Origin of the sequence: Kribbella speibonae, from assembly GCF_004331375.1 — a bacterium.
GTDB classification, from domain to species: Bacteria; Actinomycetota; Actinomycetes; order Propionibacteriales; family Kribbellaceae; genus Kribbella; species Kribbella sindirgiensis.
The window spans coordinates 333187-785798 of record NZ_SJKC01000001.1 but is presented as its reverse complement, the minus strand read 5'-3'; the positions used below and the strand labels follow the sequence as shown (position 1 = coordinate 785798).

Sequence of the window (452612 nt, the reverse complement as noted above, 5' to 3'; positions counted from 1 at the left end):
CGCCGGCTCCGACTGCCGTGGAACTGAAACTGATCCCGGGCGACCTGTGCCAAGCTGAGCCTCGTGATCGAGGTACGACGCCTGCGGGTGTTGCGCGCGCTTGCTGACCACGGGACTGTGACCGCGGCCGCCGAGGTGCTGCATCTGACGCCCTCGGCGGTCTCGCAGCAACTGGCCGCGCTGGAGTCCGAGGTCGGCCAGGAACTGCTCGAACGCCGCGGCCGCCGGGTCGCGATCACCTCGGCCGGCCGCCTGCTCCTGGCCCACGCCGACACCATCCTCGCCGAGGTCGAACGCGCCGAGGACGCGATGCGGCTGCACGCGAACGGCGCGAACGGCGAGGTCCGCGTCGTCGCCTTCGCGACCGCGATCACCCTGCTGGTCGCACCAGCGCTGACCAGGCTCCGCGAGACCAGTCCCGGCCTCGCCCTCGTCGTCCGCGACGCCGAGGGCCACCAGGGCATTACGCATCTGCTCGACGGCGACGCCGACCTCGCGATCGCCGTCGAGCACCGCGGATCCCCGCGGCACGACGACCAGCGACTGGCCCGGATCCCGTTGTACGCCGAGCCGTTCGTCGCCGTCCTACCACCGACGCACCCGGCCGCGGACCGCGATTCGATCGAGCTGGGGCTGCTCGCGGACGACGACTGGGTGATGACCGCACCCGGCAACCCGATCCGCGACGTCGTACTGCTCGCCTGTGAGCAGGCCGGTTTCCAGCCGCGGATCGTCCACCAGTCCGACGACTTCCGTGCGGTCGCGGCGCTCGTCGCGGCGGGCGGCGGCGTCTCGCTCGTCCCGCGTCTCGCCGTACCCGAGCCGACGCTCGCCCTGATCCGCCCGCTGGCGGACCCCGCGCCAACCCGCCGCGTGTACGCCGCGGTCCGCAACAGCCGCGCCGATCACCCCCTGATCACCGCAACCCTCGCGGTCCTCACCGAGGTCGCAGAGAAGTTGTAGTCAGGACTTTCGACGAGCCCCCGCAGCCGACCACGCGGGACGGCGGCCGTCCAGCCCCACGGTCGATACGCGCGCGATGAGCGCCCGGGGCGTGAAGCGGGCGGCGAGCATGAGCAGCTTGTAGCGGCGGCTCGGGATCGAGACCGCCTTGCCGCGCAGCAGGTCCTTCCAGGCCGCGGCGACCAGGTCGTCCGCGTCCAGCCACATGAACGACGGGATGAGCGTCTTGTCCATCCCCATCCGCTCGTGGAACTCGGTGTGCACGAACCCCGGGCACAACGCCATCACCGCGACCCCCTGCGCGTGCAGCCCGGTCGCCAGCCCGGCGGAGAAGCTCGTCACCCAGGCCTTGTGCGCGCTGTAGATGTTGCGCTGCAGGAACCCGGCCACCGAGGACACGTTGATCACCGCACCCGAGCCGCGCTCGATCATCGGAAGCACGGCGGCATGGGTCAGCCGCAGGACGACGCGCACCAGCAGGTCGAGCTGCTTCTCCTCGACCTCGACCGGGTTCTCCCAGAACGGCTTCTTCTGCCCGAAGCCGGCGTTGTTCACCAGCAGCTCGATCGGCCCGGTCCGGAACCGCTCCTCGACCCGCGCCAGATCGGCCGCGTCGGTCAGGTCGGCGGCCAGCACCTCGCACTCGACACCGTGCAGCCGGGAGATATCGGCGGCGACCTCTTTGAGGCGCGCCTCGTCCCGCGACACCAGCACGAGGTCGTACCCCTCGAGCGCGAGCTTGTCCGCGAACGCCCGGCCGATCCCAGTCGCCGGCCCGGTGACGAGCGCAGTCGGCATCGTGCAGTCCTCCCGTAGATGACGCACCCAGTGTGTCACTTACCCTGGTCGGGTGCTGGCGGACATCGACACCTGGGTGCTGGACCTCGACAACACCTTGTACCCCGCGGACTCCGCACTGGCCGGCCAGCTCACCCACGGCATCCTGTCGACGATCGCCGAGCACTACGGCACCGACCTCACCGGGGCCCGTCGCATCCAGTCCGACCTCGTCGCCGAGTACGGCACCTCGCTGCGCGGCGCGATGGTGACCGGAACGATCGACCCGCACGAGTTCCTCGGCTTCGAGCAGCGGATCGACTACTCGACGATCGGTCCCGATCCGGTGCTGGCGGACGTACTCCGCGGACTGCCCGGGCGGCGGTACGTCTACACGAACGGCTCGGCGTACCACGCGGAGCAGGTGCTCGGGCGGCTCGGACTGATCGAATGCATCGACGGCGTCTTCGACATCCTCGCCGCGGACCTGATCCCGAAGCCGTACGACGAGAGCCTCGACGCGTTCCTGGCGTCGTTCGGCATCGACCCGGTGCGGGCCGCGATGTTCGACGATCTCGAGGTGAACCTGACCGGGCCCCACGAGCGCGGGATGACGACGGTCTGGGTGACCGGCGGGACGCCGTACGAGCAGCTCGCGGCCCGGCGCTGGCGGGCGGCCGACCTGCCGAGCTTCCTCCGAGCAAACGTCTGATGAATCGCCGCCATGATCTCGATGGGCAGGCTGAGCATGGACAGATGTGACCAGAAGTGGTCTGAGGACTTACGCTTCGGGAGGAGGTGAGGGGATGGCTGCTACGGACAAGGCGCTGGCCGGGTTGCGGCAGATGATCGCGTCCGGGGAGCTCGGGCCGGGGGCGAAGTTCCCGCCGGAGCCCGAGTTGTGCGACCACTTGGGCGTGTCCCGGAGCTCGCTGCGGGAGGCCGTGCGCTCGCTCGGCGCGCTCGGGGTGATCGAGTCCCGGCACGGCTCGGGCACGTACGTCTCCGCGCTCGACCCGGCCGCGATCATCGGCAGGTTCTCGTTGTCGGTCGAGCTGATCCCGCTCGAAGGGGTGCTCGAACTGCTGGAGGTACGCCGGGTGCTCGAGGCGCACGCCACCGCCGCCGCGGCCGCCCGCCAGGACCCGGAGCTCGCGGCGCGCCTGGGCGCGGTCCTCGACCAACTCGAGTCGACCACCGACGCGACCGAGATCCAGCACCTGGACGCCGAGTTCCACGGCCTGATCTGCGCGGCCGGCGGCAACCCGACCGTCACCGCGCTCACCGACGTGATCCGCGGCCGCGGCGGCCACTACCGGATCTTCGAGCCCGGCGCCGACTTCGACGCGATCAAGCGGACCAGCGACCGCGGCCACCGCGCGATCCTGGCCGCGATCACCACCCGCGACCCCGCAGCCGCGGCCACCGCCGCGTCCGCCCACATCGCCCAGACCGAACTCTGGCTCCGCGCCCTCCGGCCCGACCCGCAACCGGCGCTGCCGTGAGCTGGACCCTTCGCCCGGCGACTCTCGCCGACCTCGAGCACCTCGCGGAACTCCGCGCGGTGGTCATGCGCCCCGACCTGGAACGCCTGGGGCGGTACGACGCGCAGCGCGTCCGCCAGCGTCTGCGCGATGCGTTCGCCCCGGAGCACACCCAGATCATCGAGGTCGACGGCGAGCCGGCGGGCTCGGTCAGCATGCGACCGGCCGAGGACGGCCGGTGGCTCGAGCACTTCTATCTGGATCCGCGTCACCAGGGCCGGGGGCTCGGGACCGCGGTTCTGCGGAGTGTTCTGAAAGACGCGGATGCGGACAGCGCGACCGTTCGGCTGAACGTCCTGCAGGGCAGCCCAGCGCGCAAGCTGTACGAACGCCACGGCTTCGTGGTCGACGGCGAGGATCCGGTCGACGTCTTCATGGTTCGGAAATTTCTCTGAGCTGTCGAGATCTTGCGCACCGATCGTCGGGTGCATAACCTCCAGACACATTCGTCCGGGAGGGGATCCGCCAATGTCCCGTTCGCCCTTGATCGCGGTCGCCGTGACGACCGCGCTCCTCGCTGCCGTGCTCACGTCCCAACCAGCCGCCGCGGACCCCGCGCCGCGGATCACCAGGGCAGGGCTCGATCCCGCACTGGTGACCGGCCGCGGCGCCGACGTACCGTTCGTCGAGCAGGAGGCGGAGAACGCCGTCTTCACCGGCGAGCAGCTCGGTCCGGGGCGGGAGGCGTACACGCTCCCGGCCGAGGCGTCCGGGCGTACCGCTGTACGGCTGCAGCCCAAGCAGTACGTCGAATTCACGCTGACGCAGCCCGCGAACGCCTTCACGTTGCGGTACAGCATCCCGGACGCGCCGGCCGGCGGCGGGATCACCGCGCCGCTGGACGTGAGCGTCAACGGGAAGCACCGGCGGACGATGACGCTGACGTCGCAGTACGCCTGGCTGTACGGGATGTATCCGTTCTCCAACGACCCGAACGTCGACCCGATCCCGGGCTGGTGGAAGCCGGAGCCGGATCCGGTCGCGAAGCCGTTCCGGCCGAACCACTTCTACGACGAGCAGCGCGTGCTGCTCGACCGGACGTACCAGGCCGGCTCGCGGATCCGGTTCGCCGTACCTCGGACGACTGCCGCGGCGTGGACCGTGCTCGACGTCGCGGACTTCGAGCTGGTGAAGGCGCCGTTGAAGCAGCCGGTGAGGTCGTTGGACGTGCGGTTGTTCGGCGCCGACCCGACCGGTCGGCGCGATGCGGCGCCTGCGATCGAGCGGGCGATCGCAGCAGCTCAAAAGCTTGGCTGGTCGGTGTTCATCCCCGCGGGCACCTTCCAGGTGAACCGGCACATCGTCGTCGACCGGGTGACGATCCGCGGCGCCGGCAACTGGTGGACGATCATCAAGGGCAAGGTCCTTCCGCTCGCGGAGCCCGCGCCGGACAAGTCGGTGCACAGCGCGCCCGGCTTCTATGGCAAGTACACCGGCAGCACCAACGTCCACCTGTCCGACTTCGCGATCGAGAGCGATGTCCGCGAACGCATCGACACCGACCAGGTGAACGGGATCGGCGGCGCGATCGGCGGCGGCTCCACGATCGAGAACCTGTACCTGCACCACACCAAGGTCGGCATCTGGCTCGACGGCCCGATGGACGGTCTGCTGATCCGCAACAACGTCATCACCGATGCCATTGCCGACGGCATCAACCTGCACCTCGGCGTCTCGAACGTCCGGGCGACCAACAACTTCGTCCGCAACAGCGGCGACGACGGGCTCGCGATGTGGTCGGAGTCGAACGCCGACGGATTGGTCAACCACGACAACGTCTACGACCACAACACCGTCCAGACGCCCGTCCTCGCGAACAACATCGCGATCTACGGCGGCCGCGACAACGCGGTCACCGACAACCTGGTCGCCGACCCGATCCGCGAGGGCAGCACGTTGCACGCCGGCTCGCGGTTCAATGCGACACCGTTCGAGGGCACGCTGACGTTCGCCCGCAACACCACGGTCCGCGGCGGTCCGCGCGACCTCAACTGGAACATCGGCCTCGGGGCGATCTGGCTGTACGCGCTGCAGTCCACGATGTCCGCGACGATCGAGATCACCGACAGTTCGTTCCTGGACTCGACGTACAACGCGATGATGTTCGTCGTCGACTGGCCGGTGAAGGACGACTACGCGATCACCGGCGTGACCGTCCGCGACATCAAGGTCGACGGCACCGGGACGAACGTGGTGAACGCCCGGGTCGGCGGCTGGGCGACCTTCGAGAACGTCGACGCCCGCAACGTCGGGGCGCCGTTCGTCAACAACTGCGGCACGTTCCACTTCAACGGTCCGCCCGAGTTCGACGTACGGCTCCTCGGCGGGAACGACGGCGGCTGGACCGGCGCCACCTGGTGCGAGGACCGCCCCGCCGTCGTCCCGCCACCGCCGCCGTCTCCGTGGAACTGACGGTTCCCCAGGCCATCACAACTAGCCGATACCGGCGCGCTCCGGCGTAGCGGCACGCTGATCCGGCGATTGTGATGGCCTGGAGGTCCGGAACGCCGCTGTGAGGACGATCGCGCCGAGGAGGACGATGCCCGCGGCGACGCCGGCCGCGACGTGCATGGCGTGCACGAAGGCGTCGTTCGCGAGCTGCACGAGGTCGGGGCGGTGCAGTGCGCCGGCCGCGTGGCGGGTCGCCTCGGCCGACGTACCGATCGCTTCCTGGTTCGGCAGGCCGGTCAGCGCCGGCGCGATCCGGTGCTGGTACGTCGACGACACGACGGTCCCGAGTACGGCGACGCCGAGCACGCTGCCCACCTGGCGCAGGGCGTTGCTGACCGCGGACCCGGCCCCGATCCGGTCCATCGGCAGCGTCGCCATCACGGCCGCGGTCGTCGGCGCGACGGTCATGCCGATCGCGAGTCCGGCGAGGCCACCGACGATCCCGATCACCACGAGCGACGTGCTGACGTCGTACGTGAGGTTGAACGCGAAGCACGCCGCGAGCGTGAGGACCGCCGTACCCGACACCTTCGCGACACCGAGGCGGGCCGCGAGCCGGGCGCCGAGCGGGGCGCCGACGATCACACCCATTGCCCCGGGCAACGACATCAGGCCGGCGTCCAGCGCGCTCATGCCGCGGGCGCCCTGGAGGTAGAACGCGAGGTAGAAGGCCTGGCCGGTAATGGTGAGGAAGACCGCGGCCAGCGAAAGGTTGCCCGCCGCGAACTGGCGGTTGCGGAACAGCCGCGGGTCGAAGCTCGGCTCGTGCTCGCGCCATTCGGAGTAGAGGAAGCCCGCCAGCAGTGCTAGCCCGGCGCCGATGCTGGCCCAGACCTGCCAGCGGTCCCAGCCGCCTTGATGCCCGCCTTCGATCAGCCCGTACGACAAGCCGAGCAGTCCGAGCGTGGACAGGCCGAGGCCGAGCGGGTCGAGGCGGCGGCGCTGCGGGCTGCGCGGGTTCGGGAGGACGACGGCGGCGCCGATCAGGCCGAACACGACGATCGGCAGATTGATCGTGAAGACCGAGCCCCACCAGAAGTGATCGATCAGCACCCCGCCGAGCACCGGCCCGACAGCGACGCCGACACCGGCCGACGAGGACCAGACCGCGATCGCACCGGCCCGGCGCTCCGGCGGGAAGGTCCAGCCGATGATCGCCATCGACGTCGGCATGATCAGCGCGCCGCCGAGACCCATGGTGGCGCGGGCGAGGATCAGGCCGACCGGGTCGGTGGCCCACGCGGCCCAGGCCGACGCGATACCGAAGATCAGCAGGCCGAGCATCAGGACGGTCCGGTGGCCGTAGCGGTCCCCGAGGGCCCCGGCCAGGAACAGAGCGGTGGCGAACAACAGCGAATAGATGCCGACGGCCCACTGCAGCTGGCCGGGCGTGGCGCCGAGACCCTGCACGGGGTCGGCGAGGCGTTCGAGCGCGATCCCGAGAACGGTCGAGTCGATCCAGATGAGGACGGCCGAGACGACCAGGATCGCGAGGATGCGGCGCTGATGGATTGGACGTGGGGGGTCGATCGCAGACACGAGGTCTCCTATAATTGACAGGACCCTGACGAGGTTTCCCATCGTCCTCGATTGACAGGAACCTGTCAATCTCCTTTTCGGCAGAATGTGGTGCATGGATCCCAACGACGAGACCGGCTGTGTGACGTTCCTGGTGCGGCACGCCTGGCTGAGCATGCGGTCGGCGCTCGCGACCGCGCTCGACGAGTACGGGTTGTCGGTCCAGCAGTACGGCACGTTGCTGTGCGTCCGCGAGGCGCCCGGGCTCACCGTGGCCGAGGTCGGCCGCGTGGTCGGAACGACGCGGCAGTCCGCGAACGAGCTGATCACGGGCATGGAGCGGGCCGGTCTGGTCGAACGGCGGCCGAACCCGAAGGACCGCCGTACCCAGCAGGTGCACCTCACCCCCGGCGGCGAGCGCCGGCTGGCCGAGGCGGGCCCCGCGATCCGCAAGGTCGAGGAGGAACTCGAGGCGTCGTTCACCGCGACCGACCGAGCCACCGCGCGCGCCTGGCTTGCGCACATGGTCACGGCCGTCGAGGGTTGAGGAATGCGTCCTGCTGAGCGATTGAACGGTCTGGGTACGACGATCTTCGCGGAGATGTCCGCGCTGGCGGTGGCGACCGGGTCGGTCAACCTCGGCCAGGGCTTCCCGGACCGCGACGGGCCGGACTCGCTGCTCGAGGACGCGATCGCGGCGATCCGGGCCGGCGCGAACCAGTACCCGCCGGGTCGCGGCGTACCCGCACTGCGGCAGGCGATCGCCGACCACCAGAAGCGGTTCTACGACCTCTCCTACGACCCCGACACGCAGGTCCTGGTCACCACCGGCGCGACCGAGGCGATCGCGGCCGCACTGCTCGCGTTCGTCGAGCCCGGCGACGAGGTGATCGCGCTCGAGCCGTACTACGACTCGTACGCGGCCGGGATCGCCTTCGCCGGCGGACGGCGCGTCCCCGTGACGCTGCGCGCACCGTCGTACCGGCTGGACCTCGACGAATTGCGCGCCGCCGTCACGCCGCGGACGAAGGTGCTGCTGATCAACTCACCGCACAACCCGACCGGGACCGTCCTCGACGACGAGGAACTGCGCGGCATCCGCGACGTCGCCGTCGAACACGACCTGGTCGTCATCACGGACGAGGTCTACGAACACCTGGTGTACGACGGGACGCATCGGCCGCTCGCGACGTACGAAGGAATGGCCGACCGGACCGTGTCGATCAGCAGCGCCGGGAAGACGTTCGCGGTCACCGGGTGGAAGATCGGCTGGGTCACCGGATCTCCCGACGTGGTGACGGCCGTGACCACCGCCAAGCAGTTCCTCACCTTCACCTCCGGCGCCCCGTTCCAGCCCGCCATCGCCAACGCCCTTGCCCTGGGCAACGACTACTACGACGCCCTGCGCGCCGACCTCCAGTCCCGCCGCGACCTCCTGGCCACCGGCCTGACCGACCTGGGCTTCGAGGTCCACCTCCCCGCCGCCACCTACTTCATCACCACCGACATCCGCCCCCTCGGCCACACCGACGGCATCGACTTCTGCCGAATGCTCCCCCAGAAAGCCGGCGTAGTAGCCATCCCCCACCAGGTCTTCTACGACAACCCCGAACCAGGCCGCCCCCTCGTCCGCTGGGCCTTCTGCAAACAACCCGAAGTCCTCCAAGAAGCCCTCGCACGGCTCCAGAAACTCTAGGCCCTCGGCAGCGCTGGGCCTAGCTGCCGAACACTGCGGAGCGAATCGGCCCCGCGATCGCAAGCGGAAGGCCCTCCAAATGGACGAGCATCGTGCTTCTCGACTCGCCTTGCTGCGCCGCGAAGTCCGCGGCGGCGCCGACCGCTCGGAGCGCTACGGCCAGGACTCCGTCGTTCATCCTGACGCCGATGCCTTGGCCATCAGACAATCGGACCTGGGCGTCCGACGCATACGCGGCCCACACGAAGCTGAGCGGATGGTCGGCAACTTCCTCGTTCTTCAGCAGGAAGTACAGAAGATGGGGAAACCGATCGAAGAAGTAGCGCAAGCAGACCTGGACGTCACCATCCATCAGATCCGGCTGCCAGTTCGGATCCCCGAACTGCAACGTCACCATGCCCCGGTAAGCCCGAGCCAGTCGGGGATCTGAGCCCAACTCGCCGAACAGTTCACAGACCACGTTCTGCTCCGTCCGAGACGTCAAGTTCTCGCGACTGAGCGTCACCAGGATGAGCTCCGGCGCGGCACCGAACTCGGAGGCCTGAGTTCCCGGCGTCGGCGACGGCGCCGATTCCGGTGCCGATTCCGGTGGCTCGAGATCCCAGACCAAGATCTCGCTCACCGCGTTGTAGTACCGCAACGCGGACATGCTGAGATCACCGTCCTCGAAGCGGACGTCGGACCGCGAGGGCCTGATCGGCGTCCTGCCTTCGTCCGTAGCAGGGAAGTACATCGTCGTCCGCAGCAGATCCACGGTCTCCCCGTTCAGGTCAGCCGCGTACATCCGGGCATAGTCGCCGATCACCAGACGAGAATGGTTGGCCAGGTCAGCAGCATTCCGGGCCAAGGCCGGGTGGATCAGACCGGCGTTGATCTGACTTTCGGCGGTGCCGAGAATCATCCCGGGGAAGTGCCGACCGAGGAATTCGGTGCCGATCCGATGATTCGACTGGCTGTTCAGGTTCGACGCTCTCGCCGCGAACTCTTCCAGCAGCGCGACGAATACCGTTTCCGGCTCCGTGGTGTAGAGCGACAGGTTCGCTACGTGCACGAAGTGCCGCAGTGCGTTGGCGCCAAGATACGTCACCGCAAGATCGAAAGCCGAGCGGTAGTCACTGTCCTCGACCTCGGTGTCCAGGAACTGAAGCATCTCGTCCAACGTCAGGTCGTGGTAACAGAAGTTCTTCTGCTGAACAAACGCGAGACTCTCCACGATCGCTCGCGGAGTGATGCCTTCGGGACCCGGCCGATCAAGAACCTCCAGCGTTGACCTGAGTACGTCGGCATACTCGTGCCGATTCTCATAGATTCGTTCCAGGTCCGCCCATTTCGATGCGGCTGACTCCACGATGGAAAACAGGCGGCACGACAGGTCGTACGCGAACCCGGTGGTGGTGATTTGCAGGACGTGCGCCAGCTCGTGCGCGTGTGCCTCCAGCATGAACCATTGCCGTGGACTGAGGTCCACCGCGCCATCCTGCGACTGCAGGTGAACGGCGTCCCACTCGTCATGGGAGACAAACCAGCGTATGCAACCGGTGGCCCAGTCCGTGTGCGCGACCACTCCGGCCTGTTTCCAGTCGGGCGGATACAGAATGTGGCGAGGTTCGGCGTCCATCAGTGTCCCTGGTATCCGGCGGCGACAGCCACGACAGCACCGCCGACAACGAAGATGCCGAGCACTTCCAGCAGGATCGCGACCAGCAGCATCCAGCCTCTGATCTCGTTCAGTCGGCGCCACTGCGTGATGATCTCGAGATGCGCAAGGGAGAGTTCCCGTCGCGCATCCGCCCCGTCCTCTCGCCAGACGCTCACAGGTGTCATGCTCAAGAGGCTCTCCGGTTGTAGCTCCAGGTAACGTCCGGGGAGATTGCATGCGATGCCCAGCAGACATGCAAGCGCCAGCAAGGCCATGCCCACCGTCAGCACCAGAACAACCGTCGACGACGGTCGCTCACCGTCGCGCAGACCGACAAGGGCCGCAAAGCCCAGCAGGATCGTGAGCAGGGCGCCTGAGGTCGAAATGACAGACAGCCCCTTCGCCTCGACAGTGGACTTCTTGGCGCGCTCTGCCGCCATCGTCTCCTGGAGTTCGCCGCGCAACGCGTCTCCGGTGGTATCAGTCACGCCTGTCCTCCGGCGCGCTCCCGAGCGACGGATCAGCGTCGGCCTGCTCTCCGCTGCCCCTCGGCCATCTCATCTGAATGCCGGAAGCCCGGAGCCGAAGGCCGAACTTTCCCGGTACGACGATCTCGCCCTTTTTCGCGATCGGCTCCGGATTTCGCTCCTCGGGGCGACCGGACGATTCCCGCTGGCCCGGCTCGGGATCTGGCTCGGAGTCGGTGTCGGCCATTGAAGGTCTCCGTTGTCCTGGTGCTGCCGGCGAGGTCTTACTCGGACCGGTCGGCAGCAGCCGTCTCGAGGCGACGAAACATCCGCTGCATGATGATCGTCAATGGGTCATTGATCCATCGGCCATGAATGCCGGTCAGGTTGACGCTCTCGGCTTGAGCAGTTGCTTGCTCCGCAAAACCTTCGTTCGCAGGCATCGCGGCTGCCGCCGCCAGCACTCCCCATCGGGCGGACAGCTTGAAGCGATCGAGCTCCAGCGCTTCCGTGAACCTGTCGAAGGCCAGGACAACCCGGTCTTCTACTGGTGCCTTCTCCCAGATCAGCAACTCGATCACGCCTTCCAGGCATCGACGGCCGGCTGCGGTCGTAGCCGGCAGCAGTTCGGCGGCTGTCGTGAAGTCCGGACTGTGGTCAACTGCCCTGCGGAAGTCTTCCTCCGCCCCCTGGTAGTCGTACCGAAGCAGCAGGAAGGACGAATACAGTGTCGGCGGCGCGATCGGCGGCGCGACCATCGCCGTAGTCGACGACTGGACCTCCAAGGCTCTGATCGCTCGATCGAGATCGTCCGTCCGCTCGTCCGACTGCACGAAGCGGTTCAGCAAGGCTTCCGCCAGTCCGTGGCGCCGGACGAAGAAGTACGGGTGGCCGGCATCGGTCGCCGCAACGGAAGATTCGTGGCTCCGGATGATCTCGTCCAGAATCTTCGGGTCGTTCTCACGAGAGTATTTGACGGTCAGGAGATCGGCGTAGTTGTGGTACGTCGATGCGATCTCGGCGTACTCGGGAGCGGTTCTCAACAGGAGTGCGAAGATCTCTTCGGCCTCGTACAGCGAGATGTTCTCCGCCTGAAATTCGGCGAGCATCTTCAGGCTCATCGCCAGCTCGGTTGCTGCCGTGATCCATACCGGACTGCCGAGTTCCGCAGCCTCGTACGCGTCGCGCAGCACGACCACGGACTCGAGCAAACTGCCCAGCCGATGATTCACCCAGAAGTCCGTGGCGAGACAGGATCCCAGGATGGCAGCGCTGAGCATTCCTTCCACTGACGCCCGATCGCCTGTCCTGACAGCGACTTGGGCCAGCAGCAGTGCGGCGGCCAGCGCGTCGGGATCCTGGTCGCGCCCCGACACTTGGCGGAGTTGAGATGCGAGCCCCGCCAGTTCCGCGCCGATGCCAGGTCTCGTTGCCTGTGCCAGCGCCCGTGTGACGAGATCGAGATGGGGAGGCAACGCCAAGTCGTTTGCTGGGGCGACCATGCTCGCGGCTCGGATGAGGGTGTCAAGGTCCGTACGGCTCCTCGTGTAGAGGAAGCGATCGATCAAATCGGACATGATCTCAGCCGCGGTCTGCATAGGCCTCCTCAACAGTCCGAACGGCCGGCTCACTCAGGTCGTCTCCCCAGCCAGACTGATAGCAGTCTACCCAGAGTGAGCGGTCGTCCACTCTCGAGCACATGGTTCGAGAGTGCGGCGGCTAGCGGGGCTGGAACCAGAGTTTGGTGGGGCGTTGGAGCATGAGGGTTAGCAGGGTGGCGTGGATGGCTAGGCCTAGGAGGCTGGAGGGTAGGGCCATCAGGCCGCCTGCGATGCCCATGGCGGCGACAGCGATCAGGACGTAGCGGGACCAGGGGCGGCGCTTGCGGAGGTACAGCGCGGGGACCAGGTAGGCGACCGCGCAGACGAGGGTGGCCGCGACCGCGACCGGTGCGTTGCCACGGGATCCGGTGAGTACTTCGGAGATCTGGTCGCCGGCCGAGGTGAGCGTGAGGGCCGCCAGCAGCAGGCACAGGGCGCCGAGCCCGATCGCGATCACCGAAGCGACGGTGACCTGCTTCGGCGTCGCCGCCGGGTAGCTGTACGTGTCCGGAGTGGCACCGAACAATCCGCTGTACGGACCCGGCCCGTCCCGCACCGGCTCGTCACCACGCTGCCCAGTCATCCAACGTCCTTCCAACTACCCCCTGCCCCGATCCTCCCAGATCGGCCAAACAACGCCGGAAAGCCGGGCCGGTCTGAATGACCGGCCCGGCTCGACAGCGAACCTCAGGAGGTGACGCGCCGGCGGAACAGACCGGTGGCGCCGATGGCGACACCGAAGACAGCCAGGCCGGCGAGAAGGCGGATCCAGCTGCGATCGCCCTCGCCGGTGGCCCCGGCCAGCTTGAGCGAGTACGCCGTTGCGCCGGCCGCACCCTCGGGAGCACCGAACGGCATCGACTCGGTCTTGGCGCGGTCGGCCGCGGCGGAGAGCAGGCCGTAGCGGCGGCCGAAGTCGCGTGCGGTGTCGGCGCCGTTCTTGGTCAGCACCTTCGCACCTTCCTTCGAGAGCCGGCCGGCGCCGTCGGGGATCGCGGGCGCTTGTTCGGTGGCGGTGGTGAGACCGTCCGCCAGCTTGCCCGAACCCTCGGCCGCGGAGCCGATGCCGGTCGCCAGGTCCTTGGAACCCTGCGCCAGCTGGTCCGAGCCCGACTTGGCCTGGCCGACGCCGTCGGCCAGCTTGCCCGTACCGCCGGCCAGCAACCCGAGCCCGGTGCCGAGCTGCCCGGTGCCGTTCGCCAGCACGCCGGCACCCGCCTGGAGCTTGCCAGTGCCCTCGGACAGCGCACCCGCACCGGTGTCGAGCTGGTCAGCGCCGTCCGACAGCTGGTTGAGGCCAGCGAGCAGCGTCTTGCCACCTGCCTGGATCTGTCCGACGCCACCCTGCAGCCCGTTGACGCCACCACGCAGCGTCTTGTTGGCCGGGGTGTCCTTCGAGGTGCCAATGCCGCGCTGGACAGTGGAAACCACGCCCGACACCAGCTGAGTCACGCCGGCATCCACCGCCGCGAGACCCTGCATCAGACCAGGCTCCGAGCGCGGGCAGCCCGAGACCCGGTTGTCGAGCCCGCACTGCAGCTGCGCGATACCTGGTACGGCGCGCTGGGTCAGCCGGCCCTTCAGGTAAGCGAGCGCCACCTGCAGTTTGGCGGAATCCGGCAGCGGCTTGTCCAGATCGGGAACGGGGTCACCCATCGAACCCATCTGGGCGATCACCGAGTCGAGGATCATCTTCTTGACCGGGTTGGTCTCCGGCCCGACGTTCAGCGCACCGGCCGGCCCGTTCAGCTGCGCGGCGGCGGCGCCGTAGCACGCCTCGTCGTACGTTCCGACCGGCTTGCCATTGCTCACCGCGTTGAGCGCGTCCGCCGCGCAGTGCACGCCACCGCGCATCTTGTCGATGCCCGGACCGGAGGCAGCGAGCTGCTTCTTCAGCTTCTCGAGTCCGCCGAGCAGCGTTCCCTCGGCTCCGACCGAGCCGATCCCTGCGCGGAGCTGCGCCACACCGTCGTGCAGAGGTTTCGCCTTCGCGGGCAGTTGACCAACCCCGCCGTACATCTGACCGAGCCCGTCCTCGACGCTCTTCAGACCGCCGCTGACCTGGTTCAGTCCGTCGATCAGGGCAGGTGCCTTGCCGGTGGCCTGGTCCAGCCCGGAGGCGAGTTTGCCGGTGCCGGTCTTCAGCTTGCCGGCACCCGTGGCGAGGTCCTTCGCGCCTTTCCGCAGCTCGCTCGCACCCTTGTCCAGCTTGTTCGCACCCTTGGCGGCCTCGCCGGTCTTCGTACGCAGGACAGATGCACCTGACTCGAGCTCAGCCATACCGTCGGCCAGCTTCGACGCACCGCCGGAGAGCTTCGCGGCACCAGGCGCGGCCTGATTGGCGAGGCCTTCATTCAAGGTCTTCGCACCTGCGTTCAGCTGCAGCAGACCGGCGAGCAGCTTCTGCGCGCCGTCCCGCAGCCGGAGCAGGTTCGAGTCGAGCGTCGTACCGCCCTCGACCAGGTCGGCGCCCTTCTCGGCGCCGCTCTGGTATCCGGAGACCGCGGTCTTGAAGGTCGGGCTCTCCAGCGGGCTGACCGGCAACGCGGTCAGCTCGGCCTCGGGGACGATCGCGTCCTTGACCTCGGCCGCCCAGCCGAACTCCGCCTTCGCGGCGCCGACGGGCGGGAACAGCGTGGCGGTGAAGCTCAGCTTCGTACCGCCCTTGCCGTCGCCGGCCTTGTTCGCCTCGGCCGACGTGACATCGCCGAACTCGGGCGGCAGCACCGTCGTGAGCTGACCGACCATCGGAATGACGACCTCGGCCTCCTCGACGACCTGCTTGCCGTACCCATCGGTGATCGTCACCGGCTCGGTCTTGGCCGACGTGTTCTCGACGACGTAGTGCGCCTCCAGCCGGCCCTTCTTGCCGACGACGTCACTGGGCTTGGACAGCTTCTTGCCGTTCAGGGTGTAGGTGACGGAGACCTTGATCGGCAGCTTCTTCTTGTCGAAGTCGCTGACCGTGCGGATCCGCTGCTCGCCGTCCACCGACAGGTCGACGGCCATCTTGCCGTCCTTGACCGAGAAACCGCCGAAGCTGTCCAGGTTGCGCAGGCTGTCGGTCGACACCGGGTTGGCGAGCTTCACCTTTCCGGTGCCGACAAAGGCGAGTTGCTCGTAGACGCGGGCGCCTTGGACCTTGCCGCTGGGGTCGAGTCTGGCCTGCACCGTCTCGGTGTTGGTGACTGTCACGGGTCCTGCGCTCGAGGTGGCCAGCGCCGGGGACGTCGACAGGACGAAAGCGGACGGGACGGCGACGGCGACAGCCAGTCCCCGGGTGATGCGTCGGGCGGTCACGCACGGTCTCCTTCGGTCGAGGCGAACTCACGGGTGTCGTCGGCGGGAACCTCGGCTGCCGGAATCTCGGCGGCCGGCGCAGGGCGCGGGCGCTGCAGCGAGGTCACCAGGAACCCGATCCCGGCCGCCAGCAGTACGCCGGTGGCCGCCGTCGGCGACTGCGCCAGGAAGGCGGGGCTGTCCGCGGTGTACGTCTCCTCGTACACGGCGACCATCGCGGCCGCGCCGAGGAGCAAGGTCCACAGCGGGATCCGGTCGGCCGAGCCGGCCGTGAACGCCACGCACACGGCCACCACGGCGACGGCCGCGACGGCCCGGCCGGACGCCGAGTCAGGCAGGTAGAGCGCCCGTACGGCGAATCCGAGCCAGGCGACGAACAGCCCGATCAGGAAGCCGGTCGCGCGCATCGCCGGAGTGCGATCCTGCACCAGCCCCACCACACCTCCCAGGGCCCCGCCGACCAGCGCCACGTGCTGCGTGTTCAGACCGAGAGCTTCTCCGACCAGACACAACAGACCCGCGACGACGGCCAGCAGCGCACCGGATAGCAAGGTACTGCGCTGCATTGAGTCCTCCACTCAGTGCCGGAATCCGGGGACCCCCCGCCGGAAAATCCAAGTTTCAGGTACTTGAACTACTGTTCAGTACTTAGCTGACGGACGTTCCTACCAAGCAGTAACCACAGGTTTCAAGAGCGGAGAGATACCGACTCGTAACGGCCCGAAGTTCAAGTGTTTGAAGGCATTCGCGGCCAATACAAAAGCCGGGCCGGTCAGAGAGACCGGCCCGGCTTTGGCAGTGATCGTCAGGCAGCGACGTCCAGCGCGTCCTTCGACTCGTTGAGAGTGACGTTGACGGTTTCGCCGTCGCGGATGGTGCCGTTCAGCAGGCCGCGGGCGAGTTCGTCGCCGATCGCGGACTGGACCAGGCGCCGGAGCGGGCGGGCGCCGTACACCGGGTCGTATCCGGTCATCGCCAGCCACTCCATCGCGCCCTCGTCGACGTCCAGCGTGATCCGCCGGTCGGTCAGCCGCCGCTGCAGCGCGGCGATCTGCAGGCCGACGATCTGCGTCAGCTCCTCGCTGCCGAGCGCGTCGAACAGCACGATCTCGTCCAGCCGGTTGATGAACTCCGGCTTGAACGACTGCCGCACCGCGGCCATCACCTGGTCGCGCTTGACCTTGTCGTCGAGCGTGACATCGGCCAGGTACGCCGAACCCATGTTGCTGGTCAGGATCAGGATCACGTTCCGGAAGTCGACCGTCCGCCCCTGGCCGTCGGTCAGCCGGCCGTCGTCGAGCACCTGCAGCAGGATGTCGAAGACCTCGGGGTGCGCCTTCTCCACCTCGTCGAGCAGGATCACCGAGTACGGACGACGGCGGACCGCTTCGGTCAGCTGACCGCCCTCCTCGTACCCGACGTACCCGGGCGGGGCGCCCACCAGCCGCGCGACGCTGTGCTTCTCGCCGTACTCCGACATGTCGATCCGGACCATCGCCCGCTCGTCGTCGAACAGGAAGTCCGCGAGCGCCTTCGCGAGCTCGGTCTTGCCCACACCGGTCGGGCCGAGGAACAGGAACGAACCGGTCGGCCGGTCCGGGTCGGAGATGCCCGCGCGCGCCCGCCGTACGGCGTCGCTCACGGCCTTGACCGCCTCGCGCTGACCGATCAGCCGGTGCCCGAGCTCGTCCTCCATCCGGAGCAGCTTGCCGGTCTCACCCTCGAGCAGCCGGCCGGTCGGGATGCCGGTCCACATCGCGATCACCTCGGCGATCTCGGTCGGCCCGACCTCCTCGTTCACCATCGCTTCGGGGCCTTCGGCAACCTCTTCCTCGGCGTCGGCCTCCTCGAGCTCCTTGGTGAGCTGCGGAATCTCGCCGTACAGCAGCCGGGACGCGGTCTCCAGGTCGCCGTCGCGCTGGGCGCGCTCGGCCTGGCCGCGCAGCTCGTCGATGCGCTCCTTGATCTCACCGACCCGGTTCAGGCCGGTCTTCTCGCGCTCCCAGCGGGCCTCGAGCGCGCGCAGCTCCTCCTCGCGGTCGGCGAGGTCGGCGCGCAGCCGCTCCAGCCGTTCCTGCGACGAGACGTCGTCCTCGCGGGACAGCGCGAGCTCCTCCATCTTCAGCCGGTCGACGGTACGGCGCAGCGAGTCGATCTCGACCGGGGACGAGTCGATCTCCATCCGCAGCCGGGACGCGGCCTCGTCGACCAGGTCGATCGCCTTGTCGGGCAGCTGACGACCGGTGATGTACCGGTTGGACAGCGTCGCCGCGGCGACCAGCGCGGAGTCGGAGATCGCGACCTTGTGGTGCGCCTCGTAGCGTTCCTTCAGACCGCGCAGGATCGCGATCGAGTCCTCGACCGACGGCTCGCCGACGAACACCTGCTGGAAACGGCGCTCCAGCGCCGGGTCCTTCTCGATCCGGGTCCGGTACTCGTCCAGGGTGGTCGCGCCAATCATCCGCAGCTCGCCGCGCGCCAGCATCGGCTTCAGCATGTTGCCGGCGTCCATCGCGCCCTCGCCGGACGCACCGGCGCCGACGACGGTGTGCAGCTCGTCGATGAACGTGATGATCTGACCGTCGGACTCCTTGATCTCGGTCAGCACGGCCTTCAGCCGCTCCTCGAACTCACCGCGGTACTTCGCCCCGGCTACCATCGCGCCGAGGTCCAGACTGATCAGCCGGCGGCCACGCAGCGATTCGGGCACGTCACCGGCCACGATCCGCTGGGCCAGCCCCTCGACGACGGCGGTCTTGCCGACGCCGGGCTCACCGATCAGAACCGGGTTGTTCTTGGTACGCCGGGACAGCACCTGGACCACTCGCCGGATCTCGGAGTCCCGCCCGATCACCGGGTCGAGCTTCCCGTCCTTGGCGCGCTCGGTCAGGTCGACGCCGTACTTCTCCAGGGTCTTGGTGGTGCCCTCGGCCTCCGGCGAGGTGATCCGGCGGTTGCCGCGCATCTGGTCGAACGCCTGCAGCAACGCGTCCGGCGTCACGCCGAGCGCGCTCTTCGCGGGTCCGTCCACGGTCGCGAGCGCGATCAGCAGGTGCTCGGTGGAGACGTACTCGTCCCCGAGCCCGAGGGCCCGCTGCTCCGCCTGGTTCAGCACGTCACCGGTCCTCGGCGACAGGCTCGGCGCCTGCACGCTGCCACCGCTCGCCTTCGGGAGGCGGCTCAGCTGCTCGGCGGTCTTCCGGCGTACGGCATCGAGGTCACCGCCGGCCGCTTCGAGCAGGCCGATCGTCGTCCCCTCGGGCTGCGCGAGCAGTCCGGACAGCAGGTGAATCGGTTCCACGGTCGGGTTGCCCGCCGCGGAGGTCTGACGGATCGCGACCGACAGGGTTTCCCGGGCCAGCGTCGTCAACCGCTGAACATCCATCTGGTTTCCAGCCTTTCGGTTCCAGCAACAACAGTTACCAGACATAACCTATCCAAAGTTGAGTCCATTCCACTCAACTCTGGAAAATCTCCGGGAGAACTCAGGGTTCCGGACAGGCGAGAGGGGTGGCGCCACGCGGGCACCACCCCTCGAACGGAAGATTCGTCAGGTGCTGAACTCCGAGGCGCGGATCCGGTACACCTGCAGGTTCAGGTCGTAGTACTTGTCGGTCTCGCCGACCCATTCCATCCCGATCCGGCGCGCGGTGGCGATCGCGCGCTTGTTGGCCGGCCGCGCGACGGCGAACAGTTCGTCGACCTCGCCGTCGCTGAACGCCCAGGCCATCAACGCCTGGCTGGCCTCGGTCGCGTACCCGAAACCCCATGCGCTCGGCCGCAGCTGCCAGCCGATCTCGAGATCCTCCTCGTACGGCGGGAGCAGGCGGATCAGCAACGCGCCGACGACCTCGCCGTCGTCCCGGCGGGTGATCGCCCAGCGGCCCGCGGGGACCACGAAGTTCGGCTGGGCCTCGATCCAGGACTGCAGGATCAACCGCATGGTCGCGGCGTCCGGCACCTTGTCGATGGCCGGTGACAGCCAGGGCGCCACGTCGGCGGAGCCAAAGATCTCCAGCGCGGCGTCGGCGTCGTCTTCCTCCCAGTCCCGGATCAGCAGCCGGTCCGTCTCCAGCTTCAGCGTCACCTCGCCAGGGTATGCGCTGCCTGCCGGAAGGCAACAGGAACAACGAGAACCGCAGGGCGGTCCTGTGACGGACCACCCTGCGGGGGTCGAAGGGCGCTGGGGGGTTAGCGCGCCTTCGACTGTGGAGGCGTCGTGGGGGAACGAACGACCTCCACCGGACCGGAGGCTCCGAGGGGGTCAGAGCACTCCGGTGGCCAATGAGTTGTACGGCGGAGGATCAGCGCGGGCCGAGTTCCAGGGGCTGGGTGCGGATCCATCGCGTCGTCGTCTGCTGCCGGCCCATGGCGATCACATCGCCGGCGGGACCGGCCGAGAAGACCCGGCTGGCGGCGGGACGTCGCGAAGCGCCGACACCGCGCTGGACTTCGGCCAGGAGCTGGTTGACCCGCTTCCGCAGGTCCTCCACCTCCGACTGTAGCGCGAGGATGTGCCGAATCCCCGCGAGGTTGACGCCCTCTTCCTGGGACAGGTGCTGCACATAGCGCAGCCTCGCCACGTCGTACGCCGAGTACCGCCGGCCGCGGCCGGACGCCCGGCTCGGCACCACCAGGCCGAGCCGGTCGTACTGGCGCAACGTCTGCGGATGCATACCGGCCAGCTGGGCCGCCACCGAGATCACGTAGATCGGGGTGCGGTCGTCCCAGGTCGGGACCTGGCTGAACGGGATGCCCATCACGAACTCCCGAACAACCCGGCCCGCAGATCAGGCTGATCCGACGCGGAGCTGAACTCCTGCAGCTTCTCTTTCTGCTCGTCGGTCAGCTCGTGCGGGACCTGCACCTGGAGCGTGAGCATCAGGTCGCCCTTGGTCCCGTCCCGCCGGACCGATCCCTTGCCGCGGACGCGCAGCTTGCTCCCGTTCGCCGTACCCGCTGGGATCCGGACCGTGACAGGCAGGCCGTCCAGGGTCGGAACCTTGATCTCCGCACCCAGCGCCGCCTCGGTGAAACTCACCGGGACGTTCAGGGTCAGGTGCTCACCCTGCCGGCCGAAGATCCGGTGCTTGTGCACGTGGACGGTGACGTAGAGATCGCCCGCGGGGCCACCTCGTTCGCCGGCCGCACCCTTGCCCTTGAGCCGGATCCGCTGGTTGTCCTGGACACCCGCCGGGATGCGGACCTGCATGGTCTTGCTCGACTGGCCGCGGCCGGAGCCGTGGCAGGTCTCGCACGGCTGGTCGACGACCAGACCGCGACCCTTGCACTCGGTGCACGGCTCGGTCATCGCGAACACACCGCCCTGCACCGAGGTCTGCATGCCCGTGCCTTCGCACTTCAGGCAGACCTTCGGCACCGTGCCGTACTTCGCACCGGTCCCGCGACAGGTCGCGCACGGCTCGTCGCTGGTCATCCGGAGCCCGACCGTGACACCGTTCACGGCCTCGGCGAACTCGATCGTCGCCTCGGTCTCGATGTCCTGACCACGCCGCGGACGCGCCGTCGTGGAGGTCGTGGTCCGGCCGCCACCGCCGAACATGCCGCCCAGGATGTCGCCGAGCCCGCTGCCGCCGCCCTGACCGCCGCGGTTGAACAGGTCACCGACGTTGAAGTCGAAGCCACCGCCCTGACCACTGCCGGTCGGCATCCGGAAGCCGCCGCTGCCGAACAGCCGGCGCGCCTCGTCGTACTCCTTGCGCTTCTTCGGGTCGCCGACGACGTCGTACGCCTCGGAGACCTCCTTGAACTTGGCCTCCGCCTTGGTGTCCCCGGCGTTGGAGTCCGGGTGGTACTGCCGGGCCAGCTTGCGGTAGGCCTTCTTGATCTCGTCGGCCTCGGCGGTCTTGGAGACGCCGAGAACCTTGTAGAAGTCCTTCTCGATCCAGTCCTTCGTGCTCATCTGGCGCCTCCCCTCCCGTCTAGACCCGTCTTACTCCGCGGATCCGTCCGCGTCTTCATCTGTGTTCTCCACCGGTACGTCGGCCTTGGCGGCGTCGGCCGGCAATTGTTCGGTCGGCTCCGACACAGCCACCCGGGCCGCCCGCAGGATCCGCTCACCGTGCCGGTAGCCCGGCTGCATGATCATCGTCGCGGTCGGACCGTCGACCTCGTCGGAGTAGTTGTGCAGCAGGGCCTCGTGGATCCGCGGGTCGAAGGTGTCGCCCTTCTCACCGAACTTCACCAGCCCGAGCTTCTCGGTGACCCGCTCCAGCGACTCGGCGACGGCCTTGAACGCGCCCTCGAGCTCACCGGCTTCGCGGGCCCGGCCGACGTCGTCCAGGATCCCGAGCAGCTCCGCGAGCACCGTGCCGATCACGAGCTCCCGCGACGCTTCCCGCTCACGATCCACGCGGCGCTTGTAGTTCACGTACTCCGCCTGCAGTCGCTGCAGGTCCGCCGTACGTTCCGCGAGCGCCTCGGTGAGCAGGGCCTCCTGGGCGGACGGACCGATCAGGTCGGACGGGTCGCGCGGCGGCTGTCCGGCCGGGCCGGCGGCCGCGGGAGGCGCGGACTGCTCCGCAGGCTCCCGCAGCTTGCCGGTTTCCGGGTCGATCCGGCGCTTGTCCCGGACGACGGGCTCGCCGTCACCGAACTCGCTGCCAGTCGGTCGATCCGTCACTTGTCCTCCGTCTTGTCCTGCGGCCGGTCCTCGTCCACGATCTCGGCGTCGACGACATCGTCGTCGTTGGTGCTACTGCTGCCGGCCGTGTCCTCGGAGGTGGCGCCGTCGTCGGTCGAACCGCCGGCGGCCTGGGCGTTCGCGTACATCGCGGCACCCATCTTCTGGCTGGACTGGGCGAGCTTCTCCGAGGCGGCCTTGACCGCGTCGGCGTCGTCACCCTCGAGGGCCTTCTTCAGCTCGGCCACGCCGTCCTTGACCTCGGTCTTGACGTCGTCCGGAACCTTGTCCTCGTTCTCCTGCAGGAACTTCTCGGTCTGGTAGACCAGCGACTCCGCCTGGTTGCGGTTCTCCACCGCCTCGCGGCGCTGGCGGTCCTCCTCGGCGTACTGCTCGGCGTCGCGGACCATCTGGTCGATGTCGGTCTTCGGCAGCGCGGAGCCGCCCGTGACCGTCATCCGCTGCTCCTTGCCGGTGGCCAGGTCCTTGGCGTTCACGTGCACGATGCCGTTCGCGTCGATGTCGAAGGTGACCTCGATCTGCGGCACGTTCCGCGGCGCCGGCGGCAGGCCGGTCAGCTCGAAGTTGCCGAGCGACTTGTTGTCGCGGGCCATCTCGCGCTCGCCCTGGTAGACCTGGATCATCACCGACGGCTGGTTGTCCTCGGCCGTGGTGAAGATCTCCGAGCCCTTGGTCGGGATCGTGGTGTTGCGCTCGATGATCTTGGTGAACACGCCGCCCTTGGTCTCGATGCCGAGGCTCAGCGGGGTCACGTCGAGCAGCAGGACGTCCTTGACCTCACCCTTCAGCACACCGGCCTGCAGGGAGGCGCCGACCGCGACGACCTCGTCCGGGTTCACACCCTTGTTCGGGTCCTTGCCGCCGGTCAGCTCCTTGACCAGCTCGGCGACCGCGGGCATCCGGGTCGAACCGCCGACCAGGATCACGTGGTCGATCTTGGCCACGTCGATCCCGGCGTCCTTGATGACGGCCTTGAACGGGGCGCGGGCGCGCTCCAGCAGGTCGTTGCTCATCTTCTGGAACTCGGCCCGGGAGAGCTTCTCCTCCAGGTGCAGCGGGCCCGCGTCGGTGAGGCTCAGGTACGGCAGGTGGATGGTGGTCTCGGCCGCGGCGGACAGCTCGATCTTCGCCTTCTCGGCGGCCTCGTTGAGGCGCTGCATCGCCATCTTGTCGCCGGACAGGTCGGTGCCGTTCTTGTTCTTGAACTGGGTCACCAGCCACTGCACGATCCGCGCGTCCCAGTCGTCACCACCGAGGTGGTTGTCACCGCTGGTCGCCTTCACCTCGAAGACACCGTCGCCGATCTCCAGCAGCGAGACGTCGAACGTGCCGCCGCCGAGGTCGAAGACCAGGATGGTCTGCTCGGTGCCCTTGTCCAGGCCGTAGGCGAGCGCGGCCGCGGTCGGCTCGTTGACGATCCGGTGCACCTTCAGGCCCGCGATCTCGCCGGCCTCCTTGGTCGCCTGGCGCTGCGCGTCGGAGAAGTACGCCGGCACGGTGATGACCGCGTCGGTGACCTGCTCCCCGAGGTACGCCTCGGCGTCCCGCTTCAGCTTCTGCAGCACGAACGCGCTGATCTGCTGCGGCGTGAACTTCTTGCCGTCGATGTCGACGCTCCAGGCCTCGCCCATGTGGCGCTTGACCGAGCGGATGGTGCGGTCGACGTTCGTGGTGGCCTGGCGCTTCGCCACCTCGCCGACGAGGACCTCGCCGTTCTTGGCGAAAGCCACCACCGAGGGCGTCGTGCGCGCTCCTTCGGCGTTGGGGATGACGGTGGGCTCGCCACCTTCCAGTACGGCGATGACGGAGTTCGTCGTACCGAGATCGATTCCGACCGCGCGGGCCATTCTGTTACCTCCACACTGAGTGAGTCCGGGGGGCGACCCCCGCAACCCCCGGAAACTTGAGTGATGCAGACTCAATGTTGCCGTTCGTCCGCCTCGGTTTCAAATCCGTGACTGAACAAACTTGAGTTCACTGGGCTCAACATTGCACGACGCCCAGCTCATTCCCAAGGCCGACCCCCGATTTCGGGGTCCCGGCCAGGGTGGGGCCAGGGAGACCCCTCCCGAAGCAAACGTTTACCGTGTGATCCTGATTGCTGTGAAACTCCGCCCGATGACCGCAGCCGACCTCGGCGCGGTTCTCGCGCTGAACGGCACCGCGGAAGGTCTTGTCGAACCCCTGAGCGCCGACCGGCTGGACTGGCTCCGGCTGATCGCTGCCCACGCCGTCGTCGTCGACCTGGACGACGTACCCGTCGGTTTCGTCCTCACCTTCACCCCCGGCTCGGCCTACGACGGCCTCGCGTTCGAGGCCTTCACCCAGACCTACGCCGACCGCTTCCTGCTGATCGAACGCATCGTGGTCGCCCCCGAGCACCGGCGTACCGGCATCGCGACCCAGGTCTACCGCGCCATCGAACGCGCCGCCAAACCCTTCGACCGCACAGTAGCCGCCGTCCCCACCAACACCCCAGCCATCCCCTTCCACACCACCCGCGGCTACACCGAAATAGCCAAACAACACCTCCCCAACGGCACCACTACGGTCCTCGTCTCCAAGGATCTGTCCGTCTAGGTTGGCGACCGCCAGGCCATCACAATTGACGGCCCGTCGCCCGGCCACGCACGCACGGCGAGCCGAGCGCCAATTGTGATGGCCTGGAGATCCGCCTGTGGACAACGGCCGACGCGACCTGCGCTAGTGCGCGACCATCAGGACGTGCCCGAGGTCATCGATGTGCTGCTGCGACGGGAAGGCGTGGCGACGTTCGGAGAGCTGCGGGCGATCGTGTCCGGCCACGCAATTCGTGCCGCCCTGGCCGGCGGATCGATCCGCCGGATCGCGAAGGGCGTCTATGCGCTGCCGACGGCGCCCGATCCGATCGCGGCCGCCCGGGCCCAGGGCGGGCTGGTGTCGCATCTCAGCGCCGCGGTACTGCATGGATTCGACGTACTGGAGCTGCCGGACAGACCCCAGATCACCGTCCCGCGTGGGCAGCACCGGCGGCTGAGCCCGGTCAAGTGCGAGCTGCACTGGGCCGACAACGTGCCGTCCGACGGCCCGTGCACCAGCAGGCTCCAGACAGTTTTGGACTGCTCGCGGACCTTGCCTTTCGCCGCCGGTCTCTCGATCGCGGACTCCGCTCTGCGCGGTCGCGTCCTGGACCGCTCCCAGCTCATGGTCGCCGCCGCCGAGCTGAGCGGACCGGGCTGCCGAAGGGCGCGGCGGGTGGCGGCCGCCGCGGACGGACGGGCCGAGTCGCCACTCGAATCGGTGCTTCGCGCGATCCTGATCGAGGCGGGCATCATCGGGTTCGAGCCACAGGTCGTGGTGCGCGACGGCACCTTCTCGGCTCGGATCGATCTGGCCAACTCGGCGCTGATGATCGCGCTGGAGGCCGACAGCTTCGCCCACCACGGGACTCGTACGGCGCTCGCCCGCGATTGCCGTCGGCACGTCAGCCTGACGGTTCGTGGCTGGCGGTTGCTGCGATTCTCCTGGGAGGACGTGATGTTCGACCGGGAGTGGGTGGTCGCCGCGATCCGCGCCGCGGTGGCTGGATCTCCAGGCCATCACAATGTTCGGAAATCCCGCACGGCCACGCTGGGAGCTGTGGGCCAAGGGCAATTGTGATGGCGTGGGGGTCGCCGCCTTACACAGGTCGGCCGTCGATGAAGGTTTGCGTGACCAAAGGGACGGCGGGGCGGTAGGCGAGGTGTAGGTAGGTGGGGGCGTCTAGGACGGCCAGGTTGGCGGGGGTGCCGGGGGTTAGGTGGCCTAGGTCGGGGCGGCGGAGGGAGGCGGCTCCGCCGGCGGTGGCGGACCAGAGGGCCTCGGCGGGGGTCATGTGCATTTCGCGGACGGCGAGGGCGATGCAGAAGGGCATCGAGGACGAGTAGCCGGAACCGGGGTTGCAGTCGGTGGCGAGGGCTACGGTGACGCCTGCGTCCAGGAGGCGGCGGGCGTTCGGGTACGGCGATCTCGTGGAGAACTCGATCGCGGGCAGGAGCCCGGCGACGACGCCGCTCGAGGCGAGGGCGTCGACGTCGGCATCGGTGAGATAGGTGCAGTGATCGGCCGAGGCGGCGCCGACCTCGGCGGCGAGCTGGACGCCAGGACCCTCACCGAGCTGGTTCGCGTGCACTCGGGCCTGGAGGCCGCGGGCGATCCCGGCCTGGAGAATCGCCCGGCCTTGGTCCGCGTCGAACGCGCCGCGCTCGACGAACACGTCGACCCACTTCGAGTGCCCGGCCGCCGCGTCGAGCATCGGCCCGGTCACGAGCGCCACGTAGCCCGCCGGATCGTCGGCGTAGTCGGCCGGTACGACGTGCGCACCGAGGTACGTCGTCTCGTCGGTGAACTGCTGTGCGATCCGCAGCGCCCGCGCCTCGTCCGCGACCGTCAGCCCGTACCCGGACTTGATCTCGACCGTCGTGGTCCCCTGCCGGCGCATCTCGGTGACCAGCCGGGACACGTTCGCAGTGAGCTGTTCGTCGGTGGCCTCGCGGGTCGCCGCCACCGTGGTCCGGATGCCGCCGGCCGAGTACGGCGTACCGGTCATGCGGGCCGCGAACTCCTCGGCCCGGTCGCCGGCGAACACCAGGTGCGAGTGCGAGTCGACGAACCCCGGGATGACCGCCCGTCCGCCGAGGTCGAGCGCACTGTCGGCCGCCGGCGCGTCTCGTCGTTGGCCGACCCAACCGATGGTGCTGCCGTCGATGACAAGCGCGGCGTCGTGGAGTTCGCCGAGCAGCCCGCCGTGGGCGGGATCGTTGGTCACCAGCGAACCGATGCCGGTCAGCAGGAGGGAGCTCACGAGGTCACCGCCGCGATCGAGGTGGACAGAGCGGACGGTACGTCGAGCGCCGAGTGCTTGCCCGCAGCAACTACTCGCCGGCCGGAGACGACCACGTCGGTGACGTCGGCGGCCGTCGCGGCGAACACCGCTGTCTCCACGGTGCCGCCGGTGCCCGCCGTACGAACGCTGTCGAGGCTGACCGCGACGAGGTCCGCGCGGGCGCCCACCTCGATCACCCCCGCGTCCTCGAAGCCGATCGAGCGATGGCCGTCGACCGTTGCCGCCTTGAGGAGCTCCGCCGCGGACCAGTGACCGCGTTCCTGGGACGCCAGCCGCTCGTCCAGCTCGACGGCTCGCATCTCCTCGAACAGATCGATCACCGCATGGCTGTCCGAGCCGAGCGTCAACGGCGACCCCGCATCACGCAGCTGCACCGACGGCCCGATGCCGTCCGCGAGATCGCGTTCGGTGGTCGGGCAGAAGCAGGAGTACGTCGCGGAACTCCCGAGCAGCCCGACGTCGACCGAGGTCAGATGCGTCGCGTGCACCGCACTCGTCCGACCGGACAGGAAACCGGCCTCGTCGAGCACCTGCGCCGGGGTCCGGCCGTACGCCGCGAGGCAGGCCTCGTTCTCGGCGACCTGCTCGGACAGATGAATATGCAGCGGTACGTCGGGAAACGCCGACGCGACCGCACCGAGCTGATCCTGCGGAACGCCGCGCACCGAATGCGCCGCCGCACCGATCACGACGTCGTCCCCGCCGCCGAGCTGTGCGACCCGGGAGGCCCAGGCCGTGGCGTCGCCGTCGCTGAAGCGTTGCTGGACGTCGTTGAGCGGCTGGTCGATGCCGCCCGCGACGTAACAGGTGTCGAGCAGCGCGATCCGGAGGCCGACATCACGAGCCGCCGCGATCAACGCCGTACCCATGGCGTTCGGGTCGTCGTAGCGGCGGCCGCCGGGCGCGTGGTGCAGGTAGTGGAACTCGCCGACCGCGGTGATCCCGGCGAGCAGCATCTCGGCGTACACCGCGCGCGCGAGCTCGTAGTACGTGTCAGGGGTGAGCGCGGCGGCGACGGCGTACATCTGCTCGCGCCAGGTCCAGAACGTGCCGCGTTCGGTCTGCGTGCGGCCGCGGAGCGCGCGATGGAACGCGTGACTGTGACAGTTCGCGAGACCGGGCACAACGAGACCGTTCAGCACCTCGGCGTCGCCGGGGTCCACACCCGTCTCCACCGTCGCGAACCGGCCGTCCGCGACGGTCACCAGCACGCGCGAGGCGAGGCCGGTGGGAAGCAGAGCAGCCGAGCACCAGTACGACTTCACTTGGCGAGATCCTTCAGTACGGCGGCCAGCGCGTCGACGCCGGCCAGGCAGTCGTCCATCTCGGCGTACTCGGCCGGGGAGTGCGAGATGCCCGTCGGGTTGCGGACGAACAGCATTGCGGTCGGGATCCCGGCGTCCGAGAACACGCCCGCGTCGTGTCCCGCGCCGGTCGGCAGCACCGGTGCGCCGTCGAGCACGCTCACCAACCGGTCCCGCAGGCCGGCCGGGAAGTCGACGATCGGCGAGACCGACTCGGGCGTCACCTCGAGCGTCGTACCGTCCCTCTCGGCGCGTTCCGTGGCCTGCTTGGTTATTGCCGCGAGCAACGATTCCAGGGTGGCAGTGTCGGCGGCCCGGGCGTCCAGCCAGGCGGTGACCTGGGACGGTACGGCGTTCGTCCCGTTGGGCTCGACCGAGATCCGGCCGAACGTCGCGCGGGCACCGGCGAGCCGGGCCTGCTTGTTCGCGGCGAGGGCGGTCATCGCGTACGTGAGCATCGGGTCGTGCCGATCCTCCATCAGCGTGGTGCCGGCATGGTTGGCCTCACCACCGAATGTGAACCGGAACCGCCCGTGTGGCCAGATCGAGCTGGCCACACCCACCGGCGCCGTCAGCCCGCGCCCCTGCTCCACGTGCAGCTCGACGAACGTCCCCATCCGCTCGAGCAACGGCGAAGGACCAACTCCGGCCGGATCGATCCCAGCACCTTCCAACGCTTCGCTGAGCCGCACTCCGCCCCGGTCCGTCAGCTGAAGAGCCTTCTCCGCGGACAGCACACCAGCCGCAACCCGGGACCCCAAACAGGGCATCCCGAAGCGCGACCCTTCTTCTTCCACAAAGGCGCCGATTCCAAGAGGCACGCCCGGTTCAAACCCCTCCGCCCGCAACTGATCCACGGCCGCCAACGCAGAGACCACACCAAGCGGCCCGTCGAACGCCCCACCATCAATCACCGAGTCGAGATGACTACCGGTCACAACGCCAGGTCCGTCGGAGGCGCCCCACCACGCGATCAGGTTGCCGATGCCGTCGGACTCGACGGAGAGGCCGCGGGCGGCGCACTGGTCCAGGAACCAGTGCGTCGCCTCGCGTTCGGTGGGGGACCAGCCGCCGCGGGTGTAGCCGCCGGTGTCGGGGCTGCGGCCGATGGCGGACTCGTCCGCCCACAAGGTTTCGAAGCTCAAGACAGCGGGTTCTTCGACAGCCAGTCCTTCGCGACCGCGTCCGCGCTCTCCTTGCCGACGTCGATCCGCTTGACCAGGTCGGTCAGGGCGTCCGTGGTCAGCTTGGCGTCGACGGCGTTCAGCGTCGCCACGACGTCGTCGGACTTGTGGTCGGTCCGGATCAGCGGAACGATGTTGTTCGGCGGCAGGATGTTCTCCGGGTCGTCGAGCTGCACCAGGCCCTGGTCCTTGATCACCGCCTGGGTGGTGAACAGGTTCGTCACCTGGATCTGGTTGTCGGTCAGCGCCTTGATGCTCAGCGGACCGCCCGCGTCCAGCGTCTTGTACTCCTTGAACTCGACGCCGTACTTCTCCTTCAGGCCCTTCAGACCCGCCGACCGGACCTTGAACTCCGAGCTGCCGCCCGCGACCAGGTTCTTGCCCTTGAGGTCACCCAGCGACTTCAGGCTGTACTTGTCCGCGGTCGCCTTGGTGACGACGATCGTGTCCTCGTCGGCGGCCGGCGACTTGTCCAGCACCTCGAGCCCGGGCGTCAGCGCCTTCTTCAGCGCCTCGTACGCCTTGTCGGGGTCGGTCTCGGTGGAGTTCTTGTCGAAGTACGCCAGCGCGGCGCCGGTGTACTCCGGGACCAGGTCGACGGACCCGTCCTTGATGGCGGCCATGTAGGTCTCGCGGTTGCCGATGTTCGGCTTCTTCTTCACCTCGATGCCCTTGGCGGCCAGCGCCTGGCCGTAGATCTCCGCCAGCAGCTGGCTCTCGGAGAAGTCCGCGGACCCGACGGTGATGCTGGTCACCTTGGACGGCGCGGGCGAGTCCCCGGCGTTGCTGCCGCCGAGCTGGTCGCCCCCGCCTCCACAGCCGGCCAGGCCGAGCACGGCCACTCCGGCGATCGCAGTACGGATGAGCGTGGATCTCAACACGAGAGCCTCCAGTGTTCTCGTTCAGCCATCGACCGGTGCCGATGGATGTATCTCAAGTTCAGCAGGTTCGTCGGACAGTTCAGCCGATCTTCAGTCCTGGCGAGACGGCGATCCGCCCGATCAGCGCGAAGAGCGCGTCGAGGGCGATGGCGAGGAGTGCCACCAGCAGGGCGCCGGTGAACATCTGGGGGAAGTCGCGGAGCTTCAGCCCGTCGACGACGTAGCGGCCAAGTCCGCCGAGCGATACCAGGGCGGCGATCGTCGCCGTGGAGACGATCTGCAGGGTGGCGCTGCGGATGCCGGAGATGATCAGCGGCAGCCCGATCGGGATCTCCACCTTGGTGAGGATCTCGCGCCCGGTCATGCCCATCCCCCGCGCGGCGTCGATGGTGGCCGCGTCGACCCCGGACAGACCGGCGTACGTCGAGGCCAGGATCGGCGGGATGCCCAGCGCGACCAGCGCGATCAGCACCGGCAGGAAGCCGATCTGATCGGTCAGCAGCACCGCGATCATCAGCAGGCCGAGGCTCGGCAGAGCACGCGCGGCGTTACCCAGGTTGATGGCCAGGAACGCTCCGCGCCGTGTGTGCCCGATCCGCAGCCCGATCGGCAACGCGATCACGACGGACAGGCCGAGCGCGGCGAACGTGTACCAGAGGTGCTCGACGATCCGCGCCCAGATCCCCTCGTTGCCGGACCAGTTGAACGAGTCGGTCAGGTATTCCCACATGTCACGCCACCTCCGCCACGGGTGTCGCGACCCGCGCCCAGGGAGTCAGGACCCGCTGCAAAGTGACCAGGATGAGGTCCGCGACCAGCGCGAGCGCCAGCGACAGCACCACGCCGACCACGACCGGGGTGAGGAAGTCCTTCTGGAAGCCCAGCGTGAACAGCTCCCCCAGCCCGCCGATCCCGATCACCGCGCCGACGCTCACCATCGAGATGTTCGCGACCGTGACGACGCGCAGACCGGTGAAGATGACCGGTACGGCGATCGGCAGGTCCACCGCGACCACCCGGTGCAAGGCGCCGTACCCGACCGCGATCGCGGACTGCCGGACGTCGGGCGGTACGGAGCGGAGTCCGTCGATCACGTTCCGGATCAGCAGCGACACCGTATAGATGGTCAGCGCCACGATGATGTTGACCGTCGACAGCACCTTGGTCCCGAGGACCGCGGGGATGACGATGAACAGCGCGATCGACGGCAGCGAGTACAGGACGCCGCCGAACGCGATCAGCGGGTTCGCCAGCCAGGAGTAGCGCGTCGCGACGTACCCGAGCGGCACCGAGATGATCAGCCCGAGGATGACCGGAACGATCGCCAGGTAGAGGTGCTCGCGCAACTGTTCCCAGATCAGTCCCAGGTTGTCGCCGATCCAGGTCATGAGCGCAAAGCTTCCGCGACGGTCGCTTGGTCGATGACGCCGACCGCCTTGCCGTCGTCGTCCACGCAGACGCCGCAGCCGGTCGGCGAGGTGAGTACGGCGTCCAACGCCGCGCGCAGCGAATCACCGCGCTTGAACACAGCCCCGACAGGCAGCAGCTCCTCGGACCCGTTACGCCATCCGAGCGGTACGCCGTCCTGCAACGCCAGCTCGTCCGGCAACGGCTTCACCGGCAGCTCTTCCGGGTGCACGAATGTCAGCGCGCGGTAACCCCGGTCCTGCCCCACGAACCCGCGGACGAACTCGTCGGCCGGGTTGGCGAGCAGCTCGGCCGGCGGCGCGAACTGGGCGAGCTTGCCACCGACCCGCAGTACGGCGACGTTGTCACCGAGCTTGATCGCCTCGTCGATGTCGTGCGTGACGAACACGATCGTCTTGCCGATGTCGCGCTGCAGCCGGAGCAGTTCCTCCTGCAACTGGTGGCGGACGATCGGGTCGACCGCGCTGAACGGCTCGTCCATCAGCATGATCGCCGGGTCGGCCGCCAGCGCCCGCGCGACGCCGACTCGTTGCTGCTGGCCACCGGACAGTTGCGCCGGGTACCGCTCGGCCAGCTTGACGTCGAGGCCGACGCGTTCGAGCAGCTCCATCGCCGTACCGTGCGCCTTGCGCTTGTCCCAGCCGATCAGCTTCGGCACGGTGGCGACGTTCTCCACGACCGTCTTGTGCGGGAACAGGCCGGCGTTCTGGATCACGTACCCGATCCCGCGGCGCAGCGTCACGGCGTCCTTGCCGTTGATGTCGTCGCCGTCGATCGAGATGGTCCCGCTGGTCCGCTCGATCGTGCGATTGATCATCCGCAGCGAGGTGGTCTTGCCGCAGCCGGACGGGCCGACGAACACGGTGATCTGGTTGCTCGGGATCCGCAGGGACAGCTTGTCGACGGCGACGGTGCCGTCCGGATACCGCTTGGTGACGTCCTCGAACTCGATCATGGCGCCCCTTCGCGCTTGTCGTCGGTCGCCCGAAAGACCCTAGCGGACCGCGAGACTGAAGCCACGCGATCGGACGGTTTCTCGGTTCGTGGGAAAGTGCACTGTAATGGTAGAGATACTGAGGGTGGTCAGCTCTCCCGCATCGGAACCCGGACACCCTTGTCGTCGGCGACCTCGACAGCCTTGTCGTAGCCCGCGTCGACGTGCCGGATGACGCCCATCGCCGGATCGTTGGTGAGTACCCGCTCGAGCTTCTGCCGGGCCAGGTCGGTGCCATCGGCAACCGACACCTGGCCGGCGTGGATGGACCGGCCGATGCCGACGCCGCCGCCGTGGTGGATCGACACCCAGGACGCGCCGCTGGCCACGTTCACCATCGCGTTCAGCAACGGCCAGTCCGCGATCGCGTCCGAGCCGTCCAGCATGCCTTCGGTCTCCCGGTACGGCGACGCGACGCTGCCGGTGTCCAGGTGGTCGCGACCGATCACGATCGGCGCCTCGAGTTCACCGGAGGCCACCATCTCGTTGAACCGCAGCCCGGCCTTGTCGCGTTCGCCCTGGCCGAGCCAGCAGATCCGTGCCGGCAGCCCCTGGAACGCGACCCGCTCGCCGGCCATCTTGATCCACCGGCTCAGGTGCTCGTTGTCTGGGAACAAGTCAAGAATGGCCTGGTCGGTGCGAGCGATGTCCGCCGGGTTGCCGGACAGCGCGGCCCACCGGAACGGGCCCTTTCCTTCACAGAAAAGCGGCCGGATGTACGCCGGAACGAAGCCGGGGAAGTCGAACGCCCGGGAGTACCCCGCCTTCCGCGCCTCGTCCCGGATCGAGTTGCCGTAGTCGAACACCTCGGCGCCCGCGTCCTGGAACCCGACCATCGCCTCGACGTGCCGGGCCATCGACTCCTGCGCGCGCTGGGTGAACCCGGCCGGGTCCTTCTCGCGCGCGGTCACCCAGTCCTCGAACTCGACGCCGACCGGCAGGTACATCAACGGGTCATGCGCCGAGGTCTGGTCGGTGACGATGTCGATCGGCGCACCGCGCCGCAGCAGATCGGGCACGATCGTCGCCGCGTTGCCGAGCACTCCGATCGACAACGGCCGCCGCGCCGCCTTCGCTTCTTCCGCGAGCCGCAGCGCCTCGTCGACGGACGACGCCCGTACGTCGAGGTAGCGGTGCTCGATGCGCCGGTCGATCCGCGAGGAGTCGACGTCGATACAGATCGCGACGCCGTCGTTCATCGTGACCGCGAGCGGCTGCGCGCCACCCATCCCGCCGAGGCCGGCGGTCAGCGTGACGGTACCGGCCAGCGTGCCGCCGAACTTCTTCTCCGCGACCGCGCCGAAGGTCTCGTACGTGCCTTGCAGGATGCCCTGTGTGCCGATGTAGATCCACGATCCGGCCGTCATCTGGCCGTACATCGTGAGCCCCATCGCCTCGAGCTTGCGGAACTCCTCCCAGGTGGCCCAGTCGCCGACCAGGTTCGAGTTCGCGATCAGCACCCGCGGCGCCCACTCGTGCGTCTGCATGACGCCGACCGGGCGGCCGGACTGCACGAGCATCGTCTCGTCGTCCTTCAGCGTGGTCAGGGTGCGCACCATCGCGTCGAACGAGTTCCAGTCGCGGGCGGCCTTGCCGGAACCGCCGTACACGACGAGTTCGTCAGGGTGCTCCGCGACCTCGGGGTCGAGGTTGTTCTGCAGCATCCGCAGCGCGGCCTCCTGCTGCCAGCCACGGGCGGTGAGGGTGGTTCCGCGGGGCGCGCGTACGGGACGGGGTCCGGACATGGGTGATCCAGCCTTTCTAGAGGAGCGGGCCGGTGACGGCCTCGGCGGCGGTGACATAGGTGCCGTCGGCAACAAGCCGGACGGAGTGCTCGAGTTCGGGCGCGAGATGCCGGTCGGTGCCCGGACCCTCGACGTACTCCCGGAGGGCGGTCCGGACGGCGGCGGTGGCCGGCGCCGGGTCCAGCGGCGCGCGCAGGTCGAGCGCCCGCGCGGCCGTGAGGATCTCGATGGCCAGCACCCGCTGCAGGCCGTCGACCGCCTTACGCAGCTTGCGCGCGGCCGACCAGCCCATCGAGACGTGGTCCTCCTGCATCGCGCTGCTCGGGATCGAGTCGACGCTCGCGGGGACGGCGAGGCGCTTCAGCTCGGAGACGATCGCGGCCTGCGTGTACTGCGCGATCATGTGGCCGCTGTCCACGCCCGGATCGTCGGCCAGGAACGCGTTCAGGCCGTGGTTGCGGGCGACGTCGAGGAAACGGTCGGTACGCCGTTCGCTGATACTCGCGAGGTCCGCGACGGCGATCGCGAGGAAGTCGAGCACGTACCCGACCGGAGCGCCGTGGAAGTTGCCGTTGGACTCGACCCGACCGTCCGGGAGCACGACCGGGTTGTCGATCGCGGCGGCGAGCTCACGGCCGGCGACGCTCGCGGCGTGCGCGGCGGTGTCGCGGGCGGCGCCGTGAACCTGGGGTGAGCACCTGAGGGAATAGGCGTCCTGCACCCGGTTGCAGTCCGGACCGCGATGGCTGGCGACGATCGCGCTGTCCTTCAGGATCGCGCGCAGATTGGCGGCGGACGCGGCCTGGCCGGGGTGCGGACGCAGCGCCTGCAGGTCCTCGGCGAACACGCGGTCGGTGCCGAGCTGCGCCTCGACGCTCATCGCGGCGGCCAGATCGGCGGACTTGAACAGCCGGTCCAGGTCGGCGAGCGCGAGGAGCAGCATGCCGAGCATGCCGTCGGTCCCGTTGATCAGCGCGAGGCCTTCCTTCTCGGCCAGGACGACCGGCTGCAGACCATGAGCTTCGAGGGCCTCGCCGGCGTCGCGAAGGTTGCCGTCGGCATCGCGGACCTTGCCTTCGCCCAGGATCGCGAGGGCGACATGGGACAGCGGGGCGAGATCGCCCGAGCACCCGAGGCTGCCGTACTCGTGGACCACCGGCGTCAGGTGCGCGTTCAGCAGACCGGCGTACGCCTGGGCCGTCTCGACCTTCACCCCGGTGCGGCCGGTGGCTAGGGTCGACAGTCTCAAGAGTGCCAGCGCCCGGACGACCTCGGTCTCCACCTCGGGACCGGAGCCGGCCGCGTGCGAGCGGATCAGGCTGCGCTGCAGCTGCGCCCGGAGCTCCGGCGCGATGTGCCGCGTGGCGAGCGCACCGAACCCGGTCGAGACGCCGTAGTGCGGGGTGTCCGCGTGGGCCAGCGCCTCGATCGCGGCGCGCGACTTCGCGATCTCCTTGAGGGCCTGGTCGTCGATCCGTACCTGCGCGCCGTACCGTGCGACCGCGACCACTTCGGCCGGGGTCAGCGGTCCTACGCCAACATTCACTGTGTGTTCCACCCGAACATTGCACCGCGCCCGGTCGCTCCTGGACAGCAGCGCCGTACCACTATTCGTCTCGGATCTGAGACAGCCTTCGCGACCCTCGGTAGCCGTAGAGTCCTGCCATGGTGTTCGAGATCCGGACGGCGCGGCCGGAGGATGCGGTGGGGGTCGCCCGGGTCTGGGCCGCGGCGATGCCGCACCTGGTGAAGACCGCGCGGGCCGTCGAGCTGCAACTGAAGCACGCCCGGAGCCAGGAAGTGCTGATCGCCGTCGACGGCCCGGAGGTCGTCGGGTACGCGAACATCTACCTGCCGCCGGCGGACGCCCAGGCGCCGCGGGTGCGGGTCACGATCCAGGTGCCGCCGGAGTACCGCCGCCGCGGGATCGGGAGTGCGTTGACGACCACGGTCACGGATCGGTGCACGGAGCTCGGCGCCGGACGGCTGCTGGTGGTCGTGAGTGAGGACTCTCGGGACTTCGCGACCAAGCGCGGGTTCACGATCGGCCGGCGAATGTCGCACTCCGCCGCCGACCTGACCGCCGCGCGCGAGCCGGTCGCGCCGCCGGAGGGCTTGCGCGTGGCGACGTACGACGAACTGGACCCGCGGCAGGTGTACGACGCCGAGGTCCAGGTGCGCGACGACGACCCGAGCGGGCTGTCGGGCGGACCGGCGTACGAGGAATGGGGCCGTACGACGTGGTCCAACCCGGACAACCGGTACGACCTGAGTGTCGCCGTACTGGACGGGGACCGGGTGCTGTCCTTCGTGACCACGACCGCGGATCCGGACCGCAAGCTGATCTGGTCGAACCTGACCGGGACGATCCCCTCGGCGCGTGGCCGCGGGCTGGCGAAGGTGGTGAAGTCCGTGGCGCTCGCCCGCGCACGGGAGGCCGGGTTCACGGTCGCGTCGACCGGGAACGACGCGGCGAACGAACCGATGCTCGCGGTCAACCGGTGGCTCGGCTACCGCGAGACCGGCGGCGCCTGGACCGCGGAGAAGGCACTGTGAAGCGCCTCGCGATCTCCCTGACCTTCTTCCTGGTGCTGGCCCTCATCATCGGGTACATGGTGTCCGGCCCGTCCTTCATGGACTGGAGCGTGGCCGGCGGGCTGTTCGCGGTCGCGGTCGCCGGTGAAGGCTTCCGGTACTGGCTGCGCCGAACCCGGGCGAAGAAGCGCTCCAGCGTCTGAGACCGGGTTACAGTGCCGTTGTGAGCGGCAACGTTCCCGCCTCGACCCGGACCCTGCGGGTGCTGACGTTTCTGGCCACGCAGCCTGGTCCCGTACCGATGGAGCGCATCGCCTCCGCGGTCGGGTTGCCGCGCTCGTCGACGTACCACTTGCTGCGGGCAATGATCGACGAGGGGTTCGTCGTACATCTGCCCGAGGAGAAGCGGTACGGGCTCGGGGTGGCCGCGTTCGAGATCGGGTCCGCGTACCTGCGGCACGACCCGCTCGAGCGACTGGCGCGGCCGCTGCTCGCGCAACTGGTGCACGAGGTGGGGCAGACGGCGCATCTCGGCGTACTGCACGGTCGGGAGCTGGTCTATCTACTGAAGGAGCAGCCGCCGCGCCCAGTCACGCTGGTGACCGACGTCGGCGTACGGCTCCCTGCCACTCTGACCGCCTCCGGGCGCGCTCTCCTCGCCGAGCTCCCGCCGGCCCAGGTACGGGCGTTGTTCCCGGCGCCGGAGTCCTTCGTCCGGCGTACCGACTTGGGACCTCAGACGCTCACCCAACTCCGCCGCATCCTCGCCGACGAGAAACGCCAGGGCTTCGCCGTAGAGGACTCCTTCATCACCCCCGGCGTCGCCTCGGTAGCCAGCGCCGCCGTAGACCACGCCGGCCACCCGGTAGCCGCCATCAGCGTCACCTTCCGCACCGACGCAGTCCCCGCCACCGACCGCCCCCACCTAGCCCACAAAATCCGCCAAGCAGCCAAAGCCCTGACCCGCCGCCTCCACGGATAGAACCGGCGTCGGCTACCAGGAGGACTTGGTGATGCCGGGGAGTTCGCCTCGGTGGGCCAGTTGGCGGAAGGTGATTCGGGAGAGGCCTGCTTTGCCGATGTAGCCGCGGGGGCGGCCGTCGGTGGTGTCTCGGTTGCGGATTCGGGTGGGGCTGGCGTCTCGGGGGAGCTTTTGGAGTTTTAGTACGGCCTCGGCGCGGTCCTCGGACGACGTGGCCGGATTGGCGATGGTCGCCTTGAGGGTGGCGCGGCGGTCGGCGTACTTGGCGGCGGTTCGGCGGCGGTGGTTGTTGCGGGCGATCTTCGCCGTGGTGGCCATCTACCGCTCTTCGCGGAAGTCGACGTGGGCGCGGAGCTTGGGGTCGTACTTGCGGATCACCAGGCGGTCGGGATTGTTCCGGCGGTTCTTGCGCGTTACATAGGTGAAGCCGGTGCCTGCGGTACTGCGGAGTTTGACGATGGGGCGGAGGTCGTTGCGCTTGGCCATGCCGCACAGTGTACTTTGTACTGGTTATCGTTTTCAATAAGACGGGAGAGCAGATGCTGCCGGTGACCTTGCTGACGGGTCTCGACGACGGGTTCCGCGGCGCCGTCGCGGGGAATCTGCTGGCCGCCGCCGGCCCGCGGGGCGTCCTGGTGGAGTACGACGTGAGCGCCCTGAGCACCGGCTCCGTGGTCCGGGTCGCACGCACCGCGACCGGCGTGATCGACCGCGAGGTGATCACGATGGACCACCCGTGCGTCTCCTGCGCGATGCGCGGCTCGCTCGTCCAGCTACTGGCGAGCATCGCCGCCGTCGAGCAGTACGACGTCGCGATCGTCAACGTCCCCACCGCCGGCGACACGCACGCGATCGCGACCGAGATCGAGCACGACACCGACCTGACCGTCGACGCGGTCATCACGACCGTCGACACGGCGACCGCGACCGCCGACCTGACCGGCGAAGACCTGATCCGCGAGCGCGGCATCCCGACCGCGGCCGAAGACGGTCGCGCGATCGCCGAGGTCGTCGTACGGCAACTCGAGTCCGCCAACGCCGCCGTCCTCACCGACGACGACGAAAGCACCCGCACACTCGTCCAGGCGATCAACCCGCAACTCCTGATCAGGACCACACCGGCCGGCCTGCTCGGCCTCCGCCGGAAGGTTCCCACCGTCGAAAACGGCTCGATCGCCGCACCGTCGGAACGCACCTTCGTCTGGCAGGCAGCACGTCCGTTCCACCCGGAGCGGCTGTACGACGCCCTCGAGGACCTGGTCGCCGGCACGGCCCGCGGCCGCGGCACGCTCTGGATCGCGACCCAGCACCGCAGCCGGCTCAGCTGGGACAGCTTCGGCACGAACATCTCGATCGGCATCCTCGGTCCGTGGCTGGCCGACCTCCCGGCGGACCGCTGGGCAGCCGTCGGGCAGCAGCACCAGGCGCGGTCGGCCCTCGAGTGGCACCCCGAGTACGGCGATCGCGCGTCGTACCTCTCGCTGACGGGCGTCGCCCTGGACGCCCGGGAATTACAGGAGCGCCTCGACGGTTGTGTCCTGCGTGCGGACGAAGCGGTCCACCCCCTGACCGATCCGTTCGCTCCCTACTTGGAAGGAAGTACCGCAGCATGAAGAAGGACATCCACCCCGACTACCGCCGGGTCGTCTTCCGGGACAAGTCCGGCAACTTCAGCTTCCTCACCGGTTCGACGCGCGAGAGCAACGAGACCGTCGAGTGGCACGACGGGAACACCTACCCGGTCGTCGACGTCGAGATCTCGTCCGCGAGCCACCCGTTCTACACGGGCCAGCAGCGCGTGATGGACACCCAGGGCCGCGTGGAGAAGTTCAAGAAGCGCTACGGCCAGAAGTAACCACTGGCCTTCAACGGCCCGCCGCCTCCCCCGAGGCGACGGGCCGTTTTGCATGCCGCAGAGAGTTCTTTGGGCCTCCACCAACCATTTCGGGGCCCTGGAAATGGTTGGTGAGGGCACAAAGAGAGGCTTCGTCTCGGATTCGAGATGGGAAGGGGTGTGGGGTAGTGGGAGTTCGCGGGTGCGGCGGATCACACTGTGCGCATGGAGCCGGTTGAGCTGACGGGTGCCGGGTTGAGCCCGCTGGAGGCGGTGGCGCTCGGGCAGCGGCGTACGGCGGTGCGGCTGAGTGACGACGCCCGGAAGCGGATGGACGAGTCGGCGCGGGTGGTGGCCGAGGTCGCGGGGCGGCGGCCGGTGTACGGGCGGACCACGGGCGTCGGGGCGAACCGCGACGTACTGACATCGGACCCGGAGCACGGCGCGCGCTTGCTCGGATCGCATTCAACCACCGGTACGACGTCGTACCCGAAGGACGTCGTACGGCTGGGGCTGCTGATCCGGGTCAACCAGCTCGCGGCGGGCGGGTCCGGGCTCGACCCGGCAGTGGCCGACGCGATCGTCGGGCTGCTCAACGACGACGATCTCCCGGACCTGCACCGCGGCGGCGCGATCGGCACCGGCGACCTCGGCCCGCTCGCCGAACTCGGGCTCGCGCTCGGCGACGTCATCGACGGGACCAGTGCGCTCCCGCTGCTGTCCAGCAACGCGCTCACGCTCGCGGAGTGCTGCCTCGCGTACGTCGAGGCCGCCACGCTGATCAACGTCGTACCGCTGGTCGGCGCCCTCTCGCACGTCGCGCTCCGCGGCAACGCCGAGGTGTACGACGTCCGCGTCCAGGAGGCCCGCCCGCAGCCGGGCCAGGTGAGGGTCGCGCGCCGGATGCGCGAACTGCTCGACGACTTACCGCTCAAGCCTGCGCGGGTCCAGGATCCGTTCGGATTAAGGGCTTTCGCGCAGGTCCTCGGCCCCGCCGTCGACCATGCCGATGCCTTGGGCAACAGTGTACGGATCGACATCAACGCGGCCGCGGAGAACCCGCTGGTGAGCGGCGGCACCGTGCTGCACAACGGCAACTGGCACGCGATGCCGATCGCGCTCGCGCTGGACTCGCTGCGGCTCAGTCTGCACAGCGTCGCGACCCTCTCGACCACCCGGGTGGCGAACCTGGTCGACCCGGACTACACGGGCCTCAGCCGGTTCCTGGCGAGCGGCGCCGAGGCGAGCTCGGGCGTGATGATGATCGAGTACGTCGCCCACGACGCCCTCGCCGCGGTTCGCGCCGCCGCGCAGCCGGCGACTCTCGGTACGGCGACCCTGTCCCGCGGCGCCGAACTCCACGCGAGTTTCGCCCCGCAAGCCGCATCGTTGACGAAGCAGCTCCTCGACGCGCTCCGTGAAGTCCTCGCCAGCGAACTCGTCACCGCAGTCCGCGCGATCCGCCTGGCCGGCCTGACACCCAACGACCTCGCCCCGGCGGCCGTCGGCCCCTGGCTGACCGACGCCCTCGCCGCGCTCCCGGACGACCTGGCCGACCGTTCACTCCGAGAGGACCTGGAGATCGCCCGCGGCCTACTCACCCAGTGGGGCGACCGCCAGGTCGAACATCCGGCCGAATCGGGCTAGGGCCTAGAGGCGGTTGTAGGCCTTCAGCGTGCGGAGGGCGCCGAGCGTGACGATGCCGCGGTACTCGAGGTGGGCGGCCAGGCCGGGGGGTTCCCAGGTGATGGCCCAGCCGCCGTCGTCCTGCTGGTCCTCGATCAGGCGATCGAGGTGGGCGTCGAGCTGGGCGTCGGTGAAGAGCGGGCGCCAGACGCTGTCCGGCGTCGACGCGAGCTGCAGCGGAGTCACGCCGTACGTCGGATCCGCGGCGTCGGCGCGGAACCACTGGAGCTTGGGCAACCAGTCGCGGATGCGATCCAGGTCGACGTCATCGGTGTGTTCCAGGAACTCCAGGGCCTCGTGCAAACCGTGGGCGTCCTCCGGGAGGGCCTCGGCCAGCTGCGCGGCGCACCAAGCACCGGCACGGTCGCGCCACGGGTGCTCGAAGCCGAGCTTGTGCAGCCGGCCGACCAGGCCCGCGGTGGGGTTGACCCCGGGTTGGTACGTCCACTCGGTGATGTGCTCGGCGCGCGGGTAGCCCTCGACCGCCGGACCGCACAACGGCACTGCGCCGTCGGAGTTCGCGGTCCGGTCGAGCCAGTCCGCCGCCCGCCGCACCATCTCCTCGTCGCGGGCTTCCGCCGCGAGCAACGTGTCGAACGCGACCTCGACGTCCAGCGGCAGGCTGTCCGGGCACCGCTTGTCCGGCTCCAGTCCCTGCCCGAACCCGCCGTCGGCGTTCTGGAACCCACGCAACGCGTCGACCACCCCCTGCGGATCAGCTCCCTCGAAGACTGTCGCGAAGAGCCGCCGCTCGAGCACCCGAGCGTCCCGCCGTACAAAGTCCCGACCTGCCGTGAAGATGTCCATACCCGTACCTTTACCCATCCCCACCGACAGGTCTTGAACGAATCGGACGTCACGGCTCGAAGCGGTAGCCCATTCCTGGTTCGGTGAGGAGGTGTTTGGGGCGGGCGGGGTCGGGTTCGAGTTTGCGGCGGAGTTGGCCCATGTAGAAGCGGAGGTTGCCGCTCGCGGTTTCGTAGCCGGGGCCCCAGACCTCGGTCAGGAGCTGGCGCTGGGACATGAGCTTGCCGGGGTTGCGGACCAGGACTTCCAGCAAGTGCCACTCGGTGGGGGTGAGGCGGACGTCCTCGCCGTTCTCGAGCGTGACGCGCTTCGCGGCCAGATCCACGACGGCGCCTCCGACGGTCACGACCGGCTGGTCCTGGGCGAGGTTGCTACGCCGCAGTACGGCGCGCATCCGGGCCAGCAGCTCGTCGATCCCGAACGGCTTCGTCACGTAGTCGTCCGCGCCGGCGTCCAGCGCCTCGACCTTGTCGGTCTGGTCGGTCCGCCCGGACAGCACAAGGATCGGCGCGTCGGTCCAGCCGCGCAGTCCGCGGATCACGTCGACGCCGTCGAAGTCCGGCAGCCCGAGGTCGAGGATCACCAGCTCCGGCGGATGCTGCGCGGCGACCTTCAACGCCGACGTACCGGTGCCGGCCAGATGCACCTCGTACCCTCGCGCCTTCAGGTTGATCTGCAACGCCCGCACGATCTGCGGCTCGTCGTCAACCACGAGAACCCTGGTCACTCCGTGTCTCCTGATCTCTCGCGGGCGCCTGGAACCGGGGCCTCCGAAGCCTGCGCGGTCGGGATCGCGACCACCATGGTCAGTCCACCACCTGGGGTGTCCTCGGGCTGCAAGGTGCCGTGCATCGCCTCGGCGAGTCCTCGCGCGAGCGCCAGCCCGAGCCCGACGCCGACGGTGTTGTCGGTGTCGCCGAGCCGCTGGAACGGCGCGAACACCCGGTCCCGGTCCGCGCGCGGGATCCCGGGTCCGCGGTCGATCACCCGGATTTCGACGATGTCGCCGAGAGCGCTTCCGGTGATCAGCGGCGGCCGCTCGGGCGGCGAGTAGCGGATCGCGTTCGCCAGGAGGTTCGCCACGACGCGTTCGAGCAGCGCCGGGTCCGCCTCGACCAACGGCAGCGTGTGCGGGATGTCGACGGTCACCCGGTCCGCATCGTCACCGAGCTCGGACAGTACGCCGGGCACGATCTCGTCCATCGCCATCGGCCGCGTGAACACCGGCAGTACGCCGGCCTGCAGCCGACTCAGGTCAAGCAGGTTGTCCACCAGCCGCGACAGCCGGTCGAGCGACTCGTCCGCGGTCTCCAGCAACTCCTTGCGTTCGGCGTCGCTCCACTCGACGTCGTCACTGCGCAGGCTCGTGACGGAGGCCTTGGCCGAGGCAAGCGGCGAGCGCAGGTCATGCCCGACCGCGCGGAGTAACGCCGTACGCAGCTTGTCGGCCTCGGCGAGCGGTTTCGCCTCGGCCGCGGCCTCGCTCAGCCGGCCCCGGTCCACCAGCGCGGCCGCGTGCGCCGCGAAGGCCCCGACCAGCCGGCGCTCGTCCGCCTCCAACTGATGCCCTTGCAGCACCAGCACCAGGTCGTCCCGGGCCGGGATCTCTGCGTCGGCTTCCTCCGGACGCGTGCAGGTCAGCGTCCCGGCCGAGGCCAATGGTCGCCAGACCTCGGTCAGTTCGTCGTCGTCGACGCGCTCCATCAGGCACGCCCCGGTCATCCCGAACGCCTCGCGCACCCGCTCCAGCAGGGCGGGCAGCGCGGTCTCACCGCGCAGTACCGATCCGGCCAAGGTCGCCAACGTCTCCGATTCCGCAGCCGCCCGGGCCGCTTGTCTGGTACGCCGTGCCGCGCGGTCGACGACCGTACTGACCATGGCCGCGACCAGAATGAAGATCAGCAACGCCAGCGCATTGTTCAGCTCGGCGATCGTGAACGTCCGCTTCGGCGGGGTGAAGAACCAGTTCAGGACCAGCGAGCCGGCGATCGCGGTCACCATCGCCGGCCACATCCCGCCGACCAGCGCCACCACGACGACCGCGAACAGGAACGCGAGCACGTTGCTGGTCAGGTTGAGCGTGTCACCGCCGAGCCCGAGGAGCAGCGCGAGCAGCGGCGGCAGGGCGACGGCCAGCACGAAGCCCTGGATCTTCCGTTTCCGGGACAGACTGCCCCGGAGCCTGGGCAACCGGCCGCGGCCCATCAGCGAATGCGTGACCAGGTGTACGTCGATATCGCCGGAGTCCCGGATCGTCGTCGACCCGATCCCCGGTCCGGTGACCAGCGTCGACAGCCGGCTGCGCCGCGAGCCGCCGAGGACGAGCTGGGTGGCATTCTCCGCCCGCGCGAAGGTCAGCAGCGCGGCCGGAATGTCGTCACCGACCACCTGGTGGTAGGTCCCGCCGAGCTTCTCGACCAGGTTCCGCTGCTCGGCGAGCTTGGTCGGGTTCGCGCCGGTCAGCCCGTCGGAGCGCGCCACATGGACCGCGAGCAGATCGCCGCCGGACGACCGCGCCGCGATCCGCGCGGCACGCCGGATCAGCGTCTCGCCCTCGGGACCGCCGGTCAGCGCGACCACCACGCGCTCGCGAGCCTCCCAGGTGGAGTCGATGTCGTGTTCCGCACGGTACTGCTGCAGACCGGCGTCGACCCGGTCGGCGAGCCAGAGCAGCGCGAGCTCCCGCAGCGCGGACAGGTTGCCGACCCGGAAATAGTTGCCCAGGGCAGCGTCCACCTTGTCGGCGGCGTAGATGTTGCCGTGCGCCATCCGCCGGCGCAGCGCCTCCGGCGTCATGTCGACGAGTTCGATCTGGTCCGCGGCCCGGACCACGCGGTCCGGGACCTTCTCCTGCTGCGGTACGCCGGTGATCTTCTCGACCACGTCGTTGATCGATTCGAGGTGCTGGATGTTGACCGCCGAGATCACGTCGATCCCGGCGGCCAGCAGCTCCTCGATGTCCTGCCAGCGCTTCTCGTTCCGGCTGCCGGGGACGTTGGTGTGCGCCAGTTCGTCGACCAGCGCAACCTCCGGCCGGCGCGCGAGCACCGCGTCGATGTCCATCTCGGTGAAGCTCGCGCCGCGGTAGTCCAGGATCCGGCGCGGGATCGTCTCGAGCCCGGCCAGCATCTCCGCGGTGTGCTCGCGCCCGTGGGTCTCGACGAACCCGACCACCACGTCGGTGCCCCGGGCCAGCCGTCGCTGACCCTCGCCCAGCATCTTGTAGGTCTTCCCAACGCCGGGCGCGGCACCCAGGTAGATCCGCAGATGCCCGCGGCCGCCAGTACTCATACTCGAATGATCGCAGGTCAGCCGAGCGCGGCCAGCGCGTTGTTCAGCTTCACCACGTTGACGGCGGGCTCACCCAGGAATCCCAGTGTGCGGCCCTGCGTGGCGTCCTTGACCAGTTTCTGCACGGTGGCGACCGGCAGGTTCCGCTCGCGGGCGACCCGGTTGACCTGCAGAGCGGCGTACGCCGGGCTGATGCTCGGGTCGAGGCCGCTCGCGCTGGCGGTGACCGCGTCCGGCGGGACCTGGGACGGGTCGACGCCCTCCAGCTCCGCGACCGCCTTGCGGCGCTCGTCGATCGCCGCGATGAGGTCGGCGTTGTTCGGCCCGAGGTTCGAGCCGCCGCTGGCCGCACCGTCGTACGCGCTCGCGGACGGCCGGGTCTGGAACCACTTCGGGTCGGCGACCATGATCGCCTCGCCGTCGGAGTCCTTCTTGCCGCTGTCCATCGTGTACGCCTGGCCGATCAGGTCGGAGGCGACGTCCTTGCCGTCGACCTTGACGATCGAACCGTTCGCGTTGCCGTGGAACAGCGCCTGGGCGGCCCCGGTCATCACCAGCGGGTAAACGATCCCGAGGACCGCCGTGAACACGAGCAGCGCCCGCAGCGCCACCCCGAACTGCCGGACCGAGCCGGGCAGATTGCTTGCCATGAACAACTAACCTTTCAGCGCAGACCGGGGATCAAGGAGATCACCAGGTCGAGGAGCTTGATACCGATGAAGGGCGTGACCAGGCCGCCGAGGCCGTAGATCAGCAGGTTGCGGCGCAGCATCGCCGACGCGGACGACGGCCGGTACCGGACGCCGCGCAGCGCCAGCGGCACCAGCGCGACGATGACCAGAGCGTTGAACACGATGGCCGACACGATCGCCGACTGCGGCGAGTGCAGCCCCATGATGTTCAGCTTGTCCAGCCCCGGGTACGCCGCCGCGAACAACGCCGGCAGGATGGCGAAGTACTTCGCGACGTCGTTCGCGATCGAGAACGTGGTCAGCGAACCGCGGGTGATCAGCAACTGCTTGCCGATCTCGACGATCTCGATCAGCTTGGTCGGGTTGGAGTCGAGGTCGACCATGTTGCCGGCCTCCTTCGCGGCCGACGTCCCGGTGTTCATCGCCACGCCGACATCGGCCTGCGCCAGCGCCGGGGCGTCGTTGGTGCCGTCACCGGTCATCGCGACCAGGCGACCGCCCTCCTGCTCCTTCTTGATCAGCGCCATCTTGTCCTCGGGCGTCGCCTCGGCCAGGAAGTCGTCGACCCCGGCCTCCTCGGCGATCGCCTTCGCGGTCAGCGCGTTGTCACCGGTGATCATCACGGTCCGGATGCCCATCGCGCGCATCTGGTCGAACCGTTCCCGCATACCTTCCTTGACCACGTCCTTGAGGTGGATCACGCCGAGCGCCCGCGCCGTACCGTTGATGCTCTCGGCAACGACCAGCGGCGTGCCGCCGGAGGCCGAGATGCCGTCGGCGATCTCGCCGAGCTTCGGATCCGTGGTGCCGCCGTGCCGGCTGATCCACGCGTTCACCGCACCGGCGGCACCCTTGCGGACCTGCCGGCCGTCGACGTCCACGCCGCTCATCCGGGTCTGCGCGGTGAACTCCACGAACGTCGCGTGCGGAAGTTCACCGGTGTGGCGCTCACGCAGCCCGTAGCCCGTCTTAGCGAGTACGACGATCGACCGGCCCTCCGGTGTCTCGTCCGCGAGGCTGGACAGCTGCGCCGCGTCGGCCAGCTCGGTGTCGCTCACGCCCTGCACCGGGATGAACTCCGACGCCTGCCGGTTGCCCAGCGTGATCGTGCCGGTCTTGTCCAGCAGCAGCGTGTTCACGTCACCCGCGGCCTCGACCGCACGGCCGGACATCGCCAGCACGTTGCGCTGCACCAGCCGGTCCATGCCGGCGATGCCGATCGCGGACAGCAGCGCACCGATCGTGGTCGGGATGAGGGCGACCAGCAGGGCCACCAGGATCACGATGCTCAGGTTCGTGTGCGCGTAGTTCGCGAACGTCGGCAGCGTCGCCGTCGCGATCAGGAACACGATGGTCAGGCTGGCCAGCAGGATGTTCAGCGCGATCTCGTTCGGCGTCTTCTGCCGCGAGGCGCCCTCGACCAGCGCGATCATCCGGTCGATGAAGCTCTCACCGGGCTTGGTGGTGATCTTCACGACGATCCGGTCGGACAGCACCTTCGTACCGCCGGTGACCGCACTGCGGTCGCCGCCGGACTCGCGGATGACCGGCGCCGACTCACCCGTGATCGCCGACTCGTCCACCGAAGCCACCCCCTCGACGACGTCGCCGTCGCCGGGGATGATCTGGCCGGCCTCGACGACCACGAGGTCGCCGAGCGTCAGCTGGGTGGCCGGGACCTCTTCCTCCCGGTCGCCGACCAGGCGCCGGGCGGTGGTCTCGGTCTTGGCGCGGCGCAACGTCTCCGCCTGCGCCTTGCCCCGGCCCTCCGCGACGGCCTCCGCCAGGTTCGCGAAGATCACGGTCAGCCAGAGCCAGACCACGATCCACCAGACGAACACGCTGGGATCGGTGACCGCCTTGATCGTGGACGCGGCCGCGCCCACCTCGACCACGAGCATGACCGGGTTCTTCACCATCACCCGCGGGTCGAGCTTCCGCAGCGCGTCCGGCAACGAGGTCAGCAGCATCTTCGGGTCGAAGGCACCCGACGGCGCCTTCTTCGGGGTCACCGCCGGCTGCTGCGCGGGCGGTGTCATTACGGTGGTCACAGTCCCTCCGCGAGGGGTCCGAGAGTCAGTGCGGGGAAGTAGGTCAGGCCGGTCACGATCAGGACGACGCCGACGAGCATCGTCACGAACAGGGCCTTGTGGGTGGGCAGCGTGCCCTGGGTCACGGGCACCGGCTGCTGCTGCGCGAGGGATCCCGCGAGCGCCAACGCCAGTACGATCGGCACGAACCGGCCGAGCAGCATCACCAGACCGAGAGCGGTGTTGTAGAACGGGATGTTCGCGCTGATCCCGGCGAACGCGCTGCCGTTGTTGTTACCGGCCGACGCGAACGCGTACAGCACCTCGGAGAAGCCGTGCGGGCTGTCGGTGTTCAGGATCGAGGCCCGGGCCGCCGCCAGTCCCATCGCGAGCGACGCACCGACCAGTACGACGGTCGGCGTCGCGAGGATGTACAGCGAGACCAGCTTCATCTCGCGCGCGGTGATCTTCTTCTTCAGGTACTCCGGCGTCCGGCCGACCATCAGGCCCGCGACGAACACGGCCAGGATCGCGAGGATCAGCATGCCGTACAAGCCGGTGCCGGTACCGCCCGGTGAGACCTCGCCGAGCATCATGTGGAACAGCGCCGTACCGCCGCCGAGCGGGGTGAACGAGTCGTGCATGGAGTTCACCGCGCCGGTCGACGTACCGGTCGTCGAGGTCGCGAAGAGCGCCGACGCCCATTCGCCGAACCGGGTCTCCTTGCCCTCCATCGCGGCGCCCGCGGCCCGGGTCGCCGTACCGGCGCCCTGGTTCTCGAAGAACGTCGCGGCGAAGGTGAAGGCCGCCCACAGCGTGCCCATCACGCCGAGGATCGCGTACCCCTGGCGCTTGTCCTTGACCATCAGGCCGAAGGTCCGGGTGATGCAGACCGGGATGAGCAGCAGCAGGAAGATCTCGAACAGGTTCGACAGGCCGTTCGGGTTCTCGAACGGGTGCGCGGAGTTCGCGTTGTAGAAGCCGCCGCCGTTGGTGCCGAGCTCCTTGATGACTTCCTGGCTGGCCACCGGGCCGCCGGGGATGTGCTGGGTCTGACCGACGACCGAGGTCACCTCGTGACCGCCGGAGAAGTTCTGCACCACACCGGTCGCGACCAGCACCAAGGTGCCGATCACGGCGATCGGGAGCAGGATCCGCAGGGTGGTCCGGGTCAGGTCGACCCAGAAGTTGCCGAGCCGGTCGGTCTTGGCCCGGGCGAACCCGCGGATCAGCGCGACCGCGACGGTCATGCCGACGGCCGCTGACAGGAAGTTCTGCACCGCGAGGCCGGCGAACTGGACCAGGTGGCCCATCACCGCTTCCGGCACGTAGCTCTGCCAGTTGGTGTTCGAGACGAAGGACGCGGCGGTGTTGAACGCCAGCCCGGACTCGACGTTCGGCAGGCCGAGCGACAGCGGCAGCCAGTGCTGCAGGCGCTGGAGCAGGTACAACAGCACGACGCTCAGCGCGGAGAACGCGATCAGCGAGCGGGCGTACACGGCCCAGGTCTGATCGGCCTTCGAGTCGACGGCGAACAGCTTGTACGCCCAGCGCTCGACGCGGAGGTCCTTGTCGGACGTGTAGACCCTGGCCATGTAGCCGCCGAGCGGACGGTAGACGGCCGCCAGGCACGCGAGGAGGAGGCCGACCTGCAACAGGCCGGCAGCGGTGTCGGACATCAGAACCTCTCGGGAAAGACCAGGGCGGCGATCAGGTAGAGGACCAGAGCAACGGCCACGACCAGGCCGGCGATGTTCTCGGCGCTCACAGCTTCTCCACTCCACGTAGCGCGAGCCAGACGGCCGCGAACACGACGACGGTGACGGCGAGGTAGATCACGTCATGCATGACGGCGCCGCCTCACGGTGAAAATTGCTCATGAGGTCAACTGGACACCGCTAGCTGCCTGGTCAGGAGGGTTCTCGCAGGCCTCTCACACCCGCTGACACAGCTCTCACAGGCTTCTCACATACTTGCGCTGGCATTCCGCACACACAGACAAGGGACAATCACCCACGTGACTGAACTGGACACCCCCGCCCCCGCCGAGCAGTTCTTCTCCGCGGAGACCCGGACCGCCCTCGCCGAAGCGAGCCGCAAGCTCGCCGAACGGCTCCAGGCGCACACCGACGCCCTGCTCGCGATGACGGGCGACGAGGAACACACCACGCTGTTCGAGCACAACGCCGCGCTCGAGGGCGTCGTCGAGGACTGGAACGACGCGGTGTTCGAGCACACCGGTACGTCGCCGTTGCTGCTGGACGATGCGGCCGACGACGAGGAGGACGAAGACGTCGAGCAGGACCATGTGATCAGCGTGGTGTCGCGGTTCGACCTGCGCGTGGTCGACCTGGACGCGCTGATCGAGGCCGGCCGCGCCGCGCAGGAGCGGCACCCGGCCGAACTGGACGAGTCCGGTGACCGCGAGCCGGTCGACTCCGCCGAGCAGGCGATCTACGAGATCAGCCGTGAGGTCGGCGAGGCCTGGTTCGAGCTGCCCGGTATCGAGATGGTGGCCGGCGCCCGCGCGTACGTCGTACCCGAACCGCCCTTCGAGCCGCTCGACGCGGACGCCGAGGACGTCGTCACCGAACTCATCGCCCCGAACGGCGTGGCCACCCACGCCGAGACCTGGGCCTAGACCAGTAGCTCCCCGTCCAGGACAGTGATCGCCTGGCCTTTCAGGTAGACGCGGTCGCCGGACGGTACGACCTGGACGACACCGCCTCGGGCGGACGCCTGGTAACCCACCAGTTCGTCCCGCCCGAGGCGCTCGGCCCAGTACGGCGCCAGACTCGTGTGCGCGCTCCCGGTCACCGGATCCTCCGGGATCCCGCTGCCGGGCGCAAAGAACCGCGAAACGAAGTCGTACTCCGACCCCTGCGCCGTCACGATCACGCCGCGCAGCCTCTCGCGCTGGATGATCCCCGTCATCACGTCGTAGTCCGGGACCACCGCACGCACCGTCGCCTCGTCACGCACGACGACCAGCAGATCGCGGAGCTCGCCCGTGACGTAGACCTCTGCGGGCTCGACCGACACCGCGGCTCGCAGGCCCTCCGGAGCGGGCACCTCGATCGGCCGGTTGATCGGAAAGTCGAGCGTGATGCCGTCGTCGGCGACCGTCGCGGTCAGGATGCCGCTCAGGGTCGCGAAGGCGACCTTTCCGGACACCTTGCCGTCCGCGGCCAGCGCATGCGTCGTCGCGAGCGTGGCGTGGCCGCAGAGCACCTCCTCCTTCGTCGGAGTGAACCAGCGCAGATCCCAGTCCGCGTCGGCGCGTTCCGACGGCCGAACGAACGCCGTCTCGGCGTGGTTCATCTCAGCGGCCACGGACAGCATCCGCGCCTCGTCCGGCCAGTCCCCGGCCTCGAGTACACAGACGCCCGCCGGATTCCCGGCGAAGGCTCGGTCAGCGAACGCATCGACCACACGGATCCTCATGCCTCGACGCTAACGGCTGCGGCGACCGCCGTTCCATAACCACTTTTCGTCCCAGTGGCCTTGAACCGCCGGGCGGAACGGGCCGTATCGAGGGTGTCCCAGTCTTCCGACCGACAGGAAAGTGACATGTCGTTCCGCTCGAAGGGCCGTCCACTCGCCGTGGCGACCGCACTCGTCGGCAGTCTCGCCTTGATCGCTCCGGCGACCGCCGACGCCCACGGTCCGTCGCACGCCCTCGCCGTACAGCAGGTCAACCTGGTCTCCGACGAGCCCGGAAAGGCCGTGCTCCAGGATCCGGATCTGGTGAATCCGTGGGGGCTGTCGCTGGGTGCGACGACCCCGCTGTGGGTGTCGAACCAAGGTACGTCGACGTCCACGCTGTACTCGTCCGCGCCGGGCTCGGCGACCGTGACGAAGGTGCCGACCGTCCGCGTCACGGTGCCGCTGCCGACCGGGCAGGTGGCCAACGCGGGCACCTCGTTCGTGGTCAGCAACGCGACCGCGAGCGCTCCGGCCCGCTTCATCTTCGCCACTCTGACCGGGCAGATCGCGGCCTGGAACCCGACGATCAACCCGCTGCTCGGGCCGGCCGACATCAAGGCGACCACGCCCGGCGCGGTGTACACGGGGCTGGCGATCGCCGCGGCGCCGGACCGGCTGTTCGCGGCCGACTTCGCCCGCGGGCGGATCGACGTGTTCGACGGTGCGTTCCAGCCGGTGAAGCTGCCGTGGTGGGCGTTCCGCGATTTCGCGCTGCCGAAGGGATACGCGCCGTACAACGTGCAGACGCTGAACGGACGGATCTTCGTCACCTACGCCAAGCCCGACCCGCAGACCGGTCGCGCGACCCGCGGTCGCGGCCTCGGTTTCGTCGACGAGTTCACCGCTGACGGCAAACTGGTCGCCCGGGTCGCGTCCCGGAGCAGCCTGAACGCCCCGTGGGCCCTCGCCCTCGCTCCCACTTCCTGGGGCGCGCCGGCCGGCACGCTCCTGGTCGGCAACTTCGGAGACGGCCGGATCAACATCCTCGAACCCAGGTCCCACAACCGCTACAAGCTGACCGGCCAGGTCCGTACCACCGACGGCGAAACCCTCAGCATCGATGGCCTCTGGGCGCTCATCCCGGGCACTGCTACCACCGGCGGCCCCGACGCCCTCTGGTTCTCCGCCGGCCCCGCGAACGAGACCCACGGCCTCCTCGGCCAGCTCAGGCGGTGAGCGCTTTCTCGAACCAGTGGTGGGCGTAGGGCTCGGTGTTGAAGGCCGGCACCTCCTGGTAGCCCGCTGAGCGGTAGAGGGCGATCGCCTCGGTCAGGTTGCGGTTGGTTTCCAGCCGTACGACGGGGGCACCGTAGGCGATCGCCTCGCGCTCGAGTTCGGTGAGAAGGCGGCGGCCCAGACCTAGGCCGCGGGCCTCGGGAGCGACCCACATCCGTTTGATCTCGGCGGGGTCGCTCCCGTGGAACTTGAGTGCTCCGCAGCCGACCGGCTCCGAGTGAAGGGTTGCTATCAGCAACGATCCGGCGGGAGGTGTCAGCTCAGCGTTGTCCGCAGAGATGCTGCGAGACTTGTCGAAGCCGGCCTCGAAGCGGTCACCGAGCTCGGCGAAGTACGACTCCAAGCAGTACTGCGCGACCGGCAGCCGAGGATCCACCACGGCGACCCGCACCATCGACGCGGTCAGCAACCGCGTCACCTCGCTCATCGCAGCGACCAGCCGGTCCTGTTGCCGCACGTCGAGCGGTTCGAGGATCGACGCCGCGAGCTCGTCCGACCGCTCGTCCAGGACCTGCCGCTCGGCGAGCCCTTCCTCGGTCAGCCGCGCGATCCGCACCCGGCCGTCGTGCCCGCTCCGCTCGACCCGGACCAGACCAGCGTCCTCCAGCGACCGAAGCAGCCGGCTCACGTACCCGGAGTCGAGATCGAGCCGGGCCCGCAACGAGCGGACATCACAGCCGTCCGGCCCGATCTCCCACAGCACCCGGTCCTGCCCGAGCGGCCGGCCGCGCGACAGGTAGGCGTCCTGCAACGCCCCGACCCGCTGCGTGACGACCCGGTTGAACCGCCGTACCTCCACAACACCCATCCTCTGACCTTAGTCAGAGATCGACTGTCACTCCAGGGGGCGGAGTTCGTCGGCGTACGAGACGGAGACCCGCCGGAGTACGCCGTCCTTCACCGAGTACTGCCCCATGCGCCACAGCGGCGGGCTGTACGCGTGAACGGTGACACTGCCCTTGTCGAGGCCGGTCAGGCGGTGGATGTGGTCGGGGCCGAAGCCGTAGACGTCGCCAGCCTCCACCTCGGTCTCGATGGACTCGGTGCCGATCGCGAGGTTGTGCTCGACGAGCCTTCCGCGGGCCACGGCGACCGCACCGGACGAGACGTCGTGATCGTGCCAGCCGGTGTCGTTCACCGGCGTCCAGCAGATCAGCCAGACGTCGACGTTCGCATCCCGGTGGAGCGAGGCGAAGACCCGCTCCTCGTCGCTGTACGCGACCTGGTCCTCCCACAGGTGCGGCTGCGCCGCGATCGACGCCGCCAGCTCGGACAGCTCCGCAGGAGTCAGGTCGCGGCCCGGAAGGTCGTCCAGCGACAGACAGTTGTTGAGCTCCACGAGCCGGCTGGCCTGGCGCGCCGGGACGTTGGGTACGTCGATTGGCTGAGCAGTCACTGCACTCCCCTCTCAGGAGTGGGTGCGTCTCCCGGTCCCACGCCGTCGCGAGCAGGTGCTCGGCGGAGTGCCTCGGCGAGCGGGAGCGGAGGGGTCGATGTGGTTTCATCGTTCCCTTCGCTCCCGTTCGGCGAGGTGCCCGCCGAGTGCCGCGCAGTAGGCGTGGGGCCGGGAGACGCACCCATAGATGCACCGGAGCCGAACAGCAGCCGGTGTGGATTGTCGTGGCGGATCACCGCGGTCGCGGCGTCCCCCTGGCGGAGTTCGGTGGTGTCGGCGTACGGCCGGTCGGTGCCGTGCACGACCTGGTCGATGCCGAGGACCCGTGCGACCGCGTCGATCCCTTGCGGGCCGTAGCTCGACGTGTCGACGTACAGGTTCGGGTCGATGGTGCCGAGCCGGCCGCCGCGCGCGGTCAGCCGCTCGTGATGCACCGGCGCGAGACCGGCGGCGGCGACGAAGCACAGCCGGAGGTCCGGGTACGAGCGTCGCCCGCCGAAGGCATGCCACGCCCACCAGGCCGCCTGCAGCTGCGTCGTGTAGTCGACGACCGGCGCCCACCACCCCGGCGCCTCGGTCGGCCGCGCCGTACCGGGATGCACGAGGATCGGCCTGCCTACCCGCTCGGCGACGCGCAGCAGCTCATCCTGCGCTTCCCAACCTCTTGGCGTTCCGAGGATGTGCGCGGGAAGCTGTAGTCCCAGAAAGCCCTTGTTCAGAAGGGATTCCAGTCCGGCGACGTCAGGCTCGCGCAGGTCAACGGAAGCCCACGCCCGGAACGGCTTCGGGAACTCCGCGGCCCCGTCGTGCCAGGCCGCGAGCAGCTCCGCGTCGCCGAGTTCCTCGACGCCGAGCGGACTCGACAGCGACACCGCGGCCAGCGTCGTCCCGGAGTCCTGCTCCAGCGCGACCCGCTTGCCCAGCTCGTGCGCCGCCGGATCCACGTCGTACGGCGCTTCGCAGGTGGTGTGCAGCGTCCAGCCGTCGAGGTACGGCGGCTCGCGGCGGGCCCGGAGGCGGTCGACGAAAGCTTCCGGCCACAGATGCTGGTGGACGTCGATCATCGAACCCTCCCCTCGCCAGTTTGATCATCTTGAAGCGCTTCAAGCTGATTAGAGTGAAGCGCTTCAAAGCGGTGTCTGTCAAGTTTCTGTCCACGGCGGCGGTTAGGGTCGTGGGCATGTCCGGAACCAGCCGGAGGCCGACCCTCAAGGACATCGCCGCCGAGACCGGGCTCTCGATGGCCGCCGTGTCGTATGCGCTGCGCGGTCTGCACGGCACGCCCGAGACCCGGCAGCGGGTTCAGGACGCCGCCGACCGCCTCGGCTACCAGGCCGATCCGGTCGCCCGCGCGCTCGCGTCCGGTCGCAGCGGATCCATCGGCGTACTTTGCGCCTCGCTCGAAGACCTCTGGCAGCAACGCGTCGCGGCCGCGCTCGGCCGCGAACTCCTGGCCCCGGACCGGAACGCCTGGATCATCGACTCGGCCGGCGACGCCGACCGCCAACTCGAACTCGCCCAGCACCTCGTCGACCACCGCGCCGACGCGATCGTCGTGATCCCGATCGACCCGGCCGCGAAGGCCTGGGCCGATATCACCCGGCAGGCGCCGGTGATCGCGATCGGCGACGCGCTGCCGAGCGCGAAGGCGAAGTCCGAGGTGATCCTCGACAACGAATCCGGCGTGAGTACGGCGCTGCGCCGCCTGTCGGACGCCGGCCACCAGGACATCGCCGTACTGAGCGCGACCCGCCGCCTCGAAGTGGAGCGCCCCGCCGAGGAGATCGCTCAGCGCGTCGCGGCCGATCTCGGCCTGAAGATCCGCCTGCTGCAATGCCCGCACGACCTGACCGGAGCGACCACCGTCGCCCGCACGCTGCTCTCCGGCAGCACGCGCCCGACCGGCATCCTCGCCCTCGCCGACTCGATGGCCTTCGGCGTGTACGCCGCCACCCGCGAGCTCGGCCTCCGAATCCCGGAAGACCTCTCCCTGCTCGGCTACGACGACCAGCCGATGTCCCAACTCCTCACGCCACCCCTGTCGACCTTCCACTGGCCCCTCGACGACCTCGTCACCCACGTCGTCTCCCGCGTCACCTCGGCAGTCGACACCAACCGCCGAGTCCGCCGCACCACCCTCACCCCCACCCTGATAGAACGCGGCTCGGTCGCCGCCCCACCCAAATAGGCGAAGCGGCAACCAATGCCCGACAGGTTCCACCCGTCGAAACTAGACTAATCCACTACACTTACTTCCCGTTGTCCAAGATCCGGACATGCAGCACACGCGTGCTCCGCCGGCGAGAGGATGACGACACTTCGACGGATCGCGGGTACCCCGGCAGGCGGCAGCTGCACGGCGTTCGGCAAGACCAACCGGACACAGTCCCCGGGCGCGCGACGCGAACGTAGAATGCTAGTGCCGAAGCCCCGGAACTCGAAGTCGTCGGCGAGTTCTGCCGCACGCACGGCCTGGTCCAAGCGCGACAGGGCGGACCACAAGACCGGACCAGACTCGAGCTGATCGAGAGCGGCCAGCGTCACGGCCCCGTCGCCGAGTCCAGGACAACCTCCAGCGCGCGCATGAGCTGCCGCCCAGCGAGTGGACCCAACCAGCTGCACCTGACGACCGATCAGGTAGATCGAAATGTCAAAAGCTGCAAATCGCCAAACCGGCTGGGTGAACCATCCGGCGACTGCCTGACAGCCGTCGTGTCCGAAGGACACGCGCCATTGCAGGCGGCCGTTGCCCAGGCGATCGCTCGCGGGGAAACGAGTCAAGCGCGCCATTTCGTCAGTAGCCGTGGCGAAAGTCGCCGCGATGCAGAACAACAGGCCCTTGAAAATCTGTTCAGTGATGCCGAGGCACGGGAGGCCGCAATCACCGCGGCCGGAAGCGGTACCGTGAGCGGCTACATTCACACTCTGGCCGACACCGTCAGCTACTTCTACTGCTCCGGGTCGAGTTGCTCGCTGGTAGGCAAGGTCGGTGTTCAGTACGTCACCAACATCGGCTTTTATCCTGACATCACTATGTACGGTGAACTCGCCGTCAAGCAGGGACCGAGCGTCGACTTCACAGCCAATGAGTGCTTGTCCCGGTGGGATGCCAACAATTGGCCCGATTCGACCGTCCACACCTGGTCCAACTGCCCCGCCGCGCACAACCGCGACACCTGGACGACTCGCGCCCTCATCTTGTCCGAGACATGGCGGCAGGGCGGCACTCGTGGCGAGAAGTACTACAACCGGTATCGGATGACGTTCAAGACCAGTGCAGGCTCGCGGCCATCCTTCGGGCCATGGGAGTGGGAGACAAAGCGCTGGTACATTCCAACATCAAGCACGCATCCTTACTGGCTGGTGTGACCGTTGGGAGGAACAGCCGTGGACCTTGTTGATCCAGCAGCGGATCTACGAGAGCGCATAACCCTACGGTTGAGACTCCTGCGCGCGTTCGCTGAGCTGCCGCAGAAGATGCCAGCACTGCTGGAGATCTATCGCACGGCCTCTGCGGGCGACGACGAAATCTCCATTCATCAGGTCGCAGAACTGTTCGGCGGCGACATGGTCGTCGCTCAGGCGATCAACAACCAACCGCTTGGCTGGGTCCATCCCTACCGGCTGCAAGCAATCCGTGAGGAGATCGAGTCGTTGGAGGCGCAACTTGATGCGCTGGAGGGGGAACGGAGTTGAGTTGGAAACGGCTAGCCGGCGTCATGGCATTCGCCATCACGGTTGTTGCGACCGGGACCGCTAGTAGCGTCTCGTCGCCAGCGCCCGGTGGTCCGACGGGGCGGATTGTGCCGGACTGCGCGTATCTGCGCACTCACCTGCAGCAGATTGCGGCCCAAGGGACTCAGTGGGTCGCTTGCTCCGAGAACCCGACAGACGGCCCCTAGCAGTGCCATAGACAGGCTCCCGTTGTACTGCAAAGTCATTGTGGTGCGACGGGAGCCGTCGGCGCGGTGGGCTTCGCCGCCCTGGTGTGCCAACCGGCGAATCGTTCTCCGGGGTAAGAGCTACTGGCACGGCGGTGGCTGGACAGCCGCCGGTCATCGGTCGCCGCAGTTCCCGTCGTTGAGTCCCCCTCGCACCAATCAGCCACCTGTAGGGCGTTGGCCTAGTAGTCGCACGCGAGCGCCAGCTCGCGACGCGCCAGCGGCAGCCGGCAACAACCGGCGATAGCCCGGAAGCAGAAGCTCCGCGCTGAGCGGGGGCGGGTGGGAGCGGGTGCGGTGAGGAGCGGAGCGGAGCGACGAAGTGAGCGCCTGCGGAGCATGCGTGGGCTGATCACCTTCCCCCACAAACTGCCGGAAGGCCGGTCGAGCGGGGTGCTCGGCCGGCCTTCTGGGAGGGCGTGCTGTGGTTACTTGGTGCCGAAGACCTGGAGTTCGGTCATGTCGGTGAATTGGCAGCCGCCGAAGGCGCCGGCGGGGCAGTTGGTTTCGAAGTCGGGGACCTGGGGGCTGAGCATCCAGAAGCGGACGTACTGGACGCCGGTCGTGTTGCCGGTCGGGGTGACCAGGTTGTACTTGCCGCGGTTGGTGGCGTCGAACGTGCCCTCCGCCGCGGTGGCCCAGGTGGTGCCGTCGGCCGAGGTCTCGATCCGGTACTTGCCGGTCGAGGCGCTGCCCGGGTCACCGCAGGTGTTCGACGGGTCGACGTTGAAGGCGCTGATGGTGACAGCGGCCGGCAGCTTCACGTCGACGTGCTTGTCGATCATCTTGTTGGTCGGGGTGCCGTTGTCGTCACCGGTGGTGCTGCCCCAGCCGGTGCCCTGGGCGTTGTCGATCGCGCCGGACGGGCCACAGTTGAAGGAGCTGAAGTCCGGGCCGTTGAAGCCGGCGATCGCACCGCCGCCGGACGCTGCCGCCCAGTTGCGACGCGGTACGAAGTTCGCCTGCGTGCCCGGGGTGACCTTGACCGGCTGCACCAGCAGCTCGTAACCCGGTGCGGACACGACGACCTTCGGGTAGGTACCCGGGGCAACGCCGGTGATCGTGTACTTGCCGGTCGCGTCGGTCGAGCCGGCGTAGTCACCGGCGTACCCGGAGGAGTGACCGCCGACGTACACGAGCGCGCCGGCCACCGGAGCACCGGTGTCCTTGTCCATCACAGTGCCGGTCACGGTGGTGGTCGCACCTGTCGGCGGCTTGTGGAAGTCCTCGGCCGGGAACGCGTCGCCGCCGTCGACGACACCGGCGTACCAGCCCATGCCGCGGTTGGCGAACACCGTCCAGATGACGTCGGCGTTCTTGCCGCCGCTGGCGACCAGGTCGGCCTGGACGATCGCGTTGCGCATGTCGAGCATCGTCGGGTCGTTCGGCGACAGCTCCATCGCGCGGGTGATGATGCTCACCGCGTAGCTGCGGCCGAAGCGCTCGCGCAGGTCCCACAGGGTCTGCGCCCAGACCTCACCGGACGCGTGCACCTCGGGCGTACCGCCGATGGTCGGGAAGTCGCCGTACGTGTAGCCGCCCTTCGAGCCGTCGAGCGCGACGCAGTTCGGGCTGACCGCCTTGACCCGGCAGTCGTTCGCCTGGGTGCGGATCGTGCCGCCACCGGTGACGTACTTGCCCTCGAGGACCTCACCCGGAGCGGTGGTGTCCTTCTCCAGGCCGTGCGAGACCAGGTAGTCGAGTGCGTAGAAGTCGCTCCAGGCCTCGCCCATCGAGCCGGCCTGGATGCTGTTCAGCGTCGAGTTGCCGGTGGCGTCGACGACGAGGCGGTTGGACAGGCCGTGGGTGTACTCGTGGTACAGGATGTCCGCCGCGTTCGACGAGCTGGTCGCGACGGTGCTCTTGTCGCCGGCCGTGCCGAACAGGTACATCTGCATGGTCGGCGGTGTGCCGTCCGGCGGAGTGTTCATGTTCGCGTTGTTCACGTGGTTCACGTCCGGCCCGCCGTCGGCGCCGGTCGCCGCACCGTCCAGCGCGTTCAGCAGCACCGGGTCACCGCCCGCGGCGTCGAACGAGCCGGCCGCCGGGGTGAAGCTGATCGGCGCCTTCGCCAGCCAGTCGTGGAAGTTGCTGGCCAGGTAGAACCCGTTGGTGACGTCCTGGTTCAGATTGGTCTTCCAGGAGTCGGGCTTCGCCGGGTCCCAGGTGCAGATGTACGAGGTCGAGCAGAGCGCCTGCGCGTCCGGGAACGGCGTCAGCTTGTAGTCGGCGGTGGTCTTGGTGCCTGGCACCTTGACCGTCTCACCGGCGTTCGGCTGGTTGTCGTCGTTGACATCGGCGAAGGCCGCGACCGACGTACCTTCCAGGAGGGTCTTCGCGTTCTTCGGCAGCCACTTGTTGTAGGTCAGGTTCTCGACCCGCTGGGTGCCGCCCTTCGGCGCGCCCGGGTAGTTGTCCGTGACCAGCGCATCGCCGTTGCCCTCGCTGGACAGGTTCCGGCGGTACAGCGTGGCACCGGTCTGCGCGTCGACGACGTGGCTGTAGAACCGGGTCCCGCCGGAGTTCGTGTAGGTCAGCCAGCCCTTGCGGAGCCCGTCGGCGGTGTGGAACCAGACCTGCTTGGCGGTGTCGCCGTTGCTCCACTTCGTGTTCACGCCGGACGTGGTCGCGGTGGCGGACTTCGTCGTACCACCGACGTCGGTGATCGCGGCGGTCCGGGCGCCCGCGGCGCTGAGCTTCGACGCGGCGACGGCGGACCGGCTCTGCGCGGCGGTGGCCAGGCCGGAGACCGGCGAGCCCATCACGGAGATCAGCTGGCCGTTCTTGGTGACGTTGGCCTTCAGGCCGTTGCCGAACACCTCGACGCCGTCGACGACCTGCGACCAGAAGATGTGGTGGGTGCCGAGGTCGTCGACGTAGTCCTTGCGCAGCTTCAGCGTGCTGAGGTCGGCATCGGAGAGCTTGAAGACCTCCGGGTGGGCCTTCACGTAGCCGAGGGCAACAGCCGTCGCCTTCTTGGCGCTCTTGCCGGTGAGGAAGCCGTTCAGCTTGGTGACCTGGGCCGGGGTGCCGGTGTTCGGGTCGACCTCGACGACACCCTGGCTACCGAGCGAGTCGCGGAACTCCTTCGCATCCGCTGTCTCCTTGCCCGCGACCTTCGCCGCGCGGGCGTAGGTGGTGCGGGCGTTCGGCGTCCGGGCGTCGTAGTTGCCCTTGCGTTCCTTGCCCGCGGACGGCGTCTCGGCCTGCGCGGGTTTCTTGCCTTCGGCACCGGTGTTCTGGGCGGCGTCCGCGCCGCCGGCGGTCATCGCCAGCACGGTCGCGGCAGCGGAGACGGCGGAGACTGCCAGGAGCCCCCGCCCTCTGCGTGATGTCGTCACAGCAAATTCTCCATGGAGTTCGTGTGCGGGTCGCCCTCCACGACCCGTCCCGGGGGCTGACCTTAAGCCTCCCGAAGGTCCCGGGGAAGGGAAATCACCGGAATGCCGCGGAGTCGAGGGTTGTCCTTCGTGTTCGGAACAGTACTAGGAGCGATCGGGTCGTCGCACGCAGCCACGACCCGATCGCTCCGAGTGTCGGATCAGAACGCCCCGGCGCCGTTCGGCGTACCGAGACCGGTCGGACCGTCCCAACCCGTACGGGCGTTGCACCACTGGGTTGTCGGGCAGGTGCCGTTGCTGCCGCTCGTCACGTCGAACAGCGAACCCGGGTGGGCGTACGGCAACGCGTTCGCGTACCCGGTCGTGTTGCCGGACAGCGCGTAGACCGCCGCGATGATCGGCGCGGCCTCACTCGTCCCGCCGAACTGCGCCCAGGTCGACGCGGTCTTGCTCGTCGGGTAGTAGATCGCCATGCCGCCCTTGGACGGATCGGCCGCCGCGGACACGTCGGCCATCGCACGCTTCGAGCAGCCGGTGCCGAACGACGCGGCGCCCGGCAGTGCCGTGTTGTACGTCGAGCAGCCCGAGCCGGCGCCGCTCCACACGGACTCGCTCCACCCACGAGTGTTGCTGGCGGCAACCAACGACGTACCGCCGACGGCCGTCGTGTACGACGAGGACGCCGGGTAGCTACCGCCCTGGTAGCCGTCGTCACCGGTGGAGGCGGTGACCGCGATCCCCGGGTGGTTGTAGTAGGCGCCGTACGTCGCGTCCGACGCGTCGCCACCGCCGTAGCTGTTCGAGATCGCGACGACGCCGGCCTGCTTGGCGGCGGTCTGCACCGCGGTGCCGAGGTCGGCGAAGCTCGCCGAGTTGGCCTGGACGACGACGATCTTCGCGTCCGGCGCGGCGGCCGACACCGCGTCGACGTCGAGCGCCTGCTCACCGGCCCAGCCGACGTTGAAGCGCGGCAGCGACGTACCGCCGGTCTGGTTGATGACCTTCAGGCAGCCGTTGGCCGTCGTACACGCCGACAGACCGAACTGGGAGCGGTAGACGCCGAGGTCGCGCTCCAGGTTCGGGTAGCCGTAGGCGTCGACGATCGCGACCGTACGGCCGCCGGCGCTCAGACCGTTCAGCTTGTAGGCGTCGCGCAGGCCGGTCGGGGTCAGACCGGTCGCGGGCGGCGCGGTGGCGGCCGGCGCGACGCCGTCCGGGTTCACCAGCTTCACCGCGTTGCAGCTCGCGGTGTGCTTGGCCTTCGCGTCCGAGCAGACGCGGGCGGCGTGCTTGCCGGCGGTGTACGGGGACGGGGCCGCGGTGGCGCCCGACGCCGTCAGTGTTTGGGCGGTCAGTCCTGCGACGGCGAGTGCGCCGACGCCCAGGGCGGACACGAGAATCCGTTGCCTCAACTGGACTCCTCGAGGTTGAGCAGGCCTCCGCGCACAGGTCCCGTTTCGGCCGGTGGGCGGAGGCCGGCTTGTTTTGGGGGTGATCGCATCGTGCGTCCGCCGGAGCACCGGAAGCCAGCGATCGGACCGCTGACAAATGTCATGGGCGAACCCATGACAGCCGCCCTGTCGAGGGCCGGATTTCCGCGTGATCGAGGGGTCACCGAGGGTGTTTCGGACGGTGAAGGTTTCCCCCTGAGTTTCCCCAGGCCCGACCCTTGACACGGTTTCAGCACGCACGGCTATGCTGCCGGGATCTCTGAGAAATCGATTTCCCTGCTGGAGGCTCCGTTATGGAACAGCCCCGAAGCATCACTCGACGACACTTCCTCCAGGTCGGCGGAGGTACGGCGCTCGCCGCATCGCTGGCCGCCTGCGGAGGCGGTGGCAGCGGTGGTGGGGCGTCCACGAAGGAGCTGTCGTTCGTCTACATGGGAACGGCCGAGCAGCAGGCGACCTGGAACAAGCTGTTCGCGAAGTTCACCGAGCAGCACCCCGAGATCAAGCTCAAGGCCGAGGGCATCCCGCTGTCGAACTGGGGCGACTTCTTCAACAAACTCTCCACCCGGATCGCCGGCGGTCAGGTGCCGGACGTCATCCAGATCGCCACCGAGGGCCAGCGGCTGTTCGCCTCCAAGGGCCTGCTCGCGCCGCTCGACGACTACATCAAGAAGGACCAGTCGACGATCGACGAGTACTACGCCGACATGGACCCGAACCTGATCGAGTGGGACAAGAAGTACGCCTCCACCGACGGCAAGACGTACTACCTGCCGGGCGAGTTCAACACGATGTGCATGTGGTACTCGAAGGACCTGTTCGCGAAGGCCGGCGTACCCGAACCGACCGCGAAGTGGACGTGGGACGACTTCCGGCACGCGTGTGAGCAGATCAAGGCGAAGACCGGCGCCTTCGGGTACGCCGCCGACTCGGCGTACTTCGCCGCGATCATGCCGTGGCTGCTCACCAACGGGACCAGCAGTTTCTCCGAGGACTGGTCGACGCCGACGTACGACGATCCGCGCGTGATCGAGGCGGCCGAGTTCAACCGGAAGCTGGTCGCGGACAAGCTGTCCCCGCCGCCGGGCGGGACGTTCGACGCGTTCACCGCGGCCGCGCAGGGCAAGCTCGCGATGTTCGGCGGCGGCCGCTGGCCGATCATCAGCATCCGGAACCTGAAGGCGACGCAGAAGATGGGCATCGTGCCCTGGCCGACGAAGGTGCGGCAGGGCTCGCCGGTCGGCTGGAACGGGTACCCGATCCTGAAGGCGTCGAAGAAGAAGGACGACGCCTGGACGTTCATCAAGTTCCTGATCTCCAAGGAAGGCTCGTCGACGTTCGCCCAGCTCGGCGGCACCATCGTCCCGGCCCGGAAGTCGATCGCGAACAGCCAGTCGTTCCTCGAGGACGCGCCGAAGGGCACCGAGTACCTGTACCAAGCGCTCAGCTACGCGACCCCGATCCCGTCGCCCGACAAGGGCGCCGCGATCCAGAAGGCGATCGAGGACGGCTGGAAGCAGGTGCTGACCGGCAACGCCGCACCGGCCGACGCGCTCGGCAAGGCCCAGACCGCGCTGGAGGGATTGGTCTGAAACCCCAACGTCGTGACTGGCTGCCGGGGTACCTGTTCATCAGTCCGGCAGTCCTGCTCTTCGTCGTCTTCGTCGCCGGGCCCCTGGTCGCCGCCTTCGCACTCAGCCTGTTCCACTGGGATCTGCTGAGTACGCCGGAATTCGCGGGCCTGGACAACTTCAAGCAGCTCGTCACCGACGGCGCCACCGTGCGCGCCGTGATCAACACGTTCGTCTTCGCGCTCGCGTCGGTCGTGACCCATATCGGGATCGGGATGCTGCTCGCGCTAGGCGTCCACCGGACGATGACGCGCGGAACGAAGTACTTCGTCAGAACCGCCTACTTCTTCCCGTTCCTGGTGTCCTGGGCCGCGGTCGCGCTGATCTGGAAGTACGTCCTGGATCCGGCGTTCGGGCTGGCGAACTACTACCTCTCGTCGACGACGAACTGGCTCGCCTCGCCGACGCTGGCGTTGCCGACGCTGATCGTGGTCGACTGGTGGCACACGATCGGGTACACGTTCATCATCCTGCTCGCCGGTCTGCAAACCGTGCCGGCGCAGCTGCACGAGGCGGCGCGGGTGGACGGCGCGAACGCGTGGTGGCGGTTCTGGAGCGTGACGCTGCCGGTGATGTCGCCGACGATCTTCTTCGCCACGGTGATCACGTTCATCGGGGCGTTCCAGATCTTCGACCCGATGGTGATCATGACCCAGGGCGGCCCGGACGGCGCGACCCGGAGCATCGTGCAGTACACGTACGAGAAGGGCTTCCAGTCCTTCGAGGTCGGGTACGCCGCGGCGCTGTCGCTCGTCCTCTTCGTGGTGATCATGGTCGTCACCGGCCTCCAGTTCCGCCTCAGCCGACGGTGGGTGCACCAGTGAAGGGCAAGCTGCTCGACCTCGTGCTGGTGCTCGGCGGCGTGGTGATGATCGCGCCGCTGGTGTGGCTGGTCGTGAACGCGTTGTCGGAGCCGATCGACGCGTTCCAGTTGCCGCCGCGGTGGATCCCGCGGCCGCCGACGCTGCAGAACTTCCAGCAGGTGCCGGACCTGATCCCGTTCGCGCAAATGACGTGGAACAGTCTGCAGATCGCGGTCATCACGACGTTCGGCGCATTGCTGACCAGTGCGCTGGCGGCGTACGCGTTCAACCGGCTGCGGTTCCCGGGGCGGGACCAGATCTTCTCGGTTCTGCTGGCGGCGCTGGTGGTGCCGGTGCAGCTGACCGTCGTACCGATCTTCATCATGATGCGCTGGCTGCATCTGGTGGACACGACGGTCGCGATCTGGTTGCCGGCGTTGGTGAACGTGTTCGGGATCTTCTTCCTGCGGCAGTACATCGCGTCGATCCCGCGAGAGCTGGACGAGGCGGCGATCATGGACGGCGCCGGGCATTTCTGGATCCTGTTCCGGGTGATCCTGCCGCTCGCGCGGCCGGGCCTGACCGCGCTCGGGATCTTCGTCTTCGAGGCGTCCTGGAACAACTTCTTCTGGCCGTACATCTTCCTGTCGTCGCCGGAGAAGATGACGCTCCCGGTCGGCCTGGTGTCGCTCCAGGGCGCGGTCGGCGGCGGCCCGGCCGTCGTACTCTTCGCCGCGATCACCCTGGTGGTGCTACCGATCCTCGTCCTCTTCCTGATCTTCCAGCGCTCCTTCATCGCCTCCATCGCGTCGACGGGCCTCCGGGCGTGACCTATCTACCCGCCGCGTTCCGAGCGCTCTGGCACGAACTCCCCCTCCTCGCCACCGCCGGTGCCACGACCTGCGCCGGCGCTGTCCTCGTCGTTCTCCTCAGTCCAGGGCTGTCACCACTGAGCGTCCTAGTGGGCGCGTTCGTCCTCTCACCCATCTGGGCAGCTGTTGTCGCGACGACAGATGCGGTGGTTTTGGAGGACCGTGGTGGTGTGACAGCACTGTTCGGGAACCTGCGGAGGTACGCCGGCGCGGGGCTGGCCGTGGGGTTGGTGCCGGGTGTGGTGGTGGCAGTTGCTTTGGCCAACTGGCAGCTGTACTCAGGTCCGGTGTTTGCGGTGCCGTTGGTGGTGAGTGGGTGTGCGAGCGTGCTGCTCCTACTCGCCTCCTGCTACGCCTTCAGTCTCCGGGTGACAGCCGGCCTGCGCGGCAAGACTCTCTGGTTCACCGCACTCCACCTGGTAGCCCGTGCCCCGCTGGTGCCACTCGGCGTACTCGCACTCGTCTTCGTGGCTGTGCTGCTCGGCACCTCAGTCACAGCATCTCTCCTACTGCTCGCCCCCGGTCCGGTGGCGTTGTTCGCCTCTGCTGGTACATGGACGGAGAAACATGCACTACACCGGTGAGAACCTTCGACACTTCGCACTGCCGCTGGGAGGTCTCGGCACCGGCACCGTGGCGCTGGCCGGCAACGGCGCGCTGCGGCAGTGGCAGCTGCACAACATCGGCAACCACGAAGGACACGTACCGGACAGCTTCTTCGCTCTCCGCCTGTCCCGGGTGGAACCCCCGCTGGACGAGATCCGGCTGCTCCAAGGCCCACCGTCCGAGCCCACCAACACCCCACTCGTGACCGATGACGTGATCCCGCCTGCCGAACGCCGGCTGCAGGACGTCATCCAGCCGATCGGCCCTACGCAGATAAGTGCGACTTATCCCCAGGCTCATGTGGACTACGAGACGGACCTGCCCATCAAATTGAGTCTGGACGTGTTCAACCCACTGGTGCCTTCCGACGCGGCCGCCAGTTCGCAGCCGGTCGTCGGGTTCACGTTCACGCTGCACAACCCTGGTGACATCGCGGTGCACGGCAAGCTCGCCGGTGCACTGCAGAACTCGGTCGGGTGGGACGGCGTCACCCCAATCGACGGCACAGCCAGCAGCTCGTACGGCGGCAACACGAACCGCGTCCGCCGGACCGACGACTGGACCTACCTGGTGCTCGAGAACACCACACTGCCCGTCGACCACCCCGGCGCCGGTCAATTCGTGCTTGCAACCGACGCCGCTGGACTGGTGTGTGCGCAGTGGACCCGACCCGAGGAGTTCGTTGCCTTCCTCAACGGTCCCGTGACCCCGGCGAGCGGCGCGAGCGCACCTGGGACCACCTGGAACGGCGGGCTGGCAGTCCCGTTCGACCTCCAACCGGGCGAGACGACCCAGGTCCGGTTCCTGATCGCGTGGCACTTCCCGAACCGATATGTCGACTTCAACCAGTTCGGACCGCACACGGCGTACGGACACAGCCGCTTCTGGCTCGGCAACGCGTACACCCGCCGTACGCCGGACGCCGTCGCCGCGGCCGACTCCTTCATCGCCAACTGGTCACAGCTGCACACACAGACCACAGCGTGGACCGAGGCGTTCGAGCAGAGCAGCCTGCCCGGCGAGGCTGGTGCGCGGCTAGCGGCGCTAGTGGCCGACGTACGGAGCCCAACCGTCTTCCAGACCGCGGACGGCGACGTACTCGGGTTCGAGGGCGTGCTGGGCGCGTCCACCGCGATGTGGGGCGGCCGGTACGGCGGCTCGTGTCCGCTCAACTGCACGCACGTGTGGAACTACGAGCAGACGTTGTCGCGCCTCTTCCCGTCGCTGGAACAGAACATGCGCGACACGGAGTACGACGTCATGCAGGCGCCCGAGGGGTACATCCCGCACCGGGTGCGCGCGCCGCTCTACATGAAGCAGCTGTGGGACGTGGTGATCGGCGGACCGGAAGAGCCGGCGCTGGACGGGATGCTGGGCAACGTACTCAAGACCTACCGCGAGGTGCGCCAAGGAGCCGGTCTGGACTGGCTGCGCGGACGCTGGTCGAACGTAGTGCGTCTACTCGACCACATCCACGGCAAGTGGCTGCGGGACGGCGTACTGCGTGGCATCCAGCCCAGCACGCACGACATCGACCTGTGTGGCGTCAACTCGTTCATGGGCACGCTGTGGCTCGCTGCACTGCGTGCGGCCGAGGAGATGGCGCTCCTGCTCGGTGAGGACGGCAAGGAGTATCGCAGCCTGTTCGACACGGGCAGGACGGCGTACGACGAGCTGCTGTTCACAGGCGAGTACTACCGGCAGATCCTGGACCCGGACGAGACCCGTGACTTCCAGTGGGGCGACGGCTGCCTCGCCGACCAGCTGATCGGGCAGTGGTGGGCGCACCAGCTCGACCTCGGCTACCTCCTCCCGGAAGACCACGTGCGTACGGCGCTGCGCAACGTCGTACGGCACAACCTGCGGACCGGGTTCCGCGACTTCGACCACCCGTACCGCGTCTTCGCCGACGGCGACGACACCGGCCTCCTCATGTGCACCTGGCCCCACGGCGGCCGCCCCGACATCCCCACGAGGTACTGCGACGAGGTCTGGACCGGCTCGGAGTACCAGGTAGCCGCCCACTGCCTCTACGAAGGCCTCACCGACGAGGCGATGTCCATCCTGCAGGGCCTCTGGAACAGGTACGACGGCACCCGCCGCAACCCCTTCAACCCCATCGAATGCGGCGACCACTACATCCGCAACGCCGCCGGCTGGTCCACCCTGGAAGCACTCACCGGCTACCACCACAACGCCATCACCAAAACCATCACCTTCGTACCCCTGCCCATAGCCCGCTCCGCCAACACCTGGCAATTCCCCTTCACCACCAACACCGGCTGGGGAGTCGCCACGGCGTCCGACGACACCCTCACCATCACCTGCCACGCCGGCACCATCGACGTACAGGAGATCCACGCCGACGGCACGCCGTACCCCATCGACGCCCCGATCCACCCCGGAAAACCCTTGGTCATCACGACAACCTGACCCCTACCGTCGAGCGCATGTCCCTGGTCGAACAAGCACAAGCGCTACAGGCCGAGGCCCAGGAGCTGTACAAACTCCTGGACCTCGGCACCGCGTTCCTGTGGGAGCCGGTGCTGATCGGAAGTGCCCTGTCCGGGCTGATGGTCGACCGCGACCTCGACGTCATGTTCGACGCACCGGACGCGACGACCGCCGCCGTCCTCAACGGTCTGGTCACCCTGGATCGTCGCGTGGGCTTGCGCAGCGTGGACTTCCGGGACGAGCGCGGGGACCGTCGGCCGACACCAGCCATCACCGACGAGCGCTTCTACGCGGTGCTGCACACCGACACCTGGAAGATCGATCTGACGTTCTGGTTGCACGTGGTGGAGCGGCCGCATGTGGGGGATGCGTTGCGGTTGACGCGGGTGACGGACGTGCAGCGGCGGCGGATTCTGGAGTTGAAGGACGGGGACGGCGAGCGGGACAGTTCCGCGATCTACGCGCCGTACTGGGGGAATAGAAGAGTGCCGGCCGTCCGGCAACGCCACCGGACGGTCGGCACTCGCTTAGAGGAGTCCTAGTTCTGTGGACTCTTGGTCGGTGAAGAGGCGGGAGCGGATCAGGAAGCGGACGCCTTCGGGGGCCTCCACCGAGAAGCCGCTGCCGCGGCCCTTCACCACGTCGACGGTGAGTTGGGTGTGCTTCCAGTACTCGTACTGGTTCGCGGACATCCAGAAACCGATCGGCCGGTCCACGCCGTCGACGACCAGATCACCGAGATGCACGTCCGCCGACCCCGTACGAAATTCCCCGTCCGGGTAACACATCGGCGCACTGCCGTCGCAGCAGCCACCGGACTGGTGGAACATCAGCGGACCGTGCATCCCGGTGAGGCGGCGCAACCACTCCGCCGCCTCGTCGGTGAGCAGCACCTTCGCGACCACTCAGAAGAACCCGAGTTTCGAAGGGCTGTAGCTGACCAGCAGGTTCTTGGTCTGCTGGTAGTGGTCGAGCATCATCTTGTGGTTCTCCCGGCCGATGCCGGAGTTCTTGTACCCGCCGAACGCCGCGTGCGCCGGGTACGCGTGGTAGTTGTTCGTCCAGACCCGCCCGGCCTGGATCTCCCGGCCGGCCCGGTACGCCGTGTTGATGTCCCGCGACCAGACGCCCGCCCCGAGTCCGTACAGCGTGTCGTTGGCGATCTTCATCGCGTCGGCGTAGTCGTCGAACCTCGTCACCGCGACGACCGGGCCGAAGATCTCCTCCTGGAAGATCCGCATCTTGTTGTCGCCCTCGAAGACCGTCGGCTGGATGTAATACCCGCCGGACAGGTCCCCGCCGAGCTCGGCGGGCGCGCCACCGGTCGCCACGCGGGCACCCTCGGAGCGACCGATCTCGAGGTAGGCGAGGATCTTCTCGTACTGGTCGTTGCTGGCCTGCGCGCCCATCATCGTGTCGGTGTCCAGCGGGTTGCCCAGCTTGATCGCCTGGGTGCGCCCGACAGCGTCGGCGAGGAACGAGTCGTAGATCGACGACTGGATCAGCGCCCGCGACGGGCAGGTGCAGACCTCGCCCTGGTTCAGCGCGAACATCGTGAAGCCCTCGAGGGCCTTGTCGTAGAAGTCGTCCCGGGACGACGCGACATCGGCGAAGAACACGTTCGGGCTCTTGCCGCCGAGCTCCAGCGTCACCGGGATGATGTTCTCGGACGCGTACTGCATGATCAGCCGGCCGGTCGTGGTCTCGCCGGTGAACGCGACCTTGGCCACTCTGTTGCTCGAGGCAAGCGGTTTGCCGGCCTCGACGCCGAACCCGTTGACGATGTTGACCACACCCGGCGGGATCAGGTCGGCGATCAGCTCCATCAGCACGTGGATGGAGGCCGGGGTCTGCTCGGCCGGCTTCAGGACGACGGCGTTACCGGCCGCCAGCGCGGGCGCCAGTTTCCAGACCGCCATCAGGATCGGGAAGTTCCACGGGATGATCTGCGCGACCACGCCGAGCGGCTCGTGGAAGTGGTACGCGATCGTGTCGTCGTCGATCACCGACACCGAGCCCTCCTGGGCCCGCAGCGCGCCGGCGAAGTACCGGAAGTGGTCGACCGCCAGCGGCAGGTCGGCGGCCAGCGTCTCGCGGACGGCCTTGCCGTTGTCCCAGGATTCGGCGACCGCGAGCAGTTCGAGGTTGGCCTCGATCCGGTCGGCGATCTTGTTCAGGACGTTCGCGCGTTCGGCCGGCGACGTCCGTCCCCAGCCCGGCGCGGCACCGTGGGCGGCGTCGAGGGCGCGCTCGACGTCGTCCGCCGTACCGCGCGCGATCTCGGTGAACGCCTGACCGGTGACGGGCGTCGGGTTCTCGAAGTACCCGCCCTTGACCGGCGGCACCCATTCGCCGCCGATGTAGTGCTCGTAGCGCGACTTGTACGTGACCGGGCTGCCATCCTGCCCCGGAGCTGCGAAGATCGTCATTGGTTCTCCTTCGGATACCCGACGTTGAACCGAAGGTAGGAGAATGAACGTTGCACCGACGTTGCAGCGTGGAGTGAGGCGGCATGGACGCACCGGATCAGGCCCGCCGGTTGAGTGAGTTGTACGACGAAGTGCTCGGCGGCGGCCGCGCTACGGCCGACCCGCGCCCACTCGTCGCCGCTTCCTGGGAGCGCTCTCTGGCGGCGGCGGTGGATCCCGAGCTCGACGCGCCGCCGGTGATCGTCGATCCGGACGTGGTCGCGGCGCTCCGCGAGAACCACCCGTTGCAGGCCGTCCTCCCGGTGCTCCGGCAGACGCTGACCACGATCGCCGACGAGGCGTCGCACATCATGATCATCACCGACGCCCAGGGCACCATCCTCTGGCGCGAAGGATCGTCGGAGGTGAAACGCCAGGCCGACCGGATCGCGTTGTCCGAGGGTGCGATCTGGTCGGAGGAGAAGATCGGCACGAACGGCATGGGTACGTCGCTCGCCGTCGGCCGGCCGGTCCAGATCCACTCGGCCGAGCACCTGGTCCGCCGGATCCACGAATGGACCTGTGCCGCCGCGCCGGTCCACGATCCCGATACCGGCAAACTGCTCGGCGCGGTCGACGTCTCCGGACCGCTGCGCACGGTCCATCCCGCGATGGTCGCCCTGGTGACCGCGGCGGCTCAGCTCGCCGAAGGACAGTTGAAGGTCCGGATGGCCGCCGCGGACGAGATGCTGCGCGCCCGCAACATGAGGCACCTGATGGCGCTCGGCGACGCACCGGGCGCCTTGCTCACTCCGACCGGCCGCGTGCTCGCGGTGCAGCCGCTCGAATGGTTGCCCGACCGCCTCGTCGTACCGGACGGTGCGGATCGCATCGACCTCGGCGACGGCCGCGAAGGTCTGGTGGAGCGTCTGGACGAGGGCTTCCTGCTCCGCATGCCCGGTACGCCGGTCCGCCGGACGCGACCGTCCTTGCGGTTGAAGCTGCTCGGCGCGGGCCAGCCGATCGCGATCGTCGGCGGCCGCGAGATCGCGCTGACGTTGCGGCGCGCCGAGGTACTCGCACTGTTACTACTGCAGCCGACCGGACTCACAGCCGAGCAGCTGATGCTCCAGCTGTACGGCGACGAGGGCAACCCGACCACGGTCCGCGCCGAGATGCACCGCCTGCGGAACCTGCTCGGCGGCGGCGTCCTCGACACCAAGCCGTACCGCATCATCGCGGACGTCACCGGTGACGTGACCGAAGTACAGAAAGCCCTCCGCAGCGGCGACCTCCCGAAGGCCCTCGAGCTGTACGCCGGTCCGCTGCTCGCCCGCTCCGACGCGCCCGCGCTGCGCTCCGAACGCGACGAAATCGACGCCACCCTCCGCCGCGCGCTCCTCGACGCCGGCAACGCCGACCTGCTGTGGCAGTTCGCGCAGACCAGCACCGGCGCCGAGGACCTGGAAATCTTCGAGGCCCTCGCCGCTGGCCTGCCGACGGACGACCCGCGCCGGGCCGCCGTCTCCGCGCGCCTCACCAGACTGCTCGACTGACTTACTCGCGGCCGACGAGGATCCACATGTAGTCGCGGTTCTTGGTCGGGAACGTGGCGGTCTTGTTGCTGACTTCCTTGGTCTTCTTGCAGTCGCTGGTGGTGTACTTCCAGCGCACGACCTGGACCCGCCAGGACTGCTTCAGCTGGTGCAACCGGCGTACCTTGCCGGCCGGAACCTCGGCCGTGTACGACCAGCTGTCGGTCACGGCGTGAGACTTCCCGACCGTCTTGGAGTACTTGTTCTGGATCTCGGCGATCACCAGCGGGATGCTCACGCCGAGGTCACCAGACCAGGACGAGTTCGACTCCGAGGTGGTGGTTTTCTGGTAGGTGATGCGGCCGGGACCTTCCATCCAGTCGCTGTACAGGTTGGTCCCGACGTACACCTCGTGCCCGCCTCGTGCGTACCAGTAGACCGTGCTGGTGTTGCACTTGGCCGCGGCCGCCGTCCCGGCCGGCACCACCACACCGGTCGCGATCAGTACTCCAGCAGCGATTCCCCGACGAAGACGCATGGCTCTCTCCCACCGAAACCGATTGACAGGTACTGCGGTTGCAGTGGTTAGAAACTTACGGATCACTGGAGGTCAGGCGCAACGAACCTTCTGTAACACTGTGTGTCGATTTGGTGACAGCGGCAAGTGGCGGCGTGACGAGCCCTACACAGACATGACTGACGGGTAACCGACCAATAACATCGCTGGTATGCAGATCCTCGCCATCGTCGTCTCGCTCGCGATCGCCGCTGTCGGTGTCGCGTTGTTCGGCAAGACGATCGGGCACATCGTGTCCGTCATCAAGCTTGGCCAACCGGTCAGCCGGACCGATCAGCCCGGGCAGCGCTCGGTCACTCTCGCCAAGGAGACGCTGCTCCACACCCGGATGCTGCAGTGGAGCCACATCGGCGTCCTGCACTGGTTCGTGGCGTTCGGTTTCATCGGGCTGTTCCTCAGCCTGGTGACGGCGTTCGGGCAGCTGTTCGACCCGCACTGGGCGCTGCCGGTGATCGGCCACTGGTTCGTGTTCGAGTGGGTCAGCGAGTTCCTCACCTGGACCGGTCTGGTCTCGATCATCGGGCTGATGGCGATCCGGTTGCGCAACCTGCCGAAGGGCGAGAAGGGCCGCTACAGCCGGTTCTTCGGTTCCACCGCCTGGCAGGCGTACTACGTCGAGTACACGATCCTCGGCGTACTGATCTGCATCCTGCTGCTCCGCGGCCTCGAGTACGAGCTCGGCGCCGGGACCAAGTTCCACTTCCCGGGCACGTGGTTCATCGGCACCGGGCTGTTCGGCGGCCTGTCCGAGAACGCGCTGGAGAACACCGTCTACCTGGTCGCGATGATCAAGATCCTGATCTCGTTCGCCTGGATGATCACGATCTCGCTGAACGCGACGATGGGTGTCGCGTGGCACCGGTTCACCGCCTGGCCGAACATCTGGTTCAAGCGCAAGGCCGATGGTGGTACGGCGCTGGGCGCGCTGCAGCCGATCATGGTCAACGGCGCTCCGATCGACTTCGAGAACATCGACGAACTCGACGAGGACGCGGCGCTCGGGGTCGGCAAGGTCGAGGACTTCACCTGGAAGGGCCTGCTCGACTTCACCACCTGCACCGAGTGCGGGCGGTGCCAGTCGCAGTGCCCGGCGTGGAACACCGACAAGCCGCTGTCGCCGAAGCTGATCATGATGGGTCTGCGCGAGCACGCGTACGCCAAGGCGCCGTACCTGCTCGCCGCTGAGGACGACCGCAAGTCGCTGTCCCAGCTGGTCCTCGACGAGCAGGAGAAGCCGTTGGTCGGACCCGCGGACGTCGCGGTGATCGACGAGGAGGCGCTGTGGGCCTGTACGTCGTGTGGCGCGTGCGTGCAGCAGTGCCCCGTCGACATCGAGCACGTCGACGCGATCATGGACATGCGCCGGTACCAGGTGCTGATCGAGTCGTCGTTCCCGTCCGAACTCAACGGGCTGTTCAAGGGCCTGGAGAACAAGGGCAATCCGTGGAACATGAACCCGTCCGGCCGGATGGACTGGGCCAAGGACCTGCCGTTCGAGGTCAAGCAGGTCGGTTCGGACGTCGAGACACTGGACGAGGTCGAGTACCTGTTCTGGGTCGGCTGCGCCGGCGCGTTCGAGGACCGCGCGAAGAAGACCACGCAGGCGGTGGCCGAGCTGCTGAACATCGCGGGCGTTTCGTTCGCCGTACTCGGTGACGGCGAGACGTGTACGGGTGACCCGGCGCGGCGATCCGGTAACGAGTTCGTGTTCCAGCAGCTCGCGATGCAGAACGCCGAGGTGTTCAAAGAGACCAACGTGCGCAAGGTCGTGTCGACGTGCGCCCACTGCTTCAACACCTTGAAGAACGAGTACTCCCAGCTCGGCGTCGAGCTCGACGTCATCCACCACACCCAGCTGCTGAACCGGCTGGTCCGCGACGGCAAGCTCACCCCGGTCGCGCCGGCCGACAGCTCGCTCAACGGCCAGAAGATCACGTACCACGACCCGTGCTACCTCGGCCGCCACAACCAGGTGTACGACGCCCCGCGCGAACTGCTCGACATCATCCCGGGCGCGGAGTACGCCGAGATGCCGCGCAACCAGACGAAGTCGTTCTGCTGCGGCGCCGGCGGCGCGCGGATGTGGATGGAGGAGAAGCTCGGCACCCGGATCAACCTGAACCGGACCACCGAGGCGGTCGAGACCGGCGCCGACAAGATCGCCACCGGCTGCCCGTTCTGCCGGGTGATGCTGTCCGACGGCCTCACCGCCAAGCAGGCCGACGGATCGGCCCGCGAGACCGTCGAGGTCCAGGACGTCGCTCAGCTGCTGCTCGCTTCTGTAAAACGTGGCGAAAGCTGACCTGCAACTAGCTGCAAATCCCTTCCGCCCCAGGTGGTCCAGACCATAAGATCCACCGTCTGCATCACCTGGGGAGGAAAACGCATCATGAAGTTCCGCGCCGCCGTGGCCACCGCGGCCGCCGTACCGCTCGCCCTCGGCCTCGCCGCCTGCGGCGGAGAACCCAAGGCCACCGGTTACAAGCCAACGACCCCGGCCACCACGACCGCCGCACCGAAGCCGGTCGCCACCAACACCGCCGCACCCGCGAAGGTCGCCCACCTGAACCGCGTGACGTTCGTGTCCGCGATGACATCGGCGGTCAGCAAGCAGAAGGCCTGGCACACGGTCGGCACGGTCACCGCTCAGGGCTCGACCCTGATGACGATGGACGGCTACCAGACCACCAACCCGGTCGCGATGTCCATGGAGATGTCCGGCGCGGCCTTCCAGGGCAAGACCGCGAAGATCGTCGTGATCAAGAAGACCGCGTACCTGTCGATCCCCGGGCTGACGCCGGCCGGGAAGTACAAGAAGGTCGCGTCCGGCCTGAACGACCAGCTGACCGAGCTGATCGAGGGCGGCGACCCGACCAAGATCTACAAGTCCTTCGACAAGAGCATGGTCGACCTCAAGTTCGTCCGCACCGAGACGATCGGCGGGCAGCAGCTCGACCGGTACGCCGTGACCGTGAACACCGCGAAGGCGCTGGCGCTGCAGGGTAAGAAGGTGCCGGCCCAAATGCCGAAGACGCTGGTCTACTCGATGTGGCTGGACAAGTCGCACCTGGTCCGGCGGATGACGTTCGACCTCAGCGGCGTCTCGATGGTGATGACCATGAGCGACTACAACAAGCCTGTCACCATCACCGCACCGCCGGCGAGCAAGATCGTTCAATAGGCCGGAATCGGTCATTTTCCCACCCTGTTGTGTGAACTTCTCGTAATCTCCCGTTACGGATGTGATCACCTCAGGATGATCGGGTGGGTGGGTGCCGATGCCGACTACACGACGCAACTTCCTTACTGTCAGCGGAGCAGCGGCGGCGCTCGCGCTGAGCGGCAGTCTTCCGGAGATCAAGACCGCCGCGGCGGGATGGACCGGCCGGGCCGACCGGCGGGATCCGTTCACGCTCGGTGTCGCGTCCGGCGATCCGTTGCCGGACGCGGTGGTGATCTGGACCCGGCTGGCCCCCGATCCACTCGCGCCGTTCGGCGGGATGGACCGGCGGCCGGTCGAGGTGCAGTGGCAGGTCGCGGAGGACGAGCGGTTCCACCGCATCGTCCGCTCCGGCACGGCCAGGACCGGTCCCGAAGCGAGTCACTCGGTGCACGTCGACGTACGGGGACTCCGTCCGTGGCGGCACTACTGGTACCGCTTCCGCGTGAACGGGCAGCTCAGCCCGGTCGGCCGGACCAAGACCGCGCCGGCGTACGACGCTGTCGTACCTGAACTGTCGCTGGCCTTCGCGTCCTGCCAGGCGTGGTGGGAGGGCTGGTACACGGCATACGCCGATATGGCGAAGCGCGACCACGACGTGGTGTTCTTCCTCGGCGACTACATCTACGAGTTCGGGATCGACCGCGGCATCCGGCCGCATTCGAACGAGCCGTACATCACGCAGCAGACCGTGACGCTGGACGAGTACCGGCAGCGGTATGCGGCGTACAAGCTGGATCCCGATCTGCAGAGCGCGCACGCTCGGGCGCCCTGGATCGTGACGCTCGACGATCACGAGGTCGTCGACAACTGGGCCGACGAGGCGCATCCGAGTGCGCCGCCGGCCCAGTTCCGGGTACGCCGGGCCAACGCGTTCCGCGCGTACTGGGAACACATGCCGCTGCGGCTCGCGCAACTGCCGAAGGGCCCGGACATGCAGCTGTACCGGCGGATCAGGTACGGGCGGCTCGCGGAGTTCAACGTGCTCGACACGCGCCAGTACCGGTCGGACCAAGCGTACGGCGACGGCACGAAGGCGCCCGGTCCGGAAACCAAGGACCCGGCGCGCACGATCACCGGTGACGCGCAGGAGAAGTGGCTGCTCGACGGCTGGGCCGCGTCGCAGACACGCTGGAACGTGCTCGCGCACCAGACCGCGATCGCCCGGCTGGACACGAAGGACGGGCCGGAAGTGCTGGTCCCGATGGACACCTGGGACGGGTACGAGGCGTCGCGGAACCGGATCCTCGGCGGCGCGGTGCAGCGCAAGGTCCGCAACCTGGTGTCGATCGCGGGCGACCTGCACCGCAGCGTGGCGTCGGACCTGAAGCTGGACTTCGACGATCCCGCGTCGGCGGTGGTCGGCGCCGAGTTCGTCGGTACGTCGATCACGTCCGGGATCGACGGTCAGGACCTCGATCCCGGCGGCGCGACGTTGCTGCGGGAGAACCAGCACATGAAGTTCGGCAACTTCCAGCGCGGGTACGTCAGCTGCTCCGTCACGCCGCAGCGATGGATCTCCGACTACCGCGTCGTCGACAAGGTGTCCGTCCAGGGCGGCACCGTGAGCACCCGCGCCAAACTCCTCGTCGAGGACGGCCGCCCCGGCATCGCGGAGGTACAGAAATGAGGATCCCCCGACAGACCGTCGTCGCGGCCGGCACGATCGTCGCCGCCGCCCTGCTCGGCTCCAGCTCGATGCCTGCGGCAACCTCCTCAGACGTTTCAGTGAGTGTCGCACCGGAACAACTGAGCGTTGTCGGCCTTCCGTGCTTCCCCAGCACCCTCAACCTGACGATGACGAACACCGGCAGCCAGGACCGGTACGCCGACCTGACGCTCGAGCCGACCGGTCCGCTGCAGCTGTCCCGCACGCTCTTCTCGTCGTGGCTGCCCGCAGTCGACCCCGATCAGCCGGTGTCCGCGCCGGTCGAGGTCCGGGTCCCGCGCGACACCAAACCCGGTGCGTACAAGATCGGCGTCGAGGTCGACCGGAACCGCCTGACCGTCCCGGTGACGGTCGAGCCGCTTCCGTCGAAGGGCCCCGGCGACAACCTCGCACTCGGCGAGCAGGCGACGGCGTCCTCCACCCACGGCAACTTCACGCTCTGCGGCGCCGTCGACGGCGACAAGGACCCCGAGCACTGGGACACCCTGACCGGCTGGAACGACGGGACCCGCGCAGTCTTCCCCGACACGTACGACGTCGCGCTGTCAGTGCCCGCCACCGTGAACCGGGTGGAGCTCTACACGCTCGACTCGGTGAAGTACCCGGCCCGGCTCAACGGCCTCCGCGACTGGGATGTCCAGGCGAAGGTCGGAGGCGCGTGGCAGACCGTCGCCCAGGTCCGCGGCAACACCCTCGGCCACGTCACGACGACCTTTGACCCGGTGCAGGCGGAAGCTGTACGCATCCTCTGCCTCGACGGCAACGACCACACCTACTCCCGCATCGTCGAACTCGAGGTCTACGGAACCTGAACCTTGCCTCCTGCAGAAGCCATCGCGCTCGCGTTCGATCTGGGCAGACCGAACGGCGGCCTCGTCCACGTCCGGAGCGGCGACGCGGACACCTGGCAGCTGAACACCTCAACCGGCAGCTACTTCGTCAAGGGGTATCTGCCGGCTGTGGATGTGCATGAACTGGCGGCCGCGATGGCGTTCGAGCGCCGGGCTCTCGCAGCCGGCGTGGACATGCCGCAGCCGATCACGCCGACCGACCCTGTCCTTGGCTGGGTGACCGTCGTCGACGATCGATTGTTCCGGGTCTACCGATGGGTCGAGCACCGAACGCCCGAGCCCGATGTCTCAACCTGGCTCGGCCGGACGATGGCGCAGATCCACCAACTGCAGCCGCTCGGCCAGGCCGCCTTGCCTCAGTGGTGGCAGCAAGCCGTCCATCCGCCAGAGACCTGGGAGAACTGGTTCGCCAAGGCCCGCGACCGTGAATGGGCACCAGGAACTGACAGCCTTCCCCACATCCTCGCGATCTCCGCGCGCATCACCGACCTGTGCAACGACGTACCGGACCTCGTGACAACCCACGGCGACTTCAAGCCCCACAACATCGTCACGTCTCCATCCGGCCCCGTCCTGGTCGACTGGGACACAGTCCGAACCGACAGCGCAGCCCTAGAGGCCGGCAGATCAGCGTACATCTTCGGACGCGGCAACCCCGAGCAAATCAACCAAATCCTCACCGCGTACGCCGCAGCCGGCGGCAAACTCGAATGGGCCGGCCAGAACCTCTTCCTCAGCGTCGCCAGAAACCTCATCCAGGTCCTCGCCGACCACCTCCGCGTAGCCCTCGGCGAAACCACCCCAGCCCGCTGGATGGGCGACCACACCGCAGTCGAGACCACCATCACCAAAACCCTGCGGGACCTACCCAGCACCCTCAACAAACTCCACCGAACAACACAAGCGATCGACTTAGAGAAAAGACAAGGGAAAGAGATTTAGGGAGGTGGCGCGGCTCCGGCGGTCGGCTGGTGACTTCTGAATGACCCTCTTAGTCTGAAAGACCGAAGTGCCGCAAGGTGCGCGCGGCAACCGCATGCGGCTCGATCCTGCTGGTGTCGATGACCAATTCGTCCAGATCCGCGGCCTCAAGACGCGCCGCGATCTCGTCGCATCGCTCCAGATGCCACTCCAACGCCGACCGCTGACTCGCGGTGTACCGCCCGCGCAGTCGTTTCCTGGTGACGTCGGCATCGGCGGTAAGGCGAACCATCCGAACAGGCTGCTCGACCGCAGCCTCATAGCGCTCCCGAGCAGCCGTCGTACTGATCACCCCACACATCACCAGCTGCCGCGGCCCCACCGAGCGATAACCCTTCCAGACCGCGGCGATGTTCTGTGCCTCGATCAAAGCATTGTCCTGCTCAGCAGGCGGCCAGGACCGATGGAACCAGTCCACATCCATCAAGCTGAACGGCCTGCCGGCCTCCGCAAGGAGATCCCCGGCATGCTCGAGCGCCGACGACTTGCCGACCCCGAACCCACCATTCAGAAAGATCGCGTAGTCGGTGCTCATGCGGGGGTGAGGCGCCAGTAGCCGAGTGGGTTGTAGAAGATGTCGTCGCTTTCGTGGCGGTCGTCCGGGTAGTGGTGCAGCAGCCAGCGCGGCGAGTCCTCGGTCAGGCGGAACCCTTCACCGTCGGCCATCTCGGCAGCCCGCTCGTCGGTCAGCAGGTACATCGCCAGCGTGTCCATCAATGTCACGCAGTCCTCGACCTCGTCATTCGTGGTCGGGGTGGCGACCAGCTCCACGTCAGGCGCGCCGAGCAGATGCATGCCGCAGCTGTAGAGCAGCTCGCCGGTGGAGATCGGCCGCTTCACGGTGGCCCGATACAGCACACCGGCCAGCTCGTCATCCGTTGTCGCGGCAACCGCCTCGTCAGCCAGGGAGAGCCACCGCTCCCGGCCGTGCGTGATCCCGTTGCTCTCGTTCTTCACAGCCGTAGCGCCGGACTGCAGGAGCGCAGCCGTCAAGGCCAGCGCCTCGCGCGAGACCCCCAACAACATCGGCCGCATCAACTCCGGCGGCATGGTGAATGCCCGCATAGGCCGGGACAGCACGTACGCAACACCGTCATGCTCCTCGACCGCCTCCCAGTCGGCGTCAGTGAAGCTGACCCTGGCAAGAGATGCCTCGAACGCCCGAGTCATCTCCGGATCGTGCCCCTGCTCGGAGTACTCCTCATCAAGAGCGAACCCGGCCGTCCCGCCCACCTCGGCCGCAACCTTCTCCACCACACCAAATTCCAACCCAACCCCAAGCACACAAAGCACCGGCCGCGGCAGCAACTGTTCAAACTCCTCAAGCATCCCGGGATGCTACCGACACCCCTAGGTCACGCACCCTGAGTTTGCACCCCACGATCGAGCGCTTGTTTGCCTCATTCGAACAGCCGCGCTCACTAGCCTGACACCACGAAGTGTTCATAAGCATGCCGCCATCCTGAACCGGACACCCGCGCGCTGGCCGGCCGAGCCTTCCCCACATTAACCAAGGCCCAGTGCCGGGGGTCATGCCCCTGGCCTGGCCTTCGGAGTGGAGCGTGTGACGGGAATCGAACCCGCACTGTCAGCTTGGGAACAGAATTGTCCGCACCGGCCGACTGCGCCTCAGGCGAGGTTGTGGTGACCGTGGTTGGCCGTTGCGGACCATGATCGGCCCTGGCGTGCGGCACGCGGAGGGCACGCCGACGCTCTCATCCGTAGGCCGCAGAAGACCGGCTAGTTCTGCGCAGTCCGTATTATCGCTCGGCTCTGGGGATCTTGCAGCACGCAGCAAGGGAATGCCAAGCTCGGCGTCATGACGGACAAGCGCGCCGACATATTCCTCACTTGGATGGGACTCATCGACAGTTACACGCTCGACCGAGCGCGGAAGGACCTCATCCAAGACGAGCTCGACTTCGAGCCGCACCCGGGTGCGTGGGGCATCCGCCCGCGAGGCGAGCACCGTACGAAGCACGCCGGCGGCGATGACAGCGGCCAGTGGGTCGTCGAGTGCGACTGGGACCTTGCGACTGACGAGTTCGACGGCAAGCCGGTCGTGATGCCCATGACAACCATCAACTGGCTGCTCAACCACTTCGGCGCCGCGCCTGGCCTGTTCGCCGAACTCGAGATCGTCGGCGGCCCCACCACCCCGACAGGCGAGATCTACGGGCGCATGTGGGGCCACACGATCATTCCCACCGTTGACGAGGGCCTAGCGCGCTTCAACGACGGCTGGGCCGCGCTCAAGGAAGCACTCAAGAACACGACCGACGAGATGCTCGACCGGGACTACCCGGGGCATCCCTGGCGGCGCGGCGACCACGCCCTCGCGGCGATGCTCAATGAGGTGAGCCACCACGGCACGCAGATCTGCATGGTGCGCGACATCTACGCCAACCGTTATGGCAGGACCCGTAGACGCTGAAGCGGCCGACGCTGACGCTCGCCGAGGTCTATCGAATCGCTAGCGGGATTGCGCCTCGCTATCGAGCGCTTGTTTTGTTGGCCGCGATGGGCAGTCTCCGATGGGGCGAGCTGGCCGGACTTCAACGGCGTGATGTGAGCCTGACCCATGGCGTTGTCAAGGTACGTCGGGCAGCCGTGGAACTTCCCACCGGAGAACTCAGGATCAGACCGCCGAAGTCGGACGCCGGCATTCGAGACATTCACCTGCCGGAGCTCGTGATCGAGGATGTGCGGTTGCACTTCGAGATCTACGTCAAGGCCGGTGCCGCGTCGCACGTGTTCACCGGGGCAAAGGGTGCGCTGCTGCGCCGATCGAACTTCCAGCGAGCCTGGTGGAAGGCTGTGACCGCCGCCGCATCGGGCACGTAACGGCACACCGCCGGTTTCGGGCCGCTGAAATGACTCGGCCCCAGGTCGAAGATGTGCCTCTGACCCGGGGCTGAGCTCTGGAGCGGGTGACGGGAATCGAACCCGCACTGTCAGCTTGGGAAGCTGATGTTCTGCCATTGAACTACACCCGCGCGGCCGGTCTCCCGACGGCGGTGATGAGCATAGCTGATCCTGGGGGCCGGAACCACGCCGGGTCCGCGTGCCGGGCGGTCCGGGCGGACCTACCGTGGAACGACCGGGTTGTTGCGGCGTCAGCAGCTCTGGCCCGGAAATCGGTGCCGAACGCATCGAAAAGAGGGGATGGACGGTTTGCCGTGGGGGTTCTTGGGCAGTTTTTCACAAAGGGCACGTTCAGGACTGGGCAGGTTCGTCATCTTCTGGCAGATTAGAACGCGTTGCCGGGGGCAACATTCGACGCAACGTGAGGATGCGGTCCTCGCCGGGACCGGACAAGATGGTTGCGGGGCAACTGGATGAAGGGGTGAACGGTGGCAACAGACACAACTGACGCGGTGGACAACCTGGAGAAGGAACTCGTCACGTTGGCACGGCGGCTGCGCGGTCTGCAGCGGACGCTGTCCGACGAGGCGCATCCGGACCTGGAGCCGGCGCAGTACGCGTTGCTGAACCACGTGGAGGAGCTGGCACCGGTGCGGATGGCCGACCTGGTGGCAGCACTCGAGGTGGACAAGGGTCCGGTCAGCCGGGCCTGCGCGCGACTCGAGGAGGAGGGTCTGCTGAAGCGGGCCGCCGACAAGTCGGACGCTCGGGCGACCCTGCTGACGCTGACCGCGGCCGGCAAGCGCAAGCTGACGGCGGCCCGGAAGAAGCGCCACAAGGTGATCGAGGACCTGCTCAAGGACTGGTCGCCGGCGCAGGTGAAGACCTTCGCCACCCAGGTGTCGAAGTTCAACAAGCTGGCGAACTGAAAATAGTTGCCTCAGGCCCACGGTCTGGTGGTGTGCTCCCGCCGGGGAGCTGAGGGCTCCGGACGACTCACCACCAGCCCCGGGAACCGGCCTGACCGGCAACGCGAGCTGTGCGGACGAGCAGCACGCTGCTAACGTGCGACCGTGCTGCTCTCCGACCGTGACATCTTGGCCGAGCTCGACGCGAAGCGGGTCCAGCTGGATCCGTTCGATGCTGCGATGGTGCAGCCGTCGAGTGTCGACGTACGGCTGGACCGGTTCTTCCGGGTCTTCGAGAACCACAAGTACCCGCATATCGATCCGGCCGAGGAACAGCCCGATCTGACCCGGCTCGTCGAGCCCGAGGGCGGCGAGGCGTTCATCCTGCATCCCGGTGAGTTCGTCCTGGGATCGACGTACGAGCTCGTCACGCTGCCCGACGACGTCGCCGCCCGGCTCGAGGGCAAGTCGTCACTGGGCCGTCTCGGCCTGCTGACCCACTCCACGGCCGGCTTCATCGACCCGGGCTTCTCCGGACACGTGACGCTCGAACTCTCGAACGTCGCGACGCTGCCGATCAAGCTCTGGCCCGGGATGAAGATCGGCCAGCTCTGCTTCTTCCGGCTGTCCTCCCCCGCCGAGCACCCGTACGGCTCGTCGAAGTACGGCTCCCGCTACCAGGGCCAGCGCGGGCCGACACCGTCCCGCTCCTACAAGAACTTCCACCGCACCGACGTCTGACCAACGAAAAAGGGCCCCGGGAAAGTCCCGGGGCCCTTTTCGTTGTGAACGTCAGGCGGTCGGCTTCAGGAAGATGCAGACGGATTCGAGGTCGACCGAGCCCGTGTCGCCACTCGGCGACTGCCCGTAGACACCGCCGTACGCCGACACGGCCGCCGGCGACGCCATCTTGCCGTTGAACAGGCCCAGGTCACCGTTCCCGGGAGACTCGTTGCCCGTCGGCGAGTCGCTCTCGGACGGGGTGTCACCGGAGGACGGGGTCTCGCTCGAGCCCGGGCTGGACGAGGAGGAGGCGCTCGGCAGGTCCTGACCGGTCTTCGCGTCCAGGAGCACCGGCTGCGCCTCGGTCTGCGCGTACACGACACCGTGGAAGGCCGCGGTCACTCGAGGCACGACCCGGCCCCCGGAGTCCTCCGTGTAGCCCCAGGCCTTCTTGCCGGTCGCGTCGTCGAACCCGACGATCCCCAGAGAACTGCCCTGGACCGTTCCGGTCGTGCAGACGACCGCGGTGGCCTGGTCCGCGAGGCACTCGACCTCGACGTTCGAGTCCGACGGGGGCGCGGGCTCGGTCTGCGTGACGGCACCGGTCGACAGGTCGACCACGAAGATCGCCTGGCCCTTGGTCCCGCTGTCGTAGGCCGAATCCTTGTCCCCGTAGAAGTACGCGTGCTTGGCGCCGGCGGCCAGCGGCTTGAGGGACGCCTGCTTGAGCGGGATCTGCTTCGTGACCTTCCCGCTCGCGCCGTCCGCGAGCACGACCGTGCCGGCAGAGCCGCCCGGGTCCGCCGGACCCGGCGCCCCCGCGACGACGCCCTCGTGCACGGCGGCGGGGCTCAGCCCCGGCAGGATCGTGGACTTCTGGGTCTTGGGATCCGCGTACACCGTCTGGTACTTCGAGACGCTGCCCATCAGGCTCACCCCGACGGCGACCTGGCCGGTCTCCGGGTCGTAGGCCACGCCGGCGACATTCGGGGTGCCTGCCGCGGTGTCGCCGGTGCCCTGCAGCGTGCTCACCTTCGCGGCCACCTCGGCGACCTTCTGGCCGGTCATCACGTCGACCCAGTGGACGACGACCAGCCCGCTCGGCTTCTGCGTCCCGTTGCCCTTGTCGGATTCGGTGTACGCGACCAGGGCGACGTCCTTGCCGTCGACCTTGACGGCCACCGGCTTCGTCGCGTCGGTGACCTTGGTGGTCTCGGCCTCCGCGGACTTGATCGTCCAGGTCTTGTTCGGATCCGCGACGTCGTGGCCGGTGAGGCCTGTCCAGCGCCCGATCAGCGCGACCTGGCCGGCGATACCCGACTGCGACTTCTCCTCGGAGAACTGGTGCTCCTTGTCCCTCATCACCGGGTACGCCGCAGCGGGGGCGAAGGCCTTCGGCGGGTCGAAGGACGGGACGGCCGGGGCGGACGGCGTGGCCGAGGTGGTGGTTTCGCCGCCCTTGTTCTCCGAGCCCGAGTCGGACTTCTTGTCGTCGCCACCGCAACCGGCCAGCAGAATCAGGGCTGCGGTGACAGCCGTGGTTGTCACCATCGGACGCAACATCGTTGGCTTCGCTCCCAGGTCGCCGAGAATGATCGACTGAACGCTAGCAGTGTCCACGGGTCCGCCCGGCGGTTTATCCACAGGCGTTGCAGCAAGCTGCAGTACTACCGGCGGGCGCCGACGAGGCCGAGCCGCTCCAGTACAGCGCAGATCGCGGCGGCCGCGCCGGTCAGCGGTACGCCGTTCACCGGACGATCGAGAGCCCGGTCCCGCGGTGGCGGGGCTGCGACTCGGTCAGCGGCCGGGTGGCCGGCTCGGTCAGGCGGCGGGAGGCGGGCTCCAGCCGGTCGGCCAGCTTGCGCAGCGCGCCCGCCAGACCTTCCCGCGGGCTGGTCCGGGTCGTGTCCTGGCGCAGCAACGCCCGGGCCTCGGCGGCCTGCACCCGCTCGGCGATCCGGTAGCGGGCAACTTCCTGCTGTTCGGTGATCATGGTCGTGCTCCCCTCGCATAGTCCCCGTGCTGGTTTTCGGCAATGCTTCGCCTGGGTCCCGCCCCGGAGGCGGGACCTCGGCTCCTCTACATCAACCCAACGAACCCGGGCACGCCGATCCGACGCGTGCGGTCGTTCTTGGGTCAGACCTTGACGACGGTGATGTCGCCGGAGACGGTGCGGGCGCGCAGCATCAGGGCGCGGTCCCCCTCGGCCGGCTTCTGGCCGGGCTCGAGATCGCACCGGATCCGTCCGGTGACCGTCTTCAGGTCCAGGTACGTCGGAAGTCCGTCCGGGACCCCGATCTGTACGTCGCCCCTGGCCGTCTCGGCCTGGACGCTCGGCCCGTCGGCGATCTCGACCTTCACGTCGCCGGAGCCGGAGGTGGCGACCGAGTGGTCGCGGATCCGCTCGATGGTGATGTCACCCGAGCCGACCTTGACGGAGGTGGGACCGGCCGCGTCGCCGATCGTGACGTCGCCGGAGCCGGTGCTCAGGCCGAGCGCGTCACCGGCCTCCTCGATGTCGATCGAGCCCGAACCGGTACCGGCCCGGACCGCGCCGGCGGCCGACTCGACCTTGACGTCACCGCTGCCGGTGTTGACGCCGAGCTCGTTCTCGACCCGGGTCAGCCGGACGTCGCCGGAGCCGGTCGAGAGCCGCGCCGAGCCGAGCGGCACGTCCGCGGTGATGTCGCCGGACCCGGTCTTGACCCGGGCGTCGAGCACCGCGGAGGTGGCGATCCGGACCTGGATCTCCGGCCCGCGACGGACGTTCCGCTGCGGTCCCTCGACGATCAGCTCGCCGTCCACGACCTCGACGGTCACGTCCTCCTCGGGCCCGCTGTCGACGTCGACCGAGACCGCGGTGCCCTTGCCGTCGGGGTTGGCGGTGATCTCGACCAGGCCGGAGCCGATGTCGATCCGGATCCGCTCGATCGGGTCGTTCTCGTCGTCGACGATCTGCTGGCTGAAGCCGCTCATCATTCCGCCCATCCCGTCAGTCGCTGGCCCGGGCCATGTCCGCCCCGGCGGCGTTCCTTGTCCTCGCGGCGCCGGTCCTTGTCCTCGCGGCGGCGGTCCCGGTCGTCACGGCGCCGGTCGCGCTCGAACCGGCCGCGGTCCTGGCCGAAGACGCCTTCCTCGCCGAACGGGCCGTTCGGGCCGAAGACGCCGTTCGGGCCGAAGACCCCGTCGGGGCCGAGCGGTCCGTTGGGACCCAGCGGGCCCTCCGGGCCGAACACCGGGCCACGCGGCGGGCGCGGCGGCCGGGGCGGGCGGGGGCCGCCGCGGCGGCGCTCGCTCAGCTCGGTCATCACGGTGCGCATCAGCCACGCGTTCGAGGAGATGCCCTCGGCGTTGGCCGCCTCGTCGACCTTGTTCTTGATCGACATCGGCAGCCGCAGCGTGATCCGCGCGGTCGGCTCGTCGGCGTCGAACACGAACTGCTCGTCGGCCTCGGTGTCGGTGTCGTCGTCGATGTCTTCTTCGGTCTCGTCCGGACCGGTCAGCTGGCTGGGCGCCGGCGTCACCACGAACTCCGGGCGGCCGCCGGCCATCCGGAGCTCGACCGAGCCCGGGGACAGCTCACGGCTGATCTCCCCGGCGGCGTCGGACAGGGCTGAGATGAGGGCCAGGCGGCCCGCGTCATCCAGCGTTGCCCCGAGGCGCTGAGCCACGGAGCGAGTTTGCTCGTCGGCCAGGGCGGTGGCGTTCTCAACGCTCCGCCGGACCGACTCGAGGTAGTGGTCAAGTTCCATGACAGCAAGCATGACGTCACGGTGACGTCACTGTCAACCCCCACTGATGTCACCGTGCCGCCAAAGGCACAATGTGGTGCAGTCATCGACAGGAGGAACAGTGTCCAGAGGAGTACTGATCACCGGCGCGTCCCGGGGCGTCGGCGCGGCCGCCGCGCAGGCGTTCGCGGCGGCCGGCGACCGTGTCGTGCTGCACTGCCGCGGTGCCGTCGACCGCGCCGAGGAGATCCGTGCAGCACTGCCCGGCGACGGTCATGCGGTACTTGCCGCCGACCTCGGCGATCCGGCTGCAATCCCTTCCCTGGTTGAGGAATCGGCCGCCACCCTCGGGCGTATCGACGTGCTGGTGAACAACGCCGCGATGTTCGTCGACGAGCCGGTCGCGGGCTCCCGCCGGGTCGGTCATCCGCTGGCCGAGACGTCGTACGACGAATGGGTCGCGACATGGCGTCGTACCCTCGCCGTCAACCTCGAGGGAGCGGCGCACGTGACCTGGTGCGTGGCGCGGCAGATGCTCGACAAGGAGCCCGCGGACGGCGTACGGCGGGGCGCCATCGTCAACGTCGGGTCCCGCGGCGCCTACCGAGGCGAGCCCGACGTCCCGGCGTACGGCGCCTCGAAGGCCGGACTGCACTCGCTCGGGCAGTCGTTGGCGGCATCGCTGGCGCCACATGACATCACCGTGACGTCAATCGCGCCGGGCTTCATCGCCACCGACATGACCGAGACGTTCCTCGCGGGTCCCGGCGGCGACGCGATCCGGGCGCAGAGCCCGTTCGGCCGGGTCGCCACCGCCGGGGAGGTCGGGAACGCGATCTACTGGCTCGCCTCAGCCGAGGCGAACTGGGCGAGCGGCGCGGTCCTCGACTTCAACGGCGCGTCGTACCTGCACTGAGCTGACCGCCACGGCGGCGATCGTCCAGACCACCGCGAGGACGGCCATCGGGAACAGGTTGCCGTCCTCCTCGGTGAACAGCAGGATCAGTGAAAGGTTGACCGCGGCGTGGGCTGCGGTGGCGACGACGAGATTGGTACGCCGCGCACCCCGCAGCACCGCACCCATGACCACCGACAACGCGGTCGCCATCACGACGAACAGACCCATGTACGCGAGCCCGTGCTCGAACCCGCCGATGTGCCAGAAACCCCACAGCACGCCGACGACGAGCGAGGAACGCAGTACCGAGAAGCGGGTCTGCAGATAGGGCTGCAAGTACGCGCGCCAGCCGAGCTCCTCGCCCGCCGCCCCGATAACCATCGTGATCACCAGCACCCAGAACGGGAACGGCAGACCGTCCGCGCGCCACGGCCGGCCCGCGATCACGTGGACGAGCACCGAGACGGCCATCGCCGCCACGACGATCCCCACGATCAACGCACTCCGCTCCAGGGCCGGCGGCGTGAACCGCGCGTCGACCCGAGTGGTACGGCGGAACAGCAGGAACATCACGCCGACGCCGAGGGCCGGCGCGAACTGGACCAGCTGGATCAGCTCAGGACTCGGCCCGGTCGCCGCCTGCAGCGCGTTGAGAATCCCGCTGAAGACCATCGTGACCAGGGAGAAGACCAGAACGCGCAGAAACACCGTCACTCCTGAGATAGGGGGCGATCATCAGGTCGAGCTGCTCGGTGAGGAACTCGGACAGCGAGCCCCAGCCGTTCACCGCCCAGACCTGGAGCGCGCCGTTGAAACAGACAAGGGTGTGCCGGGCCAGCGCCGGTACGTCGGTCTCCGCGCGGAGCTCACCGACGTCCACCGCGGCCCGGTAGAACGTGTCGCAGCTGTCGACGATCGCGGCCGAGTGCGCCAGCGCGTGCTGCCGGAACTCCGGATCCGCGACGTCGAGCTGGACGAAACCGAGCCCGTTGCCGAGCTCCTCGCGATGCTTGATGTGCGCGACCGCCGACAGGGCGAAGTCCCGCAGCGTGGCGAGCGGCGAGACGTTCCGGGCGGCGGCCTCGTCGGCCGCGAGTTTGACCATCAGCGGCGACCGGGCCGCGGACGCGAGCAGCAGACCGCGCTTGGAACCGAACCGCTGCATCAGCGTCGGCGGCGCCAGCCCGACCCGGGCGCCGACCGCCGCGAGGGTCAGTTTCACCGGTCCGAGCTCGGCCAGGACCTGGCGCGTGGCATCCAGGATCACGTCGTCGCTCACCAGCCGTGGCCGGGCCATGTCAGCGCCTCCTGGTTTGTGAACGGCCATTCGTTAATACACGAAATCGTAACAGATCCTTGTTGGCTCAGTTATTCAGTGACAACGGGTGAGCTTCCGGACACCTGGAGAGGGGTCCGGACCAAAGCGCCCGCCGTCCGGTGCACCCGTCCGTGGGCCGGGCTCGTCGGACAACGGGAGCCTCTTCATGCGTTTCGCCCGCATCACCCTGGGTCTGCTGCTGGCGCTGTCAGGCCTGCTCGCCGCCATCGCCGGAGCCGTCGCCGCCTTCTGGCTCGTCGGCCCGGACAACACGATCACGACACCGCGCCGAGAGCTCGCCAGTACGGGCCTCGCGGTCGTCACCGCACCGTCCCTCCTCGACCGGCACGGCCCGACGCTGCGCGTGAGCGCGTCGGGCGACAAGCCGCTGTTCATCGGCGTCGGGCAGGACCTGGACGTGCGCGACTACCTCTCGGGGACCGCGCACACCCGGCTGATCCAGTTCGACCCGCCGGCCACGTTCGGCACCCAGGAGCTGCGCGGCGACACCAAGAAGCTGACGCCGCCCGGCGAGCTGGACTGGTGGGTCGCGCAGTCCGCGCCCGGTGCGCAGGCCGTCACCTGGCCGATCCAGGACGGCGTGTACGACGTGGTCGTGATGAACGCGGACGGTACGCCGGCGGTCGGCGCGCAGGTCACGTTCGGGGTCGAGGTGCACCGGCTGTTCGGCATCTGCCTGCTGGTGCTCGGGGCGGGGGTTGTGGTGCTCGCGCTCGGCCTGGCCCTGGTGCTGCGCCGCCGCCCGGTGGGGCGGGAGATCGCGGACACGACCGAGATCCCGGTCATCACGAACACCCGGATCCCGGTCCTCGTGTCAACGGCCCCGGCCGCACGCGACGAGCGCGAAGAGGTGGAGAACGCCCCGGCGTACCGCGTCTCGCCCTTCCACCCCGACCGGGTCAGCCCGTTCGCCCCACTCGCCGACGACCCGACCTCTGTCGAGGACGCACCGGTCGAGAAGCCAGTTCCGGCACCGGCTGTTCGGCCCGCGCCCGTTCGGCCGGGTCCGGCGGTGCCGGCGGTGCCGGCGGCGCCGATGTTCATGTCGCCGGCGGCGGTCGCGCGGGCGAAGTCGCCGGTGCTGATCGGGGCCGGCGCCTCCCAGCGGTACGACGAGCCCGCGCAGCCGACGTACGCCGAACCGGCCGAGGAAGCCCGCACGGCGGACGAGTCGCCTGAAACCGTCCCGCTGGCGGTGTCACCGGAGTTCGAGAAGAGTGACGAGGCGGTCCGACGTACGGCGGCACTCCTGGCCAGCGGCGCCTTGCTGCTGACCGCGACGAGCTGCGGCCTCGTCCCGCCGAAGAACACGATGACCGCGGCAGACTCCCGCCCGGCCGTCACACTCGCCGACGCGCAGGCCGTCGTCCAGCGCTACAACCAGCTCAACAACCAGGCGAACAAGGCCCGGGACGGGAAGCTGGCCGCGACGATCGAGGGCAACCCGACCCTCGCGCAGACCCAGGCGGGCTTCCTGATCGGCCGGAAGCTCGACGCCGCGGGCAAGGACGTGTCGAAGCCGTTCAGCTACACCGACCCGGAGATCGGCGCGCCGCAGTTCACGTCGTACCCGATGCGGTTCGTGGTCAGCTCCGGCGTCTCGGACGCTCCCGGCAACCACCAGCTCGGCGTCTGGCAGCGGGAGAACGCCGGCAGCCCGTGGCTGCTGACGCACTCGGTCTACCCGCCGAAGGCCGTGGAGCTTCCGTCGGTCGACGGACTCCGCACTCCGACCGCAGCCGACCTGAGCAAGCTCCAGGGCCGGCCCGAGGCAGTCGCGAAGGACCTCGCGGCGTACCTCACCGGTGGCAAGAGCGCGCCGCAGTCGAAGCTGTTCACGCCGACGCCGAGCCTGACCAACATGCTCGACCTCCGCGCGAAGTCGAAGGTCTCCGACACCGCCCAGCCGTACATCGCCGGCGTCACCGACACCTTCGCACCGTCCGGCGCCCCGCTGACCTTCATCACGGCGTCCGGCGACGCGCTGGTGTTCCTGACGCTCACCGAGCGGTACCTGCAACGTGTCGAGCCGGGCTCGAACGCGTACTGGACCAGCGGCGAGGCGACCGCGTTCAGCAGCATGGTCAAGTACACCCAGACCCTCCACCAGGACTACCTGCACCAGGTCGCCGTGGTCATCCCGGCCAGGTCGACCGGCGACGCCGTACAGGTCCTCTCGATCGACCCTCAGTTGGTGGGTGCCGGCGGCGCCTGACGGAGGCGGCCGTACGCCCGGCGGGGCGACGGCACGGGCGGATGGTTGTTGAGAAGTCAGCGGCAAGCGGTTGCTGAAGGATAGTGGCGGCTGATTGACTTCGCTGGTTAGGTTTTCCCATCCGCCCGGGAGTACCAGTGGATCTCACCCGCCGCCGTCTGCTGTCCTTTGTTCCCGCGACCGCGTTACTGACCGCGGTCAACCCGGCTCCGGCCGCGCGCGCCACCCTGGGTGCGATGACCGCCGACCCCAGCCAGCTGCTGGCCAACGTGATCGCGATCTACGCCGGTACGGCGGAATCGAACGCCCGCCCCGAGGTCGCCGCGAAGGTCACCGCGATCGACAACACCGCCCGTACCTGGCTGGCCGCCCTCGACCGCGCCGGCACCGGCGAACTGTTCGCCGGCCTCCCGCTCGGAACCAGCGATCCGAACCTGAGCGCGTCGTACCAGCACCTGTACGAGATCGCCCTCGCGTACCGGCGGCCCGGACCGGCCTCGGACCTGCAGGGCAACGAGCAGGTGCGCGCACGGATCGCGGAGAAGCTCGTCTGGCTGCACGACAACTACTACGGCGACCAGTCGAAGGGGTACTACGGCAACTGGTTCACCTGGGAGATCGGCATCTCGACGTTCGTGTCGAAGACACTCACCCTGATCGACGCACCGGCCGAGCTGATCACGCGGTACGTCGCCTCGATGGACGCGTACCTGCGCAACGGGAAGGACGGTGACGTCGATCTCGACTCGCGCTTCCACACCGGCGCGAACCTCGTCGACATCACCGCGAACCGCGTCATCCAGGGCGCCCTGCTGAACGACGACGCGCGGATCCGGAAGGCGCTGCAGGACCAGTTCACGGTGTTCGCGACCGTCGACCCGTACAACCTGCAGCACGGCGTCACCGACGGGTACTACGCGGACGGCTCATTCATCCAGCACGCGTCGGTCGCGTACACGGGCTCGTACGGAAAGGGCCTGTTGAGCAGGGTTGTGCAGACCGTCAAGGTGCTCGCCGGGACCGAGTACGCGCAGAGCGACGACCTGGTCGGCGTGGTGCAGGGGTGGGTCGAGCACGGTTTCGCGCCGCTGATCTTCGAGGGCTGGATGATGGAGATCGTCAAGGGTCGCGCTGTGTCCCGCACCGGCACCGGGTACGACGACGTGGCGGTGATCGTGGAAGCGATCGTCGACCTGGCCGACTACGCGACCGGCGCGGACGCGGCCCGGCTGAAGGCGTTCGCGAAGTTCACCGCGCGGCCGACGATCAACGTGAACTCCTTTGTCTCGCCGGTGAGCATCGGGCGGTTCGCGGACCTCAAGAACGATGCCTCGATCGTCCCGGCCGACCTCAACCCGGCGGCCCTCAGTACGGCGTTCAACGCGATGGACCGGACGGTGCACCGCCGGCCGACGTACGCGTTCGCGCTGGCGCGGAACTCGTCGCGGATCAGCAAGTACGAGTACATGAGCGGCGAGAACCTGCTGCCGTGGTTCCAGGGCGACGGCGCCCACTACCTGTACCTCGCCGGTCAGGACCAGACGCAGTCCTTCGGCATCGACTACTTCACGACGGTGTCCCCGTACGCGCTGGGCGGCGTGACCGCGCCGGTCGAGACCCGCAAGTCGATCCCGGAGCTGTACGGGACGGCGTACTACGACAATCCGCCGACCTTCACCCCGTCGTCGGAGGCCCAGAACACGTACGTCTACTTCCCTGTCGGAACCAACGCGTACTCCGGCGGCGCGACGCTCGATGCGTACGGCGCGGTCGGCTGGGTGCAGTCGGACGATTTCGCGTACGCGTCGCGGGACGCCCTGCCGGACGACTTCGTGGTGTACAAGAACGCGTCCGCGACCAAGTCGTGGTTCCTGCTCGACGACGAGATCGTCGTACTCGCAGCCGGTGTCGGCGACGCGACCCGCGCGGTCACGACCACCCTCGACACCCGCATCGCCGGCGCCACCGATCCCGTCACGATCACCGGCGCGCTGCGCGACGGCAGCCCGTGGACCGGCACTGGCTCGATCACCCCGCGCTGGCTCCGCTACACCAACGGCGCAGCCTCGGTCGGTTACCACTTCCTCCAGCCAACGGCTCTGTCCGTCGATCTGCAGACTGTCACCCGGAGCCGGCGGGTCGTGCGTACGTCGAACCCGGACACCGCGGTCACCAAGCAGGTCTTCGCGCTCACCGCCGCCCAACCGGCGGACTCGAAGCGCTCGCTCGCCTACGCATTGGTGCCCAACGCAACAGAATCCGCACTGAAGTCCTACCAGCACGGCCGGATCGCCTTGCTCGCCAACAGTCCAAGGCTCCAGGCCATCCAGCACTTGGGCCTCCGCCTGACCGCCGCCAACACGTTCGCCCCCGGCTCCCACCACCTTCCGGGGCTCACCATCGACGGTCCGGCGTCGGTGCTCATCCGCCGTCAGGCTTCCAGCGTGCAGGTTGCCGTGGCGGATCCCACCACGCAGCGCGACAGCATCACGGTCAACCTGCGGGCCCAGTACCTGAAAGCCGCGGCGCCGGTCGCGGGGGTTCAGGTGACACGCACGATCACCGGGACGCGGCTGACGTTCAGCACGCGGCACACCTACGGGCGGAGCCTGGCGATCACGCTTCTTCCAGCTTGGTGATCAGCGTCTGCAGGGTGCTGAGCGTCGTCCGGAGATCGTCGAGGTCGACGGACGTCGCGAGCTCGGAGGTCCACGGGTGCTGGGCGACCGCGATCTTGCGGATCGCCCAGTAACCCGCCTCGGTGCAGGCGAGCAGTTTGGCGCGGCGGTGCGCCGGATTCGGCCGATACTCCGCGAGACCGCGCTCGACCAACAGGTCCGCGATCCGCTGCACACCCTGCCGGCTGACGCCCATGATCCGGCCGACGTCGGCGACCGATCGCGGCTCGTCGAGTACGCCGCCGAGCACCTGCCACCAGGCCGCGGTCAGTCCGCCGTTCGCGGCCAGTCCCTGCGCGGCCTCCATCAGCCGCGCGTTCAGCCGGAAGGTGGAGAGGACGACATCCGTCAACACCGCACCACCCTCCGACTGCGGCCCGGGCTTCGGCCAGTCCTCCCGCGGTGGAACAGTCATCCCACCAGGGTGGCGTAGGCCGCCGGGTCGGCGCGGTGGAACACGCCCTCGTACGCCTCCCGCTTCCGCTCGTCCGCGAGCTCGAGCCGCTCCATCACGGCCCGCGCGAACTGCACCGGCGAGTCCGGTCCGGCCGTGATCAGATCCCGGTCGACGACCGCGCGCGCCTCGACGTACCGCTCCGAACCCTGATACCCGGTCGCCTGCAGGTACTCCTTGGCCGCGCTCGTGTGCTTCCGCTCGTCGAGCAGCCCCGCACGCGCCAGCCCCGCCGTCGCCCCACAGATCGCCGCAACCGGTACGCCGGCATCGAGGAACTGCCCCGCCAACTTCGCGAACGCCTCGCCACCACCCATGTCCCACTGCCCCGACCCAGCGAGGACAAGCAGATCGCCGACCTCAGGCGTCACGTCCGCGACCGTCACATCCGGCACGACCCGCATCCCACCCATGGTCACCACCGGCTCCAGCGTCTCCCCAACAGTCACGACCTGCCACGGCACCTCAGTAAACCGCCCGGTCCGCAGCTCCACCGTGAGATGCCCGATCTCCCAGTCCGCCAACGTCTCGTACACCGCTACGTATGCTGTCCTCATAGACAACATGCTGTCATCACGACAGCATGTTGTCAATAGGTCAGGCGGGTGCGTCGACCGCGAGCCCGGCGATCCGGGCCGCGTCAGCGAGACGCTTGTCGTAGGTGACGAAGGAGGTCAGCGGCTGGATGCGGAGAGCCGTCGCGAGGTGGATCGCGTCCAAGCTGCGCACCGCCGCCGGCCGGACGGTCTGCGCAAGGATCCGGGCGCCGGCATCGAGCTCGCGAAGGTCGATCAGGTCGAGGACGCGAGGCAGCCGCACGACCGCCTCCGGAGCATGCCGCGCAAGCGCCCGGAAGGACTCGATCTCGGCGAGCACCGAGCTCACCCAGGCCGTTTCGGCCCGCTCGTCCAGCCAGTTGCGCAGTGCGGACGACTCGGCCTCGGCGTGCACCAGCTTCACGATGGCCGCCGAGTCGAGATAGATCATCAGCGCTCTCCGTCCCGCTCCCGCGAGAGCTCGGCGCCGACATCGACGCCGTCCGGCTCGCCGATCGGCATCCGCAGTACCGCACGGCGCATCTCGGCGGCGCGCTCGCGGCGCAGGGCCGCCTCGAGCACCGCTTGCCGAATGACCGCCGACCGCGAACTGCCGTCATGCGTCAGCACATCCAAGGCGTGCTCGGTCTCCGCGTCGGTTCGGATCGTGATGGTGTCAGCCATACGGCAAGTGTAAGACGATCCGTCTTACATGACCAGAGTGCGTCGCAGCAGTAACAGGCCGGCGAGGGCTGTTGCTGCTGCGGTGAGGGTTAGGGCCTGGTGGATGGTGAGGGCGGCCAGGAGGTTGGTGGAGGCGATGAGGGGGACGGTTTGGGCTAGGGAGAGGAGGGATTGGAGGCGGGTCAGGTGGGATTTGGGGGTGCTTCGGATGAAGAGGGGCGCCAGGTGTGAGGTGAAGAGGCCTATGCCTGTGCCTTGGGTGAGGGTGGCGGCGATCGCGGTTGGGACTGTGGGGGCCAGGGCTAGGGCTGCGATACCTAGGGCGGCGAGGAGGCAGCCGAGGCCGGCGGTGAGGTCGGCGCGGGGGAAGGTGCCGAAGCGGGCGACGAGGACAGTGACGAGTAGTCCGCCGGCGACGTTGCCTGCCACTACGAGGCCTGCTTGTTTGGCTTCCCAGCCTTGGGAGCGGGCCAGTAGGGGGACGCAGAGGGACGTGACCGGGAGTACGAAGGCCGCGACCAGTGCGACGACGGCGAGGATCATTCGCAGTACGGGATCACCGATAGCCACTCGGAGTCCGTCGACGGCATCCTTCACGACCGATGGGCGGTCGCGCTTCGGGTGGATGTCGTACGGCGGTTTGAGGAGCAGGAGGACCGCGAACTGGACGGCGAAGGTCAGGCCGTCGAGGGCCAGCGCCCCGACCAGCCCGACGGCCGCGACGAGCAGGCCGCTGATCGGCCCGCCGGCGAGGGTGATGAGCTGCGTGGCCGACGTACGCAATGCCATTGCTCTGGGCAACTGGTCGTCGGGAACGAACAGCCGCGGGAGTACGCCGGCCGCCGGGAGTGCGAAGGCATCGACGGTGCCGACGACGACGGACGTCGTGAGGAGCAGCCCGGCCGAGACGCCGCGGAGCCCGACGGCGACGGCCAGCAAGAAGCAGCAGGAGCCGACGATTGCGGTGCAGGCGAGCAGGAGGCGGCGTGGACCGATGCGGTCGCCGAGTACGCCGCCGAGCAGGAGGAGTACGGCACGCGGCAGGGTGAACCCGGTCAGCACCAGCGCGGCGACCCGCGGGCCGATGCCCGTCGCGGCCCAGCCGAGCGCGAAGAACAGCGCGGTGTCGCCGAGAACCGAGAGCGTCGAACCTGCCAGCCAGCCGTAGTAGGACCGGTTCACCCGTCCAGCCGGACGGGCATCACCAGGGTGGTGAACGTGCCCTGATCGGCCGACCGTACGACGACCGGTCGCGCCGGTTCGCAGATCTCCAGCAGCACGTCCGGCCCGACACTCGCCTCGAGTGCGGCCGCCAGCAAGCTCGCGGTGAACCCGATCCGCACCGCCCCGGACCCGATCGCGTCGAGTTGCACCTCGCCGTCGATCCGGAGACTCTGCTGATCGATGTCAAAGGCAACGACATCGCGGCCGGTCAGTGCGCTCAGCAGTCCCAGCCGGTCGACGACCACCCGGCACGCGGGCGGCGTCAGCCCGTCGAGGATCTGCTGGTACGCCGGATACTCGGCGTCGACCAGTTGCAGTTCCCGCGACTCGTCTCCGCGCGCGAGCACCAGCCCGCCGTTCACCTCCACCCGGACGACGTCCCCCGCCGCAGCCCACCGACTCACCTCGGCGAGCTCGTCCGCCCGCACCAGCACCCGCGTCCCCACCCCACCGAACTCCACCGGCCGCACAGTCCGCACCGCCAGCCGATACCGATCGGTCGCAACAAACACCACCTCATCAGCCGACAACTCGACCAACACACAACTCAGCACCAGCCCCATGTCGTCCTCCCCAGCCTGGGCCGCGGTGGGGGTTACTTGGCGGATTGCGCTGGCTAGTTCGGGGCCGCCTAGGACGGCTGTTGTTTTCTGGGAGAGGAGGTTGGTGAGGAGGCGGGTGGCGGCTTCTCGGGTGGCGGTGGATTTGGCTTCGAGGGTGCGGAGGTGGGTGCGGATCAGGTCGGCGACCTCCGACGGAGACGCGTCCAGGGCGAGGCGGACGTCGGGCAGTGGGAGGTCGAGCTCGCGCAGGTCGCGGAGTAGCTGGGCACGGGGTTGTTGCGACTTGTCGTAGTACCGGTACCCGTTCGTCGCGTCGACCTCGGCGGGTGGGAGCAGACCGCAGTCGTCGTAGAACCGCAGCGCACTCGGCGCCAGTCCCACCAGCCGTGCGAACTCACTGATCGTCAGCCTCATGGGCCCGACCTTCATCCCTGCACCAACTCGAAGGTCAACTCCGGAACCGGCCCCACAGGCTGAGGGTCTTGCCGAACCGTTCGCCTCGGATCCAGTCCAGGATGCTCCTCGCGACCCGCTCCGGCGACACGTCCCCGCGCACCGACCGCGGTACGAGCTTGCGGATCTCGGCGGCGTCCGCGAGCGCCTCGTCGATCTGGGACTCCGGCCACCCCCGTCGCGCCAGCCGCTTCCGGCGTACAGCGTCCGGACAGTCCAGGTGCAGCCAGCGGCCCTCGGGCAGCTCGGCCGGCTGTGCCGGGGACAGCAGCAGGACCGGTAGGCCGGAGCGCCGGATCAGCTCGGTGATCCGCAGCCACAGCGCGTTGTACGCCGGCCAGATCGGCGCCGCCATCGGACTCGCGATGTCGAGCCCGAGCAGCCGGCCGTTGTCGTCCAGCAGCTCGTCCATGTCCATCACGACCAGGTTCCCAGGGCTCAGCCGGACCAGCTCCGGCACGACCGTGGTCTTCCCCGAACCAGGTGCCCCAGTCACCACGAACAGCCTCGTCATAGGGACTAGTGTGCGGTCACTCCACCAAGAGGCGCATGGGTGGTCGTGCCTCGCCTGAGATCGTCGGCAGTCCGCCGTGGCCGGGGGTGACCGAGCCGAGGACGCTCGAGTGCCCGGCGCCGGTGCAGCTCGGGACTGTTCCACCGAGTCCGTGGACGGTGAGGAATCCGAGAACGGCGAACGCGTACGCCTCCTTCGCCGCCGACGGGATCCCCAGCTCGTCGGTGGTCCGGACCGGAACCTCCAACTCGTCCGCCAGCAGATGCATCAGCGCCGGGTTCCGGATCCCGCCACCCGAGGCCACCACCTCGGTCCCGCCGTACCGCCGGACCGCGTCGGCGACGGTCCGCGCCGTCAGCGTGGTCACCGTCGCGACCAGGTCCTCCGCCGGGATCACCGGCAGCCCTTCCATCGCCTGGGCCAGGTACGCGAGGTTGAACAGTTCCTTCCCCGTCGACTTCGGCGCCGGCCGCGCGTAGAACGGCTCGGCCAGCAACCGCCCGAGCAGCTCCTCGTGCACCTGCCCGCGCGCCGCCATCACCCCGTCCGCGTCGAACGGCCGCCCGGTCAGCTCGGTCACGACGGCGTCGATCAGCGCGTTCGCCGGACCGGTGTCGAAGGCAACCGGTTCGTCCTGGACGACGGTGATGTTCGCGATCCCGCCGAGATTCAGCGCCACCGGTACGCCGGGACGCCCGCGCAACCACAGCACGTCGATGATGCTGACCAGCGGCGCGCCCTGCCCACCCGCCGCGACGTCCCGCGCCCGCAGGTCAGACACCACCGGTACGCCGGTGGCCTCCGCGATCCAGGCGGGCTGCCCGAGCTGCAGCGTCCCGCGCACCGAACCGTTGTCGACCCAGTGGAAGACCGTCTGCCCGTGCGACACGATCAGGTCCGCGTACCCACCGCAGAGCTGCTCGACCGCCTGCCCCGCCACCGCCGCGAACGCTTGCCCGATCCCGGTGTCGAGTTTGCACACCTGTTCGACCGAGGTCGACGCCGGCGGCAACGAGGCCGCGACCGCGGCCCGCAGCTCCGCCGAGTACGGCTGACTCAGCATCCCCAGCGGCGTCAGCACCAACTGATCGCCGTCCAGCCGCAGGTCCGCGGCCGCGGCGTCGATCGCGTCGTACGACGTCCCGGACATCAACCCGATTACTCGCATGTCAGTCCCGCAGCTCCCGTCGGTGGTCGTCGCCTCGCAATGTGAGTAATGCGATCACACTGACCGCACAGGTGACCACCACGTACCAGGCCGGGATGTCGATGTTCTTCGTGCGCTTGATCAACTCGGTGATGATCAGCCCGGCCGAACCCGAGAAGACCGCGTTCGACAGCGAGTACGCCAGCCCGAGCCCGGTGTAGCGCGCACGCGTCGGGAACATCTCCGCCAGCATCGCCGGCCCCGGTCCCGCCATCAGCCCCACGATGAGGCCGGCCACGAACACCGCGATGCCCTTGGCCGCGTTCCCCGACTCCTTGTCCTGCAGCAGGTTCATCAAGGGGAACGCCAGTACGACGACCAGCGCCGCGCCGGCCACCATCACCGGACGCCGCCCGATCCGGTCGCTCAACCACCCGGCCGGGAGGATCGAGACCGCGAAACCGGTGTTCGCGAGCACGGTCGCGACCAGGGCCTGCTGGAAGGTCGCGTTCAGCGTCGCCTGCAGGTACGACGGCATCACCACAAGGAACGTGTAGCCGGCCGCGGACCAGCCCATGAGCCGCCCGATGCCGAGGGCGATCGCCTTGGCCACCTCACCGGCCGCAGCCGGTCGCGGCTGCTCCTGGACACGCGTGAAGCTCGGCGTCTCGTCGAGTTTGAGTCGCAGCCACAACGCGACCAGACCAAGCGGTAGCGCCACCAGGAACGGCACCCGCCAGCCCCAGTCCGACAACGCGTCCTTGCTCAAGGTGGTCGCGAGAGTCGCGGCCAGCCCCGCACCCGCGAGCAGCCCGAGCGCGACGGTGAACGACTGCCAGGCGCCGTACAGGCCGCGCTTCGTCCGGGGCGCGAACTCCGTCATGATCGACACCGCGCCGCCGAACTCACCGCCCGCCGACAGGCCCTGCAGCGCTCGCACCAGCGTCAGCAACCACGGTGCCGCCGCGCCGACGCTCGCGTAGGTGGGCAGCAGACCGATCAGTGTGGTCGACAGCGTCATCAGGAGCAGCACGAGGATCAGCGTCGGCCGCCGCCCGATCCGGTCGCCGACCCGGCCGAACACGGCGGCCCCGATCGGGCGGAAGAAGAACGCCAGCGCGAACGACGCGTACGTCTTGATCAGACTCTCCGCGTCGCTGGTCGCCGTACTGCTGAAGAAGTTCGCGGCGATGACGGTGGCGAAGAAGCCGTACGCCCCGAACTCGTACCACTCGACGAAGTTCCCGACCGTCCCGGCCACCAACGACCGCCGCGTCCTGACCTCGACAGCGCCACTCATCCGAACCTCTTTCGTAACTTTCTCCCACCCACCACGACCATCTTGGTCCATCACTAACCGATCCGCGACCCCCCTCGACGACCTCTTGACACCACGTCGGCCGGCGATCGATGATTGCGTCCGCTAAACCGGTTTATCTCATCGGTGCAGCGACCCGCCCACCTGTGACGAGGAGTCGATCAGCTCATGAAGCGAAGGACCCTGTTGTCAGCCCTGGCCGCCGGAACCGCCGCGGCCGCCACCGGCGCCGCTGTGCCCGCCGTGGCCGCGGACAAGCGCCGCCCGCGCGCGAAGACCGGACCGGTCACCGTCGCGTACATCGAGGTCAACGACCACAGCATGCTGAACGCCGGCAAGTACACGCTGGCCAACGGCGGCGCCCAGGTGATCGACGTCGCGGTGATCTTCGCGGCGAACATCAACTACGACGGCACGAACGCCTACCTGCACTTCAACGACCAGGTGACGAGCGTGCTGGACAACGTCGCCACCCAGGTCCGCCCGCTGCAGCAGAAGGGCATCAAGGTCCTGCTCTCGATCCTCGGCAACCACCAGGGCGCCGGTTTCGCGAACTTCCCGACCCAGGCCGCCGCCGACGCGTTCGCGCAGCAGCTCGCGGACGCGGTCAACCAGTACGGCCTGGACGGTATCGACTTCGACGACGAGTACGCCGAGTACGGCAACAACGGCACCGGCCAGCCGAACGACTTCTCGTTCGTGTACCTGGTGCAGGCGCTCCGCGCGAAGCTCCCGAACAAGCTCATCACGCTCTACGACATCGGCCCGTCCGCCGAGCGCCTGACGTACGACGGCCAGAGCATCGTCGACACCTTCGACTACGGCTGGAACCCGTACTACGGCACCTGGGGCGTCCCGTCCGCGCCGAGCGTGAAGTCACGCCAGTCCCCAGCCGCGGTCTCGTACACCGCGACCAGCTCCAGTACGGCGGCCTCCCTCGCGCAGCGCACCGTCAACGAGGGGTACGGCGTCTTCCTCACATACAACCTCACCGAGTCCGACACGTCGGCGTACATGAGCGCCTTCACCCAGAAGCTCTACGGGAGCGCGACGGTCTACAAGCCGTAGACCCAGCCGGGCTGCCAATCGAACGGCTCCTCGATCAGCTCCGCGAGCGGGGCTCCACTGCCCACGAGGTGGTCGAGGGCCCATCGGTTGGCCGAATGCGCAACCACAAGCACTGTGCCGGCGTCATACCAGCGCTTCAGATCAGCAAGGAACGACCGGGTCAGTTCTACGACGTCTGCGTACGACTGACCGCCCGGAAACGGGGTGTGGACGCGCTCGACCCTGGGGGCGAGCGCGTCCCGCGGCGCGCCGTTGAGCTCGCCGTAGTTGCACTCACGCAGGCGCCAGTCCTGGAAGTGCGGCACCGTCAGCCCGGACAGCTCGACCGTCTGCACCGCGCGTCGCAGGTCCGAGCTGAAGACCACGTCGACACCGCGTCGCCGGTCCCCCAGTTCCCGCGCCTGCTCGCGGCCCGCGGCCGACAACTCACCCGGCAGCCAGCCCGTCGCCACGCCCTGCTCGTTGTCGATCGTGGTGGAGTGCGTCTCGTAAATCAGCTTCATACCTCACAGTCAATCTCCCTTTGCCCTCGTTACCGGCGGGTATATACTTAAGTTACTGGCGAGTAAAGTTGGGAGACTCTGTGAGTCACTACAAGTCGAATCTGCGGGACATCGAGTTCAACCTGCTCGAGGTCCTGGGCCGAGGTGACGTGCTCGGTCAGGGCCCGTACGCCGAGATGGACGTCGACACCGCCCGCGAGGTGCTCGCGGAGGTGGATCGGCTGGCCAAGCACGAGCTGGCCGAGTCCTTCGCGGAGGCCGACCGGAACCCGCCGGTCTTCGACCCCGAGGCCCACGAGGTCCGGATGCCCGAGGCGTTCAAGAAGAGCTACCACGCCTACATGGACGCCGAGTGGTTCAAGCTCGAGCTGCCAGCCGAGCTGGGCGGCCAGCCGACCCCGCCGTCGCTGCGCTGGGCCGCCGCCGAGCTGGTCCTGGGCGCCAACCCGCCGGTGCACATGTACGCCGCCGGCCCGAACTTCGCGCACGTGCTGTGGCGCAACGGGACCGAGCGGGACAAGAAGATCGCGCACCACATCATCGAGCGCGGCTGGGGCGCCACCATGGTGCTGACCGAGCCGGACGCCGGCTCCGACGTCGGCGCCGGGCGGACCAAGGCCACGCTGCAGGACGACGGCTCCTGGCACATCGAGGGCGTCAAGCGGTTCATCACCTCGGGCGAGCACGACATGACCGAGAACATCGTCCACCTGGTCCTCGCGCGGCCGCAGGGCATCGAGGGCGTCGGCGGTCCGGGGACGAAGGGCCTGAGCCTGTTCGTGGTTCCGAAGTACGACTTCGACCTCGAGACCGGCGAGCTGACCGGTGAGCGCAACGGCGCCTTCGTCACGAACGTCGAGAAGAAGATGGGCATCAAGGTGTCCACCACCTGCGAGATCACCTTCGGCGACGGCGTTCCCGCGAAGGGCTGGCTGCTCGGCGAGGTGCACGACGGCATCGCGCAGATGTTCCAGGTGATCGAGTACGCGCGGATGATGGTCGGCACCAAGGCGATCGCGACCCTGTCGACCGGCTACCTGAACGCGCTCGAGTACGCCAAGGAGCGGGTCCAGGGCGCCGACATGACCAACCCGGCCAAGGACGCGCCGCGGGTCACGATCACCCACCACCCCGACGTACGGCGTTCGCTCCTGACGCAGAAGGCGTACGCCGAGGCGCTGCGGGCGCTCGTGCTGTTCACGGCGACGTACCAGGACCGGGCCGAGCAGGCGCGGTACGCCGGTGAGCACGACAAGCTGGCCGAGGGCGTCAACGACCTGCTGCTGCCGCTGGTGAAGGGCTACGGCTCGGAGAAATCCTGGACGCTGCTCGGCACCGAGTCGCTGCAGACGTTCGGCGGCTCCGGCTTCCTGCAGGACTACCCGATCGAGCAGTACGTCCGGGACGCGAAGATCGACACGCTCTACGAGGGCACGACCGCCATCCAGGGCCAGGACCTGTTCTTCCGCAAGATCATCAAGGACCAGGGCAAGGCGCTCGGCCACCTCGCCGAGCAGGTGCAGGCGTTCGTCGCCTCCGAGGCCGGCAACGGCCGGCTCAAGGAGGAGCGCGGACTGCTCGCCAAGGGCCTCGAGGACACGCAGAAGATCCTGGGCATCATGGGGCAGGCCCTCATGGCCGCCAACCCGCAGGCCGAGAACGGCGACCCGCGGAACGTCTACAAGGTCGGCCTGAACACCTCCCGGCTGCTGTTCGTCCTCGGCGACGTGGTCTGCTCGTGGCTGATGCTCCGGCAGGCCGAGGTCGCGCTGGAGAAGCTGGGCGGCGAACTGTCCCCGGCCGACCAGGACTTCTACACCGGCAAGGTCGCGGCGGCCCAGTGGTTCGTCCGCTCGACGATGCCGACCGTCCGCGCCGAGCGCATCAAGGCCGAACTCACCGACCTCGACGTGATGGACCTGCCCGAGTCCGCGTTCTGATCCCGTACTCCTCCGGCTCGGCCACTTGCGCGGGTCGAGCCGGGGGTTCGGGGCCGTCGGCAAGCATGCCCCGAGTGAGGTCGGGGCGTGAAATCGGCTGATCTGCCCCGGGTTGCCCCACGATCTGCCCTGTTGCGGAGCGTGGCGGTGTAGCAACGTTTCTGCCCTGAAACACCGCGACCCTGGCTTGGTCTCCCCTGTCCGGGCCAGGGTCGCGCCCAAACTCCCCGGGTGGAACCAGCAGATGTGTCCGTACGTCGGTGTGAATGTGTCGAGACCCGGTCGTCGTAGGCTGTCCGCGATGCGCCTCCGACTTCTCACCGCCCTGCTCGCGACTCTCGCGTTCCTCCCCGCCCTGCCGGCGCGTGCGGAGACACCCGAACTTCCGGACCGGATCGCCGCCGCCTGGCGCACCGACCGCGTCTACGTCGACGAACGGATGCGGGCGGCAATCCCGGCGGTCGAGCTGGACCGGATCCGGACCGCGGCGCGCACAGCCGGCCTGCCGGTGTACGTCGCGCTCGTCCCGCGGACGCCGTACCTGCGGGGCAGCAGGTCGGACGTGCCCACCCTGCTGCATGCACGGATCGGCGAGCCGGGGGTGTATGTGGTCGCGATCGTGGACGCCAACTACTGGTCGACGACCGCGGAGCTTTACCGGCCGGCCGGACTCCGGGGCCGCAGCCTGAGCAGCGTCCGGTCCGACGACCGGCGACGCTTCGACGTGGTCTCGGACCGCCCGGCGCCGCAGGTCGTCCGCACGATCCAGCAGGCGTCGACGGCGTACGACGGCCGCGCCCTGCCGCCGGTCCCGGCGGCAGACCTGGAGCCGGACCGGGACGGCAGCCGCGACGGCGGCCTGTCGGTGAGCGACAAGAAGGACCGGGCGACGGCTGTCGGTGGCGTCATCGGCGGGCTGCTCGCGTTCGTGCCGATGCTGGTGGCCGCCCTGCGGTACCGGCCCGGCTCGAAGAGCACGAAGCGCGGGTCGGTCGACAAGCCGCCGATCGAGCCGTCTCGGGTACGACGGCAGGCGGACGGCAAGATCAAGCTGGCCGAGCAGGCACTGGCGCGCCTGGACCGTCGCCGTACCAAGTCGGGCGCACAGCTGGACCAGCGCGACGACGCCTACCGCCGGCTCGATGCGGCACGGGCGGTGCGCGCGGACCAGCCGGACGACGTACTCGCCCTGGCCGGTGCGTTCGTGCTCGCACGGCAGGCGGAGCGGGTCGCCTCCGGCGCGGCGCTGCAGCCGCCGTGCTTCTTCGACCCCACGCATCAGCCCGGCACGATCAAGGTCGACTGGTCGGACGACGTCGAGGTCCCGGCCTGCAAGTCGTGTGCGACCGCCGTACGCCGGGGCCGGACGCCGCGTGGTCTGCGGGTCCTGGCCAAGGCGGGGCTGCTCGGGCGCAAGCCGGTGCCGTACTGGACGCTCGACCCGGAGGACAGCCCGATGGTGGCGAGCGGATTCGGCGCGCTCTCCGACGATCTGCCCGAGCGCATCGGCGCCCGGAAGGACGAGGTCCGATGAGGCGGCTCGTCCTGTTGCTGGTGGCAACGGTCTTCGCGCTCACCGGGAGTGCGCAGGCGGCCACGCCGGCCGATTCCCGGATCGCCGCGGCGGTCGCAACCTGGGCGGAACGGCCGCTGTACGTCGATCCGGATTTCATCTCCGTCACCGACAGCGCCGAGACGCTCCGCGTCATCTCGGGCGCGAAGCATCCCGTGTTCGTTGCCGTCGTGCCGAGCGGCGAGTGGTTCCCCGAGAAGGGCGACACCAAGTTGCTCGCCGGCCGGCTGGCGGCCGCGAACGGCAAGCCCGGCCTGTACGTCGTGATGGACGGCTCCCGGACGGACGGCGTAGCGCACCAGCTCGGTGTATCGACGCCGAGCTGGACCTACGGTGACTACGAAGAGGCACTCAGCAAGCAGCTCACGGAGTACCTCGACGGGGTCAAGGAGTCGACGTACAGCACGCCCAAGCCTGCCCGGACCGAACCGCTGCCGCCCGACCCGGAGGACTCGTCCCCGCGGAAGCCGGAGAAGTTCACCGTCGGCACAGCGATCGGGCACGGCGCCGGCGGCGTCTTCATCGGGCTGATCTGCGGCGCCCTCCTCGGCGTCATCGTACTGACCGTGGCAGCGCAAGCCCGTGCACGGAAGAAAGGACGCGCGTGAGAGCCCGGATTCTGCTGAGCTGCTTGGCCGCGGTGCTGACCCTGCTGGTCGCCGCCCCCGCCGAGGCCGGTCCGACACGGACGCCGGCCGAGCGGGCGCGTGAGATCGCGACCGCGCTGGCCAAGGACCCGTTGTACATCGACCCGGCGTACAAGACGGCGCTGCCCGCGAACCTGCAGGAGGACGTCAGCAAGAAGGCGGGCGCGCTCGGGTACCCGGTCTACACGATGGTGCTGCCGCTGACGCCGAGCGACGAGTTCCAGGGCCAGGAGCAGAACGTGCTGACCCTGGTGATGGACGCGCTCAAGCGGCCGGGGCTGTACGTCGTGGTCGACGGCGGGAGCCGCTTCCCCTGGTACGAGGCGAAGAACGTGCCGCAGGTCACCGAGGAGAAGCTCGACGCGTCGCGGACCCGCGCGCTGGAAGACACGGGGTACGACGCGGGGCCGACCGAGGTGCTGGCCCGGATGTACGAGCTGCTCGCGCAGCCGGGGATCCCGAAGACGTCCAAGCGGCCGTCCGGTCCGGTGTCCCCCGTGCTCGACCCGGAGGGCCGCGGGTGGGGGGTCGCGCTGTGGATCGTCGGCGGACTCGTCGTCCTGGTCGGGCTCGGCCTGGTGCTCGGGCGCCGGCGCGGCGCCGGCCGCGGCAAGACGTTCCGGATCCCGCCGCACGTGGCCGCGACGGTGGCGGCCGAGCGGCGCCGCCGGCTGACCCGGGAGACGAACGCCGAGCTGACCACGCTCGGCTCGCAGCTCGCCGCGCTCCCGGCGACCGCAGGCGCGGGCCTCGTGCACCAGCACCAGCAGGCTGCTCTCGACGGCCATGCCGCCGCGTCGAAGGTCCTCGACTCCTCTCCGGACCTCGTCGGCCTGGTCGGCGCGATGGTCCTGCTGGACAAGGCACGCCGTGAGTACGCCGCCGCGGTCGCGGTCGCCGCCGACCGGAAGATCGACGCCGTACCGGACCTGTGCGCGTTCAACCCGCTGCACGGTCGCTCGTCGGGGCGGCCGACCAAGGTGGAGTCCGACGGCACCACGCTGACGCTGCCGTTGTGCAACGAGTGCCGGCAGGCGCTCAAGCACAAGTCGGCGCCGGCGTCGCTGCCCGGGAAGGACGGGCCGTACTGGCACGACGACTCGCTCTGGGCGCGGACCTTCTTCGGCACCACGGGCGACGATCTGGCCGCAGCGGTGTCCCGGGGCGAGCTGCGCCGGTAGCCGGGTTTCCCTGAGAGCGGTTCAGGGACGCGTCGGGGGATCTGCCGGATCCTGGGGTCCGGCCCCGGAGCCTACTGTCGTTGCGACAGCCTGGGTGGGCTCGAGAAGAGGCGGACGATGGCGGAGAACAAGCAGCTCGGCGTGATCCTGCTGGTGGCGGCAGCCGGGCTGGCGTTCTGGCAGTTCGGGGATCGGGACTCCGACGACACGCACAAGATCGACGACAAGATCACCACGGTCCAGCTCGCCGCGGGCCACGCCGACATCACGATCAACGTGTCCGACGACGACCAGGCCAGCGTGCGGGAGAAGCGCAAGTTCTGGTTCTGGAAGCACGGCGACGCGTACTCGGTGAAGGACGGCGTACTCAAGCTCGACGGCGACTGCGGCTGGCAGTGCACCGCCGACTTCGAGGTGACCGTGCCGCGCGGCACCAAGGTCACCGGCGACAACGGCAGCGGCGACCTCGAGATCACCGGCGTGGCCGGCATCGACGCGAAGTCCAACTCCGGCAAGGTCGAGCTCCGCGAGGTCAAGGGCGACGTCAACCTCGACGTCACGTCCGGGGACGTGAGCGTTCAGGACCTGACCGGCAAACTCGACGTCAAGGCGAACTCCGGCGACATCGAGGCCAGGGACCTGCGCGGCGGCGCCGTGAACGTGGAGACGACGTCCGGCGATATCGAACTCGACGTCTCCGAGGCCAACGACATCCGCGCCAAGGGCACCAGCGGCGATATCGAGATCAGCGCCCCGACCGGCGCCTACAAGGTCACGACCGAGAGCAAGCACGGCGAGGTCGACGACGGCCTCGGCAACACCACGACCGCCGGCCACACTCTCACCGCCACCACCACCTCAGGAGACATCGAACTCCACAGCCGCTGACTCGGGTCTACTCCTTGATGTCGCGGTGGTGTTCCTCGACGACGCGGTACTCCTCCTCGACGGCTGGGTCGATCGCGTCGGTCTCCACGCGCCGGCGGCGGTTGGTGATGTAGAAGGAGAGCAGGATCCCGGCCAGGCCGGCGAGTAGCAGGATGTAGCCGACGACCTGCAGGTTCACGGCGTCCCAGGTGTCGCGGACGGCGAACGCGAAAACGGCGCCGACCACCATCAAGAAGATCCCCACACCGATGCTCATCCGAGCCTCCCAGCGAAGTCCTTTGGCCTACACCTTCGACGGTACCCCTCAGTCAAACAAGTTACTTACTGCCGGAGAGGACGAGTTCGACACGGTTCGGGCCGTCGGGGGTGATGCGGACGGGGACACCCCAGTCCTGGCGGTGCATGTGGCAGGCGGGGAACTCCACCTCGGCGGAGTCGTCGCACGACGCGGCCTGGACGGCCACGTGCAGGACCCCGGATCCGGCGTGTGGGTCGATGACGAGACGGCGTACGAGATCCGTGGAGTCGCCCGCACCCTCGCGGAGCAGGTTGTCCGGCGTGGAGGAAACGAGCAGCCGCGTGGACGGGCCGTAGCGGTTGTCCAGCTTCTGCCCCGGCGGCGGGTTGAAGACGACCTCCAGCGTCACCTCCCCGGCTGCGAGATCCATCGGCGGGCGCTGCGTCCGCGTGCTGAACTCGTCGGCGGTCGCGGAGGCGCCGAGCGGGATCCGCGTCAGGCGGTGCGCAGCCGACTCGACGACGAGCAGCTCGTTGCCCACGACAACGGCACCGCTCGGCTCGGCCAGCCCGGTGGCCATCGTCTCGACGGTCTCGGTCCGCGGGTCATAACGCCGTACAGCGCCGTTGTAGGTGTCGGCGATCGCGACTGACCCGTCCGGGAGGACGGTCACGCCGAGCGGGTGCTGCAACAACGCCTCGCTCGCCTTGCCGTCGCGCAGCCCGAAGTCGAAGAGCCCGGTGCCGACCGCGGTGTGCACCTCGGTGTCGATCCACCGCAGCGCCGAGATCTCCGAATCGGCCAGCCACAGGCGTTCGCCGTCCGCCGCGAGCCCGCTCGTCTGCGCGAACCACGCTTCGCCCAGCGGCCCGTCCTTCAGCCCTTCGTTGGTCGTACCGGCCGCGACCGCGGTCTCCCCGGAGAACGGGTCGAACGTCCACACCTGGTGTACGCCGGCCATCGCGATCCACACCTTGCCGCCCCACCAGGCGACATCCCACGGCGAACTCAGTACGTCGGTCCCGTCGCCGTCCATCCATTGCTTGCCGGTGCCAACCAACGTCGTCACGTGGCCGTCAGCGAGGGACACCCCGCGCAGCGCGTGGTTGACGGTGTCCGCGACCACCACGTCGTACCCGACCTTGGCGGCCACGTCCGACGGAAGGATCACGAGCCCGTTCGGCTCGGAGAAGCTCGCCTCATGGGCCGCGCCATCGGCGAAACCGCGATGCCCCGTTCCGATCCGGCGTACGACGGTGGTCGCGTCGGCGGCGAGCTCGACGATGCTGTGGTTGCCGGCGTCGGCGACCAGGAACCCGTTGTCCACCGCAACGACCTTCGCGGGGAACCGCAGATCGGACGGCTCGGGGGTCGGCGCGACGTACGGCGATTGGCCGCGGGTGAGCGTGCCGGCCTCTTCGTGCTGCACGATCAGCTCGGCCAGCAACGCGTCCAGGGCGTGCTCGTGACCTTCGCCGGAGTACTGCGCGACGACATACCCGTTGGGATCCACGAGAACCAGCGTCGGCCAGGCGCGTGCGGTGTAGTTCTGCCAGGTGATCAACTCCGGGTCGTCTAGCACCGGATGCCCCACCTCGTACCGCTCAACGGCGGCCCGCACCGCCGCCTCCTCCCCCTCATGCGCGAACTTCGGCGAGTGCACCCCCACAATCACCAACGCGTCCCCGTACTTCTCCTCCAACGGCCGCAACTCATCCAGCACATGCAGACAGTTGATGCAGCAAAACGTCCAAAAATCCAGCAACAGGAAACGTCCGCGGAAGTCCGCGAGCGACAACTCCTGCCCTCCGGTGTTCAACCACCCACGACCCTTGAGCTCCGGCGCACGCACATGCATGGTCCCCATTGTCCGCCGCGGCTCAACCGCGGCCGCCACGGGCCCGGCGGGTGAGATCAGCGCGGCAGGATCAAGGTGTCTGTCAGGAGTTTGGCGGTTTTGCGGAGGGTTGCTGGGGAGGAGGAGAGGTCGGTGGCGAGGGTGTAGGGGGTGAGGGTTTCGCCGGGGCCTACCAGGCGGTGGCGGTGGGCGAGGAGCCAGACGATGGCTCGGGGCCAGGTGGAGAGGCGGGCCTTGGCGAGGAGGTCGGGGGCGTCGCGGACCAGGCGTTCGGCGATGTCGAAGGCGTCCGGTGCGTAGGACGTACCGAGGGTTTCGCCGGCCATCAGCCAGGCGTGCGGTGCGAGGACCGAGAGGGTGGCGGCCTGGTGGTTGTCCAGGCCGCGGAGGTCGGGCTGCGGTGGGGAGCCGAGGCCGGCCAAGGCTCGGTAAGCGTCTTCCAGGTCGTTGGTCGCGTCGTCGAGGAAGACCCGCTCGCCGGGTTTCGAGCCGACCGGGTCGATCATCGCGGCGGCTTCCAGCGCCGGCTGCCAGACGTCGACGGCGTCGACCGCCTCGTCGACAGCGTCCAGTGGCAGGTGGGTGCGCTCACCGGCGAACTCGAGCCAGGCCTTCACGACCACCGGGACCGCGTCGAAATAGGTGCTGTCAGCAAGCACCTTGCGCGGCAGCCAGTGCGCGAGGAACAGCTCGACCAGTACGCCGCTGACGCGCTGCGGACCGCCGACGGTGTGGTCGACCGCGTGATCGATCCACAGCCGGGCGATGTCCGCGGCATCGTCGGGCAGACCAACGGCGTACCGCGAGTCGAGGAACTCCTCGACCAGCTGCTCGCGCTGGCGTGGGGTCATCAGCGGGCGGATCGGCGGCCGCACCGGGCGCTCCGGCATCTGGGTCAGCCGGTTCACCAGCAGGCCGGTGAAGAACTCGAAGTCCTCGCTGACCGGCGGATCGTCGTAGTCGCGGGTCTCGCCCAGCGCCTGCAGGATGATGCCGGCCGCGATCGGCGGCCGCACGGTCCGGATCGTCACCCGGCCGCCGCGCTCGTACGCCTCCAGGACGCGGTCCACCGGCGGGCCGACGAAGACGTCCTTGATGATCGCGCCGAGGTTGTTGTCGATGAACACCACCACGGTGTGCGGATGGTGCTCGTCGTCGTAGTCGAGCACGACGCTCAGCCCGTCACCGGTGATGTCCTCGGACACGATCGCGCTGGTCAGCCGGAACCCGGCGATCCGGGTCACCCACTCCGGGACTTCGTCCTGCGTCCGCAACCGGGAGACATGCGCCCGCTGCAGCGGCAGCCGCCCAGCAGGGCCGACGGTCCGCGCCAGGCTGGTCAGCAGGACGAACGACTCGAGGTCGCGGCGCTCGCCGAGCACCCGCGCCGCGTCGGCCCAGAAGAACCGTTCCACCTCGCCGATCTCGTCCGGGAGCCCGGCCGGCCAGAGCTGGTCTGCGAGCATCGCCGCCGAACGCGCCACCGACGCCTCGGCGATCACCGGGTGCAGAGCGGCCGGCACCGCGGCCATGTCGAGGGCAAGCGTTTCCAGCAAGGTCTCGAGCACGGCGACACTCGGCGTGGTGTCGACGTCCACAGCCGTCGGCACAGGCTGCTCACCCGGCTCGGAGCCGACGAGCCGCAGATGGCTGCGCCGTCCGTCCCGTCCACTCGGAGACTTGGTCACCTCCGTGAGATTACCGTCCGCACCCCATCCCCCGCAGACCCGCCAGCGCGCCCTGTGGACAACCCCGCCGTACGACTTTGAGAACCCACCAACCGTTTCCCGAGTGGAAATGTGGTTGGTGGGTTCTCAAAGACGGTGTAGATCAGCCCTTGAGGGCGCCGGCCATCAGGCCGCCGATGAACCAGCGTCCCAGGAGGATGTAGACGAGCAGCGTCGGGAACGACGTGATCAGCGCGCCCGCCATACTCGCCGCGTAGTCGACCTTCTGGCCGCCGGCGAGCGCTGCCAGGCCCAGGGTCACCGGGCCGTTGTTCTGCTGGGTGAGGAACAACGCGAACAGGAAGTCGTTCCAGACCGAGGTGAACTGCCAGATCAGCGTCACCACGAACCCGGAGATCGAGATCGGCAGGATGATCCGGAGGTAGGTCTGGACCAGCCCGGCGCCGTCCACCCGGGCCGACTCGATGATCTCGTTCGGCACGATCGTGGCGTAGTAGTTCCGGAAGATCAGCGTGCAGATCGGCAGACCGTAGATACAGTGCGCGAGGATCAGCGTCGGTACGCCCCGGGTCACGTCCAGCTCGGTGAACGTCGTCCGCAGCGGCAGCATCACCGCCTGGTACGGGATGAACATGCCGAACAGGATGAACGCGAACACGATGTTCGCTCCGGGGAACCGCCAGCGGGCCAGCACGAACCCGTTCGCGGATCCGATCAGCGACGAGATGATCGCGGCCGGGATCGCCAGCGACAGCGACCGGATCATGTACGGCTGCAGGACGTCCCAGGCCTTGCGCCAGGGCTCCAGCGTCCATTCCTTCGGCAGGTTCCACTGGTCGGCAGCCGTGGTGTCACCGGAGGTCTTGAAGCTAGTGATCAGTACGACGTACACCGGCGTCAGCACGAACAGCAGGAACAACAGCAGCAGGATGTACCGCACGGTCCTGCTGCGGCGGGTCGACCCGTCCGCGATCACACCGCGCTTCTGCGGCTTCCGCCGGATCGCCGCGGCGGCGTGGCCGGTGACGTCGGCGGTCTCGGCGCTCATTCCTCGTTCTCCTGCCGGACGGTGTACGCGATGTACGGAATGACCAGGACTGCGACAACTGCCAGCAGCACGATCGCGATCGCGGCCGCCTTGGCCTGGTCGCTGCGCAACAAGGTGTTCCACATGTAGACCGAGGGCACCTCGGTACGGAACTGGTTCGGCCCGGTGATCGCGTAGATCAGGTCGAACAGCTTCAGCGACATGTGCCCGAGGATGATCAGCGCGGACAGCGCGATCGGCGACAACTGCGGGAACAGCACGTGCCGGTACAGCTTGAACTCCGACGCGCCGTCCACCCGGGCCGCCTCGCGCAGCTCCGGCGGAATGCCCCGGAAACCGGCCAGGAACAGCGCCATGATGTATCCGGACAGCTGCCAGACCGCGGGCAGCGCGATGGACGCCATCGTCGTCCATCTACTCCCCGCGGTCCACCACGGATTCTCCAGGAAATTCAGATGGAGGATCTCGAACAACCGGTTCAGGCCGCGTGCGTCCTCGCCCTGGGACGAGTTCAGCAACCAGCCCCAGACCACACCCGAGGCGATCATCGAGATCGCCATCGGGAACAGGTAGACCGACCGGAAGATCGACTCGCCGGGCACGCCCTTCTCCAGCAGCAGTGCCCAGAGCAGACCGAAGATCAGCGTGCCCACGATGAACGCCACCGTGAGCACGCCGAGGTTCTTCAGCGAGTTGATGAACCGTTCCTCACCGAACAGGTGCCCGTAGTTCTCGAACCCGACGTAGTCCGCCGGGCCCTTGCGAGCGGTGTGCCGGTTCGTCAGCGAGGTGTTGAAGGACCACGCGATCAGCCCGTAGACGAAGTACCCGAGCAGCAGCACGGTCGGCAGCAGCACCAGGGCTCCAGGTCCCCAGGTGCGAATTCTTCCGTGCACCGCTCAGTCCTCCAACTCGGATCGGTTCCGCAACTCGACGTGCATCAGCTCGTCTTCATCGCGGTACCGAGTGCGGTCTGCAGCTTCGCGACGTCCTGGCTGCCGCTGAACTGGCTGAGCGCGGACAGGATGTCGTTGTTCTGGCCGAGGGTGCAGGCGGCACCGTGGGCGCAGGACGGGACGATCTTGTCCTTCTTCCAGTCCGCCATCGCCGACTGCTGGTACTTCGGGTAGTCGGCCGGGTTCGCGTCCGAGCGCGCCGGGATCGAGCCCTTCTTGGTGTTGAACGCCTTCTGGCCCTCGGCCGAGCCGACCGTCTTCAGCCAGCACTTCGCACCGTCGGGGTCCGCACCGTTGGTCGGCAGCGTGAACGAGTCGGAGAGGAACTGGAAGTCGCCCGCCGTACCCGGGGACGGCCAGTAGGTGTACGCCGTGTCCGGCACCTTGTCGGCCAACTGCTGCGCGGCGACCCAGTCACCCATCACGAAGTACGCGGCCTGGCCCTTGTTCAGGTACCCCAGCCCGTCCGGCCAGTCGATGTTCTCGCGGTCGGTGTTGGTGTAGCTCAGCAGCTTCTTGTACTTGTTCAGCGCCGCCGTCACGTTCGCGCCGGCCCAGTCGGTCTTGCCGTCGAACAGACCCTTGAAGCTGTCCGGTCCGAGCTCGGCCAGCAGTACGACCTCCATCACCATCTCCTGGGCGAAGCCCTTGGAGATGGCCAGCGGTGCCTTCACACCGGCGGCCTTCAGCTTGTCCATGTCGGCGATCCACGCGTCCACGCTGGCCGGAGCCGTGGCGGCGTCCAGGTTCGCCTTCTTCAAGACGGTCGGGTTCGTCCAGACCACGTTGGCGCGGTGAACGTTGGCGGGGATCGAGTAGATCTTGCCGTCGACGGTCAGGTTGTCGATCAGGTTCTGCGGGAACGCCTTGTCCAGCCCGAAGTCCTTGTACAGCTGGCTGACGTCGTCGACCTGGCCGGCGTCGATGTAGTCCTTCAGCTCCGCACCGGCGTGCGCCTGGAACGTGGACGGCGGCTTACCGGCCTGCAGGTCGTTCGCCAGCACCTGCTTGGCGTTCGAGCCCGCGCCGCCGGCGACGGCGGAGTTGACGAACTTGTAGTCCTTGCAGTCGGTGTTGAACACCGAGACCATGCCGTCCAGCCCGGCCTTCTCGCCACCGTCGGCCCACCAGGTGAAGACAGTGACGTCCTTGTTCGCGGACGAGTCGCCGCCGCTGTCGTCGCTGTTCCCGCAGGCGCTCACCGCGAGAAGACCCGCCGCGCCCACCAGCGCCAGGGTCTTACTCAGACCACCACGCATGATTCACTCTCCGATCAATAGATGGAGCCGCCTGTGACAACGATGCCCCCTTGACGGTGCAACTCTGGGACGGCACGCACCGGGTGTCAACGATCTGCGCAGGCGCGTTGCGCAGCCGTGACCCCGCGCACCTTGACAGTGTGAGAGCGCGCACATTCGTTGTTCGAACGGCCTTCGCGCGCAACTGCGTTGCGCAAACGCTCAGGGACGGAGCAGTACCTTGATCGCCCGCCGCTCGTGCATGGCCGTGTAGCCGTCGGCGACCTCGGCGAGCGGAATCTGCGCGTCGAACACCTTGCCGGGATCGATCGCACCGGCCAGGACGTCGGCCATCAGGTCCGGAAGGTACGCGCGGCACGGCGCCGCCCCGCCGTTCAGGCCGACGTTCCGGCTGAACATCGTTCCGATCGGCACCTCGACCCCGTGCGGTACGCCGACGAACCCGACCGTGGCCCCGGCCCGGGCGACCTCGAACGCGGTCGTCATCGACTGCTTCGTCCCGACGCATTCGAGTACGGCGTCCGCACCGACGCCCCGGGTGAGTTCGAGGACGGCGTCCCGCGCCGCGTCGCCACGTTCGGAAATGATGTCCGTGGCACCGAACTCCTTCGCCAGCTTCTGCCGCGGTTCATGCCGCGACAGGGCAACGACCCGCTCCGCGCCCATCCGCGAGGCCGCGAGTACGCCGCACAGCCCGACCGCGCCGTCGCCCACGACAACGACCGTGTCGCCGGCCTTCACCCGCGCCGATCGCGCCGCGTGCCACCCGGTACCCATCACGTCGGACAGCGTCAGCAGCGACGGGACGAGCGAGTCGTCGGGTACCTCGGGTGTCGCGACCAGCGTGCCGTCGGCGTACGGGAGCTTCACGTACTCGCCCTGGCCACCGTCCGCCTTACCGCTGCCGTACCCGACGAGGTTCTGGCAGGCAGTCTGGTAACCGGCCTGGCAGTGCGGGCAGGTCCCGTCGCTCACCACGAACGGCGCGACCACGAAGTCACCCGGCTTGACCGTGCGGACCTCGGACCCGATCTCCTCGACGATCCCGACGAATTCGTGCCCGATCGGTCGCGGTTTCTTGACCGGATTCTCGCCGCGGTACGGCCATAGGTCCGACCCACAGATGCACGAGGCAACAACCTTGACCACCGCGTCCCCTGGCCCGTCGATCCTCGGGTCCGGACGATCTTCCAGCCGTACGTCGAACGCTCCGTGGATCACTGTGGCTCGCATGAAGCCCAGGTTAGATCGTCACGTACCGTCCGCGGCGGTGGACCAGGGCCGGTACGTCGTCCGCGGCGAACTCCACGTGAGCGATCTCGAGTTGCACCTGCACGCCCCATCCCACTTCAGGTGGGTCGGGGTCGACGAGGGTGCAGCCGGCCCAGGTACTGACGCCGACGGGCACTGGGCCCCAGGCGGTGTCCGTCCAGTCGATCATCCGGAACGGTCCGCCTGGCGCGGGGGCGACGTACCCAAACGCGTCGGCCAGTTGGCGGTGCGGTTCGCCGAGCAGCGACACCACCGCGGTCCTTGCCTCCCGCAACGTTTCCCACAGGTCCGAGTCCGGGTCGAGCAGCCCGATCACGTACCCGGGCTCGCCGTCGGCCACCAGCATCGACGACACCGTGAGCCCGGCCCGCTTCCCGTCGTACTCCGTCGTCCACAACCCGACCGGCGACGCCAGCCGTCCTCGCAACCGCCGTACCGGACTCCGCTCGGACTCCGGCGGAAGGAACGGGTGGTCACCGTGAATGGTCACGGGGCCACGGTAACCCTCCCTGGAAGGGTGAAGGTGTCGATGGGGTGCAGGGTCAGGCCGCTGGAGCCGTGGACGGACTCGATCGCGCCGTCGGCGTCGAAGGTGAAGCGGTACGACTCGCCGTACGAGCCGTAGCCGTTGCCGCCGGTGACGCGGAGGGTGTCGCCGTCCGCCTCGAGCGGCTGCGGCTCTTCCGCCGGGTTCGGGCCGGACGGGTCGGTCGCGTAGAGGCGGCCGCCGATGACGACGAAGTCCGTGACACCCCACAGGTTCGCGAACCGGCCGGTGAAGCGGGCGAGGTCGCCGTCACCGCGGTCTTTCGACGCGGCGAGGTCGAGGAGCCTGAACAGACCTTCCGCGAGCTGCGACGCGGGCCCGTCGATCGCGTTGGTCAGCACCGAGACGACGATCCGCTGCTCGGGGTCGACGAGGGTCCTGGTGATGTGGCCCGGGTACCCGCCGCCGTGGCCGAACACCTCCCGCTCGCCCACCTTCGTGACCGCGAGACCGAGTCCGTACCGCGCCTTCTCGTCCGCCCCGGTCGTCCACAGCGGGTGCTGCATCTCGCGCTTGGACTTGTCCGACAGCAGCCGGTTGTCACCGGGCAGGTGCGCGGAGAAGTACGTCACGAGGTCGCGCGCGTTGCCGAAGAACCCGGTCGCCGAGGCCAGCGCGCGGGTGTCGACGTGCTCGATCGGAACGCGCGTGTCGGCGTACGCCAGCGCGCTGTACCCGGCGGCGTACTCGTTCAGCCGGGCCGGATCCAGTTCCGGACCGAGGCCCGACAGCCCGAGCTTGTCCACGATCGCGGTCTGGACGTAGGAGTTGTACGGCGTACCGCTCGCCGCCTCGACGACGAGCCCGAGCAGGCCGTAGCCGATGTTCGAGTACTTGAAGCGCTCGTTCTCCGCGATCACGGCCGACGACTCGGCCCGCAGCACGTCGAGCAGCTGATCGCGGTCCGGGAAGGCTGTCGACAACTGCCACCAGTTCGCGTCGAGGCTGTCCCGGGTCACGCCGCCGGCGTGCGCGAGCAGCTCGCGGACGGTCCGCTCGCCCACCGGCGTACCGACGATCTCGGTGACGTGCTGCGACGCCCTGTCGTCCAGCCGCAGCCGGCCCTGCTCGACCAGCTGGAGGATGGCGGTCCCGGTGAACGTCTTCGAGTGCGAGGCGATCCGGAACAGGTGCTGGTCGGTCAGCGGTACGTCGTTCTCCACGTCCGCCAGCCCGTACGACGCCGAGAACGCGATCGCGTCGCCGGCGTACACCGCGACCTGGACGCCAGGCACCCGCTGATACCGCTGGTTGAACGCCAGCCAGCTGTCGTAGTAGGCGAGTGCCTCGGTCAGAGTGGCGGCGGATTCCAGATCATCAGGCATGACGCCTAGATTGAATGACTCGGAAGCGACTCGCAACGTATGCGCCGTCGGTGTATGTCGCGTTGGCGGCCGGGTTCGCACCGGTGCCGTGGAAATCGCTGAAAGCAGCCGATTGATTGACGAACACCTGGCCGGTCAGGTTCTCGGACAGCGCGACGCCGGCGTCCAGGGCCGCGTCCCGGGCCTCGTCCAGGACCTTGGAGTCGGTCGAGTAGATCCCGGCGGTCATCGCGCCGCCCTCGGTGACGGTCGAGCGGAACAGGTCAATCGATTGCGCGGTGTCGGCCGTCTTGACCAGGAACGAGACCGGGCCGAAGCACTCGCGCCCGTACACCTCGGCGTCGTCGGCGTCGATCGCCACCAGCAGCGGCGTACGGACGACCGCTTCCGGGAACGCAGGGTGCTGGATCGCGCGGGACTCGAGCACGACGTCGCCGTACTCCGGGGCGAGGTCGAGGCGGCTGATCACGGCCTGGTTCACGATGCCGCCGAGGATCTCGACCGCGCGGGCGTCGTCGCCGAGCAGCTTGCTGATCGCCGTGGCGAGTGCGGCGCCGACCTCCTCGAAGGACTTGTGCCCCTCGTCGGTCTCGATCCCGCCGGCCGGGACGAACAGGTTCTGGGTGGTGGTGCACATCTGGCCGGAGTACAGGCTCAGGGTGAAGGCGAGGTTGTTGCAGAGCGCCTTGAAGGAGTCCGTGGAGTCGATGAGGACCGCGTTCACGCCGGCCTTCTCGGTGAAGACCGTCGCCTGGGTCGCGTTCTGCTCCAGCCACTCGCCGAACTCGCTGCCGCCGGTGAAGTCGATCAGCTTCACCTCGGGCCGGGTCGCCAGCGGCTTGGCCAGGCCGTCGCCGGCGCGCTCGGTGGCCAGGGTGACCAGGTTCGGGTCGAAACCGGCCTCGGCGAGCACCTCGCGACAGACCTCGACGGTGATCGCCAGCGGCAGCACGGCCAGCGGGTGCGGCTTCACGACGACCGCGTTCCCGGTGACCAGCGAGGCGAACAGGCCCGGCCAGGAGTTCCAGGTCGGGAACGTGTTGCAGCCGATCACGAGCGCGACGCCGCGGCCTGTGACCGTGAACGTCTTCTCCATCCGGATCGGGTCGCCCTTGGCCGGCTTCTCCCAGGTCGCCGTCGCCGGGTAGCGGCCCATCTCTTCGTACGCGTACGCGACCGCCTCCAGCGCCCGGTCCAGCGCGTGCGCGCCGCCGGCCTGGAACGCCATCACGAACGCCTGACCGCTGGTGTGCTGGACCGCGTTCGCGAGCTCGAAGATCCGCTTGTGCAGCCGGTCGAGGATCTCCAGCGTGACCCCGGTCCGCCCGTCGATCCCGGCCCGGCGCCAGTCCGCGAGCCCCTGCTGCGCGGCGGCGAGCAGCTCGTCCAGACCGTCCTCGACGACCCGCGGGTACGAGACGTCCAGCGCGATCCCGTACGGCGACTGCTCGGTGACGACGGTGCCGCGCGATCCGGGGATCTCGAGCGCGTACGTCGTACCGAGGTGGGCCTCGAAGGCCGCCTTGCCGTCGGCCGCCGCGGTCTCGCCGTACACCCGGGGGCTCGGGGACTCCGGGAACGCGGAGTGGTAGCCGCGGTCGTGGATCGCCTTCAGCGCACCGTTGAGGCGCTCGCGGTGGGAAGAGAGCAGGTCTGCGGTCATGAGGGCGATGTTACAGTCGTTGACGCGATTCGTACTAGGGTGTCACAAGGCTCTTCTCGATTGGGCAACGCATGGACGACTTGGCGGCGCGCGTGGCCGCGGCGATGTGGGCGGAGGACACCGCCAGCGCCGGGCTGGGTATGCGGCTGGTGGCGGTCGGCGAGGGTACGGCGCGGCTCGAGATGCCGGTGCGCGAGGACATGGTCAACGGGCACGGGATCGCGCATGGTGGATTCGTGTTCTGTCTGGCCGACTCGGCGTTCGCGTTCGCCTGCAACTCGCGCAACCAGGTCACGGTCGCGCAGGCGTGCGACATCGTGTTCGTCGCCCCGGCGCACCGCGGCGACCTGCTGGTCGCCGAGGCCCGGGAGCGGACCAGGTTCGGCCGGAACGCGATCTACGACATCACGGTCACCCGCGACGACGAGGTGATCGCCGAGTTCCGCGGCCGCAGCCGCCAACTGTCCGGAACCATCCTTTCGGAGGAAACACATGAGTCGTGAGGCGTTTCTCGTGGACGGCGTCCGGACGCCGATCGGGCGGTACGGCGGTGCGCTCGCCATGGTCCGCCCCGACGATCTCGCCGCGCACGCGATCTCGTCCCTGCTGAACCGGACCGCGCTGGACCCGGCCCGGATCGACGACGTGATCCTCGGCTGCGCGAACCAGGCCGGCGAGGACAACCGGAACGTCGCCCGGATGGCGGTCCTGCTCGCCGGGCTGCCGGACTCGGTCCCGGGGACGACCATCAACCGGCTCTGCGGATCGGGCCTGGACGCGGTCGCGTCCGCCGCCCGGTCGATCATTGCCGGGGACAACGAGATCGTGGTGGCCGGCGGCGTGGAATCGATGTCGCGGGCGCCGTTCGTGATGCCGAAGGCAACGACCGCGTTCGCGCGGCAGGCGGAGGTCTTCGACACCACGATCGGGTGGCGGTTCGTGAACCCGGCGCTGAAGGCGCAGTACGGGATCGACTCGATGCCGGAGACGGCCGAGAACGTGGCTTTCGAGTTTGCGATCAGTCGCGAGGACCAGGATCTGTTCGCGTTGCGCTCGCAGCAGCGGGCCGCGAAGGCGCAGGCGAACGGGCGGCTGGCTGAGGAGATCGTCTCGGTCGACGTACCGGGCAAGCGCGGAGCGGTCACCGTGGTTGATACCGATGAGCATCCGCGCGAGACCTCCCTCGAAGCGCTCGCGGGTTTGAAGACTCCGTTTCGATCGCCCGGGACTGTTACGGCCGGGAATGCGTCCGGGGTGAATGACGGAGCGGCTGCCTTGCTCGTGATGAGCGGGGAGGCCGTGGAGCGGTACGGCGTGACGCCGCTGGCGCGGGTCGTGGGGACGGCGGCAGCCGGCGTACCGCCCCGGATCATGGGGATCGGACCGGCGCCGGCGACCCGGAAGTTGCTCGAGCGCACCGGCGTCGCGTTGTCCGACATCGACGTGATCGAGTTGAACGAGGCGTTCGCGGCGCAGTCGCTCGCCGTACTGCGGGAGCTCGGTCTGCCCGACGACGCCGAGCACGTGAACCCGAACGGCGGCGCCATCGCCCTCGGCCACCCACTGGGGATGTCCGGCGCCCGCCTCGCACTCACCGCGGCCCTGGAGCTTTGCCACCGCGACGCCAGGTACGCACTGGCCACCATGTGCATCGGCGTCGGCCAGGGCATCGCGACCCTGCTCGCCCGTCCTTAGGAGTCGTCATGCTGGGTGATGCCTGCCCGTTGGAACTGCGCGACGCCGGCGAACAGCTGTCCGTCGACGAACTGCGGTCCCGTCAGCTGTCGTTGCTGCAGGCAACGGTACGCCGGGCCTACGAGAACGTCCCGCACTACCAGGCCGCGCTGGACTCGGTCGGCTTCAAACCCGGTGACCTGCAGTCGTTGGAGGATCTTTCGCGGCTGCCGTTCACCGCGAAAAAGGACCTGCGCGACAACTACCCGTTCGGCATGTTCGCGGTGCCCAGGACCGAAGTGGTGCGGGTGCATGCTTCGTCCGGGACCACGGGGCAGCCGACGGTGGTCGGGTACACCCGACGTGACCTCGACAACTGGGCCGATCTGATGGCGCGATCGATCCGCGCGGCCGGTGGGCGCGCGGGCGATGTCTGTCATGTCGCCTACGGGTACGGGTTGTTCACCGGCGGACTGGGCGCGCACTACGGCGCCGAGCGGCTCGGGTGCACCGTCGTACCGGTCTCCGGCGGGATGACCGAACGGCAGGTGGACCTGATCCGCGACTTCGGCGCCCGGGTCATCATGGTCACGCCGTCGTACTTCCTCTCGATCGTCGACGAGATGGAGGCGCGCGGCCTCGACCCGCGGGACACGTCGCTGCGGATCGGGATCTTCGGCGCCGAACCGTGGACCGAACAGATGCGCACCGAGGTCGAGGAACGCACCGGCATCCACGCCGTCGACATCTACGGCCTGTCCGAGGTGATGGGTCCGGGCGTCGCGCAGGAATGCGTGGAGACGAAGGACGGCCTGCACATCTGGGAGGACCACTTCTACCCGGAGATCATCGACCCGGTCACCGGCGAAGTCCTCCCCGACGGCTCCGAAGGCGAACTGGTCTTCACCACACTGACCAAGGAAGCCTTCCCGGTACTCCGCTACCGCACCCGGGACCTGACCCGCCTGCTCCCCGGAACGGCCCGCCCCGGCCTGCGCCGGATGGAAAAGATCACCGGCCGCACCGACGACATGATGATCGTCCGCGGCGTCAACGTCTTCCCCACCCAGATCGAAGAACAGATCCTCCTGGTCGAAGGCCTCACCCCGCACTACCTCTGCATCCTCACCCGCCCCCACCGCCTGGACGAACTAACAGTCCAGGTAGAAGGCGCCCCGGGTTTCACCGACCCCACCACAGCCGCCACCACCCTCGCCCACCGAATCAAAGACCGAGTAGGCGTCACCGCATCCGTCGAGGTCCTCCCACCCCACGCCCTGGAACGCTCCCTCGGCAAAGCCAAACGCATCAGAGACGACCGCCGCTAGCCGAGGGTTGGCAGCTCGGTCTGGGGGTCCTGGGGGCGTGCCTTGTGGAAGGCGGGTGGGCGGATGTGGGGGCGGACGAGGGCTTCTACTTCGAAGTCTTCGAGGTTGAACTTGGTGGCGATGTCTCGGTAGGGGGTGCCGGTGCGGATCTGGGTGATGACGTCTTCTACCTGGACGTCGTCCACCATCGGGCGGCCGTGGGAGCGTTCGGGGTCCACGATCACGTCGATGTCGTGGTAGATCACGAGCCGGAGCGTTCCGGCGTACCCGTCGTCGGACCAGCCGATCGCGGCCGAGCCGCGGCGAAGGACGCCGGGGAATCCGCCCTGGCTGTCGCGGATCCGTTCCCAGCCCTGTTCGCGGCCCTCGGCGGCGATCTCGACCAGCAGATCGCGGCCGTCGTGGGCGAGGCCCGACCAGGCCAGTGGATAGCGGCGGCCGGCCCGGGAGCGCAGGGCGATGGCGGCTTCACCGATCGCGTGCAAGGACAGGCCGGTACGACGCAGGTGCCGGAGCATGTGCGTCTCGACCAGACCCGCGAACGTGATCGTCGGCTCGCCGCGGCTCCCGCTGCTCGCCTCCAGCGCTCCCGACCGCAGCCAGTCCCCGAGCGTCGTGGCCGGCAGCCCGAGATGCAGCGCGGCCTCAGCCCGCGTGTACAAGGGCAGGTCGAACCGTGGATCCACGTCTCACCCCTCACCAAAGGCGGTCGCCGACGCACCGAGCATGCCACCCCACCAGCCGACTTTGGGAACCCACCAACCACTTTCGCCCGCCGAAAATGGTTGGTGGGTTCCCAAAGTGGGCTGTACGGTGCGCGCACATGACCGACGTACGACGCCCTCCGCTGACCGGTGACGAGCGCACGCAGTTGATCGGATGGCTCGATCTGCAGCGTTCCTTCGTCCGGATGAAGTGCGCCGGGCTCAGCGAAGAAGATGCCCATCGCAAGGTTGTGCCGACCTCGCCGTTGATGACCCCGGCCGGACTGGTCGCGCATCTGCGCTGGAACGAGTACTCCTGGTTCCAGCTCAACGTGATGGGCGTGCCCGACACCGGACAGACGCCGTGGACCGAGGGCGGTCACCCGGACGCGGAGATGCTCGTCGACGATGTCCCGATCGCCCAACTGCTCGACGAGTACGACGCCGAGTGCGCGCGCTCCAACGAGACGATCGCGGACCTCTCGCTGGACACCGTCGAACAGGGTCCGTACGCCGGCAAAGGTGAAGCCGCCTCACTGCGGTACGTGCTCTGCCACATGATCGAGGAGACCGCTCGGCACGTCGGTCATCTGGACATCATCCGGGAGCTGATCGACGGCGCGACGGGGTACACCAAGCTGGGCTGAGAGTCGAGGGCGGTGACCCGGTTACGCCCGGGCCGAGGGGTGGATAGGATGTCCGGCATCTGGCACGGGGTAGCGACAAGAGGTGTGATGAGGGAACCCTCCGTACGCCGTTATTCCGGGCGGTCAGTCGAGGAGTGGAAGGCCGCGCGCCGGGAACGGCTACTGGCTGCCGCGCTCGAACTCTTCGGGACCGAAGGATATCCGGCGACATCCGTGGAACGCCTGTGCACACAGGCGAAAGTGTCCACGCGGCACTTCTACCACGAGTTCCAGAACAAGGAAGCGGTGCTCCTCGCGGTGCACGCGCAGGTGATCGAGACCGCGGTCCGGACCACCGGGGACGCGCTCCGCCGGACCGCCGACCGGCCGGTCCGGGAGCGGATCGCCGCGGCCGTCGACTCGTACCTGCGCACCATCATGGCCGACCTCCGGCAGGCCCGGATCTCGTTCGTCGAGGTGGTCGGCACCAGCCCGGCGGTCGAGGAACAGCGGATCGCGTTCCGGGAGCTGCTGATCCGCAACGTCCAGGCCCTGGGCGACTCCGCGGTCGAGCGCGGCGAGATCAAGCGCAAGGACTTCCGGTTCCTCGCGCTGGCATTCTTCGGCGCGGTGAACACCGTCGTCTACGACTGGATGCTCGCCGACCCGCGCCCACCGGAGCAGAACGTCCAGCAGTCCCTCCGCGACCTGGCGGTCCAGCTGATCACGGCTTAGTCCACGAAGCGCTTCCGGAGTTCGGCGACCGCGTCGACGCGGGTCAGGGCAGCGCCTTCGCCGTACGCCGTCTCGTACTGTTCGTTGCCCAGGGCATCACGGAGGCCGTCGACGAGACGTTGTACGTCGGCGTCCGGGATCGCCCGCATGCCCTTGATCGCGGCCGCGAGACCGAGCGTGCGGGCAGCGACCGCCAGCTCGGCTGTGCGGTTGCCCGCGGCCGCGACGAGCGCGTCCGTCGCAGCTTCGACAACGGTCGCCGCGACCGGCATGTCCTCCGTGCCGAGCGCCAGCTGGATCGCCTCGCGGCCGCAGCGCTGCGCCTCCTCGACATCGCCGGTGGCCGCGTAGATCCGGCTCAGCTGCGACAGGAGTGCGGCCAGTCCGTGCGGTGCCACGTGCTCGGCCGCGAGGTCGAGCATCGAGTAGCCGCGCTCCGCCAGCTCCTTCGCCTCCTCGAAGCGACCGGTGCGGTGCGCCAGCCGTGCGAGCCCCATGTACGCCATCGCCTGCCCGCCACGCGAGCCGGTCTCCTCGGACAGCCGCAGCGCCTGCTCCAGATCGGCGCGGGCACCGTCGTGGTCGCCGAGCTCGGTCCGGCTCATCGCGCAGCCGCCGAGCAGTTGCGCGACGCCTTCCGTCGTACCGAGCTCCTCGACCAGCCGGAGTGCCTCGGTCAGTGACTCCAGTGCCTGCGCGTGCTCACCGTTGCTGGCCTGGTAGCCGGCGAGTCCGCGCAGCGCCATCGATGTACCGAAGCGGTCGCCGAGCTCGCGGAAGCCCTCGAGCGCGATGGTGAGGTTGGCCGCCATCTCGTCGACCTCGCCTTCGTTCTCGCGGAACATCGCGCCGGTCATCACGCCCATGTTCCGGATCCACGGATCCGGATGCCGGCCCGCGGCCTCGAGCTCGGCGAAGCAGGTCGCCTTGTCCCGCCGGATCGCCGCCCACACCGCGTTGGTGAACAGGCCGATGCCGGAATCGACAAGGATCCGGTGCCGCCGGGTCATCCAGCGGACCGTGGCGAGTCCGCGGATCATTTGCCGGAACGACGTGGCCGGGTCCTCCTCGGTGGACATCCGGCCGAGGGCGAGCAGGTACAGGGCCTCGGCCTTGTCCAGCGGAACGCTCTTGCCCGGTACGGCGAGGGCTGCCTGCATCCAGCTGACCGCTTCGGCCGGGCGGCCGCTCATCGTCCAGTACTCACCCAGTACGGCGACCATCTGAACGGCGACCCGCGCCGACCCCATGTCGATCGCTGTCCGGAGCGCGTCGATCAGGTTTTCGTTGTCGGCGGTCAGCCGGGCGATCCACTCGATCTGCTCACCAGTCCGCAGCTTCGGCCGTGCCTTGCGGAGCATGCGGCTGAAGTACGTCGTGTGCGCGTGCCGGAAGCGGTCGTACTCACCTGAGGCCTTCAACTGCTCGGCGCCGTACGCACGAACCGTCTCGAGCATCCGGTAGCGCACGGACCGTTGGTCGGCCGCCGCCTCGACAAGTGACTTGTCCACAAGGGATGCGAGGACGCCGAGCACGGACTCCGGCGGGATGGTCTCGTCGCTGCAGATCTGCTCGGCCGCCTCGAGCGTTGCGCCGCCTGAGAACAGTGAGAGCCGCCGGGCGACTGCCTGCTCGTCAGGGTCCAGCAGGTCCCAGCTCCACTCCACCACAGCCCGCAGGGTCTGGTGACGAGGCAGTGCGGTCCGGGAGCCGCTGGTCAGCAGCCGGAAGCGGTCAGCGAGCCGGTCCACGATCTGCGGCGGGTTGAGCGCCCGCAGCCGAGCTGCCGCGAGCTCGATCGCCAGCGGCATCCCGTCGAGCCGCCTGCAGATCTCGGCGACCGCCTCCCGGTTGGCGTCGGTCAGCTGGAAGTCAGGACGTACGGCGCGGGCGCGGTCGACGAACAACTGCACCGACGGGTACTCGTCGGTGGGCGCGTCCTCCGGGGGCATGCCGAGCGGGCCGACCGGATGCAGGTGCTCGCCGGGGATGCTCAACGGCTCACGGCTCGTGGTCAGCACCCGCAACCGCGGACAGGAGGCGAGAAGCGAGTCGACGAGTCCTGCGACCTCCTGGACCAAGTGTTCGCAGTTGTCGAACACGAGCAGGATGCGACGGTCACCGATGACCTCGACCAGTCGCAGCGTCGCAGCCCGGCTGGTCGGGATGTGCTTGGGCGCGAGGCGTGCGGGGGCCATGTCGACGTACTCGCTGGCACCGAGGGTGGACAGGACCGCAGGTGCCACGTCGGCCGCGTCACCGAGTGGTGCGAGCTCTACGAACCAGATGCCGTCACCTGACTGGCCTACCAGCGTTCTACCGGTCTCAGTGGCCAGTCTGGTTTTGCCGGCGCCGCCTGGTCCGACCATGGTCACCAGACGGGTCCCGTTGCTCAGCAGCCGGGTCAGCTCCGCGACGTCCTCACGGCGGCCGACGAAGCTCGTCAACGGCGCACGCAGGTTGCTGCGGGGCGCTACCGGCGCTGGTACAGAGGCTGTCTTCGCAGTCGGGTCTACCGCGTCACCCCGCAGCACCGAGACGTGAAGGTCGCGGAGACGGGCGCCGGGGTCGGCTCCCAGTTCGTCAGCCAGCGTGGTGCGGACACGTTCGTACGCCGCCAACGCTTCCGCCTGGCGGCCGTCGGCGTACAGGGAGCGGATGAGGAGCTCGTGCAGGCGCTCGCGGAGCGGGTGGGTGACGGCGAGCTGTTCGAGGTCGGTGATCAGGTCGCGGGCGTGACCGCAGCTGACGGCGGCCTCGGCCTGGTCCTCCGAGGCGGCGAGTCGCAGCTCGGCCAGCCGGTCTGCCTCGACAGCGGCGAATGGGAGGTCGCGCAGGTCGGTGAGGGCGTCGCCGCGCCACAGCTTCTCGGCCTGCGTGAGGAGCACGTGCGCCTGCTCCGGGTCGGACGTGAGGAGCGCACGCCCCCGCCGTACCAGCTCCTCGAACTGGAGGGCGTCGACACAGTCCGGGCCGATCGTCAGCGTGTAACCCGCTGGGCCGGACTGGACGGAGATGCTCGACTCGGTGGCCGGCAGGCCGGCCCGCAGACGGGACACGAGCGACTGCAGCGCGTTCGCACTCGGAGCCTCACTGCCCCACAGCCCGTCGACCAAGGTCTCGACGCTGACCGGCCGGCCCGCGCTCAACGCCAGACGGGCGAGCAATCCGCGCAGGCGGACCCCGCGGATGTCGAGCGGAGTCCCATCGGCCGCCCACATCGCGAGAGGCCCAAGCACCGCTATGCGCACCCCACCAGCCTCGCACATCCGCCCGACCAAACACCCGTGCCTTTTGTCATTCCGGCGGCCTAGAGGGTGTCTGGGGGCTCTGCACCGTCGCGAGCAGGTGCTCGGCGGAGTGCAGCGCAAGGCGGAGGAAGGGGCTCGGAGTGGGGTTCTCCGTGCCCCTTCCTCCAACGCGGCGATGCGCCCGCCGAGCGCCGCGCAGCAGGTGCAGAGTCCCCAGACACCCTCTAGGGTCGGGAGTCGTGACTGAAATCGCTGCGCAGACGCAGGTCGCGCTCTCTCGTATCGTCGCCGAACGTCAATCGAAGGGCCGGGTGCCCGGGGTGGTGGGGGCTGTTGCCCGCGCCGGGTCGCTTGCCTGGTCTACCGGGGTCGGGTCGGCCGACCTGGAGAATCCCGGCGTACCGCCGACCGCGGATTCGCAGTTCCTGATCGCGTCGCAGAGCAAGACGCTGACCGCGGTGACGGTCATGGCGTTGCGTGACGAGGGCAAGCTCAGCCTCGACGACCCGATCGAGAAGCTGATCCCGGACAGCAAACACGAGGGCATCACCGTCCGGCAGATGCTCAGCCACGCCAGCGGGATGCAGCGCGAACCGGTCGGCGACGTGTGGGACCTGATGAAGTTCCCGTCCCGCGAGGACCTCGTGCCGGGCTGGAACGGGGCGGAGCGGATCGGCAAGCCGCACCACCGGTTCCACTACTCGAACCTGGTGTTCTCGCTGCTCGGCGAGATCGTCGCGCGGATCGACGGCCGGTCCTGGTACGACGCGGTGAAGGCACGGATCCTGGACCCGCTGGAGATGCGCCGTACGACGGTCGGCATGGACGGCGGGCCCGCGCAGACCGGGTACTACGTGCCGCCGTGGACCGACGTACCGGTGCGCGAGCCGCTGCTCGACATCGGCGCGATGGACGCGTGCGGCGGGCTCGCGTCGACCGCGGAGGACCTGGCGAAGTGGGCGATGTTCGTCGCGAACCCGGTCGACGAGGTGCTGTCGAAGGACACGCTGGACGAGATGTGCCAGGTGCAGATCATGGCCGACGTGGACCGGTGGCAGCTCGCGTTCGGGCTCGGGTTCATGCTGCTGCGCCGCGGCGACCGGCTGTTCGTCGGCCACGACGGCGGCATGCCCGGCCACATCACGTCGACGTTCGTCGACCGCGCGTCCGGTACGGCGGGGATCGCACTGTTCGGCGCGACGTCGTCGCCGGCGCCCAGCGCGCTGGCCACGGACCTGATCATCAAGGTCCTCGAGGACGACCCGCTCCCGCCGGAGGCCTGGGTCCCCGGCACCGAGGTGCCCGCCGAACTCGCCGGCGTCCTCGGCACGTGGTTCACCGAAGGCAGCCCGTTCGTCTTCTCCGTGAAGAACGGCGTCCTCGAAGCCAAGTCGCCCGCGGCCGCCGAGTACCAGTCCCCCGCCGTCTTCGAACGCGTCTCCGAAGACACCTACCGCACCGTCTCCGGCCGCGAGACCGGCGAACTCCTCCGGATCACCCGCGACTCCTCCGGAACGCCGGTAAAGTTGCATTGGGCAACTTATCTCTGCACCCGCGAGCCCTTGTCCTTCGGCGAAATCAACCCGGGTTAGACGACGCAGAACTCGTTGCCCTCCGGGTCCTGCATCCACAGGTGGTCGAGGGTTGTGGAGTTGTCCATCGGGATCTCCCGGACGAGCGTGGCGCCGGCGGCGATCAGGGTGTCGCCGGTGCTGCGGATGCGTTGTTCGCGGACAGACTGGGGTACGGCGCGGCCGCCGGCTACCTGGAGATCCAGGTGCAGACGGTTCTTGACGGTGCGCGGCTCGGGGACCTTGAGGAACGAGATCTTCGGGAGGACGCCGTTCGGGTCGGAGATCGACGCGCCGTCGTTCCACTCGTCCTTGGGGACGTTCAGGTCGGTGAGCCAGTCCTCCCAGGTGTCCCAGCCCTCCGGCGGATCCGCCTGCGTGTAGCCGAGCGCCGTACACCAGAAACGTGCGACCAGCGCCGGATCGGCACAGTCGATGGTGAGCGTCCAGTTGGTCGTCATACCCACACTCTGCTGGACGCCATGGACAGTTCTGCTCAGCCGAGACCGGATCGGGCGATGACGTTCGCGATGTCGATGCGTACTGCGGTGAAGCCGCCCTGGACGAACGCTTCGGCCACTTGCTCCGCGGGTTGCCCGGGGTAGTAGCGGTCGGCGATCCCCGCGCCCACGAGTTTCACCTGGTCCGGATCGGCCGAGATGCGTGCGGCTCCTTCGATGGTCACGAAGCTGTACGGCTGTACGTCGTCGCTGACACAGGCCGCGATGCGGGAATCACGCGCCAGGCTCTTGCCCTTGACGCTCCCGGGCGACAGCGCGAACGCGAGCTCGTCGCCCTCGAGAACGAAACACACCGGAGTCACATGCGGCCGCCCGTCGGCACGTGTGAGCGCAACGTGAGCAAGTCTCGTCCCCTCGGACACGAAGGACCGCCATTCGTCAGTGGTCATGGTTGTCATCGGTAGCTCCCCTTTCGGTTCAGCAACGACACTAGGTTCGACGGGAGCATGCGGAAAAGCGATGGTTTCCGATCGATGCGATCGCCACAGGCGATGAAACGGCGAGGGGCCGGGGAGACTTCCCCGGCCCCTCAGGTGATCAGGTGATCAGGTACGGTGGCGGTACGCGCGGATCGCCAGTGGGGCGAAGACCGCGACCAGGCCGACCATCCAGGCCAGCGTGATCAGCAACGGCTTCTGGAGTGCTCCGCCGCTCATCAGGGCCCGCTCGGTGTCCACGAGGTACGTGATCGGGCTGACCTTGACGAACGCCTGCAGGAAATCGGGCAGCGTGCTGGCCGGGACGAAGATGTTGCTGCCGAAGGTCAGCGGGAACATCACCAGGAACGCGATGCCCTGCACGCCCTGGGCGGTCTTCATGACCAGGCCGAGCCAGACCCAGATCCAGCACATCGACAGCGCGAACAGCAGCACGATCAGCATGCCCAGGAGGCCGTTGCCGACCCCGTTGTCGAAACGGAAACCGAGCACGAAGCCGCTCACCATCAAGACGGTGATCGACAGCGAGTACCGGACCGCGTCGCCGAGGACCGCACCGATCAGCGGCGAGATCCTGGCGATCGGCAGACTGCGGAACCGGTCGAAGACACCCTTGGCGAAGTCGTCGTTCAGCCCGACCCCGGTGCCCATCGTCGCGAACACCACGGTCTGGACGAGCAGGCCGGGCAGCAGCTGCGGCAGGTACCCGCGCCAGCCGCCGCCCTGCGAGATCGCCCCACCGAACACGAACAGGAACAGCGCCAGGAAGATGATCGGCTGGAACGTCACGTCCGCCAGGGCTTCCGGGTTCTGCCGGATCCGGACGATGTTCCGCCAGGCCAGGGTCAGACTCTGCTGCACCCAGGCGAACGGCCGGGACCGGTGGCCCAGGTGGGCGGCGGGTTCAAGGGTTGCGGTGCTCATCGGCTCGCTCCTTCCAGGACGGCGTCGGACTTCTTCTCTTCGGCGGTGTGGCCCGTCAAGGCCAGGAACACCTCGTCCAGGCTGGGCAGCCGCAGCGACAACTCGGTCACCGCGATCCCTGCCTCGTCCAGCCGCCGTACGACGACCGGCATCGACGAACCGTCCGTCACCGGGACACTGACCAGCGTGTTCACCACGTCGACCGACGGCCGGGTACCGACCGACTCGGCGACGATCGCGGCGACCCGCTCGAGGTGAGCCGGCTCGGCCGGGCGCACGTCCAGCGACTGCTTGCCCGCCTGCGCCTTCAGCTCGGCGGGCCGCCCGTTCGCGACCACGGAGCCTTTGTCGAACACGACGATCGAGTCGGCGAGCGCGTCGGCCTCTTCCAGGTACTGCGTGGTGAGCAGCACCGTGGTCCCGTCGAGCACCAGGTTGCGGACCGTCTCCCAGACGCCGTTGCGGGCATGCGGGTCCAGACCGGTCGTGGGCTCGTCCAGGTACAGGATGCTCGGGTTGCCGACCAGGCTCGAGGCCAGGTCGAGCCGGCGGCGCATACCGCCGGAGTACGTCTTCGCGATCCGGTCACCGGCGTCGACCAGCTCGAACCGCTCCAGCAGCTCGTCCGCCCGGGCCCGGGACTGCGTCCGCGAGTAGCCGAGCAGGCGGCCGATCATGATCAGGTTGCGGCGGCCGGACATGTCCTCGTCGACACTCGCGTACTGCCCGGTCAGGCCGATGATGCTCCGGACCTTGCCGGCCTCCCGGACGACGTCGTACCCGCCGACGGTGGCGTGGCCGCTGTCCGGCCGGAGCAGCGTGCCGAGGATGCGGACCGCGGTCGTCTTGCCGGCGCCGTTCGGCCCGAGGACGCCGAGAACCGTGCCGGTCGGCACGCTCAGGTCGACGCCGGCCAGCGCGGTCGTACTGCCATATTTCTTGACCAGACCGACCGCCTCGATGGCGACCTGGTTCGTTGTGGTCATCGGGTTCCTCCCAGGACTCTGCATTGCACTGGGACTACCGTGCCGCGTGGCCCTGGCACCGCTCTGGCACTCGGCTGACAGGCCGTGACAGGCGACGCCCCTTCCGTGCCAGTACGGTGCTGTTTCGCGGCTGTTCGCGTTCGACCGTGAGGGGTGGCCCGTGCGACGTGGTGCTGTGGTGGGGGTCGCGGTGGCAGTGGTCGCCGCAGGGGCGATCGGGTACGTCGTGTTCGAGCCGGAGCCGTTCAAGGTCGCGGACTACGACCGCATGTGCGAGTCACCACGGTCCTTCGACCAGGCAGCGGCGTACCAGGGTCCCTCTCCGCATCCGATCGAGATCGTGAACGGCGGCGTCTCACTGCCCAGCGACGACCCGGAGATCCGCGTGTGGTTCCCGGAGGACCCGGCTGCGGTGCAGCTGGTCAGCTGTGTCAACCGGGTCGAGCGCGGCGGGTTCGTCAAGCGGTGCGAGTACTCGAAGGGAGGACGGACCATCGACCTGTACCAGGGCCTGTACTCCGTCCTGGTGTACGAGGCGCGGTCTGGCAAGAAGCTGGCGGAGTCGCGGGTCGCAGGGAACGGGTTCGTCGGCAACGTGCTGAAGGAGGACGCGGACCCATGCCAGACGTTCTTGCGAACGACCGGCACGGGTCACTCGGAAGAGGAGAGCAGGCCCTCCTCACGTCAGCTACGTACGGTTCTCGAACCGCATGTCCACAAGCAGGGTTAGCCCTTCAGCGGGACGATCTCGTTGGCGAGCAGGGCCTGGTAGGCCTCGGGGTTGTACCGCGCCAGGTTGCCGCGGGCCTTCCGCCGGTACTTGAGGATCTGCCGCGTGCCGATTGCCCACAGCACGTACTGGAACGCCAGGGCGAACTTGAAGTCGTCGATCGCCATCGGTGCACCACCTGACGACGTGTCGAGCAGTACGCCGACCATGCCGATGCAGATCAGGGTGGCGATGAACCCGCCGGTGTTGACCATCCCGTTGGCCGCACCGAACCGCGTTGTGGGGTTGAACGTCCGCGCGTAGTCCAGTCCGAGCATCGACCCCGGTCCGCCGGCCGCCTGTACGACGATGAGCGCCAGGAGCACCGGCAACGGCGCACGACCCGGCCAGAGCAGTACGACGGTCCACATCACGACCGAGCCCGCGATCACCGCCAGCACGATCCAGGAGCGGTAGAACGGGAACTTGGCGGCGTACCGCCCGACGAGCGGGCCGTAGCAGAGCCCCGCCAGCACTGGGATGATCAGCATGGCCGCAGCGGTCGTCGGAGCGAGGCCCTGTCCCTGCACGAGGAACGGGTAGCCCCAGAGCAGGCCGAACGTGCTGCCGGAGAAGCTGGTGGTGAAGTGCGTCCACAGCCCGAGTCTCGTACCCGGCTCCTGCCAGGCGCGGCGCAGGTTCCTCTTGACCTCGTGCAGCGGCTGCTTGGCGCGGCGGAGCGGTTCGTCGTACGGCGAGTCCTTGATGAGGAACAGCACGAGCAGACCGGCCAGGAGGCTCAGCACGCTCGCACTGGCGAACGTGGTCGTCCAGCCGAAGGCATGGAAGGCAGCGGCCATCGGAACGGTCGACATGATCGCTCCGAGACCACCGAGCATTCCGGTCGCCTGAGACATCACCGGCTGCCGTAGCGCGGGGAACCATGACATGACCACGCGCAGCACGCTGATGAAAACCAGGGCGTCGCCAACACCCAGTACGGCGCGTGCGGCGAGCGCAGCGGGGTACGAGTCGACCAGGCTGAACGCTGACTGCGCTAGGAACAGCAGACCGGACGCAGTGATCAGGAGGCGCTTGGAGCCGTACCTGTCGAGTAGTACGCCGACGGGGACCTGCATAGCGGCGTACACCGTCAGCTGTACGACGGTGAAGCTCGCCAGAGCGGAGGCGGAGATGTCGAAGCGTTCCGCGGCCTGGAGGCCGGCCACGCTCATCGAGCCGCGGTGCAGCACGGTCACGAGGTACGTGAGGACAGCAGTGGCCCACACCGCCCAGGCTCGCCGACCGCCCAGGGGGAAGAGGAGTTCGGTCACCGAGTGCCCCGCAGATCCGTCGCGGCCGTGTCGATGTGCGCGACGACGAGCTCCCGGAAGCGCTTGACGCTGTTGCCGCCGAGCGCGTCGATCATCTCCTGGTGCGCGGTGATCGACTTGTCCATCCGGACCGGCTGGACCTCGATCCCGGGCACGCCCATCCGGACCTGACGGTCCCGCAGGCTGTTGTAGAGCTTCGCCAGGATTTGGTTGCCGGCGGCATCGACGATGGCCTCGTGGAAAGCCCGGTCGGCCTCCAGGAAGCTCTTCGCGTCACCCGTCTTGCGGTGCGCGCGCATCTCGTCGACGCGCGCGGTCAGGGTCTCGACCAGTCGCTTGCGCCGCGGCCAGACCTTGGCGGCCGCGTGCGTCTCGATCAGCTCGCGAGCCTCGAGGACGTCGTCGATCTCCTGTGGCAGAACCGGCAGGACGAGCGCGCCGCGCTTCGGGTACAGCTTGACGAGGCCGGACTCCTCGAGGCGGAGCAGCGCCTCGCGTACCGGCGTACGGGAAACGCCGACCGCGGCGGCCAGCTCACCCTCGGTGAGCAGCTCGCCGCCGGGATAGACCCGGTCCAGGATCGCGGCCTTCACGTACGCGTACACGCGCTCGGCCGCGGGGATCTTCTCCACCCCCGGCGCCGCCTCGACGACCACGCGAGCGATCTCCGCGGTCTCGTCACCCAATACCAACGCATCCGGCGCCTGCGCCGGGTCCCCGCCTACCACTGAACTCCCACCCATACGGCTCGTATCTCTGTTGTATCTATCTTACACACAACTCAATCCACCGCTTCGGCCGGGTATTCCCCAACTTTTCCACGAGTTATCCACAGGCTGATCCACAGGGTGTGGGGAACTGAGCGTGATGCAGGGTTTCCCCTGCGTTGTGGATGAAGGACTCCGTGGGTCGCGAATCCGTCCTAAGGTCTCGGCATACCGGGCCCGTCCGCCCGGCCAGCCCCGAGGAGGCATCTTGTCCCGAACGTCCCGCCCCCGCCGATTGGCGGCCGGCCTCTCAGCCATCGCCCTGGCGTGTGTGTCCCTGGGCGCCGCAACCACGGCGCAAGCCGACCCGGCTCCCGGCCCGCTGATGAACTACGTGGTCAACACGAAAGCCACGCCGGGTCACGTCCGCAAGGCCGAGAACGCGGTGAAGGCTGCCGGCGGGACCGTCCTGGTCTCGTACAAGCAGCTCGGCGTGGTGGTCGCGCAGTCGACGAACCCGGACTTCAAGACCAAGGTCCGCAGTGTGCGTGACGTGCAATCCGTCGGCGCCACCCGGACCGCCGCGGTCAGCGAAGGCCCCGGCGGGCTGAACTCGAACGACCTCGCCGACGCGACTCCGGTCGCCGACCCGCGCGAGGGCGAGCAGTGGGACATGGTCCAGATCAAGGCGGACCAGGCGCACGCGGTCACCGACGGCTCCCGCAAGGTGCTGGTCGGCATCAACGACAGCGGCGTCGACGACACCCACCCCGACCTCGCACCGAACTTCGACGCGGCCGACTCGGTCAGCTGCGTGAACAACGGCGTACCGGACACCACCACGGGCGCCTGGCGGCCGACGACCAGCGCACACGGCACACACGTCGCCGGCACAGTCGCCGCGGCCCGGAACGGCGTCGGCATCGTCGGCGTCGCGCCCGGCGTACGGATCGCGTCCGTCAAGGTCGTGAACGACGCCGGCTACATCTACCCCGAGTACTCGATCTGCGGGATCGTGTGGGCCGCGCAGCACCGGATGGCCGTCACGAACCACAGCTACTTCATCGACCCGTACGAGTTCTGGTGCAAGGACAACGGCGACCAGGGCGCGGTACAGGAAGCCGTACGGCGCGCGTACGCGTGGGCGACCGGCCAAGGCACGCTCTCGGTCGCGGCCGCCGGTAACTCGAACTACGACCTGTCCAACAAGACGACGGACTCCAACAGCCCGAACGACTCGACCGCCGTCACGCGGACGATCAACAACGACTGCCTCGACATGCCCACCGAGCTCCCCGGCGTCATCACCGTCGCCAGCACCACCGTGGACCGCGTGAAGAGCAGCTTCTCCAACTTCGGCCTGCACAAGATCGACGTCGCCGCCCCCGGCAGCTCGATCCTGTCCACAGTCCCCGGCGGCTACGCCAAGTTCAGCGGTACGTCGATGGCGTCGCCGCATGTCGCCGGCATCGCCGCCCTGATGAAGTCCACCCACCCGTGGTGGGGCCCCCGCGACATCGAACGCGCCCTCGACCGCGAAGCCGACGACACCGCCTGCCCCACCACCCCCGACCCCCGCTGCACCGGCACCACCACCAACAACGCCTTCTACGGCGAAGGCATCGCCGACGCCCTAGACGCCGTAACCCGCTAAGCCGAGCGGGGGTCCCCCGCCCGGGACCCCCGCTCACAGCGGACTGTGGTGCGCGGGGAACTGTGGTCGGTGCCGCGCGCCCTCAAAGGACACGCCTCCGGCGCGACTGATCTATCTCCGGCTCCGCCGGGCCGCGCTCGTGCTGTTCGACGGATGTTGTGGTGCGGTGGCCGGTGTGGTGGTGGGGTTGAACAGGTTATTTCGGCTTTTGTGACGCATGTGTGGATTGCCGGGGTCGAGGTGCGACTCGGCGTGGTCGGGTGATTTGTCGTCTGGCAGGGAGGCTGCTGCTCGAGATCCGAGCAGTACCCCAGGCGCGGGGAAATAATGTTGCACGGAGCGACCATTTCTTTCCCCACCGCGACAGCTCACCGCGCACCTGCACCTCTGGGCGGCGCGCGGTTGTCAACGAGAGTGCGTTGCGGTGTCGGCGTCGGGGAGTTCGCGGAGTGTTCGTAGAGGGCTGAGTAGGGCGAGTACGGCGCTGGTCAGCATGATGAGGCTGCTGATTGCGAGGGTGGTGCGGAAGCTGGTCAAGGTGGCGAGGGCGCCGCCTAGGAGGGCTCCGATCGGTTGCATTCCGTGGACCAGGAAGCGCCAGGTGGCTTGGGTTCGGGCGAGGAGGGCTGGTGGGGTCAGGGTTTGGCGGATGGTCTGCTGGTTGATTCCCCACAGCGACGGGCCCCAGCCGCGGAGGAGTTGCGCGAGGATCACCACCGCCAGCGCCAGTGCGGGCGGTCCGCCGGCGGCTGCCATTACCAAGCCGGCCAGGCTCGAGAGCGTCGTGCCGACGATGAAGGCAGGCCCGTTGCCGAGTCGGCCGGTGATCTGTACTCCGATGGTGGCGCCAACGATTCCGGCGAGCCCGGACACCGCGAAGGCCAGGCCGACCAGGCCGGCCGACAGGCCGAGATCGCGGACCAGGAACAGGACCACGATCACCCCCTGCATCTGACCGGCCAGAGCGCCGACGGTCGCGGCGATCGTGGTCGCCCGGAGCGCGGGGTGATCGAGCGCTGCCCGGAAGCCGCCCCAGATGCCCTTGACCATCGACTCCTTGGCCGAGTCGGCAACAGACCGGCCCGCGACAGTGATCCGCGCGTTCGAGAGCGCCGACAGCAGGAACGATGCGGCATCAACGGCGATCGCGACCGGGGCGGTGAGGAGCTGGACCAGGACGCCGCCGAGAGCATTGCCGCTGGTGGCGACGACGGAGTTGCTGAGCGCGAGCGCACTGTTGGCTGCCAGCAGTTCGCGGCGTGAAACCAGGACGGGCGCGAACGACTGCGCCGCGATCACCGAGAACAGGCTGCAGGTCCCGGTGACCACAACAACGACGTACAACTGCCACATCTGCAACAGGCCCGTCGCCGCCAGAATCGGCACCGCTGTCAGCGCGGCGGCGGCCAACAGATCAGCACCGACGATGACTCGGCGGTACGACAGCCGGTCAACCCATACTCCTGCCGGCAGACCCAGCACGAGGTGCGGCAGGAACGAGACCGCCCCCAGCAAACCCATCTGCACCGGCGATGCGCCAAGGACCAGTACTGCGGTCAAGGGCAAGGCAACAGTCGTCACGCTCGATCCCAGCAAGGAGACCGAGTTGCCGACGAACAACCGCAGGAAGTCCCGATGGTCGACCAACACACGCCACTGGACCTTCACCGGCCCAGTAAACCCGACCGAAAGATGGGACACGAAGGTTGACGACAGGTTTGGCGAGCGGGCAGCATATGCCCCGGCGTGGCCTGCGCCGAACCTTCGGTGATCGTCTCCAGCGCGGTCTGTTGTGAAGGCAAAGGGACCTTGGTCTCAGGTCGTTGTCGCTGGTCCGATTGTCTCGGGCGTGGTTGCTGGAGAGCTGTGCGCCGGGGCTTGAAGGACGACAGTGACTACACGCAAGCAATCCCTTCGCATCGCGGTCGCTCAGACGACTGCCACCGCGGACGCCCGTCACAACGGCAGTACGGTGCGGCGGCTGATGCACGAAGCAGCCGGTGCGGAAGCTCGGCTGGTGCAGTTCCCCGAAGGTCTCCTGTCCGGATACGCGAAGGAACAGATCCAGGACTGGGACGACGTCGACTGGCCGGCGGTGCGCGACGAACTCGAGCAGATCGCTGTACTGGCCGGGGAGCTCGGCATCTGGGTCGTACTGGGCTCCGCGCACCCGCTGACTCCACCGCATCGGCCACACAACAGCCTGTACGTGATCTCGGACGCGGGAAAGGCGTCGATCGGTACGACAAGCGGTTCTGCTCGCACACCGAGATCACCCGTTTCTACAGCCCCGGGTTCGACCCGGTCGTCTTCGAGGTCGACGGGTTCCGGTTCGGGTGCGCGATCTGCATCGAGATCAACTTCCCCGACCTGTTCGCGCAGTACGGCGAACTCGGTGTCGACTGCCTGCTGTTCTCCGCCTACCCCGCCGACGAGGTGTTCGAGGTCAAGGCCCGCGCGCACGCCTCGATCAACACGTACTGGGTCGCCATGGCCCTGCCCTCACAGACAGCGCATCTGATGAACTCTGGTGTGATCGGTCCGGATGGTCGCTACCTTGCACAGGTCGACGGCGGTGAGGGCGTGGTGTACGCCGATCTGAACCGGCCCGACTTCGCGATGTGGTTCGAGAAGGCTCGACCGTGGCGTAAAGACGCCGTGGCCGGCGAGATCTACCGCAGCCGCGCAGTCAACGACCCGCGGAGCACCGACCGGACCTGTATCTGAGAATGGTCAGCCGGTGGTGATCAGGATGATGCCGGCGACTACGACGGCTGCGGCGGCGGCTCGTTTGGGGCCGAAGCGTTCGTGGAAGAAGATCGCGCCGATGATGGCGCCGAAGATGATGCTGGTTTCGCGGAGGGCGGCGATCGCGGCCAAGGTGCCGCGGGTCTGCGCCCAGAGGACGAGGCCGTACGCCGCCATCGAGACAACCCCGCCCGCGAGACCGGAGAGGATCGCGGCGCGGGGTAGGTCGAAGGCTCTTGGACCGCGCCACAACAGCACCGCCAGCGGGACCGCGAACCCTTGCAGCATGAACACCCAGCCCATGTACGTCGCCACCGGCATCTTGTGGACGGCGAGCCCGTCGACGACCGTGTACGACGCGATCATCAGCCCCGTCCCGATCGCGGCGAACAGCGCGGGGACCTGTCCGCGTCCCGGGCGGCCGATGAACACGAGCGCGATCAGCCCGGCCGACACGAGCAGTACGCCGGCCAACTCCAGTACGGCCAGGGTCTGGTGCAGTACGACGATCGACACCACGGCCACGACCCACGGCGACGTACCGCGGGCCAACGGGTACATCTGGCTGAACTGACCGAGCTGGTACGACGCGAGCAATCCACCGAGATACGCGAGATGCAGCAGCGCGGACGCGATGATGTACCACCACGTCCCGGCCGGCGGAAGCCCCATCACGAGCACCGCGACGAGCCCGATCACCCCCGCCGCAAGCTCGAACAACGCCAGCCCGGCCACCCGATCCGGCGCCCCATGAGCCATCGCATTCCAAGTGGCATGCAACACCGCCGCCCCAAGCACGACCAAGATCACCACCACCCCCACACCCTCTCACCCGGCTGGTTGCCCGTTGAGCTGGAGGGTTGCCCACTCAGATTCTCAGTGGGCAAGGCTGCGGCTCAGTGGGCAACCGCCCCGTCCAGCAAACCGAGGTCGCGCAAACTCTCCGCTGTTTGGACGACGGTCGTGCCCATCGGGCGCGGGCGCCAACCCAGTCTCCGGGCGCGGTCGTTGTGGATGATCGGCCGCGGGAGGTCGGGTCCGGGCGCCTCTGCGGTCGGGACGGGCACGCCGAGGTGGCGATGGAGGAGTTGGGCGATCTCCAGGAAGCTCACCGTCGGGCCGTCGGCGACGGCGAGGAGACGGTTGCCTGCGGCATTGGGTGTGGTCATCGCGCGGACGTGCAGGTCGGCGACGTCGCGGACGTCGACCACTCCGAAGCGTGCGCGTGGGACCACCGTCATGGTGCCGTCGAGGATCATCTTGATCAGGTGGGTGGACGAGCGCAGGTCGGTGGTCAGGGTCGGGCCGAAGATTCCGGTCGGGTTGACGACTACGAGTTCGGTGGTGGCGTCGCGCATCAGGTCCCAGGCGGCGCGTTCGGCGATCGCCTTCGAGCGTGGGTACGGCGCGAGACCGGGCGTATCGGGATCGGTCCAGTCGTCCTCGGTGAACTCGGCGCCGGGCTTCGGCGTGTATCCGATCGCGGCGAACGACGACGTCAGTACGACGCGTCGCGCGCCGGCGTCCCGCGCCGCCCGCAACACGCGCAGCGTTCCCTCGCGAGCCGGGACGATCAGCTCGTCTGGATCCTCCGGTTGTACGACGGGGATCGGGGATGCGACGTGATGGATCTCCGCACATCCTTCGACCGCGGCCTTCCACCCGTCGTCGGACATCAGGTCGGCCTCGACGATCTCCAACAGAGCGTCGTCCGCGCCACCACGACATACGGCGGCCCGCACACCCGCGGAGGAGCGTGCCGCCGAGCGCACCGTCGTACGCACCTCGTGTCCGTCGAGCAGGAGCCGCGCGATCAGGTGGGTGCCTAGGTATCCGGATCCGCCGGTGACCAGAACCGGGCTCATCGGAGCTCACCGACCACGCTGACGAGCCGCTCGATCGCGGCGGTCTCCGCGGCCTCGTCGCCTCGATCGCGAGCGTCCCAGAGTTCGGCTTTGCCGCGGAGATAGGCGAGCCGCACGCGTTGCGCGGCGATCTCTGCCTCGATCCGTACGGCGTGCCGGAGCAGCAGGTCACGTTGCTCGGCCGCCGCTTCCCGGCCGCGGGCGCGGTTGGCGAGGTAGGTGCGCATGTCCTCGATGCTCACCCCGGCCGCGCGCAGACAGGCCAGGGCTTCGAGCGTGTCGACGTCCGCATCGCCGTACCGCCGGTGCCCGCTGCTCGCGTCCCGATCGATCGGACCGACCAGCCCGACGTCCTCGTAGTACCGCAGCGTCGGCTCACTCAGCCCACTCCGCCGCGCAACCTCCTGAATGGTGAAGCTCGTCATGCCCACCACGCTCACACACTTCAAGCGCTTGAGGTCAATCCTCTGTCTTGTCCGGCAGGAGCAGGCGATGCACCGGGTGACCCGACGACCAGATGCCCGGCCCGATGAAACCGAAGTAGTCTTCGGCAAGCCCGATCACCATCAGCCCGAGAAACACGGCACCCACACCACCGCCGATCCAGAACCCGCCTCGGTCGACTGGGCCCCAGATACCGAGGGCGATCGCCCCCAGGCCGAGCAGCAGAGTCACCCCGCCGGCGGTGTTCCAGATCTTGAGGACTCGCTTGGTCGCGGCAACGCTGTAGACGCGGTACGTCGGCGGATTGCTGCACACAGCACAGTCACCGACCCAGTGGTACACCGAGTCGCCGTCCTGGGGCCGCCGTACCTGGTGCATGTACCCGACGTAGTCCCAGGCGACCCTGTTCCATCCGGCAGAGCGGCCGAAGAAGTTCTTGCGATGCATCAGCCGGACCGTCTGCACGGGGGCGATCTCTGAACTGGGCATCCCACCGACGGTACGGATGCTCGCCGGGTGCGATCCGTGCGTGGCAGGTACCTGCCAGGCCCGGGTGGGTTCACCCGGGCCTGGCAGGCAGTCAGAACATCAGTGCGCGGGCCGGGTCTTCGAGGATGCCTGCGACGTCGGCGAGGAAGGTGGAGCCCTTCTCGCCGTCGATGAGGCGGTGGTCGAAGGACAGGGCGAGGGTGGTGATCCAGCGCGGGACGATCTCGTCGTCCACCACCCACGGCTGCTTGCGGACCGCGCCGAAGGCGAGGATCGCGGCCTCGCCCGGGTTGATGATCGGCGTACCGGCGTCGACGCCGAACACGCCGACGTTGGTGATCGTGAACGAGCCGCCGGCCTGGTCCGCCGGCTGGGTCTTGCCCTCGCGGGCGGTGGCGACCAGGTCGTTCAGCGCCTGGCACAGGTCGGGCAGGGTGCGCGAGTCGGCGTTCTTGATGTTCGGGACGATCAGCCCGCGCGGGGTGGCCGCGGCGATACCGAGGTTGACCGCGCCCTTGTAGACGATCTCCTGCGCCTGCTCGTCCCAGGCCGCGTTGACGATCGGCGTACGGCGAGCCGCCAGCGTGACCGCCTTCGCGACGATCAGCAACGGCGAGACGCGGAGATCCTTGAACGCCTTGTCCGACTTCAGCCGTTCGACGAGGTCCATCGTGGCGCTGACGTCGACGGTGATCCACTCGGTCACATGCGGTGCGGTGAACGCACTGGCGACCATCGCCTGGGCCATCACCTTCTGCACACCCTTGACCGGTACGCGCGTGTCTTCGCGCCCGCTCACCACCGGAGCAGGCTCGTACGCCGGAGCAGCCGGCACCGCAGGCGCCGCGACGTACCCCTCGACATCGGCGCGCGTGATCACCCCACCCGGCCCGGTCGCGGTCACCACGGCCAGATCGATTCCCAGATCCTTGGCCAACTTCCGCACCGGCGGCTTCGCCAGCACATGCACAGACCCGTTGCCCCCAGCAACCGGCTCGGCAACGGGCGCAGCTACCGGCTCAGGAGCCGGCGCGGGCACAGGAGCCGACGGGACGAGGACCTCAGCGGCAGCAGGAGCCGCCGGACCGGACGGCTTGCGCTGGCGGCGTTTGGCTTCGGTGGTTTTGGGGCCGTAGCCGACGAGGACCGCGGTGCGGCCGCCGCTCTCCTCGGGCTCGGGGAGCGTCGGCACCAGATCTTCCGGAGATCCCTCGGCGGACTCGGTCTGCACCGAGATGATCGGCGTACCGACCGGAACCGTCTCGCCCTCCGGCACGAGCAGCTCGGTGACGACGCCGGCGAACGGGACCGGAAGCTCGACCAGCGACTTCGCGGTCTCGATCTCGACGACGGTGTCGTTGAGCTTGACCGTGTCGCCGGGCTTGACCTTCCAGCTGACGATCTCGGCCTCGACGAGTCCTTCACCGACGTCGGGGAGGCGGAACTGCTGGACGCCCATCAGTACCCCATCACCCGGTCGACGCCGTCCAGCACCCGGTCGAGGTCCGGAAGGTAGTCGTCCTCCATCCGCGACGGCGGGTAGGGAGTGTCGTATCCCGTCACCCGAAGCACCGGCGCCTCGAGGTGGTAGAAGCACTCCTCGGTCACCCGCGCCGCGATCTCCGACCCAGGACCGAACGAGTACGGCGCCTCGTGCACGACCACCGCACGCCGCGTCTTCCGTACGGACCCGAAGATCGTCGCCAGGTCGAACGGCGCGATCGTCCGCAGGTCCACGACCTCGAGGTTGCGGCCGTCCTCGACCGCGGCCTCGGCCGCCTGCAGGCAGGTCTTCACCATCGGGCCGTAGCAGAGCAGCGTCGCGTCGGTACCCTCCCGAACGATCTTCGCCTTGTGCAGCGGCAGCGAGGGCGGCGTGGACTCGTCCAGCTCGGCCTTCTCGTGGTACCGCCGCTTCGGCTCGAAGAACACGATCGGGTCGTCGGACTCGATCGCCTGCTGGATCATCCAGTACGCGTCGACCGGGTCGCCGCAGGAGATCACCTTGAGCCCCGGCACGTGCGCGAACAGCGTCTCCGGCGACTCCGAGTGGTGCTCGACCGCGCCGATGCCGCCGCCGTACGGGATCCGGATGACGATCGGCATCGTGATCTTGCCCATCGACCGGTAGTGCATCTTCGCGACCTGGTTGATGATCTGGTCGTACGCCGGGAACACGAAGCCGTCGAACTGGATCTCGCAGACCGGGCGGTACCCGCGCAGCGCGAGGCCGACCGCGGTGCCGATGATCCCGGACTCGGCGAGCGGGGTGTCGATCACCCGGTCCTCACCGAAGTCCTTCTGCAGACCTTCGGTGACCCGGAACACGCCGCCGAGCTTGCCGATGTCCTCGCCCATCACGACGACCTTCGGGTCCTTCTCCATCGCGGCCCGGAGCCCGGCGTTGATGGCCTTGCCGAGAGTGATCTTGGTCATCGCTCAGCCCTCGCCTTCGAACGAAGCGGCGTACGCGGCGAACTGGTCCCGCTGCTCGGCCAGTTGCGGAGTCTCCTCGACGTACACGTTCTGGAAGAAGTCCGTGAGCACCGGGTCCGGCAGCGCGAGGCAGCCGGCGCGCAACTCGGCGGCGATCTTGTCCCCTTCGGCGTCGATCTCGTCGAAGAAGTCGTGGTCGACACCGGCGTGCCGGCTCAGGTACGCGTGCACGCGCTCGATCGGGTCCTTGAGCTTCCAGTGCTCGAGGTCCTCGTTCAGCCGGTACTTCGTCGGGTCGTCGGAGGTGGTGTGCGCGCCCATCCGGTACGTGTACGCCTCGATCAGCGTCGGGCCGCTGCCCTCGCGGGCCCGCTTCAGGGCCTGCTGCGTGACGGCGTACGTCGCGAGTACGTCGTTGCCGTCGACGCGGATGCCGGGGAAGCCGAAGCCGGCGGCGCGCTGGTACAGCGGGATCCGGGTCTGCCGGTCGATCGGCTCCGAGATCGCCCACTGGTTGTTCTGGCAGAAGAACACCACCGGCGCGTTGAACACCGAGGCCCAGATGAACGCCTCGTTGACGTCACCCTGGCTGCTGGCGCCGTCACCGAAGTACGCGATCGTGGCCTCGCCGTTCTCGGCGTCGCCGATCGCGTGGTCGCGCTGCTGGCCCATCGCGTACCCGGTCGCGTGCAGCGTCTGTGCGCCGATCACGATCGTGTAGAGGTGGAAGTTGTTGTCCTTCGGGTCCCACGCACCCTGGTCGACGCCGCGGAACAGGCCGAGCAGGTTCAGCGGGTTGACACCCTGACAGAACGCGACGCCGTGCTCACGGTAGGTCGGGAAGACCATGTCCTTCTTGTTCAGAGCGCGGCCGGAGCCGATCTGAGCGGCCTCCTGGCCGAGCAGCGACGCCCACAGCCCGAGCTCACCCTGCCGCTGCAGGGCGGTCGCCTCGCTGTCGATCCGGCGGACCAGGACCATGTCCCGGTAGAAGCCCTTGATCGTCTCGTCGTCCAGGTCGAACGTGAAGTCCGGATGCTCGACGCGCTCACCTTCGGGCGTCAGGAGCTGGACGAACTCGACCTCCTCGGAGGCCTGGGGCGGACTGACCGGCGCCTCGTGGGGCGCGAACACTTCCGGGGCAGGGCCCGGCACCGACTCACTCACATGCACTCCTCGGGTTCGAGCGCGGGATCGCCGCGACCGCAACGTTGCACGGGTCCCCCCGCTGTTGCCGGGTGCGGCTTTCGCAGGCTGGTCCGCGTGATTCCAGGGGTTGATGCACTGCTGGCAGTGGACCTCCTCACCGGTCTCACTCCCATCTTGCCGGACACCGTACCGACGAGGTGCCTGATTCGCTAACTGTCTGGACTCCGGCGGGTACGGCGGTACCGAAATCGGTCCTGCAGTGAGACACCAGTCCATCCACTGGTCCTATCGGCACGCTCATATTACAGAGATCGGCCGCGTCGACGGCAAGTGTCACAAATGGATCTCGGCGCTTGCCGATTGGCGGGAATCCGTGGATCGGTGGCCGGATACCGCCTTGCGTGGGAGTCGTCGCGAGCCATAGCGTAAGCATCGTTAGTGCAAGACACCCCTGACAGCACCGAGGAGGTTCGCGATGGCCGCGTCGGCTCCCGCCAGAGTGGTCGAGTCCGGTTCCCGGACCGCCTCGGGCGCGATGATCTGGACCGCCCTCGCGGTCGTGTACGTGGTCTGGGGTTCGACGTACCTGGCGATCCGGGTCGTCGTCGAGGCGGAGATCCCGCCGATGCTCGGGATGGCCACCCGCTTCCTCACCGCCGCCTTGCTGATGGCCGCCGGCCTCGCCCTCAAGTCGGGCTGGCGGCGGCTCCGGATCACCCGCCGCGAGGCGATCGGCGCGGCCACGGTCGGCATCCTGCTCCTTGCCTTCGGCAACGGGGCGGTGGCGATCGCGGAGCAGACGGTGCCGTCCGGGCTGGCCGCGTTGCTGGTCGCGGCGATCCCGTTGTGGCTGATGCTGCTGCGGGTCGGCGGCGGCGAGCGGCCGCGGTCGATGACCTGGGTCGGCGTACTGATCGGATTCGGCGGGGCGGCGCTGCTCGCGTTGTCAGGTGGCAACACGAGCGCCAAGCCGCTGTCGGTGGCGATCCTGGTGGTCGGCACGATCTGCTGGGCGACCGGCTCGCGGTACGCGCCGCGGCTCGGGCTGCCGCGGGACCCCCTGGTGACAGCGCTCTACGAAATGGTCTTCGGCGGTACGGCGATGGTGCTGCTCGGCGTACTGCGTGGCGAGCCGGGACGGCTGCACCTCGACCGGATCCACGGGTCCGGGTGGATCGCGCTGGGTTACCTGGTGGTGTTCGGGTCGCTGCTCGCGTACACGGCGTACTCGTATCTGCTGGCGAACGCGCCGATCTCGCTGGTGGGCACGTACGCGTACGTGAACCCGGCCGTCGCGGTGTTCCTCGGCTGGCTGATCCTGAGCGAGAGCCTGACCTGGCAGATCCTGCTCGGCGGCGCGGTGATCATCGTCGGCGTCGCGCTCGTTGTCACGTCGGAACGCCGGCGCTCTTAGTACTGCCGACAAGGAAAGACCCGGGCCCAAAGGACCCGGGTCTCCCACCGCTGCCGATGCGCGCGGCAGCGGGTCTGGCTGCCGGTCGCACCGTGGCCCGAAAAACACGGCGCGAAACTCCGGCAATGGTTCCAACATATTCCGACGAATCGTGCTATTGCCAATTCGGCAGCCACCGAGCCCACCGAAACAATCTTCCGATTCAGCAGGCATCCGTCACCCGCGCTGACTCAACGACGTACCCGAAGCTCGGTTACGGGACTTTCCGTTTCAACTTCCGCTCACTCTCGCGACCGCCTGATGACCGGCAAGTTGCCTGGTCAGCACAAGATTCGTTGCTCCGTCAGGGAACTCATCACCGGGCTACCATGCAGACGGGTACGCCGATAATAGTTGACGAAAAAGTTTGTAACCGCCGGTGCCAGGTGTCGTTACCACTAAGACGAATCCGTCAAAACCCGAAAGGAAACCTGGCATAATGCAGGTAACTCGTAAGATCGTCGCCGCTGCAGCGGTGGCGACTGTCGCCACCCTCGGTCTGGCCACCGTCGTGAGCGCCAACGTTCTCGACGACGCCCAGCAGAAGGCTCAGGTCACGGGCCTGGCCGACGCGGTGTCCTCGGCCTCCAAGGGCTACGACAAGGGCCACGCTCGCTGGTGGGGCATGCACAAGGACGGCTCGCTGGTCGCCATCGACCGCAACGACCTCGGTGCGTTCCAGGCCTGCCACAACCTCGGTGCCGGCACCGGCATCGGCGGCACCGTGCCGGCCAACGACATCACCGGCATCGTCGGCTGGGGCAACGACGGCAACAGCGTGACCGCCGTCAAGACCTGCGAGCAGGAGAACGAGCAGAACCGCAAGTGGTACAAGGCCGACGGCAACGGTGTCGTCTCCGTGTCCGACAACAAGCTCGGTCCGTGGCAGGTCTGCCACAACCAGGTCGACATCACCGGCATCGGCGGCACTGTCCCGCTGTCGAACCCGACCGGCATCCTGGGCCTGGACAACGACGGCAACTCCGTCGACTCGCTCAAGACCTGCGAGCAGAGCAACGAGCAGAACAACTGACCCTCCCTGGTCAGTGATGCAGGACCCGAACCAGTCACCTCGGTGGATTGACTGACTCGGAGCACCAAAAGCGGCGCCGGGAGCAAGCCTCACTCCTCCCGGCGCCGCTTCTTTACGTCTGGGCCCTCAGAGGGTGCGGAGGTCTACGCAGGAGCCGTTGGGGACGGCTCTCGTCAGGAGGGACCAGATGCCGGTGGCGGCTGCTGTGGGGGTGGTTAGGGTGCCGGTGTTCTTGAGGGTGTGGAAGCGGGAGACGGCTGGGAAGTCGGTCTCGGGGGTGGAGCGGATTTCGGATTGCATGGGGGTGTCTACTACGCCGGGGGCTACGGCTAGGACCTGGCAGCCGTTGGTGGGTTGTTCTTGGGCTACGGTGCGGACCCAGTGCTCTACGGCTGCTTTGCCGGCGTTGTACGACGACCAGCCGGAGTACGCCGTTGTTGCGGCGCCTGAGGAGAGCATGATCAGGTGGCGTTCGCAGGTGAGGTGGGCAGCGGCGCGGAGGAAGGCGGCGCCCAGGACCTGGGGTGCGGCTGCGTTCAGGAGGACGGCGCGGGTGTAGGCGTCGGGATCTGCTCCGGCCGCCGGGCCGATCGGTGTGATGGTGCCGGCGTTGTGGATGAAGACCACGCGATCGCCGTCGTACGTCGACAGCTCGGCGGCGAAGTGCTCCGCGACGCAGGACCAGTCGGCGGGGTCCGCCAGGTCCGCCTTGAAGTGTTCCGCCGTACCGCCGCGGCGGGAGATGTCGATGACCCGGGCGTCCGGGAACGGCACCGCGGCGGCGAGTGCGGCGCCGATCCCGGACGAGGCCCCGGAAATCCAGACCAGAGCGCTCACCGGCGCCACGTGCGGGCGACGGTCAGGAAGAGGTTGTTGGCTTCGGGTTCGCCGATGGTGACGCGGACGCCTTCGCCGGGGAACGGGCGGATCGAGACGCCTTCGGCCTGGACGGCTTCGGCGAAGCGGACGGTGTCCTCGCCGAGGTCGAGCCAGACGAAGTTCGTCTGCGTCTCCGGGACGTCCCAGCCGGCGGCCTGGAGTGCGGCGACGACCCGCTGGCGCTCCTCGACCAGGGCGTCGACGCGCTCCAGCAACTCCTCTTCGACCGCGAGGGACGCGATCGCGGCGGCCTGCGCCACGTAGCTGACGCCGAACGGCAGCGCGCACTTCCGGATCGCGGCGACCACGGACGGGTGACCGATCGCGTACCCGACCCGGAACCCGGCCAGTCCGTACGCCTTCGAGAACGTCCGCAGGACCAGCACGTTCGGCCGGTCGCGGTACAGCTCGACGCCGTCCACGACGTCGGTCTCCCGGACGAATTCGCGGTACGCCTCGTCGATCACGACCAGCACGTTCGACGGTACGGCGTCGAGGAACGCGAGCAGCTCGTCGCGGCGTACCACCGGGCCGGTCGGGTTGTTCGGCGTACAGACCAGGACGACCTTGGTGCGGTCGGTGATCGCGGCCTCCATCGCCTTGAAGTCGTGGCGGGCCTCCGCGGTCAGCGGCACCTTGACCGACGTCGCGCCGGTCAGCTGCACCGCGATCGGGTACGCCTCGAACGAGCGCCAGGCGTAGACGACCTCGTCGCCTTCCGCGACCGTCGCCTGCAGCAGGTGGTACAGCAGCGCGACCGACCCGGTCCCGACCGCGAGGTCGCTCACCGGTACGCCGAACCGGCCCGACAGCGCCTCGAGCAGGTCGACGGCACCCATGTCCGGGTACCGGTTCATCTGCGCGGCGGCCTCGGTCGCGGCGGCGAGCACCCCCGGCAGCGGCGGGTACGGGTTCTCGTTGCTGGACAGTTTGTACGTCGGGCGACCGTCGGAGCGCTCCGGCGGACGGCCCGGCTTGTAAGCCGCGACATCGTCCAGGCAGGCGCGAAAGCGAACCTCGTTGTCAGGGGTCATGCCCGCAGGTTAGTCCTTACCCCACCCGTGAACCACCCTCTCCGAAGCGACCTCGCGCACACCGTTTGACTAGCGGTCTCACGAGCCTCAAACTGACTGATTGTCGGACAATCAGGGGATCTGGCAATCAGATCTCACGTAGTCAGGAGGGTTCATGGGACAGCCGCTGGAGTGGGGTCGTCGCTATCTGATGGTCCAGCCGGACCACTTCCGGATCGACTACGTGATCAACCCGTACATGTCGACGCACGACCAGCCGGACCCGGCGCTGACGCTCAAGCAGTGGGAGTCGCTGCGGCAGGCGATCGTGGACGCCGGCGGCGAGGTCGAGGTCCTCGCGCAGCGGGCCGACTCACCGGACATGGTGTACGCGATGAACCTCGGGCTGGCCGCCGCGGACGGCCGCGCGATGCTCTCGCACATGCGGTTCGAGCCGCGCCGGCTGGAGTCGCTGAGCGCCGCCGAATGGTTCACCGAGGCCGGATTCCGGCTCGACCGGACCGGCGGCGAGGGCGTCGGGCCGCACTTCGAGTCCGGGGACGCGTTCGTGTTCGGCGACAGCCTGGTCGTCGGGTACGGGCCGCGGACCGAGGAAGCGGCGCTCAAGCACCTGGCGACCGAGTGGAACATCCGGGTCCGCGGGCTGCGGATCGCGCACGAGGGCATGTACCACCTCGACCTGCCGTTCTGCCCGGTGGACAGCACGCACGCGATGATCTACCCACCGGCGTTCGACGCGGCGAGCCAGGCCGAGCTGTCCGGGATCGTCCCGGACCCGATCGTGCTCACCGACGAGGAGGCGTTCGCGTTCAGCGCGAACTCGATCGTGGTCGGCGAGACGATCATCATGCCGGCCTGCTCACCGCGGTTGTACGACGTCTTCACGGACCTCGGGCTGCGCGTCGTCGTCCTGGACCTGTCGGAGTTCCACAAGGGCGGCGGCTCGATCCGGTGCCTGACGAACCCGCTGGACTTCCCGCTGGCGGCGATCAGCACTCCAGGCGGGGAGCTCGTCCTCCCCGCCTGACCGGCGGCCGGCCTACTTGCCGGTGGTCCAGATGACGTCGAGGGTGTTGATGTCCCAGCCGTAGCCCTTGATCCATTGCAGGGCCTTCTTCTTGCCCTGGGAGCCGAAGACCTCGATGACGATCGAGATCGCCTCCGGGTTCGTCGGGTCGGTCTTGGACTTGGTGTACGTCGCCTGGAAGCCGTCGCCGACGTACGGGAGCTGGCTGATGATCGGGTACTTGCGCTTGATCCGGTCCTGGAACTGGTCGTACTTCCGGCCGGCTTCCTCCTCGAGCTTCTGCTCCTGCTCGGGGTTGTTCTTGGTCCATTCCCGGCCCTCGGCGCTGTTGGCGTACAGGTACATCTTGTAGCTCAGTGCGTCGTTGCCCGAGGTGAAGGTCTGGCTGTAGCTCTGGAAGCCGCGCCGCGAACCCTCCAGGGTGTGCGTGCCTGCCTTGATCTGGACGTTGCCGTTCGCCGGGATCTCGTGACCGTCCAGCTTCAAGGTCAGGTCGTTCGGGATCGACTGTACGGACAGCGTCGCCTCCGATCCGCCGCCGCGGAACAGCACGACCCCGCCGATCAAGATCAGCACGATCGCCAGCACGGCGGCGCCGATCATCACGGGTCGCCGGTTCTCGTCCAGCATTCGCTGCTCCTGTCCTTGCTCAGCTCGCCGGTGTCGGCGCGTTCTTCAGCCGGAAGACCCAGAACTGGCCGCCGACGTCGTACAGGTGACCTGCCTCCGGCACGTGGTCTCCCAGGGAACCCGAGGCGGAGTCGTACCCGCCGCCTTCGGCGCCCCAGGGCCCGACGTACAGGTAGGTGTGACCGGGTCCGTTCAGGATGTCACCCGGCTTCATGCCGCCTGGCGGCACGGCATGCCAGTAGTCGTACTTCCCGGAGTCCTTCATGTAGTCGAACTGGACCCCGGTCGACACCTTCGGGAAGTCCTTGTCGGCGCCGCTCATCCGCATCACGGTCGCGACGAAGCGGCCGCAGTCGCTGTAGGGGACGTAGCCGCTGGAGCCGTCGTTGAACTTCTCCATCGCTTCGACGAACTCCGGTTTCGCGATACTCGGGTCCGTGCCGTCGTGACCGTCCTCGGGCCAGGCCAGGTTCTTCGCGACCTCGGCGATGTTGCCGCTGCCGGCGCCGCACCCGCCGGTGGCGCCGGCGTTCTGCGCGCCGCCTCCCGACGCCGGCGCCGAACCGGCGAACTGTTCGAACACGTGCCGCGCGTTCGCCTTCCGGTCGGCGTACGTCGGGTGGTTCGGGTTCTCGTGCCCGCCGAACCGCTCGAACTTGTCGCCGAACTCGTACGCCGCTTCATCGACCGTTGTCGCGGCCTTGATCGCGCGCCCAGCCGCGGCTTCCGCGATCGGCCCTTCGCCGTTGAGCTGCTTGACCAGGAATTCCAGCTGGTAGCCGAGGGAGGCGATCTTGTCGTCCTGGACACCGGCGTCGCGGGACGGGTTGACCATCTTGCGGGCGGGTGTCCACTGCACGATGCCCCAGCCGAGCTCGGTGGTGAGCACCTCGGACGGCGGCGTCACGACACCCGGGTCCGTGTTCTGCAGACGCCCCGGCTCGACGCTGGACTCGGCGATCATGTTGCCGACGATGCCCGCGGCCTGCTCCTTGGTGTAGCCGTTCTGGACCAGGAAGTTGAAGGCCTTCTGCTGGTTGTTGGACCCGGAGAGGTCGCCGTCGACACAACTGCACGCGCCGGAGGTCTCCGAGTCGAGCACGAAGGGGTTCTCGTCGGGCGCCGGGACGATGGACCACTCGTTGTTCTGCTCCTGGTCGGCCCACATCTCCCAGTGGATGTGCGCGCCGCCGATGCCGATCGGGGCGCCCTCGGTGTCGGTGCCCTCGCTGCCGGTACCGGCGGTGCCGATCTGGTCGCCGCGCTTGACCTCGGCGCCGTTGCTGACGGTGATGGTCTTCATGGGCATGTACCGCGTCTCGACGCTCTCGAGGCGGATCCGGACCTCGTTGTCCTTGGCGTAGACGACCTTGCCGTCCTGGGACGCGTAGACCTTGGCGTCCTCGTCCACCCTGAAGTCGTAGCCCTTGTGGATGAAGGTCCACTCGCCGTCGATCTCGTGCCGGTCGGTCGGCCACCCCATCAGGGGCTTGTCCTGGGCGTGTTGTGCGCACTGCGCTTCGGCCGAGGCCGACCCGGCCAGTGCGCCGAGCAGCAGGAGCAGCACGATGCCCAACGACAGCGCCAACGCCAGCACGATCCCGGCGGCCATCTGCAACAGCTTGCCGGCGCCTTCCACGCTGTGCTCCTCGCTCGTTCGAGTGGCTTCCTGCGTCGGTCCGCGGGAAGGGGCGGCCACTTACAGGGAAATGCTGCCCGAAAACCGGGTCATGCGTCGCAAGTTATCCACAGGGAGACTGGCCGGAGCCGGGTCGGGCGCGACAACGGACCGGGTCTGGACGAGAATCACACCATGTACGAACGGCTGCGGGTGGACCGCTCGACCACGGTGGACCGGGTGGTCGACGCGCTGCGCGCCGCCCTGTTCGCCGGCGATCTGGAGCCCGGTACGCCGCTGCGTGAGCAGCCGCTCGCCGAGGCGCTCGGAGTCGCCCGGAGCACCATCCGCGAGGCGATGACGATGCTGGTCACCGAGGGCCTCGCGGTCCGCGAGCCGAACAAAGGGGTCAGCGTCGCGATCCTGCACCCGGACGCGGTGGCCGACATCTGCCGTGCCCGGTTCGTGCTCGAATCCGCCGGGATCCGGGCCTGGTACGACGCCGACGAGGCGGCCCGGGAGCGGGTCCGGGAGGCGATGCGGGTGTTCGCCGCGACCGCCAAGGACGGTGCCGACCCGGAGGCCCTGACCGAGACCCACCTGGCCATCCACCGCAGCCTGGTGGCGCTCACCGGCAGTGACCGGCTGATTGCGACCGCCGACTCGGTCACCGGCGAGGCACGGCTTGCGCTGGCCCGGGTGGACGCGCTGCGGCAGGACGCGCGCCAGCAGGTCGCGTCCCACCGCAAACTCGTCCGGTTGCTCGAGCGGGGCGAGCTCGACGAGTGCGTCGAGGAGCTCCGCCGGCATCTCGCCGGCGCCGAGGAATCCCTCCTCGAAGCCATCGCGATGCCGCCCGCCTGAGCCCTCAGACCAGGCTCAGACCAGTCCGTCCGCCGTCACGTCGTACGTCTGCGAGCCCACCCGGAGGCCGGTCAGGCGGGCGTTCGGGTCGAGGGCCGTGACCTGTGGATTCGCGGTCACGGTGCCGTCCAGAGCGACCTCGATGCCGAAGACGCCCTCCAGGACCAGGCTGACCCAGGCGCCGGACGACGAGCAGGACCAGTCGATCAGGTACGGGAACTGCGGCGGCGACTTCCGCGCGCCACCGGCCATCGCGGGCTGCGCCTCCTCGACGAAATGCGCCTGACCGCACGGGCCTTGGTTCGCGGACTTGGCGAGACCCGGCAGCCAGTCGAGCAGTACGTCGCCGCGCCCGAGCGCGAACAGTGCGCGCCCCGCGTCCGCCGGCCAGGCCGGGTACGCGCCGTTCCACTGGTGGTCCGGACGGACGCTGAACGCGGCATCCGCGTCGTACGGCGACAGCGCGCGCATCCACGTGGGCGTCTGCAGCTCCCGCTGGAAGAACGACACCATCTCGGCGCACTGGGACTCGGACAGGTCGTCCGGGATCGTCGTACCGATGATGTTGAAGTCGTAGCAGTGCCGCACCGGGACGAGCGAGCCGTCCGGCTGCCGCGCGTGCCAGAACCCCTTGCCCTCGACGTACAGCTCGTTGACGTGCCCTGCCTGCTCGGACGCCTCCTTGCGGAGCAGGGCGGCTCGGTCCGCGTCACCGGACCGGTCCGCGAGCTCAGCCGCCACCCGCAGGCACCAGACGTTGGCGGCGTTGAAGCTGGCCACCTCGTGCACGTAGCTGCTCACACACTCCAGCAGGTTGTCGATGCCGCCGTAGTCGGCCAGCGCGTGCTCACCGCGCAGTCCGCGCCAGGCGGTCGCCCAGTCGTGCACATGCTCCGTAACTGGCTTCGGACCAACGGAAACGTCCAGGAACGCCTCGTCGCCGGTGAAGCGCACGTAGTCGCGTACCAGCCGGGTCATGGCGAAGTCGTTCACCGAGTACCAGTAGCCGACCGGTCCGCCGGTCAGCCACTCGGTCCCGAAGTGCTTGTGGGTGTCCAGCTCGATCCAGTGCTCGATGTGCTTCCGCATCGGCTCCGGGTCCAGCAGCGCATGCGTGAGCGAGGACAGGCTGTAGTCCCAGATGAACGTCGTGGTCTGCCAGTACCGCGGCATCAACGTGTCGTACGTCCGCCCCAGCACACTGGCCGGGTTGTCCCGCCGGAACCAGATGACCCCGAGCACACCCCACCAGTACAGCTTCCGCAACGCCTCGTTGGACGTCTCCAGCACGGGCAGGGACCCGCTGAACCCGTCGCTGGACGGGTCGAACGCGTCGGCGATCGCCACGTCCCACATGCTCTCCGCCACCGAGATCACGGCCGGTACGTCGGCCACGCAGACGTCGAAGTGCTCTGTGGCCTCCTCCAGCGTGCCCGCCAGCACATGCACGTACGACAGCCGCCCGCGCCCCGCCTCGTCCAGGACGACCGTTGCCTCGAGCATCGCCCTGTCCACGGTGCTGGGCACATCCAGGCCCTGGATGCACACGGCGGATCCGGATTCGCCGGTGCCTACAACCCGATTGTCGACAACCGACAGCGTGTTCACCTCGGACGGCGGCTCCGGCTTCAACCAGCCGCTGCCTGAGCGAGTCGCCGTGCTGTCCAGGGCGAGGCTGAGGTGGACCGAGCGGCCGGGTGCGCCGGAGACCTCCAGCTGGACGACCACCGCCGGTCGGCCGGGCGCACAGGCGGTGGTGGTACGGAGGTCGAGGCCGTCGACCGTGGTGGAGCGGATCACGCAGTCCGGGCGCCACACGACCTCCACGGTGCCGCCGTACGAGCGCGCCAGCCGCCCGTCGACGTACAGCTGGCCGGTGATCGTGTCGCCGTGCGAGTACGGCGGGAAGTTGACGCTCCGGATCGCCACGACGTCGTGGTCGACCTGTGCCGTCCCCAGGAAGTTGGTCAGCCCGGGCGGGTTGAACATGTCGTCGTACGTGTGGACAAGGACATCGCTCGCCAGGTCGGCGGAACGCGGAATCATGACGGGTCGGCCCAATCGGTGTTCGGGAGCAGGGGGTACCAGTCCGGGCGGGCCGGATCGCGGTCGTAGGGGTACGGGCCGAGTTCGCGGAAGAGTTCGGCGTACTCGGCCAGCTTGTCGCGGTCCAGCTCGACGCCCAGGCCGGGCGCGTCGGGGACAGCGATCGCGCCGTCGGCGTACGGAAGCTTGCCGCCGGCAATGATGTCGTCGCGCAGGTGGTGGTAGTGCGCGTCCGCGGCGAACGACAGGTTCGGTACGACGGCGCCGAGGTGCAGCATCGTCGCGAGCTGGATGCCGAGCTCGCCGGACGAGTGCACCGCGACCCCGAGCTGGAACGTCTCGCAGACGCCGGCCGCCTTGATACACGGCCGGATTCCGCCCCAGAACGTGGTGTCCAGCAGGATCACGTCGACGGCGGGATCGCGGACGTTCGCGGCGAGCTGTTCGAAGTTCACCACGACGGTGTTCGTCGCGAGCGGGATCGGGGTGTTCTCGCGGACCCGGCGCATCCCGTTCAGGCCCCAGGTCGGGTCCTCGAGGTAGTCGTTGTCGAGGTCCTCGATCCCGCGGGCGAACCGGATCGCCTCCTCGACGCTGAACGCGCCGTTCGGGTCGAAGCGCACGCGGTGCCCAGGGAGTGCCTCGGCCAGTGCGCGGAAGCATTCGCGTTCGTAGTCCGGCGGGAACACCCCGCCCTTCAGCTTGTGCACGCTGAACCCGTGCTCGTCGACCAGCGAGCGGGCGTGCGCCACCAGTTGTTCCGCCGTACGGATCTCGCCGGTGCCGTCCTCCGCAGGGTGCCGGAAGAACAGGTAGCTGGCGAACGGAACCTGCGAGCGCACCTTACCGCCGAGCAATTCGTGGACCGGTACGCCGAGCTCGCGGCCCTGCAGATCGAGACACGCGAACTCGATGGCGGCCAGCAACTGGGTCCGGTTGTTGTACAGGCTCGCGGTCGGGTTGGCGAGCATCCAGCGCAGCGCCTCGGTGCGCGCCGGGTCGTGGCCGACGAGATACGGCTTGAGCCCGGTGACCGCGGCCTCGGCGCTCTGCCCGCCGCCGCCCATCTCACCGAGGCCGATCAGCCCGTTGTCGGCCTCGACCTCCACGACGGTCCGTACGAAACGTCCCCAGTGCGCTCCGTTGCTGTGCCGCAGCGGCGCCTCCAACGGCATCGTCACCGTGGTCGCCCGAATGTCGACGATCTTCACTTCGCGTCCTCCGGCAGTACGACGGCCAGCCCGGCGGTCAACCCGCCGTCGACCTTCACGTCCGCTCCGGTCACGAACGCCGCGGCCGGGGAGGACAGGAAGTAGATGACCTCGGCAACTTCTCCTGGTGTCGCCACCCGCCCGAGCGGATGCGAACGACCCCACTCTGCGACGACGTCGTCCGTCGAGCGGTCGCCGGCGAACTGCGCAGCCGACGTACGAAGCATCGGCGTGTCCACGGAACCGGGGCAGACCGCGTTCACACGGATCCCGTCCGCAGCGTGATCCACCGCCATCGCCCGGACGAGGCTGAGCAGCGCGCCCTTCCCCATCGAGTACGCCGCGACGCCCGTCTGCGCCGCGTACGCCTGCACGGACGACACCACCACGACACTCCCGCCGCGGGACATCCGCGGGACGAACGCCTGGCACGCGAAGAACACGCCCCCGACGTTCACCGCCATCACCTCGTCGTACACGTTCGACGGCGTATCGACCACGGTTCCGTACCGCTGCACGCCCGCGGCACAGACGAGCGCGTCCACCGCGCCGATCTCCTCGGCGACGGACGCGAGCGCGGCCCGGTCTGCAACATCCACTTGCACACCGGTGACGCCGCTCAGACCGGCCAGCGCCTGCGCGTCCCGATCCAGGGCGAACACCCGGTCCCCGGCGGTGATGAAGCGTTCGACTGCACCTCGTCCGATGCCGGCGGCACCACCGGTCACGACGACTGTGCGACTCATATGTGTCCTCTCAGAACTGGCCCAGGGCGAGGCCCCGGGAGAAGAAGCGTTGGGCGGCGAGGAAGAGGATGACCGTGGGCAGCGAGACGAGCAGGCCACCGGCCAGCACGGTCGGGAGCGACGCCCCGCCGTACGTGCTCTGCAGGCCGGTCAGGGCCGGCATGATCGGGCGGACCGACTCCGACTGGCTCAGGGTCAGGCCGAGCAGCAGGTCGTTCCAGACGAACGTCGCCTGCAGGATGAAGATCGCGGCCAGCGCCGACCCCGCCATCGGCAGGTAGATGCTGCGGAAGATCCGGAACAGCCCGCCGCCGTCGACCACCGCGGCCTCGAACACGCTGCGCGCGATCCCGGTGAAGAAGTTCCGCATCACGAACGCCGAGAACGGCACACTGATCGCGGTGTAGACGATGATCATGCCGGTCCGGGTGTCGTACAGGCCCGAGTTCGCGTACCCGGAGAACAACGGCATCAGGATCATCTGCAGCGGGAAGATCGTCCCGCCGAAGATGAACACGAACCACAGGAAACCGCGCTTCAGCCGCAGTACGACGATCGCGTACCCGGCCGCCGAGCCGATCAGCACCGCGAGCACCGGCGCGATCACGCTGTACATCGTGGTCGCGACCAACGTGTCCCCCAGCGCCGCCTTGCTCCAGGCGTCACCGAAGTTCGCGAACAGCGAGAACCCGGCCGGCTTCCACACGGTCTTCGCGTCGTACCCGTCGACGGACTTGGACGCGTTCACGACCAGCAGGTAGACCGGCGCGAGCCAGATCAGCCCCAGCACGATCAGAACCGCCGTCTTAACCCTGCTCACGGGCGTCCCCCAACTGGTAGCGCAGGTACAGGATCGAGGCCGCGAAGGTGACCAGGCTCAGGAACAGCGCGATCGCGGCGCCCTGGCCGTAGTCGTTCAGGACGAAGGTCTCCTTGTACATGGACAGTGCCAGCGTCTCGGACGACGTACCTGGGCCGCCCTGCGTCATCACCCACACCACGTCGAACGTCTTCAGGCTGCCGACGATCGAGAGCCCGATGACCACCGTGGTGATCGGCCGCAGCTGCGGCCACAAGTGATGGCGGAACAGGCTGAAGCCTTCGGCGCCGTCCAGGCGAGCGGCCTCCAGTGGCTCAGCAGGGATCGACTGCAGGCCGACCACGAACAGCAGCGCGTTCACGCCGGCCGCCTGCCAGGTGACCGCCACGATCATCATCAGCGTGTTGCCGGGACCTGCCTGCAGCCAGCCGGTGTGGGCACCCGGAAGCCCGAAGAACCCGAGTGCCTGACCCAGTGCGCCGTCCGGCTGCAGTACGAAGCCCCAGATGACGCCAACGGCCACACCGGAGATCGCGTACGGCAGCAGGAACGGCAGCCGCAGCCAGGTGCCCCACTTGTGCCCGTAGGTCAGTACGGCGATCAGTAGGCCGAGCGCTACGGGCAGGGTCACCATGCCGACCACCCACAGCAGCGTGTTGACCAGTGCCCCGATCAGATCGGGGTCACTGAACATCGCCTTGTAGTTGGCCAGACCGGACCACACCGGTGAGGCGAGCCCGTCGTAGTCGGTGAAGCTGACATACGTGGTCCACACGAACGGCAGGTACAGCAGGAGTGCGACGACCGCTACAGCTGGTAGGCCGAACAGAGGCGCCTTACGCGCCCCTGTCCGGTCCAGGGCCTGATTGCTCACTTCTGCTTGGCCCAGTACGCGTCCGCCTCGGCCTGGATCTTCTGCAGGCCCGGCATCGGGTCACCCGGCTTGGTCACGAACGCGCCGAACACCTCGAGGGCCTTGTTCGCCACCGGAACCGGCGTCGCCTCGAACCACCTGTTGATCAGGCGGTATCCGTTGACGTCCTTGTTCAGCTGCGCCAGCCCCGGGTCCTTGACCTCGGCCTTCGGGTTGAACGACAGGTCGCCGCGGGAGTTCGCCCACGCGGTCTGCGCCTGCGGCGTGACCCACCAGTCGGTCCACTTCTTGACGGTCGACGCGTGGTCCGACGCCGCGGCCGAACAGACCGGGCCGGTCTCGAAGATCATCGACGTCTTCGGCAGCGCCGGGTTCACGTTCGGGATCACGAAGAAGTCGTAGTCGGTCCCGGCCTTCATCTTCAGCGTGTTCAGGTTGCCGCTGAACCAGGTGCCGAAGTTGATCATCGCGACGTCGCCGTTCTTCAGCTGCGCCTGCGGCTCGGTCTTCGCGCCCGGGTCGCTGAAGTACCCGGCGTCGATCATCTTCTTCCACTCGTTCATCACCTCGACCACGCCCGGGTCGGTGTACTTCGCCTTACCGGCGGCGAGCGCGTCGTACAGGTCCGGGTCCTTACCGGCCAGCAGCGTCTCGAACCAGACGAACGAGAACAGGATGTTGGTCTGGTAGAACGGCTTCACGCCCGCGGCCTTGACCTTGTCGGCCACCTGCAGCAGCTCGGCCCAGGTCTTCGGGGTCGCGGTGATCCCGGCCTTCTTGAAGACGGCCTTGTTGTAGTACATCACCCAGTAGCCGGCGTTCAGCGGGACGCAGTACTGCTTGCCGTCGAACGTGAAGTACTGCTTGAGCTGCTCCGGGATGTTGCCGTCAGCAACCGCCTTGGTCCACTGGTCGGTGGTCTCGGCGACGAGCTTCTGGTCCACCAGGTCCTGAAGTTCCTTGCCGGTGTGCCACGTGAACAGGTCGGCCTTCTCCTTGGTCCGGAACGAGGACCGGATGAACGCGGTGTACGTGTTCGAGTCGGAGTACCCGACCGGTTCCATGCCGACGCCGACGTCCTTCTTGCTGGCCGCCCCGACCTGGGTGAACGCGTCCTTCCAGCCGCCCTTGTCGTTGTAGAACTTCAGCGAGTCGACCGGCTTGTCCTCGCCCTTCTTCGGAGCAGCGGCGCCGCCACCGCCACAGGCGGACAGAGCCAGCACTCCGGCGACGGCCAACGCGGTCAGCGCCTTCCGGTGAATCATGGTGTTCCTCTCAGCTCAGGGTTGCTGAAAACGGTCGTTGATGACGGCCAGTACGCCGTCGAGGTGCTCGCGGGTGAGCAGTTCGGCCAGATCCGCGTCGCCGGACCGGACCGCGTCGTAGATCGCGCGGTGCTCGTCCAGGTCGGCCTGCCGGTCGCCGTGGATGTGCAGGATCTCCAGCTGCTCCCGGGCGTTCACGACCGTGACCGACTCGACCACCTCGGCCAGCGTCGAGTTCCCGGACGCCTGGGCCAGTGAGCGGTGGAAGTCCATGTTCACTTCGGCCAGTTGCGCATGGTCGCCGGACGCGATCAGCTCGGCCGCGGTGTCCAGGTCCTTGGCCATCTGCTCCAGCGCGGCCTCTGCACGCGTCCGCGCTGCGAGTGCGGCAACAGGTGGCTCGATCAGGGCACGGGCCTGCAGGAGCTCCACCAGCCGGTCCGGACTCGGCGCCAGCGCCAGGGGGTTGGCCAGAACCAGCCGGCCGACGTTCGGACCGACGTACACGCCAGAGCCATGCCTGAGCTCGACAGCTCCGGTGGCCTCCAGCCGGCGCAGCGCCTCCCGCACGGTGGGTACGGCGACCTTGAACCGTTCCGCCAGCGATCGCACAGCCTCGAACTGGTCACCCGGCGCCAGCTTCCGCTCCGCGATCAGGGCCAGCATGGACGTGGCCAGATCGTCGAGCAGACTCCGCCGTACGACGCCTCCCGTGGCGCTCACTTGGCCGCCGCCAGCGTGACCGACACGAACCGCGGGCGGTAGATGCTCACGTCGCCGTACAGCTCGTCGCTGACCAGGCTGTTGACGTTGTAGCTCACCAGGAGCGAGGTGCCGCGTCGCAGGTCGGGGTGGTCGTGGGAGTTGTACGTGATGATGTTCCCGCCCGTCTCGGGGGTCTGGTACAGCTCGACCGGCTTCACCCACGGACCGGTCGGCGAGCAGGAGAAGTACCCGAGGACACGCTTGCTGAACAGCTCGTTGGTGTCGTGCGTAACCAGCAGGTAGCCGTCACTCCAGCGGGTCACACTGTGCTCGTTGGCGACACCCTGGAGCACCCGGGCGGACGCGGTCTCGTCGCTGGACCAGCCCGAGCCGGTCCAGTACTCCCACGGCTTCCCGGTCAGGTCGTCGCCACGGACCCGAGCGACGTGCTGGTACTTCGCCGCACCCAGGTCCTCGACGCCGTAGACGTACGTGTACCCGCGGTCCCGCAACAGCCAGCCGGACCACTGCACGTTCGCACTCGACGGAATCGGGGTGAGGCTCTTGAGCTTGTACGTGGTGCTGTCGAACCGAGCCAGGTAGTTGCTGGCCCATCGCCAGTCCCACTGACCCGTCCCGGTCTTCTCGAAGCGCAGCGCGACCACGTCGAGGTCGCGGCCGGCGTGGCTGGTCTGCGCCGCACCGAACCAATACCAGCCGTTGGACGGCGGCGGGACGAGCGCGGTCGGGTTGGTCGCCGTACCGCCGGTGACCGTCTTCAACCGACTGCCCTGCTGGATCACGAACGAGTTGTTGAGGAACGGCGTGGTTTTCGGACGGCTGCCGTCGGCGTTCACCGGCCCGAGGAACGTGTCGGAGAAGACCCACGCCGTACGGCCGCCCGGGAGCGGGACGGAGTAGGTGCTGTCCGCACCCGTCCAGCCCTTCCCGGTGTCGGAGTACGCGTTCAGCAACCCCTCAGGGGCGGCGTGGGGGGTCGTCTGAGCGGTCCAGTTCGTCTGGACAGCGCTGCAGCTCGAGGGGCTTGCAGCGGCGGGGACAGCGAGGCCTGCTGCCGTAAGTGACAACGCAACTACCGCAACCAAGGGACGGGACATGAAAATGATCAGATCACTTGGTCATTTTGCCTGTCAAGAGTCAGGGTTGGATCAGGGCGCGTACTGAGAGTGGTGTTACCTGTCGGGTGGGAGGATCGACGGCATGAAGAACTTGATCATCAGGTTGCTGGTCAACGCGATCGCGCTGGCGGCGGCGAGCTGGCTCGTCTCCGGAATCACCCTGCAGGGCGCGACCACCGGCAAGCGCGTGCTGACGCTGCTGATCGTGGCCGCGATCTTCGGGGTCGTGAACGCGATCGTGAAGCCCGTGGTGAAGGTCCTGTCCTTCCCGCTGCTGATCCTGACCCTGGGGCTGCTGACCTTCGTGATCAACGCGGCGATGCTGCTGCTGACGTCCTGGATCACCGGCAAGCTCGACGTCCAGTTCCACGTCGACGGCTTCTGGGCCGCGCTCTTCGGCGCACTGATCATCAGCGTCGTCGGCATGATCCTCAACGCGGTCCTGCCGGAGAAGGCCGAAGTTCACTAGTGCACGTCGAGATCGTCTGCACAGGGAACATCTGCCGGTCGCCGATGGGCGAGGTGGTGCTGCGCGCCAAGCTCGCCGAGGCCGGGCTCGCCGGCGTCGAGGTGACCAGCTCCGGCACCGGAGGCTGGCATGTCGGCGACCGGATGGACCCGCGCGCGGCGGCCGCCCTCGCGAGGCGCGGGTACGACGGGAGCGCCCATCGGGCCCGTCGGTTCGAGCGGTCCTGGGACCGGGACCTGATCCTCGCGATGGACTCCGGCCACCTCGAGACGCTCAACCGGTACGGCGCGGCGGCACAGTTGTTCGCGCGCGACGACGTACCCGATCCGTACTACGGCGAGGACGACGGCTTCGACGACGTCCTCGCCCAGATTGAGAAGGCGGCCGACCAGTGGGTCGACCGCCTCCGCGATCAGGCCTGACCGATCTCCGACTTCAGGGTCACGAACCAGTCGGCCGTCGGGTCGAACTCCTTGCCGCCGGCGATCCGCGGGAACTCGATCGCGCGCAGTTCGTCGCCGCGCTCCTCGTCGTGGCCGACGACGCCGGACTCACCGCGCAGCGCCGCGTCGACCGCGTAGTCGGTGCACTCCTTGATCAGCGCCAGGTCACGGTCGTTGGCCGCGGCCGAGCGGCTGAAGTACCCGCTCTTCTGCACCATCGTCTTCTCGGCGCCGATCCGCTCCGCGAACTGCTTCGCGAACCAGGCGCCCGGGTTGATGGTGTCCAGCTTGACGTGCCCGAACGGGTCCCGGCCGACCTCCTCGCCGCGGGCCTCCATCTCGGCCACGATCGACGGGACGCCGGCGCCCTCGGACAGGAAGATGTTGACACAGTCCTCGGAGTCCATCACCTTCCGCAGCCGCTCCGCCTCGGCGTCCAGGTCGATCGTTGCCTCCGGCACGTACACGGCGTGCACCGACCAGCCGGCCTTGTCCAGACCGATCCCCGGGTTCCACTCCTGCTCGTCGACCCACTGCTGGTAGGCCTGCGCCGTGGCCGCGGTCAGCCAGCCGCAGTTCCGCCCCATCACCTCGTGGACGATCAGCATCCGCGGGTTCGAGGTGTGCTCGGCGATGATGTTGCGGGCGAACAGCGCGCCCTGCTCGGCCGCGGTCCAGGCGCCCAGGCTCTGCCGGATCGGGACCACGTCGTTGTCGATCGTCTTCGGCAGGCCGACCACGGTCAGGTCGTAGTCGTGCTCCTGCAGGTACGCCGCGAGGTCGGCGGCCGTGGTGTTGGTGTCGTCCCCGCCGATGGTGTGCAGTACGTCGACACCGTCCGCGACGAGCCGCTCGGCCGCGACCTGGAGGGCGTTCTGCCCGTCCTGGATCAGGCCGCGCTTGACCAGGTCGGCGGTGTTGGTGAGCTTCACCCGGCTGTTGCCGATCGGGCTGCCGCCGAACTTGTGCAGCAAGGAAGCCTTCTCCCGGACCTCCGGCGTCACGGTCAGGAACCGGCCGCTGAGCAAGCCGTGGTACCCGTTCAGGTAGGCGATGATCTCCACGTCGGGCGCCACATCGGTGTAGCGCTCGATCAGCCCGCCGACGGCGGACGACAGGCAGGGCGCGAGCCCGCCGGCGGTGAGCAGGGCAACTCTGCGGACAGACTTGTCGGCAGCCATGAGCCAGGGTCCTTCCCGGAGACGAAATCGCCACCAGACTAGTGATGCAGACCACTCTCAGCGGTGGTTGGGGTTCACCCTGCGGACAGCGGCACGCTGCGGGGCGGGACCGGCGTGGAGACGACGAACGAACTGGTGGTCTGGCCGTGCACCAGGAACTTGTCCAGCACGTCCTCCAGCGCGGCGATCTCGGCGACCTGGACGCGCATCAGGAAGCAGTCCTCCCCAGAGATCCGGTGGCACTCGACGACCTCCGGCGTCCGGCCGGCCAGCTCGATGATCTTCGGGATCTGGTTGGGGCCGGGGCGCAGCCGCACCCAGGCGGCGACCGGACGACCGAGCGCGGCCGGGTCGATGTCGACGCGGTACCCGCGGATCACCCCGGACTCCTCCAGCCGCGCGACCCGCTCACGCACCGTCGGCGTCGACACACCCAGCCGCCGCGCTAGCTCGGTGGTCCGTAGCCGCGGGTCGGCCGTGAGCTCAGTCAGGATCCGGGTATTGAGCTCATCCAGGATCTGACTTCTCGTTTCGGTAAGCAAAACAGCCTCCTAGGCTCCGATCCGTCATGGATCCTCGCGCATTTCGTTCCTACTGTAGTGAGCGTGACAACCCTTACCGAAGCTCCGCCGCGCGCCGGCCGGCTCGCTGCGGGTGCCGCCGCCGTCACGGTCGTTCTGTGGGCGTCGTCGTTCGTCGCCATCCGCCACGTCGGCACCGAGATCTCCGCCGGCGCCCTGTCGCTGGCCCGCCTCGGGCTGGGCAGCATCTTCCTCGGCGCCCTCCTCTTCGCTCGTCCCCGACCGGCCGCGACCGTACGCCGGTGGCCCGCGCAGCGTGACTGGCTGCCACTCATCGCATGTGGTGTGCTCTGGTTCGGCGTCTACAACCTGGCGCTCAACGAGGCCGAGCGGCGACTCGACGCAGGCACGGCGGCCATGCTCGTGCACATCGCCCCGCTGCTGATCGCCGTACTCGCCGGGATCGGTCTCGGCGAAGGCTTCCCGCGGCAGCTGGTGATCGGCGGCCTGGTCGCGTTCGCCGGCATCGTCGTGATCGGTACGTCGACTTCGAGCGGCCGCGCCGAGACGTGGGGTGTCGTGCTCTGCGTCGTCGCCGCGATCTCGTACGCCGTCGGTGTGGTCACGCAGAAGCCGCTCCTGAGCCGTCTGCCTGCTGCCGAGGTCACCTGGCTCGCCTGCACGATCGGAGCGGTCGTCTGCCTGCCATTCGCGCCCACGCTGATCGACGAGGTCCGCTCTGCCGACGCAGGCACCATCTGGTGGATGGTCTACCTGGCAGCGTTCCCGACCGCGCTCGGCTTCACCACCTGGGCCTTTGCGCTCCGGCGTACGAGTGCCGGCCGGATGGGGGTCACCGTGTACGCCGTGCCGGTGGTCGCGATCGTGCTGGGCTGGCTGCTGCTCGGTGAGGCTCCAACCGTCGTGGCGTTGGCCGGTGGTGCGCTGTGCCTGGCCGGGGTCGCTATCTCCAGGAGGACCGTATGAAGTTCGGTGTGTTCGTTCCGCAGGGCTGGCGGATGGATCTGGTCGAGCTGGACGACCCGGTCGAGCAGTGGGAGGCCATGACCGCTGTGGCCAAGGCAGCCGACGCAGGTCCGTGGGACTCGATCTGGCTCTACGACCACTTCCACACTGTCCCGGAGCCGGTCCGGGAGACTGTCTTCGAGATGTGGACGACCACGGCCGCACTGGCGCGTGACACGTCGCGGGTGAACCTGGGTCAGCTGGTCGGCTGCAACGGGTACCGCAACCCGGCCCTGTTCGCCAAGATGGCCGCCACCGTCGACGTCGCCAGCCACGGCCGCATGTACGCCGGGATCGGCGCGGGCTGGTCGGAACACGAGTGGAAGGCATACGGCTACCCGTGGACGAGCCAGAAGGAGCGAATGGGCTCGTTCGTCGAGTCGGTCGAGCTGCTGCACCGGCTGTGGACCGAGGACGACGTGGTGTTCCAGGGGCAGTACCACTCGGTCGACAAGCCGTACGTCGTTCCGCGGCGCAAACCCAAGCTCTGGATCGGTGGCGGCGGTGAACGCGTTACATTGCGACTAGTTGCAAAGTACGGCGACGCCTGCAACTTCGGCACCGGCCGGGTCGACGTCATCGAGCAGAAGCTGGCGATCCTCCGCAAACACTGCGACGAGGTCGGCCGCGACTACGACGAGATCATCAAGTCGACCAGCCTGAACGTCTTCCCGATCGAGGACGGCGCCGACCCGGTGGCCGCGACGGCCAAGGCCCGTGGACGGTACAGCCTGGACGAGTTCCGGGAGATCGGCTCCGGCGGGACATCACATGTGCTGGCCGACGTGGTCACGACGAAACAGCTGCGAGACCACCTGGAACAGCTGGCCGAAGTGGGGATCGACTACGTCATCTCCTACATCCCTGGTGTGGCCTACGATCACGAGCCGCTCGAGCGGTTCGCCGAAGAGGTCAGGTGCTGGTGAATGCCGTCGTACGCCGTCACCGGCGGGAGTAGGCGCTTCGGGATCTTGGTGACCACGCTGTAGTCGGCGTCGACCACGTTCGCCAGCGGGACCTCGCTGACCTGGCTGAGCAGCTGGTACGCGTCCAGCTTGTCCAGCCCGTACAGGTCGCCGAGCCAGCGCACCATGTCCACCTGACCGGCCCGCCACGCGTCCTCGAGCGGCCGGCTCGACCCGATCACGGACAGGTACTCGTCGCTCTCCAGCCGCGGCCAGAGCGGTCCCGGCGTCTTGAGCAGCTCCACGATCAGTACGACGTTCATCGCGCCCTCGACCGCGGTGCCGCAGGACTCGCCCTCACCCTGCCGGTAGTGGCCGTCGCCGACCGAGAACAGTGCGCCCTCGACGTTGACGTTCAGGTAGCAGGTGGTCCCGGCCCGCATCTCCGGCGTGTCCATGTTGCCGCCGAACGTGTCCGGCACCAACGCCGAGCGGACCTCACCGCCGGCGGGCGCGACGCCCACCGTGCCGAGCATCGGCTCGAGCGGCAGCGCCACCTCCAGCTCACTCCCCTGCGCCTGGAACCCGACCGTCCGGCGAGCGCTGTCCACCTCGTAGATCCACGTGCGCTCCGGCAGCGGGTCCTGCAGCGTCGCGGTCCGGTCGGTGCTGGTCAGCCCGCCGAAGAACGGGATCGTCGCCGACGCACCCCAGCTCCGGGCCGGCGTCAGCTCGACGAAGTGCAGGACCAGCGTGTCCCCTGGCTCGGCGCCCTCGACGTAGAACGGCCCGGTCTGCGGGTTGACGAACGGCATCGTCAGCGAGGCGCTCGCGAGGTCCGTCGTACTGCGCAGGCTCCCGGCGAACGCGTCCTCGGTCCAGAGGCGGAGCGCGGTGCCCGGCTTGACCCGGCGTACTGGCGCGACACCCCCGAAGGTCCAGGCGAAGTCGGCGGGCTCGGGGGTGAATTCCAGAACGTCCACGTCTGGCAACCTAAGGTGTCCTGGAGGTGTTGTGCGAGCGATCAGCGGGTTCTCAGGCGATTCTCACAGAAGCGACCTACTCTCGGCTGAGCGGAACTTCGAGCGGAGCGGGGCAAGACGATGCGGGTACTGGTGGTGGACGACGACCGGGCGGTCCGGGACTCGCTGCGCCGTTCGCTGGAGTTCAACGACTTCGAGGTGGTGACCGCGTCCGACGGCGCCGAGGCGCTCGCGGTGATCGGCAACGTCGAGCCGGACGTCGTGGTGATGGACGTGATGATGCCGCGGCTGGACGGCCTGGAGACCACCAAGGCCTTGCGGGCCGCGGGCAACAATGTGCCGATCCTGGTGCTCACCGCGCGGGACGCGGTCGCGGACCGGGTGGACGGCCTGGACGCCGGCGGCGACGACTACCTCACGAAGCCCTTCGCGCTGGAGGAGCTCCTGGCCCGGCTGCGCGCGCTGCTGCGCCGCAGCACCGCCCCCGGTGAGGGCGGCCAGCGCGGCGAGGTGCTGCAGTACGCCGACCTCGTGGTCGACGTCGACGCGCACGAGGTGCACCGCGGCGAAGTGGCCATCCAGCTCACCCGGACCGAGTTCTCGCTGCTCGAGCTGCTGATCCGCAACCCGCGCCGGGTGCTGGAGCGGGCTGTCATCCTGGACGCCGTCTGGGGCTACGACTTCCCCACCACCGCGAACTCGCTCGAGGTGTACGTCGGCTACCTGCGCCGGAAGACCGAGGTCAACGGTCTGCCGCGCCTGATCCACACCGTCCGCGGCATCGGGTACGTACTGAGGGACACGCCGCCGTGAGTGAGCAACACCCCGAGCAGTTCCCCTCGTACGCCGATCGACCGCAGCAACCGCAGCAGCAACCGGCACAGTCCGCGCGGCCCGTTGCCAGCAGCAACGGCAATCGCGTGGCGGCGACCGCTGCCCGGACCCAGACCTGGTGGAACGAGACGCTCCACAAGCTCACACTGCATGCCCGCGTGACGCTGCTCGCCGCGGTCGCGGTCGGCCTCGCGGTGGCGATCGTCAGCATCGCGGCGTACGTCACCGTGCGCCAGCAGATGTACCAGAACCTGGACGACAGCCTGATCCAGCGGGCCGGGCAGGCCGCGCAGAAGGGTGTCCTGACCAACCTCGACAACCTGCAGAGGGCCTCCGCGGACGCGTTCGGCCTCAGCGACATCCGCGTCGGCGTGCTGAGCGCGACCGGCGACAAGTACGCGCCGATCAACAGTCCGCTCCCGCCGATGGGCGACGACGAGCTCCAGATCGCCCAGAACCAGGGCGACCAGGCCAGCCTGCGCACCGTCGGCGCCCGTAATGGCGGCTCGCACTTCCGCGTGGTCGCCGTACCCGCCCGGTTCTGCCCGGTGCGTGAGCCGTGCAACTACAACGACGAGCTCTTCCAGCCCGGCGCGCTGGTGGTGGCGCAGTCGTTGGGGCCGATCGACCAGACCCTGCACAACCTGGGGATCGTGCTGTGGGCGTTCGGACTGATCGGCGTGATCGGCGCGGCGCTCGCCGGCAACGCGGTCGCACGGTCCGGTCTGCGGCCGTTGGCGCGACTGACCGGAGCCGCGGAGCACGTCGCGCGGACCGAGGACCTGAAGCCGATCCCGGTGGCCGGGACCGACGAGATCTCCCGGCTGGCGATGGCGTTCAACGCGATGCTCGGCGCGCTCGCGCAGTCCCGCGACCGGCAGCGCCGGCTGGTCGGCGACGCGGGCCATGAGCTCCGTACGCCGCTCACCAGCGTCCGCACCAACCTGGATCTGCTCGCCCAGGCGGACAAGCGCGGCGGCCTCCGGCCCGAAGACAGGCAGCAGCTGCTGGACGACGTACGTGCCCAGATGGACGAGCTGACGCAGCTGATCGGCGACCTGACCGAACTGGCCCGCGACACCCCGCAGGTGCGGAACGCGGAGCTGATCGAGCTGTCCAACGTCGTCGAGGACGCCGTCATCAAGGTACGGCGACGCGCACCCGGGCTGGAGTGGCACGTACAGCTCACGCCGTTCCCGGTCTGGGGCGACGAGCGACTGCTCGGACGTGCGGTCACGAACCTGCTCGACAACGCGGCGAAGTACAGCGTCCCTGAAGGTACGGAGCAGCTGTCCGACGGACAGCCCGTCGGACACGTGACGGTCCGGCTCCTGGACGGCGTACTGACCGTGACCGACTCTGGCCCGGGGATCGCCGAGGCGGACCTACCCCACGTGTTCGACCGCTTCTACCGCTCCAGCGAGGCCCGCAGCCGTCCCGGCTCCGGCCTGGGCCTGGCAATCGTGAAGCACGCAGCGGAGCAGCACGGCGGCATGATCTACGCCCGCAACGTCCCCGGAGCAGGCGCACAGTTCACCCTGTGGCTCCCACACGCCGCGACCCAGACGCGCTAACAACTTCCTGTCGGTGGGGTCGGCGAGACTGCTGATGTGCCTGACTTTGCGGTCATCTTGCCCGGGGATCCGTCATGACGGTGCGGGCGTACAAGTACGCGCTGAATCCGACTTCCCGTCAAGCTCGGTACCTGGATGCGCATTGCGCGGCGGCACGAAAGGCATTCAACTGGGGTTCTCGGCCGGGTCAAAGCGGTAATGGACCAGCGGGCGGCGGAATTGACCTACGGTGTGCCAGACGAACTGTTGACGCCGTCGATCTCGTGGTCGATGTACTCGCTGCGCAAAGCCTGGAATCAGGCCAAAGCAAGGGTCGCGCCTTGGTGGGCGGACTACTCGAAGGAGGCCTACGCCAGCGGCCTGGCCCAACTCGCCACCGCGCTGATGAACTGGCGCGACTCGCGCAACGGCAAGCGACGCGGGCGGGCAGTGGGGTTCCCGCGGTTCAAGTCCAAGCGCAAAGCGGTCAGGTCGTGCCGATTCACCACCGGCGCCATCGGCTGCGAGGAGAGGTACGCCGTACTTCCGCGGATCGGCCGGGTCAGGCTGCACGAGACACCGGCACCGGAACTGCTGGACGGCACGGCCCGGATCATGGCGGCGACGATCCGGTTCGAGCGCGGCCGATGGTTCGTGTCGTTCACCATCGAACAGGACACACCCGTCCGGGCGCCGACGCGTCCCGGCGCGGTGGTCGGCGTGGACCTGGGCATCAAGAGCCTCGCGGTCCTGGCCGAACCGGGCAGAGTGCTCGCCCCGGTCCCGAACCCCAAGCACCTGGACGCGTCGCTGCACAGGCTCGGCACGCTGTCGCGTCGCGTATCCCGCCGCGTCGGCAGGGACCGGCGTACGGGCCGAGTGCCATCGAAGAGGTGGCAGCGCGCCAACGCGCAGCGCAACCGTGCTTACTACAGAGTGGCGAACCAGCGGGCGGACGCGCTGCACAAGCTCACCAGTGCGATCGCGGCCGAGTACGGGACCGTTGTCGTGGAAGACCTGAACGTGGCCGGGATGCTGCGCAACCGGCGCCTCGCCCGGCGGATCGCGGACGCGGGTTTCGGGGAGATCCGGCGGCAACTGGCGTACAAGACCCAGTGGAACGGCGGACGGCTGATCGTGGCCGATCGGTGGTTTCCGTCGAGTAAGACCTGTTCGGGGTGTGGAGTGGTGAAAGCCAAGCTGCTCTTGTCCGAACGCGTGTACAGGTGTGAGTCCTGCGGTCTGGTGATGGACCGTGATGAGAACGCGGCGAGGAATCTTGCCGCGCTGGCGGTCGCCGCGAGTGGTGCGGAGACGTTAAACGGACGTGGAGCCGACCAGAAGACCCGGGGTACCGGGCGGGTGGCTGTGAAACGTCTACCCGGCAGCCTTGAGCATCAGACCGGGACCGCCTCGCCAGAGGCTGTGAGTGGGTAGACAGTGACTATCCCATCTTCAACGGATCTTCACAGAGTTCTTTGGCCACTCCAACGGGATCTTCAGGGCCCTCTCAGGTCCGGCCGACACAGTACTTGTCATGACCGAGAACCAGCCGCAGCAGCCGCAGAACCAGCCCGGCCAGAACGCACAGGGACCGCAGGGGCCGGAGCGGACGCAGCAGCTGCCGATGTACGGGCAGCATCAGCAGCAACAGCACGCGCCGCTTGGTGGGCTGCCGCGGCTGGACTCGGGGCCGCAAGGGCAGCGGCCGGGACAGTACCCCGCAGGTGGGAGTGCTTATCCGCAGTTCGGGGCGCCGGGGACGCATCAGGGGACGTCTCCGGGCCCGAACTGGCCCATCGGACCGCAGCCGGCCACCGCGACCGCGGTGAAGCCGAAGCGCCGGGCCGGACTCGCCGTGGTGGCGCTGACCGCGCTGCTGGTCGGCACCGCGGGCGGTGTCGGCGGTGCGGCCGTCTACTCGGCGACCACCGACCACACCGCGAACTCTCCCTCGGTGACCGCCCCGCTGACCGGTAACCAGGCGGCGCCCGCGTCGGCGCCGGACGGCTCGGTGCAGAGCGCCGCCGCGAAGGTACTGCCGAGCGTGGTGAAGATCGCGGTCGCGACCCAGCAGGGGCAGGCAACCGGGTCGGGCATCGTGATCAGCAAGGACGGACTGATCGTCACGAACAACCACGTGGTGTCCGGCGCCGGGCAGGGCGCCGAGCTCACCGTGATCCTGAACGACGGGCGGACCGTGACAGCCACCGTCAAGGGCACCGACCCGCTCACCGACCTGGCGGTCATCCAGGCGAACGCGACCGGCCTCACGCCGGCCACCCTCGGCCAGAGCGGGAAGCTCGCGGTCGGGCAGGGCGTGGTGGCGATCGGTTCGCCGTTCGGCCTGGAGGCGACCGTGACCAGCGGCATCGTCTCGGCGCTGAACCGCCCGGTGACGTCGGGCGACGAGGAGCAGGACAGTACGACGGTCTTCCCAGCAATCCAGACGGACGCCGCGATCAATCCGGGAAACTCCGGCGGCGCCCTCATCGACCTCGCCGGCCAGGTGGTCGGTATCAACAGCGCGATCAAAACCGCCGGCGGATCGGGACAATCCGAAGGCGGAAACATCGGCCTGGGGTTCGCGATCCCGATCGACCAGGCCAAGCCGATCATCGACGAGCTGGTGGCCAAGGGCAAGGCCACGCATGCGCGGCTCGGAGTGACGGTCGGCGACGCGCAGTCCTCCGACGGGCTCACGAACGGAGCACGCCTCGGCGAGGTTACGTCCGGCGGTGCGGCGGACAAGGCCGGTCTGCAGTCAGGTGACGTGGTCACCGCTGTGGACGGTAAGGCGATCGCGTCAGGGGACGCGTTGGTCGCCGCGGTCCGTTCGCACCGCCCGGGCGATCAGGTGACGCTCACCGTCACCCGCAACGGCAAGCCCCAATCCATCAAGGCCACTCTCGGCTCCGACAACGGGAACCCGACCGGCTGACCGGACGTCTCAACCAGTAGACCGGACTGCGCCGCCCACCGAGCGGCGCAGTCCGTTTTTTAATGCGCTGCGACGATCGGGTGCATTGGCTACCGTCCCGCCATGACATTTTCGCGGGAGAGACCGCCTTTTGTCGCCGACGAGCGAACGCAGGTTGTGGGCTGGCTGGACCAGCAGCGCGCGCTGGTTCGGTGGAAGCTGGAAGGACTGGCCGAGGCCGACGCGTACCGGGTAGCGCTCCCGGACTCGCCGTTGATGACGCCGGCCGGGCTGGTGTCGCACATGCGGTGGACCGAGCACTGCTGGTTCAACGTGCTGTTCCTGGGCGAGTCGTACGAGGGCAACCCGCAGTTCCAGGAGGAGCCCGAGGACGCCGACATGATGGTCAGCGGCGTACCGCTCGCGCAGTTGCTGGACGAGTTCGAGGCGCAGTGCACGCAGTCGAACGAGATCGTCGAGGCCCACTCGCTCGACGACGTCGGCAAGCACCCGGACTTCAAGGCAGCCCAGGCCACGCTGCGCTGGATGCTCCTCCACATGCTCGAGGAGACCGCACGCCACGTCGGTCACCTCGACGCGATCCGCGAACTGCTCGACGGCCACAAGGGGTATTACTAGACCCTGTGGAGATCCATCGGGCGGACGACCGCTTCCGGACCGCGAGCGACTGGCTGGACTCGCGGCACTCGTTTTCGTTCGGGGCGCATTACGGTCCGGCGAACGTCGGGTTCGGGTTTCTGGTCGCGCACAACGACGAGACGGTTGCCCCGGGCACCGGGTTCGGTACGCATCCGCACCAGGATCTGGAGATCGTGACCTGGGTACTGCGGGGCGCCCTGGCTCATCGTGACTCGCAGGGGAACAGCGGCGAGGTGCACCCGGGGCTCGCGCAGCGGATGAGCGCCGGCTCCGGGATTCAGCACTCGGAGTGGAACGACGGTCCGGACCCCGTGCACTACGTCCAGATGTGGGTCCGCCCCGATCGCCTCGACCTGCCGCCGTCGTACGAACAGAGGGAGCTCGACCTGACCACCGGCGAGCTCGTCCCGGTCGCGTCCGGTCTCGCCAAGCACGCGTCGACGACCGCCATCCACCTCAACCAGCCGTCCGCCGGCATGTCCGTCGCCCGCCTCGCTCCCGGCCAGATGCTCGAAGTACCCGCCGCTCCGCACGTCCACCTGTTCGTGGCAGCAGGCACGGCGGCCCTCGAGGGCGCGGGCGAGCTCGGTACGGCGGACGCCGTACGGCTGACCGGCGCGGACGGCGAGCGCCTCACCGCCGGCCCGGACGGAGCCGAGTTGCTCCTGTGGGAGATGTACTAGTCGGTCTGCTCGCTCATCGTCCAGACGTGGCGGAGCGACTGGCCGGCCACGCCCTCCGGGTTCTCGGCGAAACCCTCGACGAACTGGCTCATGTGCTGCTGCCAGCGCTGGTCGGTCGGGTCGTTGCGCAGGTACGCGACCGCGGCCTCGAAGTCGTCGGTCACCACCAGGTGGAAGAGGTCGCGGCCGCTGCGCCAGATCGACCAGTCGCTGATCCCGGCGGTACGCATCACGGTGATCAGCTCCGGCCAGACGCGGGCGTGCTCGGTCTCGTAGGCCTCTTCGGTCCCGGGAATCAGGCGGCTGTGCAGAGCAAGGCGGGTCACAAAGGAGCAGAATACGCCGGGAGCCGCGACTCTGGAACGCGGTTCCAGAATCCGGGTCCGTCGATTCGCGCAGCGTCTCGGTCCCGATTCACCGATCATCTGCTGCCAACTCCTGAGCGGGTGCACGCGTCGTACTTGCGTCGGTTGAGTAGGTTTCCGAGGGAGCCACACGCCGAAGACCGTGCCCCGGTGTCCATCCGTCGTCGTGCGAGAGTTGGGATTGTGAAGCGAACCACTGCGATCGTCTGCCTGAGTAGTCTGCTGATCACCGCTGGTTGTTCGGACAGCAAGTCCGGCGGCGGCGGGAAGTCCGGCAGCGACGAGCAGCAGGCGTCCGGCGCGGTCATCAAGCAGTTCGCCGACGCCTGGGTGAAGGCCTGGGCGCCGAACGGGAAGCCCGACGCGGCCGGAGCGCTCACCGACAACCCGACGGTGTTCGCCAAGCGGCTCGACGACGTCGACAGCGCGCTGGTCGCGAGCACCGTGACGGTCACGCCGCAGGGCGAGCCGAAGTGCACCGACGGCAGCTGCACCCAGGATCTGGCCGTCGAGGCGCAGCTGCGCGGTATCGGCGCGATGAAGTGGACCAGTACGGCGACCGCGGCCAAGACCGGCGACGCCTGGAAGGTGAAGGCCTCCGGCGACACGATCTACCCCGGTCTCGGCGACAGCAACTACCTCAAGCGGGTCCGCCAGTTGCCGGCCCGGGCCTCGATCCTGGACCGCAACGGCGTCGCCCTGACCGCGAACCGGCCGGTCGTGATCGTCGGCGTCGCCGCGGGCACCAAGGCGACGGCAGCGACGTACGCCGCGTTCACGAAGTACCTCGACGTCGACGGCGCGAAGCTCGCGGCCCGGGCGAAGGCCGCACCGGCCGGGCAGTTCGTGGACGCGATCACGATCCGGGCCGAGGAGTGGGAGGCGCTCCGGCCGACCATGAGCAAGCTTCCGGGCGTACTGACCATGGGCGGCACGCAGTCGCTGCCGCCGACCGCGACGTTCGCCCGGTCGCTCCTCGGCACCATGAAGACCGCGACCGACGAGACCCTGAAGAACGCCGGTCCGACCGCGTCGGCGCAGGACCAGGTCGGCACGACCGGCCTGCAGTACGCGTTCCAGCAGCAGCTCGCCGGTACGCCGGGCGGCACGGTCGCGCTGCGGGACGGCAAGACCAAGCTGACGATCAAGACCGTCTTCGCCCAGAAGGGCACCGCCGGCAAGCCGGTGAAGACCACGCTGGACACGAACATGCAGAAGGCCGCCGAGGCCGCGCTGGCCACCAGCAAGCTGCCGGCGTCACTGGTCGCCGTCCAGGCGTCGACCGGTCAGATCCTCGCCGCGGCGAACGGGCCGCAGGTGGCCAGCTACAACCGCGCCTTCCAGGGCCGGTACGCCCCGGGTTCGACGTTCAAGATCGTCACCTCGGCAGCACTGCTCGGCAGCGGTGAGACCGCCGCGACGCCGTTGCCGTGCACGGACACGATCAACGTGTTCGGCAAGACGTTCAAGAACTACGACGCGCTCGCGGCGTACGGCAACGGCACGATGCAGACGGCGTTCAACAAGTCCTGCAACACCGCGTTCATCTCGCAGCACGCGCGGCTGCCGAAGGACGGGATGACGAAGGCCGCGGCGATGTTCGGCATCGGGCGGGACCTGAACCTGTCGATCTCGGCGTACGGCGGCCAGGTCCCGGCGCCGAAGGACGACGTCGAAGAGGCCGCGTCGATGATCGGCCAGGGGACGGTCACCGCGAGCCCGCTGGCGATCGCGCTGGTCGCGGCGACGGTCGACCACGGTACGGCGATGAAGCCCGTGCTCGTACCGGGTAAGGACGCCGCCGGCGCGGCCGCCTCCCCGTTGCCAGCAGCAACTGTTGCGAACCTGCGGACGTTCATGCGGACCACAGTCACCGGCGGTACCGCCAGCGTGCTCGCCGGGAACGGCGCAGTCGCCGCGAAGACCGGTACTGCCGAGGTCGTGGTGAAGGGCAAGGTGACCACCAACGCCTGGATGGCCGGCTACCGCGGCGACGTCGCGTTCGCGGTCATCGTCGAGGGCGGCGAGTCCGGCTCGCACACCGCCGGCCCGCTCCTGAAGAGCTTCCTCAGCAGCTTCAAGTAACCGAAACGCCCCGTCGGCAGATTGTCGGCGGGGCGTCGTACTGTCCGCCTATGAGTGAGACAGAGCGGACTCGAGATGTCGTCGAACGCTATTTCGCGACGATGGCGGCCAAGGACTGGGACACGTTCGGCACGCTGCTCAGCGACGACGTGGCGTACGAGATGCCGCAGACCCGGGAACGGATCTCCGGCCGGGACAAGTACCTGCGGTTCAACCGCGAGTACCCGGGCGACTGGACCTGCACGGTGACCCGGCTGATCGCGGACGGGACATCGGCCGCCGGATCGCTGAACTTCGCGGTCGAGGAGAACGAACTGGTCGCGTTGGTGTACTTCGAGCTGCGCGACGGGCTGATCGTCCGGATCACCGACTTCTGGCCGGAGCCGTACGAGCCGCCGGCCGGGCGCGAGGAGCTGGTGGAGCGGGTGGCCGCGGAGGTCGACCGGTTGTCGGTAGGAAGTTCCTGAGAGTTCGCTGAAAGCGCGCCGTGACGGGGAAATTGTCACTTAGGGTTGCTGGATGGAGAGCTTGGTTTGCCCTAAGTGTCACGGCGCGATGCGGACGTACGAGCGCAGCGGGATCACCGTCGACCAGTGCGGTGACTGCCGCGGGATCTTCCTCGACCGGGGTGAGCTGGAGCGGCTCGTCGACGCCGAGGCGCGGTTCAACGCGCCGCAGCAGTCGCAGCAGGCACAGCAGCCGCGGTACGAGGAGAAGCGCTACGAGGAGAAGAAGCGGTACGACGACGACCGCCGGTACGACAACGACCGGCGCTACGACGACGACCGCCGGTACGGGAACCAGTACCCGCACAAGAAGAAAAAGAAGTCCTTCCTCGAAGACCTCTTCGACTAACGGGCGATGATCGTGCCCTGAGCGATCGCGCACAGGGTCGACGTACCGGCGTCGTCGAGCGTCGTGAGTTCACACGTGCAGGTCGCCTGCCGCCTGCTCGAGTAGGCAACCTTCGCCTCGGCCCGGAGCACCATGCCCCGGGCCGGGCGGAGATAACTGATCGTGAAGCCACCGGTCAGCACCTCAGGGCCCAGCGCCGTGCCGCCGGCGAAGGTGAGCGCGTTGTCGGCCGCGTAGCTGAGTACGCCGCCGTGCAGGAAACCGTTCTGCTGCTGGAGATCCGGCCGAATGTCGATCTCCAAGGTCGCCCCACCACCCCCGAACTCCACCACCCGCGCCCCCACCAGCACACTGAACGGCTGCGCGGCCAGCAACTTCTGCGCCATCTCCAACGTCAGATCCGCCACCTGCGCACGATATCTGGTGCTCGCAGGTGCGTGTGGGGACATCGGGCTCTCGTGCGACAGGAAATCGCGGGCCCCGGCCTTTGGTGGGTAGGCGTCCGAGAGGCTGGGTCTGCGCCCGGTATCTGGGTCGCCAACCCAGCATCTCGGACGCCTACCCACCACACGACGCGACAGGCGACCCGGCGCAAAGCGCGATCCTTGACATGGCCGCCCTTCCAGCCAAGCGGGATATCGTCAGCCTCGTGACCACGCTGCCGGTGCTCCTGCGCCCGATCACTGACACCGAGTACCCGCGCTGGATGGAGCGTGCCGCCGCATCGTTCGCGGCCGGCGTCGGGCCGTCCCGTGGGCTGACCCCGGACGAAGCGCTCGCGCTCGCCTACGAGGAGACCGAGCGGCTGCTGCCGGAGGGCCCGGCCACCGATCAGCAACTGATCTGGATCGCGGTCGCGGCGGACGAGCCGGTCGGAAGTCTGTGGATCAGCACCAAGTCGAAGGTGCCGTTCATCTACGGCATCGAGGTGGACAGCGGCCGGCGCGGCAAGGGGTACGGGCGGGCGATCATGCTGGCCGGCGAGGAAGAATGCCGTCGACTCGGCTACAAACAGCTGGACCTGAACGTCTTCGGGGACAACACCACCGCGATCGGCTTGTACGGCTCACTCGGCTACGCGGTGATCTCGCAGCAGATGCGCAAGGACCTCTGAGAAACCGACTGGACGACGCTTTCCGGGACGGCATACCGTGGTCGGTGGCAGCCGCACGTCGGAAGGACCCACAGGGAGCGATGTCGACACGCCGTCGAGATAAGGGTTGATATACGTTCAACCCCCGCGGTCGGACCGGACCGCGTAGCCGGGACGGACCTCAGCGTCCGCCTGGCCGATCTCACGTGACGTGAGCGGCCTGCGCTCTGCGCGTTTTGCGCGGTGACGCTGCCCGGTCCTGACGTTCTCTCGAAAGCGGTGCATTCCCATGACACCTGTCATTTCGGCCCATGATCTGACCAAGACCTACACCTTCCACCAGCAACGCGCCGGCCTCGGCGGCGCGCTGAAGAGCCTGGTGCGACGCAAGTACGAGACCCGGCTCGCCGTCGACCGGGTCACCTTCTCCATCGGCCGTGGCGAGGTCGTCGGGCTGCTCGGCCCGAACGGCGCCGGCAAGACGACCACGCTGAAAATGCTGTCCGGCCTGCTCTACACGACCTCCGGCGACCTGCAGGTCCTCGACCACACGCCGTCGGACCGCAAGCACGACTACCTGCGCAGGATCGCGCTCGTCATGGGCCAGAAGACCATGCTGTGGTGGGACGTTCCGGCGATGGAGAGTCTCCTGCTGCACAAGGACATGTACGGCCTGTCCACCGCGGAGTTCGACCGGAACGTCGCCGAACTCGCCGAGCTGCTCGAGGTCGAGCACCTGCTGAACGTGCAGGTCCGCAAAACCTCCCTCGGTGAACGCATGAAGCTCGAACTGATGGCGGCGCTGGTCCACGGCCCGGAGATCCTGTTCCTGGACGAGCCGACGATCGGTCTCGACGTGGTCGCGAAGGCCCGGGTCCGCTCGTTCCTCGCCGACGTCAACCGGCTCCGCGGGACCACGATCCTGATCACCAGCCACGACATGGACGACATCGAGGCGCTCTGCTCGCGGGTGATGATCATCGACCACGGCCGGCTGCAGTTCGACGGCGGTCTCGACGACCTCGTCCGTACGGCGCAACCTCGCAAGCTGGTGCGGGCGACGTACGCCGCGCCTGTGGAAGTCGGTCACCTGGACGGGGTCACGGGGGTCGAGGTTTCCGGTCCGACGGTCACGCTCGAAGCGGATCGGGAGCGCGCCGGTGCCGTGATGGAGCAGCTGACCCGGCTCGGCCCGCTGGTCGACCTCGACGTCGCGGACGCCGACATCGAGGACATCATGCGCGACCTGTTCCTGCGCCGCAGCACGCTGGGGGACGCATGAGCACCGTCACCCGGAACCTTCGCGTCGTACGGCGGATGACGGCGGCGGAGATCGCGCAGCAGTCCGTGTACCGCGGCGCCTGGATCATCTTCATGCTGGCGAACATCACCATGCCGATCATCTCGCTGCTGATCTGGCGGACGGCGCTCGCGAGCGGGGCGCAACTGCCGGTCGACGAGCGGTACGTGACGACGTACTTCGTGCTGCTCGGGTTCGTCACGATGGCGACGTCGTCGTGGATGGCCGGGTTCCTCGCCCAGGACATCCGGATGGGGAAGCTGTCGAGCTGGATGATCCGGCCGGCGTCGCTGCTGACCGGCTTCGTCGCGAACAACCTGTCGGAGAAGTTCCTGAAGCTGTTCGCGCTGGTGCCGATGATCGGCATCGTGTGGTGGATCTTCCGGGACTCGATGAACATCCCGGCCGGCCCTGGACGCTGGGTGCTGTTCGCGCTCAGCATCCTGCTCGGGGCGATGCTGGTGTTCACGATCGACATCCTGATCGCGTCGCTGGCGTTCTGGATGGACGACGTCAGCGCGCTCGTCCAGGCGCGCGTGATCATCGCGAGCGTCCTGTCCGGTGCCGTCGTACCGCTGGCGCTGATGCCTGCGTGGTCGCGGGGATTCGTCGACCATCAGCCGTTCCGCTACACGGTGTCGTTCCCGGTCGAGATCGTCGCCGGTCAGCTGACCGGGCGGGAGCTGCTGGTGGGGCTGGGGATCCAGCTCGGGTACGTCGTGGTGTTCGCGGCGATCGCCCGGCTCGTCTGGTCCGCGGGGATCCGCGCGTACTCGGCGGTGGGCGCATGAGGTACCTGAAGCTGTGGCGACGGTTCTTCCTGCAGGCCGTGGTGCGGGAAACTCATTTCCGTGCGCATTTCCTGACCACGCTGCTCGTCGGGCTCGTGCAGCTCGGGCTGGGGATCGTGCCGACGTTGCTGCTGTTCGGGTTCACGGCCGAGGTGCACGGGTGGTCGCGGGCCGAGGTGATCGCGCTGGTCGGTGTGTTCCAGATCGTCACCGGGCTGATGGCGACGTTCGTCGCGCCGAACCTGAACCGGATGACGACGTACCTGACAGAAGGTGAGCTCGACAGCGTGCTGCTGCGGCCGGTGTCGAGCCAGTTCTACCTGACGCTGCGGTGGATCAACGTCGCGGAGCTCACGAACGTCGCCAGCGGCATCGTGGTCCTGGTGATCGGGCTCGTGCAGGCCGGTATCAGCTTCGGTCCGGGGCAGGTCGCGCAGGCCGTCGTACTCGTCGGCACCGGTCTGGTGCTGCTCACCGCGGTGTGGTCGGCGATGTCGTTCCTGGCGTTCTGGCTGCAGTCGGTGAACCCGATCGGGTTCGTGTTCCTGAACCTGATGGAGGCCGGGCGGTACCCGCTGGTGTTCTTCCCGGTCGCGGTGCGGACGTTCCTGACGTTCGCGTTCCCGGTGGCGTTCGCGACGACGTTCCCGGTACGGGCGCTGACGGGCGATCTCGGCTGGGGGACGGTGGCCGTCGGGCTCGGGCTCGCGGTCGTGGCTCAGGGCCTGGTGCGGTTGGTGTGGCGGCGCGGGCTGCTGACGTACTCCAGCGCGTCCAGCTGATGTGGTTACCTGTCAGCTATGAGCTGGTGGCTCCTGCACGTGGACATGGATCAGTTCATCGCGGCCGTCGAGATCCGGCGGCGGCCTGAGCTCCGTGGGCTGCCTGTCGTGGTGGGCGGGTCCGGCGACCCGACCCAGGCACGGCAGGTGGTCGCCACCGCGTCGTACGAGGCGCGCGCGTACGGCGTACATTCCGGGATGCCGGTGCGGGCGGCGTACAAGAAATGCCCGGACGCCGTTTTCCTTCCGTCGGATCCGGCGGCGTACGACGCGGCGTCGGCCGAGGTGATGGACACGCTGCGGTCGTTCCCGGTCGTGGTCGAGGTCTGGGGCTGGGACGAGTGCATGGTCGGCGCCGAGACCGACGACCCGGAAGCACTGGCTGCTCAGTTGCGGGCTGCCGTCGTGGAGCGGACCTCGCTGACCTGCGCGGTCGGTATCGGCGACAACAAGACCCGCGCCAAGCTCGCGACCGGGTTCGCCAAGCAGGAACGCTCGCACGCGGCGCCCTTCGAAGGTGCCGGCCCCGCCACCGGGATCTACCGTCTCACCGCGGCCAACTGGCGCGAGGTGATGAACCACCGCCCCGTCCGCGACCTGTGGGGTATCGGCCCCCGGATGGAACGCAACCTCGGCGAGCTAGGAGTGCTGACGGTCGCCGAACTGGCCGCCGCCGACCTGGACGTCCTGAAGAAACGCTTTGGCCCCAAGATGGGCACCTGGTACGCCGCCCTGGGCCGCGGCCTCGGCGACACCGAGGTCACCGACGTACCCCGCGAACCGGTCTCCCGCAGCCACGAGGAAACCTTTGCCGAAGACCTGGCCGATCAAGCGGCCGTGGAACGCGAACTCCGCCGCATCGCCCTCGAGGTCACCCGCGAGGTCGTCGCCGAGGGCCGCACCATCCAACGCGTCGCGGTCAAGGTCCGCTTCATCAACTTCTACACCCCCATCAAAAGCCGCAAACTCAAAACCCCCACCCAAGACCCCGAAGTCATCGCCACCACAACCCTCGAAATCCTGCAAAAGTTCACCCTCAACCGCCCCATCCGCCTCCTCGGCGTCCGCGTCGAATTCGTCCCCGCGCCGTAGCGTTATATAACTTTATACGAAGAAAGTTATATAGTGAGCGGTGTGGACCAACCCGGAGACCTCCTGCCGGCGATCTCGGACCTGGATTTCAGCATCCCGTCGGATATTGCCGCCGGAGCGGAGGATGCGCTCGTCGAGATCTCCCGCTTCGACGCCGAGCTGGCCGCATCGCTCCCGCGCGCCGATGGTGAGCTCGCGCCGCTCGCCGTCGTCCTGCTACGCACCGAGTCGGCGTCCTCCTCGCAGATCGAGGGTGTCACCGCAGGAGCGAAAGCGCTGGCCATCGCCACCTTGAACGAGTCCTCGGGGCAGAACGCCAGGATGGTCGCCGCGAACGTCGAGGCCATGCAGAAGGCGATCGACCTGGCCGATGACCTCAGCACCGACTCGATCCTCGCCGCCCACCTCGCGCTGATGCATGACCAGGCCTACGCCCACCCCGGGCGGCTGCGCGACGGTCAGGTCTGGATCGGGGGCGGGCCGACCCCGCACACCGCGACGTTCGTCCCACCCCGCCGCGAGCGGGTGCCGGCGTTGATGGACGATCTGGTCAGGTTCTGCCGGCGGACCGACATCCCGGTCCTCACCCAGGTCTCGATCGCACATGCTCAGTTCGAGACGATCCATCCGTTCAACGACGGGAACGGCCGCACCGGCAGGACTCTCGTCCACGCGATGCTGCGTCGGTCCGGCGTGACCCGGCGGCTGACGGTCCCGGTCTCAGCCGGCCTGCTCACCGACACCGATGCGTACTTCGCAGCGCTCGGCTCGTACCGGGACGGCGACCCAGCACCGATCATCAGTCAGTTCAGCCGTGCCTCGTTCGCGGCCGTCGGCAACGGCCGGCGCCTCGTGAGCGACCTCACCGGAATCTACGCAGAGTGGCAGCAGATCCTGCCGTCCAGGCAAGGTTCGGCTGCGCGTCGTGTCCTGCCACACTTGCTCAGCCAGCCGGCAGTGACTGTCGATCACATCCAAAAGCATCTGGAAGTGTCACAGCCGGCTGCTCGGCGCGCCGTCGATCAGCTGGTCGAAGCCGGGGTCCTGAAACAGATCTCGACAGGAAAGCGAGACCGCGTGTGGATCGCCCGCGACGTGATCACCGCACTCGACGACTTCGCAACTCGCTCGGGCCGCCGCGGTTGATCGTGCGGTTGTTCTCCGCATCCATCAGCTGAGCGCGGCGAGGACCTTGGACATGGCCTCGTAGCTTTCGTGGACCGCTTTGGTGTTGTGGAGGCGGTGGCGTTCGAGGCGGAGGGTGGCGAGGTGGCGGGCTTCGTAGATGGTTGCTCGCCAGGTTGCGGCGGGTGTTCGGTTCAAGGTGCCGTACGAGTCCCAGAAGGACTCTCGTTCGTCGGGTTTGGCCTGGGCCATGCGGATGGTCCAGTCGGCGGCGGGGTCGCCGAACTCGGTGCGGTCGAAGTCGAGCACTCCGGAGATCAGGGGTTCGGGGGACTCGGCGTCGAGGAGGCAGTTGACCGTCCAGAGGTCGCCCGTCAGCAGGTGTGGTTCGTGGATTTCGTCCAGTGTTGCGCGGCCTTGTGCGGCCAAGTCGGCGGATTCTCGGACGTCGGCGGCGTCTAGGCCCAATTGCTCGAGGTCGTCGGCGATCTGGGTGAACGATGCGATGACGGCCTCGCTCCAGGACGCGTACGACGGGCCGGAGACGCGACCGAAGTGCGGTCCGCGTACGTCGTGCACGGTCCGGGTGATGGCGCCGAGTTGGCGGAAGAACGTCGTACGACCGGATCGCGGATAGCTGCTGAGATGCTCTGGAGCGGGGATTCCGGGTAGGCAGGTCTGGATCATCCAGTCCCGGTCGACGACTTCGTGCGACCAGTCCACGGCGAGTACCCGCGGCATCAGAGGCGCGATCGCGGTCAGCCAAGGAATGCTCGCGTACTCGTTCCGCATCAGGTGCAGCTCGGACCCGAACTGCATGTCCTCCCGCGGCGCCACCCGCAGAATCACCGGGGCATCCGATCCAGCCAACTCCACCCGGTAGACGCTGTTGTAGCCCGCGAACCCCAACTCATCGGCCCGCACCATCACGACACCGGAACCGAACGCGCGCCGGCAGATCGCCTCGAGCTCCTCGTTCATGGGTAGGGACTTTAGGTCAGGTGGTAGGTGCGGGTGGCTGTGGTGTTGAAGACGGACTCTTGGTCGGAGGCGGACAGGGTGGAGGTGAGTGTTTCCGCGGTGGTGACGACGTCGGCGTAGGACGCGGCGAGGAGGCAGACCGGCCAGTCGGAGCCGAACATCACCCGGTCCGGGCCGAAGGCCTCCAGGACGGTGTCGGCGTACGGCTGCAGGTCTTTGGCCGTCCAGGTCGTCCAGTCGGCCTCGGTGACCATGCCGGAGAGTTTGCAGGTGACGTTGGGGAGGGCGGCCAATTCGCGGAGTTGGGTGGCCCACGGGTCCAGCGGCTCGCCGATGACCGGTTTGGAGATGTGGTCGACGACGAACGTGAGCTGCGGGAGGTTGCGGACGGTCTGGATCGCGGCGGGCAGGTGCGGTGTCTTCGTGAGGAGGTCGTAGGCGAGGCCGGCGTCCGCGACGGCGGCCAGACCACGTTGTACGTCGGGACGCAGCAGCCAGTCGACATCGGGCTCGTCGTGCACCTGATGGCGGATCGCCTTCAGGTACGTGCCGTCCGGACGAGCCTGCAGCGACGCCACCGTGTCGGCGACGTCGGGAGCGGTCAGGTCGACCCACCCGACCACGCCCGCGACGAGATCGTTGCCAGCGGCAATCTCCAGGAATTCGACTGTTTCCGCGACCAGGCCGACGGTCTGCACGAGGACCGTCGCACTGACCTCGGCGGCCGCGGCGAGCGGTTCCAGGTCGGCGATCGAGAAGTTGCGCCGGATCGGATCCATCTCCGGTCCCGCCATCCACGTCTGCTCGCGGACGGTGAGATCCCAGACGTGGTGATGCGCGTCGACTCTGCTCATGCGGGTGTGGTCCCTTCACTCAGGCAACGCGCCGGTCGTCGATGGCATCAGCATTCCAGTCGATCCCCAGACCCGGTACGTCGGGCGCGACCGCATGCCCGTCGGCCACAGCCATCTCCGATCGCGTGATCGCCCGCAGTTGCGGGATGTGCTCGACGTACCGCCCGTTCGGCACCGCGGCGGTCAGGCTGACGTGCAGCTCCATCAGGAAGTGCGGACACACCTCCAGGTTGAAGGTCTCCGCCAGATGCGCGACCTTCAGCCAGGGCGTGATCCCGCCGACTCGCGCGACGTCGACCTGCACGATCCCGGCGCCACCGGAGGCAACGTACTCCCGGAACTGCGAGACGGAGTACAGCGACTCCCCCACAGCGATCGGAATCGACGTCGACTCGGCCAGACGGACATGCCCGGTCACGTCGTCGGCCGGCAACGGTTCCTCGAACCAGGACAGGTCCACGGCTTCGAACGCCGCAGCCCGTCGTTTTGCCTCGGCGTACGTCATGGACTGGTTCGCGTCGACCATGATGTCCAGCGACGGCCCCACGGCGTCCCGCACTGCTCGCAGCCGCTCCACATCCTCGTGGACACGCGGTTTGCCGACCTTGAGCTTCACACCGGGCCAGCCTGCCTTCTGTGACGCGAGAGCACCCGCCACCAGCTCATCCGTTGTCAGATGCAACCAGCCGCCCTCTGTGTCGTAGAGCGGCACCTGCTGCCGGTACCCACCAGCCAGCCGCCACAGCGGCTCACCAGCCCGCAGACACCGCAGGTCCCACAGCGCAGTGTCCACAGCAGCTAGAGCGAGTGAAGTGATCGCACCGACCGTCGTAGCGTGCGTGGACCAGAACAGGTCCGACCAGAGCCCTTCGACGTTCCGTGCATCCTTGCCGACGAGTCGGGGCAACAGGTGGTCCCGCAACAACGCGAGTACGGCGGTGCCGCCCGTGCCGATCGTGTACGAGTACCCGAGCCCGGTCAGCCCGTCGGATGTCGACAAAGCGACGAAGATCGTCTCCTGCTTCAGGAAGGCCTGGACGGCGTCGGTGCGGACCGTCTCGACCTCCAGGTCGACCAGGTACGCCTCGGCCCCGACGATCGTAGAGCTCACCGATTTCCTCCAAGATCCTATAGGATATTGCGTACCTGATGCTCCCGCTTCACACTGGACCCGTCAAGGCGGACTGCGAGTCGGGCAGAATGAGGCCCTTCGCGGGTGGAGCACGGTGCGGGAGGAGCAGGCGACAGTGACGGATGCGCATGTGGGCCTGGCGGGGCAGCTCGCCCGTCTGCCGCAGCGACAGGTGCTGAGTGACGACGTCTACGAGACGGTCAAGGGCCTGATCATGGACAGCGTGGTCGAGCCGGGCACCCGGTTGAACATCGATGCACTGACCCGTGAGCTGGGCATTTCCCAGACCCCGATCCGGGAGTCGCTGGCCCGACTGGAGTCCGACGGCCTGGTGATCAAGGAGCCGTTGCGCGGGTACCGGGTGTCGTCGCGGCTGACCCGCGACGAGTTCGAGGACCTCTTCGAGTACCGCCTGCACATCGAGCCGTGGGCAGCCGGGCGCGCCGCCGAGCGGTCCGGCGCCGAGGACCTGGCCCGGCTCAAGGCGGAGATGCTCAGCTACACCGACGTACCGGATCGTCCGTCGTACGACAGCTATCGGGCGATGGCCGCGCACGACCAGCGGTTCCACGACCTCGTTCTCGAGCTGGCCGGCAACGAGACCGCGCGGCTGTCCTTCCAGCGGACACACTGCCACCTGCACCTGTTCCGGCTGTACTACGGTGGCGGCATCGCGACGAAGGCGTTGCGAGAGCACAAGGCAGTGGTGACCGCCGTCCGTAAGGGCGAACCGGAGGAAGCGGCCGCGGCGATGCGGTCCCACATCGAGGCCTCCCGCGCCCGGCTGCGGCCCATCTTCGACAAGGCCTAGGAGAAATCTGTGGAACTGCTCCGCCTCGGCGCGGTCGGTGAGGAGCGCCCGTACGTGCGCGCCGCCGACGGCACCGTTCACGACCTGAGCCCACTCACCGCCGACATCGACGGAGCGTTCCTCGCCGCCGACGGCATCGCCCGGACCCGCGCCGCGCTCGAGGCCGGTGAGCTGCCGGTCGCCGATGCCGAGGGCCTGCGGGTCGGCGCGCCGATCGCCCGGCCGGGCGCCGTGGTCTGCATCGGCATGAACTACGCGGCGCACGCGGCCGAGGGCGGCGCCGAGCCGCCGAAGCAGCCGATCGTCTTCTTCAAGCACCCGAACACCGTGGTCGGCGCGTACGACGACGTTCTGGTGCCGCGGGGTTCGGTGAAGACCGACTGGGAGGTCGAGCTCGCGGTCGTCATCGGCAAGGAGGCGCGGTACGTCGAGACCGACGAGGACGCGCTCGCGTGCGTCGCCGGGTACGCCGTCTCGAACGACGTGTCCGAACGCGCGTTCCAGATCGAGGTCTCCGGCGGCCAGTGGTCGAAGGGGAAGTGCTGCGAGACGTTCAACCCGCTCGGGCCCGCGCTGGTTCCGGCCGACGAGGTCGATCCCACGAACCTGAACCTGCGGTCCTGGGTGAACGGCGAGCCGCGGCAGGACTCGAACACGGCCGACATGATCTTCTCGGTCGCCGCGCTGATCCGCGACCTCTCGCAGTACATGGTGCTGAGCCCCGGCGACATCGTGAACACCGGCACACCGGAGGGCGTCGCGCTGTCCGGCCGGTTCCCGTACCTGTCCCCCGGCGACACGATGGAACTCGAGATCGAAGGCCTCGGCCGCCAGAAGCAGTCCCTCGGCAAGGTTCTGTCTGGTGATCCAGCGCCGTAGCGAGGAGGTGCTCGGTGCGGTAGCTCGGCGTGCGGGGGCGAAGGTCTCGATGCGGAGCATCGTGGCCTTTGCACCCGTGCGGCGAGGTGCCGTGCCGAGTGCCCCGCAGTAGGCGATGGATCACCAGACAGGACCTTGGCCTGAAGAAACTGTCCCCGGCCGGCTTTAGGGTCGGCCGGGTGACCGACTTTCTCGCCGATATCAGCAGCTCGTACGACAACGTCGCAGTGTCGTACGCCGAACTTGTCGTGACCGGCGCCGACTGGGAAGACGCCGCGTTCGACCTCCTCACCGAGCTGTTGCCCGGTGACTCGCGGGCCGTGCTCGACGTCGGCTGTGGACCGGGGCGGACGACCGGTCTGCTGGCTGCGCGCGAACTGCAGGTCGTCGGGATTGACCTGTCGCCCGGGATGATCGAGGTCGCCCGCCGCGATCGCCCGGAGCTCAGCTTCCGCGTCGGCTCGATGACCGCCCTCGACGTACCGGACGACTCGGTCGCCGGCGTCGTGTCGTGGTGGTCGATCATCCACCTGCCCCGTGACGTCGTCCCGCAGGCGTTCGCCGAGTTCCACCGCGTGCTCGCTAACGGCGGCGTCCTCCTGATGGGTTTCCACGTCGGCGAGGAATCGACCCACAAGACGTCCGGCTACGGCGGCCATCCGATGAACATCTACGTGCACCGCTGGACCGCGCCCGCCCTCACCGAGATCGCGGTCGCCGCGGGCTTCACGCCGTACCTGGACCCGGAAATTCCCGAGGACCGGCTGTTCTTCCGGAAGTAACCTCTGCCCATGACTTCTCGCGTGCGGACGGTGACGTTCGATGCCCACGACCCCTACGAGATCGCCGGCTTCTGGCTGCAGGTTCTGAAGGCCGAGCGCCCCGACGACGACCACCCCGGCGACCCGTACGCCTCGGTCCCGACCGACGGCCTCACCGTGCTCTTCGAACAGAACAACGACGAGAAGGTCGTCAAGAACCGCGGCCACCTGGACCTCGAGCCCGAGACCACCCGCGACGAAGAGGTCGCCTGGCTCCTGACACTCGGCGCAACCATCGCCCACGACCACCGCGAACCCGACGGCACCGGCTGGGTCACCATGCAGGATCCCGAAGGCAACGAGTTCTGCGTCCTCCGCAGCGCCGCCGAACGCGCCGCAACCAGCTAGGCCCGGCTACAGGTCGTCGACGTACGGGGTCTGGCCGGTGAGGTTCAGGCGCCAGTCGGTGGTCTGGGCGGTGGCGGTGAGGTCGTAGCCCTGGCGGCGGGCGGTCAGTTCGTGGCGGCCCTCGGAGGGCTCGGAGACGGTGACCTTCCAGCCGCGGGACTCGAGGGTTTCGGCGGCGAAGCCGATCTGGGCCTCGGGGTCGGGTGTGGTCGTGGGGTCGCCGGTTTCGACGGTGATCGTGCAGACCGACTCAGGTCCGCGGTCGTCGGACAGCGCACCTTGGTCGATGGGGCCGACGTCCTGGGCCACGACCGGCGTCTGACCGGGTACGACGATTGCCGCCACCGCTAGGAGTTCCGAGCGGAGGTAATTGCGGGCTTCGGTCAAGGTCACGCTTCCGTGATACACCGTACGGCCAAGCCCCGCGAGGGCACGCCGCGTTTCGGTGTCAAGAAACGACCGGCGTCTCCCCGGTGAACGTTATCCGCCAGTCCGCCTCCCACGCGTGAACGGCGACGTCGAAGCCGTCCCGCTGGGCGGCGACCCGGTAATGACCGTTCTCCGGAGGTACGACGTCCGCTGTCCAGCCGCGCGCCCGCAGCGCGTCCGCGGCGGCCTCGACCTCGGCCACCGGATCCGGCGACCGCGGATTACCGGTCTGAACGGTGACCCTGGACACGGTCGCGGGCCCACGACCGTCGAACAGTACGCCGGGATTGATCGGCCCCGGGTCGTGCGTCACCACCGGCCGCTGACCGGGTACGACGGCTGCCGCCACCGCAAGCAACTCGCTCCGCAGAAACTCACGATCACCCGTCATCGCCGCCGCCCTTCCGAACCCCGCCCCGCACCGTTGGCGCCTCGTCCCGCACCGTTCGCGCCTCGTCCCGCGCCGTCCGGTGGTCGGCCCGCGGTGGGCTGGCCGGCGGCGGCTCCGGCGGACTCCTTCGACGGTTTGGTGAGCGCCACAACTCCGTCGTACACCTTGGACGCCATCCCCGCGACCGTGTTCAGCGGACCGCCCCACGATGCCCCGAGGAGCAGTTTGGTCTCGGTGGACCGGCTGGTGTTCGTGGTCGTGATGCTGCCGAGGTCGCCCCGGATCACCCGCCCGATGTTGCGCAGCGCCTCGCTGTTCTCCCGGTAGTACTCGTTGTGCCAGTGCACCGACACCGGGTCCTCGCCCCGTGGGTCGACGGTCGCCATCCGGATCGCGTCCGGAAAGTTCGCCGGATCAGGCCCGTGCCACTCGGAGTAGGAGACGTAGTCCCCCGCCGCCCGCTCGGTGAACAGCCGGGTCGGCGGCTGGACAAAGTCGGCGGCCTCGTCGACGTACTTCGCGATCCCCGGCGATCCCGTCATCACCAGGTGCTTCGGCCGCGCGCCCGCCCGCACGGCCTGTGCGCCCACGTCGGTGCCGTAGGAGTGCGTGACCAGCGTGACGTCGGCATCGTCCGCCTTCAGTTCGTCGACCTCACCGAGGAACGCCGCGAGCCGCGGCCCGGCCTCGATCGCCGCGTCCTGACTCGCGGCCTCCAGCAGGTTCTTCGGTGAGTCGTAGTCCATCCACACCACGACCGCCGTGTCCGGTCCCGCCTCGGTCCGGATCAGGTCGCCGCGGTCCGCCTGGCCGTTGAACGTGTCCAGGCTGTTCCCCATCCCGGGAACGAGGACCGCGATGTGTTTCGCGTTCCGGAGATCGCCCAGTACCTCGACTGCACGCCCTTGCCCCTCGGGATCCACCGAGTAGAACTGCCGCGGCCGCTGGACCTCGACGACGTTGCCGTCGGCATCCGTTTCGGACACCGTGACGGGAGTGAGCAGCTCCTTGACGGTCTCCAGCCGCTTCTGCTGGTCGTCACTCGCCGTACCGGCGTCGACGGCTGCCTGCAGCCGCTCGCGCGCCGCGACCAGCACGGCATGACTCGCACGGAACCGTTCGGCAAGCTCGTCGAACTCAACCATCGTGACTCCCCGTGACAGCCGGTCACCTGGGCGTGCAACCGGGCCAGTCGCAGTTTGTCAGGCCTAAGGTGTCAAGGCCAGTGACCAGTTGCCGGAGTGGTACGAAAGGCTGACCGTGGCCAGGGGGCGTACGTCGACGTGGCGGAGCGACTCCGCCGGCGCGTCGACGACGTACAGGACGATCGCGCGGACGACCGCCGGATGGACGACCGCGAGTGTGGAGCCGTGTTCTCGCGCCGCCAGATCGCCCAGCCAATCGGCGACCCGGGTGAGTACGTCGTTCTCGGTCTCGCCGCCGGGCGTGGCGGTGTGCGGCCGCTCGAGCCACGCCGCCACCTGCGACGGCTCGGACGCGAGCAGTTCCTCCAGCCCGCGTCCGGTCCACTCGCCGTACTCACGGTCCCGCAGCGCCGGTTCCACGACTGGGTCGAGCCCGAGTACGGCGGCCGTGCGTACGGCGGCCTGCTCCGGGCCGGCGTACACGGCGTCAGCGGACAGCTTCAACTCGCGGGCCGCCTCGACACTCGCCGGATCCGGCTCGGCGTCCCCACCGAGCACGAGTCCGCGCAACGCGGGCGTCAAGGCATGCGCGAGCAGCGTCAGAGACTGGGGTGCGGTCAAGCGGCAGCAACCTTCGATCGGCTCGGCCGGCGGTCCACCGCGACCGCGTACCCGAATCCGAGCAGGAGCCACAGCGTCGCCTGCGTACCGAGCGAGGCGAACCGGAACTGCCACAGCAGCGTAGCGGGAAACGTCTCCGGAACCTCGTTGATCCGCGGCAGAATCAGGTACGCCGCCACGACGGTGACGACCAGCCCGACGACACCGCCCGCGAGCCGGGCGACCTCGCCGTACCGCGCGGCCCACCGGGACAGCGCGACACCGGCCCAGACCGCGAGCAGGCCGATCACCAGCGTCAGGAGATAGGTGACCGTCCTTTTGGTGATCGTGTCCGGGTCGCCGACCGCCGGCGGATTCGGTGGATATTTGAGGAACGGGACCAGCACGACGCCGACGAAACCCGCGGCGGCGAGCCCGAGCGCGGCGTACGCGTCGTTCCCGGTCCGGAGCTTGCGGCGCAGCAGCGTGAATGCGACCGCGAACAGTCCGCCGAGCGCGACGCCGTACAGGCTGGTGGCGAGGAACAGCCCGGCCCGCTGACCGTCACGGCTGACGAGCGGCTCTTCCTCTTCGGCGGCAGCAGGCTCGGTGCTGTCGCCATGGTCATGGGTGTGCGCGTGACTGCCGGCCTCTTCGATCGCGATCGCCGCGTCGACACGCGGCTCGCCCAGCACGTAGGCGAACGTTCCGGCCAGCAGGCCGGCGAAGAGTCCGACGATCAGTCCGCGCACCAGGAGCGATCCGAAGGTGCGCATGTCGTCTAGTGGCAGGGAACGCCGAGAAGGTGGCGGCCGTCGTGCATCAGCTCGTGCAGGTACATCCCGGACCGGGACACCGCACCCTGGTCGAACCCGACCAGATACGCGAGCAGCAGCATCAGGCCGACGCTGAGCAGCGCGGCAGCGAGAAGCTTGGGCGAGAGAGCCGGTACGGCGACCGACTGGGCAGGAGCTGCCATCTGAACTGAACCTCCTGGGGAAGTGCGCGTCCCCTTAGAAAGGCTGCGAATGCCCGAGCGTCCTGACTTACGAGCCGAAACTCGATCACAGTGGCGCGGCCGTCCCGGATTCCCACCGGCTTCCCTCACGGCACCGCAGGTTGACCCCCGAACCGTAGGGCCCCCACCACACCCCGGTCAACGCACCACGACCCCCCGGTGACCTATCCCACCCACACCCGACCAGCATCAGCACGTTAGTCCGGCTGGTGAATCCAGCGGCGCGGTGGCGGCTGCTGAACTACCCTGGGGAGATGCCGTCCGCTCACCACTTGTTTGCGTTTGCGATTACTGCGTTCATCATCATTGTGGTGCCGGGGCCCAGTGTGTTGTTCATTGTGGGGCGGGCGTTGGCGGTGGGGCGGCGGGAAGCTGTGTTGACGATGGTGGGGAACACGGTGGGGGCGGCGGTTCTGCTGGGTGGGATCTCGGTGGGGCTGGGGACGTTGATCGCGGCCAGTGCGGTGGCGTTGACCGTGGTGAAGCTCGTGGGGGCGGCGTATCTGATCTATCTCGGGGTGCAGGCGTTTCGGTCGCGGAAGTCGCTGGTCGAGGCGATGCGCGGTACGGCGACGCCGAGTACGACCCGGCGTACCATCCGGCAGGGCTTCCTGGTGGGCGTGACGAACGCGAAGACGGCGGTGTTCTTCGCCGCTGTGCTGCCGCAGTTCGTCGACAAGGGAGCCAGTGCGCCGGCGTCGGCGCAGATCCTGATCCTCGGGCTGATCTTCATCCTGATCGCGCTCGCCTCGGACAGCGTCTGGGCGTTCGTGGCCGGTACGGCGCGCGAGTGGTTCGCGCGCTCACCGCGCCGGCTGGAGATGGTCGGGGGCGCCGGCGGCCTGATGATCATCGGCCTCGGCGCGAGCATCGCGGTGACCGGCTCCAAGGAATAGGAGACTCACCCGACTGAGATTTGGGCGGGGGTGCGCATCGGCAGCACGACAGGAGGTATCGGTCGGCTGGGTAGTGCACCTGAGCGTGACTGTGCTCGTGTGTACGGTGTCTCGCTGGTGCACTACCTGTCGAGCTGCAGGGCGGTGGGATCACCCGTTCGTCGGTACGTTCTCCGAGCGCGGCCGTCGTCCCGAGCGACTCATTCATTGGTCACAAGGGCTGAAGAGGCTCTATGGAGTAGCGGTACGGCGGCCTGCGGGTACTCCGAGGAGTGCGAGCAACGCGGGAAGGCCGAAGGCGACGAGGTATGCGAGTACGGCGGAATGCGGTTCCATGGCTGCGAACAATGAGCCGCCGATTGCCAGGATCGTTGCTGTTGACAACGAGTCGCTGAGCTGCAGGGCCGAGCTGTTGGCGCCCTGCTCGTCGCGTTCGGAGTACTCGAGGACCAGCACCGACAGGGTCGGGAACACGGTTCCCATGCCCAGTCCGGTCAGGCTCCAGCCGAGGATGCCGACCAGCACAGGGACGTTCGGGTTGAGCGTCAGCGCCGCCGTGACGATCCCGACCAGGATCGCGAGCATGCCGGCCTGCAGGAAGACGGCGTGGGAGAACGGCTGGTTCGGCCGGCCGCGGTACCACGACGCGGCGGACCAGCTCAGTGCGCTGACCGTCAGCACGAGACCGGCGAACGCCGGCGACAGGCCGCGTTCCCGGGTGAGCATCAACGGCAGGAACACCTCGGCGCCGAACCCGGAGGCCGCCACCAGCCCGCGCAGTGCGATCACCGACGGCAGTCCGCGCCCGAACGCGAACGTCCCTGACGGCAGCAGCCGCGGTCCGAAAGCAACCACCCCGCCAAGACCGATCACGAGCAGGACGATCTGTACGACGCCACGCTGCTGCCCGCCGTAGTGCAGCAGCCCGACACCCACCGCGGCCGCGACCGCCCACAGCGCCCGCTTGTCCCACAGCTTCCCCGGACGTACGTCGTACGCGCTCCCGCGGGCCAGGCCGGGACGCATGACGACCGCGGCCGGGATCGCGATCGCGGGTACGGCGAGGAACACGAGCCGCCAGTTGGCGTGCTCGACGATGAGGCCGGCGATCGCGGGACCGACGAGTGACGGTACGACCCAGCCGGTCGCGAACGCGGCGAAGATCCGCGGGCGGAGGCGGGCCGGGTACAGCTGACCGACGACGACGTACAGCGCGACCGTGAGCAGCCCGGAGCCGAAGCCTTGGATGATACGGCCCGCGACGAGGACCTCCATCGATGGCGCCAGGCCCGCGATCAACAGTCCGGCCAGGAACCACGCCGTACCGTGCCAGAGCGGCCGGGTCGGGCCTTTCAGGTCACTCCAGGTGCCGGAGACAACCATCGCGACCACGCCGGAGGCGAGTGGGCCGCCGAACGCGAGCGCGTACAGGTTGAGGCCGTCGAGCGCCTGCGCGACGGTCGGCATCGCGGTCGCGACCGCCAGGGACTCGAACGCGACCAGGGTGATCAGCGCGACCATCCCGACGGTCAGTGCGCGGTACTGCGGGGAAAGGACGCCGCCTGTCTCAACGGTCGGCTCGGCAACGGTGGTCATGCCGACGACCATCGTTGCTCAAGTGCACTTTAAGTCAACTAGGTCCTGTCTGGTGGTCCAGCGCCGTAGCGAGGAGGTGCTCGGTGCGGTGCATCGGCGTGCGGGGGCGAAGGTCTCGATGCGGAGCATCGTGGCCATTGCACCCGTGCGGCGAGGTGCCGTGCCGAGTGCCCCGCAGTAGGCGATGGATCACCAGACAGGACCTACAGAATCGCGGCCAGGACGAGCGCGAGGATCGGCGGTACTGCCTGGGTGGCGGCGGCGCGGACCATTCGACGGTCGGAGGCGAGGAGGACGATGCCGGCGCCGGCCATGCACGCGCACGCGAAGAGCGCGATGGCGTGGCCTTTGTCGCCGCCCCACACCAGGCCGCCGAGCGCGCCGATCGCCAGGAACAGGTTGTAGAAGCCCTGGTTGAACGCCCACGGCCGTGCGGTCTCCACCTCGGTGTCCTTCACCAGGAACCGCCGGTAGGTGCTCGGCTTGCGGAACAGCACGCTTTCCATGGCGAACACGACCACATGGAACACACCCGCGATGACGACGAAGATCTGCGCGACGACGCTCATGCGGGGAACGTACCGCTACGCGCGCCAATCCGTGGCGAAGGCGCGCGCTGGGTTGTTCCGGAACACGGCGTCGGCGATGTCCGCACCGAAGTACCGCATGATCCGCGGCCTGAGGTGGGTCAGCAGATACGGCATCCCCGGACCCTCGCCGGTCGCCGCCCGGGCCCGGGCCGTCGTGGTGTCGCCACCGAGCAGCAGGCGGTCCGCGTACCCCGCGTCGATCAGCGCCGCGAGGCAATCGGTCAGCCGTGGATCGGTCGCGTTGTTGGCCCGCGACGGTCCGTCGAACGCCAGCCAAGCACCCCGCTGCGCCAACTCGAGATGCACGCGATGATCGGGGAACCGGTTGAGATGCCCGAGGATCACAGCGGCCGGGTGGACGTCGAGCGTGTCGACGAGCAGATCGAGTACGGCGTCAGCGGCGGAACCGAGCTCGTGATGAATGGCGATCGGCGCGTTGGTCACGTGGTGAGCCTCGGCCGCCGCCCGCATCACGAGCTCGGCATGCCCGTCGAGGACGTGGAACCCGCCGGCCACCTTGATCAGCCCGGCGCGGACCGGCGTGTCTCCGATACCGGTCGTCAGCTCGCGGACGAAGATCTCGGCCAGCCCGTCCTGCACCTTGTCGACGTACCCGTCCGGGTAGTGCTCGCGCCGATGCAGGCCGGTGGCCGCGACGATCGAAACGCCCGTGCTGGTGGAGATTCCGGGCAGGAGACCGGCTTGCCGGTTCAGCCCGTGCGGGGTCCATTGCACGATCGCCTGACCACCCGCGTCCGCGAACGCCCGTACCTCGGCGATCGCGGCCGCCTCGTCGTCCAGCTCCTGCCCGGGAAGCACCGCCGAGCGGAAGAACAGGTGATCGTGCGAGTCGGTCACGCCGAGCGCTTCCGGCACGAGGTCGTTCAGGACCGTACGGATCCGCATCAGAGTGGCTCGATCTCAGGCGGCCTGCTGGCCACTCGAGCGGCGACGACGACCACGACGGGCGGGGCGGCGCCCCGGAGCGGAAGCTCCACCGCGAGCAGGTTTCTTCGGCGACGCCGCCGTCTGCTTGGCAGGCTCCTGCTTGACCGGTGGGGCGACGTACGTGCGGTCGCCCGGGGCCAGCTCGGCGAGCAGCGGGTGATCGGCGCCGAGCTTGGTGACCTTCGGCGCGATGCCGGCCTTGCGGGTCAGGTCGCGGACGTCCCGGACCTGCTCGTCGGTCATCAGCGTGACGACCGTACCCTCGGCGCCGGCGCGGGCCGTGCGGCCCGAGCGGTGCAGGTACGCCTTGTGCTCGATCGGCGGGTCGGCGTGGATCACCAGCGTGACCCCGTCGACGTGGATCCCGCGAGCAGCGATGTCGGTCGCGACCAAGGTCCGCGCGGAGCCGTCGGAGAACGCCTCCAAGTTGCGCGTACGGGCGCCCTGGGACAGGTTCCCGTGCAACTCGACAGCGGGGACACCCTGGGCGATCAGCTTCTTCGTCAAGGACTTGGCGCCGTACTTCGTCCTGGTGAACACCAGCGAGCGACCCGGCGCCGCGGTCAGGTCGACGAGCACCGGGAGCCGCGTGTCGGGCTGGACGTGCAGGACGTGGTGCGTCATCTGGGAGACCGGTGAACGGGCCGAGTCGACGCTGTGCGTGACCGGGTCCGTCATGAAGCGCCGGACGAGAACGCCGACGCCGGCGTCCAGCGTGGCCGAGAACAGCAGCCGCTGGGCCGTGTCCGGGGTGGCTTCGAGAATCCGTCGTACGGCGGGCAGGAACCCGAGGTCGGCCATGTGGTCGGCCTCGTCGAGCACCGTGATCTCGACCGCGCCGAGCTTCGCGTGACCGGCTTGGACGTGGTCCTCGAGCCGTCCCGGGCAGGCGACGACGATGTCGGCGCCCTTGCGCAGGCCGCTAATCTGCGGGCCGTGACCGACCCCGCCGAAGATCGTCATCGAACGCAGGCCGAGGGTGTCGGCGAGCGGCGTGATCGAGGCCTGGATCTGGGTCGCGAGCTCGCGGGTCGGAGCGAGGATCAGTGCGCGCGGATGGTTGGGGCGGCGCTTGGTGCCGCTCGCCGCGAGCCGCGCGAGGACCGGCAGGACGAACGCGTAGGTCTTGCCCGACCCGGTGCGTCCGCGGCCGAGGACATCCTTGCCGGCCAGCGAGTCCGGCAACGTGGCCGCCTGGATCGGGAACGGCTTCTCGACCCCGGCAGCGGCCAAGGTGGCCACCAGCCGAGCGGGTACGCCGAGTTCCGCGAAGCTGCGGTTGTCCGGGGCAACCGTTTCGGTCACCTCGTCATCGTTGCTGATGGCAACTTCGAGCTGCTGGTCGGCGACCGCGGGCTGCTGGTTGCGCGCAGCACCGGAACGGCGCCGGCGCCGCGGCCGTGACTGGCCGGCCCGTGCGTCCCTGGCCGGCTTGTCACCGGCGGGCTTGCGGGACTGGGAGGTGGATTGGTTGGACGTGGTTGTAGACGTGAGGCGGCGGGCCGCCATAGTGGTACTCCAAAAGTTCGGGGGTCGTCCTGCCCGGCGCGGCCGGTGGGCCGCGGCGCGTGGTGGTCGACTGCTGGCGCACGGTAATTGCGCTCACCGGCCCGAGGCAGAACTGGGCGGGCCGTCGTAAGCAGTTTACGGCACAGCAGGTCCGTTTCTCACGGGATGCTCGTCACACACGCTAGGTTCTGCTCGTGACGGAACAGTTTCGGGTCAACCCGCCCACAGTCGCCGACGAACGAACACTCCTCCAGGGGTTCCTCGACTACCACCGCGGGACGCTGCTCTGGAAGCTCTCCGGGCTCACCGGCGAGCAGCTCGTCGAGCGCGCCGTGCATCCGTCGACGATGTCCTTGATCGGGCTCGTCCGGCACATGAGCGAGGTGGAGAAGTACTGGTTCCACCGCGCTCTGGCGCTTCACGACTCGCCGCCGAAGAACTGGTCCCGGGAGTTCCCCGACGGCGACTTCGACCACGTCGATCCCGCACTCGTCGAGCAGGATCTCGAGGAGTACCGCCAGATCGTCAAGACCTCGGACGAACTGGCCGCGAAGTACGCGCTGGACGACACGTTCCTCCGGCCCGGCCAGGAACCGCCGCATTCGCTCCGCTACCTCTACATCCACATGATCGAGGAGTACGCGCGCCACAACGGCCACGCCGACCTGCTCCGTCAGCGCCTGGACGGCGCCACCGGCGAATAGAACTACGGCTTGATCGAGTTGATCAGGCCGACGATGTCGGTCGTGACGCCTCGGACGCCGGGGATGCGAGTCAGGCGGAGCAGCCGGTCGACGAGCGGGACCGCCCGGTCGATCAGGGCACGGCTCCGGCGGACGTCCTCGGACTGGTCGTGGACCCAGAACAGGACCACGCCCATCTGGAGCAGCCAGAGCAGTTCGGGCAGTTCGGCCTTGAGGTCGGCGGCCAGCTTCAGGTCGGAGCCGTCGATGACGCGCCGGAAGACGTCGACACTCGCGTCCCGCGCCGGCCGGGATTCCTCGCTGAACGGCGACAACGGGCTGCGCGGATCGGCCGCCGTCTTGAAGAACGTGCCGGCGAACTCGTGGTACGGCGCGGCCACGTCCAGCCAGGTCCGCAGTACGCCGGTCATCCGCGGTACGAACGTCTTCTCGGTCGCGAGAATCGGCTCGACCGCCTCGCGGTGCTGGTCCTGCAGCAGGTCGTAGTACGCCTGCATGAGGTGGTCCTTGGAACCGTAGTAGTAGTACGCGTTCCCCACCGACACGCCCGCCTCGTTGGCGATCGCGCGCATCGTGGTCTTGCCGTACCCCTGCTCCCGGAACAACCGCAACGCGGTCGACAGGATCAGCTCACGCGTCTGTTCACCCTTCGCGGTCGCACTGTCCGTCACACCCGTCAGCGTAATCACCTCCACTCATCCGCCGCAGCCCCGCCGCCGCCTGAACGATGGCCCGCGCCACCGGCCGCATCGCCGGACTCGCCAGTCGTACGGCGGTGTGCCTGTGCTCCCCCGTGGCCCACAGGCACACGATCCAGGCGCGATCGCCGACGTACACGGACCCGTCGTCGGCGATCACGGTCACGTCCCGCAGCGTCGCGTCGTGATCCAGCGCGGGGTAGAGCGTCCGCGCACCCGTCGACCCCGCCGCGACGAACCGCAGACGCACCACCCCGCCGTACCCGTCCGGCGCCGGGTGCTGCGCCGCCAGCCAGTCCTTGAAGCGGCGGCACAGTCCGCAGTGGGCGTCGTACAGAACCGTCAACTCACGCACGGCCGGGCGGCCTTCAATATCCGTACTGGGCGGCCTGCTCGGCTGCCGTGAGCGGCTGCACGGTGTCGTTCGGCGGCACCGGCGGGCGGGTCATGCTGTCGAGCCGGCTGCGGGTCCGGATCTTGTTGAAGATCCACACGTTCGTCAGGTGCACCACCCCGAGCACGAGCATCACGATCCCGAGCTTCACGCTGAGCTGCTCGAACACCCCGCTCGCGTCCAGCACCGGGCTGTCGCTGCGCAGGAACAGCGTCACGAACCCGAGGTTGATCAGGTAGAACCCGACCACCAGCAGCCGGTTCACGGCATCGGCGAAGGCGGCGTTCCCGTGGAACACGTCGACCAGGAAGATCCGCCCGTTCCGGCTCAGCGTCCGCGCCACCCAGATCGTCAGCGGTACGGCGATCAGCAGGTAGACCAGGTACGTCGTGACTGTCATGTCCATCTCTCGTCCCCACTCTTGAACACGTTCAAATCTCTTGATCCTGACGGTACGCCGCTCTTTTGAACATGTTCAAGTCGAACAGGACGTGATCTGGGTCTCGGCTGCGGCAAGATGATGTTCATGACCTGGGTCTTCGAAGGAACCGTCCTTCCCTCCGGCGACACCGCCCGTCTGACGTTCGGCCAGGACCCGTCCGGCGAGCAGCTGCCCGGGCGGTACGCCGTACCTGGTCTGGTCGACTCGCACTGTCACCTGACGCTGGCCTCCGGTCCGCGCGGGCCGGTCCTGCGCGGACCGGAGTTCGCGGCCGAACGACTCGGGGAACTCGCCGACGCCGGGGTGAGCGCGATCCGCGACGTCGGCGGCAACCGTGAGGTCACGCTCGAACTCGCCCGGACGGCGGACCCCGACCGTCCGCTCGTCCTCGCGGCCGGCCGGTTCCTCGCGCCGAACGGCCGGTACTTCACGGACGCCTACGAGCCGGTCGCCCCGGAGGATCTGCTCACCGCGGTCGAGGCCGAGATCGCCGACGGCGCGACCTGGCTGAAACTGGTCGGCGACTTCCCCGAGGTCGGCCCGGACGGCCCGATCCGCGGCAGCAAGGTCGCGCCGTCGTACGAGATCGAGGTGGTCGAGGCGATGGTCGAGCTGGCCCACTCCCGCAACGTCCGGGTCGCGGCGCATGTCAACACCGACCACGTCAGCGAGCTGATCCGGGTCGGCATCGACTCGGTCGAGCACGGTACAGCGCTCACCGAGCAGGACCTGCAGGCGCTGGGCGCCCGGGGCGGCGCGTGGACGCCGACGCTCTGCGCCTCCGTCCGGCCGGGCCCCGACGAGACCCCGGAGCGCAAGGCCCGGCGCGAGGAACGATCGGCGTACCTCGCGTCGGTCCTGCCGCTCGCCGAGCGGTACGGCGTCCGCGTGCTGACCGGATCCGACGCGGTCGGCACCGTCGCCGCCGAGATCGACCAGCTCGTCCGGCACGGGCTGACCGTGGAGCAGGCGATCACCGCGGCCTCGACCGGCGCGCAGGACTTCCTCGGTCTGAGTGGCGCCGGCAACCTGGTCACGTACGAGGTGGATCCGCGCGAGCATCCCGACGTACTCGCGACTCCGGCGGCGGTCGTCCTCAACCACCGGAGGATCTTGTGAAGGAGAAGGACCTCGACCGGTGGGTCGAGAGGTACCGGAAGGCGTGGGAGAGCAACGATCCCAAGGACATCGCGGCGCTCTGGACCGAGGACGCCGCCTGGTACCGGCGGCCGGACGAGGCTCCGGTGACCGGCAGGGACGCGATCGTGGCGGCCTGGCTCGAGATCGCCGACGCACCCGGCGAGACGACGTTCGAGTACGAGGTGCTCGGGTTCGGTGACGGTGTCGGGTTCGTCCGCGGCTGGACGACGTACCTGACCAATCCGCCGGGCGAGTTCAGCAACCTCTGGGTGATCCGGCTGGACAAGGACCGCGCCTACGAGTTCACCGAATGGTGGATGGAAAAGCCACGCTGAGCTAGGGCATGTCTCCCGATCCCACACCGTCGCGAGCAGGTGCTCGGTGCGGTGGCTCGGCGTGCTGGAGCGAAGGCGTCGATGTGGTTCATCGTCGCCTTTGCTCCAGTGCGGCGAGGTGCCGTGCCGAGTGCCGCGCAGTAGGTGTGGGATCGGGAGACATGCCCTATGCTCCTGAGTAGGCGCTCAGGGTGCCACCGGTCCGCGGGAAGGGCTCAGCCCACCTGATAGATCGCTGTGGTGTGGCACCAGTTCACCTCCTTTCTCGCCTGACGACGCGGACAGCAGGCTCGTAGAGAGGAGGTCGGCGATGCCGACCCGAAATCTTCCGGACGACCCGCACCTCGATCACCTGCGCGGTCAGGCCAAGACCCTGCTCAAACAGGTCCGTGCCGGTGACAGCGCAGCCGTCGCGCTGGCCGCCGAGTTCCATCCCGTGCAGACGCTGGCGGATGCCCAACTCGTGATCGCGCGCAGCTACGGATTCCCCAGCTGGCCGCGGATCGTGCGGCATCTCGAGCTGGTGGACCACTACAGCCGGTCACCCCACCGGCAGTCCGTCGGCGGCCCGCTCGACACTCCCGAGCAGCGGTCCGACGAGTTCCTCCGCCTCGCGACCTTGCACTACGGACAGGACGATCCGGCCCGGCAGCAGTCCGCGCGCGAACTGCTGGAGCGTTACCCGGAGATTGCCGAGAGCAACATCTATACGCAGGTGGTGGCCGGCAACCTCGCCGGGATCGAGGTCAGTCAGGCGAGCGTCGAAGGCGGGCCGTACCGGTGGGAGCCGCTCCTCTACCTCACCTACAACCGCCTCGACGCGCCGAACCAGCTCGAGATCGCGCGGCTCCTGCTCGAGAACGGCGCCGACCCGAACGCCGGCTACCTGTGGCAGGGCCTGCCGTCACCGTTCACCGCACTCACCGGCGTCTTCGGGCGCGGCGAAGGCGATCAGCCCCCGCACCGGGATCGCGTCGAACTCGCGCGCATCCTCCTCGACGCCGGCGCCGACCCGAACGACAGCCAGACCATGTACAACTGCGGTCCCGGCTGTCCCCCGCCGTACGACGACGTGCACCTGGAACTGCTGCTGGAGTACGGGTTGGGGCGCGGTGACGGCGGCCCGTGGCACGAACGGATGACGACCGCGCATCCGACCCCGCGGCAACTGCTCGAGGACGAACTGGTGTTCGCGTCCTCGGCCGGCCTGCTGCACCGGGCCGAACTGGTCCTTGCCCAAGGCACCGATCCGGAGGGCCTCGGTACCAGGCACCCGGGGTTCGGCCGCCAGCGCCCGTACGAACTGGCCGCTGTGCAAGGGCACACGGAGATCGCCGAACTGCTCCGCGCTCGCGGCGCGGCGCCGCTGGACGAGATCCATGAGGTGTACGCCGCGGCGATGCGCGGTGAGATACCGGACGTCGACGCCGCCCTGGCGGCCCGCGCGGTCGCCCGCGTCCCGCACCTGCCCGTTCGCGCCGCCGAGGTCGGACGGGCGGAGGCGATGGAGCCGTTGCAGCGGCTCGGGTTCGACCTGAACCGGATCTCCGGCGGCTCCGCGCCGATCCACCGCGCCGCGCTCAACGGTCACCTGGAGACGGTGCGCAAACTCGTCGAACTGGGCGCCGACCCGTCCGTACGCGACCCGAACTACCACGGGAACGCGCTGGGCTGGGCCGAGCACAATCACCAGCAGGCGGTGATCGACTACCTCAAGGGCTTACCGCAAGGAACAGGAACGCGCTGAACACCGCGAGGTGAACGGCGCCCTGGAGCAACGTCGCCCGGCCGGTCGAGAGGGTGAACATGCCGGTCACGACCGTCAGCGCGAACAGCACCAGCTCCTTGCCGCCCAGCCCGAGGACGAGCGGACCGCTCAACCAGATCGAGGCGATCGCGATCGCTGGGATGGTCAGGCCGATGCTGGCGAGCGCTGAGCCGAGCGCCAGGTTGACGCTGGTCTGGAGACGGTTCCGCAGTGCCGCGCGTACTGCGGCAACCGTCTCCGGCAGCAGCACGAGCAGCGCGATCACCACACCGACGACGGCCAGCGGCGCGCCCGCCGACTCCACCGCGGACTCGAGCTTCGGCGACACGGTCTTCGCGAGGCCGACCACCGAGACCAGGCAGACGAACAGCAGCCCAAGACTCAGCAGCGCGGTCTTCCCGCTCGGCGCGGCCGCGTGGTGGTCCTCGTCCTCGTCGACCTCACCGTCCGGAGCGACCGGCAGGAAGTAGTCCCGGTGCCGGATCGTCTGGATGAACACGAACACGCCGTACATCACCAGCGACGTGACACCGGCGAAGGCCAGCTGCGCCGAACTGAACTGCGGCCCCGGCGCGCTCGTCGTGAACGTCGGCAGCACCAAGCTCAGCGTGACCAGCGCGGTCGTCACCGAGAGCGCGGAGTACGACGCCTGCACCCGGAACTCCTGCACGCGGTGCCGCAACGAGCCGACGACCAGCGCCAGACCGAGGATCCCGTTGCAGGTGATCATCACCGCGGCGAACACGGTGTCGCGGGCCAGCGACGCGGCCTTCTCGCCACCCGACGCCATCAGCGTGACGATCAGCGCGACCTCGATGATCGTCACCGCGAGCGCCAGGATCAGCGTGCCGAACGGTTCACCGACGCGGTGCGCGACGACCTCCGCGTGATGCACAGCGGCGATCACCGCGGCGCCGAGACCGAGACAGACCAGGATCAGCAGCACCGCGCCGAGGTCGCGATGCCAGGTCCCGGCCAGGACGACGAAGGCGAGCGGCGGCACGGCCAGCGTCCAGCGCGGCAGCCCTTGGATCACGGAGTTTGTCATCCTCAGACAGCCTATCTGGAATCCTCTTGGCATCCGGCGTCCCTCGCGTGATGCTTCTCCTACGATGACTGTTGAAATCAGAGACGCGACCGCTGACGACTGGCCGGCCATCTGGCCGTTCTTCCACGAGATCGTCACCGCCCGGGAGACGTACACCTACGACCCGGACCTCACCGAGGAACAGGCCCGCGCGATGTGGATGACGCCGTCCAGTTCGCCGCTGGCCCGGACCGCGGTCGCGGTCGATGCCGACGGCACCGTTCTCGGCAGCGCGAACATGTACCCGAACCGCCCCGGTCCCGGCGCGCACGTGGCCAGCGCGAGCTTCATGGTCGACGGGAAGGCCCGCGGCAAGGGCGTCGGCCGGCTGCTCTGCGAGGACATGATCGCGTGGGCCGGGCGATCCGGGTTCCGCTCGGTCCAGTTCAACGCGGTCGTCGAGACGAACGAACCCGCCGTACACCTCTGGCAGTCCCTCGGCTTCCGCATCGCCGGCACCGTCCCGGAAACCTTCGACCACCCCACACTCGGGTACGTCGGCCTCCACGTGATGTACCGCCCGCTGCCATGAACCGCGCCCGGCAGATGTGGAAGGCGCTGGAGCCGTACCACGCGATCACGTACTTCTCCCCCGAGACGCGGAAGGCGACCGACGCGCTCGGGCTGAAGGGCGGGTGGATGAGCTACTTCGGCTGCCGCGCCGCACCCCTCGGCCCGGTCGGTCCGGAGATCGTGGCGGCCGTGTTCTACAACTTCCATCCCGCGATGGTCGCCCGATCCCTCCCGGACGCGTGGACCTACGCCACCCCGGCCCAACTCCTCGACGCACGCCTCACGGCCGTCGACAACGCCGTACGCCGCCTGTTCCCGGACGCCGATGTCGCGCGGGCCGCCGAGCTCGGGCAGCGCGCGGCAGAGGTGGCACCGGTTGCGGGGCGGCCGATCGCGGCGGCGAACGCTGCGCTGGAGTGGCCGGACGAGCCGCACCTCGTGTTGTGGCAGGCGACCACGATTCTGCGCGAGTCACGCGGCGACGGGCATGTCGCGGCGCTCGTCGCTGCGGGCCTCAGCCCGTGCCAGGCGCTGGTGACGATTTCCGCGGCTGGCGGACCGTCGAAGGAGATCTTCCAGCTCAACCGGCGGTGGAGCGACGAGGAATGGGCAACCGCCTCCGACGATCTTCGTTCGCGTGGTCTACTCGATGCTTCCGGCGCGCTCACCGACGCCGGGCGGGCGTTGCGGCAGCAGGTCGAGGACACCACCGATTCGTTGGCGGATCAGGGGTGGCGCGCGTTGGGCGACGACCTGACCAAGGAGTTGCACGATCTCGTCCGCCCGCTGAGCGCCGTACTGATGTCCGAGGGCCTGATCCCGCCGGACAACCCGATGGCTCTGCGCTGGGACTGACCGAGCTCACGACGTACGAAGGCCGGCCTCGGCAGCACGAAGTACGGCGGCCGTGAGCGCGTCGAGGATGCCGGACTCGAGTTTCCAGTGCTGCCAGTACAGCGGTACGTCGATGTACTTGCCTGGAGCAACTTCCACCAGGCGGCCGGCGGCCAGCTCGGGGCCGGCCACCTGGTCCTCGATCATCCCCCAGCCGAGCCCGATCCGGACCGCTTCGTGGAACGGCGCGGACGCCGGGATCGCATGCGACGGCGGATCCAGCTTTCGCCGCGTCACCTTGCGGACCAGGCGGTGCTGCAACACGTCCTTCTCGTTGAACACCACCATCGGAGCCTCGGCGAGCGCCTCCGGCAGCGGCTTCCCAGCCAGCCAGCGTTCGGCGTACTCCGGGGTGGCGAGCGGCAGGTACCGCATCTTCCCGACCCGCACGACGCGGCAGCCTTGAACCGGTCGCGGGTCCGCGGTCACCGCGGCCAGGACCGTACCGTTGCGAAGGTACTCCGCCGAATGCTCCTCGTCCTCCTGGTGCACCAGGAACCGGGCGTTGTGGGTCCGGGACAGGTCGAGCATCGCGGGCAGGAACCAGTTGTTGAGCGAGTCCGCGTTCACCGCGATCGGGATCCGCTGCGCGTCGACCGTGCCGCGGACGGCGGCGATCGCCTCCAGTTCGAGCAGCGACACCTGGCGGGCGAGCCGGAGCAGCGCCGCACCGGCCGCGGTCGCCCGCGCCGGTTTGCCGCGCATCACCACGACCTGACCCAGACGGCTCTCCAACGCCTTGATGCGTTGACTGACTGCGGACGGCGTCACGCGCAGCCGACGGGCCGCCGCGTCGAAGCTGCCTTCGTCGAGAACGGCCACGAACGTCTCGAGCTGCACGGAGTCGAACTGCATGATGAAGCAATCCTAACGGTGCATCAGAATCTTTAGTTGGTTTGAAGCCGGTCGGCTGCTTACCGTCGACTGCATGCCCCTCCTCGCCGGTTTCGCCACGGCACTGTCGCTGATCGTGGCGATCGGCGCCCAGAACGTGTTCGTCCTCCGCCAAGGCCTGCGCCGCGAACACGTCCTCCCGGTGGTCCTGACCTGCGCACTCTCCGACGCACTCCTGATCTCCAGCGGCATCCTCGGCCTCGGCGCACTCCTCACCCGCAGCCAACTGGCCCTCGACATCGCCAAGTTCGGCGGCGCCGCGTTCCTCTACGGGTACGCGTTCCTCGCCGCGAAACGCGCCTTCAACCCCGGCGCGATGACAGCCGCCGACCACGCACCGGCCGCCCTCCGCAGCGTCGTACTAGCCTGCCTGGGCTTCACCTACCTCAACCCCCACGTCTACCTGGACACCGTCGTACTCCTCGGCTCCCTGGCAAACCAACGAGGCACCGACGGCCGCTGGCTCTACGGCCTAGGAGCCGTCACCGCCAGCTTCACCTGGTTCTTCTCCCTAGGCTTCTTCTCCCGCAAACTAGCCACCCTCTTCGCCCGCCCCCGAGCCTGGCAACTCCTCGACACCTCCATAGCCCTCCTCATGACCACCCTCGCCACCTGGATGCTCCTCACCTGATATCCACAGGCCCAGATCTGGCTTGGTCGCTACCCAGCACATCCGGATACACTGTGGGTAGCAAGACCAGCCCCTCTGCCCACTCGGGCACGGGCTGGTCGTCTTTCCGGGGGATTTCACGTGCTGCCCTACACCAAGCCACACCTGTCCTTCGACGACCAAGTCCAGCTTCTGAAGAGCAGAGGCATGGCCGTCGACGACCCCGCCGCAGCGGCCGAGCTGCTGAGCGTGGTCGGCTACTACCGATTGAGCGGCTACTGGTACCCGTACCGTCGCCAGCTCGGCCAGAGACAACGCGCCGATCAATTCATTGGAGGTACCAACTTCAGCACGGTGGTTCGGCTGTACGACGCCGACCGCCGGCTCAAGCTGCAGGTCCTCGACGCCGTCGAGCGTGTCGAGATCGCACTTCGCGTCATGATCGGCTTCACCCTGGGCAAGCGCGGTGCCTATGCGCACCTCGACCGCGCCAACCTCGATGGACAGTTCACTCAGGCCAACGGCGCACGCCGGAGCAGGTACGACGACTGGATCGCCAAGGTGCTGGATGCTCAGCGTCGATCATCGGAGGACTTCGTCGTGCATTTCCAGACGAAGTACGACGGACGCCTCCCGGTCTGGGTCGTCACCGAGATCCTCGACTTCGGATCCACCGCCCACCTGTACCGGGGCTTGAAGGCTGCCGATCGGACAGCGATCGCCCGAGAGCTGGACATCGTCGACGGGCTGGGTCACGGCAATGGGCACACGTTGGGCAACTGGCTGCGGGTGCTGAACTACGTCCGCAACATCTGCGCACATCACTCCCGGCTCTGGAACCGGCACATGGTCAACAAGATCGGCGCACGCCAGCTGGCTACCATCCCCGAACTGCGGCACCTCAGCGCGCCGGAGGTGTCTCACCACAGGATCTACTCGACGCTGTGCGTCCTGGCGTTCTTGCTCCATCGGATGGGCGAGGACGACTGGGCTTCAGAGGTGCGCGAATTGGTCACCGTAGAGATTCCTGCGTGTGGGCGAAGTCTGTCGGAGATGGGGTTTCCGGCTCGGTGGGAGGAGTGCTGGCCGTGGATGTGACGGTGTTGTGTGATGCGGTGGCTGTGTTTCCTGAGGGGGTTTCCGAGGCGTTGCCTGGGTGGGGTGTTGAGGAGGCGGCTTGGACTGGGCGGGTGATGCCGGGGAACGTACGAGGGGAGGGGTGGTTGCTGCATTTTCATAGTTACTTGGTGGTGTCTGACGCGGGGGTGGTGTTGGTGGATGCGGGGGTTGGGGCGGCCGGTGGGGAGGCGGCTGAGTGGTTGGGGGTTGTGGGGCGGTTGCCTCGGTTGATGGGGCAGGTGGGGGTGGAGGCGGCGGATGTGGATGCGGTCGTGTTGACGCATGTGCATCTGGATCATGTGGGGTGGGTGTCCGACGGCGTCGAGCCGGCGTTTCCGCGGGCGGAGTACGTCGTGCAGCGGGCTGAGCTCGAGCATGTGCGGGACGGGGCGACGTACTCGCGCCGGATCCGGCCGATCGAGGAGGCCGGGCAGCTGCGGGTGGTCGACGGGGAGGTCGCGCTGCGCGGGATGCGGTTGCTGCCGACGCCTGGGCATCAGTCGGTGGTGACCGAGCGGGCGATCCTCGGTGGTGATGTGCTGGTGCATCCCGCGCAGGCGCGGTGGCCGGAGCTCACGTATGTGTACGAGCGAGACCCAGCCGTGGCCGTCACCTCCCGCCACGAACTCCTCGCCCTGGCGGCCACAACAGGCGTCCCCATCGCAGCCGCACACCCCCACGCACCCCTCACGGCCAACGCATCAGCCGTGACGGTGCCAACAGACGGGGCCGACGCCTGCCCGCCGTACAAGCTTTAGCGGTAGCCGGTGGTGTCGGCGGGTTTGCCGGGCTGTTCGACTTCGACGATGTAGCGCCAGGCGTCGGGGCGGGAGCCGTCGAGGTCGGTGAAGTCGTAGATCTGGGCCAGTTCGCCGCTGGACGTGGACTTGCCGTTCCAGCGTCGTACGTCGGGGTCGGCCGCGAGGGCGGCGACCGCGCGGCCGACGTACGCCGGGCTTTCGGAGATCGCGAAGTGCGGGATCCGTTCGGTCGCGTCCCGCCAGTTGTCCTCGCGGACACCGAACCCTTCGAGCATCGCCTCGGACCGCAGCCAGCCGGGGGTGAGCAGTACGGCGGTCGCGTCGTACTTGTCCAGCTCGTGCGCCAACGCGAACGCGATCCGCCCGACCGCGCCCTTCGCGACGTCGTAGAAGAACGAGACGCGGTAGTTGTCGGCGTTGTACTCGCTGGTGCCGTCGGTCATCTCGATCACCAGTCCGCCGGGTGACTTGATCAGCAACGGCAACGCGTAGTGGCTGGTGATGACGTGCGTGTTCACGCCCAGCTGCAGCAGCCGCAGACCGCTCTCGAGGTCGCTCTCCCAGACGGTCTTGTCCCATTCGGGCTCACCGTGCTGACCCCAGATGTCGTTCACCAGGATGTGCAGCGCGCCCTGCTCGCGGTCGATCCGCTCGACCAGGGCACGGACCTGCGAAGGATCCAGATGATCGACCGGTACGGCGATGCCGTGGCCGCCGGCCTTGTCGACCAGTTCCGCGGTCTCCTCGATCGTCTCCGGCCGATTCATCTCGGACCGCCGATCCCGCGTGCTCCGCCCGGTCACGTACACGGTCGCGCCGGCCGCGCCGAGCTCGACCCCGATCCCCCGGCCGGCTGCCCGGGTCGCGCCGGTGACCAGCGCCACCTTCCCTGCCAACGGCTGCATGCCGCCCTCCTTATCCATACGTTGTACGATTATGTACCATACGTCGTATGATTAATGACGGCAAGCGCTCCGGGCGGCCCCGCGCCGGGGAGGAGCGGCTGAGCCGGGAGGTGATCCTGACCGCCGCGCTCGGGATCGTCGACGACGAGGGCATCGACGCGCTGACCATGCGACGGCTGGCGGCCACGCTGAAGGTCAACCCGATGTCGCTGTACCACCACCTGCCGAACAAGGCCGCTGTCCTTGCCGGTCTCGCGGAGATTGTGTTCGCCGGCCTGGAAGTCCCGGACCCCGGCGATGCCGTTCCGTGGGACGAGCAACTCAAGCAGGCCGCCCGCGCCTATCGCGACGGTCTTCGCCAGCACCCGAACCTCGCGCTCCAGGTGCTGTCGGACGCGTCGGCGGTGTCGGATGTCGTCGTGGTCACGATGGAGCCGTTCTACCGGGCCCTCGACCGGGCCGGCCTCGCACCGCGCGAGATCTTCGAGGCCGCGAACACCCTGATCGACTTCATCCACGGCTTCAGCCTCGGCGAGGCGTCGGTCCGCGCGGAAACGTTTGAGCTTGCCCCCGACCTGCTCACCCGGGTCCGTGCGCTGCCCGCGCACAAGGCCCCGACCCTGACCCGGATCGTCAACGAACTCGGGGCGGACGGCCTCGCCTACGACTTCGACAGCGGCTTCGAGTCCGGCCTGTCCACCTGGGTCGCCGGCATCCGCCGGTAACGCGAGAGCGCTACGCCGCCGAGACACAGCACCCCTCCGGCGTACGCCAGCAGCACCGGGCTTTCGCCGAGCAGTAGCCAACCGAGGAAGATCGTCAGCGGCGGCACGAGGTACGTCGTGGCGCCCATCCGGCCGGCTGTGGTCCGGGCCAACGCGTAGGCCCAGGTGGTGAAGGCGATCGCGGTCGGAAACGCACCGAGGAACACCACCCACCACATCGTCGAAGGCCTCACCTCTCGGACCAGTGCGGGCCCGAACGGCAAGCAGGCGACGGCGCCGATCACGCAGGACAACCAGGTGACCTCGAGCGCGGGCAGGCGTCCGAGCAACGGCTTCTGGGCGACGACACCGATCGCGTAGGCAGCCGCAGCCACCACGCAGAGCAGCACGCCCCAGGTATCGGCGCCACCGTGCGAAGAGGACAGGCCGATCACCACGACTCCGCCGAACGCCACCACACTGCCGATCACCAACTGCCGCGGGAACCCCTCGCCCAGCAACATCCCGGCCAGCAGGGCGATCAGCAGCGGCCCGGTGTTCACCAGCATCGACGTGGTCCCCGCGTCGAGGTGCTGTTCGGCCGCGTTCAGCGCGATGTTGTAGACCCCGAACCAAAGCAACCCGCACACCAGCAGGAGCTTCCAGTCTCCACGAGCCGGCCAGCGCCGCGGCCGGGTGAACACGAAGATCCCCAGCAGCACACTGCCGACCAGGAGCCGCCCGAGCGTCAGCGCACCGGGCGACATCTCCTGGCCGACGTGGCGGATCGCGACGAATGCCGACGCCCACAACACCACCGTCACCGCGGCCGCGCCGCCGGCGAGCACACCCTGCTTCCTCATACCGATGAAACGTCCTTCCTGCTCATGATGTGAGGCTAGGGATCGGACGCTTCGGTGCTCACCGAACTACGCGATGACGGCAGCGCGAACGGTACGACGAACGCGGTCAGCAGCACCGGGATGGTCAACGCCGCCACGAGGATCGCCATCGTGAACCACACCGATCCGAGCGCGAACCCGCCGTACACCGCGATCGCGGAGACCTCGGAGAACAGCCCGGACACCGACGTCACGGTCGCTCGCGCCGGGCCGGTGATCGCGTCCTGCAGCCGCGACTCGGACACCACGATCACCAGCTGCATGAGCCCGTACCCGAGCGCGATCGGCAGGAATCCCCACGCCGACCCGCTCAGCGAACCGGTCGCGATCAGCACCGCGGTCGCCGCGAGCGCCGCCGCGAACATTGCCGCAGGCAACTTGTACGCCGGTCCCGCCAGCGCACTGCCGATCGCCTGCGCGGCCACGGTTCCCGCGATCAGCAACGGGATCACGCTCGTCGCGGCACCAGTCTCTCGGGCGAGCAGCGGGAAGTACTCGTCGAACGCCAGGAACCCACCCAGCAACGCGACCAGAAGAACCGCCCGCCGCACCAGCCGTCTGGTCAGCACCTCGGCCACACCGGACCTCAACATGTGGAGGTACGCGGCGAAGGCCGCTCGGGCGCCTGGCTCGGCCGACTCCCGCGCCACCTCCACCGCGCGCGCCTCGGGCAACGACCACGCGACGATCGCTTGCAGCAGGCAGCTGAGCACGCTGACGATTCCGGCCAGCGTGTAACCGCCGAGCGCGAACAGCGGAGTGGCGAGCGCTGTCGCCGCGAGGTTCATGACGAACGAGGCGGAACGGGCGCGACCGAGCACGGTCGGGAAGCGATCGGCACGGTCCCGGGCCGCGAGTTCGTCGTACACGAACGCCTCGTAGGTCCCGGAGATCAGCGCCGACGACGTACCCCACAGGACGAAGCCCAGCGCGAATCCGGCGTACGACGGGAGCGTGATCCAGGCGGCGTACCCGAGACCGCTGAGCAGCGCGCCGAGGATCAGCAGCTTGCGCCGCGAGTACGAGTCGGCCCACGCGCCGGACGGCACCTCGAGAACGAAACCGGTCGCCGACCAGATGACGAACAGCGTCGAGATCTGGGCAGCCGACAGCCCGTGGTCGGCGAAGAGCAACTGGTACAGCGGGTAGAGCGGGATGAAGTCCTGCAACGCCTCGAAGGCGATGATCCGGACTGTCAAACCTCGGTCAGTGCGTCAACACGGAGGACTCATGCCTCCGACGGTACGGCAAAAATGGTGCGCGGATAAGAGGATTTATCCGTCAGAGTAGAGCGATGGGAGACGTCAGCGAACGATTCTGGGCGAAGCTGCCGGACGGCAGCCGGGACGCCCTCGTGGACCGCCTGAGCCAGTCCGAGCTGCAGTCCGTCCTCCTGGACGTGACGCGTCAGCGTGCGGCCAAGGTGACGCCGGCGCGGCTTCTGCAGCGCTGGCAGCAGGACCGGTTCGTGCGACCGTCGGCCATCGACCCGCGGGAGCTGGTGAAGACACAGCAACGGTTGTGGGAGCTGCTGCCGGAGAAGTTCGACGGCGTGCAGTTGTCTCCGGTCACGCCGTTGGGTACCTCTTCGGCGATCGCGACGATCAACCAGCACCAGGTGGTCAGCACGATCCGCGGCACCGAGGTTGCGAGCGACCCGACCAACGAGCTGGCGATCGAGGCCGCCGTACGACGTCGCGCCGGGCAGGACCGGGTGCACCTGGCGACCTGTCAGCGGGTGGTGCGGGCGCAGCCGTTCGACGGGCCGGGGATGTCGGCGCACTTCGAGCTGTTCGTGCTGGTGTCGAGCGCGCGGGACACCGGGTCGTGCCGGACCGAGGCCGAACTGCTGATCGACCACCTGAGCTTCTGGCATGCCGTACTCGGTGACAAGGCCGAGCTCACGTTCACGGCGTTCACTGAGTCGGCGCTGCGCGAGCGCATCGAGGACACGGTCCGCCCGGCGCTGGGTGTCGCGTTCGTGGAGGACGCCGACCGGACCAAGAGCGCGAGCTACTACGCCGGCACCGGTCTCGGCATCGACCGCGGCGGCGAGGGGCTGGGCGACGGCGGCTTCACGACATGGACCGCCGACCTGCTCGGCGACGCCAAGGAACGCTGCCTGACGTCATGCATCTCGACCGAACGCCTGACGGCTATCGGAGCCTGAGCAGACCGGCATCTGTCGGGCGGAAGCCGCAGGCATCTTCGTAGAAGGCCTTGAGGTGCGGCTCGTAGTCGACATGCAGCCATTCGCACCCGGCCTTGCGGGCCTCCTCGGCCGCGGTCAGCACGAGCTGCTTGCCGATCCCCTGCCGCCCGTGATCCGGATGGACGGCGGTGTCCAGCACGAACGCGTGCGCACCGCCGTCCCAGCACACCTGCACAAACCCGACCAACTGATCGTTGCTGAAGGCCCCCACCCAGGTCAGCGCCCACCGCTCCAGCCGCTCGGCCCACGGCTGCACATCAGGCTCACCCTCGAACGCGGCAGCGTGTAACGCCGACAACTCCGGATCATCGACCGGAAAACGTACGACGTACCTCACAACCTCACCGCCGCGGCTTCGAGTCGAGCGTTCCACTCTCCACCCTCACCGTCGGGCAGATCCGACAGGCTCAGGTACCCCTGCACCATCACCGACGGCAGCACCACGTCGAGCCCGTCGATCTCGCCGTACGCCGTCAACGCTTCCGGCCACCGCGACGGTTCGACGGACGACACCAGGAACCACGCGAGATCCAGTACGCCGGGTGCCGCCGACACGTCCTCCCAGTCGAGCAACGCCACCCGACCGTCGGGTCCGGTCCGCATGTTCTGCGCCGAGGCGTCGCCGTGGACCAGCGTCAGCTCCCCTGCCCGCGCGACGTCTGCCTCGGCCTGCAGCACGCTCCCGACCAGGCGCTCGCCGTACGCACGAACCGGCGCGGACAGATCGGAACGCCGCGCCAACGCCGGCCAGGTTCGGTCGTAGAGCTCCGCTACCAACTCGTCCCCGGCTCCGACCGGTCGCAGCCACGCCCACTCGTCGTGCGCTCGTCCACTCCACCGGTCGTGGAGTTCGCGGAGCGCCCGCGCCCCAGCGGCCGGCTCCGCGCCCGGTGTCCACACGGACAGGTCCTCCAGGACCAGCAGTGTTCCGTCCGCATCGGACTCCGCCTGGTAGCACTCCGGCACGCGCACGCCGACGACCGGCGCGATCTCGCGGTAGAAGCGGACCTCGGACTCGAACATCTTCAGGACGGCCGGAATCGAGCCCGGTGCGGCGGGCGCGCGGCGCTTCACATGGTTCGGCACCAGGTCAGGCTAGAGACATCGGCCGCCTGGCGGGACTGATTTCTACGCGACGAGGGTGTAGGCCGTGGGCAGGTTCGAGTACGCGCGCGGGCCGGACGGGATGCGGCGGGAGGCGGCGTCCTCGACGCGGATCGCGGCGGTCTGGAGCCGGACCGGCAGCGTCGACCGGACCGCGGTGGTCAGGTCGAACTGGACCTCGGCGAGCAGGTCGGACAGCTCGAGGTCGAGCGCCCGGCAGATCGCGGCGAGGATCTCCGAGGACGGCTCCTTGCGCCCGCGCTCGATCTCGGACAGGTACGGCACCGACACCTGGGCCACCTCGGCGAGCTCACGCAGGGTGATTCCCCGCTCGCGCCGCAGCCGGCGGAAAACGCTTCCGATCACCTGGCGTAGCAACACGTCTGGCCCTCCTCGCCTCCGGATCTCCTGTACCGAGTGTGCCACCCCACGAAGGTCCACCGCCCCGAATCTGCCCTGAGCAGACTCCCCACACCGTTCTGCCCGCAGCAGAATCCAACTTTGAGAAGCCACCAACCACTTTCGCGGCCGGCACATGGTTGGTGGGTTCTCAAAGTTGGGCGTCAGGCCAAGCTGAGAGCCTGGGCCAGGTCTGCGGTCAGGTCTTCGGGATCTTCTAGGCCTAGGCTCAGGCGGAGTAGGGCGTCGGTTGGTTTGGCTTCCGATGCGACCAGGCGGTGGGTTAGGGCGGCTGGGTGCTGGATGAGGGTGTCGACGCCGCCCAGCGAGACAGCGTGAGTGATTAGCTTCAGGCCGCTCGCGACCCGAGACGCCGCCTCGTACCCGCCGCTGAGCGTGAATGCGAGCACCGCGCCCGGACCCGCCTGCTGCCGTCCGATCAGACCGGCTGGATCGGTCAGGCCTGGGTAGTGGACCCGCTCGACGGTCGGCTGCGCGGACAGCCAGTCCGCGACCTTGATGGCGGTTGCCTGCTGCGCCCGTACTCGAACCGGCAGCGTCTGCAGTCCCCGGTGCAGTTCGTACGCCGCCAACGGGTGCAGCAGGCCACCTGTTACTGCGCGGATCTGCCGAAGCCGGCTGACCCACTCCACGCCGGCCGCGACGACGCCACCCATAACGTCGCCATGACCGCCGAGGTACTTGGTCGCCGAGTGCAACACCAGGCTCGCCCCGTGCCGAGCCGGTTGCTGCAGTACCGGCGTCGCGAAGGTGTTGTCGACCAGGACCGGTACGTCGCCGGCCGCGGTCGCGACGTACGCGATGTCGACGAGGTCGACGGTCGGGTTCGCCGGGGTCTCGACGATCACCAGGCCGGTGTCCGGGCGGATCGCTCCGGCGACGTCGCTCGGCTCGACGTAGCTGACGGTTGTCCCCAGGAGGCCTGTGGACAACAGGTGGTCGGTGCCGCCGTACAGGGGCCGTACGGCGACCACGTGTGGACGGCCCGCGGCGACGGTGGCGAGGAGGCATGCGGTGAGCGCGGCCATGCCGGAACCGAAGGCGACCGCGCCGTCGGTGTGCTCGAGCTCCGCGAGCGCGTCCTCGAAGCGCGCGACCGTCGGGTTCCACAGGCGCTGGTAGACGAGGCTCCCGCCGTCAGGACCGCGGCCCTGCGCGAGTTCGTCGTACGACGCTCCGCCGGCGTGGACGTCGGGGAGCGGATAGGTGGTGGACAGGTCGATCGGGGGGACGTGGACGCCGAGGGCGGCCAGGTCGTCGCGGCCGGCGTGGACGGACCGGGTGTCGAGCTGGGTCATCGCTGCCTCCTCACCAAAGGACTGGAGGTGAGGATGGAATCTTCTGCGATCGTAACGCAATAGTTCCGAAGAAAATTCGTCCACAGGCTCATCCACACGCTGTGGATTCTGTGGATGAGCTCTACAGTGGGGGCATGCCGAAGGATCGTCGGAGCCCCGGACCGGCTCCGAGGCCGGTGCCCGAGGGGCTCGACGAGGTCGATCGGAAACTGGTCCGGTTGCTGACCGCCGACGGGCGGATGGCGAACAACGCGCTCGCCGAGGCGACCGGGATCGCGCCGTCGACGTGTCTCACCCGAGTGCGGTCGCTACGCGAGCGTGGAGTGATCCGCGGCTTCCACGCAGACGTGGACCTGGCCGCGGTGGGTCAGCCGCTGCAGGCGCTGATCGCGATCCGCATCGGCGCGCACTCCCGCGACGAGATCGACCGCTTCCGCACCAAGGTGCCGACGCTGCCGGGCGTCCTCTCGCTGTTCCATGTCAGCGGCGCGAACGACTACCTGCTGCACGTCAGCGCGGCGACTCCCGACGCGCTCCGGGAGTTCGTCCTCGACCACCTGACCGCCGATCCAGCGGTCAGCCACGCCGAGACGAGCCTCATCTTCGAACACGTCCGCGCGACCCACCTCTGATGGGTGGACGTCCGAGATGCAGGGTTTGCGTTCGAGATCCGGGCCGCAAACCCTGCACCTCAGACGTCTACCCACGAAAATGCCGGGGGCGGCGGCGGGTGCGCTCGGGGTGTGTCAGCGGGGCTTGAGGCCCCAGGCGTCGGCGAGGAGCTGGAACGAGCGGCGGCGTTCGGCCGGGTCGTGGATGTTTGTGGTGATGATGAGCTCGTCGGCGCCGGCCGCGTCGGCGCGGCGCTGGAGGTCGGCGGCCACCTGGTCGGCGGTGCCGACGGACACCAGGCCGGCCCACTCCTCGACGGCGGCCTCTTCCGCCTCCGACCACGGGTACGCAGCGGCTTCCTCGGGCGACGGGAGCGGGCCCGGGCGGCCGGTGCGGAGGCGGAGCATGGAGAGGGCGTTCGCACGGGCGAGTTGCTGAGCACGTTCCTCGGTCTCGCCGACGATCGCGGCCAGCGCGAGGATCGCGTGCGGTCCGCCGTCGTGCTCGAAGCGCTGGTAGTCCCGCTTGTACGCCGAGATCACGCCGGCCGGATCGAGTGTCCCGAAATGGCCGGCGTACGCGAACCCGGTACCGAGCGCGGCGGCCGCCTGACCGCCGTACGTGCTGGACCCGAGGATCCACACCGGCGGCAGCGGTACGTCGTCCGGCTGTGCGCTGATCGGCTCGAACGGATGCCCCGCCGGGAACCCTTCGGCGTACGCGCGGAGCTCGGCGTACTGCTCGGTGAAGTCGTCGGCCCCGAGTGCTTCGCGGCTGCGGCGCAACGCGAGCGCCGTGCGCTGGTCCGTGCCCGGAGCGCGCCCGAGGCCGAGGTCGATGCGATCCGGGTACAGCCCGCCGAGGACGCGGAACGTCTCGGCGACCTTGAGCGGGGAGTGGTTCGGCAACATGATCCCGCCGGATCCGACCCGGATCGTCGACGTCGCGGCCGCCACCGCCGCGATCATGACCTCAGGCGTCGAGCTCGCCACGCTGGGGATGTTGTGGTGCTCCGCCAGCCAGAACCGGTGATACCCAGCGGCCTCGGCGGCGCGGGCCAGTTCGAGCGTCTCGTGCAGGGCCTGCGACGGCCGCGTGCCCGCCGGCACCGGCGAGAGGTCGAGCACGGACAGGGGCATCGGTTCGGCGGTCACGTTCAACTGCCAACCACCGCCGGCGAGAACCTATTCCGGGTACGGCGTCTCCGCCCGCGCGTCGCGGAGCGAGCGGGCCCACCAGGCGAGTTGGCGGAGGAGTGCTGCGGCGGCCGCTGACGTCGTCGGGTCGGCGGGCTCGCCGTCGGCGGTGAAGTCCTCTTCGCGGAATCCGAGACTGTCGCGGATCGTCACCGCGTGCAGCTCGCCGAAGACGAGTCGCAGCTGCTCCGCGGCACGCAGTCCGCCCGAGCGCCCGCCGTACACCACGAACCCAATCGGCTTGGCGTACCAAGGCCGGCGTACGGCGTCGATCGCGGTCTTCACGTCACCTGGGTACGCGTGGTTGTACTCCGCCGTGACGATCATCACGGCGTCCGCGTCCTCGATCCGCCGCGGCAACCCGGCGAGCGGCACCGCACTCAGGTCGATCAGGTCGAGCTTGAACTCGTCCGCGCGCTCGACCTCCCGCGCGAACCATCGCGTGACCGCCGTCCCGAACCGCCCGGCGTCGAGATTGCGCGTCAGCACGACGAGCCGGAGCGGATGAACTGTCACGACCAACGACGCTAATACCTCAACAGGACTTGAGGTCAAACCATCTCATCGGGTGACTGGTACCGGTGCGGACCGCAACCCCTCGATCGCCAAACCCGCGACCACCAGCGTCACCGCTCCGAGCGGCCACCGCACCGCCCCGATCAGAACCTCACCGAACAGCACCAGCATCCCGGCACACGCCGCGGCGGCACCGATCGCCACACCGAACCCGGACCGCCTGCGACCGTTCAGCAGGCCGAGGGCGATCAGCGCGACGATCACCACGAACGCCGTCGGGAAGACGCTGAAGATCGCCACGTAGCCGTGCGGATCACACGTCGGATCGTCGCAGGGCCACGTCAGCATCGTCACCGGCTGCAGGATCGCCGCGACCACGATCACCAGCATCCCGACCGCGTTGACCGGCCAGAGCCACGCCTTCGTCTTCACTCGGCGGACGACGGCTGGTCGGGTGGGGCGGCGGGTGGGGTGCTGGTTTCGAGGTTCGTCTGGGCGGCGTTCATCAGTGAGGTCGAGTCTCCCAGGACGCCGACGGTTTGCCAGGCCTTGGTGACCGCGGCGAGTTGCGGCGACTCGCCGCCGTACAGCTCACGCGCCACCGCCTGGGTCGCGCCGGCGAACTCCTTGAAGCCGGCCGCCGACGAGAGGCTGCCCGACGTCAGCGTGCCGTACCAGATCTTGCCCGCGTCGTCGTACGCGTTCCCGCCGAGCTCCGCCGCGACCAGGTAGAACGCGCGGTTCGGGATGCCCGAATTGATGTGTACGCCGCCGTTGTCGTCCTGCGTGTCGACGTACCCCGACATGTCGGCCGGCTGCGGATCCTTCCCCAGCCGCGGATCGTCGTACGCCGTCCCGGGCGCCTTCATCGACCGCAGCGCGACGCCTTGCACACCGGGCCGGAACAGTCCTGCCCCGATCAGCCAGTCGGCGTCCGCGGCACTCTGACCGAGCGCGTACTGCTTCGCGAGCGACCCGAAGACGTCCGACATGCTCTCGTTCAGCGCACCCGACTGACCCTCGTACGTGAGGTTCGCCGTGTACTGCGTGACGCCGTGCGTCAACTCGTGGCCGGTGACATCGATCGCCGACGTGAAGTTCCCGAAGATCTCGCCGTCCCCGTCGCCGAACACCATCTGCGCGCCGTCCCAGAACGCGTTCGCGTACCCGCGGTCGTAGTGCACTGTCGAGGTGAGCACCAGGCCGGCGCCGTCGATCGAGTCGCGGCCGAAGCACTCCTGGTACAACGTCCAGGTCGCGCCGGTGCCGTCGTACGCCTGGTTCGCCGCCTGATCCTTGACGGGGTCGTCGCCTTCGGAGCGGACCAGGGTGCCGGGCAGGTCGGTCCCGTTCTCCGCGTCGTACACCTGGCGCTGCCGACCGCCCTCCGCAGCGGTCGCCCGCTCCCGGCCGGCCGCGGGCCGCGTTCGCAGTACGGCGTCGTGCTGCAACGACTGCCTGATCCGGGCCCGAACTCCTGGGTCACCCGCGGATCGCTCGAGCTGCTCGAGCAGGTACGGCGGGACGATGGCGTGGAACACCACTACAGGAAAACCCGGGCACCGGATAAACTCAAGGATTTGTGGCTGCCGCTGGGAGAATTCCAGAAATGCGGCCAGAACCAACGGCACGGATTTTAACACAAGGGACAGGAATTGCCGAATCCAGTCGATACCGAACAGGCCAACCTGATCACGTTCTACGCGGCACTGGACGCCGAGCGGGAGCGCACCGACGCACGCGCCGACGACGAGCAACTCGTCCACACCCGCAACGCCCAGGCCCTGCACCAGCGCGACGGCCGGATCCGTGACCTCAAGCTCCGGCAGGCCCGGCTGAACGCCGCCGAGGAGGGTCTGTACTTCGGCCGCCTGGACGCCGCCGACGGCGAGATCCTGCATCTCGGCCGGATCGGCCTGCACGACGACGACTACGAACCCCTGCTGGTGGACTGGCGTGCACCGGCGGCGCAGCCGTTCTACATCGCGACCGCGGTGGCCAACCACGGCGTCGTCCGCCGCCGGCACATCCAGACCCGGCTACGGCGCGTGGTCGATGTCCAGGACGAGCAACTCGACCTCGGACGGGAGGCCGCCGACGCGTCGAAACCCGGCACCGGCGTGATCGGCGAGGCCGTGCTGCTGAAGGCGCTGGACGCCCGCCGGACCGGCCGGATGGAGTCGATCGTGCAGACGATCCAGGCCGATCAGGACCGGATCATCCGCTCCGAACTGCCCGGAATCCTGGTTGTCCAAGGCGGTCCGGGCACCGGAAAGACGGCAATCGCACTGCATCGGGCGGCATTTCTGTTGTACACGCATCGTGAACAACTGGAAAAGCGCGGAATTCTCGTTGTCGGGCCGAATGCGGCGTTCCTGCGGTTCATCGGCCAGGTCCTCCCGTCACTCGGTGAGGACGGCGTCCGGCTGGTCACGATCGCCGAACTGTTCCCGGGGGTGCACGCGACCCGCCCCGAGTCGCCGGAGAGCGCCGAGGTGAAGGGCCGCACGGTGATGGCCGACGTGATCGCGAAGGCGGTCGACGATCGGCAGTGGCTCCCCGAACGCCCGGTGCACGTGACCGTCGAACGCACCGAGCTCACCCTCGACCCATCCGTGTGCGAGGCAGTCCACGCGCGCGTCCGCAACCGCAACCTCACCCACAATCAGGCGCGGCCGTTCGTCCTCAACGAGATCACCGACCACCTCACCACGCAGTACGCCGAACTGATCGGCACCGATCCACTCGACGGTGAGCAGCTGCTCGACGAGTACGACCTCGCCGAACTGCGCAGCGAGGTGCTCGCGGAGCCCGCGGTCCAGGCGCTGCTCGAACGGCTCTGGCCGTTGCTCAGTCCGCAGCGGCTCCTGGAGGACCTGTACGGCGACGAGGACCGGCTCGCGTCCGCGGCGCCGCAGTTGTCGGCGCTGGATCGCGAACACCTGTTGCGGTACGGCGACGACTGGAGTCAGTCCGACGTACCGCTGCTGGACGAGGCGGCGGAACTGCTCGGTGACGACGGGTCCGAGGCGGCGCGTGAGCGGGCCGCGCGGGCGCGCGCGATCGCTTATGCACAAGGGGCTCTGGACGTGCTCGCCGGTTCGGGGTCGACCGACTTCGACGAGGACGACGAGGCGGAAATCCTTACGGCCAAGGACATTCTCGACGCCGAGGCGTTCGCCGAGCGGTACGAGGCGGACGACGACCGGACGCTCGCGGATCGCGCGGCCGCGGACCGGCGGTGGACGTACGGTCACGTGATCGTCGACGAGGCGCAGGAGCTGTCGCCGATGGCGTGGCGGGCGATTGCGCGGCGGTGCCCGCTGCGGTCGATGACGGTGGTCGGCGACGTGGCGCAGACGAGCTCGATCGGCGGCGGTACGTCGTGGTCGTCGGCGCTCGGTGAGACGTTCGGCGATCGTTGGCGGCTGGCGGAGCTGACGTTGAACTACCGCACGCCCGCCGAGGTGATGGAGCTTGCACACGCCGTACTGCGCGAGGTCGACCCGTCGGCGCAGGCGCCGCAATCGGTCCGCTCCACGGGCGTGAAACCGTGGCACGTCGACGTACCGGCGGCCGAACAGCCCTTGTACGTCTACAAGATGGCGGCCGAGGAGACGGCGTACGGCGAGGTCGGCGTGATCACGTCCCGCAGCCGGCTCGAACTGATCCAGGAAGCCGTCGACGGACTCACCGGCGTCACCGTCCTCACCGCCCGCGAAGCCAAGGGCCTCGAGTTCGACTCCGTCCTGGTCGTCGACCCCGACGGCATCGTCATCGAATCCCCCCGCGGCCTCCGCGACCTCTACGTCTCCCTGACCCGCTGCACCCAACGCCTGGGAGTGGTCGGCGAACTACCTGATGTCCTCCGCGACTCGTCTGCTTGGGAGTAGGCGACCGCCACGCCATCACAATCGGTACCCGATCAGCACGCTGAGCGTGCCGTAGCACCGAAAGCGCAGTTGTGATGGCCTGGCGGTCAGTGATCGGCGCAGCAGTTCTGTTGGTGCTGGAGTTCGAAGGGGATGAGGAGGGCGCCGGCGGACGGTTGGACCTGGAGGATCAGGCGGCCGTCGCGGCGGAGGGGGCGGAGGAAGTCGAGGGTGTCGATCAAGGTGTCGTCCGCGATCGGGACGCCGCCGATCGCTTCCAGGTGGTCGATACCGCAGCGGACGCGGAGTTCCGCGGCGGGCAGTACGCCGTGCGCCTGCTCGTGACCGGGCCAGCGGACCACGCGTCCCGCCGTACCGAGGGCCGCCTCGACCGCAGCGACGTACGCGCCGCGGACCAGGCGGCTCGGTCCGGCCAGCTCCGGTTCGGACGCACCGGGGCGCGTGACGGCCAGCCCGACGTTGCGGTCGGCAACCATCGCGCGGATCGGCTCGGCGAGGTCCGCCGTACTCGTGAGTGACACCGCGACATGCGGACGGTCGTCGCCCGACACCATGTGGGTGAGGGCGACGACCGGCTGGTCGACAGCAGCGACCAGGTCGTACACCAGATGATCCGCCGCGGCCGTGTCCAAGCTGTCGGCGTCGACCGCGACGATCACTTCGGCAGCACCCAGATCGGGTTGGTGTAGAACCACAGGTCGACCCACGGATCCGCGTCGCCGACCACGTCGAGCTTCGGGCCGGCCGGGTCGACCGCCGCGCCGAGGTACCCGGGCTGGCTCCGGTTCCCGTCGGTGCCGCGGACCCGCACGTACTGCGCTTCCTCGGCGCGACCGAGCGGATACACCAGCTCGAACGTGCCGCGCTTGCCCGCGGTGTCCCACTGCTTGACGACCCTGGTGTTCGGCGCGGTCATCGTGTCCTTGTCGCCGACCGGCCCGGTGACCGAGCCGCGGATCACGTCGACCCGGTTGAGCGCCGGGACGAAGTTCGCCCAGTTCGGGACGGTCTGCGTCGTGATCCGTACGACGAGTTCGATCGGCCGGCCCTTGTGCACGATCAGCGCGCCGCCGAGCGGTTCGCCGTACCGTTTGCCGACCTCGCGGACCTCGACCTCGACACCCTTCACCAGCGCGCCGTGGTCGACCCAGACGCGGCCGTGGCGCAGGCCCTCCATCACCGCGAGGTAGTCGCGGCGGTCGGCGCCGACGTGGGTGCGGCTGTAGAAGCCCGGCCAGAAGTCGCTCGCGGTGGAGTTGACGGTGTTGCCGTACACCGGGTCCATGTAGCGGCCGTCGCGGTCGAACTGCTCCTGGGTGGAACCGTCCGGGCGGCGGGACGTCTCGTTCCAGTTCACGTGCGAGTCGGAGTTCGCGGTGATCCACCACGGCTTGCCCTCGGCGAGCAGGCTGTCCCACAGGCCGCCGACGGTCGCGGTCATCCAGTCGAACCCGCCCCAGGTGCGGTAGCTCTCGGCCGGGTAGCCGGGGAACGAGTTCGGGTTCGGTGCGTTGCCGTAGATACCGCGGGCGCTGCCCGCGCCGATGCCCTTCGGGAGGCCGCCGGCCTGATGCCCGGGCGCACCCTCGAAACCGATCGCGATCCGCGGGTCGGCGTCGCGCCAGTTGCGGATCTCGTGCGGGCTGTCGATGCCGTTGCGCGCCGGGTGGTTGGCGAGGAACAGGGCGTCCGCGACCCGGCGCTTGTCGACCTGCTGCCCGAGCCACTGGATACCGGACACCGCGAGCGCCTCGTTGGCCGGCGAGTTCGCGCCCGCGTTCTTCACGCTGCCGTCGTACCCGTTCTCGAACTGCTTCAGGACCTCGACCTCTCGACTGCCCGGCGCGACGAACACCGTCCCGTGCTCGGCGGCCGGGATGTTCCACTCCAGCCCCTGAAAGATCAGCGTGTCGCGCAGCTCGGCGCGCGCCGCCTTGATCTGCGGGTTGACCAGGTCGACCCCGATCCGCGCGTGCGTCGCGCCGCCGTGATCCGTGATGACCAGCCAGTCCAGCCCGTACGCCGTGGCGTGGCGAGCCTGGTCGATGACGCGATACAGGCCGTCGGAACTCAACTGCGTGTGAATGTGGTGATCACCCGCCAGCCACACGTTCGGCCGGTTCCCGTGCTGGAAGATCCACCCGTCCCTGGGCGCCGTCGCCGCCGCGAACTGAGCCCCGGTCACAGCCAGCGCAGCCGTACCCCCGAGAATCCCCGCCGACCGCAACAACCCCCGTCGCGAAACCTCCGCCGGCGACAGATCACTGTCCGGCACCGACTCGTCCAACGCCGCGAGCGTCCCCAGATCCAACTCGCTGTTCGGATGATGATGCCCATCCCCAGCCCCATGCGAGTGCCCGTGCCCATGCCCATGCCCATGCGAGTGCGAGTGCCCCATCGACAGTCCTCTCCCGACGAATCCGCCGAGATCATCCCGTCCCCCCATGACCAAGAGATGTGCACCGAATGAACAGAACCCGGGCCCAAGCCATGGACAGCGGAGAGTGACGAGGCTTCAATGGCTGGCGGGGGGAATCATGAATGGAGAACCGTATACACGCACGCATTGTCACCGGCGGAACGATCGCGGGAACGCGACCTTGGCGGCGCTCGGGGGAGTCGCCGTCGGCGTCATCCTGGTCCTGCTGGCCTGGATCGTCGTTCTGATGACACGGAACGACCCGTCGACCCGGGCTGCGAGCACACCGCCGTCGACGCCGGCCGCAGCGGCTCAGGCGCCTGCCGTGTCCGCACCTGCGCCGACAGTGCCGAAGACCACCGCGCCGCCGCCGGTCAAGAAGACGTCGAGCGCCGCGCCGGCGATCGGGGACGTTCGGTCGTTGCCGGCCGGATTGTTCTGTCGTGACCTGAACGCCAAGGGATACAGCTACGTCGCGGCGATCGACTACTGGCGGTTGCACGGGCAGCCGAACCAGATGGATGCCGACCGCAACGGAATTCCGTGCGAGACCGTGTATCCCCGGGGCGATGTCGCGGCGTACTGGAACGGGCGCGAGATCAGCGGTGTCGTGTTCTGGTCGGCGGGGTTGTACTGCCGGGACCTCGTCGCGCGCGGTGCGTCGTACTCCGAGGCCGTTCGGTACTGGTGGTACTACGGGATGCCGGATCGGATGGATGCGGACAGGAACGGGATACCGTGTGAAACCGTGTACTCGTCTGCAGCAGTCAACGCGTTCTGGTATCCGTGACGCGGCGCCTCTGGGCGGTCTTTCTCGCAGCGCTGGTGGTCGCCACCGGCGGTGGCTTGTTCGCGCTCTCTGCAGCCGGCGTCTTCAACCGCAGTGCACCCACCGCCGACCCGACATCAACCGCATCAACACCACAGCCTGCACGCCTACCGCAGCCGTCCACCGCACCAGCGACAACGAGCACAACGACACCGCCGGTCGCGCAGACGCAACCAAGCACTCCGCCACACCCGAGCAAACCTGCGCCAACGACACGGCCTTCCAACCCAGTGCCTTCGCACCCATCACCGCGGTACGTATTCCCCGTAGGTGGTTGCCGGGCGGATGCTTCGCAGAGTCATCATGATTATCCGGCGTCGGATGTCTTTGCGCGGGTTGGGTGTTTGTTTGTGGCGCCGGTTGATGGGCGGGTTGACGAGGTGACTCGGGTGGACTCGTGGGAGCCGGGGAGTAATCGTGGGGCTGATCGGGGTGGGTTGTCGGTTTCGGTGGTGGGGGTGGATGGGGTTCGGTATTACGGGTCGCATCTGTCGGCGATTCAGCCGGGGATCGCGCCGGGCGTGGTCGTGCGGGCGGGGCAGGCGCTGGGGCGGACGGGGAAGACGGGGAGTGCTCGCGGGACGCCGCCCCATCTGCACTTCGGCATCAGTTGGCCTACGGGGCCGAACATGTGGTGGGTTCGGCGTGGGGCGGTTGCGCCGCAGCGGTTCTTGAACAGCTGGCATGAGGGCGGGCAGTTGTCACCCGTCGCGTTGGTCGCCGCGAGCCACCGTGCGTACGGCGCGGACCGCGGCTGCCGCTCGTACTGCTGAGGTCAGCGGGTCAGCGGGCGCGGCCCTCGCGGAGGGCGGTGATCGACTTTTCGATGCGGCGGGTGCGAGTGGCCTCGGTTTTGGCGGACGTTACTTGGAGCGTGTGCCACTGGCGGTTGCTGTAGCTGAGGGTGTCCCAGAACGCCTTCGCGTCCGGGTCCGCAGCGAGGGCGGTGGCGAGCGGTTCGGGGATCTCGAGTTCGCGGGGAGCGGTGTCGAGTTCGACGTCGACCTCGAGTACCTCGCCGGGCGTCACCCCGGCCTCGGTACGGCGGTCCGCGCTGAATCCGAGCAGGTACCGGCCGCCCATCCGCGCGATCGACGTACGGAACGTGTACCCGTTGACCGTGACGCTGACCTTCGGACGGCCGCCGCCACCGAGTGACTCCACGACCGTGTCGGGCACCTCGAAGCCGGCGGTGTTCTTGCCGGTGGCCAGCAGTTCGGCGGTGAACTTCATCTGTTCATCATCCGAGCCGGGCAGGTCATGTCGAGAGCCGACAGGCCGCTCCGACGTACCGAGGTCAGAGTCAGGCGGAAGGACAGATCGTGATTCTCAACAGCATGTTGCTCGGCAGTACGGACGCGGAGCGGTTGAAGGCGTGGTACCGGGACGGGTTCCGGGCGGAGGTCGACGGGTACGGGAACCTCGACCTCGGCGGGTTCGGTCTGGTGATCGAGCAGCGCGACGACGTCGCGGCCAAGAACGCCGAACCGGGGCGGCACATCGTGAACTTCGCCGTCGACGACATCCAGGCGGCGGCCGCGCACCTGCGGACGCTCGACGTCGACTGGCTGGTGCACCCGGAGGACCGTGGGATCGGCTGGTTCGCGACGCTGATCGACCCGGACGGTAATTACGTCCAGCTCATCCAGATGAAACCGGAGTACTACGCGCAGAAGTGAAAAACGTTCGCACCGGAGCTGGGGGATCCGGTGCGAACGTGGATTGTTTTCATCAGGCGCATTACAGGGGAGAAATGGCGGCAAGCGAGGGGCAGAACGCCCGCGCTCGCTTGCCGCCGCGTGCTCTTGGAAGAGCACTGCACCGGTTCCTTCGGTTGGTCGAGGTGAGGCGACTCGACCTGGCGACGTTCCGCGTGGGTTGTCTGGTGAGTTACGGAACGCGAAAGGGACCGGAGGTTTCTCAGCGGGGCGCTACGTCCCACATGCGCTCGCCGGGCAGGGGGTCGGGGAGCTTGTCGACGGCGGGCATCGGGTCGTTGGTGACCCGAAGTCCGGCGAACCGACGGCTCATGGCGTCTGCGTACCGCTCGGCCAACGCCGGCTCGGCGTTGTAGTCGGCGATCACGTGCTCACCGAACCAGACACGCACGCGACGACGCGAAATGGTCTGGGTGGCGGTGGCGGTTGTCACTGGTCCTCCTGGCTGATACTTCGAGGGTGGACGGCCTGGAAAACGCGGGCGAGCGCGGTGCCGGTGCGCCGTGTTGTGTTCACCGTCACGTCACTTCCAACGGAGGACGCAGAGCCGAGGTCACGCCCGGATCCGGAATTTCTGGCCGACCGGCAAAACTTTTTCGGACCCGCCAGGACCCAATTCTTTCGCCACTGTGTTCGATTACCCGAACGGGCCGCGGACGGAGACGCCGCCGTCCAGCACGAGCTGCTGTCCGGTGATGTACGACGCCGCGTCGGAGGCCAGGTAGACGACCGCCCGGGCCACTTCCTCGGAACGTCCGAACCGGCCGGCCGGGATCTCCTCGACGACCTCGGCGTCGACATTCGCGTTGGCGACGGCGGTCGCGATCGCGCCGGCCGCGGCGACGTTCATCCGGATCCCGTCCCGCGCGTACTCGGCGGCGACCGTCCGCGCCAGGCTGAGCAGTCCGGCCTTCATCACGCCGTACGCCGCCTGTTCGGGCGCGGCCATGAACCCGGTGACGGATCCGACGCTGACGATCGCGCCGCCGGTGCCCTGGTCGAGGAAGACGCGGAGCGCGGCCCGGACCGCGCGGACGACGTACCGGAGGTTGACCTCGTAGATCGTGTCCCAGTCCTCGTCGGCCATCTCGTGCAGCTTCACCGCGGGCACGAACGCGACCTGCCCGCCGACGACGGTGACGAGTACGTCGAGTCCGCCGAGCTGCTCGACCGCGCCCGCGACCATCGCCTCGATCCCGCTCGCCGAGCGGACGTCACCGGCGATCGGGTACGCCGTACCGCCGGATGCCCGGACCGCGTCGGCGGCTTCGGCCGCACGCTGTGGATCGAGGTCCGCGACCATCACCGCGGCCCCTTCGTTGCCGAAGGCGTCGGTCGTCGCCCGGCCGATCCCGCCTCCACCGCCACCGATCACCAGAACTCGTTTCTGCATGGGCGGAGCGTAAGTCACCGATGTCATGAGATTCACAGGGATTCCTCAGGATAGACACGCCGAAGCTGTCAGAACGGCTCCGTACGCTGGGAGACGTGACCATCGAAGACGCTGGTGTCAGGCCGCTGAGCAACGGATCCACGGAGAGGGGATCCAAGGACGAGCCGGTCGTGGCGAACGCCCTCGTGGTGCCCGAGCGGGTCATCGGCGGCGTCGTACCGTCTCCCGTGCGGCCCGGTCCGACGGGGATCGCGGCTGTCCAGACCGAGCACCTGATCAGTGACGTCGGCGACGCGCTCCGGCTGCTCGACGCGGTGGAACGCGTACGTGGTCACGCCCATCCGCTGATCCTCGGTCTGCAGGAAGCGATCGGGATCAAGATGCCGGCCGCACTGGTGCTGAGCGCTGTCGCGAACGGCCGCACCTCGGCGCACGACGTCGCGAAGCAGGTCGGTATCACGCCCGGCGAGGCGGAGCTGGCGATCGCCGACCTGGAAGCGCTCGGGATGGTCCGGACCACGCCGGAGCTGATCGTCACGTCGATGGGTCAGGCCCGCCTCTCCCAGCTCGACGGGCTCACCGTCCGGGTCCTGGACGTCGTCACCGGCATCCTCGGCCCGACCGACGCGGCCCACCTGGTCCGCCTCCTGCACACCGTCGCCGACGGCCTCGAGTCCGCCTCGGTGGCCGCCGCCGTGAACCCGACCCTCCCGCAGGTCCTGCACAACTGACCCGAGGCGTGTCGAAAACGGTCCGGCGGTCTCGACGTAGCAGGTGTCGAGTCAATCGGGAGGCATCAGATGTTGAAGGACAGCAAGGCGTTCAGTGGATTCTCGGTGGATGACCTGGCGCGGGCGAAGGAGTTCTACGGCGCGACGCTGGGGATCGACGTCCACGAGGAGAACGGGTTGTTGCACCTGCGGACGGGCGGTGGGAACACGGTTCTCGTCTATCCGAAGGACAATCACGTGCCGGCGGAGTACACCGTGCTCAACTTCCCGGTCGACGAGATCGAGGCGACGGTGCGGGAGCTGACCGCGCAGGGCATCACGTTCGAGCGGTACGTCGACGAGCAGGACGAGCTCGGGATCAACCGTGGACCGGGTCCGTTGATTGCCTGGTTCAAGGATCCGGCGGGGAACGTGCTGTCGATCATTCAGGAGTGAGGGATCGGGTCGTCGTACTGACCTAGGCGGCCGCTGTAGCGGGTGCCGTTCAGATACGGCCACGCGTACGCGGTGCAGCCGTGCAGGCCGAGGGTCTGTTGCTGCATGACCGGCGCCGGTTGGCCGGGTCCCGGGCACAGCTCGTGGCCGCGGCCGAGCCGGTGCCCGGTCTCGTGGTTGACCATGTACTGCCGGTACGTCGTCAGCGGCGCGGCGTAGTTCCGTACGCCGTGCACCCAGCGCGCGACGTTCAGCACGACCCGGTTCCCCATCCGGCAGCTCGTGTACCGGTCCGGCCCCGCGCCGCAGAGCAGGTCCCGCGTCGCGGGTGTGACCAGCATCAAGGTGAAATCGGGGCTCGTCCCCGGCCCGACCTGCTGGAACCGCCACAGCCCGCGGGACGCCCATCCCTGCGCCCCGCCGTACGTCGCCCGCACGAATCGCGCGAACCCGGCGCGATCGATCCCGGTGATCCCGCCCTCGATCGCGATCTGGAACCGCATCAGCCGATCACCGCGGGATCCCCGGGCAGTACGGCGTACGCTCGCGTCCCCGCGACCGGGTAGGAGATCGCCTCCGGAGGCCGCGGCGGGACCACAGATCGTGCCGGCGATCCCACAGGCTGATCCGACTGCATCGAAGCAGGTACGACGCGACGCCCCGGGTGCCCGTTCGGGCCGGCAGGCAGCAGCACTCCGCCCGCGACCACGACGGCGATCGCGACGACAACGATCCAGCGGCGCATTCGGTGAGCTCCTCACAGCGCCCCGGGCGGGCGCGTTCTCACTCGTTCCTGCCACTGTGCCCCGAAACCCTCCTCCGTCCTACGCCCTGGTGGTCCGGAAGCGCAGGGTCGGGTACTTCGCCTCGGTGAAGCCGAGGCTGCGGTAGAGGTCGATGCCGTCGGCGGTCGCGTGCAGCTCGACCTGGCCGACGCCGGTCTCGTCCCGGAACCACTCCATCAGCGCGCCCACGCACGCCCGCGCCAGACCACGCCGCCGGAAGTCCGGTTCGGTGCTGACGTTGTACAGGTGACCGCGGACGGTGGTCAGGTCGTTCGGGCCCGGCGGGTGCGCGTACACGTTGCCGGTCGCGCCCGCGACCACGCCGGCGCGCGGGTCGTCGACGACGTACGCCGCGAACGTGTCCGGCGAGGCCAGCTGCTCGGTGAACCACTTGAGCGCGGTCGCCCGCCACGGGGCGTCCGGTCCGCCGATATCGGTGCCCATCGACGAGATCATCAATCCCCGCAAGCGGACCAGCGACTCCGCGTCAGCGGCTCCCGCTCGTCGTACCTGAATGTCGGTCACTTGGTCGATCATGCCAACTTTTTGCCGCGTCAGTGAATCGTAGGAGTCATGGCCCCGAGCAGAGCGACGCGCGGCACCCGGGCACGTCGGCCGAGTCCCCGTCGACGGTCCGCCTTGGCGGCACTCGCGATCGCGGTCCTGGGCGTGCTGCTGCCCGGTACGGCGTACCTCGTCGCGCGCCGGATCAAACTCGGTTCGACGCTGATCGTGCTGAGCCTCGCGCTGTACGGCGGCGCGGCGTACGTCGGGCTGCGCAAACGGGATGAGGTGATCTCGTGGGCGCTGAATCCGACGGTGCTGAACTGGATGATCATCGGCCTGGCCGTGATCGGACTCGTGTGGATCGTCGTCCTGGTCACGTCGTACAAGATGCTCCGGCCGCTGACCGTCGGCCCCGGATCCCGGATGCTCGGGGCGCTGGTGATCGGCGTGATCTGCTTCGCGATGACGGTGAGTACGGCGACCGGCGCGCAGACGTTGATGGCCCAGCGGAACCTGGTGACGAAGGTCTTCGGGGGCGACGAGACGAAGAGCCAGACGCGGCCGACGATCAGCGCGAAGAAGGACATCTGGCAGCAGTTGCCGCGGCTGAACATCCTGCTGCTCGGCGCGGACGACGGCGAGGGCCGCGGCGGGACCCGGACCGACACCGTGATGGTCGCGAGTATCGACACCAAGACCGGCAACACCTCGCTGATCTCGCTGACCCGGAACTTCATGCGGATGCCGTTCCCGGAGAACTCGGCGCTGCACAAGAAGTTTCCGACCGGGTTCTGGGATCCGAACGGCGACGAGGAGCAACCGGAGTTCTACCTGGACGCGATGTACCGCAACATCCCGAAGCTGTGTCCGGGCTGTGTCGGCCCGTCGGACAACGAGGGCGCGGACATCCTCAAGGTGTCGGTCGGCGAGGCGCTGGGGCTGCAGATCCACTACTACGTGCAGATCAACCTGGCCGGGTTCGCGCAGCTGGTCGAGGCGCTCGGCGGGATCACGGTGAACATCAACTACCCGGTCCCGGTCGGCGGCAACGACGACAAGAAGATCCCGCCGAGCCGGTACCTCGAGCCCGGACCGAACCGGCAGCTGAACGGCACCGACGCGCTGTGGTTCGCGCGCGGCCGGTACAAGGTCCCGACCGCGGACCTCGCCCGCCAGGCCCGGCAGCGCTGCACGATCAAGGCGATCGTCGAACGTGCCACCCCGCAGAACGTGCTGACCAACTACGACGCGATCGCGAAGGCCGGCGAGAAACTGATCCGCACCGACATCCCGCGGAACCAGCTGGGCGCGTTCGCGACACTCGGAGCGCGGGTGAAGACGGCGAAGATCACCAACGTCGACCTCGACAAGAAGAAGAACTTCCCGACCGGCCGGAACCCGAACTACGCCGGGATGCGCGAGATCGTGGCCAAGGCGCTGAACCCGGCCGCGCGGACGACGCCGGTCCCCCGCAAGGTCAGCTCACCCCGGCCGTCCACCGCGACCCAGCCGAAGACCACGCCCAAGCCGGCCGCGGACGACCTGACCGCTGCCTGCGCTTACAACCCGGGCATGCCCGGCTAGACCAGCGCTAGGCGTAGCGGACGCCGAGGCCGCCGTCGACGGCCCAGTTGGCGCCGGTGACGAAGGCGGCCGCCGGGGACGCGAGGAAGCAGACCACCTCGGCGACGTTCTCCGGCGTCCCGATCCGGCCGAGCGGGTGGACGCCGAGCGCCTTCTCGCGTTCGCCGGGGATGGTGTCGAAGAACTCCTCGAGCAGGTCGGTGGAGATGTAGCCGGGGCTGACCGCGTTCACCCGGACGTCGTACTGCGCGACGTCCAGGGCGAGCGAACGGGTCATGCCGACCAGTCCCGACTTCGCGGCGGCGTACGGGAACATGCCGGCCGTGGTCAGCTTCGAGTGGATCGAGGCGATGTTGACGATCGCGCCGTGCCGGGCGTCGATCATCGGCTGCAGCACCTGGCGGGACATCAGGAACGCGCCCTTCAGGTCGACGTCGAACACGTCGTCCCACTCGGACACGGACATCTTCGCCGGATCGGCGTACGAGTTCTTGCCGGCGTTGTTCACCAGCACGGTGATCTGCCGGCCGAGGTCGTCGGTCAGCTTGCCGACGGCCTGGCGGACCGACACCTCGTCGGTGATGTCGCCGACGGCCGCGGCCACCGTCGCGCCGGTCCCGGCCAGTTCCGCGGTCGTCGCGGTCAGTTCGTCGGTCAGGATGTCGACGAGCGCGACCGCCGCGCCCTCCTCCGCCGCCTTGACCGCGACGGCCCGCCCGATCCCCCGGGCGGCACCCGTCACCAGCACAACCTCGTTCGCCAACCGACCAGTCACCAACGTCTCCTCAACCTAGACAGTCGAGGACGACCCTAGTCTGAGAGGACCGTCAGGCCCGTGCAGTGGTCAGGATGCAGAACTGGTTGCCGTCCGGGTCGGCCATCGGGATCGCGTCCGCGCCTTCCTGACCGCTCTCCAGCCGGGTCGCGCCGAGCCCGATCAGCCGCTCGACCTCGGCGTCGACGTCACCGCCGGCGGGGACGACCAGGTCGAGGTGCATCCGGTTCTTCGCCGGCTTCGGGTCCACGGGCGGTCCGCCCCAGGCGATCTTCGGTCCGCCGGAGGGCGCCTGGATCGCGGTCTCCCCGTTCTCGTCCCAGACCAGCGGGTAGTCGAGTGCGGCGCTCCAGAAGAGCCCGACCTCCCGCGTGCCGTCCGAGGCCACCTCGCCGAAGAAGGCGGTGTCCGCGAGGAACTTGTTTCCCGCCTCGATCACACAGAACTCGTAGCCTTCCGGATCCGCGAGGACGATATGTCCTTCCTCCGGCTTCTGGCCGATGTCGATGTGCCGGCCGCCCAGCTCGACCGCCCGCGTCACCGTTTCCTGCTGGTGCTCGGGCGTCTCACTGGTCAGGTGGAAGTGGATGTAGCAGGGACGATCCCGCTCGACGTCGCTCTGCAGGAACCGCAGCCGGAACGGCGTCTTGGCGTCGGGGAGCAGTTCGGTCGCCCCTGCCTGCTCCCACCCGAGCAGTCCGGCCCAGTACCGCGCCAGCCCGGCGGGATCCTTGGCGTCGACGGACAGTGCATGCAGGTTGATGCTCATCGGATCTCCCAATCGGCCGGGGCTGTCACCGTACGGTGGGGCGGATCAGGGCCGCAAAGCAATTAGCGGACCGACGCCGCGGCGATCCGCGCGTGCTGATCGGCCTGGTCGCGGGACATCGGCTGCCTCAGCAGGACCATCTGGTGATAGAGCGGCGCGGTCGCGGTGAGCAGGAGTTGATGGGGATCGGTGCCGCCAGGGATTTCGCCGCGCGCGACAGCTCGGCAGACGACCAGCGCGGTGCGCTCGTACCGGTCCTCCCAGAAGCGGGTGAGTGCGTCGGCGGCAGCCGTCGTACGGAAAGAGGCCGCGATCACCGCCTGGGTGATGGACGGCCGGGCGGTCAGCGCGGCGTGGATCTCCCGGTTGACGGCGACCAGATCACCTTCGAGCGAGCCGGTGTCGGCCGGCCCCCACGCGTCGTCGGCACCGGCCTCGAGCAGGTCGACCAGCAGGCCCGGCACGGTCTTCCAGCGCCGGTAGAGCGTCGTCCGATGTACGCCGGAGCGCGCCGCGACCGCGTCGATCGTGAGCCCGTCGTACCCGTGCTCGGCGAGCTCGGACTCCACCGCCGCGAGCACGTCCGCGCGCACCCGGGCCGTCCGTCCTCCCGGCCTGCTTGCGTGAACCTCGGCGATCATGGCATCATCTTAACGCAACGTTCGTCGCATTTAGGGAGTAACCAGTGATCTTCTGACCCGCCGTTCGCCAACCACGAACCCGCGAGAGGTCAGGAGATTCCTCATGTCTGCACAGCTGTCCCTGCACGACGTCACCAAGTCCTACGACCACCGCCTGGTGCTCGACCAGGTCACCTGCGCCTTCCCGCCCGGGCAGGTCAGCGGCCTGATCGGCGAGAACGGCTCCGGCAAGTCGACGCTGCTGCGAATCCTGGCCGGTCTCGAGCCGGCCACGGACGGCACGGCTCAGGCCGCCGGGAGCGTCGGCTTCCTGGCGCAGGACAACCCGCTGCCGCTCGACCTCGACGTTCAGGCGCTGGCCGATCACGCGCTCGCCGACCTGCGCCGGATCGAGGCGCGGATGCGTTCGTTGGAGGCCATGCTCGCCGAGGGACGGGACGACGTCCTGGGCGAGTACGGCGAACTCCAGACCGTCTTCGAGATCCGCGAGGGGTACGACGCGGACGCGCGGTTCGCCCGCGCGACGTACGGTCTCGGGCTCTCCACGTTGCCCGGTGATCGCCGGTTGTCGGAGCTGTCCGGCGGCGAGTTGGCGCGCTTGCATCTGGCCGCCGTACTCGCGTCGTCGCCGGAGATCCTGTTGCTCGACGAGCCGACGAACCACCTGGATGTGTCGGCGGCCACCTGGCTGGAGGACCACCTGCGATCCCGGCGCGGTACGACGGTTGTCGTCTCGCACGATCGCGCATTCCTGGAGCGGGTCGCCTCGACCCTGTTCGAGGTCGACGGCGACACGCACCGGGTCACGCGGTACGGCAACGGTTTCCAGGGCTACCTGCAGGAGAAGGCAGCCGAGCGGGCGCGACTCGAACAGGCCCGGCAGCAGTGGGAGGACGAGGTCGCGGAGATGCGCGTACTCGTCCGGACCACCGCCGATCGGGTCGCGTACGGGCGACCGATGAAGGACAACAACAAGCCCGCCTACGACCGGGCGACCGGTCGCGTCAACGAGGCGGAGCGGAGCAAGATCCGCAACGCCAAGGAACGCCTGCGCCGCCTGGAGGAAGACCCGCCACCGGTGCCGGCGAAACCGCTCCGGTTCAAGGCGTCGATCCGCACGACCGGCGCTTCGGCCGGACTGGAGGCGGTCGGCGTCGCGGTCGCGGACCGGCTGCCGCCGACGTCGCTCGACGTACCCGCTGGTGGTCGTGTCCTGATCACCGGACCGAACGGCGTCGGCAAGTCGACCTTTCTCGACGTCCTCGCCGGTGCGCTCTCGCCGGACTCCGGGTACGTCGATCGCCACGGACGGATCGGCTACCTGCGGCAGGAGGTGACCGAGGCGCGACCTGACGAAACGCTCCGCGCGGCGCTCGCACGCCATCCGGGCGCGGCGGCGCTGGGGCTGTTCCGTCAGGACCAGTTGCAGACCCGGGTCGGTGAGTTGTCGACCGGGCAACGCCGACGGCTCGCGTTGGCACGAGTGCTGACCACGCCGTACGACGTACTGCTGCTGGACGAACCGACCAACCACTTGTCCCTGGTGCTGGTGGAGGAACTGGAGGCGGCGCTGGACCGGTACGCCGGCGCACTCATCGTGGTCAGCCACGACCGCCGCTTCGCTTCCCGCTGGCGCGGGCCGGTCATGGGCCTCCCGGCCTGGACTGAGGAGCGGAGGGAGCGAAGCGACTGGAGCGACGAGGGAAGGCCGGGAGTTACAGCCCATGACCCGCCGCGACGGAGTCGCGGCATCAGTGCCGTCATCGATCTCGAGGAGAACGCCTATGTCAGTCAGTGAATTCACAGTTGATGGCGCGCCGTACGGCGTGGTCGCGGCGGGCGGCGAGGTGTGGACGACGCTCGTCCACACCGGGCGCGTCGCGACCGTCTCGGGCCGCGTGTTCGACCTCGACGCACCCGGGTCCCGCCCGAGCGTGATCGTCGACGGTCCCGACGACGCCGTCTGGTTCACGCGCAACGGCGACGACCGGATCGGACGGATCGGGTACGACGGAAGGGTGTCGGCGATCGAGCTCGCGGGCGCGCCGTACGGACTGTGCGTCGGACCCGACGGCGCCTTGTGGTGCACGTTGATGAGCATCGACGCGATCGGGCGAATCACGGTGGACGGCGAGGTGTCGACGTACCCGATCGGCACGGCGGGCGCGTACCCGGGGATGATCACGACGTCGGCAGGCGATCTGTGGTTCACGCTCAACCAGGCCAACGCGATCGGCCGGATGACCACCGGCGGCGAGGTCACGACCTATCCCCTGCCGACGCCCGCCGCGGGTCCGGTCGGTATCAGCGCGGGACCGGACGGCGTCTGGTTCACCGAACTCCTCGCGAGCCAGGCGGGCCGGGTCGGCCTCGATGGGTCGATCGAGGAGTTCACCCTGCCGGCCGACTCGAAGCCTCATGCCGCCGCGGCGACAGCTGACGGTGGTTGCTGGCTGACTCTGTGGGCGGCGGCCGAGCTGGTCCATGTCGATGCCAAGGGCAACATCACTGACCAGGTGGCCTTCGGTGAGGGCGCCGAGCCGCACGGCCTCGACCACGCCGACGGCTCGGTGTGGGTCGCACTGGAGAAGGGTTCCGTGGCTCACATCCAGCCGGGCGGGTGAGGAGGTTCACTCGGTGGAGGGAGGACGCGGGAGCCTGTCCGGGAGCACAGTGGTGATGTGAGCACGGACGTGCAGGTACGGGGACCGCGGGTGCGTGACGTGATCGCGGTCGGTCGCCCGGCGTTCTGGGTGGTGTCGATCGTGCCTTACTACACGGGGATTCTGCTCGCGACGCATCGGCTGATCCCGCCCGTCGACGAGTGGCCGCGGCTGATCGTCGGGGCGGTCGTGATGGGGCCGCTGGTCTGGCTGGCGGTGCTCGCGGTCAACGACGCGTACGACCTGCCGAGCGATCGGCTCAACCCGCGGAAGGCGAAGTCGCCGCTGCTCGACGGACGGATCACGCTGCGAGCGGCGAAGCGACTGGCCTTCGCGGCGGCCGTGGCGGCGGTCGGGCTGAGTCTGCATGTCGGGATCGTGTTCGCGCTGGGCGTTCTGCTCGCCGTACTGCTCGGATACGCATACTCGGTCCCGCCGGTGCGATTGAAGACACGCGCCGGCTTCGACGTCGCGGTCAACGCCCTCGCCCTGGGGGCCTTCGGGCCGCTGGCCGGCTGGGCCGCGATCAACCCGGACCTCAGCGACTTCCCGTGGCTGATGGGTCTGCAGGGAACTCTCGCCGCGATCGGCCTCTACCTTCCCACCACCCTCGCCGACCTCGAATCCGACCGCGCCGCCGGCTACCAGACCATCGCAGTCCGCTTCGGCCCGCGCACGACGTACCTGATCGGGTACACCGCCTGGATCGCAGCAGCCGCCCTGTCGGTCATCCTCGCCGCCACCAACACCATCATCGCCCGCACCATGCTGCCCCTCGAGGTGGTGATGGTCCCGGTTCTGATCGCGGCCTACCGCAAACTCATCGGCCCCCACCAATCCTTCAAAGGCATCATCACCCTCGCCACCCTCTTCCTCTTCCCCTGCGCCACCTTCGCACTCACCTACACAGGAGTTCTGTAGGCCGTGCACGTGCACGTGCACGGCGGGCAAAGATTTGATCACTGATCTTTACAGCGATGAAACGTTCATGAACTCTTGGGTCCCATGACTCTGACCCGCCCGGAGCTCGAGACCGACTACGCCCTCAGCCGGTCCGATATCGCGCACTTCAAGCAGCACGGGTTCGTGAAGCTGAAGAACGTGCTGAGTGCGGAGACGATCGCGGAGTACGAGCCGGAGATCACCGACAAGGTGATCGAGCTGAACACCCAGGAACAGCCGCTGGACGAGCGCGACACCTACGGCAAGGCGTTCCTGCAGGTGACGAACCTCTGGCAGGACAGCGAGCGGGTGCTGGAGTTCGTGTCGTCGCCGCGGCTCGCGCGGATCGCGGCGCAGCTGCTCGGCGTGCAGTCGGTCCGGCTGTACCACGACCAGGCGCTCTACAAGGAGTCCGGCGGTGGCGTCACCCCGTGGCACGCGGACCAGTACTACTGGCCGTTCGCGACCGATCGGTGCGTGACGATCTGGGTCCCGCTGCAGGAAACCCCGATGGAGATGGGGCCGCTGTCGTTCGCGGCCGGCAGTCATACGTTCGAGTACGGGCGGGACCTGCCGATCAGTGACGAGTCGGAGCGCGTCCTGCAGGAAGTGCTGGCCGAACAGAACTTCCCGGAGGTCTCCGAGCCGTTCGAGCTCGGCGAGGTCAGCTACCACCTCGGCTGGACCTTCCATCACGCACCGGCGAACACCACCGACATCCCGCGCCGGGTGATGACGGTGATCTACGTCGACGCCGCGATGGAGATCTCGGAGCCTTCGAACGCGAACCAGGTACTCGATCTGGCCAGCTGGATGCCCGGCAACCAGCCCGGCGAAACCATCTCCTCCCCGCTCAACCCGATCGTCTACTGAGCGACCCACTCCGCCGTACGTCGATACTCCCAGGCGTTCTGTACCTATTGGTATGTACGATGCTGTCATGAACTCATCGATCAGCCGCGTCGTCGTCCTGGATCAGCACCTGCCGGAGGCGCTCCCGGTGCAGCGCGTCGAGGTCCGCCGGATCACGATCGACCCGCACACCGCGCTCGGCGCCCACGTCCACAACGGCCCCGTGTTCGGCAACATCGTGTCGGGATCGGCCGTCTACCAGCAGTCCGAGGACACCGAGCCGCAGGTCCTGCACCCGGGCGACGTGTTCTACGAGCCGGCCGTCGAACGCATCGCCCGCTTCGACACCGAGGAAGAAGGCGTCACCTTCCTGGCTTACTTCCCGCTCACCGCGGGTCAGGATGCGACCCTGGACCTGGTCTAGAGGGTCCGCTTCTGTGGGTAGATCGTCTCGCCGCGGGCCAACTGCTCGACGTAAAGCGCGATCCGGCGGGCGCGGGTTTCGGGGCGTTTCGCGTCGTTGACCCGGAACACGACGGCGAACCGGTTCGCGCTGGTCAGGATCTCGAACATCGCCTGCGCCCGCGGCTCCGCGGCCAGCGCCGCTGCCAGATCATCGGGAACCTCCTGCGCGCTCGAACCGCCGTACGCCTTGTCCCAGCGGCCGTCGGCCTTCGCGCGCTCGACCTCGGCGCGTCCGGCCGGGCGCATCCGCCCTTCGGTTTCCAGCCGCGCGATCAGGCCGACGTTCCGCTGCGACCACAGGCTGCGCGCGCGTCGCGGCGTGTACCGCTGGATGAACGTCTGCTCGTCACGACCCCGCCGCTGCCCGTCGATCCACCCATGACACAAGGCTTCCTCGAGCGCCTCGTCGTACGTCAGGCTCGTCGGCGTCGTCACGTTCTTCTTCGCGAGCACGAGCCAGACACCGTCCGATTCCTGGTGGTTCTCGTGCAGCCACCTCAGCCAGGCGGCAGCATCCACGACGATCAGTTCTGCGGTCACGAAGCAGCCTCCCGATAGCGCGCGGCCAACTGTGTCGCCGCATCCTTCAACTCTTGCGGTCCGACGAACTCCAGATCGCACTCGAACATCCCGAACGTCGCGGCCAGACCCGTCCACGACCAGCCACTGAGCGCGAGCCGGCAACTCGTCGGCGTGAGCTCCTCGACCACGGCGCCGTGGCCGGCCCACTGCGCAATGTCCGACGCCTTCGCCTGCAGGATCGCCTCGCCACAGCAGGGGTTGCGGTCCTGCCCGTGGAACTTGCTGGAGATGTACGTCGCCACGTCCGGCGCCGGCAGCTCACGCGGCGTGAACCGCGGCCCGGTCGGCGTCTTCGGCGTCATCCGATCCACCCGGAACGTCCGCCAGTCGTTGCGATCCAGGTCCCAGCCGACGAGGTACCAGCGCCCGCCCCACGTCACCAGATGATGCGGCTCCACCTTCCGCGGCGGCACCCATTCCTCGTCCGCTGTACGAGGCGCGGCGTAGTCGAACCGCAGTACCTCGTTCGCGCGGAGCGCCGTACCGATCGCGATCAACTGGTCCGAGTCGACCGTCGTACGGCGGTTGGCGTAGCGGTCGACCGTGGTCACCTGGAGGGCGTCGACCCGCTGCCGCAACCGCGCCGGCATCACCTGCCGGACCGTCGCGAGCGCCCGCAGCGCACCCTCTTCGATCCCGGTGACCGTGGTCGTCGCGGTCTGCAGGGCGACCGCGACCGCGATCGCCTGATCGTCGTCGAACAGCAGCGGCGGCAGATCCGCCCCCGCGTCCAGGCGGTAGCCGCCGTCAGGTCCTTTGGTCGCACGCACGGGATACCCGAGGTCGCGCAGCCGGTCCACGTCCCGGCGGACGGTTCGCGGGCTGACTTCCAGGCGGTCGGCCAGCAACTGGCCCGGCCAGTCGCGGCGGGCCTGCAGCAAGGAGAGCAGCGCGAGCAAGCGGGCTGAGGTCTCGGACATGACTTCAGATTGCCATGAGTAGCGGCCAGAACCTGTCCTCTTTCACTGGAAATGTCGTCCCTAGAGACCCTGACCGAAGGAGAGATCGTGATCAGCACCCGAGCGCTCACCCGGGACTTCGTGGTGAGCCGTACCGAGACCGTGCACGCCGTCCGCGGCATCAGCCTGGACGTCGAACCCGGCGAGCTGGTCGCCGTCCTCGGCCCGAACGGCGCCGGCAAGACGACCACGCTGCGCATGCTCACCACGTTGATCACGCCGACCTCGGGTACCGCGACGGTCGCCGGGTACGACGTGACCACGCACCCCAGCCAGGTCCGGCGCCGGATCGGGTACGTCGGACAAGGCAACGGCGCCGGCCACTCGCAACGGGTCGGCGACGAACTCGTCGGGCAGGGCGTGATCTACGGCCACGACCGCCGTACCGCGAAGCTGCGAGCCGGCGAGCTGCTCGAAGCGCTGGAGCTGAAGGACCTGGCGCAGCGCAAGGTGTCGGACCTGTCGGGCGGTCAGCGCCGCCGGCTCGACGTCGCGATGGGTCTGGTGCACGCGCCGTCGCTGCTGTTCCTGGACGAGCCGTCGACCGGCCTCGACCCGCAGAACCGGGCGAACCTGTGGGACCACATCCTGCGGATGCGCGAGCAGTACTCGATGACGATCGTGCTCACCACGCACTACCTGGACGAGGCCGACTCGATGGCCGAGCGCGTGGTCGTGGTGGACCACGGCGAGGTGATCGCCGACGACACCGCCGACGGGCTGAAGGCCAGGCTGGCCGGCGACCGGCTCGCGGTGACCGTTGCTCCCGGCAACATCGCGCGGCTGAGCGAGCTGGCCGAACAGTTGCCTGGGGCCCGTGAAGTGATCGCCGTCGGCGACGAGGTCAGCGTCCGGGTCGCGGACGGACCGGCGGCGCTTCCCGAACTGGTCGCGGCCGCCCAGCGCTGCGGCGTACCGATCGCGGCGGCGCAGGTGCACCGCCCGACCCTCGACGACGTGTTCCTCAACCTCACCGGCCGCAGCCTGCGGGAAGACTCGAACGGAAAGGCAGCCTGATGACCACCCTGACCCTGTCGGCAACCACGACGCAGACCTCGACCCAGCCCTCCCGGAACCTGCTCCGCGACATCCGGATCGTGATGCTGCGGGAGCTGAAGCCGGTGCTGCGGGACCCGTTCAGCCTGCTGTTCGGGATGATCCAGCCGCTCGTGTTCCTCGCCCTGTTCGGCCCGCTGCTGTCGGGATCGATGGGCGGCACGTTCGGCGACGGCGTGTGGCAGTGGTTCGTCCCGTCGATCCTGGTGATGACCACGCTGTTCGGTACGTCGACCACCGGCGCGAACCTGCTGTTCGAGTTCCAGACCGGCGCGCACGAGCGGATGCTGGTGACGCCGTTGTCCCGCTCCTCGTTGCTGATCGGCCGGGCGCTCAAGGAGATGGTGCCGCTGTTCGGGCAGGCGGTGGTCGTGATCGCGGTGATGACGCCGTTCGCGTTCGACCTGCACCTCGGTGGCGCGCTGATCGGGCTAGCGCTGCTGGCGGTGTTCGGTGTCGGGCTCGGCTCGTTCAGTTACGCGCTGGCGATCGCCGTACGCAAGCAGGACTGGATGTTCTGGGTGGTGCAGCAGACGTTCCTGTTCCCGTTGATGATCCTGTCCGGGATGCTGTTGCCGCTCGAGACCGGTCCGGGCTGGATGCGGGTCGCCGCGAAGTTCAACCCGCTGTCGTACGTCGTCGACGCGGAACGGACGCTGTTCTCGGGCGACGTACTGTCCAGCGCGGTGCTGTGGGGCTGGGTCGCGGCGATCGTCACCGCAGCAATCGGGCTGACCGTCGGCATCCGCACGATGCTCCGCTCGGCCGATTGACCCAATTGGGCCACTGGCCCCGCTGGGCCGTCCTCCTCGAGAGAAATCACCTACGGTAGCGCTCAGATCACCCACCGCCCCCGAAGGAGATCTGATGAGGCCCCGCCCCGCCTTGTTCGCCGTACTGACTTCTCTGGCCGCCGCCGCGCTCGCCGCCTCGAGCGCGGTGGCGGCGCCGTTCCCGGACGCCGACACCGCCGTCGCCAAGCGAGTCGTCGCGACCGACACCGACGGCGACTCGCTGCCGGACACCTGGGAGACGAACGGGTACGACGCGAACGGTGACGGCGTCGTCGACGTCGACCTTCCCGGGATGGGCGCGAACCCGAAGAAGAAGGACCTGTTCGTCGAGATGGACTACATGGCCGGCCGGCTCACCACCACGGCGGCCCTCGACCGGATCGTCCAGGTCTTCGCCTCCGCCCCGGTCAGCAACCCCGACGGCAGCACGGGCATCAAGATCCACCTCGACGCCGGCTCCGCGCGCGGTACGACGTACAACCTCGGCGGGGGCAACGAGGTCGCGTACGACGCCGATCTGAACCCGTCGGCCACTCAGACGAACGCGATCAAGGCCGCCAACTTCGCGTCGGCGCGCAAGGCTGTCTTCCACTACATGCTCTGGGGTGACAGCTACGACGGCGGGTGCAGCAGCGGCCAGGCGTTCAACATCCCGAACGACACGTTCATCGTCACGGTCGGTCCGAAGTGCAACTGGAACGCGACCGACGACATCAACGTCGGCACGTTCATCCACGAGCTCGGCCACAACATCGGCCTGAAGCACGGCGGCACCGACAACCTGAACTACAAGCCGAACTACCTGAGCGTGATGAACTACTCGTTCCAGCTCGGCGGTGTGCTCAAGGCCGACGGCACCAAGTACTGGGGCTACTCGAGCGTCCAGCCGACCTCGATCAACGAGGCCCGGCCGGATGAGACGGTCGGCCTCGGGAGCCTCGGCGCCGGGTACCGGACGAGCTGGAAGTGCCCGAACGGGTCGACCAAGACGACGGCCGGCGCCGCGAACCAGCCGATCGACTGGAACTGCGACGGCGACACCACCGACACCACCACGGCCGCCGACATCAACGGCGACAAGACCACGTCGATCCTGATCGCCCAGAACAACTGGGCCAACATCGTCTTCGGCGGCGGCGCCGTCGGCGGAGGCAGCGCCACCATCGCGAAGACCCCGTCGTCGGAGCTCGAAGAACTCACCCACGACGAGTGGACCGAAATGCAACACCGCTGACCGGATCCGCCTCCCCGCACCTCAGGTGGGCGGGGAGGCGGATCTCCAGCACTCATCAATTGAGGTTCTGGCCGCGGTCGCACGCTCAGCCGGTCGTGCTGAGGGCACTTGATGAGTGCTGGGCGTCCGCACTCACCCGGCCCAGACCCCGGTCTTCGCGGTTTCGCGGGCCCAGTCGGTGAAGTCGCGGGGAGCGCGGCCCAGGATCTGCTCGACTCCGTCGGAGACGTACTCGGAGCGGTGGTTGCGGATGACGGCGAACAGGTCGCGGACCGCGTCGGCGTCCTCCGGCGTCAGGCCTTGCTCGATCAGTTCCGCGACGTGCGCTTCAGGGTCCAGGTCGACGTATGAGATCTTGCGGCCGGTCGCGGTGGTCAGCTCATCCGCGATCTCGGTCATCGTGAGGGTGCGGGGTCCGGAGATCGCGAGCGTCTGGCCGACGTACGACTCGTCGAGCAGCGCCGTCGTCATCACGTCGCCGACGTCGTCGGTGTCGATCCACGCCTCCGCACCGGTGCCGGTGGACACCCGGATCTCACCGGCCAGCACGTGGTACCGCAGGAAGTCTTCGCTGAAGCCCTGCGCGAACCAGGCCGGCTGCACGATCGTCCAGTCCCGGCCGCTCGCCTTCACGACGTTCTCCAGGTCGAGCTGCCCGTCGTACACCGCGAAGTCGCGCCCCGGGCTGCCGACGCCACGGCCCGACAGCAGCACCACGCGCCGCAGCCCTTCGGCCTGCTCGACGAACTTGCCGGCCTGCGCGAGCCCGGTCGGCCCGACCGGCGGCGCGAGGTACGCCGTATCCGTGCCGCGGACCGCCTCCGCCCAGGTGCTCTCGTCGTACCAGTCGAACCGCCGCTCGCTGGAGCGGGACGCGAGCCGATACGGGATGCCCCGCGCGTCGAGCTGCGCGACGACGCGACGGCCGGTCTTGCCTTTGCCACTGAGAATCAGAATCGGGTTCATGGCTCTAGTTCACCCGAGCGCGGTGAGACAAACCATGGCCATACGCCGCAATTCGATGTTCGGAACGCTCAGTCTGACGTAGGCTCCTCCCATGGACGTGCTCGACGAACTACTGGCCGGGACCCGCGCGCAGGACGGGGTGTTCAACCTGACGATCCTCGATCTGCCCTGGGCGCTGGAGATCCTGGACGAGGCGCCGCTGGCGCTCGCGATCCTCGTTCGCGGGTCCGGCTGGCTGGCCCGCGACGGCCTCGAGCCGCAGCGGATGGAGCAGGGCGACGTCGCGATCGTCACCGGCCCGGAGCCGTACGTCGTCAGCGACAGCCTGACCACCGCGCCGCAGCTGCGGATCCACCCCGGCGGCATCTGCGAACCGTTGCCTGGGGCACCGATCGACTACTCGGCCCGGCTCGGGGTACGGACGTACGGCGCCCGCAAGTCCGGCGAGGTGATGGTTGCTAGCGGCACCTACCAGGTCGCGGGCGACGTCAACCGCCGGCTCATCATGGCACTCCCGCCGGTGCTCGTCGTACCGGCGGCGGAGGTGGCGGGGTCGGTGATGGACATGATCACCAGCGAGATCCAGCGCGACGCGCCCGGTCAGCAGAGCGTGCTGGACCGGTGGCTCGACCTGGCGCTGATCACCACGCTACGCGCGTGGTTCGCCCGGCCGGATTCGCACGCGCCGGGGTGGTACCAGGCGCAGACCGATCCGGTGGCGGGTACGGCGTTGCGCCTACTGCACGAGGATCCGGCGTACCCGTGGAACGTCACCGAGCTCGCGGATCGGGTCGGGATCTCGCGTGCGTCGCTGGCCCGGCGTTTCAGCGCGATCGTCGGTGAGGCGCCGATGAGCTACCTGACCGGTTGGCGGATCACACTCGCCGCGGATCAGCTGCGATCGACGCGGGACACGGTCGAGACGATCGCCCGACGAGTCGGGTACGCGAACGCCTTCGCATTGAGCGTTGCGTTCAAGCGGGTCCGGGGAGTGACGCCTACCGCGCATCGCCGGGCGGCGTGATGGGTCACGAAGAGATTCCGCTGAGCCTCGACGAGTTACGGCAGCTGAGTCTGTGGACGGCCGATTGCGCTGAGCAGGCGCTGTCGTTGTTCGAGGCGGCCGCGCCGGGCGATCGGCGGGCACGGGACGCGATCGAGGCAGCTCGCGAGTTCGGCGCCGGAGGCAAACGAACGAAGACCCTCCGAACCACTGCGTTCGCAGCACTGAAGGCGGCCGGTGAGATGAAGGATCCAGCCGCCGAAGCAGCTGCGCGGGCGGCGGTCGGTGCGGCTGGGTCGGCTTATCTGCATCCGTTCGCGGCGGCTACTCAGGTGAAGCACATCGTCGCAGCGGCACAGTACGCGGCGTACGCGCAGGAGCTGGCGACCAGCGATCCGGCCGCCGCCGACGCGGTCCTTCGATGGGCGGTCGAACGCGTCCCGCCCACCGTCCGCGAGATCCTCGCCCGCTACCCCGACGGCACTCCCGGCCGCAGCCGCCTCGGCGAACTCCACCGCCAACTGGAAGCCGAACTCAGGCGACCGTCGACCGCATGAACGCGAGCGCCTGCGGCCACGCCAGCCGGAACGCGTCCGCGTTTACATCCTTGTCGTGCCGCGATTTGTCCGAGAACCCATGGTCCGCACCAGGGAAGTACTGCGCGAACGTCGCGCCGGTGGTCCGCGCCTGCAGGACGGTCTGCAACGTCTCGAAGTCCGCATTCGGTACGGCGGCATCCGCGCTCGGGTAGCTCACCAGCACCGGCGCCGTCACCCCGGCGGCCTCGGCGATCGCGTCGTACGTGTGATGCGGCGGCCGGTTCGACGGCACCGTCGGGTGGAAGGCGACGACGTTCGCCACGCGCTGGTCGCGCGCCCCGAGCAGGAACGCGAACCGTCCCCCGAGACACCATCCGATCACGCCGACCTTGGTGCATCCGAGGTCGTCGAACAGGTAGTCCAGCAACGCGCTCTGCTCGGCGAGAGCGGCATCGTCGTCCATCTCCCGCAGCAGCCCGCTCAGCTCTTCCCGCGTGGCGTTGTCGGTACTGCGCCCCTTGAACGGGTCCCACGCCAGCGCGGTGATCCCTTCCCCGGCCAGCTCGTCGGCCCACTCCCGGATCTGCTCACCGATCCCGGTGATCATCGGCAGCAACAACATGCCGGCCCGCCCGACCCGCGCGAGATACGCGTCCTGCTCCCCAACCGTCACAGTCACACCCATGCGGGAATCCTAGAGGGCAGCTGGGAGCTCCGGCTCCCAGCTGCCCTCTCGGGTCAGCTGACCTTGACCGTGACGATCATCGACAGTCCGGCGGCGTGCTGCTTGGTCGCTGGGCGATAGACGCGGACGTACCACGTGCCGGCACTCGGGAACGCGTACCCGAAGCGGGCGATGCGGGTGGTCGGAACCGCAACGGTCTTCGCCGAGGTCCACTTGGTCGCACCCACCTTGCGGACCTGGAGGATCGCGTACGCTCCGGCGTCGTACGGGTTCGCCAGCGCCTCGTAGGCGACCGCCCGGCCGTGGACGGCCGTCCGAGGCGCGATCCGCCAACTGACGACCGAGCTCGAGACTGCTCCGATCGCGCGGGTGATCAACGTTTCGCCGGGGACGCTGGACGCCAGGACCGCACGGAACGCGCCGTTGATCGCGCTGACGAACGGTATCGACGCGACGCCTCCGGCCACCGTCTTCGCGGATCCGAGCGTCACCCAGCGGGTAGTGCCGACGGCCTGCCGCTGCAGGTAGACGGTGACACCCGACGGCGCAGCGGACCAGACGTTGAGGCTTCGCATGTCCTGTACGACGACCTTCGCCGTACCGGTGCCGCCGTACGGAACGGCCGGCGCCGAGACGGTCGCCCGGCGCGCGGCGTACACCGTGGCGGGCACGGCGACGTTGCGCGCGTAACCGTCGGTCGTGTGCAGGAAGAAGGTGAACTTGTTCGCACCGGCGAGCCGCGGCGTCACAGTCGCGGACTTCCGCAGACTGGGCAGGGGGTTCGGCACCGAACACCAGCTGCCGACGGCAACACTGATGGAACTCGGCCCGGCCAGACCGACCTCGCACGAGTCGAGCTGCTTACCGGCCGGCGGATCCGCGCTGAACGCGACGGTCGACGCCCGTCCGACCACCAGCTTCGGGGCCGACACCGCGGCGCTGAAGTCCGTGACCGTGATGGTCTTGGCGGCCGGCGCGCCGATCAAGCGACCTGCACTGTCGAGCAGGCTCAACGAGATCTGGTGTGTACCGAGCGTGAGCTGCGGGTCGCCCATGACGAACTGGACGTTCTGCCACGAGGTGGCCGGGTCCTGCCAGTTCACCGTCTTCCACGCCGGCGTCACGGACACCGCCCGGTCAACCCCGTCGACGGTCAGCTTCACGACGTCCGGCTTGCTCCCACTGAGCAGCGGTCCGGTGATCTTCAGATTCCCACCGACGTACGCCGGGCTGACCTGCGTCCCGGTCCCGGTGTCGAACAGCACCGGGTCCTGATGGTTCACCCGGACGAACGTGTACTTCCCGGAACCGTAGAAGCCCGACGCGTCGCGCGCCTTGGCCTCGACGCGGTAGAGACCGTCCGGCACCGCGGCGAAGCCGAGCTCGATCACAGCATCGTGGTCGACTCCGCGGGGCACGTCGAACGGCGCTGATCCCGCCAGGACGGGCGTCCCGGTCGCGAGGTCGATCACCCGCAGCTCGGCGACGTCGTCCCGGGGGTACTGCGAAGTGACCCGGAACGTCCCGGTGGTGTCGACGACGGCGTCGCTGAACAGCTGCCCGTCGCGGACGTGCCGGAGGTCGGAGATCGACGACGGCGAGGTCACGTAGAGGTTCCCGCCGCCGAACGCCTGGCCGCCGGACGCGGTGGTCAGCTTGGCCGTCAGCATCATCGCGCCGAGACCGGGGTGGTTCCAGTCGCCGACCTGCAACGGAACGGTCACCTGGCATCCGCTGCCGCAGGTACCGGACGCGATCTCCGCGGATCCCTTGACGTCGTAGCCGAGGCTGACGTCGACCCGGCCGGACGCTTCGCCGCCGAGATCGACCGACATCTTCACCGGCAGGTCGCCGAGCGCGACCGTACTGTCGACGGCCGGGCTGTCCACGGTGACGGTCGGCGCACCGTCCGCGGCGTACGCCGATCCGGTGCCTCCGGCTACCACGGCCAGCACCAAGGCAGCTGTCACGGAACGCATCACTGAACGCATTCGCGAATCTCCCCAGAACCCCAAGTGGCGAGTTCCAGATGACTCGCGTCCACTGGATATCGTCAGCGGCGCGCGGACGTTACAGCTCAGCTGACGCCGACCGTTTGGTGGTCCACCTCGATTACGCCGATGACGCGTTCCACGTCGCGGCCGTAGGGCTGGCCGATGTACTTCTGGGCGATCTGGTCGACGAGGTCCCAGCCGGCGTCGCCGTCGATCCACTCGACGACGCGGCCGCGGACGATGACCGGCTCGTACGGGTTGTCGACCGGCGCGAGCGACAACGCGACCCGCGGATCGCGGCGGAGGTTGCGGGCCTTCTGGGAGTTCGGGCCGGTCAGGAAGATGATCCTGTCGTCGATCGAGCTGACCCAGAGCGGGATGGAGTGCGGCGACCCGTCCGGCAGAACGGTGGCCAGGTGGGCGATGGACGTGCTCTCGACAGCGCTACGTACGGCGGGCTTCAACATGGCAAGGCTCCTTCAGCGGACGATCTCGTAGTGGAGGTGGGTGACGCCGGGCGCGGGCACGGCCTCGATCAGGTTCAGGCGGACGTGCTCGCCAAGCTCCTGGAAGAACGGCCGGCCGCTGCCGAGCAGGATCGGCACCTGATGCAGCACGAGCTCGTCGACGAGCCCCGCCTGGAGCGCCGCGGTCGCGACCCCGCCACCCATCAGCCCGACGTCCTTCCCGCCGGCCAACTCACGCGCCGCCGCGATCGCGTCCTCGATGGTGTTCGCGAGCGTCTGCCGTTCGCTGATCTCCGCCACCGGCCCGTGGCTCAGCACGACCAGGGAAGCCTTCGGGTGCGGGCTTCCGCCGCCGAAGTGGCCCGAGTCGTCGTACGTCTTGTGCCCGGCGACCATCGCGCCGACCCGGCTGGCGAGCGCGTCGAAGACCCGTGCGCTCGGAGCGCTCAGTTTGAAGCCGTCGAACACCTGGCTCGGGGTGTCGCCGTCGAAGTACCAGTCGAACAGCATCGAGGCGTCGCCGAGACCCCGATCCGGACCGGAGTCGCGTCCGGTGATGTACCCGTCGACCGAGACGGCGAGGGCGCAGACCACCTTGCTCATCGTGTTCACCTTCCCTTGGGGTTCCTTGAAGGAACGCTAACATGCTGGAGTTCCTTTAGGGAACCCCAAGAGCTAGACTGGTGTCATGCAGCGAACGGATTTCAGTGAGATGGCGTGCTCGATCGCGCGCACGCTGGACGTGATCGGCGAGCCGTGGTCGCCGTTGATCCTGCGCGACATCTGGGTCGGGTTCTCCCGGTTCGAGCAGCTCCAGGCGGATCTCGGGATCTCCCGCAAGGTGCTCACCGAGCGGCTGAACCACCTGGTCGACCGGGACGTCCTGGAGCGCCGGCCGTACGACAACCGGCCGCGGTACGAGTACGTGCTGACCGACCGCGGCCGGGAGTTGCTCGACGTCCTGATGGTGATGGTTGCCTGGGGCGACAAATGGCTGGCCGGCCAGGCCGGACCGCCCGTCCTCTACCGGCACCACGCCTGCGGAGAGATCAGCCACGTGGACCTCGCCTGCGCGCACTGCGGCAAACCGATGCACGCCGACGACATCGACATCCTCCCCGGCCCAGGCGCCGCGGCCTAGGAACAGTACGCGCGGAACACGTCGAGATCGCTGTCCACGCGGGCGATTCGGTCGAAGCCCCAGGTGTCGACGCCGGGTCGATCGACCTCGGACATCACCCGGGCGGACATGTCCCGCAGACCGCGGGCGAGCAGCGCGAACTCGAGGTGGTCGGCGTCCAGGTCGTCGGCGCCGTACTCGTCGAGGAACTCCGCCAGCCGATCACCGTCGGCCGCGACCCACACGTCGTACTCCCGGGGCCCGATCACGGCGTTCTCCCAGTCGAGGATCGCCGCGACCGCACCGCGGTCGTCGATCAGGACGTTCAAACCATGCAGATCCGTGTGACACAAGACGTCGCGCACCGGTTTGAGTCGCGTTCGTACGTCGTCCAACCGCGCGATCGCCGCCGCCACCACCTCCGCGCGGTCCGCGATCCACGGGTGCTGCAGGTTCCGCCCCAAGGTCCGGATGTGCGGCTCGCTGACGTCTGCGGGCGGCAGCGTCACCCGCACCGGCGCCTCATGCACCTGCCGCAACGCCCGCGCCACCACACGCCAGTCGCTCCAGGTCGCCGTACGCCCTTCGATATAAGGAAAGACAGCGACGTTCTTCGCGGACAGCTCACCCTGCAGCGTGCGCAACGGCTCCACCACCGGCAGCCCCAGGGCGTGCAACTCCGCCAACTGCGACAACCCGGACGGCTCCTCGCCTTCCTTCCACACCTTCACGAACCACCGGCCGTCTGCCACCCAGCCGTCGGTCGCGAAGCCGCCGGGGTGCGGCTCGAGCGAGGAGACAGTCAGTCCGTAGTCGCGTTCCAGGTCCACCACCGCATCACATCACCTGCGCTGGGCGGCGAGCATCCGGATTACGGCGGCGTTCACCAGGATCAGGATCAGCGCCGAGAAGAGCAGCAGCGCGACCTCGGCGGGGAGGAGCGCGATACCCAGGCCGATCGCGAGGACCGGGATCGCGAGTCCGGCGTACGCGATCAGGAAGAGGGCGGCCAGGACCTCACCGCGGGACGACGGGTCGGCCAGCGCTGCGGCGGTCGCGACTGCGCCGCGGAACACCAGCCCCACTCCGATGCCGGCGACGACCCCGCCGATGACGAAGAGGTACAGGTTCGGGATGAGCCCGCCGACCGCGACGCCCACCAGACCGACGGACATCGCGACCAGTCCGAGGCGGAGCTGAGCCGGGCGCGAGAGGCGGACGAAGACGGCCTGGCTCGCGGCGCCGGCGATGAAGACGGCGAAGGTGACGACCCCGGCGAGCAGACGGGACGTGTGATGCAGGACGCCGGCCAGGAACGTCGGCGCCAGGGACGTGAAGAGACCGAAGATCGCGAAGGCCGCGAAGGCGCCGATCGCGGACGCGAAGAACAACGGACGCGCGGACGAGGGCAGCGCCACCCGCTGCGGCCGGTACGCCGGACGTTCCTCCAACCGCTCCACGGTCTCCGGCACCAGCGCGATCCCCACCGCGCTGATCAGCAGCAGCACCAGGAAGATCTCGTACGGACGCTCCAGCGGTGAGGAAACGTACTGAGCCAGCAGTCCACCCACGAGCGGACCGAACGCCAGCCCGCCGAGGTTCACCATGCTCGAGATCAACGCGGACCGGCTCGGGTCCTCGCCGGGACGCGCGACCTGCCGCAGCTCGGACAGGTGAGCGGTCGCGGTTGCTGTCAGTACGCCGACGCCGACGCCGCAGATGAACCGCGCCAGCAGGAGTCCCGGCACGTCCGGCCAGATCAGGAAGATCACTGCGGACAACGCCTCCGCGAGGACGGCGAGCAACGCGACCCGCCGCCGCCCGAGCCAGTCGCTGACATGCCCCGCCAGGTACAGCGACGCCATTACCCCGACCGCGTAGCTGGCGAAGATGACCGTGATCACGTACGTCGGAAAACCGTCGCGCTGCTGGTAGATCGCGTAGAGCGGCGTCGGGATGGTCGAGAAGGCCATCGTGGTGAGGAAGGCCGCCGCGATCACCCAGAACCCCGGAGCATGAGCGAACCGGATCCGTATCCCGGTTCGCGAAGACGTCATGGTGGACATGTTTCCAGCGTGCCGCGCCGCATCTATCGAGTCCAACGAAAGTTCTTGCATGCTCTTATCGGCGAATCCGATAATTGGAGCTGTGGACAGTCGCCAGCTGGAGTACTTCGTCGCCGTCGCCGAGGAACTGAGTTTCACCCGTGCGGCGCACCGGCTGTTCACGGTGCAGTCCACGGTCTCCGCCGCCGTACGAGCGCTGGAGACCGATCTGAAGACGACGCTCTTCGATCGCTCGACCCGGCGCGTCGTGCTGTCGGCGGCCGGTCAGGCGTTGCTGCCGGAGGCCAAGGCCGCGCTCGAGGCGCTGGACCGCGCGCGGGCCGCCGTCGAGGAGGCGTCGTCGGGGTTGCGCGGCAGCATCCGGATCGGGACGCTGGCCCGGCTCAGCCTGGTGAACATGGCCGAGCTGCTCGGGGCGTTCCATCGCACGTACCCGCTGGTCGAGGTCCAGGTCGCGACCTCGCCGACCGGGTCGACCGGCCTCGCGGACGACGTACGGCACGGCCGGCTGGACATCGCGCTGCTCGGGCTGCCGCGTCCGGAGCTGTCCGGCCTCGAGGTCCGCGACATCGCGACGGTTCCGTTCGTGGCGCTGGTCCCGTCGTCGCATCCGCTCGCCGGGCGCACCGGGATCGGGCTCGGCGAGCTGGCGACCGAGCGGTTCGTGGACATGCCGGCGGGTTTCGGGAACCGGAAGATGGTCGACCGGGCCTTCGACGCGATCGGGAGGCCCAGGCGGATCCAGGTCGAGGTGCCGGAGCTGACCACGATCCCGGACTATGTGCGCGCCGGTCTGGGCGTCGGCGTCGTCCCGGACCTCGAGCTGGCCGCGGCGCCGGGCGTCGCCAAACTACCGATCACCGGCGCCGAGCTCACCTGGACGCTGTCCGTGGTCACGATCGCCGGACGACGACCGAGCAGAGCGGTCACCGCCCTGCTCGATCTCATCGGCGACTCGATCCGCCCGGAAGGTCCGTATTTCTAGGCCCAGATCTTCCAGTCCGGCAGTTCGTTGAAGCGGCGGAGTGCGGCGACGCCGCTGAGCCAGCCGAGCCAGGCGCCGTACGGCGGGTTGGACTCGTCGAAGCCGCTCATCACGAAGGTGAGCCGGGTCTTCCCGCCGGACTCGGCGAGCTCCCAGGTGCTGATCCCGGCAGGTCCCCAGTCCATCGACATCTTCCGGCCCTCGACCAGGTCGACGATCTCCACGCCGGGACCGGCGTCGAACCCGCCCATCGCGAACCGGCCGCCCTTCCGCAGGTCGATCCCGACCGGGAACCCGAACCACTCGGACGCCTTCTCGGACTCGGTCAGCGCCGAGTACACCTGGGCGGCCGGCGCGTCGATCAGCGCCTCGCCCTCGAAGACCGGCGAGGTGAAGTCCGGCCGGGTGGTGAGCTCGCGACCGTCGAGATGGTCGACGAGGTTCGCGAGCGCGAGCGACCAGAATGTCTGCAGTACGCCGCGGATGTTCGCGCCGCTGACCGCGTCCGCGAAGTCGAAGCCGGTCTGCTCGAGTCTGATCAGCGTCGCGTCGTCAGCTTCGGGCGTCAGCGTGATCTCGGTGGTGGTCTCTTCGCCCCCGAGTGTCCATGCCAGCGTCAGCGTGCTTCCGTCGTACCCGAGGACTCGCTGGCGCGGTGCGTCGCCCTCGGGGATGTAGCGGCCCCAGAACTCGAACGTGCCGGGCAGGTCGACGGTCGAGTGCTCGCCGAGCCAGAGGTTCAGGGCCTTCGAATCGGTCAGCGCCTGCCGGACGTCGTCGATGCCGGTCTGGGCGCGCACTTGCAGGACAAGTGGTTCAGTCATTGGTTCGGTCTCCCTTGGGGTAGCAGGCCACCGCGAGCTTGAAGGCGTCGCCCTCACTGCCGCCGTAGCGCTCGAAGAGGTCCTGCAGCGTGCCGCGCAGGTCCTCGAAGAACTCCCGCCGCCGGTCCGATGGAACCCGGATCTCACCGGACACCCCGATGGACGGCAGCTCCGGAGCCGACCGATCCAGCGCGGCGATGTCGGTCTGGACCTCTTCCATCAGGTCCAGCACGTAGCCGAGGCTCAGCTCGTCGCGGGTCCGGCGGAGGCCGCCGATCCGGCCGACGAGGGTCGGGGACAGCCAGTACGAACGGGCCGTCGCCTGGTAGATGCCCTCGCGGATCCCGCGCACCTTGCGCTCGTCCACCTGGGTCACCAGTCCCGCCTCGACGAGGCGTTTCACGTGGTAGTAGACGCGCTGCGGGGTCTGGCCGAGCTGCTCGGCCACGTCACCACAGGTGGCCGGCTCCGCCAGCCGCCGCAGCACTTCGATCCGCTGCGGCTTGAACAGGGCCTCGGCCTGCTCGAGCTGCTCCAGATGCATCACGTCTCTCATCACACAAAAAAGTTTGTACGTAAAAAAGATCCTTGTCAATCAGTGATATTTAGATCACCGGGGAATGTAAGTCGCCGGATCGCCGTTCCACGGTGTGTTGGTTTCGAGGAAAGGAAGCGCGACATGGCAACTGTCTCGTTCAAGGGAGCCACCCGGGTCTACCCGGGCACCGACCTCGCGGCAGTCGACAAACTCGACCTGGACATCGAGGACGGGGAGTTCATGGTGCTCGTCGGCCCGTCCGGCTCCGGGAAGTCGACGGCGCTGCGGATGCTCGCCGGGCTCGAAGAGGTGAACGAGGGCGCGATCTTCATCGGCGACCGGGACGTCACCAACGCCCCGCCGAAGGAACGCGATATCGCGATGGTGTTCCAGAACTATGCGCTGTACCCGCACATGTCGGTAGCCGACAACATGGGCTTCGCCCTGAAGATGCAGGGCATCCACAAGGACGAGCGCGCTCAGCGCGTGCAGGAGGCCGCGAAGCTGCTCGGTCTGGAGGAGTACCTCGACCGCAAGCCGAAGGCACTGTCCGGTGGTCAGCGCCAGCGTGTCGCCATGGGCCGCGCCATCGTCCGTAACCCGCAGGTCTTCCTGATGGACGAGCCGCTGTCGAACCTCGACGCCAAGCTCCGGGTCCAGACCCGCACCCAGATCGCCGAACTGCAGCACCGGCTCGGCGTCACCACCGTCTACGTCACCCACGACCAGGTCGAGGCCATGACGATGGGCGACCGGGTTGCCGTCCTTCGCGACGGCGTGCTGCAGCAGGTCGACACCCCGCTGAACCTCTACGACCGCCCGCGGAACAAGTTCGTGGCCGGCTTCATCGGCTCGCCCGCGATGAACCTGATCGAGGCCGAGATCGTCGAGGGCGGCGCGAAGGTCGGCGACTACGTGGTCCCGATCGCGCGCGACGTACTGGCCAAGGCCGGCGACGACACGACGATGACGCTCGGCGTCCGCCCGGAGGCGTTGCATCTCGCGGACGACGGTCTGCCGGTGAAGGTGTCGGTGATCGAGGAGCTGGGGTCGGACGCGTTCCTGTACGGGACCGCCGAGCACACCAGCGACCAGATCATCGCCCGGATCGGCACCCGGCTGCACAACGACAAGGGCACCGTCGTCCACCTGGCGCCGGACCCCGACAAGCTGCACCTCTTCTCCACCTCCACCGAGGAGCGGCTTGTGTAGTTTGGCCCTGTGGGCCTGTGGATCAAGGACGCACCAGGGGTGATGGAGCTGCCGTCGGGCCGGCTCGTGCGCGGACGCGGTCTGCGCAACGGCGCGGCGGCAGAACCGTTCCCGACGTACGGCGTGTATCTGCTCGGTAAGGAGCCGCCGGACGTGCCGTGGGAGACGCACTGGATCAGGTGGCCGGACTTCCGGCTGCCCGTGGATCGTGCGCAGGCGCTCACGACCTTTCGCGAGGCGCTGGAGCGGACCGGGACCGGACGGGTCGAGTTCGCCTGCGGCGGCGGCCGTGGGCGGACCGGGACGGCGTTCGCATGTCTCGCCGTACTGGACGGGCTGCCCGCGGATCAGGCGGTCGACTACGTACGACGGCATTACGACAAGCACGCGGTGGAGACGCCGTGGCAGAAGCGGTACGTGCTAAATCTGTTGACCCGGGGCTGAGGGATCGCGTTGGGTCGAGGCGTGACGATCGAGCGGAACAACCCCGACGGGCTCCATGCGACGCCTGGGTACCACCACGTGACGCGCGTGCAGGCGAACACCACGGTCTACCTCGCCGGCCAGTGTCCGTTGCAGGCGTCCGGTGAGTTGGCCCCGGGCGGCCTCGAAGGTCAGACCGCGCAGGTGATCGCGAACATCCTCACCGCACTGAAGTCAGAGGGTGCCACGCCGGAAAGCGTCGTACGCACGGTGATCTATGTAGCCAGCCCGAACCGCGAGGACCTGAGCGCGGTATGGACCCAACTCAACGAATCACCACTAGCCCCCGCCTTCACTACCGCAAGCACCCTCCTCGGCGTAGCCCAGCTCGGCTTCCCCAACCAACTCGTCGAGATCGACGTGACAGCGGCCCTGTGATCGTTCCCGCCGAGGTTGCGCGTTGATCGCTAAAGCCGGTGGTTCGCGTGCAGCCGACGGGTCGGGTCGTAGCGGCGCCTGAGGGCGATGAGCCGGTCGTAGTCGTCGTACGCCTCGGCGACCTCGTCGTCGGTGAGCTTCGCGAAGGTGAAGTTGAGGGCGCGGCCAACGGTTGACGCGGCCCACGGTTCGAGCACGTCCAGCCCGGCGTCACCCTTGCCTGGGGTGAGGACGGTCAGCGAGTACGCCGCATCGCGGTGACCGATCGCGTTCGGGACCTCCGGCGGCCGGGCGAGCGCACCGCCGAGGTGCCGGATGGCGATCACGTGCATCCGCGACGCGCCCGGACCGGCAAGCGCGGGCAGCGTCTCGAGCGCATCGAGGTCCTTCAGCAGCACGTTGAGCGAGGTGTAGCTGTCGGGGCGCTCGGGCTCCGCGAAGATCTTCCCCGAGTCGACGTACGGCAGCTCCCCCACGGTGTCGAGGACCGGCGTGCCGATCGCCCGGAGCGGTCCGATCAGGTCCTCACCACGGTCGCCGAGGATCGCGAGCTGCACCTGCCCGATGTACTTCCCACGCAACGGTTCCGGCACCTGCGGGATGTTCGGCATCGGCAGGATCGCGATCGCCGACGTGACATCCTCCGGCACGGACCTGGTCCACTCCCGCCACAGCTCCGGCACCATCGGGTGCTCGGCGAGATCGAAGTACAAGCTGCCGCCGTACAGCGTCGGCACGTCGAAGAGCTCGACCTCGATCCCCGTCACGACACCGAAGTTCCCGCCACCGCCACGGAGCGCCCAGAACAGGTCAGGGTCCTCCTCGGCGTCGCGCCGTACGCCGTCCGCGGTCACCACCTCGATCCGGCGGACGTGATCCGCGGCGTACCCGAACCGTCGTGCCATCAGCCCGAGCCCACCACCGAGCGTGTACGAGATCGCGCCGACGCCGGGTGCACTGCCCGATAGCGGTGCCAGCCCGTACGGCGCTGTTGCCTGCAGCACGTCCCGCCAGGTCGCGCCCGCCTCGATCCACGCCGTCCTGCGCTCCGCGTCGACCGTCACGCCCTTGAAGCCATCGGTCGCGATCAGCACGCCACCGTCGATCCCCTGCGTCAGGCCGTGCCCGGACGCCTGGACCGCGATCCGCAGGTCCTGGTCGATCGCGTACCGCACCGCCTCCTCGACCTCGGCCGTGCTCGTCACCGCAAAGATCACCGCCGGCCGATGCGATTCCCGCCGCTGGAACCCGAACCGCGCCTCGTCGTACCCGCTACTGGTCGTCGTCAACATCATGCAGATCACGCTAGCCACCCTTGCGGACACAAACTGTCCTCAAGGCATCATCGGTCCATGAGCGCGCGCAAGGAGATGCCCGGCCGGATGCTGCGGCTGCTGTCGCTGCTGCAGAGCCGCCGCGAGTGGTCCGGTCACGAGCTCGCCGACCGGCTCGGCGTCACCGAGCGCACGGTACGGCGAGATGTCGAACGGCTCCGGTCCCTCGACTACCCGGTGACCGGCACGACCGGCACCGCGGGCGGGTACCGACTCGGCTCCGGGACGCACCTGCCACCGCTGCAGTTGGACGACGACGAGGCGATCGCCGTCGCGCTCGGACTCGTCGGCGCGGCCGGTAGCGGTGTGAGTGGGATGGCCGAGAGCTCGATGAGCGCGCTGGCCAAGCTGGAGCAGGTACTGCCGGTGCGCCTCCGGCCGCAGCTCGCGGCCGTGGGCTCGGCCGCGGAGGCGATCCCGCGACCCGGCGTACCGCAGGTCGATCCGGAGGTTCTCGCCGTCCTCGCGCGCTGCTGCCGGAACCACGAGATCGTTGCCTTCGACTACCACGGCCGGCAGCGCGGTACGACGCGACGCCGGGTGGAGCCGCATCAACTGCTGACGTTGGCGGGGCGGTGGTACCTGCTGGCGTTCGACCCCGGGCGCGAGGACTGGCGGATCTTCCGCGTCGACCGGATCACCTCCGTGACCCCGGTGCTGCACCGTTTCACGCCACGGGTGCTGGACGGGCCGTCGTACCTGCTGGAGTCGTTCGTCTCGGCGCAGTACCAGCACACGCTCGAACTGACCGTCGACGTACCCGCCGCCGAGGTGACCGCGACCTTCGAAGGGATCGTCCGCGGCATCGTCGAACCGCTCAGCCCTTCGTCGTGCAAGGTCCGCCTCAGCGCCGACACCCCCGCCCTGCTCCTCACCCAGGTCGCGGCGATCGCCGCCCTCGGATCCTTCACGGTCGACCAGGCTTCACCGGAGACCGCCGCCCTCGTCACCGAGGCCGGCGGACGCCTCGTCCAAGCCTTTGCGCTAGGCAACGATCAGTCCGATGCCCAGGGTGAGCACACCGACGGCGAGTGACGCTGCGCCGAGCCAGAGGATCCACAGGAACTGATTCGGCGCGGTGCGGTCCTTGCCGGCGGAGGAGGCGAAGAAGCCGCCGGACATCAGGATCGCGGCGACCGGGATCCCGAGCCGGCCGACCCACAACCAGAAGCCGGTCAGGCCGGTCTGGTCGACGTACAGCAAGCCGACCAGGCTGAAGATCACCAGGACACCGGCGTGGGCATGACCGGCCCGCGCGAACGACTTCTGGAACCCGGTCATCGGGACCTGGCCGCGGACGATCCTGGTCATGAAGTAGCCGCCGAACTCGATCGTCACGACGGTGAGCAGGATGACGCCGGCGATGACGCGGGACGCGTCGGTCATGCGTAGACCTCTTCCTTGACGGGCGCGGCTGCGCGGGCGGTGCGCGCTACCCAAAGGGCAACGGCGAGGTACAGGATCTGTTCGGGAATGCGCTGCCAGAGCGGGGTCGCCTCGCCACCTGCGAACGGCACGTCGGCGACCGCGGCGTGGATGTTGGCCGGCAGCAGCCCGACGAAGAGCGCGGCCAGTGCGTACCCGGCGAGCCTGCGGGTCGCGGTGAGCACCAGGCCGGCGGCGCCGAGCAGTTCGAGTACGCCGGTGAGGTAGACGAGCGCGTCGGCGTACGGCAGGAACGGCGGGACCATGCGCACCATGTCGGCGTGGTTCGGCATCACCGTCACGCTCGCCGGGACGAAGTGCGCGCTCGCGGTCAGCACCAGCATCACCGCCATCGCATGCGCCGCGGCGACCGGCCAGGTCGTGAACCGCCGGACGCCGAGCGCGCCCAGGGCCCGGAAGCCGACGGCCCCCAGGATCAGTACGAGCGGGATCATCCTGAGCTCCTTATGGATAGTTGGAGTATCCGCTTATGGATACTGATACTATCCATCACAGACAACAGGAAGGCAAGCGATGCGAATCGGGGAACTCAGCAAGGCCACCGACGTCCCGGTGCCGACGATCAAGTACTACCTGCGCGAAGGCCTGCTGCCCGCCGGCGAACTCAGCAGCCCGAACCAGGCGTCGTACGGCGACACCCACATCCGGCGGCTCCGGCTGATCCGCGCACTGATCGAACTCGCACAGGTCCCGGTCGCCACCGTGAAGGAGATCCTCGAGTCACTCGACGCGGACACCGAGCCCTTGCACGAGCAGATCGGCCGCGCCCACCGCGCACTCACACCCACTCGCCGGCTGTCCGCCACCGACGAGGCGCGGACGGCCGCCACCGCGCAGGTCACCGACCTCATCGCCGCGCGCGGCTGGGCTGTCGAGCCGTCAGCCCCCGCCCTGGCGACCCTCATCGACACCGTCGCCGCGCTCCGCAGCCTCGGCCAGGACAGCCTCGTCGCCCATCTCGACAACTATGCGGACGCGGTCGAAAGCTTCACCCGGCTCGAGATCGATGCCGTCACCGCGAACCCGACCCGCGACCAACTGGCCGAATCGGTGGTCATCGGCACCATCCTCGGCGAGACCCTGATCGCCTCACTGCGCCTCCTCGCCCAGGAGTCGATCTCCGCGGAACGCTGGAAGAACCGCTAACAGTCGCCGAGGAGCCCCGGGAGCAGCTTTGTCATCGCCCGGTGCAGCGCACGACGATCGGTCTCGGTCAGCGGGTCGAACACCAGTTTGCGGACCAGGTCGACGTGTCCCGGAGCAGCCTTCACGAGTTCGGCGTACCCGTCGGGGGTGAGGATCGCGTTCGTGAACCGCCCGTCGTCCGGGTCGGGTTCACGCCGTACCAGACCGCGGTTCTCCAGGCGGCGGATCAGGTGGGACAGGCGGGAGAGCTCGGAGTTCGCCAGGATCGCGAGGCGGCTCAACCGCATCGTGTGATCGGGCTGATCGGACAGGCCGGCGAGGACGTAGTACTCCAGGAAGCTGAGGCTGGAGTCGCGTTGCAGCTGCTCGCCCAGCTCCCCGGTCAGCAGCGCCATGACGAGCTGCAGCGTCTTCCAGGTCTCCAGCTCGTCGGCCGTCAGCCAGCGCGGCTCCTTCCCCATGCCTGCAGCATAGCCACCACGGCAATGACTTGAACGTTCATGTCAATCGACCTATCGTGGCTTTTGACATGAACGTTCAAGTCAACCCTGTGAAGGAATCATGAGCGACCTGAAGATCGCGATCATCCTCGGCAGCACCCGCCCCGGGCGGAACGGCAAGGCCGTGGCCGACTGGGTGCTGACCCAGGCCGAGCGGCGCGACGCCACCTATGAGCTGGTCGATCTGCTCGACTACCCGCTGCCGCACCTGGACGAGGCGATCCCGCCGTCGGCCGGGCAGTACGCCGGTGAGCACACGAAGGCCTGGGCCGAGACGATCGCGGCGTACGACGGGTTCGTCTTCGTCACCCCGGAGTACAACCACTCCACGTCGGGCGTGCTGAAGAACGCGATCGACTACCTGTACGCCGAGTGGAACAACAAGGCCGCCGGCTTCGTGTCCTACGGCTCACTCGGCGGGACCCGCGCGATCGAGCATCTGCGCGCCATTAGCGCCGAGCTCCAGATCGCCGACGTACGTCAGCAGCTGTCGTTCTCGCTCTTCACCGACTTCGAGAACTTCTCCCAGTTCCGCCCCGGCCCGCAGTACGCCGACCAGGCAACCGTCCTGTTCGACCAGCTCGAGTCGTGGGCAGCCGCCCTCAAGCAGGTCCGCGTCGGACAGCCGGTGGCGGCATGAACGTCGTCGTCTGGATCGCCTCCGGGCTGCTCGCCGCAGTCTTCCTCGCCTCGGGTGCGATGAAGCTGACCGCGACGAAAGAGAAGCTGCTCGCCAACCCGCAGATGGGTTGGGCGACCCCGTTCCCGCGCGGACTGCTCAAGTTCATCGGCGCAGCCGAACTCGCCGGTGCCCTCGGTCTGATTCTCCCCGGCGCCTTCGACATCGCCACCTGGCTGGTTCCCACCGCCGCGATCGGCCTATCCGCGCTCATGATCGGCGCCGTCATCACCCACGCCCGCCGCTCCGAGTTCCAGCCCGTGGCAATGAACGTAGTACTCCTCGCCCTAGCCGTCTTCGTCGCGGTGGAACGCCTGGGCCCGCAGTCCTTCTAGCCGTCGTGCGCCATGTCCACGAACCGCGAGTAGTGCCCCTGAAACGCAACCACCACATCCGCAGTCGGCCCGTTCCGGTGCTTGGCAACAATAAAGTCCGCCTCGCCCGGCCGGGTCGACTCACGTTCGTACGCATCCTCACGATGCAACAGGATGACAACGTCGGCATCCTGTTCCAGGCTGCCGGATTCGCGGAGGTCGGAGGCCATGGGGCGTTTGTCGGAGCGTTGTTCGGAGCCTCGGTTCAGCTGGCAGATGGCTACTACGGGGAGTTCGAGTTCTTTGGCGAGGAGCTTGATGGAGCGGGAGAACTCGGAGACTTCCAGCTGGCGGGACTCGACCTTCTTGCCGGACGTCATCAGCTGGAGGTAGTCGATGACGATCAGTTTGAGGTCGTGGCGCTGTTTCAGGCGGCGGGCCTTCGCGCGGATCTCCATCATCGTCAGGTTCGGCGAGTCGTCGATGAACAGCGGGGCCTCGGAGACCTCGCCCATCTTGCGGGCCAGGCGGGCCCAGTCCTCGTCGGTCATCTTGCCGTTGCGCATGTGGTGCAGCGGGACCTTCGCCTCCGCCGACAGCAGTCGCATGGTGATCTCGTTGCGGCTCATCTCCAGCGAGAAGATGCACGAGGTCAGGCCGTGCTTGATCGAGCAGGAGCGCGCGAAGTCCAGGCCGAGCGTGGAGTTGTGGGTCGGGATCATCGTCTTGCCGGCCAGGTACAGGTGGTCGGCGTTGTCGACCTCGACGCAGCGCACCGGCACGCTGTCCACCGGGTCGACCCATTCGAGCCGCCGCTCGCCCTCGCCGTACAGCGCGGCCGGGAAGCCGTGCCCGGTGATCTGCCGCGGCGCCGACCCGGGGATCGGCGGTGTCAGCCCGGGACTCGCCGACATCGCCGTGTACAGGTCGGCGGTCGTGCAGACCACCGGGCGGCCGCCGTCCTCGACGCGCCACTGGTGCTCGGCGTCGGCGACGATCGTGCTGCCGTCGGAGAACGACAGCCGGAAGCACGGCCGGTCCGTCATCACCTCGGTCGCCGCGACCACCGTGGTCGGCAGCCCGTCGGCGTCCAGCAACTGGTCGCCGACCGCGACCTCGGCCATCGTCGTCCAGCCGGTCGGCGTCGGCAGCGGGGTGTCGAGCGCGAGCGCCTTCCCCATCGCGGGACGGGCGGCGACGATGATCATCTGGCCCGGGTGCAGGCCGTTGGTCAGCTCGTCCAGGTCGGTGAACCCGGTCGGTACGCCGACCATCGCGTCACCGCGGGAGTCGATCGCCTCGATCTCGTCGAGAGCGCCCTCCATGATGTCCTTCAGCGGCGCGTAGTCCTCGGCGGTGCGCTTCTCGGTGACCGAGTAGATCTCCGCCTGCGCCTCGTCGACGACGTCGTCGACCTCACCCTCACCGGCATACCCGAGCTGGACGATCTTGGTACCGGCCTCGACCAGGCGGCGCAGGATCGCCTTCTCCCGGACGATGTGCGCGTAGTACGAAGCATTCGCCGCGAGCGGCACGGACGCGACCAGGGTGTGCACGTACGGCGCGCCGCCGATCCGGGTCATCTCGCCGCGCTTGTTCAGCTCGGCCGCGACCGTGATCGCGTCGGCCGGCTCACCACGCGCATACAGGTCGGTGATCGCGTCGAAGACGGCCTCGTGCGCCGGCCGGTAGAAGTCCGTGCTGCGGAGGTTCTCGATCACATCGGCGATCGCATCCTTGCTCAGCATCATCGCGCCGAGCACACACTGCTCGGCCGCGAGATCCTGGGGAGGGGTGCGGTCGAAGCCCATCTCCGGACGCCGTTCTTCGTGACCGCCGTCCTGGCCCCCGCGGAACTCCGCCACGCTCACTTCGTCCGACCTCCTCGTCGCCCGCTGCCCAGCCACCGCCGGCCGGGTTCGAACACCTGATCGAACTCTAGCCAGGCCCACCGACAGTCTTCGGCGACAGGCCTCGCGACCGTACGCCGGACGCGTCGCCGATGGCCACTCGGTCGTCCACACCCCCTGTGGACGAATCGTGGATAACCCCCGGCAGGGGTGTGCACAGGTTGGGCACAACCCTGTGGATATCTGTGGGCAGGAACCCACAACAGGCCCGTGACCTGCGGTTTCTCCAGTTCACAACTGTGGAGAAGAAAAAGTCTGAGACCAATTTCCGACGCGCCCGCGCGTCGTGGGTAACCTCGCTCCGGTGAGACCGCGACGGTGGGTGGGCGAACAGGACCGGGAGATCCTCCGGCTGGCCGTCCCGGCGTTCTTCGCCCTGGTGTCGGAGCCGCTGATGCTGCTCGCGGACTCCGCGATCGTCGGCCACCTGGGCACCCCGCAGCTCGCCGCGCTCGGCGTCGCCGGCACCATCCTGCAGACCCTCGTCGGCATCTGCGTCTTCCTCGCCTACGGCACCACGTCCGCGGTCGCCCGGCGGATCGGCGCCGGCGACCACAAAGGGGCGCTTGCCCAAGGCATCGACGGGCTCTGGCTCGCGTTGCTGCTGGGCGTCGTCCTCGCGCTCCTCGGGCTGGCGCTCGCGCCGCAGGCCATCGCGGCGTTCGACCCGTCGCCGGAGGTGGCCGACCACGCGGTGACGTACCTGCGGATCTCCTGCCTCGGCATCCCGTCGATGCTCCTCCTGCTCGCCGCCACCGGCGTACTGCGGGGTCTGCAGGACACGAAGACCCCCATGGTCGTCGCGATCACCGCCAACCTCGCCAACATCGGGCTGAACGTCCTGTTCGTCTACGGCCTCCGCCTGGACATCGCGGGCTCGGCTCTCGGTACGGCGCTCGCGCAGACCGGCGCCGGTGTGGCGCTGGTCGTGGTGGTGGTCCGTGGCGCCCGCCGCGACGGCGCCAAGCTCCGCCCCGATCGTCCCGGGATCCTGGCCTCGGCGCAGATGGGCGTACCGCTCGTCGTACGCACACTGACGCTCCGGGCGGCGATCATCCTGCTCACGTTCGTCGCCACCGCTCTCGGTACGACGTCCGTCGCGGCCCACCAGGTCGCCTTCACGCTGTGGTCGTTCCTCGCGCTCGCCCTGGACGCCATCGCGATCGCCGCGCAGGCGCTCACCGGTCGGGCCCTGGGCGCCGGCGACGTCGCCGGGACCCGCGCGATCACCCGCCGGATGATGTGGTGGGGCCTGTTCTCCGGGCTGATCGGCGGCCTCGCGCTCTGGGGACTGCGCGACGTCTATGTCCCGTGGTTCACCACAGACCCCGAGGTACGTCGTACGCTCGCCGCCATCCTGATCGTGTCCGCGCTGTGGCAGCCGATCAACGGGGTCGTGTTCGTGCTGGACGGCGTACTGATCGGCGCCGGGGACGGACGGTACCTGGCCGCGGCCGGAATCGTCGTGCTCGTGCTGTACGTGCCGCTCGCGCTGGCGGTGCTCTGGTTCGGCGGCGGGATCGTGGCGCTGTGGTGGGCGTTCGGCGGGTACATGCTGCTGCGATTCCTCACGCTCACCACCCGTGAGCGCCGCGACGGCTGGCTGGTGACCGGAGCTACCCGCTGACCCTGCGGTGCGGCATCGTGGAAACAGAAGGAAAGGAGCGGCATGCCCGACACCGACGACGACCAGTCCGTCGAGCTCGTACCCGATCAGCGGGAGCAGGGCGACGACGACACTGAGGCCGCGAGTGAGCGGCGGGCCGCCCAGGCACGAGCCGAGGCCGACAGGTTGCCGACCCACGACCTGGCAAAGGAAGAAGCCGAACGCCGGGACGAGGACGACGAGCTGGCCCAGGAAGAAGAGGACGCGGAGGCGCGCGCGGAGCAGCTCGACGAGCGTGCTCTGAAGGATCAGCAGGAGATCACCGAGCGGCGCAGCCGCGACGAGCTGCTCGACGCCACCGCTGAGACCACCCGGGCCATGCAGCTCGCGTACGCCGACGAGCAGGCCCGTGACGTGCACCGGCAGTACGCCTCGAACGACAAGCAGCGCAGTCTCGCGGACCAGGCCCGCGGCGGGCACCAACGCGACGAGGCGGCCGCCCACCCCGAGGAGGTCGGTTCAGCCGGGCTGGACGCGGAAGGCCGCCGGTTCCAGAACCTGGCCACCATCGAGGCGCGCCGGTCCGCTGGTGAGGACCAGATCGCCGACAAGTACGACGCCTCCGCGCGGCAACACCGCGAAGAGGCCCGTGAAGCGCAGCCAAACGCGTCGGGAGCCGTGCGCCAACCACCCGAAGAAGCGCCCGAGGCTCAGCTGCCGCAGGCACGCCGCCACGTCCGTGGGCCCGGACGGGTCCGGAACAAGCAAGGCAAGGCCGTGAAGCCGAACCGGGCGAGCGAGCCGGACCTGGAGCTCTAGCCCGGTTTCCCCGGCTGCAGCTTCTGGACGTGGATGATCAGCAGGTTCGCTGCAACCACCACGACGAAGCCGACGGCGAGCAGCGGGTGCCCCAGGCTCCACAGGGCGGCACCCGCTGCGCCGAAGACGAGAACTTTCACGATCCAGCGCAGCACCGGAGTCGTGTGCGTTGCGGTCGGTGCCGCGAACAGGCCCCAGACGATCGCGGTGACCACCGGCAGCGCCACCGCGAGCAGCCAGCGCACGAGCGTCGTACCGCCGGTCGCCCAGCCCCAGTACGCGAAGATGCCTAGGGCAACCAGCTCGGCCAGGAACGCCAGCAGCAGGTTGCCCCACCTCCACATCTGCTAGATCCCGCGGATGTTGGGCTGCCGTTGGTCGAAGAAGAGGCCGGCCGGTGGCTCCTGTACCGGGAGCGGCGGGATCGGGTAGTCGGTGTGCTGGTTGTTCCGGCACGCGGCGAACGGGCCGTCCGGGTCCAGCAGCGACATCATGTGCGGGTCCGCGTGGTCACGCCACCAGACCGACATACCGGTCGCCGGGTCCAGTCGCAGGTGCTCCCACGCACGCCAGATCGAGTCCAGCCGGCTCAGTGCCTCCGCGTGCCGGTACCACTCGGGGCACCAGATGAACTGCTGCCCGAGCCGGCGCGTGTAGAGGTAGACGAGCCGGTCTTCCACGAACGCCGCGACGTGCGGGTAGAACAGCTCCTGCTCACCATCCACCGCGGTTGTCTCCCTCGTTCTGCTGCTCCCAGACCGGTCGCTCCGGTCCACGCTGCGGAGGAGCCTGAGTACTCGAGGCAACCCACGGGTTGTTGCTCACCGGCACGCTCGACGCAGCTCCCGGATCGTACTTCGCCAGCGACGCCTTCACCGCACCGGCGTCCGGCCGGGTGAACCACGGGACCGTCTTCACCAGCGTGGCCGGGATCCCGGACGGGAACACGACCGCACGGCCGGGCGGCATCGACGCGAGGTCGGAGACCTCCATGATGTTGTGCCGCTGGACCTGCTGGCTGGTGCCGCGCTTGCCCTCGTTGTACGACACCGAGCTCGAGCTGATGTCGTAGTCGCCGATCATCTTGCTCAGGTTCTCCAGGAAGGACGCGTCGGCCGCGCCACCGCCGTACACCCGGATGTTCGCCGAGCCCCAGAGCTTCTGCATGCCGTGGTCGCCCCAGCACTCCTGGCCCTGCGCCCAGGACTGCAGGATCGTCATCAGCACGATGCCGCGGGAACCGAAGTGCGAGTACAGGTCCGGCAGGTTCTTCCACCGGCACACGTTGGCGGCCTCGTCGAGTACGCCGACCAGCGGGCTGGGCATCCGCCCCATCGGGCACCCGCGGGCGTACTGCTCGGCGGCCTCCACGACGGCGACGGTCAGCGCGGTGACGAGCGGACCCGCCGTACCGGCGCCCTCCTTGGACAGGCTGTACAGCGTGCCGCCCTGACGGACGAACTCGTGCGGGTTGAACTGCGGCCGGTTGTCGTTCGGGCCGTTCGGGATGACCCAGCGGGTCACCTTGCGGTTGACCAGGAACTGGGCGCTCTGCTGCGCCGTGCCGTAGACACCGGCGCGCTGCTTGTCGGGCGCGTTGATGACGCCGGACAGGGCGTCCGCGGACATCTGCAGACCGGGGGTGTTGCGCAGGATCCGCTCGGGCTCGTCGTTGCGCTGGTCGGCCAGCCAGCTGTAGACCTGGGTGATCGGCCGCTTGGCGACCGCGGCCGCGAGCAGCAGGCCGGCCAGCAGGTCCGTACCGGCGGCGTCGAAGAACGCGTCGGTCTGGGCGCCCACCTGACGCTGCGAGGCCACGAAGTGCTCGGCCAGCTCGCGCGCCTTGGTCTCGTCGGTGATGTAGGTCAGCGGGTTCCACCACCAGTTCGGCGGCTCCTCGCAGACCTCCTGCGGGTCGAACACCCACAGCGGGCCCTTCTCCGAGCGCGGCCCGCGGGTCGCGTCGACGATGTCCCGCTTGTTCGACGTGGCGACGACGCAGCCGGGCGCGTCCAGGATCGCCGGCACCGCGCGCGACGTGGTCTTACCGGTTCGGGGACCCCAGATGTCGACGTGCATGTCTTCCCAGTTGCCGAAGACCTCGAGGTTGTCCCGGACGGTCCGGCCGATCAGGATGCCCGGACCCGCGTGCCCGGCGCCGAGCTGGTTCGCCTTCTCCTGCGCGCCTTCACGGGTGAGCTTGTAGATCTCCGACCGCTTCGACATCAGCTGCGCCTGCCGGTCGACCCGGCCGATCGAGCGCTCCTTGTTGCGGAAGAACATCCAGCCGCCGCCGACCAGGCCGAGCAGCACCACGATCTCCACGACCAGGATGCCGGTGGCCGCGCCCGACCACTCCAGGTTTCCCTTCGACAGGTCGACGATCGCGTCGAACGGGTTCCCCGCCGGGCGCGAGCCGTTGATCGCCGCGGCGACCTTGAGCGCGATCCACATCGAGAACACCACCAGCGCGACCACGCCGATGATGGCGAAGATCAGGACCGACTCGGGCGACAGCCCGCCCGGTCCGGTGCTCTTCCTGCCCTGGGCCATGACTCGTCAGCTCCCCACACGGGTGGTCGGATCGGGCGGCGGCAGCAGCATCGGGTCGTCGAGGTTGTACTCGCCGACGACCTGCTCGGTCCCGTCCGGTGCGACCTCGACCTTCTGCGGCTGCCCGTCGTTACCGGTCGTCCACAGCTTGTTGGTGTCGTTGATCTCGCGTTCGACCGAGGTGAGCCCGACGTGCACCGGGATCCCCGGCCGGCCGCCGACCTTGACCAGGAAGTTTCCTCGGCCGGGAGGGGCGGCCTCCTTGCCGGTGGCCGGGTCCCACGCGGGCGGGTCCTGCCAGCCGACGAGCATGTTCTGCTCCTCCATGGACATCGACACGACCTCGGTCAGGTTGTCCATCTCCGCGCGCGGCAGACCGCCGCAGATGACCATGCCGGAACGCTCGACGAAACCCTTCGCCTTCATCCGGTCCTCGGGGTTCGGCAGGGCCAGCAGGTCGGACATGGTGTGCGAGATCATCGCCATGCCGACACCGCGCTGCCGGTTCAGACGGGTCAGCGCGTCGACGCGGTCGACCAGACCGCTCCCGGCCCGCAGCACCCGCCACAGCTCGTCCAGGATGACGAAGTAGTGCCGGCGCGGCTCCAGGCCGGCGTCCGCGAGCGCCTGCGAGACCGCGACCGCGCCGAACCCGTACGACCAGCAGGCCAGCAGTACGGCGGCCTGCAGGCTGGTCTCGGAGTCGTCGACGTTGGACACGTCGAACACCACCGGACGGTCCATCTGCATCGGGTTGTCGGTCTGCTCGGAGAAGATCTCGCCCAGCCGGCCACCGCCGACCAGACCGATCAGCGACGCCTCGAGGCCCTCGGTGATCTGCCGGTAGCGGTCCAGGCTGCCGCGGTCCAGGGCCACGTTGCGGACCCGGTCCGGGGCGTCCTGGATGACCTGCAACAGGTCGCGGAGCACCGGCGTACCTTGGAAACGCTCGTCCAGGACCTTCAGCGCCTCGTCGAGGATGGTCTCCTCGCGGTCGTTCGGGTTCTGGTTCCGCATGATCGCGATCAGCGCCGAGACCATCGTCTGCCGACGGCCGTGGGCGTCCGCCTGGATCGCCTCGCGGGCCTTGCCGGTCAGCCGGAGCGCGGCCTCGCGGGACTCACCCGGGTCGAGTACGTTCAGGTGCCCGCGGCCACGACCGAGCTGGATGACCTGCCCGCCGAGCGCCTCGATCAGGTCCTTGTAGTCCGGCTTGAGGTCGCCGAGCACCAGCGGCTGGACGCCGTACCCGGCCAGGCCGAGCGCCATCCGCCGGGTGATCGTCGACTTGCCCAGACCCGGCTTGCCGAGCACGAACATCGATGGGTTCGAGATCAGCTTGGCGCGCATGAACCAGCTGATCGGGTCGCAGCACATGGTCGCGCCGGAGAGGATGTTCCGGCCGATCGGTACGCCGACCATCGGGCTGCCGGTACCGGCCGCGAACGGCCACATGCCGCAGACCTGCACCGTCGTACCGCGCCACTCCTGCGGAGCCTGCAGGTAGGTCGAGTAGCCCCCGCCCGGGCCGGGCCAGCCTCGCGGCATCGGCCGCCGGCCGCGGCGGGACGGATCGACCGGCTTCTTCTGCTTTTTGCTCACTGTGACTCCCCAGGTGCCACTGTGCTTTGTTCAATCATAGGGATTCCCGAAGGCCCGCGGGGACCGAGAGGTGGTTCTGGACCACGATGCCCAGCGGCAGCGCGGCGACGAACGCCGAGTCCTGGGAGCCGTACGCCGGACGCAGCAGAACTCGTGCGGTGGCGCCGAGGTTGTCGACCGCGGCGATCATGTCCGGGATCTGCTCCGCGCTCATCACCGTGCCGGTGACGACCATGCCGAAGTTGACCAGGCCGGCGCCGCGCGCCTCCTCCTGCGCGGACCGGTCGGCGGCCCGTGCCTCGGCCATGTTGCGCGCGGACGGCCGTGCCGACGCGGTGGCGCGGAACGACGCGTTGCGCTTGTCGGCCTCCACCATGCGCGCCGCCGTACCGGCGTCGAGCGGGCGGTAGAGCAGCGTCACGCGCTTGCGGTCGATGTCGGCGTGCGGCGCGACCAGCTGCGACAGCACCGACGAGAACACCTCACCGCGCGGCGCCTGCGACATCTGCCAGGTCACGGACCAGGCGGAGTCGTGGCGGTACTTGTCCCAGAACGCCTGGGTGGCCGCCGGGCCGACGTCGGTCCACTGCAGCTCGGGCGGCATGCCCTGGCCGCGGGCCTCGTCGATGAGCATGGCGGAGGCCGGGTCGTACGCGATCCGGATCGCCTCGCACAGCTCCTGCGCGCTGACCGGTCGGGCAGCACCGGCGCCGGTCGCGTTCAGGCTCTGGGTGAGCGCGGGCAGCCGGGCGGCGAGCTCGCGGCCCATGTCGTCTTCCTTGCGCCGCTTGCCGCTCCGGTCGGTGCCCTTGAAGGTCAGCGCGACCCGCGCCGACACCAGTGCCGAACCCTCGGGGTAGCTCTGCACGACCTCGGTCAGCATCGCGCGGGCGATCGGCGGCGTACCGTCCATCATGTTGTTGCCGACCTCGCGACGCAGCCGGATACCGGTGTCCGGTGCGCTCTCCACCGTCACCGACGCGGCGACGATGCCCGGCTCGTGACCGAGCGAGGCGAGCCACTGGCCCCAGTGCGCCACCCAGATGTCGACCTGCTCCTCGTCGACCAGCGAGGCACCGTCGGGCTCGGCATTGATGACGACCGTGAAGTGCCGCGTGCTCGGGTAGTACAGCAGCGCGAACGGCCGACCGTACGAGTCCTGGTACTCGCTCAGCTGGGAGGCTGCGGCGAGACCGGGAAGCTGGAACTTGCCCCAGGCGGTCCGGCCGAGCGGGCCGGAGCGGTAAACGTTGTGCTTAGCCATCTTTGCTCGTTGCCATCCAATGTGGGTCGAGAGCCGTTGCAGCGTGGAGTGCCCGTGCTTGTCCTTCGTGATCAGCAGCCCGAGCGCCGCGCCGACGATCAGCAAGCTGACGAGGGCGGCCTTGATGCCGCCCACCATCGTTGCGATGACGACCAGCAGCAGGCCACCCATCATGATGCCGGTGCCGAGCATGCCCAGGCCGGCGATGCCCGCCGAGGCGGGCCGTCGCCAGTTGCCGTAGGTGCGAGGTGCGCGTCGTACGTTCTCAGCCGCTGCCACTTGGTCCGTCCGGTGGTGGTGGTGGTTGGTTGTTCCGATCGTCGTCACGGTAGTCGCGGGCGCGGTCTCGCTCGCGGTTCGGGTCGCCGCCACCGGCGCTGCCGCTGGGGCCGCCGCCGTCGCCGCCGCCACCACCGCCGCTGCTCTGGGCACCCGACTCGCCGCCGTCGCCCATGGCCTCGTTGGCGACCTCCTTGGTGCCGTCCACGGCCGCCTTGCCGACCTTGTACGCCGCAATCGCGACGGCGACCGGAATGCCGACCCCGGTAGCCGCCGCACCACCGGCCGCGGCGCCACTAGCTGCGCCACCGCCGGCTGCGCCACCGGCCGCACCGCCCGCCGCACCGCCCGACGCGCCACCGGCCGCACCGCTGGCCGCACCTTCGCCACCGGCCGCACCGCCTGTCGCGCCACCGCCACCGCCGCCACCGCTCGGGGCCTGCTGCGACGCGCGTCCGACGTTCTGCGCACCGGACGGACCGTCACCGCCGCCACCGCCGCCGTCGTCCGCGCCCTGTTCGGCGCCCTTGCTGACCATGTCACCGGCCTTGTCGGCGCCGACCATCTTGGCGGCCAGCATGCCGGCGCCGGCACCACCCGCGGTCGCTCCGACCATCGGCACGATGAAGCGCATCAGCGCCGGCATCGCGAACAGCGCGAGGATCAGCATCGTGAGACCGGTGATCACGTTCATCACCATGTGGCCGATGTTGTCGGGGTTCAGCAGGCCGTCGCCTTCGGTCACGTACTCGAAGGACAGGTCGCCGTTGTTCGAGACCAGCCGGATCGCCGTCGCGTAGATGATCGCCGCCACCGGTTTGTACAGGATGAAGGCGAGCAGCCAGGCGATGATCTTCTTGAACCAGTTGCGGCCCATCTCGGTGTTCGTCGCGGCGGCCGCGATCGGCAGGACGCCGACCAGCAGGATCAGCATGGCGCTGCGGACGACCATCAGCACGATCTGGATCAGGCTGGCGAGCACGCAGAGGATGCCGACCGCGATCATGATGCCGATCAGCAGCGGCGAACCGGCGATGGCGGCGGCCGCACCGAAGCCGAGCACCAGCGACATGGTTCGGCCGAACGCCACCGCGTCACCCGACCCGATGTTCTGACAGCCGCTGGTCCAACTGCCGTCGCTCGAACCCGTATCCAGTGCGGTGCTGATGATGCAACTCGAGAACATGTCGCCGGCGCTGATCAAGGCCTGCGCCACGGCGATCGAGAACGCCGCCGCGACGGCGAGGGTGATCAGCGAGCGGAGCAGCTCGCGGGCCGACTCACCGCGCTGGGTCCAGGCCATCTGGATGGCACCGAAGACCAGCGCGAGGGCCGCGATGAAGAGGGCGATGAACTGCGTGTGGTCCCAGACCCAGGTGATCGTGCCGCTGGCCGGTTTTCCGGTGGTGTTCGGATCGCCCTCGTTCCCGATCGGGATGGTCGGCACATAGACCCAGAAGGTGGCGATCGTGCTCATCAGCGTCCCGACCGCCGAGGCGATCGCATCAAGGATCGGCTTGAACACGAACTTCATCACCACTTCCATGATGGGGGCGAGGACGACCCCGAGGATGTCTTTCATCAGGTCGATCGCCCAGTCGAGGACGGAGAGCGGCACCATGTCAGGACGTCCTTGGGGAGACGAAGCGAAGGATGGCCGGCAGCGCGACGATCGCGACGATCATCAGCGTGACGCCCATGATGACCTGGAGGATGGGCGATTCGCCGCCCCGTTCACCCATCAGACTGAGCGCGGTGGCATAGATGATCGCCGCGACCGGTTTGTAGATGATGAACGAGACCAGCCAGGCGATGGCGCGCTTGAACCACATCATCCCCATCTCGGTGTTGGTCGCCGCCGCGGTCAGCGGAAGCATGCCGACCAGCAGCACGAGCATCCCGTAGCGGACGATCATCAGCGCCAGCTGGATGATGGCCGCGATCACCATCAGGACGCCGGCGAAGATCACCAGCAACCAGCCGAAGTCTTCGTCCAGCACGGCGAGCAGGTTCCTGGCGTAGGCGTGGTCGTCCTTCTTCAGCGCCTCGTCGATGATCCATTTCGAGAATCCGTCCCCGGCCGCGATCAGTGTGCTCGCGAAGACCGCCGCGGATCCCGTCACCACCACGAGGGTGATCAACGACTTGAGGATTTCGCGGGCCGGCTCACCGCGCTGCGAGATCGCCATCTGGATCGCGCCGACGATGACCGCGATCGCGGCGACGAACAGCGTGATGAACTGGAGATGTCCCTGGACCCACAGCGCCGGGGTGTTCTCCGCGATGTTCGGGGTGGGGATGTAGACCCAGAGCAGGCCGATGGCCTTCAGGACCGAGTCGACGGCGTCGATGACGACCTTGGCGATCGCCTCGAAGATGAAGTCGAAGAACGTGCCGAAGGCCCACTCGATCGCGGCCTGCAGACCCTCCTTGAAGCAGTCGTCCCAGTTCCAGGGCCACCCGTCACAGCCGAGGACAATCATGATGAACCACTGAACCTAACGTAGCCACTGAGACTGGACAGGATGTCCGGCTCGACGGAGCCGTTGAGGGTGCCGTCCTCCTGCAGTTCCACGTACCAGTCGCTCTTGTACCACCGCAGGGTGACCGGCATCGCGCCGTACGCCTTGTTGTTCAGGTCGGCGACGACCTGGATGATCGCCCGGGTCGCGTTCGGCGGGTAGTCGAGCACCTTGAAGGCGGCGAACTGGACCTCGCCGTTGGCTGTCTTCGGTGTCTTGGCCGACTGCTGCGCTGCGGCGATCGCCGCGTCACGGCCCGGGCCGGGCACCACCCGGCTCTTCAGCGCGGAGATGCCGACAGCCTGGTTCTGGAGCTGGCCGAGCATCACCATCGCCGCGAGCACCGCGCCGGTCGGCGAGTGCGCGAAGCAGGAACGGACACCGTTCGGGCTGGTGGCCGCCGGACCCGACGCCGCCTGCAGCGGAATCAGCATCGCGCCTTCGAACTGCCAGGTGACCAACGGCGGTGCGGCGAGCCGCGGGATCGCCTGGTTCGGGTTCTTGTTGTGGCAGCCGCCGGTGCTGCTGTTCGGCGGTGGCGGTGTCGTCCGCGTGGACGTCGGCAGTGCGGTCGGCGTCGCGACGGGCGGCTCGGTCGACTCTTCCTCGGTGGGCTGTCCGGTAGGAGCACTCGTGCTCGGTGTCTGGCTGGGGTTGGCCGTCGGATTGTCCGAACGGCCACCCAGCATGAACCAGACCACCAGGCAGATCAGCACAGCTCCGACGACGATCGCCGACGCGATGAAGCCACGCTCCTCCATGAAGCTGGTCTTCGCGCTGTCCGAATCGTCGCCGGAGTCGTTGTCCCTGCTGAACAGTCCCACCTACGATCAGCCTCCGAGCAACTCGCCGTACGCCTGCGTCACTTCAGGGCGTCGACGAGGGCGGTCGCCGCACCGATGACGATGCAGGCGGCCAGAACCCAGCCGAGCCGGGCGGCGTGCTCGCCACCCTCGCCGCGACGCTGACCGATGGCCATCATGCCGCCGGCGATGATGATGCCGAGGGCACAGATCAGGTACGCGATCCACTTGACCCAGCCGAGGACCTTGTTCAGGCCCTTCGTCACCTCTACGGGCGGCGCCTCCAGGGGCAGCGAGTTCGGAAGCTCGGTAACCAGGTGGTGAAGCAACATCATTGTCTTGGTGCCTTTCAGTACGGGGCGGGGTAGTCCGCTGGGTTTGACGCGCGAAGTGCGTAGATGGATTCAAGTACTTCGAAAACCTCGTCTGGCGTGTTGTCAGGCGTGGGAGCCTCCCCTCTGCGCCACTCCTCGATCCACGGGATGTCCCAGACTCGCGGAACACCTCCGCCGACGATGTCCGCGAAGTCGTCGAGCACGCGGGGCAACCGTCCAGGAGCGTCCGAGATCAGCACCAGGCCGAGCACGGCGACACCTTGGACGACGCCCGAGGCCCACTCGATCGCGGCACGCTGCGCGGCGCGCAGACCGGACCCGTGGGTCCGGGCAACCAGGATCACGGGTGTCGGCACCGGCGGGGGCGGGATCGGCCAACGATGGTTGGACGCCCGGGTCCCCGGCAGCAGGACCGACATCGTGGTCTCGCCGGAGCCGCCGTGGACACCGACCCACCACAGGGTGTCGGCAGCCGGAATCGCGAACTTGGGCAGGCGCTGATCCTCCGCGGGCGCCGGCACCCCGTGCTGGGGCGCTGACGGCCCCCGCGGGGTGATGTCCGGCTGAGGTCCGGGGCCTGGCTGCGGTGGCTGCTGCGGGCCCGGAGACTGCTCTCGTGTCCACGGGTTCTGCGTCATGGCCCCTCCTCTCGCGGTCCGTCACAGGCTGTTGCCCACCGTATTCTCTCGCTTTCCGGGTGTACTTGCGTGACCCATCCACAGGCGAGGATGTTTCTACCCCCTTGTCGGGGTCAGTCGAGCCGACAGGCCCGCGTGGTTTCTGCATGCCCGGAATCCCCGGCATGCCCTCATGCGGGGGACATGCTAGAACGAGCACGCCGGAACTTGATGAACGAGGGAGACCTGTGGCGGGAATGAGAGGACATCGTGGCTGAGAAGATCCCCTCCTGGCCGAAGGTCACGATCCGGCTGTACGACGACCACAACGCCGAGGTGAAGATCGCCGGGCGCAGTCACCCGGTCAACCACCACGATCCGCGCGCCGCGGCGATCCAGCTCGTCAGCGAGCAGGCCGCCCAGCTGGGCCGCGCGGTGAAGGCGACCGCGGTCGAGGCCGACGGCGCCTCCTGGCCCCTGGTCATCCACCCCGACGGTCAGGTCGACGCGATCGACACCGACCCCCGCAAGGGCAAGAAGCCGATCTGGCCGATCGTGCTCGCAATGGCCGTGGCCGTCGTCCTGATCGCCGGTACGACGCTGTACATCACCGTCTTCAGCAAGCTCGGCGAAGGAACGCCGCAGGTCACCGAGTCGCCCAAGCTGCCCGAGCTCCCCGGGCCGAACGTGCACGCGGACGAGTTCGCCCCCCGGACCCAGCCGACCGGCTACTCGTCGCACGCGAGCTGGACGGTCGACCTCGCCGAGGACAGCACGCCGGCGATCAAGCCGGACGGCACCGAGATCGCCATCCTGACGACCGACGAGAAGGTCGCCGTCTTCGATGCCAACGGCAAGGTCCTGTGGCAGGACAAGGTGCCGAAAGACGCCGAGAATCCGGTCTATACCACTATCGACGGCAAGCAGGTGCTGGCGATCGCGACGCCGTCCACCCTGTACTACTGGGCCGGCGGCGGCGCCGAGGCGAAGACGGTCGAGCTGCCGGACAGCGCCAAGGTGCAGTTCTTCGGCAAGTCGCCGCTGATCCTGCTGGGCGACGAGTCCGGAGCCATGGTGATCTCTGGCGGCGAGCTCAAGACGGTGCCGGATCAGCCGCGGAGCTCCACGATCCTGCTCGCCGAGGGCGACCGCACGTTGATGGCGCAGTACCTCGGCCCGCTCTACTGGACGCAACCGGGCAAGAAGCTGCTGCAGGTCAATCTCCAGCCGCCCGGCGGCGCCGGCGCCATCATCCAGGTGGTCTCGGCGAGCCCGGACTACGCGCTGGCCCTGTGGACCAACGCCAAGAACCCCGAAGAAGTGATTCCGGCGGTGCACTCGACCGCGAGCGGCAAGATGGTCGCGAGCTGCGGGCTGGTACGCAACGGCGACACCGACGGCTGGGACTGGGTCCCCGACCCGAACCGCAAGTTCGCCGCCTGGGGCGAGTGCCTCGTCAACCTCACGCTGACCAAGGCCAACACCAGGCGGCTCCCGGGCTTCCAGCCGCTGTCGGTCAGCGGATCGATGCTGTACGGCACGATCAGCAGCCAGCTGTGGGCCGTGTCGCCGAACTGGAACAAGTACTCGATGAAGGAAGGCACCACGCGGCCGTGGGGCGTGATCGGCAAACGCGCCGTCCTCGTGTACAACTCCGTTCTCTACGCATTGGACCCGGGGAAGTGAGCCGGCACACGCGCCGCTGGGCGCGGATCACCGCCGCACTGCTCGCCGTCGGCGTTCTGCTGGTGCCCGCCGAGGCGCTTGCCGAGAGCATCGAACCGGAGCCGACCGACTGGCCCGCGGTCAAACCGGCCACCGGACAGGCGGTCGAGCCGCAGCCCGTCGACTGGCCGACGCCCACGAAGACCTGACGCCGGATCCGGCAACGACAAGGCCCGCGCCCCCTCACCGGGAACGCGGGCCTTGACCGTTCAGGCAGAAATCAGCCGGCCGCGACCTCGAGGCGGACCGTGGCGGCCACCTCCGGGTGCAGCTGGACGGCGACCTGATGCTTGCCGGTGGTCTTGATCGGCGACGCGATCGCGATCGCGCGCTTCTCGACCAGCGGGCCACCGGCGGACTTGATCGCCGTGGCGATGTCGGCCGGGGTGACCGAGCCGAACAGGCGGCCGGTGTCGCCGGCCTTGACGGCCAGGGTGACGGAGAGCTGCTCGAGCTGGTTCTTGACCTCGCTCGCGTGTTCCTTGCCCTGGATCGCCCGGGCGTCACGCGCCCGCTTGATCGTCTGGATCTGCTTCTCGGCGCCGCGGGTCCAGCCGATGGCCAGGCCGCGCGGGACCAGGTAGTTACGGCCGTAGCCGTCCTTCACCTCGACGATGTCGCCGGGAGCCCCGAGGCCCTCGACCTCCTGAGACAGGATGAGCTTCATGGTCCGCGCCTCCCTCAGCGAGCGGTGCTCGTGTACGGCAGCAGGGCCACCTCACGAGCGTTCTTGATAGCGGTCGCGACATCGCGCTGGTGCTGCACGCAGTTCCCGGTCACCCGGCGGGCGCGGATCTTGCCGCGGTCCGAGATGAACTTGCGCAGCAGCGCGGTGTCCTTGTAATCGACGTACGTCGCCTTGTCCTTGCAGAAGCCGCAGACCTTCTTCTTCGGCTTCCGAATGATCTTGGCCATTGTGGTGCTCTCTTCCTACTTCCAGAGCCCGGCACGGATGCCGGAATGGTCACTAACGGAATTGCGGGCCGATCAGAACGGGGGCTCCTCCATCGAGCCGCCGCCCTGGCTGGCCCAGGGGTCGTTCTGCGGGGCGGACTGGCCGCCACCGCCTTGTCCTGCACCTTGCGGGGTCGCCCAGGGGTCGTTCTGCTGGCCGCCACCCTGGTTGCCGCCCTGGCCGCCGCCGTAGCCGCCGCCCTGGTTGCCACCTTGGTAGCCACCGCCACCCTGGTTGCCGCCGCCACCGAAACCGCCACCGTCGGAGCGCGAGGTCTTGGAGATCTTCAGCGTCGCGTAGCGCATGCTGGCGCCGATCTCTTCGACATCACACTCGAACACGGTGCGCTTGTTCCCGTCGCGGTCGTCGTAGCTGCGCGCCTTCAGGCGCCCGTGCACGACGACCCGGGAACCGCGAGTCAGCGACTCGGCGACGTTCTCGGCGACCTGCCGCCACACGGCACACGAGATGAAGAGGGTTTCGCCGTCTTTCCACTCGTTGCTCTGCCGGTCCAGCGTCCGCGGAGTAGAGGCGATCGTGAAGTTCGCGACCGCGGCCCCGGACGGCGTGAACCGCAGCTCCGGATCACCTGTCAGGTTTCCGATCAGAGTGATGGGTGGTTCACCGGCCATGACAACTTCCTCCTGTACTGCAGACGATGGGTGGTGTGACGCCAGACCACCTGACGCCCGAGGTTCAGTGCTGGTCCGGCCGGATGACCTTGGTGCGCAGGATCGACTCGTTCAGCGTGAGCTGACGGTCGAGCTCCTTCACAACCGCCGGCTCGGCGGTCAGGTCGACGACGGCGTAAATGCCTTCGGACTTCTTCTTCACGTCATAGGCAAGCTTGCGACGACCCCAGATGTCGAGCTTCTCGACCGTGCCACCTTCCTTGCGGACGATGTTCAGGTACTGGTCGATGGACGGCTCCACGGTGCGCTCATCGAGCTCCGGGTCGAGGATCACCATGACTTCATAACGACGCATGCGCGAACTCCACCTCCTTCGGACTTGGCGGCCACGGTCTCTCCGTGGCAGGAGGGCGATGCGGACTGCTCCACGCCAGCACTTGCCGCCGACGCCAAGCAACGAGCCCGGTCGATGGACCGGGCCACATCAAAGAGAGTACCAGCGTTCGGACTGTCAACTGACCATATCCACAGGCCGGTTCCGGCGACTCTGTGTCATCGGCCGACGACCTCCGGTGCGGAACGACGGAGTACGGCCACCAGCAACGGTACGGCGAGGACGGCCGAGATCACGGTCAGGAGCGGATACCCGCCGAGCGTGTAGAGCCACGGCGAACTGGCCGCGGAGAGCGCGGAGATGGCCCAGATCGACGACTCGACCTTGCTCTCGTACGGCGTGCCGAGCAGGCGGGCGCTACCGCCCAGGTAGCAGAGGTTCCACGCGTATCCGAGGAGGAACAGCGCCGGTGTGAACGCCGGCTCGGACCGTGTGGTCAGAACAGCGGCCACGATCAGCAGGACCAGCCCGGTCAGCATCACCGGCCGCGGACCGGTGCAGTCGATCCACCAACCGGTCAACGGCGACAGTGCGAACATCCCCAGCGTGTGAGCGGACAGCATCACGCCCAGCACGCCCAGCCCGACGCCGTGGTGGTGCGTGTGCACCGGTACGGCGGACATCAGCGCCACCATCACGAGGTGTCCGGCGACCATCACACCAGCGGCCAGAAGGACCGACGTACGACGGGATGCGGCTGACGGCTCGTGGCGGGTCTGCGCAGGCTGGTCGGCGGCGCGGACGGTCCGGATGTACGTCGACGCGACCAGGGCGCCGAAGACGGTCACGACGGCGAGCAGGAACGGGCCGGCGACCGCGGGCAGGCCCAAGCCCGAGGCGAACGACTGAGACGGCGCCATCAGGAACGGCCCGCCCACGGCGCCTGCCGTGCTGGCCCACACGACGGCGCTCATCGCTGATGCCCTGCGCGGCTCGGGCACCGCCTCGCCGGCGGCGTACCTGGACAGCAGGCTCGCGGCGTTCCCGGAACCGAGCAGGAACATGCCGACGAACAGCAGCCCGACCGGGGCGCCCACCGCGGCGACGACCGTCAACGCTGCCCCGGCGACGCCCACGCCGTACCCGAGGCGGAGGGCGTGCGCGCGACCGAGCCGGGTGGTCCAGCGGCCGACGGCGATCGCGCCTGCCGCGGTACCCAGTACGCCGGCCGTGTTCGGGACGCCAGCCAGGCTGGAGCCGAGTTCGTCGGCGGCCAGGATGGTGCTCACCGCACTCGCGGCGATCATCGCCGCGTTCATCAGCGCGGCGGCGAGAACGACAGGAAACAGCATGGCCACCACGTTAGGAAGGTGCCCGTTCCGGCTGAATGCATGATGCAAAGCATTCGGCCTTGCGGACCACCGCGATCGAAGGTGTTCTGGGGCGATGACCTTTCAGGGGCGTGATCTGGACTCCACCGACTGGCAGATCCTCACCGAGTTGCAGTCCGACGGTCGGCTGTCGTTCAACCAGCTCGGCAAGCGGGTCAACCTCTCGCCACCCGCGGTAGCGGACCGGGTACGACGCCTGGAGGAGGCCGGCGTGATCACCGGCTACCGCGCCGAGGTCGATCCGGCGAAGGCGGGGCAACCGCTGTCCGCGTTCGTCCAGATGCGCTGTACGACGGGCCGCTGCCTGCTCAAGACCACGCGGGCCGAGGACTTCCCCGAGGTCCTGGAGATCCACAAGCTGAGCGGCAACTCCTGCTCGATGCTGCGCGTCCGCGTCACCTCGATGCACCACCTCGAAGGCCTCTTCGAACGCCTCGGCGAACACGGCGAGATGAACACCCACATCGTCCTGTCCACAGAATTCGAAGGCCGCCCCGTCCAGCCCCCACCCCCCGGCCAACGCCAAGTGACCCGTTCCGCCGGCTGGGGTTCCTGAACTGTCGGTGGGCGGTTCTAGGGTGGGGGTATGACTGTGAAGCTTGGTGCGCATGTGGACCAGGAGGACCCGTTGGCCGAGGCGGCCGATCGGGGAGCTGATCTGGTGCAGTTCTTCCTGGGGAACCCGCAGGACTACAAGGCGCCCAAGCTCGCGTACGCCGACGGCGAGGACGCACTGAAGGAGCGGGCCGCCGCCGCGGGCGTCGACCTCTACGTGCACGCGCCGTACCGCTTGAACGTGGCGAACACGAACAACCGGATCCGGATCCCGAGCCGCAAGCTGTTGCAGCAGACGCTGGACAAGGCGGCGGAGATCGACGTCAAGGGCGTGATCGTGCACGGCGGGCACGTCGGTGACGAGGACGATCCGGAGGCCGGGTTCGACAACTGGCGCAAGTGCATCGAACGCGCCGAGCTGCCGGTGCCGCTGCTGATCGAGAACACGGCCGGCGGCGAGAACGCGATGGCCCGGCAGCTGGACCGGATCGCGCGGCTCTGGGACGCGGTGCAGGCCTCGGGCAACGACCGGCTGGAGAACGTCGGGTTCTGCCTGGACACGTGCCACTTCCACGCGGCCGGTGAAGAGCTGCCGTCGATCGTCGAGCGGGTGCTGGCGATCACCGGCCGGATCGACCTGGTGCACGCGAACGGATCACGCGACGAGTTCGGCTCCGGAGCGGACCGGCACAGCAACTTCGAGGACGGGCACATCGACCCGGCCGACATCGTCGCGGTCGTGCAGGCCGCCGGCGCCCCGGTCGTCGTCGAGACCCCGAACGCCGACAACGGCCAGAAGACCGACCTCGACTACCTGCGGGCGCACCTCACGTAGTCGGGGGCTTCGTCAGGCCGTGCAGCCAGTAGGTCACGGCCCAGGGCAGCAGGATCGCGAGAGCTGCGCTGTTGTTGGTCGGTATGAGCAGACCGCAGATCGCGACGACGGCGACCACCAGCGTGCTGATCTGAAACAGGTCGACAGGCCCGACGACCTTGGTGCGGAGCGTGATGCGGTTCAGCGCGCAGCCGGCGTACGCCGCGATGAGTGCGAGCAGGCCCAGGATCGCGACCACCGCGCCGAGCCAGGCGAGACCGTCCCAGCCCCCGTCGGCCTGGAAGATGCCGGTCAGCAGGAACACACCGACCAGGACGCACAGCCAGGTGCTGGTCCACATCAGGCGTTCGACCGCACTACGAGCCTTCTCGGGATCCGGCTTCGGCTCGGCCTCCTCCTCGTCACCGTCGTCCTCGCCCTCGCCCGCGGCTTCGGTGACCGCCTTGGGTTCGGCCGTTGGCTCAGGGGCTGCCTCGACCCGTGCGGCCGCCTCGGTGTCTGCGACCGGCTCGGGGTCGCCGGCCGCGGCGGGCTTGGGATCGGGGTCTGGCTGCACCATGGCAGCGACGGTAGCTCACAATGAGGTTATGCAGACCTGGGCGGAGCGGTTCCCCGACCTGTTCGCACCGGGCTACTGGGAGTGGGGCGACCTCGACGTCCGGTACACCGTCGAGCAGCCGTCGGACGAGCTGATCAGCAACGTCCACGTCGTCGGCCGGACCACCGGCGGAATCGTTGTCTGCACCAACGATCTGGGCTGGCGGTTCCTGCCAGGCGGTACCCGCGAGCCGGGCGAGACGATCGAGGAGATCGTCCACCGCGAACTGCTCGAGGAGGCCGGCGCCCGGCTGACCGGTCCGCTGACCTGGCTGGGCGCCCATCGCGCCGACCACCGCCGCCCCGGTCCGTACCGCCCACATCTCCCGCACCCCGTCTCGTACTGGGCGAACTACGTCGCGGACATCGTCATCGAGCAGGAGCCGACGAACCCCGAGGACGGCGAACAGGTCACCGACGTACTCGTACTGCCACCGGACGAAGCGGCGGCGTACCTGGACGGCCAGCCGGAAGAGGTCGGCTCGATCGTCAGGCTGGCTCAGGCAATGCGGCTGGTTTAGCCGGCCGCCACGGCAGCAGTACGGCGCTCAGGGTGCAGCAGATGCCCGCGACCCAGAGCGCTCCGCGCATCCCGACCACCGTCGCGAGTAGGCCGCCGAGCGCCATGAACGCAGGCTGCACGCACCGCGAGCTGATCGACCACGACCCCACCACCCGCGCCATGAACCGGTCCTCGGTCATCTCCATGCGGTACGTCGCGAACGACGGGTTGAACGCACCGGCTCCCACCAGCAGACCCGTCTCCGCCACCGTGAGCAGCACAAACCCGCCCCACCCATGCGGCGCCAGCGGGAAGAGGAGCAGCCAGGGCGCCCGCAGTACGCCGAAGACGAGCAGCATCCACTGCAGCCCGTACCGCCGGGTGAGCCGCGGCGCCATCCGCGCGCCGATCACGCCGCCGATGCACGAGACACCGAGCATCACCCCGTAGCTCCACGCGGACAGCCCGAGGTCCCGCAACATGAACACCGCCAGCAACGGCGACGTCATCATCACCGGACCGCCGAACAGCTGCGAGTTCCAGAACAGGACGCGCAGCCCGCGGTGCCGCAGGATGTACCGCCATCCTGCCGTGATGTCCCGCTTGCCCTCCCGCGGCGCGGGCTCCGGCTCGGGCTGCTGGATGCGCCGGATCCCGAGCGCCGACCCGAGGAACGAGATCGCGTCGACCGCCAGCGTGACCGTCGCACCGACCAGGCTGACCAGCGCACCGCCGATCGCCGGGCCGATGCTCAGCGAGACCCAGTTCGTCTGCTCGAACCGGCTGTTCGCCTCGGCCCGTCCCTCGGTCGGCACCAGCGCCTTCAGATGCGCGCCGCTCGCGGACTGGAACGCGATCGTCCCGGCCGCCTGCAGCACGCCCGCGACACACAAGTGCGCATAGGTCAGTACGCCGAACGCCGCGGCGACCGGCACCGAGACCAGGGCCGCGAACCGCACCAGGTCGGACGCGATCATCACCGGCCGCTTGCGCCGCTGCTCGATGAAGTCGCCCATCGGCAACGCGAGGGCCGCGCCGGCCACCGCGGACAACGCGGCGAGCATCGAGACCTGGAAGGTGCTGGAGTCCAAGGCGAGGACGGCGACCAGCGGTAAGGCGCCGAGGCCTACCGCCGATCCGAAGGCACTGACCGTGAACGCGACCCACAACCGGCGGAAGTCTCGACCCAAAGACATCCCGCGATCGTAGAAGTCGTCACCGACACAAATTCATGCCGCCGTCGAGCATGATCACTTCACCAGTCAGGTAAGGGTTGTGGACAACTGCGGAGATCAGGTCTGCGACGTCCGCCGGCTGCGCGGCGCGACGCATCGGGCTCGTGGTTTTCCACAGGTCCTGGGCCTCGGTCCACGACTCCGTCAACGGAGTATCCACAAGGCCCGGAGCGACCGCGTTGACCCGCACGTCAGGGCCGAGAGCGGCGGCCAGCAACTTCGTCACGTGGTTCAGCGCCGCCTTCGACGCGGCGTACGCGATCGAGCTGCCCTTCGGGCGGACGCCGGCGTGGCTGGTGACGTTGACGATGGACCCGCCGGACGAGCGGAGCGCCGGGAGTGCCGCCGTACACAACAGCCAAGGGGCGATCAGGTTGACGTCGAGCAACCGTCGCCAGTCATCGGCCGACAGCGCGTCGAGGTCCGCGTGCGGGACCGGCCAGCTGATGCCCGCGTTGTTCACGAGTACGTCGAGACGCCCGTGCTCGCGTACAACCTCCGGGACCAGCGCCTGAGCAGCTGCGTCGTCGGACAGGTCAGCCTGGTGGTACGACCCGCCCAGCTCCGCGGCCAGTGCTTCTCCGGTGGAGCGGCTGGAGCGCGAGTGCACCGCGACGGTCATCCCGTCCGCGGCCAACCGCCGTACGGTCGCCGCTCCGATGCCGGACGCGGACCCGGTCACCAACGCAACCTTCATGCGCGGTACCGGAGGCCGTCCATCAGCAGATCGAGCAGGCGGCCCGCCTGCTCGCGGTCGTCGGCCGCGGCACCGCCGACGCCGCCGATGCTGGCCAGGAGGTCCTTGGCCGAGATGTCCGACCGGATCTGGCCGGCGGCAGCGCCCGCGTCGAGCAGCGGCTGCACCGCACCCATGAGGAGCTCCAGGCTCTGGGCGTACGGGTTCGCACCGGAGGCGAACACTGCTCGCAGCGCGTCTGCCATGCCGCGCTTCCGGGCCATGTAGTCGATGAAGCGGTCCATCCACGCCCGCAACGCCTGGTCCGGTGGCAGCTGCTCGAGCAGCTCGGCGGACGCGTCGCAGACGGCGGCCAGCTCGTTCCGGTACGCCGCCTCGATCAGCAGCTCGCGGGTCGGGAAGTGCCGGTAGAGGGTGCCGATGCCGACGCCGGCGTCCTTCGCGATCCCTTCCAGGGTCGCCTCCAGACCGCATTTCGTGAACGCGCGCGCCGCCGCGGCCACGACCAGGTCCCGGTTGCGCTGGGCGTCCGCGCGCAGCGGACGCTCGCTGGTGCCGGTCATCTCCCCCACCTCCCGTGAGCCCACAAACTTAGCGGACTTGATAACCGGAGGCACCTCCGGTTAACTGGAATTACCGGAGGCTCCTCCGGTTAAAGCGGAGCTCGTAGAACAGGAACCGACCTGATGAGCAGGATCACCACTCCGTTCACGCATGACTCGACCGCCGCCGAGGTCATCGCCGGCGTCGACCTGACCGGTCGCCGGGCCGTCGTCACCGGCGGCGCCTCCGGGATCGGTGTCGAGACCGCCCGCGCGCTGGCCACCGCCGGCGCCGAGGTCACCCTCGCCGTCCGCAACACCGCGGCCGGCGAACGCGTCGCCGCCCAGATCATCGAGAGCACCGGCAACAACCACGTCTTCGTCGCGCCGATCGAACTCGCCGACCCCGGCTCGGTGCGCGCCTTCGCCGCCACCTGGGACGGTCCGCTGCACATCCTGGTGAACAACGCCGGCGTGATGGCCGAGCCGCTGAACCGGACGCCGGAGGGTTGGGAGCACCAGTTCGCGACCAACCACCTCGGTCACTTCGGCCTTGCGCTCGGCCTGCACGGCGCGCTCGCGGCGGCCGGTGAGGCCCGCGCCGTCTCGGTCAGCTCGAGCGCGCACCTGCGTTCCGACGTGCACTTCGACGACATCCATTTCGAGAACCGTCCGTACGACCCGTGGGCGGCGTACGGCCAGTCCAAGACGGCGAACGTGCTGTTCGCGGTCGAGGCGGCCAAGCGCTGGGCGAGTGACGGCATCGTCGCCAACGCACTGATGCCGGGAGGTATCCGGACGGCGTTGCAGCGGCACGTGGACCCGGAGATGCTGAAGGGGTGGGACAGGTTCCAGTGGAAGACGACCGAACAGGGCGCGTCGACCTCAGTACTGCTGGCCGCCTCACCGCTGACCCAGGGCGTCACCGGCCGGTACTTCGAGGACAACAACGAGGCAGTGCTCAACACCGGTGAGGAGTTCAGCGGCGTCGCGAAGTACGCGCTCGATCCGGAGTCGGCCACTCGGTTGTGGGAACTGTCCGAGAAGCTGGTTTGATCAGAAACCGGCTCAGCGTGCGGCCCTGGTCGGGCTCCATTCGAGCGATTGCGGCGTCCAGGTGCGTGCATCGCGGTGCTTGAGGCGCGTCCTCGATGCGGTGTTCATCTTGGACGGGCCTCAAGTGCCGCGAGGTGCGTGCCTGGGCGTCGCAAGCGCCGGAGGGTGCCCGACCAGGGCCGCTAGGGATCACGTGGCTGGGCCGGTAACCTGACCCACCGTGAGTGATTTGAGCATTCGGACCATCTCCGCGGACGAGCACGCCGCCTACATCGCGGCCCAGCCGTCGGCGAGCTTCCTGCAGACCCCTGGGTGGGCGGCGGTGAAGAGCGAGTGGAAGGCGGAGTCACTCGGCTGGTACGAGTCGGGAAACCCCGGCAACCTGGTCGGCGTCGGCCTGGTGCTCTACCGGCAGATGCCGAAGGTGAAGCGGTACCTCGCATACCTGCCGGAAGGTCCGGTGATCGACTGGGACGCCATCGACCTCGGCAGCTACCTGCGCCCGCTGGCCGCGCATCTCCTGGAGCGCGGCGCGTTCGGCATCCGGATGGGTCCGCCGGTGGCGACCCGGCGCTGGACCGCGCAGACCATCAAGGACGCCATCGCCGGCGGTCAGCAGCCGCGCCTCGGCGACGTCCGGCCGGACGTGATCGAACCGTCCGGCGCCACCGTCGCCGACAAGCTCCGCAAGCTGGGCTGGAAGCCGCCCCGGATCGCGGAGGGGTTCGCGGCCGGACAACCGCAGTACGTCTTCCAGGTGCCGCTGGCCGGCCGCACCCCGGACGACCTGCTGAAGGGCATGAACCAGCTCTGGCGGCGCAACATCAAGAAGGCCGACAAGGCCGGCGTCGAGGTGACGCAGGGCGGCACCGAGGACATCAAGGCGTTCCACCAGCTGTACGTCGAGACCGCGGAGCGCGACCACTTCACCCCGCGGCCGCTGCCGTACTTCGAGAAGATGTACGCCGCGATGGCCAACCAGCCGGCCGACTGCTGTGACTTCCGGATCTACAACGCCCATCACGAGGGCGACCTGGTCGCGTCGACGATCTGGGTCCGGGTCGGCGGTCATTCCTGGTACTCCTACGGTGCCAGCTCGACCGCCAAACGAGACGTCCGCGGATCGAACGCGATCCAGTGGCGGATGATGTCGGACGCGCTCGCGGCGGGCGCGTCCGTGTACGACCTACGGGGCATCACCGACACCTTGGACCCGAACGACCCGCATGTCGGGCTGATCCAGTTCAAGACCGGGACCGGCGGCGAGGCCGTCGAGTACGTCGGTGAGTGGGACCTGCCGTTGAACAAGGCGCTCTACACCGCATTCGACCTCTACATGAGACGGCGTTGACACCATGCCCCTAGTCCTGCACGTCGATTCCGATCGATGGCGTCATCACCTGCGTTCCAAGTGGAACCCCGATATCGTCCCGGTCGCCAAGGGCAACGGGTACGGGTTCGGCAACCACCGGTTGTTCGCGGAGGCGCGCGCGCTCGGCGCTCGTACGGTCGCGGTCGGCACGTACTTCGAGGTCCCCGCGGACCCGCGCGAGGATGTCGTGGTGCTGTCGCCGTGGCGGCCGTTCCTCGAGGTGCCGCAGAGCAAGAACGTGATCCACACGGTCAGCCGGCTGGCCGACCTGGTCTCGATCCCGGCCGGCAGCCGGGTACTGATCGAGGTGATGACCTCGATGCGCCGGCACGGCATCGGCGCCCGCGAGCTGCGGCACACGATGCTGCTGAACGCGCTCGACCGGATCCGGTTCGAGGGCTGGTCGCTGCACTTCCCGATGGGCGCCGGCGGTACGTCGGCCAACCTGCGCGAGGCCCAGCAACTGGCGAAGGCGGCGCTCGACGTCCGCAAGGGCACGCTGTGGGTGTCGCACGTACCGGCCCAGAAGCTGGCCGACATCGGTCCGGACGTGAAGCTCCGGATGGGCACCGGGCTGTGGCTCGGCGACCGCGGCGCGCTCTCGGTCCGGGCGACCGTGCTCGACGTGCACTCGGTCCGCCGCGGCGAGCGCGTCGGCTACCGGCAGCGCCGGGTCAGCGGCGACGGGCACATCCTGATCGTCTCCGGCGGTACGGCGCACGGCGTCGGCCTGGAGGCGCCGACCGCGGCCGCGAGCGTCCGGCAACGCGCGATCGCGATGGCCAAGGGCAGCCTGGACGCGGCCGGTATGGCGCTGTCCCCGTTCACCATCGAAGGCAAGCAACGCTGGTTCGCCGAACCGCCGCACATGCAGGCCAGCATGCTGTTCCTCCCGTCCTCGGTCGCCCCGCCCGCCGTTGGCGACGAGGTCGACCTGGACGTCCGCTACACCACCACGACCTTCGACAAGGTGTCGATGGATTGACTTAAGGTCCACCTGAAGTTGCAGCGTGGACATATGAGTTTTCTGGAGCGGATCGAGGAGCGGCCCGGGGCGGCGGAGTTGCGTACGGCGTCGTACCGGATGTTGGGGCTGAAACGCGGCGCGACCTGCGTCGATGTCGCGTGCGGAGCGGGCCATGCGGTGGCCGAGCTGTCACGGAAGGGCCTCAAGGTGACCGGGGTCGACGCCGATCCCGATGCGATCGAGGCCGCCCGGGAGCGGGCTCCCGGGGCGATGTTTCACGTGGCACATTCCGACAGCCTGCCGCTCGAGGACGAGTCGATGGACGGCTACCGCGCATTACGGCTGTTCCATCTACTCGAGGATCCCGCTCCGACGGTGGCCGAGGCCTATCGGGTACTGCGTCCCGGCGGGCGGATCGTGGTGGGCGGGCAGGACTACGGCTTCGTCCTGATCGACAGCTCCGACCAGGACCTGACCGACGTGATCCGCCTCGGCCTCGAGTCCCGAACGGTGTCTCCGCGCGCCATGCGTACCCTGCGCGACGTCCTTCTCGACACGGGCTTCACCGATGTCGAGGTCGCCGTACACACCGAAGTCGTCACCGACTACGCACTGATGGCTCCGCAGTTGGCCGCCGCCGCGGAGGCCGCGGTCGACAAGGCACTGATCACCCAGGAGGACGCCGCCGGCTGGCTCAAGGAACAGGCCGGCCGCGGGCGCCGGGACCGCTTCCTCGCCGTCCTCCCGACACTTCTTGTCGGAGCACGCCGCTAGCGTGCGGAGAATGATTCCTTTGAAGGGTGTCGTACTGGATGCGCCGGATCCCAGGAAGCTGGCCCGCTTCTACTGCAAGCTGCTCGGCTGGGAGCTAGGCACCGACGAGGAGGGCTGGGCGGTCGCGAACGGCCCGGAAGGCAGCGTTGTGTTGTCCTTCCAGGGCGAGCCGCAACACCAGGCTCCGAGCTGGCCGAGTTCCACGGACAAGCAACAGATGCAGCTGCACCTCGACTTCCAGGTGGACGACCTGGACGCAGCGCATCAGCGGGCGATGGACGCCGGGGCACGGCTGATGGAGTTCCAGCCGCAGCCCGACGTCCGGGTGTACGCCGACCCGGTCGGTCACATCTTCTGCTTCTTCACCGCTTGAGGTGTCCCTGCCAGCGGACCGTCGGCAGTAGCGCCGCCGCGTCGACGCGGTCCTTGTTGGCGGAGACGATGTCGAACATCGACTCGATCAGGGTGTCCGACAGCAAGTGCGGCTGGAGGCCGAGGCCGACCAGACCGGTGTGCTTGACGTTGTAGTAGTGCTCGGCCTGCTCGACCCGCGGGTTGTCCAGGTGCTCGACCTGGACCGGGCCGGGGAAGCACTCGGCGACCAGGCTCGCGAGCTGCGACACCGAATAACTCTCGGTCATCTGGTTGAAGACCCGGAACTCGCCCGCGTCCGCCGGGTTCTCCACCGCGAGCCGGATGCACTCGACGGTGTCCCGGATGTCCAGGAAACCGCGCGTCTGACCGCCGGCGCCGTACACCGTCAGCGGCTCGCCGAGGACAGCCTGGATACAGAACCGGTTGAGTACCGTGCCGAACACGGCGTCGTAGTCGAACCGCGTCGCCAGCCGCGCGTCCCGCACGGTCTGGTCGGTCTGCTGCCCGTACACCACGCCCTGGTTGAGGTCGGTGACGCGCATTCCCCAGATCCGGCAGCCGAACTCGAGGTTGTGCGAGTCGTGCACCTTGCTGAGGTGGTAGAACGAGCCCGGCTTCTTCGGGTAGAGCATCCGGTCCTTGCGGCCGTTGTGCTCGACCTCCAGCCAGCCTTCCTCGATGTCGATGTTCGGCGTGCCGTACTCACCCATCGTGCCGAGCTTCACCAGGTGGATGTCCGGGTTGATCTCGGCGATGGCGTACATCAGGTTCAGCGTGCCGACCACGTTGTTGTGCTGGGTGTAGACAGCATGCTCGCGGTCGATCATCGAGTACGGCGCGGCGCGCTGCTCGGCGAAGTGCACGATCGCGTCCGGGTTGAACTCGGTGAGCACCCGGTAGACGAAGTCCGCGTCGAGCAGATCACCGACGTACGCCGGGATCCGCCGGCCGGAGATCTCCTCCCAGGCCGCGACCCGACTCTCGAGATCCTCGATCGGGACCAGGCTCTGGACGCCCAGCTCGCGGTCGTAACCGCGGCGGGCCATGTTGTCGAGCACGGCCGTGTCATGGCCGCGGTCGGAGAGGTGCAGTGCTGTCGGCCACCCTAGGTAGCCGTCACCGCCCAGGACGAGTACGCGCACGGCTCGGCCGCCTTCCGGTCGGGAAACGTCGTCATACTCCTTCCTATCCCGAGTACCCACTCCAGTAACGTGACCAGTCCCACCTATTCGCTGGCAATCGGCTGAGAATTGCCGGCGTACTGCCGCCGGCTGGTGTGGGGGTGCAGAATAGGCCGCGATGCGCGTACTCACCAAGGCCTATCTCTCCCGCAGCCGATTGTTGCTGTGGGCGAAGTACTCTGCGTCCTCCGTGATCGCCACCGTGCTCAGCCAGGTGGCGTTCGCGCTGTGTTACTGGTTCGGCACGGCGGCGATCGTCGCGAGCCTGGTCGCCTGGGTCTCCGGCGCAGTGCCGAACTACGTGCTGAACCGCCGCTGGACCTGGGGCCGCAGCGGGCAGAAGTTGCCGTACACAATCATCGTGGTCGCGTCGGCGATCGCCGCAGCGGTGGTCACGTCGGTCACCGATCACCTGGTGCAACCCCTCGAGTCGCACCTGTGGAAGACCGTTCTGGTGACCGGCTCGTACCTCGGGACCTATGCGGTGCTGTTCATCGTGAAGTTCGTGCTGTTCGACCGGCTGGTGTTCGCCAGGACCGGCGCCGCCCCCGCCGAAGCACGTACTCCCGTAGCCACGTCGTCGTCATGACCCGCCCGTAGTTCGCGCCGTACACAAGGCCGGGGCCCTTCTTGCTGCTCCCGTCGCCACGGCGGCGCATCGTCATCGGCAGCTCGACCACGCGAGCTTGCAGCGCTAGTGCGCCCAGCAGCAGTTCGGACGACTGGTACTGCGGCTCACGCAACGTCACCGCGATCGCCAGCTCGGCCCGCATCGCGCGGAACCCGAACGACGTGTCGGTCAGCTTCTTGCGCGTCAGGATCGATGCGAGTACGGCGAACACCCGGACGCCGACCCAGCGCAGCCGGCTGTCCGCGTCCTCTGCTCCGAGGCGGCGCGACCCGGTGACGAAATCGGCCCGGTCGAGCAGGATCGGCTCCAGGAGCGTCTCCAGCTCGTCGTTGTCGTACTGACCGTCCGCGTCCGTTGTGACGACGTACTGCGCTCCGCCTTGTGCTGCCAGGTGGTACCCGAGCCGGAGCGCCGCGCCTTGACCACGGTTGCTCGGGGCAACACACACGTGGGCCCCGTGTTCACGGGCGATCTCGGCGGTGTTGTCGGTGGCACCGTCCACGACGACGAGCACGTCGACTGGCAGACCCGCGCAGGTCTTCGGCATGTTGGTGAGCACCAGGCCGATGCCGTCAGCCTCGTTGTACGCCGCGATCACCACGACGACTGGAGCGAACTCCGTTGTCTTCATGGCCTTGGCGGCTTCGGAGTCCACGGCGTCCGGGTAGTCCGCCATCGGAGGTCGTGCCTGGTCCTTGCCGAGCACGGCACGTAAGCCGATGGCACCTGCCAGCGGGAACAGCACCAGGCCGGGCAGTTGGTAGCGCCAGGAGAACTCAAAGGCCGCTGAGCCAAGCAAGAGGATCGCTCCGGCCGCAACAGGCAGGAGCGCTGCTGCGCGGAGTCCAGATCCCTTTGCTCGCCCCAGTCCGGCTACTGCGGCCAGTGCGATCAGAGCGCTCAGACCGAGCAGTGTGCCGGACGTGTAGCCGCCGTGGAGTTGGTAGGCGCGCAGAACGACCGCAGGTCCGTGGGAGACGTGTGGCTCGGACCCTCCCCATTTCACCGCGGCCTGTGCGGTGTTGGGGTCTTTGAGGTTCGGGTAGGTCAGCTGGAACTGCCAGCGGTCCAGCGGTACGTCGTTCGGCTCGCTGGTACGAGTAGGTGCGAATCCCTTCGCGAAGTCCTTCAGCGCTGCCCAGGTCACGTCCAGCGGCTGGTGCTTGATGACCTCGTGTGCGAACTCGGTCGCCAGTTGACGCTTCGTCGTACCGGGTGGAAGCGGGCCGGGCCAGTTCGGGTCGCCGTAGTGGTTGTGGGCGTAGTTGTCCACACCTAGGCGTTGGCCGAGCGGTTCCTTGGGGCAGAACAGGCGCGTGCCTTCGTTGAGCGGCAGCTTGGCGCAGTTCGCGACCGTGGCGGTCCGCCCGTACAGGATCTGGTTCTCGGCGCCGGTGAAACCCCAGCGTCCGGTTTCAGCGTGGAAGTAGCCGGCGTACGCGGCGAAGACGATGCCGAATCCCGCGACGGCGGCCGCGGTACGGCGTACCCGCTGTTTGCCGCTCGCGATCAGGTAGAGCACGACTGCGATGAGGAGGACCATGCCGATCGCGCGGACCGTGAAGGCGGCGCCGACCAGTACGCCGACAGCGGCCGCGCGCCGCCAGCCCGGCGCTCCCTTGGCGAGGAGGAGCCAGAGGATCGCCACCAGGATCACGTCGAACGTGGTCTCGGCCATGATGTTCTGCTCGATCTGCACCTGGTACGCGTCGAGCAGGATCGGCGCGGCGGCGAACGCGGCCAGCCAGCGGTAGACGGTGAGCCTGCGCGCCAGGGCGTAGATCGCGACACCGAGCAGCAGCCCGGTCAGGTGCTGCACGATCACGACGAAGGTCAGTCCACCGATCGCCACCAGTGGGCCGAGCACGAAGTCGTACCCGATCGGGTTGAGCTTGTCCGGGCTGAGCTCACCCATGTTGGTCAGGTACTGGACGGAGTCGGTGTAGATGATCGCGGGCCGGTACGCGACGATCGCGAGCACCCGCAACACGAGCCCCACCAGCAAGAAGACAGCAAGCAGCCAGTGCTTCCTTAGTGTCGCCCTCGCCCAGCTCACTGGTTCTTGAAGTACTGCCACGTCCGGGCCAGACCGTCCTCCAGCGACACCGTCGGCCGGTAGCCGAGATCGTTGGTGATGTCCACGACCACGGCCGGCATCTCGCCCGCCGGCGCCTCGATGTGCTCGGCCGGCACCGGGCATCCGGTCACCGCGCGGACCGCGTCGATCATCTCGAGCACCGACACCGACCGCCCGGATCCGATGATCGCGCGTCCGTCGTACCCGCTGTCGAGCGCCAGCAGCACCCCATTCACCACGTCGTCGATGAACACCAGGTCCCGCCGCTGCCGCCCGTCGCCGTACACCTTCACCCCGGTGCCGCTCAGCGCCGCCCGCATCATCCGCGGCACGAAGCTGTCCTTGTGCGACATCCCCGGCCCGTACACATTGGTGAACCGCAGCGCCGCGGTCGCCATCCCGTAACTTCCCGAGTACGCCGACAGCAACATCTCACCCGCCGCCTTCGTCGCGCCATACGGCGTCAACGGCCGCAACGGAAGGTCCGCGGTGATGGTCGACGTACCGACATCCCCCACGACAGCGTTCGTCGACGCCAGCACGAACCGGTCCACGCCACTACCGCGACTCAACTCCAGCAGAACCTGCGTGATCGTCACGTTCTGCGCGAACGTCTGCATCGGCGCATCCACCGACCGCAACACCGACGTCAACGCCGCCAGATGCACCACCGCCGTAGGCCGAGTCTCAAACGCCGCAACACAGGTCTCCTGCTCCGCAAGATCCCCCGTCACCACATGCACCCCAGAATCCCAAGAAGAATCCGGCGCCTCCCGATCCACCGCAGTAACCAACACCCCCCGCCCCCGCAAGGCCCCCACCACGGCTCGCCCCACAAACCCCGACGCCCCCGTGACCAACACACGCTCGTCCATACCCCTCAACCTACCCGCGCCCCCACACCCCGCCCACCCCCCTCAATCCCCAGCCCCCGGAACCCCCTCCCCCGGATACAACTCCCCCCACAACCACACGAGAAACTCGTCGTCGTTTCGTTGGTCGTAGCCTGCGGCGGTGGCGAGTGCCTTCGGGTGGAGTCCGTCGCGATGGCCCCTCAGCAACTGTTCGAACTGCTGCTTGAAGATCGCCAATTCCTCGTCGTCGGCCTGCGAGGAACGCGCACGCTGAACCAGCGCGTCGAAATTGTCGTCCCGGATCTCCGGATGGTAATAGGCGTCAAGAAGATTCAGGAACGTCGCGAACGGCGCCGTCTTGTCGGTCAGCCAGTAGCGAGCAATTGCCATCCCAGCAACCTTTCTCAATCTTCATCGGGTGGCGGTTGGACGAACATGGTAGCTATGTAGAACTTTTGATCACTGGGGTTGCGGGCGAATCGGACCATCATGGTCCCGTTCTCGAAGGACGAGATCCGCTCCGTCTGCGGCTCCTGAAGGCCAGACACATCCTGGCCCTCCGCGCGGGCGATGACCCACTCCTTCCGAATTGCGTTGGACTCTGCCCAGTCTCCGGTCAACCGGTAGCCAGAGCAGAACCTGTGTCCGTCCGTGCCCAGCAACTCGGCGAGCGGGATCTCAACTGCATGTGGCTGATGAATCTGGTCGGCCCCCGCGTCGAGAACCTGCCGAACGTCCGGATGCTCGACGACGCCTGCATACGCGACCGCAAAAGCCGTCGCGTCATTGATTCGTGTTGCCGTGTCGGCGCAGAAATGCAGCTTGTCGTGCTTGAAGCCGTCGACGCCGGCCATCCGCTTGGCCTCGTCCAGTTGCGCGGGGTCTTCGAGATACCCGACTCTTCGTCGACACAGTTCGTCGTCGCCCATGGCTCCGTGGCGGATATGTGCGTGCCCGGCTCCCAGATCGATCGCCGCGTGGATGCGCTGGATTCTCGGATCACAGTCCGCTACTGGTTCCAGCCATGGCCTTTCGCTCTTCATGGTGGTCACATAGTCCACTGCGTCGCCGAGATTCATCGGCTCGGCGTCAGAGTCGGCCATCACGGCATCCTGGGCCCTCTCCGGGACTCGGACAGGCAGATTGGCTCGTTCCGCATCCCACCGATCGACGCGCGCCTCCGCGGCCTCGCCGTTTACCTCGGTCTCGAGGTTCATGGGCTTGACTGCGTCCGCAGAGTCGTCGGGCGGTGACGCCTGGTCCGTTCTGGTGCTGCTGTCGCGCGTGTCGTGGTCTGGGTCCGCTGTCGGTTCTTGGGCGGGTTCATCGGCCTGAGTCGCCTCGACGTCGGTGGAGGCGGGCTTCGCGCTGCCCACCTCAGTGTCGGCAGTTGTCAGCGGTTCTGGTTGCGGGCCTGGGCCGGTGTCCTCCACGACGCGGTCAGTCTCGTCCTCAACTCCCTCCGTCGGCTTGGGCTCAGGCAGGGGATTCCTGAGGTACTGGAGGCGGGACAGGGTGTCGTCGTGGTGCATGTGGGCGCGGAGTTCGGCGGAGTATGACGCGAAGGGGTCCGGCTGGGTGTCGGCTGGTCGCGGCTCGGTGGGTCGGTCCGACGAGTCGGGATCCTCGCGTTCCTTGAGGTCTGCCTTCTCGGCCGAATCTCTGTGCTCGGGAGGATTCTGGTGATCGGGGGTGGGGTGTGGTGGGTGATCGCTTGGCTTTGGGTTGAGGCCTTCCGTGTGGTCTGTGTGGAGATCGGGGACGGGATCGGGCTCGTCTCGCGGCGCGGGGCCATCTTGGTGTGGGGTGACGGGTTGATCGAGGATGGAGTTGTCGGCGCGGGGGCGTCGGTTATCCATGGTTGGGGGTGGCCTCGTCGAGGACTTGTACGGCGTGGGCGTACTTCTCGCGCAGGCGGGCTTGTGTCGCGGGGTCCAGTCGGCTCTGGCGAGACGGGCTGCTGTTGTGTTCGATGTCGGCTCGTTTGACGAGGACGGCGTCGGGGGTTCGGGTGAGGCGCATCAGGTAATCGTCGTGGGGCTCGCCTGGCCGGCGGGTGAGGGCGTCGACCATGTCCACGACGGGATCGGGTACGCCGAGGTCGCGTAGTTGAGCCAGCGTGCAGGCGGTGTCTTCCACGGTGTCGTGAAGGAGCGCCGCCATCTCCTGGTCCGTACGCGCGCCATTCGCCCGCGCGATCGCCGCCGCGCCACGGACATGGTCGACGTACGGCTCCCCGCTCTTGTCGACCTGCTCCCGGTGAAGCGCTGCCGCGAGTTTGGCGGCAGTCTCGACGCTGTCGACCGGACCCGTGAGGTACGAGTACGCGTCCGCCCAGTGCTTGAAGAGCCGATCCAGCCGCTCATCCACAGCGGCCAAGGGAACGAACCGCTCCACAGTCTCTGCATAGTACGAGCGCTGCTTCACGACCCGCGGATGCGTATGCAGCCGCTGCACGTTGCTGTACCGATCCGACAGCTTCAACAGCAACACATCCCGAGGAGCCCGAGCGAGCTTGGCCAGGTACGCCGCCCGTACGTCCCCCTTCGACTCCCCCGACCGAACCTCCGGAATCGTGACGGCATCCACCAACCCCGCCGTACCCTCCCCGAACCGCGCCACCAAATCAGCGCGCGTACCCGCCGTATCCTCCACAACGTCATGCAGCAACCCAGCCCTCAGCAGATCGACGTCCTTGATGTCGAGATGAAGCGCAAGGATCTGTAACACCTGCAGAAGGTGCTGCCAGTAGGGCTCACCCGCCGGCCGAGTCTGGTCTTGGTGCCAGACCACGGCTGCGTCGAAGGCCGCGCCCAACTGGTCGACTAGTTCCTCCGACAGTTGGTCACGCAACACAGTGCGAGCAGCGTCCCAGTCACCCCAACCCGGGAAGATCGCGTTATCCACCAAGCACGTCCCTCCTGTAGTCGTCCCAGTCGGGAAGGTCGAACGGAACTGGCTGGTCGCGCTTGATCTCACGGATCTCGAGCTGGCCACCGAGGTCTCTGCGTCGCAACTCGGCTTCGGCCGCCTTGAAGACCTCGAACGCCGACTCGTAGTCCGCGTACTGCCGGGCATCGATCAGGAAGGCCGCCTCCAGCTCATGGTCGACCAGCACATGTCCGACCGCGATCCACAGGTTGTCTGCTTCAGGCATGCCACCTACTCCTCGTCTCGTCCTGGTCCAGCGCAGCGGCTTCCGCTTGCATGCGGCGCATCTTGTCCTGTTCCGCAGCAGTCGGGTTGATGTAGGGCTTGTAAACGGTGTTGTGTTCGAGGTCCGAGGCGATGGACGCTCGGCGCGTGCACAGTTGCAGTTCGAAGGTGTACGGCAGGCGGTCGACCTCGATCGCGACGATGCAGGGAACGACCCGATAGGAGGGATTGTGCGCCTTCGGCTCGTGGTACAGGTTCTCGATCTCGAGGATCCGGCCATCGTCTCCAGTACCGAATCGCTCCTGGATGTCCGCCATCGTGAGCTCGAGCGCGTCGGTGTCCGGGACGACGATCCGTGCACCCACCGCATCGATCACATCCCCCACCTGGTACCCCGTTCTCCCCGGCCTGCCATCCCCACCGTCCGACATTCGCGCCACTTTGTCGTGCAGCCCGGCCGATGTCTTGGCACGAGTACTCAGGTCGCCACCGGCCGCCTCGGCGGATCGCAGGAGTTCGAGCCGAACCGCCGGCAACACCTCGGTTGCGAGACGACGACCGTAGTCATCGACCAAGACCCGCTCGTCGGCAGACGGGCTCACACCGACTTCTCGCGCAGCGTCGAGACTCTTGCACTGAGCAACGTACAGAGACTTCCGCGACCGACCCTCATCGTTCTGGTTGACATCTTGCGGGGCTGACGAGAACAACGGGCCCCTCCCGGGGTTGTCCGCCCGGTACTCATCCAGAGTCCGTGTGCCAAGGAGACTCTCGTCTGCGAGCTCACGCACCGTCAGAAGCACAGCGGGGCGACGCTCCCGATCGTTCAGAGCGGCGACCAGATCCAGCGGGTGCTTTCTGTCCTCCACCAAGCGCTCGACCACATCCGCAACATCGGGATGGCGGGCGCCAAGGGTGTCGTGGATCTCGCGGATCGTCTCCGCCGTGTTGGGTCTGCCCTTATCGGACGCCGCCGACGAGTGGTCGCGATTGTCGGTGGACGCGTCCGACGCCCCGTCTCCAGGAGTACTTCGGTCGGCGCGGTCCTTGGAAGGCTCCGTCGACGGTTCCTCCACCGCCGACGCGTTGTGTCCGAGTCGTTCCTCAGCGGGGAGGTCTGCTTGGTTGTCTGGCGGTCGGGCTGTTCGGGTGTCGGCGGACTGGGGCGATGCCACGTCGGGCTTGGGTTTGCTGAGGTGCTGGAGGCGGGAGAGGGTGTCGTCGTGGTGCATGTGGGCTTGGAGTTCGGGGGAATACGCGGCGAACGGGTCGGGTGGGTTCGTGCGGGAGTCGGCTGGCTGCTTGGTTGGCGGTGGGGTCGGCTCGGTGGGGTGATCCGGTGGAGGGGTGGTGTCGCGGGCAGGGCGCTGGTCTGGGTTAGTGGTTCGACGCGACTCACGTCGCGTGGTTGTGTCCTCGGTTGGTGTGGGGCGGGACGGGTCGGCTGGTTGGGGGTGGGGCGGCGGGTCGGGTTCTGACGGGCCGTGGCGTAGTTCATTCATTTGGCGCGGGTGGGTGGAAGGGCGTGTCGGCGGTGGTGGCCAACTGGAAGATGTAGTGGTGCCAGGCGTCGGGGATGTGCAGAGGGCTTGCAGCCGCGATGAGACGGGACGTGGGGTCGGACGCGCCGGAGAGTTGGTCGATCGCGGCGGCCAGTTGGCCGTTGCCCCAGAGGACTTCGGCGGCGGGTAGCCGGCTGCCGGCGCGAACGGCGTAGCTCAGCAACTGCTCGTCGATGGTGGCGCCGTCCAGGTCGAGACCGCGGTCGCGCCAGTCGGACGTCATCGGGTGCGGCCGGTCTCGACGTCCCTCCCAGTGGTGCAGAGCCTGCGGTACGTCGGTGAAACGGTAGCGGCCGGCCTGCCAATTGATCTCCGAGGCGACTGGACACGCCGGAGCGCCGCCGTCCAGGGCGCGCGTGACGGTGCCTGCCAGGTGCTCTGCCAACTCGTCCGGCGGATAGTCCGCGCGGATCAGGTGCGCTCGAGCGGCGACCGCCCGAGTGACCGCCTCGGCGACGACGCATTCCCTGAGGCGATCGGACGTGCTGTCCGGGAGCAACCGGCAGGCCAGCACCGGCCTGGGAAGGCCTGCGACGTGGGCGACGGTGAGGAGCTCGACCCACAAGGTCAGGTGCGGAGAGTCGGCAAGCAGCGCGGTCGCGTTACCGATCGCCCGGATCGTGCAGGGCAGGTCGCGGCAGACGGGGCCACAGGCAGCGCTCCGGCAGGCGGTGCTGGCAACGGTGGGTGGTGAGGCCAGGCGTTTTTCGTGGGATTCGTTGTGGGGGAATTTTAGGAGGATGGGGCGGTCCATGCCGTCGGTGAAGGTGGCGGCTTGGCCGGGTGGGAGGGTGACTATGGCTCGGGATTGGGGGGTGTCGAGGTTCATGGTGGCGCCGACGGTTTCGCGGTCGTCGGCGGCGGGGAGGCGGTGCAGGATCTTGAGGGCGGAGTTCTTGACGACGTCGGGGATGACCTTGGCGGGGATCTGTTCGGCGACCACGAGGCCTTCGCCGTAGGCGCGGATCTCGGCGAGCAGGCCGGCGAACATCTCGACGGCGTGGCCGGCGGTGCCGTCGGTGCTTGCCTTGAGCAAGCGGTGGGCCTCTTCGACGACGGTGACGTGTCGCAGGGTGGGCGACGGGCCGCGGCGGACGCGGAGGTGTTCGATCAGGCGGATCAGGACGACGCCCATGCAGAACGCCTTGTCCTGATCGTCGCCGACGTCTTCTAGTTCGAGTACGACGTTGCGGCTGAGGAGGTCCGCGACGTCGAGCGGGTGCCCGCCGCCGAGGAACCGGCCGGGTGTCCCGAGCAGCAAGGACGTGAGGCGGACGTCGACGAAGCCGCGGACATCGGCGGCGAGTTCAGCGCCGTACCCGATGTCGTCGACGACCTGGCGTGCGGTGAGCTGCAGATCCGCGAGCGTCGGGTACTGCGGGCCGCCGGTGCTCAGGGCGAGGTCCCAGCCGTACGACGTGTAGCAGCGGGTCAGCGCCTGGCTGAGCACTTGTGGGAAGGGTTCGTTCGCCTCGAACGCGGCCAGGAAGAGTGCGCGGACGAGGTCGAGGTGCGTCTGGAGGGGGAACCCGGCCTCCGGTTCGAGTGGGTTCAGGCTCAGTGGGATGGCGTCCGGGTCGCCTAGCCGCACGACCGCGACGCTCGAATCCGGGCCCAGCCGACCGGCCATTCCGGCGTACTCCGCCTTTGCCGGCTCGATCACCAGCCACGGTACGGCGGCTGCGGTCAGGCCCTCGAGCAGGTGGCGGATCGTTTGCGACTTGCCCGAACCAGTGGCGCCGGCGACGAACGCGTGCCGGTTCAGCGTGTCCCGCGAAACGGTCATGGTCCCGACCGCGCGCCCGGACGCGTCGATGACATCGCCCAGCGGGATCCCGTCCGCCGGCGTCTCAGGCGTCAGGTCGAAGCGCACCTGTTCGACGACGCGGACACCGGCGATCTCCCGCACCGGCGGCCGCGCAACAGCCGCCAGCAACTCTCCGGTCGCCGCGAAGCCAGTCGGATCGAGGCCAGGTGAGTTGTGGAGGGTGTACGGCGTGGCGTGCAGGTCGGCTGTGCCGGACAGGGTTTGTGCGACCAGGTGAGCCGTGGACTCGTCGGTGGCGCCGGCGAGGATCTGTACGGTCCACAGCCCGCCCTGAGCGGCGGAGAAGTCGCGGTACCGGGCGCGGTCGCGCTCCAGTTCGAGCGCATCACGCCCCGAGATCTTCTCGCGGTCCAGCCCGATCGTCATCCGCAGATGAAGATCGTCGAGCAGCTCGCCCCGCTCGTGCGCGCCTAGCGGCGAAGCCCGCACCAACCACGCGAACGCCGGCAACGCCTCCGCAAGATCCTCCAGCGTCCCAGCCGGCTCGACCTCAGCCTCAGGCAGCGCAGTGAGTACGTCGTGCGCACCATCCACACCCACCCAGCAAGGGAAGTCGACCGCGTCCGCAGCGACCGCCCGCGCGCCCACCGGATACGAAACCGCGCCGTCCACAGGCTCGATCCCGACCCGAACCTCGATCGGCCCGCCGGCCACCGGACGAGTCCAGCAACAGCTGAACGCCCGACCAGCCGCCGCCTGCACGCTCAACGCAGGCAACAACCCGCGCCGCAACGCCGTCAGCCGCCCAGCCGCCTCCGGACCACCCGCCAACGGCACCGAGGTGACGCGCCACCGCGGAACACCGGACGCGATCACGAAGCACCCAACCGCGGATCGCAGTCACCCAGCCGCGGACTGGCCGGATCCAACGGGTCCACCATCACAAAGGCAGTCGGCGACAGCCCCTGCAGCACCGTCGGCTCGACGGAGTACTCGTACGTGCGCTGATACCCGACCGACGTACTCTCCGTGGTCCCGCTCGACGCGGAGGTCGACGCCGACTCCGACCACGACGTACCGCCTGTGGTCGACGACGAGGACTGCTCGCCCGACGTCTTGGACCCGGATCGGTGCCGTCGGCTGAACAGCAGCCCGAACGTCGCCTGCCGGCTGTCCGACGTCTGCACGCCGACCGAATCGCTCGTCGACGAACTGTTGCCGCGCGTGGTGCTGTCCGAGGTCGACGTGGACGTGTTCGTCCCGTGGGAATAGGTGAACTGGCTCGCCACCAGCCGGTGCTGCCGCCCGATGAAGGTCGCGGCCTGCTCGGCCTCCTTCGCGTTCCCGAGGCGCATGAACAATACGGCGTCCCCGCCGCCGAGCAGCTCCACCGCGCTGTCCCGCAGATGCGCGAACAGCAGCACGAGGCGGATGCCGTTGCGTCGGCAGATGCCGTCGAACCGCTCGAGCTCCGGACGCGCCACCGCGTCGGCGCCGGCGATCACGACGATCCGCTCGCCCCGCCCCGACAGCTGGCCGCGCTGGATCCGGACCATCGTGATCTGGAACAGCAGGTGCCTGAGCAACGACGCGGTCAGCTCCGGCTCGCGATGCGACAGCTCGAACACCCGCAGCGAGACGTCGTCGTCTTCCCACCCGTCCATCGGCGCCTCACCGGTGACCGCGGACAACCGCTGCACACCGGCAGCCAGCCGGAACAGCCGCGCCTCCGCCGTACGCCGGGCAGCCTCACTCAACAGATCGGACAGTCGTGCGTACTCGGACCGGCTCAGCGCACCACGCTGGTCCAAAGGCAGCTGCCGCAGCAGCACCTGGAACGCCAGGTGAAGCCGAGTGAACGTCACCGGAGCATCTGTCAGGCACTCGACGACCTGCTGCACCAGGGTCGCGTCGACACCACGTGACTCGGTCTGCTCGGGCTCGGCCGCGCGCAGCCCTTCCGCGACCGCGACACCGATCTCGTCAGCGCTCAGACCGGTGAGCGGGTTCAGCGAGCGCGCCTCGTCCGGTACGACGGCGGACCGGATCGGTGCACCGTGGTCGGAAGCCATCTGGCGCAGCGGCTCGATCACGGCGTCCTGTGTGAGGTCGAGTACCACCAAGCGCCCGCCGGCGCTCATCAGCGAGCTCCCCATCGCGAGCAACGCGGAGCGCCAGCCCGCGGCAGTCCCGCCGTACAGGTCGACGCGCTCCTTTGTCACCGGGCCGACCGGGACCCACGGGCGTACGGAGCTGACCTGCAGCGTCTTGGACTGCTCGCGATCACTCAGGTCCTGCTGCCACGCCTGTACGTCGCGCTCGAACCGGGCCATCGTGCTGACGCAGTGTGCCAACCACAGCTGATGCTCCTTGACGCTCGCCCGCCGTAGCAGCTCCGGCCGCCCCCAGCACAACCAGCCGAGCCCGATCGCCACTGCGGCAGGCACCAGCGCCACCAACGGATCGACCACGACACCGACCACACCGGTGGCTACGACGGCCGCGACCATCGTCCAGGTCAGTACGGGCCGCATCCGTACGGCGGCAGCTCGCTTGGTCTCGAGCGTCGCGAGCTCCGACGGCGGCGGTACGGCGGGAACGGGCGGGTCCTGCTGCTCTACGACCACTACCTCTCGCCCGCGGTACTCCCAGCCCCACTGCTCGGCCTCACGCGTCGCGACTGCCGGCTCAGCCATGCTGCACACCAGCCGGGGCACCGTTCAACCGCTCCAACACCACGCCCCGCGCGAGATCCGCCAGGATCGCCTCAGCTTCCTGAACCGTTGCCGAAGCACGGCTGACGGTCGAGTCCCGTTCCGCATCATCAGCTGTGGTGAACCGCCTGCGACACCCGGCACAGTGCGTAGCTGACAGGTCGGACCACGAGCCGCAGTACGAGCAACGGCGGGCCGCCAACAACCGCTCGGCTGTGGACAACCGTCGACGTTCCAGCAGCGCACGCTGCCAGCGCGCCTGGGCCTGCGGCAGGTACTCGACCAGTTGCTGGTCCGTGAAGCTCTTCCCGCCGCCGGCCAGCACCGCCGAGGTCAGCCTCGCGGCGGCGTCCCTGTGGACAGCGGTCGCCTTCCCCATCGGTCCCACGGTCACCAGCAGCGGGAACCAGCCGAGCGTCTGCACTCGCAGAGCCGCGTCGCCACGGTTCCAGCGCAGGGACATGGTCGAGGTGTCGTCCAGGTCCGCCGCCCAGCCGGCCGGGCGCAGCGCCACCTCGAACAGGGCTCGCTGCGGGGCGTCCAGGGAAGCATGGGGCAACAGCAGGTGGGTGTGCTGCCGACGGACCAGCCCGGCACGTTCGACAGCCACTACGTCCTCCCGAGACCGTGCGGTCTCCCCAGCGGACCGCGCAAGGTAACTGTAGTTACCGCCTGTGCCTGTCGCAGCCCGATCGCGTTGCCACTTGTGGAAAACTCCGGCCCGAAGCGGACCGAACGCGACGAGGTCTTGACCGCGCGTGATCGGCGGGAGACGATTCCGGCCGGGCGTGGGCTGACAACCTTGTCATCGGGGCCGCGTACCCACACCGGCGGACGGGGGTCGCGTCGGTCCGGCCGTGCAAGGAGCGTAGATGGATCTCCGCCGCCCACTGGGGCTCGTCACGTCTCTCACGTTGGTTGTGACAATGTCTACTGCCATGACGCCAGCACACGCTGCTCCGGCCTCCCCACAGGAGGTTGTCAGCGGTACGTCGTACTTCACCTCGTTCGAGCCAGGCCAGCCACAGCCGGGCTACACCGACACCGTCGAGACCGGCCCGGACGGGAAGCCACGCACCGACGGGGTGCGCGGGCCGACGCCGACCGGGATCGGCGGCAGCGAGATGGACAAGGTCACCAAGGTGACCGCGAACGGCGAGAACACCGGTGGCGGCGAGATCGCCACGAACGCCGCCGACGGTGACATGTTCACCAAGTGGCTGGTGTTCGAGCCGACCGGCTGGCTGGTCTACCAGACCTCCGCCCCGGTGGTGATCAAGAAGTACGCGCTGACCTCGGCGAACGACGCGGACGGTCGCGACCCGCAGAACTGGACCATCTCGGGTTCGAACGACGGCGCCACGTGGACCACGCTGGACACCCAGACGGGTCAGAGCTTCGAGAACCGGTTCCAGACCAAGGAGTACAGCTTCGCCAACGACACGGCGTACACGTACTTCAAGCTGGACATCACGCTGAACCACGGCGAGAACATCGTCCAGCTCGCCGACTGGTACCTGTCGAACGGTGCCCCGCTCCCGCCACCCGGTCCGGTCGCCGAGTCGCGTCTCGACTCCGGCCCGACCAGCGCGTACAACGCCCGCGCCCGCGTCGGCTTCACCGGCGTCAAGTCCTTCCGGTACGCCGGGCACCAGGACGCCGAGGGCCGCGGCTACACGTGGAACAAGGTGTCCGACGTCGACCTGAAGGTGGGTAAGGACACCCGCCTCTCGTACAAGATCTTCCCGGAGCACGTCGAGGGCGATCTCAGCTACCCGAGCACGTACGCCGCGCTCGACCTGGCGTTCTCCGACGGCACCTACCTGAGCGACCTGAAGGCCAAGGACCACCACGGCTTCGAGCTCAGCCCACGCGGCCAGGGCGACTCCAAGGCGCTCTACACGAACCAGTGGAACAACGTCGAGGCCGACCTCGGCAAGGTTGCCGCCGGCAAGACCATCACGCGGATCCTGGTCGGGTACGACAAGCCGTCCGGGCCGGCCGACTTCCGCGGCTGGATCGACGACGTCCGGATCGCCGCCGCGATCAACCCGGACCGCGCGGCGCAGAAGACCGCGGCCAAGCACCCGTCGGATCTCGCGCTGACCACCCGCGGCACGAACGCGACCGGCGGTTTCTCGCGGGGCAACAACTTCCCGGCGACCGCCGTACCGCACGGCTTCAACTTCTGGACCCCGGTGACGAACGCCGGGTCGACGTCCTGGCTGTACGACTACGCCAAGGGCAACAACGAGGCGAACAAGCCGACCATGCAGGCGCTGTCGATCAGCCACGAGCCCAGCCCGTGGATGGGTGACCGGCAGACCTTCCAGGTGATGCCCTCGACGGCCGCCACGCCGACCGCGGACCGGAAGGCTCGCGCCTGGTCCTTCAGTCACGACAACGAGATCGCCCGTCCGTACTACTACGGCGTCACGTTCGACAACGGCAACGCCGCCGAGATCGCGCCGACCGACCACGCCGCGCTGCTGCGGTTCAGCTTCCCGGCCGGCCAGGCGTCGCTGATCTTCGACAACGTCAACAACAACGGCGGGCTGACGCTCGACCCGGAGACCGGCGTGGTCACGGGGTACTCCGACGTCAAGAGCGGACTGTCCACAGGCGCCGGCCGGCTCTTCGTGTACGGCGTCGTGGACCAGAAGGTACTTGCCTCGGGCAAGCTGCCCGACGGCGGCGGAGCGAACGTCGGCGGCTACTACACGTTCGACGCGAAGACCACGCAGGTGCAGTTGCGGCTCGCCACCTCGCTGATCGGCACCGAGCAGGCGCGCAAGAACCTGGAGATGGAGCTTCCCGCGGGATCGAAGTTCGGCAAGGTCAAGGACGCCGCGCAGGCCGCCTGGGACGCCAAACTGCGCACTATCGAGGTCGAGGGCGCGACGGCCGACCAGCTGACCACGCTGTACTCGAACCTCTACCGGCTGTTCCTCTACCCGAACAACGGCTCCGAGAACACCGGGACCGTCAAGGACCCGGTGATCAAGTACGCGTCGCCGACCTCGCCGAAGGTGGGCACCGACACCCCGACCACGACCGGTTCGAAGATCGTGGCCGGTCAGACCTATGTGAACAACGGGTTCTGGGACACGTACCGCACGGTCTGGCCGGCGTACTCGCTGTTCGCGCAGGACGAGGCGGCGGACCTGGTCAACGGATTCGTCCAGCAGTACAAGGACGGCGGCTGGATCTCCCGCTGGTCCTCCCCCGGCTACGCGAACCTGATGGTCGGTACGTCGTCCGACGTGGCCTTCGCGGACGCCTACCTCAAGGGCATCAAGGGCATCGACGTCCAGGCGATGTACGACGCGGCGGTCAAGAACGCGTCCGTCGTACCGCCGTCGCAGAACGTCGGCCGCAAGGGCATGGACCTGTCCACGTTCAACGGCTACACCGCCAACACCACCGGTGAGGGCTTCAGCTGGTCGATGGACGGCTACATCAACGACTACGGCATCGCGAACATGTCGAAGGCGCTGTACGACAAGGCGAAGAAGAACGACCCGCGCAAGCAGGAGTACCTGGACAACTACAAGTACTTCCTGAACCGGGCCCGCAACTACGTCACCCTCTACGACCCGACGGTCGGCTTCTTCCAGGGCAAGGGCCCGGACGGCGTCTGGGGCAACTCCCCGAGCACCTTCGACCCGCGCGACTGGGGCCACGACTACACCGAGACGAACGCGTGGAACATGGCGTTCTCCACTCCGCAGGACGGGGCCGGTCTGGCCGCGATCTACGGCGGACGGGACGGTCTGGCGAAGAAGCTCGACGAGTTCTTCAGTACGCCGGAAGACGCGTTGCACACCGGTGGGTACGGCGGGACGATCCACGAGATGCTCGAGGCGCGTGACGTCCGGATGGGTCAGTACGGCCACAGCAACCAGCCGTCGCACCACATCACCTACATGTACGACGTGGCGGGCCAGCCGTGGAAGACGCAGGCTCTCGTCCGTGAGGCGTTGTCGCGGTTGTACACCGGCTCGGAGATCGGGCAGGGGTACCCAGGTGACGAGGACAACGGCGAGATGTCCGCGTGGTACCTGTTCAGCTCGCTCGGCTTCTACCCGCTGCAGGTCGGTTCACCGTCGTACGCGATCGGCTCGCCGCTGTTCACCAAGGCGACCGTCCGGCTGGCCGGCGGCAAGAAGCTCGTGATCAGCGCACCCCAGAACTCCTCTCGCAACATCTATGTGAAGAGCGTGAAGGTCAACGGCAAGAACTGGACCTCGACAGCGTTGCCGCACGATCTGATCGCCAACGGCGGCAAGATCGAGTTCGAGATGACCGACCAGCCGAGCACGTGGGGCACCGGCCGGAACGACGCTCCGCCGTCGATCACCAAGCCCGGCGAGGACCCGATGACGTGGCGCGACTCGACGTCCGACACCGGGGCCGTGATCGGTGCAGGTGGTGCGGACGTGTCCGCCCTGATCGACAACGACACGAAGACCCAGGTCACCCTCACTGGTGCCCAGCCGACCGTCACGGTGGCCCTGCCTCAGGGTCGTCCGGTCGGCATGTACACGCTGACGAGTGGTGCCACCGGTACGGCGCCGTCCGCGTGGACGCTCGAGGGCTCGAACGACGGTACGACGTGGAGCACGGTGGACCGGCGTACCGGCGAGAAGTGGCCGTGGACGTCGTACACGAGGTCCTTCAGCATCGCCTCGCCCAAGGCGTACACGCAGTACCGCCTGGTGTTCACTCCGCCCGCTGACGGTGTCACGCTGTCGGAGATCGAGCTGCTGGGCACCCTGAAGGGCGTCGAGACCGGTACACACCCGAGCGACAAGCGCGTCGCCGAGACCAAGCCGAGCCCGACCCCGTCCCAGTCGATCGACCGCAACTACGGCTGACCATGACCAGAGGGCGGCGGCTGGTGCCGTCGCCCTCGGTGTGGTCGGCGGAGCCTGCCCCTGAGAGGTTCCGCCGGAACTTAGAGGTCGTCTGAGAACTCTGCGTCGTCGCGAGGAGGTGCTCGGTGCGGTAGCTCGGCGTGCGGGGGCGAAGGTCTCGATGCGGAGCATCGTGGCCTTTGCACCCGTGCGGCGAGGTGCCGTGCCGAGTGCCCCGCAGTAGGCGCAGAGTTCTCAGACGACCTCTTAATGAGGGGTGGCGGTCCCCGCCCGGACTGCCACCCCTTCACCCCTATCGACGCTCGAACCGCGTCGAGGGTTGCCTCACCCGAAAACTGTCCACATGCCGGACAAGGACAGGAACCAGACCAGGTTCACGGCGAGCACGCCGGCCGTCGCGGCGACCGCGAACACCCACCCGAGACCGGCCCGGAGCGCCAGTACGGGCAGCGCCAGCGCCGTAGCCACACCACCGAGCTGTACGGCGAACAACGCGCCACCGCTCTCCACGGCGCAACTCACCCCGGTCGGCGGGCACAGCGGCGCACCGAACTGACGCATCAGCGCGTACGCGGCGCCAGCGATCGCGCCGACGACGAGCGCCTGCAGAGCGACCCTGCCGACCGTCCGGGCTTCCATGGGACCACGGTAAGTACGCGACAGGGCCAGCGCCTGAGCAGAACTACTCAGCCGGACCAGCGGCCGGTGAAGAAGCCGGCCGCCCAGATCGCCGCCAGCGGGATCGCCACGGCCAGGTAGAGCCGGCCGATCCACGGTCTGCGTCTGGCCAGGACCGCGAGACCGATCCACAGCGGCCACATCAGCAGGGTGGCCCGGGTGAGTGAGTAGATCCAGAACGACGTACAGAACGCACCGATCGTGGCGGCGACCCAGGCGGCCTCACCCCAGGACCGGCGCCAGAACAGCCAGGCGAGCAGGACCAGCCCGATGAACAACGTGACCAGCTCGGCCCGGAACATCCAGGTCCAGTCACTGCGGTCGGCCGGGAAGTGGCCCTTGCTCGCGGCCTCAAAAGTGTGCATCAGCGAGATCCACGGCCAGGTGAACTCCCGCGCCCAGCCCTTCTCCTGCGCGTCCTGCCAGGCGAACCAGGAGCCGTGGATCTGCTTCAGGTACGCCATGAAGCCGAGCACCGGTACGACGGGCAGCGCCAGCCACGGCAGCGACAACCAGTCCCGCTTCTTCGAGGTGACGAACTCGACGAGCAACGCGAAGATCAGGAAGAGCCCGGACACCCGCACCGTGGACGCCAACGCGACGAAGACGGCGGCGCGCGCCCACCGCCCCTGCCGCGCGGCCAGCCAGGCGGGGAACGCGAAGGCGCAGAACAGCGCCTCGGTGTACCCGGCCGCGAGGAAGACCCCGACCGGAGCGCCGTACCAGATCATGGCGGCGTTCGGGCCGATGCCCTTCAGCTCCGGGAACTCGTACTGCGCCAGGCGCGCGAGGTACACGCCCGCCACGGCGCTGGCGACCGCCGACACCACGATGCCGGCGGCAACGTAGCCGATCCCCGTGTAGCTGACCAGCCGGACCAGCAACGGGAACCCCGGGAAGAACGCGGCCAGCGGCGCACCGGACGGCTCACCGTTGTTGTAGCCGAACTCAGCGACCGCCTTCAGGTGCCAGACGTCCCACTGCAGCCAGGCCTTCCACACGTTCGGGTAGTCGCTGCCCCGGTTGAACATGAGCGGCGCGGAGACCGACAGCACGAACAGCGCCACCCGGGTGACCAGCCACCACCCGAGCACCTCCCGACCCAGCGGCGTCGGCATCCATCGCTGCCAGCCAACCCCGTCGACCCGGGCCCGCCGAGCCTTCCCCGGCCTGGGCTCACCAGCAGCCGAGCGCTCAAACACGCCCCCACCGCCGCACACCACAGTCCACCCGAGTCACAGCCCCATCGTCCCTCATCCAGGATGCACTGACCGGAGCCAGTGCGCGGACGCCACTAGCCGCCGGGTGTTCTCGGCGTGTCGGTGGGTTTCGGTTTGGTGGTACCGCCGGTTGGCAGCGACGGGATGACCGGGGTCGTCGTCGTTTGCGTCGGCTTGGTCTTGGTCGGCGTGTTCGTCGGCTTCGACGGCGGCGGAGTGCTCGGCGGCGGCGTACTCGGGGGCGGAGTACTGGGCGGCGGAGTGCTCGGAGGCGGCGTACTCGGCGGCGGGGTGTACGTCGGCGTCGACGTGTCCTTGATCTGGTCCTTGTCCGGATCGGCGAACTCGGCTTCGGGCACGCCGTCGAGGGCGGCCTTCATGAACGCCAGCCAGGTCTTCAGCGGCCAGTTGCCACCGAAGAAGGCCGGGTCGTCGCTGTACGGGTCGAGGTCCGACTCACCGGTCGCGCCGGCCCGGTACAGCACAGAGGTGGACTCCTGCGGCGTGTAGCCCGTCCACCACGAGGTCAGCGTCGCCGAGCCGTCCTTACAGCCGTCGCAGGCCGCGTTCTCCTTGCGGTCCTCGACCGCGACACCACCGGCGGTACCGGTCTTGCCCGCGACCGGGCGGTCCAGATCCTTTGCTCCCTCGCCGGTGCCCTTCTGGACCACGTTCTGCAGGGCGAAGTTGACCAGGTTCGCGATCTCCGGCGTGAAGGCCTGCTTCTGCTGCTTCATGACACTCGCGTCCGACCACAGCACCTTGCCGTCGGGACCGCGGACTTCCTTGATCACGTGCAGCGGCGTGTACTTGCCCTCGGCAGCGAACGTCGCGTAGGCGTTCGCCATGTCGACCGGCGACGCGTACGCGTCCGGGCCGAGCACCGTCGCCGGCGCCTGACGGTCCTTCTCCAGCGTCTTCGACGCCGGGATGCCGGCCGCCTCGGCGGCGTCCACCACCTTGCTCGGGCCGTCCTCCATGGTCTTGTCGACCAGCTCGTAGAAGGCGGTGTTGATCGACTGCTCGGTCGCCTTCATCAGCGTGACGTCGCCGTAGTCGGTGTTCAGCTCGTTGCCGAACTTCTGGCCCTGGATCACGATCGGGCTGTCGCCTTGGTAGGTGTCCCAGAGCGACTTGCCCTCCTTCAGCGCCGCGGCCAGTGCGAACGGCTTGAACGACGAGCCCGGTCGCGCCTTCGTCGTTGCCCAGTTCAACTGACTCTTCAGGAAGTCCGGCCCGCCGTACATCGCCAGCAACTGACCGGTGCCCGGTTGCACGGCAGCCATCCCGACGTGCAGACCGGCGTTCTTCTTCGGCTGTTCCTTGGCGGCGGCGAGCATCTTGCCCTGCTGCGTGTAGTTGAAGGTGGTCGTCACCTTCAGGCCGCCGCCGGTGATCTCGTCCTCGTCGAAGCCGCGCTGTGCCAGCTCCTTGCGGGCCATGTCGAGCAGGAAGCCGTTCGGGCCGGCGTACCGGCTGCTCTTCTTCCTCAGGTCCTTGAGACTCGGCAGCGAGTTGCCGTATTGCTTCTCCTGGGCCTCGGTGATCGTGCCCATCTGCTGCATACCGTCGAGGACGTAGTGGTACCGATCGATGATCCGCTTCTTCGTCCGCGGATCCGGGTCGGTGACGTCGAACAGCGACGGGTTGTTCAGCACCGTCGCGAGCAGGGCAGTTTGCTGAATCGTCAGCTTGTTCGGGTCGGGCTGCTTGAAGTAGGCGGCCCCCGCAGCAGAGATACCGTACGCACCCTGGCCGAAGTAGATCGTGTTCAGGTAGCCCTCGAGCGTCTTGCTCTTGTCCTGCTGCCGGCCGAGCTTGGTGGCGATGAACAGTTCCTTGAGCTTGCGGGAGACCGTCCGCTCCTGGGTCAGGTACATGATCTTCACGTACTGCTGCGTGATCGTCGAACCACCCTGCAACTGCTCACCACGAGCGATGTTCACCGCCGCCCGGACCATGCCGCTCGGAGAGATCCCCGGGTTGGTCCAGAACGTCCGGTCCTCCGCCGCGATCACCGAGTCCTGAACGTGTTTCGGGATCTGCGACAGCGGCACCGTGTGCCGGTTCTGCTCGTAGAACGACCCCAGCGGGTTGCGCTGGTCGGCGAACGTCACCGTCGTGGTGTTGGTGGCGAACTCCTTGTTCGGGTCCGGGATCTTCGTGGTCTGGTAGACGATGAAGAACGCCGCGACCGCGCCGATGACGCCGAGGAAGAAGAGTGCGGCGAGCCAGCCGAGTACCCGGAGCGCCCAGTGCTTCTTGCGCCGGGGCGGCGGGGCGGCCTTCCTACGAGCTTCACTCACTGTGCAATCCTCGACGATCTCGCTGAAGTCATTGCCCCACAGACTACGGTGGGTGTGGTAACAGGCCCGAATCCGCTCCGGATGCTAGCAAGCACCTGCTGCCGGGCCCAAAGTCGCTGCAAGCGGTTACCCCGTGACGTGCGGTGCGAGCAATGTCACGGCGATCAGCGCGGCCGGGAAACACGCCAGGAACATCGTGAACGTGTAGCCCATGATGTCGCGCGCCTTGAGCCCGAGGATGGCGAGCGTCGGCAGCATCCAGAACGGCTGCAGCAGGTTCGCACTCGCCTCGCCGAGGTCGTACACGACGACCATCCAGCCCGCGTCGACCTTCAGCTCGTTCGCGGCCTGCAGCACGTACGGCGCCTCGATCACCCACTTGCTGCCGCCGCTCGGGACGAAGATGCCGAGGATGCACGAGTAGATCGCGACCAGCGGCGGGAACAGGAACTGGTTGCTCGCCTGCACCAGCCACCCGGCGAGGCGCGCGGAGATCCCGGTGTAGGCGATCATCCCGAAAATCCCGCCGTACAAGGGGAACTGGAGCAGTACGCCGGCCGCGGCGGGCGCGCCGTCGCGCACCGCACGAGCCATCCGCCACGGGCGCCAGTGCAGGAGCATCGCGAGCAGGAACAGGATCAGGTTGACCGTGTTGAGGTCGAGCGCGTTGAAGAAGCTCTTCCCACTGAAGTAGCGGACCAGGTAGATCGCGCCGAGCAGCACGATCAGCAGACTGAACAGTGGTGAGTGCTCCAGCCAGTCACCGGGCCTCCGCGTTTCCTGGCGTTGGCCGTTGTACGCGGATCCGCGCCCGACGAGTGGTTTGAGTTCGATCCCAATCTGCTCCGCGGTCCGCGCGTTGTTCTCGCCGGGCGCGATGAACCACGCCATCGCGACACCGACGACGTACACGATCAGCGTCGCCACGAGCGCCTGCCAGGTGAAGATCGTGTCGCTGAGCGGGATCAGTCCGCTGGCGTGACCGCCGGCCTTGATCACCTCCTGCACCGGCGCGGGGCTGCTGCTCGCGCTCGCCACCTGCAGCGCCGCCGAACCGGACAAACCCTGCGCCCACACAGTTCCGAGCCCGAGGAACGCCATCGCACCGAGAGCGCGGTAGTCCGCCTTCGGCACGTTGCGCGCCACCTCCCGCGCCAGGATCGCCGCGAAGATCAGGCTGAAGGCCCAGTTCAGGTACGACGCCAGCATCGCGACCGCGGCGACGAACGCGACCGCCGTTCGCGGACTATTCGGGATCCGGGCCAGCCGGGTGATCAACCGCGCGATCGGTCCGCTGGTGGCGACGGCGTACCCGCCGATGATGATCATCGCCATCTGCAGGGTGAACGTGATCAGCGACCAGAACCCGATGCCCCAGGCATCGATCAGGCCGAAGCCCTTGGTCGCGGCCGGGTCGTCGGGGCGCTTCAGCAGCGGCTCACCGGTGACGAGCCCGAACAGCAGCACCACGAACGTGCCGACCAGGACGAACCCGAACGCGTCCGGCAGCCACTTCTCGGTGAACGCGGTGAACCGCAGCGCCAGCCGGGCGAGCGCGCCCTCGGCCTCCACGTCGGACTTGGCGTGCTTCCCATGACTGTCGGTCATTACCGTCCGCTCCCGGGCTACGACGCTGAGTGTCATTCGATTAACGCAGATCGGCGTCTGACGTAACAGGTTTCCTGGGCGTGCCGCTCGGCGAAGGTGACAAAGGTCGTGTTTGTCAAGAGTTGTCCACAGCCGCCGGCTCTGCTTACAGTGGCGGCACGATGTATCGAACCGATACATCACGTCATGACAAACTAGACCGAGGGAGGTGGCTCATGGGAAACCGCAGTGGGGTCCTGGAGCTCGCCGTACTCGGTCTGCTGCACGAAGCGCCGATGCACGGTTACGAGCTCCGCAAGCGCGTCAACGCCCAGTTCGGCTGGGGACGCGTGCTGTCGTTCGGTTCGCTGTACCCGTGTCTGAAGGCGATGCTCCGCAACGGGCTGATCACAGCCGACCCCGGGACGCCGGAGTCGGGTCGCAGGCCCAAGATCGTGTACACGATCACCGCCGACGGCAAGGACTACTTCGCGCACGCGATGCACGAAGCCGGCCCGTCGGCGTGGGAGGACGACACGTTCGGCGTCCGCTTCTCGTTCTTCGGCCGGACCGATCCGGCCACCCGGTTGCGCATCCTCGAGGGCCGCAGGGCCCGGATGGAGGAGCGGCTGGCCAACTTCCGGGCGGCGATGAGCCGGACGGCGGAGCGGGTCGACGCCTACACCCTCGAGCTGCAACGGCACGGCCTGGAGTCGGCCGAGCGCGAGGTCCGCTGGCTGAACGAGCTGATCGACGGCGAGCGGCGGCAACAGCGGCCCCCTGACCAGCACCACCCGCCTACCCAAGGAGATTCCAGATGACCTCGATTCGCGTAGCGATCGTCGGCGTCGGCAACTGCGCAAGCTCGCTCGTCCAGGGCGTGCACTACTACCGTGACGCGAAGCCCGAGGAGCGCGTCCCGGGTCTGATGCACGTCCAGTTCGGCGACTACCACGTCCGGGACGTGGAGTTCGTGGCCGCGTTCGACGTCGACGGCAAGAAGGTCGGCCTGGACCTCGCCGACGCGATCGGCGCCAGCGAGAACAACACGATCAAGATCTGCGACGTGCCGTCGACCGGCGTCACCGTCCAGCGCGGTCACACCCTCGACGGCCTCGGCAAGTACTACCGCGAGACCATCACCGAGTCGGACGCTTCGCCGGTCGACGTGGTGGCGGCCCTGCGTGAGGCGCAGGTCGACGTCCTGGTCTGCTACCTGCCGGTGGGGTCGGAGCAGGCGGCCAAGTTCTACGCGCAGTGCGCGATCGACGCGGGTGTCGCGTTCGTGAACGCCCTTCCGGTGTTCATCGCCGGCACCAAGGAGTGGGCCGACAAGTTCACCGCGGCCGGGGTGCCGATCGTCGGCGACGACATCAAGTCGCAGATCGGTGCGACCATCACGCACCGCGTGCTGACGAAGCTGTTCGAGGACCGCGGCGTCACCGTGGACCGCACGTACCAGTTGAACGTCGGCGGCAACATGGACTTCAAGAACATGCTCGAGCGCGAGCGCCTGGAGTCCAAGAAGATCAGCAAGACCCAGTCCGTCACGTCGCAGCTGCGCGACGAGATCGAGCCCCGCAACGTGCACATCGGCCCGTCGGACTACGTGGCCTGGCTGGACGACCGCAAGTGGGCGTTCATCCGGCTCGAGGGCCGCAACTTCGGCGACGTACCTCTGTCGCTGGAGTACAAGCTCGAGGTCTGGGACTCGCCGAACTCGGCCGGCATCATCATCGACGCGATCCGCGCGGTGAAGATCGCCAAGGACCGCGGGATCGGCGGCCCGATCCTGTCCGCGTCGTCGTACTTCATGAAGTCCCCGCCGGAGCAGTACGCCGACGACGTCTGCCGCGACCTGGTGGAGAAGTTCATCCGCGGCGAGGTCGAGCGCTGACCCTTAGGTAGCGGAGCCGCCCCGACACCCATCCCGGGTGTCGGGGCGGCGTGCCATCATGACGACGGATGACCGAGATCCGTGAGTACCGCGACGAAGACGCGCCCAGCTGGCTGCACTGCCGCCTCCTGAGCTTCTTCGCAACCGAGTACTACGACGACGTCGTGGTGAAGCGCCCGACCTTCGACAACCCGGCCCACCGGCTGGTCGCAGTCGACAACGACACCGTCATCGGCCTGATGGACATCGAGATCTTCCCCGACCGCGCCACGATCGACGTCCTCGCCGTACACCCCGACCACCAGCGCGAGGGCATCGCCTCACAGTTACTCGAGACAGTCGTGCCCCTCCTGCAGGTCGACGTACTCGACGCCTGGACGCGTGGGGACGTGTCCGCGAACGAGTGGTACCAGCGGTCCGGGTTCGTGGAGAACTTTCGCTATCTCCATGTCTACAAGTCGTGGCAGGACGATGCCGACGGTTTCGAGACACCTGAGGGTCTGGGTAAGCCGGTGAATGCGTTCATGCATGCACCGATTTCGCTTGAGGATTCGATGCGTGCGCGTTTCGGGCGGGTGCACGTCTGCCGGCAGTACGTCAGGGCGTTGTGAACCTGTACGTCGGTTGCGCGCAGTGGACTCATGCCGCGTGGCCGCAGCCTTCGCGGGACAAGTTGCGTTCGTACGCCTCATGGTGCAACGCGGTGGAGAGCAACACGACGTTCTACGCGACGCCGTCTCGTTCCTCGGTTGAGAACTGGGCCGCGCAGACGCCGGCCGACTTCCGGTTCGTCGTGAAGTTGCCGCAGGTCATCACGCATGAACGCCGGCTCAACAACGTCGACGCCGAACTCCGCGCCTTCCTCGCCGCAATCGAACCGCTCGGCCCGCGCAACCACGCGGTCTGGATCCAGCTCCCGGCCGCGTTCGCACCGACCGACCTCGGTGCGCTGGCCGCGTTCCTCCACCAGGCGCCCCGCGAGCACCGGTACGCCGTGGAAGTCCGGCACCGTGACTTCTTCGACGATCCCCGCGCCGCGACGAACCTCGAACGCGTTCTCGCGCGGGCGAACGCGGAGTGGATCCCGTTCGACACCGGCACGCTCTTCGCCCGCCGCCCGACCAGCCTGGCCGAGCGCGACGCCTGGATGAAGAAGCCGCGGGTCACCCGCCGAACCCGCGCCCTGACCGGCCACCCGATCGTCCGCTACATCGGCCGCGACTCCGTGGCCGAGACCGTCGACGGCTGGGCGTACCTCGTCGACCTGGTCGTCACCTGGCTCTCCGAAGGCCGCTCCCCGACGATCTTCCTGCACACCCCCGACAACACCGAGGCCCTCAATCTGGCCCGCCACTTCCACACAACCGTCGCCGCGGCCGTCCCCACCCTCACACCCCTCCCCGACCCAATCGAACCCGACCCACCAACCCTCTTCTAACCACCCCGAGCACAAGACGGGTTGTCCGGCTCTTCTGATGTGTCGGTGAGTTGTGGGGAAGGAGACAGGTTGTGGCGGGCTGGGGACTGCTACCCACCTGCGACGACCAGCAGGATTCCCCACCTCCAGGCCCCGTGCCTGAAGCCAGCTCGCTGCAGGCGCCGGCGGGGTGCAGGTGTGCGGTGAGCTGTTGTGGTGGGGACAGAAATGGTCACTCCGTGCCACTTTGTTTCCCCGCACTTGGGTACTGTGCCGATCCCGAGCAGCGATCCTGGCCTGCCAGACGACAAATCGCCCAGGCCACCCAGACCGCACGGTGACTCACCGCTCAACCCAGCCAACCCACACATACAGCACAAGAGCCGGTTATCCCCTCGCGTGCAGGGTTCTCCCCGCATCTACCAGCAGAGAACCCCCAACACGAGGGGTTAACCGCCAACCTTTGCCACGGTGGTCCGTTTGGTTGCGGGTCGCCGTTGGAGTTGTCCACAGTTTCAAAGTGGCCTGCAGATTCGGGGTCTGATCTCCGTATGTTCTCCGCCGACTTCACGACTCGGGAGGACATCTCATGGAGCATTCGACAGGTACGCCGACCAATGCCGCGGCGCAGACTCGCGCTGAGCGGCAGGCCCGCGCCGACTGGCTGATCACCGAACTTGGCCGGCTCGCGGCGCAGGCCGAGGACCCGGACGACAAGGTGCGCATTCGCCGCACCGCCGACTCCCTCGTCCGGCTCGCGACCGCCTACCGCTCGTGACGACAACCGCGGTGGCGCCGCATCCGACCTCGGTCCTCGAACTGTTCGCGACCAGCGGGGAGACAGCTCGCGCACTCGCCGGCGCGGACCGCTCCGCCTGGAACGGTCACATCATCGAGTCCTCCAGCGCGATGCTCGGCCTCGCCCACTGGGACGGCACGCTCTACCTCGATCGCGAATCGATCGTCGACCCACTCCGCCACCTGTACGAACACGCGGGCGCCAAACGTCCCACCCGCACACTCATCGCCTATCGCGAGTCCTTGGCCACCCTGCTCCACGAGCACGCGCACTTCCTCGGGCCGGCCGACGCTACCCAGGACGCGGCCCGCGAAGCGTTCACGAAACTCGGCAGCCGCCAACTCGAGGAAGGTGTCACCGAGGCCTGGGCCCAGGACCACCTCGACGACTTCATCCACCGACTCGGCATCGACAAGGTTGCCCCAGGCATCGATTCCGTCCGGTCCGGCGGTTACTACGCCGCGTTCGTCCCCGCGATCCGCGAGATCACCACCGACCTGGACATCCGCAACGGCCTCCCACCCGGCGAGACCTTGTCCGTCCTCAACCGCCAAACCGCTGCCGGCCAGTTCCCGCTCCTGGTCGACCTGGTCTACAACTCCACCCGGCTCCCCGACCTCGAACCACCCGGCACCGACACCCGATCCCGCCTGGAGTCGATCCTCCGCTCCGGCCTCGCCCACCTGGATACCTACGAACTCGACCCACCCGGCCTCGCCACCAGGCACTCACAGGCAATCGCCACCCAGATCCTCGATCACCTCCACCACGAGACCCACACCGCCGAAGCCACCTGCGCCGTCAGCGAGCCCGACCCCTGCGTCCTTCCGCCTCCCACCCGCCGCATACCGTCCCCTCACGAAGCAGCCCTCTCAGGTGTAGCTCCTCCAAGACCCACCCAACCCTCAACCGCCCTCCACCCCGCTCACACCCGCAGGGCGCCAGCGGCCGCGCGATCGCTGGAGAGCTGTGGATAGCCCGCCGGTGGTGACGTGTGGCGGCGGATTCTGTTTCACTGGCGTTCATGGGGCTGGAGAGTCACATCGTCAGTGGGCCGATGGGGCCGCTGACGCAGATCTGGTCGGCGGAGTGCGACAGTCCGACGGCCTTCAGTTCGCTGGCCTCGGTGACCGCCGGGATCGGATTCGCGCGCATCGGAGGAACCTGGGCCGTGCACCTCCGCGGTCCGGCGACGAAGGCAACCACCATGGTGTGTTCGGCGGACTCGGAGTACTTCGGCGCCGACTTCCGGGTCGGCGCGTATCTGCCGATGTTCCCGCCGGCGCGGTTGACGAACCTGCGTGACTCGGTCCTGCCGACGCTGCCGGACGGTCGCATCCTGCTGGACGGTCGCGCCTGGGAGATGCCGACACCGCAGAACATCGACGTGTTCATCGATCGGCTCCGGAAGGAGGGACTGCTGCGGGTCGACCCCATGATCGAAGAGCTGTGGTACGGCGGTCTCCGGACAATGCCGGCGCGAACGGCACAGAGCCGGTTCGTGCGTGCGGTCGGCCTGCCGCTGCGCACGCTGGGACTCATCGAACGCGCCAGGCAAGCCGTCCGGATGCTGCACGCGGGCCGAACGATCGCCGAAGTGGCGGTCGGCGCGGGCTACTACGACCAGCCGCACCTGACCCGATCGCTTCGGCGGTTCATCGGACACACTCCTGCGGAGGTGGCGCGAGGCAGCGTGATCCTGGGGTTGTGAGTGCGGCTGCCGGTGGGCGTGGGTTCGTTGCGCTTCGGTACAAGACGGGCCATCAGCCGGGCAGGTACCTTCCGTCGCCATGAGACTCATCGAATCGACGTACATCTCACTGGACGGCATGGTGACCGGCGATGCGTTCTGGGGCGCTCAGCAAGGTTTCCAGGGCGACGCTCACAACGAGCACGCCGCGGGGTTGCTGCAGGCAGCAGATGCGTTGCTGCTCGGCCGGCAGACCTACGACGTGTTCGCCACGTCCTGGCCCGAGCGGTCCGGCGAACTCGCAGACCTGATCAACCCGCTGCCGAAGTACGTGGCGTCGCGCACGCTGACCGAGGCGACCTGGAACACCGAGGTCCTGCCGGGCGACGGCGTCGAGGCGGTCGCCGAACTCAAGAAGTCCCGCGAGGGGACGCTGCTGAAGTACGGCACAGGGTCCTTCAGCCGCGCCCTGGTTGAGGCAGGCCTGCTCGACGAACTCCGGCTGTGGGTCCATCCCCTCGTCGCCGGCTCCGGAGAACGCCTCCTCCCCGGACTCTCGCCGACCCGACTCGCACTCGCCGAGGTGACGGATGTCGGCAACGGCGTCGTCATCCTGACCTACACCCCGAACAACTAACGGAAAGAGCCTGAGCTACAACCGATTGGAGGTGCTGTGACAGGCTGACGTCTCGGGTCGAGGTCGGCCAATGGGGCGTTCGAAGGAGTGAGTTGATGAGTCTCGTCGAGGAAGCTGCCGCGATCGCGCCTGGGCTGGTCGAGTTGCGGCGGGAACTGCACCAGGTTCCCGAGGTCGGCCTCGAGCTGCCGAAGACTCAGGCTCTGGTGCTCGACGCGCTGGCCGGGTTGCCGCTGGAGATCAGCACGGGCAAGGAGCTGACGTCCGTGGTCGGCGTCCTGCGCGGCGGTCGGCCCGGGCCGACGGTGCTGCTGCGCGGAGACATGGATGCGTTGCCGGTGGTCGAGGAGACCGGGCTCGCCTACGCGTCCGACAACGGGAACATGCACGCCTGCGGCCACGACCTGCACACCACGGGCCTGGTCGGAGCGGCGCGGTTGCTGAGTGCGCATCGCGACGAGCTGAACGGGAACGTGATCTTCATGTTCCAGCCCGGCGAGGAAGGCCTCGGCGGTGCCGGGTACATGCTCCGGGAAGGTTTGCTGAACGCCACGGGTGACAAGCCGATCGCGGCGTACGCGTTGCATGTCTGGTCGCAGGCGGCGAAGGGGACGTTCCAGCTGCGTCCGGGCACGATCATGGCCAGTTCGAACCAGTTGCACATCACGGTGCACGGCAAGGGCGGCCACGGGTCGTCGCCGGATCGGACGATCGACCCGGTGCCGGTGGTGGCGGAGCTGGTGCTCGCGCTGCAGACGTACGCGACGCGGCGGGTGAACGTGTTCGACCCGGTGGTCGTCACAGTGACGCAACTGGAGGCGGGCGTCGCGATCAACGTCATCCCGAACACGGCCCGGCTCGGTGCGACGGTGCGGACGCTGTCGGACGCGATGCTGGAGCAACTGAAGCGCGAGCTGCCGGCGCTGGCGGAACGGATCGCGGCCGCGCACGGATGCACGGTCGACGCGCGGCTCGACCCTCAGTATCCGGTGACGGTGAACGACGCCGGGCGTACGGCGGAGACCGCGGAGCTCCTCACCGGCCTGTTCGGCGCGGAGCGGGTGCAGCAGCTGGACAACCCGCTGATGGGGGCCGAGGACTTCTCGATGGTGCTGCGGGAGGTGCCGGGCACGTTCGTGATGGTCGGCGCCCGGCCGGACGACGTCTCGGAGGAGGAGGCCCCGTCGAACCATTCGAGCCTCGTCCGTTTCGACGACGCGGTCCTCGCCGACCAGGCCGCCGCCCTCGCCCAGCTGGCCACCAAGCACCTGACCACAACCTGACACAGGAGCCTGACAGACGGGCCGGGCACCACCGCCCGACACCACCGCCCGACACCACCGCCCGAGACCGGAGCCTGACGCTGGGGCCTGGTCAGGTGGGTGGGCCCGCGAGGTGGGTGTTGACCCGGTTGAGCAGCGCGAACAACTGGTCGCGCTCCTCGCGGGTCAGCGGTGCCGTGATGTGGGCGTTCACCCCGGCGAGCACCTGATCCAGTTCGGCGAGCCGCCGTACGCCGTCGTCCGTGATCGTGATGACGTTGCGGCGCTTGTCGGCGGGGTCCGGCGTACGGCGGATCCAGCCGCCGTCAGCGAGCTCGTTCAGGACCGCGACGAGGTCGCTCTTGTAGACGCGGGCGCGGCCGGCGAGGGCGGACTGGCTCGCCGGGCCGAACTCGGCGAGCGCGGCGAGCACCACGAAGTGGTCCTTGTGGGCGCCGACGGCCCGGAGCGCGTCGCCCGCGGCGCGGTGCGTCTGTGCCGCCGTCAGCCCGACCAGCCGTGACAGCTGCGCCTTGAGGCGCTCCGGCGTCTCGGCGCCGTGGTCGAAACGCAGCTCGTCCTCCATGGGCGCCAGCATACGCCGCTTGCGTTAGTCGGACTAACGATCTATCTTCATTGGTAACACCAACGTTAGTACGACTAACCATTCGAGGAGTCCGACATGACCGCCACCGAAACCCTGATCCGCGAACTCGCCGACCGCAGCGAACTGACCGACCTGGTCTCCCGCCACAGCCTGTGGATCGACGAGCACCGGTACGACGAGAGCGACCGCCTCTTCACCGAGGACGTCGAAGTCACGTCGCTGCGCGGCACTGCCCGCGGCCTGGAGGCGCTGGTCGCACTCGTCCGGAAGGGCCACGACGACTTCGCCCGCACCGTGCACAACAAGTCCAACCTGGTGATCGAGATCGACGGCGACACGGCCACCGTGCGGGCGCACGACCTCGCCGTGTTCGTCATCGACGACAAGCAGGAGGCGATCGCGGCCGGCATTCATCACTACCGCGCGCGCCGGACCGAGAAGGGCTGGCGCTTCGACCGGCTCGAGGTCGTCCCGGTCGCGCTGACCGAGTCCCTCGACCGGGCACTCTAGAGGGAGCCTGTGGCTGGTCGGTCCGCCAGAGGCCGACCAGCCACAGGGTTCAGGAGGGCGAAACTCCGAGGGTGTAGGCGCCTCGACTGCCGTACGTCGAGTAGCCCGTGTTCAGCGGGTCGCCGTAGCCCACGTTGTCGATCCGCAGGTAATACGTACCCGGCTGAAGGCTGCCGCTAACACTCGCACCGAGACCCGTCGGCGTGCCGGCGTCGCTCTGCCCGGATGCCGGGTCGTTCGACGCAACGATCGCGCCGGAGCTGTCCAGCAGGTCCAACTTGATGTCGAGGTTGCCGCCACTCGGCGCGGAGCTCGCAGTCGCGGTGTAGTTGCCGGCAGCACTCACGTCGACGCGATAGACGTCGGTGTCGTTCTCGGCTGCGATGACGCCCGACGCGGGCGTACCGACGGTCAGCGCAGCGGCGTCGCCGACGGTGTCACCGGCCTCGTCCGCGCGCAGTGCGAGTCCGTGCGAGCCGACGACCGCGTAGTCGTCTTCCGTGTTGTTCGCGTCGGCGTACTCGCCCTTGCTCCACTGGCTGATACCGCGGTAGTACCCGACGCCCATGATCGGCGCCCACGCGCCGTGGCCCTGGTAATACCCGACCGTCGACGTGCCGTCATGCGACAGGCCGACGTTGTGGCCCGCCTCGTGCGACGCGGCCTCGGCGAGGTTCTTCGCACCGGTGCCGACGCCCTTCGTGAACACGAGTGCCGGCTGGTAGTAGTCGTGCTGGCTGGTGCTGTCGTACACGCCGACGTACGCCACGCCGCCGCAACCACACCCGGACTGGTACCAGGTATCCGGATCGATCAGCACCCGCGTTCCGTACGCGAGGTCCGACGCGCCCGACCGGTCGATCGCGGACTGTGCCGGCTCCTGTGTCGTCACGTCCACGTCGAACGTCGCGTAGTCCTCCGCGACCCGGGCCCACACCTCATGAACGACGTCTTGCTCCGCCGTACTCCAACGAGCCGGATCGCCGTCGGTGTCGTACGCCGAGACGTTGACGGGATCGACGCCCTTCGACGCGTTCCACGCCGTACCGGTGATGGTGTGGCCGTCGAAGTCCAGGTAGATGACCCGGTTCGAGCCGGGCTTGCTGTGCAGCTCGAACGCCGGGCCGGTCGCCGCGGCGGCCGCCGTACGCGCCCAGCGTGGTGACGCCTCGGGAGACTTCTGCGCGACGGTCAGACCGGGCTCGCGGAAGAACAGTTTGCTGTCGGCATCGAGCCACGCGGTCTTGTCGGTGGCAAGGATCTGCCGCAACTGGTCGGTCGGCAGGCCGTTGTGCGCGGCAACCTCGGCCAGCCGCGCCTGGACCTTACCGAGCGCCGAGCTGCCGGCCAACGGCTGCGACAGCAACTGGTCGATCGGCGTCTGTTGCGCATCGGCCTGGCTGCCGAGCGCGACAGCCAGCCCTCCAAAGACAACAGCACCAGCACACGCGAGTGCGCCGGTGCGGCGAATTCTGTTCACTACGGGTTCCTCCTCACGTCCCCCCGATGGGCGGAGCCCCCCAAAGACCCGAGGCCGTCGATCTCGGTGGGATCGACGGCCCCGGGTAGCTCGAAGGGTCAGCCGGCGGTGACGCGGACCGTGTAGGCGCCGCGGCTGCCGTACGTCGAGTAGCCGGTGTTCAGCGGGCTGCCGTACCCGGTGTTCTCGATCCGGAGGTAGTAGCGGCCGGCCGTGACCTGGCGGCTGATGCTCGCGCTCAGCCCGGTCGGGGTGGCCGAGTTGGACTGCCCGGCCGCCGGGTCCGCGCTGGCGACGACGGCACCCGACGAGTTCAGCAGCTGGAGCTTGATGTCCAGGTCCGCGCCGGACGCGGCCGCGGCGGCTGCGAAGTTGAAGGTGCCGGCCGCGAGATCGATCCGGAAGGTGTCGACATCGGAGTCGTTGGCGTACACACCCTTCACGCTCGTCCCGAGCGTCAGCGCGGTGGCATCCGACGTACCGTTGCCGTGGTCGTCGCCTCGCAGTGCCAGCCCGTTCTGGCCGACCACCGCGAAGTCGTCTTCCTTGTTGTTCGCGCCGGTGTACTCGCCCTTGCTCCACTGGCTGATCGCCTTCGAGTACCCGACGCCCATGATCGGCGCCCAGGCGCCGTGGCCGGAGTAGTACCCGACGGACGCGGTGCCGTCGTGCGAGAGGCCGACGTTGTGGCCCGCCTCGTGCGACGCGGCCTCGGCGATGTTCTTCGCACCGGTCCCGACGCCCTTGGTGAAGACCAGCGCGGGCTGGTAGTACGAGTGGTTGCTGGTGTTGTCGTACACGCCGACGTACGCGACGCCGCCGCAACCGCAGCCGGACTGGTACCAGGTGGTCGGGTCGATCAGCACCCGCGTCCCGTACTGCTGGTCGGAAGCACCGGACCGGGTGATCGCCGCCGCGGCCGGCTGCTGCGTCGTCACGTCCACGTCGAACGGCGCGTAGTCCTCCGCGACGCGAGCCCAGACATCGCGTACGACGTCCTGCTCGGCCGTGCTCCAGGTACTGGTGTTCCCGTTGGTGTCGTACGGCGTGACGTTCACGGTGGACGGTTTGCCGTTCGTGTTCCACGCCGTACCGGTGATCGTGTGGCCGTCGAAGTCGAGGTAGATGACCCGGTTCGACCCGGGCTTGCTGTGTAGCTCGAACGCCGGACCGGTCGCGGCAGCGACCGCCTGCGTGGCCCAGCGGGGCGAGGCCGCGGCTCCGGTCTTCCGCTCGGTGGCAGTGGCGACCGGCTCGCGGTAGAACAGCTTGCCGCCGCGGTCCAGCCAGGCGGTGCGGTCGGTCGCCAGGATCTGGCGCAGGTGGTCGGTGGGCAGCTTGTTCTGATCGGCGATCTCGGCGAGCCGGGACTGGACCCGGCCGAGCGCGGCCTTGCCCTGCAGCTCCTGGCCGAGCAGCTGGTCGATGGGACGCGGAGCGGGCTGCTGGGCGTCGGCCTGGTTACCGACGGCGACGGCCAGAGCGCCGAAAACTACGGCGCCGGCACAGGCCAGGCCTGCGATCCGGCGGGTCTTGGGGCGGGGACGTGGGCGGGGGCGGTTTGGCATGGGGCGGGAACTCCTCAGGTACTTCGGCGTGCCTCACTTGACATACTCACGAGCGGTGTACACGAACTCGCTGTGCGTAGCCTGCCCGAAACCCCCAGTCGCTGTATAGATTCGTCTCGGGATTTAACGTCGACTTGGGAGGGTCTCGATGCGGTTCATGATGATTTTCAAGGCCACCGAAGAGTCCGAGGCCGGGCAGCCTCCGACCGAGGAGAGCCTGACCGCCATGGGCCTGGTGATGGCCGAGATGGCGGAGAAGGGCGTGCTGCTCGCGGGCGACGGGCTACTGCCGAGCTCGCACGGCTTCCGGCTGCAGCTGGACGAGGGCAAGCAGCGGGTGATCGACGGCCCGTTCACCGAGACCAAGGAACTGATCGCCGGGTTCTGCCTGATCGAGGTCGCGTCCCGCGAGGAGGCGCTCGAATGGGGCTGGCGCTGTGTCGCGGCGGACGGCCGTGACGCCGACGCCGCCGGCACCTCCGGGCTGCTGGAGATCCGGCAGGTGCCCACCGCCGACTTCTTCGGTGACAACTACACGGACGAGGCTCGGGACCGCAACGAACACACGTTCCAGAAGGCCGCCGAGAACCTTCAGAAGAGCAACACCTGACGGATCGAGGTGCCGGCGGCCAAGTCGTCGAAGGCCTGATTGAGGTCGTCGAGCCCGACCGTCGCGGTCAACAGCCGGTCGACGGGTAGGCGGCCGGCACGGTACAGGGCGACGTACCGCGGGATGTCGCGGGACGGCACCGATGAGCCGAGGTACGAGCCCTTCAGCGTGCGCTCCTCCGCGACCAGGCTGACGGCGGGCACGCTGAATGTTTGCGACGGGTGGGGCAGTCCTACGGTGACCGTGGTCCCGCCGCGGCGCGTGGCGGCGTACGCCTGCTCGAGTACTTTCGCGCTGCCGACCGTCTCGAACGCGTAGTCGGCGCCGCCGCCGGTGGCCGCGCGGACCTGCTCGATCGCGTCGGTGTCGCGGGCGTCCACGATCACGGTTGCACCCAACTCCTGGGCAAGGGCGAGCTTCAGCGGTACGACGTCGACGGCGACGATCGGATGCGCTCCGACGAGGACGGCGCCGAGGAGCGCCGACAATCCGACTCCGCCTAGGCCGAAGACCACCGCGCTGCGACCGGCCCGGACCTGAGCGGTGTTGACGACCGCGCCGACCCCGGTCATCACGGCGCAACCGAAGAGCGCGGCGATCTCCGGTGGGAGAGACGGGTCGATCTTCACCGCCGAATGCGCCGAGATCACCGCATGATCCGCAAACCCGGAGACACCCAGATGGTGATGCACGCCGGTGAGGCGGCGGGTGCCGGTGAGGAGAGTGCCGGCGGTGTTGGCCGTGGCGCCGGGTTCGCAGAGGGCGGGGCGGCCTTCGGCGCAGGGGCCGCAGGTTCCGCAGGCGGGTACGAAGGCGCAGGCGACCACGTCACCGACCGCGAAACCTGGTGCGTTCGACTCGACGACCTCGCCGGTGGCCTCGTGGCCGAGGAGCATCGGCATCACGCGCGGCCGCGATCCGTCGATCACCGAGAGGTCGGAGTGGCAGAGCCCGGCGGCGCGGATCCGGACCAGCAACTCCCCCGGGCCCGGTGGCGCGAGTTCCAGCTCTTCCACCTGCAGCGGCCGCGACTCGGCGTAGGGCGCCGGCAGACCCATCTCCCGCAGTACGGCGCCACGCACGATCATCCCGTGATCCCTTCGAGTGCGGCGCGGATCTCGTCCGGGACCGGGACCGGAACGCGGTCCTGCCGTCCGACGAAGACGTGCACGAACCGGCCGGTCGCGGCCGGTTCGTCCGAGCCCTCGCGGAACAGGGCGATCTCGTAGCGCACGCTGGAGTTGCCCAGCTGCCCGCACCGCAACCCGGCGTCGACGACCCCGGGAAACTCGAGCGGCTGCTTGAACGTGCACTGCGAGTCCACGCACAACCCGATCACGTCACCGCGATGGATGTCGAGCCCACCGCGGCGGATCAGGAAGTCGTTGATCACGGTGTCGAAGAAGCTGTAGTACTCGACGTTGTTGACATGCCCGTAGACGTCGTTGTCCTTCCACCGCAGCGTGATCGCCAGGTGGTGCGGATACGCGCTGCGGCTCACGGCTTGCGGCCGACACCCACCCAGAGGCTGCACATGATGTCGGTGAACTCGCCCTTGTCGACCAGGCGCTGGGTCTCCTCGTCGGGGTACCAGCGGAACGGCGACACGACGCCGGGCTCGACCAGCTCGGTGCCCTCGAAGAACTCGGTGACCTCTTCCTTCGACCGGACCTGCGCGTCACCGCCGTCGGCCTTGTAGACCACCATCGCCCGCTCCCACAGGTCCGGCGCGAAGTCCGGAGTGCAGTGCGAGAAGATCAGCAGCGAACCGGGGGCGAGCGGCTCGACCAGCTGGCGCACCAGGTCGTACGGCTTCAGAGCGTCCGGCAGGTAGTGGAAGACGCCGACGATGCTGAGCGCGACCGGCTTGCTGAAGTCGATGAGCTCCTTGACCTCGTCGGACTGCAGGATCGCTTGCGGGTCGGTGACGTCGGCCTGGAGGTACGCCGTCTTCCCTTCCGGCTTGCTCACCAGCAGCGCGCGCGAGTGCGCGAGCACGATCGGGTCGTTGTCGGCGTACACCACGTGCGCCGACGGGGTGATCTCCTGGACGACCTCGTGCAGGTTCGGGCTGGTCGGGATGCCGGTGCCGACGTCGAGGAACTGGGTGATGCCCTGCTCGGCGGCGTACTTCGCCGCGCGGTGCATCCACATCCGGTTCGACAGGGCGGCGGTGCGGAACCCCGGGAACGCCTGCAGCAGGTGCTCGGCGGCCTGCCGGTCGATCGCGAAGTTGTCCTTCCCGCCGAGGAAGTAGTCGTACACCCGGGCGCCGTGCGGCCGGTCGAGCTTCAACTGCTCGTACATCCGCGGGTCGACGTCGGCATCCTGCGATTCAGCCATGAAATTCCCATCCGCGCTGCGGCTCAGAACTGAGTAGCCATCGTAACCGGTGCACAACGGACTGTGACATCGGCAGAACGACACTACCGCTCCCGGGCGTGCATGCCATCAGCTCCGGCGCGTCCGGCACCGGCCTTTACAGAGGATTGAATTCCGGCCCGGGTTCGATCGTGGTGGACTACTTCCACGACGTGAGGGGACGACCATGGGCGACGTGATTCAGGGGCGGCAGACGGCGGCGTACGACGGGGAGGTGGTCGTGTTCCTGATCGGGATGCGGGTCAACTCGCTGGTGAAGGTGCGCGCGTGGCTGCCGGTGTTCCGGGCGATGGGCCCGATGCTGCGGGAACTGATGAAGGACAAGGAGAGCGGGCTGCTGGGATTCCGGACGCTGCCGACGTGGCGCGGGATCACACTGATCCAGTACTGGGCGTCGGTGGAGAAGCTCCAGGAGTTCGCGAACGACACCGGCCGCACGCACCGGCCCGCCTGGGTCGAGTACTTCCGCAACTCGTTCAAGAGCGGCGCGGTCGGCATCTGGCACGAGACGTACGTCGTACCGGCCGGCAACACCGAGACGATCTACGGCAACATGCCCCTCCTCGGCCTCGGCAAGGTCACCGGCGTCGAACCGGTCAGCAAACGCGGCGACACCGCCGCCGAACGCCTGAAGAACTAGTCCGCCCAGAGCCCGATCCGGTTGCCGTCCGGATCCAGCACCACCGCCATCGTCCCCAGCCCGGGCACGGTCCACGGTGCGCTGGCGACCTTCGCACCTAGCTCGGCCGCGCGGGCGAGTGCCGCCTCGACATCCGGCACCGAGAAGTACGTCGTGATACCGGCCGGCCTCGTCCCGTCCGCGGAGCCGATGCCGCCCGGCAGCGTGCCCGGCTCCGGCTCGACCAGTGCGTAGTCGAGCGCCTCCACCAACTGGAGGCGCCAGCCGAACAGCTCGGCGTAGAAGGCGCGGGACACCGTGGCGTCCGTGGCGGTGATGTCGATCCAGGCTGCGTGCTTCTCGGTCATGCTCAGTACGTCGGAGCACGCCGGCCGGTCTCGACATGTGTGGCGGTTACAGTGCAGGCGTGCGGTTCATGCGGGATTTGCGGACGCTGTTGCGGCGGCGGGATTTCCGGCGGTTGTTTGCGGTTCGGCTGACGTCGCAGTGCGGGGACGGGGTGTTCCAGGTCGCGCTGGCGTCGTACGTGCTGTTCTCGCCGGAGCGGGCGCCGGATGCGGCTGCGATCGCGGGGCTGTTCGCGGTGTCGCTGCTGCCGTACTCGATCCTCGGACCGTTCACCGGCGTACTGCTGGACCGCTGGTCGCGCCGCCAGATCCTGTTCGGGGCGAACCTGACCCGGGCCGCGCTCGTCATCGGCGTCGGCGCGATCGTCGCGGCCGGGAACGCGGGCGTGCTGTTCTACCTCGCCGTACTCCTCACCCTCGGCGTCAACCGCTTCCTGCTCTCCGGCCTCTCTGCCGGCCTCCCGCACGTGGTCGAGCGGGACGAGCTGGTGATGGCGAACGCCGTCACCCCGACCTCCGGTACGGCGTTCTTCCTGATCGGCGGCGGGATCGGCGCCGGGGTGAAACTGCTCGTCGACTCCGACCTGGTCGTGCTCGGGCTGACCGTCGTCGTCTACACGGCCGCCGCCCTCCTCGCCCTCCGGCTGCGGCGCGACCAGCTCGGCCCGGACCTGAACGGCGACGAACCCGGTATCACCGAAGCGCTCCGGACGATCGCGACCGGTCTCGTCGACGGCGGCCGGCACCTCCGCGCCCGCCCGCAGCCCGCCCTCGGCCTGGCCGCGATCGGGTCGCTACGGTTCTTCTTCGGGCTGATGACGGTCGCGATGATCCTGCTGTACCGCAACTACTTCTACGGGCCCGGCCAGCTGGATCAGGCGTTCGGCGGGCTCGCGATCGCGACCGGCGCGGTCGGCGCCGGCCTGTTCGTTGCCGCGCTGATCACGCCGTGGGGTACCCGGGTGATGGCGCTGCGGCAGTGGATCACGGTGCTGTTCGCGGCCGCGGCGGTGGTGAGCGCCGTACCGATCGGGCTCTACACCCAGCCCGCGATGGTGGTCGGCGGGTTCCTGACCGGGTTCTGCGCGCAGGGCATCAAGATCAGCGTCGACACCCTCGTGCAGACGGGTGTCGACGACGTGTACCGCGGGCGGGTGTTCTCGCTGTACGACATGATCTTCAACGTCGGGCAGGTCTCCGCGGCCGCACTCGGCGCGGCGATCCTGCCCGACAGCGGGAAGTCCTACCCGGTGCTCGCGCTGATCGTGGTCGGCTTCGCGATCACCGCCGTGGTCTACTCACGTGCCTCGCAACGCGGTGATCGGCTGAATGGCGGAGGCCTTCCAGGCGGGATAGGTGCCGGCGACCAGACCGATGAACGCACCCAGCAGGGGTGAACCGAACGCCAGCCGGTTGTCCAGGATCGGCGTCCAGTCGCGGACCCAGGAGACGCCGACGGTCAGGATGACGCCGACCGCCGTACCGAGCAGTCCGCCGAGGAAACCGACGATCACGCTCTCCACCAGGAACTGCACCGCGATATGTCGCCGGGCCGCGCCGAGTGCTCTGCGCAGACCGATCTCCGAGATGCGTTCCAGGACGGACAGCAGCGTGACGTTCGCGATGCCGAGACCGCCGACCAGGAGCGCGACCGCGCCGAGCAGCAGGAACAGCGCGTTCAGGTCGGACTCCACACCCTTGCGTACGGCGCCCTGCTTCGGCGGGGCGTCGACGGTGAGGGTGCTCGGGTTGTTCGGCTCGATCGCGATCGGGGCCTGCTCCGCGATCAGTTGCGCGGCGCCGACCGCCGTACGGATCTCGACCGCGTCCGGCGACTCGAGGTTGTAGGCCTCTTTCGCGGTGCCGTTCGGCATGATGACGGCGTCGTTCAGGTCGGCGCGGCCGGTGACGGAGTCGAGGATGCCGATCACCGTGTAGGGCTCGTCGCCGATGAACACGGCCGGCTGTGAGTCGACCCGGTTGATGCCGAGCCGCTCTGCCGCGTGTTTGCCCAGGACGACGACCTTGTCGGCGCGCTGGTCGTGACCGTCGTCGAAGAAGCGGCCTGTTTTGAGCACTGCGCGGACTGCGTCCCAGAGACCGGATGATCCGGCCATGACCTGGAGCGCCTTCCCGGCACCGCCGTCCAGGCCGGTGACGTTCTGCACCAGGTCGTCACCGATTTCCAGTTTGCTGACGGTCCCGACTGCGTCGACGCCGTTCAGCCGCTTGATCCGGTCCGGCGCGTCCCACGGCAGTTGTGTCGCCGCCTCTCCTTCCTGCCCGCCCTTGTCGTCCGGCTGCACCACTACTCGAGTAGCCGCGGCCAGATCGAACCGCTGCGTGATCTGCCCGGCCGCCGTCTGCCCCAGCCCCACAGTTCCCACCAGAGCAGCAACCCCGAGCACGGTGCCAAGGGTGGTGAGAATCAGTCGAGTCGGCCGAGCGGCGACACCGGCCAGGGCCTCGTCGAGAAGGTCCCGTACGGCGGGACGAGACCTGAGCCGGCGTCGTCGCCTGGACGTGGACGGCCCGCCGGTCGGGTCCGGGAGGCCTGCTTGGGTTACCACTGGAGGGTTCCGTCGACGATGCGGACCTGGCGTTGGGCGCGGCGGCTGACGTGGTCGTCGTGGGTGATGACGGCCAGCGTCATGCCCTCGGAGTGCAGTTCGTCGAACACCTGCAGAATCGCCTCCGCGTTCGCACTGTCCAGGTTGCCGGTCGGTTCGTCCGCGAGCAGCAGACTGGGTTCCGCGACGAGCGCCCGGGCGATCGCGACCCGCTGCCGCTCACCGCCGGAGAGCGTGGTCGGCGCGAACTCCATCCGGTGCGACAGCCCGACCCGCTCCAGCGCGACCCGCGCCCGCGCCATCCGTTGCCGTCGCGGTACGCCGACGTACACCATCGAGAGCGCCACGTTCTCCAGGACGGTGCGATGGTCGAGCAGATGGAACGACTGGAACACGAACCCGATCCGCTCCCCCCGCAGTACGGCGCGCCGCCGCTCGCGCAGGCTCATCGTGTCCACGCCGTCCAGCCGGTAGACCCCACCCGTTGGGTTGTCCAACAACCCGAGCAGGTGCAGCAACGTCGACTTCCCGGACCCCGACGGCCCGACGATCGACAGGTACTCCCCCTGCCCGATGATCAGGTCGATCCCGTTGATCGCCTGCACTTCGGGCGGCCCCGGAAAGAACCGCCGGACGCCGATCATCTCGACGACCGGCGCCGGTAACGCGACTGCGGTACTCATCGCCCGACCACCACCTGATCGCCCTCGGACAACTTCGCGTCGCCCTTCGGCGTGACCTGCGCGAACCCGTCCGCGGTCAGCCCGACCGTGACCGGAATCAGCTCGACCTTCCCGTTCCGCAGCACCTCGACCCGCGAAGCGCCGTCGGATCCCGACGACAAGGCGGCGACCGGTACGGCGAGAACCTTGCCGCTGGTGCTCTTGATCGGGATCGTCACCCGCACGTTGGCGTCCCGGAGCAGCGCCAACTGGCTCGCGGTCAACGCGTTCGGCGCGACCACCACGTCGTACTGGTTCCCGTTCTTCGTGACCCGGCGGACCTTTCCGGCGACTGACACGCTGTCACCGAGATCGAGAGTCGCCGCCATACCTGCCTTGAGCCGCTGTGCGGTCTCGGCGTCGACCTTGACCGTGACGACCAGGGACGCACCGCTGGCCGACATCACCACACCGTTCACGGTCCCGCCGCGCTCGACCTTCACGTCGTCGACGCGGCGCGGAAGCGTCTTCACGTAGACCACTTCGGACACCGGCAGCGGCGTACCGGCCTTGAACTCAGCCTCGTTCTGCGCCTCCTGAGCGTCCGCAAGGTTCTCCTCCGCGTCGTCTACAGAGCCTTGCTGCACGGAGGTGTCCTTCGCCTTCGCGTCCTTGGCCGCTTTGAGCTGCGACTGCGCCTGCCGGAGCTGCTTCTTCGCGGCGTCGACCTGCTTCTTCGCCTGGTCGACGGCCTGGGTGAACTGCTCGTCCGCGACCGGGGCGTCGTACCCCGCCTCCTCGTACAAGCGCTCCACGGCCGCCGACGTGTCCAGGTCGTACTCGTCGTCGACCTCGCCGGGGTCGAGCCCGAGCCGGTCCAGCGTCTGCTCCAGCTGCAGCACGTCCGGGCCTTTGCTGCCCGGCGACAACGTGCGATACATCGGCAGGACGCCGGCCAACCCGATCACCGGCCGCCCGGTGATCTCCAGCAGCGCCTTCCCCTCGGTGAGCGTCGATCCGACGGCCGGGACCTTCCCGGTCACGATCGGCGCGGTCTTGATGCCGCTGGTCTCGACCCGGATGTTGACCGCGCCGTCGAACGACGCGTCGCCCCGGCCGACCACCTTGCTGGACAGCGCCTTCTTCGCCACCGGCACGGTGATCTGGGACGCCTTCGGTGCCGCGGTCTTCGCGGCGGCGTCCTCCGGCGAGCTGATCCGGCTTCCCGCCACCACCCCGATACCCAGTGAGGCCACGGCCACCCCGGCCACACTGACCAGCACCCGGCGGCGGGACTTGGGCGAAGCGGTCACCGGTTCGCCGTCTCGTCGCGGTACGCCTCGAGCTCGGCCTTGTGCTGGTCGACGAACTCCTTCTCGGCGGCGTACTGCACCTTCTTGTACGCGTCCTCGTACCCGCTCGCCCGGCACTTCTGGTCCGCGACCGCGAGCGCGATCTCGGACTTGCGCAGTTCCGAAAGCTTCGCCGAGTCGACCTTGTCGAACGACGGCGGGCCGGTGATCGTCTTCGACGGTCCGCCCTTCGCGGGCGGTTTGTTCCCGGTCAGCGCGTCAAGCTTCTGCTGGATCTGCTGCCGCGGGTCGTCGACCTTCTTGAGACCGGAGTGCCCGGCGTCGGCCATGCAGTCGGACCAGGCGCTGGTGGCGTCCACCACGCGCTGGTCGGTGTCGATCCGCTTCTGCAGCGCCTGGATGTCCTCGAACAGGCTGTCGAACTTCTTGAAGTCGACGCTCCGGTCCGCACCGTCGCCGTACACCTGCTTGACCGCCTTGCCGCGGCAGCCCAGGTCCTGCTGTCCGCTCGTGCTCGGGCCGTCGCCCTTGCCGTTCTCGACCACGATCGCGCCGTTCCCGGTCGCGTTCGGTCCGTTCAGCGCCTTGTCGTACGCCTTCTGCGCGGCCGGCGACAGCGCGCTCCGGATCTTGGTGTTCGGGTTCGTGTCGTCGGCTCCGGCCTTGGACCAGTCGATCGTGCTGATGCCGTACCCGTACTGTTCGGCGAACTTGTCCGGCGGCAGGTTGAACGCCTCGCTGAACTTGCTCTTCGCGTTCTGTTCGGGCGGTACGGCGACGTACTCGAAGCCGGCCGCCTTCATGCAGGTGACGGTGGCGTCCTCGACCTTGCGCTGCTTGGCCAGATCCTCCTCGGTCGGATTCTGCGCACCGCCGGCCCGGACCGCCATCCGGAACCCGCCGCCGGACGAACTGACGAAACCGTCGCCCATGTACTCCGCGAGCGGACTCTTGTCGCCCTGCTGATCGGACGCGACCGGCGTCTTGTCGTTCCCACAGGCGGCCAGCGCGAGGACCGCCATCACGGCGAGGGATCGCGATACAAGCCCTAATGCTGTTCTCTTCATGGCAGTGGAGCGTGCCGCCGCGGCCGTGAAGAACCTGTGAAGGTCCCGTTTGCACCTGATGCTCTCAGCCGATCTTCATCGGATTCTCATCAACTTACGCGACATTGAGGTAGTGCCCCGAGCCGGGTGCTGGTCGAGTGCTGGAGGTGTCCAGGTGAGTGCATCGCAAGGCGGAAGAGCTGACTCGATGTGGTTTTATCGTGTCTGCTCTTCCAACGCAGCGAGGCGCTTGCCTGGGCGCCTCCAGTGCCGACCAGCACCCGGCTCGGGGCACTAATGCCAGCGCGGATCCTGGTCGCCGAAGACGACCTCAAGCAGGCGGAGCTGATCCGGCGGTACCTCGAACGGGAAGGGCACCTGACTGTCGTCGTGCACGACGGCCGGGAGGCGATCGACGAGGCCCGCCGGCGCAGCCCGGACCTGCTGGTGCTCGACGTGATGATGCCCAAGGTCGACGGCCTGGACGTCTGCCGGGTGCTGCGGGCGGACGGCGATGTCCCGATCATCATGCTGACCGCCCGCTCGACCGAGGACGACCTGCTGCTCGGGCTCGATCTCGGCGCCGACGACTACCTGACCAAGCCGTACAACCCGCGCGAACTGGTCGCGCGGGTCCGGTCGGTGCTGCGCCGGACCCGGAGCCGTGCCGAGGGCGAGGTGTACCGCGTCGGCGAGCTCGAGATCGACCCGGGCCGGCACGAGGTCCGGCTGGCCGGGGAGCTGGTCGAGCTGACCCCGGCCGAGTTCAAGATCCTCGCCTGCCTGGCGGCCTCGCCGGGACGGGCGTTCTCGCGGCAGCAGTTGCTCGAGCACGCGTTCGGCTTCGACCACTACGTGTTCGACCGGACCGTCGACGTCCACGTGATGAATCTGCGGAAGAAGATCGAGCCGTCATCGGGCCCACCGGCGTACCTGAAGACCGTGTACGGCGTGGGGTACAAGCTCGCGGACCAGGCGGTCAGTCATGCGTCGTAGTGTGCTGATCCGGTTCCTCGGGCTGTCGCTCGCGGTCGCGCTCGGGGCCGTGATCGCCACCGCGGTGATCGCGACGTACAGCACGACCGAGAAGCTGCAGGGCGAGATCGACGCGAACACCGGGCAACTGCAGGTGGACGGCGAGATCTACGGCCAGCTGTCGAAGTACGCCGCGGATCATCCGACCTGGTCGGGTGTGGACAAGTTGGTGCACGAGCTGGCCGGCAAACTCGGCCGCCGGGTCGCGGTCCTCGCCGAGGACGGCTCGGTGATCGCGGACTCGGCCCGCAAGCTCGGCGCCGCGCCCGACCTCCCGTCGGTGCCTGCGGCAACGATCGACGTACGGAACTCCGGCGGCGCGAAGCTCGCCGGAATCTCGAGCGTGATGAACGTCTACACCGCCCGCAAGACGATCGCGGCCGACGGGGCGGGCGGGTTCGTCACGACCGCGACCGCGATCCCGCCGTTCATCGGCGCTCCCGACTGGGGGCTGACCGAGGAGGAGAAGCAGAAGCAGGCAGAGCTCGCCCAGCAGGTCGCGGACTGCTATACCGCGAAGGGCAGGCCCGCGAGCCTCGCGCAGACCGGCGAGGCCGTCCCGCAGGTGATGGTCGAGTCGACGCAGTCGCTCGCCGGCGCGCGGGTGCTGGAGAAGCCCGGTCTCGATGCGAAGGACGACGCCTGTTACTCGCCCGGACTGTACGCGCCGAGCGCCAAGGCCAAGATCGTCAACGACGACGAGATCCGGCGCGCGACCGCCTGTCTGGATGCCGCGCGCATCAACTACCAGATCATCAACAACGTCGGGGGACTGAAGTCGCTCGAGCCGAAGAACAAGGCCGACTTCACGGACAAGTTCGTCGACTGCAGCACCCAGGCCCGCAGCCAGGCGCTGACGCCGTACGTCGCTCCGCCCGCGAAGCTGTACCTCGGGGCGAAGAGCACGTTCAACGTCTTCTCCGGTGAGGGACTGCTGCGGACGGCGGCGACCGCGCTGGGGGTGCTGCTGATCGCGGCGCTGGTGATGCTCTTCGCCGGGCGTCGACTGGTCCGGCCGATCGTGGCGCTGACGGGTGCGACGCAGCGGATGAGCAACGGGGACCACGCGGCGCGCGTGCCGGTGAGCGGGAAGGACGAGGTGGCGCGGCTCGGGCATGCGTTCAACGACATGGCCGAGTCGATCCAGCGGCACGACTTCCAGCGCAAGGCGATGGTCAGCGACGTGGCGCACGAGCTGCGGACGCCGCTGGCGAACATCAAGGGGTACCTGGTCGCGTCCGAGGACGGTGTGGTGCCGCTCGACCAGACGCTGGTCACCTCGCTGCTCGAGGAGACAGGACTGCTCGAGCACTTGGTCGCCGACCTTCAGGACCTCGCCCTCGCGGACGCCGGCATGCTCCGCCTGCACCCGGCCTCCCGCGACCTCTCCGAGTTGGTCGAACAGGTGGTCTCCGCGCACGGGCCGGCCGCGGACACGGCCGGGATCACGCTGACCGCTGCGATCGCCGGCCCTTCGCTCGCGGTCGTCGACGGCGCGCGCATCCGGCAGGCCCTGGGAAACCTGGTCTCGAACGCGATCCGCTACACGCCGACGGGCGGCCACGTCGTGGTCGGCGTACGGCCTGTGGAGTCTGGTGGCAAGGCGGGTTACAACCTGACGGTCACCGACAACGGCGCCGGTATCGCGCCGGAGCACCTCCCGCACCTGTTCGACCGCTTCTACCGCGCCGATGTCTCCCGTACCCGCACCACCGGCGGCAGCGGACTGGGCCTCGCCATCACCAAGCACCTCACCGAAGCCCACCAAGGCCACGTCACCGTCACCAGCTCACCGGACACCGGCTCGACCTTCACGATCTGGCTGCCTGCTTAGACTCGGGGGTATGGCGGCGCGCAAGGCTCGGGTGGCGGACGTGCACGAGGTCGCCTCGGGGATGCCGCACGTCACCAAGTGGGAGCGGGACGACGGGACGGATCGGCCCGTGTACCAGGTGGGTGGGAAGTCCTTCGTGTTCTTCCGTACGCCGCGACCCGACGCGGTGGACCCGGTGAGCGGGGACAAGTACGACGACGTGATCATGATCTGGGTCGAGTCCGAGAACGAGAAGCTCGCGCTGCTGTCGGACGACTCGAACCCGTTCTTCTCCACCCCGCACTTCGACGGCCACCCGTCGGTCCTGGTCCGGGCCAGCCGGCTGGGCGAACTCACCCGGCAGGAACTGACCGAGGTGGTCCAGGACGCGTGGCTGTCCCGGGCCTCCAACCGGCGTGCAACGATGTGGCTGCGAGAGCATCGGTTGAGCTGATCGCGCTGTCACACTGAGCGTGTGAGCACACCGCCTTCCGGCCCGAACTACAGCTGGCAGCCGGGCGACTACAAGTCGGCGCCGACCTACGGTCAGCCGCCGCGGAAGAGCCGCGCCGGGCTGATCATCGTGCTGATCGTCCTCCTCGCGTTGGTTGCCCTCGGCGCGATCGGCGTCCTCGCGTACCGCCTGGTGAGCGACAGCCGCATCTCCGACAAGGAGCCCGGCAGCGCCGCCTCCGCACCGGCCGGCAACGCGAAGCCCACCCCCGTCACCCGCCCGACCGCCACGCGCGCGACCGTGGTGCGCCCGACCACCGCGCGGCCGAGCGTGCCGAGCCGAGGGGCAGCGGGCGCGACCGATCTGGCCCGCCGTTTCGTCATCCAGCTCAACGCCAACAACTCCAAGGGCGCGGCCGCGTTCGCCTGTAAGGGCTCGGAGCAACTGATCCCGTTGCTGATGCGCACCCTGGTCGGCCCACCCACCAAGCTCACCACCGGCACCCCGACCGGTCAGGCACCCACGTTCGTGATCCCCCTGTCCGGCACTTCCAAAGGCGCGGCCGTCACCGGCGTGCTGGTGATCAACCAACTCGACCCGGCGCCCCTCTGCGTCCGAGCCTTCCAAATCACCACCACCCGCTAGCAGTACGAAGTACCTACTGACCCGTGGTGTAGAAGTCGGCGAGGCGCTGGATGGCTTCTGCCTTTGTCATCGCCTTCACCTTGGCTTCCGGGATGTGTGCCTCGACGACCAGGACTCTGATGACTCCGACCGGGATCGTATCGGTTGGAACCTGAAGTTCTTGCCGGTCCGGGAGAACCTTGTCCTCGACGCACGCCCAGAACTCTTCGGCGGTCACGGCGAGCTGGTCGCGAAGGATGTGCGCCCAGATGGACGGGCCGTAGCCGGTGCGATCGACGGGATGACTGATCCTGGTGTAGAGGATGCGACCGTCTGGCAGCGCGAACTCGTAGTTGACGTGGTGAGTTCCGCGCTTGCCAGTCGCACGTTTGCGTTCGGCCCAGCCTTCGGTGATGCAGAAGTTCTCGTGGTCCGTCCGGGTAGCCGGCCGGCGTCGTTCGTTCATGGTGTCCGTCAGGCGAGCAGCCAGTCGCGCAGCTGCTGATCCGAAGAGAGCGCGACGATTTGGACAAGACCCCAATTTTCGGCGTGGTTGGGCGCCAGGCGCAGGTGATCGACCCACTCCTCGGCGTAGTCGCGGAGTGCGTCGATCATCTCCGCCACGGCGTCGTCGAGGGTGGCGCCGTCAGCGGCAACGGGCAGCCCCGGAATGAAGAGCGACCAACTGTCGTTCTCGGCGACCACTTCGGCGCCGGCGGGGCGGACGCGCGTCAGGAAATGAACCAGCCGGTCTGCGTCAACGGCGGCAACCCGGCGCGCGTCGCGGGTCACCGTGGCCGGACGACCGTCATCGGCGGCATCGAGGATTTCCTTGAAATGTTCGCGCGCCTCGCGCGCGCTGCGGTACTCGATCCCGGGACTCATGACCTACCCCATCCTCTGGTGTGTACACAGCGTACACACCGGAGCCCGTCTTCGCCGAATCGGACCACTCAGCCGTCGAGGGGCGTGAGGGAACGCGCCGTTTCCAAGAGGTCGGTGCCGGTGGGGAGGGTGGCGATGATCGGGGTGTCGAGGCCGTTCTCGACGTAGCGGTTGATGTGGGCCCGGCATTCGGCCGGGGTGCCGTGGACGATCAGGGCGTCGACGAGGTCTTCGGGGATGGCGGCCATCGCGGCGTTGCGGTCGCCGGCGGCCCAGGCGTCGCGCATCGGTTTCATGATCTCGCCGCGGCCGAGCCAGTCGTGGAAGGCGGCGTACCCCGGCACCGTCAGGTACGTCGCGATCAGGAAGCGGCCGATGTTGCGGGCCATCTCCGCGTCCTCGGTGACGCAGACGAAGATGCGGGCGGCGAGTTCCTTGTCCGGACCGAGTTCCTCGCGAACCCGGCGTACGTCGTCGGCCGACAACCAGTTCGTGATCGCGCCGTCGGCCTCGCGCGCGGCCAGTCGCAGCATCTGCGGGCGGAGCGCGGCGAGCATGATCGCGGGCGGTACGTCGGGCGCCTTCTCCAGCCGGAACCGCCGGATCGTGAAGCTGTCGAACTCCCCGTCGACCTTCTCCCCCGCGAACGCCTGCCGTAGGAACCGCAGTACGTCGCGCGTCCGGGCCAGCGGCGGATCGTACGCGATCCCGTTCCACCCGGTCACGATCGTCTCCGACGACGCCCCGATCCCCAGAACGAACCGCCCCGGCGCGAGATCCGCCAACGCCGCAGCGCTCATCGCCAGCGCGGCCGGACCACGCGTGTGCACCGGTACGACGGCCGTCCCCAACCGCAGCGAGGAGTCCCACTCCGATGCCAGCACCAGTGGCGTGAACGCATCCGCACCAGCCACCTCCGCCGACCACAGATCGGTGTACCCCAGCAGCGCGAGGTCCGCGATCAGTTCGCGATGCTCACGCAGCGGTACGCCGGTCAGCGGAACGGTCAGACCCCAGCGCATTCAGATCATCCTCTTCAGCAACGGCAGCGGCGCGAACCGCATCACCTGGGCCAGCGGCCACCACGGCCGCGCCGGTACGTACGCCTTCGCCTTCTCCGCCTCGATCGCGGCCACCATCGCACGCACCCCCGGCTCGGTGTCGACGATGAACGGCGCGTGCGCGACCCGCTCGTTCATCTCGGACCGGATGTACCCGGGATAGATCGTGCTGACCTTGATCGGCTTGCCCAGCAGTTCCAGCCGCAGCCCTTCCCCGAGCGAGGCGAGCCCGGCCTTCGTCGCGGCGTACGTCGTGACCGTCTTCGGGAACCCGCGCAGCGCGGAGATCGACGCGATCAGCACCAGGTGGCCGGCGTTCCGCGCCCGGAACAGCTCCATCGCCGCCTCGGTCTGAGCGAGCGCGCCGACGAAGTTGGTCAGCGCGGTCTCGCGGTTGGCGTCGAACCGCCCGGTGCCGAGCGGAGCGCCCTTGCCGAGACCGGCGTTCACGACGATCCGGTCCAGCGGCAGCTCCGCGTCGACCTCGCGGAACACCTTGAACACCTGGTCGTGATCGTTCACATCCAGGCTGTGGATAACTACCGTGACCTGTGGATAACGTTCGGTCAGTTCGGCGCGCAGGGCCTCCAGCCGGTCGGTACGCCGGGCGGTCAGCGCCAGGTTGTGGCCCTTCGCCGCGAACTGCCGGGCCATCTCGGCACCGAGCCCGGAACTGGCGCCGGTAATCAGGAGGTTCCGTCGCATCGGGAGTCCTATCTGTACGTGAGCAGGTCGGCACCGAGGTGGACATGCTCGTTGTAGCTCACCACAGTCAGCCCGCCGCGGCCGGACACGACCTTGGTGATCGCGGTGTTGATCGTCACCGGGTTCAGCTTCGCCCACAGCCCGTCGCCACCGGACAGCAGCCGGCTCACCACGGCCGCGATCGGCCCGCCGGACGTGAAGACGAGCGCCGTCTCGCCCTTCCCGAGGCGCTCGCCGGTCCGTCGAACCGCCGCCTCGGACCGGTCGCAGAACGCCTGGAACGTCTCGGTGTACCCGTCCCCGCCGTCCATCCAGCGCTGGGTCGCCGCAGTGAACATCTCCTGGAACGCCTGCTTCGGCCGTGCGCCCTTCGCCAGGTCTGCCACCATCACCGCGTGCCGCTTGTACGCCGGTTTGTGCGCGACGATCACCTCCTGGTGATCGAACTCGTCGTACCCCGGATCCACCTCCGCAGTGAATCCCGCCAGCGAAGCGGTCTGCTGGTGCCGGTGCATCGAGCCAGACATCACCAGGTGCGGCTGCACCTCCGCCAGCGTCTGCCGCAGCCGCGTCGCCTGCTGCTCACCCAACTCTGACAACTTGTCGTAGTCACGCGCACCGAACGACGCCTGGGCGTGCCGGATCAGATAGATGGCTGCCACTCACGCCTGCCGCATGATCCGGCGGCAGCGCCGCTCGAGGAGGTTCACCGGAAGCCAGAAACTCTTGAAGCGCGGGTTCCGGGTCTGCTTGTGGTGGTAGCGGTAGTAGATCTGCTGCGCGATCACCGCCAGCCGGAACAGCCCGAACACCTCGTAGAACGCCCAGTTCTCCATCGTGAGCCCGGACCGCTTCAGGTAGTACTCCACGATCTCGTCCCGGGTGATCATGCCGGGCGCGTCCGACGGCTGCAGCCGGAACCGGCGGAACGCCCAGTCGTCATCGGCCTGCACCCAGTACGCGAGCGCACCACCGAGATCCATCAACGGATCCCCCAGCGTTGCCAGCTCCCAGTCGAGTACGCCGACCACGCGCAGCGGATCGTCCGGCGCCAGTACGACGTTGTCGAGCCGGAAGTCGTTGTGGATAACGCAGGTCCGGACGTCGGCCGGCTGGTGCGCGGCGAGCCAGGCCATCACGCGCTCGTAGCTCGGCACGTTCCACGTCTTCGCCTTGCGATAACGCTCGGACCAGCCGGTGACCTGGCGTTCGACGTACCCCGCGCCGCGGCCGAGGTCGGACAGCCCGGCCGCCGCGGGGTCGACCGCGTGCAGCTCGGCGAGCGTGTCGATCAACGTGAAACCCAGCTGCCGGGTCTGCGTCGGGGTGAGGTCGACGCCCAGTGCATGATGCCCGGGGATCGTCCCGACCACCCGTTCCATGACATAGAACTCGGAGCCGACGATCGTCTCGTCCTTGCAGTGGGCAACCATCTCCGGGACGTACCGGAACACCGGTTTGAGGCCGGCCTGAATCCGGTACTCGCGGCCCATGTCGTGCGCGCTCTTCGCCTTCGTGCCCTTCGGCGGACGGCGCAGGATCAGGTCATGACCCGGATAGCTCAACAGATAGGTGAGGTTGGACGCGCCGCCCGAGAACTGCTTCACCTCGGGCAGTCCGTCCGGCACCGCAGTCTGCTGCCGCAGCCAGGCGTCCACCGCTGGTACGTCGAACGCGTCCTCGTCCCGCACCGCCCGGGCGCCTTCCGGCACCCCTGTCATCGCCCGCTCTCGGCGCGTTCGTGGGCGCGGGCGGCGATCCGGCGCATCTGGCGGTTGTACAGCGGTCGCGCGAACCGCTTCGTCCAGTAGGCGAGTTGGGCCGGCCGGTCCGGGATGATCAGGTGCTGTTTCTTCTTGATACCGGCGATCACGACAGCTGCGATGTTGTCGGCGGAGCGCGGTGACTTCTCGATCAGCTGCCGCGCGGTCGCCCCCATCGCACTGTCCGCGCCGCGGATCGAGTCGGCGAGGTTGGTCCGGAAGAACGACGGGCAGACCACCGACACGTGCACGCCGTACGGACTCAGCTCGTGCGAGAGCGTCTCGGAGAGCGCGACGACACCGGCCTTCACCGTGTTGTACGAGCTCATCATCGGCGGGTGGACGAGCCCGGCCGCCGACGCGGTGTTGACGATCTGACCGGAACGCTGCCGTTTGAACAGCGGCACGAACGCGCGGCAGCCGCGGACCACGCCCATCAGGTTGATGTCGACGACCCGGTCCCATTCGTCGAGGGTCTCGACGTCGATGCGGCCACCGGTTGCGATCCCGGCGTTGTTCACCAGGATGTCCAGACCGTCCCAGTTCTCCTCGCACCACGCGACCGCGGCGTCCCAGTCCTCCGGGCTGCGCACGTCCAGCTTCAGGTACGGCGTACTCCCCGGAGCGTCCGGCGACACGTCGGTGCCGAGCACCTGGTGGCCGTCGGCAACGAACCGCGCGACCAGTGCCGCGCCCAGACCGCTCGCGGCACCGGTGACGAGAACCCGACTCACTTGGCCTCCTGAGCTGCGGCGGGGCGTGCCTGATGGTCCCATGCCGTAGCGAGGAGGTGCGAGGTGCCGTGCCGAGTGCCCCGCAGTAGGCGTGGGACCATCAGGCACGCCCCAGGTACGACGCGAGCTCGATCCTCGCGATCACCCCACGATGCACCTCGTCCGGGCCGTCGGCCAGCCGCAACGCGCGAGCGCTCGTCCACGCGGCCGCGAGAGGGAAGTCGTCGGACAGCCCACCGCCGCCGTGCAACTGGATCGCCATGTCGATCACGTCCTGCGCCATCCGCGGTACGGCGACCTTGATCTGACTGACCTCGCTCAAGGCGCCCACGAGCCCCTGCGTGTCCAGCAGGTACGCCGTCTGCAGGACGAGCAGTCGTGCCTGGTTGATCGCGATCCGCGCGTCCGCGATCCGCTCGCGGTTGCCGCCGAGGTTGACGAGCGGCTTGCCGAACGCGGTCCGGCTGGTACCGCGGTGCAGGGCGAGCTCGAGCGCCTTCTCGGCCAGGCCGATCAGCCGCATGCAGTGATGCACGCGGCCCGGTCCGAGCCGGCCCTGGGCGATCTCGAACGCCCGGCCCGGTCCGACCAGGATGTTCGCGGCCGGCACGCGCACCTCGGTGAACGACACCTCGCCGTGGCCGTGCGGTTCGTCGTACCTGCTCATCGCGGGGAGGAGACGCTCGACCTTGACGCCCGGCGTGTCCCGCGGGACGAGAACCATGGTGTGACGCTCGTACCGATGCGCCTCCGGCTCGGTGAGGCCCATGAAGATGAGCAGCTCGCAGTCCGGGTGACCGACGCCGGTGCTCCACCACTTGCGGCCGTTCAGGACGACCTCGTCGCCGTCCACAACCGCCGTCGCTCGCATGTTGGTGGCGTCCGAGGACGCGACCTCGGGCTCGGTCATGCAGAACGCGGAGCGGATCGTGCCGTCCAGCAACGGTTCGAGCCAGCGCTTCTTCTGGTCGTCGTTCCCGTACCGGAGGAGAACCTCCATGTTCCCGGTGTCCGGGGCGTTGCAGTTGAAGATGTACGGCGCGATGAACGACCGGCCGGTCAGCTCCGCGATCGGGGCGTAGTCGAGGTTGCTGAGACCTTCGCCGTACTGCTCGTTGCCTGGTTCCGCGGGCGGGAGGAACAGGTTCCACAGGCCTGCGTCACGGGCTTTCGCCTGCAGGTCCTTGATCATCGGCTGCGGCTGCCACGGGTCACCGGCGGTGCGGATCGCGGTGTGCAGTTCCGCCTCGACCGGCTCGATCTCGCCGCGCAGGAAGGTGTCCACGCGGCCGATCAGATCCTGAGCGCGGGCCGAAGGTTCGAACCCCATCAAGACTCCTCTCCTCGGCTTGACCGTAGCTCAGCGTCTAAGCAATGCTCAATAGCATGGATCACCGGCTGTCAGCGGAGGACCGCAAGAAGCAACTGGTCAAAATCGGCCTGATGATGCTCCGCGACCAACCGATCCATGAGCTGTCCATCGACGCGATCGCCGCCGAGGCCGGAATCTCCCGCGGGCTGCTGTTCCACTACTTCCCGAGCAAGCGCGACTACTACCTCGCCGTCATCGCCGCGGCCGGCCGCCGCCTGCTCCGCGTCACCAAGCCGGACGAGCGGCTCGCGCCCGAGCAGCAGCTCCGCGAGATGCTGGTCCAGTTCGTCGCCTTCATCGCGCGTCGGCGTACCGCCTATATCTCGTTCGTCCGAGGCGCCGCCGGCGGCGACGACTACGCGGTCGAGGTGTACGACGAGACCCGCGCGGGCCTCACGAAGCGCGTCCTCACCTACCTCGGCACCCCCGAGGTCGCCGACGAGCCCGCGTCCCGCGAGTACCTCCGCGTCCACGCCTGGCTCTCGTACACCGAGGACCTGGCCATCGAGTGGTCCGGCCTCCCCGAAAAGGACCGCCCGTACACCGCCGACACCCTCATCGACCACGCGATCGAGTCCCTCCACCTCCTACGCAAGCTGTAGGGCTCTCCGGGCCGCGATGGACGGGCGGCGGCAGTCGACACTCTTTCCGGTCTAGGTTGCAACGGGAGTTGTGCTTGGCTGGGGATGCAACGACCCCCAGATCCTCCCGAACCGTCCGTCAGGAGAGCTATCTATGCCCCATTCTGCCCATCGGCTGGCTGCGACTGTTCTGTCCGTCGCGTTGGCCGGCTCGGTTCTCACCGCGGTCACACCGGCCGTTGCGAAGTCGTCCACCTGTACGGCGACCGAGCTCCGCCTGCCGGACGGAACATCGGCCAACGCGTCCAGCCAGGTGAAATCTTCCGACGACACCGGCCGCTACCAGGTCGGCACCGTCCAGCTCCCGGACGGCAGCAGCTTCCCAGTGCTCTGGTCGGACGGTGTGCCGCAGCAGCTCGATGCGGACAGCAACAACCGCGACGCGGTCATGGACGTGAACAGCGACGGCGCCGTGCTCGGCGTGACCGTGACAGAGGAGGGACCACAGCTGCCGTGGTTGTACTCGAACGGCAGCTACAAGTACCTCGAGGCGCCGGTCGGCATGGACTGGCTCAGCGCCCGCGCGATCAACAACCGCGGTGACGTGGTCGGCAACGGGTTCGACAACAAGACCGCGGCGTTCACCGCGATCGTCTGGCCGGCCGGCGGCGTCGGCCAACAGCTGCTCGGAACCCCGACCTCCGGCAGCGTCGACATCGACGACAGCGGGGCCGTCGTCGGGTACGCCGAGGACGAGAAGGTCGGTTCCACCGGCGTCCTCTGGAGGCAATGGGACGAGCCCGGCGTGCCGATCACCGGTCGCAAGGGTGAGGCGTCCGCGCTGAACGAGATCCGCGGAACCTGGATCCGCGGTTCCGAGCTCTCCGAAGAGAACTTCACCAGTGTCCTGTGGACGACACAGGGCCCGCAGATCACTCCGCTCGAGGCGCGATCCTTGGGCCTCAACAGCTCCGGCGACGTCGCGATGGTGGACGACAAGGGCGTCTCGTTCGTGGAACGCCGGGACGGAACGCGCTACGAGTTCCCGGAACGCACCCTCATCCGTCGCCTGATCGAACGCGGCCACGGAGTAGACGCCGTCGCGGACACCCCGTTCACCCCGGACGCCCCCACCCGAGCCATCCTTTGGTCCGGCTGCTCCTGACCCACCTCAACAATCCAGCCCCGCGCCCGTCTCCGGTCGCGGGGCTGGTCCTCAGGGCAGGAGTTCCGGAGTGAGATCCGGGGCCGACATGTCGGGGTCGAAGGGGAACAAGGGGCGGAGTACGCCGTGGTGGCCCAGGCGGAGGAGGTCTTGGTCTACGCCGCCGGGGGTGAGGGCGAGGAGCCAGTCGGCGGCGAGGTTGTAGAGCTCTGGTTCGAGGTAGCCGATCTTGACGATGACCAGGTCGGTGGCTGCCGGGTCGAGGCCGAGGAGGGTGAAGTCGGCGAGGTGGTGGTACGGCTTGCGGCGGGTGGTGAGGATCGAGTGCAGGCCGCCGATCTGGACGACGGCGACGGTGCCCCCGACGGGATCTTCGGAGATCGAGAGCACCGTGCCGGACAGTGCGACCGGTCCGGCGGGGCCGGAGTCGACCTTGCCGCCGGCGGTGACCTCGACCGGGTTCCCGACACCGGCCGCGACACAGGCGGCGACCGCCTCGGCGTCGGCGATGCTGGCGTGGATCGCCGTCGCCTTGCCTACCGTCAACTCCTCGACACCCAGCAACTGCCCGAGGGTCCAGGACGTGTCACCGGCACCACCGGCGGTCGGATTGTCGCCGGAGTCGCTGATCAGGAACGGCCGAGCGGTAGACGCGAGCCCTGCCGCCACGCACTCAGCCAGCGTCCCGGTCGGCGCGACGAATTCGAACCCGTCCCGAGCGTCCCAGTAGGCCTGCGCCAACTCCTCCGCCCGCGTGGTGATCAGGTCGGCGTCGTCCCCGGTGACAACCACCGCAGCACGACACCGCGGCTCATCAGCCCACGCATACCCGACCCACACGGCGGCATCCAGTACGCCGGGCTCGTCCGCGATCTCGCCCACGCGCCGATAGATCGACTTGGCCGGCTCGAGTCGCGTCGACGTCTTCTCACCCGGCAGCAGCACCGGTACCTGGATCCACGCCTTCCCCGGCTTCCCGAGTCCGGACCGCAGCCGCTCCACCAGGTTCCGCAGCGCCCGCTCGCGGCTCTCCATCGCGTCTTCGTGCGGCGCCATCCGGTAGCAGGTGATCAGATCGACCGCCGTACCGAGCTCGCGGGACACGTTGCCGTGCAGGTCCATCGACGCGGACACGAGGACGTCCGGACCGAGCACGGACCGGATCCGCGTGGCCAGGTCGGCCTCCGCGTCCTGCCTCCCGACGACGCTCATCGCACCGTGGATGTCGAAGAACAGCCCGTCCAGCGGGCCGGCGTCCTCGAGTCGCGTGATGATCTCCGCGGACAGTTCGTCGTACACCTCCCGCAGCACCGCGCCACCGGGCAGGGACCGCGCGTGCAGCAGCGGGACCCACTCGATGCCCTGCGCCCAGTCCTTGCCGAGGAAGTCGTACCGCTCCAGCAGGTGGTCACCGCGCCGTACGTCGAAATCGGCCAGGCCGGCCCGGTGAGGCGAGAACGTGCTGGACTCGATGGCGATCCCGGCAATGCCGATCCGAAGGTTCATGCCCAAAACTTGCCACAAACGAGCCCTTTCGCGCACCGTCTACGTTCCGATTGTGGACACTCCGGTCGATCCGCGGACGACAAGCTCGGTCGCCAGCTCGACGTGCAGCGCCTCGACCTCGTGGCGCTCCAGCAGCCGGATCAGCAGGCTGACGGCCATCCGGCCCATCTCCTGCAGCGGTTGCCGGACGGTGGTGAGCTGCGGCGTGGTCGCGCGGGCGAGATCGAGGTCGTCGAAGCCGGCGATCGAGAGGTCCCGCGGGACGGAGAGCCCGCGTTCGGCCGCGGCCTGCAGCGCGCCGATCGCCGCCTTGTCGTTGAACGCGACCAGCGCCGTCGGTCGGGGAACCAGGTCGAGCAGCTCGCCGGCGGCCCGGTACCCGTGCTGCGTGGTCGGCTGGTCGTGCCGAACGAGCGCCGGGTCGGGGAGGATGCCGACGTCCGCGAGCGCCGCCGAATGTCCGCTCAGCCGCGCGTCGGCGGCCAGCCATTCGCGCGGTCCCGCGATCACACCGATCCTGGTGTGCCCGAGCCCCGTCAGGTACGCCGTGAGTTGCCGGGCGCCGGAGTGGTGAGCCGCGGACACGGACGGGATGTCACGAGGCAGCGCCGTCCGCGGATCGACGACGACGAACGGGAACCGCCGCGAACTCAGCCGGACCAGGTCCTCGCTCGGCTCGGGAGGAAGGATCAGGATCGCCCCGCCGATCCCCCGCCGGGAGGCCAGGCTCGCGAGCGCCGGATCCTGCTGCGTACCCTCGCCGGCGTTGAGGATCACCTGCCGGCCGTGCCGGTCCAGAGCCTCGGCGATCGACGAAACGATCAGGCCGAAGTAGTCGGTGAGCACGTACGGGCAGCGCACGTAGACGGCGCCCTCGACGGGCTTCGGCGTACCGCCGCGCGGCGTGGGACCGGGCAGCCCGAGCTCCTCGATCGCCTGCTCCACCAGCCGTCGAGTCTCCGGCGCGATGCCGCCGAGCTGGTTGACGACGCGGGACACGGTCGCGAGCGACACCCCGGCCGCAGCCGCGACGTCGCGCATCGTCGCTCTAGCGCGCGGCATTTGTTACATCGCTTTGTTTCACGCTCAGCACTCTAGTCGCACGCTCCCAGACCTTGACAGCCCTCGGCCGCGAGCGTTTTCTGTGGCCGTTTGTTTCATCGAACGAGGGAGTGCGATGAGAACACCCGCCTTCGGCGTCGCCCTTGCTCTCACGGTGGCGTCACTCACCGGACCTGCCCAGGCCCATCCCCCGACGACCCAGGTCGATGTCTGGGTCACCACGCCCGACCGCGCCGAGCTGCTCCACGAACGCGCGCCGGTCTCGTTCCACCGCGGCGCGAGCGAGCGGACCACGATCACGGTCGACCCGCGGACGACGTACCAGACCATGGACGGCTTCGGCGCCTCGATCACCGACTCGTCCGCGAGTGTCCTGTACCGGCTCAGCCCGGCCGACCGCGAGCAGACGCTGCGCAAGCTGTTCGACCCGCGGGCCGGCATCGGCGTCAGCTTCCTGCGGCAGCCGGTCGGTTCGTCCGACTTCACGGCCGCGGCCGAGCACTACACGTACGACGACGTGCCCGCCGGCCAGACCGACTTCGGTCTGAAGCACTTCACGATCGCGCACGATGAACAGCAGGTCCTGCCGCTGCTCCGGCGCGCCAAGCAGCTCAACCCGGCGCTCAAGGTGATGGCGACGCCGTGGAGCCCGCCGGCGTGGATGAAGACCGGCGACTCGCTCGTCGGCGGCCGGCTGAAGGACGACCCGAAGGTGTACGACGCGTATGCGCGCTACCTGGTGAAGTTCGTCCAGGCCTACACGCGGGCCGGCGTACCGGTCGACTTCCTCTCGATCCAGAACGAGCCGCAGAACCGCAAACCGAGCGCGTACCCGGGCACGGACCTGCCGGTCCGTCAGGAAGCAGCAGTGATCACCGCCCTGGGTCCACTGCTGCAGAAGGCGAGTCCGCGCACGAAGATCCTCGGCTACGACCACAACTGGACCACGCACCCCGGTGACATCGCCTCCACCCCGCCCGGTGAGGACCCGGAGACCGACTACCCGTACAAACTGCTGCAGACGTCGGCCGCGAAGTGGATCGCCGGTACGGCGTACCACTGCTATTCCGGCGACCCGTCCAAGCAGACCGAGCTGCACAACGCGTTCCCGTCGAAGGGCATCTGGTTCACCGAATGCTCCGGCTCGCACGGGCCGAACGACACCCCGCCGCAGATCTTCCGCGGCACGCTCACCTGGCACGCGCGCACGTTGATGCTCGGTACGACGCGCAACTGGGCGAAGTCGGTCGTCAACTGGAACATCGCGCTCGACTCGACAGGCGGCCCGCACCTCGGCGGCTGCGACACCTGCACCGGGCTGGTCACGCTGCAGCCGGACGGTTCCGTGTCGACGGACGCTGAGTACTACACGATCGGCCACCTGTCGAAGTTCGTGAAGCCGGGCGCGGTACGGATCGGGAGTGCGTCGTACGGGACGACCGGATGGAACGGGCAACTGATGTCGGCCGCGTTCCGCAACCCCGACGGGACGACGGCGCTCCTGGTGCACAACGAGAACGACGAGCCGCGGTCGTTCGCGGTGGCGGTCGGGGATCGGTCCTTCGAGTACGAGCTGCCGGGCGGCTCGATCGCGACGTACACCTGGGGAAGGACGTCCGCCGACGTGCCGCGCGAGCTCTCCGTCGAGAGCGCGACGGCTAGCGTGAACGGCGCCGACGCCGGGTTGCTGGTCGACGCGGACGGGTCGACGGTGTGGCAGAGCAAGGCGGCGCAGGCGCCCGGTCAGTGGGTGCAGGTCGACCTTGGCAAGGCGCAGACGTTCCGGCAGGTCGCGCTGGACAGCGGCGGGAACATCGGCGACCACGCGCACGGCCAGTCGGTTGCTGTTAGCAACGACGGGAGCAGCTGGCGGACAGTTGCCGATGGTACGTCGAACAGTCAGCTGACGACGATTGATCTGCCGCCGACGCGGGCACGCTACGTCCGGATCACGCAGACCGGTACCGCCGGCAACTGGTGGAGCCTGGCCGACGTGCGCCTCTACCGCTGATCCTCGATCCAGCACGCGACCGCGGCCGCCTGTTCGTTGCTTGCAGCAATGACCTGGAGGCCGACCGGAAGGCCGTCGGCCGGAATCGGCAGGCTGACGGCCGCGTGCCGGGTGAGGTTCGCGAGGCGCGTGTTGTTGAGGAGCTGCCGGCGTACGTCGACATCGGCCGCGGTCAACGGCGGCGCGGTGGTGAGGACCGTCGGCGTCAGCACTGCGTCCACGTCCTCTAGTACTGCGTCGAGCTCGGCGGTGATCGTGACCGCTTGTTCCTTCGCCCGCCGGTAGTCCGTCGGCTGCACCTCCGCGGCCTCGCGTAGGCGCTGCTGTACATCCGGTTGGTAGCGGTCATATCGACGGCCGCGGTGGTTGGCTACTGCTTCCGGTCCTTGCAGGTTGGCCGCTGTGGTGAAGCTTTGGGACCAGTCGGGTAGCTGCACTTCGACGGTGTCGAGTCTGTCGAGTGCAGCCGTCCAGGCACGACGGACCGTAGGACTGAGTTGTAGGTATTCAGCATTCGTGACCACCCCGAGGCGCGGGTTGTGCGCGTCGGCGAATTCCAGGTCTGCCAAGGCGTTCAGGGCGTAGGCGGCGTCGGCCGCGGTACGGGTCAGGACGCCGACGTGGTCGAGGCTCTGCGACAACGGGAAGACCCGATCGGTCGGCAAGGTGTTGTACGACGGTTTGAAGCCGACGACCCCGCACAACGCCGCAGGGATCCGCACCGAGCCCGCCGTGTCCGTCCCGATCGCCAGCGGGACCACACCGGCAGCGACTGCAGCAGCCGAGCCCGAACTCGACCCACCGGTCATCCGCGACGGGTCGTGCGGGTTCCGGCACGGTCCGACGCGGTTCGACGTACCCGTGCAGCCGTAGGCGAACTCGTGCGTGTGGCTCAGCCCGATCACGACCGCCCCGGCGGCCCGCAACCGGCGTACGACGTCCGCGTCCTGCTGGCCGATCTCGTCCATAGAGGCGGACCCGCAGCGGTACGGCAGGCCTTCGACCTCGACGATCTCCTTCACCAGCACGGGTACGCCGGCCAGCGCGCCGGTCCGGTCGTGCGCCGCGGCCGCCTTCCGCGCACCCTCGATGTCCAGGTGCACGATCGCGTTCAGGTCCGCCGCGTCGGCGGCCCGGGTCAGCGCGTCCTCGACCAAGCGCACCGGATCCAGCGCGCCGTCCCGTACTCCGGCGGCGATCTGCTGCAACGTCCTCACTCGCACATCAGACCACGGAGAGGAAACGGAAACAGGAGCGTCATGCCAGGTTGCTACCGTCCGATGCCATGGTGATCGAGGGTGTGGAACTGCGACCGGCGCCGCCGACCGACGCGGAGGTGCTGGCCCTGACCACCGCGCAACAGGCCGAACTGGCGGCGATGTACGGCGAGGACCAGCCCCTGGTCGCCCTGCATCCGGACATCGCGTTCACACTGCTGACGCTGAACGGAAGATCGGTCGGCTGCGTCGGACTCCAGCCGGTCGCGCCCGGTCTCGGCGAGATCAAGCGGATGTACGTCGTGCCGTCCGCCCGCGGCTGGGGCCTGTCCCGGATGCTCCTAGAGGTCGTCGAGAACCAGGCGCGCTCGGCAGGCCTCACCAAACTCCGCCTCGAAACCGGCACCAAGCAGGTCGAGGCGATCGCCCTCTACACGAACCACGGCTACCAGCCGACGCCGCCGTACCCGCCGTTCGAGAACGAGATCGCCTCCCTCTGCTACGCCAAGGACCTCTAGGTCCTGGCGGCCGGCCCTCCAGTCCGAACTGCGGGGCCGTGCGACAGGTCGTCGTGGGCTTACACCTGATATTCCCTGTCCCCAGCAACCGGAAGGTGTCAGTTCCCGGCAACCGGCCGTCCGCGCTCACCAGTAGCCGCATTCCGCCGTACACCGTCCCACCGGTGCACTACCTGTCGAGCCTGCCCACCACCCAACCAGCCACCCCTTGCAGCAGCCCCGTGCGGGAGCCCTTGCCCGTCCGCCGGCAGGACCCCACTGGCGGGTTATGTCACCGCTGGCCTCCTACATCCCGCCATCGGCCACATAACCCGCCAGCCACCACACCCACACGTCCGACACAAGGGACGAATATCCACTCCCGTTCACAGACGACCGGGGCACCCGGTGACTCCTGGATGGCGCAACTGGTGGCTATTGCGGGAGGTTCAGTACCAGGTCTTCGCCTTCGCGGTGGAAGCCCAGGTTCTTGAGGTATGGGGTGGAGTCGCGCATCCGGGGTGGGGCGATGACCTGGTGGAAGCCTTGGTCGGTGAAGACGTCGCTGCGGCGGTAGACGAACTCGCCCGGGGTGAAGTCTCGGTACTTCGGCACCACGTAGTCGAGGTCGATCTGCGCTCGGCCGGTGCCCGCGTCGTGGGCGAGGACGACGCCGACGGTGCGGTCGCCGTGCTGGACCAGGAACGCGTACGGGCTGGCGGCGAGCGTGAAGCCGGGGTTGAACCGGGTGATGTCCTTCTCGTGCCGCTGCAGGACGTAACCGAGGTACGCGTCGGCCGAGTTCACCGGCAGCACCTGGTACTCCGCGTCGTCGTGCCGGTGCCGGAGCAGCCGCCAGAGATGGACGACGTTGATGACCGCGAGGACCGCGTTCATACCGACCATCGGCCAGACGCCGACAACCGCGTTGAACCCGACCAGGATCACGCAGCCGATCAGGTTCAGGACCCGCAACCGCAGGATCCGGGTCTGCAGCAACGACCACACGACCAGCGCGGATCCGCCCCACCCGATGATGCTCCAAACGTCCACACCTCGGAGACTAGTGCGGGTGAGCGACTTCTTGCTGCTGGACGGCGCCCCGTTACCGATGGTCGACCCGATGGTGCTGCGAGCAACGTCGTACGGTCACTTCACCTCGATGCAGGTGCGTGACGGTCAGGTCGACGGGCTGGACCTGCACTTCGAGCGGCTGGACCGCAGTACGCGGGAGGTCTTCGGCCGGCCGCTCCCCGAGGACCGCGTCCGCGCCGACCTCCGCGCGGCCCTCGACCACGCCGGTACCGGCGACCTCTCGATCCGCGTGAACGTCTTCGCCGACGACGAACTCCACCTACTGACGCGGGTCGGCCCGCCGGTGGCTCCCGGCACCCGTCCGCTCCGCCTGCTCGCCTACCAGCACGAGCGCGCCGTCCCGCACCTGAAACACACTGGCACGTTCGACCTCACGTACTACGCCCACGCCGCTGAACAGGCCGGGTACGACGACGCCGTCTTCCACACCGCAGCCGGCGAACTCTCCGAAGCCTCCATCTGGAACCTCTGCTTCGCCCGCGGCCCCCACCTCGTCTTCCCCAAGGCCCCGTCCCTCCCCGGCATCCGCCAGCAGGTCCTCCAGCGCGGCCTGGACGACTACGCGATCACCCCGGTCCCGCTCGCCGGCCTGAAGACGTACGACGCCGCGTACCTCACCAACTCCATCGACCCGGCGCTGCCGGTCGCTTCGATCACCACCAAGGACGGCACCACGACGTACGAGCCGCACCCGGCCTCGGCTGCTGTCCTCGCGAAGGCCTACGCGGCCGTGCCCGCCCAGCCGATCAGGAGCGCTGAGACCACCAGTTGAGGAGTTCTTCGCGGGCTCGGTCCTCGCCGAGGGGGCCCTGGTCGAGGCGTAGTTCCATGAGGAACTTGTAGGCCTCGCCGACCTCGCGGCCGGGGGCGAGGTCGAGGATCTGCATGATCTGGTTGCCGTCGAGGTCGGGGCGGAGGGCGTCCAGTTCCTCCTGCTCCTGGAGTTGCGTGATGCGGGCTTCCAGGTCGTCGTACGCGGCGCGGAGGGAGTCGGCCTTGCGGCGGTTGCGGGTGGTGCAGTCGGCGCGGGTCAGGATGTGCAGCCGTTCGAGCTGATCGCCGGCGTCGCGGACGTAGCGGCGTACGGCGGAGTCCGTCCACTCGCCGTCGCCGTACCCGTGGAAGCGCAGGTGCAGCTCGATCAGCTTGCTGACCTGCTCGATCTGTTCGTTGCTGAACCGCAGCGCCTTCATCCGCTTCCGGGCCAGTTTCGCCCCGACCACGTCGTGGTGGTGGAACGTCACCTTCCGCGCACCCTCGAACTTCAGCGTTTTGGGTTTCCCGATGTCGTGGATCAGCGCCGCGAACCGAACGACGAAATCCGGCGTCTCCACCGATAGCCGCGATTCCAGATCGATGGCCTGATCGAGGACGGTGAGTGAGTGCTCGTACACATCCTTGTGCCGATGGTGCTCGTCCTTCATCAGCCGCAGCGCCGGCAGTTCGGGCAGCACGTGCTCGGCCAGCCCGGTCGAGACCAGCAGGTCGAGCCCGATCCGCGGGTGGTCCGCGCAGATCAGCTTCTCCAGCTCGTCGCGGACCCGCTCGGCGGACACGATCGTGATCCGGTCGGCCATCGCGGTCATCGCCGTCACCACGGCCGGGTCGGGTGTGAACCCGAGCTGCGCCGCGAACCGGGCCGCCCGCATCATCCGCAGCGGGTCGTCCGAGAACGAGTCCTCCGGCGTACCGGGGGTCCGGATCCGCTGGTGCGCGACGTCCTCCATCCCGCCGTACGGGTCGACGAACTGCCGCGACGGCAGCCGGACCGCCATCGCGTTCATCGCGAAGTCCCGGCGCGCCAGGTCGCCCTCCAGGCTGTCGCCGTACGACACCTCCGGTTTGCGCGAGGTGGGATCGTAGGTCTCCGACCTGTACGTCGTGACCTCCAGAACCCACTCGCCCTTCCGGGAACCGATGGTGCCGAACGCCTTGCCGATGTCCCAGACATGGTCCGCCCAGCCGGACAGCAACCGCTCGATCACGTCGGGGTGCGCTGACGTGGTGAAGTCGAGATCCTTGCTCCCCCGGCCGAGGAGAATGTCCCGGACAGGACCGCCGACCAGGGCGATCTCGTGGCCTGCGTCGGCGAACCGGTGGCCCAGTTCGTCGACCACTGGAGCGAGTTCCAGCAGGGCCTGGACGGCGCGCCGCTGTGCGGCGGGCAACGATCCGGCGGAGGGTGACTGGTCGGCAAAGGGTGACACGGGGAACTAGGTTACGGTGACGGCGTGTTCAGACGGCGACTGAGGCTCTCCGCGATGGCGGGGGCCTGCCTTGTGGTTGCTGCCTCGGCAGCGACTCTGGGCGCTCCGGCCGAGGCGGAGGCGGCGCCCGCCGACGAGCCGGCCGTCCAGGTCACCATCGACACGTTCGGCCCGACCGCGCCGAAGCCCGGCCAGCCGGTCGTGATCAAGGGCCGGGTGACGAACACCAGCTCGGTGACGTTCGAGGAGCCGCAGGCGCTCGCGTGTATCGACCGCACTCGCCTGGCCAGTACGGCGGCACTGGACGCGATCTCGGCCGAGCAGAACATCCCGATGAACGACCGGGACAGCTGCAGCAACCTCACCGACGACGAGCAGACCTTCCAGCCGTTCGAGAAACCGCTGGCGCCGAAGGAAACGGTCGCGTTCACGCTGACGGTGCCATGGAAGGAGTGGCGGATCCTCGACGCCACCGGCGTATACGTCGTCGGTGTTACGTTCCGGGGCCAGCCGCCGAACAGCAACCGGATCATGGCCGGCCGCGCCCGCACCCTGATGCCGGTGCTCGGGAAGCAGCCGCTGACCCGGGCGGTCAACACCGCTCTCGTCGTACCTCTGCAGCACCGCCCGACGCAGCTCGGCGGCAAGAACTTCGCGAACGAGTCGCTGTCCGCGGCGCTGGCGCCGACCGGAGAGCTCGGCCGCTCGCTCGCACTCGGCCGGCAGCACAAGGTGACCTGGCTGGTCGACCCGGCGATGCTGGACGAGATCCGGCAGCTGGCGAAGGGCTACGTGGTCGTCGGTGAGAACGGACAGACCACGCCCGGCGCCGGTCAGGCCGTCGCGACCGCCTGGCTGAAGGAGTTCGACGCCGGCCGCGCCCGTGGCAACCAGGTCGTGCTGCTGCCGTACGGCGACCCGGACGTCGCCGGCCTGGTGGACTCCGGCGACCCACTGAAGAAGCTGGTCGCGCAGGCCCGGACGAAGACCGAACGCTCCGGCGGCGAGCTGGCCCCCGGATTCACCAACGGCCTCTGGCTCGAAGGCGGCGCCGCCGCGAGCCGCTACCTGGCAGCCGCGGCCGGCGGCTTCGCCGGCTCCACCCCCGACGACCTGAACCTCATCAGCAGCTCCTCGTGGTCCGCTGCCACTCGTCCGGTGCTGACCAGCACTCCCGTGTACAACGTACTCACGCCAGGCGGCACGCATCGCTTCGAGCGCGCGGTGATCGCCAACTCGTCCTTGACCACCGGCGGCCCGGATCCGGAGACCGCCGACAGCCCGCTCCAGGTCCGGCAGCGGTTCGCGGCCGTCACCGCGCTGATCGCGGCCGGCGGCAAGGGCACCGCGTCGGTGGTCGTCGCCCCGCCGCGCGGCTGGGACAGCGACGGCCGCGCCACGGCCGCGCTCGCGGGCAGTCTGTCGCTGCCGTGGATCAAGGCCACCGACGTGGCCGGCGTGGTGGCGGCCAACCCGAAACCGCTGACCACCAGGGCACCGGCCGCGGCGAAGACGAACGGCGTACTGACCGAAGCCCAGCTGGACAGCGTCGGCCAGCTCGACGCCGCGACCACCACGATGCAGGACCTGCTCGTCGACGCGACCGCGTTGCCGGAGGTCATGACGCAGGCGCTGCTCAGGTCCACGTCGTCGAGCTGGAAGGGTTACCCGGAGGAGGCGCGGCACTTCACCGCGATCGAGCTCGGTTCGGCCAACCAGCAGCTCGGCAAGGTGCACCTGGTGAACGCGAGTGTGGACCGCGGGCTGCGCAAGGAGATCAAGGTCAACCTGGCCGGCAGCAAGGGCACGTTCCCGCTGACCATCACCAACGAGACGGACTGGTCGGTTCGGGTCGGCATCGAGGTCACGTCGGTGAACCGGTCCGACCTGAAGATCAGGACGCCGCAGATGGCCGTCCTCGCCCCCGGGCAGAAATGGACGCCGCGGATCAACGCGAGCGCCGAGCAGAACGGTCTGATCCGGGCCAACGCCCAGGTCGTCACCGCGAGCGGCAAGTCGGTCGGCAAGTCCCAGGAGCTGCTGATCCAGGCCAGCCAGTACGGCAGCGTCGGCTGGGTCCTGGTCGGCGCCGCGTGCGCCCTGCTGTTCGGTACGTCGTTCGTCCGCATCTACCGCCGGGTCCGCACCGAGCGCCGCAACACGGTCGCCGCGACCACCGCGGCCACGGCCGGCAGCACGGCCGACGACACGTCTGATCCCGCCCACGATCGCCCCGCGGCGAACGGCGTACCCGAAGCTCCGGCTCCGGAGGCGTCCCTGAAAGAAGGAGTCGGTTCGAAGGATGGCTGACCGCACCCTGCGCTCCGCGGCGGTGATGGCAGCCGGAACGGTGCTGTCCCGCCTGCTCGGATTCATCCGGATCGCCCTGCTCGCGGCCGCCATCGGTACGGCGCTGCGCGGCGACATCTTCACGGCCGCGAACACGATCCCGAACAGTCTGTACATCCTGCTGGCCGGCGGCGTCTTCAACACCGTGCTGGTGCCACAGTTGGTGCGCGCCATCAAGAACCATTCGGACGGCGGCCAGGACTTCACGAACCGGATCCTGACGTTCGGCTTCGTCGTCCTGGCGATCGTCACGGTGGCCTGTGTTCTGCTCGCGCCGGCGATCGCCGAGCTGTACCTGCCGAAGGAGCTGCACGACCCGTCCCGGGTGACCGAGAAGGCGAACATGATCATGTTCGTCCGGCTGTGCCTGCCGCAGATCTTCTTCTACGGCGCCTTCGTCCTGGTCGGGCAGGTGCTGAACGCACGGCGCCGGTTCGGTCCGATGATGTGGGCGCCGATCGCGAACAACATCGTCGCGTGCGCGTCGATCGTGGTCTTCCTGCTGATCTACCGGGTCGGCGACAACCCTCCGACGTACAGCCACGGCGAGGAGTTGCTGCTCGGTCTCGGGCACACGGTGGGCATCGCGGTCCAGCTGCTGGTGCTGCTGCCGTACCTGAAGGCGAGCGGGCACACCTACCGGCCGAAGTTCGGTCTCCGCGGTACTGGTCTGGGGCACACTGCCCGATTGGGCATCTGGACAGTTCTCTTCGTCGCCGTGAACCAGGTGACGCTGGTCGTCGTCACCCAGCTCGCGATCGCCGGTAGCGCCTCGAGCGACCCCGGCGCGAAGGCCGGTCTGTTCGCGTACAGCACCGCGATGCTGATCATCCTGGTGCCGCACGGCATCGTCACGGTCTCGCTCGCGACCGCGGCCCTGCCGCAGATGTCGGCGCTGGCGGCCGACGGGGACACGGCCGAGGTGGGGCGGCTGTCCGCCCGGTCGATCCGGCAGACGCTGGCGATCGTCGTACCGGCGGCGGCCGCGATGATCGCGTTCGCGTACCCGATCGTGACGATCATCGCCGGGTACGGCTCGGGCAAGAACAACCTGACGCTGATGTCGTACACGTTGATGACGCTCGCGCTCGGGATCGTGCCGTTCACCGTGCAGTACTTCCAGCTCCGCACCTTCTACGCCTTCGAGGACACCCGTACGCCGTTCTTCCTGCAGTGCGTGATCGCGGCGACGAACATCGCGGCGGCCGTGATCGGGGTCCGGGTGCTCCTGGACCAGACGCACCTCCGGTTCAGCGGTGTGGTGCTCGGCGGGGCGTATTCGCTGGCGTACCTGGTCGCCGTACTGATCTCCCGCCCGGTCCTGCGCCGCAGGGTTCCGCGGGTCCCGGGCGCCGGGATCGGGCTGCCGCTGCTCGCGATGGTGATCGCCGCGGTGGCCGGCGCCGGCGCAGGCCGCGTGGCTCTGTGGCTGCTGAGCCTGGTGATCGACTGGTCCGGACCCCTCGGCGCCGTCCTCCAACTGGGCGTCGCGGCGATCGTGATGCTGCCCGTGTACGCCGGTGTGTCCCGGGTACTCCGGATCCACGAAGTCAACGACGTCGTGTCCATGGTCACATCGAAGTTGCCGATCCGCCGCTGATCCGGCCCGCTTGTGCGTTAGTGCACCACCTGTCCGGTCAGTAGGGCACTACCATGGGGCCTGCGATCCGGACGTTGTGGTTTATAGGAGGGCGAGAGACACCGTGTCGAACCAGACCGTGAGTCCTGGTGCCCTCCTGGCCGGGCGGTACCGGATCGCCGAGTTGCTCGCGGAGATCGACGGCGCCCGGGTCTGGCGTGCCGTGGACGAGGTCCTCAGCCGCGCGGTCGTCGTCGACGTCCTGCCGGTCGGTGACCCGCGGACCAATCTGCTCTTCGACGCCGCCCGCCGGGCCGCCGCGGCGAACGACCCGCGGTTCCTGCGGGTACTCGACTGCGACATGCACGACGGCGTGACGTACTGCGTTCGCGAGTGGGCGGGCGGCCGGACGCTGGAGCGGATGCTCGGCACCGGACCGCTGACCGGGCAGCAGGCGGGCTGGCTGGCCCGCGAGGTGTCCGAGGCCCTCGAGAACCTGCACCGCACCGGCTACGCGCACGGAGCGATCAGCCCGGCGACCGTGGTGATCACGGACGCGGGCGCGATCAAGGTCATCGGCGTCGCCACGGAGGCGGCGCTGCGGTCGTCCGGCGCCGGTTCGCCGGAGGAGGACGTCCATTCCCTCGGCCAACTGCTCTACACGTCGCTGACCGGCCGCTGGCCCGGTCCGGCACCGGCGTGGGGCATGCAGCCCGCGCCCGTCGAGCACGGCCGGCTGTTGAGCCCGCGCCAGGTGCGCGCCGGCGTACCGCGCTCGCTGGACGACATCTGCGACCGCCTGCTCGGTGACCCGCCGCGGCACCACGCTCCGCCGATCACCAGCGCGGCCGGCCTGTCCGCCGCGCTGTCCGGCGTCGTCGGCAGCTCACACGAGCCGCCGAACCAGATGGACGAGACCGTCCAGGTCGCCCGGCAGAACGGCAGCGTCGACGACGCCACCCAGGTGGTGCCGCAGGCCCCGCCCCCGGCGATCGACCCGACCCCGCAACCGGCGTACGACTCGGAGCCGAACGGGTACCGCCAGCCGCAAGCGGCGTACAACCCGGCGACCGACACCCGTCCGGTCCGCCGGCAGCCACCGCCGCCCTCGAACGGGAACGGCCGGCGTCGGCACGAGGAGCCGAAGGCCAAGGGCGGCTGGGGCGGCCGGATCCTGATCCTGCTCGCGATCCTGGCCCTGCTGTCGGTGATCGCGATGGCGCAGTTCCTGCTCAAGGGCGCGATGAACAACGACCAGGGCAGCGGCGACGGCGGGACGAAGAGCAGTGCCCCGCCGCAGACCAGCACCACCCCGTCGGCGACCACCGGCGGGAAGGCGGTGATCGCGAGCGCCAAGGACTTCGACCCGGACGGCGACGACGTCGAGCACCCCAAGGACGTCAAGAACACCTACGACGGCAACCCGTCGACGGACTGGAAGACGCAGTCGTACAAGAAGCGGCCGGACCTCGGCGGCCTCAAGCCGGGCGTCGGCATCTACTACAACCTCGGCGCGAAGACCTCCGTCTCGAGCGTCGCGGTCGCCCTGGAAGGTGACGACACCAGCTTCCAGATCCTGATCCCGAGCGGCGACACCACCAAGCCGCCGTCGTCGATCGACGGCTGGAAGGCCGTGGCGACCAAGGCGGACCAGCCCGAGGGTACGGTGAACGTGACCCTGCCGGCCGGTACGCAGTCGCAGTACGTGCTGGTGTGGCTGACCAAGCTGCCGAAGGTGTCCGACGGGTACCAGGGCATCATCTCGGAGGTCACGATCCAGAAATGACCGCTCACGTGGACTCGGGCAATCCGCCGCCCCGGCCGGACGTCCCGCGCATCGGCGCGGGCGAGCCGGTGCCGCAGGGCCCGGCGCAGCCTGCCCCGGTGAGCGGGCCGGTGAGCTACGACCAGCTGGACGACCACGAGCTGCTGCGGATGCACGTGTCCGGCAACCCGGACTCGTTCGGGTTCCTGGTCAAACGGCACCGGGACCGGATGTGGGCGGTCGCGATCCGTACCCTCGGTGAGCCCGAGGAGGCCGCGGACGCGCTCCAGGAGGCGTTCATCTCGGCGTTCCGGCGGGCCGACTCGTTCCGCGGGGACGCGAAGGTGACCACCTGGCTGCACCGGATCGTGGTGAACGCCTGTCTGGACCGGATCCGGCGCCGCCAGGTGCGTGCCGCCGACCCGCTGCCCGAGGACGAGGACCGCGCGGCCGAGCTGGCCGGGCCGGCCGAGGACGACCCGGCCGAGGTCCGCGAACGCCGGCTGGACGTGCTGAACGCCCTGAAGCAGATCAACGAGGACCAGCGCGCCGCGCTGGTCCTGGTCGACATGGAGGGCTACTCGATCGAAGAGGCGGCCGCGATCCTCGACTGCGCCCCGGGCACGGTCAAGTCGCGCTGCGCCCGCGGTCGCGCCAAGCTGCTCCCGCTGCTGCGGCACTGGCAGACGACCAGGCAGTCCGACGTACCGGAGAAGTCCGCCGCGGAAGCGGTGGGAACCGAATGACCCGGTCGCCCGTCCTAGCGAAGTCGCCTGCCTCTGGCGACCGGACGACTGACGCCTTCGACCGGAGTTTCCCTATGACCACGCTGCTACGGCCGCGCACCTCCCGTGAGGAGGCGAGCCCCCGATGACCGATCCCGGTCTGCCGACCAGTGAGCACCTCGAGCACCTGGACACGGACACGATCGCCGACCTGATCGAGAACCTGCTGCCTGCTCCCGAGGCGCATCGCGCTCGTGAGCATGTGAAGGCATGCCCCGACTGCCAGCAGACGTACGACGCCCTTCTGCAACTGACCGCCGACCTGGCCGAGGAAGGCCGCAGCGACATCCCGATCCCGCCCGACGTCGCCGAGCACCTGGACGCGGTGATCGTGTCCGAGTCGGTGCTGCGCGCGTCCACCGTCGGGGTGCACTCGCTGGCCCAGATCCGCGAGGAGCCGCGCCGGCACCTGCCGAAGCTGCTCGGCGCCGCGGCCGGTGTGGTGCTGATCGCGGCGCTCGGCGTCGGCGTGGTGTTCGCCACCAAGGACCAGGCGAACGACGGCGCTGCCGCTGCCGACCACAACACGCCACCGGCCGACGCAGTGGCGGTCAGCACCCAGGACATCGGCTCGTCGGCGAAGCGATGGCTCGACAACACCCCGAAGATCCTGCACGGTTCGACCGACGAGCAGTCGTGCGCCAGGTCCTTCGCGGCCGGCCAGGCGAATTCGGACGTCCGGCTGGTGCAGCCCGCCAAGATCGACGGCAAGCGGTCCACGATCATCGGGCTGCAGGGTGCGAAGCCGTATGAGATCCAGGTCTTCGCGGTCACCGGATGTAGTGTCCCGGGCGGCGTACCCACCTCGTTCTTCGAGACCACGGTCACGCTGCGCAACCGCTGAGCTTCGAACGACGTGGGGTGGGTACGTTGGGAATGGTCGGCCTCTAGGATCCGTTGAGTACGACGTACTGATCTCGACTCCCCGAGGAACGCCTGCATGAGCGACTCCACCGCAGTCCGCAACGTCATCATCGTCGGCTCCGGGCCGGCCGGTTACACCGCCGCGGTGTACGCCGCGCGCGCGGCACTGGAGCCGTTGGTCTTCGAGGGCTCCGTCACCGCTGGTGGCGCGCTGATGAACACCACCGAGGTGGAGAACTTCCCGGGCTTCTCGCAGGGCATCATGGGCCCGGCGCTGATGGACGAGATGCGCACCCAGGCCGAGCGCTTCGGCGCCGAGCTGGTCGCCGACGACGTGACGAAGGTCGACCTGACCGGCGACATCAAGGTCGTCACCGACTCGGCCGGCGTCGAGCACCGCGCGAAGGCCGTGATCCTCGCGATGGGTTCGGGCTACCGCAAGCTCGGCCTGTCCGACGAGGACCGGATGTCCGGGCACGGCGTGTCCTGGTGTGCGACCTGCGACGGCTTCTTCTTCCGTGACCACGAGATCGCGGTCGTCGGCGGCGGCGACTCCGCCGTCGAGGAGGCCACCTTCCTGACCAAGTTCGCGAAGAAGGTGCACCTGGTGCACCGACGCGACGAGCTGCGGGCCTCGAAGATCATGGCCGACCGGGCGTACGCCAACGACAAGATCGAGTTCCAGTGGAACTCCGCGGTCGACACGATCCACGGTGACGACAAGCTCACCCACCTGACCCTGAAGGACACCGTCACCGGCGAGACCCGGGAGCTGCCGGCCACCGGCCTGTTCATCGCGATCGGCCACGACCCGCGCTCCGAGCTGGTCAAGGGCCAGGTCGACCTGGACGACGAGGGCTACGTGCTGGTCAAGCAGGGCAGCACCGAGACCAACCTGCGCGGTGTGTTCGCGGCCGGCGACCTGGTGGACCACACCTACCGGCAGGCGATCACCGCCGCCGGTACCGGCTGTGCCGCGGCCCTGGACGCCGAGCGCTACCTGGCCACCCTGGAGGACGCCGAGAACGCGGCGGCCGCCACCCAGCCTGTCTCCGTCTGAACCTCACAACCATCCTTGAAGGAGCTACCTACATGAAGGCCGTCACTGACGCCGAGTTCGACCAGACCGTCCTGAAGAGCGACAAGCCCGTGCTGGTCGACTTCTGGGCCGAATGGTGCGGCCCGTGCCGCCAGGTTTCCCCGATCCTGGAAGAGCTGTCCCAGGACCACGGCGACAAGCTCACGTTCCTGAAGATGAACGTGGACGAGAACCCGGTTACCCCGAGCAACTACCGGGTTACCGGTATCCCTACGATCAACGTCTACGTGAACGGTGAGCTCGCCAAGTCCATCGTCGGCGCCAAGCCGAAGGCCGCGCTGCTGAAGGAGCTTGCCGACTTCACTTCCTGAGCACTGCCCGCCGCCACGGCAAGGAGTACTGACTGATGGAATCCCCGCACGGCGTTTACCGCATCGGCGACAGCGGTGAGGCGGTCGCCGAGATCGTCGGCAAGCTGCAACGACTCGGGCTGCTGACCGGCGGCCACGACGTCTACGACGAAGCGACCGCGCACGCCGTCCGGGGATTCCAGCAGCAACGCGGGCTGATGATCGACGGGATCGTCGGCCCGCAGACGTACCGCGCGATCGACGACGCCCGCTGGCGGCTGGGCGACCGGCTGCTGACGTACGTCCCGGCGCACCCGATGAGCGGTGACGACGTCCTGAGCCTGCAGGCGAAGCTGCAGGAGCTCGGGTTCGCGGTCGCCCGGATCGACGGGATCTTCGCCGCGGACACCCAGCGCGCGGTGACCGAGTTCCAGCGCAACATGGGTCTGCCGGCCGACGGCACCTGTGGCCCGTCGACGTTCAAGGCGCTGCAGCGGATCCGGCCGATGGCGACCGGCGGCCGCCCCGACGCGTTGCGTGCGCGTGAAGCCGTGCGCGCCGCCGGGCCGCGACTGTCCGGCAAGACTGTGGTGATCGACCCCGGTCACGGCGGCTTCGACTACGGCTGGGAGGGCTACGGCCTGCGCGAGTCCGACATCGCGTACGACCTGGCCGCCCGGATCGAGGGTCGCCTCGGCGCCACCGGCGTACGGGCGTATCTGTCGCGGGGCCGCGATCAGGGGCCGGACGAGTTGGCGCGCGCCGCGTTCGCGAACGAGACGGACGCGAACCTGTGCGTCTCGCTGCACACCGACGGTTCGATGAACCCGGCCGCGCAGGGCGTCGCGACGTACTTCTACGGCAACGACCTGCACGGCGCGAGTTCGAGCGTCGGCGAGCAGTTCGCCGGCCTGGTACAGCGCGAGATCGTCGCCCGCACGGACCTCCTGAACTGCCACACCCACGCCAAGACCTGGGACCTCCTCCGCCGGACCAAGATGCCCGCGGTCCGCTTGGAGATCGGCTACGTCACCAACCCCCACGACTCCGCCCGCCTCGCCGACCCCGCCTTCCGTGACGTCATCGCCGAAGCAATCGTCGTCGCCATCCAGCGCGTCTACCTCCCCCCAGAACAAGACGCCGCCACCGGCATGCTCCGCTTCGGCCAACTCACCGTCTGAGTCCGGTTCTGCACCCCACCGCCGATGACAGACCATGGGCAACCCGCCGGGCACCCGACGCTGGAGCGACTTCGCACCCAAGGGCGCGTGCAGCCCGCCCGTCAGAAGAAGCGGCCCGCACCTGACCCGATTCGTGCCGAGGGCTCGGTCGAGGAGCTCATCGATGTGCAGCGCCGGTGATCGGCTATCTCGACACATCGGGTTTCGGTCCGCTGCTGGTCAGTGAGCCGAACAGTTGGAGGACGCCGATCTTGTCGTCGCGTCCGGCGACAAGCGCCTCCTCGATGCGTGGCAGTCTTTGGGGCTGGCCACCTTCGACACGAACACGCCCGACCCTTCGAGTGATCCTCGAGTTTGATCTTCGGGAGGATTCGGTCGAGTCTGCTCGGTAGCCACCACGCGTGGTTTCCGAGCAGGCGGAGTACTGCCGGGACTATGACGCAGCGGATCAGGAGGGCGTCGAGGAGGACGGCGGTTGCCAGGCCGAGGCCGAATTGTTTCAGCATGCGGTCGGGGCTCAGGAGGAAGGCGCCGAAGACCACGATCATGATCGCGGCCGCTGCCGTGATCACGCTGCCGGTGGTCGCCAGGCCTTCGCGGACCGCGACCTGGGCGTTGCCGGTACGGCGCCACTCCTCGTGGATCCGGGAGACGAGGAAGACCTCGTAGTCCATCGACAGTCCGAACACGATCGCGAAGATCATCACCGGGACGAACGCCTCGATCGGCCCGGGCTGCGCGCCGAACCAGCCTTGCTGGAACACCAGCGTGATCACCCCGAGCGAGGCGCCGATGCTGAGCAGGTTGAGTACGGCGGCCTTCAACGGGATCAGCACCGACCGGAACACCGCCATCAGCAGCAACGCCGACAGCCCCACGACGACCAGTACGAAGATCGGCAGCCGCTTGCTCACCGCGGCCGCGAAGTCGTCCGCGGCCGCCGTCGCCCCACCGACCAGGTAAGTCCCTTCGAGCTTCGGCAACGTGTCCTTACGCAACCGCTGAACGAGGTCGCTCGTCGCCGCGTCCTGCGGTGCCGACTTCGGGAACGCCAGGACGGTGGAGATCTTGCCGTCCGGCGTCACCTGCGGCGATGTCACCGCGGCGATCCCGGGATCAGCCGCGAGCGCCTGGCTGAGCTCCTGCGTCTGGTTCCCCTCCGACACCACGACCAGCGGACCGTTGAACCCCGGCCCGAACCCGTCCGCCAGCAGGTCGTACGCCTTCCGGCTCGTCTTCGCGGGATCATCCGTCCCCGCGTCCGCGAACCCGAGCCGCATCCCCAGCGCCGGCAGCGACAACGCCACCAAGGCGAGAACCCCGAGCACCAGCGGCACCCACGGCCCACGCTGTACGACGCCCGCGAGCTTGCGCCAGCCGTCGCCAGGAGTACGCCGCTGCTTCGCGGCATGCTTGCGCACACTCCGCTCGATCCGCTTCCCGAACAGCGTCAGCAACGACGGCAACAAGGTCACCGCAGCGAGCATCGTCATCAGCACGGTCAACGTGACCCCGAGCGCGACGCCTTGCAATGAACCGAGTCCCAACGCCAGCAGGCCGAGCAACGCGATGACGACGGTGCAGCCGGCGAACATCACCGACCGGCCCGCGGTGTCCAGGGCGATGACCTTCGCGTCGGCCTCGCCCTTCAGCAGTTCGTGGCGGTAGCGCGAGAAGATCAGCAACGCGTAGTCGATGCCGACGCCGAGCCCGACCAGCATCATCACCGGCGTCGTGTACTCCGGCACCGTGAACAGGTGCGACGCGAGCATCAGCAGCGCGACTGTGCTGCCGACGGCGAACACCGCGGTCAGCAGCGGAAGTGTTGCCGCAAGCAACGATCCGAAGAGGAAGACCAGGATCACCAGCGCGGCCAGGATTCCGGCGCCCTCGGACGCGCCACCCGAACTCTCGGCAGCGCTCCGCGCCAGATCCCCGCCGGCCTCGACCTGCAAGCCAGGCCGCGCGAAGTCCTGCGCCCGATGAATGATCGTCCGTACGTCGTCCACCGGCATGTCCGCCACCGTGACGTCCAGACCGACCGTCGCGTAGGCGGTTCGTCGATCTGTCGACATGGCACCCGGGCCCGCGAACGGGTCGGCGACCGAGGCGACGTGCGGCAGACCGCGGACCACCGCGAGCATCGACGCGATCCGCGTCTTCTCCCCGTCGAGGCCGCCGTCGGCCCGGAAGACGAGCTGGACCGACGCCGTGTCGCCCTTCGGCTGGTGCTCCGTGAAGATGTCCGTCACCCGCTGGGAGTCGGTGCCCGGCAACGAGTTGTCGTTCTTGTAGTTGGCGCCGACCACCGTCGCCGAGGCGATGACCGCGGCCAGCACCAGTACCCAGAGCAGGAGGGCCAGGCCGGCGTGCCGCATCGCCCACCCGGAAACCCGGTGCAGCAGACCGGGCCGGGTGGCCGGTCGGATCTCGGTGTCCACGGTCATGGTGCGTCCTTGATAAGTAGATTGGCTACATGTCGCCTCTCGACGGTAACAGACATATGAGTAGACTGGCTACATGAAGGCGGATGCGCTGCGTGGACACCTCGACCCGATGATCCTGGCGGTCGTCGAGCACGAACCGCTGCACGGCTACGCGATCATGGAGGCGTTGCTGGAGCGCAGCGGCGGGGAGCTCGATCTACCGACCGGCACGCTCTATCCGGCACTCCGGCGACTCGAGCGGGCCGGTTACCTGGCCAGCGAGTGGAGCACGGTCGGCGGGCGGAAACGCCGTACTTACCAGCTCACCAGTGCCGGCGTGAAGATGCTTGCCTCGGGCAAGCAGGAGTGGGTGACGTTCCGCGCGGTGGTGGAAGGCGTGTTACGCCCGGGCCAGCCGTAGGCCGCGGGCGGCCTGCTGGCCGACCAGCACCAGCGGCAGCACGACGAACGTCCCGACCACACTGAGGTCGAGCAGACCGTTCGGATGCGGGCTGGTCAGCGCCATCAGGACGCCGATCCCGCCGATCGTCACGGCGTTCGCCAGCGCGAAGAGCGTGGTCGCCCGTGTCAGGTGGGTCCGTACGAAGGGGCTTCGCAGACCGATGCCAGCAGCAACGACCGCGAGGACGGCACCGGCGATGGCGATCGTGCCGACGTTCCGCACCAGGACCTGCAGGAGGTCGTTCAGCGGATTCGGATCGTCCGGGCCGCTGTTCCAGCTCCAGGCGCCTTCCCGCCACACGATCGGCTGGATGATCAGCGCCGCGAACAGCAACACCGCCGTACGCCGGCTCTGGCTGACGGCGAGGTCCGCGCGATAACCGGGCGCGACCTCCTCGAGCGTCCCGAAGTCGGCCACCGCGTGCTTCTCGGCGTCGTACCTGTCCAGCCCGTCCGCCTCGAAGGCCTCGGTGGCGTCGGTCAGGTGGTCGCGGGCCTCGGCCAGCAGGTCCGCCTTGCGTCGCCGAGGCCCCCAGAGCTCCTTGCTCAGGGCAGCGAGGTACTCGTCGATGGGCACGTGTCCAGTATGAGGAGACCGCCGCCCCCTCACGTCCGGGGTCCCACTGACTCACCCCTGAGCTTGATACGGCGGCGGTGCCGTACGACGAAGAACCCGACGTACCCGATCACCACGAGCGCGAAGCCGACCTTCTCCGCGATCGGCGTCGCGCCTTCAGGCCAGATGGTGCCGTCCAAGTAGTGGTTGATGAAGCCGCTTTCGTATGGCGTCTCGCCGCCCCTGCGGCGGAAGTACTTCTCCGCGCCCGTCAACGGGCAGTCGTAGTCGACGATCACGATGGCGACGTTCCAGACCACGATCCCGAGATGGACCCAGATGAGCTTCGCCCACTTCCAGGCCAGGAAGCCGCCGATCACGAAGAACAGCAGGAAGGCGGCGTGCAGGACGAACATCACGTCACCGAGAAGCCGCCAGATCATGCGACTACTCCGGCCCTGATCTGAGGGCGTCCCGGACCGTCACCGGCCCGGCCGGGGCCTGCTCCGGCCGGATGGCGCCCATCAGGCGCTCGACGGCGGCCTCCATCTCGCTGCGCCACGTGATCGCCGACCGCAGGTCGAGCCGGAGCCGCGGATTGCGCGGGTGCTCGCGCACAACCGCGAAGCCCACCGCACGCAGGAAGTCGGTCGGCCAGACACAGCCCGGGCCGTCCCACCGCGAGTCCCCGAACGCCTCCACGGCGCGGAAGCCCCGTTTCAGGACGTCCTTGGCGACCGCCTGGACCAGGATCTTCCCGAGTCCGAGGCCCAGGTACCGCGGGAGGATCCGGCCGGTCGCCAGTACGACGGCGTCCGGGCTGACGGGTGCAGTCGGAAACGCCTGGATCCGGGGCAGGTACGACCCCGGCGCGTACACCGCGAACCCGGCCGGCTCGTCGTCGACGTACAGCACGATCCCGGCGGTCCCCCAGTCGAGCAGCAGCTGCGACAGCCAGGCTTCCTTCTCCAGCCCGGTGTCACCGTTGCGGTCCGCCCGGCGCGCGGCCACCGGGTCGAGCTGCCAGAACACACAGTCACGGCAGGGCACCGGAAGCTCACCGAGATTGGCGAGCGTCAGCGGTTCCAGCCGTCGGGCCATCAACGCATCCGATCGGCCGTACAGACTGTTAGCTTCGTCACGGTGCGTGTCGCCCAGAGTGTCATCGGGCGGCTGGTTCGGCCGCCGGTTCGGGGACGGCGGACGGGGTCCGCGCGTCCGTGGTGCGGGTCGCCTCGGGAGCGACGTACCGCTGCTGCACCTTCCCTGCGGGTTGCCGCCGGAACAGCTCACCGGCGAACCCGGCCAGCACACCCAGCACCAAACCGCCGAGCGTCCAGCCGGCTGTCCTGCCCACGCTCATTCTGATCCGCCTTCCCGGTCCACCTCTCCAGGCCGCACCAGTCGGGCCGGCTGTCTCAGCAGCCAGATTCCGGCATGGTCGAACCTGCCCCTATAAGGCATGGTAGTGAGAGGTCACGCCGATCCCCAGCCCGGACTGGGGTCTGTCGACGTAACCTGGTGACTTCCCCCTCGATCACCGTTGGAGTGGCCCCCGTGAGTGCTGACGTGCCCGATGTCCGGCAGACCCGACTCGACAACTACGTCGAGGCGTACGCAGCCCGGACCAAGGGCATGACCGCATCGGAGATCCGAGCCCTGTTCTCGGTCGCCAGCCGGCCGGAGGTGGTGTCGCTCGCCGGCGGCATGCCGAACATCGGCGGTCTGCCGCTCGACGTGGTCGGCGGCGCGGTCCGCGACCTGGTGATCGACAACGGCGCCACCGCGATGCAGTACGGCTCCGGCCAGGGCGATCCGACGCTCCGCGACCAGATCTGCGACATCATGCGGCTGGAGGGGATCGAGGCCCATCCGGACGACGTCGTCGTCACGGTCGGCAGCCAGCAGGCCGTCGACCTGGTCACGCGGGTGTTCTGCGATCCCGGCGACGTGGTGATCTGCGAGGCGCCGTCGTACGTCGGGGCGCTCGGCGTCTTCCGTGCGTACCAGTGCGAGGTCGTGCACGTCGCGATGGACGACGACGGCGTCGTACCGGAGGCGCTGGAGCAGGCGATCGCGTCGGTGCGCGCGGCCGGGAAGCGGATCAAGTTCTTCTACACGATCCCGAACTTCCACAACCCGGCCGGGGTTTCGCTGTCGGACGAGCGCCGGGCGCGGGTGCTGGAGATCTGCCAGAAGGCTGAGCTGCTGATCCTCGAGGACAACCCGTACGGACTGCTCGGGTTCGAGGGTGAGCAGCAGAAGGCGCTGCGCGCGGAGGATCGCGAAGGCGTCATCTACCTGGGCTCGTTCTCGAAGACGTTCGCCCCCGGGTTCCGGGTCGGTTGGGCGGTCGCGCCGCACGCGGTCCGGGAGAAACTCGTGCTGGCGCAGGAGTCCGCGACGCTGTGCCCGCCGACGTTCAGTCAGCTCGCGATCTCGTCGTACCTGGTCCGGCACGACTGGATGGGGCAGGTGAAGCAGTTCCGGGAGATGTACCGCGAGCGCCGCGACGCGATGCTCGCGGCGCTGGCGGAAAAGATGCCAGCAGCAACGACCTGGACGCGGCCGCGGGGTGGTTTCTACGTCTGGCTGACGTTGCCCGAAGGGCTGGACGCGAAGGCGATGCTGCCCCGGGCGGTCACGGCGCGGGTCGCGTACGTACCCGGAACGGCGTTCTTCGCCGACGGTTTCGGCTCCCAGTGCATGCGGCTCTCGTACTGTCATCCGACGCCGGAGCGCATCACCGAAGGCGTCGGCAGGCTCGCCGCAGTGATCAACGAGGAGCTCGAGCTCCGGCAGACGTTCGGCCCGCTGCCACCAGGCGCCGGCCGCGAGTACGACGCCCCAGGGCCGGAGCTTTCGTAGTCCGGTTCGCAAAGGTTGCGCAAGGGACCTACGGGCGGGCGGGGGTCCAGGATTCGGTAGGGGTACCGTTCGAGTGGGCCTCGGGACCGGCGACCGTGCCGGAGTCGCCCACGAGTGATCGGGATATTTGTGATGAGTGATCTGGGTCGAGTGCTGGTACTGGCAGGTGGACTGTCGCACGAGCGGGACGTCTCGCTGCGGTCCGGCCGCCGAGTGGCGGACGCCCTGCGCAGTGTCGGCGTGGAGGTCGAGCAGCGCGACGTCGACGCCTCGCTGGTCGATCGGCTGCGCCAGGATCCCCCCGACGCGATCTTCCCCGTCCTGCACGGCGTCACCGGCGAGGACGGCGCACTCCGCCAGGTCCTCGACCTGTACGGCGTTCCGTACGTCGGAGCCGACGCGGCAGCGTGCCGTACGGCGTTCGACAAGCCGGTGGCCGCGACGGTCGTCGGCGCTGCGGGACTGCACACGCCCGCGTCGGTCGTGCTCGGGCACGACACGTTCCGCGAGCTGGGCGCCGCCGCCCTTATGGAGGCAGTGGTCCAGCAGGTCGGGCTGCCGCTGGTGGTGAAGCCGGCACGTGGCGGTTCGGCGCTGGGCGCGTCGATCGTGCGGTCGGCCGACGAACTGCCGTCGGCGATGGTGAACTGCTACGCGTACGGTCCGGTGGCGTTGATCGAGCAGTACATCGACGGGACCGAGGTCGCCGTGACGGTCGTCGACGTCGGCGACGGGCCGCGGGCGCTGCCGGCCGTCGAGATCCGGCCGGACTCGGGGTTCTACGACTATGAGGCGCGGTACACGGCGGGCGCGACGCAGTTCGTCGTCCCTGCGCGGCTGGAGCCTGAGGCCGCCGGTGCGTGCGCTGCTGCCGCGGTGCAGGCACACCAGGCGCTGGGGTTGCGCGACCTGTCCCGGACGGACCTCGTGGTGGACGCGGCCGGTGTGCCGTGGTTCCTCGAGGTGAACGTTGCCCCCGGGATGACCGAGACGTCACTCGTCCCGCTGGCCGCCGAGGCAGCCGGGATCGAGCTTGGTGTCCTCTGCCGCGACCTGCTCGCCACCGCAGCAGCCCGCTGACAAGCACTCCCATGCCCGACCCCCACGACCCTGCACCGTCTGCTCGGCCGTTGTGGCGGACGGCTCTGACGCCCCGGTGGTCCGGTCTGCTCGTGCTCGCCCTGGCGATCGCATCGGTCATGACCGTGATGGGCGTGTGGCAACTCGGCGTCTATCGATCGAAGACCGCCGACGCCACCGCCCAGCGCGCGGCCGCCCCTCCAGTCGAACTGCAGTCGCTGTTCTCGATCGACGAGGGCCTCCCGTCGAAGGCCGTCGGCCGCCGAGTCACCATCGCCGGCACCTGGGGCCCGGCTGCGGACCAGGTTCTGATCGCCGATCGCCTGCAGGACGGTCGAGCCGGCCTCTGGGTCGTGTCGCCACTGAAGCTGTCCGACACCGACGCTGTGATGATCGTTCGCGGATGGGTCGCGTCGCCTTCTGATCCGGCCGTCACAGCACCCTCTGGCCCGGTGCGACTGAGCGGATCGGTCGTGGCATCCGAGGCCGAGGACTCATCAGATGACGCCGCGAAGGGGCGGGTACTGTCGTCGCTTCGGATCCCGACGATCGTGCACCTGGTGAGCTACCGGGTGTACGACGCGTTCGTCGTACAGTCCGCCGTCGACTCAGGCGCCGTACCGTCTCCCGCACCCGCGATCGTCGCACCGCCTCCGCCCCCGACGGACCACGCCGGCCTTCGCAACGTCGCCTACGCGGTCCAGTGGTGGATCTTCGCGGCCTTCACCTTGTGGATGTGGGGCCGCATGGTCCTGGACGCCCACCGCGAGCCCGACGAAGAGGACCCGGATGCGGGTGACCGCGTCGCGGAGCCTGTGGAGCCAAGCGGTACCGTTTCAGCGTGACTTCCTCTGCCGACCCCGCCACCTCCGCCGGCCCGCAGCCGCTCACCCCGGCCATCCGCGGCGCTCTGACCCGTTACCGCGTGATCGCGTACGTCGTCGGCGTGATGCTGCTCCTGCTGCTCTTCGTCGCGATGCCGCTGAAGTACCTGGGTGACAACCCCGGCGCGATGAACGTGATCGGCCCCCTGCACGGGTTCCTCTACGTCGTGTACCTGCTCGGTACGTTCGACCTCTTCCGCCGGGTCCGCTGGTCCTTCCCCCGCCTGGTCCTGATGGCCGTGGCCGGCACGATCCCGTTCCTGTCGTTCTACGCCGAGCGCAAGACCTCGCACGAACTTCTCGGCCACTAGCCCCCGCCGAGGGCAATGTTTCACATGAAACATTGCACCCAGTGCCGTCAGGGATTTGTCGACATATCTCCCTGCCGATCTATCCCGCTAGTTCGGACCACGAACTAGCTCTGTGAGCGCGATCCTAAGCGCCCTAGGCGAACTTACATCCTTGTGATTCCGGACGCCCCGGCCTCTGATCAGCTCTCCGATACGGCGTAGTGGAGGCGTACCGAGCCACCGGCGTCGGTCTGTGCCGAGAGCAACTCCAGACGCGTCGGTGCCTCGCCGACCGCGAGGGGCGATCCGTCCATGACCGACGGCGTCCCCAGTCCACCGATCAGAGCCGGCGCCAGCTTGAGGTGCAGTTCGTCGATCAAACCGGCCCGCAACAGCGCGCCGTTCAAGCCGCCGCCTGCATTCGACAGGATGCACGTCACGCCGAGCTCAGTGCCCATCGCCGCCACTGCTTGGTCCAACTGGACGCGCTCGTCGCCGACCACGAGGTTGCAGATGCGCTCCCGGCGGAGGTAGGCGAGATAGTCCGCGGGAGTTGACCGCGCCACGAGGACCAGTGCATCCCAGTTCTCATGCCTCTCGGTCCAGCGCACACGTCCACGGCCGTCGACGATCGTGAACCACATGTGCAACGGTGTCCGCTGCTCGATCACCTCTGCCGGCAGGAAGTGCTCGTAGAGAGCGATCGGGTCGCCGTCGTACGTCGGGAGTTCAGACGGGGTCGCGTCCTCACTCACCAGGCTGCCGCTGCCCTCCAAGATGGCGTTGCACCCGTACTGCTGTTTCACGAGCTCGGTGACGTCGATCGCGTCCGGCGACCGCGGCGTCATCGACGCCCACAGGTCCGTACTCGGCTGATGCATCAGGAGCGCGTTGCGGGCAAGCGCGACCTTGCCGTCGACACTTGCCTCCACGCTGACCACAACACGCGGTCGCTTCTGCACTGGGTCCTCCCCGGTTCGCTGCGCAGGTGGACGCCAAGTTCTATCAGCGCCCGCCGACAGTTCGGTGGGGAGTCAGGTGAGGTCAGTCGTCGGTGGACTTGGTGGGGTCCATCAGACTGACGATGCGCTCCAGGTCGTCGACCGAAGCGAACTCGACGGTGATCTTGCCCTTGGTCTTTCCGAGGTCGACCTTGACGCGCGTCTCGAAGCGGTCGGAGAGGCGGTCGGCCAGGTCGACCAGTCGCGGTGCGACCGGCTTGTTCCGGCGGCGCGCCGGGGTCGGGTCCTCGGCGTTCATATCGCCGAGCGCCACGATCTCCTCAACCGTCCGCACCGAGAGACCCTCGGCGACGATCCGCTGTGCGAGCCGCTCGATCGCGTCGCCGCTCGGCAGTCCGAGCAGCGCTCGCGCGTGGCCCGCGGACAGCACGCCGGCCGCAACCCGGCGCTGAACCGACGCCGGCAGTTTCAGCAGCCGCAGCGTGTTGGAGATCTGTGGCCGCGACCGTCCGATCCGCGTCGCGAGCACCTCCTGCGTGCACCCGAAGTCGTCGAGCATCTGCTGGTACGCCGCCGCTTCTTCCAGCGGGTTCAGCTGGCTCCGGTGCAGGTTCTCCAAGAGCGCGTCCCGCAGCATCGCGTCGTCCGACGTCTCCCGCACGATCGCCGGAATCGTCGTGAGGCCGGCCTGCTGCGTCGCCCGCCAGCGCCGCTCGCCCATCACCAGTTCGTACGAGTCTCCCTCGAGGCGACGTACGACGATCGGCTGCAGGAGGCCGATCTCCTTGACCGAGTGGACGAGCTCCTCCATCGCCTCCTCGTCGAAGACGGTGCGGGGCTGCTTCGGGTTCGGCACGATCTTGTCGACGTCGATCTCCGCGAACGATGCTCCGGGCACCGCGGCGAGCTCCGGTCCCTCCGGCACCGCCGGCGTCACGACCGGGGGCGCCCCCGGGATCGAGCTGGACTTGCTGCCGAGGGTCGTGGTGCCTGGCGCCGGCGAGCTGGGGATCAGCGCGCCAAGTCCGCGTCCGAGTCGGGTGTTCATCGCGCTCCCTCGAGGTCGACATCCTGCTGAGCTACTGCTGACCGAGCCGTTTCACGTGAAACGGTGCCACACCGATTCAACGAATCAGGCGTTGTTCCGCATCGCGATCTCGCGGGATGCCTCCAGGTACGACAGGGCGCCGGCCGACGCCGGGTCGTACGCGAGCACGGTCTGCCCGTGGCTCGGGGCCTCCGAGATACGCACCGAGCGCGGTACGGCGGTCCGCAGTACGGCGTCCTTGAAATGTCCGCGCACCTCGGCGGCGACCTCACCGGCCAGCTTCGTGCGGGCGTCGTACATCGTGAGCAGGATCGTCGAGACGTCGAGCCCGGGGTTCAGGTGCGACTTCACCATGTCGATGTGCCGGAGCAGCTGCGAGAGGCCCTCCAGCGCGTAGTACTCGCTCTGGATCGGGACCAGTACCTCGCGCGCGGCGGTCAGCGCGTTCACCGTCAGCAGGCCGAGCGACGGCGGGCAGTCGATGAAGACATAGTCGTACTTCTCCCCCGCGGCCTCGGTCTCGGCCAGGTACGCCTCGAGTACGGTCTTCAGCCGGCTCTCCCGGGCCACCAGGCTGACGAGTTCGATCTCCGCACCGGCCAGGTCGATGGTCGCCGGGATCACCTGGATACCCGGGTGCTCGGCGCAGGGCTGGGTCAACTTGCCGAGCGGCTCGCCTTCGATGACGGCCTCGTACACCCCGGGCGTCCCTTCGGCGTGGTCGATGCCCAGAGCGGTCGACGCGTTGCCCTGCGGGTCGAGATCGATGACCAGGATCTTCGCGCCGTACAGAGCGAGGCCGGCGGCGACGTTCACCGTCGTCGTGGTCTTGCCCACGCCGCCCTTCTGGTTGGCGACGACGAAGACTCGGGTCTGGGCGGGCAGCGGGAACTCCCTGCCCATCGTGCGTCCTTCATTCACCAGCAGGGTCCGTTCGGTGGCGGCGGCGATCGGAGTCTCGAGGAGTCGTCGCTGAAGCTCGTCCGACGTGGCCCGCGCGGCGATCTGTGCGGCAGTCATAGCGCCCATTCCAATAGGTGCGGGACTTGGCCCGAAGAGGATGTCTGTAGGGGTCGGAGCGGGTCTGCCCCCAGCTCTGTCCACAGGCTTCTGTGGACGGATTCCCGTGTGCGGGAGCAGTTTCATGCGGTCGTCATCCACAGGCGGTGGAGACTCCGAAAGGTCCGGTTCGACGTCCACCAGTGACGCCGAATCGGGCCCGGAACCATCATCCCGCATGTCCGGCGTTTCACGTGAAACGGACGCCGGATCGTCGGTCGCCGGACTGTCGAGACCGGCCGCCGCGGCGGCCTGAAGTCCCGAGGTGTCGATCGGCGGCGACAAGGGCGGCTGCTCGGCAGCCGAGGTCGAAGAGGTCTGTGCCGGGGCAGCGGGAGCGGGTTCCTGACTCACCACACGGACGGCTGAATCCGGTTCGGCCGGCCAGCCGATGCCTTGTGACGACGTCGGTACGCCGGTGCTCTTCTCGGGCCATCCGAGGGCACGACTCACCAACCCGCTCACCTCCCGTGTCTTGCGTGCCGGGATCCCCCTGCAGCACGTCCGGCCACAATACTCACCACAGTCGTGGGGTTGGCCAGTTCATCGCCGCCGAGTTGGTGAATATGACAAAGCTCTGCGCCGAGCTTCATCAATTCGCGCTCTGAGGCGTCCAGTTCCTCCTCTGCAGACGCCCCTTTCATCGCCAGCATGAGTCCACCCTCGACGCACAGCGGCAGACACCACCTGGCCAGTTTGGCCAACGGAGCGACCGCCCGAGAGGTCACCACGTCGTACGACGCCGGCGGCAGGTCCTCGGCCCGCGCGCGGACGACGGTCGCGTTCTCGAGCTCGAGTGCGTCGACCGCTTCCTGGAGGAAGGTGGTCCGTCGCAGCAACGGCTCGACGAGGTCCACCTGAAGATCCGGACGGACGATCGCGAGCACGATGCCCGGCAGCCCCGCACCGGTGCCGACATCCGCGACCGATGACTCCTCCGGGATCAGTCGCTCGACGACAGCGCAGTTCAGCAGGTGCCGGTCCCAGAGCCGCGGAACCTCCCGCGGCCCGATCAGCCCGCGCAGCGTTCCCTCGGTCGCCAGCAAGTCGGCGTACGCCGAAAGCGGCACCGCCGCCCGTGGAAACAGCTTGTCCACGAGCGGCGGTGTTTCACGTGAAACGTCGTTCATTGCGGCGTGGTCATGGCTGGACCACCACGCGGCGGCGGGGCTCTTCACCCTCGGACTCCGACGTCAGGCCGGCCGCCGCGACGACGTCGTGCACGACCTTCCGCTCGAACGGCGTCATCGGGTCGAGCTTCACCGGGGTGCCGGTCGCCTTCGCTTCCTCGACCGCCTTGCGGCCGACCTCTTCGAGCTCGGCCTTCCGGTTGGCCCGGTAGTTCGACACGTCGAGCATCAGCCGCGACCGCTCACCGGTTTCCCGGTACACAGCCAGCCGGGTCAGCTCCTGGAGCGCCTCCAGCACCTTGCCGTTCTCGCCGACCAGGTTGTTCAGCTCGGCGCCGACGATCGAGACCGCGGCACGGTCCCCGTCGATGTCCATGTCGATATCGCCGTCGAGATCGGCGATGTCGAGCAACTCCTCGAGGTAGTCGGCCGCGATATCGCTCTCGGCCTCGAGCGCCTTCAGGCGGTCGTCGGCGGAGTTCGTACCGGCGGACTGCTCCGCCGTGTCGGTGTTCTGCATGCCGTCGGTCACGGCCACTCCTTCATCATGTCGGGATCCGCCTCACGGGGACCCGGGGCATTCGAGGCAAAAGGGGGTGCGCGCAGGTCAGCGCGAACCGCCGGACCGCTTCTGCGCCGCCTTCTTCTGCGCGGCCGACTTCGCCGCGGGCTGGCGCTTGGCTCCCGTACCCTTCTTGCCGGCCGGCTGCTTCTTGGCAGCACCGGCCTGAGTCTTCTTGGGCGTGTCCTGCGGCCGCGGAGTGTCCTCCGGAGCGGACGACGTCGTCTGGCCGTTGGTCGACGCCGCCGCGCCACCGCCGGCAGTGCCACCGGCCGGACCGCCGGTCTTCCGGTCGCTGCGGGACTGCCGCTTCGGCTGCTGCCGCTGCGCGGGACGACGGTCGGTCGTCTCGGTCTCGGTCTCCGCGCCCTCGGTCCCCGGAACGCCCTCATCGGCCGAACGACCGTGCCGCAGGTTCTGCTCGCGCTTGCGGGCCTGCATGGCGTCGTACGCCGGAGTACCCGGGGCGGGGTTGCGGCGGATCACGTAGAACTGCTGACCCATCGTCCACACGTTGGAGACGAACCAGTAGATCAGCACACCGATCGGGAAGTTGAAGCCACCGATGAGGAAGAAGATCGGGAAGACGTACAGCATGATCTTCTGCATCTGCGCGGCCTGGCCGGTGAGGGCCTCCTTCGGCATGTTCTTGCGCATCAGCTGCAGCTGCGTGATGAACATCGTCGCGGTCATCAGGATGATCAGCACGATCGCGACGACCTTGACGTTGCCGGCGCCGTCGCCGTTCGCCTTCAGGAAGGTCTGCGAGATCTCGGCGCCGAAGATCTTCGCGTGCTGCAGCGACTGGACGTGCGGGTCCATGATGCTGCTGTGCGTCTTGCCCTTCGACGCGTAGTCGAGCACGCGGAACAGGGCCAGGAAGATCGGCGACTGCAGCAGCAGCGGCAGGCACGAGGAGAACGGGTTGGTCCCGGTCTCCTTGTACAGCTTCATCATTTCCTGACCGAGCTTCTCCCGGTCGTGGCCGTACTTCTTCTGCAGTTCCTTCATCTTCGGCTGCAGCAGCTGCATGTTCCGGCTGGAGCGGATCTGCCGGACGAACAGCGGAATCAGCAGGGTCCGGATGACGATCGTCAGGCCGGCGATGGAGAGCGCCCAGGCCCAGCCGCCGTTCGGGTCGAGCACCTGGCTGAGCAGCCAGTGCCACCCGACCAGCAGTGCCGATACGGCCCAGTACAGCGGCGTCATCACCGTGTTGAACAGGTCTACGATCCCGTCCCACACCGCGAGCCCGGGGATGGCCAGAAGAGTCACTCACACACCTCGCTGCACAGGCCCGGCGTCGGCTGACGGTCCGGGCTGGTTGGCGGAGAAAGACTCTCCGCGCTGGTCGACATCTCTGGGAGGAACGGGGTCGTAGCCTCCGGGGTTCCACGGGTGGCAGCGAAGGAGTCGTCTCCCCGCCAGCCAGCTACCGCGCACCGCACCGTGGCGTTCGACCGCTTCCAAGGCATACGCCGAACAACTCGGGTAGAACCTGCAGACCTGCCCGTACAGCGGGCTGATCAGCAGCCGGTACAACTTCAGGAAACCGATGATCCCGCTGCGCACGGGATTGATCCGCATCATGGCCGCAGCACCCGGGTCAGGGCGCCGTCGACGTCGGCAGCGAGTTCGTCGTACGACGCCGCGGCGGACGACGGGAGCGCGCGGACGACGGTCAGGCTGCCGGCCGGGAGATCGGAGAGCCGCGTGGCCAGGACCGCACGCAGACGGCGGTGGACCCGGTTCCGCAGAACCGCGTTGCCCACCGCCTTGTTCACAACGAATCCGACGCGCGCCGGGCCGGGTTCACCGGCCTGCGCCAGCACATGCAGAACCACCACGCGTCGCGCCGCGCGCCGTCCGGACCGGACGGCGCGACGGAAGTCGTCGGACCGGCGCAACCGGTTCGACGCGGGCAACACGAGGTGGTCACCGTCAGATGGGTCGCTCAGGCCGCGAGGCGCTGACGACCCTTGCCACGGCGGGCGGCGATGATCGCGCGACCCGCACGGGTACGCATCCGAAGACGGAAGCCGTGCTTCTTGTGCCGACGACGGTTGTTCGGCTGGAACGTCCGCTTGCTCACTGGAATGACTCCGGTTACTCGAGAACACAAATGTCGACAAATCCACTGATTGGATCTGTCCAAGGTGCCTGTCCTGCACACCGTCGGAGAACCAGAGAACAGGTCCCGCAGGGAGCGCAGCACGAAACGGCCGGCTCAACACCGACCGATCCACGGTACGTGGCTCCTTGTGGACAGGTCAAACCAGGTATCCCCAGACTTTTCCACAGGCTTGTGGACAGGATAGTGGGCAACCGATCGGGCCAGGATTCGTCACTGTCCGACCGGAACGACGACAGAGAGCGATTTCGCACCATGACTACGCTCCGGCGTCCACCCGACACGCCGCAGGTTGCCCCCAATTTGCTGTTCATAGCCTGTGGATGACGGCTTGAAGGTGCCTGCTCGGACTTGTTAGCGTCACTCCCTCACACCAGAGGTCCCACACCCCGCGATCGGTAACCAACCTGCTCCGGCGGTCGTTCACAACTGTGGACAACCGTGTGGACAGACACCGCACGGTGGTCGGGTCGAACGGTCGCGCAGCTCGGGAAGAACCCCGGATCGCGCCGGCCACCGCAGCGACGAAATCGGGGAGCAACGCGTGGTCGAGGACCATTCCGCCAGTGCGGAATTCACACCGGTGGAATTCACGGCCGAGTACCGGGCGGAGTACAGCGCCGACGGCCGCCAGGACCTCCGGCCCGAACCCGACGCCGACATCCGTCCCGAGCCCGAGGCGAACTTCCGTACCGAGGTCCGGCCCACGCCGAAGCCCGAGCCGCGCCCCGAGACCGAGCCGGTGACGCCACTGCAGCCGCCTGCGCCGACGCCGACCCAGACGCCTACGCCGCGGATGGACCCGGGTGACTATCTGAGCCCGTCGCTCCCGATCCCGATGCCCGAACCGCCGGCCGCGGGGTACCGCCCCGCGCCGCCCGCAGCTCCGTACGGCTACCGCTCCGAGCTCGAGCGCGCGGCCACCGATCTTCCGTCCGGCCCAGCTCAGTCCGCGGCAGGTACGACGTACTTCGGTGCGGCGCCGGCCGTCAACCAGTACCCCGGCGCGGGCCATGCCTGGGGTACGGCGGATTGGGGTACTGGCGGCAATGCACCAGGCGCGGTACCCATCGAGGGGGAGGCACGTGTGGACAACGCATCCACCAACCAGTGGTCACCCGACAACCGGCCAACGCAGGAGACCACGGCCGAACACCCTTCAGCCGACTCCCCCACTCCAGAGCCGGCACCCGACCGCCTCTTCCCCGAGGCACAGCCGCCCTCCGCTCAGCAGCCACAGCAACCGTCCGCTCAGCAGGCCCCCCGGGAGCCCGCTCAGCAGCAGCCCGCTCCCCAGCCGCTTCCGGCTGCCCCGCAGGAGTCAGCTCCACAGCAGCCCGCATTCCAGCAGCCGGCCCCGCAACCCGCCCAGCCGCAGTACACCCAACAGCCGGCCGCACAGCAGCCAGCTCCACAACAGCAGGCGCCCCAGCAGCCCGCGGCGGTGACGGATCTTGGGGAAGCGTGGGCGCGGGTGCTTGCCGGTCTGCCGCCCAACCAGCGCGCCTGGCTGACCAACTCGCGTCCGGTGACCCTGCACGAGAGCACCGCGATCGTCGCCGTACCCGACGACTTCACCCGTGGTCAGCTCGAGACGCGCCTCCGCCCCGACCTGGAGCGGATCCTCACCGAGAGCTTCGGCCGCGACATCCGCATCGCGGTCACCGTCGACCCGTCTCTCGACCCGGAGCTCCGCGAGCAGCAGGCCCCCCAGCAACCGCAGTACACCCCGCAGCCGGTGCAGCACCCGCAACAGCACTCCCAGCACGCACCGCAACAGCAACCGATGCAGCAGCCCATGCAGCCACCGGTTCAGCAGCCACCCGCCGTACGCGAGCCGCTCCGCACCGACGGCGCGTTCCAGCCGACCATCCAGTCCGCCCTGACCGACCCGGACAACCAGTTCAGCCAGCCGCCGGCCCAAGCCCCGCAGCAGTACCAGCAGCAGCCGCAACAGTCGTCGTTCGGCCAGCCGCTCGGGTCGGTCGCCCCGCCGCCGAACGGTTCGACCCAGCCGGCCACCGAGGCACAGGGTGAGGCTCGGCTGAACCCGAAGTACACCTTCGAGACCTTCGTCATCGGCAGCTCGAACCGGTTCGCGCACGCGGCCGCGGTCGCTGTCGCGGAGGCCCCGGGCAAGGCGTACAACCCGCAGCTGATCTACGGCGACTCCGGTCTGGGCAAGACCCACCTGCTGCATGCGATCGGGCACTACGTCCGCAGTCTCTACACCGGCGCGCGCGTCCGGTACGTGTCGAGCGAAGAGTTCACCAACGACTTCATCAACGCGATCCGCGACGACAAGGCGTCCCAGTTCCAGCGCCGGTACCGCGATGTCGACGTACTGCTGATCGACGACATCCAGTTCCTGGAAGGCAAGATCCAGACCCAGGAAGAGTTCTTCCACACCTTCAACACGCTGCACAACGCGAACAAGCAGATCGTGATCAGCTCCGACCGCGCACCGAAACGCCTGGAAGCGCTGGAGGACCGGCTGCGGAACCGGTTCGAGTGGGGTCTGATCACCGACATCCAGCCGCCGGACCTCGAGACCCGGATCGCGATTCTGCGGAAGAAGGCCGCCACCGAGCGGCTGACCGCGCCGCCGGAGGTGCTGGAGTTCATCGCGTCGAAGGTGCAGACCAACATCCGGGAACTCGAGGGCGCCCTGATCCGGGTCACCGCGTTCGCCAGCCTGAACCGGCAGCCGGTCGACCTGAGCCTCGCCGAAATCGTGCTGAAGGACCTGATCCCCGAAGGCAGCAAGCCCGAGGTGACCGCGAGCATGATCATGGGCCAAACCGCGTCGTACTTCGGACTCTCCATCGACGACCTGTGCGGTTCGAGCCGCAGCCGGGTGCTCGTCACGGCCCGCCAGATCGCCATGTACCTGTGCCGCGAGCTGACGGATCTGTCGCTGCCGAAGATCGGTCAGCAGTTCGGCGGCCGTGACCACACGACCGTGATGCACGCCGAACGGAAGATCCGGCAACTGATGTCGGAACGCCGCAGCGTCTTCAATCAGGTCACCGAACTGACCAACCGGATCAAGCACCAAGCCAAGCAGCAATAACCACACAGGCTGGGGACACAGCTGTGGAAAACTGTGGGTATCGCCGTGGAAAGGTCCGGTCGGGGTGTGGACCGGCTGTGGGGACAGAATTCGCCGTCCACGGCCGTCCCCAGCACAAGCGAGCGTCGTCCACACGGCGTCCCCAGCCCAAAAGAGGGTCTGACCTGCGAACTCGGCGCTTTTCCACAGTATCCACCGGTGCGAAGAACACTATGGAATCTGTAGAGAGATCGAAGGCCACAAAACGATCGAGCGGCCCGATCTGGGGAAAACCCCGATCTCGCGCCGGCTTGCGGGACCTGTCAGGCTGTTCCCGTGAGACCGCAAGCAGCAGTTCGCGGCCGCACAGGAACGACGCCGACGCGACCCGCCCGAAGCGCCACGTCAGGCCCGATGGGCGCACAGCACCTTTGTCCGTGGCAGGATCTGCCTGGCACACAGCCGAAACAGGAGGCACCCAGCGGTGAAGTTTCGCGTCGAGCGCGACGTACTGGCCGAGTCGGTGGCCTGGGCCGCGCGCAGTTTGCCCAGTCGTCCCAGCGTCCCGATCCTTGCCGGCCTTCTGGTCGAGGCCGAGGACGGGCAGATCACCCTGTCCGGCTTCGACTACGAGACCTCGGTCCGGGTTACGGTCCCCGCGCAGGTGGCCGACGCCGGGAAGTGCCTGATCTCCGGCCGGCTCGTCGCCGACATCTCCAAGAGCCTTCCGAACCAGCCCGTGGATCTCGCGGTGGACGGCGCGAAGGCCCAGCTCACCTGTGGCAGCTCGCGCTTCACTCTCCAGACGCTTCCTACAGAGGAATATCCGGCCCTTCCGGAGCTTCCGGCGGCCAGCGGCACGGTGAAGGCCGATGTCTTCGCCCAGGCCGTCTCACAGGTCGTGACGGCGGCCGGCCGTGAGGACACGCTGCCGGTGCTGACCGGTGTCCGGGTCGAGATCGAGGGTTCCACGATCTCGCTGCTGGCCACCGACCGCTACCGGCTGGCGATCCGTGAGCTGGAGTGGAACCCGCAGTCCCCCGATGCTTCGGCCGCCGCGCTGATTCCGGCGCGTGTCCTGTCCGAGACCGCGAAGGCGATGACCGGTTCGGACGTGATCGTCTCGCTGGCCGCGCCCGGCACCGGCGACGGCATCGTCGGCTTCGAGGGCGAGGTGGCCGGCGGCAGTCGCCGTGCGACCACCCGCTTGCTGGACGGCGAGTTCCCGAAGGTCCGCGGCATCATCCCGACCGACGCCGCGATCGCGACCCGGGTCCGGATCGACACCGCGACCCTCGTCGAGGCCGTCAAACGCGTCGCACTCGTTGCGGAGCGCAACGCTCCGGTCCGGCTGACCTTCGAGGACGACAGCGTGACGCTCGACGCCGGCAGCGGTGACGAGGCGCAGGCATCGGAGTCTCTCGAGGCGCGCGTCGTCGGCGAGCCGGTGACCGTAGGCTTCAACCCGACGTACCTGCTCGACGGTCTCGGTGCGATCGGTACGCCGGTTGCGCACCTGGCCTTCACGCAGGCCACGAAGCCGGCCGAACTGACCGGTGTGACGGACTTCGACGGCGACCCGATCAGCGAGTTCCGCTACGTGCTGATGCCGGTCCGCCTGAACAGCTGAACACCAACAGAACAAGGGGATTCACGATGGAGCTCGGCCTTGTCGGTCTCGGCAAGATGGGCGGCAACATGCGCCAGCGGATCCGGAACGCGGGCCACACCGTGGTCGGGTTCGATCACAACCAGGACATCTCCGACTCCAAGGACCTGGCCGACATGGTCGGCAAGCTCACCGCGTCCGACCAGCCCAAGGTGGTCTGGATCATGGTCCCGGTGCAGGCGATCGACCCGGTCGTCACCGAGCTGGCCGAGCTGCTCTCCCCCGGCGACATCGTGATCGACGGCGGCAACAGCCGCTGGACCGACGACACCCGGCGGGCCGCCCAGCTCGCCGAGAAGGACATCCGCTTCGTCGACTGCGGCGTCTCCGGCGGTGTCTGGGGCCTGGAGAACGGCTACGCGCTGATGTGCGGCGGCGACCAGGACACCGTCGGCATCGTGATGCCGATCTTCGAGGCGCTGAAGCCCGAGGGCGAGTTCGGTTTCGTGCACGCCGGCAAGGTCGGCGCCGGGCACTTCTCGAAGATGGTCCACAACGGCATCGAGTACGGGATCATGCAGGCGTACGCCGAGGGTTACGAGCTGCTCGAGGCGTCGGACATCGTGGAGAACGTGCCGCAGGCGTTCCAGTCCTGGCGCGAGGGCACCGTGATCCGGTCCTGGCTGCTCGACCTGCTGGTGAACGCGCTCGACGACGACAACCACCTGGAGAAGATCAAGGGGTACGCCGACGACTCCGGCGAGGGCCGCTGGACCGTCGAGGCCGCGATCGATCTCGCCGTACCGACGCCGGCCATCGCCGCCGCGCTGTTCGCCCGGTTCTCGTCGCGGCAGGAGGACTCGCCGGCGATGAAGGCGATCGCCGCGATGCGGAACCAGTTCGGCGGTCACGCCGTGAAGGGTGCCGAGTCCGCGGACCCGTCCTACGCCACGCCCCCGATCAAGCACTGAGGTGTACGTCACCGCCCTGGGTCTGCTCGACTTCCGGTCCTACCAGCAGGCGGAGGTCCAGCTCACTCCGGGCGTGACGTCCTTCGTCGGGCCGAACGGCCACGGCAAGACCAACCTGGTCGAGGCGATCCACTACACCGCGACCCTCGGTTCGCACCGGGTGGCGAACGACGCACCGCTGGTGCGGGCCGGCGCCACCCGCGCGATCGTGCGCACGGAGATCCGCAGCCAGTACGACCGTGATGTGGTCGTCGAGCTGGAAATCAATCCTGGGAAGGCAAATCGGGCCCGGGTGAACCGCTCGCCGGTGCCGCGGCCACGCGAAGTGCTCGGGCTGCTCCGCACGGTGCTGTTCGCGCCGGAGGATCTGGCGCTGGTGAAGGGCGATCCGTCCGAGCGGAGACGGTTCCTGGACGAGTTGCTGACGCTGCGAGCACCGCGGATGGCCGGCGTACGGCAGGACTACGACCGGGTGCTCAAGCAACGGAACTCGTTGCTGCGGAGTGCTTCGCAGGCCCGCCGGCAGAACCGGTCGAGTGCCGCCGAGAGCCAGCTGCGCACGCTCGAGGTCTGGGACTCGAACCTTGCGCGCGCCGGGTCCGAGCTGCTCGCGACCCGCCTGGAGTTGCTGGAGGCGCTGCGCCCACTGGTGTCGAGCGCGTACGACGCTGTTGCCCGGGGCAAGGGTGATGCGCGGCTCGAGTACAAGTCGTCCGTACTGCTCGAGCCCGGTGTGGTGTCGCGGGAGCAACTCGAGGAGCTGCTGCTCGCGGCGGTGCGGGAGAAGCGCCAGGACGAGCTCGATCGTGGTGTGTCGCTGGTCGGACCGCATCGCGACGACGTCGTACTCGGGCTCGGGGACTTGCCCGCGAAGGGGTACGCGAGTCACGGTGAGTCCTGGTCGTTCGCGCTCGCGCTGCGGCTGGCGTCGTACGACCTGCTGCGCGCGGACGGAGGTGAACCGGTGCTGATCCTCGACGACGTGTTCGCCGAGCTCGACTCGCAGCGCCGGGACCGCCTGGCCGAGCTGGTCGCGCCGGCCGAGCAGGTGCTGGTGACCGCGGCGGTCGGCGCGGACGTGCCCGGTGAGCTGAGCGGGGCGCGCTTCGAGGTGGGTGAAGGGGTCGTTCAGCGTGCCTGAACCCCCGGATTCCTCTGAGAGCGTCCCTGAGAGCGACGTCGAGCACGACAAGCAGGGCCTGGAGCTCGCGAAATCGCTGGCGGCCCGACTGAAGCAACAGGCGGCGAAGGGCGGCATCATGCCGGTCAAACGCCGCCGGCGGCCGCGGATCGGCGGCGCCCAGATCAGCAGCGCCCGCCCCGACGACCGCGACCCGCAGCAGCTGACCAACACCCTCGGCCGGCTGATGCGCGACCAGGGCTGGGAGGTCGACGTCGCCGTCCACGGCGTGATGGCCCGCTGGCCGTCGATCGTCGGCCCGGAGATGGCCGAACACTGCAAACCGGAGTCGTACGACGACACGGTGCTCACCGTCCGTACGTCGTCGACCGCGTGGAAGGTCCAACTCGACCTGCTGGTCCCGCAACTGCTCTTCCGGCTGAACGACGAACTCGGCGACGGAACCGTCACCCAGGTGAAGGTCCTCGGCCCCAACACCTACACCTGGCGCAAGGGCCCCCGCACCATCCGCGGCGGCCGCGGCCCCCGGGACACCTACGGATGACCGCCTGAGTTGCTGGGAGGACCCGGCCCTCCCCTAGGATCAGGCGCGATGCGTACGGTCGTTGACGGATTCCGCGAGATGGTCCACCTGATCGGAGATACCTTCCGGCTCTGGTGGAAGAATCTCCTGCCCATGACCACCTGGTGGCTTGCCGGGTTCGTCGGGTTCACGGTCTGCGCACAGGGCGCTATCTGGCTGGCGAAGCACCTGCACTCGAGTCTGGGCACCGGCCTGTTCGCGGTCGGCGTACTGCTCCAGATCACGGCATCGGTCGGCATGATCCGGACCTGTGCGATGTCGCTGTACCGGTGGCGGGACGCGGCGAGTAACGAGGCCGAGGAGACGTCCGACCCGACGCAGCGTGGCCTGCTGGAGTTGCTGGCGGTCACGCTGCTGCCACTGGTCGCGGTCTGGTCGGCCTGGGGCTTCTTCGACGAACAGGTCAGCCAGTTGAGCGCGAGCTTCCTGGTCCAGAATGGGATACAGCAGGGCTCGTCGTTCTTCAAGCTCGGCGATCACAACTGGCACGGGTACCTGCCCGCGCTGGGCGTTCTGCTGGTGCTGCGCCGGGTGTTCCAGGCCATCGACGACCGGTGGCCGAGCCGCCCGGTGAAGTTCGCCCAGGTCTGGGCCGAGGCCTTCTTCGTGCTGCTCACCTTCGTGATCACGCCGTTCGCGATCAGCCAGGGCAAGGCGTGGTTCAAGGACCGTTCCTTCTGGTACTGGTCGCTGGACTGGTGGGACGGCCTCAAGGGCTTCTTCGACAAGATCCACATCCCGATCCCGGCCGGTATCGAGTTCCTCTGGGGCTTCTTCTGGGAATCGCTCTGGCCGCTGTTCAAGCTGGGCGTCGCCGAGCCGCTGACGTGGCTGGCGATCACCACCGTGGTCTTCGGCCACCGGGTGCTGTCGAGCGGTGGTGTTCTCCGGGGCACGCGGCTGGAACGTCGGCTCGGCGCCCACGTCGAGCAGCAGCAGGCACCGCAGCGGGGCCGGCTGGTCGGCCTGACCTACAAGGCCCCGGACCTGCTGCTGGCGGGTCTGCGCGAGAAGTTCTACCCCGCGATCAACGCGTTCCGCCTGCTGGTCCGGGTCGGACCGGTGTTCCTGGGCGTGGTCTGCCTCGTCTACACGTTCTGGGTGCTCGGTAGCGACTGGTCGTTCGTGGTGTTCCAGCGGATGCTCGGCATCCACGGGATGCACTGGGGCTTGATGAATCACGAGATCGCCAACCTGATCCAGGAGATGCTCTTCGAGCCGCTGCGGATCGCGCTCCTGGCCGCCGCCTTTGACCTGTGCATCTCGGTCGGCAGCGAGCGGCGTGCCGAAGCGGCGGCGATCGCCGAGGCCAAGGCGCCGGCCAAGCAGCCGGCTCCCGCCAACGCCTGACCGTTCGTCCGCGCCCCGTCAGGGAGTGATGAGCACCCGTCGGTGGATGTAGAAGTCCTCGACGGTCAGACCGATCAGGTTCGGTACGACGCTCTTCGGGACGATGTAGACCTTGGCGACCTGCCCCGGCTTGTCCATCGTGAACGGGTGGTCGTCATCGCCGCAGTACGTCGGCAGCGGGTAACCGTAGGCCTGGGTGTCGTCCCACATGTTGCCCTTGCTGTCCCGCAGCTTCGCGTCACAGCTGAACCCCTGCTCGTCGAGCTGGAGTCCTTTCCGCGGTGTCACGGTGAGCGTGGCCAGCACGACGATCGACCCCGCCGGGGCGTCGAGCTTGATCGCCTCGCCGTCCTCGTTCAGCAGCGAGGTGTAGGCCTTCATCGAGTCCAGCTTCCACTCGATGGACTGGACCGTCACCGGTCCCTGGCTGACGACCTCGTCGATCCGGCCCTGTTTGTACAGGTCCTCGTCGTCGCTCAGGTACGGACGGAGCATGGAGAACGTTCCGACGCCCAGCAGGGCCAGCACCAAGGGGACTTGAACGAGCAGCCGGCTCGCCCGGCTCGCGAGCTTCACGACGCCACCCGGGTGACGTCGCCATTGACGACGTACTGGTCGACGGCGCCGTCGACCATCTGCTGGGCGATGTCCTCGGTCGGGATGCCGAGGTCGATGCGGATCTCGGAGTTGTACACGTTGAAGATCATGGACGGCTTCATTCTCAGCGTCAGGCCCTTCAGATCGGCCGGGTTCGCCTCGAACACGACGGCCCCGGTGCTCGCGAAGCCGGCGTCGGGAAACTCCATCCTGCTCTCGCTCGGTTCACTGACCTCGGTGTACACGCTGCCGCCGTCGGTGATCAGCACGGGGTCGAACGAATCGGGGTCCTTCACGCCGCGGACCGCATCCCATTCGACGGCGATGAAGACGCCGTTGGTCTCGAACGGCTTGTCGTCGTCACTCGGGTCGGACTGGATGATCGTCTTGGCGAACTTGATCCGGGTGACCTTCATCGTCGATCCGCTGCCCGCGAACGGGAGCGCCTCTCCGATGGTCCCGTGCACGACCTTCAGGTTCTGGTCGTCGCCGTACACGTGGTCGGGACCGGCCAGCCGGGTGATCCCGCCGAGCAGGACGAACAGCAGACCGACCAGGATGGTCGCGGGGCGGTAGAGCTTCATCCGTCCTTCCCGTCGTCGACAACAACGGTCGGCTTCAGCCGGACGACGGCAACCGGGGTCTCGCTCTGCCAGTACGGCTTCTCCTGCAGACCGAGTGAGCCGTTGTCGCCCTTGTACTGCTCGCCGAGGACGCCGATTTCGACCATGTCCGCCGTGAAGTCCGGAGCGACCTCGAACTTGGTGCTGCACTCGACCGGCGGCAGCCCGTAGACCAGGTCCCAGTTCAGGCCCTGGCAGTCACCGCCGTTGGAGTCGATCAGGTCCGCGCCGCCGCCCGGCACGAACACGAGCAGGTCGTTGGACACCGACTCGCTCTTGTGTTCCTCGTCGTCGATGTTCTTGGCGGTGAAGTACACCCTCAGCACGGTCTCGGCCTCGCTGTACTCACCCTTCGGCTTCCGGATGATCTCCGCCTTGGTGAAGCCGTACTCGAACCGGCCGGCCGTCACTGTTGCCGGGGCGTCCATGGTCGGGACGACGCGGCCCTTCTTCTCTTTCCACCCGCCGGTGGCCAGGATCACCAGGGCGGCGGCCACGATGAGGGCGATCACCAGCAACCAGATCCGCCGGTGCCGGTGAATCACCCGGTCGGCGATCATCGCATCGATGACCTCGTCGAGACTTTCCACGGCTGCGATCCTAAGGGGCGGTGGGTGCGCGCCCGGGCCCCCGTCGTCCCGGGCCCACCTCGAACGGTCCTGAGCGGTCTGGACCGGTGGGTCTCGGAACGGTCAGTCGCGAAACGGCCGGAGGCCACTGAGTGCCCGTGAGCGCTTTCTGGCCCCCCACCCGCGAGAGGGGACATGGAGATGAGGGAGAAAAGACGCCCTGAGGTGAGTTTCGGGCGGCTGGTGGCAGGTTCTGGTTCGGTCGACAGGTAGAATGGTGGACGTGCCGCCGTTATGACCGTAGAGGGCGGCTCTACTGTGCCGCGATGCCTCGCGAACGCGAGGTCCGAGGAGGACAACCACCGGTGACCGACGAGCCGATCGAGATCGACGCCAACCAGTCCGCCGACCCCATCGGCCTCAGTGATACCGCCGCACCCGATCTGGACGAGATTCCGTCGACGCTCGTCGAGCGTGAGTACGACGCGAGCGCGATCCAGGTCCTGGAGGGGCTGGACGCGGTCCGGAAGCGCCCGGGGATGTATATCGGGTCCACCGGTGAGCGCGGTCTGCACCACCTCGTCACCGAGGTGGTCGACAACGCGGTCGACGAGGCCATGGCCGGGTACGGCGACCGGATCGTCGTCACCCTGCTGCCCGACGGCGCCGTCAGCGTCGAGGACAACGGCCGCGGCATCCCGGTCGACATCGTCGAGTCCGAGGGCAAGCCGGCCGTCACCGTCGTACTGACGGTCCTGCACGCCGGCGGCAAGTTCGGCGGCGGTGGCTACAAGGTGTCCGGTGGTCTGCACGGCGTCGGCGTGTCCGTCGTGAACGCGCTGTCCACCCGGCTCAAGGTCGACGTGAAGCTGAAGGGCAAGCTGTACACACAGTCCTTCACCCACGGCGTCCCGGACGAGGACCTCGCCGAGATCGGTACGTCGGAGTCCAACGGTACGACCGTGACGTTCTGGGCCGACCCGGACGTCTTCGAGACCACGACGTACTCGTACGAGACGCTGGCGACCCGGTTCCGCGAGATGGCCTTCCTGAACAAGGGCCTGGAGATCGTGATCCGGGACGAGCGTCCGGACCACACCGAGGACGGCCACCCGGTCGAGCAGTCCTTCAAGGCCGACAACGGCCTGGTCGACTACGTGAAGTACCTGACCGGTATTCGCGAGACCGTGCACCGCGACGTGATCTCGTTCGAGGCCGCGGCCAACGGCGAGAGCAGCATGAGCCTCGAGGTCGCGCTGCAGTGGAGCGGCTCGTTCCAGGAGTCCGTGCATACCTTCGCGAACGCGATCAACACCCATGAGGGCGGCACCCACGAAGAGGGCTTCCGGGCGGCGCTCACCTCACTGGTCAACTCGTTCGGCGAGGACCAGGGCATGATCAAGAAGAAAGAGGACCGGCTCACCGGTGACGACATCCGGGAGGGCCTGACCGCGATCATCTCGGTCAAGCTCAGCGAGCCGCAGTTCGAGGGCCAGACCAAGACCAAGCTCGGCAACACCGAGGTCAAGGGCTTCGTCCAGCGGGTCGTGAACGACAAGCTCGGCGCCTGGTTCGAGCAGAACCCGGCCGAGGGCCGCGAGATCATCCGCAAGGCGACCGCGGCGGCGAGCGCCCGGATCGCGGCCCGCAAGGCCCGCGACCTGGCCCGTAACCGCAAGGGCCTGCTGGGCGGCGGCGGTCTGCCGGGCAAGCTGGCCGACTGCCAGTCGACCAACCCCGAGGAGTGCGAGGTCTACATCGTCGAGGGTGACTCGGCGGGCGGCTCCGCGAAGGGCGGCCGGGACCCGAAGTTCCAGGCCATCCTGCCGATCCGGGGCAAGATCCTGAACGTCGAGAAGGCCCGGATCGACAAGGTCCTGCAGAACAACGAGGTCCAGGCGATCATCTCGGCGCTCGGCACCGGGATCCACGAGGACTTCGACGAGGAGAAGCTGCGGTACCACAAGATCGTGATCATGGCCGACGCCGACGTCGACGGCCAGCACATCCGGACGCTGCTGCTGACCCTGCTGTTCCGCTTCATGCGCCCGCTGATCGAGCGCGGTCACGTGTACGCCGCGCAGCCGCCGCTGTACAAGATCCGCTGGAGCAACCAGCCCGACGAACTCGCGTACACCGACCGGGAGCGCGACGGACTGCTCGAGGCCGGCTACGAGGCGGGCAAGAAGCTGCCCAAGGAGAACCCGATCCAGCGCTACAAGGGTCTGGGCGAGATGAACGCGAACGAGCTGTGGGACACCACGATGGACCCGGCGAACCGGGTGCTGCTGCAGATCACGCTGGACGACGCGATCCGCGCCGACGAGACGTTCCAGACGCTGATGGGCGACGACATCGAGGCGCGGCGCAGTTTCATCCAGCGCAACGCCAAGGACGTCCGCTTCCTCGACATCTGATCTCGCCGCACACCGACGTACTGATCTGAACGGGACTTTTTCATGACCGAGACCCCCACTGGCCACGACCGCATCGAGCCTCTCGACCTGCAGACCGAGATGCAGCAGTCGTACCTCGACTACGCGATGGCGGTCATCGTCGGCCGCGCGCTGCCCGAGGTCCGGGACGGCCTCAAGCCGGTGCACCGCCGCATCCTCTACGCGATGTACGACGGCGGTTACCGGCCGGACCGCGGCTTCAACAAGTGCTCCCGCGTCGTCGGTGACGTCATGGGTCAGTACCACCCGCACGGCGACTCGGCGATCTACGACACCCTGGTCCGGCTGGCGCAGCCGTGGGTGATGCGGGCGCCGCTGATCCAGGGCCAGGGCAACTTCGGTTCCCCGGGTAACGACCCGGCCGCCGCCATGCGGTACACCGAGTGCCGGATGGCGCCGCTGGCGATGGAGATGGTCCGCGACATCGACCAGGAGACCGTCGACTTCCGGCCCAACTACGACGGCAAGTCGCAGGAGCCGGTGATCCTGCCGGCCCGCTTCCCGAACCTGCTGGTCAACGGCTCGTCCGGGATCGCGGTCGGGATGGCGACCCAGATCCCGCCCCACAACCTGCGCGAGGTCGCAGCCGCGGTCGACTGGGCGCTGGCGCACCCGGACGCGACTCAGGAGGAGCTGCTCGAGGCCTGCCTGCAGAACATCAAGGGCCCCGACTTTCCGAACGGCGCGCTGATCGTCGGCTATAAGGGGATCGACGACGCGTACCGCACCGGCCGCGGCTCGGTCACGATGCGCGCGGTCGTCGACATCGAGGAAGACGCCAAGGGCCGCACCAGCCTGGTCGTCACGCAGCTGCCGTACATGGTCAACCCGGACAACCTGGCGCTGAAGATCGCCGACCTGGTGAACACCGGCAAGATGACCGGGATCGCCGACATCCGCGACGACAGCTCGTCCCGGACCGGCCAGCGCCTCGTCATCGTGCTGAAGCGGGACGCCCAGCCGCGCGTCGTGCTGAACAACCTCTACAAGCACACGCCGCTGCAGGACACCTTCGGCTGCAACATGCTCGCGCTCGTCGACGGCGTACCGCGCACCCTGAGCGTGGACCTGTTCATCAAGCACTGGATCGACCACCAGATCGAGGTCATCCAGCGGCGAACCCGGTTCCGCCTGCGTGAGGCCGAGAAGAACGCGCACATCTACCGCGGGTACGTGAAGGCGCTGGACGCCCTCGACGAGGTGATCGCGCTGATCCGGCGCAGCCCCGACGTGGAGGAGGCGCGGACCGGCCTGATCCAGCTGCTCGAGATCGACGAGATCCAGGCGCAGGCGATCCTGGACATGCAGCTGCGCCGGCTGGCCGCCCTGGAGCGGCAGAAGATCATCGAGCGGTTGCAGGAGCTCGAGGCGATCATCGCCGACCTCGAGGACATCCTGGCCAGCCCGGAGCGGCAGCGCACGATCGTCAAGGACGAGCTCGCGGAGATCGTCGAGCGGTACGGCGACGAGCGGCGTACCGAGATCATCGCGGCCGACGGCGACCTGTCGGTGCAGGACCTGGTGCCGGACGAGGACGTCGTCGTCACCATCTCCCGCGGCGGCTACGCGAAGCGGACCAAGACCGACCTCTACCGGACGCAGAACCGCGGCGGTAAGGGCGTCCGCGGCGCCGCGCTGCGGGCCGAGGACGAGATCAGCCACTTCTTCGCCACCACGAACCACCACTGGATGCTGTTCTTCACCACCAAGGGCCGGGTCTACCGGGCCAAGGTGTGGCAGCTGCCCGAGTCGGCCCGGGATGCGAAGGGCTCGCACGTGGCCGGTCTGCTCTCGTTCCAGCCGGACGAGCAGATCGCGCAGGTGCTGACGCTGCGCGACTACGAGCAGTCGGACTACCTGGTGCTCGCGACCAAGAAGGGCCTGGTCAAGAAGACGGCGCTGCGCGACTACGACTCGGCGCGGCAGAGCGGCATCATCGCGGTCAACTTCCGGGACGAGGACGACGAGCTGATCGGCGCCGACCTGGCCACCTCCGAGGACGACCTGCTGCTGGTGTCCCGCAAGGGCCAGTCGATTCGCTTCACCGCGAACGACGAGCAGCTGCGGCCGATGGGCCGGGCCACCTCCGGCGTCACCGGGATGAAGTTCCGCTCCGGCGACGAGTTGCTGTCGATGTCGGTCATCCGGGCCGGCGCGGACGAGGACTCGCAGTTCGTCTTCACGGTCACCGACGCCGGGTACGCGAAGCGGTCCCGCGTCTCCGAGTACCGGCAGCAGGGCCGTGGCGGTCTTGGCATCAAGGCGGTCAAGCTGAACGACGAACGCGGCTCGCTGGTCGGCGCGATCATCGTCGTCGACGACGACCAGGTGCTGGCGATCAAGGCCAGCGGCCAGGTCGTCCGCAGCCGGGTCGACAGCGTCCCGGTCAAGGGCCGCGACACGATGGGCGTCCGGTTCGCCGGGGTCGGGGAGTCCGACGCCGTCGTCGCGATCGCCCGGAACACCGATCTGACCGTCGTCGGGGACGAATCGGAAGCCGCCGAGGAGGGTACCTTCGCTGAAGGTGCCCAGAATGTGGACGGATCGACAACCGAATCCACCTCTGAGAGCGTCCAGAATGATGAAGAGCGTTCGACGGACGTGGACGGCGCGGCTACCGTCGAAGACGACGAAGCCGGCCAGGAGGGTGACTGATGACCAACCGCGCGAGGCCGACATGGCCTGAAGGTGCGGCCGACAGCTCCAACTCCCAGCGCACCGCGCAGGGTGGGAAGCCGTCAGCTGCCCCGGCCAACCCGGCTTCCAACGGTCGTTCCAACGGCGCTCCCGGCGCCAACGGCCAGAGGACAGGTGCGCCGAACGGCCAGCGGCCGTCCGAGTACCGCCCGCAGGCCCCAGGGACCGCACCGGTGCGGCCGCCCACCCCGAGTACGCCTGGTCGTCCCGAGCAGTGGACCCCTCCGTCGGTCGTCACGCCCGTCGGAGGCGCCCCGTCGTACGGCGGGACCGAGGCGAAGACCGAGTCGTTCGGTGACCGGGTGAGCTCGGCGCGGCAGGCCGTCCTGGACAAGGCCGCCGCGGTGAAGGCCGACAAGGCGGACCGCGACCAGGCCAAGCAGGAGCGGCTCGCCGAGAAGGACGCCAAGTCGTCGGGCCGGCCGCAGACGCGGAAGGCGCGGCTGCGGATGTCGCGCATCGACCCGTGGTCGGTGATGAAGACGGCGTTCCTGCTCGCGATCGCGTTCGGGATCGTGACCTGGGTCGCGGTCTTCATCGTCTGGTCCGCGATCGGCGCGGCCGGGGTGTTCGACAACATCAACTCGACCGTCCAGGAAGTCCTCGGCACGCCGGCCGGCGAGCCGTTCCGGGTCGAGAACTACATCAACACCGGCAAGGTGATGGGCTTCACCACCCTGCTGGCCTGCGCCGACGTGCTGATCATCACGGCACTCGCGACCCTCGGATCGTTCCTCTACAACATCGCCGCCACGCTCCTCGGCGGCCTCGAAGTCACGCTGGCGTCGGAGGACTGATCGGTCGTGGCCGGGCCCCACAAGGCCCGGCCGTAACCGGTTTGGGAGTAGGGCACTTGGTGCGGTAATCTCTCCCGGGTTCGACACCGCAGTACGCGGGCCTATAGCTCAGACGGTTAGAGCGCTGCCCTGATAAGGCAGAGGTCACTGGTTCAAGTCCAGTTAGGCCCACCCTCACGTAGTTTTCGAAGCCACACCCGAGGAGTCTCCAGTGCTGAGAAAGATCCTGCTGGTGCTGCTGGCCGGCGTCGGTGGATACTTCGTGTACAAGAAGACCCAGCAGTCCCGCGCCGAGAAGGACCTCTGGGCCGAGGTCGCCGACCCGGTAACCCCGGGCCACTGACCACCCCAACGGGGGCGTAGCTCAACTGGCAGAGCACTGCCTTTGCAAGGCAGGGGTTAGGGGTTCAAGTCCCCTCGTCTCCACCAATCTGATCGGGCGGACTGTGGTCAGCCCACCGCGGTGCTACGGGCGGCTCCTCCGTCGCCGTCCTCCGCGCCGCTCCCACCCACCCCGCGCTTGGCGCGCTGTGCGCGCTACCGCGCGTGCGACCACACCGTGGTGCGCGAACTGCGGTGACACAGCTGACCGCCACGCCCGCTGGCGGGCCCTGGGGCTAGGTCGAGTTCAAGCAACTTCACGCAACATCGCTGACAGGGCAATTCCCGTCTGCAGCTCAGCCCAGCCAGCTCCTGATCGCACTATGTGTGGGCTCAACGGCAGACGGGAAGACGCAGAGGTTCCTTACCCTGGCCAGTAGGAGTGTCGCTCTACCAGACGACATCGTCGAGTGCCGGCCACGGCGGGCCCTCCCGTAGAACGCGAAGGAACGCCACTCCCGACTCTCTGCCGCTCGGGTGTTGGTCGTCGCGACTCCAGCGATGAGCTGCGACGATCGCGAGCACGATTCCCCGGCACTCGTTGACCAGATCTTGGTCAGCGTCGGGATAGTGCCGACTGACCTCGCCGGGCACCCAAGCCAGGTCGTACTCGACCGGCCCACGGGCAGTGTTTTCGAAGTCGATGAAGAGCGGCCCGTTCTTCGTGTCGAGGATGTTGAACGGGTGGGGCTCGCCGTGCAGCAGCTGTTCGGCGCTGCGCCGGTTGACGATTGACCGCCCCAGATCGTGCAGCGTGTTGGCGAGCAGGGCCCGGTCCGTCTCCGCGAGATCGGGTGTGACATCACGGCTGGCAACGTCTCGTTGAGTAGCAGCCACTCGATCCGTGAAGTGTGGCGTCGTGACCTCGATCCGCCGCAGGCCGGCATGAAGGCGTGCAAGCGCCTGCGCGTACTCGGCCGGCGGAAGCATTCGAGACTGCATCGGTTCGAAGTAGGCCCACAGGGCGATCTTGAAGCCGTCCCGCACGAAGACACGTGGTTCGACCCGAGGCTCGAGCGGAGCGACCGGGCTGTCCGTCTGCGCTAGCCGTCTGACGAGTTCAACTTCTTGCTCTGCGCTCGCGAAATGCGTCGCGGGCGTGACTCGGGCGACGGTGTCGCATGGCGTCAGGCGGACGACGAGTCGGTTGGAGTCGCTGAGAACGATCGCGTCGTCGACGGCCAAGTCGAGTTCTGAGGCGGTCGACATCGCTGCAGCCACCGCACGCCGCGCCTCAGTTGCTTTCATCGCTGTGTCCCCTCCCCGTGACGTCGCCTGACCCGTCGAGGAATTCCCTGATCGCCCGTTTGGACTTGAGCACGTGCCGGGTCGCGTGTTGCCCGTGCCGGGCGATGATCGCTTGCTCGCGTTCGAGTTCCGCGCGCCGGTTCCGCCAGATGAGCGGGACGAGGCGCCATTCATCGCGCAACCGTTGCCAGGCCGAGTACTCACATCCTTCCGGCAGCGTGTCCGGCATACGGCAGCCGCGCAGCAACGCTCGTCCCGCGCACCGCCACCACGGCGTGGCGAGGACCACCACGGTGTCGGCGCGTTCGAGCCGGAGATCGAGCGTCTCGGTGTAGTTGCCATCGGCGATCCACGCGTCGTTGGCAAGGAGGCCACGTTGTTTCTCGCGCCATTCGGCCTCCGACGGTTCGGTCCAGCCCGCCTTCCAGAAGTGGAGGTCCAGATGAATGAGCGGCAGGCCGGACTTGACCGCAAGGGCCCGGGAGAACGTGGATTTCCCGGATCCTGCCATCCCGGTGACGACGATGCGACGTTGAGTTTCGTTGGAGTACATGACACCTTCGCAGGTTCGCAGCGGTGCCAGGTTCGACGACCTGACGGCTGTCTGCGCGTGGTGTCGAAGCTGGCAATGACCTTCTGCGACACGGCAAGGTCAAGGGTGCCCCGGCGGAGCCGACAGCCTTCTCACGACTGCCTTGCCCGCCAAAGTGGCCACCGGGCAGGGCTTCCCGCGATCAGGGAGCTCCCGGCAACATCGCATTGCTGCATACCTGTGCAGCACGCGACGACACGTCCGTACCTACCGTGTCAGCGCGTGCCCCGCCGGCCGGGTAGGTCGCGATGCACCCGACCCCAGACGCCATCTGCCATGAGCAGCCTCTCCACCGAAATCCACGGAACGGGCCGCAAACGCCCGCCGTCCATTCAGAACGATCCTAACCGGTCGCAGCGTCGGAGGCAGGGACACGAGAGCCTCACGGTGTGTGCCTCCGTCGCGGCGGGTGTCAGCCGACGAATGCGATTGCGTTGCCGTCTGGGTCGCGGATGATGAAGTCGGTGCCGCCCCAGGCTTGTTTGGTTAGCTTCTGGACGATCTCGGCGTCAGTGGCCAGGTATTCCGCGTAGAGGTCGCGGACGTTCGGCGTATCGATGAACGCCATGATGAGGCCTTCTCGTTCCGCGGCGCCGGGCGCGAAGACCGGCTCGTCTACGTGCTTCAGGTGCAATGTCGCGCCGTCGCGGGACACCGAGCCGTAGAACGGCGGGTTGCCGTGCACGAAGTCGATCCGGAAGCCGAGTTGGTCTCGGTAGAACGTGGCCGAGGCGTTTACGTCGGCGACGTACAGGACCGGTCTGGCGCTCGCGACTGCCGTGTCCTGAGTCTCCGGCTGGTCGGTGGTGGGCGGGGCCGCTTCCGTGCTCGCCTTGAGTTCGGCCCAGTTGGCGCAGCCTGCTTCGAGGGCGATGATCTCTTGGGCTTCGGTGAGCGGGAACTTCAATGCGAGTGCTTCGCGGTCGGACAACTCGCGATAGCGCTCGAGTTGCCGGATGCGACCGCCGATCGAGAAGTTTCCGTCGCGGTGCCAGCGAACGAGCAGTTTCGCCTGCTTCTTGTACGTTTCGAGCTTGGGCATAGCGCTCCCTCTTCGGATTGAAGTAGGTGGGCCTTGCCCTTTCGGCTGCTACGCCGCTGCGCCCTACGACCGGGTCTGAACCCGCGCCTGCGAATTCGAGATTACCACGGCGAATCGGGAGCTTCGCCTGGTTGGATGAGGTGTGTGGCCTGGGATGTTGTGCGGCGGTCGGTTGGGTTGGAGGGTGGTGTTCCCGGCTGTGTTTGGGCGCCGGCTGGTTGTTCGCGCAGTCCGGTCGTGCTGCTCGGACACGGTGGGAGTGGGTCGAAGCAGGCGCCGCGGATCGAGCGGCTCGCGAGCTGGTTTGCCGGTCAAGGCATCACCGCTGCGGCGATCGACGGGCCCTTTCATGGCGACCGCGTACAGCATCCGCTGCCGGCCGCGGAGTATCAGCAGTTGATCGCCGATGAGGGCGTCGAGCAAGTCACCAGGCGGATGACCGACGACTGGTTGTCGCTCCTCGCGCACCTGGCTGCAGCCAGCGACGTCGACGCTGATCGGGTCGGGTACGTCGGACTGTCCATGGGGTCCCGCTTCGGGATACCGCTCGCAGCGGCTCTGGGAACGCGCCTGCGAGGTGCCGTGTTCGGCAAGTTCGGACTGCAGCAGACCGCATCGATGCATCCAGCTCTCGAAACCCCCGCTCTGATCACCGGCGCCGCCCGACGTATCACAGCGCCGGTCGCCCTGTACGTGCGGTGGGACGACGAGCTCTTCCCGCGCTCGGGGCAGATTGAGCTGTTCGAGTCCTTCGCGTCAGTCGACAAGGTGCTGGTATGTCGTCCAGGCCCTCACAACGGAACCCATCCCGACGACGAACCGGCCTGGTGCCAATTCATCGCTCGCCATCTGTGACTGCCCACTCGTAGTAGTCAGGTTCGGGGTCGGTGGTGAAGCGGACGGCGTTGATGTTTGTTTGGCCGTTGATCCAGGCTTTGGAGATTCTGTGGCCGCCGTCCATTAGGCGGCCGTCTGCGGAGAGGATTACTGGGTAGGTGAGGTCGGCGTTCTGGATGCGGGCGGCGTGACTGGCGACCATTCGGCAGGTGACGGGGGCGCCTCCGAACCAGCAGTCTTCGTCGAATTCTTGGATTGAATCGATTGGGACGGATTCGACCGGCAGGCCTTCGGACAGCTTCCAGAGGCGTTCCGTTAGGTAGAAGGCTCGGCCGCCGGGCACGGGGCGTGAGTGCTTTTCGGGCATTGGGTGATTGTCGCCCTTGGTCAGTCCAGGGCGGCGGCTTTGCGGAGGAGGATTTTGCGTTCGGGGCGGTTGGTGCAGAGGTGGGCGGCCAGTTCTAGTTCGGTGCGGGCTTCGGTGAGGCGGCCTAGGCGGGTTAGGAGTTCGCCGCGGACGGTTGGGAGCAGGTGGGAGCCGGGGAGTTGGTCCAGGGCGATCAGTTCGTCGACGATCGCTAGGGCCTGGGCAGGCCCGTACGCCATGGCTACAGCGACGGCTCGGTTGAGCTCGACCACTGGTGAGGGGGCGATCCGGCCGAGGGCTTCGTACAGTGCGACGATCCGGTCCCAGTCGGTGTCCTCGACCGAGGGCGCTGATGCGTGGGCGGCGGCGATCGCGGCTTGTAGGCCGTAGGGGCCGAGGCCGTGGGGCGATGCCTTGAGGAGTGCGGCGAGTCCGCGGCGGATCGCCGACAAGTCCCAGCGTCGACGGTCCTGGTCCTCCAGCAGGATCGGCGTACCGTCCGGGTCCGTCCGAGCCGAGAAGCGCGCGGCCGTCAGCTCGAAGAGCGCCAGGAGGCCGTGCACCTCCGGCTCGTCCGGCAGCAGCGCGGCGAGGGTGCGGGCCAGGCGGATCGCCTCGTACGCGACGTCGGGCCGCACGAGCCGCTCGCCGGAGGTGGCGGTCGACCCCTCGGTGAAGATCACGTAGAGGACGCTGAGCACACCGCTCAAACGCTCCCGGCGCTCATTGGCCGCCGGCAGTTCGAACGGTACGCCGGCTGCCGCGATCGTCTTCTTGCCCCGGGTGATGCGGGCCTGCACGGTCGGTACGGAGACGAGGAACGCGCGGGCGATCTCCTCGCTGGACAGGCCGCCGACCACGCGCAGGGTCAGCGCCACCTGGGCCTCGCGGGACAGTACCGGGTGGCAGCTGATGAACATCAGCGCCAGGACGTCGTCGTCGATCCTGTCCGGGTCGATGTCGTCGTCGACGACCTGATCGGTGGTCAGCAGCGCGTACCGGTCCTTCAGGGCGGTGCGGCGGCGGATCGCGTCGATCGCCCGCCGCCGGGCCGTGGCCATCAGCCAGCCGGCGGGGCTGGCCGGTTCGGACACCGGCCACGACACCAGTGCCTCGGCCACCGCCTCCTGAGCCGCGTCCTCGGCCAACCCGAAATCGCCGGTGAACCGGGTCAGCGCGGCAACGATCCGCGCCGACTCGATCCGCCAGACGGCCTCGACGCCGGCCGCGTCCATCAGCTGTCGCTCTCGCGGTAGGCCGCGTCCATCAGCGCTGGCCGTCGCTCTCGTGGTACGCGTCTGCCTTGACGAACTTCGCGCTGTCCTGCGGGACCTCGTCCTCGCCCGGCACCCGCCGGACCTCGATCTTCGATCCGGGCACCGCCGGGACCCGCTTGGCCCACTCGACCGCCTCCTGCTTCGAGGCGACATCGACCAGGAAGTAGCCCCCGAACAGTTCCTTGGTCTCGCCGTACGGCCCGTCCGTGACGACCGGCGCCTCCCCGGTGAAGTGCACCACGACGCCCTGGGCCGGGTCGTCCAGCCCCTCCGCCGCGACGTACACCCCGGCCTTGTCCATCGCCTCGATGAACTGGCGGGTCGTGGTCATCATCTCGTCGATGTTGGCCATCATGGCCGCGTTCGTCTCGTCGGTGCCCCGCATGATCAGCATGTACTGCGCCATCACGTACTCCTTGTCCGACGGGGCCGCCTCTCGGCCCTCGCACCCCCAGGTCGAACGGGCGGCCCACGGATCGACACGGCTCCGGAAAAACTTCCGCCGCTCTCCAAGGATGCCGCAGAGATTGGTTGTGGAATGGTGTCGGATTGGGGCGTCGGCGTTCGTGGAGTTGGTGTGGCGGCCGTTCGGGTCGTCGCGTGGAGAGGAGACGACAGTGGCTGAGTACCTGATCACGTTCAACGACGAGTGGGTGCCGGACCAGACGGAGGAGGATCTGCGGACGAAGAGCGTCGCTGGGCATGCGGTGATCGCGGAGATGGAGGAGGCCGGGGTCTTCCTGTTCAGCAACGGCGGGATCGACGCGTCCACCGCGATCGGCAGCGTCGAGGCCAAGGACGGGGAGCCGATCTTCAGCGACGGCCCGTACGTCGAGACCAAGGAGCACCTCGGTGGCTTCTGCGTCATCGACGTACCGGACGACGAGACGGCGCGGTACTGGGCCGGCCGCCTGGCCGTCGTACTCAACTGGCCACAGGAGATCCACCGCTTCCCGGGCCGCGAACGCCACAACCGCCCCACCGAAACCCCCTGAACCCCCGCGGGTGGGCGAGCAACCGTCTCGCCCACCCCGCGCTAAAGTCGCCGTGTGTCGGTCTGGGGTGTGCCTGTGCGGGTTGAGCCGCCGGTTGATCCGGTTGACGAGCGGGCCGCGCTTGAGGATCGGCTGGAGTATCAGCGGGCGACGTTGTTGCTGAAGTGTGGTGGGCTGACGCCGGAGCAACTGGTGCTGCGGTCGGTGCCGCCGTCGGCGATGTCGTTGCTTGGTCTGGTGCGGCATCTTTCCGGGGTCGAGGCGTGGTTCCATGAGTATGACGGCCTGCCGGATCACCTGTACTTCTGGGACTACGAACCGGGTGTCAGCGACGGATTCAAGGTCGACGTGACTCGCGCGGCCGAGGACCTGGCCAGCTACCAAGCGAGTGTTGCCCGGTCGCGGACTGCTGTCGCGGGTCTTGGTCTTGACGAGAAGAGTCCTGGCGAGGACTACACGTTGCGGTGGATCTACCTGCACCTGATCGAGGAGTACGCGCGTCACAACGGGCATGCGGATCTGCTCCGGGAGCGCATCGACGGCGCTACGGGGGAATAGCTCTAGTTGAAGGCCCAGGACGCCATCAGGGGGAACTCGGCTTGCCAGAAGGGGTCGCCGTGGTCTCCCTCGCGTTCGGTGATGACTACGTCGGCGTCGGCGTCGCGGAGGGCGTCGGCCCAGCGGGCGGCGTTCTCCATGAACCACGGTTCGAGGGTTCCGGCGACCAGGTACGTGCGTGGGAGCGGGCTCGGCATGACCTCCGGCGGTCGGTAGCCGCCACCGGGTGAGGCGGCGAAGACCGAGCCGTAGATGTCCGGGTGGCGGACGCCCATGGCCAGGGCGAGTTCCGCGCTCGCCGACACGCCACACACGGCGGTTCGTTCGGCCGGCAGGGCGACGCCGAAGCGGGACCGTACCCAGGCGCGGACGTCCTCGACGAAGAACTTCTCGTGCGCCGCGAACCGTTCCGCGTTGAACGACGGCGAGTACTCCTCGATCCGCACCATCTCGTCGGAGTCGTCCGTACGGTGCGCACCGACCACCATCGTCGGCGGTACGTCGGTCTGCTCGAGATCCCTGCCCCACGGGGTGATCAGTTGCCCGTCACCCGCGAACACGATGGCCTCCGGTGGATCTGCCGGCACGTAGACGGATACCTGCCGCCCGCCGTCGTATTCGAACGTCTCGGTGACGAGTTCTCCCATTGATCTCACCGTTCCAGTGGGCAAAGCGTCGCGAGCGCCGCGTCGATCGGGTAGAGATCGGTCAACGGCTCGCCTGGGCTCCACCAGACAGCCTCGGACATCTCGTCGTTCGGCGCGAACGGCTGGGGCGTGTCGACGGATCCGCGGTAGACGGCGAGGAACTCCAGCCGGTCGTCGGGCGCGACCCGGATCTTGGTCACCCCGGCGAAGTCGAGTGAGTCCGCGCGCTGGCCGCTCTCTTCGAAGAGCTCCCGTACGGCGGCCTCGCCCGCCGACTCGCCCGGGTCGATCATGCCGCCGGGCAGCTCCCAGGCCTGACGGAACCGGTTGAACACCATCAAGCACTTCTGATCCCACCAGAGCACAACGAGGGAGGCGGTCAGCGGTACAGAGGGGTCCAGGTCGCCGAGGCTCGCCTCGGGGATGGGATCGAAGGTGAGGAGTACTGAGCCGTCGGTGTTGTGGACCGGGAGGTCGTACATGGGGCACGAGTCTTGCAGACTGGCCGGCGTGAGCGAACTCGATTTCAGTGGTTATCAGGTGGCGGCGGCGCGGACCGGCGGGCTGGTCGCGACCGATCATCCGATCGTGTATCCGACCTTGGGGCTGGTGAACGAGGCGGGTGAGGTCGCGGGCAAGGTGAAGAAGATCTTTCGGGATCGCGACGGCGTGGTCACCGACGCGGACCGGCAGGCGCTGACGGCCGAGTTGGGTGACGTGCTCTGGTACCTGTCCGAGCTGTGCACCAGGCTCGAGATCCGGCTCGAGGACGTTGCCGAGCACAACATCGCCAAGCTCGCCGACCGGGCGTCCCGCGGTGTCCTCGGCGGCGATGGCGACCAGCGCTGAGCTGTCAGCGGAAGTGGTCCGCGGCCGCCTGGACCTGGGCTCGCCTGTCGTCCCAGAACGCCGCGTCCGCCGCAATCGTCGTGTTTCCGCCGATCCGGCCGTCGAGTTGTTCGCGGAGGATGTCGGCATGGCCGGCGTGCTGCGAGGTCTCGGCAACCATCCTGATCAGCAGCACATCCAACGTGGTCTCCCGATGCCCGTCGGCCCAGTGCGCGACGTACCCCGGACTGCTCAACTCAAGCGAACCGACGGTGACGTCGGCATGGGCACACGCCTGTAGATATGCGCCGACGATGTACTCTCGCGACTCGTCCGCCGTCGCCCACATGTCGATCTCGTCGTACGGGTCGTCCCGAAACCACGAGGGCCGTTCGACCGGCGGACGTCCGAATGCTTCACCGAGGTACCCGTACTCCAGCCCGGCCAGGTGCTTGACCAACCCGAGCAGGTTCGTGCCAGTAGGAGTCAACGGGCGTCGTACGTCGTGGTCCGACAGACCGTCCAACTTGGACGTCAGCGTCGTGCGGCTCACCTGCAGGACTCGGGACAGCTCCGCCTTCGGATCCACGAGGCCGGACTCTAGTGCTCGATCAGTCCGCCGGCCTGGACTGGTGGGACGTGGCCGGTGCGGGGGCGGGAGTGGGCCAGGGCGACTCCGATGTCGACCAGGGCGGCGCGGCGGAGGGTTGGGATGGTGGTGGTGGGGGTCCAGACGGATTCGGCGGTTTCGCCGTTCGGTTCGGGGCGGGTGGTGCCAGCGGTGATGCGGACGGCGTAGAAGATGCCGATGTTCTGATGGTCGTCGGACCCGGGACGACGACGTACGGCGGCCGGAATGATGCGTGAGTCGACCCCCAGCAACTGCTCGACGACCGACTCGTACCCGGTCTCCTCGGCCACCTCGCGCGTCACGGTGTCGAACGGATCCTCACACGGCTCGACCCCACCGCCCGGCAGCGTCCACCAACTCCCATCGCCGTACGGCGAGACGTACCGCGCGAGCAGCACCCGATCGTCCTGAACACACACCGCGTACGCCGCGACCCGTCGACTCATCCCGGGACCTTAGCTCCTGTCTGATGGTTTCACGCCTACTGCGGGGCACTCGGCACGGCACCTCGCCGCACGGGTGCAAAGGCCACGATGCTCCGCATCGAGACCTTCGCCCCCGCACGCCGATGCACCGCACCGAGCACCTCCTCGCTACGGCACTGGATCACCAGACAGGAGCTAACCCGGCCGGATGCCCGCGGTCAGGTGAGGAAACCTCACTCGGTGGACGCATCCGGCCAGGGACTGGCCGGATCTGCTGATGCCGTTCGGCGGGGATCAACCGCTGTTAGGTTTCGACCCGGCGTGTTCAGTAGATCACGCTCAGCAACCATCGTTCAGGAGAATTCGATGAAGAAACTCGCGGCACTGGTGGCCGGTCTGGTCGCGGCCGCCGGCGGCGTCTATGTCGTGGCAGCACCGGCGGCGACGGCGGACGACTGTGGAGGCACGTACACGATCGTGGTCGGCGGCACCGGCGACAACGACTCCAACGCGCCGTACTGGTCGGGCAACATCAGCCAACGCGTCGGCTACCCGGCCCAGCCCATCGGCATCAACGCCCGGCAGGGCGTCAACGAGCTGAACCGGCTGATCCGGGACCACCGCAACGCGTGCCCGGGCCAGCATGTCAAGGCGGTCGGGTTCTCGCTCGGCGCCGCCGTGGTGCACACCTGGGTCACGGAGAACTGGCAGACCTTCGACAACGTCAACGCCGTCCTGATCGCCGACCCGAAGCGGGCCGCGGGTCCGGAGAACGCCGGAGTGGCCGGGCACCCGGCCGTGGCTCCGGTCATCGGTGCGCCGCTGGCCGGCGCCGACAACTTCTTCGGCAACGTCCCGGTCCTGACCCTGTGCACCGACGACATCATCTGCAACCTCGACGCGAGGTCCGGAGTGCCCGGCTACATCTGGGGAGCGCACGGCAACTACAACTTCAACGTCGACGCCTACTCCGACGACGCCCGCGGGCAGTGGTTCAACGGCGTCTTCATCCCCTGATACGTACGTAACGACAGGTAGTGCACCTGCGAGACACCGTACGCGTGGACTCGACCACGCTCAGGTGCACTACCTGACTGCCCGACACCTCCTGTCCTTGGCGCCTTGGTGAGCGGACAGTAGTCCGTTGTGAGCGAACGGTTAGCCGATGGTGAGCGCGTTCGGCGAGCCTGTGCGCGTCATCCCGTTCTGGTCCGTCGCTCCTGGCGGACCTCAGAAAGGAGCCACGATGTCTACGTTCCGTAAGACTGCTGCGCTGACCGGTGCACTCGCCACCGGTGTCATGGCGATGTCGTTCGTGACCGCCAGCAGCGCGTCGGCGAGCACGGTGAGCGGCGGCTGGTTCAGCAGCAGCACCGCCTGCAACCAGTCCGGCCACAACATCACCAGCAACCCGTCCAGCCCGTACGAGGGCTGGTCCTGGCGCTGCACCTACGTCAGCTCGCACAGCCCGCACTGGCACCTGGTCCTCATCAGCTGACCAGTACCTGCTGACCTCAACGCCCCCGACCGTGACCGAGAATGTGGCGTGCACTTTCGTGTTCTCGGGCCGGTCGAGGTGGCGGGGGAACCCGTCGCTCTCGGTGGCCGGGAGCGGCTCGTCCTGTCGATGCTGCTCATCAACGCCGACCGGGTGACGTCGTCCGAGCGGCTGATCGACACGGTGTGGTCGTCACCTCCGCAGTCCGCCCGGCAGCAGCTGCACAACATCATCGCCCGACTGCGCCGCAAGCTGGACGCGACCGGGGCGCTCATCGTGACCCGTCCGCTCGGCTATCAGCTCGCTCTCACCGACCACGGACTCGACCTGCACGAGTTCCGGCTGTCCGTCCTCCGCGGGCGGGAGCACCTGCAGAACGAGCAGTACGGCGACGCCCGGATCGAGCTGGACGCAGCGTTGGCACTCTGGCGCGGGGACGCGCTCGCCGACCTGTCCGGTGACTGGGCCGTCGCGACCCGCGAGTCCCTTCACCGCGAGCGGGTCGCGGCCGGCGACGCACTCGCCCAGGCGCAGCTCGCCACGCACGACCACGCCGGCGTGCTCGAGACGGTGCACGCCCTGCTGGCCGCCGATCCACTCCACGAAGGTCTGCACGACCTTCGGTTGCGCGCTCTGGCCCGGAGCGGCCGGCGTACCGAAGCTCTCGGCGCCTACCAGGACCTGCGACGCCGGCTCGTCGCCGAGTTCGGTGTCGAGCCAGGGCAGGATCTCCAGGAAACTCACTCCAGCCTCCTGCGGGAGGTCGACCCACCGTCGGCGTCTCCTCGTCACGTGCCCCGCCAGCTGCCCCGCCCCATCTCTCTGGTCGGACGTGACGAGCTCCTGGCCCAGCTGACCGAGGTCCTGCGGACGCCTGAACCCCGTCCGGGCACGGTGCTCCTCGTCGGAGCGGGCGGTATCGGCAAGACCTCACTGGCTGTCGCTCTTGCCGACCGCGTCCAGAACGGGTATCCCGACGGCACCTTGTACGCCGAGCTGGACGGCACCTCGCGCGACCCGCGTGACCCCGACGAGATCATCGACCGATTCCTGCGCGCCCTCGGTGCCACCGCTCCACCCGCCCACGGCCGACGTGAAGAGCGGCTGGCGCTCTATCGCAGCGCGATCGCCAACCGTCGCGTGCTGGTGGTGCTGGACGACGCCCTCGACGAACGGCAGGTTCGCGACCTGCTCCCACCGTCGCCTCGTTCGGCCGCGATCGTCACCTCACGTCACCGGCTCGCCGGCATGGCCGACGTGCTCCGCCGAAACGTGCCGACCCTGTCGACCGAGGTCGCTGTCGATCTGCTGCACGCAGGTCGGGACGTCGCCGAGCCGGCGCCTGGGCTCGCCCGGTCCGCCGTGCAGCTGTGCGGGCGCCTACCCCTCGCCGTGATGGTCGTCGCGGCCCGGCTCGCGTCCGGCGTCGTCGATCTGTCCGAGGTGGTCGACCATCTGAGCGAGGAGCACATCCGTCTGGACGAGCTCGCGATCGGGGACGTCGACGTTCGGGCCAGCATCGCGCTGTCGTACGACGGGCACCTGTCCGAACCCGCTCAGCGACTGCTCCGACGGGTCGCCGCCGCCTCGGTGACGACCTGGCCGGCGTGGCTCGCCGGCGTGCTGCTGGAGGACGACGTCGCCCTGGGCTCGCGGGCGCTCGACGAGCTCGTCGACGTCCATCTCGTCGAGCCGGTCGGTCGTGATACCGCGGGACAGCTCCGGTTCACCCTGCACCCCCTGGTTGCGACATTCGCCGGCGAGCGCGCTGTCCGCGAGGAGGACGCGAGCGCCGGCACGAGTTGTCGTCGTGCCGTCGCCATGGCGTGGTTGGGACTGGCTTCGCAGGCCGACGACGGCCTCGGTCACGGCATGCGCCCGGTGACCGGTCCGGACGGTGCGACAGTCCCGGCGGGTCTCCCGCCTCGTCGGGTGACCGTCGCCGCAGACCGGCCCGCGGCCTGGTTCGACGCCGAGATCGACAGCATCCGTGACCTCGTCCACGCGCTGAGCCGCGCCGGGGAGGTCGACCTGGCGGCCGCGCTCGCACTGCGTTCGGACGGCTACCTGGTGGTCCGAGGCGAGGAGCACGTCCGTGCGGGTCTGCTGCGGCGGGCTGCCGACTGTTCGGACCCGGTGCTGCGCTGGGGCGTCCTGCGGTCGTTGTTCCACACCGCCGCCGAGGCCGGACGGTTCTCCGAGCTGGTTGATCTGGCGCAGTCGCAGCTCGCCGTCGCGCGCGAGCTAAAGGCCGGGTCGATGGAGCTGAGCGCGCTGGTGCAGTTCGGCTGCGCACTGCGCGAGCTCGGTCGCTTCGAGGACGCGGCGGCCCGGTTCGAAGAAGCCGCGTCTCTCGCGACGGCGCACCACGACAACACGATCCTGGCCCTGGCACACGGACACCTCGGCATGATGCTGGCGCGCACCGGACATCCCGCCCGGGGTGCGGCGCTGGTCGCTGAGAACGTGCAGGCCGAACGGGTGCGCGGGCCGTCCCGGCGACTGAGTATCTGGCTCATCACCTACGCCGGCTGCCTCGCGCTGACCGGCGACGTGGCAGCGGCCGAGCGGGCGCTGGAGGAGGCCGAACAGCTCGCCAAGAGTTTGGAGGACCGCAACGTCCTTCTCGACCTCGTCCAGACCCGAGCGGCGATCGCGCTGCGAGCCGATGACGTCGACCGCGCCGAGCGGATCCTCGACGACAGCTCGGCGCCGTACGGCCCGAGCGCACCGGACTCCGAGCCGACGGACGCGGAGCTGCGCCTGCGCGCCGACGTGCTGCTCGCCCGCGGGCGCGCCACCGAGGCCGCACCGTTGCTCGAACGAGCCCTGTCGCGACATCGGCACGAGGGCGTGCGACTCGAGCTCGCCCATGACCTTGTCCGGCTCGCCGCGGTCCACGCGGCCCTGGGCGAGCAGGATCGAGCCCAGCAACAGCACTCCGAACTCGTCATGCTGCTGCGAGATCTCGGTATCGGCATCGACGACCTGCAGCTTCCCTCGATCGTCTCGACGGTCTTGCCGCGCCACTGACTTGCGGGCTGCGAGATTCGGGTCGGTGGAATACGTCTGCTGGGGTGGAGGTTGGGCGGGGTATGACGGTTGAGATCGGGGTCATTCTGCCGACGTCGTCGCCGGATCCGGCGCAGACGATTCTCGGAGATGTACGGGCGAGTGCGCGGTACGCCGAGGAGGTGGGGCTGGACTCGGTGTGGTCGACGGATCATCTGGTCGCGAGTGCGCCGATGCTGGACAGTTCCGTCGTACTGGCGACCGCGGCCGCGGTGACCGAGCGGATCACGGTCGGGTACAACGTGATGCTGCTGGCGTTGCGGCCGGTCGCGTGGGCGGCGAAGCAGATCAGCACGCTGCAGCTGCTGTCGAACAACCGGCTCGTGCTCGGTGTCGGGACCGGCAACCCCGCGCACGGTGACGTCGGCTGGCGGGCGGCCGGTGTCGAGTTCGCCGATCGCGGGCGGCTGACGGACGAGGCGCTCGCCGTACTCCCGGATCTCATCGCCGGCAAACCCACGACGCTCGGGCCGGACCTCGACGTGACGATCGCGCCCGGGTCGCCGGTACCGCCGATCTTCGTGGCCGGGAACGGTGTCCGCGCCCATCGGCGAGCGGCCGCGTACGCCGATGGCTGGGCGACGATCGCGATGTCGCCGGCCGAGGTACGGACGAGCCTGGAGCGGATCAACGAACTTGCCGACGGCAAGCAGTTGAAGGCGACCGTGGTCGCGCCCCAGCTCGACGGCGACCCGCTCGAACAGCTCGCCGCGTACGAGGCAGCCGGTGTGGAGCGCGTCATCCTGCCGCCGACCGGTGATTGGCACGACGACTACGACCAGGCCGCCGCGCTGAAAGTGGGCTGACGAAAGCCGCACGCATTGGACCTGTCGAGGGCCCGCGTCCGTGCGGAGACTGAAAGCATGTACGTTCCTGCGCACTTCGCCCCTGATGACGAGGCCGTTCTGGAGTTGCTGGCCCATCACGGCGCGGCGGATCTGGTCACGATGACGCCCGACGGGCTGACGGCCACGATGCTGCCGTTCGTCCACGACCGCGAGCGGAACGTCCTGCTCGGGCACCTGGCGCGGAACAACGAGCACTGGCGCCTCCCCGTGATCGGCGATGCGCTGGTGATCATGCGCGGACCGGACGCGTACGTCTCCCCGACCTGGTACGCCTCGAAACGCGACCACGGCCGCGTCGTCCCGACCTGGAACTACATCACCGCCCACGTGCACGGAACGATGACCGTGCACGACGATCCCGTCTGGGTCGAGAACGTCGTACGGCGCCTCTCGGACCATCACGAGAGCGGCCGCGCGGAGCCGTGGTCGGTGGATGACGCGCCGGCGAAGTTCGTCGCCGGGCAACTGCGGGCGATCGTCGGCGTGGAGATCGCGATCAAGCGGATCGAGGCCAAGTTCAAGCTCAGCCAGAACCGCCCGGCCGCGGATGTCGACGGCGTGATCGACGGTCTCCGCGCCGACGGCGACGACCGGTCCGCCGCTGCCGTCGCCCGGCACCGTCCCGTTTGATCTTGACCCAAAGGGCAAGGTTTACGATTCCCGCCATGTCTGGAGTCGTGGTGGTGGGAGTAGGTCCGGGAATCGGGCTCGCGGTGGCGCGGCGGTTCGTCCGGGAGGGGATGAGCGCCGGCCTGATCGCGCGCTCTGAGGCGACGGTCAAGGCCGCGGCCGAGGAGTTCGGGAGTGCCGGCGTACTGCCGGTCACGGCCGATGTGACGGACGAGGCCGGCCTCCGCGCGGCGCTCGACCGGGTCGTCGAGGCGTTCGGCGTCCCTGATGCGGTCGTCTACAACGCGGCGCTGATCCAGCCGGACCGGATCGGCGACCTCAGCGCGCAGCAGCATCTCGACGCGTTGGCGGTCAACGTCGTCGGGGCGATCACCACCGCGGCGCATCTCGCGCCCGCGATGGCCGAGCGCGGCAGCGGCTCGTTCCTGATCACCGGCGGCATGCCGCTGCCGAAGCCCGACTACGCGAGCCTGTCCCTCGGCAAGGCCGGCGTCCGCGCGGTCGTCACCCTTCTGGATCAGCAGTACGGCGCGGCGGGTGTCCATGCCGCGAGTGTCACCGTCAGCGGCGGCGTGTCCCCCGGCAGCGGCTGGGACCCGGACGACATCGCGAACCACTACTGGCGCCTGCACACTCAGGCACCGGCCGAATGGATCCACGAGATCGTCATCTGACCTCTTGTCGTATTGTTCAACAATCTCTATCGTGAGATCACCTGAGAGGGGGTCTCATGACGACGACCGCAATGCTCAGTCCGGCCCAGGCCCGGTCACTGTTCCGGGACGACTACAGCGGGCCGACCACCGGATGGGCCGGCGGCTACACGCAGACCAACCTGATCGCGGTCCCCGCGGACTGGGCGTACGACGTGTTGCTCTTCTGCACGCGCAACCCGCAGGCCTGTCCGGTGCTCGATGTGAGTGATCCGGGCGACCCGACGACGCGGCTCGCCCGGGGCGCGGACCTCCGGACCGACCTGCCGCAGTACCGGATCTGGCAGGACGGCGAGTTGGCGGCCGAGGTGGCGGATGCGACCGAGCTGTGGCGGGACGACCTGGTCGCGTTCTCGCTCGGGTGCAGCTTCACGTTCGAGACCGCGCTGGCCGCCGACGGGATCCCGCTGCGGCACGTCGACCAGGGGCGGAACGTCGCGATGTACGTGACCGACCGCGAGTGCGAGCCCGCCGGGCGGCTGCACGGTCCGCTGGTGGTGTCGATGCGGCAGATTCCGGCCGACCGGGTCGACGACGCCGTACGGATCACCCGAGCGATGCCGGCCGTTCATGGCGGGCCGGTGCATATCGGGGACCCGAGCGGGTTGGGGATCGCCGACCTCGCGCGACCGGACTTCGGCGATCCGGTCGACGCGGCCGCCGGCGACGTACCGATGTTCTGGGCCTGCGGCGTGACGCCCCAGGCCGCGCTGATGGCCTCCCGGCCGCCGTACGCGATCACCCACGCGCCCGGCAACATGTTCATCACCGACCGCCGGGACAGCGACTACCGCGTCTAGGACTGGGCACAAGATCGTTGCCCTGCGCACCTTTCTTCCGTGTCAGTTTGTACACGGACTGTCACAGACTGTCACGGCGGGTTTGCGGCTGCGTGCAGATGTCCGGACAAGGCTGGCGGTAGTGGGAGCGCGCGGATGATCGTCGATTCAGGAACACGAAGTCCACAAGAGTTCGAGTCAGGTCGACCACGGGAGGGTCCGGACACGTGCTCGAGACTTATCGCGGAATCCCACACCTGCTGGACACCTGGCTCGTGCTGACCGGCATGACCCTGCCGGTCGCCCTCTCGTCGTTTCGCCGTCCGGGTGACCTGGTCCCCCGGCTGGCCGCGTTCTGCTTGCCGGCCGCGTTCGCGCTGGTGATCGCGGCGACGCTCAGTCCGACGACGCATCGCCTCGGCCAGATCGGCGAATGCGGGACGCACTTGACCACGACCGGCGGGCTGACGTCGCTCCAGGGTCTGCTCAACGTCGTGCTGTTCGTGCCGGCCGCGGGCATGCTCACGCTGGCCAGCGGCCGTCCGGGCGACGGCATCGCGGCCGGGATCGGGATGTCGGCCGCGGTCGAGGCGGTGCAGGCGCTGCTGCCGCAACTCGGCAGGTCGTGCCAGCTGCACGACCTGATCGCGAACTCGCTCGGCGCGTTCTGCGGAGTCGGCCTGGCCGCCGGCCTCCAGACACTGACCCGGAGCCTGGTCGCCCGCCCCGGCTTCCTGGTCGTCAGCCCGGCAGTGGTCGAGCACGCCGCGATGCTCGTCGTACGGCGGCCTCGACATCCGGGCCGGCATCGGCGCGGAACCCTGGCGCAGGCCGGGCGCCCGGCGAGATATCACAGTACGAATACACAGTTATCCGGATAGTTATCCACAGGCTGTGGATGGAACCGTGGATGACCGCGTGACTACCTGGGGATATCCACAGCGCCGAGTTACGGCCTGACGTCGAGCCCGAGCGCCGCGGCGACGACCATCGCCTGGGTGACGTCGATCCGGGCGTCTTTGAGCGTGACGGTCAGCGGATCGAGCGTCGAGAGGTCGGAACCGCGCAGGTCCGCGCCGGTGAAATCGGCCTTGTGCAGGAACGCGCCCGACAGGTCGAGGTCGCGCAGCACGGCCTTCTGGGCCCGCAGACCGGTCAGGTCCGCCTCGCGCATCTTCACGCCGGTGAACTCGGCGCCCTTCAGATCCGCCCCGGGCAGCCCGGTGAACGACCAGTCGCCGCCGGCCACCTTCATCAGGCTGTGGGCGCAGTCGTCGAACAGGCTACCGACCAGCTTGCACCGCGTGAACGTCGTGTCGAACAGCGAACACCGGACGAACGTACAGTTCACGAACGCGGCGTCGGTGTGCGTCGACGCGTTGAACCGGACCCCGCGGAACGTGCACTCCTCGAACACCCCGCCGCGGTTCTCCACCTCGGTCAGGTCGGAGTCCACGAACAGCACCCGCCGGTACGTCTGCCCGGACGGGTCCTGGTCGTCCCAGTCCCGGATCGTCGACTCGGTCTGCGCCGCCGGACGCCCGCCCACTCGATCTGCCATGGCCCCCACAGTGTCACGCCGTACCGACACTGTGATGCTGACGACGGAGAACGTACGGCGGACCGACAAATAACGGCCGCACGATGGAGGGGTGACCGGAACTGAGCGGGTGATGGTGTTCGGCGCGGGAGGTTTCCTCGGCGCCAGGATCTGCGCGCTGCTCGCCGACCGCGGTATCGAGTACCGCGGGCTGAGCCGGACCCGGAGCGAGCCGTACCGGCGCTGCGACCTGGCCGCGATGCACCCGTACGCGCTGGACACCCAGATCGGGATGTACAAGCCGACCGTGATCGTCAACGCCGTCGGCGCCACGTTCGGCGAGCCGGCCGACCTGGTCCGCGCGAACGTGATCGCCGTCGAGGCCCTGCTCGCCTCGGTCCGCGATCACGCCGGGCATGCCCGTTTCGTGCACCTCGGGTCCGCGGCGGAGTACGGCGGGGCTCCGCACGGCACCAGCTTGTCCGAGGAGAGCGCGCCGCGGCCGCTCGGTCCGTACGGGATCACGAAGCTCGCCGGATCGGAGCTCGTCCTCCGGGCGCAGCGGGCCGGCGCCGACGCCGTCGTACTGCGGATCTTCGATGTGATCGGGCCGGGAGCGCCGGACAGCACGCTGACCGGGCGGGTGATCCGGGATCTGCGGTCCCGGCAGCTAATCGAGGTCGGGTCGCTGGACGTCTGGCGCGATTTCGTCGACGTCCGGGACGTCGCCGAGGCCGTGCTCGCGGTCGCGCTCGCGGACGGGAAGCTGCCGCCGGTGCTGAACATCGGGACCGGCCGGGCGACGCTCGCCCGGGACCTCGCCGGGCAGTTGTTCGAGCTCAGCGGTCAGCCGGCGACGATCGTCGACGACACCGAGCAGGAGACCGCACTCGGCGCGCCGTGGCAGCAGGCCGACACCACCCTGATCGGGGACGCGCTCGGCTGGTCCCCCAAGATCGCCCTCGAGCAGTCCCTGGCCGACAGCTGGGCAGACTATCCCTGTGGAAACCCGAGCGATCAGTGAGGTAGCGCCGGATCGGCGGCCGCCCACCGCCTTCAACGAGGACCTCGTCCTGACCGGACCTGACTTCGCCGTCGTGCTGGACGGCGCGAGCGCTCCGCCAGGTGTCGACTCGGGCTGTCTGCACGATGTCGCCTGGCTGGTGAAGCGGCTCGCTGTCCAGCTCGCACCGCCGCTCCTCGCTCAGTCGGCCGAGCCGCTGACGGACCTGCTCGCGGAGACGATCGCCGCGGTGCGCGCCAGCCATGCGGACACCTGCGACGTCAGCAATCCCGACAGCCCGTCGTCCACGGTCTCGATGATTCGGCTGCACCCGGATCGTGTGGAGCATCTCGTCCTGGCCGACTCGCCGGTCGTCATGCGCTCGCCCGCCGGACAGATCACCGTCCACAGCGACGACCGGATCGCTGAGCTCCCGGACCGAAGCCGCGAGGCCACCCGCAGGTCGCGCAACCAGCCGGGCGGGTTCTGGGTCGCGAGCACCGACCCGAAAGCGGCGTACGAGGCCGTCGTCGGCACCACGGACCGCGCCGACATCGACGTGATCGCGATCCTCTCCGACGGCGCGTCCCGCTTCGCCGAACGCTACGGGCACTCGTGGGAGGAGCTGCTCGACGTACTCACGACCGCGGGGCCGCGACGGCTGATCGAGCTGGTGCGGGAACACGACGCCGTGACCACTACCAACCGGAAGCAGTACGACGATGCGAGCGTCGTACTGCTTCAGGGTCCGTAGGTCGGGAAGCCCGGGCCGGGGTGCTGCGGGCGCGGGGCGTACTGCGGTGGCTGGGGCGGCGGCTGCACGAAGTCCTGGACCCGCGGCGGCGGAGCGAGCCGTGACTGCTGCCAGTGGCCGACCTGGAGCATCAGGAGTGCCGACGTGACCGCCGCGACGACGAGCAGGACCGTCGCGACCGTGAACCCGATGTCGACGGCCAGCGCGACCCGGACCATGTAGTCCTGCAGGTCGTAGATGTCGACGTACCCCTCCGGGTCGGTGTCCGCCACCTCGACCAGCCGGACGATCCAGATCACGAACCCGATCACCGCGGCCGATCCGCCGCCGACGATGATGACCCAGAAACCGCACCAGGCCACCCACCACGTGTACAGCAAGGCACGGAACCGGCCGGAGTGCGCGATCCCGGGTTGATCGGGCGGCTCGCTGGCGCGGGCGACGTCCTCGACGACCTGCAGCGGGTACCAGAACTGCACGATCGGGCAGATCCACGCGCCGACGACCCATCCGGGCGCCCGGCGGTGCGCGCCGTGGGTCGGGACGGTCGGGTTCGGGGCGAACGGCGAATACAGGAAGTCGACGTTGTCGCGGGCGCGCCACAGCCAGATCAGGTACGCGATCCCGGTCCCGATCAGCAGGTAGGTGATCAGGTTGAGCAGCGGGCCGGAGCCGGCGATCGACTCGACGCCGCGCTGGATCTCCTCGTCGGAGAGCAGGCCGTACACGAACCGCTTGACCTCGCTGTACGACCGCCAGAGCAGCACGCACTGGATCACGGCACCGAGCGCGGTCACCCCCATCAGCGAGATGCTGACGATCGCGAGCGCCCGCAACGGCCGGTACTGCGGCACCACCGGCATCGGCTGATACGGCATCGGCTGGTACGGCCCGGGCCCCTGATACGGCCCCGGTCCTTGGTACGGCTGCGTCACCTTCTACCTCCCCGCAGCCAAGTTAACCCAAGACCGGACTCACACCGCCGCGAAAGCCTCCCGGACCGCGGGCAGCGCGAGCTCCCGATCCGCCGCCGACAGGCCGATCCGCGTTCGCCGATCCAGTACGTCGTCCTCGGTCAGCGCTCCCTCGTGCCGGACGGCGAACCGCACCTCGGCGTACGTCGTCCGCAGCCCCGGCGCGATCGGATCCTGCAGCTCGGGCGGACCGGCGATCACCTGCGGCGCCTCCACGCCGTACCGCTGGACGAACCGCGCCGGCGCCCGGACCGCGGCCAGGTGGACGCGATCGGCCGCACCCACGAGCGGGATCCGGTGCGTCTCGCAGGACCGCCGTACCTCGAGCGTCGACTGCGCGAGCGCCTTGTCGAGGGCGTCCTGCGCCATCCGGCGGTAGGTCGTGAGCTTGCCGCCGACGATCGTCACCACGCCGTCCGGGCTGGTGATCACCGCGTGCCGCCGGGAGATGTCCGCGGTCTTGTCCTCGCCGTTGTGGTGGCCTGTATCCAGGAGCGGCCGGAGCCCGGCGTACGTGCCGAGCAGGTCCGCGCGGGTCACGGGCTGCTGCACCGCGGCGCTGATCGTGTTCAGCAGGAAGTCGATCTCCGCCTCGGTCGCGTGCGGTACGTCGCTCACCGGGCCGGGCGCCTCCTCGTCGGTGAGACCGACGTACACCCGGTCGTCGGGCGCCGGGATCGCCATCACCACCCGGCGCAGCTCCCCCGGCACCGGCACCGTCAGCACGGCGGAGAGCCCGCCGAACACGGACTGCGGCAGCACCAAGTGGGTGCCGCGGCTCGGCCGGAGCTTGATGCCGGAGGCAACCTGATCCGCCCAGATCCCGGCCGCGTTGATCACCACCCGCGCGTCCACCGACCGCCGGTCCCCGGTCAGCTGGTCGACCAGGACGGCCCCGCGGCCGGTGACGTCCGTGGCGGCGACGTGGGTCAGGATGCGAGCGCCGTACTGCGCCGCGGTCCGGGCGATCGCGACGACCAGGCGCGCGTCGTCGTACAACTGCCCGTCCCAGGTCAGGAAACCGCCGCGCATCCCCTCGGGCTTGAGCGTCGGCGCGTACCGCAGGATCTCGGCCGAGCTCACCCGGCGCGAGTGCGGCAGGTAGTCGTCGCTGGTCCGCGCGAACGTGCGCAGTACATCGCCACCGAGGAAGGCCGACCGCAACAGTGCCGCCTGCACGAACCTTGCCTGTGGCAACCACGGCGCGATCTGCGGGATCGGGTGCACCAGATGCGGCGCGGTGGTCTTCATCAGGATGCCGCGCTCGACGGCGCTCTCGTACGCGATCCCGACGTGCCCGGACGCCAGGTACCGCAGGCCGCCGTGCACGAGCTTGGAGCTCCACCGGCTGGTCCCGAAGGCCAGATCGTGCTTCTCCACCAGGGCAACGGTCAGTCCGCGCGCGGCCGCGTCCAGCGCCACGCCGACGCCGGTGACCCCGCCGCCGACAACGAGCACGTCGACCGCACTCAGCGCGTTGAGCTCCCGAGTACGCCGTACTGCGTTGAGACTCGCGTTGCCCACGCTGATCATGGCGTCAGATACCTGGTGAGCATCACCCGCAGCTCCTCGTCGAGCTTCGGGTACTCGTCCTTCTCCGCCATCACCGGGCCCGACACCGCCGAGGCGAGCGAGACCAGGATGATCTGCCGCGCCAGCCACACCGGGTCGCCTTCGCGGATCGAGGCGTCGGCCTGGCCCTGGCGGATACCTTCCTCGACCAGCGCGAGGTGCGCGACGGTGCTGCTGCCGCGGCGCTCCAGAAGGTATGGCGTGAGGAACTCGGGGTCGAGCTCGATGATCTTCCGCATCAACGGGTGCACCCGGGTCTTCGCGACCACCTCGACGACACCCTCGACCAGGCGGGCCCGGCCGTCCACGGCATCCGGCTGGAACGCGGACACCAGCGCGATCGTCCACTCCCGGGTCATCAACGCGGCGACCACGGCCTGCACGTTCGGCCAGCGCCGGTAGAGGGTCGCGCGGGAGACCTCGGCATGCCGGGCGATATCGGCCATCGTCATCCGGCGCATCCCGATCGCGAGCAGCAACTCGTACGCCGCGTCCAGGATCCGCTCCTCGCCGATCGCATTCGCCGGCGTGGGACGCGTGCTGGTTTCCTGCTCCGATTCGCTGCTACGCTGAGACATCACACGTCAGAGTGTATCAGCGACCTTGCCATCCTGGAACTGTCGATGGGAGGTGGAGGCCAGGGGGTTCCACCTCCCATCGACGCTACCTCGCCGGACCACCCAAGGGGAGCCAGTGACCAACGAATCCGACCTCCCGGTGGTGCAACTCACGCCCGGCCGCTGGGGCGACCCCGACCACCCGGTGGATCTGCCGTCGGCAGCCCGAGACGCCCTCAAACACCTGGGCGTACGGCGAACCGCCGCCGAGCCCGTCGCGCCGACCGACCGACCCGGCCTCACCGAGGCCCAACTGTCGTTCCTCGGCCAGGTCGTAGGAGACGAGCACGTGGCCTCTGACCTGGACTCGCGCTGGTCACACACCCGTGGATACTCGACGACAGACCTGCTCCGCTTCCGCGTCGGCGACACCTCCGACCTGCCGGATGCAGTCGTCTACCCCGCCTCACACGACGAAGTACAAGCGATCCTCTCCGGCTGCGCTGCCGCCGGGCTTGCCGTAGTCCCGTACTCCGGCGGTACGTCGGTTGTCGGCGGCCTCGCGCCGTCGCGCCGGTTCGTGACGCTCGACCTCCGCAGGCTGGACCAAATGGTCGAGCTGGATGAGGTCTCGCGAACGGCCACGCTGCAGGCCGGCGTTCGCGGTCCGGCGGCCGAGGCCTTGCTCGCCGAGCGCGGCTACACCCTGGGCCACTTCCCGCAGTCCTACGAGGGCGCGTCGATCGGCGGGTACGCGGCAGCGCGGTCGAGCGGCCAGTCGTCCGCCGGGTACGGCCGGTTCGACCAGATGGTGGTGGGCCTGACGCTCGCGACTCCGCGCGGCACGATCGAGGCCGGACGTGCCCCGATGTCCGCGGCCGGCCCGGACCTGCGCCAGCTCGTGCTCGGGTCCGAGGGTGCGTTCGGGATCATCACCTCGGTCGTCGTACGGATCCGCCCGCGACCGACCGAGCGGCACTTCGAAGGCTGGCGGTTCGAGAGCTTCGACACCGGGCTGGCCGCCGTACGACGACTCGCGCAGGACGGCCCGTTGCCGACGGTGCTCCGGCTGTCGGACGAGGTCGAGACCGCGGTGAACCTCGCCGATCCGGATGTGCTCGGCGGCGGATCCGGCGGTGTACTCGCGATCATCGGCTTCGACGGCCCGTACAACCAGGCGACCGCGGACGTGCTGACGGCCGCCGGCGGGAAGAACCTCGGCGCGGACCCCGGTGAGACGTGGCGGGTCGGCCGCTACCGGGCGCCGTACCTCCGCGATCCCCTGCTCGACGAGGGCGCGCTCGTCGAGACGCTCGAGACGGCCGCGTTCTGGTCGCGCATCCCGGCGCTGAAGACGGCCGTCACCGAAGCGCTCGTCGGCGCGTTGGGCACCACGCCGCCGCTGGTGCTCTGCCACATCTCCCATGTGTACGAGACCGGCGCGTCGCTCTACTTCACGGTGATCTGCGCGCAGTCCGACGATCCGATCGAGCAGTGGCGGACCGCGAAACGCGCCGCCAACCAGGCGATCGCCGACGCCGGCGGCACGATCTCCCACCACCACGGCGTCGGCACCGACCACCGTGACGCCTACGCCACCGAGATCGGCCCGCTGGCCGTCGAAAGCCTCCGCGCCGTCAAGCACGCCCTCGACCCGGACAACGTCATGAACCCCGGCATCCTGCTCCCCGAGTCCTGACCCCGACGGATGCCGCTGGCAACGCTTGACTTCAAGTTTGGTTGAGGTATGACGGTAGCGGCATGACTCCTGAACCGTCCGACCGTCCTGTCGCTCTCATCACCGGCGCGTCCGCCGGGCTCGGGCTCGCACTCGCCCACGGGCTGGCCGATCGCGGCTGGGCGCTCGTGATCGATGCACGTGGCGCCGAAGCGCTCAAGGACACAGCCGACGCACTGGCTGACCGCACCGACGTCGTACCGCTGGCCGGCGACGTCACCGACCCTGACCACCGCGCCGACCTGGTGGAGGCGATCACCGAGCTCGGTCGGCTCGACCTGCTGATCAACAACGCCAGCTACCTCGGGCAGAGCCCGCTGCAAGCACTGGCCACAGCAGACCTCGACGAGCTCCGTCGCGTGTACGAGGTCGACGTACTCGCACCGATCGCACTGACGCAGGCCTTGCTTCCCGCACTCACCACAGCGTCCGGTGTGCTGATCAATATCAGCTCAGACGCCGCAGTTGAAGCGTACGAGACCTGGGGTGGCTACGGCTCCGCCAAGGCCGCGCTGGACCACGCGACTCGGATCCTGGCCGCTGAGCACCCAGCACTGGCGGTGTACGCCGTTGACCCGGGTGATCTGCGTACTGCGATGCACCAAGCCGCCTTCCCCGGTGAGGACATCTCTGACCGGCCTGAGCCCGCAACCGTCGTACCGGCGTTCCTGCAGTTGCTGGACAGCCGGCCGGAGAGTGGCAGGTACCGAGCGTCCGAGTTCGCACCTGCGGTGGCCTCATGACGGTGCACCCACACACCAGGTTCGACCTGCCGGAGGCGCTGAACGCCGGCGAACCGCCGGAAGCCCGCGGCGTCTCGCGGGACCACGTGAAGCTGCTGGTCGCGGAGGGGTCGACCGTCACACACACCCGCTTCGACCGCATCGGTGACCACCTGCGGCCCGGCGACCTGCTCCTGGTGAACACGTCCACCACGCTGCCCGCTGCGGTCGACAGCGCGTCGTACACCGTGCACTTCTCCACACCGCTTGACGACGGCACCTGGGTCGTCGAGCTACGCGACGGCGGCGCACCGATGTTCCACGGTACGGCGGGCGACCGGGTGGAGCTGCCTGGCGGCGCGCTGACGTTGCTGGCGCCGTACCAGGGCTCGAATCGCCTGTGGATCGCTCAGCCGCCGGTGGTCGATGTGCTCGGGTACCTGCAGCAGTACGGTCGGCCGATCACCTACAACTACGTCGGCAAGCGCTGGCCGTTGGCGTCGTACCAGACCGTCTTCGCCCGCGACCCGGGCAGTGCGGAGATGCCGAGCGCCGCCAGACCGTTCAGCTTCGAACTGGTGAGCCACCTGGCGTCGCAGGGCGTACTGATCGCACCGATCCTGCTGCACTGCGGCGTGTCCTCGCTGGAGAGCCACGAGCCACCTCAGCCGGAGCGGTACGACGTACCCGCCCACACGGCTCGCCTCGTCAACTGGGTCAAGGCCAACGGCGGCCGCGTCATCGCAGTCGGCACCACCGCCGTACGCGCCATCGAATCAGCCACGACTCATGATGGCACAGTCGCCCCAGCGCACGGGTGGACCGACCTCATCCTCGGCCCGGAACGCCCGCCGTACGTCGTCGACGGCCTGATCACCGGCTGGCACGCACCCGAGGCTTCACACCTGCTGCTCCTCGAGTCGGTGGCCGGCCCCGACCAGGTCCAACGCGCCTACGACGCCGCCGTCGAGCACCGCTACCTGTGGCACGAGTTCGGCGACAGCTGCCTGATCCTGCGCTGACCAGCCGTGTCAGGAGGCCTTGGCCTGCTGCTGCTTCTGCTGGGAGATGCGGTTGGTGGTCTGCAAGGCGGTGACCGCGCTCGGCGATTCCGGTGCGGCGGGTCGTACGACCTGATGTTCGTTGCCGGGGCGGGCTCGTTTGTCCACTGCGCGTGGGCTCATGACGATGTCCTAACCAGTCGGTCCCCCGTCGGGACGTCACTTGATTAGACGAGTCCGCCACCCCGGTTGTCACCAGCTTTTATCCAACTGAGCAGATTTTGTGGCCTAGGCCGCTTGCAACTAGCGAGGCGTGAAGTACTTCCAGGTCTTGCCGTGATCGGTGCTGGTCATGGCCTGGTCGCCGTTGTACTGCATGCTGTAGACGAAGTCGCCGACCGCTGTCAGCCCGCCCAGGTCGACCGGCGGGGTGAACGGCGTCCCGGCGCCGGGCCGGAGCAGTTCGCGCTTCTTGCCCTGATAGAGCGCGAGCCCGGTGCCGTTGTCGAAGGCAACGGGCGACGAGAGGTACGGCGGGTTCCGGCTGGCGACCGTCGTCCAGTGTTCGCCCCGGTCGGTCGACAACCGCACCGGCACCGGGTCGCGCCGCACGCCCGGCTTGCCGCTGGGGATCAGCACCATCGTCTTGCCGTTGGGGCTGACTGCCAGTCGGCCGCCCGTGCTGCCTTCGCCGATGAGGGAGTGTTCCCAGGTCTTGCCGTGGTCATCGGTCCAGTAGATGTTGCCGAGACCACTGTTCTTGGCGCCGACCAGCCACCAGCGTCCGGTGGTGTCGAGGTAGGGCTCGTACGCGTTGTCGATCCCGGGGACCTTTACCTCCCGCAGAACGCCGGTCTCCAGATTCAGCGCCCGGAGGGTGCCGTAGGCAAGCAGTACGTCGCCTGCACCGAACTCGCTGGTCGGAGGAGCCCACCGCAACTTCTTCTCGATCCGGCCCTGATCCGTCAGCCGGACCATCACGGACTGGGCCCAGGTCGGGTCGGTGCCCTTCATGCTGGTCGGCATCGACACGGCCAGCGCCTCGTCACCGGCCCGAAGTACGACGTACTGGTTCTTGCGCACCGGCGCGGTGGTCCGGACTCCGTCGCGGCTCAGCACCGCGGCGTAGTTCCAGGTGTATCCCGGCTGCGGCGACGACCACACCGAGGCCCATCGCGTCGGCGTACCGAACGCGATGCCGGCGCCGCCCGACTTCTTGTCGTGCACCAGCTTCTCGGCCGCCTGGTCGACCGGGATCGACGCGGCCGGCGGCTTCTCGGTACCGGTCACGTTCCCGAGCGGCAGAACGGCCGCCAGTACCGCGACGGCCACCGCCGCGACGACCCCGGCGCCGGTCAGCGCTTGCCGACGGTGGCGACGGCGGAGACCACGGCGCTCCAGATCCTCGAAGGGCAGTGGCTGAACGGACTCTTGCGCGTCCCATGACAGCTCTTTCAGTTCAGACATGGTTGACCTCCTCGGCGTCGTCGGCGAACTCGTGGACCAGCGGGGCCAAGCGGGACCTGCCACGGGAGAGGCGAGCCTTGACCGTCCCCTCCGGAACACCTAGCTGTACGGCGATGTCCCGCACCGGCAGGTCGACGATGTGGTGCAGCACGATCGCCTCGCGCTGCTCGTACGGGAGCTGTCGCAGGGCCTTGACCAGCGCGACCCGGTCCGCGGACAGCCCGGGCAGCGTGGTCTCGGGGACACCTGCTCGGGAGAACAACCCGTGGGATCGGGTCGCGCGGCGGTAGCGCCGGCGGACGACGTTCAGCGCGACTGTGCGCAGCCACGCCTCCGGGCTGTCGAGCTGGGCGAGCCGTCGAGGTTTCTCGATCGCCCGGACGAACGCCTCCTGGACGGCGTCCTCGGCCTCGCCCAGGTTCCCGCAGATCGCGAACAGTTGCCCGACCAGCCGCCGGTAACACCCCTCGTACAGCTCGCGCACTGTGTCGCCGTCAGCCATCACCACTCCCCAGATCGGACCCTTTGCCTGCACGAGTCCTGGCGAGTCGATCCGGTTGCATTGCCTCAGCGGCTGGGGCGGTCGAAGATCAGCTCCAAGCCGTCCTCGTCATCCCACTGCTCGCCGTTCGCCACGAAGCCGAACCCGGCGATGGTGGCCAGCGACGCCTCGTTGGTGGGGCTGATCGTGGCCCGGACGGTCCGTACGTCGGGTTCGGCCGCCGCACGCTCGAGGAGCGCGGCGACGATCGCCTTTGCGAAACCCTGACGCCGGAACGGCGGGTCGACGGTGTACCCGATCTCCACCATGCCGTTCTCGTCGGGCGGACCGTGGAAACCGGCGTACCCGACCACGATCCCATCGGCCACCACGAGCTTGACGAGCCACCCGAAGGCACTGGGATCCCGCGCCAGCTGATCCAGCCGGTACTGCCACAGCCACTTGGCCCGGTCAGTAAGGAACTCATCACCGAGCACAAACCCAAGCTCGGCCTGCGCCGCGGCCCGGTCGTCAGCCAGCAACGCGCTCATCGAGCCACCGGTCATCTCGACAAACCGAACCGCGCGGGGGGAAGAAGTAGTAGTCATCGCCCTCATCCTCAGCCCCAACGACCCACAAGACGAACGATTTAGGCCGACTGTTTGTGGCGGCGGTTGTCCGAGAGCCGGAGGTAGATCCAGGCGACTGCGGCGCCGACGACGAAGCCGCCGAGGTGGCCTTGCCAGGAGACGTTGGGGATGGCGAAGGACAGGAAGGCGGTGACGGCGACGTACATGATGATCCAGGTGATGTCCAAGCCGCGGGCGCGGCTGATCACGAGGAGGGCGCCGACCAGGCCGAGGACCGCTCCGGACGCGCCGAGGGTCGCGCCGCCGGGGGACGACAGGAACCAGACCGCGACGCTGCCGCCCAGGGCGGACAGCAGGTAGAGGATCGTGAAGCGGAGCCGGCCGAGCATCTGTTCCAGTGGCGGACCGAGCTGCCAGAGCATGAACAGGTTCGAGAAGATGTGGAAGATCTGCACGTGCGTGAACGCCGACGTGAGCAGTCGCCACGGCTCGCTCTCGGTCAGCACCGGGACCATCACCAGGTCGCTGAGGAGCTGGGGACTACCGGCGCGGACCGCGATGAAGACGAACACGTTCAGCGCGAGCAGCGTGTAGGTGACGACCTGCTGGCTGCCGGCGCGCTGGATGCCGCCGAGTGAGGTCCGGGTCTTCGGGATCGAGCGGACGCCCTCGTTGAAGCAGTTCGGGCATTGGAAGCCGACGGCGGCGCTGTTCATACAGTCCGGGCAGATCGGCCGGTCGCAGCGCTGGCAGCGCACCCCGGCGGGCCGATCCGGGTGCCGGTAGCAGACGGTCTCGGTCACGCGGGTTGGGTCCCTCCCTGGAAGAGCGGGACCGGGTGCGACCCGGCCCCGCCCCGAAAATCAGGCGTTCTTGCGCTCGACGACGACCTTGTTGATCACGATCGGCTCGAGCGGGCGGTCGCCGGGCGCGGTGTCCGCGGTGGCGATCGCGTCCACGACCTTCTTCGAGTCGTCGTCGACGACCTCACCGAAGATCGTGTGCTTGCGGTTCAGGTGCGGCGTCGGGACCACGGTCACGAAGAACTGCGAACCGTTGGTGCCGTGGCCGAACTGGATGCCGGCGTTCGCCATCGCGAGCAGGTACGGACGGTCGAACTGGAGCTCCGGGTGGATCTCGTCGTCGAACTGGTACCCGGGGGTGCCGGTGCCGGTGCCGAGCGGGCAACCGCCCTGGATCATGAACCCGTCGATCACCCGGTGGAAGCCGAGACCGTCGTAGAACGGCCGCTTGACCGGCTGCCCGGTCTCGGTGTCGGTCCACTCCTTGGTGCCCTCGGCCAGGCCGACGAAGTTTTCCACCGTTTTCGGCGCGTGGTTCGGGAACAACCTGATGACGACGTCGCCCTTGTTCGTCTGCAGGGTCGCGTACAGCTCTTCGGCCACGGGAGTCACTCCTAGTCGGAATACAACACTGACAAGCTCGATCCTGTCATGTCACTCCAAGAACCCCGGCATCGACGCGGATGTGTACGGAGAGTGCGGTGGGGGCACCGGGTAATCGGCTGGGAACGACGTACGATGCAGATGAAGCCGGGTTTGTCCAGAGTCGTCACCGAAAAGAGCCCATGTCGCCGATGGGCGGGAGAGCTGTCCGCGGGGCGGGCGGCACCGAGGAGGGAACCGTGGGTTTGAGGAAGTCCAAGGGCCGGGTCGAGGTCGCCAAGGACCGGGTCAGGCCACTCGCCGAGTCGGCGTCGGAGAAGTTCGGACCGGCCGTCGGCCAGGTCCGCGACCACCTCGGGCCGGCTGTGGGCACCGCACGGGAGAAGGTGTCGCCGTACGCCGAGAAGGCTGTCGAGCGGGGCGCGCACCTGGCTCACCAGGCGGTGGAGAAGGCCGGTCCGGTGCTCGACGACGCACTCGCCAAGGTCGGTCCGGCCACCGAGCACGCGGCCGAGAAGGCCCGCGAGCGACTGAACGACGACGTACTGCCGAAGGTGACCGCCGCGCTGGCGACCCTGGCAGCCGCCGCCGAACCGGTCGTCGAGGAGACCGCCCGCCGGGGCAAGGCCACCAAGGCCGCGCTGAAGGGTGAGCTCGACGTGCCGAAGAAGAGCCACAAGCTCCGCAACGTGGTGCTGTTCCTGGGCCTCGGCGCACTGGCCGCGGCAGCGGTGAAGAAGCTGCTGACGCCGCCGGAGCCGGCCTGGCAGTCCACCCCGACCAGCGGTCGCGACTACAGCTCCGCCCCGGCGGGTACGTCGTCGCGCCCGACCGACACCCCGTCGTCCAACGGCAAGACCGACGCCAAGCCGGGGGCCGACACCGCGAAGACCGACAACGCGAAGCCGGACGGCCCGAAGACCGACGGCCCGAAGACCGACGGTTCCAAGGCCGAGGGTTCGAAGGCCGAGGGTTCGAAGGCCGAGGGTTCGAAGGCCGAGGCGCCGAAGGCGGAGGCCAAGCCGGAAGCGGCCAAGGACGAGGTGAAGGCCGCCTCGAACGGCGCCACCAAGAGGACCACGACCAGGAAGTCGACGGGCTCGGGAGAGTCCAAGCCCAGCGACTCCTGACACCACCGCAACGGCGAAGGTCCCGAACCCCGGCTGGGGTTCGGGACCTTCGTCTGTCCGGACGTCGCCTTGCGCGAACGACGTCAGTTGACCTGGGGCTCCGGGTCGTCGGACTTCGCGATCGTGTAGCGGCCTGCGGACAGCAGTTGGGTGGCGTACCGGTGCGTGATGCACGGGTAGGTGCCGCCGCAGCTCAGGCAGACCGCGTCGTTGCGGTGCAGCCAGGGGACGACCTTGAGCCGCTTGGTCCAGGTCAACGGCTCGCGGTCCGGAGCGTGCATCTTGAGCGCCGCGCGGGCGGCGTCCTGGATCTCGGGGGCAGACCATTCCTCGGCGCTCTTGTTCATCAACGCACTGAGGTCGGGGTGGTGGTGGTCGGTGGTGCGGGCTTTGTTCATTTATGTGTCTTCCAAGGCAGGTGGGAGGACGCCTTAACAACTCTGAATCACTCGCTTCAAACGTTAGTGCCCCGGGCTGGTCACCGCGCCCCGATCCGGCCCTGCCGAGTGTCAGATCTTCGTCAGGTCTGCCCGGACGGTCAGGTCCACAGGGTCTCGAGGGTCACCCGGGCCTCGAGTTCGAGCAGGTGCCGCTTGGTCGGGATCCCGCCGCCGAAGCCGACCATCTTGCCGCCGGCGCCGACCACCCGGTGGCAGGGCACGACGATCGCGATCGGGTTCCGGTTGCACGCCGTGCCGACCGCGCGGGCAGCTCCGGCGTCGCCGACGATCTTGGCGACATCGCCGTACGTCTGCATCTCGCCGTACGGGATCCGGGTGAGCTGGGTCCAGACCGCGCGCTCGAAATCGGAGCCGCTACGGACCGAGAGCGGCAGCGTGAAGTCCTGGAGCTCGCCGGCGAAGTACGCCTTCAGTTGCTCGGCGGTCTCGGTCAGCAGCGGATGGCTGCCGAGCGGCCGGTCGGTCGCCCCGAAGTGCAGCCGGCAGAGCCCGGTCTCGTCGACCGCGAGCGTGAGGTCGCCGATCGGCGAGTCGACCACGGACCAATCCATACGCTCATCCTCCCCGCCCGCACCGACACTTTCTGGCAGGAATGCGCCACGGAGCGGCCGCGACGTGATGTTCTCGCCCGGTCACGCCCTGTTGTGCTATGCCTGATCCATGCCGAGCGAGGTGCCGCTGAACCGATGGTTCAGTTCCGAGCGGGCAATGGGGATCGCAGCCTCTGTTCTGATCGGACTGGTCACCGTCACCACGTGGTCGACCGCGTGGTCGGACTGGAACCTGTACCGGACCCGCAAGGTGTACGGCGAGGACCCGGACAAACTGGCCGAGGCGGACCTGATCTCCGGATCGCTGGGGATCGTCGCCGCGCTGGCGCTGCTCGGGGCGGCGGTCGTGTTCATCGTCTGGTTGTGGCGGGTCCGGTGGAACGCGGAGATGTTCTGCCGCGGCGAGCACCGGTTCACCCGCGGCTGGGTGTTCGGGTGCTGGCTGGTTCCGGTGGTGAACCTCTGGTACCCGAAGCAGGTCGTCGACGACATCGTCGCGGCCAGCGATCCGCGGACCGATCCGCTGACCCCGGTCCTCAAGGACGTTCCGGGTACGCACCTGGTCTGGGCCTGGTGGCTGACCTGGGTGGCCGGCCTGGTCACCGGGAACATCGTGCAAAGAGGCGTTCTCGTCGGCGCGTCGCAGCTGGGAGACCTGCGGACGAACGTCATACTGTCCTCCGTCTCGGCGCTGTTCACCACCGGCGCGGCCGTGCTCGCAGTCATCCTGATCCAGCGGATCGACGAGCTTCAGAGCATGCGTCCGTGGGTGCCGTGGTGGGCGGTCGGGACACCGCAGAGCGGCTTCCAACCACCTGCGCGGTAAACCAAACCGTCACGCGCCGTCGTCTCCCTCGTTACCACTGGTGATGGGCGTACGAAAAGAACACGTTAAGTCGACACCCTCCGTGCTGGGGCCGACTGCCCTGGCATACCTACTTCGTGGTATCAATGTGGCTCGGTCACGCGGGGGCAGGGCCAGGCAGAGACGCCGGACAGACGACGGAGTTCCAGCAACGCGAGGGACGCGAGACGTGAGCCACCCGCAGGCATTGATGACTGCTGTCGAGGAACAGGAAGAGTGGCAGCCGCACGCGGCTGAGGAGTTCCAGCAGGTCGGGACGGTCGGAAAGATCGCCATCGGACTGCTCGGGGCGTCGACGATCACCCACCTGTTGTCCACCTGGTCCGACTGGAACACGTACTCCGTTGTGCACCGCTACCTCGGCGGGATGCCGAACGTCGACGACGCGGATCTGAACCGCGCCGACGCGATCGCCAAGGTCACCGCGATCCCGAACGTGATCATCTCGGTCGCCGCCGCGGTCGTCTTCGTCATCTGGCTCTGGCGGGCCCGGGTCAACTCCGAGGTGTTCTGCCAGGCCGACCACCGCCGCAGCCACGGCTGGGTGCTGGCGAGCTGGTTCTGCCCCGGTCCGAACCTCTGGTACCCGAAGCAGATCGTCGACGACGTCTGGCTCGCCAGCGACCCGAAGACCCCCGTGTACAGCGACGACCTGCGCCGGTTCAGGACGCCGACCCTCACCTCCGTGTGGTGGGTCGCCTGGATCGGCGCTCTCGCGTTCGACGTGGTGGTTCGCCGGTTCCTGATGTGGATGGAAGCCACAGTCGGCTCGCTGCGCGGTATCGCCCTGGCCGGTACGGCGTCCCTCGTGCTGACGGTGGTCTCCGCGGTCGCCGCGACGATGGTGATCCGCAAGATCAACCACATGCAGACCACGCGCCAGTGGGTGCCGTGGTGGGACCAGGGCCCGAAGCTCAGCGCCGTCCCGTCGTACGAGGTCACGCAGGTGCCGTCGTACGCGAACGACGACACCGACGAGCAGCCCGCGATCTCCGAGCCGATCGCCACCGGGCCCGCGCTGGGTCTGGTCCGCGAGCCGCAGCTGGAGATGGCCGGCGCCCCGCAGCTGGGCAGCCCGTTCGCCCCGACGCCGGCCCCACAAGCCCCGGCCGCCTACGCGCCGGCTCCCCAGGCTCCCACGCCTTACGCCCCGGCCCCGCAGGCTCCCGCGCCGTACGCTCCGGCTGCCGAGCAGGCGCCCGTACAGAGCCCGTTCGCGCCGCAGAGCTTCCCGGGTGACGGTGCTGCCGCCCCGGCCGCGTTCGCCGGCGGTCCGTCGGGTGACGAGCCGCCGAAGTGGAGCCCGTTCGCCCCGGTCGCCCAGAGCTGGCAGGACGACGAGGCCGGTCCCGCGACCGAGCAGTTCAGCCCGGTCGAGTCCTGGCGGGACGAGAAGCCGGTTGAGGAGACGACGTACGAGGCCCCGCAGCAGAGCTGGGAGGACTACCGGAGCTCGCTCACCGCGGACGTGCTCGGTACGACGAGCAGCTGGCGTGACGAAGCCACCCCGATGACCGTGGTGCAGCCCGACCCGTACGCCTACCAGCCCGAGCCGGAACCGCAGCCCCAGCCGCAGCCAGCCGAGGAGCCGTGGGCGGCGCGCTACTCCGAGCCGTACTCCTACGAGTCCGACTACCTCACCTCGACGGCCTCCCCTGTGGAGGCGCAGACCGCACCCGAGCCTGAGCCCGCGCCTGTTGCGCGCGCCGGCCGCCGGGCCGCTCGGGTCGCGGTCGACAGCCCGTCGGCGATCCAGCCGGCGGTGCCGAACCACTCGACGCACACCCCCCAGGAAGAGACGTACTCGTCGTACTCGGACCACACTGTCTACGGGCAGTCCGAGCACACGCAGCCGTCGTCGCACGTGTCCGCCTCGTCCGGGTACTACGAGCCGGCGCCGGCCCCGAGCTACCAGGAGCAGGACGACTTCCTGACCCCGTCGAAGCCGCTCCCGCCGGTGCCGTCGTACGGTCCGGAGCCGACGTACTCCTCCGGTGACGGGTACTCGAGCCAGGAGTCGTCGTACACCTCGGACTACTCGTCCTCGTACAACTCCGAGTCCTACAGCTCGAGCAACTACGAGTACGACGCGTACAGCAGCAACGGCGGCTCGGAGTACACCAGCACCGAGTCCTACGAGACCTACAGCCCCAACTACGCCACCGAGTCGTACGGGTCGCAGTACTCGCCGGAGCCGGAGCAGACCGAGTACCACCAGCAGCCGTACTCGTACGAGCAGCAGCCGACCGAGCCCGAGCAGCCGACCAGTCCGCGGACCCAACCCCGCCGTGGCCGCTGGGTCTGATCAGATAGGTCTTATGCGCTTAGGATTCGCCACCCTCGGTTGTCCCGGAGCTGCACTCGACGACGTCCTGGAGCTTGCCCAGGGCAACAATTTCACCGGTCTGGAGCTGCGGGCCGCGCCGGACGAGTTCACGAACACCGGTCTGTCGGCGACGCAGCGCCGTGAGCTGCGGACCCGGATCGAGGACGCCGGCCTGGAGATCTTCGCGGTCAGCAGCTACGTGAAGCTCTGCGCGGTCGAGGAGCAGCCGCTCGAGGAGCACCTCGAACTCGCCGCGGACCTCGGCGCCCGCGGCGTCCGTGTCTTCCCCGGCGACGATCCCACCGACGGTACGCCGGACGGCCCGAGTGCCGGTGAGATCCGCGCGCTCGATCGTGTGACGACCGCACCGAAGGACGTCCCGATCCTGCTGGAGACCCACGACTCGCACTCGACCGCTCGGCAGGTCGCCGCATTCTGTGCGCTGCTCGACACCAACGTCCCCGGCCACAACGTGAAGGCGCTCTGGGACACGTCGCACACCTGGTCGCACGGCGAGACACTGCCCGAGGCGTACGCCCTGCTGCGGCCGTGGCTCGAGTTGGTCCAGTTCAAGCAGGCGGACTCGCGGCAGGACTACCGCCCGGTCGCGATCGACGCCGGCGACTTCCCGATCGACGAGCTGCTGACAGTGCTCGACGGCACCGACTACCCGCTCTCACTCGAGTGGGAGCTCAAGTGGCACCCGCAGCTGCCGTCGCTGGCGGAGACGCTGCCGGCTGTTCACACCTGGCTGGGATCCGGCGCGGTCAAGTAACGCGTGATGGTCGGGCCCAGCCATGCGACCGCGCGGTCTGTGGACAGGGTCGCGATCGGCTCGAACGCGAGGATGTAGCGGCACAGCGCGAACCCGAGCGCCTGCGTGGCGATCAGCCCTGCCCGCACGGCCGGCTGGTCCACCGCGGCGCGCTCGAACGCGGGCGTGAGCTGCCCGATGAACACCTGCCGCATGCGCTCGGCGGCGCTCTCGTTGGTCACGGCCGTCCGGAGCAGTACGCGGAGTGTGTCGTCCTCCTCCCACCGCTCGATCAGGTGCCGGACCAGGACCTCACCCGCCTGCTCGCGCGGTACGCCGCTCAGATCCGGTAGCCGTACGTCGAACTCCGCTGCCGCCGCGAACAGCTTCTCCTTGCTGCCGTAGTACCGCATCACCATCGCCGGGTCGATCGCCGCGTCCGCCGCGATCGCCCGGATCGTCGCCCGCTCGTACCCGTCCGCGCCGAACCGCTCCCGCGCCGCCGCGAGGATCGCCGCCCGGGTCCGATCGGACTTCTTTTCCGCCATCCCCAGAGCATATGCCAACACTTGTTGACTTTTCGAGCCGGCCGCCCTAACTTAAAAGTCAACAGGCGTTGACAAGAGGAGCGACGATGATTCCGGAGCAGGCAGAGGTTGTGGTGGTGGGTGCGGGTCCGGTCGGGCTTGCGGTGGCGGTCGGGCTGCGGCTGCACGGGCACGACGTGGTGGTGGTCGACCAGCAGGCCGCGGGGGCGAACACCTCGCGGGCCTGCGTGATCCACCCGCGGACGCTGGAGGTGCTCGAGCAGCTCGGCGTCACCAAGCGGCTCGTCGACCTCGGCCTGGAGCTCGAGGACTTCGCGATCCGGGCCGGCGACCGGCGGCTGATCCCGGTCGGCTTCGCGGACCTTCCGACCGAGTACCCGTTCGTGACGATGATCCCCCAGCCGGTCACCGAGCAGGTGCTGCTCGAACGGCTCGAGGAGCTCGGGGGCTCGGTCCTCCGTCCGTATGCCGCGACCGGCCTGACCCAGACCGCCGACGGCGCCGAGGTCACGCTCGACAGCGGTGACGTGATCAAGGCCCGGTACGTCGTGGCCGCCGACGGCATGAACAGCACGATCCGCGAACTCGCAGGCCTCCGGATGCCGGGCAACACCCTGCAGATTTCGTGCAGCCTGGTCGACGTCCGGGTGGACGGCGGCCTACCGGTCGACGAGGTCGCGCTGTACTTCGCCTCGGCCGGTCTGCTCGTGGTGGCGCCGTTGCCGGACGGAAGCTTCCGGCTGGTCGCGGAGATACACGACGCACCCGAGCACCCGGATCTCGCCTACGCGCAGCGGTTGCTGGCCGATCGCGGGCCGCGGAAGGCGCACCCGAAGGTCACCGAGGTCGTGTGGGGTTCGCGGTTCCGGATCCACGAGCGGGTCGCTGACAAGTACCGCGCGGGCCGGGTGCTGCTCGCCGGCGATGCCGCCCACACGCACAGCCCTGCCGGTGGTCAGGGCATGAACCTCGGGCTGCGTGACGCGGTCACGCTGGCGGACGCGCTCTCGACCGCGTTGGCCGGCAACGAGGCGGGCCTCGACGCGTACGCCGAGAACAGCCGCGAGGAAGCCGTCCGGGTGATCGGGCTGGCCCACCGCCTGACCCGGCTCGCGAACGTCCCGCGCGCGATCCGCCCGGTGCGCAACGCCGTACTCACCCTGGTCGGCCGAGTGAGCAAGACCCAGAACGGCCTCGCGAAGCAGCTAGCCGGCTTCCCGGAGCGCTAGCCGCCGGTCGACTCGCGGATTTCCAGGGTGTACGGGACGGTGAGGTCGCGGTGGGTGGAGCCGCCGTTTCCGGCGATGCGGTCGAGGAGCAGCGCGACGGCGTTGTCGGCCAGCCACTCCTTGTCCGGTGAGATCGTGGTCAGCGACGGCGAGTGGTAGCGGCCGTCCTCGATGTCGTCGAAGCCCACCACGGCGACATCGGCCGGCACCCGCAGGCCCGCGTCGGCCAGCGTCCGTAGCGCGCCCAGGGCGAGCAGGTCGTTGAAGCAGAACACCGCGTCCGGCGGCTCTGGCAGCGCGAGCAGCTCTCGCATCGACGCGGCTCCGTCGAGCCGGTGGTACCCGGTCCCGGCGAGCTCGAGCGCAGGATCGTGCGCCATACCGGCCGCCTTGAGCGCCTTCCGGTACCCCTTCCGCCGGACCACGCCGGTCCCTGTCCCGCCGACGCCGATCGCCGCGATCCGGTGCCGGCCCAGTGAGATCAGATGCGTGGTGGCGTCGTACGACGCCTGCACCGAGTCGACTGCGACGCGGTCGAACTGACCACCGGCCGGCCGCTCGCCGAGCAGGACCAGCGGCTTCCCGGTGTCCGCCGAGGTGAGCTTGGCCGGGGCGGTGGCGAGCGGGGAGAAGATGATGCCGTCGATCAACTGGCCGCGCATGCCGTCCAGGACGAACCGTTCGGCGGCGGACTCGCCCTCGGTCTGGTCGATCAGCACGGTGATGCCGCGACGCTTGGCGGCCCGGCTGATCGCCGCTCCGAGCTCGGCGAAGTACGGCGAACCCATCTCCGGGATGGCCAGGGCGATGAAGTCCGAGCGGCCCTTGCGCAGCGACCGGGCGCTGACGTTCGGCTTGTAGTCCAGGGCGGCGATCGCGGCCTCTACCTTGGCCCGGGTGCGCGCGGTGATGTGCGGATAGTCGTTGATCACGTTCGAGACGGTCTTCACCGACACACCGGCCCGTGCGGCCACGTCACTGAGCCTGGTCGCCATCGGAGAACCTCCTGTCGCCGTCCCGTCGCCCGAGTGTGCCATTGCTCAGCCCTTTACACCGATTGTCAATCGTTGTAGACATCCACGTTAAACGTTGTAAACCGTTCGAGGGAGGCCCCGTGGCACGACTCGTCGTGGATCCGGCGTTCGTGGTCGGTGTGCTGGACCGCCGGCTGTTCGGCTCGTTCGTCGAGCACATGGGGCGCTGCGTCTACACCGGGATCTACGAGCCGGGGCATCCCACCGCCGACGCGGACGGGTTCCGGCAGGACGTGCTCGCGCTGGTGCGGGAGCTGGGCGTGACCGCGATCCGCTACCCCGGCGGCAACTTCGTCTCGAACTACGACTGGGAGGACGGTGTCGGCCCGAAGGACGAGCGGCCGCGACGGCTCGACCTGGCCTGGCGGGCGATCGAGCCGAACCAGTTCGGCACCGACGAGTTCGTCGCGTGGTCGCGTAAGGCCGGCGTGCAGCCCATCTGGGCGGTCAATCTCGGCACTCGCGGGATCCGCGAGGCGGTCGACCTCCTGGAGTACTGCAACTTGCCGGCCGGCACTTCGCTCGGCGATCGCCGGGTCGCGAACGGCAGTCCGGAGCCGCACGACATCCGGATCTGGTGCCTGGGCAACGAGATGGACGGCCCCTGGCAGATCGGCCACAAGACCGCCGACGAGTACGCACGGCTCGCCGAGGAGACCGCGAACGCGATGCGCCGCGTGGATCCCGGCCTCGAACTGGTCGCCTGCGGATCGAGCAACGCCGGGATGCCGACGTTCGGCGAGTGGGAGCGCACCGTCCTCGAGCGCACCTACGACCTGGTCGACCACATCAGCCTGCACGCGTACTACGAGCCGCGCGACGGCGACCAGGCGAGCTTCCTGGCGGCCGCCGAGGAGATGGACCGGATGATCTCCGCGGTGATCGCGACCGCCGACCACGTGAAGGCGCTCAAGCGCAGCGACAAGGAGCTGACGCTGTCCTTCGACGAGTGGAACGTCTGGTACCAGCAGAACTTCCCGGGCGAGCTCGGCCTGCCGATCCGCGAGGTCGGCCCGCTGATCGAGGACACCTACACGGTCGACGACGCGGTGGTCGTCGGCAGTCTGCTGATCACGCTCCTGCGGCACGCCGACCGGGTGAAGATCGCTTGCCTCGCGCAACTGGTGAACGTGATCGGCCCGATCCGCACCGAGCCCGGCGGGCGCGCGTGGCGGCAGACGATCTTCTACCCGTTCGCCCTGACCGCGCAGTACGCCGGTCCGACCGTACTGCGGACCGCGATCAGCGGAGGCCCCGAGCTCGACACCGCCGCCTTCGGCCGCATCCCGGCCCTCTGGAGCACAGCGACGTACGACGAGAACACCGGGGAGACCGCGATCTTCGTGGTGAACCGGAGCGAGACCGACAAGATCGACCTGGAAATCCCGGTGACCGGACACGTGATCCGGCACCTGGCTCTCTATGACGAGGACCGCACCGCCGTGAACACGGCGGACGATCCGGACCGGGTCCAGCCCCGGACCGTCGACGCCACCGAGGTCGTCGACGGTGTCTGCCGTGCCACGTTGCCGCCCGCATCGTGGCACCTGATCCAGCTCAGCAGTTGATCGAGAGGGGACCCGCCCGTGCCTTCGAAACGACTCCTTGCCGCAGTCCTGACGGTGGTCGCCGTCGCAGCCGGTACGTCGGCCGCGACCGCCGCACCTGTGGTGACAACGACCAACGCCATCAGTTCCAGCTTCGCCGACACCTTCGCCGACCCGTCGATCATCCAGGGCCGTGACGGCTACTGGTACGCGTACGCCACCTCGGATCCGTTGGTGGCCAACGGTCCGTTCGGCCTGATGCACATGGCCCGGACCAAGGACTTCAGCTCCTGGGAGTACCTCGGCACGGTCTTCAACGACCAGACCAAGCCGGCCTGGGCCGCGCCGGGCTCGTTCTTCTGGGCACCGGACATCCGGTACTTCGACGGTCACTACGTCATGTACTTCACCGTCACCGACACCGCGGCCAACCCCGGCGGCGATCCCGCGATCGGTGTGGCCACCGCCCCGACCCCAGCGGGACCGTGGACCGCCACCGGCGGCCCGGTCGTCGCCCCGAAACCGGACGGCAACGGCGGCTACTTCGGCACCATCGACCCGGCGATGCTGACCGCCGCGGACGGCAAGCGGTACCTGTACTACGGCGGCTTCTACGGCGGCATCTCGGTCACCGAACTGAGCGCCGACGGCATGCACGCGGTCGGTGAGCCGACCCAGGTCACGATCGGCGACCGCTACGAGGGCTCGTACGTCGTGTATCGCGACGGCTGGTACTACTTCATGGGCTCGTCGATGAACTGCTGCGCCGGCCCGACCACCGGGTACTCGGTGTTCGCCGGCCGCTCGCGCTCTCCGCGCGGTCCGTTCCTGGACGCCGACGGCGCCGCGCTGACCGACTCGCGGGTCGGCGGCACGACGGTCATCACGCAGAACGGCAACAAGTGGATCGGCCCCGGCCACCACGCGTTCATCACCGACGCGGCCGGTCAGGACCACATCGTGTACCACGCGATCGATCGCGGGACGCCGTGGCTGACGAACCCGTTCGGGATCAACCGGCGGCCGATGCTGATCGACAAGATCGACTGGATCAACGGCTGGCCCCGCACCCGCGCAGGCGCCGGTCCCTCCGAGGGCCCGGTCCCCGCACCGACCACCGGATCGTCGCTCGGCGTCGACTCCACCGACCCGGCCGCTGGTCTCCAGGGCGCCACCAAGCAGCCCGGTGATTCTCTCGGCGGCCCCACAGCCACCATCAACGGCGCAGCCCGAACCCGCGCGGCCGCCCCCGCCGGCTCGCTCCGCGTCGAGGCAGATGTCCGGCTCGGCACGTCCTTCACCACAGTTCTCGGCAATCAGGTGGTGGCGACGGTCGCGAACAATCGCGTGACGCTGACAGTCGGCCGGCGTACGGCGTCCGCGAATCTGCCCGCCGACTTCGACCGCACGCAGTGGAACAAGCTGGCGGTCCAGGTGTCCGGATCGTCGGTGACGGCACGGCTGAACGACGCGGGCCTGGGAGATGTCTACGCGGAGGCGCAGTTGACTGTGCCCGGGTTGAAGCTCGGGTCGGCGCCGGTGCGGTGGGTCGGTGCGGCTGAGGTGGACAACCTCACCGTGCGGCCGGTAGCGCGGCCGGTGACGAGGTTGGCCGACGTACCGCGGACCGGGGACCTCTTGAGCGGTGACGACTTCAACGGGCCGCTCGGTGCGGACTGGTCGTGGGTTCGTCAGGACGACAAGGCGACCGTTGCCGACGGCAAGCTGTCGTGGCCGTTGGAGAACGCCGACATGACCGGCTCGTCGAACAACGCCGGACTGCTGTTCCACACGGCGCCGGCTGGGAAGAGCTGGATCGCCGAGACCAAGCTGCACCTCGACACCGGGCAAGGCGACGTCCGCAACTACCAGCAGGCCGGCATGATCGCGTACCTGAACGACAGCGACTTCGCCCGTCTCGGCAGCGTGGCGATCTGGAAGACCCGCCAGACGGAGTACGGGCGGGAGCTCGTGGCACGGCCGTCGGACGGCGCGACGTCGTACGGTGCGGCGGCGATCGGCCGCTCGGCGCCGACACTGTGGATGCGGCTCGCGTACCACCAGAACGCCGCCGGTGAGCACGTCTACCAGGCCGGTACGTCGGTGGACGGGAAGAACTGGACCTGGGGCGCATCCTGGGTGCTGCCGGAAGCGGCTCGCATTGGTCTCTATGCACACGGTGAGTTCACCGGCGCGAACCCGCCGCCGGTCGCCACCTTCGACTACCTGAAGTTCTACGAGGCCAAATAGATGAAGGTGTACGACGGCAGCTTCGCCGACCCGCAGATCATTGCGGTAGGCAACGAGTACCACGCCTTCGCGACCAACGGGCCGCTGGGCAATGTGCAGACGCTGGCCTCCCGCGACCTCGTGTCGTGGGAGGCGGTCGGCGACGCGTTGCCGTCGTTACCGGGCTGGACGGCGCCCGGCAGGGTGTGGGCGCCGGAGGTCGCCGTGCACGCCCCCGACCGGTACGTCATGTACTACACGTCCCGCGACGTCGCCGCCGGTCGGCAGGCGATCGGCGTCGCGGTGGCGTCCACCCCCACCGGTCCATATGTCGACAAATCGATGAAGCCGCTGATCAGTCAGGCCGACGAGGGCGGCTCGATCGACGCGTCACCGTTCCAGGACTCGACCGGCCGGCGCTGGCTGTACTGGAAGAACGACGGCAACGCGATCGGCGTCGACACCTGGATCTACGTCTCCCAACTGTCCGCGGACGGTCTGACGCTGACCGGTCCGGTGTATCGGATGATCAAGCAGGACCTGCCGTGGGAGGGCAACCTGGTCGAGGCGCCGTACATGGTCGAACGGAACGGGAAGTTCCATCTGTTCTACTCCGGTAACGCGTTCGACAAGGCGACGTACGCCGTCGGCCACGCGCTCTGCGCGTCGCCGATCGGACCGTGCGTGAAGACCGGCGACCCGATCCTGAAGTCGAGCCCGGACGCCGCTGCGCCCGGACACAACATGGTCCTCGGCGACTGGTTCGTCTACCACGCGTGGGACCCCGCACAGGTCGGCACCGACCCGAAGGGCCGCACCATGTGGCTGTCCCGGCTGAC

At 68.5% G+C, this 452612-nt stretch carries 460 protein-coding genes, 3 tRNA genes, 4 pseudogenes and 1 riboswitch (1 of these 468 running past the window's edge); of the genes and pseudogenes, 208 read left to right on the top strand and 259 right to left on the bottom strand.

The genetic code is table 11. From position 1 onward, the window contains the following. The first annotated feature begins 63 nt into the window (after positions 1-63). Positions 64-963, top strand: coding sequence for a LysR family transcriptional regulator (locus E0H92_RS03965; RefSeq protein ID WP_131495413.1), 900 nt, complete (start codon positions 64-66; stop codon positions 961-963). Here E0H92_RS03965 and E0H92_RS03960 read toward each other — a convergent pair whose 3' ends face one another. Beyond that, complete coding sequence (locus E0H92_RS03960) at positions 964-1761, bottom strand: SDR family NAD(P)-dependent oxidoreductase (RefSeq protein WP_131495412.1); 798 nt, start codon at positions 1759-1761, stop codon at positions 964-966. A 52-nt stretch (positions 1762-1813) separates the two neighbouring features. On the opposite strand from E0H92_RS03960, the gene E0H92_RS03955 reads away from it, so the two are divergent. The 4 genes from E0H92_RS03955 to E0H92_RS03940 all read left to right on the top strand — a co-directional run bounded on the left by E0H92_RS03955 (position 1814) and on the right by E0H92_RS03940 (position 5696). Continuing rightward, positions 1814-2452, top strand: coding sequence for a pyrimidine 5'-nucleotidase (locus E0H92_RS03955; RefSeq protein ID WP_131495411.1), 639 nt, complete (start codon positions 1814-1816; stop codon positions 2450-2452). Between the two features lie 94 nt (positions 2453-2546). Beyond that, positions 2547-3245: a FadR/GntR family transcriptional regulator gene (locus tag E0H92_RS03950; RefSeq protein ID WP_131495410.1), complete on the top strand. Its 699-nt coding sequence runs from the start codon at positions 2547-2549 to the stop codon at positions 3243-3245. Next, on the top strand, positions 3242-3679 hold the full coding sequence (locus E0H92_RS03945) for a GNAT family N-acetyltransferase (RefSeq protein WP_131464649.1): 438 nt from the start codon (positions 3242-3244) through the stop codon (positions 3677-3679). Before E0H92_RS03950 ends, E0H92_RS03945 begins: the two co-directional genes overlap by 4 nt. Before the next feature lie 73 nt (positions 3680-3752). Further along, positions 3753-5696: a glycosyl hydrolase family 28-related protein gene (locus E0H92_RS03940; RefSeq protein WP_131495409.1), complete on the top strand. Its 1944-nt coding sequence runs from the start codon at positions 3753-3755 to the stop codon at positions 5694-5696. 21 nt (positions 5697-5717) lie between these two features. Here E0H92_RS03940 and E0H92_RS03935 read toward each other — a convergent pair whose 3' ends face one another. Then, the gene (locus tag E0H92_RS03935; protein WP_202873509.1) at positions 5718-7274 is read right to left on the bottom strand and encodes an MFS transporter; all 1557 of its coding nucleotides are present in this window, start codon (positions 7272-7274) and stop codon (positions 5718-5720) included. A gap of 94 nt (positions 7275-7368) precedes the next feature. On the opposite strand from E0H92_RS03935, the gene E0H92_RS03930 reads away from it, so the two are divergent. Both E0H92_RS03930 and E0H92_RS03925 read left to right on the top strand, forming a co-directional pair. Further along, positions 7369-7800: a MarR family winged helix-turn-helix transcriptional regulator gene (locus E0H92_RS03930; protein WP_131495408.1), complete on the top strand. Its 432-nt coding sequence runs from the start codon at positions 7369-7371 to the stop codon at positions 7798-7800. 3 nt (positions 7801-7803) lie between these two features. After that, positions 7804-8949, top strand: a complete 1146-nt coding sequence (locus tag E0H92_RS03925; RefSeq protein ID WP_131495407.1) for a pyridoxal phosphate-dependent aminotransferase — start codon at positions 7804-7806, stop codon at positions 8947-8949. Between the two features lie 19 nt (positions 8950-8968). On the opposite strand, the gene E0H92_RS03920 is transcribed toward E0H92_RS03925, so the two are convergent. From E0H92_RS03920 to dnaK, 13 genes are all read right to left on the bottom strand, one after another. Next, entirely contained in the window at positions 8969-10567 is a 1599-nt protein-coding gene (locus E0H92_RS03920) for a hypothetical protein (protein WP_131495406.1), read from the bottom strand. Beyond that, positions 10567-11076, bottom strand: a complete 510-nt coding sequence (locus E0H92_RS03915; protein WP_131495405.1) for a hypothetical protein — start codon at positions 11074-11076, stop codon at positions 10567-10569. Before E0H92_RS03915 ends, E0H92_RS03920 begins: the two co-directional genes overlap by 1 nt. Beyond that, positions 11069-11302 carry a hypothetical protein gene (locus E0H92_RS03910; RefSeq protein ID WP_131495404.1) on the bottom strand — a complete coding sequence of 78 codons (234 nt, stop codon included), beginning with the start codon at positions 11300-11302 and terminating at the stop codon, positions 11069-11071. The genes E0H92_RS03915 and E0H92_RS03910 overlap by 8 nt, the downstream gene beginning before the upstream one ends. 37 nt (positions 11303-11339) lie before the next feature. Then, entirely contained in the window at positions 11340-12653 is a 1314-nt protein-coding gene (locus tag E0H92_RS03905) for a hypothetical protein (protein WP_131495403.1), read from the bottom strand. Positions 12654-12774: 121 nt separating this feature from the next. Then, the gene (locus E0H92_RS03900; RefSeq protein ID WP_131495402.1) at positions 12775-13239 is read right to left on the bottom strand and encodes a hypothetical protein; all 465 of its coding nucleotides are present in this window, start codon (positions 13237-13239) and stop codon (positions 12775-12777) included. Between the two features lie 104 nt (positions 13240-13343). Beyond that, entirely contained in the window at positions 13344-15956 is a 2613-nt protein-coding gene (locus E0H92_RS03895) for a hypothetical protein (RefSeq protein WP_202873508.1), read from the bottom strand. Beyond that, positions 15953-16522 (bottom strand): hypothetical protein, encoded by a 570-nt coding sequence (locus E0H92_RS03890; protein ID WP_131464633.1) that lies wholly within the window; start codon positions 16520-16522, stop codon positions 15953-15955. Before E0H92_RS03890 ends, E0H92_RS03895 begins: the two co-directional genes overlap by 4 nt. A 239-nt stretch (positions 16523-16761) precedes the next feature. Further along, on the bottom strand, positions 16762-19341 hold the full coding sequence (gene clpB / locus E0H92_RS03885; RefSeq protein WP_131464631.1) for an ATP-dependent chaperone ClpB: 2580 nt from the start codon (positions 19339-19341) through the stop codon (positions 16762-16764). Positions 19342-19506: 165 nt separating this feature from the next. Further along, entirely contained in the window at positions 19507-20043 is a 537-nt protein-coding gene (locus E0H92_RS03880; RefSeq protein ID WP_131495401.1) for a GNAT family N-acetyltransferase, read from the bottom strand. Positions 20044-20260: 217 nt separating this feature from the next. Further along, positions 20261-20716 (bottom strand): heat shock protein transcriptional repressor HspR, encoded by a 456-nt coding sequence (locus tag E0H92_RS03875; RefSeq protein ID WP_131464627.1) that lies wholly within the window; start codon positions 20714-20716, stop codon positions 20261-20263. After that, positions 20716-21879, bottom strand: a complete 1164-nt coding sequence (gene dnaJ / locus E0H92_RS03870) for a molecular chaperone DnaJ (RefSeq protein WP_131283842.1) — start codon at positions 21877-21879, stop codon at positions 20716-20718. The genes E0H92_RS03875 and dnaJ overlap by 1 nt, the downstream gene beginning before the upstream one ends. 30 nt (positions 21880-21909) lie before the next feature. Next, positions 21910-22599: a nucleotide exchange factor GrpE gene (gene grpE, locus E0H92_RS03865; RefSeq protein WP_131464625.1), complete on the bottom strand. Its 690-nt coding sequence runs from the start codon at positions 22597-22599 to the stop codon at positions 21910-21912. Continuing rightward, the gene (dnaK, locus tag E0H92_RS03860) at positions 22596-24467 is read right to left on the bottom strand and encodes a molecular chaperone DnaK (RefSeq protein WP_131464623.1); all 1872 of its coding nucleotides are present in this window, start codon (positions 24465-24467) and stop codon (positions 22596-22598) included. Before dnaK ends, grpE begins: the two co-directional genes overlap by 4 nt. A 271-nt stretch (positions 24468-24738) precedes the next feature. Between dnaK and E0H92_RS03855 the strand changes: the two genes are divergently transcribed. Both E0H92_RS03855 and E0H92_RS03850 read left to right on the top strand, forming a co-directional pair. Then, positions 24739-25200, top strand: coding sequence for a GNAT family N-acetyltransferase (locus E0H92_RS03855; RefSeq protein ID WP_131495400.1), 462 nt, complete (start codon positions 24739-24741; stop codon positions 25198-25200). Positions 25201-25344: 144 nt separating this feature from the next. Then, on the top strand, positions 25345-26259 hold the full coding sequence (locus E0H92_RS03850; RefSeq protein ID WP_131495399.1) for a DUF559 domain-containing protein: 915 nt from the start codon (positions 25345-25347) through the stop codon (positions 26257-26259). A 19-nt stretch (positions 26260-26278) separates the two neighbouring features. Here E0H92_RS03850 and hutI read toward each other — a convergent pair whose 3' ends face one another. From hutI to hutH, 9 genes are all read right to left on the bottom strand, one after another. Continuing rightward, entirely contained in the window at positions 26279-27442 is a 1164-nt protein-coding gene (gene hutI / locus E0H92_RS03845; RefSeq protein WP_131495398.1) for an imidazolonepropionase, read from the bottom strand. After that, a complete protein-coding gene (locus E0H92_RS03840; RefSeq protein ID WP_131495397.1) occupies positions 27439-28749 on the bottom strand; it encodes a formimidoylglutamate deiminase in 1311 nt (436 codons plus the stop codon). The genes hutI and E0H92_RS03840 overlap by 4 nt, the downstream gene beginning before the upstream one ends. Beyond that, complete coding sequence (locus tag E0H92_RS03835) at positions 28746-29933, bottom strand: allantoate amidohydrolase (RefSeq protein WP_165549683.1); 1188 nt, start codon at positions 29931-29933, stop codon at positions 28746-28748. The genes E0H92_RS03840 and E0H92_RS03835 overlap by 4 nt, the downstream gene beginning before the upstream one ends. Further along, the gene (locus tag E0H92_RS03830) at positions 29930-30853 is read right to left on the bottom strand and encodes an ABC transporter substrate-binding protein (protein WP_131464613.1); all 924 of its coding nucleotides are present in this window, start codon (positions 30851-30853) and stop codon (positions 29930-29932) included. Before E0H92_RS03830 ends, E0H92_RS03835 begins: the two co-directional genes overlap by 4 nt. Before the next feature lie 79 nt (positions 30854-30932). Further along, entirely contained in the window at positions 30933-31583 is a 651-nt protein-coding gene (locus tag E0H92_RS03825) for an ABC transporter permease (RefSeq protein ID WP_131464611.1), read from the bottom strand. Position 31584: 1 nt separating this feature from the next. Beyond that, positions 31585-32241, bottom strand: coding sequence for an ABC transporter permease (locus E0H92_RS03820; protein WP_131464609.1), 657 nt, complete (start codon positions 32239-32241; stop codon positions 31585-31587). Then, complete coding sequence (locus tag E0H92_RS03815) at positions 32238-33236, bottom strand: ABC transporter ATP-binding protein (protein ID WP_131495396.1); 999 nt, start codon at positions 33234-33236, stop codon at positions 32238-32240. Before E0H92_RS03815 ends, E0H92_RS03820 begins: the two co-directional genes overlap by 4 nt. A 128-nt stretch (positions 33237-33364) precedes the next feature. Then, positions 33365-35020, bottom strand: a complete 1656-nt coding sequence (hutU, locus tag E0H92_RS03810) for a urocanate hydratase (RefSeq protein ID WP_131464605.1) — start codon at positions 35018-35020, stop codon at positions 33365-33367. Between the two features lie 16 nt (positions 35021-35036). Then, the gene (gene hutH / locus E0H92_RS03805; RefSeq protein ID WP_131495395.1) at positions 35037-36578 is read right to left on the bottom strand and encodes a histidine ammonia-lyase; all 1542 of its coding nucleotides are present in this window, start codon (positions 36576-36578) and stop codon (positions 35037-35039) included. A gap of 107 nt (positions 36579-36685) precedes the next feature. Between hutH and E0H92_RS03800 the strand changes: the two genes are divergently transcribed. The 3 genes from E0H92_RS03800 to E0H92_RS03790 are packed head-to-tail and all read left to right on the top strand — an operon-like array spanning position 36686 to position 38537. Beyond that, entirely contained in the window at positions 36686-37576 is an 891-nt protein-coding gene (locus E0H92_RS03800) for a GNAT family N-acetyltransferase (RefSeq protein WP_238173303.1), read from the top strand. Next, complete coding sequence (locus E0H92_RS03795; RefSeq protein WP_131495394.1) at positions 37573-37758, top strand: hypothetical protein; 186 nt, start codon at positions 37573-37575, stop codon at positions 37756-37758. The genes E0H92_RS03800 and E0H92_RS03795 overlap by 4 nt, the downstream gene beginning before the upstream one ends. Before the next feature lie 20 nt (positions 37759-37778). Next, entirely contained in the window at positions 37779-38537 is a 759-nt protein-coding gene (locus E0H92_RS03790) for an IclR family transcriptional regulator (RefSeq protein ID WP_131336098.1), read from the top strand. Between the two features lie 12 nt (positions 38538-38549). Here the strand turns inward: E0H92_RS03790 and rpsN are convergent, their stop codons facing one another. Together rpsN and rpmG are read right to left on the bottom strand one after the other, a co-directional pair. After that, a complete protein-coding gene (gene rpsN, locus E0H92_RS03785) occupies positions 38550-38855 on the bottom strand; it encodes a 30S ribosomal protein S14 (RefSeq protein ID WP_131464599.1) in 306 nt (101 codons plus the stop codon). After that, positions 38856-39023, bottom strand: a complete 168-nt coding sequence (gene rpmG, locus E0H92_RS03780; protein ID WP_131283873.1) for a 50S ribosomal protein L33 — start codon at positions 39021-39023, stop codon at positions 38856-38858. A gap of 53 nt (positions 39024-39076) precedes the next feature. On the opposite strand from rpmG, the gene E0H92_RS03775 reads away from it, so the two are divergent. The 3 genes from E0H92_RS03775 to E0H92_RS03765 all read left to right on the top strand — a co-directional run bounded on the left by E0H92_RS03775 (position 39077) and on the right by E0H92_RS03765 (position 42018). Continuing rightward, positions 39077-40150 (top strand): GTP-binding protein, encoded by a 1074-nt coding sequence (locus tag E0H92_RS03775; RefSeq protein ID WP_131495393.1) that lies wholly within the window; start codon positions 39077-39079, stop codon positions 40148-40150. Then, on the top strand, positions 40147-40392 hold the full coding sequence (locus E0H92_RS03770) for a type B 50S ribosomal protein L31 (protein WP_131464595.1): 246 nt from the start codon (positions 40147-40149) through the stop codon (positions 40390-40392). Before E0H92_RS03775 ends, E0H92_RS03770 begins: the two co-directional genes overlap by 4 nt. Positions 40393-40596: 204 nt before the next feature. Then, positions 40597-42018 carry an aromatic amino acid lyase gene (locus E0H92_RS03765; protein WP_131495392.1) on the top strand — a complete coding sequence of 474 codons (1422 nt, stop codon included), beginning with the start codon at positions 40597-40599 and terminating at the stop codon, positions 42016-42018. Positions 42019-42021: 3 nt separating this feature from the next. On the opposite strand, the gene E0H92_RS03760 is transcribed toward E0H92_RS03765, so the two are convergent. From E0H92_RS03760 to kdpF, 7 genes are read right to left on the bottom strand one after another with little or no spacing between them, the layout of a single operon-like run. Next, positions 42022-42864 carry a hypothetical protein gene (locus E0H92_RS03760; protein ID WP_131495391.1) on the bottom strand — a complete coding sequence of 281 codons (843 nt, stop codon included), beginning with the start codon at positions 42862-42864 and terminating at the stop codon, positions 42022-42024. 49 nt (positions 42865-42913) lie between these two features. Beyond that, positions 42914-43591, bottom strand: coding sequence for a response regulator (locus E0H92_RS03755; RefSeq protein ID WP_131495390.1), 678 nt, complete (start codon positions 43589-43591; stop codon positions 42914-42916). Beyond that, positions 43588-46155, bottom strand: a complete 2568-nt coding sequence (locus E0H92_RS03750) for a sensor histidine kinase (protein WP_131464587.1) — start codon at positions 46153-46155, stop codon at positions 43588-43590. The genes E0H92_RS03755 and E0H92_RS03750 overlap by 4 nt, the downstream gene beginning before the upstream one ends. Before the next feature lie 17 nt (positions 46156-46172). Continuing rightward, positions 46173-46805 (bottom strand): K(+)-transporting ATPase subunit C, encoded by a 633-nt coding sequence (gene kdpC / locus E0H92_RS03745; protein WP_131495389.1) that lies wholly within the window; start codon positions 46803-46805, stop codon positions 46173-46175. A gap of 14 nt (positions 46806-46819) precedes the next feature. After that, positions 46820-48886: a potassium-transporting ATPase subunit KdpB gene (kdpB, locus tag E0H92_RS03740; protein ID WP_131496431.1), complete on the bottom strand. Its 2067-nt coding sequence runs from the start codon at positions 48884-48886 to the stop codon at positions 46820-46822. 8 nt (positions 48887-48894) lie between these two features. Beyond that, on the bottom strand, positions 48895-50556 hold the full coding sequence (gene kdpA, locus E0H92_RS03735) for a potassium-transporting ATPase subunit KdpA (protein WP_131495388.1): 1662 nt from the start codon (positions 50554-50556) through the stop codon (positions 48895-48897). Further along, the gene (kdpF, locus tag E0H92_RS03730; protein WP_131283897.1) at positions 50556-50645 is read right to left on the bottom strand and encodes a K(+)-transporting ATPase subunit F; all 90 of its coding nucleotides are present in this window, start codon (positions 50643-50645) and stop codon (positions 50556-50558) included. The genes kdpA and kdpF overlap by 1 nt, the downstream gene beginning before the upstream one ends. Positions 50646-50894: 249 nt before the next feature. Here kdpF and E0H92_RS03725 point away from each other — a divergent pair, with 249 nt between their 5' ends. Continuing rightward, on the top strand, positions 50895-51518 hold the full coding sequence (locus tag E0H92_RS03725; protein ID WP_238152975.1) for a hypothetical protein: 624 nt from the start codon (positions 50895-50897) through the stop codon (positions 51516-51518). Here the strand turns inward: E0H92_RS03725 and E0H92_RS03720 are convergent. Next, on the bottom strand, positions 51515-52321 hold the full coding sequence (locus E0H92_RS03720) for a PhzF family phenazine biosynthesis protein (RefSeq protein WP_131495387.1): 807 nt from the start codon (positions 52319-52321) through the stop codon (positions 51515-51517). The genes E0H92_RS03725 and E0H92_RS03720 overlap by 4 nt on opposite strands. Before the next feature lie 126 nt (positions 52322-52447). On the opposite strand from E0H92_RS03720, the gene E0H92_RS03715 reads away from it, so the two are divergent. Continuing rightward, a complete protein-coding gene (locus E0H92_RS03715) occupies positions 52448-53539 on the top strand; it encodes a TIGR03118 family protein (protein WP_131495386.1) in 1092 nt (363 codons plus the stop codon). Here the strand turns inward: E0H92_RS03715 and E0H92_RS03710 are convergent. Genes E0H92_RS03710 through E0H92_RS03700 form a run of 3 tightly spaced genes read right to left on the bottom strand, consistent with a single transcriptional unit; the run spans position 53529 to position 56059 of the window. Continuing rightward, positions 53529-54407: a MarR family winged helix-turn-helix transcriptional regulator gene (locus E0H92_RS03710; protein ID WP_131495385.1), complete on the bottom strand. Its 879-nt coding sequence runs from the start codon at positions 54405-54407 to the stop codon at positions 53529-53531. The genes E0H92_RS03715 and E0H92_RS03710 overlap by 11 nt on opposite strands. A gap of 27 nt (positions 54408-54434) precedes the next feature. Continuing rightward, complete coding sequence (locus tag E0H92_RS03705) at positions 54435-54995, bottom strand: cysteine dioxygenase (protein WP_131464568.1); 561 nt, start codon at positions 54993-54995, stop codon at positions 54435-54437. Then, on the bottom strand, positions 54992-56059 hold the full coding sequence (locus E0H92_RS03700) for an amidohydrolase family protein (RefSeq protein WP_238173302.1): 1068 nt from the start codon (positions 56057-56059) through the stop codon (positions 54992-54994). The genes E0H92_RS03705 and E0H92_RS03700 overlap by 4 nt, the downstream gene beginning before the upstream one ends. Positions 56060-56175: 116 nt before the next feature. Here E0H92_RS03700 and E0H92_RS03695 point away from each other — a divergent pair, with 116 nt between their 5' ends. The 3 genes from E0H92_RS03695 (at position 56176) to E0H92_RS03685 (ending at position 58691) form a co-directional block, all read left to right on the top strand. Next, complete coding sequence (locus E0H92_RS03695; RefSeq protein ID WP_131495384.1) at positions 56176-57183, top strand: LacI family DNA-binding transcriptional regulator; 1008 nt, start codon at positions 56176-56178, stop codon at positions 57181-57183. A 524-nt stretch (positions 57184-57707) separates the two neighbouring features. Further along, complete coding sequence (locus E0H92_RS03690) at positions 57708-58364, top strand: hypothetical protein (protein WP_131495383.1); 657 nt, start codon at positions 57708-57710, stop codon at positions 58362-58364. 18 nt (positions 58365-58382) lie between these two features. Then, on the top strand, positions 58383-58691 hold the full coding sequence (locus E0H92_RS03685; protein WP_131464557.1) for a hypothetical protein: 309 nt from the start codon (positions 58383-58385) through the stop codon (positions 58689-58691). A 673-nt stretch (positions 58692-59364) separates the two neighbouring features. On the opposite strand, the gene E0H92_RS03680 is transcribed toward E0H92_RS03685, so the two are convergent. Together E0H92_RS03680 and E0H92_RS03675 are read right to left on the bottom strand one after the other, a co-directional pair. Further along, complete coding sequence (locus E0H92_RS03680) at positions 59365-62277, bottom strand: M36 family metallopeptidase (protein WP_131495382.1); 2913 nt, start codon at positions 62275-62277, stop codon at positions 59365-59367. A gap of 200 nt (positions 62278-62477) precedes the next feature. Continuing rightward, the gene (locus tag E0H92_RS03675) at positions 62478-63689 is read right to left on the bottom strand and encodes a S53 family peptidase (protein WP_131495381.1); all 1212 of its coding nucleotides are present in this window, start codon (positions 63687-63689) and stop codon (positions 62478-62480) included. 332 nt (positions 63690-64021) lie between these two features. Here E0H92_RS03675 and E0H92_RS03670 point away from each other — a divergent pair, with 332 nt between their 5' ends. The 6 genes from E0H92_RS03670 to E0H92_RS03645 all read left to right on the top strand — a co-directional run bounded on the left by E0H92_RS03670 (position 64022) and on the right by E0H92_RS03645 (position 70636). Continuing rightward, a complete protein-coding gene (locus tag E0H92_RS03670) occupies positions 64022-65320 on the top strand; it encodes an extracellular solute-binding protein (protein ID WP_131464548.1) in 1299 nt (432 codons plus the stop codon). Positions 65321-65517: 197 nt separating this feature from the next. After that, entirely contained in the window at positions 65518-66183 is a 666-nt protein-coding gene (locus tag E0H92_RS03665) for a carbohydrate ABC transporter permease (protein ID WP_238173301.1), read from the top strand. Beyond that, the gene (locus E0H92_RS03660) at positions 66180-66992 is read left to right on the top strand and encodes a carbohydrate ABC transporter permease (protein ID WP_238173300.1); all 813 of its coding nucleotides are present in this window, start codon (positions 66180-66182) and stop codon (positions 66990-66992) included. Before E0H92_RS03665 ends, E0H92_RS03660 begins: the two co-directional genes overlap by 4 nt. Positions 66993-67204: 212 nt before the next feature. Then, entirely contained in the window at positions 67205-67618 is a 414-nt protein-coding gene (locus E0H92_RS03655; protein ID WP_131495380.1) for a hypothetical protein, read from the top strand. Then, positions 67602-70073, top strand: a complete 2472-nt coding sequence (locus E0H92_RS03650) for a GH116 family glycosyl-hydrolase (protein ID WP_131495379.1) — start codon at positions 67602-67604, stop codon at positions 70071-70073. Before E0H92_RS03655 ends, E0H92_RS03650 begins: the two co-directional genes overlap by 17 nt. 17 nt (positions 70074-70090) lie before the next feature. After that, positions 70091-70636, top strand: a complete 546-nt coding sequence (locus tag E0H92_RS03645; RefSeq protein ID WP_131495378.1) for a hypothetical protein — start codon at positions 70091-70093, stop codon at positions 70634-70636. Here the strand turns inward: E0H92_RS03645 and E0H92_RS03640 are convergent. Continuing rightward, positions 70622-70999 (bottom strand): DUF779 domain-containing protein, encoded by a 378-nt coding sequence (locus tag E0H92_RS03640; protein WP_131464529.1) that lies wholly within the window; start codon positions 70997-70999, stop codon positions 70622-70624. The genes E0H92_RS03645 and E0H92_RS03640 overlap by 15 nt on opposite strands. After that, the gene (gene adh / locus E0H92_RS03635) at positions 71000-72523 is read right to left on the bottom strand and encodes an aldehyde dehydrogenase (RefSeq protein ID WP_131464526.1); all 1524 of its coding nucleotides are present in this window, start codon (positions 72521-72523) and stop codon (positions 71000-71002) included. Between the two features lie 83 nt (positions 72524-72606). On the opposite strand from adh, the gene E0H92_RS03630 reads away from it, so the two are divergent. Continuing rightward, entirely contained in the window at positions 72607-74058 is a 1452-nt protein-coding gene (locus tag E0H92_RS03630) for a GAF domain-containing protein (protein WP_131495377.1), read from the top strand. A gap of 1 nt (position 74059) precedes the next feature. Here the strand turns inward: E0H92_RS03630 and E0H92_RS03625 are convergent, their stop codons facing one another. Continuing rightward, on the bottom strand, positions 74060-74575 hold the full coding sequence (locus E0H92_RS03625; protein ID WP_131495376.1) for a hypothetical protein: 516 nt from the start codon (positions 74573-74575) through the stop codon (positions 74060-74062). Between the two features lie 190 nt (positions 74576-74765). On the opposite strand from E0H92_RS03625, the gene E0H92_RS03620 reads away from it, so the two are divergent. From E0H92_RS03620 to E0H92_RS03600, 5 genes are all read left to right on the top strand, one after another. Next, positions 74766-76916, top strand: coding sequence for a (Fe-S)-binding protein (locus E0H92_RS03620; RefSeq protein WP_131495375.1), 2151 nt, complete (start codon positions 74766-74768; stop codon positions 76914-76916). An 87-nt stretch (positions 76917-77003) separates the two neighbouring features. Further along, on the top strand, positions 77004-77795 hold the full coding sequence (locus E0H92_RS03615; protein ID WP_131495374.1) for an SCO4651 family lipoprotein: 792 nt from the start codon (positions 77004-77006) through the stop codon (positions 77793-77795). Between the two features lie 97 nt (positions 77796-77892). Continuing rightward, complete coding sequence (locus tag E0H92_RS03610; RefSeq protein WP_131495373.1) at positions 77893-79464, top strand: alkaline phosphatase D family protein; 1572 nt, start codon at positions 77893-77895, stop codon at positions 79462-79464. Further along, entirely contained in the window at positions 79461-80315 is an 855-nt protein-coding gene (locus tag E0H92_RS03605; RefSeq protein WP_131495372.1) for a galactose-binding domain-containing protein, read from the top strand. The genes E0H92_RS03610 and E0H92_RS03605 overlap by 4 nt, the downstream gene beginning before the upstream one ends. Before the next feature lie 3 nt (positions 80316-80318). Next, positions 80319-81296, top strand: a complete 978-nt coding sequence (locus E0H92_RS03600; protein WP_131495371.1) for a phosphotransferase enzyme family protein — start codon at positions 80319-80321, stop codon at positions 81294-81296. Positions 81297-81345: 49 nt separating this feature from the next. Here the strand turns inward: E0H92_RS03600 and E0H92_RS03595 are convergent, their stop codons facing one another. Together E0H92_RS03595 and E0H92_RS03590 are read right to left on the bottom strand one after the other, a co-directional pair. Then, positions 81346-81870 (bottom strand): hypothetical protein, encoded by a 525-nt coding sequence (locus E0H92_RS03595; RefSeq protein ID WP_131495370.1) that lies wholly within the window; start codon positions 81868-81870, stop codon positions 81346-81348. Continuing rightward, complete coding sequence (locus tag E0H92_RS03590; RefSeq protein WP_131495369.1) at positions 81867-82589, bottom strand: hypothetical protein; 723 nt, start codon at positions 82587-82589, stop codon at positions 81867-81869. The genes E0H92_RS03595 and E0H92_RS03590 overlap by 4 nt, the downstream gene beginning before the upstream one ends. Before the next feature lie 565 nt (positions 82590-83154). Here E0H92_RS03590 and E0H92_RS03585 point away from each other — a divergent pair. Together E0H92_RS03585 and E0H92_RS03580 are read left to right on the top strand one after the other, a co-directional pair. Further along, positions 83155-83769: a DinB family protein gene (locus E0H92_RS03585; protein ID WP_131495368.1), complete on the top strand. Its 615-nt coding sequence runs from the start codon at positions 83155-83157 to the stop codon at positions 83767-83769. 86 nt (positions 83770-83855) lie between these two features. Beyond that, on the top strand, positions 83856-84179 hold the full coding sequence (locus E0H92_RS03580) for a site-specific integrase (RefSeq protein WP_165549682.1): 324 nt from the start codon (positions 83856-83858) through the stop codon (positions 84177-84179). 78 nt (positions 84180-84257) lie between these two features. Here the strand turns inward: E0H92_RS03580 and E0H92_RS03575 are convergent. Then, positions 84258-84331 (bottom strand) — tRNA-Gly (locus E0H92_RS03575). A 357-nt stretch (positions 84332-84688) separates the two neighbouring features. Here E0H92_RS03575 and E0H92_RS03570 point away from each other — a divergent pair. Then, positions 84689-85129 (top strand): MarR family winged helix-turn-helix transcriptional regulator, encoded by a 441-nt coding sequence (locus E0H92_RS03570; RefSeq protein ID WP_130388106.1) that lies wholly within the window; start codon positions 84689-84691, stop codon positions 85127-85129. A gap of 144 nt (positions 85130-85273) precedes the next feature. Beyond that, positions 85274-85849 carry a dCTP deaminase gene (gene dcd, locus E0H92_RS03565; RefSeq protein ID WP_131283931.1) on the top strand — a complete coding sequence of 192 codons (576 nt, stop codon included), beginning with the start codon at positions 85274-85276 and terminating at the stop codon, positions 85847-85849. Between the two features lie 51 nt (positions 85850-85900). Here dcd and E0H92_RS03560 read toward each other — a convergent pair whose 3' ends face one another. From E0H92_RS03560 to E0H92_RS03545, 4 genes are all read right to left on the bottom strand, one after another. Next, positions 85901-87382: a hypothetical protein gene (locus E0H92_RS03560; RefSeq protein ID WP_131495366.1), complete on the bottom strand. Its 1482-nt coding sequence runs from the start codon at positions 87380-87382 to the stop codon at positions 85901-85903. Positions 87383-87578: 196 nt separating this feature from the next. After that, entirely contained in the window at positions 87579-87824 is a 246-nt protein-coding gene (locus E0H92_RS03555; protein ID WP_131464490.1) for a hypothetical protein, read from the bottom strand. A gap of 143 nt (positions 87825-87967) precedes the next feature. Then, a complete protein-coding gene (locus tag E0H92_RS03550; RefSeq protein WP_238152961.1) occupies positions 87968-88807 on the bottom strand; it encodes a DUF4097 family beta strand repeat-containing protein in 840 nt (279 codons plus the stop codon). Then, the gene (locus E0H92_RS03545) at positions 88807-89583 is read right to left on the bottom strand and encodes a hypothetical protein (protein WP_131464484.1); all 777 of its coding nucleotides are present in this window, start codon (positions 89581-89583) and stop codon (positions 88807-88809) included. Before E0H92_RS03545 ends, E0H92_RS03550 begins: the two co-directional genes overlap by 1 nt. A gap of 100 nt (positions 89584-89683) precedes the next feature. On the opposite strand from E0H92_RS03545, the gene E0H92_RS03540 reads away from it, so the two are divergent. Further along, positions 89684-90478 (top strand): SDR family NAD(P)-dependent oxidoreductase, encoded by a 795-nt coding sequence (locus E0H92_RS03540; protein WP_131495365.1) that lies wholly within the window; start codon positions 89684-89686, stop codon positions 90476-90478. Here the strand turns inward: E0H92_RS03540 and E0H92_RS03535 are convergent. Continuing rightward, positions 90413-91168, bottom strand: coding sequence for a CPBP family intramembrane glutamic endopeptidase (locus tag E0H92_RS03535; RefSeq protein WP_131495364.1), 756 nt, complete (start codon positions 91166-91168; stop codon positions 90413-90415). The genes E0H92_RS03540 and E0H92_RS03535 overlap by 66 nt on opposite strands. Then, positions 91077-91757: a TetR/AcrR family transcriptional regulator gene (locus tag E0H92_RS03530; protein WP_165549681.1), complete on the bottom strand. Its 681-nt coding sequence runs from the start codon at positions 91755-91757 to the stop codon at positions 91077-91079. Before E0H92_RS03530 ends, E0H92_RS03535 begins: the two co-directional genes overlap by 92 nt. A 187-nt stretch (positions 91758-91944) precedes the next feature. On the opposite strand from E0H92_RS03530, the gene E0H92_RS03525 reads away from it, so the two are divergent. Beyond that, positions 91945-94014 (top strand): DUF8094 domain-containing protein, encoded by a 2070-nt coding sequence (locus E0H92_RS03525; protein WP_131495362.1) that lies wholly within the window; start codon positions 91945-91947, stop codon positions 94012-94014. A 137-nt stretch (positions 94015-94151) separates the two neighbouring features. Continuing rightward, positions 94152-96653 carry a polysaccharide lyase family 8 super-sandwich domain-containing protein gene (locus E0H92_RS03520; RefSeq protein WP_131495361.1) on the top strand — a complete coding sequence of 834 codons (2502 nt, stop codon included), beginning with the start codon at positions 94152-94154 and terminating at the stop codon, positions 96651-96653. Here E0H92_RS03520 and E0H92_RS03515 read toward each other — a convergent pair. The 9 genes from E0H92_RS03515 to E0H92_RS03475 are packed head-to-tail and all read right to left on the bottom strand — an operon-like array spanning position 96631 to position 103567. After that, a complete protein-coding gene (locus E0H92_RS03515; RefSeq protein WP_130388115.1) occupies positions 96631-97107 on the bottom strand; it encodes a MarR family winged helix-turn-helix transcriptional regulator in 477 nt (158 codons plus the stop codon). The two genes, E0H92_RS03520 and E0H92_RS03515, sit on opposite strands and share 23 nt — an antisense overlap. Then, the gene (locus tag E0H92_RS03510; protein ID WP_202873505.1) at positions 97104-97703 is read right to left on the bottom strand and encodes a DJ-1/PfpI family protein; all 600 of its coding nucleotides are present in this window, start codon (positions 97701-97703) and stop codon (positions 97104-97106) included. Before E0H92_RS03510 ends, E0H92_RS03515 begins: the two co-directional genes overlap by 4 nt. A gap of 40 nt (positions 97704-97743) precedes the next feature. Continuing rightward, complete coding sequence (locus E0H92_RS03505; protein ID WP_131495359.1) at positions 97744-98133, bottom strand: type II toxin-antitoxin system VapC family toxin; 390 nt, start codon at positions 98131-98133, stop codon at positions 97744-97746. Continuing rightward, the gene (locus E0H92_RS03500) at positions 98133-98366 is read right to left on the bottom strand and encodes a hypothetical protein (RefSeq protein WP_131495358.1); all 234 of its coding nucleotides are present in this window, start codon (positions 98364-98366) and stop codon (positions 98133-98135) included. Before E0H92_RS03500 ends, E0H92_RS03505 begins: the two co-directional genes overlap by 1 nt. A 24-nt stretch (positions 98367-98390) precedes the next feature. Beyond that, positions 98391-99548 (bottom strand): MFS transporter, encoded by a 1158-nt coding sequence (locus tag E0H92_RS03495; protein ID WP_165549680.1) that lies wholly within the window; start codon positions 99546-99548, stop codon positions 98391-98393. Further along, positions 99545-100567: a DNA polymerase III subunit beta family protein gene (locus E0H92_RS03490; protein WP_131495357.1), complete on the bottom strand. Its 1023-nt coding sequence runs from the start codon at positions 100565-100567 to the stop codon at positions 99545-99547. Before E0H92_RS03490 ends, E0H92_RS03495 begins: the two co-directional genes overlap by 4 nt. A gap of 34 nt (positions 100568-100601) precedes the next feature. Further along, positions 100602-101120 carry an AAA family ATPase gene (locus E0H92_RS03485; protein ID WP_238173299.1) on the bottom strand — a complete coding sequence of 173 codons (519 nt, stop codon included), beginning with the start codon at positions 101118-101120 and terminating at the stop codon, positions 100602-100604. 16 nt (positions 101121-101136) lie between these two features. Beyond that, entirely contained in the window at positions 101137-102288 is a 1152-nt protein-coding gene (locus tag E0H92_RS03480) for an anhydro-N-acetylmuramic acid kinase (protein ID WP_131495356.1), read from the bottom strand. A 1-nt stretch (position 102289) separates the two neighbouring features. Further along, positions 102290-103567, bottom strand: a complete 1278-nt coding sequence (locus E0H92_RS03475) for an MFS transporter (protein WP_131495355.1) — start codon at positions 103565-103567, stop codon at positions 102290-102292. Positions 103568-103906: 339 nt separating this feature from the next. Between E0H92_RS03475 and E0H92_RS03470 the strand changes: the two genes are divergently transcribed. Then, a complete protein-coding gene (locus E0H92_RS03470) occupies positions 103907-104653 on the top strand; it encodes an endo-beta-N-acetylglucosaminidase H (protein WP_475009323.1) in 747 nt (248 codons plus the stop codon). Here E0H92_RS03470 and E0H92_RS03465 read toward each other — a convergent pair. Then, positions 104641-105156, bottom strand: coding sequence for a histidine phosphatase family protein (locus E0H92_RS03465; RefSeq protein ID WP_131464446.1), 516 nt, complete (start codon positions 105154-105156; stop codon positions 104641-104643). The two genes, E0H92_RS03470 and E0H92_RS03465, sit on opposite strands and share 13 nt — an antisense overlap. Before the next feature lie 80 nt (positions 105157-105236). Here E0H92_RS03465 and E0H92_RS03460 point away from each other — a divergent pair, with 80 nt between their 5' ends. The 5 genes from E0H92_RS03460 to E0H92_RS03440 all read left to right on the top strand — a co-directional run bounded on the left by E0H92_RS03460 (position 105237) and on the right by E0H92_RS03440 (position 111385). Then, entirely contained in the window at positions 105237-107096 is a 1860-nt protein-coding gene (locus tag E0H92_RS03460; protein ID WP_131464443.1) for an acyl-CoA dehydrogenase, read from the top strand. Positions 107097-107397: 301 nt separating this feature from the next. Beyond that, positions 107398-108630 carry a hypothetical protein gene (locus tag E0H92_RS03455; RefSeq protein WP_131495354.1) on the top strand — a complete coding sequence of 411 codons (1233 nt, stop codon included), beginning with the start codon at positions 107398-107400 and terminating at the stop codon, positions 108628-108630. After that, on the top strand, positions 108627-109277 hold the full coding sequence (locus E0H92_RS03450; RefSeq protein ID WP_131495353.1) for a hypothetical protein: 651 nt from the start codon (positions 108627-108629) through the stop codon (positions 109275-109277). Before E0H92_RS03455 ends, E0H92_RS03450 begins: the two co-directional genes overlap by 4 nt. Next, the gene (locus E0H92_RS03445; protein ID WP_131495352.1) at positions 109274-110497 is read left to right on the top strand and encodes a hypothetical protein; all 1224 of its coding nucleotides are present in this window, start codon (positions 109274-109276) and stop codon (positions 110495-110497) included. Before E0H92_RS03450 ends, E0H92_RS03445 begins: the two co-directional genes overlap by 4 nt. A 117-nt stretch (positions 110498-110614) precedes the next feature. Further along, positions 110615-111385 carry a DUF4097 family beta strand repeat-containing protein gene (locus tag E0H92_RS03440; protein WP_131495351.1) on the top strand — a complete coding sequence of 257 codons (771 nt, stop codon included), beginning with the start codon at positions 110615-110617 and terminating at the stop codon, positions 111383-111385. Between the two features lie 7 nt (positions 111386-111392). Here E0H92_RS03440 and E0H92_RS03435 read toward each other — a convergent pair whose 3' ends face one another. The 10 genes from E0H92_RS03435 to paaN all read right to left on the bottom strand — a co-directional run bounded on the left by E0H92_RS03435 (position 111393) and on the right by paaN (position 123239). After that, entirely contained in the window at positions 111393-111641 is a 249-nt protein-coding gene (locus E0H92_RS03435; RefSeq protein WP_131495350.1) for a DUF6458 family protein, read from the bottom strand. Between the two features lie 61 nt (positions 111642-111702). Continuing rightward, complete coding sequence (locus E0H92_RS03430) at positions 111703-113481, bottom strand: NHL domain-containing thioredoxin family protein (RefSeq protein WP_131495349.1); 1779 nt, start codon at positions 113479-113481, stop codon at positions 111703-111705. Between the two features lie 56 nt (positions 113482-113537). After that, positions 113538-115169 (bottom strand): hypothetical protein, encoded by a 1632-nt coding sequence (locus tag E0H92_RS03425; RefSeq protein WP_238173298.1) that lies wholly within the window; start codon positions 115167-115169, stop codon positions 113538-113540. A 142-nt stretch (positions 115170-115311) separates the two neighbouring features. Then, positions 115312-116217, bottom strand: a complete 906-nt coding sequence (locus E0H92_RS03420; protein WP_131495348.1) for a carbohydrate ABC transporter permease — start codon at positions 116215-116217, stop codon at positions 115312-115314. Then, entirely contained in the window at positions 116214-117113 is a 900-nt protein-coding gene (locus E0H92_RS03415; protein ID WP_131464420.1) for a carbohydrate ABC transporter permease, read from the bottom strand. Before E0H92_RS03415 ends, E0H92_RS03420 begins: the two co-directional genes overlap by 4 nt. Before the next feature lie 44 nt (positions 117114-117157). Beyond that, the gene (locus E0H92_RS03410; RefSeq protein ID WP_131464417.1) at positions 117158-118432 is read right to left on the bottom strand and encodes an ABC transporter substrate-binding protein; all 1275 of its coding nucleotides are present in this window, start codon (positions 118430-118432) and stop codon (positions 117158-117160) included. Between the two features lie 201 nt (positions 118433-118633). Next, on the bottom strand, positions 118634-119665 hold the full coding sequence (locus E0H92_RS03405; protein WP_131495347.1) for a zinc-dependent alcohol dehydrogenase family protein: 1032 nt from the start codon (positions 119663-119665) through the stop codon (positions 118634-118636). A gap of 10 nt (positions 119666-119675) precedes the next feature. Further along, on the bottom strand, positions 119676-120194 hold the full coding sequence (locus E0H92_RS03400; RefSeq protein WP_131495346.1) for a flavin reductase family protein: 519 nt from the start codon (positions 120192-120194) through the stop codon (positions 119676-119678). Then, on the bottom strand, positions 120191-121576 hold the full coding sequence (locus E0H92_RS03395) for a serine hydrolase domain-containing protein (protein ID WP_131495345.1): 1386 nt from the start codon (positions 121574-121576) through the stop codon (positions 120191-120193). Before E0H92_RS03395 ends, E0H92_RS03400 begins: the two co-directional genes overlap by 4 nt. Continuing rightward, positions 121569-123239, bottom strand: a complete 1671-nt coding sequence (paaN, locus tag E0H92_RS03390) for a phenylacetic acid degradation protein PaaN (protein ID WP_131495344.1) — start codon at positions 123237-123239, stop codon at positions 121569-121571. The genes E0H92_RS03395 and paaN overlap by 8 nt, the downstream gene beginning before the upstream one ends. 71 nt (positions 123240-123310) lie before the next feature. Between paaN and paaI the strand changes: the two genes are divergently transcribed. Genes paaI through paaK form a run of 3 tightly spaced genes read left to right on the top strand, consistent with a single transcriptional unit; the run spans position 123311 to position 126241 of the window. Beyond that, complete coding sequence (gene paaI / locus E0H92_RS03385; RefSeq protein ID WP_131464402.1) at positions 123311-123742, top strand: hydroxyphenylacetyl-CoA thioesterase PaaI; 432 nt, start codon at positions 123311-123313, stop codon at positions 123740-123742. Next, positions 123732-124934, top strand: coding sequence for a 3-oxoadipyl-CoA thiolase (pcaF, locus tag E0H92_RS03380; protein WP_131495343.1), 1203 nt, complete (start codon positions 123732-123734; stop codon positions 124932-124934). The genes paaI and pcaF overlap by 11 nt, the downstream gene beginning before the upstream one ends. Before the next feature lie 8 nt (positions 124935-124942). Further along, a complete protein-coding gene (gene paaK, locus E0H92_RS03375; protein ID WP_131495342.1) occupies positions 124943-126241 on the top strand; it encodes a phenylacetate--CoA ligase PaaK in 1299 nt (432 codons plus the stop codon). Here the strand turns inward: paaK and E0H92_RS03370 are convergent. Further along, positions 126238-126927 carry a hypothetical protein gene (locus E0H92_RS03370; protein ID WP_131495341.1) on the bottom strand — a complete coding sequence of 230 codons (690 nt, stop codon included), beginning with the start codon at positions 126925-126927 and terminating at the stop codon, positions 126238-126240. The two genes, paaK and E0H92_RS03370, sit on opposite strands and share 4 nt — an antisense overlap. A gap of 137 nt (positions 126928-127064) precedes the next feature. On the opposite strand from E0H92_RS03370, the gene E0H92_RS03365 reads away from it, so the two are divergent. Then, positions 127065-127592 carry a DinB family protein gene (locus E0H92_RS03365; RefSeq protein ID WP_131495340.1) on the top strand — a complete coding sequence of 176 codons (528 nt, stop codon included), beginning with the start codon at positions 127065-127067 and terminating at the stop codon, positions 127590-127592. A gap of 87 nt (positions 127593-127679) precedes the next feature. Further along, positions 127680-128306 carry a TetR/AcrR family transcriptional regulator gene (locus E0H92_RS03360; RefSeq protein ID WP_131464389.1) on the top strand — a complete coding sequence of 209 codons (627 nt, stop codon included), beginning with the start codon at positions 127680-127682 and terminating at the stop codon, positions 128304-128306. Here E0H92_RS03360 and E0H92_RS03355 read toward each other — a convergent pair. Further along, positions 128303-131545, bottom strand: coding sequence for an AfsR/SARP family transcriptional regulator (locus tag E0H92_RS03355; RefSeq protein ID WP_165549679.1), 3243 nt, complete (start codon positions 131543-131545; stop codon positions 128303-128305). The two genes, E0H92_RS03360 and E0H92_RS03355, sit on opposite strands and share 4 nt — an antisense overlap. A 251-nt stretch (positions 131546-131796) precedes the next feature. On the opposite strand from E0H92_RS03355, the gene E0H92_RS03350 reads away from it, so the two are divergent. Continuing rightward, complete coding sequence (locus tag E0H92_RS03350) at positions 131797-133149, top strand: serine hydrolase domain-containing protein (protein ID WP_131464383.1); 1353 nt, start codon at positions 131797-131799, stop codon at positions 133147-133149. Here E0H92_RS03350 and E0H92_RS03345 read toward each other — a convergent pair. The 4 genes from E0H92_RS03345 to E0H92_RS03330 all read right to left on the bottom strand — a co-directional run bounded on the left by E0H92_RS03345 (position 133146) and on the right by E0H92_RS03330 (position 135996). Then, complete coding sequence (locus E0H92_RS03345) at positions 133146-133589, bottom strand: VOC family protein (protein WP_131464380.1); 444 nt, start codon at positions 133587-133589, stop codon at positions 133146-133148. The two genes, E0H92_RS03350 and E0H92_RS03345, sit on opposite strands and share 4 nt — an antisense overlap. A 35-nt stretch (positions 133590-133624) precedes the next feature. Beyond that, the gene (locus tag E0H92_RS03340; protein ID WP_238152958.1) at positions 133625-134047 is read right to left on the bottom strand and encodes a PPOX class F420-dependent oxidoreductase; all 423 of its coding nucleotides are present in this window, start codon (positions 134045-134047) and stop codon (positions 133625-133627) included. A 147-nt stretch (positions 134048-134194) separates the two neighbouring features. Next, complete coding sequence (locus tag E0H92_RS03335; RefSeq protein WP_131495339.1) at positions 134195-135010, bottom strand: ABC transporter permease; 816 nt, start codon at positions 135008-135010, stop codon at positions 134195-134197. Next, complete coding sequence (locus E0H92_RS03330; protein ID WP_131464374.1) at positions 135007-135996, bottom strand: ATP-binding cassette domain-containing protein; 990 nt, start codon at positions 135994-135996, stop codon at positions 135007-135009. The genes E0H92_RS03335 and E0H92_RS03330 overlap by 4 nt, the downstream gene beginning before the upstream one ends. A 160-nt stretch (positions 135997-136156) precedes the next feature. Between E0H92_RS03330 and E0H92_RS03325 the strand changes: the two genes are divergently transcribed. Further along, positions 136157-136726 carry a hypothetical protein gene (locus tag E0H92_RS03325; protein ID WP_131495338.1) on the top strand — a complete coding sequence of 190 codons (570 nt, stop codon included), beginning with the start codon at positions 136157-136159 and terminating at the stop codon, positions 136724-136726. On the opposite strand, the gene E0H92_RS03320 is transcribed toward E0H92_RS03325, so the two are convergent. Both E0H92_RS03320 and E0H92_RS03315 read right to left on the bottom strand, forming a co-directional pair. After that, positions 136723-138039: an MFS transporter gene (locus tag E0H92_RS03320; protein ID WP_131495337.1), complete on the bottom strand. Its 1317-nt coding sequence runs from the start codon at positions 138037-138039 to the stop codon at positions 136723-136725. The genes E0H92_RS03325 and E0H92_RS03320 overlap by 4 nt on opposite strands. Continuing rightward, complete coding sequence (locus E0H92_RS03315) at positions 138036-138767, bottom strand: GntR family transcriptional regulator (protein WP_238173297.1); 732 nt, start codon at positions 138765-138767, stop codon at positions 138036-138038. The genes E0H92_RS03320 and E0H92_RS03315 overlap by 4 nt, the downstream gene beginning before the upstream one ends. Before the next feature lie 247 nt (positions 138768-139014). On the opposite strand from E0H92_RS03315, the gene E0H92_RS03310 reads away from it, so the two are divergent. Further along, complete coding sequence (locus tag E0H92_RS03310) at positions 139015-140400, top strand: S8 family peptidase (protein ID WP_131495335.1); 1386 nt, start codon at positions 139015-139017, stop codon at positions 140398-140400. 405 nt (positions 140401-140805) lie between these two features. Here the strand turns inward: E0H92_RS03310 and E0H92_RS03305 are convergent, their stop codons facing one another. Further along, positions 140806-142068, bottom strand: a complete 1263-nt coding sequence (locus tag E0H92_RS03305; protein WP_165549678.1) for an MFS transporter — start codon at positions 142066-142068, stop codon at positions 140806-140808. A gap of 223 nt (positions 142069-142291) precedes the next feature. On the opposite strand from E0H92_RS03305, the pseudogene E0H92_RS45710 reads away from it, so the two are divergent. Both E0H92_RS45710 and E0H92_RS45705 read left to right on the top strand, forming a co-directional pair. After that, positions 142292-142621 (top strand): annotated as a pseudogene (locus E0H92_RS45710) (nitrilase-related carbon-nitrogen hydrolase); the annotation flags it as partial. After that, positions 142546-143127, top strand: a complete 582-nt coding sequence (locus E0H92_RS45705; protein WP_420843812.1) for a carbon-nitrogen hydrolase family protein — start codon at positions 142546-142548, stop codon at positions 143125-143127. The pseudogene E0H92_RS45710 and the gene E0H92_RS45705, both read left to right, overlap by 76 nt. 6 nt (positions 143128-143133) lie before the next feature. Here E0H92_RS45705 and E0H92_RS03295 read toward each other — a convergent pair whose 3' ends face one another. From E0H92_RS03295 to pdhA, 7 genes are all read right to left on the bottom strand, one after another. Continuing rightward, the gene (locus E0H92_RS03295; protein WP_131464338.1) at positions 143134-143907 is read right to left on the bottom strand and encodes an EamA family transporter; all 774 of its coding nucleotides are present in this window, start codon (positions 143905-143907) and stop codon (positions 143134-143136) included. A 137-nt stretch (positions 143908-144044) separates the two neighbouring features. Next, the gene (locus E0H92_RS03290) at positions 144045-145013 is read right to left on the bottom strand and encodes an NAD-dependent epimerase/dehydratase family protein (protein ID WP_131495333.1); all 969 of its coding nucleotides are present in this window, start codon (positions 145011-145013) and stop codon (positions 144045-144047) included. Beyond that, positions 145010-145438, bottom strand: a complete 429-nt coding sequence (locus E0H92_RS03285; protein WP_131495332.1) for a MerR family transcriptional regulator — start codon at positions 145436-145438, stop codon at positions 145010-145012. Before E0H92_RS03285 ends, E0H92_RS03290 begins: the two co-directional genes overlap by 4 nt. Before the next feature lie 34 nt (positions 145439-145472). After that, complete coding sequence (locus E0H92_RS03280) at positions 145473-145946, bottom strand: hypothetical protein (protein ID WP_131464330.1); 474 nt, start codon at positions 145944-145946, stop codon at positions 145473-145475. A gap of 91 nt (positions 145947-146037) precedes the next feature. Next, positions 146038-147405 (bottom strand): dihydrolipoamide acetyltransferase family protein, encoded by a 1368-nt coding sequence (locus E0H92_RS03275; protein ID WP_202873503.1) that lies wholly within the window; start codon positions 147403-147405, stop codon positions 146038-146040. Continuing rightward, positions 147405-148382, bottom strand: a complete 978-nt coding sequence (locus E0H92_RS03270) for an alpha-ketoacid dehydrogenase subunit beta (RefSeq protein WP_131464327.1) — start codon at positions 148380-148382, stop codon at positions 147405-147407. Before E0H92_RS03270 ends, E0H92_RS03275 begins: the two co-directional genes overlap by 1 nt. A gap of 3 nt (positions 148383-148385) precedes the next feature. Next, the gene (gene pdhA, locus E0H92_RS03265; protein WP_131464325.1) at positions 148386-149549 is read right to left on the bottom strand and encodes a pyruvate dehydrogenase (acetyl-transferring) E1 component subunit alpha; all 1164 of its coding nucleotides are present in this window, start codon (positions 149547-149549) and stop codon (positions 148386-148388) included. Between the two features lie 457 nt (positions 149550-150006). Between pdhA and E0H92_RS03260 the strand changes: the two genes are divergently transcribed. Together E0H92_RS03260 and E0H92_RS03255 are read left to right on the top strand one after the other, a co-directional pair. After that, positions 150007-150945: an EamA family transporter gene (locus E0H92_RS03260; protein WP_131495331.1), complete on the top strand. Its 939-nt coding sequence runs from the start codon at positions 150007-150009 to the stop codon at positions 150943-150945. A 478-nt stretch (positions 150946-151423) separates the two neighbouring features. Beyond that, on the top strand, positions 151424-152017 hold the full coding sequence (locus tag E0H92_RS03255; RefSeq protein ID WP_131464321.1) for a hypothetical protein: 594 nt from the start codon (positions 151424-151426) through the stop codon (positions 152015-152017). 126 nt (positions 152018-152143) lie between these two features. Here the strand turns inward: E0H92_RS03255 and E0H92_RS03250 are convergent, their stop codons facing one another. Together E0H92_RS03250 and hisC are read right to left on the bottom strand one after the other, a co-directional pair. Beyond that, positions 152144-152854 (bottom strand): SDR family NAD(P)-dependent oxidoreductase, encoded by a 711-nt coding sequence (locus E0H92_RS03250; protein WP_165549677.1) that lies wholly within the window; start codon positions 152852-152854, stop codon positions 152144-152146. Beyond that, on the bottom strand, positions 152851-153930 hold the full coding sequence (gene hisC, locus E0H92_RS03245) for a histidinol-phosphate transaminase (protein WP_131284055.1): 1080 nt from the start codon (positions 153928-153930) through the stop codon (positions 152851-152853). Before hisC ends, E0H92_RS03250 begins: the two co-directional genes overlap by 4 nt. 154 nt (positions 153931-154084) lie before the next feature. On the opposite strand from hisC, the gene E0H92_RS03240 reads away from it, so the two are divergent. Beyond that, positions 154085-154957, top strand: a complete 873-nt coding sequence (locus E0H92_RS03240) for a dimethylarginine dimethylaminohydrolase family protein (protein WP_131464317.1) — start codon at positions 154085-154087, stop codon at positions 154955-154957. A gap of 12 nt (positions 154958-154969) precedes the next feature. Here the strand turns inward: E0H92_RS03240 and E0H92_RS03235 are convergent, their stop codons facing one another. After that, complete coding sequence (locus E0H92_RS03235; protein WP_131464315.1) at positions 154970-155587, bottom strand: S-layer protein; 618 nt, start codon at positions 155585-155587, stop codon at positions 154970-154972. 19 nt (positions 155588-155606) lie between these two features. Next, complete coding sequence (locus tag E0H92_RS03230; RefSeq protein WP_238152954.1) at positions 155607-157226, bottom strand: phage tail tip lysozyme; 1620 nt, start codon at positions 157224-157226, stop codon at positions 155607-155609. 174 nt (positions 157227-157400) lie between these two features. On the opposite strand from E0H92_RS03230, the gene E0H92_RS03225 reads away from it, so the two are divergent. Beyond that, a complete protein-coding gene (locus tag E0H92_RS03225) occupies positions 157401-158069 on the top strand; it encodes a GntR family transcriptional regulator (RefSeq protein ID WP_131464313.1) in 669 nt (222 codons plus the stop codon). A gap of 15 nt (positions 158070-158084) precedes the next feature. On the opposite strand, the gene E0H92_RS03220 is transcribed toward E0H92_RS03225, so the two are convergent. The 8 genes from E0H92_RS03220 to E0H92_RS03185 are packed head-to-tail and all read right to left on the bottom strand — an operon-like array spanning position 158085 to position 166710. Beyond that, entirely contained in the window at positions 158085-160115 is a 2031-nt protein-coding gene (locus tag E0H92_RS03220) for a glucosidase family protein (RefSeq protein ID WP_131495330.1), read from the bottom strand. Next, positions 160112-161326, bottom strand: coding sequence for an enolase C-terminal domain-like protein (locus E0H92_RS03215; protein ID WP_131464309.1), 1215 nt, complete (start codon positions 161324-161326; stop codon positions 160112-160114). Before E0H92_RS03215 ends, E0H92_RS03220 begins: the two co-directional genes overlap by 4 nt. Then, on the bottom strand, positions 161323-162072 hold the full coding sequence (locus E0H92_RS03210; RefSeq protein ID WP_131464307.1) for an SDR family NAD(P)-dependent oxidoreductase: 750 nt from the start codon (positions 162070-162072) through the stop codon (positions 161323-161325). Before E0H92_RS03210 ends, E0H92_RS03215 begins: the two co-directional genes overlap by 4 nt. A gap of 10 nt (positions 162073-162082) precedes the next feature. Next, positions 162083-162892 (bottom strand): carbohydrate ABC transporter permease, encoded by an 810-nt coding sequence (locus tag E0H92_RS03205; protein ID WP_131495329.1) that lies wholly within the window; start codon positions 162890-162892, stop codon positions 162083-162085. Then, positions 162879-163766 (bottom strand): carbohydrate ABC transporter permease, encoded by an 888-nt coding sequence (locus tag E0H92_RS03200; RefSeq protein ID WP_131464302.1) that lies wholly within the window; start codon positions 163764-163766, stop codon positions 162879-162881. Before E0H92_RS03200 ends, E0H92_RS03205 begins: the two co-directional genes overlap by 14 nt. Beyond that, positions 163763-165031 (bottom strand): ABC transporter substrate-binding protein, encoded by a 1269-nt coding sequence (locus tag E0H92_RS03195; protein ID WP_131284073.1) that lies wholly within the window; start codon positions 165029-165031, stop codon positions 163763-163765. The genes E0H92_RS03200 and E0H92_RS03195 overlap by 4 nt, the downstream gene beginning before the upstream one ends. A gap of 15 nt (positions 165032-165046) precedes the next feature. Next, on the bottom strand, positions 165047-165754 hold the full coding sequence (locus tag E0H92_RS03190) for a FadR/GntR family transcriptional regulator (RefSeq protein WP_202873502.1): 708 nt from the start codon (positions 165752-165754) through the stop codon (positions 165047-165049). Continuing rightward, positions 165751-166710, bottom strand: coding sequence for a DUF4185 domain-containing protein (locus E0H92_RS03185; protein ID WP_202873501.1), 960 nt, complete (start codon positions 166708-166710; stop codon positions 165751-165753). Before E0H92_RS03185 ends, E0H92_RS03190 begins: the two co-directional genes overlap by 4 nt. 247 nt (positions 166711-166957) lie before the next feature. Here E0H92_RS03185 and E0H92_RS03180 point away from each other — a divergent pair, with 247 nt between their 5' ends. Both E0H92_RS03180 and E0H92_RS03175 read left to right on the top strand, forming a co-directional pair. Continuing rightward, entirely contained in the window at positions 166958-167344 is a 387-nt protein-coding gene (locus tag E0H92_RS03180; protein WP_131495327.1) for a phage holin family protein, read from the top strand. Next, positions 167344-167766 carry a low molecular weight protein-tyrosine-phosphatase gene (locus tag E0H92_RS03175; protein ID WP_202873500.1) on the top strand — a complete coding sequence of 141 codons (423 nt, stop codon included), beginning with the start codon at positions 167344-167346 and terminating at the stop codon, positions 167764-167766. The genes E0H92_RS03180 and E0H92_RS03175 overlap by 1 nt, the downstream gene beginning before the upstream one ends. Here E0H92_RS03175 and E0H92_RS03170 read toward each other — a convergent pair. Together E0H92_RS03170 and E0H92_RS03165 are read right to left on the bottom strand one after the other, a co-directional pair. Continuing rightward, the gene (locus E0H92_RS03170) at positions 167757-168968 is read right to left on the bottom strand and encodes a pyrophosphate--fructose-6-phosphate 1-phosphotransferase (protein ID WP_131495326.1); all 1212 of its coding nucleotides are present in this window, start codon (positions 168966-168968) and stop codon (positions 167757-167759) included. The genes E0H92_RS03175 and E0H92_RS03170 overlap by 10 nt on opposite strands. 74 nt (positions 168969-169042) lie before the next feature. Then, positions 169043-169510, bottom strand: a complete 468-nt coding sequence (locus E0H92_RS03165; protein ID WP_202873499.1) for an Lrp/AsnC family transcriptional regulator — start codon at positions 169508-169510, stop codon at positions 169043-169045. Positions 169511-169573: 63 nt separating this feature from the next. On the opposite strand from E0H92_RS03165, the gene E0H92_RS03160 reads away from it, so the two are divergent. Both E0H92_RS03160 and E0H92_RS03155 read left to right on the top strand, forming a co-directional pair. Further along, positions 169574-170476, top strand: a complete 903-nt coding sequence (locus E0H92_RS03160) for a DMT family transporter (RefSeq protein WP_131495325.1) — start codon at positions 169574-169576, stop codon at positions 170474-170476. After that, positions 170473-171441, top strand: a complete 969-nt coding sequence (locus E0H92_RS03155; protein ID WP_131495324.1) for a TIGR03560 family F420-dependent LLM class oxidoreductase — start codon at positions 170473-170475, stop codon at positions 171439-171441. Before E0H92_RS03160 ends, E0H92_RS03155 begins: the two co-directional genes overlap by 4 nt. Here E0H92_RS03155 and E0H92_RS03150 read toward each other — a convergent pair. Then, complete coding sequence (locus E0H92_RS03150) at positions 171396-172403, bottom strand: acetamidase/formamidase family protein (protein ID WP_131495323.1); 1008 nt, start codon at positions 172401-172403, stop codon at positions 171396-171398. The genes E0H92_RS03155 and E0H92_RS03150 overlap by 46 nt on opposite strands. 120 nt (positions 172404-172523) lie before the next feature. On the opposite strand from E0H92_RS03150, the gene E0H92_RS03145 reads away from it, so the two are divergent. From E0H92_RS03145 to E0H92_RS03120, 7 genes and pseudogenes are all read left to right on the top strand, one after another. Further along, a complete protein-coding gene (locus E0H92_RS03145) occupies positions 172524-173216 on the top strand; it encodes a response regulator transcription factor (protein ID WP_131464288.1) in 693 nt (230 codons plus the stop codon). Continuing rightward, a complete protein-coding gene (locus tag E0H92_RS03140; RefSeq protein ID WP_238173296.1) occupies positions 173213-174811 on the top strand; it encodes a sensor histidine kinase in 1599 nt (532 codons plus the stop codon). The genes E0H92_RS03145 and E0H92_RS03140 overlap by 4 nt, the downstream gene beginning before the upstream one ends. Positions 174812-174885: 74 nt before the next feature. Further along, positions 174886-174975 (top strand): annotated as a pseudogene (locus tag E0H92_RS45700) (helix-turn-helix domain-containing protein); the annotation flags it as partial. After that, entirely contained in the window at positions 174947-176227 is a 1281-nt protein-coding gene (gene tnpB, locus E0H92_RS03135) for an IS607 family element RNA-guided endonuclease TnpB (RefSeq protein ID WP_275670081.1), read from the top strand. The pseudogene E0H92_RS45700 and the gene tnpB, both read left to right, overlap by 29 nt. A 100-nt stretch (positions 176228-176327) precedes the next feature. Next, positions 176328-177731: a S1C family serine protease gene (locus E0H92_RS03130; protein ID WP_131464286.1), complete on the top strand. Its 1404-nt coding sequence runs from the start codon at positions 176328-176330 to the stop codon at positions 177729-177731. Between the two features lie 102 nt (positions 177732-177833). Further along, entirely contained in the window at positions 177834-178349 is a 516-nt protein-coding gene (locus E0H92_RS03125) for a DinB family protein (protein WP_131495322.1), read from the top strand. A gap of 5 nt (positions 178350-178354) precedes the next feature. Then, positions 178355-179053, top strand: coding sequence for a pirin family protein (locus E0H92_RS03120; RefSeq protein ID WP_131495321.1), 699 nt, complete (start codon positions 178355-178357; stop codon positions 179051-179053). Here the strand turns inward: E0H92_RS03120 and E0H92_RS03115 are convergent. Further along, positions 179050-179379, bottom strand: coding sequence for an L-rhamnose mutarotase (locus E0H92_RS03115; RefSeq protein WP_131469236.1), 330 nt, complete (start codon positions 179377-179379; stop codon positions 179050-179052). The two genes, E0H92_RS03120 and E0H92_RS03115, sit on opposite strands and share 4 nt — an antisense overlap. A 222-nt stretch (positions 179380-179601) precedes the next feature. Here E0H92_RS03115 and E0H92_RS03110 point away from each other — a divergent pair, with 222 nt between their 5' ends. From E0H92_RS03110 to E0H92_RS03100, 3 genes are read left to right on the top strand one after another with little or no spacing between them, the layout of a single operon-like run. Beyond that, entirely contained in the window at positions 179602-181503 is a 1902-nt protein-coding gene (locus E0H92_RS03110) for a penicillin-binding transpeptidase domain-containing protein (protein ID WP_131495320.1), read from the top strand. Between the two features lie 50 nt (positions 181504-181553). Beyond that, positions 181554-181970 (top strand): nuclear transport factor 2 family protein, encoded by a 417-nt coding sequence (locus E0H92_RS03105; RefSeq protein WP_131495319.1) that lies wholly within the window; start codon positions 181554-181556, stop codon positions 181968-181970. Between the two features lie 52 nt (positions 181971-182022). After that, positions 182023-182358 (top strand): TFIIB-type zinc ribbon-containing protein, encoded by a 336-nt coding sequence (locus E0H92_RS03100; RefSeq protein ID WP_131284108.1) that lies wholly within the window; start codon positions 182023-182025, stop codon positions 182356-182358. On the opposite strand, the gene E0H92_RS03095 is transcribed toward E0H92_RS03100, so the two are convergent. Then, the gene (locus tag E0H92_RS03095) at positions 182355-182765 is read right to left on the bottom strand and encodes a PaaI family thioesterase (RefSeq protein WP_238173294.1); all 411 of its coding nucleotides are present in this window, start codon (positions 182763-182765) and stop codon (positions 182355-182357) included. The genes E0H92_RS03100 and E0H92_RS03095 overlap by 4 nt on opposite strands. A 242-nt stretch (positions 182766-183007) precedes the next feature. On the opposite strand from E0H92_RS03095, the gene E0H92_RS03090 reads away from it, so the two are divergent. The 6 genes from E0H92_RS03090 (at position 183008) to E0H92_RS03065 (ending at position 188562) form a co-directional block, all read left to right on the top strand. Beyond that, positions 183008-183472: a GNAT family N-acetyltransferase gene (locus tag E0H92_RS03090; RefSeq protein WP_238173293.1), complete on the top strand. Its 465-nt coding sequence runs from the start codon at positions 183008-183010 to the stop codon at positions 183470-183472. Between the two features lie 268 nt (positions 183473-183740). Beyond that, entirely contained in the window at positions 183741-184733 is a 993-nt protein-coding gene (locus tag E0H92_RS03085; RefSeq protein WP_131495316.1) for an ABC transporter ATP-binding protein, read from the top strand. Next, positions 184730-185542: an ABC transporter permease gene (locus tag E0H92_RS03080; RefSeq protein ID WP_131469224.1), complete on the top strand. Its 813-nt coding sequence runs from the start codon at positions 184730-184732 to the stop codon at positions 185540-185542. The genes E0H92_RS03085 and E0H92_RS03080 overlap by 4 nt, the downstream gene beginning before the upstream one ends. Next, the gene (locus tag E0H92_RS03075) at positions 185539-186324 is read left to right on the top strand and encodes an ABC transporter permease (RefSeq protein WP_131469222.1); all 786 of its coding nucleotides are present in this window, start codon (positions 185539-185541) and stop codon (positions 186322-186324) included. The genes E0H92_RS03080 and E0H92_RS03075 overlap by 4 nt, the downstream gene beginning before the upstream one ends. Before the next feature lie 18 nt (positions 186325-186342). Then, positions 186343-187416, top strand: a complete 1074-nt coding sequence (locus tag E0H92_RS03070) for a DNA polymerase IV (RefSeq protein WP_131495315.1) — start codon at positions 186343-186345, stop codon at positions 187414-187416. Between the two features lie 42 nt (positions 187417-187458). After that, positions 187459-188562: a Fic family protein gene (locus E0H92_RS03065; RefSeq protein ID WP_131495314.1), complete on the top strand. Its 1104-nt coding sequence runs from the start codon at positions 187459-187461 to the stop codon at positions 188560-188562. A 24-nt stretch (positions 188563-188586) separates the two neighbouring features. Here E0H92_RS03065 and E0H92_RS03060 read toward each other — a convergent pair whose 3' ends face one another. From E0H92_RS03060 to E0H92_RS03050, 3 genes are read right to left on the bottom strand one after another with little or no spacing between them, the layout of a single operon-like run. After that, positions 188587-189522 (bottom strand): phosphotransferase family protein, encoded by a 936-nt coding sequence (locus E0H92_RS03060; RefSeq protein WP_131495313.1) that lies wholly within the window; start codon positions 189520-189522, stop codon positions 188587-188589. 11 nt (positions 189523-189533) lie between these two features. Then, positions 189534-190376, bottom strand: coding sequence for an amidohydrolase family protein (locus E0H92_RS03055; protein ID WP_131495312.1), 843 nt, complete (start codon positions 190374-190376; stop codon positions 189534-189536). A gap of 19 nt (positions 190377-190395) precedes the next feature. Next, a complete protein-coding gene (locus tag E0H92_RS03050) occupies positions 190396-191487 on the bottom strand; it encodes a mandelate racemase/muconate lactonizing enzyme family protein (protein WP_238173292.1) in 1092 nt (363 codons plus the stop codon). Between the two features lie 136 nt (positions 191488-191623). On the opposite strand from E0H92_RS03050, the gene E0H92_RS03045 reads away from it, so the two are divergent. From E0H92_RS03045 to E0H92_RS03030, 4 genes are all read left to right on the top strand, one after another. After that, positions 191624-192319, top strand: a complete 696-nt coding sequence (locus E0H92_RS03045; RefSeq protein WP_131469212.1) for a GntR family transcriptional regulator — start codon at positions 191624-191626, stop codon at positions 192317-192319. 9 nt (positions 192320-192328) lie between these two features. After that, complete coding sequence (locus E0H92_RS03040; RefSeq protein ID WP_131495310.1) at positions 192329-193198, top strand: fumarylacetoacetate hydrolase family protein; 870 nt, start codon at positions 192329-192331, stop codon at positions 193196-193198. 179 nt (positions 193199-193377) lie between these two features. After that, complete coding sequence (locus E0H92_RS03035) at positions 193378-193980, top strand: class I SAM-dependent methyltransferase (RefSeq protein ID WP_165549676.1); 603 nt, start codon at positions 193378-193380, stop codon at positions 193978-193980. Between the two features lie 9 nt (positions 193981-193989). After that, entirely contained in the window at positions 193990-194367 is a 378-nt protein-coding gene (locus E0H92_RS03030; RefSeq protein ID WP_131495308.1) for a VOC family protein, read from the top strand. Positions 194368-194373: 6 nt separating this feature from the next. On the opposite strand, the gene E0H92_RS03025 is transcribed toward E0H92_RS03030, so the two are convergent. The 6 genes from E0H92_RS03025 to E0H92_RS03000 form a co-directional block, all read right to left on the bottom strand. Further along, positions 194374-194760, bottom strand: coding sequence for a hypothetical protein (locus E0H92_RS03025; protein WP_238173291.1), 387 nt, complete (start codon positions 194758-194760; stop codon positions 194374-194376). Positions 194761-194815: 55 nt separating this feature from the next. Continuing rightward, entirely contained in the window at positions 194816-195187 is a 372-nt protein-coding gene (locus tag E0H92_RS03020; RefSeq protein ID WP_131495307.1) for a hypothetical protein, read from the bottom strand. Next, complete coding sequence (locus E0H92_RS03015) at positions 195184-196332, bottom strand: alpha/beta hydrolase (RefSeq protein WP_131495306.1); 1149 nt, start codon at positions 196330-196332, stop codon at positions 195184-195186. Before E0H92_RS03015 ends, E0H92_RS03020 begins: the two co-directional genes overlap by 4 nt. Before the next feature lie 63 nt (positions 196333-196395). Beyond that, the gene (locus E0H92_RS03010; RefSeq protein WP_131495305.1) at positions 196396-196953 is read right to left on the bottom strand and encodes a histidine phosphatase family protein; all 558 of its coding nucleotides are present in this window, start codon (positions 196951-196953) and stop codon (positions 196396-196398) included. After that, entirely contained in the window at positions 196950-197708 is a 759-nt protein-coding gene (locus tag E0H92_RS03005) for a CbtA family protein (RefSeq protein ID WP_131469200.1), read from the bottom strand. The genes E0H92_RS03010 and E0H92_RS03005 overlap by 4 nt, the downstream gene beginning before the upstream one ends. A 5-nt stretch (positions 197709-197713) precedes the next feature. Then, on the bottom strand, positions 197714-197911 hold the full coding sequence (locus tag E0H92_RS03000; protein ID WP_131284143.1) for a CbtB domain-containing protein: 198 nt from the start codon (positions 197909-197911) through the stop codon (positions 197714-197716). A 57-nt stretch (positions 197912-197968) separates the two neighbouring features. Further along, positions 197969-198035, bottom strand: a riboswitch (cobalamin riboswitch). Positions 198036-198204: 169 nt separating this feature from the next. Between E0H92_RS03000 and E0H92_RS02995 the strand changes: the two genes are divergently transcribed. Further along, the gene (locus E0H92_RS02995; RefSeq protein ID WP_131469195.1) at positions 198205-198846 is read left to right on the top strand and encodes a LysE family translocator; all 642 of its coding nucleotides are present in this window, start codon (positions 198205-198207) and stop codon (positions 198844-198846) included. A 231-nt stretch (positions 198847-199077) separates the two neighbouring features. On the opposite strand, the gene E0H92_RS02990 is transcribed toward E0H92_RS02995, so the two are convergent. The 4 genes from E0H92_RS02990 to E0H92_RS02975 form a co-directional block, all read right to left on the bottom strand. After that, positions 199078-200442 carry an MFS transporter gene (locus E0H92_RS02990; RefSeq protein WP_131495304.1) on the bottom strand — a complete coding sequence of 455 codons (1365 nt, stop codon included), beginning with the start codon at positions 200440-200442 and terminating at the stop codon, positions 199078-199080. Between the two features lie 203 nt (positions 200443-200645). Then, positions 200646-201011, bottom strand: a complete 366-nt coding sequence (locus tag E0H92_RS02985; protein ID WP_131469191.1) for a DUF1304 domain-containing protein — start codon at positions 201009-201011, stop codon at positions 200646-200648. 15 nt (positions 201012-201026) lie between these two features. After that, positions 201027-201938 carry a phosphotriesterase family protein gene (locus E0H92_RS02980; RefSeq protein WP_131495303.1) on the bottom strand — a complete coding sequence of 304 codons (912 nt, stop codon included), beginning with the start codon at positions 201936-201938 and terminating at the stop codon, positions 201027-201029. 15 nt (positions 201939-201953) lie between these two features. Next, positions 201954-203489: a DEAD/DEAH box helicase gene (locus E0H92_RS02975; RefSeq protein ID WP_238153517.1), complete on the bottom strand. Its 1536-nt coding sequence runs from the start codon at positions 203487-203489 to the stop codon at positions 201954-201956. Positions 203490-203683: 194 nt separating this feature from the next. On the opposite strand from E0H92_RS02975, the gene E0H92_RS02970 reads away from it, so the two are divergent. Then, positions 203684-204193: a DinB family protein gene (locus tag E0H92_RS02970; RefSeq protein ID WP_238153516.1), complete on the top strand. Its 510-nt coding sequence runs from the start codon at positions 203684-203686 to the stop codon at positions 204191-204193. A gap of 2 nt (positions 204194-204195) precedes the next feature. On the opposite strand, the gene E0H92_RS02965 is transcribed toward E0H92_RS02970, so the two are convergent. From E0H92_RS02965 to E0H92_RS02955, 3 genes are read right to left on the bottom strand one after another with little or no spacing between them, the layout of a single operon-like run. Next, entirely contained in the window at positions 204196-204864 is a 669-nt protein-coding gene (locus E0H92_RS02965; protein WP_131469185.1) for a TetR family transcriptional regulator, read from the bottom strand. After that, on the bottom strand, positions 204836-205246 hold the full coding sequence (locus tag E0H92_RS02960; RefSeq protein WP_165549675.1) for a thiol-disulfide oxidoreductase DCC family protein: 411 nt from the start codon (positions 205244-205246) through the stop codon (positions 204836-204838). The genes E0H92_RS02965 and E0H92_RS02960 overlap by 29 nt, the downstream gene beginning before the upstream one ends. 13 nt (positions 205247-205259) lie before the next feature. Then, the gene (locus tag E0H92_RS02955; RefSeq protein WP_131469181.1) at positions 205260-205691 is read right to left on the bottom strand and encodes a hypothetical protein; all 432 of its coding nucleotides are present in this window, start codon (positions 205689-205691) and stop codon (positions 205260-205262) included. Between the two features lie 120 nt (positions 205692-205811). Between E0H92_RS02955 and E0H92_RS02950 the strand changes: the two genes are divergently transcribed. From E0H92_RS02950 to E0H92_RS02940, 3 genes are all read left to right on the top strand, one after another. Next, on the top strand, positions 205812-206846 hold the full coding sequence (locus tag E0H92_RS02950) for an amidohydrolase family protein (protein ID WP_131495301.1): 1035 nt from the start codon (positions 205812-205814) through the stop codon (positions 206844-206846). Beyond that, positions 206843-207202 carry a YybH family protein gene (locus E0H92_RS02945; RefSeq protein ID WP_131284172.1) on the top strand — a complete coding sequence of 120 codons (360 nt, stop codon included), beginning with the start codon at positions 206843-206845 and terminating at the stop codon, positions 207200-207202. Before E0H92_RS02950 ends, E0H92_RS02945 begins: the two co-directional genes overlap by 4 nt. Positions 207203-207512: 310 nt before the next feature. Beyond that, complete coding sequence (locus tag E0H92_RS02940) at positions 207513-208949, top strand: ankyrin repeat domain-containing protein (RefSeq protein ID WP_131495300.1); 1437 nt, start codon at positions 207513-207515, stop codon at positions 208947-208949. Here E0H92_RS02940 and E0H92_RS02935 read toward each other — a convergent pair. Then, positions 208915-210018 (bottom strand): calcium:cation antiporter, encoded by a 1104-nt coding sequence (locus E0H92_RS02935; RefSeq protein ID WP_131469173.1) that lies wholly within the window; start codon positions 210016-210018, stop codon positions 208915-208917. The genes E0H92_RS02940 and E0H92_RS02935 overlap by 35 nt on opposite strands. Positions 210019-210082: 64 nt before the next feature. Between E0H92_RS02935 and E0H92_RS02930 the strand changes: the two genes are divergently transcribed. Then, a complete protein-coding gene (locus E0H92_RS02930; protein WP_131495299.1) occupies positions 210083-210589 on the top strand; it encodes a GNAT family N-acetyltransferase in 507 nt (168 codons plus the stop codon). After that, positions 210586-211425: an SCO6745 family protein gene (locus E0H92_RS02925; protein ID WP_131495298.1), complete on the top strand. Its 840-nt coding sequence runs from the start codon at positions 210586-210588 to the stop codon at positions 211423-211425. Before E0H92_RS02930 ends, E0H92_RS02925 begins: the two co-directional genes overlap by 4 nt. Before the next feature lie 6 nt (positions 211426-211431). Here E0H92_RS02925 and E0H92_RS02920 read toward each other — a convergent pair whose 3' ends face one another. Beyond that, complete coding sequence (locus tag E0H92_RS02920) at positions 211432-212319, bottom strand: LysR family transcriptional regulator ArgP (RefSeq protein WP_131495297.1); 888 nt, start codon at positions 212317-212319, stop codon at positions 211432-211434. 73 nt (positions 212320-212392) lie between these two features. On the opposite strand from E0H92_RS02920, the gene E0H92_RS02915 reads away from it, so the two are divergent. The 3 genes from E0H92_RS02915 to E0H92_RS02905 all read left to right on the top strand — a co-directional run bounded on the left by E0H92_RS02915 (position 212393) and on the right by E0H92_RS02905 (position 214845). After that, the gene (locus E0H92_RS02915; RefSeq protein WP_131495296.1) at positions 212393-212989 is read left to right on the top strand and encodes a LysE/ArgO family amino acid transporter; all 597 of its coding nucleotides are present in this window, start codon (positions 212393-212395) and stop codon (positions 212987-212989) included. Positions 212990-213175: 186 nt separating this feature from the next. After that, on the top strand, positions 213176-214066 hold the full coding sequence (locus E0H92_RS02910; protein WP_131495295.1) for an Abi family protein: 891 nt from the start codon (positions 213176-213178) through the stop codon (positions 214064-214066). 95 nt (positions 214067-214161) lie between these two features. Further along, complete coding sequence (locus E0H92_RS02905) at positions 214162-214845, top strand: MBL fold metallo-hydrolase (RefSeq protein ID WP_238173290.1); 684 nt, start codon at positions 214162-214164, stop codon at positions 214843-214845. Here the strand turns inward: E0H92_RS02905 and E0H92_RS02900 are convergent. Beyond that, positions 214842-215753, bottom strand: a complete 912-nt coding sequence (locus tag E0H92_RS02900) for an SDR family oxidoreductase (protein ID WP_131495293.1) — start codon at positions 215751-215753, stop codon at positions 214842-214844. The genes E0H92_RS02905 and E0H92_RS02900 overlap by 4 nt on opposite strands. A 47-nt stretch (positions 215754-215800) precedes the next feature. Between E0H92_RS02900 and E0H92_RS02895 the strand changes: the two genes are divergently transcribed. Then, positions 215801-216478 (top strand): TetR/AcrR family transcriptional regulator, encoded by a 678-nt coding sequence (locus tag E0H92_RS02895; RefSeq protein ID WP_131495292.1) that lies wholly within the window; start codon positions 215801-215803, stop codon positions 216476-216478. On the opposite strand, the gene E0H92_RS02890 is transcribed toward E0H92_RS02895, so the two are convergent. Together E0H92_RS02890 and E0H92_RS02885 are read right to left on the bottom strand one after the other, a co-directional pair. Beyond that, positions 216415-217320, bottom strand: coding sequence for a DMT family transporter (locus tag E0H92_RS02890; RefSeq protein WP_131495291.1), 906 nt, complete (start codon positions 217318-217320; stop codon positions 216415-216417). The genes E0H92_RS02895 and E0H92_RS02890 overlap by 64 nt on opposite strands. Positions 217321-217355: 35 nt before the next feature. After that, positions 217356-218558 (bottom strand): MFS transporter, encoded by a 1203-nt coding sequence (locus E0H92_RS02885; protein ID WP_202873496.1) that lies wholly within the window; start codon positions 218556-218558, stop codon positions 217356-217358. Between the two features lie 95 nt (positions 218559-218653). Here E0H92_RS02885 and E0H92_RS02880 point away from each other — a divergent pair, with 95 nt between their 5' ends. Beyond that, positions 218654-219529 (top strand): hypothetical protein, encoded by an 876-nt coding sequence (locus tag E0H92_RS02880; protein ID WP_165549674.1) that lies wholly within the window; start codon positions 218654-218656, stop codon positions 219527-219529. Here E0H92_RS02880 and E0H92_RS02875 read toward each other — a convergent pair. The 4 genes from E0H92_RS02875 to E0H92_RS02860 form a co-directional block, all read right to left on the bottom strand. Continuing rightward, positions 219516-219908 (bottom strand): GNAT family N-acetyltransferase, encoded by a 393-nt coding sequence (locus E0H92_RS02875; protein WP_131469154.1) that lies wholly within the window; start codon positions 219906-219908, stop codon positions 219516-219518. The genes E0H92_RS02880 and E0H92_RS02875 overlap by 14 nt on opposite strands. After that, a complete protein-coding gene (locus E0H92_RS02870; protein ID WP_131469152.1) occupies positions 219905-220657 on the bottom strand; it encodes a phosphotransferase family protein in 753 nt (250 codons plus the stop codon). Before E0H92_RS02870 ends, E0H92_RS02875 begins: the two co-directional genes overlap by 4 nt. 42 nt (positions 220658-220699) lie before the next feature. Next, positions 220700-221056, bottom strand: coding sequence for a helix-turn-helix domain-containing protein (locus E0H92_RS02865; RefSeq protein ID WP_131469150.1), 357 nt, complete (start codon positions 221054-221056; stop codon positions 220700-220702). A 182-nt stretch (positions 221057-221238) separates the two neighbouring features. Next, positions 221239-222393 carry a trans-sulfuration enzyme family protein gene (locus E0H92_RS02860; protein WP_131469148.1) on the bottom strand — a complete coding sequence of 385 codons (1155 nt, stop codon included), beginning with the start codon at positions 222391-222393 and terminating at the stop codon, positions 221239-221241. Positions 222394-222527: 134 nt separating this feature from the next. On the opposite strand from E0H92_RS02860, the gene E0H92_RS02855 reads away from it, so the two are divergent. Further along, complete coding sequence (locus E0H92_RS02855; protein ID WP_131469146.1) at positions 222528-223025, top strand: Lrp/AsnC family transcriptional regulator; 498 nt, start codon at positions 222528-222530, stop codon at positions 223023-223025. Between the two features lie 114 nt (positions 223026-223139). Here the strand turns inward: E0H92_RS02855 and E0H92_RS02850 are convergent, their stop codons facing one another. From E0H92_RS02850 to E0H92_RS02835, 4 genes are read right to left on the bottom strand one after another with little or no spacing between them, the layout of a single operon-like run. Beyond that, positions 223140-224159 carry an LLM class flavin-dependent oxidoreductase gene (locus E0H92_RS02850; protein WP_238173289.1) on the bottom strand — a complete coding sequence of 340 codons (1020 nt, stop codon included), beginning with the start codon at positions 224157-224159 and terminating at the stop codon, positions 223140-223142. Between the two features lie 30 nt (positions 224160-224189). Then, entirely contained in the window at positions 224190-224717 is a 528-nt protein-coding gene (locus tag E0H92_RS02845; RefSeq protein ID WP_131469144.1) for an NADPH-dependent FMN reductase, read from the bottom strand. Positions 224718-224762: 45 nt separating this feature from the next. Continuing rightward, positions 224763-225149, bottom strand: coding sequence for a hypothetical protein (locus tag E0H92_RS02840; protein WP_131469142.1), 387 nt, complete (start codon positions 225147-225149; stop codon positions 224763-224765). Next, complete coding sequence (locus E0H92_RS02835; RefSeq protein ID WP_131469140.1) at positions 225146-226258, bottom strand: M4 family metallopeptidase; 1113 nt, start codon at positions 226256-226258, stop codon at positions 225146-225148. Before E0H92_RS02835 ends, E0H92_RS02840 begins: the two co-directional genes overlap by 4 nt. A 114-nt stretch (positions 226259-226372) precedes the next feature. Here E0H92_RS02835 and E0H92_RS02830 point away from each other — a divergent pair, with 114 nt between their 5' ends. Continuing rightward, the gene (locus E0H92_RS02830) at positions 226373-228610 is read left to right on the top strand and encodes a HelD family protein (RefSeq protein WP_131469138.1); all 2238 of its coding nucleotides are present in this window, start codon (positions 226373-226375) and stop codon (positions 228608-228610) included. Between the two features lie 86 nt (positions 228611-228696). Here the strand turns inward: E0H92_RS02830 and E0H92_RS02825 are convergent, their stop codons facing one another. Together E0H92_RS02825 and E0H92_RS02820 are read right to left on the bottom strand one after the other, a co-directional pair. After that, positions 228697-229269 carry a hypothetical protein gene (locus tag E0H92_RS02825; protein WP_131284216.1) on the bottom strand — a complete coding sequence of 191 codons (573 nt, stop codon included), beginning with the start codon at positions 229267-229269 and terminating at the stop codon, positions 228697-228699. After that, entirely contained in the window at positions 229266-231008 is a 1743-nt protein-coding gene (locus tag E0H92_RS02820; RefSeq protein WP_131495290.1) for a PHP domain-containing protein, read from the bottom strand. The genes E0H92_RS02825 and E0H92_RS02820 overlap by 4 nt, the downstream gene beginning before the upstream one ends. Before the next feature lie 139 nt (positions 231009-231147). On the opposite strand from E0H92_RS02820, the gene E0H92_RS02815 reads away from it, so the two are divergent. Continuing rightward, entirely contained in the window at positions 231148-231819 is a 672-nt protein-coding gene (locus E0H92_RS02815) for a hypothetical protein (protein WP_131495289.1), read from the top strand. After that, on the top strand, positions 231816-232631 hold the full coding sequence (locus E0H92_RS02810) for a M23 family metallopeptidase (RefSeq protein ID WP_338068828.1): 816 nt from the start codon (positions 231816-231818) through the stop codon (positions 232629-232631). Before E0H92_RS02815 ends, E0H92_RS02810 begins: the two co-directional genes overlap by 4 nt. Positions 232632-232641: 10 nt before the next feature. Here the strand turns inward: E0H92_RS02810 and E0H92_RS02805 are convergent, their stop codons facing one another. Beyond that, the gene (locus E0H92_RS02805; RefSeq protein WP_131495287.1) at positions 232642-233091 is read right to left on the bottom strand and encodes a YdeI/OmpD-associated family protein; all 450 of its coding nucleotides are present in this window, start codon (positions 233089-233091) and stop codon (positions 232642-232644) included. A gap of 89 nt (positions 233092-233180) precedes the next feature. Here E0H92_RS02805 and E0H92_RS02800 point away from each other — a divergent pair, with 89 nt between their 5' ends. After that, positions 233181-233537, top strand: a complete 357-nt coding sequence (locus E0H92_RS02800) for a VOC family protein (RefSeq protein WP_238150720.1) — start codon at positions 233181-233183, stop codon at positions 233535-233537. Positions 233538-233778: 241 nt separating this feature from the next. Here the strand turns inward: E0H92_RS02800 and E0H92_RS02795 are convergent, their stop codons facing one another. Together E0H92_RS02795 and E0H92_RS02790 are read right to left on the bottom strand one after the other, a co-directional pair. Next, the gene (locus E0H92_RS02795; protein WP_131284226.1) at positions 233779-234009 is read right to left on the bottom strand and encodes a hypothetical protein; all 231 of its coding nucleotides are present in this window, start codon (positions 234007-234009) and stop codon (positions 233779-233781) included. 204 nt (positions 234010-234213) lie between these two features. Then, positions 234214-234969: an SDR family NAD(P)-dependent oxidoreductase gene (locus E0H92_RS02790; protein ID WP_131495286.1), complete on the bottom strand. Its 756-nt coding sequence runs from the start codon at positions 234967-234969 to the stop codon at positions 234214-234216. A gap of 95 nt (positions 234970-235064) precedes the next feature. Between E0H92_RS02790 and E0H92_RS02785 the strand changes: the two genes are divergently transcribed. After that, positions 235065-235700: a MarR family transcriptional regulator gene (locus tag E0H92_RS02785; protein WP_238173286.1), complete on the top strand. Its 636-nt coding sequence runs from the start codon at positions 235065-235067 to the stop codon at positions 235698-235700. A 69-nt stretch (positions 235701-235769) separates the two neighbouring features. Continuing rightward, positions 235770-236135, top strand: coding sequence for a VOC family protein (locus E0H92_RS02780; protein ID WP_131495285.1), 366 nt, complete (start codon positions 235770-235772; stop codon positions 236133-236135). Here E0H92_RS02780 and E0H92_RS02775 read toward each other — a convergent pair. From E0H92_RS02775 to E0H92_RS02765, 3 genes are all read right to left on the bottom strand, one after another. Then, a complete protein-coding gene (locus E0H92_RS02775) occupies positions 236126-236638 on the bottom strand; it encodes a DUF3152 domain-containing protein (RefSeq protein ID WP_131495284.1) in 513 nt (170 codons plus the stop codon). The two genes, E0H92_RS02780 and E0H92_RS02775, sit on opposite strands and share 10 nt — an antisense overlap. Next, complete coding sequence (locus tag E0H92_RS02770; protein ID WP_131495283.1) at positions 236638-236880, bottom strand: hypothetical protein; 243 nt, start codon at positions 236878-236880, stop codon at positions 236638-236640. The genes E0H92_RS02775 and E0H92_RS02770 overlap by 1 nt, the downstream gene beginning before the upstream one ends. A 79-nt stretch (positions 236881-236959) precedes the next feature. Further along, the gene (locus tag E0H92_RS02765; RefSeq protein WP_238173285.1) at positions 236960-237457 is read right to left on the bottom strand and encodes a GNAT family N-acetyltransferase; all 498 of its coding nucleotides are present in this window, start codon (positions 237455-237457) and stop codon (positions 236960-236962) included. Between the two features lie 36 nt (positions 237458-237493). Here E0H92_RS02765 and E0H92_RS02760 point away from each other — a divergent pair, with 36 nt between their 5' ends. After that, positions 237494-239011, top strand: a complete 1518-nt coding sequence (locus E0H92_RS02760) for an LCP family protein (RefSeq protein ID WP_131495282.1) — start codon at positions 237494-237496, stop codon at positions 239009-239011. Between the two features lie 7 nt (positions 239012-239018). On the opposite strand, the gene E0H92_RS02755 is transcribed toward E0H92_RS02760, so the two are convergent. From E0H92_RS02755 to E0H92_RS02745, 3 genes are all read right to left on the bottom strand, one after another. Then, on the bottom strand, positions 239019-239786 hold the full coding sequence (locus E0H92_RS02755; RefSeq protein ID WP_131284236.1) for an SDR family NAD(P)-dependent oxidoreductase: 768 nt from the start codon (positions 239784-239786) through the stop codon (positions 239019-239021). A gap of 52 nt (positions 239787-239838) precedes the next feature. Further along, positions 239839-240555 (bottom strand): VOC family protein, encoded by a 717-nt coding sequence (locus E0H92_RS02750; protein ID WP_131495281.1) that lies wholly within the window; start codon positions 240553-240555, stop codon positions 239839-239841. 62 nt (positions 240556-240617) lie between these two features. After that, positions 240618-241196 carry a TetR/AcrR family transcriptional regulator gene (locus E0H92_RS02745; protein WP_131469116.1) on the bottom strand — a complete coding sequence of 193 codons (579 nt, stop codon included), beginning with the start codon at positions 241194-241196 and terminating at the stop codon, positions 240618-240620. Positions 241197-241299: 103 nt separating this feature from the next. On the opposite strand from E0H92_RS02745, the pseudogene E0H92_RS02740 reads away from it, so the two are divergent. From E0H92_RS02740 to E0H92_RS02720, 5 genes and pseudogenes are all read left to right on the top strand, one after another. Next, positions 241300-242835 (top strand): annotated as a pseudogene (locus E0H92_RS02740) (ABC-F family ATP-binding cassette domain-containing protein); the annotation flags it as partial. A 145-nt stretch (positions 242836-242980) separates the two neighbouring features. Further along, positions 242981-243820 carry a Vgb family protein gene (locus E0H92_RS02735; RefSeq protein ID WP_131495279.1) on the top strand — a complete coding sequence of 280 codons (840 nt, stop codon included), beginning with the start codon at positions 242981-242983 and terminating at the stop codon, positions 243818-243820. 57 nt (positions 243821-243877) lie between these two features. Further along, entirely contained in the window at positions 243878-244780 is a 903-nt protein-coding gene (locus tag E0H92_RS02730; RefSeq protein WP_131495278.1) for a UbiA prenyltransferase family protein, read from the top strand. A gap of 84 nt (positions 244781-244864) precedes the next feature. Next, a complete protein-coding gene (locus tag E0H92_RS02725; protein ID WP_131469108.1) occupies positions 244865-245674 on the top strand; it encodes a phytanoyl-CoA dioxygenase family protein in 810 nt (269 codons plus the stop codon). A 67-nt stretch (positions 245675-245741) separates the two neighbouring features. Continuing rightward, positions 245742-246077 (top strand): cupin domain-containing protein, encoded by a 336-nt coding sequence (locus E0H92_RS02720; protein WP_131495277.1) that lies wholly within the window; start codon positions 245742-245744, stop codon positions 246075-246077. Here the strand turns inward: E0H92_RS02720 and E0H92_RS02715 are convergent. Both E0H92_RS02715 and E0H92_RS02710 read right to left on the bottom strand, forming a co-directional pair. Next, positions 246074-246658, bottom strand: a complete 585-nt coding sequence (locus tag E0H92_RS02715; RefSeq protein WP_131495276.1) for a YdeI/OmpD-associated family protein — start codon at positions 246656-246658, stop codon at positions 246074-246076. The genes E0H92_RS02720 and E0H92_RS02715 overlap by 4 nt on opposite strands. Then, positions 246655-247620, bottom strand: a complete 966-nt coding sequence (locus tag E0H92_RS02710; protein WP_131495275.1) for a helix-turn-helix transcriptional regulator — start codon at positions 247618-247620, stop codon at positions 246655-246657. The genes E0H92_RS02715 and E0H92_RS02710 overlap by 4 nt, the downstream gene beginning before the upstream one ends. Before the next feature lie 87 nt (positions 247621-247707). Here E0H92_RS02710 and E0H92_RS02705 point away from each other — a divergent pair, with 87 nt between their 5' ends. The 3 genes from E0H92_RS02705 (at position 247708) to E0H92_RS02695 (ending at position 250743) form a co-directional block, all read left to right on the top strand. Further along, the gene (locus E0H92_RS02705) at positions 247708-248676 is read left to right on the top strand and encodes an ATP-binding cassette domain-containing protein (protein WP_131495274.1); all 969 of its coding nucleotides are present in this window, start codon (positions 247708-247710) and stop codon (positions 248674-248676) included. Continuing rightward, a complete protein-coding gene (locus E0H92_RS02700) occupies positions 248676-249488 on the top strand; it encodes an ABC transporter permease (RefSeq protein WP_131495273.1) in 813 nt (270 codons plus the stop codon). The genes E0H92_RS02705 and E0H92_RS02700 overlap by 1 nt, the downstream gene beginning before the upstream one ends. Positions 249489-249582: 94 nt before the next feature. Continuing rightward, a complete protein-coding gene (locus E0H92_RS02695) occupies positions 249583-250743 on the top strand; it encodes a zinc metalloprotease (protein WP_131495272.1) in 1161 nt (386 codons plus the stop codon). Between the two features lie 132 nt (positions 250744-250875). Here E0H92_RS02695 and E0H92_RS02690 read toward each other — a convergent pair whose 3' ends face one another. Next, positions 250876-251709 (bottom strand): NAD(P)H-binding protein, encoded by an 834-nt coding sequence (locus E0H92_RS02690; RefSeq protein ID WP_131495271.1) that lies wholly within the window; start codon positions 251707-251709, stop codon positions 250876-250878. A 91-nt stretch (positions 251710-251800) separates the two neighbouring features. On the opposite strand from E0H92_RS02690, the gene E0H92_RS02685 reads away from it, so the two are divergent. Continuing rightward, a complete protein-coding gene (locus E0H92_RS02685) occupies positions 251801-252733 on the top strand; it encodes an AraC family transcriptional regulator (protein ID WP_131469093.1) in 933 nt (310 codons plus the stop codon). Continuing rightward, complete coding sequence (locus E0H92_RS02680) at positions 252733-253269, top strand: putative immunity protein (RefSeq protein WP_131495270.1); 537 nt, start codon at positions 252733-252735, stop codon at positions 253267-253269. Before E0H92_RS02685 ends, E0H92_RS02680 begins: the two co-directional genes overlap by 1 nt. Here E0H92_RS02680 and E0H92_RS02675 read toward each other — a convergent pair. The 4 genes from E0H92_RS02675 to E0H92_RS02660 all read right to left on the bottom strand — a co-directional run bounded on the left by E0H92_RS02675 (position 253247) and on the right by E0H92_RS02660 (position 257000). Then, a complete protein-coding gene (locus E0H92_RS02675) occupies positions 253247-253936 on the bottom strand; it encodes a dienelactone hydrolase family protein (protein ID WP_131495269.1) in 690 nt (229 codons plus the stop codon). The two genes, E0H92_RS02680 and E0H92_RS02675, sit on opposite strands and share 23 nt — an antisense overlap. A 53-nt stretch (positions 253937-253989) precedes the next feature. Then, a complete protein-coding gene (locus E0H92_RS02670) occupies positions 253990-255906 on the bottom strand; it encodes a hypothetical protein (RefSeq protein WP_131495268.1) in 1917 nt (638 codons plus the stop codon). Between the two features lie 107 nt (positions 255907-256013). Beyond that, positions 256014-256397, bottom strand: a complete 384-nt coding sequence (locus tag E0H92_RS02665) for a TIGR03618 family F420-dependent PPOX class oxidoreductase (RefSeq protein WP_131495267.1) — start codon at positions 256395-256397, stop codon at positions 256014-256016. Positions 256398-256409: 12 nt separating this feature from the next. Beyond that, positions 256410-257000, bottom strand: a complete 591-nt coding sequence (locus E0H92_RS02660; RefSeq protein ID WP_131495266.1) for a dihydrofolate reductase family protein — start codon at positions 256998-257000, stop codon at positions 256410-256412. Between the two features lie 85 nt (positions 257001-257085). Here E0H92_RS02660 and E0H92_RS02655 point away from each other — a divergent pair, with 85 nt between their 5' ends. Continuing rightward, a complete protein-coding gene (locus E0H92_RS02655) occupies positions 257086-257538 on the top strand; it encodes a winged helix-turn-helix transcriptional regulator (RefSeq protein ID WP_131495265.1) in 453 nt (150 codons plus the stop codon). On the opposite strand, the gene E0H92_RS02650 is transcribed toward E0H92_RS02655, so the two are convergent. Continuing rightward, complete coding sequence (locus E0H92_RS02650) at positions 257535-258350, bottom strand: phosphotransferase enzyme family protein (protein WP_131495264.1); 816 nt, start codon at positions 258348-258350, stop codon at positions 257535-257537. The two genes, E0H92_RS02655 and E0H92_RS02650, sit on opposite strands and share 4 nt — an antisense overlap. 9 nt (positions 258351-258359) lie before the next feature. Further along, positions 258360-259574, bottom strand: a complete 1215-nt coding sequence (locus E0H92_RS02645; protein WP_238173284.1) for an MFS transporter — start codon at positions 259572-259574, stop codon at positions 258360-258362. Between the two features lie 91 nt (positions 259575-259665). Between E0H92_RS02645 and E0H92_RS02640 the strand changes: the two genes are divergently transcribed. Then, positions 259666-260568, top strand: a complete 903-nt coding sequence (locus E0H92_RS02640) for a LysR family transcriptional regulator (RefSeq protein ID WP_131495262.1) — start codon at positions 259666-259668, stop codon at positions 260566-260568. On the opposite strand, the gene E0H92_RS02635 is transcribed toward E0H92_RS02640, so the two are convergent. Both E0H92_RS02635 and E0H92_RS02630 read right to left on the bottom strand, forming a co-directional pair. Continuing rightward, positions 260565-261392 carry an SRPBCC family protein gene (locus E0H92_RS02635; RefSeq protein WP_131495261.1) on the bottom strand — a complete coding sequence of 276 codons (828 nt, stop codon included), beginning with the start codon at positions 261390-261392 and terminating at the stop codon, positions 260565-260567. The genes E0H92_RS02640 and E0H92_RS02635 overlap by 4 nt on opposite strands. Then, complete coding sequence (locus E0H92_RS02630) at positions 261385-261948, bottom strand: ArsR/SmtB family transcription factor (RefSeq protein WP_131496419.1); 564 nt, start codon at positions 261946-261948, stop codon at positions 261385-261387. Before E0H92_RS02630 ends, E0H92_RS02635 begins: the two co-directional genes overlap by 8 nt. 123 nt (positions 261949-262071) lie before the next feature. Between E0H92_RS02630 and E0H92_RS02625 the strand changes: the two genes are divergently transcribed. The 3 genes from E0H92_RS02625 to E0H92_RS02615 are packed head-to-tail and all read left to right on the top strand — an operon-like array spanning position 262072 to position 264003. After that, complete coding sequence (locus E0H92_RS02625) at positions 262072-263142, top strand: ABC transporter ATP-binding protein (RefSeq protein ID WP_131469074.1); 1071 nt, start codon at positions 262072-262074, stop codon at positions 263140-263142. 9 nt (positions 263143-263151) lie between these two features. After that, positions 263152-263586, top strand: a complete 435-nt coding sequence (locus E0H92_RS02620) for a phosphatase domain-containing protein (RefSeq protein WP_238173283.1) — start codon at positions 263152-263154, stop codon at positions 263584-263586. A gap of 21 nt (positions 263587-263607) precedes the next feature. Further along, on the top strand, positions 263608-264003 hold the full coding sequence (locus tag E0H92_RS02615; protein ID WP_131495260.1) for a RidA family protein: 396 nt from the start codon (positions 263608-263610) through the stop codon (positions 264001-264003). A 29-nt stretch (positions 264004-264032) separates the two neighbouring features. Here E0H92_RS02615 and E0H92_RS02610 read toward each other — a convergent pair whose 3' ends face one another. Next, positions 264033-265298, bottom strand: coding sequence for an FAD-binding oxidoreductase (locus E0H92_RS02610; RefSeq protein WP_131469070.1), 1266 nt, complete (start codon positions 265296-265298; stop codon positions 264033-264035). Positions 265299-265355: 57 nt separating this feature from the next. On the opposite strand from E0H92_RS02610, the gene E0H92_RS02605 reads away from it, so the two are divergent. Next, positions 265356-266372: a helix-turn-helix transcriptional regulator gene (locus E0H92_RS02605; protein ID WP_131469068.1), complete on the top strand. Its 1017-nt coding sequence runs from the start codon at positions 265356-265358 to the stop codon at positions 266370-266372. On the opposite strand, the gene E0H92_RS02600 is transcribed toward E0H92_RS02605, so the two are convergent. Next, the gene (locus E0H92_RS02600; RefSeq protein WP_131469066.1) at positions 266322-266723 is read right to left on the bottom strand and encodes a hypothetical protein; all 402 of its coding nucleotides are present in this window, start codon (positions 266721-266723) and stop codon (positions 266322-266324) included. The genes E0H92_RS02605 and E0H92_RS02600 overlap by 51 nt on opposite strands. Then, positions 266720-267217, bottom strand: a complete 498-nt coding sequence (locus E0H92_RS02595) for a DoxX family protein (RefSeq protein WP_131284280.1) — start codon at positions 267215-267217, stop codon at positions 266720-266722. The genes E0H92_RS02600 and E0H92_RS02595 overlap by 4 nt, the downstream gene beginning before the upstream one ends. 79 nt (positions 267218-267296) lie before the next feature. On the opposite strand from E0H92_RS02595, the gene E0H92_RS02590 reads away from it, so the two are divergent. Beyond that, complete coding sequence (locus tag E0H92_RS02590; protein ID WP_131495259.1) at positions 267297-267929, top strand: MerR family transcriptional regulator; 633 nt, start codon at positions 267297-267299, stop codon at positions 267927-267929. On the opposite strand, the gene E0H92_RS02585 is transcribed toward E0H92_RS02590, so the two are convergent. Beyond that, a complete protein-coding gene (locus E0H92_RS02585) occupies positions 267926-268390 on the bottom strand; it encodes a MarR family winged helix-turn-helix transcriptional regulator (RefSeq protein ID WP_131495258.1) in 465 nt (154 codons plus the stop codon). The two genes, E0H92_RS02590 and E0H92_RS02585, sit on opposite strands and share 4 nt — an antisense overlap. Positions 268391-268490: 100 nt before the next feature. Between E0H92_RS02585 and E0H92_RS02580 the strand changes: the two genes are divergently transcribed. Then, positions 268491-269069, top strand: a complete 579-nt coding sequence (locus E0H92_RS02580; RefSeq protein WP_131495257.1) for an NADPH-dependent FMN reductase — start codon at positions 268491-268493, stop codon at positions 269067-269069. Next, complete coding sequence (locus E0H92_RS02575; RefSeq protein ID WP_131495256.1) at positions 269066-269443, top strand: DoxX family protein; 378 nt, start codon at positions 269066-269068, stop codon at positions 269441-269443. Before E0H92_RS02580 ends, E0H92_RS02575 begins: the two co-directional genes overlap by 4 nt. Here the strand turns inward: E0H92_RS02575 and dnaB are convergent. Next, complete coding sequence (gene dnaB, locus E0H92_RS02570) at positions 269440-271233, bottom strand: replicative DNA helicase (RefSeq protein WP_131496417.1); 1794 nt, start codon at positions 271231-271233, stop codon at positions 269440-269442. The two genes, E0H92_RS02575 and dnaB, sit on opposite strands and share 4 nt — an antisense overlap. Before the next feature lie 403 nt (positions 271234-271636). On the opposite strand from dnaB, the gene E0H92_RS02565 reads away from it, so the two are divergent. Next, positions 271637-272959: an MATE family efflux transporter gene (locus E0H92_RS02565; protein WP_238173282.1), complete on the top strand. Its 1323-nt coding sequence runs from the start codon at positions 271637-271639 to the stop codon at positions 272957-272959. 42 nt (positions 272960-273001) lie between these two features. Next, entirely contained in the window at positions 273002-273757 is a 756-nt protein-coding gene (locus E0H92_RS02560; RefSeq protein WP_131495255.1) for a hypothetical protein, read from the top strand. Here E0H92_RS02560 and E0H92_RS02555 read toward each other — a convergent pair. From E0H92_RS02555 to E0H92_RS02510, 10 genes are read right to left on the bottom strand one after another with little or no spacing between them, the layout of a single operon-like run. Further along, a complete protein-coding gene (locus tag E0H92_RS02555) occupies positions 273754-274101 on the bottom strand; it encodes a YrdB family protein (RefSeq protein ID WP_131495254.1) in 348 nt (115 codons plus the stop codon). The genes E0H92_RS02560 and E0H92_RS02555 overlap by 4 nt on opposite strands. A 3-nt stretch (positions 274102-274104) precedes the next feature. Continuing rightward, positions 274105-274482: a DUF4913 domain-containing protein gene (locus E0H92_RS02550; RefSeq protein ID WP_131284292.1), complete on the bottom strand. Its 378-nt coding sequence runs from the start codon at positions 274480-274482 to the stop codon at positions 274105-274107. Next, positions 274472-276310, bottom strand: a complete 1839-nt coding sequence (locus tag E0H92_RS02545; protein ID WP_131495253.1) for a type IV secretory system conjugative DNA transfer family protein — start codon at positions 276308-276310, stop codon at positions 274472-274474. The genes E0H92_RS02550 and E0H92_RS02545 overlap by 11 nt, the downstream gene beginning before the upstream one ends. 6 nt (positions 276311-276316) lie before the next feature. Further along, positions 276317-277912, bottom strand: coding sequence for an ATP/GTP-binding protein (locus E0H92_RS02540; protein WP_238150726.1), 1596 nt, complete (start codon positions 277910-277912; stop codon positions 276317-276319). Between the two features lie 34 nt (positions 277913-277946). After that, positions 277947-279455, bottom strand: a complete 1509-nt coding sequence (locus E0H92_RS02535) for an SCO6880 family protein (RefSeq protein WP_202873494.1) — start codon at positions 279453-279455, stop codon at positions 277947-277949. After that, positions 279442-281076, bottom strand: a complete 1635-nt coding sequence (locus E0H92_RS02530; protein WP_202873493.1) for a TrbL/VirB6 family protein — start codon at positions 281074-281076, stop codon at positions 279442-279444. The genes E0H92_RS02535 and E0H92_RS02530 overlap by 14 nt, the downstream gene beginning before the upstream one ends. Position 281077: 1 nt before the next feature. Beyond that, positions 281078-281938, bottom strand: a complete 861-nt coding sequence (locus E0H92_RS02525) for a TrbL/VirB6 family protein (protein WP_131284298.1) — start codon at positions 281936-281938, stop codon at positions 281078-281080. Then, complete coding sequence (locus E0H92_RS02520; protein ID WP_131495252.1) at positions 281935-282801, bottom strand: DUF8175 domain-containg protein; 867 nt, start codon at positions 282799-282801, stop codon at positions 281935-281937. The genes E0H92_RS02525 and E0H92_RS02520 overlap by 4 nt, the downstream gene beginning before the upstream one ends. 38 nt (positions 282802-282839) lie before the next feature. After that, a complete protein-coding gene (locus tag E0H92_RS02515; RefSeq protein ID WP_130386393.1) occupies positions 282840-283115 on the bottom strand; it encodes a TrbC/VirB2 family protein in 276 nt (91 codons plus the stop codon). Positions 283116-283129: 14 nt separating this feature from the next. Further along, positions 283130-283753 carry a DUF6668 family protein gene (locus E0H92_RS02510; protein ID WP_131495251.1) on the bottom strand — a complete coding sequence of 208 codons (624 nt, stop codon included), beginning with the start codon at positions 283751-283753 and terminating at the stop codon, positions 283130-283132. 249 nt (positions 283754-284002) lie between these two features. Here E0H92_RS02510 and E0H92_RS02505 point away from each other — a divergent pair, with 249 nt between their 5' ends. Further along, on the top strand, positions 284003-285418 hold the full coding sequence (locus E0H92_RS02505; protein ID WP_131467114.1) for a hypothetical protein: 1416 nt from the start codon (positions 284003-284005) through the stop codon (positions 285416-285418). Then, positions 285415-285606, top strand: coding sequence for a hypothetical protein (locus E0H92_RS02500; protein WP_131284305.1), 192 nt, complete (start codon positions 285415-285417; stop codon positions 285604-285606). Before E0H92_RS02505 ends, E0H92_RS02500 begins: the two co-directional genes overlap by 4 nt. A 71-nt stretch (positions 285607-285677) precedes the next feature. Here the strand turns inward: E0H92_RS02500 and rplI are convergent, their stop codons facing one another. The 5 genes from rplI to E0H92_RS02475 form a co-directional block, all read right to left on the bottom strand. Beyond that, on the bottom strand, positions 285678-286124 hold the full coding sequence (gene rplI / locus E0H92_RS02495; protein WP_131284306.1) for a 50S ribosomal protein L9: 447 nt from the start codon (positions 286122-286124) through the stop codon (positions 285678-285680). 14 nt (positions 286125-286138) lie between these two features. Next, a complete protein-coding gene (gene rpsR, locus E0H92_RS02490) occupies positions 286139-286372 on the bottom strand; it encodes a 30S ribosomal protein S18 (RefSeq protein WP_012924539.1) in 234 nt (77 codons plus the stop codon). A 72-nt stretch (positions 286373-286444) separates the two neighbouring features. Then, on the bottom strand, positions 286445-287044 hold the full coding sequence (locus tag E0H92_RS02485) for a single-stranded DNA-binding protein (protein ID WP_131284308.1): 600 nt from the start codon (positions 287042-287044) through the stop codon (positions 286445-286447). A gap of 64 nt (positions 287045-287108) precedes the next feature. Continuing rightward, on the bottom strand, positions 287109-287399 hold the full coding sequence (rpsF, locus tag E0H92_RS02480; protein ID WP_130386399.1) for a 30S ribosomal protein S6: 291 nt from the start codon (positions 287397-287399) through the stop codon (positions 287109-287111). 197 nt (positions 287400-287596) lie between these two features. Next, positions 287597-288730, bottom strand: a complete 1134-nt coding sequence (locus E0H92_RS02475) for an MFS transporter (RefSeq protein ID WP_131495250.1) — start codon at positions 288728-288730, stop codon at positions 287597-287599. A 94-nt stretch (positions 288731-288824) separates the two neighbouring features. On the opposite strand from E0H92_RS02475, the gene E0H92_RS02470 reads away from it, so the two are divergent. Together E0H92_RS02470 and E0H92_RS02465 are read left to right on the top strand one after the other, a co-directional pair. Then, the gene (locus E0H92_RS02470; RefSeq protein ID WP_131467111.1) at positions 288825-289325 is read left to right on the top strand and encodes an Lrp/AsnC family transcriptional regulator; all 501 of its coding nucleotides are present in this window, start codon (positions 288825-288827) and stop codon (positions 289323-289325) included. A gap of 30 nt (positions 289326-289355) precedes the next feature. Continuing rightward, on the top strand, positions 289356-290159 hold the full coding sequence (locus tag E0H92_RS02465; protein WP_131467110.1) for a deoxyribonuclease IV: 804 nt from the start codon (positions 289356-289358) through the stop codon (positions 290157-290159). Here the strand turns inward: E0H92_RS02465 and E0H92_RS44010 are convergent. After that, the gene (locus E0H92_RS44010; protein WP_165549673.1) at positions 290152-290718 is read right to left on the bottom strand and encodes a hypothetical protein; all 567 of its coding nucleotides are present in this window, start codon (positions 290716-290718) and stop codon (positions 290152-290154) included. The two genes, E0H92_RS02465 and E0H92_RS44010, sit on opposite strands and share 8 nt — an antisense overlap. 28 nt (positions 290719-290746) lie before the next feature. Between E0H92_RS44010 and E0H92_RS02455 the strand changes: the two genes are divergently transcribed. Continuing rightward, on the top strand, positions 290747-291277 hold the full coding sequence (locus tag E0H92_RS02455) for an NUDIX domain-containing protein (protein WP_131495249.1): 531 nt from the start codon (positions 290747-290749) through the stop codon (positions 291275-291277). Here E0H92_RS02455 and E0H92_RS02450 read toward each other — a convergent pair. The 3 genes from E0H92_RS02450 to E0H92_RS02440 are packed head-to-tail and all read right to left on the bottom strand — an operon-like array spanning position 291246 to position 293753. Further along, complete coding sequence (locus tag E0H92_RS02450; RefSeq protein WP_131467107.1) at positions 291246-292454, bottom strand: MFS transporter; 1209 nt, start codon at positions 292452-292454, stop codon at positions 291246-291248. The two genes, E0H92_RS02455 and E0H92_RS02450, sit on opposite strands and share 32 nt — an antisense overlap. 19 nt (positions 292455-292473) lie before the next feature. Beyond that, entirely contained in the window at positions 292474-293190 is a 717-nt protein-coding gene (locus E0H92_RS02445) for an SDR family NAD(P)-dependent oxidoreductase (RefSeq protein ID WP_131495248.1), read from the bottom strand. Next, positions 293187-293753, bottom strand: a complete 567-nt coding sequence (locus E0H92_RS02440; protein ID WP_131284320.1) for a TetR/AcrR family transcriptional regulator — start codon at positions 293751-293753, stop codon at positions 293187-293189. Before E0H92_RS02440 ends, E0H92_RS02445 begins: the two co-directional genes overlap by 4 nt. A 123-nt stretch (positions 293754-293876) precedes the next feature. Here E0H92_RS02440 and E0H92_RS02435 point away from each other — a divergent pair, with 123 nt between their 5' ends. The 5 genes from E0H92_RS02435 (at position 293877) to E0H92_RS02415 (ending at position 298274) form a co-directional block, all read left to right on the top strand. Continuing rightward, positions 293877-294788: an SDR family NAD(P)-dependent oxidoreductase gene (locus E0H92_RS02435; protein ID WP_202873492.1), complete on the top strand. Its 912-nt coding sequence runs from the start codon at positions 293877-293879 to the stop codon at positions 294786-294788. Positions 294789-295008: 220 nt separating this feature from the next. Next, positions 295009-296139, top strand: coding sequence for a lipid II:glycine glycyltransferase FemX (locus E0H92_RS02430; protein ID WP_131284322.1), 1131 nt, complete (start codon positions 295009-295011; stop codon positions 296137-296139). A gap of 4 nt (positions 296140-296143) precedes the next feature. After that, positions 296144-297145 carry an alanine racemase gene (locus E0H92_RS02425; RefSeq protein ID WP_131495246.1) on the top strand — a complete coding sequence of 334 codons (1002 nt, stop codon included), beginning with the start codon at positions 296144-296146 and terminating at the stop codon, positions 297143-297145. Positions 297146-297178: 33 nt separating this feature from the next. Continuing rightward, positions 297179-297901 (top strand): methyltransferase domain-containing protein, encoded by a 723-nt coding sequence (locus E0H92_RS02420; RefSeq protein ID WP_131495245.1) that lies wholly within the window; start codon positions 297179-297181, stop codon positions 297899-297901. Positions 297902-297911: 10 nt separating this feature from the next. Further along, a complete protein-coding gene (locus tag E0H92_RS02415; RefSeq protein WP_131467103.1) occupies positions 297912-298274 on the top strand; it encodes a VOC family protein in 363 nt (120 codons plus the stop codon). On the opposite strand, the gene E0H92_RS02410 is transcribed toward E0H92_RS02415, so the two are convergent. Then, positions 298264-299418 carry an NAD-dependent epimerase/dehydratase family protein gene (locus E0H92_RS02410; protein WP_131495244.1) on the bottom strand — a complete coding sequence of 385 codons (1155 nt, stop codon included), beginning with the start codon at positions 299416-299418 and terminating at the stop codon, positions 298264-298266. The genes E0H92_RS02415 and E0H92_RS02410 overlap by 11 nt on opposite strands. Positions 299419-299575: 157 nt before the next feature. On the opposite strand from E0H92_RS02410, the gene E0H92_RS02405 reads away from it, so the two are divergent. Continuing rightward, positions 299576-300046, top strand: a complete 471-nt coding sequence (locus E0H92_RS02405) for a GtrA family protein (RefSeq protein ID WP_131467101.1) — start codon at positions 299576-299578, stop codon at positions 300044-300046. Here E0H92_RS02405 and E0H92_RS02400 read toward each other — a convergent pair. The 10 genes from E0H92_RS02400 to E0H92_RS44000 form a co-directional block, all read right to left on the bottom strand. Next, a complete protein-coding gene (locus tag E0H92_RS02400) occupies positions 299949-302087 on the bottom strand; it encodes a glycosyltransferase (protein ID WP_238173281.1) in 2139 nt (712 codons plus the stop codon). The genes E0H92_RS02405 and E0H92_RS02400 overlap by 98 nt on opposite strands. Positions 302088-302140: 53 nt before the next feature. After that, a complete protein-coding gene (locus E0H92_RS02395) occupies positions 302141-303040 on the bottom strand; it encodes an NAD-dependent epimerase/dehydratase family protein (RefSeq protein ID WP_131495242.1) in 900 nt (299 codons plus the stop codon). A 42-nt stretch (positions 303041-303082) separates the two neighbouring features. Beyond that, a complete protein-coding gene (locus E0H92_RS02390) occupies positions 303083-303409 on the bottom strand; it encodes a hypothetical protein (RefSeq protein ID WP_131495241.1) in 327 nt (108 codons plus the stop codon). Positions 303410-303423: 14 nt separating this feature from the next. Beyond that, the gene (locus tag E0H92_RS02385) at positions 303424-304878 is read right to left on the bottom strand and encodes a hypothetical protein (RefSeq protein ID WP_131495240.1); all 1455 of its coding nucleotides are present in this window, start codon (positions 304876-304878) and stop codon (positions 303424-303426) included. Beyond that, positions 304871-305875 carry an HD domain-containing protein gene (locus tag E0H92_RS02380; protein WP_275670089.1) on the bottom strand — a complete coding sequence of 335 codons (1005 nt, stop codon included), beginning with the start codon at positions 305873-305875 and terminating at the stop codon, positions 304871-304873. Before E0H92_RS02380 ends, E0H92_RS02385 begins: the two co-directional genes overlap by 8 nt. 43 nt (positions 305876-305918) lie before the next feature. After that, complete coding sequence (locus E0H92_RS44005; RefSeq protein ID WP_165549671.1) at positions 305919-306176, bottom strand: hypothetical protein; 258 nt, start codon at positions 306174-306176, stop codon at positions 305919-305921. Further along, the gene (locus E0H92_RS02375) at positions 306169-307407 is read right to left on the bottom strand and encodes a hypothetical protein (RefSeq protein WP_131495238.1); all 1239 of its coding nucleotides are present in this window, start codon (positions 307405-307407) and stop codon (positions 306169-306171) included. The genes E0H92_RS44005 and E0H92_RS02375 overlap by 8 nt, the downstream gene beginning before the upstream one ends. A 262-nt stretch (positions 307408-307669) precedes the next feature. Next, positions 307670-310381 (bottom strand): ATP-binding protein, encoded by a 2712-nt coding sequence (locus E0H92_RS02370; RefSeq protein ID WP_131495237.1) that lies wholly within the window; start codon positions 310379-310381, stop codon positions 307670-307672. Next, a complete protein-coding gene (locus tag E0H92_RS02365) occupies positions 310378-312201 on the bottom strand; it encodes a hypothetical protein (protein WP_165549670.1) in 1824 nt (607 codons plus the stop codon). Before E0H92_RS02365 ends, E0H92_RS02370 begins: the two co-directional genes overlap by 4 nt. After that, the gene (locus tag E0H92_RS44000) at positions 312194-312829 is read right to left on the bottom strand and encodes a hypothetical protein (protein ID WP_165549669.1); all 636 of its coding nucleotides are present in this window, start codon (positions 312827-312829) and stop codon (positions 312194-312196) included. Before E0H92_RS44000 ends, E0H92_RS02365 begins: the two co-directional genes overlap by 8 nt. Before the next feature lie 328 nt (positions 312830-313157). Here E0H92_RS44000 and E0H92_RS02355 point away from each other — a divergent pair, with 328 nt between their 5' ends. Then, positions 313158-317096, top strand: a complete 3939-nt coding sequence (locus E0H92_RS02355; protein WP_238173280.1) for a GH92 family glycosyl hydrolase — start codon at positions 313158-313160, stop codon at positions 317094-317096. A 324-nt stretch (positions 317097-317420) separates the two neighbouring features. Here E0H92_RS02355 and E0H92_RS02350 read toward each other — a convergent pair whose 3' ends face one another. The 4 genes from E0H92_RS02350 to E0H92_RS02335 all read right to left on the bottom strand — a co-directional run bounded on the left by E0H92_RS02350 (position 317421) and on the right by E0H92_RS02335 (position 322908). Next, positions 317421-317735, bottom strand: coding sequence for a hypothetical protein (locus tag E0H92_RS02350; RefSeq protein ID WP_131467093.1), 315 nt, complete (start codon positions 317733-317735; stop codon positions 317421-317423). A gap of 47 nt (positions 317736-317782) precedes the next feature. Beyond that, the gene (locus E0H92_RS02345; RefSeq protein WP_131467092.1) at positions 317783-318892 is read right to left on the bottom strand and encodes a mannosyltransferase family protein; all 1110 of its coding nucleotides are present in this window, start codon (positions 318890-318892) and stop codon (positions 317783-317785) included. Between the two features lie 176 nt (positions 318893-319068). Further along, positions 319069-321300, bottom strand: a complete 2232-nt coding sequence (locus tag E0H92_RS02340; protein WP_131495234.1) for a transglycosylase domain-containing protein — start codon at positions 321298-321300, stop codon at positions 319069-319071. Between the two features lie 126 nt (positions 321301-321426). Then, positions 321427-322908: a short-chain fatty acid transporter gene (locus tag E0H92_RS02335; RefSeq protein ID WP_131495233.1), complete on the bottom strand. Its 1482-nt coding sequence runs from the start codon at positions 322906-322908 to the stop codon at positions 321427-321429. A 215-nt stretch (positions 322909-323123) separates the two neighbouring features. On the opposite strand from E0H92_RS02335, the gene E0H92_RS02330 reads away from it, so the two are divergent. The 9 genes from E0H92_RS02330 (at position 323124) to E0H92_RS02290 (ending at position 330610) form a co-directional block, all read left to right on the top strand. After that, positions 323124-323708: a PadR family transcriptional regulator gene (locus E0H92_RS02330; RefSeq protein WP_131284360.1), complete on the top strand. Its 585-nt coding sequence runs from the start codon at positions 323124-323126 to the stop codon at positions 323706-323708. After that, the gene (locus tag E0H92_RS02325; RefSeq protein WP_131467089.1) at positions 323705-324784 is read left to right on the top strand and encodes an inositol-3-phosphate synthase; all 1080 of its coding nucleotides are present in this window, start codon (positions 323705-323707) and stop codon (positions 324782-324784) included. Before E0H92_RS02330 ends, E0H92_RS02325 begins: the two co-directional genes overlap by 4 nt. Before the next feature lie 68 nt (positions 324785-324852). Next, entirely contained in the window at positions 324853-325395 is a 543-nt protein-coding gene (locus tag E0H92_RS02320; RefSeq protein WP_131495232.1) for a GNAT family N-acetyltransferase, read from the top strand. Continuing rightward, on the top strand, positions 325392-326222 hold the full coding sequence (locus E0H92_RS02315) for a DUF72 domain-containing protein (RefSeq protein WP_131495231.1): 831 nt from the start codon (positions 325392-325394) through the stop codon (positions 326220-326222). The genes E0H92_RS02320 and E0H92_RS02315 overlap by 4 nt, the downstream gene beginning before the upstream one ends. Positions 326223-326790: 568 nt before the next feature. Then, complete coding sequence (locus tag E0H92_RS02310; RefSeq protein WP_131467086.1) at positions 326791-326979, top strand: hypothetical protein; 189 nt, start codon at positions 326791-326793, stop codon at positions 326977-326979. Then, positions 326976-327977 carry a hypothetical protein gene (locus tag E0H92_RS02305; protein ID WP_131495230.1) on the top strand — a complete coding sequence of 334 codons (1002 nt, stop codon included), beginning with the start codon at positions 326976-326978 and terminating at the stop codon, positions 327975-327977. The genes E0H92_RS02310 and E0H92_RS02305 overlap by 4 nt, the downstream gene beginning before the upstream one ends. Positions 327978-328024: 47 nt before the next feature. Beyond that, a complete protein-coding gene (locus E0H92_RS02300) occupies positions 328025-328711 on the top strand; it encodes a helix-turn-helix domain-containing protein (protein ID WP_131495229.1) in 687 nt (228 codons plus the stop codon). 79 nt (positions 328712-328790) lie between these two features. Continuing rightward, positions 328791-329327 (top strand): dihydrofolate reductase family protein, encoded by a 537-nt coding sequence (locus E0H92_RS02295; protein WP_131495228.1) that lies wholly within the window; start codon positions 328791-328793, stop codon positions 329325-329327. 95 nt (positions 329328-329422) lie between these two features. Next, positions 329423-330610: a M20 metallopeptidase family protein gene (locus tag E0H92_RS02290; protein WP_131495227.1), complete on the top strand. Its 1188-nt coding sequence runs from the start codon at positions 329423-329425 to the stop codon at positions 330608-330610. Between the two features lie 91 nt (positions 330611-330701). On the opposite strand, the gene E0H92_RS02285 is transcribed toward E0H92_RS02290, so the two are convergent. Continuing rightward, complete coding sequence (locus E0H92_RS02285; RefSeq protein WP_131495226.1) at positions 330702-331175, bottom strand: MarR family winged helix-turn-helix transcriptional regulator; 474 nt, start codon at positions 331173-331175, stop codon at positions 330702-330704. Between the two features lie 96 nt (positions 331176-331271). Here E0H92_RS02285 and E0H92_RS02280 point away from each other — a divergent pair, with 96 nt between their 5' ends. Beyond that, on the top strand, positions 331272-331706 hold the full coding sequence (locus tag E0H92_RS02280; protein WP_131467080.1) for a nuclear transport factor 2 family protein: 435 nt from the start codon (positions 331272-331274) through the stop codon (positions 331704-331706). Between the two features lie 49 nt (positions 331707-331755). Here E0H92_RS02280 and E0H92_RS02275 read toward each other — a convergent pair whose 3' ends face one another. Further along, a complete protein-coding gene (locus E0H92_RS02275; protein WP_131467079.1) occupies positions 331756-333186 on the bottom strand; it encodes a pre-peptidase C-terminal domain-containing protein in 1431 nt (476 codons plus the stop codon). 98 nt (positions 333187-333284) lie between these two features. Then, positions 333285-334754 carry a pre-peptidase C-terminal domain-containing protein gene (locus E0H92_RS02270; RefSeq protein ID WP_131495225.1) on the bottom strand — a complete coding sequence of 490 codons (1470 nt, stop codon included), beginning with the start codon at positions 334752-334754 and terminating at the stop codon, positions 333285-333287. 157 nt (positions 334755-334911) lie between these two features. Between E0H92_RS02270 and E0H92_RS02265 the strand changes: the two genes are divergently transcribed. Further along, positions 334912-335364: a YciI family protein gene (locus tag E0H92_RS02265; protein WP_238173278.1), complete on the top strand. Its 453-nt coding sequence runs from the start codon at positions 334912-334914 to the stop codon at positions 335362-335364. Here E0H92_RS02265 and E0H92_RS02260 read toward each other — a convergent pair. From E0H92_RS02260 to E0H92_RS02250, 3 genes are read right to left on the bottom strand one after another with little or no spacing between them, the layout of a single operon-like run. After that, entirely contained in the window at positions 335346-336452 is a 1107-nt protein-coding gene (locus tag E0H92_RS02260) for a zinc-dependent alcohol dehydrogenase family protein (protein ID WP_131467076.1), read from the bottom strand. The genes E0H92_RS02265 and E0H92_RS02260 overlap by 19 nt on opposite strands. Continuing rightward, entirely contained in the window at positions 336449-336865 is a 417-nt protein-coding gene (locus E0H92_RS02255) for an acyl-CoA thioesterase (protein WP_131467075.1), read from the bottom strand. Before E0H92_RS02255 ends, E0H92_RS02260 begins: the two co-directional genes overlap by 4 nt. Continuing rightward, entirely contained in the window at positions 336862-337707 is an 846-nt protein-coding gene (locus E0H92_RS02250; RefSeq protein ID WP_238153347.1) for an SAM-dependent methyltransferase, read from the bottom strand. The genes E0H92_RS02255 and E0H92_RS02250 overlap by 4 nt, the downstream gene beginning before the upstream one ends. Before the next feature lie 205 nt (positions 337708-337912). Between E0H92_RS02250 and E0H92_RS02245 the strand changes: the two genes are divergently transcribed. Next, complete coding sequence (locus tag E0H92_RS02245; RefSeq protein ID WP_131467074.1) at positions 337913-338386, top strand: DUF4188 domain-containing protein; 474 nt, start codon at positions 337913-337915, stop codon at positions 338384-338386. On the opposite strand, the gene E0H92_RS02240 is transcribed toward E0H92_RS02245, so the two are convergent. Beyond that, positions 338383-338733, bottom strand: coding sequence for a VOC family protein (locus tag E0H92_RS02240; protein WP_131495223.1), 351 nt, complete (start codon positions 338731-338733; stop codon positions 338383-338385). The genes E0H92_RS02245 and E0H92_RS02240 overlap by 4 nt on opposite strands. Positions 338734-338801: 68 nt before the next feature. Here E0H92_RS02240 and E0H92_RS02235 point away from each other — a divergent pair, with 68 nt between their 5' ends. Then, the gene (locus E0H92_RS02235; protein ID WP_238153367.1) at positions 338802-340130 is read left to right on the top strand and encodes an MFS transporter; all 1329 of its coding nucleotides are present in this window, start codon (positions 338802-338804) and stop codon (positions 340128-340130) included. On the opposite strand, the gene E0H92_RS02230 is transcribed toward E0H92_RS02235, so the two are convergent. Genes E0H92_RS02230 through E0H92_RS02215 form a run of 4 tightly spaced genes read right to left on the bottom strand, consistent with a single transcriptional unit; the run spans position 340032 to position 344300 of the window. After that, positions 340032-341303, bottom strand: a complete 1272-nt coding sequence (locus E0H92_RS02230; RefSeq protein WP_131495222.1) for an ABC transporter permease — start codon at positions 341301-341303, stop codon at positions 340032-340034. The genes E0H92_RS02235 and E0H92_RS02230 overlap by 99 nt on opposite strands. Next, positions 341297-341986 carry an ABC transporter ATP-binding protein gene (locus E0H92_RS02225; protein WP_131467070.1) on the bottom strand — a complete coding sequence of 230 codons (690 nt, stop codon included), beginning with the start codon at positions 341984-341986 and terminating at the stop codon, positions 341297-341299. The genes E0H92_RS02230 and E0H92_RS02225 overlap by 7 nt, the downstream gene beginning before the upstream one ends. Then, the gene (locus tag E0H92_RS02220) at positions 341983-343278 is read right to left on the bottom strand and encodes a peptidoglycan-binding protein (protein ID WP_131495221.1); all 1296 of its coding nucleotides are present in this window, start codon (positions 343276-343278) and stop codon (positions 341983-341985) included. The genes E0H92_RS02225 and E0H92_RS02220 overlap by 4 nt, the downstream gene beginning before the upstream one ends. Then, a complete protein-coding gene (locus E0H92_RS02215) occupies positions 343275-344300 on the bottom strand; it encodes a hypothetical protein (protein ID WP_238173277.1) in 1026 nt (341 codons plus the stop codon). The genes E0H92_RS02220 and E0H92_RS02215 overlap by 4 nt, the downstream gene beginning before the upstream one ends. A gap of 321 nt (positions 344301-344621) precedes the next feature. On the opposite strand from E0H92_RS02215, the gene E0H92_RS02210 reads away from it, so the two are divergent. Genes E0H92_RS02210 through E0H92_RS02195 form a run of 4 tightly spaced genes read left to right on the top strand, consistent with a single transcriptional unit; the run spans position 344622 to position 348271 of the window. Further along, entirely contained in the window at positions 344622-345320 is a 699-nt protein-coding gene (locus E0H92_RS02210) for a response regulator transcription factor (RefSeq protein WP_131495219.1), read from the top strand. Then, entirely contained in the window at positions 345310-347193 is a 1884-nt protein-coding gene (locus tag E0H92_RS02205; protein WP_131495218.1) for a sensor histidine kinase, read from the top strand. The genes E0H92_RS02210 and E0H92_RS02205 overlap by 11 nt, the downstream gene beginning before the upstream one ends. A gap of 10 nt (positions 347194-347203) precedes the next feature. Continuing rightward, a complete protein-coding gene (locus E0H92_RS02200; RefSeq protein WP_131284412.1) occupies positions 347204-347626 on the top strand; it encodes an MmcQ/YjbR family DNA-binding protein in 423 nt (140 codons plus the stop codon). 21 nt (positions 347627-347647) lie between these two features. Next, positions 347648-348271: a hypothetical protein gene (locus E0H92_RS02195; protein WP_131495217.1), complete on the top strand. Its 624-nt coding sequence runs from the start codon at positions 347648-347650 to the stop codon at positions 348269-348271. A gap of 13 nt (positions 348272-348284) precedes the next feature. Here E0H92_RS02195 and E0H92_RS02190 read toward each other — a convergent pair whose 3' ends face one another. The 8 genes from E0H92_RS02190 to E0H92_RS02155 all read right to left on the bottom strand — a co-directional run bounded on the left by E0H92_RS02190 (position 348285) and on the right by E0H92_RS02155 (position 354728). Beyond that, a complete protein-coding gene (locus E0H92_RS02190) occupies positions 348285-348716 on the bottom strand; it encodes a cytotoxic translational repressor of toxin-antitoxin stability system (RefSeq protein WP_131495216.1) in 432 nt (143 codons plus the stop codon). A gap of 8 nt (positions 348717-348724) precedes the next feature. Continuing rightward, complete coding sequence (locus E0H92_RS02185; protein WP_131467062.1) at positions 348725-349135, bottom strand: type II toxin-antitoxin system prevent-host-death family antitoxin; 411 nt, start codon at positions 349133-349135, stop codon at positions 348725-348727. 68 nt (positions 349136-349203) lie between these two features. Then, the gene (locus E0H92_RS02180; protein ID WP_131467061.1) at positions 349204-350157 is read right to left on the bottom strand and encodes an LLM class F420-dependent oxidoreductase; all 954 of its coding nucleotides are present in this window, start codon (positions 350155-350157) and stop codon (positions 349204-349206) included. Continuing rightward, positions 350158-350901 (bottom strand): SDR family oxidoreductase, encoded by a 744-nt coding sequence (locus E0H92_RS02175; protein WP_131495215.1) that lies wholly within the window; start codon positions 350899-350901, stop codon positions 350158-350160. Positions 350902-350909: 8 nt separating this feature from the next. After that, complete coding sequence (locus E0H92_RS02170) at positions 350910-351563, bottom strand: histidine phosphatase family protein (protein WP_131495214.1); 654 nt, start codon at positions 351561-351563, stop codon at positions 350910-350912. Further along, positions 351564-352622, bottom strand: a complete 1059-nt coding sequence (locus tag E0H92_RS02165) for a phosphotransferase family protein (RefSeq protein WP_131495213.1) — start codon at positions 352620-352622, stop codon at positions 351564-351566. Then, entirely contained in the window at positions 352619-353398 is a 780-nt protein-coding gene (locus E0H92_RS02160) for an SDR family NAD(P)-dependent oxidoreductase (protein ID WP_131495212.1), read from the bottom strand. Before E0H92_RS02160 ends, E0H92_RS02165 begins: the two co-directional genes overlap by 4 nt. Before the next feature lie 100 nt (positions 353399-353498). Further along, positions 353499-354728, bottom strand: a complete 1230-nt coding sequence (locus E0H92_RS02155; RefSeq protein WP_131495211.1) for an acyl-CoA dehydrogenase family protein — start codon at positions 354726-354728, stop codon at positions 353499-353501. Positions 354729-354784: 56 nt separating this feature from the next. Here E0H92_RS02155 and E0H92_RS02150 point away from each other — a divergent pair, with 56 nt between their 5' ends. Both E0H92_RS02150 and E0H92_RS02145 read left to right on the top strand, forming a co-directional pair. Then, positions 354785-355372 carry a TetR/AcrR family transcriptional regulator gene (locus tag E0H92_RS02150; RefSeq protein WP_238173276.1) on the top strand — a complete coding sequence of 196 codons (588 nt, stop codon included), beginning with the start codon at positions 354785-354787 and terminating at the stop codon, positions 355370-355372. Between the two features lie 133 nt (positions 355373-355505). Beyond that, positions 355506-356516 carry a hypothetical protein gene (locus E0H92_RS02145; protein WP_131495210.1) on the top strand — a complete coding sequence of 337 codons (1011 nt, stop codon included), beginning with the start codon at positions 355506-355508 and terminating at the stop codon, positions 356514-356516. Between the two features lie 51 nt (positions 356517-356567). On the opposite strand, the gene E0H92_RS02140 is transcribed toward E0H92_RS02145, so the two are convergent. Together E0H92_RS02140 and E0H92_RS02135 are read right to left on the bottom strand one after the other, a co-directional pair. Beyond that, positions 356568-358022, bottom strand: a complete 1455-nt coding sequence (locus tag E0H92_RS02140; RefSeq protein ID WP_131495209.1) for a M81 family metallopeptidase — start codon at positions 358020-358022, stop codon at positions 356568-356570. Between the two features lie 39 nt (positions 358023-358061). After that, on the bottom strand, positions 358062-359084 hold the full coding sequence (locus E0H92_RS02135) for a LacI family DNA-binding transcriptional regulator (RefSeq protein ID WP_131495208.1): 1023 nt from the start codon (positions 359082-359084) through the stop codon (positions 358062-358064). A 115-nt stretch (positions 359085-359199) separates the two neighbouring features. Between E0H92_RS02135 and E0H92_RS02130 the strand changes: the two genes are divergently transcribed. Next, a complete protein-coding gene (locus E0H92_RS02130; RefSeq protein ID WP_131495207.1) occupies positions 359200-361095 on the top strand; it encodes a discoidin domain-containing protein in 1896 nt (631 codons plus the stop codon). On the opposite strand, the gene E0H92_RS02125 is transcribed toward E0H92_RS02130, so the two are convergent. Further along, positions 361086-362312 carry an amidase gene (locus E0H92_RS02125; protein WP_131467050.1) on the bottom strand — a complete coding sequence of 409 codons (1227 nt, stop codon included), beginning with the start codon at positions 362310-362312 and terminating at the stop codon, positions 361086-361088. The genes E0H92_RS02130 and E0H92_RS02125 overlap by 10 nt on opposite strands. 68 nt (positions 362313-362380) lie before the next feature. On the opposite strand from E0H92_RS02125, the gene E0H92_RS02120 reads away from it, so the two are divergent. After that, complete coding sequence (locus tag E0H92_RS02120; RefSeq protein WP_131495206.1) at positions 362381-362830, top strand: GNAT family N-acetyltransferase; 450 nt, start codon at positions 362381-362383, stop codon at positions 362828-362830. Between the two features lie 414 nt (positions 362831-363244). Here E0H92_RS02120 and E0H92_RS02115 read toward each other — a convergent pair whose 3' ends face one another. Next, the gene (locus E0H92_RS02115; RefSeq protein ID WP_131495205.1) at positions 363245-363862 is read right to left on the bottom strand and encodes a YgjV family protein; all 618 of its coding nucleotides are present in this window, start codon (positions 363860-363862) and stop codon (positions 363245-363247) included. A 19-nt stretch (positions 363863-363881) separates the two neighbouring features. Here E0H92_RS02115 and E0H92_RS02110 point away from each other — a divergent pair, with 19 nt between their 5' ends. Next, a complete protein-coding gene (locus E0H92_RS02110) occupies positions 363882-364676 on the top strand; it encodes an aminotransferase class IV (RefSeq protein WP_165549667.1) in 795 nt (264 codons plus the stop codon). Here E0H92_RS02110 and E0H92_RS02105 read toward each other — a convergent pair. Continuing rightward, entirely contained in the window at positions 364651-366111 is a 1461-nt protein-coding gene (locus E0H92_RS02105) for a CCA tRNA nucleotidyltransferase (protein ID WP_420323492.1), read from the bottom strand. The two genes, E0H92_RS02110 and E0H92_RS02105, sit on opposite strands and share 26 nt — an antisense overlap. 24 nt (positions 366112-366135) lie before the next feature. Between E0H92_RS02105 and E0H92_RS02100 the strand changes: the two genes are divergently transcribed. The 8 genes from E0H92_RS02100 (at position 366136) to E0H92_RS02065 (ending at position 376023) form a co-directional block, all read left to right on the top strand. Then, positions 366136-368421, top strand: coding sequence for a hypothetical protein (locus E0H92_RS02100; protein ID WP_131495203.1), 2286 nt, complete (start codon positions 366136-366138; stop codon positions 368419-368421). Beyond that, positions 368414-370060 (top strand): murein biosynthesis integral membrane protein MurJ, encoded by a 1647-nt coding sequence (gene murJ / locus E0H92_RS02095; protein ID WP_131495202.1) that lies wholly within the window; start codon positions 368414-368416, stop codon positions 370058-370060. Before E0H92_RS02100 ends, murJ begins: the two co-directional genes overlap by 8 nt. A 103-nt stretch (positions 370061-370163) precedes the next feature. Continuing rightward, the gene (locus tag E0H92_RS02090) at positions 370164-371825 is read left to right on the top strand and encodes a protein kinase family protein (protein ID WP_131495201.1); all 1662 of its coding nucleotides are present in this window, start codon (positions 370164-370166) and stop codon (positions 371823-371825) included. After that, the gene (gene sigM, locus E0H92_RS02085) at positions 371822-372550 is read left to right on the top strand and encodes an RNA polymerase sigma factor SigM (RefSeq protein WP_238173275.1); all 729 of its coding nucleotides are present in this window, start codon (positions 371822-371824) and stop codon (positions 372548-372550) included. The genes E0H92_RS02090 and sigM overlap by 4 nt, the downstream gene beginning before the upstream one ends. Positions 372551-372674: 124 nt before the next feature. Next, complete coding sequence (locus E0H92_RS02080) at positions 372675-373433, top strand: anti-sigma factor family protein (protein ID WP_131495200.1); 759 nt, start codon at positions 372675-372677, stop codon at positions 373431-373433. A 96-nt stretch (positions 373434-373529) separates the two neighbouring features. Beyond that, positions 373530-374513, top strand: coding sequence for a thioredoxin-disulfide reductase (gene trxB, locus E0H92_RS02075; RefSeq protein ID WP_131495199.1), 984 nt, complete (start codon positions 373530-373532; stop codon positions 374511-374513). Positions 374514-374545: 32 nt separating this feature from the next. Next, the gene (gene trxA, locus E0H92_RS02070; RefSeq protein ID WP_131284454.1) at positions 374546-374863 is read left to right on the top strand and encodes a thioredoxin; all 318 of its coding nucleotides are present in this window, start codon (positions 374546-374548) and stop codon (positions 374861-374863) included. A gap of 35 nt (positions 374864-374898) precedes the next feature. Then, the gene (locus tag E0H92_RS02065; RefSeq protein WP_131467041.1) at positions 374899-376023 is read left to right on the top strand and encodes an N-acetylmuramoyl-L-alanine amidase; all 1125 of its coding nucleotides are present in this window, start codon (positions 374899-374901) and stop codon (positions 376021-376023) included. Positions 376024-376124: 101 nt separating this feature from the next. Here E0H92_RS02065 and E0H92_RS02060 read toward each other — a convergent pair whose 3' ends face one another. Beyond that, positions 376125-378470, bottom strand: coding sequence for an MMPL family transporter (locus E0H92_RS02060; protein WP_238173274.1), 2346 nt, complete (start codon positions 378468-378470; stop codon positions 376125-376127). A gap of 73 nt (positions 378471-378543) precedes the next feature. Here E0H92_RS02060 and E0H92_RS02055 point away from each other — a divergent pair, with 73 nt between their 5' ends. Beyond that, on the top strand, positions 378544-378870 hold the full coding sequence (locus E0H92_RS02055) for a PadR family transcriptional regulator (RefSeq protein WP_131467037.1): 327 nt from the start codon (positions 378544-378546) through the stop codon (positions 378868-378870). On the opposite strand, the gene E0H92_RS02050 is transcribed toward E0H92_RS02055, so the two are convergent. The 4 genes from E0H92_RS02050 to E0H92_RS02035 form a co-directional block, all read right to left on the bottom strand. After that, positions 378850-379488 (bottom strand): permease prefix domain 1-containing protein, encoded by a 639-nt coding sequence (locus E0H92_RS02050; RefSeq protein ID WP_131495198.1) that lies wholly within the window; start codon positions 379486-379488, stop codon positions 378850-378852. The genes E0H92_RS02055 and E0H92_RS02050 overlap by 21 nt on opposite strands. 29 nt (positions 379489-379517) lie before the next feature. Continuing rightward, on the bottom strand, positions 379518-379910 hold the full coding sequence (locus E0H92_RS02045) for a DUF2784 domain-containing protein (RefSeq protein WP_131467035.1): 393 nt from the start codon (positions 379908-379910) through the stop codon (positions 379518-379520). 4 nt (positions 379911-379914) lie between these two features. Continuing rightward, positions 379915-380568, bottom strand: coding sequence for a GNAT family N-acetyltransferase (locus tag E0H92_RS02040; RefSeq protein WP_131467034.1), 654 nt, complete (start codon positions 380566-380568; stop codon positions 379915-379917). Positions 380569-380629: 61 nt separating this feature from the next. Further along, the gene (locus E0H92_RS02035; RefSeq protein ID WP_131284472.1) at positions 380630-380830 is read right to left on the bottom strand and encodes a hypothetical protein; all 201 of its coding nucleotides are present in this window, start codon (positions 380828-380830) and stop codon (positions 380630-380632) included. Positions 380831-381024: 194 nt separating this feature from the next. On the opposite strand from E0H92_RS02035, the gene E0H92_RS02030 reads away from it, so the two are divergent. From E0H92_RS02030 to E0H92_RS02015, 4 genes are all read left to right on the top strand, one after another. Continuing rightward, positions 381025-382335 (top strand): aminotransferase-like domain-containing protein, encoded by a 1311-nt coding sequence (locus E0H92_RS02030; RefSeq protein ID WP_131495197.1) that lies wholly within the window; start codon positions 381025-381027, stop codon positions 382333-382335. 132 nt (positions 382336-382467) lie between these two features. Next, positions 382468-383415 (top strand): D-alanine--D-alanine ligase family protein, encoded by a 948-nt coding sequence (locus tag E0H92_RS02025; RefSeq protein WP_131495196.1) that lies wholly within the window; start codon positions 382468-382470, stop codon positions 383413-383415. Between the two features lie 50 nt (positions 383416-383465). Next, a complete protein-coding gene (locus tag E0H92_RS02020; protein WP_238173273.1) occupies positions 383466-384260 on the top strand; it encodes an SURF1 family protein in 795 nt (264 codons plus the stop codon). Next, complete coding sequence (locus E0H92_RS02015) at positions 384257-384610, top strand: DUF3817 domain-containing protein (protein ID WP_131495194.1); 354 nt, start codon at positions 384257-384259, stop codon at positions 384608-384610. Before E0H92_RS02020 ends, E0H92_RS02015 begins: the two co-directional genes overlap by 4 nt. A 179-nt stretch (positions 384611-384789) precedes the next feature. On the opposite strand, the gene E0H92_RS02010 is transcribed toward E0H92_RS02015, so the two are convergent. The 9 genes and pseudogenes from E0H92_RS02010 to rpmH all read right to left on the bottom strand — a co-directional run bounded on the left by E0H92_RS02010 (position 384790) and on the right by rpmH (position 391442). Continuing rightward, positions 384790-385551, bottom strand: coding sequence for a RibD family protein (locus tag E0H92_RS02010; RefSeq protein WP_165549666.1), 762 nt, complete (start codon positions 385549-385551; stop codon positions 384790-384792). Between the two features lie 82 nt (positions 385552-385633). After that, a complete protein-coding gene (locus E0H92_RS02005) occupies positions 385634-386599 on the bottom strand; it encodes a ParB/RepB/Spo0J family partition protein (RefSeq protein ID WP_131495192.1) in 966 nt (321 codons plus the stop codon). Between the two features lie 84 nt (positions 386600-386683). Beyond that, complete coding sequence (locus E0H92_RS02000) at positions 386684-387619, bottom strand: ParA family protein (RefSeq protein WP_238153336.1); 936 nt, start codon at positions 387617-387619, stop codon at positions 386684-386686. A 500-nt stretch (positions 387620-388119) separates the two neighbouring features. Further along, the gene (gene rsmG, locus E0H92_RS01995) at positions 388120-388788 is read right to left on the bottom strand and encodes a 16S rRNA (guanine(527)-N(7))-methyltransferase RsmG (RefSeq protein ID WP_131467027.1); all 669 of its coding nucleotides are present in this window, start codon (positions 388786-388788) and stop codon (positions 388120-388122) included. Between the two features lie 10 nt (positions 388789-388798). After that, complete coding sequence (locus E0H92_RS01990; protein ID WP_475009326.1) at positions 388799-389320, bottom strand: Jag family protein; 522 nt, start codon at positions 389318-389320, stop codon at positions 388799-388801. 315 nt (positions 389321-389635) lie between these two features. After that, a pseudogene (gene yidC, locus E0H92_RS01985) lies at positions 389636-390559 on the bottom strand (membrane protein insertase YidC); the annotation flags it as partial. Between the two features lie 66 nt (positions 390560-390625). Beyond that, positions 390626-390937 (bottom strand): membrane protein insertion efficiency factor YidD, encoded by a 312-nt coding sequence (gene yidD, locus E0H92_RS01980; protein ID WP_131467141.1) that lies wholly within the window; start codon positions 390935-390937, stop codon positions 390626-390628. Continuing rightward, entirely contained in the window at positions 390937-391278 is a 342-nt protein-coding gene (gene rnpA / locus E0H92_RS01975) for a ribonuclease P protein component (protein WP_131467025.1), read from the bottom strand. Before rnpA ends, yidD begins: the two co-directional genes overlap by 1 nt. A gap of 26 nt (positions 391279-391304) precedes the next feature. Continuing rightward, positions 391305-391442, bottom strand: a complete 138-nt coding sequence (gene rpmH / locus E0H92_RS01970; RefSeq protein WP_130386492.1) for a 50S ribosomal protein L34 — start codon at positions 391440-391442, stop codon at positions 391305-391307. 1483 nt (positions 391443-392925) lie between these two features. On the opposite strand from rpmH, the gene dnaA reads away from it, so the two are divergent. The 6 genes from dnaA (at position 392926) to E0H92_RS01940 (ending at position 400187) form a co-directional block, all read left to right on the top strand. Next, complete coding sequence (gene dnaA / locus E0H92_RS01965) at positions 392926-394554, top strand: chromosomal replication initiator protein DnaA (RefSeq protein ID WP_131496413.1); 1629 nt, start codon at positions 392926-392928, stop codon at positions 394552-394554. Between the two features lie 463 nt (positions 394555-395017). Next, positions 395018-396163: a DNA polymerase III subunit beta gene (dnaN, locus tag E0H92_RS01960; RefSeq protein ID WP_131284491.1), complete on the top strand. Its 1146-nt coding sequence runs from the start codon at positions 395018-395020 to the stop codon at positions 396161-396163. Positions 396164-396189: 26 nt separating this feature from the next. Continuing rightward, entirely contained in the window at positions 396190-397113 is a 924-nt protein-coding gene (gnd, locus tag E0H92_RS01955; protein ID WP_131467024.1) for a phosphogluconate dehydrogenase (NAD(+)-dependent, decarboxylating), read from the top strand. Position 397114: 1 nt separating this feature from the next. Next, positions 397115-398254 (top strand): DNA replication/repair protein RecF, encoded by a 1140-nt coding sequence (gene recF, locus E0H92_RS01950; protein ID WP_131495190.1) that lies wholly within the window; start codon positions 397115-397117, stop codon positions 398252-398254. Further along, a complete protein-coding gene (locus tag E0H92_RS01945; protein WP_238153332.1) occupies positions 398247-398798 on the top strand; it encodes a DciA family protein in 552 nt (183 codons plus the stop codon). The genes recF and E0H92_RS01945 overlap by 8 nt, the downstream gene beginning before the upstream one ends. Before the next feature lie 48 nt (positions 398799-398846). Further along, the gene (locus E0H92_RS01940) at positions 398847-400187 is read left to right on the top strand and encodes a hypothetical protein (protein ID WP_131467021.1); all 1341 of its coding nucleotides are present in this window, start codon (positions 398847-398849) and stop codon (positions 400185-400187) included. 18 nt (positions 400188-400205) lie between these two features. On the opposite strand, the gene E0H92_RS01935 is transcribed toward E0H92_RS01940, so the two are convergent. Genes E0H92_RS01935 through E0H92_RS01925 form a run of 3 tightly spaced genes read right to left on the bottom strand, consistent with a single transcriptional unit; the run spans position 400206 to position 401997 of the window. Next, positions 400206-400763: a hypothetical protein gene (locus tag E0H92_RS01935; RefSeq protein WP_131467020.1), complete on the bottom strand. Its 558-nt coding sequence runs from the start codon at positions 400761-400763 to the stop codon at positions 400206-400208. Continuing rightward, a complete protein-coding gene (locus E0H92_RS01930) occupies positions 400760-401368 on the bottom strand; it encodes a hypothetical protein (protein ID WP_131467019.1) in 609 nt (202 codons plus the stop codon). Before E0H92_RS01930 ends, E0H92_RS01935 begins: the two co-directional genes overlap by 4 nt. Continuing rightward, positions 401365-401997, bottom strand: a complete 633-nt coding sequence (locus tag E0H92_RS01925; RefSeq protein WP_131495189.1) for a hypothetical protein — start codon at positions 401995-401997, stop codon at positions 401365-401367. The genes E0H92_RS01930 and E0H92_RS01925 overlap by 4 nt, the downstream gene beginning before the upstream one ends. 344 nt (positions 401998-402341) lie before the next feature. On the opposite strand from E0H92_RS01925, the gene gyrB reads away from it, so the two are divergent. The 6 genes from gyrB (at position 402342) to E0H92_RS01900 (ending at position 408355) form a co-directional block, all read left to right on the top strand. Then, positions 402342-404393, top strand: coding sequence for a DNA topoisomerase (ATP-hydrolyzing) subunit B (gene gyrB / locus E0H92_RS01920; RefSeq protein WP_420323490.1), 2052 nt, complete (start codon positions 402342-402344; stop codon positions 404391-404393). A 42-nt stretch (positions 404394-404435) separates the two neighbouring features. Next, positions 404436-407087 carry a DNA gyrase subunit A gene (gyrA, locus tag E0H92_RS01915; protein WP_131495188.1) on the top strand — a complete coding sequence of 884 codons (2652 nt, stop codon included), beginning with the start codon at positions 404436-404438 and terminating at the stop codon, positions 407085-407087. Then, positions 407087-407926 carry a DUF3566 domain-containing protein gene (locus E0H92_RS01910; protein WP_131495187.1) on the top strand — a complete coding sequence of 280 codons (840 nt, stop codon included), beginning with the start codon at positions 407087-407089 and terminating at the stop codon, positions 407924-407926. Before gyrA ends, E0H92_RS01910 begins: the two co-directional genes overlap by 1 nt. Before the next feature lie 97 nt (positions 407927-408023). Then, positions 408024-408097 (top strand) — tRNA-Ile (locus E0H92_RS01905). Positions 408098-408137: 40 nt separating this feature from the next. Further along, entirely contained in the window at positions 408138-408269 is a 132-nt protein-coding gene (locus tag E0H92_RS44905; protein ID WP_238150739.1) for a DLW-39 family protein, read from the top strand. 10 nt (positions 408270-408279) lie between these two features. Next, a tRNA-Ala gene (locus E0H92_RS01900) sits at positions 408280-408355 on the top strand. A gap of 342 nt (positions 408356-408697) precedes the next feature. Here E0H92_RS01900 and E0H92_RS01895 read toward each other — a convergent pair. The 3 genes from E0H92_RS01895 to E0H92_RS01885 form a co-directional block, all read right to left on the bottom strand. Further along, positions 408698-409528, bottom strand: a complete 831-nt coding sequence (locus tag E0H92_RS01895) for an aminoglycoside phosphotransferase family protein (protein WP_238153329.1) — start codon at positions 409526-409528, stop codon at positions 408698-408700. 13 nt (positions 409529-409541) lie between these two features. Next, positions 409542-410108 carry a P-loop NTPase family protein gene (locus E0H92_RS01890; protein WP_131467013.1) on the bottom strand — a complete coding sequence of 189 codons (567 nt, stop codon included), beginning with the start codon at positions 410106-410108 and terminating at the stop codon, positions 409542-409544. A 451-nt stretch (positions 410109-410559) separates the two neighbouring features. After that, positions 410560-411189, bottom strand: a complete 630-nt coding sequence (locus tag E0H92_RS01885; protein ID WP_131495186.1) for a glyoxalase superfamily protein — start codon at positions 411187-411189, stop codon at positions 410560-410562. A gap of 135 nt (positions 411190-411324) precedes the next feature. Between E0H92_RS01885 and E0H92_RS01880 the strand changes: the two genes are divergently transcribed. Further along, positions 411325-412044 carry a dienelactone hydrolase family protein gene (locus E0H92_RS01880; RefSeq protein WP_131495185.1) on the top strand — a complete coding sequence of 240 codons (720 nt, stop codon included), beginning with the start codon at positions 411325-411327 and terminating at the stop codon, positions 412042-412044. Here E0H92_RS01880 and E0H92_RS01875 read toward each other — a convergent pair. The 3 genes from E0H92_RS01875 to E0H92_RS01865 are packed head-to-tail and all read right to left on the bottom strand — an operon-like array spanning position 412025 to position 414076. Continuing rightward, on the bottom strand, positions 412025-412393 hold the full coding sequence (locus E0H92_RS01875; RefSeq protein ID WP_131495184.1) for a hypothetical protein: 369 nt from the start codon (positions 412391-412393) through the stop codon (positions 412025-412027). The two genes, E0H92_RS01880 and E0H92_RS01875, sit on opposite strands and share 20 nt — an antisense overlap. A gap of 20 nt (positions 412394-412413) precedes the next feature. Then, complete coding sequence (locus E0H92_RS01870) at positions 412414-413628, bottom strand: RNA polymerase sigma factor (RefSeq protein WP_131495183.1); 1215 nt, start codon at positions 413626-413628, stop codon at positions 412414-412416. Between the two features lie 31 nt (positions 413629-413659). Beyond that, complete coding sequence (locus E0H92_RS01865) at positions 413660-414076, bottom strand: YciI family protein (protein ID WP_131495182.1); 417 nt, start codon at positions 414074-414076, stop codon at positions 413660-413662. 211 nt (positions 414077-414287) lie between these two features. Here E0H92_RS01865 and E0H92_RS01860 point away from each other — a divergent pair, with 211 nt between their 5' ends. Further along, positions 414288-414665: a YciI family protein gene (locus tag E0H92_RS01860; protein WP_131467008.1), complete on the top strand. Its 378-nt coding sequence runs from the start codon at positions 414288-414290 to the stop codon at positions 414663-414665. A 75-nt stretch (positions 414666-414740) separates the two neighbouring features. After that, positions 414741-415223, top strand: a complete 483-nt coding sequence (locus E0H92_RS01855; RefSeq protein ID WP_238173272.1) for a DinB family protein — start codon at positions 414741-414743, stop codon at positions 415221-415223. A 2-nt stretch (positions 415224-415225) separates the two neighbouring features. Here the strand turns inward: E0H92_RS01855 and E0H92_RS01850 are convergent, their stop codons facing one another. Next, complete coding sequence (locus E0H92_RS01850) at positions 415226-415870, bottom strand: alpha/beta hydrolase-fold protein (protein ID WP_131495180.1); 645 nt, start codon at positions 415868-415870, stop codon at positions 415226-415228. A 5-nt stretch (positions 415871-415875) separates the two neighbouring features. Next, positions 415876-416352 (bottom strand): NUDIX hydrolase, encoded by a 477-nt coding sequence (locus E0H92_RS01845; RefSeq protein WP_131495179.1) that lies wholly within the window; start codon positions 416350-416352, stop codon positions 415876-415878. A 28-nt stretch (positions 416353-416380) separates the two neighbouring features. On the opposite strand from E0H92_RS01845, the gene E0H92_RS01840 reads away from it, so the two are divergent. After that, positions 416381-416719, top strand: a complete 339-nt coding sequence (locus E0H92_RS01840) for a nucleoside triphosphate pyrophosphohydrolase family protein (RefSeq protein WP_202873491.1) — start codon at positions 416381-416383, stop codon at positions 416717-416719. Between the two features lie 4 nt (positions 416720-416723). Here the strand turns inward: E0H92_RS01840 and E0H92_RS01835 are convergent, their stop codons facing one another. Together E0H92_RS01835 and E0H92_RS01830 are read right to left on the bottom strand one after the other, a co-directional pair. Then, a complete protein-coding gene (locus E0H92_RS01835; RefSeq protein ID WP_131495177.1) occupies positions 416724-417287 on the bottom strand; it encodes a DinB family protein in 564 nt (187 codons plus the stop codon). 11 nt (positions 417288-417298) lie between these two features. Further along, on the bottom strand, positions 417299-417775 hold the full coding sequence (locus E0H92_RS01830) for an NUDIX hydrolase (protein WP_131495176.1): 477 nt from the start codon (positions 417773-417775) through the stop codon (positions 417299-417301). Positions 417776-418120: 345 nt separating this feature from the next. Here E0H92_RS01830 and E0H92_RS01825 point away from each other — a divergent pair, with 345 nt between their 5' ends. From E0H92_RS01825 to E0H92_RS01790, 8 genes are all read left to right on the top strand, one after another. After that, positions 418121-418771: a cutinase family protein gene (locus E0H92_RS01825; protein WP_131495175.1), complete on the top strand. Its 651-nt coding sequence runs from the start codon at positions 418121-418123 to the stop codon at positions 418769-418771. 229 nt (positions 418772-419000) lie between these two features. Continuing rightward, positions 419001-419252 (top strand): hypothetical protein, encoded by a 252-nt coding sequence (locus tag E0H92_RS01820; protein ID WP_131495174.1) that lies wholly within the window; start codon positions 419001-419003, stop codon positions 419250-419252. 48 nt (positions 419253-419300) lie between these two features. Continuing rightward, positions 419301-422285, top strand: a complete 2985-nt coding sequence (locus E0H92_RS01815) for an AfsR/SARP family transcriptional regulator (RefSeq protein WP_131495173.1) — start codon at positions 419301-419303, stop codon at positions 422283-422285. A 62-nt stretch (positions 422286-422347) separates the two neighbouring features. Then, positions 422348-423130, top strand: coding sequence for an LLM class flavin-dependent oxidoreductase (locus E0H92_RS01810; RefSeq protein WP_131495172.1), 783 nt, complete (start codon positions 422348-422350; stop codon positions 423128-423130). Between the two features lie 57 nt (positions 423131-423187). After that, positions 423188-423802, top strand: a complete 615-nt coding sequence (locus E0H92_RS01805) for an FMN-binding negative transcriptional regulator (RefSeq protein WP_131495171.1) — start codon at positions 423188-423190, stop codon at positions 423800-423802. A 35-nt stretch (positions 423803-423837) separates the two neighbouring features. Continuing rightward, positions 423838-424476 (top strand): SDR family oxidoreductase, encoded by a 639-nt coding sequence (locus tag E0H92_RS01800; RefSeq protein WP_131495170.1) that lies wholly within the window; start codon positions 423838-423840, stop codon positions 424474-424476. A 56-nt stretch (positions 424477-424532) separates the two neighbouring features. Beyond that, on the top strand, positions 424533-425315 hold the full coding sequence (locus E0H92_RS01795) for a putative hydro-lyase (protein ID WP_131495169.1): 783 nt from the start codon (positions 424533-424535) through the stop codon (positions 425313-425315). 206 nt (positions 425316-425521) lie between these two features. Continuing rightward, a complete protein-coding gene (locus E0H92_RS01790; protein ID WP_131495168.1) occupies positions 425522-426175 on the top strand; it encodes a VanZ family protein in 654 nt (217 codons plus the stop codon). Positions 426176-426243: 68 nt separating this feature from the next. Here E0H92_RS01790 and E0H92_RS01785 read toward each other — a convergent pair whose 3' ends face one another. Next, complete coding sequence (locus E0H92_RS01785) at positions 426244-426855, bottom strand: pentapeptide repeat-containing protein (protein WP_131495167.1); 612 nt, start codon at positions 426853-426855, stop codon at positions 426244-426246. A 91-nt stretch (positions 426856-426946) separates the two neighbouring features. Between E0H92_RS01785 and E0H92_RS01780 the strand changes: the two genes are divergently transcribed. Together E0H92_RS01780 and E0H92_RS01775 are read left to right on the top strand one after the other, a co-directional pair. Further along, a complete protein-coding gene (locus E0H92_RS01780) occupies positions 426947-427858 on the top strand; it encodes an NAD-dependent epimerase/dehydratase family protein (protein ID WP_238173271.1) in 912 nt (303 codons plus the stop codon). Beyond that, a complete protein-coding gene (locus tag E0H92_RS01775; RefSeq protein WP_238173270.1) occupies positions 427836-428591 on the top strand; it encodes a protein phosphatase 2C domain-containing protein in 756 nt (251 codons plus the stop codon). Before E0H92_RS01780 ends, E0H92_RS01775 begins: the two co-directional genes overlap by 23 nt. On the opposite strand, the gene E0H92_RS01770 is transcribed toward E0H92_RS01775, so the two are convergent. The 3 genes from E0H92_RS01770 to E0H92_RS01760 are packed head-to-tail and all read right to left on the bottom strand — an operon-like array spanning position 428579 to position 431715. Then, positions 428579-429526 (bottom strand): DUF4328 domain-containing protein, encoded by a 948-nt coding sequence (locus tag E0H92_RS01770; RefSeq protein WP_131466997.1) that lies wholly within the window; start codon positions 429524-429526, stop codon positions 428579-428581. The two genes, E0H92_RS01775 and E0H92_RS01770, sit on opposite strands and share 13 nt — an antisense overlap. A gap of 39 nt (positions 429527-429565) precedes the next feature. Then, a complete protein-coding gene (locus tag E0H92_RS01765) occupies positions 429566-431098 on the bottom strand; it encodes a glycerol-3-phosphate dehydrogenase/oxidase (protein ID WP_131495166.1) in 1533 nt (510 codons plus the stop codon). Further along, entirely contained in the window at positions 431095-431715 is a 621-nt protein-coding gene (locus E0H92_RS01760; RefSeq protein ID WP_131495165.1) for a TetR/AcrR family transcriptional regulator, read from the bottom strand. Before E0H92_RS01760 ends, E0H92_RS01765 begins: the two co-directional genes overlap by 4 nt. A gap of 115 nt (positions 431716-431830) precedes the next feature. Between E0H92_RS01760 and E0H92_RS01755 the strand changes: the two genes are divergently transcribed. The 3 genes from E0H92_RS01755 (at position 431831) to E0H92_RS01745 (ending at position 435176) form a co-directional block, all read left to right on the top strand. After that, positions 431831-433393: an FAD-binding oxidoreductase gene (locus tag E0H92_RS01755; RefSeq protein WP_202873490.1), complete on the top strand. Its 1563-nt coding sequence runs from the start codon at positions 431831-431833 to the stop codon at positions 433391-433393. 62 nt (positions 433394-433455) lie between these two features. After that, a complete protein-coding gene (locus E0H92_RS01750; protein WP_131466995.1) occupies positions 433456-434175 on the top strand; it encodes an SDR family NAD(P)-dependent oxidoreductase in 720 nt (239 codons plus the stop codon). Then, positions 434172-435176, top strand: a complete 1005-nt coding sequence (locus E0H92_RS01745) for an S-adenosylmethionine:tRNA ribosyltransferase-isomerase (protein WP_131495164.1) — start codon at positions 434172-434174, stop codon at positions 435174-435176. The genes E0H92_RS01750 and E0H92_RS01745 overlap by 4 nt, the downstream gene beginning before the upstream one ends. Before the next feature lie 9 nt (positions 435177-435185). On the opposite strand, the gene E0H92_RS43995 is transcribed toward E0H92_RS01745, so the two are convergent. The 6 genes from E0H92_RS43995 to E0H92_RS01720 form a co-directional block, all read right to left on the bottom strand. Further along, on the bottom strand, positions 435186-435338 hold the full coding sequence (locus tag E0H92_RS43995; RefSeq protein WP_165546986.1) for a hypothetical protein: 153 nt from the start codon (positions 435336-435338) through the stop codon (positions 435186-435188). 120 nt (positions 435339-435458) lie between these two features. Continuing rightward, complete coding sequence (locus E0H92_RS01740; protein WP_131495163.1) at positions 435459-436622, bottom strand: beta propeller repeat protein; 1164 nt, start codon at positions 436620-436622, stop codon at positions 435459-435461. Continuing rightward, entirely contained in the window at positions 436615-437124 is a 510-nt protein-coding gene (locus E0H92_RS01735; RefSeq protein WP_131495162.1) for an RNA polymerase sigma factor, read from the bottom strand. The genes E0H92_RS01740 and E0H92_RS01735 overlap by 8 nt, the downstream gene beginning before the upstream one ends. 65 nt (positions 437125-437189) lie before the next feature. Beyond that, positions 437190-437711, bottom strand: a complete 522-nt coding sequence (locus tag E0H92_RS01730) for a GNAT family N-acetyltransferase (RefSeq protein WP_165549663.1) — start codon at positions 437709-437711, stop codon at positions 437190-437192. A 41-nt stretch (positions 437712-437752) separates the two neighbouring features. Next, positions 437753-438496 (bottom strand): rhomboid family intramembrane serine protease, encoded by a 744-nt coding sequence (locus E0H92_RS01725; RefSeq protein WP_131495161.1) that lies wholly within the window; start codon positions 438494-438496, stop codon positions 437753-437755. Positions 438497-438556: 60 nt separating this feature from the next. Continuing rightward, entirely contained in the window at positions 438557-439099 is a 543-nt protein-coding gene (locus E0H92_RS01720) for a peptidylprolyl isomerase (protein ID WP_131284582.1), read from the bottom strand. 239 nt (positions 439100-439338) lie between these two features. On the opposite strand from E0H92_RS01720, the gene E0H92_RS01715 reads away from it, so the two are divergent. Further along, entirely contained in the window at positions 439339-440229 is an 891-nt protein-coding gene (locus E0H92_RS01715; RefSeq protein ID WP_131495160.1) for a hypothetical protein, read from the top strand. An 83-nt stretch (positions 440230-440312) separates the two neighbouring features. Here E0H92_RS01715 and E0H92_RS01710 read toward each other — a convergent pair whose 3' ends face one another. Beyond that, positions 440313-440627 carry a hypothetical protein gene (locus E0H92_RS01710; protein WP_131284586.1) on the bottom strand — a complete coding sequence of 105 codons (315 nt, stop codon included), beginning with the start codon at positions 440625-440627 and terminating at the stop codon, positions 440313-440315. A 140-nt stretch (positions 440628-440767) separates the two neighbouring features. Beyond that, positions 440768-441241: a methylated-DNA--[protein]-cysteine S-methyltransferase gene (locus tag E0H92_RS01705; RefSeq protein WP_131495159.1), complete on the bottom strand. Its 474-nt coding sequence runs from the start codon at positions 441239-441241 to the stop codon at positions 440768-440770. Positions 441242-441350: 109 nt separating this feature from the next. Here E0H92_RS01705 and E0H92_RS01700 point away from each other — a divergent pair, with 109 nt between their 5' ends. The 3 genes from E0H92_RS01700 (at position 441351) to E0H92_RS01690 (ending at position 445207) form a co-directional block, all read left to right on the top strand. Continuing rightward, the gene (locus E0H92_RS01700; protein WP_131466987.1) at positions 441351-442067 is read left to right on the top strand and encodes a DUF4328 domain-containing protein; all 717 of its coding nucleotides are present in this window, start codon (positions 441351-441353) and stop codon (positions 442065-442067) included. Positions 442068-442296: 229 nt separating this feature from the next. Next, the gene (locus tag E0H92_RS01695) at positions 442297-444411 is read left to right on the top strand and encodes a DUF4328 domain-containing protein (RefSeq protein ID WP_238173269.1); all 2115 of its coding nucleotides are present in this window, start codon (positions 442297-442299) and stop codon (positions 444409-444411) included. 13 nt (positions 444412-444424) lie between these two features. After that, positions 444425-445207: a sugar phosphate isomerase/epimerase family protein gene (locus E0H92_RS01690; RefSeq protein ID WP_131466985.1), complete on the top strand. Its 783-nt coding sequence runs from the start codon at positions 444425-444427 to the stop codon at positions 445205-445207. On the opposite strand, the gene E0H92_RS01685 is transcribed toward E0H92_RS01690, so the two are convergent. After that, on the bottom strand, positions 445174-445734 hold the full coding sequence (locus tag E0H92_RS01685) for a TetR/AcrR family transcriptional regulator (protein WP_131466984.1): 561 nt from the start codon (positions 445732-445734) through the stop codon (positions 445174-445176). The genes E0H92_RS01690 and E0H92_RS01685 overlap by 34 nt on opposite strands. An 86-nt stretch (positions 445735-445820) precedes the next feature. Here E0H92_RS01685 and E0H92_RS01680 point away from each other — a divergent pair, with 86 nt between their 5' ends. Further along, a complete protein-coding gene (locus E0H92_RS01680; RefSeq protein ID WP_131466983.1) occupies positions 445821-446963 on the top strand; it encodes an FAD-dependent oxidoreductase in 1143 nt (380 codons plus the stop codon). On the opposite strand, the gene E0H92_RS01675 is transcribed toward E0H92_RS01680, so the two are convergent. Continuing rightward, positions 446960-447958, bottom strand: coding sequence for a LacI family DNA-binding transcriptional regulator (locus E0H92_RS01675; RefSeq protein WP_131466982.1), 999 nt, complete (start codon positions 447956-447958; stop codon positions 446960-446962). The genes E0H92_RS01680 and E0H92_RS01675 overlap by 4 nt on opposite strands. Before the next feature lie 119 nt (positions 447959-448077). Here E0H92_RS01675 and arfA point away from each other — a divergent pair, with 119 nt between their 5' ends. The 3 genes in view from arfA to E0H92_RS01660 are tightly spaced (at most 18 nt apart) and all read left to right on the top strand, a layout consistent with a single transcriptional unit that may run on beyond the window. Beyond that, on the top strand, positions 448078-449565 hold the full coding sequence (gene arfA, locus E0H92_RS01670) for an arabinosylfuranosidase ArfA (RefSeq protein WP_131495157.1): 1488 nt from the start codon (positions 448078-448080) through the stop codon (positions 449563-449565). Between the two features lie 18 nt (positions 449566-449583). Continuing rightward, complete coding sequence (locus tag E0H92_RS01665) at positions 449584-451794, top strand: family 43 glycosylhydrolase (RefSeq protein ID WP_238173268.1); 2211 nt, start codon at positions 449584-449586, stop codon at positions 451792-451794. After that, positions 451795-452612, top strand: the 5' portion of a protein-coding gene (locus E0H92_RS01660) for a glycoside hydrolase family 43 protein (protein ID WP_131495156.1). Its footprint extends 52 nt past the window's final position; only the first 818 of its 870 coding nucleotides appear in the window; its start codon is at positions 451795-451797; its stop codon lies off the right edge, out of view. It begins immediately after the preceding gene.

What these genes read in the sequence shown, in the direction of transcription:
- E0H92_RS02325 (WP_131467089.1), top strand. Translation starts at nt 323,705, where the DNA reads ATGACCTCGATTCGCGTAGCGATCGTCGGCGTCGGCAACTGCGCAAGC.
- E0H92_RS03340 (WP_238152958.1), bottom strand. Translation starts at nt 134,047, where the DNA reads ATGACAACCATGACCACTGACGAATGGCGGTCCTTCGTGTCCGAGGGG.
- E0H92_RS02790 (WP_131495286.1), bottom strand. Translation starts at nt 234,969, where the DNA reads ATGCAGAAACGAGTTCTGGTGATCGGTGGCGGTGGAGGCGGGATCGGC.
- E0H92_RS03130 (WP_131464286.1), top strand. Translation starts at nt 176,328, where the DNA reads ATGACCGAGAACCAGCCGCAGCAGCCGCAGAACCAGCCCGGCCAGAAC.
- E0H92_RS02990 (WP_131495304.1), bottom strand. Translation starts at nt 200,442, where the DNA reads ATGACCACCGTTGCCGAGCCGACCGTTGAGACAGGCGGCGTCCTTTCC.
- E0H92_RS03855 (WP_131495400.1), top strand. Translation starts at nt 24,739, where the DNA reads ATGACCGCAGCCGACCTCGGCGCGGTTCTCGCGCTGAACGGCACCGCG.
- E0H92_RS03510 (WP_202873505.1), bottom strand. Translation starts at nt 97,703, where the DNA reads ATGAGGACAGCATACGTAGCGGTGTACGAGACGTTGGCGGACTGGGAG.
- dnaJ (WP_131283842.1), bottom strand. Translation starts at nt 21,879, where the DNA reads ATGAGCACGAAGGACTGGATCGAGAAGGACTTCTACAAGGTTCTCGGC.
- E0H92_RS03615 (WP_131495374.1), top strand. Translation starts at nt 77,004, where the DNA reads ATGAAGTTCCGCGCCGCCGTGGCCACCGCGGCCGCCGTACCGCTCGCC.
- E0H92_RS02435 (WP_202873492.1), top strand. Translation starts at nt 293,877, where the DNA reads ATGAGCAGGATCACCACTCCGTTCACGCATGACTCGACCGCCGCCGAG.
- E0H92_RS02320 (WP_131495232.1), top strand. Translation starts at nt 324,853, where the DNA reads ATGACCGAGATCCGTGAGTACCGCGACGAAGACGCGCCCAGCTGGCTG.
- E0H92_RS02655 (WP_131495265.1), top strand. Translation starts at nt 257,086, where the DNA reads ATGCAGCGAACGGATTTCAGTGAGATGGCGTGCTCGATCGCGCGCACG.
- E0H92_RS02590 (WP_131495259.1), top strand. Translation starts at nt 267,297, where the DNA reads ATGCGAATCGGGGAACTCAGCAAGGCCACCGACGTCCCGGTGCCGACG.
- E0H92_RS03125 (WP_131495322.1), top strand. Translation starts at nt 177,834, where the DNA reads ATGACATTTTCGCGGGAGAGACCGCCTTTTGTCGCCGACGAGCGAACG.
- E0H92_RS01850 (WP_131495180.1), bottom strand. Translation starts at nt 415,870, where the DNA reads ATGGGAGAACTCGTCACCGAGACGTTCGAATACGACGGCGGGCGGCAG.
- E0H92_RS02425 (WP_131495246.1), top strand. Translation starts at nt 296,144, where the DNA reads ATGCCCCTAGTCCTGCACGTCGATTCCGATCGATGGCGTCATCACCTG.
- E0H92_RS01730 (WP_165549663.1), bottom strand. Translation starts at nt 437,711, where the DNA reads ATGACTACTACTTCTTCCCCCCGCGCGGTTCGGTTTGTCGAGATGACC.
- E0H92_RS02155 (WP_131495211.1), bottom strand. Translation starts at nt 354,728, where the DNA reads ATGGGGTTCGAACCTTCGGCCCGCGCTCAGGATCTGATCGGCCGCGTG.
- E0H92_RS03925 (WP_131495407.1), top strand. Translation starts at nt 7,804, where the DNA reads ATGCGTCCTGCTGAGCGATTGAACGGTCTGGGTACGACGATCTTCGCG.
- E0H92_RS02395 (WP_131495242.1), bottom strand. Translation starts at nt 303,040, where the DNA reads ATGGACGAGCGTGTGTTGGTCACGGGGGCGTCGGGGTTTGTGGGGCGA.
- E0H92_RS02300 (WP_131495229.1), top strand. Translation starts at nt 328,025, where the DNA reads ATGGGGCTGGAGAGTCACATCGTCAGTGGGCCGATGGGGCCGCTGACG.
- E0H92_RS01705 (WP_131495159.1), bottom strand. Translation starts at nt 441,241, where the DNA reads ATGGATTGGTCCGTGGTCGACTCGCCGATCGGCGACCTCACGCTCGCG.
- E0H92_RS03750 (WP_131464587.1), bottom strand. Translation starts at nt 46,155, where the DNA reads ATGAGTACTGGCGGCCGCGGGCATCTGCGGATCTACCTGGGTGCCGCG.
- E0H92_RS02665 (WP_131495267.1), bottom strand. Translation starts at nt 256,397, where the DNA reads ATGTTGAAGCCCGCCGTACGTAGCGCTGTCGAGAGCACGTCCATCGCC.
- E0H92_RS03960 (WP_131495412.1), bottom strand. Translation starts at nt 1,761, where the DNA reads ATGCCGACTGCGCTCGTCACCGGGCCGGCGACTGGGATCGGCCGGGCG.
- E0H92_RS02855 (WP_131469146.1), top strand. Translation starts at nt 222,528, where the DNA reads ATGCCGAAGGATCGTCGGAGCCCCGGACCGGCTCCGAGGCCGGTGCCC.
- E0H92_RS01825 (WP_131495175.1), top strand. Translation starts at nt 418,121, where the DNA reads ATGAAGAAACTCGCGGCACTGGTGGCCGGTCTGGTCGCGGCCGCCGGC.
- E0H92_RS02285 (WP_131495226.1), bottom strand. Translation starts at nt 331,175, where the DNA reads ATGGAGGACGAGCTGCGTTTCGACCACGGCGCCGAGACGCCGGAGCGC.
- E0H92_RS03765 (WP_131495392.1), top strand. Translation starts at nt 40,597, where the DNA reads ATGGAGCCGGTTGAGCTGACGGGTGCCGGGTTGAGCCCGCTGGAGGCG.
- E0H92_RS01680 (WP_131466983.1), top strand. Translation starts at nt 445,821, where the DNA reads ATGATTCCGGAGCAGGCAGAGGTTGTGGTGGTGGGTGCGGGTCCGGTC.
- E0H92_RS02635 (WP_131495261.1), bottom strand. Translation starts at nt 261,392, where the DNA reads ATGACTGAACCACTTGTCCTGCAAGTGCGCGCCCAGACCGGCATCGAC.
- E0H92_RS03470 (WP_475009323.1), top strand. Translation starts at nt 103,907, where the DNA reads ATGCTGAACGCCGGCAAGTACACGCTGGCCAACGGCGGCGCCCAGGTG.
- E0H92_RS03545 (WP_131464484.1), bottom strand. Translation starts at nt 89,583, where the DNA reads ATGGAACTTGACCACTACCTCGAGTCGGTCCGGCGGAGCGTTGAGAAC.
- E0H92_RS03620 (WP_131495375.1), top strand. Translation starts at nt 74,766, where the DNA reads ATGCAGATCCTCGCCATCGTCGTCTCGCTCGCGATCGCCGCTGTCGGT.
- E0H92_RS03710 (WP_131495385.1), bottom strand. Translation starts at nt 54,407, where the DNA reads ATGGGTGTTGTGGAGGTACGGCGGTTCAACCGGGTCGTCACGCAGCGG.
- E0H92_RS01750 (WP_131466995.1), top strand. Translation starts at nt 433,456, where the DNA reads ATGACTCCTGAACCGTCCGACCGTCCTGTCGCTCTCATCACCGGCGCG.
- E0H92_RS02975 (WP_238153517.1), bottom strand. Translation starts at nt 203,489, where the DNA reads ATGGCGGCCCGCCGCCTCACGTCTACAACCACGTCCAACCAATCCACC.
- E0H92_RS02675 (WP_131495269.1), bottom strand. Translation starts at nt 253,936, where the DNA reads ATGGGTGTGACTGTGACGGTTGGGGAGCAGGACGCGTATCTCGCGCGG.
- E0H92_RS02405 (WP_131467101.1), top strand. Translation starts at nt 299,576, where the DNA reads ATGCGCGTACTCACCAAGGCCTATCTCTCCCGCAGCCGATTGTTGCTG.
- E0H92_RS02920 (WP_131495297.1), bottom strand. Translation starts at nt 212,319, where the DNA reads ATGCAGTTCGACTCCGTGCAGCTCGAGACGTTCGTGGCCGTTCTCGAC.
- E0H92_RS03905 (WP_131495403.1), bottom strand. Translation starts at nt 12,653, where the DNA reads ATGCAGACCGCGGCTGAGATCATGTCCGATTTGATCGATCGCTTCCTC.
- tnpB (WP_275670081.1), top strand. Translation starts at nt 174,947, where the DNA reads ATGCGCATTGCGCGGCGGCACGAAAGGCATTCAACTGGGGTTCTCGGC.
- E0H92_RS03650 (WP_131495379.1), top strand. Translation starts at nt 67,602, where the DNA reads ATGCACTACACCGGTGAGAACCTTCGACACTTCGCACTGCCGCTGGGA.
- E0H92_RS02770 (WP_131495283.1), bottom strand. Translation starts at nt 236,880, where the DNA reads ATGCGCCGCTGGATCGTTGTCGTCGCGATCGCCGTCGTGGTCGCGGGC.
- E0H92_RS02055 (WP_131467037.1), top strand. Translation starts at nt 378,544, where the DNA reads ATGAAGGCGGATGCGCTGCGTGGACACCTCGACCCGATGATCCTGGCG.
- E0H92_RS02860 (WP_131469148.1), bottom strand. Translation starts at nt 222,393, where the DNA reads ATGACCCAGCTCGACACCCGGTCCGTCCACGCCGGCCGCGACGACCTG.
- E0H92_RS02465 (WP_131467110.1), top strand. Translation starts at nt 289,356, where the DNA reads ATGACTGTGAAGCTTGGTGCGCATGTGGACCAGGAGGACCCGTTGGCC.
- E0H92_RS03330 (WP_131464374.1), bottom strand. Translation starts at nt 135,996, where the DNA reads ATGACCACAACGAACCAGGTCGCCATCGAGGCGGTCGGTCTGGTCAAG.
- E0H92_RS03075 (WP_131469222.1), top strand. Translation starts at nt 185,539, where the DNA reads ATGAGGTACCTGAAGCTGTGGCGACGGTTCTTCCTGCAGGCCGTGGTG.
- E0H92_RS02065 (WP_131467041.1), top strand. Translation starts at nt 374,899, where the DNA reads ATGGAATCCCCGCACGGCGTTTACCGCATCGGCGACAGCGGTGAGGCG.
- E0H92_RS01930 (WP_131467019.1), bottom strand. Translation starts at nt 401,368, where the DNA reads ATGAAGCTCTACCGCCCCGCGACCATCCTGGTCGGTCTGCTGTTCGTC.
- E0H92_RS03260 (WP_131495331.1), top strand. Translation starts at nt 150,007, where the DNA reads ATGGCCGCGTCGGCTCCCGCCAGAGTGGTCGAGTCCGGTTCCCGGACC.
- E0H92_RS02685 (WP_131469093.1), top strand. Translation starts at nt 251,801, where the DNA reads ATGGACGTGCTCGACGAACTACTGGCCGGGACCCGCGCGCAGGACGGG.
- E0H92_RS03210 (WP_131464307.1), bottom strand. Translation starts at nt 162,072, where the DNA reads ATGAGTCGCACAGTCGTCGTGACCGGTGGTGCCGCCGGCATCGGACGA.
- E0H92_RS03225 (WP_131464313.1), top strand. Translation starts at nt 157,401, where the DNA reads ATGTACGAACGGCTGCGGGTGGACCGCTCGACCACGGTGGACCGGGTG.
- E0H92_RS03715 (WP_131495386.1), top strand. Translation starts at nt 52,448, where the DNA reads ATGTCGTTCCGCTCGAAGGGCCGTCCACTCGCCGTGGCGACCGCACTC.
- E0H92_RS01785 (WP_131495167.1), bottom strand. Translation starts at nt 426,855, where the DNA reads ATGGCAGATCGAGTGGGCGGGCGTCCGGCGGCGCAGACCGAGTCGACG.
- E0H92_RS02135 (WP_131495208.1), bottom strand. Translation starts at nt 359,084, where the DNA reads ATGCCGCGCGCTAGAGCGACGATGCGCGACGTCGCGGCTGCGGCCGGG.
- E0H92_RS03775 (WP_131495393.1), top strand. Translation starts at nt 39,077, where the DNA reads ATGCTGCCGGTGACCTTGCTGACGGGTCTCGACGACGGGTTCCGCGGC.
- E0H92_RS02995 (WP_131469195.1), top strand. Translation starts at nt 198,205, where the DNA reads ATGCCGTCCGCTCACCACTTGTTTGCGTTTGCGATTACTGCGTTCATC.
- E0H92_RS03930 (WP_131495408.1), top strand. Translation starts at nt 7,369, where the DNA reads ATGGATCCCAACGACGAGACCGGCTGTGTGACGTTCCTGGTGCGGCAC.
- E0H92_RS02900 (WP_131495293.1), bottom strand. Translation starts at nt 215,753, where the DNA reads ATGCAGCCGTTGGCAGGGAAGGTGGCGCTGGTCACCGGCGCGACCCGG.
- E0H92_RS02000 (WP_238153336.1), bottom strand. Translation starts at nt 387,619, where the DNA reads ATGACTGCCGCACAGATCGCCGCGCGGGCCACGTCGGACGAGCTTCAG.
- E0H92_RS03950 (WP_131495410.1), top strand. Translation starts at nt 2,547, where the DNA reads ATGGCTGCTACGGACAAGGCGCTGGCCGGGTTGCGGCAGATGATCGCG.
- E0H92_RS02820 (WP_131495290.1), bottom strand. Translation starts at nt 231,008, where the DNA reads ATGGGGCACTCGCACTCGCATGGGCATGGGCATGGGCACGGGCACTCG.
- E0H92_RS02780 (WP_131495285.1), top strand. Translation starts at nt 235,770, where the DNA reads ATGTTGAAGGACAGCAAGGCGTTCAGTGGATTCTCGGTGGATGACCTG.
- E0H92_RS01820 (WP_131495174.1), top strand. Translation starts at nt 419,001, where the DNA reads ATGTCTACGTTCCGTAAGACTGCTGCGCTGACCGGTGCACTCGCCACC.
- E0H92_RS03515 (WP_130388115.1), bottom strand. Translation starts at nt 97,107, where the DNA reads ATGACTGTTCCACCGCGGGAGGACTGGCCGAAGCCCGGGCCGCAGTCG.
- E0H92_RS01745 (WP_131495164.1), top strand. Translation starts at nt 434,172, where the DNA reads ATGACGGTGCACCCACACACCAGGTTCGACCTGCCGGAGGCGCTGAAC.
- E0H92_RS01845 (WP_131495179.1), bottom strand. Translation starts at nt 416,352, where the DNA reads ATGTACGACCTCCCGGTCCACAACACCGACGGCTCAGTACTCCTCACC.
- E0H92_RS03060 (WP_131495313.1), bottom strand. Translation starts at nt 189,522, where the DNA reads ATGAACGAGGAGCTCGAGGCGATCTGCCGGCGCGCGTTCGGTTCCGGT.
- E0H92_RS02625 (WP_131469074.1), top strand. Translation starts at nt 262,072, where the DNA reads ATGGCAACTGTCTCGTTCAAGGGAGCCACCCGGGTCTACCCGGGCACC.
- E0H92_RS03105 (WP_131495319.1), top strand. Translation starts at nt 181,554, where the DNA reads ATGAGTGAGACAGAGCGGACTCGAGATGTCGTCGAACGCTATTTCGCG.
- E0H92_RS03410 (WP_131464417.1), bottom strand. Translation starts at nt 118,432, where the DNA reads ATGCGTGGTGGTCTGAGTAAGACCCTGGCGCTGGTGGGCGCGGCGGGT.
- gnd (WP_131467024.1), top strand. Translation starts at nt 396,190, where the DNA reads ATGGAGCTCGGCCTTGTCGGTCTCGGCAAGATGGGCGGCAACATGCGC.
- E0H92_RS01890 (WP_131467013.1), bottom strand. Translation starts at nt 410,108, where the DNA reads ATGTACTCCAACGAAACTCAACGTCGCATCGTCGTCACCGGGATGGCA.
- E0H92_RS03360 (WP_131464389.1), top strand. Translation starts at nt 127,680, where the DNA reads ATGAGGGAACCCTCCGTACGCCGTTATTCCGGGCGGTCAGTCGAGGAG.
- E0H92_RS03505 (WP_131495359.1), bottom strand. Translation starts at nt 98,133, where the DNA reads ATGATCTATCTCGACTCGGCGGCCATCGTGAAGCTGGTGCACGCCGAG.
- E0H92_RS02510 (WP_131495251.1), bottom strand. Translation starts at nt 283,753, where the DNA reads ATGACGCAGAACCCGTGGACACGAGAGCAGTCTCCGGGCCCGCAGCAG.
- E0H92_RS02130 (WP_131495207.1), top strand. Translation starts at nt 359,200, where the DNA reads ATGAGAACACCCGCCTTCGGCGTCGCCCTTGCTCTCACGGTGGCGTCA.
- E0H92_RS03610 (WP_131495373.1), top strand. Translation starts at nt 77,893, where the DNA reads ATGCCGACTACACGACGCAACTTCCTTACTGTCAGCGGAGCAGCGGCG.
- E0H92_RS02940 (WP_131495300.1), top strand. Translation starts at nt 207,513, where the DNA reads ATGCCGACCCGAAATCTTCCGGACGACCCGCACCTCGATCACCTGCGC.
- E0H92_RS02555 (WP_131495254.1), bottom strand. Translation starts at nt 274,101, where the DNA reads ATGTGGAGGTGGGGCAACCTGCTGCTGGCGTTCCTGGCCGAGCTGGTT.
- E0H92_RS02175 (WP_131495215.1), bottom strand. Translation starts at nt 350,901, where the DNA reads ATGCGACGGAACCTCCTGATTACCGGCGCCAGTTCCGGGCTCGGTGCC.
- E0H92_RS02200 (WP_131284412.1), top strand. Translation starts at nt 347,204, where the DNA reads ATGGCGGCGCGCAAGGCTCGGGTGGCGGACGTGCACGAGGTCGCCTCG.
- E0H92_RS02815 (WP_131495289.1), top strand. Translation starts at nt 231,148, where the DNA reads ATGAATGGAGAACCGTATACACGCACGCATTGTCACCGGCGGAACGAT.
- E0H92_RS02235 (WP_238153367.1), top strand. Translation starts at nt 338,802, where the DNA reads ATGCGGGATTTGCGGACGCTGTTGCGGCGGCGGGATTTCCGGCGGTTG.
- E0H92_RS02700 (WP_131495273.1), top strand. Translation starts at nt 248,676, where the DNA reads ATGACCACCCTGACCCTGTCGGCAACCACGACGCAGACCTCGACCCAG.
- E0H92_RS03240 (WP_131464317.1), top strand. Translation starts at nt 154,085, where the DNA reads ATGGGACAGCCGCTGGAGTGGGGTCGTCGCTATCTGATGGTCCAGCCG.
- E0H92_RS02760 (WP_131495282.1), top strand. Translation starts at nt 237,494, where the DNA reads ATGGCCCCGAGCAGAGCGACGCGCGGCACCCGGGCACGTCGGCCGAGT.
- E0H92_RS03020 (WP_131495307.1), bottom strand. Translation starts at nt 195,187, where the DNA reads ATGACGGGTGATCGTGAGTTTCTGCGGAGCGAGTTGCTTGCGGTGGCG.
- E0H92_RS02345 (WP_131467092.1), bottom strand. Translation starts at nt 318,892, where the DNA reads ATGCCGACGCCGCTGGGTCGGGAGGTGCTCGGGTGGTGGCTGGTCACC.
- E0H92_RS01800 (WP_131495170.1), top strand. Translation starts at nt 423,838, where the DNA reads ATGTCTGGAGTCGTGGTGGTGGGAGTAGGTCCGGGAATCGGGCTCGCG.
- E0H92_RS03180 (WP_131495327.1), top strand. Translation starts at nt 166,958, where the DNA reads ATGAAGAACTTGATCATCAGGTTGCTGGTCAACGCGATCGCGCTGGCG.
- E0H92_RS02530 (WP_202873493.1), bottom strand. Translation starts at nt 281,076, where the DNA reads ATGGTGCCGCTCTCCGTCCTCGACTGGGCGATCGACCTGATGAAAGAC.
- E0H92_RS02680 (WP_131495270.1), top strand. Translation starts at nt 252,733, where the DNA reads ATGGGTCACGAAGAGATTCCGCTGAGCCTCGACGAGTTACGGCAGCTG.
- E0H92_RS02205 (WP_131495218.1), top strand. Translation starts at nt 345,310, where the DNA reads ATGCGTCGTAGTGTGCTGATCCGGTTCCTCGGGCTGTCGCTCGCGGTC.
- E0H92_RS02905 (WP_238173290.1), top strand. Translation starts at nt 214,162, where the DNA reads ATGCCGGGGAACGTACGAGGGGAGGGGTGGTTGCTGCATTTTCATAGT.
- E0H92_RS03720 (WP_131495387.1), bottom strand. Translation starts at nt 52,321, where the DNA reads ATGAGGATCCGTGTGGTCGATGCGTTCGCTGACCGAGCCTTCGCCGGG.
- E0H92_RS03255 (WP_131464321.1), top strand. Translation starts at nt 151,424, where the DNA reads ATGCAGGTAACTCGTAAGATCGTCGCCGCTGCAGCGGTGGCGACTGTC.
- E0H92_RS02585 (WP_131495258.1), bottom strand. Translation starts at nt 268,390, where the DNA reads ATGGGGAAGGAGCCGCGCTGGCTGACGGCCGACGAGCTGGAGACCTGG.
- E0H92_RS03030 (WP_131495308.1), top strand. Translation starts at nt 193,990, where the DNA reads ATGACTTCTCGCGTGCGGACGGTGACGTTCGATGCCCACGACCCCTAC.
- E0H92_RS03100 (WP_131284108.1), top strand. Translation starts at nt 182,023, where the DNA reads ATGGAGAGCTTGGTTTGCCCTAAGTGTCACGGCGCGATGCGGACGTAC.
- E0H92_RS03490 (WP_131495357.1), bottom strand. Translation starts at nt 100,567, where the DNA reads ATGAGGCTGACGATCAGTGAGTTCGCACGGCTGGTGGGACTGGCGCCG.
- E0H92_RS01910 (WP_131495187.1), top strand. Translation starts at nt 407,087, where the DNA reads ATGACCAACCGCGCGAGGCCGACATGGCCTGAAGGTGCGGCCGACAGC.
- E0H92_RS03525 (WP_131495362.1), top strand. Translation starts at nt 91,945, where the DNA reads ATGCGTTTCGCCCGCATCACCCTGGGTCTGCTGCTGGCGCTGTCAGGC.
- E0H92_RS02335 (WP_131495233.1), bottom strand. Translation starts at nt 322,908, where the DNA reads ATGACCGACAGTCATGGGAAGCACGCCAAGTCCGACGTGGAGGCCGAG.
- E0H92_RS02080 (WP_131495200.1), top strand. Translation starts at nt 372,675, where the DNA reads ATGACCGATCCCGGTCTGCCGACCAGTGAGCACCTCGAGCACCTGGAC.
- rplI (WP_131284306.1), bottom strand. Translation starts at nt 286,124, where the DNA reads ATGAAGCTCATCCTGTCTCAGGAGGTCGAGGGCCTCGGGGCTCCCGGC.
- E0H92_RS03670 (WP_131464548.1), top strand. Translation starts at nt 64,022, where the DNA reads ATGGAACAGCCCCGAAGCATCACTCGACGACACTTCCTCCAGGTCGGC.
- paaN (WP_131495344.1), bottom strand. Translation starts at nt 123,239, where the DNA reads ATGACCGCAGACCTGCTCTCTTCCCACCGCGAGCGCCTCAACGGTGCG.
- E0H92_RS03560 (WP_131495366.1), bottom strand. Translation starts at nt 87,382, where the DNA reads ATGGTGACAACCACGGCTGTCACCGCAGCCCTGATTCTGCTGGCCGGT.
- E0H92_RS03235 (WP_131464315.1), bottom strand. Translation starts at nt 155,587, where the DNA reads ATGCTGGACGAGAACCGGCGACCCGTGATGATCGGCGCCGCCGTGCTG.
- E0H92_RS02025 (WP_131495196.1), top strand. Translation starts at nt 382,468, where the DNA reads ATGAGTGATCTGGGTCGAGTGCTGGTACTGGCAGGTGGACTGTCGCAC.
- rpsN (WP_131464599.1), bottom strand. Translation starts at nt 38,855, where the DNA reads ATGGCCACCACGGCGAAGATCGCCCGCAACAACCACCGCCGCCGAACC.
- E0H92_RS01685 (WP_131466984.1), bottom strand. Translation starts at nt 445,734, where the DNA reads ATGGCGGAAAAGAAGTCCGATCGGACCCGGGCGGCGATCCTCGCGGCG.
- E0H92_RS02225 (WP_131467070.1), bottom strand. Translation starts at nt 341,986, where the DNA reads ATGAGTACCGCAGTCGCGTTACCGGCGCCGGTCGTCGAGATGATCGGC.
- E0H92_RS02150 (WP_238173276.1), top strand. Translation starts at nt 354,785, where the DNA reads ATGGATCACCGGCTGTCAGCGGAGGACCGCAAGAAGCAACTGGTCAAA.
- E0H92_RS02925 (WP_131495298.1), top strand. Translation starts at nt 210,586, where the DNA reads ATGAACCGCGCCCGGCAGATGTGGAAGGCGCTGGAGCCGTACCACGCG.
- E0H92_RS03645 (WP_131495378.1), top strand. Translation starts at nt 70,091, where the DNA reads ATGTCCCTGGTCGAACAAGCACAAGCGCTACAGGCCGAGGCCCAGGAG.
- E0H92_RS03280 (WP_131464330.1), bottom strand. Translation starts at nt 145,946, where the DNA reads ATGCCCAGTTCAGAGATCGCCCCCGTGCAGACGGTCCGGCTGATGCAT.
- sigM (WP_238173275.1), top strand. Translation starts at nt 371,822, where the DNA reads ATGACCGCTCACGTGGACTCGGGCAATCCGCCGCCCCGGCCGGACGTC.
- E0H92_RS02735 (WP_131495279.1), top strand. Translation starts at nt 242,981, where the DNA reads ATGTCAGTCAGTGAATTCACAGTTGATGGCGCGCCGTACGGCGTGGTC.
- E0H92_RS03335 (WP_131495339.1), bottom strand. Translation starts at nt 135,010, where the DNA reads ATGAGCACCGCAACCCTTGAACCCGCCGCCCACCTGGGCCACCGGTCC.
- E0H92_RS02775 (WP_131495284.1), bottom strand. Translation starts at nt 236,638, where the DNA reads ATGCGGTTCCAGATCGCGATCGAGGGCGGGATCACCGGGATCGATCGC.
- E0H92_RS03940 (WP_131495409.1), top strand. Translation starts at nt 3,753, where the DNA reads ATGTCCCGTTCGCCCTTGATCGCGGTCGCCGTGACGACCGCGCTCCTC.
- rsmG (WP_131467027.1), bottom strand. Translation starts at nt 388,788, where the DNA reads ATGAACGACGTTTCACGTGAAACACCGCCGCTCGTGGACAAGCTGTTT.
- E0H92_RS02330 (WP_131284360.1), top strand. Translation starts at nt 323,124, where the DNA reads ATGGGAAACCGCAGTGGGGTCCTGGAGCTCGCCGTACTCGGTCTGCTG.
- E0H92_RS02915 (WP_131495296.1), top strand. Translation starts at nt 212,393, where the DNA reads ATGCCCCTCCTCGCCGGTTTCGCCACGGCACTGTCGCTGATCGTGGCG.
- E0H92_RS02290 (WP_131495227.1), top strand. Translation starts at nt 329,423, where the DNA reads ATGAGTCTCGTCGAGGAAGCTGCCGCGATCGCGCCTGGGCTGGTCGAG.
- E0H92_RS02930 (WP_131495299.1), top strand. Translation starts at nt 210,083, where the DNA reads ATGACTGTTGAAATCAGAGACGCGACCGCTGACGACTGGCCGGCCATC.
- E0H92_RS02365 (WP_165549670.1), bottom strand. Translation starts at nt 312,201, where the DNA reads ATGGCTGAGCCGGCAGTCGCGACGCGTGAGGCCGAGCAGTGGGGCTGG.
- E0H92_RS02980 (WP_131495303.1), bottom strand. Translation starts at nt 201,938, where the DNA reads ATGCGGATCCGTACGGTCCTGAACGACCTCGTGCCGGAAGCGCTCGGC.
- E0H92_RS02805 (WP_131495287.1), bottom strand. Translation starts at nt 233,091, where the DNA reads ATGAAGTTCACCGCCGAACTGCTGGCCACCGGCAAGAACACCGCCGGC.
- E0H92_RS02120 (WP_131495206.1), top strand. Translation starts at nt 362,381, where the DNA reads ATGGTGATCGAGGGTGTGGAACTGCGACCGGCGCCGCCGACCGACGCG.
- E0H92_RS02985 (WP_131469191.1), bottom strand. Translation starts at nt 201,011, where the DNA reads ATGAGCGTCGTCGCGCAGATCTTCGTCGTCATCGCGGGTGTGTTCCAT.
- E0H92_RS03285 (WP_131495332.1), bottom strand. Translation starts at nt 145,438, where the DNA reads ATGACGAGCTTCACCATTCAGGAGGTTGCGCGGCGGAGTGGGCTGAGT.
- E0H92_RS02455 (WP_131495249.1), top strand. Translation starts at nt 290,747, where the DNA reads ATGCAGACCTGGGCGGAGCGGTTCCCCGACCTGTTCGCACCGGGCTAC.
- E0H92_RS02145 (WP_131495210.1), top strand. Translation starts at nt 355,506, where the DNA reads ATGCCCCATTCTGCCCATCGGCTGGCTGCGACTGTTCTGTCCGTCGCG.
- E0H92_RS02600 (WP_131469066.1), bottom strand. Translation starts at nt 266,723, where the DNA reads ATGACCGACGCGTCCCGCGTCATCGCCGGCGTCATCCTGCTCACCGTC.
- E0H92_RS02515 (WP_130386393.1), bottom strand. Translation starts at nt 283,115, where the DNA reads ATGATGTTGCTTCACCACCTGGTTACCGAGCTTCCGAACTCGCTGCCC.
- E0H92_RS03580 (WP_165549682.1), top strand. Translation starts at nt 83,856, where the DNA reads ATGGGCAGTCTCCGATGGGGCGAGCTGGCCGGACTTCAACGGCGTGAT.
- E0H92_RS02355 (WP_238173280.1), top strand. Translation starts at nt 313,158, where the DNA reads ATGACGCCAGCACACGCTGCTCCGGCCTCCCCACAGGAGGTTGTCAGC.
- E0H92_RS01830 (WP_131495176.1), bottom strand. Translation starts at nt 417,775, where the DNA reads ATGAGTCGACGGGTCGCGGCGTACGCGGTGTGTGTTCAGGACGATCGG.
- E0H92_RS03485 (WP_238173299.1), bottom strand. Translation starts at nt 101,120, where the DNA reads ATGACGAGGCTGTTCGTGGTGACTGGGGCACCTGGTTCGGGGAAGACC.
- E0H92_RS02955 (WP_131469181.1), bottom strand. Translation starts at nt 205,691, where the DNA reads ATGGACATGACAGTCACGACGTACCTGGTCTACCTGCTGATCGCCGTA.
- E0H92_RS02720 (WP_131495277.1), top strand. Translation starts at nt 245,742, where the DNA reads ATGAACTCATCGATCAGCCGCGTCGTCGTCCTGGATCAGCACCTGCCG.
- E0H92_RS03550 (WP_238152961.1), bottom strand. Translation starts at nt 88,807, where the DNA reads ATGAGCGGCTTCAGCCAGCAGATCGTCGACGACGAGAACGACCCGATC.
- E0H92_RS02060 (WP_238173274.1), bottom strand. Translation starts at nt 378,470, where the DNA reads ATGACCGTGGACACCGAGATCCGACCGGCCACCCGGCCCGGTCTGCTG.
- E0H92_RS03195 (WP_131284073.1), bottom strand. Translation starts at nt 165,031, where the DNA reads ATGATTCACCGGAAGGCGCTGACCGCGTTGGCCGTCGCCGGAGTGCTG.
- E0H92_RS03630 (WP_131495377.1), top strand. Translation starts at nt 72,607, where the DNA reads ATGGACGCACCGGATCAGGCCCGCCGGTTGAGTGAGTTGTACGACGAA.
- E0H92_RS03055 (WP_131495312.1), bottom strand. Translation starts at nt 190,376, where the DNA reads ATGAGCAGAGTCGACGCGCATCACCACGTCTGGGATCTCACCGTCCGC.
- E0H92_RS02645 (WP_238173284.1), bottom strand. Translation starts at nt 259,574, where the DNA reads ATGACGTCTTCGCGAACCGGGATACGGATCCGGTTCGCTCATGCTCCG.
- E0H92_RS03345 (WP_131464380.1), bottom strand. Translation starts at nt 133,589, where the DNA reads ATGACGACCAACTGGACGCTCACCATCGACTGTGCCGATCCGGCGCTG.
- E0H92_RS02935 (WP_131469173.1), bottom strand. Translation starts at nt 210,018, where the DNA reads ATGACAAACTCCGTGATCCAAGGGCTGCCGCGCTGGACGCTGGCCGTG.
- E0H92_RS03430 (WP_131495349.1), bottom strand. Translation starts at nt 113,481, where the DNA reads ATGCATGTGCGTGCGCCGGAGCTCAAGGGTCGTGGGTGGTTGAACACC.
- E0H92_RS03455 (WP_131495354.1), top strand. Translation starts at nt 107,398, where the DNA reads ATGCGCCTCCGACTTCTCACCGCCCTGCTCGCGACTCTCGCGTTCCTC.
- E0H92_RS02630 (WP_131496419.1), bottom strand. Translation starts at nt 261,948, where the DNA reads ATGAGAGACGTGATGCATCTGGAGCAGCTCGAGCAGGCCGAGGCCCTG.
- E0H92_RS03700 (WP_238173302.1), bottom strand. Translation starts at nt 56,059, where the DNA reads ATGATCGACGTCCACCAGCATCTGTGGCCGGAAGCTTTCGTCGACCGC.
- E0H92_RS03585 (WP_131495368.1), top strand. Translation starts at nt 83,155, where the DNA reads ATGACGGACAAGCGCGCCGACATATTCCTCACTTGGATGGGACTCATC.
- hisC (WP_131284055.1), bottom strand. Translation starts at nt 153,930, where the DNA reads ATGACCCCTGACAACGAGGTTCGCTTTCGCGCCTGCCTGGACGATGTC.
- E0H92_RS02240 (WP_131495223.1), bottom strand. Translation starts at nt 338,733, where the DNA reads ATGACCGAGAAGCACGCAGCCTGGATCGACATCACCGCCACGGACGCC.
- E0H92_RS03625 (WP_131495376.1), bottom strand. Translation starts at nt 74,575, where the DNA reads ATGCGTCTTCGTCGGGGAATCGCTGCTGGAGTACTGATCGCGACCGGT.
- E0H92_RS02445 (WP_131495248.1), bottom strand. Translation starts at nt 293,190, where the DNA reads ATGAAGGTTGCGTTGGTGACCGGGTCCGCGTCCGGCATCGGAGCGGCG.
- E0H92_RS01810 (WP_131495172.1), top strand. Translation starts at nt 422,348, where the DNA reads ATGACGGTTGAGATCGGGGTCATTCTGCCGACGTCGTCGCCGGATCCG.
- E0H92_RS01940 (WP_131467021.1), top strand. Translation starts at nt 398,847, where the DNA reads ATGCGTACGGTCGTTGACGGATTCCGCGAGATGGTCCACCTGATCGGA.
- kdpB (WP_131496431.1), bottom strand. Translation starts at nt 48,886, where the DNA reads ATGACACCGCCCGCGCAGCAGCCGGCGGTGACCCCGAAGAAGGCGCCG.
- trxB (WP_131495199.1), top strand. Translation starts at nt 373,530, where the DNA reads ATGAGCGACTCCACCGCAGTCCGCAACGTCATCATCGTCGGCTCCGGG.
- E0H92_RS02350 (WP_131467093.1), bottom strand. Translation starts at nt 317,735, where the DNA reads ATGGAAGCCCGGACGGTCGGCAGGGTCGCTCTGCAGGCGCTCGTCGTC.
- E0H92_RS02485 (WP_131284308.1), bottom strand. Translation starts at nt 287,044, where the DNA reads ATGGCCGGTGAACCACCCATCACTCTGATCGGAAACCTGACAGGTGAT.
- E0H92_RS02035 (WP_131284472.1), bottom strand. Translation starts at nt 380,830, where the DNA reads ATGAGCGTGGGCAGGACAGCCGGCTGGACGCTCGGCGGTTTGGTGCTG.
- E0H92_RS03290 (WP_131495333.1), bottom strand. Translation starts at nt 145,013, where the DNA reads ATGAGCCCGGTTCTGGTCACCGGCGGATCCGGATACCTAGGCACCCAC.
- dnaB (WP_131496417.1), bottom strand. Translation starts at nt 271,233, where the DNA reads ATGGGCTTCGACCGCACCCCTCCCCAGGATCTCGCGGCCGAGCAGTGT.
- trxA (WP_131284454.1), top strand. Translation starts at nt 374,546, where the DNA reads ATGAAGGCCGTCACTGACGCCGAGTTCGACCAGACCGTCCTGAAGAGC.
- E0H92_RS02215 (WP_238173277.1), bottom strand. Translation starts at nt 344,300, where the DNA reads ATGGCGGTCCTCGCGCTGGCCGCCTGTGGGAACGACAAGACGCCGGTC.
- E0H92_RS02910 (WP_131495295.1), top strand. Translation starts at nt 213,176, where the DNA reads ATGGCCGTCGACGACCCCGCCGCAGCGGCCGAGCTGCTGAGCGTGGTC.
- E0H92_RS03770 (WP_131464595.1), top strand. Translation starts at nt 40,147, where the DNA reads ATGAAGAAGGACATCCACCCCGACTACCGCCGGGTCGTCTTCCGGGAC.
- E0H92_RS01735 (WP_131495162.1), bottom strand. Translation starts at nt 437,124, where the DNA reads ATGGCTGACGGCGACACAGTGCGCGAGCTGTACGAGGGGTGTTACCGG.
- E0H92_RS02890 (WP_131495291.1), bottom strand. Translation starts at nt 217,320, where the DNA reads ATGAGGAAGCAGGGTGTGCTCGCCGGCGGCGCGGCCGCGGTGACGGTG.
- gyrA (WP_131495188.1), top strand. Translation starts at nt 404,436, where the DNA reads ATGACCGAGACCCCCACTGGCCACGACCGCATCGAGCCTCTCGACCTG.
- E0H92_RS01765 (WP_131495166.1), bottom strand. Translation starts at nt 431,098, where the DNA reads ATGATCAGCGTGGGCAACGCGAGTCTCAACGCAGTACGGCGTACTCGG.
- E0H92_RS01690 (WP_131466985.1), top strand. Translation starts at nt 444,425, where the DNA reads ATGCGCTTAGGATTCGCCACCCTCGGTTGTCCCGGAGCTGCACTCGAC.
- E0H92_RS01740 (WP_131495163.1), bottom strand. Translation starts at nt 436,622, where the DNA reads ATGTCTGAACTGAAAGAGCTGTCATGGGACGCGCAAGAGTCCGTTCAG.
- E0H92_RS02880 (WP_165549674.1), top strand. Translation starts at nt 218,654, where the DNA reads ATGGGAGACGTCAGCGAACGATTCTGGGCGAAGCTGCCGGACGGCAGC.
- paaI (WP_131464402.1), top strand. Translation starts at nt 123,311, where the DNA reads ATGGACGACTTGGCGGCGCGCGTGGCCGCGGCGATGTGGGCGGAGGAC.
- E0H92_RS03815 (WP_131495396.1), bottom strand. Translation starts at nt 33,236, where the DNA reads ATGATCGAGTTCGAGGACGTCACCAAGCGGTATCCGGACGGCACCGTC.
- E0H92_RS02745 (WP_131469116.1), bottom strand. Translation starts at nt 241,196, where the DNA reads ATGATCGCCGAGGTTCACGCAAGCAGGCCGGGAGGACGGACGGCCCGG.
- E0H92_RS03450 (WP_131495353.1), top strand. Translation starts at nt 108,627, where the DNA reads ATGAGGCGGCTCGTCCTGTTGCTGGTGGCAACGGTCTTCGCGCTCACC.
- E0H92_RS03070 (WP_131495315.1), top strand. Translation starts at nt 186,343, where the DNA reads ATGAGCTGGTGGCTCCTGCACGTGGACATGGATCAGTTCATCGCGGCC.
- E0H92_RS02180 (WP_131467061.1), bottom strand. Translation starts at nt 350,157, where the DNA reads ATGCGCTGGGGTCTGACCGTTCCGCTGACCGGCGTACCGCTGCGTGAG.
- E0H92_RS02580 (WP_131495257.1), top strand. Translation starts at nt 268,491, where the DNA reads ATGAGCGACCTGAAGATCGCGATCATCCTCGGCAGCACCCGCCCCGGG.
- kdpC (WP_131495389.1), bottom strand. Translation starts at nt 46,805, where the DNA reads ATGGCAAGCAATCTGCCCGGCTCGGTCCGGCAGTTCGGGGTGGCGCTG.
- E0H92_RS02450 (WP_131467107.1), bottom strand. Translation starts at nt 292,454, where the DNA reads ATGTCTTTGGGTCGAGACTTCCGCCGGTTGTGGGTCGCGTTCACGGTC.
- E0H92_RS03555 (WP_131464490.1), bottom strand. Translation starts at nt 87,824, where the DNA reads ATGATCACCGAACAGCAGGAAGTTGCCCGCTACCGGATCGCCGAGCGG.
- E0H92_RS03875 (WP_131464627.1), bottom strand. Translation starts at nt 20,716, where the DNA reads ATGGGCATCCCGTTCAGCCAGGTCCCGACCTGGGACGACCGCACCCCG.
- E0H92_RS01875 (WP_131495184.1), bottom strand. Translation starts at nt 412,393, where the DNA reads ATGCCCGAAAAGCACTCACGCCCCGTGCCCGGCGGCCGAGCCTTCTAC.
- E0H92_RS03220 (WP_131495330.1), bottom strand. Translation starts at nt 160,115, where the DNA reads ATGATTCCGCGTTCCGCCGACCTGGCGAGCGATGTCCTTGTCCACACG.
- pcaF (WP_131495343.1), top strand. Translation starts at nt 123,732, where the DNA reads ATGAGTCGTGAGGCGTTTCTCGTGGACGGCGTCCGGACGCCGATCGGG.
- E0H92_RS01700 (WP_131466987.1), top strand. Translation starts at nt 441,351, where the DNA reads ATGCCGAGCGAGGTGCCGCTGAACCGATGGTTCAGTTCCGAGCGGGCA.
- E0H92_RS01880 (WP_131495185.1), top strand. Translation starts at nt 411,325, where the DNA reads ATGAGGTGTGTGGCCTGGGATGTTGTGCGGCGGTCGGTTGGGTTGGAG.
- E0H92_RS02040 (WP_131467034.1), bottom strand. Translation starts at nt 380,568, where the DNA reads ATGGCCCGACGGCTGGAACCGCTGACGCTCGCCAATCTCGGTGAGCTT.
- rpsR (WP_012924539.1), bottom strand. Translation starts at nt 286,372, where the DNA reads ATGGCCAAGATCATTCGGAAGCCGAAGAAGAAGGTCTGCGGCTTCTGC.
- E0H92_RS02310 (WP_131467086.1), top strand. Translation starts at nt 326,791, where the DNA reads ATGGAGCATTCGACAGGTACGCCGACCAATGCCGCGGCGCAGACTCGC.
- E0H92_RS03800 (WP_238173303.1), top strand. Translation starts at nt 36,686, where the DNA reads ATGGTGTTCGAGATCCGGACGGCGCGGCCGGAGGATGCGGTGGGGGTC.
- rpsF (WP_130386399.1), bottom strand. Translation starts at nt 287,399, where the DNA reads ATGCGTCGTTATGAAGTCATGGTGATCCTCGACCCGGAGCTCGATGAG.
- E0H92_RS02045 (WP_131467035.1), bottom strand. Translation starts at nt 379,910, where the DNA reads ATGATCTGGCGGCTTCTCGGTGACGTGATGTTCGTCCTGCACGCCGCC.
- E0H92_RS02595 (WP_131284280.1), bottom strand. Translation starts at nt 267,217, where the DNA reads ATGATCCCGCTCGTACTGATCCTGGGGGCCGTCGGCTTCCGGGCCCTG.
- E0H92_RS02440 (WP_131284320.1), bottom strand. Translation starts at nt 293,753, where the DNA reads ATGACCGGCACCAGCGAGCGTCCGCTGCGCGCGGACGCCCAGCGCAAC.
- clpB (WP_131464631.1), bottom strand. Translation starts at nt 19,341, where the DNA reads ATGGATGTTCAGCGGTTGACGACGCTGGCCCGGGAAACCCTGTCGGTC.
- E0H92_RS02270 (WP_131495225.1), bottom strand. Translation starts at nt 334,754, where the DNA reads ATGCCAAACCGCCCCCGCCCACGTCCCCGCCCCAAGACCCGCCGGATC.
- E0H92_RS02375 (WP_131495238.1), bottom strand. Translation starts at nt 307,407, where the DNA reads ATGCACCACGACGACACCCTCTCCCGCCTCCAGCACCTCAGCAAACCC.
- E0H92_RS03015 (WP_131495306.1), bottom strand. Translation starts at nt 196,332, where the DNA reads ATGGTTGAGTTCGACGAGCTTGCCGAACGGTTCCGTGCGAGTCATGCC.
- E0H92_RS03395 (WP_131495345.1), bottom strand. Translation starts at nt 121,576, where the DNA reads ATGCCTGATGATCTGGAATCCGCCGCCACTCTGACCGAGGCACTCGCC.
- E0H92_RS02690 (WP_131495271.1), bottom strand. Translation starts at nt 251,709, where the DNA reads ATGAACCCGATTCTGATTCTCAGTGGCAAAGGCAAGACCGGCCGTCGC.
- E0H92_RS02750 (WP_131495281.1), bottom strand. Translation starts at nt 240,555, where the DNA reads ATGAGCATCAACCTGCATGCACTGTCCGTCGACGCCAAGGATCCCGCC.
- E0H92_RS03825 (WP_131464611.1), bottom strand. Translation starts at nt 31,583, where the DNA reads ATGTGGGAATACCTGACCGACTCGTTCAACTGGTCCGGCAACGAGGGG.
- E0H92_RS03270 (WP_131464327.1), bottom strand. Translation starts at nt 148,382, where the DNA reads ATGACCAAGATCACTCTCGGCAAGGCCATCAACGCCGGGCTCCGGGCC.
- E0H92_RS03475 (WP_131495355.1), bottom strand. Translation starts at nt 103,567, where the DNA reads ATGAGTGGCGCTGTCGAGGTCAGGACGCGGCGGTCGTTGGTGGCCGGG.
- E0H92_RS03500 (WP_131495358.1), bottom strand. Translation starts at nt 98,366, where the DNA reads ATGGCTGACACCATCACGATCCGAACCGACGCGGAGACCGAGCACGCC.
- E0H92_RS03005 (WP_131469200.1), bottom strand. Translation starts at nt 197,708, where the DNA reads ATGCGCACCTTCGGATCGCTCCTGGTGCGCGGACTGATCGTCGGACTC.
- E0H92_RS02560 (WP_131495255.1), top strand. Translation starts at nt 273,002, where the DNA reads ATGCCCGACACCGACGACGACCAGTCCGTCGAGCTCGTACCCGATCAG.
- rpmG (WP_131283873.1), bottom strand. Translation starts at nt 39,023, where the DNA reads ATGGCCAAGCGCAACGACCTCCGCCCCATCGTCAAACTCCGCAGTACC.
- E0H92_RS02950 (WP_131495301.1), top strand. Translation starts at nt 205,812, where the DNA reads ATGACCTGGGTCTTCGAAGGAACCGTCCTTCCCTCCGGCGACACCGCC.
- E0H92_RS01795 (WP_131495169.1), top strand. Translation starts at nt 424,533, where the DNA reads ATGACGACGACCGCAATGCTCAGTCCGGCCCAGGCCCGGTCACTGTTC.
- E0H92_RS03170 (WP_131495326.1), bottom strand. Translation starts at nt 168,968, where the DNA reads ATGGCTGCCGACAAGTCTGTCCGCAGAGTTGCCCTGCTCACCGCCGGC.
- E0H92_RS01870 (WP_131495183.1), bottom strand. Translation starts at nt 413,628, where the DNA reads ATGGACGCGGCCGGCGTCGAGGCCGTCTGGCGGATCGAGTCGGCGCGG.
- E0H92_RS02470 (WP_131467111.1), top strand. Translation starts at nt 288,825, where the DNA reads ATGACCTTTCAGGGGCGTGATCTGGACTCCACCGACTGGCAGATCCTC.
- E0H92_RS02695 (WP_131495272.1), top strand. Translation starts at nt 249,583, where the DNA reads ATGAGGCCCCGCCCCGCCTTGTTCGCCGTACTGACTTCTCTGGCCGCC.
- E0H92_RS01710 (WP_131284586.1), bottom strand. Translation starts at nt 440,627, where the DNA reads ATGAACAAAGCCCGCACCACCGACCACCACCACCCCGACCTCAGTGCG.
- E0H92_RS03605 (WP_131495372.1), top strand. Translation starts at nt 79,461, where the DNA reads ATGAGGATCCCCCGACAGACCGTCGTCGCGGCCGGCACGATCGTCGCC.
- dnaK (WP_131464623.1), bottom strand. Translation starts at nt 24,467, where the DNA reads ATGGCCCGCGCGGTCGGAATCGATCTCGGTACGACGAACTCCGTCATC.
- E0H92_RS02710 (WP_131495275.1), bottom strand. Translation starts at nt 247,620, where the DNA reads ATGTCCGAGACCTCAGCCCGCTTGCTCGCGCTGCTCTCCTTGCTGCAG.
- hutU (WP_131464605.1), bottom strand. Translation starts at nt 35,020, where the DNA reads ATGTCCGGACCCCGTCCCGTACGCGCGCCCCGCGGAACCACCCTCACC.
- E0H92_RS02390 (WP_131495241.1), bottom strand. Translation starts at nt 303,409, where the DNA reads ATGGCAATTGCTCGCTACTGGCTGACCGACAAGACGGCGCCGTTCGCG.
- E0H92_RS03085 (WP_131495316.1), top strand. Translation starts at nt 183,741, where the DNA reads ATGACACCTGTCATTTCGGCCCATGATCTGACCAAGACCTACACCTTC.
- E0H92_RS03405 (WP_131495347.1), bottom strand. Translation starts at nt 119,665, where the DNA reads ATGCGAGCCACAGTGATCCACGGAGCGTTCGACGTACGGCTGGAAGAT.
- E0H92_RS02545 (WP_131495253.1), bottom strand. Translation starts at nt 276,310, where the DNA reads ATGGCCCAGGGCAGGAAGAGCACCGGACCGGGCGGGCTGTCGCCCGAG.
- E0H92_RS03275 (WP_202873503.1), bottom strand. Translation starts at nt 147,405, where the DNA reads ATGGGCGTCCAGCAGTTCCGCCTCCCCGACGTCGGTGAAGGACTCGTC.
- E0H92_RS02190 (WP_131495216.1), bottom strand. Translation starts at nt 348,716, where the DNA reads ATGAACGAACGACGCCGGCCGGCTACCCGGACGGACCACGAGAACTTC.
- E0H92_RS03295 (WP_131464338.1), bottom strand. Translation starts at nt 143,907, where the DNA reads ATGGCTCATGGGGCGCCGGATCGGGTGGCCGGGCTGGCGTTGTTCGAG.
- E0H92_RS02385 (WP_131495240.1), bottom strand. Translation starts at nt 304,878, where the DNA reads ATGGATAACCGACGCCCCCGCGCCGACAACTCCATCCTCGATCAACCC.
- E0H92_RS03910 (WP_131495404.1), bottom strand. Translation starts at nt 11,302, where the DNA reads ATGGCCGACACCGACTCCGAGCCAGATCCCGAGCCGGGCCAGCGGGAA.
- E0H92_RS02420 (WP_131495245.1), top strand. Translation starts at nt 297,179, where the DNA reads ATGAGTTTTCTGGAGCGGATCGAGGAGCGGCCCGGGGCGGCGGAGTTG.
- E0H92_RS01805 (WP_131495171.1), top strand. Translation starts at nt 423,188, where the DNA reads ATGTACGTTCCTGCGCACTTCGCCCCTGATGACGAGGCCGTTCTGGAG.
- E0H92_RS02210 (WP_131495219.1), top strand. Translation starts at nt 344,622, where the DNA reads ATGCCAGCGCGGATCCTGGTCGCCGAAGACGACCTCAAGCAGGCGGAG.
- paaK (WP_131495342.1), top strand. Translation starts at nt 124,943, where the DNA reads ATGCTGGGTGATGCCTGCCCGTTGGAACTGCGCGACGCCGGCGAACAG.
- E0H92_RS01695 (WP_238173269.1), top strand. Translation starts at nt 442,297, where the DNA reads ATGACTGCTGTCGAGGAACAGGAAGAGTGGCAGCCGCACGCGGCTGAG.
- E0H92_RS03760 (WP_131495391.1), bottom strand. Translation starts at nt 42,864, where the DNA reads ATGGACATCTTCACGGCAGGTCGGGACTTTGTACGGCGGGACGCTCGG.
- E0H92_RS03695 (WP_131495384.1), top strand. Translation starts at nt 56,176, where the DNA reads ATGTCCGGAACCAGCCGGAGGCCGACCCTCAAGGACATCGCCGCCGAG.
- E0H92_RS02610 (WP_131469070.1), bottom strand. Translation starts at nt 265,298, where the DNA reads ATGATGTTGACGACGACCAGTAGCGGGTACGACGAGGCGCGGTTCGGG.
- E0H92_RS03365 (WP_131495340.1), top strand. Translation starts at nt 127,065, where the DNA reads ATGACCGACGTACGACGCCCTCCGCTGACCGGTGACGAGCGCACGCAG.
- E0H92_RS02165 (WP_131495213.1), bottom strand. Translation starts at nt 352,622, where the DNA reads ATGACAGGGGTGCCGGAAGGCGCCCGGGCGGTGCGGGACGAGGACGCG.
- E0H92_RS01865 (WP_131495182.1), bottom strand. Translation starts at nt 414,076, where the DNA reads ATGGCGCAGTACATGCTGATCATGCGGGGCACCGACGAGACGAACGCG.
- kdpA (WP_131495388.1), bottom strand. Translation starts at nt 50,556, where the DNA reads ATGTCCGACACCGCTGCCGGCCTGTTGCAGGTCGGCCTCCTCCTCGCG.
- E0H92_RS02415 (WP_131467103.1), top strand. Translation starts at nt 297,912, where the DNA reads ATGATTCCTTTGAAGGGTGTCGTACTGGATGCGCCGGATCCCAGGAAG.
- E0H92_RS03480 (WP_131495356.1), bottom strand. Translation starts at nt 102,288, where the DNA reads ATGCGAGTAATCGGGTTGATGTCCGGGACGTCGTACGACGCGATCGAC.
- E0H92_RS03000 (WP_131284143.1), bottom strand. Translation starts at nt 197,911, where the DNA reads ATGGCAGCTCCTGCCCAGTCGGTCGCCGTACCGGCTCTCTCGCCCAAG.
- E0H92_RS03420 (WP_131495348.1), bottom strand. Translation starts at nt 116,217, where the DNA reads ATGAGCGCCGAGACCGCCGACGTCACCGGCCACGCCGCCGCGGCGATC.
- E0H92_RS02260 (WP_131467076.1), bottom strand. Translation starts at nt 336,452, where the DNA reads ATGATCGTGCGTGGCGCCGTACTGCGGGAGATGGGTCTGCCGGCGCCC.
- murJ (WP_131495202.1), top strand. Translation starts at nt 368,414, where the DNA reads ATGGCTGACCGCACCCTGCGCTCCGCGGCGGTGATGGCAGCCGGAACG.
- E0H92_RS03820 (WP_131464609.1), bottom strand. Translation starts at nt 32,241, where the DNA reads ATGACCTGGATCGGCGACAACCTGGGACTGATCTGGGAACAGTTGCGC.
- E0H92_RS01760 (WP_131495165.1), bottom strand. Translation starts at nt 431,715, where the DNA reads ATGTCTCAGCGTAGCAGCGAATCGGAGCAGGAAACCAGCACGCGTCCC.
- E0H92_RS44005 (WP_165549671.1), bottom strand. Translation starts at nt 306,176, where the DNA reads ATGCCTGAAGCAGACAACCTGTGGATCGCGGTCGGACATGTGCTGGTC.
- E0H92_RS03920 (WP_131495406.1), bottom strand. Translation starts at nt 10,567, where the DNA reads ATGGACGCCGAACCTCGCCACATTCTGTATCCGCCCGACTGGAAACAG.
- E0H92_RS03900 (WP_131495402.1), bottom strand. Translation starts at nt 13,239, where the DNA reads ATGACTGGGCAGCGTGGTGACGAGCCGGTGCGGGACGGGCCGGGTCCG.
- E0H92_RS03155 (WP_131495324.1), top strand. Translation starts at nt 170,473, where the DNA reads ATGAAGTTCGGTGTGTTCGTTCCGCAGGGCTGGCGGATGGATCTGGTC.
- E0H92_RS03595 (WP_131495370.1), bottom strand. Translation starts at nt 81,870, where the DNA reads ATGAGCACCGACTACGCGATCTTTCTGAATGGTGGGTTCGGGGTCGGC.
- E0H92_RS03530 (WP_165549681.1), bottom strand. Translation starts at nt 91,757, where the DNA reads ATGGCCCGGCCACGGCTGGTGAGCGACGACGTGATCCTGGATGCCACG.
- E0H92_RS44010 (WP_165549673.1), bottom strand. Translation starts at nt 290,718, where the DNA reads ATGGTGCAGCCAGACCCCGATCCCAAGCCCGCCGCGGCCGGCGACCCC.
- adh (WP_131464526.1), bottom strand. Translation starts at nt 72,523, where the DNA reads ATGACGATCTTCGCAGCTCCGGGGCAGGATGGCAGCCCGGTCACGTAC.
- E0H92_RS02725 (WP_131469108.1), top strand. Translation starts at nt 244,865, where the DNA reads ATGACTCTGACCCGCCCGGAGCTCGAGACCGACTACGCCCTCAGCCGG.
- E0H92_RS02575 (WP_131495256.1), top strand. Translation starts at nt 269,066, where the DNA reads ATGAACGTCGTCGTCTGGATCGCCTCCGGGCTGCTCGCCGCAGTCTTC.
- E0H92_RS02280 (WP_131467080.1), top strand. Translation starts at nt 331,272, where the DNA reads ATGACCGCCACCGAAACCCTGATCCGCGAACTCGCCGACCGCAGCGAA.
- E0H92_RS03440 (WP_131495351.1), top strand. Translation starts at nt 110,615, where the DNA reads ATGGCGGAGAACAAGCAGCTCGGCGTGATCCTGCTGGTGGCGGCAGCC.
- E0H92_RS02005 (WP_131495192.1), bottom strand. Translation starts at nt 386,599, where the DNA reads ATGAACACCCGACTCGGACGCGGACTTGGCGCGCTGATCCCCAGCTCG.
- E0H92_RS03080 (WP_131469224.1), top strand. Translation starts at nt 184,730, where the DNA reads ATGAGCACCGTCACCCGGAACCTTCGCGTCGTACGGCGGATGACGGCG.
- E0H92_RS03465 (WP_131464446.1), bottom strand. Translation starts at nt 105,156, where the DNA reads ATGAAGCTGATTTACGAGACGCACTCCACCACGATCGACAACGAGCAG.
- E0H92_RS02265 (WP_238173278.1), top strand. Translation starts at nt 334,912, where the DNA reads ATGATGATTTTCAAGGCCACCGAAGAGTCCGAGGCCGGGCAGCCTCCG.
- E0H92_RS03890 (WP_131464633.1), bottom strand. Translation starts at nt 16,522, where the DNA reads ATGCAGCGCAGTACCTTGCTATCCGGTGCGCTGCTGGCCGTCGTCGCG.
- E0H92_RS03145 (WP_131464288.1), top strand. Translation starts at nt 172,524, where the DNA reads ATGCGGGTACTGGTGGTGGACGACGACCGGGCGGTCCGGGACTCGCTG.
- E0H92_RS02605 (WP_131469068.1), top strand. Translation starts at nt 265,356, where the DNA reads ATGAGCGCGCGCAAGGAGATGCCCGGCCGGATGCTGCGGCTGCTGTCG.
- E0H92_RS01675 (WP_131466982.1), bottom strand. Translation starts at nt 447,958, where the DNA reads ATGGCGACCAGGCTCAGTGACGTGGCCGCACGGGCCGGTGTGTCGGTG.
- E0H92_RS01885 (WP_131495186.1), bottom strand. Translation starts at nt 411,189, where the DNA reads ATGCCCAAGCTCGAAACGTACAAGAAGCAGGCGAAACTGCTCGTTCGC.
- E0H92_RS02245 (WP_131467074.1), top strand. Translation starts at nt 337,913, where the DNA reads ATGGGCGACGTGATTCAGGGGCGGCAGACGGCGGCGTACGACGGGGAG.
- E0H92_RS43995 (WP_165546986.1), bottom strand. Translation starts at nt 435,338, where the DNA reads ATGAGCCCACGCGCAGTGGACAAACGAGCCCGCCCCGGCAACGAACAT.
- E0H92_RS02140 (WP_131495209.1), bottom strand. Translation starts at nt 358,022, where the DNA reads ATGAACCTTCGGATCGGCATTGCCGGGATCGCCATCGAGTCCAGCACG.
- E0H92_RS02185 (WP_131467062.1), bottom strand. Translation starts at nt 349,135, where the DNA reads ATGAGTCCCGGGATCGAGTACCGCAGCGCGCGCGAGGCGCGCGAACAT.
- E0H92_RS02525 (WP_131284298.1), bottom strand. Translation starts at nt 281,938, where the DNA reads ATGATTGTCCTCGGCTGTGACGGGTGGCCCTGGAACTGGGACGACTGC.
- E0H92_RS02895 (WP_131495292.1), top strand. Translation starts at nt 215,801, where the DNA reads ATGATTAATGACGGCAAGCGCTCCGGGCGGCCCCGCGCCGGGGAGGAG.
- yidD (WP_131467141.1), bottom strand. Translation starts at nt 390,937, where the DNA reads ATGCGGATCAATCCCGTGCGCAGCGGGATCATCGGTTTCCTGAAGTTG.
- E0H92_RS02250 (WP_238153347.1), bottom strand. Translation starts at nt 337,707, where the DNA reads ATGGCTGAATCGCAGGATGCCGACGTCGACCCGCGGATGTACGAGCAG.
- E0H92_RS02660 (WP_131495266.1), bottom strand. Translation starts at nt 257,000, where the DNA reads ATGAGCAAGGTGGTCTGCGCCCTCGCCGTCTCGGTCGACGGGTACATC.
- E0H92_RS02765 (WP_238173285.1), bottom strand. Translation starts at nt 237,457, where the DNA reads ATGATCGACCAAGTGACCGACATTCAGGTACGACGAGCGGGAGCCGCT.
- E0H92_RS02475 (WP_131495250.1), bottom strand. Translation starts at nt 288,730, where the DNA reads ATGCTGTTTCCTGTCGTTCTCGCCGCCGCGCTGATGAACGCGGCGATG.
- E0H92_RS03435 (WP_131495350.1), bottom strand. Translation starts at nt 111,641, where the DNA reads ATGAGCATCGGTGTGGGGATCTTCTTGATGGTGGTCGGCGCCGTTTTC.
- E0H92_RS02295 (WP_131495228.1), top strand. Translation starts at nt 328,791, where the DNA reads ATGAGACTCATCGAATCGACGTACATCTCACTGGACGGCATGGTGACC.